This window comes from Bradyrhizobium sp. USDA 3397 (assembly GCF_054060965.1).
In genome coordinates, this window is the sequence record NZ_JBSSDS010000001.1 from 4397552 (window position 1) to 4850702 (window position 453151).

Consider the following 453151-nt stretch of genomic DNA (forward strand, 5'->3'; position numbering starts at 1 on the left):
AACAATAGGGATCACCGCTGCCGGCCATCAGCGTCGCCAGAGCCCCCTGCCGGGACCGCCTCAGCAGCGATTTGGCGAGCTTTGCGGGGTCGAAATCGGGGGTCGGTTGCATCGGCTTTCTCGGCTCAGGTGGTTGCAAGGAGGGCCTTTTTTCAGGTAAACGGGGGCCCGGTTATGGGTCGAGATGCGGCGAATCTGCCGTGTTTCGTGGAACTTGGTCACACTTCAGCCCAGCTTGCATTGCTCGGTGACACGGTTCGAACGCCACTTCGGCACCCATGTATGCGGCGCATCACTGATTGCTCGCCGTTTCAAGCCACGACCCAAACGGAAAGCAGAAAGCAGAGAGGCTCATGCCCACAATCGCTTTGGTCGACGACGACCGCAACATTCTCACATCCGTCTCGATCGCGCTGGAAGCCGAAGGCTACCGTATCATGACCTACACCGACGGCGCCTCCGCGCTCGACGGTTTCCGCACCACCCAGCCCGATCTCGCTATCCTCGACATCAAGATGCCGCGCATGGACGGCATGGAGACGCTGCGTCGTCTCAGGCAAAAGTCCGACCTGCCGGTGATTTTCCTCACCTCCAAGGACGAGGAGATCGACGAGCTGTTCGGCCTCAAGATGGGCGCCGACGACTTCATCCGCAAACCGTTCTCGCAGCGTCTGCTGGTCGAACGCGTCAAGGCGGTGCTGCGGCGCTCGGCGCCGAAGGATCCGACCGTCGCGCCGAAGGAGAACGACGCCAAGGCGCTCGACCGCGGTCTGCTGCGCATGGACCCCGAGCGCCATACCTGCACCTGGAAGAACGAGCCGGTGACACTCACCGTGACCGAATTCCTCATCCTGCAGGCGCTCGCGACCCGGCCCGGCGTGGTGAAGAGCCGCAACGCGCTGATGGACGCCGCCTATGACGACCAGGTCTATGTCGACGACCGTACCATCGACAGCCACATCAAGCGGCTGCGCAAGAAGTTCAAGGTGGTCGACAACGAGTTCGAGATGATCGAGACGCTCTACGGCGTCGGCTACCGTTTCAAGGAAGCCTGAGGGTGCCCCCTCCACGGCGATCGAGAGCATCTCCGGTTCTCGTTCCATCGGGACGAGGATCGCTCTAGGATGCGGGGACCTTCGCACGGGCCGTCCTAACGCGGGCGTAAGCATTGCTTGACCGAACGCAGCCTGACCCTAACCAGAGCGCCGGGATCGCATCCGACGGCGTTCAGGAGCACGTTGCCGACGACAAGCCGCAGGGCTTCCGGCCGCTGAACTGGCTGAAACGCGCCGGACAGTTCTTCTTCGCGCTGTCCTTCTCGAGCCTGACCCGCCGCATCGTCTCGCTCAACCTCGCCGGCCTCGTCGCGCTGGTGGCGAGCATCCTGTACCTGTCGCAATTCCGTGCCGGCCTGATCGATGCCCGCGCCCAGAGCCTCCTGGTCCAGGCCGAGATCATCGCCGGCGCGATCGCGGCCTCTGCCACGGTGCAGACCAACGCCATCACCATCGATCCCGACCGGCTGCTCGACCTGAAGCCGGGCGAGACCTATGGCGGCTCGGACGAGTATTCGCCGCTGGACTTCCCGATCAATCCGGAGCGCGTCGCGCCGGTGCTGCGCACCTTGATCTCGCCAACCAAGACGCGCGCCCGCATCTACGATCCGAACGGCAGCCTGCTGCTCGACAGCCGCAACCTGGAAAACGTGCTGCGCTTTCCTCTGCCGCCGCCGGCCGAGCAACCCGGCATCATCGAGCGCGGCAAGGTCGCGGTGCGGACCTGGCTGAACCGCGGCGACCTGCCGCTCTATCGCGAGCTCGGGCCCGAGAACGGCAATGGCTATGCCGAAGTGGGCGACGCCCTCCAGGGCCAGAAACGCTCGATGGTGCGGGTCAATGCACGCGGCGAGGTGATCGTCTCGGTCGCCGTCCCCGTGCTGCGCTCGCGTGCGATCCACGGCGCCTTGATGCTGTCGACGCAAGGCGACGACATCGACCAGATGGTCACCGCCGAGCGCCTCGCCATCCTGAAGGTCGGCGGCGTCGCCGCCGCCGTCATGATCATGCTGTCACTGCTGCTGGCGAGCACGATCGCAGGTCCAGTGCGCCGGCTCGCCGACAGCGCCGAACGCGTCCGCCGCCGCATCAAGGCCCGCATCGAGATTCCCGATTTCACCCGCCGCCGCGACGAGATCGGCCACCTCTCCGGCGCGCTGCGCGACATGACCAACGCGCTCTACAGCCGCATCGAGGCGATCGAGATGTTCGCCGCCGACGTTGCCCATGAATTGAAGAACCCGCTGACCTCGCTGCGCTCGGCGGTCGAGACGCTGCCGCTGGCGCGCAACGAGAACAGCCGCGCCCGCCTGCTCGAGGTGATCGAGCACGACGTCAAGCGGCTCGACCGGCTGATCTCCGACATCTCCGACGCCAGCCGCCTCGATGCCGAGCTGCAGCGCCAGGATGCGATCCCGGTCGATTTGCGCCGGCTGCTGACGACGCTGACCTCCGTCGCCAACGAAACCAAGCTCGGCCACGACGTCGCGGTCGAAACGCGCTTCGAGGGCCGCGGCCCGACCGACACATTCGCCGTGAGCGGCCACGATTCCCGGCTCGGACAGGTCGTCTCCAACCTGCTCTCCAACGCGCAATCCTTCTCCGAACGCGGCAGCAAGGTGCGCCTCACCTGCCGCCGCGTCCGCTCCGAGATCGAGATCGTGGTCGACGACGACGGGCCCGGCATTCGCGAGGACGCGCTGGAGCGCATCTTCGAGCGCTTCTACACCGACCGCCCGCATCAGGGCTTTGGCCAGAACTCCGGCCTCGGCCTGTCGATCTCCAAGCAGATCGTCGACGCCCATGGCGGACGGATCTGGGCGGAGAACCGCCCTGGCCCGCCGGACGCCGACGGCACTCCGACAATTGCCGGTGCGCGCTTCGTGGTCAGGCTGCCGGCGCTATGAACGAAGGCGGGCCCAGCGTTCACGCCTCTGCCGTCAAGGTCGGGCCTTACGCCGTGCTGATCCGCGGGCCCTCGGGGTCCGGCAAGTCGCGGCTTGCCTTCGATCTGATCATGGCGGGGCGCTCGGGCATCGTGGAAAGGGCCGTTCTGGTCGGTGACGACCGTGTCCATCTGGCGACACTCGGCCACGAAATTGAGGTCCGCCCCGCGCCTCGCCTGGCGGGCCTGATTGAGATCCGGGGCCTCGGAATCCGCCGCTGCGACTTCGTGGAGCATGCGACCGTCGGTCTCGTGGTCGATCTGGCCGCAGCCGACGCGGAGCGCCTGCCGCCGGCCGAAGCCCTGAAAACCTGCATTTTTGGTGTCGAAATACCGCGAATCCCTGTTGCCCGCGACTATTCGCCCCTTCCCCTGGTTGTTGCGGCCTTGACCACTACCAAGAGTTCATCTTCGGTTAACCCTTCAGGCGATTGTTTGAAGGGAAATGGTAACCATATGAACCCCACTATCGCGACCGAATAGACCGGCGCAGCTTCCCTCATCCATCCGTCTAGATTCAGGGAGATACGCAACATCCCCTCTTGCGCGGGGGCTCTGGATGGTCAAAGTGGCGCGTTCGTGCGGTGCACCAAAAGCGCCCGCGAGGAGTTTTCCGATGATTGGTCTAGTACTTGTGACCCACGGGCGCCTTGCCGACGAATTCAAGGCAGCGCTTGAGCATGTCATGGGCCCACAAAAGCAAATCGAAGCGATCACGATCGGCGCCGAAGATGATTCCGATCTCTGCCGAAGCGACATCATCGAGGCGGTCAACCGCGTCGATTCCGGCGACGGCGTTGCGATCCTCACCGACATGTTCGGCGGCACGCCGTCGAACCTGGCAATATCCTGCATGAGCCGGCCCAAGGTCGAGGTGCTCGCGGGCATCAACCTGCCCATGCTGGTGAAGCTTGCCAAGGTGCGCGAGGAGCGACCGCTGCCCGACGCGATCGCGATGGCACAGGAAGCTGGCCGCAAATACGTCACCATCGCCAGCCGGGTGCTCGCCGGCAAATGAGCGAGGAGGCGCCACAAGCCGCGACCGGCGTGCCCGCAGGCGCGATCTCCAAGGATCTCCTGATCATCAACAAGCGCGGCCTGCATGCGCGCGCCTCGGCGAAATTCGTCCAGGCCGTCGAGCGCTTCGATGCGCAGGTGTGGGTGACGCGCGGCGGCGAGACCGTCGGCGGCACCTCGATCATGGGCTTGATGATGCTCGCCGCGGGTCCCGGCACGACGATCACGGTGGCGGCGGCAGGAACCGACGCCGAAGCCGCGCTCGCGGCGATCACGGAGCTCGTTGAGAGCAAGTTCAACGAGGAAGGGGTTTAGGGGCTTCGTCAATGAAGCTGCCGTAGGGTGGGCAAAGCGAAGCGTGCCCACCAAGTCTGTCGCGCTTGCCGAGAGATGGTGGGCACGGCGCTTCGCGCCTTTGCCCACCCTACGGCAGCTCGGCTACTTCCCCGGCGGCGCGAAGTAGATGTTCCAGCTCATCGACGGGCCGGCTTTGCCGTTGGTGAAGCGGCGCGTTGTCATCACGATGCGCTCGGCGTTGGGCGCAACCTCCGACACCCATTTCTCGAATGCGGGCAGGCGGCCGTCGGTCGGATCGAACACGCCGATGAAGCCGTGCTTCCTGGCGTCGTCGCGCGAGGTCAGTCCGGAATCCCAAGCCTCCAACGGTAGCAGCGCGGACGGATGATCCGGGCTGTAGAACACCAGCGGCTGGATCTGCTCCATCGTGCCGGCAACGACGGCCCAGCGCGAGCCGAAGCGGCTGTGCCAGGCCTGGGTCAATTCGCGCGCGAGCTCCGAGCGCGCGCCATAGATCTGTGCGTTGCCGGCATTGGCCTCCATCTCGCGCGCGGCGATCCGGGGCGAAGCGGCGAGCGTCGCGGCGCTGAGCACGAGCCAGATCGCGGCGATGTTGAACAGCGCGGCGCTCTGCACGCGCAGCGTCGGAATCGCGACCAGTGCGAGCGGCACCAAGAAGAACAGCGAGATGCCCCAATCCGTCTTCATGTAGATGCTGAAGGCGAGCGCGCCGAGCGGCGGGCCGACTGCGACGATGACCTGGACGATCCAGACATTCAGCGCCTGCGAGACATTGATCCCTGCATTGGCGCCACGCGCCCAGGCGCGCGTGACGATGCGCAACGGCGCACGCAGCAGCAATTTGACCCATGGCGGCACCAGCGCCATGGCCAGCGCCGCGAGCGCCACCGGCAATGCCAGCAGCGCGAAGTTGTGCAGCACATAGCCCGCGACCAGCTGATGCAGCTGGGCCTTGTCCTGGAGGCTGTAGGTGTCGCCGGCATAGGTCAGCGGCACGAAATGCGCATCCGCCAGCCAGACGAGGTGCGGGATCATCGCCGCGACCAAGGTGGCAATCGCGACCCACGGCGCGGGCGATGACAGGAAACGCAACCGCTCGGGATGGATCAGCGCGGCGAGGCCGATCGCGCCGATCATGGTCAGCACCCAATATTTGGTCATCAGCGCCAACGCGCCGGCAAGCCCGAGCAGGATTCCGGATTGCCAGCTCCGCTTCTCGAAGGCGTTGAGATAAGCGAGCACCAGGAGCGGCAGCGTGACGAGCTGCAGCAGGTCCGGATTGTACTTGAACCCCTTGAAATTGAAGATCGGGTACAGAGCGATCATCACCACGACCAGGAACGCGCGGCGCGCATCCACCACGCGCAAGGCGATCAGCCAGCAGAGCACCATGCCGACGCTCACCGTCGTCATCGCCAGCGCATAGGTCGCCCAGTCCGCCGCCGGGAGCGCCTTGAACCAGAGGCCGGCCACCCAGCCCGACAGCGGTGGGTGCTTGCCATAGCCCCAGAGGAATTTCTGTCCCCAGCCCCAGGCTTCTGCGACGTCCATGTGAACGTCCTGCGCCGCCTTCAGATTGATCAGGATGAAGGTCCAGAGCACCGCATGCAGGAGAGCGAATTGGATCACCAGCCACAGGCGCGCCTCGGGGCGGATCGCACAGGCGACCAGGAAGGCCCGGAAGCGGTTGTAACTCAAGCGGGTCTTTGCCCGCGCTCCGGCAGTGGGAAGAGAGGTCGTGGACATGGCCGTTGCGTAGCGCGTTTTGGCCCCTCATGGAATCAGCTTGGCGTGAACAAAGGCCCTGAAAATACAGCAATATGGTTGCCGCACGGGGATGTGAGTGGTATCCCGCGCCCATGACGACCGCCCCCATTTCCAACATCCGCAATTTCTCCATCGTCGCCCATATCGACCATGGCAAATCGACGCTGGCCGACCGCCTGATCCAGATGACCGGCGGCCTCTCCGACCGCGAGATGGCGGGCAAGGAGCAGGTGCTCGATTCCATGGACATCGAGCGCGAGCGCGGCATCACCATCAAGGCGCAGACGGTGCGCCTCGCCTACCGCGCCAAGGACGGCAAGGACTACATCTTCAACCTGATGGACACGCCCGGCCATGTCGACTTCGCCTACGAGGTCTCGCGGTCGCTGGCGGCGTGCGAAGGTTCCCTGCTCGTGGTCGACGCCAGCCAGGGCGTCGAGGCGCAGACGCTCGCCAACGTCTACCAGGCGCTCGACAACAATCACGAGATCGTCCCGGTCCTGAACAAGGTCGACCTGCCCGCGGCCGAGCCCGAGAAGGTCAAGCAGCAGATCGAGGACGTCATCGGCATCGACGCCTCCGACGCGGTGATGATCTCGGCCAAGACCGGCCTCGGCATCCCCGACGTGCTGGAAGCCATCGTCACCCGCCTGCCGCCGCCGAAGGGCGATCGCGACGCCACGCTGAAGGCGCTCTTGGTCGACAGCTGGTACGACGTCTATCTCGGCGTCGTCGTGCTGGTGCGCATCGTCGACGGCACGATGAAGAAGGGCCAGCGCGTGCGCATGATGGGCACGGGCGCGGCCTATGACGTCGAGCGCGTCGGCTTCTTCACGCCGAAGATGCAGCAGGTCGAGGAGCTCGGCCCCGGCGAGATCGGCTTCATCACCGCCGCGATCAAGGAGGTCGCCGACACCCGCGTCGGCGACACCATCACCGACGACAGGAAGCCGGTCGCCGAGATGCTGCCGGGCTTCAAGCCGGCGATCCCGGTGGTGTTCTGCGGGCTGTTCCCGGTCGACGCCGACGATTTCGAGACGTTGCGCGCCGCGATGGGCAAGTTGCGCCTCAACGACGCCAGCTTCTCGTTCGAAATGGAGACGTCAGCCGCGCTCGGCTTCGGCTTCCGCTGCGGCTTCCTCGGGCTTCTCCACCTCGAGATCATTCAGGAACGCCTGTCGCGCGAGTTCGACCTCAACCTGATCGCGACCGCGCCGAGCGTCATCTACAAGATGAAGCTCACCGACGGCCAGGAGATCGAGATCCACAATCCGGTCGACATGCCCGACGTGGTCAAGATCGCCGAGATCGACGAGCCCTGGATCGAGGCGACGATCCTCACGCCCGACGAATATCTCGGCAGCGTCCTGAAGCTGTGCCAGGACCGCCGCGGGGCGCAGAAGGAGCTCACTTACGTCGGCTCCCGCGCCATGGTGAAATACGACCTGCCGCTCAACGAGGTGGTGTTCGACTTCTATGACCGCCTGAAGTCGGTCTCCAAGGGCTACGCCTCGTTCGACTATCATCTCACCGACTACAAGCCGGCCGATCTCGTCAAGATGCAGATCCTGGTCAATGCCGAGCCGGTCGATGCGCTCTCGATGCTGGTCCACCGCACCCGCGCCGAGGGCCGCGGCCGCGCCATGGTCGAGAAGATGAAGGAGCTGATCCCGCCGCACATGTTCCAGATCCCGATCCAGGCGGCGATCGGCGGCAAGGTGATCGCCCGCGAGACGGTGCGGGCGCTGCGCAAGGACGTCACCGCGAAATGCTACGGCGGCGACATCACGCGCAAGCGCAAGCTTCTGGAGAAGCAGAAGGAAGGCAAGAAGAAGATGCGGCAGTTCGGCAAGGTCGACATTCCGCAGGAAGCTTTCATTGCCGCACTGAAGGTGGATAGCTGAGGCGGGGCTTGGGAGGGCCGGTCCGGTCTTCGGGGCCGGGAAACAGGCGGCCTCCGGGCGGCAAAACAAAAGTGCGAAAACAACCCCATGCACAGTAGCCGCCGCCTTGGCGGCATTGCGATTTTTCGATTTTTGCGAATCCGGTTTGACCCGTCGGGCAAAACAGGGGTATAGTGGCATTATCGGAGAGGGCCGGATGAGCCGGCACGATAGTCCATCTGATTTTTTCGAGTCTCGATCATTCATGCACGGAGCAATTTCATGGTCCGTGCAAAAATCATGCGTCGCAAAGACACTTGGCAGCCTAGGCGCTGCAGCATGCCAGGCTTCTGCAATGGCGTCAGGGACGTTCATTGCTTCGGCCCACACGCAATCGGCTCGGAAAGATGCGTCTCGTTCCCGCGCGTATTACGGACCCTGATCGCGCCATCGCGTCACGGAACGATTGCGTGGGCGCTGGGCAAGTGGTTGTTGGCTCGGGTCGGCGCTCGCGTTATTGTGGTTGAGCCTCAATCAGAGGAGGTGTCATGCAGCGACGGGAATTTCTCGCACTGATCGGCGCCGCGGCGGCCTGGTCACCCCTTGCTCGCGCGCAACAGCCGAAGAAAGTCCCCCATATTGGCTTTTTGACCACCGGCTCGATCGAGCAAACCCGCACTTCGATGGCTGCCTTTCATCAAGGACTACGCGAACGCGGTTATATCGACGGAGAGAATATCATCGTCGAGCTTCGAGCAGCCGATTCAAAGGCCGAACAACTCCCGGCCTTGGCGAGTGACCTCGTCCGTCTCAATCCTGCTCTTATCGTTGCACAGAATTCGCTTGCTGCGCGGGCAGTGCAGCAAGCTACCAAAACAATTCCTGTTGTTGTGCCAGTTATGGGCGACCCGGTCGAAGACGGACTCGTTGCCAGCATCGCCCGACCAGGAGGTAACATCACGGGACTAACCTTCATCGGCCCGCAGCTTGTTCCCAAGCGGCTCGCGCAATTGAAGGAAGCATTGCCCAAGGCGTCTCGGATAGCAGCGATCTGGCATCCGGCTGCATACGGCAAGACTACAACTCAAGGCATGATCAGCGGTGCGGAGTCCGCATCAAAAACCGTGGGCGTTCATTTGCAACTCATTGCCGTCCAGGATCCTGACGGGCTGGGCGAGGCGTTTTCGGCGCTTGCGGGCGCGCGTGCCGATGCAGTCTTCCTGTTTCCCAGCCCGATGTTCTTCATTGCACGCAAGCGCATCGCCGACCTCGCCGCAGAGCATCGGCTGCCGCTGTTTGCCATCGGCAAGGAATTCGTTCAACTCGGTGCGCTGCTGTCCTACGGAGCGGACATCATCGACTTGAACCGGCTAGCCACTGATTACGTCGATAAAATCCTCAAGGGCGCCAAGCCCGGGGATCTGCCGGTCGAGCAACCGACCAAGTATGAACTATTCGTCAACCTCAAGACTGCAAAGACACTCGGGATCGAAGTTCCAGCTGCATTGCTGGCCCACGCGGACGGGGTGATAGAATGATCGACTGATATTCAAGTCGATGCATTCAAGCCCGCGGACGGCCAGTCTTTTCGAGACCTCGTCCCGTTCCCGACAGAGGCAGGGCTATCGCATATGACTTGTAGCGCGGCCGATGCGCACGCCTCGTCCTTCGAGACGGCGCTTACGCGCCTCCTCAGGATGAGGCTAGTCAGCGCTTGTGCCCTTTGAAACTGCATCCGCGCGCTTCGTCCTCATCCTGAGGAGCCCGCCTAAGGCGGGCGTCTCGAAGGATGGCCGCACGGAAAACTCTCAAATGCGATAGCCGTGGGATCGGCGGGACTGTTTTGGCTTACGAGCCTTGAAGCGTGCTATAGTCGACTATCGCACGGCAGCTTCGAGCGAGGTCAGATGAGACGGCGCGCATTCATCGGGCTGATGACGGGAGCAATCGGCGGATCGCTCATCGCACGCGCCCAGCAGTCTTCCACACCGCGCATCGTCCACTTGGGACCGGTCAAAATCCCCGCGCAGATGGCGGCAACCAAAAGGCTGCTTGCTGAGCTAGGTTACGTCGTGGGACGAATTCGACTCGAATTTCGTGATGCGGCCGGAGATCCCGACGCGCTGCCGGCACTCGCGCAGGAGATCGTGCGGGATGACCGGGTGGACGTGATCATCGCCATCAGCACACCTACCGCTCTCGCCGCTTACAAGGCAACCCGAACCATTCCGATCGTGACCCTTGCCGCGGTTGATCCAGTCGCGTCCGGATTGGCCGACAGCCTCGCCCGTCCCGGTGGCAACGTGACGGGCATCGCAATTTTCTCGGAGGAAACCACTGTAAAGCGGGTCGAGCTCCTGCGGGAGATCCTGCCACAGGCCGTCCGCCTCGGAACTGTCACGACAAAGGTGTCGCGCGGCGCACAGAGTCTCACGCCTGTTCTGGAGGCCGGCCGCAAGCTCGGCTTTGAGGTTGAAGCAATCAACATCGATGATCCCGCCAGCATCGGGACAATCCTGAGCCCGGACAACCTCGCCCGATTCGACGGTCTTGTTTTCGTTCCGGACGTCGTGCTCAGCGCCCACCTGGCCGAAGTCGTCAAGCTGGTGAATCTGAGCATGAGGCCTGCGATCTTTGCTTCACCAGACTGGGTTGCGAACGGCGCTTTCATGTCGTTCGGCCCCGACTTTGCAGACGCTGGGCGCCGCTTGATTGCGCAGGTTGATCGCATTCTACGGGGCGCAAAACCGGGCGATCTGCCCTTCGAACGACCCACCAAGTTCGACCTCAGGATCAATCTCCGCATCGCCAAGGCCCTTGGTCTCGACTTGCCTGCAACCGTCGTCGCCCGCGCCGATGAAGTGATCGAATAGCCCCCAGGATTTCACCCGTACTCAACCGCCTTGCCCTCGCCCGGTAGCCACCATCCCTACTGCGCAGCATCAACAAGAAGTTTGTAGGGTGGGCAAGGCGAAGCGTGCCCACCGCTTGTGTGCCGTCGGGAAGAGTAGTGGGCACGGCGCTCAGCGCGCCTTTGCCCACCCTACGAAAGCTGTGCTCGCCTTCGCTCCTCGCGGCAAATCCTCACGACATCTTCTTCGCCTCGACGTATCGCGCAAAATTGTCGAGGATCGCCTGCCAGCCGCCCTGCTGCTGCTCGACAGAGTGCGTGGTTTCGGCGTCGAAGACGACACGGACGACAACGCCCTTCAGGCCCGGCACGAACTCGACCTCGGCCTTCCGATCGCCGAACGAATATTCGATCCGCTTGTGCTCGACAATCTTGGTGTAGGTGCCGGCGAAGTCGAAGCCCATGCTGCCGTCCTTGGCCTCCATCCGCGATGAGAAGGCGCCGCCGTCCCGCAGGTCGACCGTCGCCCTGGTCGTATGCCAGTCGTCGGATGCGGCATTCCACTTCACGATGTCGGCTGGCGTCGTATAGGCACGCCAGACCTGATCGATCGGGGTGGCTACGCTGGTTTCGACGGTGATCCTCATGGGCATTGCTCCAGTTGCGACTTTGACGCTCGAATTGACGGAATCTCGCCACGTGTGCCGGGTCCATTTCCAGCACGTCCGGGACGTGTCGACCCAAGGACGATCGAGACCGGCCCATGCCGACATGGTCCGGCGTCAATGTGCAAAAAAGTTGGAAAAGTTGTGGTGTGGGCAAAGCGAAGTGTGCCTGCGCGCACGCCTCGTCCTTCGAGACGACGCTGACGCGTCTCCTCAGGATGAGGCTCATTGGCGGCGGTGCCTGTTGAAACTGCTGCCGCGGACTCCGCCCTCATCCTGAGGAGCCGCTCAAGCGGGCGTCTCGAAGGATGGCCGCAGGGAAAAACTCTCTAATGCGATAGCCCTGCCCGCCAGCGTCGCTCTTCGGGCTGCGGCGGACAAGTCGCACTACCATCCTGCGCCGCTCTTCAGATCGGCCTCGTCTTCCCTCGGATGGCCGTCGACCGTTTCAGGACCTGCTCGGCATCGGCATAGCGGCCTAGATACTTGTAGAGACCGGCGAGGTTTTCCAGAACGCCGGCGAGATCCGGATGGTTGGGGCCGAGGGTTTTCTCGAAAGTGGCCGCCGACCGCTTGAACAGCCGCTCGGCCTCCGCGTTACGGCCCTGACGCCCATAGAGCGCAGCCAGATTGTTCTGTGCCTGCGCGATGTCGGGATGATCCGGGCCGAACGCCTTCTCGGTGACCGCCATCGACCGCTTCAGCAGGCGCTCGGCATCGGCATAGCGATGCCGATTGGTATAGGCGTCGGCCAAATTGTTCATCAGCACCGTGGCTTCGGGATCGTCGGGACCGAGCTCCTTCTGCAGCACGGCGAGGCCTCGCTCGAATAGCGGTATGGCCTGATCGTACCGGCCCTGATGGCTGTAGACCGCGCCGAGGTTGCTCAACGCCATCACGATCGACGCATCATTGGGGCCGACCGTCTTCTCGCTGATGGCGATCGATCGCTTGAGGAGCGGCTCCGCTTCTGCGTAACGCTCTTCCGCGCGATAGAGATCGCCCAGATTGTTCAGCACCATGGCGACTTCGGCATGATTCGGACCGAGTGTCCTCTCCCGAATCGCCAGCGCGCGCTTGTACAGCGGTTCGGCGACGGCGTATTGGCCGAGATTGTAATGGATCGTGCCAAGGTCGTTCAGCGGCATCGCGACGTGGGCATCATCAGGGCCGAACTCCTTCTCGCGAAGGGCCAGCGACTTCTGGGCCAGAGGCAGCGCTTCCATGTACTTCCCGGCCTGATAAAGCACCTTCATCTGCCGCGCGAGCGTGCCCGCCTCGTCCTCGTCGGCATCGGACGGCACGCCGAACGACAGGCTCAAGGCAAGCGCAGCAACTGCAACGCAGATCGATTTTCTCAGGGTCCTCATCGCGCCTTCCCTCGTCGCGGCTATTGGGACTTACGCGCCGTTGGTGCGCCCGGAAGCCGGACAGGTTCAATGCAGCCGCGGCTTTCCGACCCGACCGACCGCGCCAGCGCGGCCGTATGCCATTGGCAGGCGTGAGTAATTCATCATTGCCCGAGCTGTTGAAGCACAGCAGACCACAACGCCAGCGGCTCCCGGAGCGCGCCCGGCTCGGACGGCTTCTGGCGAACGGCCGTGTGCACCATGACGAGCTTGGAGGCGGGATCGACCAGGATGACCTGACCGCGGATGCCAAGCAGGGCAAATCGGCGCTGCTCGCCCGGAAGGAGCCACACCTGATAGCCGTAGCCGAAATAGCGCGTCGCCACGTGCGGGGCGAGATGACCGTCCTCTGGCCTGACGGTCGTGGCATCCAGCAGCCACTGCCGGGGGATCAGCTGCCGCCCCTCCCAGGCGCCGTCATGGGCGAGCAACCGGGCCAAGCGCGCATAATCGCGCAAGGTTGCGTTGAAGCAGCAATAGGCGATCTCCTGCCCGCTGCCGTCGATCACCCATGAGGCATCAGCCTCGGTGCCGATGGGGTCCCAGATCCGGTCGCGGAGATAGTCGGCGACCGGCGTGTCCGTGGCGGCGCGCAGGACCAAGCCGAGTATCTCCGTTTCAACGCTGGCATAGTGGAATTTGGTGCCTGGCGGCGCGGTCCGCGTGTTGAACTGCGCGACGATGGCGGCGGGATCTTTCGGCGGGCCGGCGAACAAGGCCCGCCCAAGCCGGGCGATGTCGTCGTTCCCGTCATAGACTTCCGAGAATTCGACGCCTGACGACATGTTCAACAAGGCGCGGATGGACGTGTTGCCATATTCCGTGCCTGCAAGGCCGCCGACATAGGTCGAGACGAGGTCGTCGATCGACTTGATCCGTCCCTCCGAGACCGCGATCCCGACCAGAATGGCCACCACCGTCTTGGCCATGGACATCGAGACAAAGCGGTGATGGTCGGTCCGCGCATATTGATAGTGCTCGTAGAGGATGGTGTCGTCCCTGGCGATCAGGAGGCCCGTCACCGGGTTGCGCTTGAGGTAGTCCGCGATGCCGAACTTTTCGGTGCCAAAACTGTAGGTGACCTGTGGCTCCGGCGCGCGCTTGAATTGCCAGGGCGCCGTCGCGCGAGCGACCCGGCGCGAGGGATAGATCTCGCCGAAATGGCTGTAGCTGCCGACGAGCTTGTCGAGCGGGGGAGCGGCTCCCCGCGTGCCGACCGGATAGCCCTCAGCCGCACCGTAGAGCCCGGCATCGGGACCGCTCTCCGAAAAGACCGGCCCCGGCGCGGCGGGCGCGCTTCGAACGTCCTGCGCGCACGCCAGGGGCGACCAGATCGCGGAGGCAAAAATGACGGGCAGGAAAAGCCGGCGGCACCCGCGCGGCCTAAACGACGCTCCCCAGTTCATTGCACTTGCCTCCCCGCACGTTGGTGGGTGTGCGCTTCACGAGAACAACATCGCTAGCCGGTAAACAGAGGCATACTATCATCATGGGCAAATGGTGTCAGCGGGTGACAGTCTGCTTCACTCTCTCCCATGGATAGGCCAGCATCTTTGCTGCGCAGCATCAGTAAAATCAAAGCACGAGGAAACCCTTGAGCAAGCCAAAATGAGGGATTTGACCGGCATCATTGCCGCGCATGCGCCCGCCAAATGGCGCCCGCCGTAAGTCTTGACGCTGTCCCGGGCGAGCGGAGCGAACTCTTTTGCGAATCCGTCCGGATTTGTCACCGTGTTGTCTTCGATCATGAAGACCGGACGACTAGTCTGCGCGTAAATTCCGTGACTCTCCAGCGCACCAATGGCGATGCCTGCGGCCAAAGCGCAGGCCACAACAAAACCTCTCAGAGACACGACCCTTCCGAATGGTCGTTCAACTCCTCCTTGCTCCGAGCGCGATGGCATCCGTCCGGACCAGCTTCAGCGACTTGACCATCTTCTCCGTCGTAGCCTTGTATGTCTTGAAGTGGGGAGATTCGAGGTGCGACCTGTACGCCTCGACGTCGCGATAGACCTCGAAAACTCTCACCATGGTCGGGTTGTCCTGATCCGACACGGCATACAGCACCAGGACGCCCGGTTCGACGCGGACCGCGGTCTCGATGTGTTCCCTGACCGCCGTCTTGTAGGCTTCAAGCTGAGCCGGATCGATCTCGATTTCGGCGAGCTGGATGTAGCGGCCCTGTGCTTCCTGGGCAATGGCAGGTCCTCCCAGAGTTGAAGCCAGCATGGATGCACCGACAATCAGAAGCTGCTTCGTGTTCACGATTACCTCCTGCGCAGCGCCAACAACGGCGGCGGCATCACGTCTCGGCAACAACTCACCTTTGGTATTGCGCGTCGCTGACCTTCTCGAGCCACTCGACGTTCCTGCCGTTCACCGATTCCTGAATTGCGATGTGCGTCATCGCGGTCGTCGGCGATGCACCGTGCCAATGCTTGAGCCCCGGCGGAACCCAGACGACGTCGCCGGGCCGGATCTCCTCGACTGGACCGCCGTCTCGCTGCACCCAGCCGAGCCCCGCAGTGACGATCAGCGTCTGCCCAAGCGGATGCGTGTGCCACGCGGTCCGAGCACCGGGCTCGAAGGTGACTTGGCCGCCGCCGACACGGGCGGGATCCGGCGCCTGAAACAGCGGATCGACCCGCACCGTTCCGGTGAACCAGTCTTGCGAACCCTTCTGGGAGGGACGAGACCCGTTTTTCGTGATGCCGATGTCCATGGCTAGTTCCTTTGGCGGTTCGGACGTGAGTGCTTGCGCGCGCCGAAGTGAGACGGTGGCGGCGATGCCACCGCAGATGAGGGCGTCTCTGCGCGTGATCATTGTGTTCCCCGGCTCACAGCGGGCGACATCCGGACTACGTCAGCGCGGGCGCTTCTCGATGACGTCCTTGACGACCGGCGCCGCAGAGAAGGCGTTGGGCCAGCCGGCATAGAAGGCGAGATGGCCGAGCATCTCGCCGACTTCCTCCCGCGTCAGTCCGTGATCCATCGCCCGGTTTAGATGATACGTGATCTGGGCGACCTGTCCGGTTGCGATGAGCGCGCTCACGGTAACGAGGCTGCGATCCCGCGGAGCCAGACCCGGTCTGAGCCAGAGATCCCGGAACAGCACGTCGGTGGTGTACTGAACCAGGCTTGGCGTGATCTGGCCGAACTGCTCGCCGACGCGTGTGGCTCGCTGCTTTTCCGCCGCCTCGTCGAGCGGAAGCTGCGGTCCCGACGCCTGCGGCAGCTGATTGGCTCCGATGTTGCGGCTGTCGAAGACCGCCTTTGCCGCCGGAACCGCGTCGATCGCGTTCGCCCACCCGGTGTAGAAGGCCAGGTGCGTGATGATCTCGGAGACCTCTGCCGGCTTCACGCCGTTGTCGAGCGCGAGACCGAGATAGAATGGCAGCTCGATCTTCTGATTGCGGGCGATGAGAGCAGCGAGCGTGACGATGCTGCGGTCCCGCGGCGAAAGCCCGGGGCGCTTCCAGAGATCGCCCAGGACGACCTCCTGTGCATAATTCTGGAGCACGGGCGCGACGGCGCGGATGTCCTCCGGTTTCGACATGCGATGTGCTCCTTCGCTCGATGACCGATCGTCGGCGGCCGCGCCGACAATCAGGCAGAACAAAAACAGGGTCGCGGCAAGCCGTCTCATTGCGGGCATCCATCAATGGTTGTCGTGTCGGTCATCAGTCACGCAGCCGAGAGCACAGCGTACAAGGTCGCGCCGCTGACGCGAAACACAGGCGACCAAGTCACCCCATGATCTTCCCACCGGACGACCGCGGGCTCCTCCACGGCTGGTCCGAACCTAAGACTTTGGTTCGTCCGCGATTAGGTGATAGATTTGATATGCAGTCATTAGGATAGCTTATCAATGCAGCGAGAGGACGCGAGCGACCTGCTGGCCTTCCTCGCGGTGGCGCGGGAGCGCAATTTCACCCGAGCCGCGGCGAAACTCGGCATGACGCAGTCTGCCCTCAGCCAGATCATTCGAAATCTGGAGGAGCGGATCGGCATCAGGCTTTTGAACAGGACGACGCGCAGCGTCACCCCGACTCAGGCTGGAGAACGGCTCTTCCTCAGCATTGGGCCGAAATTCAACGCCATGGATGCAGATCTCGCTGAGCTCAGCGAACTCCGCGAAAAGCCGGCGGGAACGGTTCGTTTGACGGCGACGGAGAACGCAGCCGTCGCGATCCTATTGCCTGCCCTCGGGAAGATCCTGCCAAAGTACCCCGACATCCACGTCGAAATCGTCATCGATTACGGGCTCACCGACATCGTGGCGCAGCAGGTCGATGCCGGCATCCGGCCGGGTGAACTGGTCGCCAAGGACATGATCGCCGTGCGCGTCAGTCCCGACCTGCGGATGGCCGTCGTCGGTTCCCCCTCCTACTTCGCCGAGCGCAAACGGCCGAAGTCGCCTCGGGATCTGACGCATCACAACTGCCTCAACCTTCGCCTGCCGACCCATGGTGGCAGCCTGTACGCCTGGGAGTTCGAGAAGAACGGGCGCGAACTCAAGGTGCGTGTGGAGGGACGGCTGGTGGTCAACAGTGCGGGCCTTCTCCTGGACGGAGCACTCAAGGGCCTGGGCCTCGCCTATCTTACGGAGGGCCACGTGCAGCAACATGTTTCCGAGGGCCGACTGGTCCGGGTGCTTTCCGATTGGTGTCCGCCATTCTCGGGCTACCACCTCTACTATCCGAGCCGGCGGCAGCCTTCCTCCGCCTTTTCGGTGCTGGTCGAGGCGCTCCGATATCGCGGACGGTAGACCTGCCAACGCGAGATCACTTATCTCTTGATGGCCACCCGCAAAACAGACCGTCATGAACTGCGCTCCCGATCGGTCGGCAATGGCGTGCAACACCCAGCCTTGCTCTCGCCCTGCAGATAAGCCACCATCCTCTCCGCGCCATCAACAAACCAACAGCGCTGAGGAAACGCATGAGCAAGCCGTCACGCTTCGACTATGGCTGGGTCGTTGTCGCCGCGGGCGCGCTGATGACCTGCATCGGGTTCGGCACGATGCTGTCGCTGGCGGTGTTCCTGCAGCCGATCTCGGAGGCGATGGGCTGGTCGCGCGCCGGGGTGTCGGCTGCCGCGACGCTGGATTTCCTCTTTATGGGATTCGCCGCATTCCTATGGGGCACGCTGTCGGACCGGTTCGGCACCCGCATCGTGGTGCTCTCGGGAAGCGTTCTGCTGGGACTAGGTCTCGTCACAGCGAGCCAGGCCGCAAGCCTGTGGCAATTCCAGCTTTGCTTCGGCGTGCTGATCGGGATCGCCGTGGGCAGCTTCTACGCACCGATGATGGCGCTCGCGAGCGCCTGGATCGAGAAGAACCGCAGCCTCGCCGTGGCGCTGGTCTCGGCCGGCATGGGCGTGTCGCCGGTGACGGTCGCGCCGGCCGCGAGCTGGCTGATCACGGCCTATGATTGGCGCACCGCGATGCTGACGATCGGCATCGCTTCGTGGGCGCTGTTGATCCCCGCCTGCTTCCTGGTGCGTCCGGCGCCACCAGCCGCGGGCTCCGCAACGACGGACGCTGTGCCGGAGGTCGAGATGGGCGCGGCGCAGGCGCTGCGCACGCCGCAATTCATCGCGCTCGCAGCGGCGCATTTCGCCTGCTGCGCGGCGCATTCCGGTCCGATCTTCCACATGGTGTCCTATGCGATGGTCTGCGGCATCGCTCCGCTCACGGCAGTGACGGTCTATAGCGTCGCCGGCGTCTCAGGCCTCGGCGGACGCCTGCTGCTGGGCGTGCTGGCCGATCGCATCGGCGCGAAACCGGTCCTTGTCGGCGGGCTGTTCGTGCAGGCGATGTGCATCGCGACCTATCTGGCGGTGGCGCAGCTCGGCGAGTTCTACGCGCTCTCGGTCGTGTTCGGACTCGCCTATGGCGGGGTGATGCCGCTCTATGCGGTGCTGGTCCGCGAGTTCTTCGGCGCGCGCATCATGGGCACGGTGTTCGGCGCCGTGTCGGCCTTCGCCAGCCTCGGCATGGCGCTCGGGCCCTGGGCCGGCGGGATCGTGTTCGACACGTTCCAGCAATACACCTGGCTGCATGTGGGCTCCTTCGCGATCGGGCTTGCAGCGGTCGCGGTGGCGCTGAGTTTTCCGACGCGGCGCAGGCCATCGCTCGATCTTAGCCGCGCGACGGCGTGACACTGGATAGTGGCGATTACTGGATCTGACTTTGCATAATGTAAGTTTGATGGATTTCGCCTCCCTCTGTCATCCTACTTCCTGCCTTCTGGCACCGATTATCTTGGTGTAGCATTCCCTTGTGATCAGATCGTTCTGGCATCGCGAGAGGCTAAATGAGGCGGCGGACGTTTCTGAGCTTCTTGGGAATGACGGCGATCTCGGCGCGCGCAGCCTTGGCCCAAAAGCGCGTTCCGGTCGTGGGATTCGTCGGATTTGCCACGCCGGAAATCGACAATGCGGTGCTCGTTCCGTTCCGGAAGGCGCTGGCCGAGCTGGGTTACGTGGAGGGCCGCACCATCGTCATCGAGGCCCACTCGACGGCCGGCGACGTGTCGCGGGGCCTTGCATTGATCGACGACCTCGTGGCCAGACAGGTGGACGTCCTGCTTTCGCCCGGCCCGGCCGCAGCACGCGCGATGGTCAGGAAAACCAATATTCCCGTCGTCGCCGTGGCGCTGCCTGCGGTGCAAAGCGACCCTGAATTGTTTCAGAGCCTCGCGCGGCCGGGCGGCAGCCTCACCGGCTTCGCCGCGTTCGGCGAGGAGATGTCGGCCAAGCGCATCGAGATGATCCGGGAGATCCTGCCCTCGCTGAAGCGGATCGGCGTCTTGAACAATGCGACGGACCCGACCTTCAGCGCCTGGGGCGCGCAAACCATCGAGGAAGCACGACGTGCCGGGCTGGAGCCGGTGCGCCTCGGACTGACGAGCGCATCGCCGGCGGCGGTTGCCGAGCAATTCAACGTGCTCGCGGGCGCCGGCGGCAACGCCGTGATCGTCATTCGCGACTACATGACCGCCGCGATGCAGGACGCAATTTGCCGTATCGGCATCGACATGAAGATCGCCGTCATCGGCCAGCAGAAGGAGTTCGCCCATGCCGGCGCTCTGATCAGCTATGGTGCCGACATCGGCGACCTGTTTCGTCGCGCCGCGGGCTATGTCGATCTGATCCTGAAGGGACAAAAGCCGGCAAACATGCCGATCCAGCTGCCAACCAAATTCGAGCTGGCCGTCAATCTCAAGACCGCGCGTGCGCTTGGCGTGACGATCCCGCCCACCATCCTCGTGCTGACGGACGACGTGATCGAGTGACGGGTCGTTGAAAATCCGCCGATTGCCGCGCCGTGAGGCGGGTCAACATCCAGTCATTCGCGAAGCTTCGGCGGAGCAATTCATGGAATGCAGCATCCGGCCCGCGTGCGCGACAGCTATTATGGCGACGAACGCACGATCATCATGGAGCGAGTGCTGGCAGACCGGTCCTAGGACTGGTGGACGCACTGGCAATGGCTGCGCAGGATTCCGCTCGTCTCACTCTCCGCCTTGGGTCTATTCCACGCCTCGCTGCGCGATCCTGACCCCACCGATCACTCCGACGCAGTTTCGCAAGGGGTCGAGCTCCTGCGGAACCTATTGCCCCAAACGCAGGGGCGCGGGTATCTCGTCGTTCTTGCCAGTTCTGATTTGTAAGCATGAAGCTTGACGGGTTGTACTTCGCCCTGCCCTACGAGCTGGATTGCACCAGCTTGTGTTCGACGCGCGATTTGAAGCGGCAACGAAAGTCGAGCCGCGCTTCGAAGATGGAAATTAGTTTTGCGACATAATCGTAATGACTCCGACGCAAAAAAAGAAAATAGGGTGAAATCAACAAGAATAATGGGAGGAGTGAGATGGACACTGCGGGTCGCCTGCGCGCGATGGCATTTTTATGCCGTCAGACAGCCGCGCGTCATCCTGATCGAGGCTGGAAACTGCTCGCGGAAGCTGAATATTGGGAGCATTTGGCCAATGATGCGCCGCTCGATCATTTCGAACGTTGCTCGGTTGGCTCGCCGCCCGATCCCGAGCCTGGTATCACCAAACCAACCGCGGCCCCTGTGGGGTGAGTGCGAAGCAAAATAGTTTGTTAGCTTCCGTGTGCGTAACTTGAAGAGTGCCGCCCACCGCCAATGCGGCACATTGGAATGGGAATGCCGGCCCCGGCTGTTACCCCATCCTGCGGCTGGGGCCGTTTTGAACTTTCGCAGCATCGTTCAAACCCGATCCACAACCATGCTCAGAGGCATCGCTATAGCGCTCTTCGGAAAAGGCATCTTGTCTCGGCTCGATCGAGCGCTCTCCCATGGTCGCAATACTGAGGCTGCGCCCAGCCTTGTGCGGGACATCGGCCGAGGCTTCGGGCTGTAGGGCGCCGTCCACGCGCCTCGTCGATCAGGCAGCGCCTGCCCTACCGGCGACTATTTCTTCAATAATATTCCTTTCGCTCGCGCCATGCGCCTGACTGATCCGGCGTGGCGGCCCAGTTCGGCGGCAATCTTCGATACCCCAATGCCCTGCCGGGCCAGCGTGACCAGCCGTCGAACCTCCTGCTCGGCCCATTGCTTCGGCTTCGGTGTCTTCATGGTGCGACCCCACGACCGCACGACTTAACGACGGCAGCTGACGGTCCGCACTTGGGAAATTTACGGGTGGCGCGCCCGGGCCGTTATCCGTCCGAACCTCCAAACGGAAATTGACCGAGGCCGCGCTGTCATGTGCCCCAGCCTTTGGCCTCGTTGTTGAGGCAGATCAAGGCTGCTGGCGCCGGGCAAGGCGGGAGAGGCCGATGGCGAAGCGGTGCGTTCTTAGATATCGCGGAGGCGAGCGGTCACGCCACCAGCGCGGCGTCCTCCTCGTCGTCGATGCCGCGCTGTGCCGCCAGCAGGCTGACGATCTCCGCATTCGGCCGGGCCTTGCTGAACAGGAAGCCCTGGCCCTCATCGCAGCCTTCGGCGCGGAGGCAGCTGAGCTCCGCTTCGGTCTCGACGCCTTCGGCGGTGATGGTGACGCCGAGGCCCTTGCCGAGGCTGACGATGGAGCGGATGATCGCCTGGGCCTCGCGGTTGGCCGCGAGATCGCGCACGAAGGACTGGTCGATCTTGATCTTGTCGAACGGGAAGCTGCGTAGGTAGCTGAGGCTGGAATAGCCGGTGCCGAAATCGTCCATGGAGATCCGCACGCCGAGCGCGCGCAGCGCATGCAGCGTCGCCAGCACCTGCGCGCTCTTCTCCAGGAGCAGCGTCTCGGTGATCTCGAGCTCGAGCCGGCGCGGCGCCAGGCCGGAATGTTTCAGCGCGTCAGTGACCATCGAGAGCAGATTGCCGCTGCGGAACTGGAGCGGCGACAGGTTGACCGCGACGCGGACGTCGTGCGGCCAGGCCGCGGCGTCGAGGCAGGCCCGGCGCAGCATCAGCCCGCCGAGCGGATTGATCAGGCCGGTGTCCTCGGCGACCGGAATGAACTCGGCCGGCGATACCATGCCGCGCTCGGCATGCGGCCAGCGCAGCAGCGCCTCGAAGCCGGTGATGCGGCCGCTCGAGAGGTCGATCAGCGGCTGGTAGTACGGCCGCAGCACGTCGTTCTGGATCGCGTCGCGCAGCTCGACCTCGATCTTGCGGCGGCTCTGCGCCTTCGCATCGAGCGCGGCCTCGAAGAAGGCGAAGCTGCCGCGCGCATCCAGCTTGGCGCGTGACAGCGCCATGTCGGCGCTCTTGAGCAGCTTTTCGGAATCCTCGCCGTCGCCCGGCGCCATCGCAATGCCGATCGAGGCGCCGATCACCACGGAATGACCGTCGAGCAGATAGGGATCGGCAATGGCCGCCAGGAGCCGCTTGGCCAGCATCACCGCGTCCTCGGGACGCGCCAGCCCGCTCTGTAGAACCGCGAACTCGTCGGAATTGAGCCGCGCCAGCGCGTCCTCGTCCCGCAAGGTGGAGCGCAGCCGCTTGGCGACGCCGCGCAGGAGCTTGTCGCCGACCGCATGCCCCAGCGTGTCGTTGACCGCCTTGAAATTATCCAGCCCCAGCATCAGGAGCGCGACCTTCTCCGAGCCGCGGCGCGTGTGCAGCAGCATCTCGTCCATCTGCTGCCGCAGCAGGCTGCGATTGGGCAGGCCGGTCAGCCCGTCGTGCTGGGCCATGAAGGCGAGCCGCGCCTCCGCGCGCTTGCGCTCGGTGATGTCCATCAGCGCGAGCAGCACCGCGGGCCGATCAGCATAAGTCAATTCGCGGGAATAGATCGCAAGGTCGATCAGCGCGCCGTCGGCCTTGACGTGCTTCCAGGTGCGGCCGGCCTGATCCTCGCCGGTCCCATCGACGGTCCAGGGCGGCTCGCTTTCGAACGCCTGCAAGGACCGGATCTTCAATCGCTCGAACTCGGCCCGGCTGTAGCCATAATGCGCGACCGCGGCATCGTTGACGCCGAGGATGCGCTCGTCGTCCAGCGCGCAGACGATCATGGGCACGGGATTGCCGTCGAACAGCAGGCGGAACGAGGCCTCGCGCTGCTTGAGCTCGGTGATGTCGACGCGCAGGCCGACGACGCCGCCGTCATCGGTCAAGCGCTCGTCGATCAGGATGACGCGCCCGTCCGACAGCTTCTGCTCGTGGCGCGCGCCGGGCTTGTAGAGCTTTTGCAGGCGCTCGGCGATCCAGGCTTCTTCATTGCCGATGGCCTCGGGATAGTCGCCGCGGGCGACTCCGATGCGCAGCGTGTCCTCGAGCCGCGCGCCTTCCTCGAACAGATCGGCGGTCTTGCTGTAGATCTCGGCGTATTTCTTGTTCCAGAGGACGTAGCGGCCTTCGGCGTCGAGAAACACGATGCCCTGCGGCAGGATGTCGATGGCCTGGCGCAGGCGCTCATGCGACTTGCGCGCCTCCGCGATCGCGGCTTCCGCCTCGGCACGGCTGCGCAGGATTTCGTCGTGTTCGGAAAGGGCACGGTGCGCGCGCGCGAAGCGCGGCTTGCGCGCCTTTTGGCCGGCGCGGGCAAGCATGCTTTGCTTTCGCTTTCTTGTTTTTCGAGACCCCAAACTCAACTTCACTCGTCCCAGTCGCGTCCAGCGGCCGCAAGATTTGAGGCAAGTGTCTGAAAAAAAAGTAATCCTAGCCAGCCGCGGTCCGCGCGCGGGGCGCATATTGCCTGTTTGCGCGGCGTGGCGGGCGGCGGCAGGCGCCATCAGACTGAGTGCGGCGCCCTCAATCAGTGAGCGATCTGGCGCAAAATTGCGCGCGCGCCTGAATCGGTTCCGAAATCTCGCGCGATCGCATGCGAACCGCAGAATTTTTTGCGCGCCGCGCACGAATTTTGGTCAATGCAGGATACGGTTATTACACCCTTAAGAAACGGCGGGTCGAGACGCGATTCGGGCGCGCTGCGGTGAGTTGGCGGCGGGCTCGTTCTTAACCCTGGTGCAGCATTGGGTTATAAGAACGTCAGCATGAGTCGCCGCGGCATCACCCTCCTCCTGCTCTCGTTCGTCTGCCTGGGCGCCGGTGGCGCGCTGGCCCAGGACCGTGGCAGCATCAACCCGAAGCCGCTGCCGCCGCTCGCCAATCCCAACGACCCCGATCTCGCCGCGAAGGAGCTGTTCGCGCGAAAGCTGCTGCCGTCGAAGGGGCCGGCCCATGTCATCGGCTCCTACACCAGGGGCTGCATCGGCGGCGCCGCGCAGATGCCGGTCAACGGCGACAATTGGCAGGTGATGCGACTGTCGCGCAATCGCAGCTACGGTCATCCCGACATGATCGCGTTGATCAAGCGGCTTGCAGCCAAGGCGCACAAGGACGCCGGCTGGCCCGGCATCCTTGTCGGCGACATCGCCCAGCCGCGCGGCGGGCCGGCGCTGTCAGGCCATGCCAGCCACCAGATCGGTCTCGACGCCGACATCTGGCTGACGCCGATGCCGGACCGCCGGCTCTCGCGCGAGGAGCGCGAGGACATGTCGGCGGTGATGATGGTGCGCCAGGACCGGCTCGACATCGACCCAAAAGTGTTCACACCAGGCCATGTGCTGGTGCTGCGCGCTGCGGCGCGAGAACCCGCCGTGCAGCGCATCTTCGTCAATGCCGCGATCAAGAAGGCGCTGTGCCGCGAGGCCAAGGGCGACCGCGCCTGGCTGTCGAAGATCCGCCCCTGGTGGGGCCACGACTACCATTTCCACATCCGCATGCACTGCCCGGCCGGGGCCGGCGAATGCAAGGGCCAGCCGTCACAGGCCGAGGACGAAGGCTGCAAGCCCGCCGATCTCGCCTACTGGTTCTCCGATGCGGTGCTGCACCCCAAGCCGCCGCCCGAGCCGCCCAAGCCGAAGCCGCCGATGACGCTGGCGCAGATGCCGGCAGCCTGCAAGGCGGTGCTGCATGCAGGGGATGCGAAGCCGTAAGGTTCGCTGCCACGGAATCCACCGTCGTCGTCCCGGGGCGCGAAGCGAGCCAGAGACCCATAACCACAAGACGTGGTTATGGCGCGAGGTGCCCACTCCGAGTCTTCGCCAAACACAATCCTGTGGCTATGGATCCCGGCTCGCACTGCGCGCGCCCCGGGATGACGCATCAGGTTTGACCTTCCGACCTGGCCTGCTATCTTCGCAGCTGCGATATCCCACGCTGGCCGTAAGCCACCGTGGCGCCGTGGAACAGCGCGTCCGCCCGTCGCATCAGACCACCAACGCCAGATTGCGCGTGCATCGTCCGCGCAAGCTCGCACGGAGCGCTGTTCATGATTCGTATTGCTGGACTTTTCACCGCCTTCGTCATTCTCGCCGGCACGGCCGTCGCGCCCGCCGAGGCCGAGGACAAGACCATCACGGTGCTCGCCGCCGCCTCGATAAAGAACGCGCTGGACGAGATCGACGCCACCTACACCGCCAGGACCGGGGTCAAGTTCAGCGTCAGCTACGCCGCTAGCTCGGTGCTAGCCAAGCAGATCGAGCAGGGTGCGCCGGCCGACGTGTTCGTCTCGGCCGACACCGACTGGATGGACTACGCGATCGCCAAGAAGACTATCAACGAGCCCTCCAGAGTGAATCTGCTCGGCAACAGCATCGTGCTGATCGCGCCGAAGGATTCCAAGATCGACAGCGTGACGATCGCGCCAGGTTTCGATCTCGCCAAGCTCGCCGGCGACGGCAGGATCGCGACCGGTGACGTCAAGTCGGTCCCTGCAGGCAAATATGCCAAGGCGGCGCTGGAAAAGCTCGGGGCCTGGCAGGCCGCAGAGCCGAAATTCGCCATGGCCGAGAGCGTGCGCGCGGCGCTGACGCTGGTCGCCCGCGGCGAGGCTGTGCTCGGCATCGTCTATTCCACTGATGCCAAGGTCGAGCCGGGCGTGAAGATCGTCGGCGCCTTCCCGCCGGATTCGCATCCTGCGATCATCTATCCGGTCGCGGCGACCAGCACCGCCAAGCCGGAGGCGAACGGCTATCTCGCCTTCCTGCGCTCGGCGGCGGCCAAGGCCATCTTGGAAAAATACGGCTTCAAGTTCCTGATCAGCCCCACAACCTGATTGTTGCGAACCTGATTCTTGCAAACCTGATTTTGCAACCTGTTTTCTGCGACCTGATATGACGACTTGATGTTCGAGATCTCTCCCGCCGAATGGACGGCGATCCTGCTTTCGCTCAGGGTCGCCGTCATCGCCACGCTGGTCGCAACGCCGTTCGGCATTGCGCTGGCGTGGCTGCTCGCGCGGCGTGACTTCTGGGGCAAGTCGGTGCTCGACGCACTCGTGCACCTGCCCCTGGTGCTACCGCCCGTCGTCACCGGTTATCTGCTGCTGCTCAGCTTCGGTCGCAAAGGTCTCATTGGCAGCTTTCTCGCCGACCATCTCGGCATCGTCTTCGCGTTCCGCTGGACCGGTGCGGCGCTCGCCTGCGGCGTGATGGCGTTTCCGCTGCTGGTGCGGCCGATGCGGCTGTCGATCGAGGCGATCGACCGCCGGTTCGAGCAGGCTGCGGAGACGCTCGGCGCAGCGCCGTGGAAAGTGTTCTTCACGGTGACGCTGCCGCTGGCGCTGCCGGGCGTGCTCGCCGGCATGGTGCTGGGCTTTGCCAAGGCGATCGGCGAGTTCGGCGCCACCATCACCTTCGTCTCCAACATTCCAGGAGAGACCCAGACGATTTCGTCGGCGATCTATTCGCTGATCCAGACGCCCGACGGCGATGCCGCGGCAGGCCGGCTCGTGATCGTCTCGATCGTGCTCGCGATCGGCGCGCTGATCGCGGCCGAATGGTTCGCCCGCCGCGCCACGCAGCGCCTGCACGGGAATTGACCATGCTGCGCGTCGACGTCGAAAAACAGCTCGGTGAATTCTCGCTGTCCGCTTCCTTCAGCAGCGAGGGGCGCGTCATCGGGCTGTTCGGCGCCTCGGGCGCCGGCAAGAGCTCGCTGGTCAACATGATCGCCGGCCTGCTGCGGCCCGATCGCGGCACCATCGTGATCGATGGCGAGACCGTTGACGACACCGCGGCCGGCATTCACGTGCCCACTTACCGCCGCCGCATCGGCTACGTGTTCCAGGATGCGCGGCTGTTTCCGCATCTGAGTGTGGCGCAGAACCTCGATTACGGACGGCGGATGAACGGGCTTGCGCCCGATCCGGCGCAGCAGAGGCGCATCATCGACCTGCTCGACATCGGCGCGCTCAGCGATCGCCGTCCCGGGAAGCTGTCCGGCGGCGAGCGCCAGCGCGTCGCGCTCGGCCGCGCGCTGCTGTCGAAGCCGCGTCTCCTGCTGCTCGACGAGCCGCTCGGCGCGCTCGATGAGGGCCGCAAGCTCGAGATCCTGCCCTACTTGGTGCGGCTGCGCGACGAGGCCAATGTGCCGATGGTCTATGTCAGCCACGACGTCGCCGAGCTGCGCCAGCTCGCGACGCAGATCGTGATGCTCAAGCAGGGACGGGTGACGTCGTTCGGCGGGGTGAAGGTGCTGACGTAGTTTTTGTGGAGCGAAAGTGCTGATGTAGGGTGGGCAAAGGCGCGCTCTTCGCGCGCCGTGCCCACCGTCTTGCCTGCTGGTGGGCACGGCGCAAGGGCGCCTTTGCCCACCCTACGGCAGCGTCAGACCCCCGCGACCGAGGACCACAGCTCCGCGAGCTTCTTCCGCAGCGCCCGAGCGCCTGTCAGCGGCAGCGGTGTCTCATCATCTTCGGGCAGGCGCAGGCCGACGAGGTTGACGCGGCCACCGGAGATGCTGCGGGCGACCAGCACGATCTCGCCCAGGGCGAGCTCGGCGCCCTCCTTTGGAGCGTGGTCGAGATGGACGTCGAAATAATCGGCGAGCGTGAGCTTGCTCTCGTCCTCGCTCACCTTGACGCCGTAGATCGCGGCGAGCTCGGCGAGCGTGTGCTCGCCGGAGACCATGAAGTCGCCGAGCAGATGCGGATCGGGCGCGGTGCTCGGCTGCATGTCGACGAAGAAACGGTCGAGCGCTTCGGCCTTTTCCGGCGGCGCCAGCAGATAGATGTAGTCGCCCGGTGCGATCGGATCGGCCTCCGTCGGCGTCAGGATGTGCTCGTTGCGGATCACCAGTGTCGGCTTGGACCAGGACGGGATCAGGCCGCGACGGAAATACAGGCTCTTGGGCCGCACCGGATAGCCGACCAGCTGCTGCTCGAGCTGGCCGGGCAGATCGAGTTCGACGCGGCGGGGGCCACGGTCGGCGCGGGGCAGCGCCACGTGCAGCTTGCGCGCGGCCGGCGCCAGGGTCCAGCCTTGCAGCAGAAGCGAGATGATGACGACGACAAAGGCCACGTCGAAATAGAGATAGGCCTTGGGCAGCCCGACCAGCATCGGGATCGAGGCCAGGAAGATCGCGACCGCACCGCGCAGGCCGGTCCAGGCGATGAAGATCTTCTCACGCCAGTTGAAGCGGAACGGCGACAGGCACACGAACACCGCGAGCGGGCGCGCCACCAGCATCAAGACCAACGCGACGGCGACCGCCGGCAGCACACTGGAACCCAACCGGCTCGGCGAGACCAGAAGGCCGAGCAGCACGAACATCACGATCTGCGCCAGCCAGGTCGCGGCGTCGAGGAACGTCACCACCGAATTATGCGCGCGGGTCGGCCGGTTGCCGATGATGATGCCGGCGAGATAGACCGCGAGGAAGCCGGAGGCGTGCATGATCTGCGAGCCGCCGAAGATCACGAGCGCGGCCGTGGTCACGAAGGGCGCATGCAGGCCCTGCGGCAGAGCGACCTTGTTGAGCGCGATGACGACGAGGCGGCCGCCGATGACGCCGACGACGGCGCCCAGCACCGCCTCCTGGATGAACTCCATCAACACATGGCCGGGCGAGCTGGTACCGACCGAGATGTATTCGACCAGCATCAAAGTGAGGAAGATCGCGAAGGGATCGTTGGTGCCGGATTCGGCCTCCAGCGTCGCGCCGACGCGCGGGCGCAGACGCAGGCCCTGGGTGTGCACCAGCAGGAACACCGCGGCCGCGTCGGTCGAGGCCACCACCGCACCGACCAGCAGCGCCTCCGACCAGTTGAGGTCGAGCGCATATTTGGCGAACGGCGCCGTGACCAGCGCGGTCAGCAGCACGCCGACGGTCGCGAGCACCACGGACGGCGCAAGCACGGTGCGGATGCTGGCAAAGCGCGTGCGCAGGCCGCCGTCGAACAGGATCAGGGCGAGCGCGACGGAGCCGACCAGATAGGTGGTGCGGACGTCGTCGAACTGGAGCTGACCTGGGCCGGAATCGCCGGCGAGCATGCCGATGATGAGGAAGACGAGCAGCAATGGCGCGCCGAAGCGCAGCGCAAGCAGGCTGGAGAGGATGCCGGCCATGACGAGGACGGCGCCGAGCAATATGGCGAGACTGACGGAGTCGAGAGAAGCCATCCACCTTCCGGGTAAGAAATCGCTGGAATTTCATCCTTATCGTCGGTGGACTCGCGCGCCAACCCATTTTCGCGCTTCGCGGCAATCTGCCCGCATTTTACGGCCTTAACGCGCTTCACTTCACGGTGTATCGATGGCCCGGCCGCGCCCTTTGTGGGATTGTCCGGCGCCCTCGAATCAATTCCTCCCCGCTTGCCGACGAGACCCGATGGACATGGACCTCAAAGACTTCATGGAGTTCGTGCAGACCACCGCACGCAGCGTCGGGGCGGAAATCTCCTCACCCTGGTTCTACCTGCAATTCGGCCTCATCCTGGCCGCCGCCGGCATCGCCTATGCCGCGGAGGCCGCCATTCGCAGCCGTGTCGACCTGACCTCGCTGGCGATGCGCTGGCCGCTGCCGCTCCGGCATTTCGTCCGGGTCATGGTCGCCAGCGCCTCGACGGCGGTGTTCACGCTGCTCGTGATCGTCTCGCGCGTGGTGATGTATCACGCGACCTGGCCGAGCCGCTCCTATCTCCTGATGGTCGCAGCCAAACTTGGTTTCGCATGGCTGGTGATCCGGCTCGTGACCTCGGTGCTGCGCAACGCCTTCATCGTCAAGCTGGTGTCGATCACGGCCTGGTTCGTCGCCGCGCTCTCCATCGTCGGCCAGCTCGATGCGACGGTCGACCTGTTGGATTCCTTCGCGATCGTGCTCGGTGGCCTCAGGCTGACCCCGCTCCTGGCGCTCAAGGCCGGCGCGCTGCTGCTGATCGCACTCTGGCTCACCAACATCGCCAGCAATTTCGCCGAGAGCCGGATCAATTCGACCACCGACCTGACGCCGTCGGTGCAGGTATTGCTGGTCAAGATCATCCGCATCGGGCTGCTCACGGTCGCCATCGTGATCGCGCTCGGCGCGGTCGGAATCGACCTGTCGGCGCTCGCGGTGTTCTCCGGCGCGGTCGGCGTCGGCATCGGTATCGGCCTGCAGAAGATCGTCGCCAATTTCATCTCGGGCATCATCCTGCTCGCCGACAAATCGGTGAAGCCCGGCGACCTCGTCACCATCGGCGACAATACCGGCCGCATCAGTGCGATGAAGACGCGCTATATTTCCGTCGCTGCCGGAGACGGGCGCGAATTCCTGGTCCCGAACGAGGATCTGGTGACGCAGAAGGTCGTCAACTGGACCTATACCGACAAGAACACGCTGGTGAAGATCGCCTTCGGTACCAATTACGACGCCGACCCGAAGCTGGTTTGTACGCTCGCCGCCGAGACCGCCGCCGCTCATCCGCGCGCGCAGAAGGGCAAGCCGCCGACCTGTCTCCTGACCGAGTTCGCGGAAGCCGGGATGAAGTTCTCGCTGACCTTCTGGATCGCCGACCCCGACGGCATGGACAAGGTCAAGAGCGACGTGATGCTGGAGCTGTGGGACGCCTTCAAGCGCGAGGGTATCCGGGTTCCCTATCCCGTCCGCGAAATCCGCATCCGCGGCGGCGCCCTGCCGGTGGAAACCGCCGTGGAAGTCCCGAATTAGGTCACTTTCACCCCCCAAGCAGGCCCCTCGGCTTGCATGAAGGCTGCCAATCATTAAATTGGGGCCTGAAATCAAGCCTTTCCACCGATATCGAGATCAGCCCGAGAAGACCTGACACGCATGAGCTACGTCGACGCCACCGAGACCTCCCTGCGCAAGACCGGACAGATCAAGTTGCACGGGCCTGCCGCCTTTGCCGGCATGCGCAAGGCGGGCGCGCTGGTGGCCAGGTGCCTCGACGAGCTCACCGACATCGTCGGGCCCGGCGTGCCGACCTCCAGAATCGACGAGTTCGTCCGCGACTTCGCCTTCAGCCATGGCGCCTACCCGGCGACGCTGATGTATCGCGGCTACCGCTACTCGACCTGCACCTCGCTCAACCACGTGGTCTGCCACGGCATGCCAGGCGACCGTCCGCTGAAGGAGGGTGACATCGTCAACATCGACGTCACCTTCATCGTCGACGGCTGGTATGGCGATTCCAGCCGGATGTATGCGATCGGCCCGATCGCCCGCAAGGCCGAGCGGCTGATCGAGGTGACCTATGAAGCCATGATGCGCGGCATCGCCGCGGTGAAGCCGGGCGCCACCACCGGCGACATCGGCCATGCCATTCAGAGCTTCGTCGAGCCGCAGGGCATGAGCGTGGTGCGCGATTTCTGCGGCCATGGTCTGGGCCGCATGTTCCACGACGAGCCGAACATCATCCATATCGGCCGGCCCGGCGAGGGCGTGCAGCTCAAGCCCGGCATGTTCTTCACCATCGAGCCGATGATCAATCTCGGCAAGCCGCATGTGAAGATCCTGTCCGACGGCTGGACCGCGGTCACCCGCGACCGCTCGCTGTCGGCACAGTTCGAGCACTCCGTCGGCGTGACGGCAACGGGCGTGGAGATTTTCACGCTGTCGGCGCGGCACGGCGAGAAGCAGATCGGGTGAGCTAGGCCCCCGTCCTCGTCTGACGCGCGACTTTCTCCCGCAATTGACGGTTGCAAAAGCGCTGGCCCCCGGCAATGCTGGCGGCCGATGCCCGCCAAGCCTGACCACGACAAGAGCAAGCCTGACGACGCGCCGCACTATCTCGGCCATCGCGAGCGGCTGCGCGAGCGCTTCTACAGCGCGGGCGCGGATGCGCTGAGCGATTACGAGCTGCTGGAGATGGCGCTGTTTGCCGCGCTGCCTCGGCGCGACACCAAGCCGCTGGCGAAGACGCTGATCAAGACCTTCGGCTCGTTCGCCGAGGTCGTCCATGCCCCGGTGGCGCGCTTGCGCGAGGTCGACGGGGTCGGCGAGTCCGCGATCAACCAGCTCAAGCTGATCGCAGCTGCCGCCCATCGCGTCGCCAAGGGCGAGGTTAACAGCCGCAACGCGCTGTCATCCTGGAACGAGGTGATCGCCTATTGCCGCACCAGCATGGCGTTTGCCGACAAGGAGCAATTCCGCCTGCTGTTCCTGGACAAGCGCAACCAGCTGATCGCCGACGAGGTGCAGCAGACCGGCACGGTCGACCACACCCCGGTCTACCCGCGCGAGGTGATCAAGCGCGCGCTCGAGCTGTCCGCGACCGCGCTGATCCTGGTGCACAACCACCCCTCAGGCGATCCCTCGCCCTCGCAGGCCGACATCCAGATGACCAAGGCGATCATCGACATCGCAAAACCGCTCGGGATTGCCGTGCATGATCACATCATCGTTGGTAAGAGCGGGCATGCGAGCCTGCGCGGGATGCGGTTGATCTAGGCCAAATCAGAACGCCTGGCTCTTGGCGGCTTTCAAATGGTCTTCCGCGGCTGTGAAGCCGGCGAATGCCTTGAGCGTCAGGGCGGTCGGTTGCGGTTTCCATTCGGCAACCATTTTCTCGGCCTTCTCGAGCTCAGGCTTGGACAACATGGAAGCCATTTCGTTCACGTTCTTGGCCGGCACCTTCGCGAGTTTGAAATAGGCATACGACAGTGACAGATCTCTCGGCGTTCCCTTTCCGGCCGAATAGGCGCGGGACAGGCCGAACAGGGCCTCGGGAAGCCCCTGATCGCCCGCCAGCTTCCACCATTTCAGCGCTTCTTCCGAATTGCCTTGCCGGTCATACATGAGCGCGACGTCGTGCTGGGCGCGCGCATAGCCGCATTGGCGGCAACGAGCTTGTATTTCAGTGCTTGGTCCGCGTCGGTTGCGATGACGCCTGCGCCTTGCCCGTCATAATAACAGCCGAGCTTGTAGGCTCCGAGCGGATCGTTGGCGGCGGCCGATTTCTGAAACCATTCGAATGCCTGGCTGCGATCCTGCTGTGTGCCGATGCCGTTATTGTGCATCATGCCGACATGATATTGCGCCTCCGCATCTCCGCGATTGGCCAACGCGACCATCGCATTGAAGGTGCGGGTGTCATTCGCGCCGGCCGGCATCGCGAACAGCAGAAGGCCCAAAAAGGCCAGGGCAACGGATTTCATGTCAAAGCCCGATTGAGATTGAGCCATTCCGTCTTAGGTCGCTCGAGACGGACGAAAAGTTCGAAATTCAACAAATTCCGAAATCAGCGATCTCGCCTGTCGGAATCGGCGCAAGGCACCGCGCTGCGATCGAAGGTGACGGCTTAGAATATGGATGAGGCGCGAGGGACGTCGACAGTCTCCACAGCGTCATGGCCGGGCCTGTCCCGGCCATCCACGCCTGGCTACGCGGCCCAAAGAAAGTGGATGCCCGGGACAAGCCCGGGCATGACGACCTCTTGTAAATCTTCATATGCGATTGCGGGTGAGGGCCGGAGAGCCCCCTGTTTACCGACGCCCTACTGCCGCAGCATGATCAGGGGATCGGCGGTGTCGGGGACGCGGCGCCACTGCGCGTGGTCGTCGGCCTCGAACTGCCAGGCTTCGCCTGATTTCGACATCAGGATGATCTGGCCGCGCTCGAGGCGCCATTGCGTCGGGTTGAACTGCGCAATCGCCGCGTCGCATCTCGGCTTGAGGAAAACCTGGAAATTGTCCGAATCCGCTTCGGTGTTGGTCAGCGTCAGCCCGCAGATCGGCTGGCCCTTGCCGCGCACCATCGACCAGTCACCGATCATCTGGTCCATTGACTTCGCCATCGAGCGCGCGGCGGCGAGATCCTGCAGGATGTAGACGCCCTCGCCCTGGCGCAGGCCCTCGAAGATGCCGGCCTCGACCTCGGTGAAGTCGATCACGGCTTCGCCGGTCGCATCCTGCAGGCGCACGATGTCGAGGCCCCTCACGCTCCAGGCCACGATGTCCTTGGTGAAGGGCAGCGCGGTCTTGCAGGACGGCTCCAGCTCCAGCTTGAAACCCTGGCCTGCGGCGTCAGCCTTCAGCGTGACGACGCAGGTCTTGCTGCGCTCGGTGGTCGAGAGCTCCCACTGTCCGGGCATCTGCTTCTTCAGGCTCGCCGCATCCTGCGCATGCGCGATGCCGATCGCGGCCAAAAGGGCCGCGACGGCGCCGATCGCGGCCAAGGAGGCCGCGACGGCGAATGCGAGAACCCGAAGAACTCTCATCAGCGCCCCTTGACCGGCGTTTCCGCAACCGGGGTCAGCGGTGCCTTGCCGGCGAACCAAGCCTTGAGATTGTCGACCACGAGCTGGTCCATGGCGTTGCGCGTCACCACCGAGGCCGAGCCGATATGCGGCAGCAGCACGACGTTCTGCATGGTCTTGAGCTCGTCGGGCACGTTCGGCTCGGCCGCGAACACGTCGAGCCCGGCGGCGAGAATGGTGCCGGATTTCAGCGCCTGGATCAGCGCGGGCTCGTCGATCACCGAGCCGCGGGCGACGTTGACCAGCACGCCGCGCGGACCGAGCGCCTTGAGCACCTCGGCATTGATCATCTTGTTGGTGCTGGCACCGCCGGGCACGATCACAACAAGCGTGTCGACCGCCTTCGCCATCTCGATCAGATCAGGGTAGTGCTTGTACGAGACGTCCTTGGAGGCGTTGCGGGAATGGTAGACCACCGGCACCAGCGAGGCGTCGAGCCGGCGCGCGATGGCTTGGCCGATCCGGCCCATGCCGACGATGCCGACCTTGCGGTCGCGCAGCGAGCCGACGCTGAGCGGATAGTTCTGGGTCTGCCAGAGCCCGGAGCGGACATAGCGGTCGGCCTTGATGAACTCGCGCAAGGTGGAGATCAGAAGGCCCATCGCGACGTCGGCAACCTCCTCGGTCAAGACGTCGGGCGTGTTGGTGACGACGATGCCGTGCTCGGCCGCATATTTGGCGTCGATGTGGTCGTAGCCGACGCCGAAGCTCGCCACCATCTCCAGCTTCGGCAGCTGCGACAGCGAATCCTTGTCCGCGCGCACGGTGTGGTAGGTCACCGCGACGCCGCGGATCTTGTCGCGGACCGCCGGCGTCAGCCGCTCGAGATCGCCGCGCGTCTCGGCCTTGTGGACGACGAAATGATCGGAAAACCCGTTCTCGAGGATCGGCCGCACCGGCCCATAGATCAGAAGGTCGATCTTTTCGGACGAAATCGAACCGGCAGCCATCAGTTTTCCTTTCCAAGCGCGCTCTCATGCCAGCGCCGTAAAACGAGGTGGGAAACTAGCGCCAGCACCCCATAGATGACAATCCCGGCCAGCGACAACAGAAGCAGCGCGGCAAACATGCGGGGTATGTTCAAGCGATAGCCTGACTCGGCGATCCTGTAGGCGAGCCCGGAGCCGGCGCCGGCCGTTCCGGCCGCGATCTCGGCCACGACCGCGCCGATCAGCGACAGGCCGCCGGCGATGCGCAGGCCCCCGAGAATGTAGGGCAGCGCCGCCGGCAGCTTGAGGAAGCGCAGGGTTTGCGACTTCGACGCGCCATAGAGCTGGAACAGGCCGGCGAGGTTGCGGTCCACCGAGTTCAGCCCGAGCGTGGTGTTCGACAGCACCGGGAAAAAGGCGACGATGAAGGCGCAGACGACCACCGCGGTCTGCTGCTCCAGATAGATCAGCAAGAGCGGCGCGATCGCGATGACAGGCGTCACCTGGAGCACGATGGCATAGGGGAACAGCGAATATTCCACCCATTTCGACTGGTTGAACAGCAGCGCCAGCGCGATGCCGCCGATGCTGGCGGCGACAAAACCTTCGAGCGTGGTGACAAGCGTGGTCGCCAGCGATTGTGACAGCACCGCCCAGTCCTTGATCAGCGTCAGCACGATGACGGAGGGAGCCGGCAGCACGTAGGGCGGGATCTCCCTGATGCGGACCACGAGTTCCCAGGCAAGGAGGCCGGCTGCGAAGACGATGACGGGCAGCACAAAGCGCATCGCGCGTTGCGCGCCGGACGACTTTGCGGGCACGGGAGCTTGCGCGTTCATAGCGTCGACTGCCCTGAATAGGACGGGGCCAGCGCGGCCGACACGCGTCGGCAATAATCGGAATAGGCCGTCGAGGTGCGAAACTCCTCGGCCCGCGGCTCGACCGTCTCGATACGGATGTCGGCCTGGATGCGGCCGGGGCGCGCCGTCATGACGACGACACGCTGCGACAGATAGACGGACTCGAACACCGAATGGGTGACGAAGATGACGGTCTTGCGTAAGCGTCGCCACAGCGCGAGCAGATCGTTGTTGAGGCGGAAGCGCGTGATCTCGTCGAGCGCGGCGAACGGCTCGTCCATCAGGAGGATATCGGGATCGGTGACGAGCGCACGGGCCAGCGACACCCGCATCTTCATGCCGCCGGAGAGCTCGCGCGGAAAGGCATCGGCGAAATCGGCGAGGCCGACGCTGGCGAGCGCCGCGTCGGCACGCGCGCGCCCTTCCGCCTTCGGCACGCCGCCGAGCTTCAGCGGCAGGCGCACGTTCTCGCGGACGTTGGCCCAGGGCATCAGGGTCGGCTCCTGGAACACGAAGCCGATGCCGTGGCCCGGCTGCGGCACGCCCTCGTGCCGTGCCACCCGCACGGTGCCCGACGACGGCGCGCCGAGCTCGGCGATCAGCCGCAACACCGTCGACTTGCCGCAGCCGGAGGGGCCCAGCAGCGATATGAACTCGCCCTTGCGGACGGCAAGGTCGAACGGGCCGAGCGCCATCACGCCGTTGTCGTAAGTTTTCGTCACGCCGCGCAGGCTGACGGCGAGATGCGTCAGGCTGGCCTCGACGGCGGGCGATGGATTGCGCTCTACCATTGAGAGCGGGCTGCCGCGTTTCGGCCGCTCTTCACCTCTCCCCGACGGGGAGAGGTCGGCGCGTAGCGCCGGGTGAGGGGGAAGAGGTCCAACGAGAGAGCGTAACCCCTCACCCGCATCGCATCTTGTGATGCGATGCGACCTCTCCCTTCGGGAGAGGTGGGCCCCAGCCGCACCGGCGCGCCTGACCTCAACATCAGTTACGGCTTGTTCGGGCGCAGCTCGACGCCGACGCCCTTGTTGACGAAGCGCAGCGTGTAGGATTTGCGGTAGTCGAGATCCGCCTTCACGACCCCGGCCTTGACCATCTTGTTGAAGAAGGAGGCGTAGCGCTCGTCGCTCATCGCGCCGATGCCGTTCTTCAAGCTGTCACCGGAATCGACGATGCCGTGCTCCTTCATCTTGGCGACGGAATAGGCCAGGAGATCGTCGGTCATCTCCGGGTTGAGCTGCTTGATCAGGGCGTTGCCGGCGGAATTGTCCCGGTAGAGGTAGTTGTACCAGCCGATCATGGAGGCATCGACGAAGCGCTGCACGAGGTCGGGCTTCTTCTCGACAATCTCGCGGCGGGTTTCGATCAGCGTCGAATAGGTGTTGAAGCCGTGATCGGCGAGCAGCAGCACATTGGGCTTGAAGCCGGCGGCCTTCTCCACCGCGAACGGCTCGGAGGTCACGTAACCCTGCATCGCGCTCTTCGGGTTCGCGATGAAGGGCTGCGGATTGAAATTATAGGGGCGGACGTTCTTGTCGCTGAAGCCGTATTCCGATTTCAGCCACTGGAAGTAGCTGGTCATGCCTTCCTTGGAGACGAACAGCGTCAGCGGCTTGAGGTCCTCGATCTTGGCGACCTTGGCGTCGGGCTGCGTCAGCATCACCTGCGGATCCTTCTGGAACACCGCGGCGATGGTAATGACGGGAACGTTGTTGGCAACGGCGTCGAACGACATCAGCGTGTTCGCGGCCATGAAGAAATCGATCTTGCCGGCGATCAGCAGCATCCGGTTGTTCTCGTTCGGGCCGCCGGGGACGATGGTGACGTCGAGGCCGTATTTCTTGTAGGTGCCGTCGGCGACCGCCTGGAAGAAGCCGCCATGCTCAGCCTCGGCGACCCAGTTGGTGCCGAAGGTGACCTTGTCGAGCGTTTGGGCGCGCGCCGGTGCAAAAGAGGCGAGAGCGGCCAACAAGCCCGCAACTAACGCTCGCCGCAGATGAAAGGGGGTCATATTGGCACTCCGTCGATCGTGGCTGGCCCAATCGCGTCTGGTCCGGGTGAAGGCAACGCGATAGAACCGCATGACATCAGGGGATGCGGGCCGCCCGGGCCCGCATCCCCTCATACCGCAAATTACGTGACAAATTCGGGCAAGGAAACCTCGATGACGCCCCCCCGCGACTGGATCGACATCGACTGGGCTGATGCGAGCCCGGGCGAGGTGTCGCGCTGGATCGCGGTGCTGCCGCTGGCGGCAACCGAGCAGCACGGTCCGCATCTGCCGCTGACGACGGACGTGCTAATCGCGGACGCCTATCTGGCACGTGTGCGCCAGCTGTTGCCCGCCAGCGTTGCGGCGAGCTTCCTCCCGGTCGAGCGGGTCGGGATTTCCACCGAGCATATCGACTATCCCGGCACGCAGACGCTGCCGACTGAAATTGCGCTGAGAAAATGGACAGCGATCGGCGCGGACGTTGCACGCCGCGGCGTGAGGAAGCTCGTCATCGTCACCAGCCATGGCGGCAACAGCGCGGCGATGATGCTGGTTGCGCAGGATCTGCGTGCGCATCACAAGCTGTTCGTGGTGACGACGTCGTGGTCGCGGCTCTCGGGCGCGGACAAATTGTTCCCGGCCGATGAAGTGCGGCACGGCATTCACGGCGGCGCGGTCGAGACCTCGATCATGCTGGCGCGCTATCCGGATCAGGTGCGCAAGGATGCGATCGCCGATTTTCCCGCGAGCAGCATCGCGATCGAGCAGCAGTATCGCTGGCTGTCGACGCAGCGGCCGGCGCCGTTCGCCTGGCAGGCGCAGGATCTCAACGCCAGCGGTGCCGTCGGCAACGCGACGCTGGCTGACCCCGCGAAGGGCGAGCAGCTGCTCGATCAGGGCGCGACGGCGTTCTGCGAGCTGCTGGCGGAGGTCGATAACTTCGACGTGAACAGGCTCGCCAAGGGCCCCCTCGGCTAGGGGGCATCTTCCTGGATTCATTCAGGAAAGATCGAGCTTTGGCGAGCACATTTGCGGTCTTCGAACCGGACGCGAGGAGCCTCCGTCCAACTGGGCACGCGGGCCACAACGGACCGCCTCAACCCCGGATGGAGTTTCACATGTCGATCAAGACCAAGATTGCCGCCGCAGCTCTCGCTGCTCTCGCCGTGACCGGCAGCATCGCGTCCACCACCTCCTCGGCCGAAGCCAAGCAACCCGCCTGGGTCTATGGTGTGGGCGCCGGCATCGCCACCGCCGCCGTCGTCGGCTCCGCGATCGCCGCCACGCACGACCCCTATTATCACGGCTATCGCCGCTGCGGCTGGGTCGCGCAGTACAACGCCTTCGGCCAGTACGTCGGCCGCGTTCGTACCTGCTACTGATTTGAGTACCTGAGGCCGATCTCACGTGGATCCTGCGTCCGACACGGGCGCCTCATCCACCCCGTGTCGTGCCCCCGACCCCGCCCGGCTGTCCCCCCGGGCGGGGTCATTCGTGTTGCGGCCAGAACAGCCCATGATAAGTCGGACGGCCCTTCCGATTGCACGTTCCGCGTGTCAGGATACGAATGGGTGGCTGGAGAGCGAGCGTGATTTGGCGGATCTCAATTGGATCGATCCTGATTGGGATCGTGACATCGACACAAGCATGTCCCGAGCCGGCCTCACAGCCGCTAACGGCGACCCAGGGCCACAGTCGCCCCGCCGTGGACCTCGAGCTCGTCATCGCAGTCGACGTTTCCTACTCAATGGAGCCGGATGACTTGGCAGCCCAACGCGAAGGCTATGCCAAGGCCATTTGTCTCGGAGGAGTTTCCCGAGTGGTGCGAGCCGGTCCTGCCGGCAAGATCGCGCTGACCTATTTCGAATGGTCGTCGACCAGCGACCAGAAAATAATCGTTCCCTGGAGACAGATCGACGGGCCGGGAGCGGCTGAGGCGGTCGCAACTGAAATCACCAATGCACCGATCCGCCGCGGTTCCCGCACCTCGATTTCAAGTGCAATTAAGTTCGCCGCGTCGCTGTTCGAGCAAAACCCCTACCGTGGTCCGCGCCGTATCATCGACGTCTCGGGCGATGGTCCCAACAGCAACGGCGATCCGGTCACCTCAGCACGCGACACAGCGTTGCAGCAGGGCATCGTCATCACCGGCCTGCCGGTCATGACCAACGCGACACCCGCTGCTCCGACAGACTTTCAGCATATCGACCATATCGATTGGTACTATGAGGATTGCGTGATCGGTGGCCCGGGTTCCTTTGTTGTGCCGATCACCCATCGCGAAAATTTCCAAGAGGCGATCCGGACCAAGCTGGCTCTCGAGGTGGCCGGCCTCACGCCGGATCAATCGCCGGCGCCCTCTAGGGACAAGGAGCCGCGCGTTCTCTGCACGATCGGCGAGAAACTCTGGCAGGAGCGCTGGGGCGCGATCGCACCGGCGAGCAATGGTCCGGCGATGAGCAAACCGGCGGCGAGCAGTCCGTCCAGCAAGGAAGACGCGCTGCTCGACAAGAAGATCAAGGGCATCTGCCGCGGCTGCTAGATGCTTCCGCGGGCGGGGGACCGACCCGTCGCCCCTCCCATCCGTGCCGGATAGGTCCTCCGCCGAGGCCGGACTCTGCTTGAGCTGTCCAGGTTGCCGGCCGAGAAGAGGCGTTGTTGCACCCACGTCACACAGTGGTGCGAACTCTCTCTACGACAACGCACGGCAGTTGCTCTTGCGAATTATTCGCAATAAGGCTTGTCGAAGATTCAGGAACTTGGGACGAAGTCGAGGCCAATCAGGACCATCCTGCCATTCGCCTCGAGCGCGGAGACCTGGTGACAGAATCGCCGCGACACGGCAGGGATATCGCGGCAGGTGAGACACATTCGCGTTTGGGGGCGTGCGTTTTGGCGTTGAGAGGTCACAGACACCGGTGCTTGCGAACGGCCGCGGCGATCGCCACGGGCGTGCTTGCCCTTCCCGCGGCCAGCCGCGCGGCCGATCTGCCGCTGAAGGCGCCAGCCTTGAGAGCGGTCTATGACTGGACCGGCCTCTATATCGGCGCGCATGCCGGCTACAGCCACGGCTCGTCGCGCTTCGCGCTGAACGACGGTACCGCCATCAGCGACAGCGGCGTCTTCAGCGGCATGATCGGCGGCGTGCAGGCGGGCTACAATCACCGCCTCAACTCCGGCTGGCTGGTCGGCGTCGAAGGCGATTTTACGTTTCCCAACTACATCACGTCGAACTCGATCGTCTCGTTCCTGGCAACGCCCGCCAACACCGTCACCCAGCAATGGGACTACGCCGCGAGCGTGCGCGGCCGCGTCGGCTACACCAGCGGTCCCTGGCTCATCTACGCCACTGGCGGCTTCGCCTGGATGGGCGAGCGCTATTTCGACGCGCCGGCCTCCGGCGCCGAAATCCCGAAGATCCTGAACACGCGGCCCGGCTGGGTCGCCGGCGCAGGCGTCGAATACGGCTTCGCGCCACATTGGAGCGCGCGGCTCGAATATCTCTACAGCCGCTTCGACGGCGCCAACGTCGCCTTCTCCACGGGCGCGCAGTACACCTCCTCGTCGCTCGACTTCCAGCAGGTCAGGCTCGGCCTCAACCGCAAGGTCGATTGGCCGGGCCTGCCGAGCTACAATCCGAACAGCTCCTTGATCGACACGGAATCGGATCGCTGGGAGATTCACGGCCAGACCACCTATCTGCCGCAGGGCTATCCATCCTTTCCCGCGCTCTATACCGGGCCGAACTCGCTGTCGCCGTCGCGGCAGGCCAAAGCGACGTGGAGCAACAGCCTGTTCCTGAACGCGCGGCTGTGGGACGGCGGCGAGGTCTATTACAATCCCGAATTGCTGCAGGGATTTGGCCTGAACGACACGGTCGGTGCGGCCGGCTTCCCGAACGGCGAAGCGCAGAAGTCGAACTTCCCCTATCCGCATTACAACACCTCGCGCCTGTTCGTGCGCCAGACCTTCGGCTTCGGCGGCGAGCAGGAGGAGCTTGCGAGCGGTCAGCTCCAACTCGGCCAGAAGGTCGACGTGTCGCGCCTCACGATTCAGGCCGGCAAATTCCCGGTGGTCGACGTGTTCGACGGCAATGCCTACGCCAAGGACACGCGCCGGGATTTTATGAACTGGTCGATCTGGGCGCCCGGCGCCTTCGACTATTCCGCCGACAAGGTCGGCCTCACCTACGGCGTCACCGCCGAGCTCAACCAGAAGCAATGGGCACTGCGCGGCGGCTATTTCCTGATGGTTGCCGAGTCCAACGCCAATCACTTCGACACCAGGGTTGGGGAGCGCGGTCAATATTTGCTCGAGCTCGAGACGCGCTTCTCGCTGTTCGGCCGGCCGGGCAAGCTCAGGACCATCGGCTGGCTCGATAGCGCCAACATGGGCAGCTTCCGCGAGACGCTGGACAATCCCGCGCTCAATCTCGACATCGCGCAGACCCGCCGCGGCCGCCTGAAGTACGGCTACGTGCTCAACCTCGAGCAGGCGATCACCGACGATGTCGGCCTGTTCGGCCGCTGGAGCTGGAACGACGGCAAGACAGAAACGCTGGCCTTCACCGACATTCATCGCAGCCTGTCCGGTGGCGTTTCGATCAAGGGCACGACTTGGGGCCGACCCGACGACGTGATCGGCGTCGGCGGCGCGATCAACGCGATCTCACAGGATTACCGCGACTTCCTCGCCGCCGGCGGCCTCGGCGTGCTGGTCGGCGACGGCGCGCTGAACTACCGCAAGGAACGTATCCTCGAAACCTATTACGCCTACGCGGTGAACAAGAGCATCACCCTCACCGCCGACTACCAGCTCATCGTCAACCCCGCCTACAATGCCGACCGCGGACCGATATCGGTGTTTTCGGGGCGGCTGCACGGGGAGTTCTGAGCTGCGGCTCAGAACAGGAGCGCAACGCCCGAGACGAACAGCAGCGCCAGCACGATCTTGCGGAACGTGGCCTCGTCGATCCGGCCGAACAGCTTCAGCCCGAGCCACGTTCCGGCGAACAGAAAGGGCAGACCGAGCGCGAACAGCTTCGCCGTGTCTGATGTGAGCGATCCCTTGGCACCGAGCCAGAACGCCGCCATGGCGAATACCACGACGGCGACCGGCTGGAACGTGGCGCGCTGCGCGTCCCTGGGCAGGCCGCGCAAATTGCACCAGATGGTGACGACGATGCCCGCAAGACCGGTGAGGCCGCCGAGCAGTCCGTTGACGAAACCGACCGTCACGTCGGCGGTCGGCGGCATGGCGGCCGCGAGCTTGAGCTGCGGCCGGAAGAATGCATAGAGGCTGTAGGCGATCAGGATAGCACCGACCGCGATGCGAACGCTCTTCGGATCGGCCCAGGTCAGGAGCGACACCCCCGCCGGCACACCGATGATTGCACCGACGATGAACGGCCACAGCCGGTGCCAGTCGAGCGCGCTGCGCAGCTTCCAGACCGAATAGCCCTGCACCAGAAGGCCGAAGCCGACGATCAGGCTGGCACTCTGAAGCGGCGTCAGCACGTAAAGCCACAACGATGCCGCGACCAGGCCGAAGGCGAAGCCGGAGAGGCCCGCGACGAACGCGCCGGCGAAGGTGGCCAACAAAAACAGCGGAAGCTCGATTGCGATCCCGTCCATTGCTCGCTCCATGGATAAGCGAGCAGCGCTTGCGTGGGATCACCACTTCACGGGGAGGCTGCGACATCCCCGGGATGCAAGTCTAGGTGAAGCGGCCTTCTTGCACAATGACCTTGTTATGCCACGCGGATCGCGTCGAGGAATTTCCCGACCTCGGTCTTGAGCCGGCTGCTCTCGCCGGACAGCGACCTTGCCGATGCGAGCACGTTGGAGGAGGCCGATCCGGTTTGGCTCGCGCCGCGCTGCACGTCGACGATGCTGGCGGAGACCTGCTGGGTGCCGCGCGCGGCCTGCTGCACATTGCGTGAGATCTCGCGCGTCGCTGCGCCCTGCTCCTCGACCGCCGCGGCGATGGCGGACGCGATCTCGGACATGCGGGAGATGGTGTCGCCGATCGACTTGATGGCGCCGACGGAGTCCTCCGTCGCCGTCTGGATGCCCGAGATCTGCTGGCTGATCTCGCCGGTGGCCTTGGCGGTCTGCTCGGCCAGCGCCTTGACCTCGGACGCGACGACGGCGAAGCCGCGACCGGCCTCGCCGGCGCGCGCCGCCTCGATGGTGGCGTTGAGCGCCAGAAGGTTGGTCTGGCCGGCGATCTGGCTGATGAGCTCGACGACGTCGCCGATCCGCCCCGCAGCCCTGGCGAGCTCGCCGACATGCTCGTTGGTCCGCCCGGCCTGCTGCACGGCCTCGCCGGCGATGCGCGCGGAATCCTGAACCTGACGGCTGATCTCGTCGACCGACGAGGCCATCTCCTCCGCCGCGGCGGCAACGGTCTGCACGTTGGTGGAGGCCTGCTCGGATGCGGCGGCAACGGTCGCCGTGACCTTTTCGGATTGCTCGGCCGTGCTCGTCAGCGTTCCCGCGGAGGCTTCCAGCTCCGAGGATGCCGACGAGACGGTGTTGATGACGTCGCCGATCATGGCTTCGAACTCCCGCGCGATCTGATCCATGCGCTGGCTGCGCTTCAGCTTCGCTTCCGCTTCGATCGCGGCCGCCTCGTCGGCGGACTTCTTGGCGAGCAGCGAATCCTTGAAATGCTGGAGCGAGCCTGCGACCTGGCCGATCTCGTCGCTGCGGCCCGTCGCGGGAATCTCGACCTCGTGCTGCCCGGCGGCGAGCGCGCCGATCACGTCGGCGATCCGGCCGAGCGGCGTCACCACGCGCCTGCGCAGCATGATGGTCACGCCACCGAGCGTGCCGAGCAGGGCCAGCACGGCGACGCCGGCGAGCGCGAGCATCGCCAGCGCGCCGTCGCGCGCGGCCGAGGCGCGCTCGGCGGCTTCCGCCAGCGCAGCGTCGCGCACGCCGTAGAACATCTGGATGGCCGGCACGATGACCTTCGCCAGCTCATCGGCGGTGCCGGCGTACTTACCGTCAGTCCGTGCTGCAGGAATCTCCTTGTCCACGGCAACTGCGGCTTTTCCAAAATAGGATTCCGTCGCCGCCTTCAGCGCGGTGGCGATCCGGACGGGATTTTCGAGCTGTTCGAGACCGGCCTCGATGCGCTCGCGATCGACCTCCACGCGCCCCTGCATGCGATCCATCAGCGACAGTTCGGCCGCGGTGAGCGGACGGCGCGCGGAGAGCGCAGGCGACAGCGTGGCCGCGCGGCTGCCGGCCGAAACGCGCAGATCCTGCGCCGTCCGCGCCAGGTTCAACAGCGCCGCAAGCGAGGAATCGGCGTTGATCACCTTTGCCTCGAGCTTGTTCATGACGGGTTCGAGATTGGCGAGGACCTCGGCAACGCCGGGCAGGAAGCCCTTTGTCGCGGCGCCGTCGCGCGCCGCCAGCGGAACGCTCATCGCGCGACCGGCCGCGGTGGTGATTTCCTTCAGCCGCCGCGCGGCACGGTCGAGATTCTCGGCGATGGCGCCGCCGCCGTCCAGCACCATGACGGAGCGCCTTGCGGCCTCGAAGCCCTCCTCGGCCGTTTTCGCGGCCTTCGCGGCAGCTTCGAGCTGCGCCTGCGTTGCAGCGCCTTCCTGGAAGATCGGTCCGATATAGGGAGCGCGAAGGCTGGCGACGTGCTGGCTGGCCATCAGCGTCGCGCCAAATGCCTCCACCGTCCTGATCGCATCGGAGCGATTGGTGAAGATGCGCGTCTGCGGTATCAGCACCTCGGCGCCGAGGATGACTGCAAACACCGTCACCGTCAGCATCGACAGCGCGAAAAGCTTTCCGATCCGCATCCTCAGGTCCCCCGGGTCTATTCTTGCAAGCGCAAAAGCTAGCGGGCGGCCACTAAGGGCTCGTTAGGCAACGATCCGTAGTTCCGCGGGGTGTCAAGGCGTCGCGGACGCCTTTGGGAACGCCGTCGCGCACGGGTTCCCTTTCGGCGATGAATAAGCAGAATCGCCAGCACTTCCGCACTGAATACCTATATCAGTGGCTTGCCGGCATCCCGGCCACACTTGCTTACCTCCGGAACGTCAATGCTTTCGCTCGAACTCGCCATCGTCGTCGTCCTGATCGTCATCAACGGCCTGCTCTCCATGTCGGAGCTGGCCGTGGTGTCATCACGCCCAGCGCGGCTGTCGCTGCTCGCGGCCAAGGGCGTGCGCGGCGCCGAGCGAGCGCTGACGCTGGCGGCCGATCCCGGCAAGTTCCTCTCGACGGTGCAGATCGGCATCACGCTGGTCGGCGTGCTCTCCGGCGCGTTCTCGGGCGCGACGCTCGGGCAGCGGCTGACGCAATGGCTGCTCGAGCTCGGCCTGTCGCCAGGCATTGCCGACATCGTCGGCGTCGGCATCGTGGTCACGCTCATCACCTACGGCACCCTGATCGTCGGCGAGCTGGTGCCGAAGCAGGTGGCGCTGCGCGACCCCGAGAGCATCGCGGTGCGGGTCGCGCCGGCGATGCACGCGCTTGCGAAAATATCGCTGCCGCTCGTGTTTCTGCTCGACGTCTCCGGCAAGCTGATCCTCACGCTGCTCGGCCGCGGCGGCAAGGCCGAGGAGAAAGTCTCGGAGGACGAGATCCATCACCTCGTCAGCGAGGCCGAGAGCGCAGGCGTGCTCGAGCCCGGCGAGAAGGAGATGATCGCCGGCGTGATGCGGCTGGGCGACCGGCCGGTCGGCGCGGTCATGACGCCGCGCACCGAGGTCGACGAGATCGACCTGAACGACGATCCCGCCGCCATCCAGGACATCATCGCCAAGAGCCCGCATTCGCGCTTTCCCGTGTCCGACGGCGACCGCGACAAGCCGATCGGCGTGCTGCAGGCCAAGGACCTGCTGATCGCCTATATGAACGAACGCAATCCGGACCTGCGCGCGCTCGTGCGCGAGGCGCCCGGCATCCCGGTGTCGGCAGATGCGCGCGACGTGCTGACCATCCTGAAAGCGGCCCCGGTTCACGTCGGGCTCGTCTACGACGAATACGGCGCCTTCGAAGGCATGGTGACCGCCGCCGACATCCTCTACTCGATCGTCGGCGCCTTTCATTCCGAGGAGGGACCGCCCGAGCCGGCCTTCGTCAGGCGCGACGACGATTCGCTGCTGATCTCCGGCTGGATGCCGGTCGACGAGTTCGGCGAACTGCTCGGCATCAAGCTGCCGCCGCATCGCTACAACACGGTCGCAGGCCTCGTGCTGCAACAATTCAACATGCTGCCCAATGTCGGCGATGCCTTCGATTTCGGCGGCTGGCACATCGAGGTGGTCGATCTCGACGGGCGAAGGATCGACAAGATATTGGCGAGCCGATTGACTGAGGTCGAGACGGGGTGAATTTAGCAAGCCGCAAAGTTAGCTGTCGTCCCGGACAAGCGCGCCTCAAGCGCGCGCCGATCCGGGATCCATAACCAGGGAGGGGTTTGGCGAAGACTCGCAGTTTGGTATTGCCACCAGCCGCACTCGCGAGATCACGCGGTATGGGTCCCGGATCTGCGCTCGCGCTTGTCCGGGACGACAGCTGAGTTGTGGCTCGAGTTCGCGTCACTCGCAGAACCCTACCCAAACCTGACCCCGATCCGCTTTTCCTTGCGCCAGACCACCGTGCAGGCGCGATGCGTGCCGTCGGCCTGGACGAACAGGGTGAAATGATCGGGAATGCCGACGGGGCTGGCAACGTCGAGTGCGGCGCCGGTATCGGAGAGATTGCGGACGGTGCAGTCGATCGCGCCGCCGCCGAACTCGATCGTCCCGGCCTTCAGCACGCGATGTCGGGCCTTGTCGCGTCGCTCGTCCATGGGCCGAATCTACACCCAAAGTTGAACCAGCCGTTAAACCCTACCCTCCGCTCTCGGCAATTTGAGGTCCCTGGCCGACGGCAGCCGCAGCCCGCATCTTACAACGCCGGCTGGAACGTCTCGGCGCGCGCCATCTGCCAGGCGTCGCGGAAGCGCGGGTCTTCCGTGCCTTCGAGCAGCTCGCCCGGACGCAGCGCCGGATAGAGCTGCGCGAACGACTTCACCTGGGTCGTCGACGTCCGTTGGCTGAAATGGATCGGCCGCAGCTGCTGCGGATGTTCGAGCCCTGCCGCGGCGATCAGCTCGGTCAGCGAGTGCAGCGTGGCATGGTGATAATTGTGCACGCGGTCGATCTTGAGCGGCACGTAGAGCGCGCGCGCCCGCGTCGGATCCTGCGTCGCCACGCCGGTCGGGCAGCGGTCGGTGTGGCAGCTCAACGACTGGATGCAGCCGAGCGAGAACATGAAGCCGCGCGCCGAATTGCACCAATCGGCGCCGATCGCCATGGCGCGCGCCATGTCGAAGGCGGTCGCGATCTTGCCGGAGGCGCCGATCTTGATGCGGTCGCGCGCATTGATGCCGACCAGCGCGTTGTGGACGAAATTGACGCCCTCGCGCATCGGCATGCCCAGATGATCCATGAACTCAAGCGGCGCCGCGCCGGTGCCGCCCTCATTGCCGTCGACGACGATGAAATCGGGATAGATTCCGGTCTGAAGCATCGCCTTGCAGATCGCCAGGAACTCCCAGGGATGGCCGATGCAGAGCTTGAAGCCGGCCGGCTTGCCGCCCGAAAGGCGGCGCATCTCGGCGATGAACTGCATCATGCCCACGGGCGTCGAGAAGGCGCGGTGCGAGGCCGGCGAGATGCAGTCCTCGCCCATGGCGACGCCGCGGATCTTGGAGATCTCCTCGGAGACCTTGGCCGCCGGCAGCACGCCGCCATGGCCTGGCTTGGCACCCTGGCTGACCTTGAGCTCGACCATCTTGATCTGGTCGTCGCCGGCGACGCGCGCGAACGCTTCGGGATCGAAGCTGCCGTCGAGATGACGGCAGCCGAAATAGCCCGAGCCGATCTCCCAGATGATGTCGCCGCCCATCTCGCGGTGATAGGGGCTGACGCCGCCCTCGCCGGTGTCGTGCGCGAAACCGCCCTTCCTGGCGCCGGCATTCAATGCCCGCACCGCATTCGGGCTGAGCGCGCCGAAGCTCATCGCCGAGATATTGAACACCGAGGCCGAATAGGGCTTTGCGCAGTCCGGCCCACCGATCACCACACGGAATTTCTCCGTGGCATGCGCCTTCGGCGAGACCGAGTGATGCATCCACTCGTAGCCCTCGCGATAGACGTCCTCCTGGGTGCCGAAAGGACGCTTGTCGAGCTCCATCTTGGCGCGCTGATAGACCACCGCGCGGGTGTCGCGCGAGAACGGCATGCCGTCCTTCTCGCTCTCGAAGAAATATTGCCGCATCTCGGGGCGAATCTCTTCGAGCAGGAAGCGGATATGCGCCGAAATCGGGTAGTTGCGCAGCACCGCGTGGCTCTTCTGCAGAAGATCGCGGACGCCGAGCAGGGTCAGCGCGCCGAAGATGAGGATCGGAATCAGCAGGATGTCGAAGATCTTGCCGTCGGAGATGCCGATGCCGATCAGGAGCGCGGTGACCACCGCGCAGATCGTCAGCACGATGAAGCGCGGCGAGAAGGGCAGCAGCAGGGTTTCCATGATCCCCTCCTCCGCCAGCGGCAGGCGTTTCGGGGATGCATGCGTCTTGTTGTCGTCGGCCACGATTCCGATCCTCTCGCCAGCAGAAGGCGTCACGATACGCCCGCGCCTGTCATACGGATATGACGCCGCCCTTGTTTCAGGCTAGCGAATTCGGCCGAGACAAATCAATCAGCCGGATGGACGGATTTTGCGGTGCAGCAGAGGGAGGAGGCGACAGCCGCCACTGAAACTCAGTTGCCGTCCCGGGCAAGCGTCAGCGCAGACCCGGGATCCATAACCACGGGATTACGTGGTCAGAGAAAGCTGTCACTCCGAGCCGTAACCACGTCCTGTGGCTATGGGTCCCGGATCGGCGCGCGCTTGGGGCGCGCTTGTCCGGGACGACGAGTGAGTGTGGCGCGCGATCGCGCCACTTCCTCAGCAAAATCAGCGCTCGACGAAGGCCTTTTCGATCACGAAATGGCCGGGCTTGTTGCCGCTTCCTTCGACGAAGTCGCGGCTCTCGAACATCTGCTTCAGCTCTTCCAGCATCGCCGGGCTGCCGCACATCATGATGCGGTCGGTTGCGATGTCGAGCGGGCCCTGCCCGATGTCGTTGAAGATCTGCTCGGAGCTGATGAGGTCGGTGATGCGGCCGCGATTCCGGAACGGCTCGCGGGTCACGGTCGGATAATAGAGGAGCTTATCCGCGAGCAGCTCGCCGAACAGCTCATCCTCGCGCAGGGTCGCGACCAGCTTCTCGCCATAGGCGAGCTCGGAGACCTGGCGGCAGCCATGCACCAGCACGATGGACTCGAACTGGTCGTAGACCTCGGGGTCCTTGATCAGGCTCGCGAAGGGCGCAAGGCCGGTGCCGGTCGAGAGCAGCATCAGCCGCTTGCCGGGAAGCAGGTTATCGGTGATCAGCGTGCCGGTCGCCTTGCGGCCGACCAGGATGGTATCGCCTTCCTTGATCTTCTGCAGGCGCGAGGTCAGCGGGCCGTCCTGCACCTTGATCGAGAAGAACTCGAGCTCTTCCTCGTGGTTGGCGCTCGCCATGCTGTAGGCCCGCAGCAGCGGCCGACCATCGACCTCGAGGCCGATCATGGCGAACTGGCCGTTCTGGAACCGGAAGCCGGTGTCGCGGGTGGCGCGGAAGCTGAACAGCGTGTCGGTCCAGTGGTGGACGGAAAGAACCTTCTCTCGGTAAAACGCGCTCATGATTTTCGATATTCCGAATAACTGCGGTTTTAGGGCAAAAGCGTTGCCCGGCCCTGAAATCGGGCGGTCACCATTTGCCATGGCGGAGGATTTCGCGTGTGTGATCTACGCCATTGAGACCAATAATCAACCTCGTTTCGGATGCAATTGATGCCGGTCAAACTGGCATTTGCGGCAGAACTGGTCACATCATTAAGGAATCTGCTGTCTCGCACGCGAGGAGGATAATTTCTTTTCCCTGCCGGGCTTCATTGCAGCACTTAATTTCCGGCGCGCTCGCAAGAATTTCATTAAGAATAGCTCTGAATTCTCACCCGGCTTGGCGCCGGCGCCCGCATTTTTGCGGTTTTTGGCGCCAGGAACGACGAAACACCATGGCAAGCGGCGAGCGGATCTTCGTTCAGGCGATCAGGCGCTATTGCGCGGAGCGGGGCATCGCGGTCGATGTCCGCTCCGGTGGCTGGCTCATCGCGATGCGCCGGGGACCGACACGCCATTTCGCCTTCGGCTACGACATCGGCCTGAACAGCGCCATCGCCCATCGCCTCGCCAACGACAAGTCGGCCACCGCCGAGGCGCTGACGCTGGCGGCCGTGCCCTGCGTTCCGCATCGGCTGTTCCTCAACCCGAAGCTGGGCGTGCATGTCGCCGGCGCCGATTGGCGCGAGGGGATGCTGGCGCTGCTCGCCGAAAATCCGCACGGCGTGGTGGTGAAGCCGAACGAGGGAACATCGGGGCGCTCGGTCTTCAAGGTGACGACGGAGGCGGAGCTCGACCACGCCGCCGACGAGGTCTTCTCGATGAGCACGGGGCTCGTGATCTCGCCCTATGTCGCGATCGAGGAGGAGGTCCGCGTGGTCCTGCTCGATGAAATGCCGCTCGTCGTCTACAGCAAGCAGCGCGGCTCGGATTGGCGGCACAATCTCGATGCCGGCGCAAAGCCGGTGCTGCTGGAGCACGGCGCAGTCCGCGCGGCCTGCGCAAAGCTCGCGATCGATGCCGCGCGCGCCATCGGCATCGTCTTTGCTTCGATCGACGTGGTTCGGGTGAACCGCGAATGGAAGGTACTCGAGATCAATTCCGGCGTGATGATGGAGGCGCTCGGCAAGCTGCACCCGGAGCTGGTGCAGGCGACATATGACGCGGCGCTTGACCGGGTGTTTGCGTGACGCTCCGAGCGCCAAGCGCAAGCTGCAATCCCTTCTGCGTGCGGTCGCGTTTTCGGGATGTTCCCATTGTGAAATGGAAAGCGGCGATCTAGCCTTCATGCAGCGCACGACGCATGCGGCTTGCACGCTTTCCTTGCGGCGGCTGCATCAATGATCGTCAAGCAAATGAAAAGGGAAACGCCATGAGCGGCAACATCAATCGCCAGATCCTGCTGGTGGAAAAGCCCAGCGGCAAGCTCGGTCCCGAACATTTCAGGATGGTCGAAGGCGCGATGCCGGAGCCGAAGGACGGCGAGGCCTTGCTGCGCGTACGCTACATCTCGCTCGACGCGGCCAACCGCGCCTGGATGCACGGCGCGACCTATCGTTCCGCCGTCGAAGCCAACAGCGTCATGGCCGGCGGCGCCATCGCCGAGGTCGTCAACTCGAAGGCAGCGGGGCTTGCGCCCGGCGACATCGTATTCGGCGACACCGGCTGGCAGGAATTTGCCGCCGTGCCGGCGAAGCATCTGACCAAAATGCCGAAGCTCGAGCCGATGACGCACCTGCTCAGCGTGTTCGGCATCGCCGGTCTCACCGCTTATTTCGGCCTGCTTGAGATCGGCAAGCCCAGGGAGGGCGAGACGGTCGTGGTCTCCGCAGCCGCAGGCTCGGTCGGCTCGATCGTCGGACAGATCGCCAAGATCAGGGGATGCCGCGTCGTCGGCATCGCCGGCGGCGCCGACAAGTGCAACTGGCTGACCTCCGAGCTCGGCTTCGATGCCGCCGTGGACTACAAGGACGGCGCGGTGTTCAAGGCGCTGCGCGCAGCGGCGCCGAAAGGCATCGACGTCTATTTCGACAATGTCGGCGGCGACATCCTCGAAGCCTGCCTGCCGCAGATGAACAACTACGGCCGCATCGCCTGTTGTGGCGCGATCTCGCAATATGACGGCGCGCCTGCCGCACATGGCCCGCGCGGCGTGCCCGGCCTGATCGTGGTGAAGCGGCTGACCATGCAGGGCTTCATCGTGATGGACTACATGAAGGACAGCGAGCGCGCGCTCGCCGATCTCCAGGCCTGGGTGAAATCCGGCAAGCTCAAGGTGCAGGAGGATATTCTCGACGGACTCGAGAACACGCCGAAAGCGCTGATCGGATTGCTTGCGGGCGAGAACCGAGGCAAGCGCATGGTCAAGCTCTGATCGCGCAATTGCGCCGACATTATTGACTTGCGGGTGACGCCAAAGCGGCGAATGATGCTGCATGCGAGGCGTCACTCGCGACAATTGCGATTGCACTACATTTTAGCGAATCGTCGGCGTTACCGACGGGGCAGGAAATCACCAGATGTTCAACACGTTGACGCATGCATCGACGCGCACGGCGTTGCTGGCGACGGCACTCTTCGCAACTGCAACAGGAGCGCTCGCGCAGACCGAGGCCCAGAAAAGCGCGATCCGGTCCGCATGCCGCTCGGACTTCATGGCGTACTGCTCGAGCGTGACGCCCGGCGGAGTGGAGGCGGTTCAATGCCTCGCCAAGAACATGTCGAGCCTGTCGTCGGGCTGCCAGGCTGCGGTTCGCGCGGTCGAACCGGCCGCCGCGCCGAAGACCGAAGCAGCGCCCGCCAAATCCGAGCCTGTCAAATCCGAACCGGCAAAAACGGAAGCGGCGCCCGCTGCCGCGCCAGCTTCCAAGCCGGGAGCGGCGGCGGCATCGAAGGCGGCAGCAGCAAAGCAGCCGAGCCCCGCGCAGGTTTCCGCGATCAAGAGCGCCTGCCGAAGCGATTATCCCAAGGTCTGCGCCAGCGTGCCGCCCGGCGGCGCGCCCGCGATCGAATGCCTGGAGAAGAACAAGGCGAAGGTGTCGGCCGGTTGCGCCAACGCCGTGAATGCGGCTTTCGGTGGCGGAGCGGCCGCGGCCACGCCCGCTTCGGGTGCTGCACCACCGGCCGCCGCGGCGCCTGCCGCGGCTCCGGCCGCCCTCGTGCTGCGGCCATTGCTGCCGCGCGAAGAGCTGTTCATCGTTCGGTCGGCTTGCGGCGCCGACATCCGCACGCTCTGCGCCGGCGTGGCGCCCGGTGGCGGCCGGATCATCCAATGCATTTCCAACCGGGCGGCATCGCTCTCGCCGGCCTGCAAGGAGGTGCTCGCGCCTTTCGCGGCGAGGTAAGATCGAGCGGGCTTAATTCGTCCGCGGCATGAATTGCGGTGCGTGACGCGAAGGTTTTCGCGTGCTGAGGCGTAAAACTAACCGACCCTTGTTTGAAAGGCCGCTACGACCACGACAAGCCCCGGGAGGACAACATGCGTTCATTGCTGCTCGTTGCTTCTGCGCTCTTCGCCTTCGCCGCCACCATGACCTTCGAGGCCACCGACGCCAATGCGGTGGTGTGCGCACGCGGCGTCGTTCGCGCCGGCTGCGTCGGACCGAACGCGGCCGTCGTCGTCCGCAAGCCAGTGCCGGCGGTCCGCTGCACCAGGGTTCTTGTGAACGGGGTCTATGTGAAGCGCTGCGTCTGACCCCTGGTGGCCAATCCGCCCCGGTTTGGCTATGATTCGCACCTGACGGTTTCGGACCCGCAAAACGCGTGTCCGGACACGTGCTTTGGCGTGCCGCGCGCTGCCGATAATTCCGCTGGCGCCGGACGCCGGAGCACATTAGTCTACCCCTAGATAGTAAGTATACTGTCAATTAGGGAGGCAGTCGTTGCGGATCGCCGTGATTGGCGGGGGGCCCGGCGGGCTCTACTTTGCCTATCTCTGGAAGAAGCGTCACCCCGAGGATCAGGTCGACCTGTTCGAACAGAACCCGGCCGACGCGACCTGGGGCTTTGGCGTCGTGTTCTCCGACCAAGCGCTGGAGTTCCTGCGCGCGGACGACCCCGAGACGGTCGATGCGATCGCCCCGCACATGGAGAGCTGGGAGAACATCACGCTGCACCTCCATGGCGACAGCGTCGCCATCGACGGCGTCGGCTTCTCATCGATCGGGCGGCTGGATCTGCTCAGATTCCTGCAGCAGCGCGCGCTCGATGTCGGCGTGACCCCGCGCTTCGACACGCAGATCCAGGCGATCGACCAGCTCAACGGCCACGATCTGATCGTCGCCGCCGACGGACTGAACTCGCTGGTGCGCCGCGCCTATGAGGGCGATTTCGGGACGTCGCTGTCCTACTCATCCAACAAGTTCGTCTGGTACGGCACCTCGAAACGCTTCGACACGCTGTCGCAGACCTTCGTGAAGACCGAGCGCGGCGCCTTCAACGCCCATCACTACCGCTATTCGCCGACCATGAGCACCTTCCTGGTCGAATGCGATTACGCCACCTGGCAGGCCTATGGGTTCGCCTACAAGGACGTCGAGCAGTCCAAGGGCGTCTGCGAGGAGGTGTTCGCCGACACGCTCGGCGGCCATTGCCTCGTCTCCAACAAATCGGTCTGGCGCAATTTTCCCTGGATCTGGAACGAGCACTGGTCGTTCAAGAACATGGTGCTGCTCGGCGACGCCCTGCATTCGGCACATTTCTCGATCGGCTCGGGCACGCGGCTCGCGATCGAGGACGCCATCGCCCTCGTCAAGGCGCTGGAGTCGGATGCGCACCTTGCGACCGCGCTGCATCGCTATCAGGCCGCGCGCAAGCCCATCGTGCAGAAGCTCGTCAACGCGGCGCGCACCAGTGCGTTCTGGTACGAACATTTCGCCGAGCACATGAAGCTTCCCCTGATGGACTTCGCCTACAGCTACATCACCCGCTCCGGCCGCATCGACGATTCCCGGCTGAGTGCGATGTCGCCGGCCTTCATGGCCCGCTATCAAGCGGCCAGGAATGGCGGGGACAATGGGGGAGGCGAGGCATGAGCAACGCGATTTTCGATCAGGTGCCCGCCGACAGCGAGGGCGCACGCGAGATCGGCTTTGCCGTCCCTGACATCTACAACGCCAGCCGCATCCTGTTCGAGAATCTCGCCAAGGGTCGCGGCCACAAGCGCGCGTTGATCGGCCCCGCGGGCACACGGACTTATGCCGAGCTCTGCGACGAGGCTTGCCGCTGGGGCAACGGCCTTGCGTCGCTCGGCCTGAAGCGCGGCGACCGCGTGCTGCTGTTCCTCGACGACACACCGGCCTATCCGGCCGCCTTCTTCGGCGCGGTGCGCGCCGGCTTCGTGCCGCTCTTGATCAACACGCTGACGCCGCCGGACCTCTTGCAATTCTACCTCGCCGATTCCGGCGCGACCGTCGCGGTGGCGGATGCAGAATTCGTAGCCCGCTTCAATGCCGAGGCTTGCAGGGAGACCAAGCTGCATACGCTGATCGTCGCCAATGGCGTGGCCGGCGAGCACGCGGCGCCGCAGGCGCTCGCGGTGGAGAACTGGCTCGCGCAATTCCCTGCCGAGCTGGCGGAAGCGCCGACACAGCGCGACGAAATGGCGTTCTGGATGTACTCCTCCGGCTCGACCGGACGGCCCAAGGGCATCGTGCACCTGCAGCACGACATGGCCTACACGGATGCCGCCTTTGCGCGGAGCGTACTGAAGCTGACGCCTGACGACATCTGCTTCTCGGTGCCAAAAATCTTCTTCGCCTACGGCTTCGGCAATTCCGTCACCTTCCCGTTCTCGGCCGGCGCCGCAACATTGCTGCTGCCGGGCCAGCCGAAGCCTACGTCGATCTTCGCGGCGATTGAGCAGTACAAGCCGACGGTCTTCTTCGGCCTGCCGACGCTGTACACCGCGCTGACCAAGGCCGACGGCTCGGACAAGACGGATTTCTCGTCGCTGCGCATGGCGCTCTCCGCCGCCGAGGTGCTCTCGGCCGAGGTCTTCAACGGCTGGAAGACGCTCACGGGGCTCGAAATCGTCGAAGGCCTCGGCTCGACCGAGGTGCTGCACATCTATCTCTCCAACCGGCCCGAGCAGAAGAAACTCGGCGCCGCGGGTCTGCGCGTTCCCGGCTACGAGGTCGCGCTGCGCGACAAGGACGGCCGCGACGTCGGCGACAACGAGGAAGGGATTCTGTGGGTGCGCGGCGATTCCAACACGCCGCTGTACTGGAATCGGCCGGACAAATCCGCCGAGACGATCCGCGAGGGCGGCTGGATCTACACCGGTGATCGCTTCGTGCGGGATGCCGACGGCTTCCACTTCTTCCGTGGCCGCGCCGACGATCTCATCAAGATCTCCGGCCAGTGGGTCTACCCGCTCGAGGTCGAGCTGTGCCTCGCCGATCACCCCGACATCCGCGAATGCGCGGTGTTCGCCGCCGAGCTGCCGGACCGTCGCATGACGCTGAAGGCGGTGGTGGTGATGAACAACCGCGCGGTCGACCAGAGTGAGGCGGCGCGCAGGCTGCAGGACTATGTCAAGAGCAGGCTGCTGCCGTACAAATATCCGCGCGAGGTGATCTTCATCGACGAACTCCCGAAGACCGGCACGGGGAAGATCGATCGGCAGGCGTTGCTGCGGATGTGAGGCGAGGACGGAGTTCCGCGCACCGCGATCGTAGGGTGGGCAAAGCGGAGCGTGCCCACCATTCCCCAATAGGAGAGAGATCGTGGGCACGGCGCTTCGCGCCTTTGCCCACCCTACGAGATCGCGCTCTGGGCTGGCCGGGGCGCCCCCTCACGCACCGTTCCCCAGATGCTCCAGCGCGTCCTCCGCGCGCAGCGGCACGCGGGAGGCTTCGTTGTTGAGATCAACCAGCTGCGCCAGCAGCCCCATCAGCGCCTTGCGATCGGCGGGCTTGAGCGGCTCCAGCATCCGGGCCTGTGCGCGCTCGACGGCGGGGATGATCTCGCGCAGGATCGCAGCGCCCGACTTGGTCAGATAGAGCAGCTTGATCCGCTTGTCCTCGGGTGCCGGCTTGCGCTCGATATAGGCCTTGGCCTGCAGACGTTCGATCACGCTGCCGAGCGTCGAGCGGTCGAAGGCGATCACCGCCGACAGCCGCGTCGCGTCGATGCCCGGATGGGTGTGGATTGCGACCAGCGCGGCATATTGCACCGGCGTGAGATCAAACGCCTTGCACTCCTCCATGAAGATCGAGACCGCGATCTGCTGCATGCGCCGGAACAGATAGCCCGGCGCGGCATAGACCGCGTCGATCGTGATCGGAGGGGGCGGCTTACTCGGCATCGGGCTGCTTCTCCGGCGCGGCATCGGCAAATGCCGGCAGCGCCTTGGCGGCGGCCTCGGCCTGGAGCAGGCGCGGATAGGCGGAGACGTCGACGCCGAAGCGGCGGGCATTGCCGAGCTGCGGCACGAGGCAGAGATCGGCCAGCGTCGGCGCATCGCCGAAGCAGAATGGGCCCTTCTCGTCCTTGATCAGCATCTCACAGGCCGACAGGCCCTCGCGGTTGACCCAGGCGGCCCAGTCCTGGACCTTCTCTTCGGGCAGACCCAGCTCACGCAGCCGCGCCAGCACTTTCAGGTTCTGCACCGGATGGGTGTCGCAGGCGATCGCTAGCGCAAACGCCCGCACCCTGGCGCGGCGCAGCGGATCCTTCGGCAGCAGCGGCGGATTGGGATGGGTCTCGTCGAGCCATTCGATGATGGCCACCGATTGCGTCAGCACGCCACCCGCATCGTCCTCCAGCGCCGGCACCAGGCCCTGCGGGTTGATGGCGAGATAGCCGGGGGCGCATTGCTCGCCCTTGCGCAGATGATGCGGCAGATGCTCGGCGCCGAGCCCCTTCAGGTTCAGCGCGATCCGCACGCGATAGGCGGCGCTGGAGCGGAAATAGCCGTGCAGCTTCATTGAGAGCCTCCCTGCTTTTGTCATTCCGGGGCGACGCGCCAGCGTCGAGCCCGGAATGACACGACCTTTGTGTGTCGTTCGTCAAGTTGACGCTATATAGATTGTCAGTATACTGTCAATCAACAATGAACGGGAGGCTCATTCATGGAAGCCGTGACCAAGACGCCGGAACGCGAGGCGTTCTACCGGAAGATCGACGGCGAGAATCTCACCGCGCTGTGGACGGTGATGAGCGACCTGATCACGCCGGAGCCGAAAAGCGCGTGCCGGCCTCACCTCTGGAAGTTCGACGTTATCCGCGATTACATGACGGAGGCCGGCAAGCTCATTACCGCCAAGGAAGCCGAGCGGCGCGTGCTGGTGCTGGAGAACCCGGGGCTGCGCGGGCAATCCAAGATCACGACCTCCCTCTATGCCGGCGTGCAGATGGTGGTGCCCGGCGACGTCGCGCCTGCGCACCGGCACAGCCAGTCGGCGCTGCGCTTCGTGCTCGAAGGCAGGGGCGCCCACACCGCGGTGGACGGCGAGCGCACCGCGATGGAGCCCGGCGACTTCATCATCACGCCCTCGATGACCTGGCACGATCATTCCAACGAGACCGACCAGCCGATGTTCTGGCTCGACGGCCTCGACATCCCCCTGGTGCAGTTCTTCGACTGCTCCTTTGCCGAAGGCGCGAACGAAGACCAGCAGAAGATCACAAAGCCTGCCGGCGACAGCTTTGCCCGCTACGGCCACAACCTCCTGCCCGTCGATGTGAAGCGGAGCTCGAAGACGTCGCCCATCTTCAGCTATCCCTATGCCTACACCCGCGAGGCGCTGGAGAAGGCCAGGACGAGCCAGGAATGGGACGCCTGCCACGGCCTCAAGCTGAAGTTCAGCAACCCCGAGACCGGCGATTTCGCAATGCCGACCATCGGCACCTTCATCCAGCTGCTGCCCAAGGGTTTTAAGACCACGCGCTATCGTTCGACGGACGCCACCGTGTTCTGCCCGATCGAAGGACGCGGTCGCAGCCGCATCGGCGATACCGTGTTCGAATGGGGCCCGCGCGATCTGTTCGTGGTGCCGAGCTGGCACTGGGTGACACACGAGGCGGATGAGGACGCCGTGCTGTTCAGCTTCTCGGATCGGCCGGTGCAGCAGAAGCTGGATCTGTTCAGGGAAGATCGTGGGAACGCGTGACGGTCGCCGGTCTCGTAGGGTGGGCAAAGGCGCCCTTGCGCCGTGCCCACGTCTTCGCGACTCATGAAGGAATGGTAGGCACGCTTCGCTTTGCCCACCCTACGGCGCCGGTGATCGTATCTAGCGCCAGTGCAACAGCCGCATCTCCAGCCAGCCGATCACCTTCCCCACGACGAGGCCGAACACCGACAGGATCACGACGCCCGCGAGCAGCTGATCGGTCTGCATCAGGTTGCCCGCTTGCAGCACGAAGGCACCGATGCCGTATTGGGCGCCGATCATCTCGGCGCTGACGACCAGCAGCAGCGCGACGGAGGCGGTGATGCGGAAGCCCGCGAGGATCGCCGGCAGCGCGCCGGGCCAGATCACCTTGCGCACGATGGTGGCGAACGGAACGTTGAAGCTCTGCGCCATGCGGATAAGGTTGCGCGGCACCGCATCGACACCGCTATAGACCGAGATCGCGGTCGAGAAGAACACCCCTAACGCAATGGTCGCGATCTTCGGCTCTTCGCCGATGCCGAGCCAGAGAATCAGCAGCGGCAGCAGCGCGATCTTCGGGATCGGAAACAGCGCCGAGATGAAGGTGATGCCGACGCTGCGCGCGAGACGCGACAGGCCGATGGCGAAGCCGACGGCGATTCCGGCCGCCGTTCCCAACAGCCAGCCGACGCCGATCCGCAGCAGCGAAGCCGAAACATGCTGCCAGAGTGCGCCGGAAACGGCGAGCTGATAGATCGCGCGAACAATTGCGGAAGGAGTCGGCAGAAACAGCGCATTGACGAGGCCGGCGCTGCCGGCGGCCTGCCAGATCGCGATAAGCAGGCCGAGCGCGATCCAGCCGCCATACCGGCTCGACGCGGGCACGAAGCCCGCGCCGCGAAAGTGGACGCGCCGCGTCGCTTCGTTCTTGGCCGCCATGTCCGTTGCCGCGCGATCAAGCATGCTGGACCTCGCGCTCGGCATCGATCGCCTCGTTGCGGATCAGCGACCAGATCTGGTTCTGCAGGGCCAGCAGTTGTTCGCGGGCCCCCGCTTCGCCGCGGGCCGCGCGCGTCATCGGCACGGTGACGACCTCGCGGATACGACCGGGCCGGCGTGACAGCACCACGATGCGATCGGCAAGCCGCGCGGCCTCTTCGAGATTGTGGGTGACGTAGACCGCGCCCATGCCGCCATCGGCGAGCAGGCGGATGAAATCCTCCAGCAGCAGCTCGCGGGTCTGCGAATCCAGCGCCGAGAGCGGCTCGTCCATCAAGAGGATCGCGGGCTTCACCGCGAGCGCGCGCGAGATGCCGACGCGCTGGCGCATGCCGCCCGAGAGCTGCTTTGGATAGGTCTGGCGAAAATCGGTGAGGCCGGTGCGGCGCAGCGCATCCTCGACCAGCGCGCGGCGCTGCGCGGCCGAGAGCTTTGTGTGCAGCAGCGGGAATTCAACATTCTCCTCCACCGTCGCCCAGGGCAGCAGCGCAAAGTCCTGGAACACGAAAGTCAGCGGATTGAGGCTATCCGCCGGCGGCGCGCCGCGCAGCTCCGGCGCGCCGGAGGTCGGCTGCAGCAGTCCGCCGAGGATCGACAGCAGCGTGCTCTTGCCGCAGCCGGAGGGTCCGACGATCGCCACCACCTCGCCCGCCCCGACGGTGAACGAGACGTCGTCGAGCACGGCGAGATCGCCGAAGCGATGGGTGATGTGGCTGGCGATCAGGTCCATGCGGCGCACCGTTTCTGCTCGGGCTGTGCGCGCTCTTCACCCTCCCCTGGAGGGGGAGCATCGGTTTGCATGCAGCGAAGCGAAATGCAAACCGGGGTGGGGTGATAGTCTATCGGCGCGGATGCTGGCAATTCCTGCCCCCGAACTTCCCGCGAATGGTCGGAGCAAACGACAGATAGACCACCGCCGTGGCTCACCCCACCCCGCTCGCTCGGGACGATGCTGCGCATCGCCGGTGCGATCGACCCTCCCCCTCCAGGGGAGGGTGGCAGATCGCCTGCCGCGGGAGTTTGCACAATCAGCATCAATCCGCCTTCACATAGTCCTTCGCGATGATCGCTTCCGCATCAAAGCCCTTGTCGACGAAGCCCTGCTCCTGCAGCCATTTGATCTGGTTGTCGACGTTCTTCACGTCGAGCTTGCCGTCGGGATCGATATAGGCGCAGTTGCCGACCACCTGCTCGACCGGCAGGTTGGTGTACTTTGCGATGATCTCCAGGAGCGGCCTGGTCTTGTCGTTGATCGGGGCAACACCGTCTTTCATCGCTGTGAGGATGACGTCGTGATATTCGCGGTCGGCTTTCGCGAGCACGCCGAGGAATTTCGTCACCAGCGCCTTGTTGGCCAGCGTCTTCGGCGCGGCGAATACCGCGCCCAGCTGCCACGGCGTCTCGTCACCGACCCAGCCCAGGAATTTCGCGCCGCCCTCGTCCATCAGCTTTCGTGCGGTCGAGATCGGCAGCAACGCGGCATCGACGGTCTCGCCCTTGAGCGCAGCGGCGGCATTCGACAGCGATTGCAGCGGCACGATTTTCACGTCCGCGAGCTTGAAGCCGTATTTGTCGGCGAGCAGGCCGAGCGAATAATGGAAGCTCGATCCGACCTGCGTCATCGCCACGCGCTTGCCCGCAAGGTCCTTCGGCGTCTTCAAGCCGCTCGCATAGGCATTGTTGCTGGCGAAATAGCCGATCAGGGGATAGCCCGGCTTCTCGCGGCTCATGCCGCCGATCACCTTCAGCACCCCCTTGCCGCCGAGATTGTAGAGCCCGGCGGTGAAAGCGGTGACGCCGAAATCGACGTCGCCCGAGGTGGTGGCGACCGCAATCGGCTGCGCTGCATCGAAGAACTTCAGCTCGACCTCCAGGCCGGCCTCACGGAAATAGCCCTTGTCCAGCGCGATGAAGACCGGCGCCGACGAGGACAGGCGGAGCACGCCGACCTTGGCTTTCAGCGCATCCTCGGCCCGTGCCATGCCCATAGCCATGATCGCCATCAGGCCCGCTACCGCGAGCCGCGCAATCCCGATCATCCCGTTTCCTCCGCTTTGTCTTGCAGTGCGTTACACGCCTTCGGGCACCGCCTGGTCCCCTCCGATGAAGGCGCCCTGTTGTTTCAACGTTTCCTGCAACTTTTCAATGGGGATTTCGCGTGGAATCCGGTTTCCGGACAGCGCCAGCGCGGCGGCGGAACCGGCGGCCTCACCCATCGCGAAGCAGGCACCGGAGACCCGCGCGGCCGACTGGCCCTCGTGGGTCATCGAGGCACAGCGACCGGCGACCAGGAGGTTGTCGACGCCCTCAGGGACCAGCATCCGGTAAGGCAGCTCATTATAGCCGCGCGATTCCGGGATCGGCGGGAAGGTGAAGACGACGTCGCCGGGCACATGGGCCTCGATCGGCCAGCCGTTGACGCCGATGGAATCCGCGAACGAGGCACAGCCGAGCACGTCCTCACCGCTGAGCTGGTAGCCACCCTTGATGCGGCGTGTCTCGCGGATGCCGAGCTGTGGCGGCAGGTCGACGATGTAGGATTTCTCGAAACCCGGCACCGCGCTGCGCAGGAATTCGTACGCGGCGAGCGCCTGCTTGCGGCCCTCGATCTCACCGCGGGTGAGATCGTCGGGCTCGATGCCGTTGATGGCGTGGCCGTCCTCGCGCGCGACCTGGGTGAAGTTTACCCGCCATTCGATGCCGGATTTCTGTGGCCGCACGATCGCGCTTTTGCGCGGGAATGTGTGGGTGCCGGCCGCGGAGGCCTTTTCCATCAATTGCGGAATGGTGCGCCAGGCATCGCCGGCCTTCTCAGGGTCGATGCCGTTGAGACGGAGCATCATCGAGGGGTAGAGCGGATGGCCGTGCGCGTCGCCGATCTCGAACGGCGCGCCGGCCCACACGGCAAGATCGCCGTCGCCGGAGCAGTCGATGAAGATCTCCGCGCGCACCGCCTGCCGGCCGGCCTTGGTCTCGACCAGCATCGCGTCGATGCGGCGCTCCTCGGCCATGACGACGCCGGCGCCGAGCGCGTGGAACAGCATATTCACCTTGTGGCTGGCGAGCAGCTCGTCGGCCGCGATCTTGTAGGCGGCGGTGTCATAGGCCTGGGCAAAAACCTTGCCGAGGATCAGATGCGGCGCATTGAGGCCGTTCAAGCGATCGATCCGCGCCAGCAGCTCCGACGCCAGACCCTGCACAAGCCGCCGGTGCTCGCCATGGACATTGCCGTGGAGGCCGCAGAAATTGGTAACGCCGGCCGCAGTGCCCATGCCGCCGAGAAAGCCGTAGCGCTCGATCAACAGCGTCTTCCGCCCCGCACGCGCCGCTGCGGCTGCCGCCACGATGCCGGCCGGGCCGCCGCCGAGCACGACGACTTCATATTCGCCATAGAGTGGCACTTTGCGCGCCGGTTCGTCGATCGTCGTAGCCCGCATGGCGCGTTCCTTCCCGGAATCTGGTTCGAACTGGATCACGACTTAGCCGGCGGTCCTCATGCCCGCAAGATCGCGGTTGCTCGCTAACGGTGGACCTGAGACAAGTGCAGGCATGGATTCGATCATCGCCAGATACTGCTTCGCCGCTTCTATCGCCCTCGCGATCTCGGCCGTTCCCGCCTCGGCCGTGGAGCAAAACTGCCGCTTCATCCCCGCCAAGCCCGATCGCGAGGCCTGCTACAAGCGGCAGGAGGAGGAGCTAGCCGCGAAGCGCAAGCCTGCACCTGCGGTCGACGACGGCAAAGCGCTCGAAACGCTGCGCCAATTGCGACAGGATGATGATGCCGTCTATCGCAGCATCAACAACATCTGCCGCGGCTGCTGACCACGAGCACTGCAATTTGGGCGGTCACAGGACTCTGCTGGCAGCAGCGTGCGAGCCGCGCGACTGGGCGACAAGAGCGCCGATATAGTCTTCGAGTGTCGTCTCGCCGCGTTCGAACGGCTCCGACATGGCAAAGCCGCTGTCGACGCTGACCGCGGTCATTCGCGCATAAGACTCCGCCGCCGCGGCGGAGAAGCCGAGCTTTCCATAAGCCGCGATCCATTGATCGCGCGGGATGACCTCGACCTTCACCTGATGGCCGAGCACGGCCGCGAAGGCATCCGCGACATCCCGCGGCGAATACCGCTCGGGTCCTTCGACATGATGCACGTCCTGATCGCGGGGCAGCTCCAACAAATGGCGCGCGGCCGCCTTGCCAAGATCGGGGGGCGCGACCATTGGGATCTTCATGTCTGCGGGCAGCATGGTCGGCAACATGCCGCACTTCGCCGCATCGAGCAGTTGGTCCCAGTTGCTCATGTAGTAGGCGCCTCGCTGGATGGTCGCTGGTATCGGTTGGGCGGCAAGCGCCTGCTCGAAATGATAGAGAACATTGAGATCGCCGCAGCGCTCTCCCGGCTGGGCGCCATAGGTAGATGCGGCGACGACCTTTTCGAGCCCGGATCCTTCGAGCGCCGCCACGATGCTCCTGACGGTCGCATGCTCCTCACGATCGGTGTCGGTGGAGATGTCGGCGTTCGGATTGAGCAGGAAAGCGCGCTTGCCCGTTCTGAACACCGCGCGCAAGCCGTCGGTGTCGCGCACATCGACAACCGCGGTCTGCGCACCGCGACTGCGCCAATCGGCCTCGTTGTTGTTGCTGTGAAGCACGGCTGTAACCGGTCGCCCCGCATTCAGCAACCTCGACGCGACGGCCGATCCGATACGCCCGTTTGCCCCAACCACAATGAACATCGGCGCGCTCCATAAGGCTGAATCGGGTAAATCTTCTGCCCCGTCCGCAGTTCCGCGCGATACCCCCATAGCCCACTTTTTCGAGCCGCACCTCGTCGCATCCCTCAGCTTTTGTCGGCGCCCCACCTCGCTGCCCGTTTCTCGGCGAATGACGCCAGTCCCTCCGCTGCCTCGGCGCTCTGGCGCTTGAGCGAGTGCAATTGCACGAGCCGGGTGTAAGCGTCATCGTCCACGGCCATGCCGCCGAACGAGCTCTCCAGCGCAAGACGCTTGGTCTCGGCCGTGGCCTCCGGTCCGTTGGCGAGCAGCTGCTCGACCACCTTGGCGCCTGCGGCCTCGAGATCGGCGAGCGGCACCACCTCGTGGACGAGGCCGATGCGCCGGGCGTCTTCGGCGCCGAAGCGTTCGCCGGTCAGCGCGTAGCGGCGGACTTGCCGTACACTAATGGCATCGCAGAGCTGCGGGATGATGATCGCGGCGGTCAGCCCCCAGCGCACCTCGGTGATCGAGAACAGGGCGTTGTCGGCGGCAATCACGACATCGCAGGCCGCGATGACGCCGGTACCGCCCCCGAAACAGCCGCCCTGCACCAGCGCGACGGTGGGGATCGGCAAAGTGTTGAGCCGCTGCACGGCTTCGAACGTCGCGCGCGAGGCCGCCTCGTTTGCCTCGCGCGATTGCGGACGCACACTGTTAATCCATTTGAGGTCGGCACCGGCCTGGAAGTGCTTGCCGTTGCCCCGGAGCACGACGACGCGCAAATTGGGCTTGCTGCCGAGGTCGTCCATGGCCGCGAGCACGCCTGAGATCAGCGCGCCGTCATAGGCGTTGTTGACCTCCGGCCGGTTCAACGTGACGGTCGCAACCCCGCGTTCATCGAGGCTCCACAGGACGGGGCTGGCAGTCATCGGCGGTCCTCCGGTTGTTTGCCGCACACTATGGCTGAGCGCGCCTGCCCTGATCCATATCTTTCCGGCGTAGGGTGGCCGCGTCCATCGCATGGCGGCTTGTGTCATGCTGGCTGCGGGCGACACCACGGGATGGATACGGGATATCAATATGCGCATCTGCATTTTCGGCGCAGGCGCCGTCGGCAGCCACATTGCGGTACGGCTGGCGCGCGCCGGCCATGAGGTCAGTTGCGTGATGCGGGGGGCGCATCTGGAGGCAGCCCGCGCGGGTGGCCTCAAGCTGCGCGTCGGCGATTCCGAGGTCGGCGCCAAGGTGAACGCGTCAGGCGATCCGGCCCAGCTCGGGCCGCAGGACGTCGTGATCTCGACCTTGAAGGCGACCGCGCTTCAGGGGCTGGTTTCCAGCATCAAGCCGCTGCTCCAGGACGACACTGCGATCGTGTTCGCTCAAAACGGCATTCCCTGGTGGTACGGCATCGGCCTGCCTCCGCGGCACCCGGCACCGCCGGACATTTCATTCCTCGATCCCGGCGGCCGCCTGCGCGCCTGCATCCCGAAGGAACGGATCGTCGGCGGCGTGATCTTCTCCTCCAACGAGGTGATCGCGCCCGGCGTGGTGCAGAACCTGACCCCGGACCGCAACCGCCTCCTGATCGGCGAGTGCGACGACCGCAATTGCGAGCGGATCACGAAACTGCGCGGCGTCTTCAACGACGCGCGGCTGGAATCGCCGCCGGTCGCCGAGATCCGCGAGGCGATCTGGTCAAAGCTGCTGACCAACATGTCTCTGTCGGTGCTGTGCCTGCTCACCGGCCAGACCGCGCGCGGCGTGCGCGACGATCCCGCCTTCACGGAGGTGATTCCGCGCATGCTGAACGAGGCCAACGAGATCGCTCAATATTTCATTCCCGAGGTGAAGCGTGTCAGCCGCAGCGGCCCCGCCCCCAACCACAAGCCGTCGCTGCTGCAGGATTACGAGCTCGGCCGCGCCATGGAGATCGACGTGCTGGTGAAGGCGCCCCAGGCCTTCGCGCGCACCGCCGGCCTGTCGACGCCGACGCTCGACCTGATCGCCGCCCTCGCGATTCAGAAGGCACGCGACAAGGGGCTTTATTCCGCGTGAGCCTCAGAGCGCATCGATCCAGGCCCCGAGCGTGTCCAGAACCTCGCCGAGCGCCTCGTCATTGGTCCGGCCGGACTTCTTGAGCACCGCAAACGAATGGTCGCCGCCTGCGACCTCATGCAGCGTCGCCTTACGCCCGAGCCGCTCGATGACGGGCTCGAGATGGGCAAGATCGGCAAGCTCGTCGCGTGTGCCTTGCAGGAACAGCATGGGAATCGCGATTGCAGCGAGGTGCTCGGCGCGCTCGCTCGACGGCTTCTTGGCAGCATGGAGGGGAAAGCCGAGGAAGGCCAGCCCTTTGACATCGGGGAGCGGCGACTTCGACTGCGCCTGCGAGGTCATGCGGCCTCCGAACGATTTTCCGCCGGCAACGAGCTTCAGCCCGGGGCAGAGCCGCGCTGCCTCCGTGACCGCGGCACGGACGCTCGCGTGGGCGATTGCTGGCGGGTCGGGACGCCCCTTCTTCGCTTCCATGTAAGGAAAATTGAAGCGGAACGTCGCAATGCCGCGCTGGGCAAGGCCGGCTGCAACCTTCTCCATGAAGGAATGCCGCATATCAGCCCCGGCGCCGTGCGCCAGGACGTAGCAGGCGCGCGCGTGGGTCGGCTGCGTCAGGATCGCCGAGACCGTGCCGATGCGCTCGATGTCAAACTTGAGCTCTGTCGTCTTGCCCGTCATGACCGCCTCGATTTGCATCTAAAGCGCCATGAGATCTGGATGAACGTCATCGCGCTTTAGGTTGTTGTTTGCGCATGATCTTTCCGGAAAACCGCTTCGCACTTTTCCGGATCATGCTCTAGCGACGCGTGCCGCTCGCGGGCCAGAGATAGTTCAGGACCTGATCGAGCGTCATCATGATCTCGCGGCGTCCGGCCTCGTTCTTCACAGAGCCGAATTTCTCCTCGAGCGCAAGCTTGGCAAAGCCGTGAACGGTTGACCAGGCCGCCGCAGCCGCCGTCTTCGCCTCCTTCGCGGTGCCGCCGGTCAGCTCGGCGACGACGACCTCGAACGCATGGCCGGCGGCCCTGCTCGCCTGCTTCAGGCGCGCATCGTCGGCAACCAGCCGCTTGTTGGCAAACATCATCTGAAAACGGCCGGGATGCCTCAACGCAAAATCGACATAGGCAAGCCCCTGGGCATGGAGCTTGTCGCGGACGCCCTGCTCGCCGGAGGCCGCCTCGCGCAAGGCGCCGGCAAGCGCGTCGTAGCCGCGGATCGCCACTTCGGTGAGAAGGCCCTGGGCGTTGCCGAAATGATGCGACGGCGCGGCCGGCGAAACGCCGGCGCGGCGTGCGGCTTCGCGCAGCGTGAAGGCTTCCGCACCCTGCTCGGCGAGAATGGCTTCGCTCGCGGCGATCAGCGCCTCCTGCAATTCGCCGTGATGGTATCCGACCTCCGGCTTTGGCCGGGTCGGAGCAGTGCTGCGCTTGGCGGCGGGGGCCCGTTTCTTCATGTAACTTGACACTGTTCAGATTGCAGCATATCTATCTTAACACTGTTCAGATTGAGCGGACCGGAGTTCGAAATGACCGAAATACAGAATATCACCGCGAGCAATCCCGTAAAGCGGCGTCATCTGGTCGGGAGCGCGGCCCTCGGCATGCTCGCAGGTGCCGTCGGCGGCCTCGCCGGCGGCGTGGCGCTCGGCCAGGGCGCAGCGCTGCCGCAGCAGAAGCCGAGCGGCAAGCAAAGGTTCGCGGGCAAGATCGTCATCGTCACGGGCGGCACCTCCGGAATCGGGCGGGCCGCAACGCTGATGTTCGCCGCCGAGGGCGGCCGGGTCGCCTTTTGCGGGCGCAACGCCGACCGTGGCAAGCAGGTGGAGACCGAGGTGCGCGCGTCCGGCGGCGAGGCCGTCTTCATTCGCGCCGACCTGCGCCACGAATCCGAGGTGAAGGCGCTGGTCGACACGACGATCGCGCGCTACGGACGGCTCGACGTCGCCTTCAACAATGCCGGCATCTCCATCGAGAAGCCGCTGCATGAATTTAGCGCGGCCGAATTCGACGACGTGATCGGCACGGATCTGCGCGGCGTGTTCCTGTCAATGAAGTACCAAATCCCGCACATGCTGGAGAAAGGCGGATCGATCGTCGTCACCTCCTCGTCGAACGCCATTGCGACCTCGGCCAAGCGCTCGGCCTATTCTGCGGCCAAGCGCGGACTGGTCGGCCTGGTGCAGGCCGCAGCACTCGACTACGCAAAGCATGGCATCCGCATCAACACCTTGATCCCCGGCACCACGGATACCCCGATGATCCGCCGGCTCGCCGGCATGGAGGGCCTGCCCGATGCCGCCTGGCACGTCGGCATCGCGCAATGGGCTAAATCCAACGTCCCGGGGTTGCAGCGCCTGGCGACGCCCGAGGAGATCGCGGCTTTTGCGCTGGTGCTCGCCTCAGACGATCATCCCTACACGACCGGCGGCCAGTTCGTGATCGACGGAGGCAAGACGGCTCATGGCTAGATCGGACGCAGCCTGAAAACACAATTCATGGCGATCCCGTGGGCGTACCTGCCGCCGTCCTCGGCGCCCAGGCAGTAACGCGCGGGAGCCGTCAGCTGACCCGCCGCTCCCGCCCCTCCCAGAACGGCCTGCGCAGCTCGCGCTTCAGCACCTTGCCGGCGCCGGACAACGGCAGCGGCGTCTCGGTGATCTCGATGCTGCGCGGACATTTGTAGCCGGCAATCAACGTCTTCGTGAACTCGATCAGCTCGCCGGTCGAAACCTCTACGCCGCTGCGTTTGACCACGACGGCATGGACCTGCTCTCCCCATTGCTCATTGGGAATTCCGATCACGGCGCATTGGAGCACCGACGGATGCTGGGCCAGCGCGTTCTCGACTTCGACCGAGTAAACGTTCTCGCCGCCCGAGATGATCATGTCCTTGACGCGGTCGACGACATAGATGAAGCCGTCTTCGTCCATGTAGCCGCCATCGCCCGTGTGCATCCAGCCGTCGACGACGGCGCGCGCGGTCTCCTCCGGCCGCTCCCAATAGCCCATCATCACGGTGTCGCCGCGCACCACGATCTCGCCGACGGCGCCCGCCGGCAGCGGCTGGTCGTTCTCGTCGACGATCCGCACCTCGCAACCGATCGTGGCGCGGCCGGCGCCGCGATGGCGCCCCTTTTTGCGCCCCTCCCCGACATGCTCGTCGGGGTGCAGCAGCGTCGCGATCGGCGACAATTCGGTCATGCCATAGGCCTGCGTGAAGCGCACATGCGGCAGTGCGCGCGCGGCACGGTCGAGCACCGCCTCGCTGATCGGCGAGGCCCCGTAAATGATGTTCTTCAGGGACGACAGGTCATATTTGCCGATCGCGGGGTGATCGACGAACATCTGGATCATCGTGGGCACCAGCAGCACGTCTGTGACGCGCTCGTTCTGCATCGCAGCCATCACGCCTTCGGGCGTGAAGCCCTGAACGATCACGTTCGAGCCGCCGGAGAGCAGCAGCGAATACATCGCCGCCCCGTTGGCAAGGTGAAACATCGGTGCCGCATGCAGATAGATCGCACTTGCCGGAAACAGGCCTTCGCCGAGTGCGTTGAGCGCATTGGCCATCAGATTCTGATGACCGAGCATCACGCCTTTGGAACGGCCGGTGGTGCCGCCGGTGTAGAAGATGCCGGCGAGATCATCGCCTTTGCGCATGGCGTCGGGCACCGGAGCGCTGCCCGCAACCAGATCCTCATAGCTCTCCATCCCCGCCGGCGCCTCGCCATCGTCGGCATAGATCAGCTTCAGCCCCGGAATGGCGCCGGCGAGCTGCGCACCGACCTGCGCAAAGGCCTTGTCGACCAGCAGAACGGAGGCACGGCAGTCGCGCAGCGCATCCTCGTTTTCCAAAGCGCTCCAGCGGATGTTGAGCGGCACGATCACGCCGCCCGCCCAGCCGGTCGCTAGATAGAGTTCGAGATAGCGGTCGGAATTGAAGGACAGCACTGCAACACGGTCGCCGTTCCCGACGCCGCGCGTGCGCAGGCCGCCGGCCAGCCGTGTAACGCGCTCGCCGAGCTCGCCCCAGCTGCGCCGCCGCTGGCCATAAACGGTCGCCAGCCCATTCGGATTGATCTGCAGCGCCCTGCGCAGTCCGTGCGTGATGTTCATCCCGTTCCTCCTCCCGTGCGTTTCTTCCCTGTTGCTTTGCGTCCTGAGTTGCGCCCTTGCGGCGCCCTCGGCGTCTTCCTTGCCATTTGCAGCCGAACCTCGGCCGCCAGGCCGTCCGTCAGCCGCACCGTGAACTCGTCGGCGATCGCGGTCGGCGACAGGTTGCCCTCCCGCCGATACCAATGGCCGATCCAATTGAGCGAACCCGCGATCGCGAAGGCTGCAAGCTTGGGATCGCAAGGCCTGATCGAACCGTCAGCAATGCCTGCAGTAATGTATCGCCGGAAGGTGGCGTCGATCCGCCTCTTGGCGGCGCGCGCGACGACGGCGTTCCGTTCCGCGAGGTCGCGTAGATCGAACCGCACCAGGCTCGCGCCGAAATCGGTCGCCATCAGTTCGGCATAGGCGCGGACCAGCTTGCGCAGCTTGGCGAGACCCGAACCACCACCGGCGTTGATCTCCGTGATCACGCCGTCGACGAGCTCGGCGCCCATCGACCAGCATTCGAACAGGATCTCGTCCTTGCCCCGGAAGTAGTTGTATAGCGCGGGCTTGGTGATGTTCAGCCGGTCCGCAACCTCGTTCAGCGTTACGCGATGATAGCCCTGCTCCAGGAACAGCTGCACGGCGGCACGCAGCACCGCCTCGCGCTTCTCGTCGCGGGCGCGGCGCCGGCTCTCGAACGGCAGCCAGGGCGAAGGCGATGACGGCGGAGCTGAATCCATGGTCGATCGGTTGACTCTGGTGGAGATCGGACGATATGTTACCCAGGGGTAAGAAAAAGTCCAACGGGTAATTTATTGGGAGGAAGCGATGTCTGACGTCGTCGTCGCCGGGGTCGGCATGATTCCGTTCGCCAAGCCGGGCGCCAGCGCGCCCTATCACGAGATGGGAACGGAAGCGGTCAAGCTCGCGCTCGCCGATGCCGGCCTCGGCTACGAGAAGATCGAGCAGGCCTATGTCGGATACGTCTATGGCGATTCCACCTGCGGGCAGCGCGCGCTCTACCCCGTCGGTATGACCGGCATCCCCATCGTCAACGTCAACAACAATTGCTCGACCGGATCGACCGCGCTGTTCATGGCGCGGCAAATGATCGCAAGCGGGGCGCTGGATTGCGTGCTGGCGGTTGGCTTCGAGCAGATGAAGCCCGGCGCGCTCGGCAGCGTCTACACCGATCGCCCGAGCGCGTTCGAGGACTTCGACGCCGCCGCGGACCGGCTGATCGACGCCCCCGGCATTCCGCTGGCGCTGCGCTATTTCGGCGGCGCCGGGCTCAGCCACATGAAGAAATACGGCACCCCGCTCGACGCCTTCGCCAAGGTGCGCGCCAAGGCGAGCCGTCACGCCAAGAACAATCCACTCGCACTCTTCCGCAAGGAAGTCAGCGCGGACGACGTCATGAACGATCAGGTGATCTGGCCGGGCGTGATGACGCGCCTGATGGCGTGCCCGCCGACCTGCGGCGGCGCCGCCGCCGTGCTGGTCTCCGAGCGGTTTGCCGACAAGCATGGCATCGGCAAAGAAGTACGCATCGCGGCGCAGGCCATGACAACCGACAAGCCCTCGACCTTCAAGGCAGGCGACATGATGCAGCTGGTCGGCTACGACATGGCCAAAGAGGCGGCAGGCCGAGTTTATGAAAGCGCCGGCATCGGGCCTGACGATCTCGATGTCGTCGAACTGCACGACTGCTTCGCCCATAACGAGCTCATCACCTACGAGGCGCTCGGCCTCTGCGGCGAGGGTGAAGCCGGCAAGTTCATCAATGACGGCGACAATACCTATGGCGGCCGGATCGTGACCAATCCGTCCGGCGGATTGCTGTCCAAGGGACATCCGCTCGGCGCCACCGGGCTTGCGCAGTGCTACGAGCTGACGCGGCAGCTGCGCGGCACGGCAGGCTCCACGCAAGTCGAGGGTGCGAAGGTCGCGCTCCAGCACAATCTGGGCCTCGGCGGCGCCTGCGTCGTCACGCTCTACAAGCGGCACTGATATCGGCCATGGTCGACCAGTCCGCCGTAGGGCGCAGCTTCACGCCGGTCACCGCGCGCGTAGAGCCCGGCCGTCTCCGCTACTTCCTCAACACGCTGGGTGAACAGAATCCGGTCTACCGCAATGCGGATGCCGCGCGAGCGGCTGGATTCGCTGGCACCCCAGTGCCGCCGACCTATCTGTTCTGCCTGGAGATGATGGACGTCGACGACCCATTCGAGATGTTCAGCACGCTCGGCATTGATCTCGCCCGCGTGCTGCATGGCGAGCAGAGCTTCGCCTATCATGCGCCGGTTCTGGTCGGCGACACCCTGACGTTTCGGCCGCGCGTAACCAGCGTAACGGACAAGAAGGGTGGCGCGATGACGCTGATCGGCATCCGATGCGAGGTGACCAACCAGGACGGCGTGCATGTCGCCGATACCGCGCGGACCATCGTCGTCCGCAACGAGGTGACGTCATGACGGCGTCCGGAGACATCAAGGCCGGCGACCGCATCGTCCACAAGGTCTTTCCGCCGATCACCCGCCACACGCTCGCGCTCTATTGCGGCGCATCGGGCGACCACAACCCGATTCACGTCGACATCGACTTCGCCAAGGCGGCCGGATTTCCGGATGTGTTCGTCCACGGCATGCTGGTGATGGCCTGTCTCGGGCAGGCGCTGACGGATGTGGTGCCGCCCTCGAAGCTCCGCACCTTTACGACCCGGTTCGTCTCGATAACTCAGCTCGGCGCCAAGCTCACTTGCGAAGGCACCGTGACCGAGCTCTTCGCCGAGGATGGCGAGGATCGCGCAAGGCTCGCGCTCGCCACCAGGGACGATCGCGGCGAGCTCAAGCTCGAAGGCAGCGCCGTCGTCGCGCTCTGACAGCAAGAGGACTCATCCAGATGACAAAACTGCAGGGAAAGGTCGCGCTCGTCACCGGCTCGGGCCGCGGCATCGGGCGCGCGATCGCGCTCAAGCTCGCGCGCGAAGGCGCCAGGGTGGTCGTCAACGATCTCGATGCCGAGCCTGGCAATGCCGTGGTGGCGGAGATCAAGGCGATGGGCGGCGACGCCACTGCCGTGAACGGCAGCGTCTCGGAAGCGGGTTTCGCCGATCGCTTCGTCGGCGCCGCGCTGGACAAGTTCGGCGGGCTCGACATCATCGTCAACAATGCCGGCTACACCTGGGACTCCACCATCCAGAAGATGACCGACGAGCAGTTCCAAGCCATGCTCGACGTCCACCTCGTCGCGCCGTTCCGGATCCTGCGCGCGGCCGCCGAGCCGATCCGCGTCTTCGCCAGGAAGGAGGCCGAAGAGGGACGCGAGGTGTTCCGCAAGGTCGTGAACATCTCCTCCATCGCAGGTCTCTACGGCAATGCCGGGCAGGCCAGCTATTCCTCGGCCAAGGCTTCGCTGATCGGATTGACCCGAACCATGTGCAAGGAGTGGGGCCGCTACAAGGTCAACGTCAATTGCGTCGCCTTTGGCCTCATCAACACCCGCCTGACCCAGCCGATCGAGGCGCAGCAGAAGACCATCGACGTCGCCGGCCGGGACATCAAAGTCGGCGTGCAGCCGCACATGCTGGAAGCCATGTCGCGCATGATCCCGCTCGGCCGCGGCGGTACGCCGGAAGAGGCGGCCGACGCCGTCTATCTGTTCTGCAGTCCGGAATCCAACTATATCAGCGGCCAGGTGGTCGTCGCCGGCGGCGGCCTGATTGTCTAAGAGCGAGGCGCTGATGCATTATCGATCCTCCTGGATGACCGAAGAGCTCGACGTCTTCCGCGACCAGTTCCGCAAATATCTCGCCAAGGACCTGGCGCCCCATGCCGAGAAATGGCGCGAGCAGAAAATGGTCGACCGCTTCGCCTGGCGCGGGCTAGGCGAGATGGGCGCGCTGCTGGCGAGCGTGCCGGAGGAATATGGCGGCCTGGGCGCGACCTTCGCCTATGACGCCGCCGTGCTCGATGATCTCGAGAGCACGGTGCCGGAGCTGACCACCGGCGTCTCCGTGCACAGCGCCATCGTCGCGCATTACATTCTCAACTACGGCTCGGAGGAGCAGAAGAAACGCTGGCTGCCGAAGATGGCGTCCGGCGAGATGGTCGGCGCAATCGCCATGACCGAGCCGGGCACCGGGTCGGACCTGCAAGCCGTGAAAACCACGGCGAAGAAGCAGGGCAATTCCTACGTCATCAATGGCCAGAAGACCTTCATCACGAATGGCCAGGCCGCCGATCTCGTCATCGTGGTCGCGCGCACGGGCGAGGCTGGTGCCAAGGGCATTTCGCTGATCGTGGTCGAGACCGCGGGCGCGGACGGCTACAAGCGCGGGCGCAACCTCGACAAGATCGGCCTGCATGCCTCCGACACCTCGGAGCTGTTCTTCGACAACGTGACGGTGCCGCCGGAAAACCTGCTCGGCAAGGAGGAGGGCCAGGGTTTTGTCCAGTTGATGCAGCAATTGCCGCAGGAACGCCTTGCGCTCGCGGTCGGCGCCGTCGCCTCGATGGAGCGCGCGGTCAAGCTCACCACCGACTACACCAAGGAGCGGAAGGCATTCGGCAAGCCGCTGATGGATTTCCAGAACACCGCCTTCACGCTGGCCGAGCGCAAGACCGAGGCGATGATCGCGCGCGTCTTCGTCGACTGGTGCATCGAGCGCCTGATCGCCAAGGACCTCGACACCGTGACGGCCTCGATGGCGAAATATTGGTGCTCGGAGAAGCAGGTCGAGACCGCCGACGAATGCCTGCAGCTGTTCGGCGGCTACGGCTACATGCAGGAATACCCGATCTCGCGCATCTTCATCGATTCCCGCATCCAGAAGATCTATGGCGGCACCAACGAGATCATGAAGCTCCTGATCGCCAGATCCTTGTAGATCAGGTCGCTGTCGATCACCGCGCGCGCCAGTCGCGCGGCCGGCAGCCGAAGCGCTGCTTGAAGCGGCGGGTGAAGTGGGACAGGTCCGAGAAGCCCCAATCAAAGGCGATCGAGCCGATCGCCTGGCCCGCCTTCGCGGGATCGCTCAGGTCGCGCGCCGCGCCGTCCAACCTGCGGTCCATGACGTAGTCCGAGAATGTGGTACCCGCGCGCTCAAACAATTTGTGCACGTAGCGCTCGCTGATACCGATGGCACGTGCGACGTCCGCAACCGCGAGGCGCTGCTCGGAGAGGCGTTCATGCACGGCGCGGCGGAGCGCGAGCGCGGTCGCATCGGCAAAGCTGGCGGCTTCGGCCGTCTGCGCACGCGAGCGGCGCGACAGGCTCAGCGCAACGAGGTCGAGCAGCACGCCGAACAGCCTGACGGCTTCGCCTTCGGTCATCCGCAGCGCGCCGGCATTCAGAGACCGCGCGGTCTCGACGATGAGATGGCCGACGAAGGGATCGTCGGACACGCGCTCCACCTTGAAGTCGAACGACGGTGGCAGCCGATCACGCAGCTCGCGCGAAGGCACCCAGAAGGATGCAACCTGCAGCGTCGGGCCGCGATCATGCAGCAAGGTCACTTCCCGGTCGCTGTCGCAGATGCCGACCTGGCCGCGCGACAGGCTGACGTCACAGCCGCCCTGGACCATGCGGCAGCGGCCGGCGAGCTTGAAGTTCAGATAGAAGCAGCTTTCGGTCGACGCAGCGATATCCGCGCGCGAGCGAAGCACGGTGTGCTCGGGAAAGACCACGCGGTTGATGGCACCGCTGCCGATCTTGATCGCCTCGACCTTGGCCGGAAACCGCGAGGTGGTCGCCGATTCCGGCGTCAGGTTCATGAAGGCCTGGCAGATCGCTTCGCGATAGTAGGAGAACTGCTCCTCGGGCCGCGTCTCGCCGGTGTCCCAGACCAGATGACGGGGCCGGCTTTCGGAATTGAGCTGCTCCATCAGTTCGCTCCAGGACCAATCCGGTTCAGCGTCAGACAAGCGCGCAACGCGCCCAGCGGTTCAGTATGGCGGCAACAACGACGTCGACCGGTGTTCAGCCGGCAAATCCAGACAAGGTCATCGCCGCGCCGATCTAAGCAGTCTTCCAAGGGAGCCACAATATGTCGACCTACGTTCTCGTCCATGGCGCCTGGCACACAGGTGCCGAGCTCGAGCCGGTCGCCGCGCCGATCCGCGCCGCCGGCCATCAGGTCCATACCCCCACCATCAAGGGCAACCGTCCGGGCGATGCCAAGACGACCGGGTTGAAGGAAGCGATCCAATCGATCGCCGACTACCTCGCCGAGAACGATCTGAAGGACGTCGTCCTGCTCGGCCATTCCTATGGCGGCATGGTCATCACCGGCGTTGCCGATCTCGCGCCCGAGCGCATCCGCCGCCTGGTCTATTGGAATGCCTTCGTGCCCAACGACGGCGAATGCCTCAACGACATGGTGCCGCCGCACTATATCGGGCTGTTCGACGCCATCGCGGCCGAGCGCGGCGACGGCTCGGTGGTGCTGCCGTTCCCGGTCTGGCGCGAGGCCTTCATCAACGATGCCGATCTGGAGACGGCGCAGCGCGCCTACGAGGTTCTCAATCCGCATCCGCTGGCGACCTTCACCGACAAGATCACGCTGAAGACCAATCCGGCCGAGATGCCGCTGGCCAAATCCTACATCAACTGCACCGAAGACGTCGCGCTGCCGCACAGCCATGGCTGGCATCCGCGCCTGTCGGAGAAGCTCGGCCTGTTTCGCCTGGTGCAGGTCGCGGGAAGCCACGAGCTGTGCTTCTCGGACCCCGCGCGGCTCGCCAAGGCGATCATGGAGGCGGGACGCGATTGACGAAACGTCCCTCGACGGCGCTCCCGGTCCATGAGCGCCGTCAATTCGGATGCCACCAACGCCCGCCGATAACGACGCCTTCGGACGCGATCTTGCGATCGCCGATCAGGTGCTCGCCGACGACGTCCTCGTAGTCGAACTGGCCCTGCCGCACCGAGATCAACGTGGCGTCGCCGACGCTGCCCGGCTTGAGGCTGCCGAGCTCGGGACGCCGCAGCGCCATCGCCGCGTTCACCGTCGATGCCGCGATCACATCCGACAGCTCCATGCCCATGCACAGGAACTTCGACATGGTCGTGACCTGGTCGTAGGCCGGGCCGTCGATGCAGAGCTGATGGATGTCGGAGGAGATGGTGTCCGGATAGAAGCCGTTGGCGAGCATGGCGCGCGCGGTCTTGAACGCGAACGAGCCCTTGCCATGGCCGATGTCGAACAGCACGCCGCGCTCGCGCGCCTCGAGCACCGCCTTCTTCACCGTGCCTTGCGCCGTCGCCGGGGTGTTCGGGAATGGACGGAAGGCATGGGTCAACACGTCGCCGGGCCGCAGGCGGGCCAGCACCTCCTCGTAGCTCGGCGGCGGATGATCGATATGCGCCATCAGCGGCATGCCGACCTCGTTCGCGACCTCGAGCGCGATGTCGAGCGGCACCGCGCCCGACGTGCCCGACGAATGCAGGCCCACGCGCACCTTGATGCCGACGACGAGATCGCGGTTGGCATCGGCCACTTCGGCCGCCTCGATCGGATTCATCAAGCGCAGCTCCTCGCTCTCGCCGACCATGATCCGGTGCGAGAAGCCGAAGATGCCGGCATGCGAGACGTGCAAATAGGCGAGGATGCGGACCTGGCTCGGCTCGATCACATGCTTGCGGAAGCCGGCGAAATTGCCCGGGCCAGCGCTGCCGGTATCCACCGCCGTGGTGACGCCGGAGAGGCGGCAGAACTCCTCGGCATCGATGCCGAGCGAGGTGCCGCCCCAATAGACATGGGTGTGCAGATCGATCAGCCCCGGCGACACGATGAATTGCGAAACGTCGCGCACCTCCGTGCCCGGATCCGCCTTGAGCCCTGTGCCAACAGCGGCAACCTTGCCGTTCGAAAATGCGACATCCGTCACGGCATCGAGCTTCTGCGAGGGGTCAATGACCCTTCCGCCGCGAAGGATCAGGTCAAAAGGCATCATGGTCTCCAGATAGGCAAGCATGGACCGGCCAGAAAGTGCTCTTTCAGGCCTGGTCGCCTCTGCTAGCAATTTTCGCACCAGCGACGCAAATCAACTGCGGCCGGTGCCCGGTGGGTCTTATCTCGTGAACGTATTCGCGACTCTTCGGGAGCGAAGGACGTAAATGACCCAGATGGTGGCGCTGATCGCAGCGACGAATGTCTGTCCGATCTGTAGAGGTTCGATGATGAAAAAATCGCTGAAGGGTCGGTTCAGCGCTGCGGAGAAGAACGACGCCACACAGAGAAGGTCGACGAGAGGCATGAGCACCGCGCAGATCATTTGCAGGATGAAGAAGGTCGGAAATTTTCGGGAATGACTGAACAGGAGCACCGCTGTCCAGATCGCGAGCCCGATCAGCGCAACGTTCATCGCAATCTCGCTCCAGAACACGGTCGAAAATTGCATCCATAGGTCGGCGCGGATCGACTGCACATATTGCGCGGTATTGACGACTAGGCGCACGATGCCGATCATTTGGCCGAACGCCAGAAGCCCGAGCCAGCCGCTGACGCCGGTCATCTCTGGCTGGACGTCCTTGAATGAAGCGGCGTCTTCCGCGGGAGCCGCCGCCTCGCGAATGACCTCAACCGACGGCGATGCTGGGCTTGGCGGCGGCGATTGAAGGAGCTGCTGCGTGATCTCGTGCACCTCCCCGGCCGGCTTCCAATTCTCGAAGCCGTGCCGCCAGACCAGCACACGGCGAGGATCGGCGATACTAGCGAGGAGCGGAAGGAGTTCAGAAATCGAAAACGGGCCGCGCCGCTGCCCGCCCTCAGCGTAGTACCATAAATCCGCCATGCAAAGGCCCCTGCACCCGCCGTGTTTTAGCCGGCTATCGGCACACGTCACAGTGGAATAACGCTTGGGAGGAATACCGGCGTTGCGTGCCCTTGGCGCGCGCAAACGCGCGGAAAATGGCGATCCCGGGAAGACTCGAACTTCCGACCTACGGTTTAGGAAACCGCCGCTCTATCCGGCTGAGCTACGGGACCGCGGAACCCGTGGGTGCGGGCTCGGCCCCCTCATAGCAGAGCAAAATGCGGTTCGCCAGCCGTCAGGCGGGCGAGATCCATCGTCAACCTGAACGGGGCGGCTATACTTCCAGGCCCCTCCCAACGGAGCAGCTCACATGATCGAAAGCATCAGCGCCATCACGCTCGGCACGCATGACATGGGGCGCGCCGTGCACTTCTACCGGTCGCTGGGGTTCGAGCTCTTGTATGGTGGAGAAGCCGCCGCATTCACGAGCTTTCGCGTCGGCCCCGGTTATCTAAACCTGACGGCACAGCCGGACGACAAGCGCTGGTCCTGGTGGGGCCGCGTCATCTTCCATGTCGCCGATGTCGACGCAACCTATGAGCAGGCGCGCGCCGCGGGATGGCAGCCGTCGACCACGCCCCGTGATGCCGAATGGGGTGAGCGCTACTTCCATCTCACCGACCCCGACGGCCATGAGCTTAGTTTCGCACGTCCCCTTCGTCGGGCATGACGGGGGGCCTCACGCCCTGATATTGTTGTCCTTCACCACCTTGCCCCAAATGGCGACCTGCTTGTCGAAGAAGGTCTTGAAGGCGGCGCCGTCCTCGAGCAGCAGCGTCATGTGTTGCGTCTCCTTCAGCTGGGCGGCGGTCGCGGGCTCGCTCAGGATCTCCTTGGATGCCGCCGCGAAGGCTGCAACGACGTCCGGCGGCGTGCCCGCGGGCGCGAAGATGCCCCACCAGGCCAGCGTCTCGAAGTCCGGGAAGCCGGCCTCGATCGCGGTCTGAGTATCAGGCAGGGCCGGCAGCCGCTCGCGGCCGAGCTGCAGGATCGGACGCAGCATGTTGGTGCCGAGCTGGGCGGCGACCAGCGCCGCCGATCCCGCGATGAGATCGACATGGCCGCCGAGCACGTCGTTCATGGCCGGCCCGCCGCCGCGATAAGGCACGTGCATGATCTCGACGCCGGCCTTGCTGCCGAGCACGGTCATGGCGAGATGGCCGAGCGTGCCGATGCCGACCGAGGCGTATTTCACCGCGCCGGGGCTCGCCTTGCAGGCGGCGACCACGTCGGCGAAGGTCTTGTAGGGGCGGCCGGCGCCGGCCGCGATCACGTAAGGCGCGGTGCCGATCAGCAGCACCGGTATCAGCTCGCGCTCGACATCGACCGGCGGCTTGTCGAGGATCGACGGGATCACCGCGTGGGAATCGAACGTCACCAGGAAGGTCGAGCCGTCGGCCGGGCTCTTGGCGACCTGCGCCGCGCCGAGCGCACCGGCCGCGCCCGATTTGTTCTCGACCACCACGATGCGCCCAAGCTTGGTCTGCAGGTTCGTCTGCAGCAGCCGCGCCATGGCGTCGGTCGATCCGCCCGGCGGGAACGGCACCACCAGCGTGATTTTACCGGCCTGCGCCATCGCCGGCGTCAATGCGAGAATAGCCGGCGCGGCCAGCAGCGCCCGTCGTGTGATCGTCATGGTCCCCTCCCTTTATGTGTAGCGCTTTGCTTTTTTGCTTTTGAGCGCTAGGTCGTGCCGAAGCCTGACCCTGCTTTTCTGTATTCTGGCCGAGGCGGACTGAAGATGTCCAGTACGCGGGCGCCGTCCGGGCCGGCGCGCATGGTGTGCGGCACGTTCCCGGGCGTGCGCCAGAAATCGCCCTTCTTCACCGGGATTTCCTCGTCGCCCTGGACGCGGATGGCGGAGCCGTCGAGCAGCACGCCCCACTGCTCCTCGGGGTGATGATGCAGCGTGCCTTGCGCATGCGGGGCCAGCGTCACCACCGACAGCATCGCCTGCTCGCCGGAGAAGATGCGCGTGGTCACGCCGGCGGCAAGCTCGCGGAAGAGTCCGTCGCTGGCATCATCGAGATTGTGAAATTCTTCCTTCTGGCTCACGCCATCCTCCCTTCACGCTCCTCTGATCAGGACTTGCCGTAGGCGCCCTGGTAACGGCCCTCGCGGATCGCCTTCAGCGTCTCCTCCTCGCGCGCGACCTGGACGCGCACCGCTTCCAACAGGGCGGCCGCGCCGGCAACGGGAAACGACACCACGCCGTCCTCGTCGCCGACGACGATGTCGCCGGGCGCAATCACGCTGCCGCCGATCGTCACCGGCACGTTGATCTCGCCGGGGCCGTTCTTGTAGGGACCGCGATGGATCACTGCGCGGGCGTAGCAGGGGAAGTCGTCGGCCCCGAATGCTGCGACGTCGCGGATCGCGCCGTCGATGACATAGCCTTCGGCTTTGCGCGATTGCGCGATGTTCTTCATGATCTCACCGATCAGCGCGCGCGTCTCGTCGCCGCCGCCGTCGACCACGATGACGTCGCCGGGCCCGACCAGATCCAGCGCGCGGTGGATCGCGAGATTGTCGCCGGGACGGGTGCGCACGGTGAAGGCCGTGCCCACCAGCTTGCCGCCGCGATGATAGGGCCTCAGCCCCACTGCACCGGGCAGCCGGGCGAGATTGTCCGAGATCACCGAGGTCGGCGCGTCCCTGAACCCCTCGATGATGTCGGCCGGCGGCTTCGGCACGCTGCTCGCTGCGATGGTGATGGTCATGTCAATCCTTCCTTGCTTGTCTCATTCGGCATGGGCCTGCGCCTTCGATGGCAAGATCCGGAAGGCGCGCCCCTCCTTCATCCACGCCGCACGCTCGTCGCGCAACAGGGTGCGGCGAACTTTTCCGGAATCGTCGCGCGGTGGGGCGCCGACGAATTCGAAGCTTTCGGGATGCTTATAGCGGCTGAGCCGGTCCTTGAGAAAATCCGCCATGCCGTCGGCAATGGCCTGCCCGTCGGCATCGGGCTCCGGCTCGATGATGGCATGCACACGCTGGCCCAATTCCGGATCGGGCAAGCCGACCACGACGCAGGAGCGCACGCCAGGAGCCTCGGACACCGCGGCCTCGACCTCGGCCGGATAGATGTTGGCGCCGCCGCGCAGCACCATGTCGGCGAGGCGGTCGCCGAGATAGAGATAGCCTTCGGCGTCCAGCCGGCCGATATCGCCCAGCGATTCCCAGCCGTCGGCGCGGCGCTTCGGCTCGGCGCCGAGATAATGGTAGGTGGCGTCCTTGCCGTCGTTGTTGAGGAAATAGATCTCGCCGGTCTCACCAGGCGCGACGTCGTTGCCGTCCTCGCCGATGATGCGAAGCTTCGCCATGTCGCCGATCTTGCCGACCGAACCCTTGTGCGTCAGCCATTCGGTGCCAGAGATGATGCAGGCGCCCTGCCGCTCGGTGCCGCCATAGAGCTCCCAAATCCGCTCGGGTCCGAGCCAGCCGATCCAGTTCTCCTTCAGCCACGGCGGCATCGGCGCAGCCATGTGGAAGACCGTCTGCAGGCTCGACAGATCGTAAGAGTTGCGCACGCTCGCAGGCAGCGCCCAGATCCGGTGCATCATGGTCGGCACGAAATTGACCCATTGCACGCGCTCGCGTTCGATCTGCCGCAGCGTCTCCTCGGCGTCGAACCTGGTCAGGCCCGTGAGCTTGCCGCCGACGAACAGCGCATAATGCGACACGATGAACGGCGCGTTGTGGTAGAGCGGACCGGGATTGAGCAGCGATACGCCGAACGGAATATTGAGCGGCGGCGCAGCCGCGGTATCGGTCACGGCCGGCTGGTGATCGAGGATCACCTTGGGTCGGCCGGTCGAGCCGCCTGAGGTCATCGCCTTCCAATATCGCGCCACCGGCGGCGCCAGCGGCCCATCCGAAAATCCTTCCGGCATGAAGTCGGCGGGCAACCGGTTGGGCGCATTCCAGTCGGCCTCGCCGCCGACCACCAGCGCAGGCTTGAGAATATCGAGCACGGCGGCGGCTTCGCCGCGCGGCAGCCGCCAGGACAGCGAGGTCGGCGTCGCGCCGCATTTCCACACAGCAAAGGAGGTCTCGAAGAACGCGTTGCCGTTCGGCAATCCGATCGCGACGAAATCGCCGGGCTTGACGCCCTTGGCCATGAATGCCCGCGCGCGGCGGTTGGCGCCGCGCTCGAGCTCGTCCCAGGTCAGCGTGTCCTGCCCGTGACGGATCGCAATCGTGCCGTGTGGTTTGCGTTCCGCGTACCAGCGCGGCACATCGGAGAGCGGCAGCAACATCAAGCGTTTCCATTTCGTGTTCTTGGCGTCGCCATGGAGGTGAGGCGCTCGCAGTTGAAGTGTATCAGCCTCGCGGCAGGGCGCTGTGACTCTCACGCCACGTCAAGCACAAAATGTCAGCATTGCAGCCATGAATTTCCCGGGTTCCATGGGTGACAAGCCGGCAAGAAAGGGGCAAAAATCCGGCTCGACTCAGTTCGGGTTGCGCCTTGCAGGGAATGCTCTCTTAGAATGTCGGCCGTGGTCACATCGCATCGCGCGGCGTTGCTTCTCGTTGCCGCAGCAGGATTTTTCCTGCTGGCGCAGGGGCGTGCCGAGGCGCAATGGTGGAAACGCGCACCTGTCGATTTCGAGGAATGCGCCGACGTCGCCGAGAAGGCCGCGACCAAGGCGGAGAAAACGGCGGCCCTTGCCGATTGCAACGCCAAGTTTGCCGGCCGCCGCAAGCCGGGTGGCGGCTATTCCTATTACGATTTCCTCCAGGATCGCACCTTCGACATCGCCGGTCCCAATCCGACGCCGGAGGAGCAGAAGAAGATCGACGAAGCCTATACGGCCTATCTCGCCAACCAGCGCCGCAGCAACGAAGCGGCCCAGGCTATCGCCCGGCAGCAGCGCGAACAGCAGGAGCAACAGTTGCAGCAGCTGCAGCAGGTCGCGCTGCGGACCGAAGTCGCGCGCGTGCCGGTGCCGGTCGAGCGGCCGAAGGTGCAGCAAGCCGCGGGCGCGAAGCCGAAGGCTGCACCTTGCGCCAAGGGCTCGTTCTCCTGCGAATGGCCGCGGCTGTCGGAGAGCTTGAACGACCTGAAGAAGCTGTTCAACCCGACCCCGAGCAAGCCCGCGAAGAAGGGGTGAATCGGCACCCGTCATTGCGAGATGACGTAGGGTGGGCAAAGGCGCAAGGCGCCGTGCCCACCATTCATTCGCGATTGAGAGAATTGGTGGGCACGCTTCGCTTTGCCCACCCTACGAGAGCGTCGCGCCTTAGTTCGTGTGCTTCTTCTTGCCGCGCTTCGATTTGACCTTCGGCACATCCACCGGCGCTGTTACCATCGGCGAAGCACCCAACTGCGACCGGCTCTCCTGCAATCGCCTGTCATATCCAGGTGAGTTCATCACCGTCGGCGGCCTCGCATAGGCGAGCGTCGATGTGCCGCAGAAGGCGGTCAGCGCGAGCCCGATCACAAGACCACATTTCATCGCGCTCCTCCTTTCGGGCGCTACCCCCGAATCTGCTGCGGCGTCATACGGAGCGGACCGTTGCCTGCCGCCTCGGCTTCCTTGATCAGCGCAACAATGCGGCGCATCAGCGGCACGGCAACATGGTTCCGCTCGGCGAGCGCGATGACCGCGCCTTGCAGATAGTCGATCTCGGTCTTGCGGCCCTGCTTCAGATCCTGCCACATCGAGGAGCGCGCCTCGGGATCGATCTTCATGGTCCGGCCCAGGATTGCACCGAAGATCGCATCCGGCAGCCGCAGCAGGGTTGGAGACCAGCTCATCGGGATCGGCGTCGACGACACCGGCACGATGTGGGCGGCCTTCAGCACGGCCAGCCCTTCGGCCATCTGGTCGGCGAACAGCCTGCGCCAGTCGCGGCTGGCCAGTTGCGCGGCAAGCGGCATGTCCGACAGCGCGCTGAGCGCGTTGTTGAGGTTGATGATCAGCTTGCCCCATTGCACGCCGGTGATGTCGCCGCTCGCGCGCATCGTGAGGCCGGCGACCGAGAGCTTCCCGGCCGTGTTCTCCGCATCCTCGCCAACATGAATGTCGCCGGAGGTCGAGCGGTGGAAGCGGCCCTCGCCCATCGCGATCACGTTGAACGGCACCATGCCGGCCAGCACGGACCGGCCGCCCAGCCGCTCGCGCAGCACAGCGACATTGCCGACGCCGTTCTGAAGCGAGACGATGACGGCATCCTCAGGCGCATGCTGCGCGATCTGCTCGGCGACAGCAGCGGTATCGGCGCTTTTCACCGTCACCAGCACGATGCCGGCGCTGTGGAAGATCGAGGGATCCTCCGACAGCGCCAGTTGACCCGCGCCGAGCTTGTTCTCGGAGCCGTCGAAATCAGTCAGAAGCAAGCCGAACCGCTCGATCTCGGTCTTTACCCGCGGCCGCACCAGGAGCGCGACGCGGCGGCCGCTGGCGGCCAGCATGCCGCCGACGAAACAGCCGATGGCGCCGGCGCCGGCCACAACGATCGGTCGATCCGCAATCACCGAGCTCACTCCCTGAATGACCGGCCTTCGATAGCAGAGCCGAGCCCGACAACCAATCGCGGCGCATCCGACTTGTAACGGTCATGAGTGCCCCATATCTTCTCGCCCCGGGGGCAGTCAGCGGCGAGCGCTCGCCGAACGAGACGCCAAAGGAGAGCACCATGGGTCTACTCGACGTCCTCAACGGCATGCAGAACGGCCCGCGCGACCAGAGCACACCGAGCTCCGAGAAATCCTCCGGCGGCATGTCGCCGATGACCATGGCGCTGCTCGGCCTGCTCGCCTGGAAAGCATTCAAGCATTTCACCGGCAACCAGTCCGGCTCAGCGCCCCAACCGTTGCCGACACCCGCGCCTCCGCCCGTGAACGTAGGTCAGGGCGGCGGTCTGAACGACATGCTCAAGGGCGGCCTCGGCGGCCTGCTCGCCGGCGGTGCGGCCGGCAGCATTCTGAGCGGCGGGCTTGGCGATCTCCTCAACCAGCTCCAGCAAAGCGGACACGGTGATGCCGCCAATTCCTGGGTCGGCAAGGGCGAGAACAAGCCAATCGCGCCGGGCGATCTCGCCAGCGCACTCGGCGCCGACCAGATCGAGAGCCTGTCCGCCCAGAGCGGCCTGTCGCGCGAAGAGCTGCTCTCCGGCCTCAGCCAGTATCTGCCGCAGGTGGTCGACCATTTGACGCCGGACGGACGGCTGCCGACCGAGAATGAACTCTCGGATCGGGTCTGATCGGTTCAAAGAGAGGGGAGCACTATCATGAGCATGGGCGGCCTGTTTTGGATCATCCTGGTCGGCTTCATTGCCGGGCTCATCGCGCGCTGGCTGTCGCCGGGGCCGAACAATCCGAGCGGCTTCATCCTCACCACCATCCTCGGCATTGCCGGCGCGTTTCTGGCCACCTGGATCGGCCAGGCCATCGGCCATTACAGCCCCGACCAGGGCGCCGGCTTCATCACCGCAACCATCGGCGCAGTGGTGGTGCTGTTCATCTGGAATCGGCTGGTGGCGAGCGGCGTGATCAAGGGGTGACCACTGCCGCCACAACTCCACTGTCGTCCCGGACAAGCGAAGCGCAGATCCGGGACCCATAGCCACAGGCAGGAGTTTGGCGAAGACTCGGCGTGACCAGAGTCGCGCAACCACTCCTCCCTGTGGTTATGGATCCCCGCCCCACGTGCGCAATTGCGCACTAGGCGGGGATTACAGCGGAAATTGGAGCGCGAGCTCACGTAATCAAATGCATCCCCGCATCCATGCGCACGACCTCGCCGGTCATGTTGCTGGAGGCCGGCGTCGCCAGGAAGCAGACGAGCTGGGCGATGTCCTCCGCGGATGATGCGACCTTCAGCGGCACTTTCGCCACGACGCTGTCGCGCACCTGCTTGGCCTGCGCCTCGCCGCGGCCCTTGGTGAACCAGGGCGTGTCGATATAGCCGGGGCAGACCGTGTTGACGCGGATCAGCGGCGCCAGCGCGCGCGACAGCGACAGCGTCATGGTGTTGAGTGCACCCTTGCTCGCGGCGTACGCAATCGACGAGCCGACGCCGCTGATGCCGGCGACCGAGGAGACGTTCACGACCGCAGATGGCCGCCCCGAAGCCTTGGCGGCGGCTTCGAGCAAGCTGCGCGCCGCGCGCACCATCTGGAACGGGCCGATGGTGTTGACGCCATAGACCCGCTGGAAATCTTCCGCCGACAGACCGTCGAGATCGGCGTGAGCCACATGCTTGGTGGTGCCGGCATTGTTGACCAGGATGTCGAGCCGGCCCCAGCCGCTCGCCGCCGCGACGATCTTGCGGCAATCCTCATCCTTGGAGACGTCGCCCTGCGCAACCAGCACCTCCGCAGCGCCGGCCTTGCGGCAGGTCTCGGCCGTCGCCTCGGCTTCCTTCTGGCTCGACGAATAGTTGATGACGAGCCGCGCCCCACTGCGGGCGAGAATCTCCGCAGTCGCTGCACCCAGCCCGGATGCGGACCCCGTCACGATTGCGCACAAGCCGTCTTTTGCCATCCGGATTTCCTTCCCCTGTATCTGGTGTGGCGTCCTGTTTAGCGAGTTTGCCGCGCCCTGCAAATCGAGCAAACTCCGCTAAGCGGAATTAGCATTTCCTGAAGCCTGGCCCTATGCCGGCGCCGCAGATGGACCTGCGATCAACGCTTGTCAGGGCCATGGCTTTTTCCGATCATCGGGCGCAAGAAGAGACTGCGCACTGGCCGATCAGACCGGACGCGCCAATGGCAAGATACGGGGAACGCTGTGGCGGAGAGTGACAATATCGTCGTCGAGACCGCGGAGAAGATCTTCGCCGATCTCGCCGATCCGCAAACCATCAACAACGACAAGAAGAATTCCTGGCAGGCGCCGCTGTGGCAGGCGCTGAGCGAAGCCGGCCTGCCGCTGTCCTGGGTGCCGGACGATCTCGGCGGCTCGGGCGCGAGCCTCGCCGACGGCTTTGCGCTGCTGAACGCCGCCGGCCGTTTCGCAGTCGCGGTGCCGCTGGCCGAGACCATGCTGGCGGGATGGCTGCTGGCACAGGCGAAGATCGCTTCCCCCGAAGGCGAGATGACGATCGTGCCGGCGTCCCCGAAGGACCGTATCACCCTCGATGCCGACGGTGCGCTCTCCGGTCGCGCGCGCGGCGTGCCCTTTGCAAAAGCAGCGAAGCATTTTGCGGTCCTGGCACACGGCAAGGACGGTGCTTCCATTGCCCTGATCGACGCGGCCAAGGCGCGGATCGAGGCCGGGCTCAATGTCGGCTACGACCACAGCGATACCGTCATGCTCGACAAGGTCCAGCCCGTCGCCATCAAGCCCGCGCCGAAGGGCTTTGAGCAGACCCATCTTATGCTGATGGGCGGCGTCGCGCGTAGCCTCCAGATCGCCGGCACCCTCGAATCCATGCTCGACATTTCCGTGCGCTATTCCAACGAGCGCGTCGCCTTCGAGAAGAAGATCTCGAAATTCCAGGCGGTGCAGCACAATCTCGCCCGCCTCGCCGGCGAATCCGCCGCGGCGCTTGCGGCGGCGACGTCCGCCGCCGACGCCATCGCCAATGCAAGATCGTTCAACGACGAGATCTATCTCGAAGCCGCCTCGGCAAAGATCCGCTGCGCGGAAGCTGCCGAGAAGGGCGGCGGCATCGCGCATCAAGTCCATGGCGCGATCGGCTTCACCATGGAGCACATCCTGCACCGCTATTCGCTGCGCGCGCTGGCCTGGCGCGACGATTTCGGCTCGGAAAGCTACTGGGCCGTCGAACTCGGCAAGCTCGTGGCAAATCGCGGCGCCGACGAATTGTGGCCGCTCGTGGCATCGCGCTGATCAGGGGACGAGACACAATGACCGCTGCCCTCCGCTTCGATCCGATCCGCCTGCCGGAGAAATGCGAGCAATTGCGCAAGGAAGTGCGCGCCTTCCTCGCCGAGGAAATCGCCGCCGGCACTTTCGATCCGCACAAGCCCAATCGCGAGGACACCGACGCGCCGGAATTTTCCCGCCGGGTCGGCGCCAAGGGTTGGCTCGGCATGACCTGGCCGAAAAAGTATGGCGGCCAGGAACGCTCCTTCCTCGAGCGCTACGTAGTGACCGAGGAGATGCGCGTCGCCAATGCGCCGACGCGGCGCTTCTTTGTCGCCGACCGCCAGAGCGGGCCGGTGCTTTTGAAATACGCGCCCGAGCACATCAAGATGGACATCCTGCCGCGGATCTGCCGCGGCGAGGTCTGCTTTGCCATCGGCATGAGCGAGCCGAACTCGGGCTCCGATTTGTTCGCGGCGAAGACGCGCGCGACCAAGACCGAGGGCGGCTATCTCATCAACGGCACCAAGATCTGGACCTCGTCGGCGCATATCGCCGACTACATGATCGCGATCTTCCGGACCTCGCCGCCGACCAAGGAGAACCGCCGCCACGGCTTGACCCAGTTCCTGGTCAAGATGAAGCAGCCGGGCATCAAGGTGAACCCGATCGGCCAGATCACCGGCCAGTACGAGTTCAACGAGGTCGTCTTCACCGATCACTTCATTCCCGATGATCATGTGCTCGGCGAAGTCGACGGCGCCTGGAAGCAGGCGACGAGCGAGCTCGCTTATGAACGCTCGGGTCCCGAGCGCTTTCTCGAAACCTATTACGTGCTGACCGAGCTGGTCCGCGCGGTCGGCCCCAACCCGGACACGCGTAGCGCCGAGGGCATCGGCCGCCTGGTCGCACAGCTTCACACCATGCGGCGCATGTCGGTCTCGGTCGCCGGCATGCTGGAAGCCGGCAAGGAGCCGGTGGTCGAAGCGTCCATCGTCAAGGACATCGGCACGGTCTGGGAGCAGCAGCTGCCGCATCGCGTGCGCGATCTCGCTGCCTTCGTCGAGGAGACCGCGACCAACCGCGAGACCTTGGAGCGACAGCTCGACTTCGCGATCAAGACCGCGCCGAAACTCACCATCCAGGGCGGCACCACCGAGGTGCTGCGCGGCATCATCGCCCGCGGATTGGGTCTGCGCTAATTCAATCGAGGATCATCATGAGCACCTATCAAGATATCGGCGTCGAGAAGGTCGGGCATGTCGGCACCATCGAGATCCGCCGTCCGCCTCTCAACTTCTTCGACATCTCGCTGATCAACCAGATCGCGGACGCGCTCGACGAGTTCGACCGCGAAATCGAGATTCGTGCGTCCGTGCTCTCCGCGCAGGGCAAGGCGTTTTGCGCTGGCGCCAATTTCGGCGATCCAGCGCGGCAGGCGCAGGAGGCGCGCGAGGCCGAGAAGAAAGGCGATCCCGCCGACAGTCTCGGCCCGATCAACCATCTTTACATCCAGGCCGTGCGCATCTTCCGCGCCAAGAAGCCGATCGTTGCTGCCGTGCAGGGCGCGGCCATCGGTGGCGGACTCGGTCTCGCGGTCTCCGCCGATTTCCGTGTCACCTGTCCCGAAGCGCGCTTCTCCGCAAACTTCACCAAGCTCGGCTTCCACCCCGGCTTCGGCCTGACCGTGACGCTGCCGGAGCTGATCGGCAAGAACAACGCCGAGCTGATGTTCTACACCAGCCGCCGCGTCACCGGCGAGGAGGCCTACAAATGGGGCCTCGCCAACGAGCTGGTGCCGCAGGACCAGGTCAAGGCGGCCGCGATGAAGCTCGCCGCCGAGATCGCCGAATGCTCCCCGCTCGGCCTGCTCTCCACCCGCGCCACGATGCGCAATGGCCTCGCCGACCGTGTGATGGCCGCGACCAATCACGAGCTCGCCGAACAGACGCGCCTGCGCGCGACGGAGGATTTCAAGGAAGGCGTGAAGGCGACGGAAGAGCGCCGCGCGGCGAATTTTAAGGGAAGGTGAGCGTCGCGATGCCGTAGCGTGGGTCAAAGGCGTGCGAGCGCCGTGCCCACCGTCGTGTCTCCAATGAAAGAGTGCGTGGGCACGCTTCGCTTTGCCCACCCTACTCTTCTGCGTTAGACGGTTCGTGGGGATGGAAACCCATCACCCGTCTCGCGGCTACGCAGCGATCCATCCCCTCCCACAAGGGGAGAGAGTTCAGGGCGATCAACTCACCCGGAACGTCACTCCGCCCAGCAAGAACTCGTTGCCTGCGACCGCGAGCCCCTTCGCCTTGGCGGCATGCAGCACTTGCGCCACGTCAGTCACCCGAAACTCCAGCGCGCTCATGATCTCGCTGGCGCCCTTCACGAAGCGGAAGGTCGCGTTGGGCAGCTTCAGTTCGGCGCCTTCAGGCGCGATGCCGATGATCCTGCCCCAATGCTCTGCCAGCCCTTGCGGATCCGGGCTCTGCATCTCCACCGCCGTCAGCGCCTCGGTCACATCCTTGCGGATGAATTTCTGCCAGTCCGGTCCCGCCGGCGGATAGGCGCCCAGAACGTCGTCGCTGCCTGCGGTGTGATTGAACTCGATGAAGGCAGCACGGCAATCGCGGGGGTGGAGCTGGACGCCGTGATATGGCGCGTGGTCGATGACGTTGGCGGTGCGCACGCCGAGCGCATTGGCGTTGCGGCCGCGCTCGTCCGGATCGTCGCAGCAGAAGATCGCCATGTAGCCGCCGCGGCCGCCGGTCTTTTCGATGAAGCGGCCGGCCGTGGTGCCGTCCTTGAACGGCGCGACCACCTCCAGCAGGATCGTGTCGACCGGGAGCAGCGCGTTCTCCAGGCCGTATTTGGCGACATTGCCGTCGCGGTAGCAGACCGCGAGGCCCATGATCCGCCCGATATCCGTGATGACGGGCTCGAGTTGCGGCGCGACCAGGCAGATCTGACGCAGCCGGACATAGGGCGCCATGGTCAAGCGCCCTTGAAGGTCGGCTTGCGCTTCTCGACGAAGGCCTTGGCGGCTTCCTTGTGGTCCTCGGTGTCGCTGCAACGGGTGTGATGGATCGCCTCGCCGTCGAAGCAATCCTCCAGCGCCAGGTGCTCGGCGTTGTTGATGTTGCGCTTGATGAAGCCGAGCGCGATCGACGGCCCCTGCGCCAGAGACAGTGCGAGCTCGTGCGCGGCCGCGTCGATCTCGGCGTCGGGCACGACCTTCGTCACCATACCGATCGCATGTGCCTCCTTCGCCGTGAGCACCGGTGACATCAGATAGAGCTCGCGCGCCCGCGCGCTGCCGAGCAGCTGTGTCAGGAAATAGGTGCCACCGTAGTCACCGGAGAAGCCGACCTTGGCAAAAGCAGTGGTGATCTTGCAGGATTCGGAGGCGATGCGCAGGTCGCAGGACAGCGCCATCGACAGGCCGGCGCCGGCCGCCGCGCCATCGAGCTGGGCCACCACGGGCTTTGGCATCTGATGCAGGATGCGCGAGACCTCCATGCCGCGGCGCAGATTTGCAAGCTTCTGCTCGAACGGCAGCGGCGCGCGCCCTGCCGCCATCGACTTGACGTCGCCGCCGACACAGAACGAGCCGCCGGCGCCCTTGAACAGCACCGCCCGCACCTCGGGATCATCAGCCGCGCGTCGCGCCGCCTCGACCAGCCCGGCGACCATCTCCGGGTTGAGCGCGTTCTTCCGCTCCGGCCGGTTCATCGTGATGGTGAGCAGCCCGCCGTCGAGCTTTTGCAGGACCATGTCGTTCATGGGGCGTCTCCCTGGTTGTTGTTTTGCTCCGTCATTCCGGGGCTCCCCTTGGGGCGAACCCGGAATCCATTCATCGACCGTCACTGCCGCCCGATGGATCCCGGGCTCGCGCTTACGCGCGCCCCGGGATGACGGCGCGACTTACGTCACGCCGTCACTTCTTCACCAGCGGGCAGCGCGACTGCTCTAGCGACTGGAACGCCTCGTTCCCGGGGACGGTGGCGAGCAGCTTGTAATCGTCCCACCGGCCCTTGGACTCCGACGGCTTCTTCACCTCGAACAGGTACATGTCGTGGATCATGCGGCCGTCCTCGCGGATCTTGCCGTTCTTGGCGAAGAAGTCGTTGATCGGCGTCTCCTTCATCAGCTTGATCACCGCCGCGGCGTCGGTCGTGCCGGCGGCCTTCACGGCTTTCAGGTAATGCGTGATGGAGGAATAGACTCCGGCCTGGGCCGAGGTCGGCACCCGCTTGGTGCGCTCCATGAAGCGCTTCGAGAACGCACGCGTGTCGTCGTTGAGGTCCCAGTAGAACGCTTCCGCGAGCAGCAGCCCCTGCGCGGTCTCGAGCCCGATCGAGTCGATATCGGTGACGAAGGCGAGCAGCGGCGAGACCTTCTGGCCGCCCTTGGTGATGCCGAACTCCGCCGCCTGCTTGATGGCGTTGATGGTGTCGCCGCCGGCATTCGCGAGCCCGATCACCTTGGCCTTGGAAGCCTGGGCCTGGAGCAGGAAGGACGAGAAATCCGACGTGTTGAGCGGATGGCGGACGCTGCCGAGCACCTTGCCGCCGGTCTTGGTCACGACGGCGCTGGTGTCCTTCTCCAGATCCTGGCCGAAGGCGTAATCGGCGGTGAGGAAGAACCAGCTGTCGAGGCCCGACTTCACGGTTGCGAGGCCGGTCACGTTGGCCTGACCGTAAGTATCGAACACGTAGTGGATGGTGTAGGGGCCGCAGGCTTCGTTGGAGAGACGGATCGAGCCCGGCCCGTTGAACATGATGATCTTGTTGCGCGCTTTTGCGATCTCGCCGGCGGCGAGTGCGGTCGCGGAGGCCGCGACGTCGTAGATCATCTCGACGCCCTGGTTGTCGAGCATGTCGCGGGCAATGTTGGCGGAGAGATCGGCCTTGTTCTGATGATCGGCTGCCAGCACCTGGATCTTGCGCCCCAGCACCTCGCCGCCGAAATCCTCGACCGCCATCTTCGCCGCAGTCTCGCTGCCGGAGCCGGTGATATCTGCATAAAGGCTCGACATGTCGAGGATGCCGCCGATCTTCAGCGGCGGCTTGTCCTGAGCCTGTGCGGCGCTCGCATTGAGGGCAAACGCGGCGGCAAAAATGCCGGACAAAATAGTCTTCATCGAAAACGACCTCCCTTATCGCGCCGTGCTCTGATGGCGGCTTGGTTATTGCTCTTGGGTTATTGCTGTTCGCTGTTGCCGCAATCATGCCGCATGCGCAAGAGCGCAGCAAGCGCAGGTGCGATGCAAGCGTACGATTGCCGCGCGCGTTTTCCGCAAAACGGAATGGTAAGTAGACGCACGATGCATCTCCGCTGTCATTGCGAGCGCAGCGAAGCAATCCAGCATCTTTCCGCAGACGCAGTCTGGATTGCTTCGCTGCGCTCGCAATGACGGAGTACGACGAAACCTCTTCGTGCCCCACTACGCATGAGGTATGGTTACCGCGCAATGCAACCTCTCCGGATCACGTGACGCAACAGCTTCGCTTCATCCTCGCATGTCTTCTCGTCGCAAGTAGCTCGGCATTCGCGGGCCCCTGCCAGTTCGAGTCCCAAGGCGAAGGCCGCGTCGCTGCCATCGTCGATGCGCGCAGCGTGCGGCTCGATGACGGGCGCGAGATCCGCCTCAGCGGCATCGCGCCGACCGCGACCACGAAGCAGGCGCTGACCTCGCTGCTCGCCGGTCACGACGTGATGCTGCGGAGCGCTGACGACACGCCTGATCGCTACGGCCGCCAGAGCGCGCTTGTCTTCATCGGCGAAAGCGACATCTCGGTGCAGGCCATGCTGCTCGCTCGGGGCGATGCCATCGCCTCCGCCGAGATCCTGGACAAGGACTGCGCGGCCGCCCTGATGGCGTCCGAAGCAGCGGCGCGGCGCCAAAAAATGGGCAGCTGGGCTGACCCGTCGGCCATAAAAAACGCGGAAAGTCCGGACGATATTTTGGCGGAGATCGGGCGCTTTACGGTGGTCGAGGGCAAAGTCCTGTCGGTCCGGCAAGCTGGGGCAACGACCTACCTCAACTTCGGACGAAACTGGACACGCGGCTTTGCCGTGACTATTTCAAAGCGCACGCTAGCGGCGTTCGAAAGCGCTGGTATGGCCCTTAAGTCCCTGGAGAATCGGCGTATTCGCGTTCGGGGCTGGGTTGAGGGGAATACGGGGCCACGCATCGATGTACGCCTCGTGGGGCAGATCGAGTTGCTGGGCACAAACGAGCCGACAGGGGTAAGGCCTTAAGACAGGCCGGGCACGGGTTAAACGACGTGAATGGGGTGCTAGAACGGCACGGACTGGGCGATTGCCGCCGCCTGCGGGCTGCGCCGGCCGCGCTTTGCCTTGCGCTGGGCGGACTTCTCGCTGGCTGCGGCGATATGGGCCGGTTCCAGACTGCGGCGACCCCGGCAGCCGTCGCGATGCCGAAGCCGAAGCCCGCCGTCGCCCAAACCCCGGCCACCGAGAAGGAGCACGAGCGCATCCTGGCGAGCTATGGCGGGACCTATGACGATCCCAAGCTCGAGGCGCTCGTCAGCAAGACCGTCGACCGGCTGGTCGCGGCCTCCGAGCGGCCCGACCAGGGATACAAGGTCACCATCCTCAATTCCGGGGCGGTGAACGCCTTCGCGCTGCCCAACGGCCAGCTCTATGTCACGCGCGGCCTGCTGGCGCTCGCCAGCGACACCTCCGAATTGTCCTCCGTGCTCAGCCACGAGATGGCGCATGTGCTGTCCAAGCACGCGGCAATGCGCGAGGATCAGGCCCGCCAGGCCGCGATCGTCACCCGCGTCGTCACCGACATGAGCAACGATCCCGACCTCACCGCGCTGGCGCTAGCCAAGACCAAGCTCACCATGGCGAGCTTCTCGCGCAAGCAGGAGTTCGAGGCCGACGGCATCGGCGTCGGCATCTCCGCCAAGGCGCATTTCGACCCGTACGGCGCGGCGCGCTTCCTGTCCGCGATGGAGCGAAATGCCGAGCTGAAGGCCGGCAAGAGCTCGCTCGATCCGCGCGCGCAGGACTTCACCTCGTCGCATCCGGCAACTCCGGAACGCGTCCAGAACGCGCAGAACATTGCCCGCCAATACACCGCGCCTGAAGGCGCCGAGCGCGATCGCGAAAGCTATCTCGCCGCGATCGACAACCTCGTCTATGGCGAGGACCCGAGCGAAGGTTTTGTCCGCGGCCGGCGCTTCCTGCATCCGAAGCTCGGCTTCACCTTCCAGGCGCCGGACAATTTCACGCTCGACAACACCGCGCAGGCCGTGATCGGCGTCCGCGAGGGCGGCGCGCAGGCGATGCGCTTCGACGTCGTGCGCGTGCCGGCCGAACAGTCGCTCGGCGACTACCTCAATTCCGGCTGGATGGAAGGCGTCGAGAAGGCTTCGACCGAGGATCTCACCGTCAACGGTTTTCCAGCGGCGTCCGCCACCGCCAAGGGCGACCAGTGGCAGTTCAAGGTCTATGCGCTGCGCTTCGGCAGCGACGTCTATCGCTTCATCTTCGCGGCACGGCAGAAATCGACCGAGAGCGAGCGGAATGCGCGCGAGACGGTCAACTCGTTCCGCCGGCTGACGCTGGAGGAAATCCAGGCCGCGCGCCCGCTGCGCATCAAGGTCATCACCGTGCAGCCCGGCGATACCGTGGAGTCGCTCTCCCACCGCATGGCCGGCGTCGACCATCCCGCCGAGCGCTTCCGCGTCCTGAACGGCCTCGATCGCACCGCGCAGGTGAAGGTGCGCGACCGCGTCAAGATCGTGGCGGACTAAAGCGCGATGCGATTGGGATCGTCATCGCGCTTTAGGTTATTCCTTTGAGCATGATCTTTTCGGAAAACCGCTACACACTTTTCCGGATCATGCTCCGACGCCGCGCTAAGCGGATGTCATCTCAGAGAGACGCGGCTTCCCCCGCACCATGATCAGCGCCGCCGCCATCACCTCCAGCGCGATGCAGAGGTAAAAGGGCAGCGTATAGCCGCCGGAGAGATCGCGCAGGAAACCGACCACGCCGGGACCGAACGCGTAGGTCACCTGGTTGATCGCCGTGTTGAGGCTGATCAGCACGCCGAAGGCGGCGGAGTCGAACTCCTGCTGCACGATGAGCGAGGGCAGCGTGATGAGGTTGCCGACCGAAAAGCCGAAGACGGCGCAGGCCGCGATCAGCACGTAATCGTTGTGCAAGTTGACGACGACGAGAAGCGCGGCGGCCTGGCTGAGGAACGACAGCGCGGACGCGAGGCGTTGATTGATGCGGTCGATCACCAGCGAGAACAGCACGCGGCCGACCACCGCCATTGCGGTCAGCACCGCGACGGCCAATGCGGCGCGCTCGCGTCCAATCACGGGATCGAGAAACGAGATCAGATGCACGATGAAGCCGACCTGGGCGAACAGTACCAGGGCGAAGGCGATCGTCACCGTGAGGAAACCAACGTCGCGCAGCGCCCAGGCGCGGATCTCCGTCGATGATTGCGGCTTCGTTTTCGCGCTCGCGTGGAAGCCCTGGCGATCGGGTGGGCTGCCGACGAGAAGGAGGATGACTGGCAGGAGCAGCACGAGCATGGCGCCGGCGGCGGCGTACATCGCGCTGGCAAAGCCGACATGGCCGATCAGCATCACCAGCAGCGGCACGCCGACGATGCCGCCGAAGCTGGCGCCGTTGAGCGCGAGGCTGATCGCCATGCCGCGCTTCCGGTCGAACCACAGGCTGATCGTGTTGGTGATCATGGCGAGACTGGTGCCGGCCCAGCCGAAGGCGAGCACGGCATCGGCGAGATAGAGCTGCCAGGGCTCGCGCACCGCGCCGATCGCGACCGCCGCGGCCGCCATCGCCAGCGTCCCGGCGATCAGGCTCAGCCGCGGACCGTACTTCCGCACGGCCTCGCCGACGAAGACGACCAGCAGCGCGCCGAACAAATAGAAGAACGTGGTGCCGGAGGAGATCAGCGAGGCCGGCCAGCCCCGCGCGCGCTGCAGCTCGGCGACATAGACGCTCTGGCCGTAGAAGCCGAGCCCCCAGCCGAATGTGGCGAGCAGGAAGCAGACCGCGACGATGCGCCAGCCTTCATAGCGGAGCGAGGATTCGTCGATTGGCACAGCGTGGCGGGGACTGTCGAGCATTTGCGCTTCTCCTTCGCATCCCCCGCAAGCGCCCGGCTCTGCGCTCGCCTCTTCATGACGAGCATCATGTAACAACGCGGCTCTCGAAAATCACTTCGACCTGCATCGAAGTATCAACGCTGCTGACAGCCTCTTGCCAAACTAGACCGCGTCGGGGAATTCGCCCATGGCCGCCTCCAGCCGCGCCTTGCGGCGCTTCGCCCAGGAGACCAGCGAGAGCACCGCAAGACCCAGCACCACCGGCGGGAACACCACGAGGTTCACCGCGGACCAGCCGTAATTGGCGAGCAGCTGGCCCGACGAGAACGAGCCGATCGCCATCATGCCGAACACCAGGAAATCGTTGAAGGCCTGCACCTTGTTGCGCTCCTGGGGGCGATGCGTCTCCAGCACCAGCGCGGAGGCGCCGATGAAGGAGAAATTCCAGCCAACGCCGAGCACGATCAGCGTCGCCCAGAAATGCATGGCCGTGAGACCGGACAGACCGATAATGGCGGCGCCCGCTTCCAGCACCAGGCCGGCGGCGACGATCTTCGGGGCGCCGAAGCGCGCGATCAGAGTGCCCGTGAAGAAGCTCGGCCCGTACATCGCAACGATGTGCCACTGCAGGCCGAAATTGGAATCGGACACGGACAGGCCGCACAGCTTCATCGCAAGCGGCGCCGAGGTCATGACCAGGTTCATCATGGGATAGGAGATGACGCCGCACAGCGCCGCCGCGATGAAGCGCGGCTGAGACACGATCGTGAGCAGCGGCCGGCCGCCGTGCAGATCGGCCGGCGCGGGCTTCGGCATATCGACGCCGGCGACGATGCCCATCGCGATCAGCGCGACGGCGGCCTGCACCAGGAAGCTGAAGGCGAACAGATAAGGCTGCCAGACATCCATGGTCCATTGCACGAGCTGCGGACCGAGCACGCCGGCGAACACGCCGCCCGCCATCACCCAGGACACGGCCTTCGGCCGGTAGGCCGCACTGGCGCCGTCGGCGGCTGCGAAGCGATAGGATTGCGCCACCGCGCCGTAGAGACCGCCGAGGAAAGTCGCCAGACAAAACAGCGCGAACGAGCCGCGCAGGATCGCGAACGAGCCGAGCAGACCGGTGAGCGTACCGAGACCCGTGCCGATGACGAAGGCGGCGCGGCGGCCGAAGCGGCGCGAGATCGCACCGGTCGGCAGTGTGCCGGCGGCGAGCCCGACCACATACATCGAGATCGGCACAGTCGCGAACGACATGTCCGGCGCGAGCGTGGCGCCGACGATCGCACCGGTGGCGAAGATCACGGCCGAGTTGGCGCCGGTCAGCGCCTGCGCGGCGGCGAGGCGCACCACGTTGGCGCGCACGCGGGCGTCGTCGGCGATCTCATTGGCGGCAGTCACGTCCAGCATCGGCATTTCCGCCCAAAGGGCTCTGTTGATTCGCGGCACTATGGAGGGGTGAGAGAGGGCCGGCAACCGGCGCAAACGGGCGCGGGCCATGCCCCTGACGCAATCGCTGGAATGATAACGCTGCGCACCCTTGACGGCTTGCGCTCGATCAAATCCTATCCGCCGCCATCTTCCCGGGAGTTACCTTCATGTCCGTCGACGACAGGCCCACGCTTCAAGCGCCCGACGACGATCCCTGGCTGTGGCTGGAGGAGATCGAGGGCCGGCAAGCGCTCGATTTTGTCGAGCGGCAGAACAGCCTGACGCTCGCCGCGTTCGGCGGCAAGGCCTTCGAGCACGATCGCGACATCCTCGCGGCGATCTATGACCGACCTGACAACATTCCCTATGTCAGCCGGCGCGGCAACGACCTGCACAATCTCTGGAAAGATGCCGCCAACCCGCGCGGCCTGTGGCGACGGACTTCGCTTGCGGAATTTCGTAAAGCCGATCCGGCATGGGAGACCATGCTGGACATCGACCAGCTCGCGAGAAGCGAAGACGAGGACTGGTTGCTTAGCGGTATCGCCACGATGCCGGGAAGCTCGCGGGCGATCCTGAGCCTGTCGCGCGGCGGCAGCGACGCCGTCACCTTGCGGGAATTCGACCTCGCCACGAAAAGTTTCGTGGCGAACGGCTTTGCGCTGCCGGAAGCGAAAGGCGGCGTCGACTGGCTCGATGCCGACACGCTGCTGCTGTCAAGCGCGCATGGCGAGGACATGGCGACGAGCTCGGGCTATGCGCGCACCGTCCGCCTGTGGCGGCGCGGCCAGCCGGTCGATCAGGCGCAGATGGTCCTCGAGACCACCGCCGATCACATGGTGATCTATGGCATGGCCGACGACACCGGAGCGGCGCCCCGGGTCTGGATCGTCGACCAGATCGACTTCTTCAACCACACCGTCTGGCTGCGCGATGCGGCCGGCACGACGACGAAGCTCGATCTGCCGACCGGGATTTGGATGCAGGCGCATGGCGACTGGTTCGCGATGAAGCTACGCAAGGACTGGCAGGTCGATGGCCGGACCTATGCCACCGACACCGTGCTCGGCATCTCGCTCTCGGCCTTCCTCGCCGGCAGCCGCGATTTTGTCGTCCTGTTCGAGCCCGCACCGCGGCGCGCGCTGCAAGGGTTGTTCTGGGCGGCAGGAAAGCTGGTGCTGTCGATTCTCGACGAGCTCAAACCTCGCTTCGAGATCTGCACACCGTCCGCCACTAGCTGGAGCCGCGAGACACTTGGCGGCCTGCCGCAGATCGGCGTCGTCGATGTCTGGCCGCTCGACCGCCATGCATCGGAGAGCAATGGCGATCTGCTCGCCAATGTGCAGGATCCGCTGACGCCGCCGGCGCTGCTGCTGATCGAGCGCGGCATCGCAAGCCCGATCGTGCTGAAGCAGGCGCCGAAGACGTTCACCGCCGATGGCCTCGTTGTGATCCAGCACGAGGCGATCTCGGTTGACGGCGAGCGCATCCCCTATGTGCAGACCGGCCCCGCTGGCGAGACCGGCGATGCGCCGGTCTATCTGAGCGCCTATGGCGGCTTCGGCGTTTCAGTGAAGCCGTACTATAATTCCTCGCTCGGCAAGCTGTGGCTGGAGCGCGGCGGCACGATTGTGCAGGCGAATCTGCGCGGCGGCGGCGAGTTCGGCACGCGCTGGCACGATGCCGGACGGCTTGCCGGCAAGAAGCTCTCTCACGACGATTTCGCCGCCGTCGCCGCCGATCTCGTCCGCCGCGGTGTGACGAGCGCAAAACGCATCGCCGCGCAGGGCGGATCGAACGGCGGCATCCTCATCACCAACATGCTGGTACGCTACCCCGAGCGTTTCGGCGCATTGTTCTGTACCATCCCGCTGATTGACATGCGCCGCTACACCAAGCTGCTCGCCGGCGCGAGCTGGATCGCGGAATATGGCGATCCCGACAAGCCCGACGAATGGGAATGGCTGAAGACCTATTCCGCCTATCACAACGTCAGGGGCGGCCAGGCGTACCCGCCGATCCTGATCGCGACCACGCGGCGCGACGACCGCGTCCATCCCGGCCATGCCCGCAAGATGGCGGCAAAGCTGCAGGCCATGGGCTATGAGGCCTGGTTCTACGAGCCGCCGGCAGGCGGCCACGGCTACGGCAAGGACAACAAGGAGCGCGCCGGTTTCGAGGTGCTGGGCTATCGGTTCTTGAAGGAGAAGATCGGGTGGAGGGATGAAGGCTAGAGGCGGGTGCGCTGACGTCTCCACATCGTCATGGCCGGGCTTGACCCGGCCATCCACGCCTTGCCTTACCGCCCGAAGAACGTGGATGCCCGGGCCTTCGCCTCGCCGAAGCGGCTTCGGCCGCGCAGGCGGGACAAGCCAGGGCATGACGACCTCCTAGCCTCTTGCGAACACCAGCGTCAGATTGTTCGCGGGCATCTCGATCGTGTCGATGAGGCCGAGGCCTGCCGCCTTCGCCAGCTTCTCGACGTCGACGACGTCGCGCACGCCCCATTCGGGATTGCCCTCGCGCAAGGAGGTGTCGAACACCGCGTTGCTGAGCGCGGTATGCTTGCCGTCGCGCTTGAAGGGGCCGTAGAGGAACAGCTTGCCGTCACGGCGCAGATAACGGCCGGCGCCGGCGAACAGGCCTTCGGCCACGGCCCAGGGCGCGATGTGAATGACGTTGGCGCAGAATACGGCCGCGAGGCTGGTCGGCCCCTGCCCGCTTTTCATTTCCGGACACCAGTCGGGATCGGTGAGATCGATGCGCAGGGGTGGGCGGATGTTCGGCAGGCCGGCATGCACGCGCCAGGCTTCGATGCTCTTGAGGTGGCGCTGATTGAGATCGCTCGGCCACCAGATCAGGCCGGGCGTGTGGCGGGCGAAATGCACCACGTGCTGCCCGGTTCCACTGCCGAGTTCCACGACGTTGCCGGTCGCATCCGCGAGATGCTTTTCCAGCGCTGCCCAGATCGGTTCGTGATTGCGATGGAAGGCCGGCGCATCGAGCCGGCCATCCGGCTCGACCCGTCCGCCATCCCTGCCAAATTCGACCACATATTCAGCCAAGTGACGTCCCCAGAAAATGCGAACCGGAAAAGGCGGCCAAACGTCCGAGAATAATCTGCTAGTTCACGCCCATCCGAATGAACGAACTATCTCGTCAGTTGCAATGCGCAGGATATTAACTCCATTTCACCGCGTGCATAGTCTTGATTGTCAGACGATGGCCTTTGTGCTTTTGAACAATTCCGCAAACGAGATCATCGAGATAACGCCGGGACGATGCCTTGACCGCCTTTCCTCGCAAGCCCGCTCTGCTTGCTGCGCTGGCCCTCCTCGCCGGCGCGGCAATGGCCCCGGCGGAGGCGCAATCCACCGTGACGGAGGGCCAGAAGCTTGCCTTCGACCGCGGCAAGGGCAATTGCCTCACCTGCCACGTCATCAAAGGCGGCGACCTGCCGGGGACGATCGGACCGGAGCTGAAGGACATCAAGGCCAAATACCCCGATCGCAACGAGCTGGTTGCGATCATCTTCGACGAGACCAAGCGCAATCCGCAAACCATGATGCCGCCGTTCGGCCGGAACCGGATTTTGACCGAACAGGAGATCGACGCGATCGTTGATTTCCTGCAGACCCTGTAACCGCCGGCGGCCCACAGGAGACTTGAGATGACCACGACCCCCAAGCCTCATTGGAGGCCTCATCCGACGCGGCGCCTGATCCTTCAGGGCGCTGCCTCCGTGGCGCTGCTCGGCCTCGGCAATCTGCCGTTCGCGCCCGCGCGCGCCGCGGCGAACGACAAATATCCGGAAGAGGCCTTCAGGCAGAAGAGCGAGGCGGATGCGATCAAGGCGCTCTACGGCAAGGCCGCCGAGCCGTCGGACAAGGTCAAGCTGGATGCGCCGGAGATCGCCGAGAATGGCGGCGTCGTGCCGATCTCGGTGACGACGACGCTGGATAAGGTCACCTCGATCTCGTTCTTCGTGGCGGAGAACCCGAACGCGCTGGCGGCCAGCTACAGGATTCCCGGTGGCACGATCCCTGCCGTCGCCAACCGGCTGAAGATGGCCAGGACCACTAAATTGACCGCGATCGTAGAGGCCGACGGCAAGCTCTACAGCGCGACCAAGGAGGTCAAGGTCACCGTCGGCGGTTGCGGCGGCTAAGCGAGGCAGTTCGACATGGCATCCAGCATTCGCGTGCGCGCAACATCGACCGGCGACATCACCGAGGTGCAGACGCTGATCCAGCACCCCATGGACACCGGCCTCGTCAAGGACTCCAAGGGCGAGTTGATCCCGGCACATTTCATCCAGCAGCTGAAGTTCGAGTGTAACGGCAAGGACGTGTTCGTCGCCGATTGGGGCACAGCGGTCTCTAAGGACCCCTACGTCAAGTTCAGCTTCAAGGGCGCCAAGAAGGGCGACGAGCTCAAGATCTCTTGGACCGACAACAAGGGCGGCTCGGATACGACCACCGCGAAGATCGCGTGATGAACGCCCGCATCCACCTCCTGCTTGGCTCGCTCAGCGCTGCGCTCGTCGCGTTCGCGCTCGCCGCGCCGCGCGTGATCGCTGCCGACAAGGTCGATCCCGTCGCCGACGCCAAGGCGTTCCAGAACTTCTTCTTCCAGAAGTTTCCGAACGTGAAGCACGAGGATTTCGTCAACGGTCCGTATTCCATGAACGAGGACATGAAGCGGCAGTGGCAGGAGAAGGAGGAATTCCCGCCTTACGAGTTCGCGCTCGAGGCCGGCAAGGAGATGTTCTCGACCCCGTTCAAGAACGGCAAGACCTATGCCGACTGCTTTCCGAACGGCGGCATCGGCATCCGCCAGAACTATCCGTACTTCGACAGCGGCGAAGGCAAGGTCGTCACGCTGGAGCTCGCGCTCAACCGCTGCCGCGAGGCCAATGGCGAGGCGCCCTATTCCTACGTCAAGGACGAGATGGCCTCGCTCACCGCCTACATGGCCTACACCTCGCGCGGCAAGCTGATGGACATCAAGATCCCCGATGATCCCCGCGCGTTGGCGGCGTACGAGAACGGCAAGCGCTATTTCTACACGCGGCGCGGCCAGATGAATTTCTCCTGCGCGAGCTGCCACGTGCAGAGCCCGGGCGAGCGCATCCGCGCCGAGACCCTCGCCCCGGCGCTCGGCATCCTCAACGCGATGCCGATCTACCGCTCCGAATGGAGCGGCATGGGCACGACCAGCCGCCGCTTCGTCACCTGCAACAGCCAGACCCGCGCGGTTCCGCTGGAGCCGCAGTCGGATGAATATCGCGACGTCGAATATTTCCTGTCCTACGTCGCCAACGGCCTGCCGATCTCGGGACCGGGAGCACGGCCATGAAGCTGTCACTTGGCTTGGCCATGCTGCTCGCCTTGAGCCTTGCGCCATCCGCGCGCGCGGCGAGTGAGGCGGACTACAAGGCGGCCTATGCCGCCGCCGAAGCCGCCTCCAAGGAGGCGGCGGGCATGCGCAACCAGTGGACGGTGACCGTATCTGCGCTGGCGGCCGCGAAAAGGGCTGCCGATGGCGGCGATTTCGGCCGTGCGGTGGCCGCGGCCAGGGAAGCCGAAGCGCTGGCGAAGGCGTCGATCTTCCAGGCTGTTTCCGAAAAAGAAGCCTGGAAGGCGATGGAAATCCGCTAGACTGCCCCGCGGTGAACGCGGTCCCCACGAGAGGCGCGGAGAATTCTTGAATGGCGATCCGCCGCCGCGATTTCCTGAAAGGTGCAGGCGTTGCCGCCGCAACGATCGGCCTGCCGCGGCTCGCCTGCGGCGCTGACGCCGCCAGCATCTATGACCTCGAACGGTTCGGCAATGCGCGGATTCTGCACATCACCGACACGCATGCGCAGCTCAATCCGGTCTATTACCGCGAGCCCAGCGTCAATATCGGCATCGGCGAGATGGCGGGACGGCCGCCGCATCTGGTCGGCCGGGCCTTTCTCGAGCGCTTCGGCATCCGCGCCGACAGCGCCGATGCCTATGCCTTCACTTGCTTCGAGTTCGAGAAGTCCGCAGGCCGCTTCGGCAAGCTCGGGGGCTTTGCCCATCTGAAGACGCTGGTCGATCGCCTGCGCGCCGATGTCGGCGAGCGGCGTTCGCTGCTCGTCGACGGCGGCGATCTCTGGCAGGGCACGGGGCTGGCCAACCTGATGCAGGGCCGCGACATGGTCGAGGTCGCCAATCTGCTCGGCATCGAGGCGATGACGGGGCATTGGGAATTCACCTATGGCGAGCAGACGCTGCGCGACAATCTCGAGCGTTTCAAGGGCGAGTTCCTGGCGCAGAACGTGTTCCTGACTGAGGAGGCCGCGTTCAACGACGCGCCCGCCTTCGACAAGGCCACTGGGCGCGTGTTCAAGCCTTCCGTCATCAAGGAGCTCGGCGGGCATCGCATCGCGATCGTCGGCCAGGCCTTTCCCTACACTCCGATCGCGCATCCCAGGAGGTTTACACCGGACTGGAGCTTTGGCATCCGCGAGGAGGAGCTGCAGAAGCATGTCGATGCCTTGCGCGGCACCGACAAGGTCGACGCCGTCGTGCTGCTGTCGCACAACGGCATGGACGTGGACCTCAAGCTCGCCAGCCGGGTCACCGGCATCGACGTCATTCTCGGCGGCCACACCCATGATGCCGTGCCGCAGCCTATGCCAGTGAAGAACGCAGGTGGCACGACGCTCGTCACCAATGCCGGCTCCAACGGAAAATTTCTGGGTGTGCTCGACCTCGCGCTCGACAGCGGCAAGGTCAGCGACGTCAGGTATCGGTTGCTGCCGGTCTATTCGGAGCTGCTGAAGCCCGATCCGGCGATGGCCGAGCTGATCGGCCGGGTCCGTGCGCCGCACGTGGCCGACTGGTCGGAAAAGATCGCAACGCCCGACCGGCTGCTTTATCGCCGCGGCAATTTCTCCGGCCCCATGGACGAATTGATCTGCACCGCGCTGCGCACCGAGCTCGATGCCGAAATCGCGCTGTCGCCGGGCTTCCGCTGGGGCATCACCGCGCTGTCCGGCCAGGCGATGACGATGGAGGATCTGCTGGCGGAAACCGCGATCACCTATCCCGAGACCTATGTGCAGGAGATGACGGGGGCCCAGATCAAGGACCTGCTCGAGGACGTCTGCGACAACCTCTTCAACGCCGATCCCTACTACCAGCAGGGCGGAGACATGGTCCGTGCCGGCGGGCTCAGCTACACCTGCACGCCGGACGCTGCGATCGGCAGCCGCATCTCGGAGCTGAAGCTCGGCAGCGGCAAGGCGCTCAGCGCCAGCCACCGCTACAAGGTCGCGGGCTGGGCCTCAGTCAACGGCCAGCAGGGCGCGCCGGTGTGGGACGTGGTCGGCAAATATCTGCGCTCGGGCCGGATGATGCCCGAACGGCTCGGCTCCGGCGTGACGCTGAAAGGGGTCGAGGGCAATCCAGGCATTGCAGGACTGGGATGATGTGTTTTGTCCGCGATCATGCTGGCCATAATAATAATCTTCTAGATTTTTCTGCTCATGCAGTGACTTACTTCTCTTTCCGACCCGTATTGTAGTAGAATCTTGGAAGTCAGTTCCAAGCCGGGTCCTGCCATGATCTTCCGACAGCTCTTCGACAGCGTTTCGGGCACGTACAGCTACGTCCTCGCCAGCCGCCCCGGCGGCGAGGCGCTGATTCTCGATCCTGTGCTGGAGAAGGTCGACCGCTACTGCCAATTGCTGCGCGAGCTCGACCTCAAGCTGGTCAAGGCGGTGGACACGCATCTGCATGCCGACCACGTCACCGGCCTCGGCGAGCTGCGCGACCGCACCCATTGCATGACCGTGATGGGCGACCAGACCAAGGCCGACGTCGTCGCCATGCGGGTGGCCGACGGCGACAAGGTGACGATCGAGGGCCTGTCGCTCGACGTGATGTACACGCCGGGCCACACCGACGATTCCTATTCTTATTTGATGGGCGACCGCGTCTTCACCGGTGACACGTTGCTGATCCGCGGCACCGGCCGCACCGATTTCCAGAACGGCTCGGCGCGCGCGCAATACGATTCGATCTTCAACCGCCTCTTGAAGCTGCCGGACGAGACGATGGTGTTTCCGGCCCACGACTACAAGGGCGACACCGTCTCCACCATCGGCGAGGAAAGACGCTACAATCCGCGGCTCCAGGTGCGCTCGGTCGACGAATATGTCGAGCTGATGGCCAATTTGAAGCTGCCCAATCCGAAGATGATGGACGTGGCGATCCCCGCCAACATGCATGTCGGCCTGCATCAGGAAGAGTTGGAGAAGGAAGGCCGCGCGCTCAGCGCAATCGAGGCGATCCGCAGCCTCGGCCGGCCCGACATCCTGCTGGTGGACTTGCGCGAGACCAATGAGCGGATGAAGCACGGCATGCTCGAAGGCGCGCTGCACACGCCCTATCCCTCCGTCGAAGAGAGCCTGAAGCCCGGCGGCATGCTGCGCGAGGTCGCGGCCGCTAGCGGCCGCCGCGTGGTGTTCTTCTGCGCTTTCGGCGAACGCTCGGCGATGGCCGTTGCGGCTGCAAAGGAGGCGGGGCTTCTCAACACCGCACATATCGCCGGCGGCATCGATGCCTGGAAGAAGGCGGGCGGGCCGGTGGTGCACTGACGGCCTCGTCGCCCCTTGAGATAAATCAGGCGCCGCACATATTTGGCAGGTACATTCGGATGCAGCATCACCATCCGGGACCAGCCATGGCCAAGACCGGCAAGCCGAGCGAGCCGCCCAAGACCACCGAGAACAAGCCCGCGGACAACAAGGCGAAGAGAGCCCCGCGCCGGCGCGAGACCGATGACGACGATTACGAAGACGGCGACATCGCGACGCCGAAACGTGATCGCTATGGCCCGGATGACGAGCCGTTCTGAGGGGAACGCTAATTTTGATCGCGCGAGCTGGCGGGATGGAGCCCCGCCCGCACTACCTGCCATGCGCCTGCGTTCATGGACAAATAACCGTCAGCCCCGATAGTTTGCGCCTCCATCGGGAGTGAAATGGAACTGCAATGGTCGACGTTCTCGCCGCACCGCAACAAGGCAAGACGGACAGTGCGCTGCGCACGCTGACGGGGATCTCGATCGCGCATTGGGTCAGCCATTTCCATCTGCTGGTCCTGCCGATGCTGTTTCCGTTCCTGAAGGAAAAGCTCGGCGTCGGCTATGTCGAGCTCGGCTTCTCGCTGACCACGCTCGCCCTCGTCTCCGGCCTGACGCAAGCGCCGACCGGCTACCTCGTCGATCATTTTGGCGCGCGCAAAATCCTACTGATCGGGCTGACGCTCGGCGGCTGCGCGCTGATCCTGCTCGGTCTGCACCTCAGCTACGCTGCGCTGATCGCCTGCGCCGTGCTGCTCGGGCTCGCCAACAGCGTCTATCACCCCGCCGATTACGCGATCCTGGCCGAGCACATGGACGAGGCGCGGATGGGCCGCGCCTTCTCGGTCCACACCTTCGCCGGCTATCTCGGCGGCGCCGTGACGCCGGCGATCGTGGCGGCAATGGTCATGCTATGGGGCGGCGTCGGTGCGCTGATCGCCTCTGGCGCGATCGCCATTTTGGTGGCGATGCTGCTGGTAGCCATGGGCATCCCCGAGGCCGGCGCACACAAGAAGAAATCGGGCAGCGCAAGCGCGCCGAAGCAGGCCGTGATCACGCCGGCGCTGATCACGTTGACCGCACTGTTCATGCTGCTGAGCCTGTCGGTCGCGGGCATCAACAATTTCGGCGTGGTGGCGCTGATGAGCGGCTACGGCACGTCCTATTCGATCGCCAATGTCGCGCTGACTGCGTTTCTCGCCGCAAGCGCCGCGGGCGTGCTCGCCGGCGGCTTCCTCGCCGACCGCACCGAGCGCCACGGCTATGTCGCCGCGGCCTGCTTCGCCGCGAATGCGGCCATCGTGCTGCTGATCGCGCTGGTGACGCTGCCAGGCTGGGCCTTGACGGCGACGATGGCGACCGCAGGTTTCCTCTCCGGCGTGATCGCGCCCTCGCGTGACATGCTGGTGCGCAATGCCGCGCCTCCGGGTGCCGCGGGGCGCGCCTTCGGCATCGTCTCCACCGGCTTCAACCTCGGTGGCATCGTCTCACCGCTGCTGTTCGGCTGGATCATGGATCAAAGCGCGCCGCACTGGGTGTTCGGCGCGTCCGTGATCTTCATGGTGGCGACGGTTGTGCTGTCGCCGTTCACGGAGCGGAAGCGGGAAGCTTCTGGGAGTTGAGCGGGCGGTATCGCTATAGATTGGGATGTCGCCCCTGCCTGGTGCGCAATTGCGCGCGGGGGCGGGGACCCATACTCCCGGGGGGACCAATTGTGGCCTGTGGCTATGGGTCCCGGGCTCGCGCTTTGCGCGCCCCGGGACGACAGGTGTGATTGGGCTGGCAGTGCCGCGACTTACGTCGGCGACACCGCGCCCTTCAGCGCCGCGCCCTGCGCCGCCGCACCACGCGTCAGCCTGGCCTTCTCCGTATTCGGCCACAGCAGCAGCAGGCCGATGACGCCGGAGCCAATCATGACCACCGCGTTGATGGTGAAGCCGGTCAGGTAGCGGTCGAGCATGCTGCCGGCGCGCTGGATCACGGTGCCCATCACGCTCGGCGCGATGATGCCTGAAAGCGTGTAGAGCGCGCCGTAGATCGCGAGCACTGCACCGCGCTGCGAGGCCGGGGTGAACTCGCCGAGCATCGGCGGGCAGACCACGTAGATCGCGCCGCAGAGTCCGGAGCCGACGACGAGCAGCGCGATTTGCAGGCCGGCGCCCTGCACATGCGGCATCATCGCGAGGATCAACCCACCGATCACCAGCGGCACCGAGCCGAGCACGCCGCGCGAGACGCGCGTGGTGTAGCCGCGGGCCATCATCACCTGCGAGATCCAGCCGGTGAGGATGACGATGGTGGCGCCGAACACCCAGGGCAAGATCGAGATGAAGCCGGCCTGGCTCTGCGAGAAGCCGAGCCCCTTGACGATGAAGGGCGTGAACCAGGTGAGGCCGAGCGACAGCGCCCAATAAGCGCCGAAGGTCGCGACCACGCAGCCGAGGAAGGTGCGCGAGGTCAGCAGCTGCACATACGGAATCTTCGGCTCGGTGGCGGCCAGGACCTCGGTATCCTCCAGCGGGCCTTCCTTGCCGAGCGCGAGCCAGGCTGCGACCCAGATCAAGCCGACGACGCCGAGCGCGCCGAACGCGTAGTGCCAGGAATGGTTGACGATGATCCAGTTCAGCGCCGGCACCGCCAGGATGACGCCGAAGGCCGAGCCCTGTGACAGGATTGCGGTCGGCAGCGTGCGCTTCTCGTCGGGGAACCATTTGTAGATGGCGTGCGCGGCGACCGAGAAGGCCGGCCCTTCGCCCGCCCCCAAGACGATTCGGCAGATCAAGAGCGTGGTGAAGGAGACTGTGCCGACCATCGGGAACTGCGACACCGCCCAGATCACCGCCAGCGTCAACAACACCCAGCGCGTCGGCACCTTGTTGACGATGAAGCCGACCACGATGGCCGAGATCGAGAACAGGAAGAAGAACGAGGACCCGAGCAGGCCGAACTGCTCGGCGCTGAGCTTCATGTCGGTCATGATCGGCACGCCGGCGAGACCGACCACGATCTTGTCCGCGAAGTTCACCACCATGAAAAGAAAGAGGAGAAATGTAATAGTCCAGGCGCCCTTTGGCGTTTTGGTCGTCTTAGCCGCCACATTCGGCATTTCCTGAGCGCTCATCATTCTCCCCGTATGTCTTTTCGGTACCTTTTTGATTTGGCCGTCTTGGAAGCTAACAGCGGCTTCAGGGCCAACGCAACCCCGGCATTTCCGCATCAGGTGTGCTAGGCAGCATTCTTACCTCTCCCTATGGGAGAGGTGGAAGAGAAGTGGCAGGCCCGTGCTGAGCATCCGAAACCTCTCAAAGACCTTCTCTTCGGCCGGCGAGCCCGTCCATGTTCTGCGCGGCGTCGACCTCGACCTCGGGGCCGGCGAGCGCGTCGCGCTGACCGGTGAATCCGGCAGCGGCAAGAGCACGCTGCTGCACCTGATCGCCGGCCTCGACGCCGCCGATGGCGGCTCGATTAGGCTGGGTGACGCCGAGGTCACCACGCTATCGGATGCCGGACGCGCCAGCTTGCGGCGGAATCGCGTTGGCCTGGTCTTTCAGCAGTTCAACCTGATCCCGAGCCTCTCCGTCGCGGACAATCTCGCCTTCCAGGCGCGGATCGCCGGCCGGCATGATGCGGCCTGGACAAGAGAGCTCGTCGAGCGGCTCGGACTCGGCAGCCTGCTCAAACGTTATCCAGAGCAAATATCGGGTGGCCAGCAGCAGCGCGTCGCGATCGGCCGGGCGCTGGCGACAAAGCCCGCGCTGCTGCTGGCGGACGAGCCGACCGGCAATCTCGACGAAGCCACCGCCGAGGAGGTGCTGGCGCTGGCGCGCGACCTCGTCGCGCGCACCGGCTGCGGCTTCCTGATGGTGACGCACAGCCTGCATCTCGCCGCCACGCTCGACCGTCATCTCACGTTGCATACGGGGCGCATTTCATGAGGCGCGCGCTCTGGGTCCTCGCCGTGCTGCTCAGCCATTGGCGGCGCCACAAGATGCAATTTGCGACGCTGCTGATTGGCCTGATTGCGGCGACCGCGCTGTGGAGCGGGGTGCAGGCCATCAACCAGCAGGCCCGCAATGCCTATGACCGCGCCGCAGCGACATTCGGCGGCGTGCGCACGGCGATGCTGGTCGCCCCCAATGCGGCGACTTTCCCGCAGGAGCTGTTCATAAAGCTCCGCCGCGCCGGCTGGCCGGTGTCGCCGGTGCTGGAGGGACGCGTCCAGATCAACGGGCATTCGGTGCGGCTGCTCGGCATCGAGCCGGTCACGCTGCCGGTCGATGTCGGCAACGCGCCACGCCTGGGTGCCGCGGATCTCAGCAGCTTCGTTGCTCCGCCCGGCCAGACATTGGTGGCCCGGGAAACGTTGAGGGGCTTGCAGCAAGCAGAAGGCGCAGCCCCGGCGATCAGCAGCGGCGCAAGGCTGCCGCCGCTGCGCGTCCAGCCGCAGCTCGCACCCGATGTGCTCGTGGTCGATATCGGCGTGGCACAGCGGCTGCTGAGCAAGCCGGACCAGGTCTCGCGGCTGCTGATCGGCAAGCCGAGGGGCAAGCCCGCACCGCTCGCGAGCGTGGTCGGCGAGCAGTTAGAGCGAGTCGAGCCCAATGCGGAGACGGAGCTCGAGCATCTCACCGACAGTTTTCATCTCAACCTCACCGCCTTCGGCCTGCTGTCGTTCTTCGTCGGCCTGTTCATCGTCAATTCGGCCGTGGGCCTTGCTTTCGAGCAGCGGCTGCCAATGCTGCGCACTTTGCGGGCCTGTGGCGCCTCGGCGCAGCTGGTCAATACGGTGCTGGTGGTCGAGCTGGTTGCACTGGCGCTGGTCGCCGGCCTGATCGGGCTCGCGTGCGGCTATTTCATCGCAGCCGCCCTGCTGCCCGATGTCGCGGCCTCGCTGCGCGGACTCTATGGCGCGCAGATCCCTGGGCAGCTCAGCCTGCGGCCCGAATGGTGGCTCGCCGGCATCGGGATCAGCGTGGCGGGTGCGCTTGTGGCGGCGGCGACCAGCCTGATCAAGGCGATCAGGATGCCGGTGCTGGCGACGGCGCAGCCGGGCGCCTGGCAGCAGCGGCAACGCCGCTGGCTGATCCTGCAGAGCTGTGCGGCCTGCGGCGCGTTCGCCGTCGCGCTGCTGCTGTTCTACTACGGGCAATCACTGATCGCAGGGTTCGGCGTGCTGGCCGCGCTGATGTTCGGTGCGGCACTGATCCTGCCGGCCTTCCTCGACATCATCCTGCTCGTAGGCCAGCGACTCGTGCGAGGCCCGCTCGCGCTGTGGTTCTGGGCGGACAGCCGGCAGCAGCTCTCCGGATTGTCACTGGCGCTGATGGCGCTTTTGCTCGCGCTTGCCGTCAACGTCGGGGTCTCCACCATGGTGGAGACCTTCAGCCGCACCTTCATCGGCTGGCTCAACGGGCGGCTTGCGGCCGATGTCTACATCAGCGCCTCCGACAACGCGCAAGGTACGGCGATCCGCAACTGGCTGAAGGATCGCAGCGATGTTCAGGCGATCCTCCCTGGCGGGCGCGCGGAGGCGCAGGTCCGGGGCCAGCCGGTCGAGTTGCTCGGCCTGCCCGATCACGCGCTCTATCGCGAGCGCTGGCCGCTGCTCGAGACGGCGCCGCGCGCCTGGACCCGCCTGGTACCGGGCAATGCCGCCTTCATCAGCGAGCAATTGAGCCGGCGGCTGAACGTGCAGATCGGCGACGTCGTCGAGGTGCCCGCGCCGGGCGGGAGCTGGGAGCTCGACATCGTCGGCATCTACGCGGATTACGGCAACCCCAGGGGTCAGCTCACGGTGAACGTTGCCGCATTGATCCGGCAGTTTCCGCAAACGCCGCAGACGCGGATCGGCCTGATCGTCGCGAGAGAGAACATCCCCGGCCTGATCGCGGCCCTGCAGAAGCAGTTCGGGCTCGACGACCGCAGAATCGCCGACCAGGCGACGGTGAAGGCGGAATCGATTCGCATCTTCAACCGCACCTTTGCGGTGACGTCGGCGCTGAACGCCTTCACGCTCGGCGTCGCCGGAATCGCATTGCTCACGAGCCTGCTGACCCTGGCGAACTCCCGACTGCCGCAGCTTGCACCGCTGTGGGCGATCGGCCTGACGCGGCCGCGCCTTGCCGCGATCGAGCTGACCAAGACGCTCTCGGTCGCGCTGTTCACGGCACTGCTGGCCGTGCCGCTCGGACTGCTGGTCGCCTGGTGCCTCATCGCCATCGTCAATGTGAAAGCCTTCGGCTGGCGCCTGCCGTTCCACGTCTTCCCATTGCAGCTAGTGGAGCTGGTCGCGGTGGCGCTGTTCGCCTCGCTGCTTGCGGCGCTGCTGCCGATGGTGCGGCTGGCGCGGATGCAGCCGGCGAACCTCGTCAAAGTGTTTGCCAATGAGCGCTGAAGCAATCACGCGGCGCGCCTTCGCCGGCGGCATCGCCGCCCTCGCCCTCGCGCGCCGCGCCGGCGCGCAGGGCTATGCCGGACTCGGCGAGACCGCCGATGGGTTTGCAAAGGTGACGCCGGGAAAGACGTTCACCTTCCCAGCCGATCACGGTCCACATCCGGAGTTTCGTATCGAATGGTGGTATCTCACGGCAAACCTCGTCGACGCGAGCGGCGCTCCTTGCGGCCTGCAATGGACGCTGTTCCGCCAGGCGGCGCAGCCAGGTCCGCAAGGCGAGGGCTGGGCCAATCAACAGGTCTGGATGGCGCATGCGGCGGTGACGCGCGCCGACACTCACCGCTTCTCCGAAACGTTTTCACGCGGTGGCGTCGCGCAAGCCGGCGTGACGGCGAAGCCGTTCGAGGCCTGGATCGACGATTGGGAGATGAGGGGTCTCGAGCGCCTCGACGATCGCACCTTGGCACCGCTGACGCTGAAGGCGTCTGGCGCCGATTTCAGCTATGCGCTGAGGCTGGAGGCTGAGCGGCCGGTCGTACTGCAGGGCGATCGCGGCTACAGCCGCAAGTCGGAGCGCGGGCAGGCCTCGTACTACTACAGTCAGCCGTTCTACCGCGCGCGCGGCACGCTCAGCATCGACGACAAGCCGGTCGATGTGTCGGGCCAGGCCTGGATGGACCGGGAATGGAGCAGCCAGCCGCTCGACGCCGACCAGACCGGCTGGGACTGGCTGTCGCTGCATCTGTCATCCGGAGACAAGCTGATGCTGTACCGGCTGCGGCAGAAGGACGGCAGAAATTATCCGTTCGGCAATTGGATCAGCGCGGCCGGCGAGACGCAGATGATTGCAGGCAGCGACATCCAGATGATGCCGAAGGCGACGGCTGAGGTTGCGGGACGCAAGCTGCCGGTGCAATGGCAGATCGCGATACCCGCGCGATCATTCTCGATCCTCTGCAAGCCGCTCAATCCGAACGCCTGGATGGGGACCGGCTTCTCGTACTGGGAAGGGCCGATGAGCTTTGCCGGCACACATGACGGCGTTGGCTATCTCGAGCTGACCGGCTATTGAGGCGCGATCTCTTCGAAGGAACCGACGATGTATCATCTCACCGCCCTCGTCACGCTGCTGGCGATCGCGTTTTACTTCTTCACCTCCATCAACGTCTCGCGCTCGCGCACCAAGACCGGCGTCAAGGTGCCTGCGATGTCGGGGCATCCGGATTTCGAACGGGCCTTCCGAATCCAGATGAACACGTTGGAATGGATGCCGATCGTCCTGCCAGCTCTTTGGCTGTTCGCGATCTATATCAGCGACGCCATCGCGGCGGGCATCGGCTCGATCTGGATCATCGGCCGGATCGTCTATTTCATCGGCTATTCGCAAGCCGTGGCCAAGCGCGGCACCGGCTTTGCGATCCAGGCGCTCGCCGCAATGGCGCTGTGGGTCGGGGCGCTCGGGGCGGTGGTGCTGCGGTTGGTGTGAGGCAATCCGCCGCCACACATTCCGGTGTCGTCCCGGACAAGCGTAAGCGCCGATCCGGGACCCATAACCACAGGAAGATGTCGTGACGTGAGCTGATCACTCCGAGTCCCCGTAACCACGCGTGCCCGTGGCTATGGGTCCAGGATCGGCGCGCGCTTGAGGCGCGCTTGTCCGGGAAGACAGCGAGTGTGTGGCGCTCGCTGTGCCACTTCCCTACTTCGTCAGCGGACAGCCGCTCTCCTTGGCGGTGAAGAAGGCCTTGTCGCCGGGGACGGTGGCGAGCAGATTGTAATAGTCCCAGGGCTTCTTCGACTCCGAGGGCTTCTTGACCTCGAACAGATACATGTCGTGGATCATGCGGCCGTTCTCGAGCACCTTGCCGCCTTGCGCGAAGTCGTCGTCGACCGGCAGCTCCTTCAGCTTCTTGGCGACGGCATCCGGATCCTTGCTCCCAGCAGCCTTGACGGCCTTGAGATAGCTCAACGTCGCCGAATAGGTACCGGCGTGGATCATGCTCGGCATCCGCCCGGTGCGCTTGAGGAAGCGCTCACCGAGATTGCGCGTCCTGTCGTTGAGATCCCAGTAATAACCCTCCGTCAGCACCAAGCCTTGTGCGGCCTGCAAGCCGAGGCCGTTGACTTCGGCAAGCGTCATCAGGAGGCCCGCGAGCTTCTGGCCACTCGCGACGATGCCGAACTCAGACGCCTGCTTGATCGAATTGGTGGTGTCGAGGCCGGCATTGGCGAGGCCGACGATCTTCGCCTTCGAGCTCTGCGCCTGCAGCAGGAAAGAGGAGAAGTCCGACGAATTGAGCGGAACGCGCACCGAGCCGAGCACCTTGCCGCCATTGGCGGTGACGATCTCGCTGGTATCCTTCTCCAGCGCGTAGCCGAAGGCGTAGTCCGCGGTGAGGAAGAACCAGGTGTCGCCGCCGGCTTTGGTCAGCGCGCCGCCGGTGCCGACGCCGAGCGCGCGGGTGTCGTAGGCCCAGTGGAAGCCGTAGGGCTGGCAGGCATCGCCGGTGAGGCGCGATGTCGCGGCGCCGACGACGATGTCGATCTTCTTCTTTTCCTTGGAGAGCTCGTGGATCGCGAGCGCGACCGAGGAGGTCGTCAGCTCCGTGATCATGTCGACGTTCTCGACGTCATACCAGCGCCGCGCGATCGAGCTTGCGAGGTCAGGCTTGTTCTGGTGGTCGGCAGTGACGAGCTCGATCTTCTGACCGAGCACCTCGCCGCCGAAATCCTCGATCGCCATCTTGGCCGCTTCGACCGACCATTTGCCGCCGTAATCGGCATAGACGCCGGACTGGTCGTTCAGGATGCCGATCTTGACGCCTTGCGCGGAGGCGGGAACCGCAATCAAGAGGGCCAAGGCCGCTGCGGCCCAAAGTGCTGATTTCATATGTTTAACTCCCGGCATTCTTCTGTGAAATCGCGCGGATAGTAGTGAAGAACCCCACGTGCGCCCATCCGTTTCATGTTGGTCGTTAGTATGGGATTCTGCGCGCCAAGCTCTCGCTGTCGTCCCGGGGCGCGCGGAGCGCGAGCCCGGGACCCATAGCCACAGGATGGTGTTTGGCGAAGACTCGGAGTTGCCGCTGTCGCGCCAAACCACTCCCTGTGGTTATGGATCCCCGCCTTCGCGGGGATGACGGAACATACGGAGACGGCTACGGTCATAGAGAGGCAGCATCAGGCCATCGCCTCGGGCTTCTTGTCGCGCCGCCCTTCCGCCAGGTTCCGCACCACGACGTAGAAGATCGGTGTGAACAGAAGACCGAACAGGGTGACGCCGATCATGCCGAAGAACACGGCGACGCCGACGGCCTGGCGCATCTCCGAGCCCGAGCCGGTCGAGATCACCAGCGGCAAGACGCCGAGGATGAAGGCGAACGAGGTCATAAGGATCGGCCGCAAGCGCAGGCGGCAGGCATCGATCACGGCCTCCAGCCGCGGCTTGCCTTCGTTCTCGATGTCGCGCGCGAATTCGACGATCAGGATCGCGTTCTTTGCCGCTAGTCCCACCAGCACGACGAAGCCGATCTGGGTCAGAATGTTGACGTCCTGGCCCATGATGCGAACGCCGATGGTGGCGGCGAGCAGGCACATCGGCACGATCAGAATGACCGCGAACGGCAGTGTCCAGCTGCCATATTGCGCGGCGAGCACGAGATAGACGAACAGCACGCAGATCGGGAACACGTAGAGACCGGCATTGCCGCCGGTGACCTGCTGATAGGACAGATCGGTCCATTCGAAGGTGAAGCCGCTCGGCAAGGTATCGTTCGCGAGCTGCTTGATGGCGTTGAGCGCGGTGGTCGAGCTGGTGCCCGGCGCCGGCTCGCCCTGGAGCTCGGACGCTGCATAGAGATTGTAGCGCGCCACGCGGTCGGGTCCCGAGACGTCCTTGAACTCGACCACGCTGCCGAGCATCACCATGTCGCCGGAGGCGTTGCGCGTGCGCAGGCGCGCAAGGTCGCTCGGTTCTTTCCGGAACGGAAAGTCGGCCTGCGCAGTGACGTGGTAGGTGCGGCCGAACAGGTTGAAGTCGTTGACATAGGTCGACCCGAAATAGGTCTGGATCGTCTCGTTGATGTTGGAGATGGGCACGCCCAGCTTCTGCGCCTTGGTGCGGTCGATGTCGACGAAGAGCTGCGGCGTGTTGGCGGTGAACGGCGAAAACACCGAGGGGGCGAGCAGCGAGGGCGATTTGCGCGCCGCGGCGACAAGCTCGTCGGTGGCGGCTGCGAGCATTTCAGGCCCGCGGCCCTGGCGGTCCTGGATGCGGATGGCAAAGCCGCCGCCAGTGCCGATGCCGGGCACGGCCGGCGGTGGAATCACGATGATGAAGGCGCCCTGGATCGCGGACAGGCGCTTGCGCAGCTCGGCCGTGATGGCGTTCGCGGACAGGCCCTTCTTCAGCCGCGCCTCGGGCTCGTCGAACACCGGGAACAGCGCCGCCGCATTGCCGGCTTGCGTGCGGGTGGCGCCGGAGAAACCGGCAAAGGCGGCGACTCGAACGATGCCCGGCGTATCCAGCGAGATCCGCTCGATCTCGCGAACGACCTCGGTGGTGCGAGCCAGCGACGCCGCGCCCGGCAACTGCACGGATATGATGACGTAGCCGCGATCCTGCGCCGGGATGAAGCCCTGCGGCGTGGTCACGATCAGCCAGCCGGCGCCGCCGATCAGCACGACGTAGATCAGCAGCATCACCACCGAATGGCGAATCGCGAAATTGGCGAGGCCGGCATAGCCATGCGCCAGCCGGTCGAACAGACGGTTGAACACGCCGGTGAACGCATTCCAGCCGCGCGCGATGACGTTCCAGGCGGCTGGCGGCCGCTTTTCTTGGTGTGGCGTGAGGATCTGCGAGGCCAGCGCGGGCGAGAGCGTCAGCGAGCAGAAGCAGGAGATCGCCGTCGCAACGGCAATGGTGACGGCGAATTGCTGGAAGAATTGCCCGGAGATGCCGCCGAGGAACGCGGTCGGGACGAACACCGCGCATAGCACCAGGGCGATCGAGACCAGTGCGCCGCCGACCTCCTCCATCGTCTTCAGCGCGGCATCGCGACGACTGAGGCCGTGCTCGAGATGGCGCTCGACATTCTCGACCACGACAATGGCGTCGTCGACCACGATGCCGACCGCGAGGACGAGCCCGAACAGGGTCAGATTATTGATGGAGAAGCCGAGCGCCGCCATCACCGCGAACGTGCCGACCAGCGAGACCGGAATCGCGATGATCGGAATGATCGCGGGCCGCCATCCCTGCAGGAACACCAGCACGACGATGACCACGAGCAGCATGGCCTCGTAGATGGTCTTGATCAGCTCGTGGACCGACTGGGCGATGAACTCGGTCGGGTTGTAGCCGATATTGAAGTCGAGCCCCCTGGGAAAGCTCTCCTTGAGCCTCGTCATGGTGTCGGAGATGTTCTTTGCGGTCGCGAGCGCGTTCGAGCCCGGCCGCTGCGTCACCAGCATGGCGACCGCCGACTTGCGCAGCAGGAAGCTGTTGGTGCTGTAGGCCAGCGCCCCGAGCTCGATGCGGGCGACGTCGCGCAGCCGCACCGTGCGGCCGTCAGGGCCGGCCTTGATCAGGATGTCCTCGAACTGCTTCTGGTCCTTCAAACGTCCGGTGAAGGTGAGGTTGGGCTGGAAGGCGCGATCGGCGATCGGCGGCTCGGCGATCTGACCGCCCGCGATCTGCACGTTCTGGGCGCGGATGGCCGCGAGCACCTCGGCCGAGGTCAGGCCGAGATTGGCGATTCTGTCAGGATCGAGCCACAGCCGCATCGAATAGTCGCGGGCGCCGAAAATCTGGATGTCGCCGACTCCGTCGATGCGCAAGAGCTGGTCGCGGACCTGGAGCAGCGCATAATTGGAGATGTAAAGCTGGTCGAACGTGTCGTCCGGCGACAGCATGAACACGACCATCAGAATGTCGGGCGAGTTCTTGCGGGTGGTGACGCCGTTGCGCTGCACTTCCTCTGGTAGGCGCGGCTGCGCGATGGCGACGCGATTCTGCACCAGCACCTGAGCCTTGTCGAGATCGGTGCCGAGCTTGAAGGTGACGGTGATGGTGAGCTGGCCGTTCGAGGTCGCCTGGCTGTAGAGATACAGCATGTCCTCAACGCCGTTGATCTCCTGCTCGATGGGAGCTGCGACCGTGTCGGACACGGTCTGGGCGGATGCGCCGGGATATTGCGTCGTGACGACGACGGTCGGCGGGACCACTTGCGGATATTCTGAGACCGGCAGCGTGGTGTAGGCGAGCGCACCGACGATCAGGAGCACGATCGACAGCACCATCGCCAAAATGGGCTGGTTGATGGAGAGGCGGCCAAGATTCATGACTTGCCACCGGCCGGCGCTTGCGCGGTCTGGGGAGCGACCTTGGCGCCGACGCGGGCGCGCTGGATGCCGTTGACGATGACGCGATCGTCCGGCTTCAACCCTTCACGGATCACACGCAGGCCGTCGTCGAGCGGACCGAGCACCACGGGACGTGCCTCGACCGTGTCATCCGCCTTGACCACGAACACGATCTTGCGGGACTGGTCGGTCGCAACAGCAACGTCTGGAATCAGCAGCGCCTCGTAGGGCGCGCTGCCGATCAGGCGGACGCGGCCGAACTGGCCGGGCAGGATCGAGAGATCCGTGTTCTTTACCACGGCGCGGCTGCGCAGCGTGCCGGTCGAGACGTCCAGCCGATTGTCGAGGAAATTGACGGTGCCCTCGCGCGAGGGCTTGGTCTCGCCGGCCAGCGTCACCTGCACCGGGTTTGCGGTATCGCGCGAGCTCGGCCGCCGGCCTTCGAACCACAGCTTGCTGTATTTGATGAAGGTCGCTTCATCCATGTCGAAATAGATGTAGATCGGATCGAGCGCGACGATCGAGGTCAGCAGCGTCGAGGTGCCGGTGTCGCTGCCCTGCACGAGATTGCCGGGGCTGACGAGATGGCGGCTGACGCGGCCGGTCAAGGGCGCTGCCACATGCGTGAACTCGATGTTAAGCTTGGCGGCCTTCAGCGCGCCTGCGGCCTGCATCTCGGCGGCGTGCGCGGCCTGCAAGGCCTGGCGGCGCTGATCGACAACCTGTTCGGAGACCGCGCTGGTCTGCACGAGGCTGAGACCACGATCGAGCTCGCGCTTGGCAAGCTCCACTCGCGCCCGTGCGTCGGACAGCTGGCCCTCCGCCTGAGTGGCCACCGCCTCGAACGGGCGCGGATCGATCACGTAGAGCAGGTCACCCTGACGCACGATGGCGCCGTCCTGGAATTCGACCGAATTGACGAAGCCGCCGACCCGCGGCCGCACCTGGACCTCCTCCACCGCCTCGAAGCGGCCGGTGAACTCGTCCCAATCGGTGACCGTGCGCTTGACCGGCTGGGCGACCGTCACCGCCGGCGCCGGCGGAGCCGCAGCCTGCGATGCCGGCTTGTCGCAGCCGGACAGGGCGAACGCGGCGGCGAGAAGCCCGGCGGCTGCGCTGACCTGAACGAAATCGTGCTTTTTGATCAACTGCCTGCTTCCGTCCGGTCCGCTCATCCCCAGGTCCTCGCATCAAAGCCGCAGAAAATGCAGGGTACGCCTCTACCTGCGGGCGCTGCAAGATGGGTCGCAAAGATGAACTCTTCAAGACCAATGCGCGGGCAATGCTTTGAATGACGCCCTGACCGGATGGCGGGTTGACAGGGAGAGAGACGGTGCCAAGCAACGCAGTTGGGGCAAGCCGAACCCTGCCGTTAACGACGGGCTCTCGGAATTGTGAGCTTTTCCTAGCCGCGGTCGTCGAGATGCCCGCTTGAGGCGGGCCCATCACGATAGAGAGGGCTACTTGCGCAGCCTGGCCTTGGCGCCGGCGACGATCTGCATGGCGACGCCGGCAATCCAGCCGACCAAGACGAGCCAGGTCCAGGCCATATGCGGATCGAGCCGGAGCACGATCACGGCCACCGAGGCGAAGGCGGTGAGCGTAGCGGAGAGCGTGCCGGCGGCGCTCATGAGCTCGGCGGCGTCGATCTGGCTATGCGCATCGTCGAAAGGCATCTGCGGCGTGTCGATGCCGAGATAGAAGCCGATGCCGCCGAGCAGCATCATCAGCAGCAGGAAGCCCTGCGTGGTGAGCGTGGGGATCGCCGAGCCGACATAGGCGCCGACGAACAATCCGCACGCGGCTCCCGCCATGGCAAGGCCAACGCGCTCGAACACATGGGCAGTTTTACGAAAACGAAAGCGCATGGCCAGCCTCCGCGAGGCGTTGAGTGTGGAGAGGTTAGGCCAGTTTTGGGGTGCATGGAAGGTGCGAGGAGGTTTACGGATGCGTGAGGGGTCTAACTCCCTCTCCCCGTTCTTACGGGGGCGCGGCGAGCTTCGCTCGCGCTGAGAGGATTGGGGTGAGGGGCTTCTCTCCACACATGAGATTTTCGCCGCACCTGTACCTCCTCACCCAGATTGCGCTTGCGCGCAATCCGACCTCTCCCCGCAAGCGGGGAGAGGTGAAGAGAGTCACCTCGCCCCGAACGTGGTCTTGCCGAACAGCGCCTTCTGCGTGGACGGCTGCGAGCGCCAATATTGCGGCGGCGCCTCGACCACGCCGCCGAGCTCGGCGGCGGCGTGCCAGCCCCAGCGCGGATCGTAGAGCAGGCCGCGGGCGAGCGCGACCATGTCGGCCTTGCCCGACGCGACGATCTCCTCCGCGTGTTTCGACTCGGTGATCAGGCCGACGGCGATGGTGGGCAGGCCGGTCTCGCGCTTGATCGCCTCTGCAAACTGCACCTGATAGCCGGGGCCGAGCGGAATTTTTTGCAGCGGCGAGACGCCGCCGGAGGATGCATCGATCCAGTCGACGCCGCGCGCCTTCAGCGCGTTCGCGAATTCGATGGTCTGTGCCAGATCCCAGCCGCCCTCGACCCAATCGGTCGACGACACCCGCATGCCGACCGGCTTGTCGGCGGGGAACGCGGCGCGCACCGCGTCGAACACCTCCAGCGGAAAGCGCATGCGGTTCTCGAGGCTGCCGCCATATTCGTCGGTGCGCTTGTTGGAGATCGGCGACAGGAATTGATGCAAGAGATAACCATGCGCGCCATGGACCTCGATGGCGTCGATGCCGAGCCGCGCGGCGCGCTTTGTGCTGTCGACGAAGGCCTCGCGGATGCCCTTCAAGCCCGCGGCATCGAGCGCGAGCGGCGCGGCCTCGCCCTCCTTGTGCGGCACCGCCGACGGCCCGACCGTCTGCCAGCCGCCCTGCTCGACTGGGATCAGCTGACCGCCGTCCCAGGGGCGCGCGCTCGAGGCCTTGCGACCGGCATGGGCGAGCTGCATCGCGATCGCGGTGGAGGAATGCTTGCGAACCGAATGCAGGATCGGCTTCAGCGCGGCCTCGCAGGCGTCGCTGTAGAGCCCGAGGCAGCCCGGCGTGATACGGCCGATCGCCTCGACATGCGTCGCCTCGATGCAGAACATCGCCGCGCCCGACAGGCTGAGATTGTTGATGTGGGTGAAGTGCCAGTCGGTGGCGACGCCGTCGTCGGCCGAATATTGGCACATCGGCGACACCACGAGGCGGTTCTTCAACGTCAGGCCGCGCAGCTTGATCGGGGAAAACAGGACGGACATGCGGGGAGTTCCGGGGGATGGAGGGAGATGGGATCAGTGTAGTGGGCGCGCGGCGGATTGCTAGCGGGGCGCGGGAATGGCGGGTCGCCTGTTCGTGCATTCCGGCAATGGCTTGATGGTCAGCTGCGCCACAGACTCCGTCGTCGTCTCGGGGCGCGCCTCGCGCGAGCCCGGGACGACAGCGGAGTTTGCCGCAGGGCAGTGCCGGCTACTCCGCCAGCGTGAATTGCAGCAGCAGGGTTCGCTGCAGCATCGAGAAATTGTCGTCGGAGATCAGGGTCAGCACGGTCTCGCCGTCGGCGGTGACGTGGGCGTCGATGCCTTCCATGTTGTCGATCTCGTGGCCGAGATCGGCGGCGAACAGCGTCAGGCCGTCGACGACGGCGCCCGGCGCGATTCCCTTCAGCGGGATCGCGCGGATGCGGATGTTGACGCCGGTGAACCAGGAGAATTTGCGTTCGAGGATGAGGAGATCGCCCGAGGGCAGCAGCACCGCGTCGCTGATGTCGAAATTCTCCGAGCGGCGCACGCTGAACTGGCCGGGCGTGGTGCCGCCGATCAGGAAAGCGAGGAGGTTGCCGTCGGCATCGAGCCCGCGCTCGGAAAAGGCGATCAGCGTGCCCGCGAGCGGCTGGGCCTGGCTCTTGCCCGGTCCCTGCGCTTTGGGCACGACGACCATCGCCTCCAGCCCCTTGTTGTAGGGCAGCTTGCGCAAGGCCGGCGGGACGGCGATCACTTCGCCGCGGGCGCCCGTGGCACCCTTGGCGAAATCATAGCGCAGGATCTGGTTGACGCGTTCGAGCCCGACATAGACGAGGTTGCCGTCGCGCGCGAGCGACTCGGTATCGTACCAGAGCCGCTTCTCGGTGATCGGCCGCCCGTCGGCGCCCAGCACCGGCGCGGCCTCGACATTGGTGAGCCCGACCATCTCGCGGCCGGAATAGCGGATCGTGCCGGTGAACCAGCCGCCCTGATCGGAGATGGCGAGAAAACGCTCGCCCTTGGCGTCGAGGAAGCGGAGGCCCGACAGGCCGCCGAAGCCGCGATAGGGCGAGGTCAGCACCAGGCCGCTGCGAAAATCCAGCGAGCCGAAGCGCGTGCGCGAGCGGTCGCGCGGCTCGAAATTGGCAATGCTGCGCGCGTTCACCTCGACGCTGACCGGCGCGGTGACGGCATGCTCGAGCTGGAGCGCGCGCGGCGGCGGCTCGGTCTTGGGCTGCAGCTGCGCCTGCGCCAAGCGCGGCAACGCGAGAGTGGAAAATCCCGCCGCCGCGAGGCTGACGAAGCTGCGGCGGGATGGATGCGTGCTCACGAATGCAATTTGCGTCGCGGGCGACCGGCCGCTTGCGTTGGCGCCGTGTTGGTCTCGCTGAAGAGCTCGGCAAGCTTTTCGGTGATCGCGCCGCCGAGTTCTTCCGCGTCCACGATCGTCACCGCGCGGCGATAATAGCGCGTCACGTCGTGGCCGATGCCGATCGCGATCAGCTCGACCGGCGAGCGGGTCTCGATCTCCTCGATGATGTGGCGCAGATGCCGCTCGAGGTAATTGCCCGGATTGACCGACAGCGTGGAATCGTCGACCGGCGCGCCGTCCGAGATCATCATCAGGATCTTGCGCTGCTCGGGCCGGCCGAGCAGGCGCTTGTGCGCCCAGTCCAGCGCCTCGCCGTCGATGTTCTCCTTCAAGAGGCCCTCGCGCATCATCAGGCCCAAGTTTTTCCGCGCACGACGCCACGGCGCGTCCGCGGACTTGTAGATGATGTGGCGGAGATCGTTGAGGCGGCCGGGATTGGCCGGCTTGCCGGCGGCAAGCCACGCCTCGCGCGATTGCCCGCCCTTCCAGGCCCGCGTGGTGAAGCCGAGAATCTCGACCTTGACGCCGCAACGCTCCAGCGTGCGCGCGAGGATGTCGGCACAGGTCGCGGCGACCGTGATCGGGCGGCCGCGCATCGAGCCGGAATTGTCGAGCAGCAGCGTCACCACGGTGTCGCGGAACGTCGCCTCCTTCTCGTGCATGAAGGATAGCGGGTGATAGGGATCGGTGACGACGCGCGACAGGCGCGCAGGGTCGAGGATGCCCTCTTCGAGGTCGAACTCCCAGGCGCGATTCTGCTGCGCCATCAGGCGGCGCTGCAGCCGGTTGGCGAGACGGGCGACGATGCCCTGCAGATGTGCGAGCTGCTTGTCGAGATAGGCGCGCAGCCGCTCCAGCTCGTCATGGTCGCAGAGATCCTCGGCGGCGATGACCTCGTCGAACTTGGGCGCGAACGCATGATATTCCGGCCCACGCGGCTCGTTCCTGCCGTGCTGGTTCGGGCGCGTCGCCTCGCCCGGCGTCTCGTCATCACCGAGCTCGCCGTCGTCGAAGGTGTCGGAGGTGGAGGCCTGCGCGCTTTCCATCGCGCTCTCGCTCATCTCCTCGCTGGTTGCCTGCGCCTGGTCGGCGCTCATCTCCTGCGCGGCGTCGGAATCGGGCGAGCCTTCGGCGCCGGACTGGTCGTTGTCGCCGTCCTGGCTCTCCTCGTTCTCGTCATTGTCCTCGCTATCGGCGTTGCGCTCGTCGCCGAGCTCGAGGGCCGACAGCAGGTCATGCACGGCATCGCCGAACTTGGTCTGATCCTCGAGCACGCCGTCGAGCCGGTCGAGCCGCTTGCCGATCTTGTCTTCGAGGATCGGCCGCCAGAGGTCGACCACCTTCTTGGCCGCCGTCGGCGGCGCCATGCCGGTGAGGCGCTCGCGCACCAGCATCGCCAGCGCGTCCGCCAGCGGCGCATCGGCGCGGTCGGTGATCTCGTCGAACTTGCCGCGGTGGAAATGGTCGTCGAGCATCGCGGTGAGGTTCTTGGCAACGCCCGCCATGCGGCGCGCGCCGATCGCCTCGACGCGGGCCTGCTCCACCGCCTCGAACACGCCGCGCGCCTGTGGATTGCCGGGCATCAGCTTGCGGTGAACCTTGGGATCGTGACAGGCGAGCTTGAGCGCGATGGAATCGGCATGGCCGCGCACGATCGCGGCGTCACGCTTCGTCATCTTGCGCGCGGGCTCGGGCAGCCGCGCCTTGCCGGGCGCAAGGCCCGGGCGCTCGGCTGCGAAGGAGACGTCGAGCTCGGGCGCCTTTGCGATCGCCTTCAGACAGGAGGCGACCGAGCGCTTGAACGGCTCGGTCGGCGCTTCCTTGTTGCTGCGGAATTTGGAGTTGGAGGTGGTCATCTGACCCTATCTGTCGTCCCGGCGAAGGCCGGGACCATAACCACCGGCCGCTCTTGTGTCAGGAAACTATCAGCGTCGCTTCAATCGAGACATCACGCGGTATGGGTCCCGGCCTTCGCCGGGACGACACACCGTGAGAGATCAGCTCAGCGCGACGTTGATTGCCGATTCCGGCAGCTCAGCATTGAAGCAGCGCTGGTAGAACTCGGCGACCAGGGGCCGTTCGAGCTCGTCGCATTTGTTGAGGAAGGTGACGCGGAAGGCGAAGCCGATATCGCCGAAGATGTCGGAGTTTTCCGCCCAGGTGATCACCGTGCGCGGGCTCATCACCGTCGACAGATCGCCGTTGGCGAAGGCATTACGGGTGAGGTCGGCGAGGCGCACCATCTTGTTGACGATGTCGCGGCCCTCCTGCGTGCGATAGTGCTTGGCCTTGGCCAGCACGATCTCGACTTCCTCGTCGTGGCTGAGATAGTTCAGCGTGGTGACGATCGACCAGCGGTCCATCTGGCCCTGGTTGATCTGCTGGGTGCCGTGATAGAGGCCCGAGGTGTCGCCGAGGCCGACGGTGTTGGCGGTGGCGAACAGCCGGAACGCCGGATGCGGCTTGATCACCTTGTTCTGGTCCAAGAGCGTCAGGCGGCCCGAAACCTCCAGCACGCGCTGGATCACGAACATCACGTCCGGGCGGCCGGCGTCGTATTCGTCGAACACCAGCGCGACGTTGTTCTGCAGCGCCCAGGGCAGGATGCCGTCGCGGAATTCGGTGACCTGCTTGCCGTCGCGGACCACGATCGAATCCTTGCCGACGAGGTCGATACGGCTGATGTGGCTGTCGAGGTTGACGCGCACGCAGGGCCAGTTCAGACGGGCGGCGACCTGCTCGATATGGGTGGATTTGCCGGTGCCGTGATAGCCGGTCACCATCACGCGGCGGTTCCTGGCAAAGCCCGCGAGAATGGCCAGCGTGGTGGCGCGGTCGAAGCGGTAATCGGAATCCACTTCGGGCACATGAGGATCGACTTCGGAATAGGCCGGGACTTCGAGATCACTGTCGATCCCGAACACCTGGCGCACCGACACCTTCATGTCGGGCAGGCCGGAAACTTCCTCAACTTTGGACAGGGCGGCGGTCGTCATCAATCCTCCGAGGTCCCGGGCGGTCCCGAAACCGGTTATTCGCACGTTGGCTGCGGCTGGGTGCTGAAAATCAACCTATCAGAGACAACGAGCCGGCAGAAGCCCGCCCACCAATCAAAGTTCCGTTGTCTTTTCATCTAGATAGGCAAGGAGCGCAGTTTTTGGAGGGCTGCCTTGCGAATCACGCCGAAATTCGGGCGGGTCGCGCCCAATCCGTGCGAATGGTACTTTGGCCGTATGCAGTTACTTATGTAGGGTCCGAAGCCCCATGCTCCAGCCCTTCAAGAGACGACGTGACGTCCTTTCTCGATCCCCTCATCGCCTTCGTTTCCGCCCATGCGTGGCTGGCCTATCTGACCCTGTTCCTGGCGGCGCTGCTCGAGGCAGTTCCGGTGGTGGGATCGGTGATCCCCGGCTCGACCATCATCCTGGCGCTGAGCGCCCTAGTCCCCGGCGGCGAATTGCAGCTGCCATGGGTGCTCTTGGCGGCCGCAACTGGTGCCGTACTCGGCGACGGGTCGGCCTATTGGATCGGGCACAGGCGGCAGCGCGAGATCCTCAACACCTGGCCGCTGACCAATTATCCGCGCGTCGTCGCCGAGAGCGAGAATTTCTTCCACCGCTTCGGCACCTGGGCCGTGTTCTTCGCCCGCTTCGTGCCGCCGATCCGCGCCTTCGTGCCTGTGACGGCCGGCGCGCTGGGCATGGCGCCCGCGACATTCTATGCCGTGAACATCCCGGCGATCCTGGCCTGGGCGCCGGCTCATGTGCTGCCGGGCGTCTTGGCCGTGTCGGCCTTGCATGAATATGCCGGGCTGCATCATCATGCGCATGTCGGCAAGCACATCTGGATGCTGACCGTCGTCGGGGTTGCGGTCGTGCTGGGCGTGGGGATGTGGATCTATCGCCGGCGGAATGGCCGTGGCGCGACGGCCAAGCCGCAGGTTTAGGGCAGACGCCACATTACAAGCGCCGTCCCCGCGTTCGCAGGCTCCGAGTTTGTGCGAGAGCATCGCACCCATGACATCGGTGTGATTGACCTGCTTCACCGCTAGCGGCACGTTGGCCCGCATCCTCGCGCCCGCCACCCCCATGTTCACCATCGCCAGCCTCTGGATTCCCTTCACCATCATTGCCGCGCTCGGGCAGGTCGCGCGCAATGCGATGCAGCGGTCGTTGACGAAGCCGCTGGGGACCTGGGGCGCGACCAATATCCGCTTCCTGTTCGGCTTTCCGTTCTCGCTGCTGTTCCTGGGGCTGGTGCTGCTCGCGACCGGCGATCATCTCAGCGCGCCGCCGGCGGTGTTCTGGCCATGGCTGCTGTTGGGCGCGCTCAGCCAGATCGTCGCCACCGGGCTGATGCTGCTCGCGATGAACGACCGCTCCTTTGTCGTGACGACGGCCTACCTGAAGACCGAGGCGATCCAGACCGCGATCTTCGGCTTCGTCTTCCTCGGCGATCACCTGACCTGGCTGAAGGTGCTCGCGATCATGATCGCCACCATCGGCGTCGTCATCACCGCGCTCCGCCCCGGCGGCGACAAGAGCTTTGCCGAGCTGAAGCCCACCATCACCGGCCTCGCTGCCGCGGCGGCCTTCGCGCTGTCAGCGGTCGGCTTTCGCGGCGCCATCATCAATGTGCCCGGCGTGTCCTTCGTGACCGCGGCGTCAATCACGCTGGTGCTCGGCCTGTTCGTGCAGACGCTGATCCTGACGATCTACCTGCTCTGGCGCACGCCGGACGTGCTGCGAGGAATCCTCAGGTTATGGCGACCGTCGATGCTCGCGGGCTTCATCGGCGCCTTCGCCTCGCAATTCTGGTTCCTCGCCTTTGCGCTGACGGCGGCCGCCAACGTCCGCACGCTCGCGCTGATCGAGGTGCTGTTCGCGCAAGCCGTGGCGTATTACTCGTTCAAGCAGCCGATCGCGCCGCGCGAGCTTGCGGGCATTGCGCTGATCGTCGTCGGAGTCGCTGTGCTGGTGGGAGCTTAATTCCGGTCTTCCGGCAGGGTCGGCAGCGGTGAGACCTCGATGCCTTCGTCAATCAGCGACTTCGCCTCTTCGGGCGAGGCTTCGCCATAGATCGGACGATGCTCCTTGTCGCCGTAATGCATGGCGCGGGCTTCGTTGGCGAAGCGCTCGCCGACATTGTCGGCATTCTTAACGATGTGGTCGCGCAGCTCTTTCAGCTTGGCGCGCAGCTCGCGCTCCTGCGCCATCAGCAGCGAGGTCGGCCCTGACGGCGCAGCCTCGGGCGTGGTCGCGGCCACGGGCTCCGGCGGCGGCGTGGCGCGGCCGCGCCCCTTCTTGCCGACGATGCGCGGCGCCATGATCGCCTTGTCGACCTTGGCCGAGCCGCAGATCGGGCAGGTCACGAGCTTGCGCTTCACCTGCGAATCATAGGCCGACGAGCTCTGGAACCAACTTTCGAAGGCGTGATTGCGGTCGCAGTGGAGCGCGTAGCGGATCATGCCGAGCCCCGCACGAGGTGCAAATGGTCCGGCCCGGCCTTGGGATCGGAGACGCCGAAGCGGCGGCCGTGCTGGAGCGAGGGAATCGCCCGGCGCGCGGTCTCGACCTCGGCCGGGTCGATCTTGGCCATGATGATGCCCGGCTCGACATCGCCTTCGGCGAGGATCTCGCCCCAGGGATCGACGATCAGCGAATGCCCGTAGGTCTCGCGCTTGTTCTCGTGGGTGCCGGCCTGCGCCGCGGCGAAAACGAAGCAGCCGGTCTCGATCGCACGGGCTCGCAGCAGCACGTGCCAATGCGCTTCACCGGTCTTGCGGGTGAAGGCGGACGGCACGGTGATGAAATAGGCGCCGCTTTCTGCGAGCGCGCGGTACAGCGCGGGGAAGCGCACATCGTAGCAGATCGTCAAGCCGATGCGGCCCCAGGGCAGATCCGAGATCACGGCGGTCTCGCCCGGCTGGTAATTGGCGGATTCGCGATAGCTCTCGCCGTCCGGCAGCTCGATGTCGAACATGTGAATCTTGTCGTAGCTCGCGAGCACGTTGCCCTCGGGCCCGATCAGGAAGGAACGGTTGACCGCCTTCTCCGGCGAGAAGCGCAGCGCCAGCGAGCCGACATGGAGGTGAATCTTCAGCTCCGCCGCGAGCGCCCGGTACGCCTTCAGCGAGGCGTCATCCTCTTCGCTCTGGAGATGCTCGAACAGCGCCTTGCGGTTCAGCTGCATCATGTTGCTGACTTCGGGCGTCTGCACGTAATCGGCGCCATCGGCCGCAGCCTGCCGGATCAGCTTCGTGGCCTGCTCGAGGCTCGGCCCGGGCATCAGGCCGGTGCGCATCTGCACCATGGCGGCCGTGAACGTGCGGTTCTCGCTCATGATACCGCCTTCACGCTTTCGAGCATGCCATCGAGCTTGCCTTCGCGATCGAGTGCATAGAGGTCGTCACAGCCGCCGACATGGGTGCCGCCGATCCAGATCTGCGGAAAGGTCGAACCCTGGCCGGCGCGGCCGTACATTTCCTGGCGCCAGGACGGGTTCTTGGCGACATCGAATTCGGTGAAGGTCGCCTTCTTGCGGGTCAGCAGTGACTTGGCGGCGGAACAATAGCCGCAGCCCGGCCGGGTGTAGATCTCGACAGCAGCAGTCATTCGTCTGGCGCTCTCATGTCATGAATTCATTGAATTATATGGGACGGGGCCCGCTCTCGACAACCCGGGCAAAGACCAGCACGTCGACCTGGGCCGCTTTGGCGCGCAGCAGGGCCCGCGCGCAGGTGTCGAGCGTCGCGCCAGACGTCAGGACATCGTCGATCAGGACAACGCGGCGGCCCTGGACCTCGGCCTGACGGTCGGGAGATACCTGAAATGCGCCCTGCACATTGGTGGCGCGCTGGGCCCGCGACAGGCCGATCTGCTGCTCGGTGGCGCGCACCCGCCGCAGCACGTCGCCCCGCACCTTGATCCCGCTCTGCCGCTCGATGACACGCGCGAGCGCGCCGGACTGGTTGTAACGGCGCCGCCAGGCCCGCCGCCAATGCAGGGGCACGGGCACCAGCATGTCGGCGCCGGTCAGCAACTCACCGCCCGCGCGCGCCATCCAGCGGCCCATGGCCGGCGCCAGATCGGTACGGTCCTGATACTTCAGCGCATGCACCAGCGTACGCGCAACGTCGTCGTAGCGTACCGCCGCGCGGGCGCGCTGATAGGCCGGCGGGCTTGCGATCGCCTCCATCGACAGCATCTCGGGACCGGGGTCATAAACGAAGGGAATGCCGAGCCGCGGGCAATAGGGCCGTTCGATGAACGACAGCCGCGCCCAGCAGGAAGCGCAAACGCCCTCGCCATCGACCGGCTCGTGGCAGGATACGCACTGTGTCGGCAGCGCGATGTCGAGCGCCAGCCGCGCCGCCCGCGCCAGCACCTGGCGGCCGGCCGTCCACGCGCTCCGCAGCGGTGCGGCGATGGAACGGATGGGGGGAGCGTCGGCTTCCATGTGGGAAGGGTAACGCTGCACGCAGCGGATTGCCAGAACTGTGGAGATCGGCGTAACCAGCGGCATGGTCCGGACCGCTCAAATCCCGCCCGCCTTGTTTGATCGTGCCTTGCTGCAGAGGCGGCAGCAGCGCGCCCAGGCCCAAGGCGCGGTCACATTCCTGCTCGAGCGGGTCGCCGAGGACATGTCCGATCGGCTGGCCACAGTGATGCGAGAATTTCAAGCACCGGCCGATCTCTGGACGCCCGGCGGGGGGCTCGCGGCGCTACGCGCTCGGCTACCGTCCATCGAACGGATCGCGCTCGATGAGGCGGGTGCCGAGAAGTTGCCGCTCGCGCCGGAGAGCCTCGACCTCGTCGTCTCGGCGCTGGCGCTGCAATACGTCAACGACCTGCCCGGCGTGCTCGCGCAAATCCGCCGGGCGCTCAAGCCGGACGGGCTGCTGCTTGCTGCCATGATCGGCGGCGACAGCCTCACCGAGCTGCGCCAGGCGTTTGCCGCGGCGGAAGCCGAATGCGAGGGCGGTGTGTCACCGCGCGTGGCGCCGTTCGCTGACCTTCGGGACATCGGTGCGCTATTGCAGCGGGCGGGCTTTGCGTTGCCGGTGACCGACGTCGACCGTGTCGTGGTGCGCTACGCCAATGCGTTCGCCTTGATGCAGGATCTGCGCCGCATGGGAGCGGCAAATGTGCTGATCGAGCGGCGCCGCACACCGAGCCGGCGCGCGACGCTGCTGCGGATGGCCGAGATCTACGCCGAGCGTTTTGCCGATGCCGACGGCCGCATCCGTGCGACGTTCGACATCGTCTGGCTCTCCGGCTGGGCCCCGCATGCGAGCCAGCAGCAGCCGCTGAAGCCGGGGTCGGCGAAAGCGAGCCTGGCGGAGGCGGTGAAGAAGGCGGGGAAGGAGTGATCTCTCTCTTCCGTCATGGCCGGGCTTGTCCCGGGCATGACGCCAGAGAGCGGTACCCTTCGACCTCACATCAACAAATCGATCAGATGCGGAATCAGCGGGATGTCCGCGGGCGGCATCGGATAGTCGCGCAGCTTGTTGGCGCGGACCCAGGCGAGGTTCTGGCCCTCGCGTGCGGTGACCATCCCCTCCCAGCGCCGGCAGATATAGAGCGGCATGAGCAGATGGAAGGTGTCGTAACCGTAGCTGGCGAAGGTCAGCGGCGCGAGGCACGGCTCGGCGACTTCGATGCCGAGCTCCTCATGAAGCTCCCGGATCAGGCTCTGCTCCGGCCGCTCGCCCGGCTCGAGCTTGCCGCCGGGGAATTCCCACAGGCCGGCCAAGGCCTTTCCTTCCGGGCGCTGCGCGATCAGGACGCGTTTGTCGGCGTCGACGAGCGCGCAGGCCACCACCAGTGTCAGTTTGAGATCGGCCATGCGCGTCTGTCGCTCGCTGAGATCGTTTGCAACGGTTTGTTAACCTCGTTGCGGTCCACGTTTCCAAGGGCACCATAAGTCATATTTAATCCGCAGTTCCTAGAGTGGGAACTCTTTAAACCACTCCAGGCCTACCCATGCGCGCTGCGCTTTCGACTCTTCCCCGCCGGTTCGTCCACGACCGGGGCGGCAATATCGCGGTGATTTTCGCGCTCGCCTGCGTTCCCCTGATCAGTGCGGTCGGCTGCGCCATCGACTATTCGCGCGCGACGCTGATCCGGTCCAAGCTTCAGGCCGCGGCGGATGCCGCCAGTGTCGGCTCGATCGCCAAGGCCTCGCCCGCTTTCAAGGCCGCCGGCAACATGACTGCGGACGGCTCGATTTCGGTCGGCGTCACGGACGCCACCAACATCTTCAATGCCAATCGCGCCAGTCAGTCCGGCTACACGCTGACCGGCCTCACGCCGACCGTGGTCAAGTCCGGCTCGACCGTCACCGCGACGGTTTCGTTCACCGCAACTTTGAACACCATGTTCCTCGGCGTGATCGGCAAGTCCGTGCTGACGTTGAGCGGCACGTCGAAGGCGACGGCCAGCATGCCGCTCTACATCGATTTCTATCTGCTGCTGGACAATTCGCCGTCAATGGGTGTCGGTGCGACCCCGGCCGACGTGAAGAAGATGGTCGACAACACGTCGGATAAGTGCGCCTTCGCCTGCCACGATCTGAAGGACAAGAACAACTATTACGATTTGGCCAAGAAGCTCGGCGTGACCACCCGGATCGACGTGCTTCGGAGCGCCACCGAGTCCTTGATGGATACGGCCAATGCCACTCAGACCTATTCGAACCAGTTCAGAATGGCGATCTATGATTTCGGCGGCTCTGCGAGCTCGCTCGGCCTGCGCAGCCTGTTTTCGTTGTCGGCCTCTCTCTCCAGCGCCAAGTCGGCGGCCGGCAAGATCGACCTGATGTCGGTGAACGGCCAGAACGAGAACAACGATCAGGATACCCCATTCACCGCGGTCTTTCCCGCGATCAACGGCGAGATCAGCTCCCCCGGAAGCGGCACGTCGGCCAGTCCGCTCAAATACCTGTTCTTCGTCTCCGACGGCGTGGCCGACGAGAGCAACACCGGATGCCTGAAACCGCTCTCGGGCAGCACGCGGTGCCAGTCGCCGCTCAACCCCGCGCTTTGCAAGACGATGAAGGATCGCGGCGTCAAGGTCGCGGTGTTGTACACGACGTATCTCGCGCTGCCGACCAACCCCTGGTACATGAAGTGGATCGATCCGTTCAATGCCGGCCCCTATGGCCCGTCGCCGAACAGCCAGATCGCACAGAACATGCAGAGCTGCGCTTCGCCGGGCCTGTATTTCGAGGTCAGCCCGACGCAAGGCATCGCGGACGCCATGAACGCGCTGTTCAAGAAGGCGGTCGCGGACGCGCGGATCTCCGGATGATGGCGCTCACCTCTCCCCGCAAGAACGGGGAGAGGGGAGAAGGCCTACGACCTGTAGTCCCCGTTGATCGCCACATATTCCTTGGTGAGGTCGCAGGTCATGACGCGGTCGCGGCCTTTGCCGAGGCCGAGCGAGACCAGAATCGCAATCTCCGGCGCCTTCATCGCTTCCGACACCTGCGCTTCGTCATAATCGGGATCGCGCGCCCCGCGCTTGGCGACGCGGATGCCGTTGAACGAGATCGACAGCTTGTCGCGATCAGCCGGCTCGCCGGCCTTGCCGACGGCCATCACCACGCGGCCCCAATTGGCATCCTCGCCGGCGATCGCGGTCTTCACCAGCGGCGAGTTCGCGATCGACATCGCGATCTTGCGAGCCGAGGCCTTGGTCTTGGCGCCCTCCACGGTGATCTCGACCAGCTTGCGCGCGCCTTCGCCGTCGCGGGCGACCTGCTCGGCGAGATTGGCGAGCACCTGGTTGAACGCCTTGACGAAGGCCTTCAGGCGCGGGTCGCTGGCGCGGCTGATCTTCGGGGCGCCGTGCTCGGCGGCGGCGCCGGTGGCGAAGGCCAGCAGTGTATCCGAGGTCGAGGTGTCGCCGTCGATCGTCACGGCGTTGAATGTATCCTCCACACCGCTCTTGAGCAGCGCCTGGAGCGCGGCGGGCGCGATCGGCGCGTCGGTGAAGATGAAGGACAGCATTGTCGCCATGTCGGGCGCGATCATGCCGGCGCCCTTGGCCATGCCGTTGATGGTGACCTTGGCCTTGCCGAGCTTGACGGTCGCGGTCGCCACCTTCGGGAAGGTGTCGGTGGTCATGATCGCCTTGGCCGCGGCGAGATAGTCGCCCGGCTCGGCAATCTCGGCGAGGCGGCCGAGCACGCCGTCGAACTTGGTGGCATCCAGCGGCTCGCCGATCACCCCGGTCGAGGCCAGGAAGACCTCGCTCTCGTTGCAGCCGACCGCCTTGGCCGCGATCTTCGCCGTCAGCGCGGTGGAGGCGCGGCCGGTCTTGCCGGTGAAGGCGTTGGCATTGCCGGAATTGACCACCAGCGCGCGCGCCTTGCCGCCCTTCAGCTTGGCGCGGCACCATTCCACCGGGGCCGAGGGACACTTCGACCTGGTGAAGACGCCGGCCACGGCAGTGCCCTTGTCCATCACCGCGAGCAGCACGTCGGTGCGGTTCTTGTAGCGGATGCCGGCTTCGGCCGTCGCCAGACGGATGCCCGCGATCACGGGCATATCGGGGACGGATTTGGGGGCGAGTGGAGAGACGGAGGAGGACATCGCGGGCGCCTTGTAGGGTCTGGACATGCAGATGGCCGGGGGAGCCCCGGCCATTGCGACGTTAGATACTCTTGGCGTCCGCGAAGTGACAGCGAATTCTTACTTCTTCGCCGGCGGCGCCATCTTGCTGTCGGACGGCTTCGCATCGGACTTGGCGTCCTTCGACGCATCGGCCGCCGGCTGGTCCAGCCGCTCGACCTTGGCTTCGGTGCGCAGCTTGGCGACATACTCGGCCTGGGCCTTGCGGGTCACGTACTGCTCGATCTGGGCCTTGACCTGCTCGAAATCGGGCGCCTTGCGGTTGCGCTTTTCCTCGACCTTGATGATGTGCCAGCCGAATTGCGACTTCACGGGATCGGAGATCTTGCCGGGCTCCAACGAGAAGGCCACGGCCGAGAATTCCGGCACCATCTGCTCCTTGGTGAAGAAGCCGAGGTCGCCGCCATCGGCGGAGCCGGGGTCCTTAGACTTCTTCTTGGCGAGCTCGGCGAAATCTGCCCCCTTCTCGAGCTCGGCCTTCACCGCCTTGGCCTCGTCCTCGGTCTCGACCAGAATGTGGCGGGCGCGCACCTCCTGCTCGCCGGTGATCTGCTTGGCGGCCTCCTCATAGACCTTCTTCATGGCGTCCGGCGTGGTGGCGGCCTTGCCCTCGTTGGCGAGCAGGCTGTCCATCAGTAGCCGGTTGCGGGCGAAAGCCAGGCGCTTCTTGAACTCCTCGCTATCGGCGATTTTCCTGTCTTCGGCAGCCTTGCTGACGATCTTCATGTCGATGAGGAACGACAGGACGTTCTCGTCCTTGGTCGCCGGGTCCATCTGGGCAAGGCTCGGACCGAGTTCCTCCTCGGCCATGGTGACGTCGCTCTTCTTGATTTCCGCGCCATTGACCTTCGCCAGCACCGGATCATCGGCGGCCCGGAGCGGGCCCGCAAACGCCAGGGACAGCGCCAGAGCGAGGCTGCCAGCCAGGGCGGACGCGGAGCGGAAGCGCTGGGTTGCCGGGAACGAGGTGGTCATGGAAAATCCTTATGTTGAAGCAGGGGGCTGCTCGAGCGGGGCGGACACTCGCCCAATCAGGGGGGCTTGGCAACGCGAAAAGTCTGTCAAAATGATGAATTAGCCGCACTGCGCCCGCCGTTGACAAGGCCCCGACCGGGCCATATCTCTGCGCGGTCGCGACCATGGCGATGGCGTTTATTTTGCTGCGTTTTTGGCCGTTGAACCCAGACTTGCCCAATTCCCACCCATATGGCGGATGTCCCCCGCAGTCCGGGCTCCGACGCCGCGAAGCGTCACGGTGAGTTGATAGGCGGGCGGGCGACAACTTCTTAGGCCCAACGCGGTTGAATCGCGAACACAGGAACCAGGCATGATCGGCGCGCTCGCCCGCAAGTTTTTCGGCTCCGCCAACGACCGGCGGGTGAAGGGATATCAGTCCCGCGTCAACGCGATCAATGCGCTGGAGCCTGAGCTCGCCAAGCTCTCCGATGAGGCGCTCAAGGCCCGCACCGCGGAATTCAAGCAGCAGCTCGCGAACGGCAAGACGCTGGACGATCTCCTCGTCCCGGCCTTCGCCACCGTGCGCGAGGCCGCCAAGCGCACGCTCGGCCAGCGCCATTTCGACGTCCAGCTGATCGGCGGCATGGTGCTGCACGAGGGCGACATCGCCGAGATGAAGACCGGCGAAGGCAAGACGCTGGTCGCGACGCTTGCGGTGTATCTGAACGCGCTCGCCGGCAAAGGCGTCCACGTCGTCACGGTCAACGACTACCTCGCCCGCCGCGACTCCGGCTGGATGGGCCAGATCTACAGCTTCCTCGGCATGACCACCGGCGTGATCGTGCACGGCCTCGACGATGCCGAGCGCAAGGCGGCCTATGCCTGCGACATCACCTACGGCACCAACAACGAATACGGCTTCGACTATCTCCGCGACAACATGAAGTACCGGCTCGAGGACATGGTCCAGCGGCCGCACTTCTTCGCCATCGTCGACGAGGTCGACTCCATTCTGATCGACGAAGCGCGCACGCCGCTGATCATCTCCGGCCCGCTCGACGACCGCTCCGACTTCTACAACACCATCGACGGGTTCCTGCCCAAGCTCGACAAGACCGACTACGAGGTCGACGAGAAGCAGCGCACCGTGACGCTGACCGAAGGCGGCATGGAGAAGATCGAAACGCTGCTGCGCGATGCCGGCCAGCTCAAGGGCGAGTCGCTCTACGACGTCGAGAACGTCTCCGTCGTGCACCACATCAACCAGGCCCTGCGCGCTCACACGCTGTTCACGCGCGACAAGGACTACATCGTCCGCGACGGCGAAGTCGTCATCATCGACGAGTTCACCGGCCGCATGATGCCGGGCCGCCGCTATTCGGAAGGCCTGCATCAGGCGCTGGAAGCCAAGGAGCACGTCCAGGTCCAGCCCGAGAACCAGACGCTGGCCTCGATCACCTTCCAGAACTACTTCCGCATGTACGAGAAGCTGGCGGGCATGACCGGCACCGCCGCGACCGAAGCGGACGAATTGTTCGACATCTACAAGCTCGAGGTCGTGGAGATCCCGACCAATCTGTCGATCGCGCGCCTCGACGAGGACGACGAGGTCTATCGGACCCAGAAGGAAAAATATCAGGCCATCCTCGCCGAGATCGAGCGCGCCAATGCGCGCCTGCAGCCGGTGCTGGTCGGTACCGCCTCGATCGAGAAGTCGGAAGTGCTCGCCGAATTCCTCAAGAAGAACGGCTACAAGCAGATCGATTTCGGCAAGGAGGGCGCGCTCGACAAGCTCTATGCCGCCGCCCGCGCCGGCAAGCCGGCGAAGCTGTTCGCGGTGCTGAACGCGCGCTTCCACGAGCAGGAAGCTTACATCGTCGCCGAAGCCGGCGTGCCCGGCGCGATCACGATTGCCACCAACATGGGCCGGCCGGGGCACCGACATCAAGCTCGGCGGCTCCCTGGAGATGCGCATCCAGCAGGAGATTGCTGCTATCACCGACGAGGCCGAGAAGGCCAAGAAGATCGAGCAGATCAAGGCCGATATCGAGCACTTCCGCGACATCGTGCTTAAGGCCGAAGAGACCGTCGAAGTCGAGCCGGCGAAGGGTTCGAAGCCTGCCAAGACCGTGAAGAAGCCGGGCGGCCTCTACATCATCGGCTCCGAGCGCCACGAATCCCGCCGCATCGACAACCAGCTGCGCGGCCGTTCCGGTCGTCAGGGCGATCCCGGCCGCTCGAAGTTCTTCCTGTCGCTGGAAGACGACCTGATGCGCATCTTCGGGTCGGACCGTCTCGACAGCATGCTGCAGCGTCTCGGCCTGCAAGAGGGCGAGGCCATCATCCATCCCTGGATCAACAAGGCGCTGGAGAAGGCGCAGCAGAAGGTCGAGGCGCGCAACTTCGACATCCGCAAGAACCTGCTCAAGTTCGACAACGTCCAGAACGACCAGCGCAAGGTGATCTTCGACCAGCGCGTCGAGCTGATGAAGGACGAGAGCGTCGCCGAGACCGTCGCCGACATGCGCCACGCCTTCATCGACGACCTCGTCGCCAAGCACGTGCCCGAGCATGCCTATGCCGAGCAGTGGGACGTCGCCGGGCTCAAGGACGAATTGAAGCGCGTGCTCGATCTCGACCTGCCGGTCGACGAATGGGCCAAGGAAGAGGGCATCGCCGACGAGGAGCTGCTGACGCGCATCGAGACCAAGGCCGACGAGCACATGGCGGCCAAGGTCGCGCAATGGGGTCCCGACGTGATGCGTTACGTCGAGAAGACCATCCTCTTGCAGACGCTCGACCATCTCTGGCGCGAGCACCTGATCATGCTCGACCATCTGCGCCAGGTCATCGGTCTGCGCGGCTACGGCCAGCGCGATCCCCTGCAGGAGTACAAGACCGAAGCCTTCAATCTCTTCCAGGAGATGAGCGCTCACCTGCGCGAGGCCGTCACGGCGCAACTGATGCGCGTCGAGATCGTTCCGCCGGAGCAGGAAGCCCCGGTGCTGCCGCCGATGGAAGCGCACAAGTTCGATCCGAACACCGGCGAGGACGAGATGGCCCTCGCCAGCGTCACCCTGGGCGCCCAGGCCACGGATGCGTCGATGCGCGATCCGAAGAACCCGACCAGCTGGGGCAAGGTCGGCCGCAACGAGGACTGTCCGTGCGGCTCCGGCAAGAAGTACAAGCATTGCCACGGGCGGTATGCTTGATCGATGATCTCAAAACCCGGCGAACTCGCGGTGTTGTCTTTGCCCACGAGTTCGCCGGGCGTCGAATGCTTCCGATCCATATGATGCCTGCTGGTCTTCCGTTGCATCACGAATGGTAGGCGCACGCCATTGAGGATGGCTGGCGCACAATTGTCAGACGGTCCTTTATCCGTCACGCGCGGCTGAGCACGCTTCAGCCATCTGGCAACCCGCCTCAGCGCCTGTTCCTGTGATCACTCCGGAGTGCTGCTACTTCTGCAGATGGCCGGCGGCCACTCGCTCGCGCCGCTGCGTCGCTGAAGAACTCTTCGCCCGGAGAGCCAATGGTCAAAGCGCGGCATCGTGTCTCGGCGAACGCCCTCGGGTAGACGATCCAATTTTTTACCACTGCTCATTGTGATCTGGATCACCGCTACAGAGCTCAATCCGTGGTTTGATTGGATCACGAGACGCGGCCTGAAAATTGGAGCCAGACAATGCCCAAACGCGCGCTGCCAACCGCCTTTTGTGTCCTTGCCCTGAGTCTTTACGCCTGCGGTTCCGCCCCTGCGAGCCAAGTGGGCGGATGGTGGGGCGGAACATGGTCGTGCAACATCGACGGCCGCCCGGCGCGGATGAAATGGGCGGCCGTCGATGACAGTCAGACAACCTGCAACGGCAACACTTGCACCAGCACTTCGGGAGCACGCTGGTCAGGCCGCTTCTCAGATAATGGCTCGCGATGGGTGAAGTTGACAAATCCACGCACCGGAACCCAGGGCGGCGTGTACTTCAACCATGCCGACGGCAACAGATGGTATCTAGCCAAGCCGGTCAGCAACAAGGCCGTGGGCTGGACGACATGGAATGGCCAACGCTATCGCCTCTCGTGCTGGCGATGATGCGCGAGTGCTTTCCTCTGGCCATGCATTGAAACGGCAGATGTGTGTGTGCGCTTCGCAAGGCGCCACGCTCCACTTCACGAGGTCTAATTCGAGCTGTCGATCAAGCTCTCCAGCAGCCGCTTGAGCTCGCTCGTCGACTTGTCGCCGTAGCTCTCCAGGATGTGCTCCTCCTGGTCGACCGCGAGCGAGTTGAGCTTCTTGCACAGCACCTTGCCGCGGTCGGAGATGAACATCAGCACCTTGCGACGGTCGTTCGGGTCCTGCACGCGGTAGACCAGCGTGTCGGAGACCATGCGGTCGATCATCTTCGTGAGCGTCGGATGGTTGAGCAGCACGGCGTCCGCGAGCTCGCCCATCGAATGGCCGTTGCCGTCCGACAGCACTTTCAGGATGCGCCATTGCTCGACCGGCACGCCCTCCTTGCTCAACCTCAGTTCGAGCTGCCGGTTGATTTCCCGGTTGGCTTGCGCCAGCAGGTAAGCGAGGTGTTCGGTGATCGGGGAATTTTGTTTCGGCGGTTTTGCCACGGCTGAGACTTCGCCTTGACCCAAATGAGTGAATGTCTTGCAATCGATGCTGCATCTATATGCACTTCAATTCTTGAATATTCAATATTTTCAAAATAGGATCATTGCCCAACAAAAGGGCGGAAGCCGCGGCCGCCTGCTCAATGTGCTTTCAGGTCTGGTCTCAGACAGGAGTTGGCGTGCGCGCGACGGTGAACTTCCCGGCTCACGGCGGCTCGGCGTTGCCGCCGTCCCTGCTGTTCAGGAATTTGTCGTCATCGGCGGCGGATTTCGACCTGTCTCCGGTCGATGCGCATTTCATGAGGCGGCGCGGCGCGCGCAGCAAGCTGCGCATCGGGAATTTCCTCACCTTCACCGGCTCGCCAGGGATCTGGGGCCCGACCTCCACCAACAGCGCGATGCTGGCTGTTGCCGAGATCAACAAGCGCGGCGGCATTCTGGGCCGCGAGCTCGAACTGTCGATCTACGATTCCGGCGGACCGATCGAGGAGGTGGTCCGCCGCGCCGAGCAGGCGATCGCCTTCGACGAGGTCGACCTCATCATGGGCTCGCATATCAGCGCGGTCCGGGTCGCGCTGCGCAAGGTCACCGGCAACCGCATTCCCTACATCTATACGCCTGTCTATGAAGGCGGCGAGCGCACGCCGGGCGTGATGGCGATCGGCGAGACGCCGCGCTGGCAGAGCCGGCCGTCGATTCACTGGCTGGCGGAGGTCAAGAAGGCGGCGCGCTGGTACCTGATCGGCAGCGATTACGTCTGGCCCTGGCAGTCGCATCGCGCGGTCAAGCGCTACATCAAGGAAGCCGGCGGCCAGGTCGTCGGCGAGGAGTTCGTACCCGTAGGCGAGGACAATCACGAACCGCATCTGGCCCGCATCCGCGCCGCCCGGCCCGATGTGGTGCTGATCTCGCTGATCGGCACCGATAGCATCACTTTCAACCGCGCCTTCGCCGAAGCGGGCCTCGCCACGTCCACGCTGCGGCTTGCAGGTGCGATGGACGAGACCGTGCTGCTCGGCATCGGCGCCGACAACACCGAGAATCTGTTCTGCGCCTCCGGCTATTTCAACGGTCTGGTCTCGCGCGCCAATGACGAGTTCCTCAGTGCCTATTACTCCATGTTCGGTGCCAACGCGCCGCCGGTCGGTTCCGTCGGTCAGTCGAACTATGAGGGGCTGCGCTTCCTGGAATCCGTCGCCAACCGCGCCGGATCATTGGCCTTTCGTCCGCTGCTGAAGGCCGCGCGCAACACCGTCTACTCGGCGGGCCGCGGTCCCGTGACGCTTCGCGACGGCCGCGCCGAGATGCCGATGTACCTCGCTGAAGCCGACGGCCTCGACTTCAAGATTATCAAGACGCTCTGAGACGGCTCCGATACGCCGCAACCGCCTTGCGAAATAATACTTGAAAAGGAAAATATTTCCGTCTCTAGTAACACCGTGAAGCCGGCTGGCCCGCGCCCGGAAAGGCGCGAGCGAGAGGCTTTCAACAGTGCCAGGGATCAAGAAGCCTTCAAGGAGAGCGCCGTGACAGTTGCCCTTCCCACGCCAGCCCAACTTCGCAGTATCGCCGAGCAATGCGGCCTTTCGCTCACCGATGACGACGTCGCCTCGTTCCGCAGTCTCATGCAGGGCTCGATCGAAGCCTACAATCTCGTTGCCGCGATGCCGGACGAATTGCCCGAAGTGAAATATCCGCGCACGCCGGGCTACCGGCCCTCGGCGGAGGAGAACCCGCGCAATGCCTGGTATCGCAAGTCGACCGTGAAGGGCGCCGCCAGCGGCAAGCTCAAGGGCAAGACCGTCGCGCTGAAGGACAACATCATGCTGGCCGGCGTGCCCATGACCAACGGCTCGTCGACGTTGGAAGGCTATGTGCCCGATTTCGACGCCACCATCGTCACGCGCATGCTGGATGCCGGCGCCGAGATCAAGGGCAAGGTGCATTGCGAGCATTTCTGCCTGTCCGGCGGCAGCCACACCGGCTCTTACGGGCCGGTGCATAATCCGCACAAGATGGGCTACTCGGCCGGCGGCTCGTCGTCGGGATCGGGCGTCGTGGTCGCGCTCGGCGAGGTCGACATGGCCATTGGCGGCGACCAGGGCGGCTCGATCCGCATGCCGTCGTCGTTCTGCGGCATCTACGGCATGAAGCCGACCTGGGGCCTCGTCCCCTACACCGGCATCATGCCGATCGAGATCTACGTCGACCACACCGGCCCGATGACGGCAACGGTTGAAGACAATGCGCTGCTGCTCGAGGTGCTCGCCGGGGACGACGGCTACGATCCCAGGATCAAGGCCCCGAAAGTGGAGGAATACACCAAGGCGCTCGGCCAGGGCGTCAAAGGCATGAAGATCGGCATTCTCAAGGAGGGCTTCGAGCAGCCGACCGCCGAGTCCGCGGTGAATGAAAGCGTGCGCGAGGCCGCCAAGCGCTTCAAGGATCTCGGCGCCAGCGTCGAGACCGTCTCGATCCCGATGCACCTCATGGGCGGGGCGATCTGGACGCCGATCGGCACCGAAGGCCTGACCCAGACCATGATGTTCGGCGACGGCTACGGCCTGTCCCGCGGCGATCTCTATTCGACTTCCCTGATGGATTTCCACCGCGGCTGGCGCAGGCAGGCCGACTCGCTGTCCGAGACCACCAAACTGTTCATGATGCTCGGCACCTACATCAACAACAATTTCGGCCCGCGCTTCTACGGGAAGGCGCTCAACATCTCGCGCCGGCTGACCGCGGCCTACGACAAGGCCTTCAAGGACTACGACCTGCTCCTGCTGCCGACGACGCCGATGAAGGCGACCAAGCTGCCGGAGCCCAATGCCAGCCGCGAGGACTACGTCGCTCGCGCGCTCGAGATGATCTCCAACACCGCGCCGTTCGACATCACGCACCATCCCGCGATGTCGCTGCCCTGCGGCATGGTCGACGGCCTGCCGGTCGGGCTGATGCTGGTCGGCCGCATGTTTGAGGAATCCACCATCTACCGCGCCGCCCATGCCTTCGAGCAGATCGGCGACTGGAAGAAGATGTGAGGAAACCTTCGCTTCAACTCGGCGGAAACGCAACGCATGGCTAACGCGTTCGTCGCGGCGTTCGAGATCCTGAGCTTCGGCGCGATCATCGTCCTGATCGTGCTGGGGCTCGGGATCATCGCCAGCATGATGGGCATCTTCAACTTCGCGCAGGGCGAGTTCGTCCTGCTCGGCGCCTACATCACCTATCTCGCTTATGCCAAGGGCCTGCCGATCTGGGCGGGCATGGTTGCAGCGCCCTTCGTGGTCGGTGCGCTCGGCTTCGTGCTGGAGGCGCTGATCATCCGGCGATTCTACGCCGCGCCGATCGTTGCCATGCTCGGCACCTATGCGCTCGGCCTGATCATCCGCGAGGCCGTTCGCGGGCTGATCGGCGGCTTCTACCTCACCGTGCCGGAGCCGATCGGCGGCTCGATCGACATCGGCGCCATGCATATCTCGGCCTGGCGCTTCACCATCATCGTCATCACGCTGCTGGTGATGGGCCTCTGCTATCTCTTGCTGTCGCGGACCAGCTTCGGCCTGCGCGTGCGGGCGACGCTGGAGAACCCGTCGCTGGCGCGTGCGTCGGGCATTTCGACGCCGCTGATCTACGGCGCGACGTTCGCCTTCGGTGCGGCGCTCGCGGGCCTTGCTGGCGCGCTGATCGTGCCGGTGTTCAGCCTGTTTGCCGATCTCGGCCTGCGCTTCCTGATCCAGGGTTTTGTCGCGGTCATGGTCGGCGGGGTCGGCTCCTTCATCGGCCCGGTCGCGGGCGCCGGCGTCATCGGCACGCTGAGCGCGGCGCTGCCCTGGGTAATGGCACCCGTCGTCGCCGACGTCCTCGTCTTCGTGCTGGCCATCGTCTTCATCAAATTCCGTCCGCAAGGTCTCTTCGCTGGAAAAGGGGTTTAATCACATGTTCGATCGTACTCAGCTCACACGACGTCGCTTCCTGTCCAATTTCGCCTTTGCATCCGGCGCGGTCGCAACCGGCGTCGGCAGCTGGGTGATCCCGGCGCCCTGGGCCAATGCGGCCGAGGCGCCGATCAAGGTCGGCATCGCCACCGATCTCACCGGCCCGATCGCCTATGCCGGCAACGCCGATGCCAACGTTGCGAAAATGGTGATCAAGGAGATCAACGGAGCCGGCGGCCTGCTCGGCCGTCCGCTCGAGCTCTATATCGAGGACACCGCCTCGAACGAATCCGTCGCCGTCGGCAACGTCCGCAAGTTGATCCAGCGCGACAAGGTCGACATGGTGCTCGGCGGCATCACCTCATCGATGCGCAACGCGATCAAGGATCCGATCGTGGCGCGCGGCAAGACCCTCTACATCTATCCGCAGCTCTACGAGGGCAAGGAGTGCACGCCGTACCTGTTCTGCACCGGCCCGACGCCGGCGCAGCAATGCGACGAGTTCATCCCCTGGCTGATCAAGAACGGCGGCAAGAAGTTCGCGCTGCCGAGCGCCAACTATGTCTGGCCGCACACGCTGAACGTCTACGCCCGCAAGGTGATCGAATCCAATGGCGGCGAGGTCGTGTTCGAGGAATATTACCCGCTCGACCAGGTCGACTTCTCCGCAACCGTCAACCGCATCATCTCCAACAAGGTCGATGTCGTCTTCAACACCGTCATTCCGCCCGGCGTCGGCCCGTTCTTCAAGCAGCTCTATGAAGCGGGCTTCCTCAAGAACGGCGGGCGGCTGGCCTGCGTCTACTACGACGAGAACACGCTCAACATCAACCAGGCCGCAGAGATTGAAGGGCTCGCGAGCTGCCTCGACTATTTCAAGGTGCTGACCAAGGAGAACCCGTTCGACGCCAAGATCCAGGCGGCCTACGAGAAGGATTTCCCCGGCAACTTCCTGTTCGCCGCCGGCAGCGCTGCCACCGGCACCTATCGCGGCCTCAAGCTGTGGGAGGCCGCGGTCAAGGAAGCCGGCAAGATCGACCGCGAGTCCGTGGCCGCCGCGCTCGACCATGCCAAGATCGCCGAAGGTCCGGGCGGACCCGCCGAGATGGTGCCGGGCAAGCGGCACTGCAAGATGAAGATGTACACCGCCGTCGCCAAGGCCGGGAATTATGAGATCGTCGGGCGCAGCAACGGTCTCGTCGATCCCAAGGAATGCTGATTTTCACCTCTCCCGGAGGGAGAGGTCGGATCGCATCGCAAGATGCGATCCGGGTGAGGGGAACTGATCTCACTGCGTGTTGCGGCCCCTCACCCGGATTGCACTGGACGATGCTTCGCATCGCCAGGCGCAATCCGACCTCTCCCCGTTGGGGAGAGGTGAACCCTGCCGTGACTACGCAGCTGACTCTCACGATGTTGAACTCGGAATGCTGAAGCCGATGAGTGTGGTAAGAGAGGCCATCGTCGCCGACGTGGACGACGAAGCGGACGGTGCGATGGCTGAGGGCGCAGCGGCGAAACGGGCCAATGACCGGGCCAAGCCAGGACGAAAAATCCTGCCCATCATCGAGGGCCTCGTGCTCCTCGCGGCGCTACTCGCGCCGCTGGTGCTGCAGGACTATCTCACGGTGTTCGCGACGCGCGTGATCATCCTGGCGCTGTTCGCGCTGTCGTTCGACCTGGTCTGGGGCTATGCCGGCATCATGAGCTTCGGCCAGGCGCTGTTCTTCGGCTCGGCCGGCTACGGAGTCGCCCTGCTCGCGCGGGATCTGAACGTCACCAACATCTTCCTGGTGCTGCCCGCGGGAACGCTGATCGGCCTCACCTTCGCGCTGCTGCTCGGCGGTTTCCTGCTGCTGGGACGGCATCCCTCCAGCGTGATCTTCGTCTCGCTCGGCACGCTGACCGGCTCCTACGCCGCCGATCGGCTCGCGCGCGGCTGGTATTATCTCGGCGGCCAGAACGGCATCCCCTCGATCGCGCCGATGTCGCTCGGCGGTTACGATTTCACGGAAGGACCGGCGTTCTATTATCTCGTGCTCGGCATCCTCGTCGTGGTCTACCTGCTCTGCCGCTTCCTGGTGCGCTCGCAATTCGGCCTTGCGCTCGCAGGCCTGCGCGAGAACGAGCAGCGCATCGCCTTCTTCGGCTACAAGGCGCAGCATCTCAAGGCCATCATCTTCACCATTGGCGGCGCCGTCGCAGGCCTCGCCGGCAGCCTCTATGCCTTCCACGAAGGCTTCGTCTGGCCCAACATGGTCGGCGTCGTGGTCTCCACCCAGGTCGTGCTCTATGTCTTGTTCGGCGGCTCCGGCACGCTGATCGGTGCCGTCATCGGCGCCGTCATCGTCGAGGGCGTCAGCTTCTGGCTCTCGGACAATTACCGCGAGATCTGGCCGATCATCCTCGGCCTGCTGCTCCTGCTCGTGATCCTGTTCCGGCCGCTCGGCCTGATCAGTTTTGTCCTTGGCGAGCGCGAACGCGTCGGCAGCTTCGGCGCCAGGCAAAAGGAGACGCGCAATGCTCCTTGAAGCGGCCGGCATCAAGAAGGTCTTCGGCAAGCTCACCGCGCTCGACGGCGCAGCCCTCACCGTCGGCGAGAACGAGTTTCACGGCCTGATCGGCCCGAACGGCTCGGGCAAGAGCACGCTGATGAAGTGCATCGCCGGCGCCGAGGTGCCGACGCAAGGCAAGGTCTCCTTCGTCAACACCGACATCACCGCGTTCACGCCGACCGAGCGTGCGCGCGCCGGCATGAGCCTGAAATTCCAGATCACATCCGTGCTGCCGTCGCTGACGCTCTACGACAACATCCTGCTCGCGCTGCAGGCGCAGTCCTCGCTGTTCGACCTCGTGTTCTCGCGCACGCGTAGGTTCTTGCACGACCAGGTCATGACCATGCTGACGCAGTTCCGCCTCGCCGACCGCGCCTTCGATGCGGCCGCCGCGCTGTCGCACGGCCAGCAGCAATGGCTGGAGATCGCGATGGCACTCGCCGGCAAGCCGAAGCTCCTATTGCTCGACGAGCCCACCGGCGGCATGAGCCTGGAAGAGCGCCGCGTCACCGGCGAGCTGCTGCAGCCGATCAAAAAACATTGCTCGCTGGTCATCGTCGAGCACGACCTCGATTTCATCCGTGACATCTGCGATCGCCTCACCGTGCTCGACCAGGGCAAGGTGCTGGCGTCTGGCACGGTGTCGGAGATCCAGGCCAACACATCCGTCCAGGAGATTTATCTGCGCCGTGCCTGAATTTTTGGACATCAAGCATCTCGACGCCGGCTATGGCCGCAGCCAGGTCCTGTTCGACGTCAGCCTCGGCATTCCCTGGCGCGGCGGCGTCGCCGTGCTCGGCCGCAACGGCGCTGGCAAGACCACGCTGATGAAGACCATCGTCGGCGAGCTGCCGGCGTGGAAGGGCGAGGTCGCCTTCGACGGCCGCGACATCAGCCGCCGCGCCACCCAGGAGCGCGTCCGCGCCGGCATCGGCTACGTGCCGCAGGAGCATTCGGTGTTCGCGCGCCTGTCGGTGCGCGACAATCTCGCCGTCGGCTCGCTGGCTAAGAAGGATTGCTCCGCAATTGACCGCGTGCTGACCATCTTCCCAAAGCTCGGCCAGCGCCTCGACCAGCCCGCCGGCACGCTCTCCGGCGGCGAGCGCAAGATGCTCGCGATCGGCCGCGCCATGCTCGGAGATCCCAAGCTGCTGCTGCTGGACGAGCCGACCGAAGGCGTCTGGATCGGCGTCATCGAGGAGATCACCGAGCGCCTGATCGACCTCGCAAAGAGCATCGCCGTCATCATCGTCGAGCAGCACCTCGATTTGGCGTTGCGCGTCGCCGACTACGCCTACGTGCTCGACCGCGGCCGCGTCGCGCTGCAGGGGCAGGCCAGCGAGGTGCGGGGCAATCCGGAGCTGATGCGATATCTGGCGCCGTAGGGATGGGCGTGAAGCGTGGCGCTCGCACGCCGATCTCAGCTGTCGCGCGTCGAATCCTCGATTCAACTGTCAAACAACCGAACGTGACATCGCGATCCCGCAGCGCTCCAGCGTCCGGGTTTTGCTTCGCTTCTGGCGCCCATCGGAATCGGAAGGGCGCAGGGAAGGCCGGGTACCGGCTGGCACCCACGAGCCCCTGTGCAATGATGCGTAAGTAAACGCTCACAGGGGAGACACAGGTGCAGCCCGATAACCGGCCTTCCCTGCGCAGTGGTTTGACGGCTTATGTCGCGCTCTCCCCGGGGAGCGATGCACTATTGCCCCCGTCGCCTCGCGAGATCACTGATACGCGCCCTCCGGTTGGACAACGCGCACCACCACGAGACTTGACGTACAGACCCCGGACGTCAGGACCACACGATTTTGCCGTACGCGACCCTGCTTCGCCTCTCGGCTTCGCAGGGCATGGCAGCGCCTGTCGTACCGCGCCCGCTGACCGCTCACGGGAACTACCCGCCCTGCGACCGCACCTGGCGCCAACGCAGCCCGCGTCCACCGCAACCCACCCCACGAACCGTGACGATCGCGACCCGCCCCTTCGGGAGGGATGAGATGGCGGGTGGATAGGGTGTTTCGGGTGTTCGGGTAAAGCGAATTATTGCTATCCGAAGGGACCTGCCTACTTCACCGCCGAGAATCGGCTGTCGAACGAGTTCGACTGCACCACCGGCGCGGCGCCTGATATCATCGGGGTGCTATCGCCCGCACCGTCGCTCACCGACGGCTTCAGCGCCGGACGCGTCGCGGCGAGGCGGGTGTCGGGCTTCGGCGGCTCGGCCGGCTTGGCGGCTGCGACGGCCGGCTTCGGCGTATCCTTCGCCGCCTCCTTCGCCGCCTCCTTCACTGAATCCTTGGACTTGTCATGCCCCGGCACGAAGCGGGTCACGGCAGCCTTCAGTCGCGAGGCGGCCGTGGCCGGCGTCGTGGACGTCTGGGCGGCCGGGGCCACGGACGCGGTGGCTTGCGGCGCAGGCGTCGCGGTCGCGGTGGTGTCGGCGGTGCCGAGCCCCATCTTGCGGCCGAGATTGGAGAAGAAGCCGCCGCTTTCAGATTTCGCAGCGGGCGCCGCCGCGGCAACGCGGGTGCTCGCGGCAGGCGCGCTGACGGCGACCACGGGCTCTTCCCGCGGCGCCGGCGCACTTGCCACCGCATCGAGGTTCGGCTTGGGCGGGTTGACGTGGCCGGGGATCGTGCCCGGTGCCTTCGCCATGGCCAGCATCTGCAGCGTGGTGCCTTCGGCACTCTCGGACAGGCCGGTCGAGCCTTCCGGAATTTTGGCGGCGAACACCTTGTGCATGCCGCCGTCGATGCCGGTGTTCATCCGCGCCACCGGCGTGCCCTTGGCGACGAGCCTTGCATATTCCGTCTCGTCCTTGGCCTGCTTCTCGCGCACGGCGCTGGCGATCTCTTCGGGGATCACATAGGCCGGACATTTGGCCGAGGCGTCGAACACCGGATCGCGCTTGGCGTCGGCGGGCTTGGCGGCATCGAAGACGTACTTCTTCTCGCAGAAATCGACCTTCGGCTCCTGCCGCGTCACTTCGAAATGATCATAGCCTTCCTTGATCATCTTCCAGAACGGCATGTTCGGATTGTTCCGGTGCCTGGCCATGTTCACCGGCGTCATCTTGAACGGATAGGCCTGCAGCTGGAACGCCTTCTGGCCGCCGAAGAAGGACTCGCGGCCGAGCGAGTAGATCTCCGCGATCTGCTCGTCCGTCATCGCGTAGCAGCCGCGCGACGAACAGTCGCCGTGCACCATCAGCTGCGAGCCGGTGCGGCCCAGCGCCTTGTCGAACGCGTTCGGGTAGCCGGTGTTGAACGAGAGGTAATAGGACGATTGCGGATTCATCTGGCTCGGATTGATCGAGTAGAATCCCTCCGGCGCCTGGCGGTCGCCTTCGCGCACCTTGGGGCCGAGATCGCCCGACCAGCGGCAGATCGGATAGGTCTTGAGCAGCGCGAACTGGCCCGAACGGGTCTGCTTCCAGACCTCGAGCTCGGCCTCCTGCTTGAACAGGCGGACCAGGATCGGCGATTGCAAATCCATGTCCTTCTCGGCCATCGCGGCGATCAGCTTCGGCGGCACCGGCTGATTGGCCTTGGCGTTGGTCGCGAGCGAGACCTGATCAGTGTTGCAGCCGGCAAGCAGACCGCCGGCCGTCATCAGCGCAACCGAGACCAAGAGCGCGCGAGCAAGCGAACGAGAAATCAAGATGGACCCCACACCGTGCCAGGCATTGAAGCGCGAACCCCAACTTTTCGGAACGCAATCCGACCGGAAACCGACCCGCCGAGACGGGCCCGGTCAGACCCCGCTCCAGCGCTTATGCCCTGAAGCCATTGATTAAAATTCTAACCTCTGGGTCATGTGGTCGCAACCCGAGTGGGGATCACGAGGGCGTTGGCCCAGCGGCATGGTCAACGAAGACTAAATGGACGCGACTTGGGACGGAACTTGGGCTTTCGGCCGATGGGGACTCAGATCGCCGATTTGGGCAAAAAAAGGGTTAATGCGGGGTTACCGGGGGCTGCTCGAAAGGTCTGGTAGGGTGGGCAAAGGCGCGCGAAGCGCCGTGCCCACGAGCCGTTCGTACAGCCGGGGATTGGTAGGCACGCTTCGCTTTGCCCACCCTACGAGAGCGGAATCGAGGCGAATCAGCCCAGTTTGCGGCCGATATCGAGGAATTTCTGCCGCCGCTGCTTGCGGATGGCATCCCCATCAAAGTTCCGGAGCTCGTCGAAGGCCTTGGCGATGGCCTCGCCGGTGGTGGCGATCATGGCGGCGGGGTCGCGGTGGGCGCCGCCGACCGGCTCCTTCAGGATGGCGTCGATGACGCCGAAGCGGAGCATGTCCTGGGCGGTGATCTTCATGTTGTTGGCGGCTTCCTGCGCCTTGGTGCCGTCGCGCCAGAGGATCGAGGACGCCGCCTCCGGCGAGATCACGCTGTAGATCGCATGCTCGAGCATTAAGACCTTGTTGGCCGTGGTGATGGCGATGGCGCCGCCCGACATGCCCTCGCCGGTGATGATCGCGACATTGGGCACGGTCAGCGCCAGGCACGCATCGGTCGAGCGCGCGATCGCCTCGGCTTGTCCCCGCTCCTCGGCGCCGATGCCGGGATAGGCGCCGGCGGAATCGGCGAGCGACAGCACCGGCAGGCCGAACCGCTCGGCCATCTCCATCAGCCGCACGCATTTGCGATATCCTTCCGGCCGCGCCATGCCGAAATTGTGCCGGATCCGGCTCTCGGTGGAATCGCCCTTTTCCTGGCCCATCACGCAGATCGGCTCACCGCGGAAACGGCCGAAGCCGGCGACCAGCGCCTCGTCCTCGCCGAACTTGCGGTCGCCGGCGAGCGGGGTGAATTCGGTGATCAGGCCCTTGATGAAGTCGTTGAAATGCGGCCGCTGCGGATGCCGCGCCACCAGCGTCTTCTGCCACGGCGTCAGGTTCGCATAGAGGTCGGCCAGCGCCTGCGCCGCCTTGTCCTCGATCCGCCCGACCTCGTCGCTGATGTCGGTGCCGGTGGCGGCGAGCGCGCGCAATTCGTCGACCTTGGAGTCGAGCTCGGCGACGGGCTTTTCGAAGTCGAGATAGCTGCGCATCTGGTCTTGCATCAACTCAATATAGGGGGACGGGGCTCGAGAAGCGAAGCGAGTTGGGGTTGCGGAAAGAAGTGTAGCGTCTTCAATGATTTGGCCTGTGTGCTGGTGCAGCCGGCCAAATCAGCCGTGAGGCCCCGGCTCTTTCCGCGGAGATGTGGCCGAAGTCAAGGCGGTTTCCTCGTCGTTCTGGCTAAGCTCTCGTGTCCCGGACGCGCTGCAGCGCCTCTATGGCGCTGCTGCGCAGAGCCGGGACCCATTCGGCATGGGCCCCGGCTCTGCGTCGCATCGTTTCACGCTGCGCCGCGTCCGGGGCACGAGACCTGTTTACTTCTCTGCCAGCGGGTGCAGGTCTCGCACCAGGCTCTTCAGCCGCTCCTCGACCACATGGGTATAGATCTGGGTCGTCGAGATGTCGGTGTGACCGAGCAGGGTCTGCACAATGCGCAGGTCCGCGCCGTTGTGCAGCAGATGGCTGGCAAAGGCGTGGCGCAGCACGTGCGGGGAGACCAGGCGGGCCTGCAAGCCGGACGCAACCGCGAGCTCCTTGAGGTCGCGGGCGAAATGCTGGCGCGTCAGATGTCCGCTCTCGCCGAACGAGGGGAACAGCCATTTCGACGCGGGCACGCTATTCTTCCCGTCGGCCTTTGCCGCTTCCGTGGCGGCGAGATAGTCCGCCATCGCCTGCCGCGAGGCGTCGTTGAGCGGCACCAGCCGTTCCTTGTTGCCCTTGCCGCGCACCACGATCATGCGGGCGTCGCGCTTGGCCGCCGAGCGCGGCAGCGCCACCAGCTCGGAGACGCGCAGGCCCGTGGCGTAGAGCACCTCGAGCAGGCAATAGAGCCGCAAGGCACGCAGCCGTTTCGACGGCGAGGCATCTCCCGCCTCGCTCAGCTCCTTGGCGCGGCGGAGCATGCGGTCGACGTCGGCGATCGACAGCACTTTCGGCAGGCCGCGGCCGCGCTTCGGGCCTGACAGGATCGCGGCGGGATCGTCCCCGCGGATGCGCTCGTTCAGCAGGAAACGGTAGAGGTGCCGCATCGCGGACAGCCGGCGGGCCACACTGGTGGATTTGAAGCCGCGGGTGTCGAGATCGGCGAGATAGTCGCGCAGCGTCTGGGTCTCGGCATCCACGAATGTATGACCGACCCGGCCCAGAAATTCCGAGAAATCGCTGAGGTCGCGGCGGTAGGCATCGAGCGTGTTGGGGCCGGCGCCCTGTTCCGCGGCGAGCATGTCGAGGAACAGGCCGATGAGCTTGGCGTCTGAGGGTTTGGCGGGCATGCCCGGGAGGCTAGCTCCTATTTCTTGAGAAACTTGTCCGGCGGGATCGTCACCGTCATTTCCCGCGGCTTCGGGTTGACGAAGTTCGCCAGCGCGAAGACCACGCCATAGACGATGCCGCCGATCACGGCGACGACCGTCAGGAAGCGGAACAGGCTCGGCATCGTTCTGGGGTCTCGGGTCGGGGCGCGGCAGCCAAATTAACCAATGAAATCATCCAACATGTTCGCCGTTTCGTGGCAAGAGTCCTCTGGCGAGGGCCCCCATGGGGTCGTATAGGTGGCCAAAGCCATGCCGCATCTGGCGGCAGTTCGAGCGAGATCCAGTCGAGCGAGACGATGTCCGACGCCGCGTTGCCGCTTCCTGCTTCGCCCGAGGCCGACATCCTGTCGGCGCTCGGGGCGCGCTCGATCGTGCTCGTCGGCATGATGGGGGTGGGCAAATCCACCATCGGCCGGCGCCTCGCGGCCCGGCTCAAGCTGCCCTTCATCGATGCCGACACCGAAATCGAGATGGCCCACGCCGGCATGACCATCCCGGAGATCTTTGCGACCCATGGCGAGCCCTATTTCCGCGACGGCGAGGCCCGTGTGATCGCGCGGCTGCTCGAGGGCGGGCCGATCGTGCTGGCGACCGGTGGCGGCGCTTTCATGCGCGAGGAGACGCGCGCGCGCATCGCGGCGAAGGCCATCTCGATCTGGCTGAGGGCGGACCATGACGTCATCATGCGCCGCGTGCGGCGCCGTGCCGACCGTCCGCTGCTTCAGACCGTCGATCCCGAAGGAACCGTGACGCGCCTTCTCGCCCAGCGCGAGCCGATCTATGCCAATGCCGACCTCACCATTGCCTCGCGCGACGTGCCGCACGACAGAATCGTCGAGGAATGCATCGAGGCGCTGCACACCCGTCTCTGCGGCGGACAGCCAGCCCAACCGCCTGCCGACATTGCGAGTGCGTCAAGATGACTGCGCCGTTGAAACATTCCGATCCCATCAAGGTCGACGTCGCACTCGGTGACCGCGCCTATGACATCGTCGTCGGCCGCGGCGTGCTGGGCTCGCTCGGCGAGCGTGTCGCCGCTCTGCGTCCCGGCGTCCGCACGGCCATCGTGACCGACCGCACCGTCGCGAAATACTGGCTCGAGCCCACTGAGGCGTCGCTCGCAGCCAGCGGTATTCCGACCTCGCGCATCGTCGTCGAGGAAGGCGAGATCTCGAAAACCTATGCCGGGCTCGAAAAGGTCAGCGAGGCCCTGATCGCAGCGAAGATCGAGCGCAACGATCTCGTCATCGCGCTCGGCGGCGGCGTGGTCGGCGATCTCGCCGGTTTTGCCGCGGCGATCCTGCGCCGCGGCGTCGATTTCGTGCAGGTGCCGACTTCGCTGCTGGCGCAGGTCGACTCGTCCGTCGGCGGCAAGACCGGCATCAACTCGCCGCAGGGCAAGAATTTGCTCGGGGCCTTCCACCAGCCGGTGCTCGTCATCGCCGACACCGCCGTGCTCGACACGCTGTCGCCGCGCCAGTTCCGGGCCGGCTATGCCGAGGTCGCCAAATACGGCGTGCTGGGCGACGCGGCCTTCTTCAGCTGGCTGGAGAAGAACCATGCCGACATCGTCAAGGGCGGATCGGCCCGCGAGCATGCGATCGCGACCTCCTGCCGGGCCAAGGCCGCAATCGTCGCGCGCGACGAGCGCGAGACCGGCGAGCGCGCGCTGCTCAATCTCGGTCACACCTTCGGCCACGCGCTGGAGGCTGTGACCGGCTTCTCCGACCGCCTGTTCCACGGCGAGGGCGTCGCCATCGGCATGACGCTGGCGGCGCAGTTCTCCGCGAAGCTCGGCATGATCGGCGAGCGTGAGGCGGCGCGCATCGAGCGCCACCTGATCGAGGCAGGCCTGCCGACACGCCTGCAGGACATCGCCGGCTTTGCGCAGGAAGGGCTAGCCGATGCCGACGCGCTGATGGCCCTGATGGCACAGGACAAGAAAGTCAAGCGCGGCAAGCTCACCTTCATCCTGCTGGAGGCCGTGGGCCGCGCGGTGATCGCAAAGGACGTCGAGCCGGCGCCGGTGCGCGACTTCCTGAAAGAGAAGCTCGCGCAGTGATGACGGGACCGTTCAGATCGGCCGCCCGCGAAACGGCGGGGAATGCCGGGGCGGTCGCGAGGCAAACATGAGTTCGATCTCGATCAATCTGCTGCTTGCGGCCCTCCTGCTCGCCGCCAACGCGTTTTACGTGGCGGCGGAATTTGCGCTGGTGAAGAGCCGCGGCTTCCGCGTCAAGGCCATGGTCGAGCAGAACCGCTTCGGCGCGCGCCTGCTGCAGACGATGATGGTAAACATCGAATCCTATCTCGCCTGCTGCCAGCTCGGCATCACCATGGCCTCGCTCGGTCTTGGCTGGATCGGTGAGCCGACCGTGTCTGCGCTGCTGAGCCCCGTCCTCAGCCCGCTCGGAATGTCGGAGGCCACGCTGCACTTCACCTCGTTCGTGGCGGGTTTCCTGGTCTTCTCTTCGCTGCACATCGTCATCGGCGAGCAGGTGCCGAAGACGCTTGCAATCCGGGAGCCGATGCCGGTGTCGCAGTGGATTGCGTATCCGCTGCATTTTTCCTACCTCGTGTTCTATCCGCTGAGCTGGTGTCTCAACACGGCGTCGGGCGCGATCCTGCGCCTGATGGGGGTGCAGGAGTTCTCGCAACACGAAATCCTGACGGATTCGGAGATCGAGGGCCTGGTTGAGGAATCGGCCGTGCACGGCAAGATCGAGAGCGGCGAGGCCGAGTACATTCACAACGTCTTCCGTCTCGGCGAGCTGACGGTGTCTGACGTGATGGTCCACCGCACGGCTATGGTGATGATCAACGCCGACCTGCCGCCGGAGGAGCTGGTGCGGGAGGTGCTGGCCACCGAATACACCCGCATTCCGCTGTGGCGGGACAAGTCGGAGAACATCATCGGCATTCTGCACGCCAAGGATCTGTTGCGTGCAATCCGCGCATCGGAGGGCGACACGTCGCGCATCGACGTCACCACCATCATGCTGCCGCCCTGGTTCGTGCCGGAGATGCGGCCGATATCCCAGCAGCTCAAGGCGTTCCGCCGCCGCAAGACCCATTTCGCACTCGTCGTCGACGAGTATGGTGAGGTCGAAGGCCTCGTGACGCTGGAAGACATTCTGGAGGAGATCGTCGGCGACATCTCCGACGAGCATGACGTGGTGGTGGCCGGCGTGCGCCGTCAGCCGGACGGCTCCGTCGTGGTCGACGGGTCGGTGCCGATCCGCGATCTCAACCGCGCCATGGACTGGCATCTTCCCGATGAAGAGGCAACCACGGTCGCCGGCCTCGTCATTCACGAGGCGCGCTCGATCCCCGACCGCGGCCAGAGCTTCACGTTCCACGGTTTCCGCTTCCGCGTCCTCCGCCGCGAGCGCAACCGCATCACCGCGCTCCGTATTTCACCGGTGACGCGCGAGGCCGAGCTGGAAGAGGCAAAGCCGAGACGGGCCGGGACGTCGTTCTAATTTTTCCCTTACCCTCCCCTGGAGGGACCCTTGGAGGGGGAGGGTCAGAGAATTCAACCTTCCCCCGGCGCCTGCGCATTGATCGCCAGCGCGTGCACGCTGCCGGCAAGTTCCGCGGCGAGCGCTGAATTTATCATGCGATGACGGTCGACCCGGCTCTTCCCTTTGAAGGCGGCAGACACGATATACACACGGAAGTGCGTCTCGCCGCCTGCTCGGTGGCCGGCGTGGCCCTCATGCAAATGTGACTCGTCGACGACCTGCAGGCTTTCGGGCGTGAAAGCTTCCTGCAACTTGTTGCTGATAGTGTCTTTCATAGCCATGTGTGCCATTAAGGTGCGCGCTCGCATCCCGTCAATACCCGGACGTCCAAGCTCGTCGCGACCGGGTGCTTAGCGAATTGCAATGTCAAGACTTGAAGGTTTTTGCATTGCGTAGTCAAAGTCAGCCATGCCGATCGATTCATCAAAGTTCTTCGACTCCATCCGGGTGAAGCCGCGAGGCAAGCAGCCGGAAGTGAAGCCGCGCGACACCGCGGTCAATTGCGAATGGGCGGGCTGCGCCAACAAGGGCTCGCACCGGGCGCCGAAGGGCCGCGAGAACCAGCGCGAGTACTGGCACTTCTGCCTCGACCACGTGCGCGAGTACAACCAGAACTACAATTTCTTTTCCGGCATGAATGCCGAAGCCGTTGCGCGCTATCAGAAGGATGCGCTGACCGGTCACCGCCCGACCTGGAAGATGGGCGCCAATGGCGGCAAGAAGGGTGCGGAAGAGATCGACATGGCGGCCGATCCTTTCAGCATGTTCTCCGAGATCAACGGCCGCGCCAGCTGGCGCAAGGGCCCCGAAGCGGAGCCCAAGGCCGAGACGCGCAAGGTGATGAACGCCGAGCGCAAGGCGCTTCAGGTCATGGGCCTCGGCCCCAGCGCAACGCTTGCCGACGTCAAGACCAAGTACAAGGCGCTGGTGAAGCAGCACCACCCCGATGCCAATGGCGGCGACCGTTCGACCGAGGACCGCCTGATCGAGATCATCAAGGCGTACAATTATCTGAAGACGGTCGTGCGCGAGGCGTAAGGGCCTCCCCGCTTTCGTAGCCCGGATGGAGCGCAAGCGTAATCCGGGACCTTTCTCTCACAATGACGACTTTCCCCGGATTACGCTTCGCTCCATCCGGGCTACGCATTCCCTACGCCTCCGGCATCGCCCCGACATATGACGAGCTCGGCCTGATCAACCGCCCCGTCCGCTGCTGCTCGCGGGCATGCGCGGTCCAGCCTGCGCTGCGCGCGACCGCGAAGATCGGCGTGAATGCCTGCCGCGGAATCGCTAGCGCATCGAGCAGGATCGCGGTGAAGAACTCGACGTTCGTCTCCAGCGGCCGCTCCGGGTTCTTCTTGCGCAAGGCGCTGCGGATATAGGCCTCGACCTCGCCGGCAAACGGCAAATCGGTGCCATTGGACGCAAGCGCCTCGACCGCGGTCTTGAGCACGTCGGCGCGCGGATCGCGGACGCGATAGACGCGGTGACCGAACCCCATCATGCGCTCGCCGCGCGCCAGCGCCGCATCCACCCAGGACTGAATGCGCTCGCGCGACCCGATCGCGTCCAGCATTTCCAGCACCGGCTCCGGCGCGCCGCCATGCAGCGGACCGGTCAGCGCGCAATAGCCGGCGGTGACGGCCGCGAACAGGTCGGCCTGCGTCGAGGCCACCACGCGCGCGGCGAAGGTGGAGGCGTTCATGCCGTGGTCGCTGGCGGTGACGAGATAGGCGTCCAATGCCGTGATCTCGCGCGTTGCAGGCGAACGCCCGTGCAGCATGCGCAACGTGTCGGCGGCATGGCTCACGTCGGGATCGGGCGCGACCGGCTCCAGCCCCTTGGCGCGCCGGACCAGCGCGCCCGCGATCACCGGAAACGCGCCGACGATCGTCGTCTCGTGCTCCAGCCCGTGCTCGGCGCGAAGTCCGGCGACGGCGGCACGAAACCCGTCGATGATGCCCATGCCGCGCGCCGCCGGGAGCAGGTCCGGCAGCCGCGCGAAGGCGCGCTCGCGCGCCGCGCCCAGGTGCGAGCGCACGTTGGCCTCGGTGAGGGTGGTCTTGCGGGCGCCGTTCCAGAGCCGGGCGGTGACGTCCTCGAAGCTCGAGAGTGCGGCGAGCCGTCCGACGTGCTCCCCGGCAATGATGAGCTCGCCGCGCTCGCCGTCGACATGGCTCAGCACGGTCTCGGCCGCGGGAACGCCGTCCAGCCCGATCTGGCGGCTGGTGAGGTGGATGTTCATGACCCAAATCTCCTGTTCACGGAGAACAAGGTCAGGCCTCTCGACACGTTGATCAATCTTGATTACATAAATCAATATGAAAAATTCCGATGGGCTGTATCTCTCCGCCCGGGAAGCCGCCGCCGAGCTAGCGATCTCCCCGGCCACCCTCTACGCCTATGTCAGCCGCGGCCTGATCCGCTCCGAGCCGACGCCGGACTCGCGAAAGAACCGCTATCGCGCCGAGGATGTTCGTGCGCTGAAGGAGCGCCGTGTGCCGTCGCCGGAGCCACGCGGCCTGCGCAGCTTCGATGCCGATCTGCCGGTGATGGACACGGAGATCTCGACCATCACCGAGGAGGGCGCGATCTATCGCGGCGTCAATTGCGTCGATCTGTCTGAGAACGACACGCTGGAGCACGCCGCGACGCTGCTGTGGGATGTCGCCGACGTCGATCCGTTTGCCCCCGACAATCAACCGGAACTCTCCGAGGAAATGCGCGTGATCGCGGAGGCCGCGCGCCGGGCGGCACCGATCGACCGCGCCATCGCCGTGCTCGCACTGGCCGCGAGCGTCGATCCCCGCGCCTTCACCCGGGCACCCGATGGCCGCGCCATGGTCGGCGCGCGCATCGTCCGCCTGCTGGTTGCGACCATGCTCAATGCGGAAGCCTCGGCCGAGCCGCTGCATCAGCAGGTCGCGCGTGCTTGGGCGGCGGACAACAAGCACGCGCCCGATTTGATCCGCCGCGCGCTGGTACTGCTCGCCGATCACGAGCTGAATGCGTCGACCTTCACCGCACGCTGCGCGGCCTCGACCGGCCTCAACCTTTATGACTCCGTCATCGCCGGGCTCGCCGCGTTGAAGGGGCCGAAGCATGGCGGCGCCGGCGTCCTGGCCTCACAGCTCGTCAAGACCCTGGTCGACCGCGACGTCGAGCCTGTCGTGCGCGAGCGCGTCGCCCTCGGCGAACGCTTTGCCGGCTTTGGCCACGGTGTCTACAAGCACGGCGACCCCCGCGCGCAGTCGCTGCTGAACGCGCTGTCGCGCTCCGGCGCGCCGCGCAAATTCACCAGGGAAGTGCCAGAGCGGATCGCGGAGGCCACCGGCGAGTTCGTCAATATCGACTACGCGCTCGCCGTGCTGGTCCACGCACTGCGCCTGCCCGCCGGCAGCGAGCTGGCGCTGTTCGCGATGGCCCGCAGCGTCGGCTGGATCGCGCATGCCAGCGAGCAATTGCAGTTCGGCAAGCTGATCCGGCCGAGGGCAAGATATGTGGGTCCTGCACCGGGACGCAGGGCGGGGGCTGCCGGTTAGAACCTCCGCGAGTGCGGCACTTTGCGCATTCGTCCCTGCGAACGCAGAAGGACAGCGTTCCTGGAGTAACGGCTCGCACTCACCCGCGGCAGTTCACACCATCGCTTCCGCGACCACCATGTAGTTCACGTCCATATCGGACGACAGAGACCATTTGTCGGCGAAGGGCGAGTAGACGACGCCGGTCTGCTCGGTGATGACGAGACGGTTGTCGAGCAGATATTTCGTCAGCTCGTCGGGCGTGACGAACTTGTTCCACTCGTGCGTGCCGCGCGGTAGCCAGCGCAGGACGTATTCGGCACCGACGATGGCGAGGGCAAAGCTCTTCCAGTTGCGGTTAAGCGTCGAGACCACCATCAGACCGTTCGGCTTCAGCATCGCGGCGCAGCGCTTCAGGAACATGCCGACGTCGATGACGTGCTCGACCACCTCCATCGCCAGCACGATGTCGAAGCGCTCGCGCGGGTCGATCTCCTCCACCGTGGTGCAGCGATAGTCGATCGCCAGATGGCTCCTGTCGGCATGCAGCTTCGCCGCCGCGATGTTGCTCGCGGAGGGATCGATGCCGATGACCTGCGCTCCGAGGCGCGACAGCGGCTCGCAGAGCAGGCCGGCGCCGCAGCCGATGTCGAGCACGCGCAAGGACCCAAGACAATTGAGGCTGCGCACGTTGCGCTCGAACTTGCGGCAGGCGGCATCGCGGATATAGCCGAGCCGCAGCGGGTTGATCCGGTGCAGCGGCGCCATCTTGCCCTTGGGATCCCACCATTCCGCCGAGAGTTTCGAGAATTTCGCGATCTCGGCGACGTCGACGCTCGAGCCGGGCTGGGCGGAAAGAGAAGTATTTTGCTGCATGCTCATGGTTGGGCGCGGTCCTACCGCGTGGTGATCGAACTACGGAAGGCGAGCGGCGAGGCGATCGTCCGGATGGTTTCGCGACCTTCGCCGACTCCGTTGATGGTCACATCGCCGTAGTTGAGAATACGTCCAAGAATTGTCTGGTTGACATCGACGCTCTCGACCTTGTCCAGCGGCATCTCGAAGGTGCGGCGCTGGATGAACCCGGTCTTGTGCACGACCCTGAGGTTAGTGACGTCGGTCTCGGTGGTGAAGCGATGGAACCAGCCCTTCACGGTCCAATACAGGGCCGCCAGCGCTACGAGACCTGCCGCGCCAAGGCAAAGCAGAACGAGCCAGTCGACCATCGCCTGCTGCGACAGGACGAGCAGGGCGAGCGCCACGATCCAGGCCACGATGGCCGGAAAGTAGAAGATCCAATGCGCATTGGTCGAATACAGCACTCGCTCGCCGGGCTGCAGGATCTCGTCGATGTAACGCGCCATGATCTAGCTTAACCCACTACCCCGCCCTGCCCCCGCAGGAACCCGCTTGCCCCCGGCCCCGCCGCTCTGTATACGCGCGGTCGGTGTCCCCGAGGCACCCGTCCAGTGCGGGCCACCATACTGATCCTTATGAAGGAATGCACGCGTCGTCATGAGCCGCCTCGTGATGAAATTCGGCGGCACGTCCGTCGCCAACATCGAACGTATCCGCAACGTCGCACGCCATGTGAAACGTGAGGTCGATGCCGGCCACGAAGTGGCCGTGGTCGTCTCGGCGATGGCCGGCAAGACCAACGAGCTGGTCGCCTGGTGCACCGAGGCCTCGCCGATGCACGACGCGCGCGAATATGACGCCGTGGTCGCCTCGGGCGAACAGGTGACCTCAGGCCTTCTTGCCATCGTGCTCCAGGGCATGGGGATCCAGGCCCGCTCCTGGCAGGGCTGGCAGATCCCGATCAAGACCAGCGACGCCCATGCCTCGGCCCGGATCGAGGACATCGACGGCAGCGAGATCATCAAGCGCTTCAAGGACCGAAAGGAGGTCGCGGTCATCGCCGGCTTCCAGGGCATCAACCCCGAGACGGGTCGCATCACCACGCTCGGCCGTGGCGGCTCCGACACCTCGGCCGTGGCGATCGCCGCCGCCGTCAAGGCCGACCGCTGCGACATCTACACCGACGTCGACGGCGTCTACACCACCGACCCGCGAATCGTGCCGAAGGCCAAGAGGCTCGACAAGATCGCATTCGAAGACATGCTGGAACTGGCCTCGCAGGGCGCCAAGGTGCTCCAGGTCCGCTCGGTGGAACTCGGCATGGTCCACAACATGCCGATCTTCGTCCGCTCGAGCTTCGACAAGCCCGAGGATATCGACCCGCATGCCAACCAGCCGCCCGGCACGCTGATCTGCAGCGAGGAGGAGATCATGGAAAGCCACGTCGTCACCGGTATCGCCTTCTCCAAGGACGAGGCTCAGATCTCGGTGCGCCAGATCGAGGACAAGCCCGGCGTTGCGGCCTCGATCTTCGGCCCGCTGGCTGATGCCAATATCAACGTCGACATGATCGTGCAGAATGTGTCCGAGGACGGCAAAACCACCGACCTCACCTTCACCGTGCCGGCCGCGGACTTCACCCGCGCCAAGGATACGATTACCGCGGCCAAGGCCAAGATCGGCTATGCGCGGCTCGATACCGCCACCGATGTCGCCAAGATCTCGGTGATCGGCAGCGGCATGCGCAGCCATGCGGGCGTCGCCGCCCAGGCGTTCTCGGCGCTCGCCGGGCGGAACATCAACATTCGGGCCATTACAACCTCCGAGATCAAATTTTCGGTCTTGATCGACACCGCCTATACCGAGCTTGCGGTGCGCACCTTGCACACGCTCTACGGTCTCGATCAGACCTGATGGTCTTTCCGGAAAACCGCTTCGCACTTTTCCGGACAGCGCTAAAAGGCTAATTTTCTCTTAGCGGTCGCAGCAAACGCGAAGGTGTACACACCTTCGCGTTTGGCAGGCGTTTTGCTTGGCAAAACAAGCCTCAATTCGCTATACGGCGGACAGGGTGGGCTGCCGCAGACTGTGTCCCAGTTCAGGCGGCGCTGATTCGGTACGAGCGCTCAATCTCCCGTGGATTTGGGCTTGTGCCTGCGCCGGACAAACAATTTGATTGTTTTTCTGGAATTTTGGTCCAGCCGCCGGCCGATATCGCCGGGCCCGGCCGATGGAGGAGATTGACGGTTCATGCGGAGCGCGTCGGGAGGTCCCCGCGTCTTGTTGAGACGGCTCCGCGAGACCATGGCGGAGCAGGTCTCGGCCCAGGAGCGGCTGGACAAGATCGTGGTGCTGATCGCCGCCAACATGGTGGCCGAGGTGTGCTCGGTCTATGTGCTGCGCATCGACAACACGCTCGAGCTCTACGCCACCGAAGGTCTCAACCGCGAGGCGGTGCACCACACCGTGCTGAGCGCCCATGAGGGCCTGGTCGGCCTCGTCGCCAGCGAGGCGACGCCGCTCAATTTGAGCGACGCGCAGAGCCACCCGGCCTTCTCGTTCCGGCCCGAGACCGGCGAAGAAATCTACCATTCCTTCCTCGGCGTGCCGATCCTGCGCGCCGGCAACACGCTCGGCGTGCTGGTGGTGCAGAACCGCGCCAAGCGCAATTATGTCGAGGAGGAGCTCGAGGCGCTCCAGACCACCGCGATGGTGCTGGCCGAACTGATCGCCTCCGGCGAACTCTCCGCGCTGGCGCAGCCGGGTCAGGAGCCGGCGGCGCGCCATTCGGCGCAGAAAGTCGGCGCCATCCTGTCGGAGGGCATCGCGCTCGGCCATGTCGTGCTGCACGAGCCGCGCGTCGTCATCAAGGATTACATCGCCGAAGACCTGCCGAAGGAGATCAAGCGGCTCGACACCGCCCTCGCCAAGCTGCGCGCCGATCTCGACCGCATGCTGGAGCGCGGCGACGTCGCCGAAGGCGGCGAGCACCGTGAGGTGCTGGAAGCCTACCGCATGTTCGCCAACGACCAGGGCTGGTCGCACAAGCTGCACGAGGCGGTCGCGACCGGCCTCACCGCGGAAGCCGCGGTCGAGCGTGTCCAGTCCGACACCCGCGCACGCATGCTGCGCTCAACCGACCCCTATTTGCGCGACCGGCTGCACGACCTGGAAGACCTCGGCTACCGCCTGATGCGGCAGCTGGTCGGCCAGGATCATGCGCCCTCGCGCGAGCAGCTGCCCGACAACGCCATCGTCATCGCCCGCGCGATGGGCCCGGCGGCGCTGCTCGACTATGACCGCAAGCGCCTGCGCGGCATCGTGCTGGAGGAAGGCACCGCCAACTCGCACGTCTCGATCGTGGCGCGGGCGCTGGGCATTCCTGCGGTCGGCGAGGTGCCGAACGCGCCTGGAATCGCCGACCCCGGCGACGCCATCATCGTCGATGGCACCTCGGGCTCGATCTATGTGCGCCCGTCGCAGGAGATCGAGGCCGCCTTCGCCGAGCGCGTGCGCTTCCGCGCCCGCCGCCAGGCGCAGTACCTGGCGCTGCGCGACCGGCCCTGCGTCACCAGGGACGGCCAGAAGGTCGAGCTGATGATCAACGCAGGTCTTGCGATCGACCTGCCGCATATCGAGGACACCGGCAGCGCCGGCATCGGCCTGTTCCGCACCGAGCTGCAATTCATGGTCGGTCAGAGCCTGCCGCGCACCAGCGACCAGCTCGCGCTCTATCGCACCGTGCTCGATGCCGCCGGACCTAAGCCCGTCACCTTCCGCACGCTCGACATCGGCGGCGACAAGGCGCTGCCCTATATGGAAGCGGTGATCGAGGAAAATCCCGCGCTCGGCTGGCGCGCGATCCGGCTCGGGCTCGATCGCCCCGGCTTGTTGCGCGGCCAGATCCGCGCGCTGCTGCGGGCCGGCGGCGGCCGCGCGCTGCGCATCATGTTCCCGATGATCTCGGAGGTCGCCGAATTCGACTCGGCCAAGGCGCTGGTCGAGCGCGAGCTGACATACCTCCGCCAGCACGGCCACACGCTGCCTGAACGAATCGACATCGGCACCATGGTCGAGGTGCCCGCGCTGCTCTACCAGCTCGACGAGCTCTTGAAGAAGGTCGATTTCATCTCGGTCGGCTCCAACGATCTGTTCCAGTTCCTGTTCGCGGTCGACCGCGGCAACGCCAAGGTCTCCGAGCGCTTCGACACCATGTCGGCACCGATCCTGCGCGCCTTGCGCGACATCGCACGCAAGGCGCACGCGGCGCAGAAGTCGCTCTCGCTGTGCGGTGAGATGGCTTCCAAGCCGATCGGCGCACTGGCGCTGATTGCGCTGGGCTACCGCTCGCTCTCGCTCTCGGCGACCGCGCTCGGCCCGGTCAAGGCGATGGTGCTCGACCTCGACGCCAAGAAGGCGGAAGCGATGCTCAATCCTCTGGTGGATGCTCCGGCAGGCAGCGTCTCGATCCGGCAGAAGCTGATGGAATTTGCCGAGGCCGAGGGCCTCGCGTTGTAGCGGGCCTGTCGTCCGCTTGCGCCGCCCTCGCCTCCTTCCGCCCTTTGAGACTGAACCGATGTCGTCACTCCCCGAAGCCAAACTGGACGTCCTGCTCGCGCATCACGCCTCGCTCGAGGCCGAATCGCTTGGACAGCTCGCCTCCGAGCGCTACGTGCAGATCACGCGGGAGCTCGCCGAGCTCACGCCGCTGATCGAGGCGGTGAAGGCCTATCGCGCCGCCGTCAGGGAGCTCGCCGACACCGAGGCGCTGATCGCCGATCCCGCCACCGATGCCGAGATGCGCGGCATGGCGGAAGCCGAACGCGACGAGCTCGCGCCGAAAATCGAGGAACTGGTCCAGAAGATCCGCGTCGCGCTCCTGCCCAAGGACGCCATGGACGACCGCAACGTCATGCTGGAAATCCGCGCCGGCACCGGCGGCGACGAGGCTTCGCTGTTCGCCGGCGACCTGTTCCGGATGTACGAGCGCTTCGCCAGCTTGCAGGGCTGGAAGGTCGAGGTGATCTCCGCCAGTGAAGGCACCGTCGGCGGCTACAAGGAAATCATCGCCGAGATCCAGGGCCGCGGCGCATTCTCCAAGCTGAAATTCGAATCCGGCGTGCACCGCGTCCAGCGCGTGCCCGACACCGAGACGCAGGGACGCATTCACACCTCCGCAGCGACGGTCGCCGTGCTGCCCGAGGTCGAGGACGTCGACGTCGACATCAAGAATGACGACCTGCGCATCGAGACCATGCGCGCAGGGGGCGCCGGTGGCCAGCACGTCAACAAGACGGAATCGGCGATCCGCATCACCCACATCCCGACCGGCATCGTGGTGATGATGCAGGACAGCCGCTCGCAGCACAAGAATCGCGCCTCCGCCATGAACATCCTGCGCTCGCGCATCTATGACGCCGAGCGGCAACGCGTCGAGGCGGCGCGCTCGGCCGAGCGCAAGGAGAAGGTCGGCTCCGGCGACCGCTCCGAGCGAATCCGCACCTACAATTTTCCGCAAGGACGCGTCACCGATCATCGCATCAACCTCACGCTCTACAAGCTGCCGCAGGTGATCGCGGGTGAAGCGCTTGGCGAACTGATCGACGCACTGACTACGGAGCACCAGGCCGCACAGCTCGCTGCGCAAGGCGCGGCGGCCTGAGGCGTGAGCAACCCCTTCACCGGACAATCCATCGAGAGCGCGCGGCGGGCGCTGGCTGCGCAACTGAGATCGGCACGGCTCGACGAAGCCGAGCTCGACGCGCGCATCCTGATCAGTGCGGCACTCGGCCTCGACCTCACCGGCCTGGTCACGCAGGCGGCCCGTCTCCTGACCGCGGCCGAAGCATCGCGGCTCGCGCAACATGCGCAGCGCCGCATCGCCGGCGAGCCGGTGTCGCGCATTCTCGGGACGCGCGAATTCTGGGGCCTGCCGTTCCGCCTGTCGGAAGCAACCCTGGTGCCGCGCCCAGATACCGAGACCGTGGTCGAGCTTGCGCTCGAGATTCTCCGCGAGCGGCAGGCACCTCACCCGCCGCGTATCGCCGACATCGGCACCGGCTCGGGCGCGATCCTGCTCGCGCTGTTGCACGAAATCCCCGATGCGTTCGGCGTCGGTACCGATCTCAGCCAGAACGCGCTCATGACCGCCAGGGACAATGCAGCGGCGCTGGGACTCGCCGACCGCGCCGCCTTCGTCGCCTGCTCCTACGCAGCGGCGCTCGGTGGCCCGTTCGACCTCATCGTCTCGAATCCGCCCTATATTCCCTCGGCTGAAATTCCGAAATTGAGCATCGAGGTGCGCGAGCACGACCCGCATCTGGCGCTCGACGGCGGCAATGACGGATACGACGCCTATCGCGCCCTGATCCCGCAGGCGAGCGAGCGGCTCGCCCCCGGCGGCGCCCTGGTCGTCGAGGCCGGACAGGGCCAGGCCCAAAATATTGAAACCTTGATGAGGGCCGCCGCGTTATCGCTGGACAGGTCACCCAAGGCCGACTTGGCGGGCATTCCGCGGGCCGTTTCGGCCCGAAAAATGCCCCCATAAAAGCCGGATTGGCCTACAAAAACCACTTGGAATATCCCGTGGGAACGACTACGTTCCGGTCAACACATCGGTGCCGGCCCCGTAGACCTACGGGCGAAAGCCGGGCTCTCGGGCGAGAGCTTTACTGATTGAAGGTTCCAAGCCGCAGGTCCTGTTGAGCGCGATGGCCAGTGGAGCTGCGCTGCTCTCTCCGACCGCAAAGTGAACGAAAGCCTGATATTGCGCTTGAACACTTACGCAAGAAAGCTGGGCTTGTTTCGGCAGGCGAAATGAATGGGTTCGCTGGCAATGGATGCTGGCGGGTGGGGAACGCGTCTTTGTTGAACGCGACGGTCGACGAACATCGGCAGGGTTGGATCCGCTTTTGCGCGGTGCGCGCAAGACATGTGAGCCACTGTCACCAGGTCACTCCTAGCAATCAGTAATGCGTGCAACCTTTAGGGCTGGAATTAAAGGCAGGACATGAGAAACGGTCAAAACAAGCAGCGGATGCGCAACCGCAACAACAATAACAACAACAACCGGCGCGGCCAGAACCCGATGACCCGGGTCTACGAATCCAACGGACCCGACATCAAGATTCGCGGCACCGCTTCGCACATCGCCGAAAAGTATCTCCAGCTTGCACGTGACGCGCGCTCCTCCGGCGATCCCGTTGCAGCCGAGAACTACTACCAGCACGCCGAGCATTATTTCCGCCTGATCGCCGCGGCTCAGGAACAGTTCCGTCAGAACCAGCAGCCGCGCGGCGATGAGCCCATCGCCAGCAGCGACGAGGGCGAGGACGACGGTGAGAATTTCTCGGCCTTCGGCCAGGAGCCCGGCTTCGTCCCGCAGCCCCAGCCGCAGCCCTTCGTGCGCGACCGCGACGGCCAACGCGATCATCACCAGCGTGATCACCAGCCGCGCGACAACCAGCCGCCCTATCAGCGCGACAATCAGCAGCCGCGCGAGCACCGCGAACGCGATCACCGTCCGCAGCCGCAATATCAGCCGCAACCCGCCAACCAGCCGCAGCCTGTCATCGCCGATGGCGGCGTCGACCGCCTGCCCTCCTTCATCACCGGCGCGCAGCCGCAGGTGAACGGCAATCAGGGCGGCTTCGAGGGCGGCGGTGGCGGCGAGCGCTATCCGCGCCGGCGGCGCCGGCCGCATGGCCCGCGCCCGGAGCGTGAAGCCGCTCCGGTTGCTTCCAGCGACGAAGTCGCCCCGGGCGAGTAAGCTCTTCTGACTTTCCGACTCGAATCGTCCCGGCCTCGCCGGGACGATTTGTTTTTGACACTGTGCGTTGGCCGGGCACAGACCCACCTCTCCCGAACGGAGAGGTGAAGCTAACTGCGCGTCACCGTCGTCGAGGATGGCACCAGCACGGGCTTGGCGAGCGAGGGAATCAGCCGCGCCCGCTCGCGCTTGGCGGGGATCGCGCGGTAGACCTGCTTGGTCGCCTCCACGATGTGGACGCCAGCAAAAGGCAGCGACAGCGCCGCACCGGCACGTTCCCACATCTGGGCCGATTTCAACACCCAGCCGCCGGCATAGGGCGGCATGAACAGCGCCTCCCCCCAGGCGGTCGGCGTGAACCAGGTCTGGCGCAGCAGCTCGGTGATCTGCGAGCGCGAATAGGGCCGGCCATGGCCGAATGGCGTGCTGTCGGTGCGGGTCCACACCCCACGCCGGTTCGGGATCACGGCGATGACGCGCCCGGAGGGCGACAGCACGCGCCACACCTCGCGCAGCAACGCGGCCGGATCGTCCGACATCTCCAGCGCGTGCACCAGGAGAATGCGGTCGACCGCCGCGTCGGGAAGCGGCAGCGAGAACTCATCCACCAGCGAGGCCAGCGCGGGCCGTCCCGTCGGCCATTTCAGGACACCCTGCGCCGCCGGCATGAAGGCGAGGCAGCGCTCGGCGTCCTCGCGGAACAACCCCAGATAGGGTGTGGGATAGCCGACGCCGAGCACGCGCTGGCCCTCGGCGCTGGGCCAGCGCTCCCTGATGCCGCGATTGATCATTTGCCGCGCCACGATGCCGAGGCGGCGGGAATAGAACTCGCGGAGGTCGACGACGTCGATGGTCATGACCGCAATGTAACATGCGCCAGGGCGCCGCTGCGCGCGGAATATTGCATTGCCTGCGCAACGTTAACGCCATATTTGTCTGGCGGGGCTGAGCGCGATGGAGATGACATGGCCGCCGAAATTCGTACTTTCAACTGTTTAAACGACAATTTCGGTTATCTGATCCACGATGTGGAAACCAAAGCGACGGCCTCGATCGACGCACCGGAGGCCGGCCCGATCCTCAAGGCCCTGGAGCGCGAGGGCTGGCAGCTCACCGACATCCTGATCACCCATCATCATGGTGATCATGTCGGCGGGGTCGCCGAGCTCAAGCAGAAATACAATTGCCGCGTCGTCGCGCCTCACGACAAGACCACGAAAATCGCCAACGTCGACCAGCGCGTCGCCAATGCCGACGTGGTCAAGATCGGCAATCTGCTGGCGCGTGTCGTGGAGACGCCCGGCCACACGCTCGACCACATCTCCTACGTGTTCGACAATGAGAAGACGGTGTTCGCCGCCGACACGCTGTTCTCGATCGGCTGCGGCCGCGTGTTCGAGGGCACCTATCCGATGATGTGGGATTCCCTGCTGAAGCTGCGCGCCCTGCCCGACGACTTCAAGCTCTATTGCGGCCACGAATACACGGCGTCCAACGTCAAGTTCGCGCTCACCATCGAGCCGGACAACGCGGCCCTTCAGGCGCGAGCCGCGGAGGTGACAAAGCTGCGCGCCGAGAACAAGCCGACCATTCCCTCGCTGCTCGGCGAGGAGAAGCGCGCCAACGTGTTCCTGCGCGCCGATGAGCCGGCGGTCGCGGCCAAGCTGCACATGAAGGGCGCGGATCCCGCTGCGGTGTTCGGCGAACTGCGCGAGCGCAAGAATAAATCCTGACGCACAAGTCCTGAAGCAAACATCCCGACGAGGATCGATGCCGACCGCAGCCGAGATCATCGCACGCCTCGAACTCCGCCCGCATCCGGAAGGCGGGTATTATCGCGAGACGTTTCGCGACCAGAGCACGGACGCCAACGGGCGTTCGCGCTCGACGCTGATCTACTTCCTGCTCGCGCGCGGCGAGCGTTCGCACTGGCATCGCGTCGATGCGGTGGAGACGTGGCACTATTATTCCGGCAGCCCCTTGACGCTGCGCATCGCCCATGACGGCTGCTCGCAGCACGAAGTGCGGCTCGGCGCCGACCTCGGCGGCGGTGAGCGGCCGCAGGCGATTGTGCCTGCGCTGGCCTGGCAGATGGCGGAAACCACCGGCGAGTGGACGCTGGTCGGCTGCACCGTGGCACCCGCATTCGAGTTCGCGGGCTTCGAGCTCGCGCCGCCCGGCTGGGAGCCGTAGCTCCGCTCCAATCATCGCTTCCGCAGCACCATGTCCTTGGCCGCGATCAGGCCGCCCCCGGCAATGAGGATCGCAGCAAATGCGATGTTGGCGCTGGCCTTGGCGAAACCGGCAGCGATGAGGAATCCCGTCGAGAGCAATGGCGTCGCGTAGGAGGCGGCGCCGAGCACACGGATGTCGCCGCGCTTCATGCCGATGTCCCAGGCGTAGAACGCGGCACCGACCGGGCCGATGCCGAGCGCGATGACCGAGAGCCATTGCACCGTGGTCTCCGGCCAGACCGTGGTTTCAAGCAGGCCGTGCATCAGCGCGGCCAATATTGCCGTGGCAAGACAGAAGCCCGCGACCGCATCGGTCGGCACGGCTTTCAACCGGCGCGACAGCACCGAATAGGTCGCCCAGACGAACGCCGCGATGAAGGCCGCGATGAGACCCGGCACAGCTCCAGGCGCAAAACCGCTGGTATTGCCGGCGAACAGCAGCACCGTGCCGACGAGGCCGAGCACGGCGCCGATGATGTGATGCGCTGCCAGCCGCTCGCCCGGCAGGAAGGACGAGAACAGCACGATCAAGAGCGGCCATAGGTAATTCAGAAGTCCGGCTTCGGCCGGCGGGGCGAAGCGCAGCGCGAGGAAATACAGCGCGTGATAGCCGAACAGGCCGCCGACGCCGACGATCCAGACGGCGAGCGGCTGCCGCAAGCTTCTCGCCGCCTCGCTCCGCCCAATCCAGGTGAGCAGGCCGACGACACCGCCAATCGCGAAGGTCATGGCAGCGAGCTGAAACGCCGGGATCTTTCCGGTCGCCACCGTCATCACCGACAGCAGCGACCACATCAGAATCGCGGTCAGACCGATCAGCGTGGCAGTGCGGGGAGTCATTGGCCCAATGTTTCCGTCATGGCCGGGCTTGTCCCGGCCATCCACGTTCTTCCGTGGCGACGGCTGTTGTAAGGCCGTGGATGCCCGGGACAAGCCCGGGCATGACGATGTGGACAATATCAGCCGGCGTGATGCGATCGCATCACACCATGTACTGGCCGCCGTTGACCGACAGCGTCGAGCCGGTGATGGCGCCGGCTTCATCCGCGGCGAGGAAGAGGACAGCACGCGCGATCTCTTCGGGCTCGCCGAGACGGCCGATCGGAATCAGCGGCAGGATCGCCTTCTCCAGCACGTCCTTCGGCACTGCCTGCACCATCTCGGTATTGATGTAACCGGGGCAGATCGCGTTCACGGTGACGCCGCCCTTGGCGTTCTCCAGCGCCAGGGCCTTGGTGAAGCCGATCTCGCCGGCTTTCGCTGCGGAGTAGTTGACCTGTCCGAACTGCCCCTTCTGGCCGTTGATCGAGGAAATGTTGATGATGCGTCCGAACTTGCGCCCGCGCATGCCTTCGATCACCTGGCGCGACATGTTGAACAGCGAGCCGAGATTGGTGTTGATGACGGCGTTCCACTGCTCAAGCGTCATCTTGTGGAAGGCACCGTCCCTGGTGATGCCGGCATTGTTGACCAGCACGTCGACCGGGCCGACCTCGGCCTCGACCTTCTTCACGCCCTCGGCGCAGGCCTCGAAACTACTGACGTCCCACTTGTAAACCGCAATGCCGGTCTCGGCCTTGAATTTCTCCGCGGCCGCGTCGTTGCCGGCATAGCTCGCCGCAACCTTGTAGCCGGCGGCCTTCAGCGCCTTGCTGATCGCAGCACCGATGCCCCGCGTACCACCCGTCACCAATGCAACACGTGCCATGTCGTATTCCTTCCCTCTTCCTTGGACGCTTCGGACTTTTCTGACGTGATCGCTTTTTAGCTACGGATTATGCGGTTGGTTTGACGGACATCAAGAACAAAACGCCCGGCATCGAGCCGGGCGTTTTTCTTTAGTCGAGGCTTGTCGGGTTGCGAAGAATATTTGATTTGCAACCGCTGCCTTTTTAGTCGCGTGCAACGCACGCGCTGACGTGTGCGGCGCACCCGTCAGCTGCGCGTAAGATCAGTCGCGCGCCACACACATGGCGATGCCCATGCCGCCGCCGATGCACAGCGTGGCCAAGCCCTTCTTCGAATCGCGCTTCTGCATTTCGTGCAGCAGCGTCACCAGCACGCGTGCGCCGGACGCGCCAACCGGATGGCCGATCGCGATCGCACCGCCGTTGACGTTGACCTTGGAGGTATCCCAGCCGAGGTCCTTGTTGACCGCGCAGGCCTGTGCCGCGAAGGCTTCGTTGGCCTCGATCAAATCGAGATCGCCGACGCTCCAGCCGGCCTTCTTCAGCGCGGCGCGCGAGGCCGGGATCGGGCCCGAGCCCATGATCTTCGGATCGACGCCGGCCTGCGCCCAGGACACGATCCGCGCCAGCGGCTTCTTGCCTTCCTTGGCGGCCTGCTTGGCGGTCATCAGCACCACGGCGGCAGCGCCGTCGTTGATGCCCGAGGCCGAGCCCGCGGTTACCGTGCCATCCTTCTCGAAAGCGGGCTTGAGCTTGGCCATCGCGTCGAGCGTGGCGCCGTGGCGCGGATATTCGTCGGCGCTGACGACGACGTCGCCCTTGCGGGTCTTGATGGTGACGGGGACGATCTCGTCGTTGAACCTGCCGGCCTTCTGCGCCGCCTCGGCCTTCTGCTGCGAGGCCACGGCGAACTCGTCCTGCTGGGCGCGGGTGATCTGCCATTGCCGCGCGACGTTCTCGGCGGTGTTGCCCATGTGGTAGCCGTTGAAGGCATCCCACAGGCCGTCCTTGATCATGGTGTCGACCAGCTCGAGGCCGCCCATCTTCACGCCGCCGCGCAGATGCTGGGCGTGCGGGGCCATGCTCATCGATTCCTGCCCGCCGGCGACCACGATCTCGGAATCGCCGTTGAGCAGCGCCTGGTAGCCGAGCGCAACCGTGCGCAGGCCCGAGCCGCAAAGCTGATTGACGCCCCAAGCCGGGCTCTCCACCGGAATGCCAGCGCCGATCGACGCCTGGCGGGCCGGGTTCTGGCCCTGGGCGGCGGTCAGGATCTGACCCATGATCACTTCGGAGACCCGGCCGGGCTCGATGCCAGCGCGCTCCAGCGCGGCCTTGATGGCGACGGCGCCAAGGTCATGGGCGGGAAGGGTCGCGAACGCTCCGTTGAAGCTTCCGACCGGGGTGCGGGCGGCGCTGACGATGACGACATCGTCTGACATGGGCATCTCCTGGGGCTTGAGGTTCTTGTGAAGGGGCAGGCGGGGCTGGAAAGCGATCGCCAGTCTCGTCAGCCATCCTGTTAACGTCGTTGAGGCATGTCAATCGGCCGGGGCCCGAATTCATACCGCAGCGCATTCAAAATAGCGTTCTTGGCGTTTTCGCAAGCAGGATTTTGCTCTGCAATTAACCGTGCCGCACAAAACGGTAGCGTGAGCCCTTTGAAAATGCTTATTTTGTTGCGTTGCGTACTCTTCCCGCCCTGCGGCATTGCCCGACAGGTTCCCGTTCTCCGCGTTTGCAAGTGAGAGCCCATGGCGAAATCAGACCAACCCACCACAATCAAGAAATACGCGAACCGCCGGCTCTATAACACCGGAACGAGCACCTATGTGACGCTCGAAGACCTCGCCGCGATGGTCAAGGACGGCGAAGACTTCCTGGTCTATGACGCCAAGACCGGCGACGACATCACCCGCTCCGTGCTCGCCCAGATCATCTTCGAGCAGGAGAACAAGGCCGGCCAGAACCTGTTGCCGACCACCTTCCTTCGCCAGCTGATCCGCTTCTATGGCGACAGCATGCAGATGGTGGTGCCGAAATATCTGGAGCAATCGATCGCGACCCTGACCCAGGAGCAGGAGAAGTTCCGCAAGCAGATCGCCAATACGCTGTCCGGCACTCCTTTTGCTCCGTTGGAGGAGCAAGTCCGCCGCAACATGGAGCTGTTCCAGCAGACCTTCTCGATGTTCAAGCCGTTCGCAGCGCCTCGTCCGGCGGCCACGCCCGAGCCGGAGCCCGATGCGAATGCCGAGGCGCCAAAGGACAGCAACATCGACGAGCTGCGCCAGCAGATGAAGGAAATGCAGGAGCGCCTCGAGCGGATGTCGAAGAAGGACGAATAGTCTTTCATTCGCGCCGGCCCCTGTACGCGGGAGGGCGAGCCATGTCTGACCGAAGCACGCATTGGGACCATGTCTACGCCACCAAGGGCGAGGCCGAGGTCAGCTGGCATCAGGATACCCCCGCGACCTCGCTCGCGATGATTCGCGCAGCCGGCTCCGATCGCGACACGGCCATCATCGATGTCGGCAGCGGCGCATCGCGCCTCGTCGATGCGCTGTTGCAGGACGGCTATCGCGACATCGCCGTGCTGGATCTTTCTGCCAATGCACTCGAGGCCGCGAAGAAGCGCATCGGTCAGGCCGCTTCGACGGTCGACTGGATCGTTGCCGATGCCACCACATGGCGTCCGGCCAGGACCTACGATGTCTGGCACGATCGCGCAGCGTTTCACTTCCTGACTGACCCGCGCGACAGGGCGGCTTACGTGCAGCGCCTGCGGTCGGCGGTCAAGCCTGGCGGCCACGTCATCATCGCGACGTTTGCACCCGATGGTCCCGAGAAATGCAGCGGCCTGCCGGTGCAGCGCCACGACAGCGCGAGCCTTGCGGCGGAGCTCGGGCCGGAATTTGAACTGATCGAGACGCGCAGCGAGACGCACCACACGCCGTGGGATTCGACGCAGGCGTTTCAGTTCAGCCAGTTTCGGCGGCAGAAATAGTTCTCGTCATGGCCGGGCTTGACCCGGCCATCCACGTCTTGAAGCGCGACGCGAAGAACGTGGATGCCCGGGCCTTCGCCGCGCCGTAGCGGCTTCGGCCGCGCAGGCGGGACAAGCCCGGGCATGACGACGGAGACTCCCAATCAAGCCGCCATCTTCACGGCATGCGCAAAGTCCCAGTAGAGCTTGCGCGCCTTGGCGTAGAACGGGCCCGGCTTCAGCTCGCGCTCGTCGATGCGGATCACGGGTGCGACCTTGGCGAAATTGCCGGTCGAAAAGATCTCGTCGGCGGTCAGGAAATCGGCGTAGCGCAGCGTCTTCTCGACCACGGTGACGCCGTCGGCGCGAAGCAGGCTGATGACGCGCTGGCGCGTGATGCCGTTGAGGAAGGTGCCGTTCGGCACCGGCGTGAACACCACGCCGTCCCTGGCCATGAACACGTTGGAATTGCCGAACTCGGCGACGTTGCCGAGCATGTCGAGCATCAGCGCGTTCTGGAAGCCGCGCGACGCAGCTTCGGCGAGCGCGCGCGAATTGTTCGGGTAGAGGCAGGCGGCCTTGGCTTCGACCGGCGCGCATTCAGCCGTCGGCCTGCGAAACGGCGACAGGGTGATGGCGTTGCCGACGGGTTTTGGCATCGGCGCTTCGTAGATGCACAGGCACCAATTGGTGGTCTCGGGGTCGAACAGCACGCCGCCGCCGCTTCCGTTCTGCGCCCAATACATCGGACGGATATAGAGCTCGGCATTTCCGGCAAAGCGCGCGATGCCTTCGTTCGCGAGCGTCAGCCAGGTGTCGGTATCGACCACCGCCTTCAGGCCGAAACTGATCGCAGATTGATTGGCGCGGGCGACGTGACGATCGAGATCGGGCGCAACGCCCTCGAAAGCGCGAGCGCCGTCGAACACGATCGAGCCGAGCCAGGCCGCATGCGTGCGCGGCCCCATGATCGGCACGTTGCCCTCGTGCCATTTGCCCTCGAAAAAGGTCCAGCTCGGCGAATAGTCGATGGGCTTCTTGATCTCGGCCATGACCGGCCTCCTTTCGAACGATCCGGCACTATTGTCCCAATTTCTAAACGATTTGCTGCGGACATTTCGTGAGTTACCCTCACTTCTATGAGAGGAGGGAAAGATCGATGCCGCTCGATCCGCTCGCAAAGCGTTTGTTGACCATGATGGCTGCGGCTGCGCCGCAGGCGCGGAGCCGGCCGAGTGTGGAGGTGCGGCGGCAATCGCTGGCAAAACTGATGCAGTTCGCCCGGGCCGAGGCGCCGGATGTGACGACATCCGACGGCAAGCTGCCCGGTCCCGGCGGCGAGCTGCCTTATCGCCTCTACACGCCGGCAGGCACTGAAGCGCCCGCACCTGGCTTCGTGTTCTTTCATGGCGGCGGGCTCGTCGCCGGCAGCATTGCCACGCATGAGCGCATCGCCGCGGCGCTGGCGCATGCCACCGGCTGCCGCCTCGTGTCGGTCGATTACCGGCTCGCGCCGGAGCACAGATTCCCCGCCGCGGTCGACGACGCGATCGCCGCCACCGAATGGGTAGCGCGCGAGGCGGCATCGCTCGGCATCGACGCGGACCGCCTTGTGGTCGGCGGCGATTCCGCCGGCGCCACACTCGCGGCGATCGTGTGCCAGAATGCGGCGCAGACCGCCGGCCTCGCCATCGCCGCGCAGTGCCTGATCTGCCCGGTGCTGGATTTCGAGGAGACCTCGCCTTCGCGCGAGGCCTTTGCCGAGGGCCATCTGATCGATCGCGCCACGATCGAAGCCGATCTTTCCGATTATCTGCCTGATGGCATCGATACCGCCGACCCCCGCATCTCCCCCTTGCGCGCGACACGTCTCACGGGTCTGCCGACCGCGATCATCCACACCGCCGAGTACGACCCGATGCGCGACGAGGGCAATGCCTATGCCCGCAAGCTGCTCGCCGCGGGGGTGGCGGTCGAGCATATCTGCCACGATGGCATGGTCCACAATTTCCACGCCATGGGCGCAATCCTGCCAAAGGCACAGCTCGTGCTGTCGCAGATCGGCGAGCAGGTGCGGCGGGCGGTGAAGAGGTGACAGCGCTCAATCACACGCGCGCGCCGATCACCGCGCGCGCTGCCGCGACATATTCCGGCCAGTGCGCGTCTGCATAACGCTCCGCCTGCCATGCGCAGGCGAGGTCGGGCGCATGCGCCGCCGCAATCGTGCGTGCGAAGCGCTCCTCCGCGACCGTCACTTCGCCGGACGCGGCCGCGGGTGCAGCCGCCGCAGCGGTCGGAACAACGGCGAGCCCCGCCAGACCGGTGAGCAGGATGCGGCGTGACGTGTTCATGGCTGTCTCCTCCATTCTTCGGCCAGCACTGTGGCGGGCGAGCGCATCAGTGCGATCATGGCAGGGTAACCGCACACATCCACGCCGTCCATCGCTTGCGGATGACGCTTGACCAAGCGAGCGATCACGTTCCATCTAGCAAGTGTTTCGCCCTCAATCGCCCCGCATCGGATCGTCACGTGACTCTTCGCAGCCAATCCCGTCGTCCGGCATTGCGCGCTGCCGCAGCGGGATTGCTGTGTCTGGCGATCCCGGCAGGCGGTGCCCTCGCCGCCGACGATGAGGAGGACGAGCCCGCAAAGCCGACCGTCCCGAACATCTATCTCGATCTCCGCACCATCTATGCGACGATCCCCGCAGGCACGCTCGCGCTCGGCTTCGGCAACACCTCGCTGTCAGCCGCGTTCCAAGCCCTGGCGGCGCAACGAGGCACGTCGCTGCCGAATGGACTGCCGGCCGCGAAATCGATTGCGATCGACCTGCCGCTGACCGTCGACGTCAGCGACCGCGTGTCACTCTACGGCGGCGTATCCGGCACGACGACGGATATCGGCGGCGGCTGGTCGTCCTTCGACATCACGAGCTGGAACATCGGCGTGCAGGCCGATCTCTACCAGCAGAATGGCGGGAAGATCCCGACCATCACGCTGCAATCGACCCTGACGCAGTCGGTGCCCAACGAGCAGGGCATGACGAATTCCTTCAACAACATCGTGGAATTCGACTACGCGGTCGACGAGGACGAGACACGGGGCTGGCTCGCCGGCCTGCAATACACCACCGTCACCATCGCCAGCCCGTTCGCCACGATCCGGCCGAACACGATCCTCTATGCCGGCGGCTACTATCAATGGCCGAGCAACTGGAAGTTCACCGGGCGCCTCGGCATGCAGTCGTTCGGCGGCGCCCAGCTCGCGGGCCGGACGCTGGCGGAATCCTTCACCCAGCCGGTCCTGCGGCTCGACCTCGATCGCATGGACGACAACGACAACCGCCTGTTCGGCATCACCGCGCAGATCGCCTGGATGCCGAAGCCGTCGTACCAGCTGACACTGCGCACGCCGCTCTACGCGGTGCGCAACTGATTGATTTATTGGGAACTTTCGGTCAAGCGCGGCGCTGCAATCGACGGCCGGGACAACGTTCCGCATCGCTCGTCAACCGATCATTAATTCTCATTCCGAAACATCGATTGCGTTACACCGCCGCAAAGAAGCTTGCGCGAAACTACCCCGGCTTTTCGGTCGTGTTCGCTTTGGAGGCTGCGAATGTCCCGCTTGGTTTCGGAACGGACGTTCCTTGCTGGGAAGATCTTCTTCAATTTCGGCCAGTCGTCGATCGATTGCGTGGTACGCCGGCTCACCGAGGAGGCCGCGACGCTCGAGATGGAGAGTAGCCTCGGCGTACCCGAGCGCTTCCAGCTCCGGCTCGCGGGGCGCGAGATCCTGACCTGCCGCGTGATCTGGCGATCGGATCGGCAGGCCGGCGTCGCCTTCGAACAGCCGAACAGCATCGAGCCAGCAGCCGGCGAGGAGCGGGAACGCTCGTCTGACGCGTTGATGCGCAGCCAGATGCTGGCGCTGCGCGCCGCGCTCGATCATGTACCGACCGGCATCGTGCTGCTCGATTCCCATCTCAGGGCACGCCTCATCAACCGGTCGTTTCGACAGATGTGGCACCTGCCCGACGAGGTGGCGGACAGTAATCCATCCATTCTCACCCTGCTCCATCACGGGCGCGACATCGGGGCCTATGAGGTGCCGGACCCGGACCTCGATGCACTGATCGCGGAGCGCGTCCGTGTGATCGAGTCGGGCGATCCAACCCCAATCGACGTGCGCCGGACCAATGGCGAGGTCGTGCGCGTCCAAGTCACACCGCTGCCCGACGGTGGCCGCATGCTGACCTACACGCCCGTCACCGACATCGTGCGCACCTCCGACGAGTTGAAGCGGCTGCGGGATGCCTTGGAGAACGTTCAGGATGGAGTCCTGCTGCTCGATGCGGACCTACACGCCACCTTCATGAACCGGCGGATGCGACGGTTCTGGGAGGTCAGCGAAGACGAGGCGGCGAGCCGGCCGACCTACTCCTCGCTGGTCCGACGTCTGCATCGCGCCAGCGCGCCCAATCTTCCGAGCAGCGAGCTCGCGAAGTTTCCGGCGCGGCGCGTCGAGGAGGTCAAGGCCGGCGATCACGTGCGCGACCTACAGACGCCGGACGGACGCCGCATCAGGGCTCATTGCACCACGATGTCGAATGGCGGTCGCATGCTGACCTATGTCGATATCACCGATCTGACGCAAAAAGCCGCAATGCTGGAGAAGCTCGCCACCACCGATCCGCTCACCGGCCTCCACAATCGCCGCCATTTTCTGAACAACCTCGATGCGGAATGGAGCCGCTTTCAGCGCTACTATCGCTCCGTCTCGGTGTTGATGCTCGACATCGATCACTTCAAGTCGGTCAACGATCGCTACGGTCATGCCGTGGGCGACGCAGCAATCAAGGCCGTTGCGACCGCCTGCCTCGACGGCAAGCGCAAATCGGACATCGTCGGCCGTCTCGGCGGCGAAGAGTTTGCCGTGCTGCTGCCGGAAACCAGCCTGTCCCGGGCTAGGACGGTGGCCGAGCGCATCCGCAAGCGCGTGATGAGCACGCCGGTCTTTGCCGACAAGCTTCAGTTCGGTCTCACCGTGAGCATCGGCATCGCGGAGGCGACCGTCAGCATGTCCGGCATCGATGCGCTGATGGGCGCGGCCGACCATGCGCTCTACCAGGCCAAGGCCGAGGGTCGCAATCGCTGCATCGCCTGGATGCCCCCGCCCCCTGCAAACAAGGCGGCGGAGTGACGGAAAGCAGCTGCGTCTACTCGGGCACTGGCACGTCGAAGGTGTTGAGCGTGACCGAGACCATGCAGTAGACGCCGACGAGATAGGACAGCTCGGCCGCGCCGTGCTCGCCGAATTCCTTTACGGCCGCACGCCAGGTCAGCTCCGGCAGCACGCCGCCGCTGACCAGGGCCGAAGCCATGTCGTAGGCGATGGCTTCCTGCTTGGTGAGGTCCACCGGCCGCTGGCCGGCGACGATGGTCGCGAGCTTCTCGTCGGAGAGGCCACGCTGCTCGGCAACCAGCACATGCGCGTAGAGCTCGTAACCGGAGCGGAAATGCGAGCCGGTGACGAGGATCGCGACCTCGCGCACGGCCGCGGGCAGCAGCGGATTCGACGCGATCGCCTTGACCAGCTCCCACACCGGCTTGCCGAAGCGCGGCTCGCGGATCCAGGGATTCCAGGGCCCGAGCAGCGCGCCGTCCTCGCGCATGTTCACAAAACCCTTGAAGTGGTCCTGCATGCCGGCCCGCATGTCGTCATAGAGCGGCTTCTGTTCGTCGGTCAGCTCTTTCGGATCGAGAATGGGAAGGCGCACGGTAGGGTCTCCTCGTTGAGAAGACGCAACCGTCACCTGCATGCCTGCGCAAGGCAAGTGAAGTTGCCGTGACGACCGTGCGATTTCGCAGATGCCAGGCAGATCTCGGCTATGACGCCGTGGGGTTTTGCAGGCTTTGAGGATTGACCACGTCGTCGACGTCCAGCGCCAGTGGCTCACCTGTGGCGAGGAACGACGACAGCGCCGCCTCGAACGGCGCCGGATCGAGGCCGCGCGCGGCGAGCCAAGCGGGCTCGTAATAGGTCTGCCGGTAGCGCTCGCCGGAATCGCAGATCAGCGTCACCAACGATCCCGTGACGTTCGCCTGGCGCATCTCCGAGGCGAGCCGGCACAGCGCCAGGAAGTTGGTGCCGGTGGAGCCGCCGACCGGGCGGCGCAGCCGTCGCGACAGCACGTTCATCGCCGCGATCGTCGCCGCATCCGGGATCTTCATCATGCGATCGACCACGCCGGGCACGAAGGACGGCTCGCAGCGGGGGCGACCGACGCCCTCGATCAGCGACGGGCGGTCGCAGACACGGGAGCGGTCCTGCATGCGGAAGCAATCGAAGAAAGCGGAGTGCTCGACATCGGCGACGCACAGCCGCGTCGGATATTGCCGATAGCGCAGATAGCGTCCGATCGTGGCCGACGTGCCGCCGGTGCCGGCGCCCATCACGATCCAGTCCGGCAGCGGACGCGGCTCGCCCTGCAACTGCGTGAAGATGGACTCGGCGATGTTGTTGTTGCCGCGCCAGTCGGTTGCCCGCTCGGCAAAGGTGAACTGGTCCATGTAGTGGCCGTCCAGCCGGGCGGCGAGTGCGGCGGCTTCCGCATAGAGCGCGCGGCCGTCGTCGATCAAATGGCAATTGCCGCCATAATGCTCGATCGCAGCGATCTTCTCCGCCGAGGTCGTGCGCGGCATCACGGCGTAGAAGGGCACGCCGATCATCTCTGCGAAATAGGCCTCCGACACCGCGGTTGATCCCGACGAAGCCTCGATGACGGGCGTGCCTTCGCGGATGTGGCCGTTGCAGAGCGCATACAAAAACAGCGAGCGCGCGAGGCGGTGCTTCAGGCTGCCGGTCGGATGCGTGGACTCATCCTTCAGATAGATGTCGATGCCCGATAGCGCCGGCACGATCAGCCGGATCAGATGCGTGTCGGCGGTGCGGCACTGGTCGGCCTCGATCGCGGCCACGGCCTCGTCGACCCAGCCGCGCCGATAAGCCGGCCCGGCCGGGTTGTGCTGGCGGAAGGGGAATGTCTGCATCGGGCGAATCTCTCATGATGCGGATAGCGCATCAAGAGCTGCGCCTAAAATTCCAGCGGCGCGTTGTCGACGACTTCCTTCATCACGAAGAAGGTCCGGGTCTGGCGCACGCCTGGGAGCGCGATCAGCTGCTCGCCGTGGATGCGGTTGAAATCCTCCATGTCGCCGACGCGGATCTTGAGGAAGTAATCGAAATCGCCGGCGACGAGATGGCAGTCGAGCACGAACTTCAGCTTTGCAACGGCCTGCTCGAAGGTGGCAAAGCTCTCCGGCGTCGAGCGGTCGAGCACGACCCCGACCATCACCAGCGTGCCCTTGCCCACCTTCTTCGGCGCGACCATGGCGCGGACATTGGCGATGAAGCCGTCCTCGACCAGGCGCTGGGTGCGACGGTGGCAGGTGGCGGGGCTGATCGCGACCGTTTCGGCCAGCTCGGCGTTGCTGAGCCGGCCGTTATTCTGAAGCAATCTCAATATCTTGAGGTCGGTGCGGTCGAGCCGGGCAGCCATGAAAGAAGCTTCCGCAGATAGGTGCTATTCTGGAAGGAATGTTAGCAATTATCACAACTTACGCAAGAAGTCGTGCAACATGGCCGCAATATTCGAGAGCACATTTTTCCGATGCAATGCTAGGGAGCCGCCAACACCAACGCCAATCGGGATGACCCATGAAGCTGGACAAATTTCCGCGCTATCCTTTGACCTTCGGCCCGACGCCCATCGAGAAGCTGGAGCGCTTGTCAAAACATCTCGGCGGCCAAGTCGAGGTCTATGCCAAGCGCGAGGACTGCAATTCCGGCCTCGCCTGTGGCGGCAACAAGCTGCGCAAGCTCGAATACATTATCCCCGATGCGATCGCCTCCAATGCCGATACGCTGGTCTCGATCGGCGGCGTGCAATCGAACCACACCCGCATGATCGCGGCGGTCGCAGCCAAGCTCGGTATGAAATGCCGCCTGGTGCAGGAAGCCTGGGTGCCGCACGAGGACGCCGTCTATGACCGCGTCGGCAACATCATGCTCTCGCGCATCATGGGCGCCGACGTGCGCCTGGTCGACGACGGCTTCGATATCGGCATCCGCAAGAGCTGGGAGCAGGCGATCGAGGAAGTGAAGGCCGCGGGCGGCAAGCCCTACGCCATTCCCGCCGGTGCCTCCGTGCATAAGTTTGGCGGCCTCGGCTATGTCGGTTTTGCCGAGGAGGTGCGCAAGCAGGAAGCCGAGCTCGGCTTCAAGTTCGACTACATCGTCGTCTGCACCGTCACCGGCTCCACCCATGCTGGCATGCTGGTCGGGTTTGCGGCTGACGGCCGTGCGCGAAAGGTGATCGGCATCGATGCCTCCTTCACGCCCGCCCAGACCAAGGCCCAGGTGCTCGAGATCGCGCAGAACACGGCAAAGCTCGTCGAGCTCGGCAAGGACCTCGTCACTGACGACGTCGTGCTGATCGAGGACTACGCCTATCCCGCCTATGGCGTTCCGTCAGAGGAGACCAAGGAGGCGATCCGCCTCACCGCGCGCCTCGAAGGCATGATCACCGACCCAGTCTACGAGGGCAAGTCGATGCAGGGCCTGATCGATCTCGCGAAGAAGGGCTATTTCGAGAAGGGCGCGAAGATCCTCTACGCCCATCTCGGCGGCGCGCCGGCCCTGAACGGGTACGCGTATGCGTTCAGGAACGGGTGAGTGAGAGCGTAGCGCTCGCGCGTCATACTCTGTTGTCGTCCCGGGGCGCGACGAAGTCGCGAGCCCGGGACCATAACCACAGGGAGGCGTTTGGCGAAAACTCGTGGTTGCCGGCCTGCCGCAGCAAACTTCTCCCTGTGGTTGTGGATCCCGGATCGGCGCGCGCTTGAGGCGCGCTTGTCCGGGATGACGACTGCGCCCTACCTCGTCCTCACGATCTGCAGCAGCTCGTCGCCGTAGTGCTCGAGCTTCTTGTCGCCGATCCCCGGCACGTTGCGCAGCTCGTCCAGCGTCGTCGGCCAAGCTCGGACGATGCCGTCGATGGTGGCATCGTGCAGCACCACATAGGCCGGCACGCCGCGTTCGCGCGCGACCTCTGAGCGCCAGGCGCGCAAGCGCGCGCGCAGTTCGGGATCGACGTCGCCTTGCGCCGCGCTCGCTGCCGGCGCGAGGTCGCCGCGGCGTGACTTGGCGCGGCTGGCGCGAACCCGCGTGCCGGGCGCCTCCTCGCGCAGCCAGACCTCGGTCTCGCCGCGCAGCACGCCGCGCGAAGAATCCGTCAGCTTGAGCGCGCCGTAGGCTTCGCTGTCGCTGCGCAAATGGCCCATCGCCACCAATTGCCGCAGCACCGTGCGCCACTGCTTCTCGTTGAGCTCGCGGCCGATGCCGAACACCGACAGCTTGTCGTGACCGAACTGTGTGACCTTCTCGGTCAGGCGTCCGACCAGCACGTCGATCAAATGCATGGTGCCGAAACGCTGCCCGGTGCGATAGACGCAGGACAGCAGCTTCTGTGCCAGCACCTTGCCGTCGCGCATCTTCGGCGGCGTCAGGCAATTGTCGCAATTGCCGCAGCTCTCGCCCATCACGATCTCGCCGAAATAGGCGAGCAGGCGCCGGCGTCGGCAATGCGGCGTCTCGGCGAGGCCGACCAGCGCATCGAGCTTGCCGATCGAGACCCGCTTGAAATCCTCCGATCCGGCCGATTCGTCGATCATGCGGCGCTGCTGCACGATGTCGGAGAGACCGTAGGTCATCCACGCCGCCGACGGCTTGCCGTCACGGCCGGCGCGTCCGGTCTCCTGGTAATAGGCCTCGATGCTCTTGGGCAGGTCGAGATGGGCGACGAAGCGCACGTCGGGCTTGTCGATGCCCATGCCGAAGGCGATGGTCGCGACGATGACGATGCCGTCCTCGTTGAGGAAGCGATCCTGGTTGCGCGAGCGCACCGCCCCGTCGAGCCCCGCGTGGTAGGGCAGCGCCGCAATGCCGGCCTCGGCAAGCGCGGCGGCGACTTCCTCGACGCGGTTGCGCGACAGGCAATAGACCACGCCGGCATCGCCCATGTGGCGCTCGCGGATGAATTCCTTCAGCTGCGACACCGCATTGCGCTTGTCGACGATCTCGTAGCGGATGTTGGGCCGGTCGAAGCTGGAGACGAACTGCGGCGCGCCCGTCAGCTGAAGCCGCTCGACGATCTCCTTGCGCGTCAGCTCGTCGGCGGTCGCGGTCAGCGCGATCCGCGGCGCGTCGGGAAAGCGCTCGGCGATGACGGAAAGGCCGACATATTCGGGCCGGAAATCGTGGCCCCATTGCGAGACGCAATGCGCCTCGTCGATCGCGAACAGCGCCACTTTCGCCTGCGCCAGCAGCGACAGGCCGCGCGGCGTGACCAGCCGTTCCGGCGCGACATAGAGCAGGTCGAGATCGCCGGCGAGCAGGCGGCGTTCGATGTCGGACGCCTCCTGCGGCGTCAGCGACGAGTTCAGCGCGGCGGCATTGACACCGGCTTCGATCAGGCCGGCGACCTGGTCGCGCATTAGGGCGATCAACGGCGAAACCACGATGCCGCAACCTTCGCGCAGCAAGGATGGAAGCTGATAGCACAGCGACTTGCCGCCGCCGGTCGGCATCAAGACCAGGCAATTGCCGCCGTCTGTGACGTGGCGGATGATCTCGCCCTGCGCGCCGCGGAATCCCGGCAGGCCGAACACCGAATGCAGCACCGACAGCGCGTGGCGGCCGTTGGCCGGCGCAGGCAGTGGGGCGTTGGAGGGAGCAGACATGGGCGGAGCAGATCAGGCCGTGGGATTCGTCACAAGGCCAGTCGCATGCTGGTGTGGCTGTGGCAAGACTGTTTGGAGGGCGAGGCAACGCTGCTTCGTCCCCTTCTCCCCGTCCTTACGGGGAGAAGGTTGGGGTGAGGGGCTTCTCTCCACACATGAGACCGCCGCTGGACCTGTACCCCCTCACCCGGATTGCATCTTCGATGCAATCCGGCCTCTGCCCGCAAGCGGGGAGAGGTGAAGAGGCTACGCCCCGATCCGTCGCAGCGCTTCTGCGACGGTCACGATGGGCATATTGCGTCTGCCGGCCGCCTCGAGCGCATGACGCATCAGATGCGGCGTGCAGCCATAGGGGCTCGGCCTTTCGGTGACGTCGTGGCCGTAGAAGATCAGCCAGCCGCCGCTCGCGACCGCCGCGTCGAAATAGCGATCGACCCCGGCCTCGTCGATCTCGCAATCGACCAAGGGCGAGGCGCGCAGGAATTGGAGGTCGATGACGCCGCTGTTGACGCCGGGAAGAATGCCGCGCGCGGAACGGAAGGCCTTTGTCAGCTGCGGCTTGCGCCACACCGAGGCGATGCCATAGGGATAGGCGAAATTCTCCAGCGTGATCGAGGCATCAATGCCGCGGAGATGGCTGCGGTTTCGTTCGATCTCGCGCGCCATGGCGGCTTCGTCGAGCGTCGCCGAGTTCTGATGCGAGAAGGTGTGGCAGGCGATCTCGTGCCCGGCGCGGTGAAGCCGGACGATCGCATCATCCGAGAGGCCATGCCAATGCTCCGACGGCCGACCGATCAGGCTGCCGGCGAGGTAATAGGTGCCGCGGCCGCCATGCCGCTCCAGTAGCTCGGCGCCCTCGCCCGCGGCGCTATCGGGGGCATCGTCGAACGTGAAGCTCACCATCGCCGCATGCGCGGCCAGCCGGTGCGGCGCGGCGCGGAAATGCCGGGCCAACCGATTGCTCACGCGTCCCTGGAGTGCCGACCACACGACTGCGTTTCCTGTGATGCCTTCTTGGTCTACCCAAACATTCGTGCGCAGGTCGAGGCAAGCCTAACGCTCGGGTAATCCTAACGCCGAACCAAGACCGCTTCGGCTAGCGCACCGATCGACGCGTCGGCGTCCGCGCCGAGATAGCGCAGCCAATTGCGGAAGAGCACCGCCGCCGCGTCGCCGGCGCCGATATCGGCGCGCAGGTTCAGCGCGGGCAGCTCGTTGCTGAGCGCCGGATGGCGCTGGTGCGCCGCCTTCCTCTCGAAGCGAGCCAGCTTCTCTTCCGTCGCTGCGTCAAAATAGCTCACCGGCAGGCGCGGATAGGTCTCCCGCTCCCGCGCGAGGTAGCGGCCGATATCACGCAGATATTCGCGCTGCAGCGACAGCGCGTCATATTCGGGGTGACCCTGGAAGAACACGAAGCGGCTGGCGTATTGGCGAATGAAGACGTCGACGCCAGCCTCCTGTGAGCGTGTCAGCACCTGATAACCGGCGTGCACGAGGTCGCTCTCGGCGATCTCGTTCAGACGTGAATGCGAGACCTTGAGCGGCGCGGGCGCAGAGCGGGTCAGCAGATCGTCCGTCACGACGCCGCAATCGAAAATGCCGTGACATTTGGCCGGCAGCCGCCGCCGTTCAATATTGTCGAGGTGCAGCACCGCGGCATGCGCGGCAAGGCACGACCAGATCGTCGAACGCGTGTTGACCTTGGCCCAGTCGATCAGATTCGTGAGGTCGCGCCAGTACGGCTCCCCGTCGAGCTCGGGCGCGATCGGCTCTGCGCCCGTCACGATCAGCCCATCGAACTTGCCGCGCTCGAGATCGGAAAGGTTGGAATACTCGCTCTCGACGTGCCACTTGGCTTCCGGCGACCGCTTCACGCTGGGAAGCGAGAAGCAGTGGAAGCGGATACGGCGCGAGCCCGCCGCGGCCTGAAGCAGCTTCATGAACTGCCGCTCGGTCGCCTTCAACGCGGCATCCGGCATGTTGTTGACAAGGCCGATGGTGAGCTCGGCGCCAGCATCGCGCGCGAGATCGTGCGCGGCCGGCACCAGCGTCGGGCCCGCGATGACCTGATTCTTGTCGATCAAGATCGTCATGGCCGGCGCCGCCTACTCCGCGGCCTCGCGGCGCGCCGACGGGCAAGCCTTTTCCAGCGCCTGGTCGATGTCCTCGATGATATCAGAGACATGCTCGATGCCGATCGACAGACGGATCGTCTCCGGCAGCACGCCGGCGACGCGCTGCTGCTCCGCCGACATCTGGCGATGGGTGGTCGATGCCGGATGGCAGGCGAGCGACTTGGCATCGCCGATATTGACGAGGCGCGTGATCAGATTCAGCGCATCGTAAAACGTCTTGCCGGCCTCCATGCCGCCCTTGATGCCGAAGGTGAATAGCGAGGAGGCGTTGCCGTTCAGGTACTTCTGCACGAGGGGATAATAGGGGCTGTCCGAAAAGCCGGTGTAGTTGACCCAGGCCACGCGCGGATCGCCGCGCAGGAATTCGGCGACCTTGCGGGCGTTCTCGACATGGCGCTCCATGCGCAGCGCCACGGTCTCGATGCCCTGAAGCAGCAGGAAGGCGTTGAACGGCGACAGCACCGAGCCCATGGTGCGCTGATAGACGCTGCGCGCGCGCTCGATATAGGCGGTCTTGCCGAAGCGCTCGGCATAGACCAGGCCGTGATAGGAGGCGTCGGGCTTGTTGTAGGCCGGGAAGCGATCGGCGTGCTCGGCCCAGGGAAAGTTTCCGGAATCGACGATGGCGCCGCCGAGCGTGGTGCCGTGACCGCCCAAGAACTTGGTCAGCGAATGCACCGCGATATCGGCCCCATAGTCGAACGGCTTGAAGAGGATCGGGGTGGCGACGGTGTTGTCGACGATCAGCGGCACGCCATGCGCGTGCGCGACCTTCGCCAGCGCCTCGACGTCGCAGACATTGCCGGCGGGATTGCCGATGGTCTCGGCGAACACGGCGCGGGTGTTCTCGTCGATCAGCTTCTCGACCGCCTCGGGCTTGTCGCTCTCGGCGAAACGGCCGATGATGCCCTGGCGCGGCAGGATGTGGGAGAGCAGCGTATGCGTGGTGCCGTAGAGCTGCGGCACGGAGACGATGTTGCCGCCGTGGTCGGCGACGTTGACGAAGGCGAAATGCAGCGCTGCCTGCCCGGTCGCGACCGCGAGCGCGCCGACGCCGCCTTCGAGCTGTGCGATGCGCTTCTCCAGGACTGCGCTGGTCGGATTGGCGATGCGGCTGTAGCGAAAGCCTTCGGTCTCCAGATTGAACAGGGCGGCGCCATGATCGGCGCTGTCGAAGGCGTAGGCCGCGGTCTGGTAGATCGGCACGGCCACTGCGTGCGTGGTGGCTTCAGGCTCGTAGCCGGCGTGAATAGCGATCGTCTCGTTGCGCATCGTGCCACCTCCGCGTGGAGCGGGCCGCACTTATTGGCCTAGAATGAGGCGCGTGCGTTGGCCGCCGTCCTCGTGTTAGAGGCGGGTGGTAAAGCGGACAATAATTCGCTTAGAGATCGAGGAAGTAACCCTAATGCTTGTTGGCGAGTTAGCTAAAATTCGAGTTAAATTTGATTGATCAATTGGCAACGGCGGCAATGTCCGCTACCGACGCCATGTGGTGACCGACTGGTGACCGACGCGGCCGCAAGCGCTCTTCATCCGTTTCCCGGATGCGAGCGTGAGCCTCGTCGGATCCTTTTTCCGTTCGGACCGGACGATCCTCCATGGGATCAATGGAGCCTTACTCGGCAGCCAATGCCGCTTGCAATTCCGGCTTCTCGCGCGAGGCCTCATGCATGTCATCTGCGGTCGACTTGATCCGGAACCAGGCGGCATAGAGCGCGGGCAGAAACAGCAGGATCAGAACCGTGCCGACGGCCGTGCCGCCGATCAGTGTGTAAGCCATCGACCCCCAGAACACGGAATGCGTGAGCGGGATGAAGGCCAGCACGGCAGCAAGCGCGGTGAGGATCACGGGTCTCGTGCGTTGCACCGTGGCCTCGATGACGGCGTGATAGTCGTCAAGGCCGGCGGCAAGGTTCTCCTTGATCTGTTCGGTCAAGATCAGAGTGTTGCGCATCAAGATGCCCGCCAGTCCAATCAGGCCCAGAATCGCGTTGAACCCGAAGGGCTGGTTGAAGAGGAGCAATGCCGGCACGACGCCGACGAGGCCGAGCGGTCCAGTCAGGACGACCATCGCCATCGTCGAGAACGATCGAACCTGCAGCATGACGACGATCAACATGGCGGCAATCATGGCGGGGAAGATCGTCGCGAGCGCGTCGTTGGCCTTGGTTGCCTCCTCGATCGATCCGCCCAGCTCGATACGATAGCCGGCCGGAAGGGAGGCGATCAGGGGCTGCAGGGCTGCCTTGATCTCCTTGGAGACCTCCGGAGGCTGGGTCGCCTCATTGATGTCCGAGCGTATCGTGACGACGGGGGTGCGATCGCGGCGCTTGAGGATCGGCTCTTCAAGTCGGATTTCCGAATGGCCGACCTGGTCGAGCGGAATCGAACGGCCGTCCCGGCTCATCAGCGAGAAATCCGCCAGACGCGCCGGGTCCAGCCGCTCGCCACCAGCACTGCGCGCCACGATGGGGACATTGCGGATGTCCTCGCGAACCTGGGTCACGGCGATGCCGGTGAGCAGGAACTGGAGTTGACGGCCCACCTCGGCCGGCGACAGGCCGATGAGGTTCAGCCGATCCTGATCCGGGATGAAGCGGAGCACGGGCGTGCGGTTGCCCCAATCCCGATTTGCCTGTCGTACATCGGGAACGCCACGCATGATTTCGAGAGCCTTCTGAGAGATGGCGTACAATTGCGCGGGATCGGGCCCCATCACACGAAACTCCACCGGGAACGGCGTATAGGGTCCGAACACAAGCTGGGTGACGCGCACATTGGCCTCAGGTGCGAGGCCCTGTGATACCGATTGTCGGAGTCGATGCTTCAAAGCCTCGCGCGCCTCCGCATCCGGCGTCAGGACGACGATCTTGGCGAAGGCCGGATCTGGCAGCTCCGGCGCCATCGCGAAGAAGAAGCGCGGCGCGCCCTGACCGACATAGCTCGTGATGATCTTGGCCTCGGGTTGATCGTGCAGCCAGCCCTCGAGCTTCTCGACGGTGCCCGTCGTCGTCTCGATGCTGGTGCCTTCCGGCAGGCGAACCTCCACCAGCACTTCCGGGCGGTCGGAGGTCGGGAAGAACTGCTGCTTGACGCCAGCCATGCCGACGACGGAAAGCGCGAAGGCGACGGCGACGATGCTGCAGGTCAGGAATTTGTGGCGGACCGCGAAGGTGATCAGCCCTCGCAGGCGCTGATAGTTGGGCGTGCCGTAGATCGCGTGGTGACCGCCTTCGACCGGCTTGATCGCGGGCAGCATCTTGACGCCAAGATAGGGCGTGAAGATCACCGCGACGATCCAGGAGACGATGAGGGCGAATCCCACGACCCAGAAGATGTTGCCAGCGTATTCGCCGGCGGTCGAGCGCGCGAATCCCACCGGCAGGAAGCCCGCGATTGTCACGAGCGTTCCAGACAGCATCGGCGCCGCGGTGTGGCTCCACGCATAGGCCGCCGCCGAGATGCGGTCCATGCCTTCTTCCATCTTCACCACCATCACCTCGATCGCGATGATGGCGTCGTCGACGAGAAGACCGAGCGCCAGGATCAAAGCGCCGAGCGTGATGCGGTCGAAGAACCGGCCGGTCTCCAGCATGATCAGGAACACGACGGCGAGCGTCAGGGGCACGGCAGCCGCAACGACGATGCCGACACGCCAGCCGAGGCTGAGCAGGCTCACCAGCAGCACCACGCCCAGCGCCATCGCAAACTTCATCATGAACTCGTCGACCGCCGAGGTGATGTTGACGGCTTGATCGCTGACCTTGGCGAGGCTCATCCCGAGCGGCAGTGTCCGAGCGATAGCCGCAGACCTCTCCTCCAGCGCCTTGCCGAGCGCGAGGCCATTCCAGCCCTCCTGCATCACCGCCGCGAGCATGATGGTAGGCTCGCCCTGGTGCCGGATGATGTAGGTGGGTGGATCCTCGTATCCGCGGCGGACCTCAGCAATGTCGGACAGCTTCAGCGTCCGCCCGGCAGCGACGATCGGGGTATCGGCGATCGCCTGGACGCTATCATAAGCGCCGTCGACCCGGATGAAGACCTGCGGCCCCTTGGTATCGATCGAACCGGCTGGCGTCACCGTATTCTGTCGCTGCAGGGCGGCAACGATATCCGTTGCCGACACACCGAGAGTTGCCAGCTTGGCATAGGAGAACTCGACGAAGATCTGTTCGGGACGTTCACCGAGGATGTTGATCTTCTTGACGCCGGGCACGTGCAGGAGATCCTGGCGAATGGTCTCGGCTTGCCTTGCGAGCTCGCGCATCGGCATGCCCTTGGCCTTGAGTGCGTAGAGTCCGAAGCTCACGTCCGAATATTCGTCGTTGACGAAGGGGCCGAGCACTCCGGACGGCAGCTTGCGCGCTTCGTCCCCGAGCTTCTTGCGGGCCTGGTAGAACTCCTCCTGCACGCTGGACGGCGGCGTGCTGTCCTTCAGCGTCACCGTCATGTAGGCATAACCCGGCCGCGTCGTCGTCTCCACCCGGTCGTACCAGGTCAGCTCCTGAATCCGCTTCTCCAGGGGTTCGGCGACCTGGTCCTGCATCTCGCGCGCCGTCGCGCCCGGCCATACGGTGGTGACCGTCAGGGTCTTGATGGTGAAGGACGGGTCCTCGGCCCGCCCGAGCATGAAGAAGGCGTAGGCGCCCGCGGCCGCCAGCAGCAGGATGAAGAACAGGGTGACGGCCCGTTCGCGAACGGCGAGGGCGGAGAGATTGAAGCTCACGACTTGCTCCCGCTTTCCGAGCCAGTCCTGACGCGAGCACCCTCATGCAGGAGATGAGCGCCGAGAGAAACAATCTGGTCACCGGACTTCGATCCCGAGATAACGGCTGTCTCGCTGGTCACACGAAGCAGCTTGACGGGCTGCAGGCGCACGGTCGAGGTCGCGCTGTCGAAGACCCAAACGCCCGTCGTTCTGCCGTCATCGAGCACGGCGCCCAGCGGCACCTGGGCTTCCGGCTGATGATCCTGGCTTGTAAGCCGAATGGTGACGGTCGCACCAAGCGGCGCCGCTGCGGCGTCACCATCGAGCACGTAGCGGGCCTCATAGGTGCGGGTCTGGGGATCGGCGGAATCCGATAGCTGGCGCAGATGCGCGGTAAAGCGGCGCCCATCGCTGCCATACAGGCTCGCCTCGGCGAGCGAGCCGATCGCCGGCCGCATGGTTTCGGGAAGCGCGACCACGGCTTCGCGAGGACCGGACTGCGCCAGTCGAACGACCGCTTGGCCGGCGGCAACCACTTGTCCCGGCTCGCCGAGCGTCTGGGTGACCGTCCCGTCCGCATCCGCGACCAGAACGGAATAGGTCGCCTGGTTCTCGGCGACGCCTGCCTCGGCTTCGGCCGCGGCAAGCTGCGCCTTGGCGGTGTCCGACGCGGCCTTCGCCTGCTCGTAGCGCTGCTTTGAAGTCCATCCGTCGTTCACCAGGTTGGCGTATCGCCGCTCGTCGGCGTCGGTCTGAACGACAACAGCGCGCGCCGCGGCGACCGCGTTGCGCTTCGCTGTGACCGCGAGGCGCAAGTCGGTTTCGTCGATCCGCATCAAGGGCTGGCCGGATTTGACTTGCTCACCGACATTCACGAGTCGTTCGACGATCTTCCCGGCAACGCGAAAACCGAGATTGCTTTCCACTCGCGCGCCGACCGTCCCGGTGAAACCGCGCTCGGATCCGCTGACCCGAGTGGCTGTCACCAGGCGGACCATCGGGGGTTCCTGCCTTGGATCGATCACCGCGGAGGCTTCGTGGGCGGGAATGGCAAGGGAAACGAAGGTCGCTACCCCCGCCGGAACCAGAATACCGGCGAGCACTGCAACACCCCTTTTCATGACCCATCTCCTTTGAGAATTAGATGTCGTATGACTTCTATAGACATGTTAGATTTCGATCGCAATCCAATTTTTGGCCTATAACGGAAGCGTGATCCCAGACCCCCCGATTTTCCCCGCGCAACGTACGAAAATCAGGGTGCACAGATTGATAGATTGCAATCGAACTCTATATTTGATATAGCAGTCGAACGAAATCCAATTGGAGATCCGCGATGCGAGTGAGTCGCACCCAGGCGGCCGAGAACCGCCAAAACGTGATCAATGTGGCCAGTCGCCTCTTCAGGGAGCGCGGCTTTGATGGCATCGGCCTCAAGGATCTGATGAAGGGTGCCGGGCTGACTCAGGGCGCCTTCTACAAGCAGTTCGCTTCAAAAGAGGATCTGGCGGTGGAGGCGTCCAGGCGCGCATTGGAAAGCGCATCCGGCCGATGGTCAGACGCAGCCGCGGCGCATCCTGACGATCCACTTGGCGCCGTGATCGGGTTCTACCTCAGTGGCGACCATCGCGAAGAGAAGATGGACGGCTGCCCGATCGTGGCGCTCGGCGCAGATGCCGCCCGACAGGGCCTCGAGGTGAAGGCGGAATTCGAAGCGGGAATCAAAGCCCATCTCGACGTGCTCGGCCGCTTCATCGCCGGAAACGACGGCGAGGCCTCGCGCGGCAAGGCCATGGGCATTCTCGCGACGATGGTCGGCGCGGTGACGCTCTCTCGCGTCGTCAACGACCCCGATCTGGCTCAAGCGCTTTTGGATGCCGCGGCCGAACAGGTTCGAGACGCCGCTGCCGCTTGAGCGGGAGAGGCCGGTGTTCGGAGTGAATCCGCACGGCCCATTCGCTGATCAAATTAGAAAGAGAACGATGTCAAAAGAAGCAACAGACGACTTTGCCGGAAAATGGGCGCTGGTCACGGGCGCGTCGAGTGGCCTCGGTCTTGAATTCGCAGATCTGCTGGCGGGGCAGAAAGTCAATCTCGTCTTGGCGGCTCGACGGCGAGAGTCCATGGACAAGCTTGCCTCCGATCTCCGCAGCAAATATGGCGTGGATGTGCTGGTCGAGGCGATCAATCTTGCCGCACCGGGCGCGGCCAACCGCCTGAAAAGCAGTCTCGACGCGAGGTCGGTGACGATCGACATCCTGGTGAACAATGCCGGTTTCGGCTTGCACGGCGATTTCTTGGACACGCCGATCGAGCAAACCGCGAATATGATCCAGCTCAACATCACCACGCTCACAGAGCTGACCTATCTGTTCGGCCGCGACATGGCTCAGCGGCGATCCGGACATATCCTTCTTATCGCCAGCCTCCTGGCCTTCCAGGCCGTTCCCAGCTACGCGGCCTATGCGGCAACCAAGGCTTATGTGCTGGCCTTTGGCGAAGCTCTGCATGACGAACTCCGCCCGCATGGCGTGGTCGTTACCAGTCTCTGCCCGGGGCACACCGCGACGGGCTTCGATGCGGCAGCCGGCGCAACCGCTTCAAGCTTGCTGCGCCTCCTCACCATGAAGCCGCGTCCGGTCGCCGAAAGCGGTATTCGGGCGCTCTTGCAAGGAAAGGCCATGGTGGTCGCAGGCCTGTCGAACAAGATGGCTGCCTTTTCAAATCGTTTGACGCCACGGTCAATGCAAAGGGCCACGATGAAGAGGATAATGGACGCCTGACGTCTGGAGCGGCTGCATGTGGGCGCTTATCGACCAGCGTTCTGCCCACGTGGTTCGGACTAGTTAAGCGTACGTTGTCAAAAACTCGCAGCGGGATTATCGCCCTATCCCATCATCTCCCAGAGCTTGCGCGTGAGCACGCCGACGCGCTTTTCGATCGCGGCCGCGGCATCGAGTGCGAGATCCTCGCGATAGCGGCCGGCAATCAATTGCACGCCGATCGGCTTGCCGTCATGCAGCGCGACCGGCACCACGGCGCCGGGCAGGCCCAGCACGTTGATGGCGGAGATGAAGCGGATCTCGCCCCAGAAGATCTCGCGCACGCGCTCGGGACTGACGGTGTCCTCGCGCGGGCCCGGCGTCGGCTTCACCGTGGTCGGCGCCAGCACCACCGGATACTCCTCGAAGAACAATTGCCAGGCGCGGATGTGGCCGTTGCGCGCGGCGGTCGCCTGCATCCAGCCCTTGAGATCGAGCACGTTGGCCTTGGCCTTCATGCCGCCCCAGGACTTGTGAAAATCCTCGGATGTGACCTTCAGCATGGCGGCCTCCTGCATCATCACAGTCTCGTTGGTGATGATGTCGCACCAGGTCTGCCAGACCCCGTTAATATCGGGCACCTCGACCTCGCTGACGCGGTAGCCGGACCGCTCGAGATGATCGGCAGCCTGGCGCAGCGCCGCGGCGACAGAGGGATCGACGTCCATGTCCTCGGGGATCTTTGCCAGTGCAACCTTGATCGGCCGCTTCGGCCGCTCGCCGACCAGCGGCGCGGGCACCCACCAGGGATCGCGCGGATCGCGCTGGCTCATCACCTCCAAAGCGAGGCGCACGTCGGCAACATGGCGCGCGAGCGGCCCCTGCGCCGACATCAGATGCGCCAGCATCGGCCGCTCCGACCTTGCGCTTCCGTTGAAGGCGGGGATGCGGCCCTGCGTCGGCTTGATGGTGGCAACGCCGTTGCAATGCGCCGGCCAGCGCAGCGAGCCGCCGATGTCGTTGCCGTGGGCGATGGTGCCGATGCCCGCAGCGACCGCCGAGCCCGCACCCCCGGAGGAGCCGCCGCAGGTGATGTCTGGATCCCAGGGATTGAGCGTCAGCCCATGCAGGGGATTGTCGGTGAAGCCGCGGAAGGAGAATTCGGGCGTGTTGGTGAGACCGATGACGATCGCGCCTGATTTATTCAGGTTGCGCACCACGGGCGCATCCGATGGCGCGATGAGGTCCTTGTTGGCGGGCACGCCGTTGAAATTCGGCCGGCCCTCGTAGTCGACATTTTCCTTGATCGTAATCGGCACACCGTGCAGGAGACCGAGCTCGCCGCCTTTGGCGCGCTGCTTGTCGGCCGCGTGCGCCGCTTTGAGTGCTTCCTCCGAGAGATCGACGACGACCGCATTCAGCTTCGGATTGACGGTGCGCATTCGTTCGAGATGCGCTTCGACCGCCTCGACCGCGGAGATGGCGCCGGAGCGGATCGCAGCCGCGGTCTCGACCGCCGACCATTGCCAGGCCGGCCCGTTCGGGCGCCGCGGCTTCGCCGATTTGCCGGCAGCGGCCTTTCCGGCCGGCTTGGCCACGGCGCTCTTGCGGCCGGAGCCCTTCTTCGAAGCCTTCGCCGTCTTCTTCAACACACTTTTCTTCTTGGTCGCCGTCTTCTTCGCCACGCCGCATCTCCTCAATTTGCGCGGCGGAGGTTAGGGACGACGCGGGACCCTGTACAGGCGCGATTCTGCATGGCGCATTGTCGCGACGCTCTGTCGCAATCGCAGCCGTCTATGAGCGAGCGCCTACACCAAGGGTGGATTGAGCCGCGCAAAGCCCTCCTGGATGCGATAGGGATAGTACGGATAAGGCGGCATCACAGCGCTGACCTCATCGAGCCGCTTGATCTGGTCCGCGCTCAGCGGCCAGCCGACGGCGCCGAGATTGTCGCGCAGCTGCGCTTCGTCGCGCGCCCCGATGATCACGGAGGAGACCGTGGGACGCGACAGCAGCCAGGCAATCGCGACCTGCGGCACGGTCCGAGCGGTCTCCACAGCAATCGCATCGAGCACGTCAACGACGGCGTGGAGGCGCGCATCGTCCACGGGCGGACCGAACTGTGCGGTGGCATGCAGGCGGCTTCCTTGCGGCAGCGGCTGGCCGCGTCGGATCTTTCCGGTGAGCCGGCCCCAGCCCAGCGGGCTCCAGACCAGAGCGCCGATGCCCTGATCGCGCGCGAGCGGCATCAGCTCCCATTCATAGTCGCGCCCGAGCAGCGAGTAATAGACCTGGTGCGCGACATAGCGCGGCCAGCCATGCCGGTCCGCGATCGCGAGCGACTGCATCAGCTGCCAGCCGGCGAAATTCGAGACGCCGACATAGCGCAGCTTACCGGCGCGCACGAGCATATCGAGCGTGGACAGCACCTCCTCGATCGGCGTGAACGCGTCGAAGGCGTGGAGCTGAAGCAGATCGATATGGTCAGTGCCGAGCCGTCCTAGCGCCGCATCGACCGAGGCAAGCAGCCGCTGCCGCGACGAGCCGGCATCGAGCGGACCGTCGCCCATCGGCAGGCTCATCTTGGTCGAGATCAGCACCTTGTCCCGGCGCCCCTTGATCGCGGCACCGAGGATCTCCTCGGAAGCGCCGTTCGAATAGACATCGGCGCTGTCGAACAGATTGACGCCGGCATCGAGGCAGATATCGACCAGCCTGCGGGCTTCATCAGTGCCGCTGCGGCCCCAGGCGGAAAACAACGGACCCTGGCCGCCGAACGTGCCGGTGCCGAAGCTGAGGACGGGGACTTTGAGCCCGGAAGCGCCGAGATTGCGGTATTCCATGATCGCTCTCCTATTCCGCCGGGCACGCCGCGACGGTTGCCGGCGCGGGATCGAGCCGGAGACTCCACAGCGCCAGAACGAGGCCAATGACGGTGATGCCGGCCGCGACCAGCGGCAGCGCCGAAAGGCCGAGCCCGCGGTCGATAGTGACGCCGCCTACCCAGGCGCCGAGTGCGTTGCCGAGATTGAACGCGGCGATGTTGAGGCTGGAGGCGAGCGTCCGGCCGCTGGGACCTGCGGCCTCCAGCACGCGAAGCTGAAGCGGCGCGACGGTCGCGAAGGCGGCGGTGCCGAGTAGCAGGATCAGCGCGACGGACAGGATCTTGATCGACAGCACGGCCGCCAGGCCGAGCAGCACGATCGCAAGCGCGGCGAGCGTGCCGGTCAGGGCCCGTGCGAGGCCGCGGTCCGCAAGCTTGCCGCCGGCGATATTGCCGATCCCAAGGCCGACGCCGAACACCAGCAGGATCGGCGAGACGGCAGCCTCCGAAAAGCCGGTGAAGCGCGTCAGGATCGGCTGGATATAGGTGAAGACGACGAACAGGCCGGCGAAGCCGAACACGGTCATGGCAAGACCGAGCAGCACCTGCGGACGACCGAGCACGGCCACTTCCTCGGCAAGCGAGATCGGCTTGTCGCCATTGCCGACATGGCCGGGGACGAGCGCGGCGACGACCGCGAACGCGATCACGCCGATGACAGTCACCGCCCAGAACGCCGCGCGCCAGCCGAGCATCAGGCCGAGCCAGGCACCGAAGGGCACGCCCAGGAGCGTCGCGACCGTCAGGCCGATGAACATGGTGGCGATCGCAGACGCACGCTTGTCCTCGGCGACGAGGCTGGTGGCCACCACCGAGCCGACGCCGAAGAACGTGCCGTGCGCGAGCGAGGTCAGCACGCGCGCGGCCATCAGCAATTCGTAAGTGGGTGCAAGCGCGCAAGCCGCATTTCCGAGCGTGAAGATCGCCATCAGCGCCAGCAGCACGGTTTTCCGCGGCATTTTGCGCGTCGCCAGGGTGAGGACTGGCGCCCCCACGGACACGCCGAGTGCATAGCCTGATATCAGCAGGCCTGCGACCGGCACCGAGACGTGCATGTCGGCGGCAACCTGCAGCAGCAGGCCCATGATGATGAATTCGGTGGTGCCGATGCCGAAGGCACCGGCGGTGAGCGCGAGGACGGCAGGAGGCATGCGTTGCTCCAAGGGATGAGAAGAGCCACGCAGATAGCGGCGCTGCCGCCAAACCATTAGAATGTCCGCAATCCAATCATTTGTGACGTGAATTCAACATGGCCCGTTTCGACACCAACCGCTCCGCCGAGATGGAGGTCTTCGTCCGTGTCGTCGACCTCGGCGGCTTCACCCCGGCCGCGCGAAAGCTGCGCCTGACGCCGTCGGGCGTCAGCAAGCTGATCTCGCGTCTGGAGACGCGCCTCGGTGCGCGGCTCGTCAACCGCACCACGCGCAGGCTGACGCTGACGGAGGAAGGTCAGGCCTTCTACGAGCGCTCGTTGCGCATCCTCGCCGAGATGGAGGAGGCCGAGCGCGAGGCGGCCTCGGGCGCGGCGCCGCGCGGCCGCCTTACGGTCAATTGCAACATCCCCTTCGGCATGCTGCATGTGATGCCCTTGATCCCGCGGTTTCTGGCGCAGCATCCCGACGTCACGCTCGATCTCGTGCTGACCGATACGGTGATCGACCTGATGCAGGAGCGCGCGGACGTCGCCATCCGCGTCGGTCCGCTGCGCGCCTCGCGGCTGGTCGCGCGAAAGCTCGGCACCAGCCGCATGGTCGTGGTCGGCGCGCCGGACTATCTCGCCCGCTGCAGCATGCCGAAGATTCCGGCCGATCTCGCCGACCACCGCGGCATCGGCTGGACCTTTCCACGCAGCATCCGCGGCTGGCCGTTCAGGCGTGGCGACCACGCCGAGGAGGCCCTGCCCCCGCCGGTCGCGCGCGCCAGCGACGGCGAAGCCGCCCGCCGCCTCTGCCTCGGCGGCGTCGGTCTTGCGCGCCTCGCCCTCTTCCACATCGGCCCCGATATCGAATCCGGCCGCCTCGTGCCGGTGCTGCAAGGCTACAACCCCGGCGACCGCGAAGACATCCACGCCGTCTATGTCGGCCACACCGCCCCACTCCCGGCACGCGTGCGCGCGTTCATCGATTTCCTCGCCGAGCACGTGCGGGTGAGCGACCCCGCGTTGAAGCGGACCGGGGATGGGAAGTGGAAGCTGGTGGGGTGAAGCGGCGGCGGAGGGCGCAGGAGAAGCTTGCCCCCGGCAGGCTTGCCGAGCCGAAGCAAACGGAACCGAGTCCACCTTCGCCCTGCGAGCTTCGGCGCGCCAGCCTTGCGCAAACGTCGTTTGCGAAGGCTGGCGAGGAGAGTGTCAGTCCAGGGATGCCGGGCGAGCCAACGCCGGCGAAATAAATTGCTTCAGCATTGCGGCCGCGCTTCCTAGGGTCGGCCTGTGCTCGGCCAATTCCAGCGTCCGCACGAGCACGGTGTGCGATTCCGAAAAAGAGGCGACCACGATCATGAGCAATGCCATCACTGCCGCCGGAGAGAAGCCGCTGACTCCGGCCATGCTGCGCGAGTTGTCGGTGCGGTCCGATTGGCAGGGTCTGATCCGCGCGGCCAGCCACTACGGCGTTATCGTCGTTGTCGGCGCGCTGATCTGGCTGGTCTCATCGCAATACGGAATCGTCTGGGCGTTGCCGCTGGTGGTCGTCCAAGGCTACTTTGTCGCATTCCTGTTCATGGTGGTCCACGAGACCGCCCACAAGACGGCGTTTCGCAGCCGGGCGCTTAATCTCGCCTTCGGTCATGTCTCCTCGTTCGCGGTCGGCTTGCCTTACGAATATTACTGCTTATTCCACTGGGATCATCATCGGTATACGCAGGATCCAGAGAGGGATCCGGAACTGCTGTCGGTTCCAATCCCGACCTCGGACGCGCAACTGGTGATCGTGTACAGCGGCTTGCGGCAGGTTGCCTTCCGGGTGGGGCTGATGCTTCGCCATGCGTTGACCGGCAACGCCACGTCACCCTGGATTCCCGAAAGCAAACGCCACATTGTCGTGACAGAAGCGCGTCTCCATCTGGCAGGCTACGTCGCGCTGTTGCTGGCATCGATCGCGTTGCACAGCTTGATCCTGTTGTGGGTCTGGGTCGTCCCCGTGATCGTCGGTCAATTGTTTCTGCGTCCGTATCTGCTTGCCGAACACACCGGCTGCGATCGCACGCGCAGCGCCTTCCAGAACACCCGCACCACCTATACCGCCAGGTTCGTGCGCTGGTTCGCATGGAACATGCCCTATCATGTCGAGCACCATGCCTATCCTTCGATTCCTTTCCATGCGCTGCCGAAACTGAACCGGATCGTCGCCGATCAGATCGTCTATCGGGGCCCGGGCTACATCGCAGTGACGCGGCAGACGTGGGCCTGGTTTCGCCGCGCACGCAACGGTACCGAACGCCCGATCGGTTCTGATTGAGTCGAGATCAGGACTTGGCGGAAGCCAGCAGAGTGCCGTTGCCGCAGGCCGTGCTGCGCCCAAGGTGTGAGCAGCTTGATGAATTTATTGCCCCGACCGCGGTTGGAAGCTGTTTTGCTTGCGCAAAAAGTGGACAGCGGGGCCTTGTCGATTAATTGCTTCATGGTCTTCGATCTTCAGACGATCCTGTCGTTAAGGTCGATCACCTCCGGTCGCCGGCATCACAGGGGTTTGGCATGCGATCAACAACTGCACTTCGGTTCGCCGTGTTCGTGCTATCTGCGTCCTTCCTGTTTACGCCGTCCGAGCGTGCGACAGCCGAGGAATTGCTGAAGGCGCGGCTCGCCCAGAATCTTGGGCCGATCTCGGGACTGGCGATCGTTGCCCATGCGAAAGGCATTTTCGCCAAGCAGGGGCTCGACATCTCGGTCTCCAATTTCACCAGCGGGAAGCAGTGCCTCGATACGGTGCTTGGGGGAGGGGCGGATTTCGCGACAACAGCCGAGGCGCCGGTCACGGCGGCCGCGATGGCGCAACAGCCCATCGCCTTCGTGGCGGGAATGGAATATTCGGATCTCAAGACGATGACCGCAGCTTCTGCCGGGATCAAAACGAAGGCCGATCTGCGTGGAAAGCGAATCGCCTTTACGGCCGGAACCGGCAGCGAAGTCTACACCTCGGTTCTGTTGAAAGCGGCAGGCCTGACGTCGAAGGACGTGACGCTCGTCAACCTGCGACCGCAGGAGATGCTCCCTGCCATGGCGGCCGGCAGCATCGACGCATTCGACACCTGGGAGCCGCACGTCGCGAATGCGAAGAAGGCTCTCGGCGAAGGCGCTATCCCGCTTGATACCAAAGGTCTCTACTCGGAGACCTTCAATATCGTCGTGACGCAGTCTTACCTCGCCGCCAACCCCGCGATCGTCAGCAAGTTCCTGGCGTCCCTCATCGAAGCCGAGGGCTGGCTCAAGGCGAATCCGGGTGAAGCAATCGACGTCATCGCAGCGGCGACGGGGATGAAACGCGATGAATTGGCGTCGATCTGGACGGACTACGTCTACCATGTGCGCCTCGACGACAGGATTCTCACGACTCTGAAAACCCATGCCGCCTGGCGGCTCGAGACCGGCAATCATCCCCCTGGAGCGAGCATGCCCGATTTCACGAAAGTCCTGGTGACGGCGCCGCTGAAGGCGCTCGATCCAGCTCGCGTCACGCTGGAGGCGCGCCCGTGAGCGTCGGCAGACGCAGCAGCGCGACCGAACGGCTGAGCGTACTGGTCGCCGTCCTCTCCGTGCCCGCCTTCACAGGCATGTGGGAACTGGTTGCGCGCTCCGGCATCGTGAACACCGTGCTGTTTCCGCCGCCATCGACCGTCGCCGTCGCCGTTCTCGAATGGATTCGCAGCGGACAATTCTTCGCCGACCTGATGGCGAGCCTCGCGCGCGTGGCCGCGGGATTTGCCATCGGGGCCGCGGGCGGAATCGTGCTCGGCATCCTGACCGGCCGGTTTCGGCTGGTGTCCAGCCTGCTTTCGCCCTTATTTCACATCCTTCGCCCAATTCCTCCCATCGCCTTCGTACCGATCGTCATCCTTTGGTTTGGCCTCTCGGAAACAGGCAAGCTTTTCCTGGTCGTTTGGGGCGTGTTCTTCACGGTATGGCTCGCGACCCACATCGGGGTGCAGAAAGTCGACCACGGACTTATCCGAGCCGCCCAGATGCTCGGCACGCCGCAACCGCAGATGCTGTGGGAGATCGTCCTTCTTGGCGCGCTGCCCTATATCACGGTCGGTCTTCGAACCGCGGTGAGCATCTCCTTCTACACGCTGGTCGCCGCCGAGTTGGCAGGAGCGTTCGCCGGTATCGTTTATCGTATCGAAATTGCGCAACAGAACATGCAAACGGGTCAGGTCATGGGCGGGCTGGCGGCTCTCGGGCTGCTTTCCTTCGTCGCCGACCGTTCCTTCGCGATTCTTGCCGAACGTGCTGTGTGGTGGCGATGATCCCGAGCCTGCTTCGTCCAGACCAGCCACTCAGGCTCGTGGATACGTACCCGCCGTCCGCCGCGGCGCGTCAAGCGATCATCCGGGTCGAGGATTTGAGCATCGTCTTCGATGCGCCGAGCGGGCAGGTCATCGCGGTCGACCGCGTATCCCTGTCAGTAGCCCAGGGGGAATTCGTCTCGATCGTCGGTCCATCCGGCTGCGGCAAGTCCACGCTGCTGAATGCAATGGCCGGCCTCGAGCGGCCGTTCGGAGGCCAGGTGCTCATGGCCGGCGAAGCAATGCGCAAGCCACGACCCGAGATCGGAATGGTCTTCCAGCAACCACATCTGTTTCCGTGGAAATCGGTGCGCCGGAATATCGCGCACGGGCCCCGCGCGCTCGGCAAGCCGAAAGCGGAGGCGCTGCGGATTGCCGACGGCCTCATCGAGATGATCGGCCTGACCAGATTTGCGTCGGCATATCCGCACACGCTATCCGGGGGCATGCAGCAGCGGGTTGCGATTGCCCGTGCCCTCGCCAATCAGCCGAGTGTCCTGTTGATGGACGAGCCGTTCGGAGCGCTGGATGCGCAGACCCGGGCGGTCATGCAGGACAATCTGCTCGAGCTCCGCGAGCGGATCAACGCAACAATCGTCTTTGTCACACACGACATCGATGAAGCGATCCTTCTCTCTGACCGTGTGCTGATCATGAGCGCCGGACCTGGCCGCATCCTCAGGGATCTTCAGGTGAGCCTGCCGCGGCCGCGCTCCAGCGCCATCGTCGCGGAGGCCGCCTATCTCGCCCTCAAGCGGGATTGCCTTGACCTGATCCGCTCGGAAGGCCGCAGGGCCTTCGAGCAGATGGAAATCAAGACGTAGGCGCCTGACGACAGGTCTGGCATGGCTCTTGAATGGCTTTCCCGTGCGGCGGCAGGGGAGCGAGCAGATGTCAGCGGCAAGTCTCAGGAATGCGACCGGCATCATGCTGGCGGGATCGGATGCTCTGGTCGGGTCGCTGCCGAGCTTGTTGGATCCGTTGTGTGAGGCTGACCGGCGTCGTGTTCTCGCCATCGGCCGCGAGGAGGTCCTGCCGGCAGGCAAGCATGTCTGGCGTCAGGGCGACTTGCAGAACGGCATATATCTGATCGAAGAGGGACGTATTCGCAGCTACTACGCGGCGCCTTCCGGACGCGAGGTGACGCTGGCCTACTGGTTCGCCGGCAATTTCGTCGGCGGCCCCGATCTGTTCGGTACTGGTGCCCACGTATGGTCTTCGGTTGCAGTGGAACGAAGCCGAGTGACGTTCTTGCCCGGCCTAGCCCTGCGCGCGCTGGCGCTTCAATCGGCAAGTATCGCAGTCGCACTGCTGGATGCGCTTGCCTTCAAGGCACGGTGCTACTCGGCCATGGCGCAAATGCTGGGGACCCGCTCGGTGACCGAGCGGCTGCATCGTCTGTTGGTTTTCCTCTCGAAGATCTACGGTTCGCAGCAGGGCCGCGAGATCGTGATCGGAACCCCGTTCACGCATGGTGATCTCGCCAATCTGATCGGCTCAACCCGCCAATGGGTGACGGTGCAGCTTTCCCGCATGCAGGCAAGAGGCGTCATACGTTATCATCGGGGCCTGATTGTGATCCTCAATCTGCGCGCGCTCGATCTCGAAGTCGTCTAGGAAACGGCGTTCGGGTATACTTTTAGATTGAACAGTCCGGCCTTCGGATCGGGCAACCATCGCTCGGCAAGGTCGAGAACAACATGGTCGCGCCACGCAGGCGCCAGCAAAGTGATACCCATCGGCATGCCGTTGCCGAGCGTTGCGTTGGGAACTGACACCGCGCACAAGTCCACGAGATTCGCGAAATAGGAGTAGTAACCGAGGCGGTTGTTGAGCGTGATGGGATCTTCCATCATCTCCGCGATCGTGAAGGGGCGGGGCGCGGTCGGTACCACCAGGACATCGATCTCCTCGAAAAGCGTTTGGATCTGGCGTCGCAGCTTTAAAAGTCGATGTTGCGCAGCGAATGCATCTGCTGCGGAAAACCGGGCAGCTGCGCTCAGCACGTTGCGGATGACGTCAAGCAGGTCTCCATGATCGACGTCCAGGAGCTTGCTGATCGCCGCATGACGTTCGGCAATCCAAGGACCTGAAAAGAGCATTTCACCGGCTTCGGCGAAAGGCGCGAAGTCAATTTGTCTGGATTGACCTCCTAGTCCCGAAAGCCTCGTGCAGGCCTGCCTGTAAAGGTCATCGCATTCCGGCATGCCGAATGAATTGAGACGATCGACAGGGACCTGGCCGAACCGGAATTTGCGAGGAGATGGGGAGGGCGAGGCAATCCGTTGACGGCTATAGGGATCACTGTCGTCGAATCCTTCGATCAACCCGAGCAGAATTCGACCCTCGGCAATGGAATTGCAGAAGATCGAGGGACAATCGAGTGTCGGACAGTTCGGCACAAGCCCCCGGGACGAGACGAGGCCGACGGTTGGCTTGATCCCGATGATTCCGTTGAAACCTGCGGGAATCCGGCCTGAGCCGCCGGTATCTGTGCCGAGAGCGAAGGCAACATGGCCGGATGCTACGGCAGCAGCCGAGCCGGAGCTCGAACCGCCGGAGACATACAGATCGTTCGCCGCACTGGAACAGGCGCCATACGGGGAGCGGGCGCCGGACAGTCCGGTTGCGAACTGATCCAGGTTGGTTTTGCCAAGACAGATCGCGCCCGCGGCCTTCAATTTCTCGACGCATCTGGCCGATTGCGCAGCCATATATTCGAATGACGGACAGGCTGCCGTCGTTGGCATGGCCTCAACGTCAATATTATCCTTGACGCCGAATGGCACGCCAAGGAGCGGCAGGACTTCACCCTCCTCCGCTCGTTGCACAAGGGCATCAACCTCGGCCAGCGCTTCTTCCATGGGCCGCACATAGATCCAGCAATTGCGGTGCCGGTCCCGCTCGATGCGCTCATAGGCGCTTATGATGATGGAGGCTAACTCGGCACGGGAACGGAGGGGGCGGCTCTGCGCGGATAGGATCGCTTGCGGCACGGAATAAGCTCCTGAGGGCATGACCCCACGAATATGAAGCCGCTGCCCAGCAATGAAAGCAACTAAGCGCCTCAACAAATGCCGGAGAAAGTGTCAGTCAATCCTGATTGACGTATAAGCTGTTTTCATTCCGAAGGGTGGCAATCAACGGTCCTGGCTACTGGGCGCTTAGACACGCCTCGTAACATGACGAGGTAATGAAGATGGCGACGAAACGGCTCTTTGACGACTTCGACTTCGAAGGCTTCTGGGACGACTGTCCGTATTCCCTGGAGAACTATGTCGAGCCTCCGCCGACCGACGAGCTCATCGCCTCCATTGAGCATGAAATCGGAGGGTATCGGCTGCCGGCGGCCTATGTCGACCTCGCACGGCGCCACAATGGCGGAATGGTCAAGCGCAACTGCCATCCAATGAAGGAGCGTACAGGCTGGGCGGAGGACCACGTGGCTATCGAGGGGCTCTTCGCTCTTGGCCGTACGTCCACATATTCACTCGCCGGGAAGTTTGGCGCCAAGTTCATGATCGAGGAATGGGGCTACCCGCCGATTGGCGTCGGAATCGCCGACACGCCGGCCGGCGGCCACGAACTGATCATGCTGGACTACCGGACCTGCGGAAAGCGGGGCGAGCCGCAGGTCGTGTACGTCGACCAGGAGGATGACTACCGTATCGTCGTCGTCGCGCCAGACTTCGAGACCTTCATTCGCGGCTTGGTCGAGGAGTCCGAGTACGACACTGCTGAGGAGGATCGGGCCGCTGCGATCGCGACCGTCGAGCGGGGAACGTTATCGCCAATCGTGGTGCGAGCCTTGGCCGCCGTCGGCGACCGTCTGCCGCACGGCGAGCGAATGTTGCGCAGCTTGGCCCGCCAGATCGTGGACGAGAAAGGTTTCTTTGCCCTGCACGACGACGAGCGGTCGCACCTCATGTATGGGCTGATGTTCTGGCTTTATTCGAGCCTTTGTACGGCCAGATCCTTCGAAGCTTTCTTGGGCCGTCCCGAGACCGGCACCTCCTACGACTCGCCTTGTTTCGAGCTGATGATCGCTTTCGACCTTGTCACCGAACCTTACGGCTTCAACACGCGCGGGTACGCCGAGGGCTTTGTGAGGGACTGGTGGGACGGATGCGTCGCCCGCGGCGACATCGTCGAGATGGCGGAAGGCTACCGTCTGACTTCCGGGGCCGAGGCGGCCCTGCTCGGACGCTTGGCGACGATTGCTGGCCCCGAAGGCAAATAAGCCGGCGCGATTGATTGAGCGGGTGGCGGAGGGAGAGAATCTCGAAAGAAAAATGCTCTCTCACTCTCTTTCAGGTTCTCTCCATAGGGTGCAGAAACTCAGCTAGCTTCTTATTAACGAATAAGAATTCGTTGCGATTTTTGCTGACGCCGGACCGGGGGCGAGCCGACTTGCGAGGTCGTCTGTATCCACTGCGGAACATGTGGACAAACTCAGCCCTATCGATGTCGAATCCCTGCCTCATGCTAACCGCCCGGAGCGATCAACTGGGCGGAAGGATTCGTCCAGGCAGGAGCGATCTATGCTGATGACGAAGGAAGGACGGCCGGCCGGTGCCATTCACGAGTGCGAGCAGCACGGGTGGGCAAAAGACCGCGGCGATCCGCACGCGCCGTGAACCCGCTCTCGAGTTGGCTCGAGAGCATCCTCCGGCAGAGCTTGCGCCGGAGGATGCCGCCGCGGCGATCGCCGGCGTTCGCGATGGAATCGGCGATGCTTGTCCCGAGTGCCTGCCTGAGCGTTAAGGCTGCTGCCTTTGGAAGGGAGACTGATGCCCCCTTCCTAAATTCCTTATCCACTCACTAGAAGCGATAGTTCACACCGAGACGGGCGATGTCGAAGCTCGGCTTGATGTCGACGTGTGTTGCCATGACGCCGGTCAATCCGGCCGGCGATTGTAGCGAGCCGGTCAAATTGTAGCCCTTGGTGCCAAAGCCCATGTGCAGATACTCGCCTTTGATCGACCAGCCTGCTCCCAAAGCATATTCCAATCCGCCGCCGACCGCATACCCAATCAGGACGGAGCTGTCTGAAGCACTCATAGAGCCCAGCGGTCCCAAGGTCGGGGGAAAAGGGCTGTGACAATGCTGCCCGTGGCGCTGGAACTCACTTTAGTGTCGGCTAACGCAAGTCCGCCAGTCGCGTAGAGCAACGCCGGCCCGAACGCATAGCCCACCCGGCCGCGAAAGGTCGCATACCAGTTAGTCTCGATGGAAGTGCTGCCGCTGAAGTTGCCGCCGATGAAGACGGGAACTGCAATAGCCGAGGTGGCCGTGCCTGCCTTCGAATTGAGATACTGCCAGTCGGCCTCGACGCCGAGCACTGTCTGTTCGAACTGCCAATTGTATCCGGCTTGCAGGCCTGCAGTGACTCCATTGCCATTGCGAGATTCAACGTTGAAGCCATAGATACCCGAACCGCCATTCGAGTTCACGATCGTACCGGTGGCGTTCGACGCGTCATAGCGGCCACCCATATCCAACGTTGCCGCCGACATACAGTCCCGTCCAGGTGCCTACCTAAGTGGGTGGCATACGGACGGGCGCGAGATCCGCCGCTTGGGCCGTAACTGAGCCGAGAGCAACCGTTGACAGCAACGACAGTACAAACTTGTTCATTTGGTCCCTCTTCTTCTGAGTCGCCTGGCGACCCGCCAACCCTGAAACACAACAAGCGTTAGCAAAGAGAGATGGAATTGGCGAGCTGAAGCAGCCTATGATTGTTATCAAGGAAGCCGCGCCGCCATGTCCTCGCCCTTGAGTTCCGAGAACCACGCTCAATAGATGTGTTCTTGAACAAACTATGGTTGAGCCGGAGAGGAGCTACTGCTAACAGCGACCGAGCCTGATCTCGCGGTTCCTAGTTTGACTGTCAGCACGATAGACCAGCGCCCTATAAACTCCTGTTTTGCCCGACGGAGCAAGCGAAATTCGGCATATCAAAAATTATTTGATGACTCGATGAGCTTCAACATCCGGATCTGCGACGCAGGCGGCGCCCCAACTCATACCCTGTCAACGTCGGAAATCCCCAGCCATAACCACACCCTTACATATCCTGGGCACTCTCACAATTTCGGAAAGAATCCGGCGTACACGGGTCAGAATAACAACGCCGTCAACGGCCCCGGCGGCATCTCTGCAGCCGTAACCAGCGCTGTTATTAATGCCATCGCCAGCAACACCACTGGCATCTCGATTGCTGCGGCAGGCGGCGGCGCTCACAATAACGCGCAGCCAACCATCGTCGCGAACAAGCTGCTGCGGATTATTTGATTTACTCCTTGGCGAGCAGCGCATCCAGATAGGGTTGGTTCTTGTCGTGGATCTTCCGCAAGGCCGCGATGATTTTGGCCTTCTTCTCCGGCGGTAGGTCGGGAGAGTCGGCGAACTTGATCAGTCCAGCTTCGAGACGGGACCAGAACGCGGGCCCCCCTGAAACACTCTCAACGAGAATGCCGCGGCAGGCATCAACAACGTAGATGGTGGAGATGCTGAAGATGACGGCAATAATCAGCGTCTTCAGAGCGAAAATACCAAGGCCCTTCATTAAGTTTTGCTTTCCTACTAATGGGGCGGGAACTCTAGACCACAACCCACGATAGATCAACGGCTTACGGAAGGGCCCGCTAAGGTCGCCCGCTGATGTAGAAATACAGGTAGTTAGGGCATCCCGGAGGATACTTCTGTTCGAGCTGACTGCTGGCGCGGCTCTGCCAATAGCGTAGTTTGTCGGTCCCGATGTGGAGCGTCCAAGGTGATTTCCAAGGTAGTATCACTTTTCATCATCGTGCAACTCTTGCATGCCCCGTCGGCACTCGCAGCCTGCGGAGACAATGGAGGTCCGGGCTACCGAAACCAATCTGGAAAGTGTGTCGGTTGGGAAGCGCTTGCGCGCCAGTGCGGAAACCCGCCCTCAACGAAGTGCACGCCTGAACGGATCGCTGAGGAAGCCGGAGATGCTGCGGCGAAAGGGGCAGCCATTCGGACACTAATGGATCGCTCACATGATACGAAAAAGAAGCCGACCAATCCTTGAGGCGCAAAGCCTAGGTCTCATCACATTCCGTGCGGCCGCACTCACCGCTACCATGTCCTTGCTCGCTGTCCCGACCCTTGCTGCAATCGATCAAACGATCCGCCCGACTTACATCGGTCAAACCGCAGGCGACATTGATCAGTGGCAGCGGATCCCGCTTCGATCCGAGCAGCGGTTTTCGCGTAGGGCGTCGCAGATCAAAGTCGCTATTCAAACGCGCGGCCCAAGCATGCAAGGGCTCATCCGCATTCCCGGTGCACCAGCTTCCAACTTTGACACGGGGGCGGGCCTGACCATGGTTGACTTGATCAATACTGGAGACGAGACGAGCGGCTATTCCGAGATTGTGGCCTTGGAAATCCTGTTTACGCAGAGCGCCCTTGGACAATCATACGAAGCGTATGTAGCGGAGGCTGGCGCCAAATAGCAGGCGCCTCCCAAATTGCCCTTGAATATTCGTGAACCCGGAAGTTCTATTTCGTGCAGGCAGGGTCGGACTAAGTGGAGGGGCGAATGAGCAATTCGCTCGTCGTTCACAAGGCTCACCTGCCGAAGGCCCTTCTCGGCGTTAGAGCGGCTCAGTACGTCCGAATGTCTACTGAGATGCAGCACTACTCCATTCAGAGCCAGGCTGCGGTGATCGCTGCCTACGCGCACGCTCACAATCTCACTCTTGTGCGCACCTACAAGGACGAGGGTGAGAGCGGCTTGCTCATTAGGAACCGGCCCGGCCTCCTTCAGTTGATGGAGGACGTCGAGAACGGGGAGGCGGACTTTGGTCACCTCCTGGTTTATGACGTAAGTCGATGGGGCCGCTTCCAAGACGTGGATGAGAGTGCGCACTATGAGTTCATGTGCAAGCGCGCGGGCATCAAGGTCTCATACTGCGCTGAGCAGTTCGATAATGACGGCACCATGTTGGCCAGCATCGTCAAGAACATCAAAAGGGTGATGGCGGCGGAGTACAGCCGTGAGCTTTCAGTCAAGGTCTATGCGGGTCAATGCCGCTTTGCTCGTCTGGGTTATAAGCCTTGTGGCAACCCGGGCTATGGATTGGTGCGTGAGCTTGTTGATGAGAACGAGCAATCGAAGGGCGTTCTGAAGAAAGGGCAGCGAAAGTATCTCGCCACTGATCATGTCCGAGTAAGGCCCGGCGACCCGCGAGAGGTGGCCACCGTCCGCTGGATATTCAAGCGCTTCCTTGAGGTGAAGTGTGAAACGGTTGTCGCTTGGGAGCTGAACAGAAAGAACGTGCCCACTCGTCCAGGGACACCGTGGACGCGTGTGATGGTAGGCGCCATTCTCAGGGACGAAAGCTACATCGGCGATTTGGTCTTCAATAGGCGATCATGCAAGCTGCGCCAAACTCTCACATACAATCCTCCTGAACAGTGGATCCGGGCTGAGGGTTGCCTTGAACCAATTGTTGACCGCGCCACCTTCGCGAAGGCCGCCAAGTTCATTCACGAGCGGCGCGTTGATCTTACGGAAGAGGAGATGCTCGTTCGCTTGCGCCGAACCCTGCTCAAAGAGGGGAAGCTGAGTGTGGACATCATAGACCGTACACCGGGCTTACCATGCGTGGCCACTTGTCAGGTCCACTTCGGCAGCATGCGCAACCTATATCGGCTGCTCGGTTATACACCCAAGCGCAACTACGAATTTCTTGAGTCGAGGCCTATTTGGTCCGAGCTGAAGACAAGGCTCGCTTCTCGCATTGAAGCCGCCATTCGAAAGGCGGGTTGTCGGACGAGCACTGGCGGGTGGACAGACTCGCTTCGCGTGAATGGCTCGATTTGCGTTTCGATCAGAGCTGCACGCTGGACCCCGGGAAAGGAGGAGACCCATTCGCCACATTGGACCATTCAATGCGATTCGCATGTGCCCGCTGGATGGATTGCTGCCATCAGGCTAACCGCGCATAACAAGGACGTGCTTGACTACATATTGCTGCCGACCGATGGGAGGGTGAAAAGAACAATTAGATTCTCTGACAGGGCCTGCGAACGCCGAGACATCACCCGCTTCAAAAGCCCTGACGCGCTCGTTCGAGCGATCACCCGGAAGATAACCAGGCAAGCCCGTGCCTTCCAACCCAAGCTAGCACGCCCGAGCAAACGACCGAAAGCAGACCTGCCCAGAACCAAGAACGGCCGCGCGCGGCACTGATTGACCGAAGGTAGAGGAATGCGCCGAGTATTGTTCCGTAGTTCCTTCGGAAGTCCCCATTGAGTTTCGCGATTTTAGATAACTCAGTAGATGCTTCGACTTCATCAGCCATGATGCTGGTCCTTTGAGCGGTGAGCCAGCGCCCTATGAACCACTGTTTTGCCCGACGGCGCAAGCAAAGTTTTCGTATTTAGCGAATTTTTTCGATCTCCGAGGGGCAACCTTGCAACTAGTTGCGTTGACGTCGATTGCGACCCCGGCGAATCGGAGTGCCAAGCGGAACTGGTGCGGAGCAAGAACCCAAGCGTCTGCCGGCCTGTTCGGCCCGCAACAAACCCCTGCACTATGTTGACGCAGTTGCTTCGCCGGAAGGGCCTATCGCCATCTTCCGGTGCCTCCACTGCAAGAAGCTGTTTTGGGATTAGCCGAACCGAGACGGAACGTAAACTGCTGCAGTCCGGGGAGCGACACCGGACTAGCCTTCGAGGACGTGCCCCAATGCTTTTAGCGGACGCACGCGATCGCTGACGATCTTGAGGATGGCCAGCATCGGAACGGCCAGGATCGCTCCAGGCACGCCCCACATCCAGAACCAGAACACCAGCGACAGGATGACCAGCACGGGGTTCAGGGTGAAGCGTCGGGCGAGCAGCATGGGAGTCATGGTTTCGCCTTCGACGAGATGGATGCAGAAATATAGGCCCGGCGGCAGCAGGGCCCACCACAAGCTGTCGAAGCTCAACATTCCGGCCAGGAGGAACATGACGGTCCCTAGCAGCGGCCCCAGAATTGGAGCGTAGTTGAGCAGGAAGGCCGCGGCTCCCCACAGCAAGGGGTCTCCAAGTCCGCAGAAATACATCGCAACGGCCGTTGCAATTCCCACTGCAGCATTCATGGCAGTGATTGTAAGAAGATAGGCAGATATGTCCGCTTCGATCTGCTGGGAGATGTCCACCGCCTGCCTCTTGTCGCGAAAATTTGGGAGGACCTCGACGATACGTCGTAGAAAAATGTCTCCTGCCACCAGGAGAAAATAGAGCACCAGAACGGTCGTAAACAGGCCGTCGATGACAGCGCGCGTTCCGGCGAAGAGCGCGCCGGTCAGGCCGAGATCGCTGCGGACCGAAACGATGGCACCTTTCTTGTCGGGAGCGTCGGCGACGTGCTCGGCCTGCTGGATGACTTTCTGTAGCGCTTCGATCGGCCGCTTCAGGACGACCAAGTGAGTTTCGAGGCGAGGTAGACCCTCCGGCAATTTCTCCGCCCAAGTCGCGGCAGGTAGCGACAAGGCTGCCACAAAGCCCACGAGCGCTCCCACCACTACCAGGATCGCCAAGAGCGCTCCGATGGCACGGGGGAGACCTATACGCTCGAGCAGATGCACAGCGGGTTGCAGAATGAGCTGCAGCACGAAGGCGAGCACCACGGGCAATATGATCGAGCTTGCCGCATGAACAGCTGCCAGCACCGCCAGGGTTAGCAGACTACCGAGAAAGAACGTCTGCGGACTAGACGGCAGCGGCATTTCGATATCGTCGGCCGCCTGCGATGGCGAGACAGCCGGTTGCGGCGCGCTGACATTCTGCCCTGGGGACGAGGGGGGCTCATGCGGCAACTTTGACAGCGAGATCACGACACTTTTCTCCATCCCGATACGGGGGGCCTGCCCCCGACCGCTGAGTCAGCTTCGCACGGCCGGGAAGGGCGCGATGCGGCTGCAGGAGCCCTCTAGCCAGACAAGCAGTCGGTCTGGCTGGCGGTTCGGCCGCGGCGGGCCTCTTCGCCAACTGAAGAATAAGGTGCAACACGGGTCCCCGCCGGAGCGTTCCTAGGCGCTCGCGAACCGTTGCGGCGCATTCCCGCCAATGTTGGTCTCGGCAGCGGCTTCATCGATGGCCGCCATCAACCGAGCTGTGGCAGACTGTTGGATCATGTGCCCTGCCCCAGCGACGCGGTGCAGCTTGCTGTGAGCGATTTCGCCGTGAAGTCTGACCGATTGCTTGTTGATATCGATGAGGCGATCCTCGTCGCCGGCGATGATGATGGTGGGCATCTTGAGTTGGTCGTAGCTCTTCGACGACTCAAATGCAGCGGGGATCATCAACGTTGCCTCCGCCGCGCTGGCACGCATCTGTGACGGTCGCAACGCCAACTCCTTGGGGAAGCCGACGAACTTGTCAGGGGCTGGCCGCGGACCGAACATCTTTCGCAACATGGAAGGCCACAAGAGGCGGCTGACGATCGGCGAGATCGTGTGACTGATCGCATCGCCCATCCCAGGCATCGCAGACATCGAAGATGCCGCCGAGTCAGCACGGACGGTTGGAAAATAGTAGCCTGATGCGAGCACCAAAGCTTCGACAAATGACGGATGTCTTGTCGCCAGCGCAAGAGCGACCGCCGCACCCCATGAATGTCCAAGCACGATCGCCCGCTGAACGCTCAGCCGATCAAGCGCCTTTCTGAACAGATCGGCCTGGGCTTCCGGGGTCCATATCACGTTCCGCGGCCGCGAGCTGTGTCCGAATCCGGGGCGGTCGAATACGATCACCCGAAACCGGTTGGCCGCCAGGTCGATCAGGCCGCTGGATTCAAAGTCCTGGATCATGCTGCCGTTGCCGTGCAGGAGCACAAGCGGACGCCCGTTGCCGCGTTCCACGTAGTGCAGTCGGACGCCATTGATCTCCAAGAACTGTCCGCGAGGCGGGTTATCGCGTTCCGCTTTCTTGGCGACTTGCCCATTTACGATCGCTATGGCCCCGAGGAGGGAGGCTGCCCCTGCAAAGGCCGCAAGCGCAGGGTGTCGCCGCAAGGGAGTGGTGTAGTCAGACTGGCGGGAGGACGCGCGTGTTCGCGGGAGTTCCATGTGCAGTACCTCTGGTGGTCTGCACGATGCCTCAGGGAGATTGAGAAATGTTGCAGGCTATCGTCAACCGTCGTCGCCGAGTCTTCGTTCCAAACATACATTGGAGCGCATCGTTCTCGCTGTCGGGGGTTCAAGATACTCTGATCGGCCCAGCGGTGAGGGCAAGAAATGATCGCGTGGAACATGTCGACATTAGTCTTGTTCAACATTGTTACTCTTGCCGAGAAAGCGACTGGATCAATGGCAGACAACACCAAAAGCCCGGATGAGAAGCACCCCGGCGAAAATCCGGAAGGCAAGTACCACTACAATCCGGGAAATATGGCGGGGAAAAAGCCCGGTGACGCGGAGCAGACTGACGAAAATCGAACGCTCCCGTCTCCGCGCGAAAAGAAGCCCGCCGAATAGGCCCGACAACGCCCGCGACTTTTGCCAGCTGGAGCCGAACGCGAGAGCTTGCTGAGGCGCGCCAGGATTGCCGAGACTGGCGCGCACTTGAGTGAATGGATACGGTCGCCTGGCCTGCGACCGCCCGAAATCTCTGCTTGAATTGCTGACCGAAATACAGGCCGATCTTGAAGAGCTTAGGCGTCTCGCACGTGACCTCCCACCTGAGATTGCCTGCGCCTTGAACGCGTTTGCAGACCGCATGGAAGCTCGCGCCCGAGTAATCGATCAGATGGCTTAAACCGCCTCACCTCGGTCTCTCATTCCCACCGGAGCACGATCCCCTCGTGCCGAGGGACCGGACGGCGCTCGTGGACGCTGGAACCGCAACCCTCCTTCGCCCGTTTAGTCAGCTGGCAGAAGGATGGAGGAGGAAACCATGCCAGTCGTACTGATTTGGGCCGTGCCTACGGTTCTCGTGATCGGTGGCGTCGGTTACTATTTTCTTCGTGTCGTGCATTAGGTTTTTTGTTTGATCATCGAGCCTTTGCACTGCCGGAAGCCCAGCGCCCTCCCATTGCCCTGACGCTGGGCTTCTCGCCTGTAGCCTGACGGTCGTTGCCCATGGGCCAAGAAGATGCCAAGCCGTTCCGCGACCAGGCGGAGGAATGCATTCAAAAGGCAGAGAGCGTGAGCACTCAGGATGCAAAGGAAGCCTGGCTCCGGCTCGCCCGCAACTTGATGAGGCTCGCAGAAGGTGTTGAGCTGAGAGGAACAAGGGCACGCAAGGATTAGGCGGTTGGTCCAAGTCACTCGCAGCCTGGACGGCAATGATGGGTGGGTTTCGCGGCCGGTGCCCGCGCTGCGGCGAGGGAAAACTGTTCCGCGCCTTCTTGAAGAGAGTGGACGGACCGGATTTAACGGGACACATGGACTTTGATCTAGATCAAACAGCCTCTCGACCCAAGTTGCCTACGTTGAGCTGCACCGGAGGAGTGGGGAATGTTCAGTAATCGCCCTACGTGGATGATGCATCTATTGGCTTTGGCAATAGCTGCCATCGGCCTCCTCACGATCCTTTCGATGGCGCTACGGCCCTCTTGAAGGGAGCGAACTGTTAGCCCGCTTGCGGACGAATGCCGACGCGAGGCGGAGAAAGCCACCAGCCAGGACGCCGCGGAAGCGTGTCTCCGACTGGCAGGCGATTGGATGAAGGCTCGCGGCAGCCGCCGAGCGACGCCGGACCCCATTTGACAGAGGTCCCGAGCAATGTTGAAGGGAAGCGACTGTTAGTCCGCTTTACCTCGACTAGCAGCGAAAGTTTCAAGGCAAGCGGCCAGTCGAGGTATCGCTTCCTTAACGGTTACTTCATCGATGTCGCGGCTTCTCGTGAGCCTTCTGGCTTCCCTGCAACTAGAATTGTGGAAAGGCCGCCGCTTGAGAGATCTTCGTAGTGTGGGGGAAACCGACGAGTTCGGATGCGGAAATTGCTGCAAACCGGTAAAGCAATAGCCATACTCGCGGTTGGTCTGCCTTTCTTCGCGTTCGCGATGTGGCTGGGGCTAGCCCAAATATGTCGCGTATTCACGACAGGAGAACTGTACTCGCGCGGTTACGGCCCTGGTTGGATGGGCTGGTCAAGACTCATCCGCTTTGAGAGCGACCCGATCACCTTTGTATCGGCTTTCGTGACAGCCGTGCTCGTCATTGCTACTGGGCTGTTCATTTTCGGACGGCTGTTCTCCAATGTACGACGCTGGTGGAACGCCCAGTAGCGCGAACCGATCAGCCCCACCTTGGAAAAACGTTTGCCCCTTCGATCATAGCGGAGGGCAGTTCGGCACAGTTGAAAGTCCGCACTCGGTCGGTGCCTGACCTACATGGCGATGCCCGCTGAGCGCCGCTTATGACCCATCTGCGACATTGGGCAGGTTCAGCCGACCAGCTGGCAGTGCCCGCTGATGAAAGTACCGTCGCGTTTATGCGCCTCCAACGTGCCGTCGACACGGTTGATGAAACCTTGCCAGACAGCGGTCGGGACGAACAGATGTTGCAAATGTTGCCGAGTTAAGCGCCATCTCAAAGAACAAGTGCGAATCCGTGACGTGGACGGCCAAATTGCTTCCGAATGTCCGAGAGTGCATCGTCTCCTCGTCCAGATTAACGGTGACCTGTTCCCCGTTTATATAGACCGAGTTGCGCTCGCTACCCGTAAGGACCGCGCCCAGCATTTCAGATTGATCGTCTCGGCCTGTGCGGCCGTTGCAGCTAGCAGCGCTGCGACGATGATGGTTGCTTTCAGCTTCACAGTTATCTCGTCGCTTTGTGACGGCCCTGCCGGGGGTTCGGACAAGGCAGGACATTCGATGACTTTGCCGAAATTTCGGCGTCGACTTCGAAGGATGTGCAGAGGACTCAGTCGTTCAGAGATGAGCACGCGGCAATAGCCATCCCATGATCTTCTGATACGGATCGCGACGGCTGCGGACGAATGCGTCCTCGTTCTGCTGAGCGGCGGTCCTGGCGAATTCAGAAATCCCCTGCACAGACTGCCGTTTATCCTTCGGAAGCTTCGCCCATTGGCGAATGATCTTCCGGCGGGCTTCGCGTTGCTTTTCCCGTACATCAGGCATCGGGACGCTCCTTGAAGAGGATTGTTCCGGTCGACCTAGTATTGTTTGGGCTCGCTAGAACTTCAACGTCCAATCAAGAACTCTTAGCCCCTCTGATCGTGCAGCGTTATACACGGGAGCGAATCGCACGTTGGCTTTGCAGGCTAGACGCCCTAGAATCGAGGCGATCGCAGGACAAGCGAAAATGCAGTATGTTTGCGACGCGCCGAAGGGTAAGACTTGGTTCCGTATTGAGACGGAAGGTGAAGCGGCGCATGAGTCGCGCCTGATGAACCACACAGTCGAGAAATATTTTCGCAACGAGCGGGAGAAGGCAGTCCAGTCCTGGCGTCCCAAGCGGCCCAACGCGATCGAGCGCGACATCGGCCTCGAGGCCCATATACAGCGAGAGATGCCGCTTTTCCTCACGCTGCGCGACAGGGAGGGCAATGCACTAACTACAGCGATGCTGCCACCGGGTGGCAAGGATCGCGGCGGGTTCCCAATCATCATCGTTGCCGCATCCAATGCCGATCCTTATCCTCAGCAGGACGCGGCCATCGCTGCGCTGGGAGCGCATTTCGGTCTCACACTCGATCGCAACCGCTGCTTCCCCTACGGCCGCTAAGGAGCCTGACAAGTATCGCCGCTTGATTGGAGCGATGTCGGCTCATGGCCTGTTGGTTTAGGCGGCTCCTCGGGGTAGAGCAGAAATGCCAATTCGGAGCCTCTACGGCGCATTTTGACCCTGAGCTGACTTGCTCAGGTGCGTTCCTGGAGCGAGTGGAATTCGCACTGTCTGAGATTACTTACGCAGCAGCGCGAACTCGCGAGCGCGTCAAGGCGGAGAACTGCGTTTCATTTCTCTTTCTCTTCCAATTGCTCCCGCTCTAGCTCTCCGATCAGCTTCCCAATCCGCTGCGTGGTCGCGGGATCGTTCGCGCCTCGTAACGCCGGCTTCCGAAGATGTTGATGGACTTATGAGTCGCGTTGGATCTCGGGTTTGTCGTACAAGACGGCGTTCAGCAGCGAGCTATTGACCTCGATCTTTCCATTGTAGTTGATCAAGCCGAGCTTGCGAAACTTATTCATAAAGAAACTGACGCGAGATCGGGTCGTTCCGATCATCTCGGCCAATGTTTCCTGGCTGATGTTAGGGCTGATTAGTTGAGGGCTCCCCTCCTTCCCGAAATTCGCCAGTAAAAGAAGCAGCCGCGCCAGCCGTTTTTCACTGGAGTTGAAGAGCTGGTCGATCAAATCCTCTTCGATCCGACTGTTTCGAGTTAGCAGGTAGCTCATGAACAATTCGGAGAACTTAGGCTGGTCGCGTAGCGCTGCCAGCATGGCGCTTTTCGTGATCGCCGTGATCAGGCAAGGCTCGATCGCCGTCGTTGTCGCAATCCGCAGCGAATGACCGTTCATGCAGCCTTCGCCAAAGAACTGGCCGGGCTCCAAAATACCAACAACAGCTTCCTTGCCTTGCTCAGATATGACGACAACCTTCACCTGCCCCTTCTGGATGTAGAAGATCGTATTCGCCTCGTCACCCTGGAAGAAAATGACGTCACCTTTGCCGAACTCAAGGATGGTCTTTCCCTCGCCCACGTTGGCGAGAAAGTCCCTCGGGTCAAACGGTGTATTGGTCCTACCGGCCATGCCGATTTTAGTCCTCATCCACGTCCACTTTGGCCTGCCGCCTGAAGGCGTGCCAATAAACCAGCCGGACGGAAAGGCCCTTCGCCACGTTCATTCGGAGCGCCATTCGCGCCTCGGCGAAGCGAGCGTTGGGACTAGGCCGATCTCCGCCATCGGCAACTAAATCACGGCTTTGAACTTACCAGTCGTTTTGCATTCCGAACACTCGAAGATGCGGACTTCCTGACCAGGCTGATCGGGCTCAATGCAAACGAGCCGCATAGGCTTGCCGCACCTCAAACACGGATGAATTCCGAAATCGGCGCTATTGTAGAGTGGGTTTGGCTGGATAGATGACATCTGCGTTCCCCGAGTTAGGCGGGAGCATTACCGATCTCGCCATCGCCGATAACTGTCGGTCGGAGCGGCGATGGAACCAGTCTGGCTCAACTTATGCCGGCGCGCTTGGTCAATATTGACCAAAACCCCGAATTTGGTTCGAGAGGTGTCTTTCTGGCCGACAACTGTACGTCAGCGGGGAGATCCAGGAGGATCCGTCCGGGCTCTGGGTTATCGGGTCGGAGATGCACAAGCTCACCAGGGCAGTGAGACGCACGGTATGGCAGGTGCAAACCTAGAACGGTGAGGCTGACTTAAGGTGAGCAATTTTGCTCAGACTCCACGATAGGACTATGCAATTCGTGCCGCACCGGGGTTTTGCAACTCCACCCGGGGCTGGGAAGCCGCTGCCCGCGACACAGATTAAGCGAGCGGCGTTTTTTCCATGAGGTAAGGCCGCCTCAGTTGGCGGCTCTTTCTTCAGTCATATGCTGACTACCAGCCGGCCCACCCGGTCTTAAATTTGCGGCTTTCCTCAGCGTTGGTCGAACCCTTAACAAGTTCGCCTGACGCGGTTGCTCTTGCGCGATGCTGCTGAGATTTGAACATATGCTGCAGAGCTCTTTCGTTGGAAATCTCCGCGCGCTCCGGCCAATCTCGATGGTTGACCGGGGTACACTTGGATATGGGGATCGAAGGGCTGAATAACGACCCCCAGGCATAAATATCCCGAGAAAGTGCGCATCTGTTGTCGTGCGTCCGATCGTTCCCGCTTGGCAAAAGAGCCGACGGGCGGAGCGCAACCATCTTCGACCGCACCCTAGTTGCGGGCGATGGGTCGTACCGCGTTATTGTGTCCCGCAAAACTCGATGGTTGGCATGGGGGAACTGAAAGAGTTGTGTGCCTCCTAAGGTAAAGAGCATGTGCGAAAATTCATCGCGCTGAACAAGAAGATTGCGCACTATCGCCGAATTGCGGCGTTTCCGTTGAACGCCTTTAGGCCGTTGCAGTCGAGGTCAAAAACCTTGAACAGGAATTTTTCTCGGCGCTCGCTCGCTGCTTTCTTTCGGCTCAGTCGCGTCGCTCTCGTCACTCCGTTGCGCGACGGATTGAACTGGCTGCCAAGGAGTATGTCGCCGCACGGGACCCCGATGACCCGGCGTGCTCGGCGCGGCCTACGAGCTCAACACGCCGTGACCCTCACTCCGTATGGCCCCGACGCAGTCGCCGAAGCATTGCAGACAGCACTGGGAATGCCACTAGGAGGACGACTTGAGCGTTGGGCGGCCACGATGGCGGCACTGCGCTTGATAACATCACTGCGTGGCGAGAGTTTTGTCGAGGCGTCAGCTGCTAGCTGGCGGTCCTTTAGAACGTGGCTTCAGTGCAGCAGGTCTCGATATTGTCGTTCTTCAACAAGTTGCCCCCGTCCTTCGGCAAGGTGCTATTTCGAAATCATCTCTGGGGCGGAAATGATCCACGCGCGACGGGATTACTTGCAGCCGCTTCATTGTCGCGCCGAACCAGATAGACCAGGTCGCCCGCAGCATTCTCCGCTTTCGCGTCAACGTAATGCGCCTCTTCTGCTGGCTTGGCGCGGCGCACCCCGATCGGCGACTTCCCATCCCAAAGCGGTCTGTGTCCAATCATCATTCGCTTCAAATCCTCCTGTAGCCAGTCCTCCTTGCCTAATTCTCTGGCCTGACGACTCGTCGCGGCTCTGAACGCCAGAATCGGCTGACCGTGGATCTCCAGAACGAAGACGGTCGGATGTGACCCCTCAGTTTTAGCTGGCATAATCATCCGAATCACTCCTTTCACGGCCAGTCGAACCTCCTGGCGAGATTCAGGCCTGTTGTCAGTCGGCGCTCGCGCCCGATACGTTCCACGTCCCAAGCGGGGCACATCGCCTGCTTGTCCGCGCCCGACATGGCTGGCAAAAGCCGGCGCCCTTTGCTTGCTTTGCAATGTTGGACTTCGTGATAAGAGACAGGCCGCGGCTGATTCCGCGTAGGACTAGCAGGAGCGACCGAGCAAATCGGGGCATCATCCGGCGCAATTGAACAAGTTGCGAGATGCCGTAGCTAATTTGATTGTCTGGTCGCTTGGGCTGAAGTGACTGCATGACATCAACTATGACGGGCGGAGCGCCAACTCTCATTTACCGGCAGCTTCAGAATCCAGGATGGAACCTATGTTGAAGCTCCGCTGGTCATTATTGCTCATTCGCAAGTAGCAATTGTCCAAAACTCATCTACGCCAGCTGTGAGTCCAAGGCTTGTGTAACATGCCGCCCAGGTTCTGATTGCAGTTACTCCGCTGCTGGCAGACTAAGGCATTGTAGTGTGGTCTGTCGTGCAATCAGTCGATAGACGGTATGCGCGCGTCTGGCGGCAAGAACGGCTTGTTGTCCAACCAAAGCGCACCACGATTATGGCAATCGGCCTCGGTGCTAGGCATCCGAGGCCGCTAAGCCTTCCGCCGGGCATTGGGGCAGAATGTCGACCGGTCAGTGGGCTTGGCTCTCAGAGATAATCTCCGACCGCTGAGGACTAAGGCTTCCCACGATCAATCGTTCCAGCAATTTGAGAATAAGCGAGCCTCGAGTGACATTCGACGATGCATCACCTGACCCTCGGTCGAGACTTATGAAATGAATAAGGCGCGGCTCCGCAACAATTCCGATCCTCCCGATCATGAGAGCCCGCTCCGCTAAAGCTTTGGAATGCATCGGGAGCATGCGCTCCGGCACGCGCACAAATGACGATGGCCCTTGGGACACAGTGTCAGCGGGAGGCGAATTACTCGCGGTAGTCCCAAACACCAGAAGAACCGAAGGCCGAGTGCTCTAAATCGGGGAAGGGAAATAATTAGCAGAAATCGGCTGGAGCGCTTGGGCTCTGCAACGACATCTCAAGCTGCGGACCTACTACGGACCGGAAGTAGCTGACTTATTGCTGATGCTGGCTCACGGAGACTCGAGAGTCATGAAACGGCGCTCCTCGAAAACTCGTGCCGCCGGGAAAAAAATCTATGAATGGGAGACATTCGCCGTTGCCTGTTCGCAATTCGATTTCAGGATCTCGACCTGCTGCTTTGCGCCGGCAAGCGAAGCCTGCAACTGCGTGACCTTGTACTGAAACGGCGCCGGGTCGATTTGAAACAGCACGTCGTTGGCCTTTACCGGCACGTTCGGCTTGACCGGGATCGCCACAATTGTCCTGTCACATTCGATAATTAAAAAGAGCGAGAAATGTCGCGAGGATAGGTCCGCCTTTTTACAGCGAGATAGACCCAGACAACCAGCCCCCATCGCACCAGTTTGAATTTCGAGAACACAAGCGACAGCGGAACGACCATATAGGCACAGAATAATGATCATGGCTGGCCCTCACTATTAGGTTGTGCTATCGTGATGCCGTGGAGGTAGCCGAAGCCGCACTTCGAAGTGCCCTTCAGCGACAAGCTTTATCGCCCCAGCAATCCTGTTTCGATTATGCAGACGCCATGCGGCGTTCAATGCAGTCGACGCCGCACGTTCATTTGCACGCTCCCTCGCTCACCCAAGCGAGAGCGCTTCAAGTGGTTCCGTCGTTTTTTGTACAAGGAATGACGTATGCGTATCACAGCACTGAATCAGATTTCGGAACGCTCGGCGTGACCGCGACGTTGTGCGGGACCGAAATAGCGCCTGCGCAGCACACGGCAGCCCTGCCATCCATGAAAAACAATCGGCACGCCCGCGGCACCCGCCGAGCGCGCGACGCCGAATTCCGAACGAACCGAAGATGGAGACCGTATTGCATCACTGAAGAGGAGGATCCGATATGCTTAGAGGAATTCTGCCCCTGACATTGTCTCTCTGCCTCGGCGCGGCAGCCGCGCCCGTGGCGCTGGCCCAGGCGGCCATCACCGAACAGGAGGCGCACGCCATCGCGGTCGACGCCTACGTCTACTTCTACCCGCTGCTGTCGATGGACGTATCCCGCAAGCAGTTCACCAACGGCACCACCGATTTCAAGGGGCCGATGAACACGTTCATGAATGTGGCCGAATACCCGCCGGCGGATTTCAAAGGCGTGGTGCGCTCCAACTTCGATACGCTGTATTCCGCGTCGTGGCTGGATATGACCAAGGAGCCCGTTGTCATCTCGGCGCCGGATACCGATGGACGCTATTATCTGCTGCCGATGCTCGACATGTGGACCGATGTTTTTGCGTCGCCAGGCTGGCGCACGACGGGCACCAAGGCCGGGACGTTTCTGGTGACGCCCCCAGGGTGGCGGCCGGATCTGCGCGACAGATTCGCCGAGGAGTTCAAGCTTCCGAAAGACACCCAGCGCATCAACGCGCCAACACCCTACGTCTGGCTGATCGGCCGGACCAAGACCGACGGCCCGCCGGATTATCCTGCGGTTCACAAGATCCAGGCCGGCTACAAGGTTACTCTGCTTTCCGAGTATGGCAAACCGCCCAAGCCGCTTGATTTTAAGCCCGACCCAAGCGTCGATATGAAGACACCGCCAAAAACCCAGGTCGATACGATGTCGGCGGGCGTCTATTTCGCCAATGCCGCCGAGTTGCTCAAGCTGCATCCGCCTCATATCACCGACGAGCCGATCCTCGCGCAGATGAAGAAAATCGGCATCGAGGTTGGCAAGAGCTTTGACATCGGCAAGCTCGATCCCACCGTGCAGCGAGCGGTTGAAGCCGCACCGAAGGATGCGCAAAAGCTGATGGCCTGGAAGCTGCCGACGCTGGCGCGGGTTGCCAACGGCTGGTCGATGAATACCGACACCGTGGGCGTCTATGGCAACTATTACCTGAAGCGGGCCATTCTCTCGCAGCAGGGGCTGGGCGCGAACGTGGTCGAGGACGCCATTTATCCGCTCAATCTTGCCGATGAATCCGGCAAGCCGCTCGATGGCGCAAACAAATACACCATCACCTTCGAAAAGGGCGCCACCCCTCCGGTCAATGCGTTCTGGTCGATCACGCTCTACGATCAGGACGGATTCCAGGTCGGCAACACGCTGAACCGTTTCGCGGTCTCCAGCTGGATGCCGTTCAAGTACAATGCCGATGGTTCGCTCGACCTCTATTTCCAGAACGGAAGCCCCGGCAAGGAACTCGAAGCCAATTGGCTTCCCGCGCCAAAGGCGCCGTTCAATCTGACGATGCGCCTCTATGCGCCGAAGTCGGAAGCGCTGACCGGCAGATGGAATCCGCCGCCGGTCGTGAAGTCGCAGACGACGGTGGGGATCTCCCCTCAGTGAAATAAGCGGCACGCCGGCGCTTCGGCACCGGCGACCGACCGCGCGAAACACCACATCGCTGAAGAGGAGCCAGCGCTATGCTGACGAAACGCCATCTTCGTTCCGCACGCCCTTGGAGAGCGAAGTGCATTTCGATATGAACCGCCGCACAGTACTGTCTGCGCCTGCGGCGTTCACGGCGTTTCCCGTCGTATCAGCGCTGCCGCAAACTCCCGCGGCCGACCCGCTGCCGTCGTGGATTGATACGGCGACCAAAAATTCTATCGTCAGCTTCGTCGAGCGCGTGACGAAGCAAGGCTCGCCCGACCTCGTGCCGCCTGCCGAGCGGATTGCCACCTTCGACAATGACGGCACCCTGTGGGCGGAGCAGCCGATCTATTTCCAGGCGGCCTTCGCGTTCGACCGCGTGAAGGCGCTCGCCCCGCTGCATCCGGAGTGGAAGGACAAGGAGCCGTTTGCCTCGCTGCTCGAGGGTGACATCAAAGGCGCGCTCGCCGGCGGCGAGGCTGCTATTTTCGAAATCGTTACCGCCACGCATTCGGGAATGACGACGGTTGAGTTCGAGCAGATCGTGCGCGACTGGATAACCACCGCGAAGCATCCCGTCACAGGACGGCTCTACACCGAAATGGTCTATCAGCCGATGCTGGAACTACTCGCCTATCTGCGCGGCAACGGTTTCAAGACGTTCATCGTCTCCGGCGGCGGCATCGACTTCATGCGCGTCTTTGCCGAGCGGGTCTATGGCGTCCCGCCCGAGCAGGTGGTGGGCAGCAGCGGCAAGCTGAACTTCGAGCTGCGCGACGGTAAACCCGTTCTCACGAAACTGCCCGAACTCGATTTCATCGACGACAAGGCCGGCAAGCCCGTCGGCATCCAGATGCACATCGGCCGCCACCCGATCGCGGCTTTCGGCAACTCCGACGGTGACCTGCAAATGCTCGAATGGGCCAAGGGGGGCGGCGGTGTTCGCTTCGCCCTTATCGTGCACCACACCGACGCCGAACGGGAATGGGCGTACGATCGCCATTCTTCCATTGGCCGCCTCGACAAGGCGCTCGATGCGGCCCAGGCGATGGGCTGGACCGTTGTCGACATGAAGAACGACTGGAAGAAGATATTTCCGTTTGGAAGCAAATGAACATCAAGTGGACGCGGGTCTTTTCGCAATGGCCGATGGAGTGAATAGCAGGCGCCCGTCTGACGACTTTAGCGCAACAGCCGCGAAGGATTTGCAATTTGGACCGTTTCGCAGAGCGATGGCTTACGACGAGACATATAATCTATGGCAATCTCGGGTTGATCACTGTGGTCCTCCAGCCATTGGGAGCAGGCAGATGCCCCGCCAACCTTGCCAAGCGAAATTCCGACCGTCAGCGCACGTGCCGCGGCATCGGCGCGGCTCTGCTGATGTTGGGATCGATGTCCGGGGCCGCTTACGCCGACGAAAGCGGCGTTTCCTACTGGCTTCCCGGACGTTTCGGTAGCCTTGCGGCGACACCTCAGGTGCCGGGCTGGTCGATGGCGGCGGTATATTATCACACCTCAGTCGAAGCATCGGGCGCCGTCGCCGCAGCAAGACAGATCCAGATCGGCAGATTCCCGTCAACCGTGAACGTCAATTTCAATGCCAGCCTGAACGCGCAGGCCGATCTGATACTGCTCAATCCCACCTACACTTTCGGCACGCCGGTGCTTGGCGGTCAATTGGCCATCGGCGTCACCGGCCTGTTCGGCCGGGCAGGCACCAGCATTGACGGAACGCTCACCAGCGTACTCGGTCCGATCGTGACCACCCGCACGGGAAGCATCTCGGATTCACTCACTTCCGTCGGCGACCTCTATCCGCAGGCCACGCTGAAGTGGAATGCCGGCGTGCACAACTTCATGACCTATTTGACCGGAGACATTCCGGTGGGCGCCTACGATCCCGCGCGCCTCAGCAACCTCGGCATCGGCCACGCCGCGATCGACGCCGGCGGCGGCTACACCTACTTCAACCCGGCCGCGGGACACGAATTCTCCGCCGTCGCGGGCTTCACCTACAACTTCAAGAATCCCGACACGCAATACCAGAACGGGATCGACTTCCATGTCGATTGGGGTATCTCGAAGTTCCTCTCCAAGCAGTTTTTCGTCGGCTTGGTCGGCTACGGATATCAGCAGATCACTGACGACTTCGGCCAGCATTCGCGGCTCGGCGGTTTCCGGTCCCGCGTCTTCGGCATCGGCCCGCAGTTCGGATATGTCTTTCCGATCGGCGACATGCAGGGATATCTCAATCTGAAAGGCTATGGCGAATTTGCCGCCGAGAACCGGCCGTCGGGATGGAATATCTGGCTGACCTTCGCGATCTCGCCGATGGCTCCCACCAGCACGCTGACACCGGCGCACCGGGTGGTGACGAAGTAAGGCATCATCGCGCGCAGAAAGCGGCAACCGATGCTACCCGATACGCCGACTGTCAGTCAGCTATCCCATGTTATCTCGCAGGCTGCGGCGCCCGCGTTTCTTCTGGGCGCGCTGGCAGCCTTCATTGCGGTCCTGATCTCCCGTCAAGATCGAATCGTTGACAGAACGATTGTCCTGAACGGGATACCTGACGACGATGTGAGATGCCCGCTGAGGGCTGATCTGCCACGTTTGATGCGACGTGCGGCCATGCTGAACCGGGCTATCTTCTGGGCCGTGATCGGCAGTATTTCGGTAACAGTTCTTGTCGTCGTCGCGTTTGCAAGCGCGCTTCTTCAGATTCAGCATGAGCGCGGGGTAGCCATCCTGTTCATGGTTGCCCTTGGTGCGTTCACTGCACCGCTTGTTGATTTTGCCCGCGAGGTGCGAATCGCACTGAGCGAGTTCGATCATTACGCCTGACGCAGTGACGCTTTTCGCCACACCCCTCAGCCGGAAGGAGCCAGCGCCAATCGCCCGAGTGAAAACCAGCCCAGAGCAGCTAACGGGCCCACTGACCGAGCTGGAGGCATGTCTGCAAACTGACGTAACTTGGCGTGCCGCCGATGCTCTCTTGGGAGGTGCAACTTGCCCGGCTTGGCGCGGGGAATTTCGACCACTCGCTTGCGAGCTGCCGCTTCGCTTTCTGTTCATCGTTCACGCAGCTCTTTATCGACTGATCAACGGAGAGGCCGGCGGTGGCGGCGACGTCAAGCTTGCAACTCCGGGCAATGTCGAATTTCGGCACTCCGTCTGCCACCGGCGCAACCAACTGCGTCCCCAACACGATCATCGAAACTGTGATAGGCATTTTCGGCCTCCCGATCGGCCCGACGCCGGCCCGCACGGCTCAGGTTTCTCACTCAATTTCTAATTGAGCTTTGTGGGTTCGTCCATATGGCGCCGAGAAATCCCAAACCGGGCAGCCATGGCTGCCCTAAGCAGTACTCTCTTCGGACATTTCCAGCGGACTTATTCCAGTGCGCCGCGCTGTACTATCGACGCGACACCGGCATAAAAATCCAAGTCTCAATTTCATAACCAAGCGCAATGACACGATAAGCTTGGCCGAGGTCCGCTTGGGGTCACAAAGAGCCGACATCGAAACCGGGGCGACGCACCGGAGGGCTGCTCGCCAGCATCTGAAGCGATTCGGATATCAGTTGTTATGGAATAGGCCGGCCAGCGGCCGACGTCCGGTTTGATCGGCTTAGCGGACTTGCAAACATTCACAGGGTACGTCAGCAATGGGCCGATTTTGTTGAAAAACGCGGCAGTTGCGACTCAAGGATAGCAGTGATTCAGTCTGTCTAATTGGCAGGACTGAAGATCATGATGGGGCATCAGCAAGTCGAGCAGGCTGCGTTGTTCTATGAGTTCTCGCTCGAGAAGCATATTCCCTCCGACCATCTTTTGAGATCGGTCGACAGGTTCGTCGACCTGCAAGAGATCAGGCGGGAGCTGGCACCTTTCTACAGTAGCATCGGCCGACCTTCGATCGATCCCGAGCTGATGATCCGGATGCTCCTGATCGGCTACTGCTTCGGCATCCGGTCGGAGCGGCGCCTGTGCGATGAGGTTCACCTCAATTTGGCCTACCGGTGGTTCTGCCGGCTCGGTCTGGATGGGGCGGTGCCGGATCATTCGACCTTCTCCAAGAACAGGCATGGCCGCTTCCGGCAGAGCGACCTCTTCCGTCGCGTGTTCGAGAGCGTGCTGCGCCGCTGCATCGAGGAACGACTGGTCGGCGGTGAGGGATTTGCGGTTGATGCGAGCCTAATCAAGGCCGATGCCAATCGGCAGAAGGGCATCGAAGGCGATAAGGGACTTCCGCCGGAGGCTGCCGGCCGAGCAATCGATGAGTATCTGGCTGTCCTCGATGATGCCGCGTTCGGAGCGGCGACCGAGGTTACCCCGAAGTTCGTATCGCCCTCCGACCCGGCGGCGCGCTGGACGGGGGCGCACGGTGGCCAAGCGTTTTTCGCTTATTCGACGAACTACCTGGTCGACGTCGAGAACGCGATCATCGTCGATGTTGAGGCAACGACGGCGATCCGGCAGGCGGAGGTATTGGCCGCCAAGCGCATGATTGAACGATCGCTGGAGCGGTTTGATCTCTATCCGAGCCGGCTACTCGGTGACAGCGGCTATGGCTCGGCCGAGATGCTCGCTTGGCTGGTCTATGAGCACGGCATCGAACCGCACGTTACAGTCTTCGATAAGTCCGCCCGCACAGACGGTATCTTCTCGCGCGACGACTTCACCTATGACCATGCTGGCGACATCTATCGTTGCCCTGGTGGCAAAGTTCTTACCACCACCGGAACGTTGGTGAATGATGGTGCCACCATGCTTTACCTCGCCAGCAAGCGCGATTGTGATCGATGCGCATTGAAGGCTCGGTGTTGCCCCAAGCAGGCATCACGGAGGGTGCCGCGCTCCATCTACGAAGGCGCTCGCGACATGGCGCGCCAGATCGCCAAATCGTGGGAGGGAGGCACCTCGCGCCGGCTTCGCAAGAAAATCGAGATGTTGTTCGCCCACCTCAAGCGCATCCTCAAGCTCGACCGTTTGCGTTTACGAGGCCCGAACGGCGCGCGCGATGAGTTCATCCTCGCGGCCACCGCCCAGAACCTTCGAAAGATGGCCAAGCTCATCCCGATGCCCATCGCGAGGCTCGCATAGGGTCGATGGAGCAGTTCGGTCACGTCGCGACGGAGCTATTACAACAAAATACTGCCGGCCTTTTTCAACGGAATCGGCCAATAGCGGACCAATCGTTCTTTCCCTTCAGGGTCGCTAGTTCGGCCGCGCTTTGGACTCGTTGTCGTCTGGGAACGTACGTGACTGCCGCGCTCGTCCTAGTACTTCGCCAGCAGTCGATTTAACCGTTACCTCATATTGGTAGATACCGGGGTTGCAAGGGCCGAAAGTGCGAAGAGCGCCAGCCGGAAGGATGCCATTCTTTGGCAGGCGCACTTCCTGGCCGCCGTATTCGCGATCGGCTTGGGTAAGCTGCACAAGGATTGAAGCTGCTCCTTGCGGAACGTCCTTTAGCCGAATTTCTGGGTTATCGAAGAGGCTAACACAGGGCCTTGAGCCGAGAAACGAGAAGCTCATTGTCATTCCCGCAACAGCCTGCCGTGTGACCAGCTCGTGCTGGACCTGTTGTCGCACGGCCGTTTGAGCCGCTGCCGACGTGGCCCAGATCAGGACAAAACCTGTAACTGAAATTGCTCTCATTGGCTTCGATAGCACAGCCCGAGAGACGAGTCTGTTCTATTCTCGATCGGTCGCTCCGGGGGCGCCCCGTCGTCTGATCTCGTCCTCGATTCCTTCCAGCAAGTTTAGGATCGTGGGACCGTCCACGTTTTCAAGCGCGTCGCGCTTATAGCGCTCGACGATCGTCAGCTCAGCCTCCGAAAACGCTCCGGCCCCGTTTGCACTACCGTCTCAGACAAGCAGGCAGACGAGATCGACTGGTCACGGTCATCATCACCGATAGATGCCCAGGGCTTTGCGGTGACAGGGTTTTTGTAACGCCTATGCGGTACCGAATCTGAGCAAATTCGACCATCTCGCCAGAACGCGAATTGGGACAGCCTAGCACTCGTCCTTGTCGCTGTGATGAAGATTAAAACTTTTGTCGTACTTGTCGCGGGCTTCGGTACCAACGCTGTATCGGCCGGGCCACCATGAATGTGGCGGATTGTAGTTGTCGTTCTCAGCGTCTGCCTTGGCTTTCTCGTCTAGCTTCTCGGGCGTCCAAAGCGACATTGATTTATCTTTACCCCACATCTTGCTCCTCACTGACCATCCTCGACGATGACTTTGCTGCGGCCTATGGCGCCGGCAGCAATTTGAAACGAAGTGCCTATCGCCCAACAGCATGCCACCATAACGCTGAATCCATCCCGCATGATGTAGTCAAAGACAATGATGCCAACGGAGAGAAACACGGCACTCGCGGCCAAGAAAGTTCCGGCCCCGCTAGCTATCGCCGCCGCGTCGGTGCCAAAGCTCCATTCTCCCGATCTGGTGGATTCTACTGTCTGCGCAAGACGGCTAGGCAGATCGATGCCCACGTAGAAGCCAAAGCCCCCGTAAAGCATCATCAACAAGACGATCCATTCGTTTCGAAACAAATCATTGTCCATGCGCATCATTCCTACGGCCACGTACAGACCGCCCGCGGCCCCAACCATGGCAAGTCCGATTCTTTCGAGAATGTGCGCCCATTTGATCAGCACGGAGCGGCCGAACCATGCGGTAGTGGCGACGCGGGCGTACTTCGTCAACTTTCTCTCCCCAAACGACAAAGCGCTAAGAACGACTGCAATGCTCATTTTCATGATATTCTCCTTTCTTGCTTTCCAATTGCTCGCCCAACGCACGCAGGCACCACCCGAGCGCATCGTGATGCGATTTGAATATCAATGTTCAGGATGACGTGTGCCTACCGACGGCACTGGGCTGCCATTTTGTGGAAGCGGCGACTTCGGTGCATCGCCGTTTTTGGGGCAGCTCTCTCGGACAAGAAATCCGCTCGACCGAGCGAACAAGCTACGCCGTTTCTGTTCGAGCACCTAATGAATAACTCCGCATCGGGACCATTCATCGCGATACCACCGAGGTCGTATTCGAACTTCAAGACGTCAGTTTGCGCTAACCTCTCGCCGATTAGGGTGATCTTCAGGCCCGGAGGCTTGAATGGAGACCTGTTTCTTCGTGCAGTGTGGCCCAGCCGCTGCGTGATGACTGTCGGAGGTCGGCATGATGCTCGCGAGCCAACAGCATACGCCTTGGAGAGCGATCGGAATCAGTAATGGGGGCTGCCAGTTCACGACTGGGTGGTCGATGACCAGAATAAAAAAGAAAGAGATAGCTATTCGGGCACGAAGAGCGCACTGTTGCGAGTGCCGATTGTGACGCTGGTGCGGAGTTTTACTCCAGGGCGAAGAAGCGTAGAAAAAGAAAAATAGCTTCCGCGCTCTCCACTCACTGCAGAGGCCAACTGAGTTTTCAATCGGAACGCATTCGCTCGAAGAGCTGAATGGCGTCGCTTGCGCCCGCCGGCCTCGCCCGTGTGCTAGTGGCTGCGGCGGCACCTCGTGGCCAATCTACGAGAATGATCATGGTGATGACCCGATCGCGGAGCGAAATGGTAGTGTTCAAGCACCCATTCCGGATCGCAAGCGCTGAACGACTATTACCGGCCGGCTCATATGAGGTTATTACCGAAGAAGAGTCGACGGAAGGCTCGTCTTTTCCGTCTTTTCGGCCCGTCGCCACCATGATGAAGGTGCCTGCGCCGCCACCCCGTGGCGGTTCAGTCGAGATCGTGACGATCAGTTCGGTCGATCTTTCGGATGCCCGGGAGCCGATGCGATGGCGTGAAGCGCCTGTCGACCTCGGCAAGCATCGCGATAGCGCCGCGCCGAACACTGACTTTCGCCCAACGCCGGCGGAGATTGGACCCGATGCCGAGGTGTTGCTCGGTCGGCTTCTGCACCTCGAACGTGAGTTGCTCGCGACACCCGCGAAGCCAAGGACGAGCGTGCTTCCGGAGCTAAAAATGCCCGGCCGCGACCTACGAATCGATGCTTGCCGCGGCATCGCGCTCTGGTGCATCTTTCTGAACCATATTCCCAACAACATCGGAAGCTGGCTGACGTTGCGGAATTACGGCTTCAGCGATAGCGCGGAAGTGTTCATGTTCGCCTCGGGCGTGACCTGCGCGATCGCCTACGGTAAGGCGCACGAGCGGGGTGGATGGATGGGCGTGCTCGGCCGTACACTGCAACGTAGCTGGGACATTTACGCCGCTTTTCTGCTGCTCATTCTTGCTTGCGCCGTGGTGGTTTACCTCGCAGGCGGCGGCGGGCTTGCCGACGAGACCAATACGCGTATTCTCTTGGAACATCCGGGAGCGACGCTCGCGCAAGCGGCAATCCTGCAATACCGTCCTGTCAACACCGACGTCTTGCCTCTCTTCGTAGTTTTCCATCTTTTGTTCGCGCCATTGCTGTGGCTGATGCTCCGAGTGCCGAACGTGGCGCTCGGCGCCTCGCTCTTGCTTTATGCGTCGGTGCATCTTTTCGGCTGGACCGTTCCGGCGTGGCCGAACAACGTTTGGTTCTTCAATCCGCTCGCTTGGCAGTTGCTGGTTGTGCTTGGTGCGTGGTGTGTCACGGAGGGCAAGAAGTTCTGGCCGCGGTTGAGCTCACGCTTGGCGCTTGGACTTGCCGTTCTCTATCTGGCTTTCAGCCTGACTATCGCATTGGGTTGGAGCATCAGACCACCGGAGGTTCTTGTCCCACAGATCCTTACGAAGTTGCCTTACCTGGCGGGCAAATCGGACCTCGATCCTTTGCGATTGCTGCATTTTATTGCCCTTGCGATCTTGGTGGTATGGCTCGTGCCTCGCAATTGGCGAGGGCTGTCGACGCCGGCGATGCGCGGGGCGATCCGCTGCGGCGAGAACCCCTTGGCAATCTATTGCCTCGGCGTTCTGCTCGCGCTTGCCGGCCACATAGCGCTGGTCAAAATCTCAGATGACCTTGCAATGCAGATCGCACTCAGTTTCGTCGGCATCCTGGTGATGATTGCGACTGCAACCCTGCTCAGCTCGATCAGGACCAAACCCAGGCAGCGACAACCGCTCATGACATCCGATTTCATTGCAGAGGATGCACGCCGTAACGCGTCTCCGGTCAAGCTATCAAACCGCTGATGTCGCGCCAGATGGTTCACGGGCGGACGATGCAACGGACTCGGCGGCGCGTCCGCTTTCTCACCAGCACATGACGGCATTCGGATATGAGATCTTATGGAAAAAATCGGCCAGTGACCGATCGAGCTAAATTAGATGAGCAACGATACAAGTCCGATGAAAACTAAAGAAGGAATTTGCGTAGTTCTTCTTGAAATATTGGCGCGCCGGGATCCTGTGGTAGCAGCATATGGTTTTTCCCAGGGAGTGCTACAAACCTCGCTCCGGGAATTTCCGCAGCTAAGTCGCGGCCAGAGGCGACCGGCACTCTGCGTTCATCGCGAACATGCATAACAAGCGTTGGCGCCTTCACGTGCTTGAGTAAAGGCCGAACATCAAAGTCGGACACCGTTTCGATATAGCGCACGGCGCACTCGGCTGAGGCGCTTAGACGTTGAAGCTCATTGAAGGCGTCTACTTGTTCCTTCGTGGCATCCGGCAACATCGAGGCGGTGAACAGTTGCCGGAAAGTCGGGTCATCTGCGCCCCACCCAAGTTTCATCAGCGTTTTCATTGCAGCAAACCGTTCTCGATCAGCGGCCGAGAAGTTAGGGTTTTTGTTCGCGCCAACGGCGAATCCACCGTAAAGAACTAGGTGCGAGACGCGTTCGGGATGCCGCGCTGCAAATGCGATCGAAACCGCGCAGCCCTGCGAAAACCCGAGCAGCGGAAACCTGTCGAGACCGGCCGCGTCGGCTACGCTCTCCATGTCCTTGACCCAGGCATCAAGGGAGAGCTCTCCGACATCCCAGTCAGACAGACCGTTGCCACGCGCATCGTACCTTACGAGGGTAAATGACGAAGCAAGTCCAAGTAGGAAATCGCGCTGGAGCGGAAAATCCCAGTCATATTCGAGATGGCCAAGCCAATGCGCCGATTTCAACAGACCAGGTCCTGTACCCACTTTAGCATAGGCTAACCGCACACCATCCGTGGCTCTGCAGTAGCGAATTTCCTGTTTGAGGTTGGCTGCCGACAGAACTCGCGTTGCGGGCGATCCTTCCTCGTTCAGGTCAATCGCATAGACTTCGATTGGCCGCGCGATGTTCTTTAGATTCTGCCGGCCTAACTCGCGCAAAGGGAAGTTAAGCTTGCCATCGATCTGGTCAAGGACTTGGCGAGAGATGCATATTCCACCGCGCATCGCGATGCCTTCAAGTCGGGCAGCTACGTTGACGCCATCCCCAAATATATCACCCTCGTCCTCAATGATGTCGCCGACGTTGATCCCAACCCGGAATTCAATACGCCGGGCCTGAGGTACGTTTGCGTTCCTGTCGACCATTCCGCGTTGAACTTCGACCGCACATTTCACAGCTTCGACGGCGCTTGAAAACTCCACCAACATGCCATCGCCGGTTGTCTTGATCAGGCGCCCTCGATGGGATTTGAGTTTGTGATCAACGAGCTCTCGGCGATGCGCTTTCAATCCAGCAAGCGTGCCTTCCTCATCTTCGCCCATCAGCCGTGAATAGCCGGCGACGTCAGCCGCCAAAATTGCCGCTAGCCGGCGCTCGACCTGAACGTCTACCACGGAAAATCCTCAGTAGGTCAGCGATCAAACAATTGTTCGAATGGTGAGGGCACCCGATTGCCCGTCAAAAACTTGCCTAGACTAGGCGCAGTTTGGGCAGGTCTGCAATGGTCCAAAATGGAACCGCTGCAATGTGGGCTTCGGCTTCCGCTAATTTGGAGGTCGGTCAAATCCCCTGCTGTCCCCAAACTGCCAGGCAGGCCCTTCGATTCGTAGATCGGCGCTCGGACAACTTGAGATCCGTCCCTGCGACCAAGTCGGTTACGACCCGAGCGACAAGCACTTCGCTACTAGCGGACCGACATGATGACGCGGCCCGCGGCCTTTGCTCCACATTCAGAGAGCAGCCGAGGCTCACCCTCATCGGTGGGGCTGTTGTTCTCCCTCTGGTGGATTGGCCGTCAGATATGACGTTGCCATCGTGAGCAAGTGCACCGCTGCGGTCCCCAGCTTTTGCAAATCTGTCTCCATGATGTAAGCCCCGGCGGCGCGACGATATGCAATGGCGACGGTGGCATAGGCATCCGTAATAAAACCGGCAGTACTATCGCCCACGTCGGCCCCACGCTCGTCCCGCGCTCTGACCACCTTGAGTGCAGCCGCGGCGGTCGACTCAGCGATCTGGGCATCTTCAGCTGTCGAGTCTGCGATCCCCGGATGACAAGCGGCTGATGCGCCTTCGACCGCTTCGTAGAAGCGCTGCTTTCGCACGGAGTCTGCGGCCAAGTAGGCCTTGAGAAAACGTCGTGCTCTTGCCTCAAGACAAATCCGGTCCTGGCGGATCTTCTTTCGCTGCCTGCTAGCCTTCAGAAACCCAAACACTAGACTCTCTTAGGTTTGAAGAGCTTGTCTATCCTGCCTGCGGGGAGAAGGCTGGCGTACACCCGGCCTTCGCGCATCTAACGTCATTACAAATTGCCAAGGCCGCCGTCCTTCCAAATAGCTGCCGGGGCGATGGGGTTGTAATGCTTCAAATCGCAGGATGCTGTCCTGTGTTCGTTTAAGTTCGGCCAGGAGTTTTTTGTTCCCCAGCTCCGAGGCCTGAAAGCCGCAATCTTTGCATCTCAACGGCCTTAATCGGCGCCTCGGTCAAATGCTACGCCCATTTACCCGCCTAAAAAGCGTCCGCTTGCGGGAAACGACTCCGACTTTAGATCCCAGTGGCTTTTTGTATTTATTTCTGAACTTTTGCGTGCGAACCAGGGAGACCGGTCTCCACAGCATCACCACAGACTTTTGACCACCCCCACCCTGTCAACCCGACTGTCAACCGTGTCAACCTTGTCAACCTAACTTTTCAGGTCCTTCGGCTAGCGTGGAGGCGCGGTGCGAATTACCCGCGGGCCGTCCAAGTGCCAGAGGGACCCATGAGAAAGGGCGGTTGGTCCGCTCCTAGGTTCTTAGCTGCCGCATGTACGGGATTGGCAATTAGGTCGGCAACTGACCCGTTTGAGACATCAGTCACCTCCCGCCGACCGCGGCTGACGCTATCCCCGAGCCCCCTTCAGTGCGATAATTTGAATTGGGACTAACGTTCTCCTGATCCGGGAGACAGCCATGCGGCGGCGGCAATTTGTTAAATTCATTGGCGGCTTGGCACTTGCGTGGCCGCTCAATGCCGGAGCACAGCCGGCGGGCAAGTTATACCGTATTGGTTATTTCAACGCGGGCGCCCCGGCTGCGCAGGGTGGCGTCGGGCTCGAACGAGCTTTCGTTGAAGCCCTCCGTGAGTTGGGCTGGATGGAAGGGACGAATATTGCCTTCGAGTACCGATTCGCAGAAGGTCATTCGGATCGGCTACCCGGCATGGCCACAGAGTTGGTGCACCTCAATGTCGATGTCATCGTTGCAAACGGAACATTGGCGTCACTCGCCGCCAAGCAAGCCACCTCGACGATCCCCATCGTCACGGCGCCTGCTGGCGATCCACTCGGGAGCGGGCTTGTTCCGAGTTTGGCGCACCCAGGCGCGGGAATGTCACAGGTTTGAGCCTAATGGCTCCGGATTTGGGCGGGAAGCGGTTGGAGCTACTCAAGGAGCTTCTGCCCGACGTCTCCAGAGCGGCCATCCTGTGGAATGCTGCCAATCCCTATGCGGCGGATGTGTTCAGAGAGACGGACCGTGCCGCCCGTACATTGCGAATTGCGCTGCAATCGCTTGAGGTGCGCAGTCCCGATGATTTTGATACAGCGTTCGAGGCTGCCAAAGTCCAACGTCCAGAGGGCCTGATTACGGTCGAAGACCCACTCACCGTTGGTTATCGAAAACAGATTGTCGACTTCGCAGCGAGAAATCGCTTGCCTGCCATCCACGGCGTTCGGGAATTTGTGGAGGCTGGAGGCCTCGTCGCTTATGGCGCGAGCCTATCCGATTTGTCCCGGCGCGCTGCGACCTACGTAGACAAGATCCTGAAGGGCACCCAGCCTGCGGATCTTCCAGTTCAACAGCCAACCAAGTTCGAGTTTATTGTCAATCTCAGCGCGGCCAAGGCGCTCGGGCTGACCATGCCGCCATCGCTGCTCGCCCGCGCCGACGAGGTGATTGAATGAGGGCGTAGTTTGCTGCGGTGCATGAGTTCGAAGTTGGCCCAACGCGGACCTCGGATAAGGGGCGCCAAACGCGCTGCTATCAGGGGCAGAGCGGACCTGAAGCGACCTATCGCAATTGGGAGTGCACTTCTCTGGTCGTCCTCTACGGCGTCTGATTCACTAACCAGCCTAGGACAACCCTCTCGCGTCGGTCTATTCACGCTTGGGACGCCGATCGAGGACGAACGCGGTGGATGCATCCACACTCTCAATCTTCACCTCTGCCAGCCCTATAGTTTGTGGCACGCTCTCTTGATGACAGTCGCCGCGAGTTACTCGAAGAGCATCTTCCTTTCTTCTTTCTTTGTTCTTCGTGGTGCTCGCCATTTTCACAGAATTGGACCCTCTCGGGCGATGCGCTGACGGCGCGCGTGAAATCCATGCTCGCCATTCCGCCGAGACAATTTCCACCAAATTGGTGAGGCTCTTGCGGCCTCGCATCGGACGCTCGATGACCTTGAGATGGAATAGCCGCCGGCCTTCATGCAAAGTGGTTTGAACGGTGGTTCGACAGACGCCCGCAAGAGCCGCAATCTTTCCTATCGGCAAGTCGCATACGCCGTGATGCTTGATCTCGCCCGCGATGATGCAGAGAACGGACCTCTGCCCCTCGGTGTAATAATGACGAAGGGTATCGGGCACGGCACTGGATCCACCGAGTCTCCGGCGCCTGTCTCGCGAAGCCTGGCGGTTAAGTGATCGAGGCCTTTGGCGCGCAACTAAGCGAGAGGCTTTTAGGGGCTTTGCGGTAGCCGCATGCGGAGTCCCCGGCGTCGTGGTTATCAACCCCTGCTCAAACGCCTCAGCGATGGGCTCATTCCATGGGCGAGCCTTCAGCCGCTCAAGGCTCCGCGCGAAATCGGGCGCACGTGGGACGTAGGAGCTCATCGCGTGCTGCCGCTCGTCGTACTCGCAACAGTGCTGCGACGAGCTTTAGAGCATCGTGAGGACCGATGCTGCGGACTCTTCGACGTTGGTGCACACAAGAGACAATCTAGTACGTGCAGGCGGTCTCGCCCCGCCACATGCATTGAGTTTCGATCAGTTCCAGGCATCAGCCGCTCTCCTCGAGGACAACGGCTTGCAGCTTGAGCTAGGTCGACGCTTCAGGCTTGCTGGCTACCTACTACTTTTCTTTCGAGGTTGACGTTTGACTACCCGTCCCAGGGCAGGGGTGAACACAGGTTCAAGCTCCTGTTTTTTCTTACTTAAATTGTGTTGTCGTTCGCGAAGTTTCGCGAACTCCGGGTCATCTGTAGAGAGGCCGCTGATTTTCATTTCGACAGCCCAGTATCCCTCCTCAGCCCTCTTGTATTGATGCAGCGCCGTTATCAGAGAACGGATCTTGTGGGATATCCTTGAATTGTTGTTCAATCTGCCTGGTCGCGAGACATATGATGCCCTCGTCGCCCTAGCCGATCGAAACGCAGAGCGGCGAGATCACCTTTTGACCCTCGCCGAGCGCCGAGCGGAACAGGACAGTGACTCTCCTCCATGGTCCCCAGCAGATGTTTATCGATTCGCTGGAGACGTTGAGCGCTCACTCCGGAACGAAGGAGAACTGTACGAGATCGCTTTGTCGCGACTTGACGACTTAAAACATGAGTATGAAGAGGGCGACGAGAGCGAGGCTTCATTGCTGATGAAGGTTGCTAATGAAGTTGAGCTTCGCAAGGTACTTGCCAACCGGCTCAAGCAGGCCTCGCGATCAAGCTATACAACGGGCTCCGAAGAGGAGTTGGCCGACGGAAGGCGCACTGACATCCGTATGCACCATCCCGCCGTTGACACCAGGATTCCTATTGAAATTAAGATTGCAGGACAGTGGCAGGCGTCTGAGCTGAAAGAGCGACTCAAGAACCAGCTTATCGGCCAGTACATGCGCGAGTCTCGCTACGGGATTTTCTTGTTAGTCAACCGTGGAGGGCCAAGGGATACCAGGCGTTGGCGCATCGATGGGCGCGTCCTCGGTCTTTCTGAGCTTGAAATCTGGCTCAGGAAGCAAGCCAAGGATTTTCAGCGGAAGAATTCACGCATAGCCGGGCTGGAAGTTCTAACTGTTGATTTGCTCAAGCTCGGATCGGTTGGACGTGCTGCGAAGCCCACTCTTGCCGCGAAAAAGAAGGCGGCCATCGCCCCAAAGTCCGCGACTGGAGGCCGTACTCGAAAGGACAAAAGGCGGGGACCGACTCGAAAAGTGGTAAAAAAGCGTGTCAAGCGCTGAGCTGCTTTGAGAGAATTCGTGCGGGCGGCCAGATTCGAGCGGAAAGTGCGCCTACGCACATTAAGGCGAGCCGCTACCTGCGTCCCGCCGGAATACAGAGCTTCCGAACCGCAAACTCCGAATCGATTAGCATACTCTTCGCTCTCATCGGTTGAGCGAGAGGGATTCGAACCGCCGCGCAGCCAAGCCTTTGATTTTCTGAGAAATGCCGTACTAGACCGATTTTGCGGGTTCAAAGATTCGGAGAAAATTCGGTTCTCCGGATGCATTCAGGCCCTTGTCGGAGGACCACCGGGAGTTCTCCGTGTGCGGGAATGCAGGAAAACGGCCGGGTTTCTGGCCTCTCTGCGGCTCCAAGTACGGGATCATTTTTGCCAGGTGGCGGAGAGAGTGGGATTCGAACCCACGGTACGGTTTCCCGCACACACGCTTTCCAAGCGTGCGCCTTAAGCCACTCGGCCATCTCTCCGGAGCGCCCTCTCTTGAAGGGGCGCCGACGATTTTGCAAGGGATCGCGGAGATATCGGGCGATTTTTCCGCAACTTATTGTATTTACAGCACAATATCCGGCTCCACGGGTAACTGGAGCGGCCGCGGGGCTGAACCGCGGGCGGCTCTGGCGCGACGATTCACGGCAAGCCGCCACACACGACCGGGGACGCCATGACCATCCGCAACACCATCGCCGCCCTTGGCCTGATTTCGACCCTCGGCTCCGCCCTTGCCGCGCCGGCCCTGGCACAGGTCTGCACCTGGCAGGGGGTCGACGTCAGCTGCGACGACGGCCGGCGCGGGGTGCTTTCGGGCGATGCCATCCTCTGGCCGGACGGAACGCGCTCCAGCTCGACGCCGCATCAGAGTGTGATCATCGGCAACAAGAGCTCGGTGCATGTCGGGACCGGCGTGTTTGTCGGTCAGGGCAAGGGCGTGGTGCCGCTGGACGATCCGAACGCGCCGAACAAGCGGCAATGCGCGATCCTGGACGGCGTGTCGTATTGCTATTGAGGGGTCGTTTTTCACCTCTGCCCGCTTGCGGGGAGAGGTCGGATTGCATCGTAGATGCAATCCGGGTGAGGGGGTACAGGTCTCTCGATAGATATCAGGTATGGAGAGAGCCCCTCACCCCAACTCTCTCCCCGTAAGAACGGGGAGAGGGAGATGAACTAGATCAACCGCACGCCTGAGATCGCCGACTTCAACCAGCGCAGCGCCTGCGGCGGCTGGGCCGCGAGCGGCGCCACGGCGGCCTTCTCGGTGCGGCACTTCTCGAGCTCGGCGACGAAATCGGCGGACCATTGCTGGATGGTGTGGCCGCGCAGCTTCTTCATCATCGCGTCCCAGCGCATCTTGCGCTCGGTGAGCGGCATGGATGCCGCGACCGCGACCGCGCGGGCCATGCCGTCGATATCGTGCGGATTGACCAGCAGCGCAGCGTCGAGCTCGTTGGCGGCGCCGGCGAACTTCGACAGCACCAGCACGCCGGGATCGGCGGGGTTTTGCGCGGCGACGTATTCCTTGGCGACGAGGTTCATGCCGTCGTGCAGCGGCGTCACCACACCGACCTGCGCGGTGCGGTAGAGACCGGCGAGCACGGCCTGGCTGAAGCCTTTGTTCAAATAGCGGATCGGCGTCCAGTCGACCTCGCCGTGGCGGCCGTTGACGTCGGTGACGAGGCGCGCGACCTCGTTCTGGAGATTGCCATAGGCCTCGATGCCGCCGCGCGAGGGATTGGCGATCTGGAGCAGCGAGATGCTGCGAGCAAATTGCGGCTGCTCGGTCCAGAGCCGGTCGAATGCGCTGATGCGGTTGACGAGACCCTTGGAATAGTCGAGCCGGTCGACGCCGATCGCGAGGCGCTCGCCGTTGAGGCTGCGGCGCAGGCGCGACACATCCGGATGCGAGGCCGACTTCGCCGCATAGGCGGCGAACTTCTCCGCATCGATGCCGATCGGGAACACTTCACAGCGCGTGCGCCCATGCTGCGAGACCACGACCCCGTCCTCGATGGTGAGGCCGAGCTCGCCGCCGACATAGCCGAGGAAGTTCTGCCGATCTTCCTCGGTCTGGAAGCCGAGCAGATCATAGGCCAGCATCGCGGTGATCAGCTCGCGATGGTTGGGCACGCCCTGCATCACAGCAGTGACGGGCCACGGCGTATGCAGGAAGAAGCCGATGGGATCATCGACGCCGAGCTCGCGCAGTTCGGCACCGAGCGCGAGGAAATGATAGTCCTGAACCCAGAACGCAGTCCGGGCTTTGCGGAAACGCATCAAGGCGCGCGCCATGAAGGCGTTGACCTCGCGATAGCTGACATAGTCCTCGCGCGAGACGCGGATCAGGTCGCTGCGCGAATGCAGCGCCGGCCACAGCGCCGAATTGGCAAAGCCTTCGTAGTATCCGCCGTAATGGGCCGCCGGCAGATCCAGCGTCGCAATCGCGCCTGTCCCGAGCGCCTCGATCTCGGCGAACGGCTCCTTCTGATGGCCATCACGCACCCGGCCGGAGGAACCGACCCAGATCGCACCAGAATGTTCCACCACGGGAAGCAATGCCGCCGCAAGGCCGCCCGTCATCGGTTCGTTGGGTTTGCCGCGGGCGACGCGATTTGAAACGACGATCAAGTTCACAGGTCGTCCCCTCCTGTTCATTCCGCCCCATTTAACTGCCGTTCATCAATATGGTTCCTCATCATCGTTTCAACCAATTGAAACCAAAATCGGGCGTGCGCGTTGGAACTGGTTTCGCTGGCGGAACCCAGTCATTTCGTTGCAAAGACAGCGATTCCGGTCCGGTTGCGCAGCATGCATCGCAGCGCGCAATGGCGCTGCGATGGGAGCCTTTGTGTCTGCGAGATGACGCTGCCTTGGTTTCACCTGGGATCGAGCAGGTGCGCAAGGAACGCACGCACATCCGCCGGCGAATCGAAATGGCCATTCACGCCCATGGCGCGGCGGCCGACCGAGAACGCCAGCCCGTCCATGTCGGGCATGATGGCGAACACGGTCTCATCGGTGACGTCGTCACCGATGAACAGCGGACGACGTCCTTTGAACGGCGCGCGCTTCATCAACTCGCGCACGCCGCTCGCCTTGGTGAATCCGGAATGCTTGATCTCGCAGACGAACTTGCCCGGCAGCACCTCGATCGGCGCATTGGGCAGATCGGCGCGGATCAGCGAGACGGATTCGTAGATCGCCTTCTCCGCATGCGGCGCCAGGCGGTAATGCAGCGCGAGCGAATAGCCCTTGTCCTCGAGCAGGATTCCGGGGCTGAGCTTGGCGATGGCGGCGAGGCGCCGCTTCAGCTCCTTGTCGAGCGGCGGCGCGTGCAGGGCATCCGCTTCACTGTCCACCGCCAGCCGCATCTCCGCGCCATGGCCGGCGACGGCGCGGAACACGTCGGGCGCGAAGATCAGGTCGATGTCGTTGAGCGAGCGGCCGCTGACAAGCGCCAGCGCCCCAGAGGTGCGCTCGGTCAAAGCTTTCAGCGTTTCCGACAGGCCCGGCGGCACCCACACCTCCCGCGGCGTCGGCATCAGCTCAAGCAGCGTGCCATCGATGTCGAGCAGAATGGCGATTTCATCGAGATGCGGCACCAACGCATGCGGCACCGGCACCGTTTCCGGCGTCTCGTCGTCATCTGGTATGGTGAGCTTCTGGTCCAACGCCATTTCCGCAAGTTCCGATTTCATCAGTCTACTCCATAAAGGCGAGCGGCCGCGCGATGTGTTCGAGCGATTTGCGCTCGGCGGCGACGGCATAGCGCCACGCCACGATCGCAGCCGCGATCATCAGGACGGCCCCCAGCAGATAGCCGGCGAACACGCTGGTGCGCGATCCCGTGTCGATCAGCGCGCCGAACAGCGCCGGCCCTATCACGCCGCCGATGCCGGTGCCGACCGCATAGAACACCGCGATCGCCAGCGCGCGAACCTCGAGGGGAAAGGTCTCGCTGACGGTGAGATAGGCCGCGCTCGCGGCGGGCGATGCGAAGAAGAAGATCACCATCCAGGCGATGGTCTGCCCCTGCGCGCTCAGCACGCCGATCGAGAACAGATAGCCAGAAAGCGCCAGCAACAGGCCCGACGCGGCGTAGGTGAACGTGATCATGGTGCGGCGTCCCAGCGTATCGAACAGGCGGCCGAGCAGCAGCGGCCCGAGGAAATTGCCGGCCGCGAACGGCAGCAAGTACCAGCCGACGTGGTCGGCCTTGATGCCGTAGAAATCGGTCAGCACCAGCGCGAAGGTGAAGAAGATGGCGTTGTAGAAGAACGCCTGTGCGCTCATCAGCACGAGGCCGACCAATGCGCGCTGGCGATAGACCGAAAACAAGGTGTGGACCACCTCGGCGATCGGCGTGTGATCGCGCATCTTCAGGCGGATCCTGGTGAAGCGTCCGTCGCTCGTATCCTGGTCGTGCCCGATCACCGACCGCTCGATCCCGTCGACGATGGCATGGGCCTCGTCGGGACGGCCATGAATCATCAGCCAGCGCGGACTTTCCGGGATCCACATCCGCATCAAGAGCACGCCGAGGCCGAGGGCGGCGCCGATCAAATAGGCCAGGCGCCAGCCGTGATCGGGAGCGAATACTGCGGGATCGAGCAGCACGATGGCGGCGACCGCGCCCATCGCAGCCCCGATCCAGAAGCTGCCGTTGATCACGAGATCGGTCCAACCGCGATAGCGTGCGGGCACCAGCTCCTGGATCGTCGAGTTGATCGCTGTGTACTCGCCGCCGATGCCGGCGCCGGTGAGAAAGCGGAACAGCGCGTAGCTCGCGACATCCCACGACAGCGCGGTTGCGGCCGTTGCCGAGAGGTAGAGCGCCAGCGTGATGAAGAACAGCTTCTTGCGGCCGATACGGTCGGTCAGCCAGCCGAAGCCGAGCGCACCGAGCACGGCGCCCGCGAGGTAGGCGGAGTTGGCGATGCCGAGATCGAGATTGGAGAACTGCATCGATGGGCTTTGCTTCAGCGCACCGGAGAGCGCACCCGCAAGCGTCACCTCGAGGCCGTCGAGAATCCAGGTGATGCCCAGCGCGAGCACGACGCGGGTGTGAAAACCGCTCCACGGCAGCGCATCGAGCCGCGAGGGAATGCTGGTCTCGACGATGCGGTCGGTCACGGCCGCCGCCGGGACTACGGGTGCATAGTTCAGCGCTGGGCTCTGCTGCAGTTCCATCGGATTGTTGCGTCTGATCAATGGAAGCGGCCCCGGCTCACATGACGTGGACGGGGTCGATCCGATCATCGGGGTGCGGCATTCTGCCTGCCACCTGCGACAACGTTTGCGAGGGGGCCGGGTTCCCGGTGGAACGCCAGCGAGCACCGCTCGTTTCCGCTGGACCCGCAAGGAGTTGGCGCATGGCTCAGGTCAGAAAGACGACACATTCTCGAAACAGCAGCCCGCGCAAGACGGCACGCAAGGCAAACACCCGGCGGAGCGGGACCGCGCACAAGAGCACCAAACGCGCCACAAGGCGCTGGTCGCAGCGCGTGACGGAGGAGAGCGATGCGCTCGACCTCAAGCAAGGGGTGTTCAAGCTGACCAGCGCGAAGAGGATTGCGGCCTCGCTGAAGCGCTCGGCCGAGCACAGCTCGCGACGCAAGACTGGCGCCTATCGCTCGGCGCTGTCGATGCTGACCTTCTACATCAACCGCGCCGGCAAGACGCTGCCCAAGACGCAGCGCACGCGACTGGAGCGCGCGAAGGTCGAGCTGAAGCGGGCGTTCGGAAGGGAATGAACTCACTCCGCTGTCGTTCCGGACAGCGGAGTGTAAGGCGATAGCGCGGCCCTTCGGGGCCGCGAGCTACAGGAGCAGCGAACCTACGCCGCGCGGATATTCGCCATGAAGCGGTCGAGCTCGGCGCGAAGGCGGGTGCTTTCGCTCGACAGCGTCTTGGCCGAGTTCAGCACCTCTTCGGAGGCCGAGCCGGTCTCGGCGGCGCCGCGGTTGACCTCGCCGATATCGGTGGCCGCGGTCTGGGTGCCCTGGGCGACGGTCTGGACGCTGCGGGCGATCTCCTGGGTGGCGGCGCCCTGCTGCTCCACCGCGCTCGCGATCGAGGTCGAGATCGACGAGATCTGGCCGATCGTCGCGCCGATCTCCTTGATCGCGGCAACCGATTCGGCGGTGGCGCCCTGCATGCCTGTGATGTGCGAGGAGATCTCGTCGGTCGCCTTCGCGGTCTGGCTCGCCAGCGACTTCACCTCGCTCGCAACCACCGCGAAGCCGCGGCCGGCTTCACCCGCGCGGGCGGCCTCGATGGTGGCGTTCAGCGCGAGCAGATTGGTCTGCTCGGCGATGGCGGTGATCAGCTTGACCACCTCGCCGATCTGCTGGGCGGCATGCGAGAGCTTGCCGATGCGGCCGTCGGTCTCCTTGGCCTGCATCACGGCAGCCTCTGCGATGCGGCTGGAATCGCGCACCTGGCGGCCGATCTCCTCGACCGAGGCCGACAGCTCTTCGGTCGCGGTCGCGACCGACTGCATGTTGGAGGAGGCCTGCTCGGAGACGCCGGCGACCTGGCTCGACAGGCTCTGCGTGGTCTCGGCGGTGCGGGTCAGCGTCGAGGCGGCCGATTCCAGCTGCACGGCCGAGGCCGAGACGTTGGAGACGATGGCACCCACCGCGTTCTCGAAATCGTCAGCAAAGCGGATCAGCTCGGCGCGGCGGCTTGCGGCCTGCTCGCGGTTCTGCACTTCGCTGGCGGCGGCATCGCGCTCGGCCTTTGCAACGGCCTGGATCTTGAACTCCTCGACCGCGCTGGCCATCTCGCCGATCTCGTCCTTGCGGCCAAGACCCGGCAGCACGACGTCGAAATTGCCCGAGGCCAGCTCCCGCATCGCCTTGCACATCGCGATCATCGGCCGCGAGATGCCGTTGCCGAGCCACAAGGCCAGCACGATGCCGATGGCCAGCCCGCCGAGCGCCATCATCAGCATCAGCTGCTGGGTCTCTACGATCGTCGCATTGGCGCTCGCCTCGATGCGTTGCTGGTCCGCGGTGAGATCCGAACGCAGCTCAGCCGAGAGCTTGAGGATGGTCGCCGCCGTCTTGGTCATCTCGCCGTTCAGCTTGACGATGACCTTCACGTTCTCGGTCAGCTTTGCGAACGAGGTGCGGTACTGCTTCAAGAGATCGCTGATCTCCTTGACGCGATCGGTGATCTTCTGGTCGTTCGCGTAGACGGAGACCAGCAGCGTCTCGAGGAACTTGATGCGGGCGATCACGCCGTCGGCGGTCTTCGGCTCCGGCTTGGCGACGAAGGCGCTGACCGAGGTCGAGACCGCCAGATATTGCGAGGTGATGTCCTTGGCCGTCGTCTGCACCGAGTTGAGGCCCGCCAGGGCCGCGGTGTCGGCGAGATCGTCGAATTTGAAGCGGATCTTGTTGCCGACACTGTTGAGCTCGTCGGCCGCGATCTTGTTGTTCTCGCGCGTCAGCGTGATGATCTCGCTGAAGACTTTCGTAAAGCTCTGGAACTCGGCCTCGAGCTTGCCGACCTGCTCGCGGCGAGCCGCGCCCGTGGTGGCGGCCATCGACTTGGCGATCGCGCTCTTCAGATTTCCTTCAGCGGCCTTGGCTGCGGTCTCGTCATCGGCCGCGCCGGTCAGGGTATAGGCCCGTGCCAGCCCCTGATAGGCGATCAGCTCGCGATCGACCGTCCGCGCCATATCGGCTTCCGCTACGCTGGTGCGGTAGGAGGCCACAGCGCCTGCGATCCGCTCGAAGCCGAAATAGGCGAACGCCATGCTGACGGCGAGGATGGCGAGCACCGCCACGAAGCCGAGGATGATTTTTGCGCGAAAACGCAGCGTTGGCAGCTTCGATTGGCGCGACTTCGATTGGCTCGATTTGGACGTGACCGACATTCCCCCACCCCATTCCATTCGCGGAAAACCAGGCGCAGCCGGGAAGCAGCCCGCTTCCCGACTCGTGTGCACGGTAACCGGCAAAGGATAAGCTGCGGTAAACTTGTGGCGCCGCAACTGGCGGTTAGGTGACGTAGGGATTTGTTAAGGTGCGCTCTACTACGCCGCGCGGATATTCGCCATGAAGCGGTCGAGCTCGGCGCGAAGGCGGGTGCTTTCGCTCGACAGCGTCTTGGCCGAGTTCAGCACCTCTTCGGAGGCCGAGCCGGTCTCGGCGGCGCCGCGGTTGACCTCGCCGATATCGGTGGCCGCGGTCTGGGTGCCCTGGGCGACGGTCTGGACGCTGCGGGCGATCTCCTGGGTGGCGGCGCCCTGCTGCTCCACCGCGCTCGCGATCGAGGTCGAGATCGACGAGATCTGGCCGATCGTCGCGCCGATCTCCTTGATCGCGGCAACCGATTCGGCGGTGGCGCCCTGCATGCCTGTGATGTGCGAGGAGATCTCGTCGGTCGCCTTCGCGGTCTGGCTCGCCAGCGACTTCACCTCGCTCGCAACCACCGCGAAGCCGCGGCCGGCTTCACCCGCGCGGGCGGCCTCGATGGTGGCGTTCAGCGCGAGCAGATTGGTCTGCTCGGCGATGGCGGTGATCAGCTTGACCACCTCGCCGATCTGCTGGGCGGCATGCGAGAGCTTGCCGATGCGGCCGTCGGTCTCCTTGGCCTGCATCACGGCAGCCTCTGCGATGCGGCTGGAATCGCGCACCTGGCGGCCGATCTCCTCGACCGAGGCCGACAGCTCTTCGGTCGCGGTCGCGACCGACTGCATGTTGGAGGAGGCCTGCTCGGAGACGCCGGCGACCTGGCTCGACAGGCTCTGCGTGGTCTCGGCGGTGCGGGTCAGCGTCGAGGCGGCCGATTCCAGCTGCACGGCCGAGGCCGAGACGTTGGAGACGATGGCACCCACCGCGTTCTCGAAATCGTCAGCAAAGCGGATCAGCTCGGCGCGGCGGCTTGCGGCCTGCTCGCGGTTCTGCACTTCGCTGGCGGCGGCATCGCGCTCGGCCTTTGCAACGGCCTGGATCTTGAACTCCTCGACCGCGCTGGCCATCTCGCCGATCTCGTCCTTGCGGCCAAGACCCGGCAGCACGACGTCGAAATTGCCCGAGGCCAGCTCCCGCATCGCCTTGCACATCGCGATCATCGGCCGCGAGATGCCGGTGCCGAGCAGGAAGGCGAGGACCGCGCCTAGCAGCGTGCCGCCGACGGCCAGCATCAGCACCAGCTGCTCGGTCTGCCCGATGGTCGCCGCCGACTCCGAATCCAGCCGCTGCTGCTCGGCGACGAGGTCCGCCTTCATGGCGGTGGCGCCTTGCTGGATTGCGCCGGCCGAGCCGCCCATCTCCGTGACGAGGTCATCGACCAGCTTGGCGTTGGCGATCAACTTCTCCAGCGCCTCGCGATAGGCGCCGAGGATGGACTTGGCCTCCTTCAGGCCGGCGACAATCTTGTCGTCCATGGAATAGACCGCGCCCAGCGAGTTCTCGACGAATTTCAGCCGCGCCAGGGCGCTGTTCGCGATCGCCTGATCGGACGTCAGCACGAACTGGGTGGCTGCAGCGCTTGCGGTCTGGAATTGGGCGTTGACCTGCTTGGTGCCGAACTCGATCGCCTGCGCTTCGGCGTCGGAGGCGTTGTTGCCGATGTCGTCGAGCTTGTACTTCAGAAGATTGGCTTGGCGCTGGAGCTGGTTCTGCACCAGCAGCGCGCTGTCGCGCTTGGCCTGGAGCACCTTGCCGAACGTGGCGGAGAAGTTGGAAAACTCCTTGGCGAGCTTGCCGAGGCTTTCCTGCCGCGGCGGCTGCTTGGCGCTCTTGACGGCCTGGTCGATGGCATTCTTCAGGCTGGCCTCGGCATCGAGCCCCGCCTTGGCGTCATCTTCCTTGCCGGTGACGACGAAATATCTGACGGCCGAACGATAGGCGAGCAGCTCGCGATCGATGTTACGCGCGAGATCGGCCTCCGTCACGCTGCTGCGGTAGGATCCGACCCCGGCGGCGACCCGCTCGAAGCCGAAATAGGAAAACGCCATGCTGCCGGCGGAGATCACCAGCACGGCGGCGAAGCCGAGGATGATCTTTGCGCGGAACTTGAAGGTCGGAAATAGTGCACGCTTCGACGGCGACGCGGTACGCCCGGACATTCCCAACCCCCAGCTCATGTGATTCTGCGGTCCGGAAGCAGCCCTTTCCGAACGTTGCGGAAAATTAGGGCAGAATCCTCAAGGGGTGGTAAATCCGTCCGGGCTTGCGGGGAGCGGCTGCCGTGTTGCGGCTCACCGGAAAACGCCCTACTCTCGATAATTATCAGGCACTTGGCATCAGACCGAGCCTTCAGGGAGAAACGGAGTGGGGCAAACCGATTTTCGGTTTGGCGGTGCGTCTGGCGTTGCCGTGGCCAAGTCGAAGGCCGCGAGCGTCGATGACGCCGTGGCCGAGCTGGCCGCCCAGCTCCCGTCCGACGGGCTGGCGCTGATCCTGGTGTTCGTCTCCCCCAGCTACGACCCCGATCGCTTCATCGCCGAGATCAGCCGCCAATTCGACGACACCCAACTCTGCGGCTGTACCACCGCGGGCGAGCTTGCTCCTGACGGCTGGGACGAGAACAGCGTCGTGGCGCTGGCGTTCAGCCGCGCCGACTTCTCCGCGGTGGTGCGGCCCATCTTCAACCTCGACAGCTTCCGCGTCGAGGACGGCCGCAGGATCGGGGGCGAGCTCCGGCACGAGCTGTTGCGGGCCACGCCGCAGGTCGAGCGCGGCAGTCCCTTCGGCCTGGTCCTGATCGATGGCCTCTGCCGCCGCGAAGAAGCGGTGATGTCCGCGATCTATGCATCGCTGGACGATATTCCGGTCGTCGGCGGATCGGCGGGCGACGGGCTGCGCTTCGAGAAGACGTTCGTGTTCTTCGACGGCAAGGCACACAGCAATGCCGCCCTCTTGATCCTGCTGAACACCTCGTTGCCGTTCCGCGTCTTCAAGTGCGACAATTTCGAGCCGCAGGCGCAGAAGATGGTGGTGACCGAGGCCGACATCGAAAACCGCATGGTCCGGGAGCTGAACGCAGAGCCGGCTGCGCAGGAATATTCGCGCGTGGTCGGCATCATGGACGCCAAGCTCGATCCGTTCTCGTTCGCCTCGCATCCGGTCCTGGTGCGCGTCGGCGGCGCCTATTACGCACGCTCGATCCAGCGCGTCGAGCCGGACGGCTCCTTGCATTTCTTCTGCGCCATCGACGAGGGCATGGTGCTGACCGCTGCGACCTCGCGAAGCCTGGTCGGCGCGGCCCGCGAGACGTTCGCCGACATCCGCGACCAGATCGGAGAGGTCTCGCTCTATATCGGCTTCGAATGCCTGCTCCGCCGGCTCGATGCCGAGCAGCATCAGCTCGCCCGCGACATGTCAGAACTGTACCGGCAGAACCGCGTGGTCGGCTTTCACACTTACGGCGAGCAGTTCGGCTCCATGCATGTGAACCAGACCTTCACGGGAGTTGCGATCGGAAGGCGCCCGTCGTGACGGACATGTGGCAGGGCCCCGATGCGGTCGACCAGCTCAGGCGCGAGGCCGCCAAGCTGAGGAAGATCAATGCCGCGCTGATGTCGCGCGTCGAGCGCTCGATGGACCAGCAGCTCAACGCCTTTTCATTGTTCGAAACCGCCATCGCGCTCGACCACAAGGTTCGCGACCGGACGCACCAATTGCGCGAGGCGCTGCATTCGGTCGAGCGCGCCAATGAGGGTCTCTACCGCGCCAAGCAGCAGGCGGAGGCGGCAAGCTCGCTGAAATCCTCCGTGCTGATCTCGGTCACCCACGATCTGTTGCAGCCGCTCAACGCGGCGCGCCTGACCCTGTCCGCGCTGACGGAGATGATGGAGTCGCAGGAAGCGGGCGTGCTGATCGACCAGGCGAGCCGCTCGCTGGTGATGCTGGAGGACCTGCTGCGCTCGCTGCTGGAGATCGCCAAGCTCGATTCCGGCGCGCTCAAGCCCGACGTGCGCGCGATCGCGCTGGCGCCGCTGTTCGAGCAGCTCCGCAACGAGTTCGAGCCGATCGCCGCGCGGCAAGGCCTGTCCTTGCGCATCCGCCCCGCTCGGCTCGCAGTGATGTCGGATGCGATGATGCTGCGACGGATCCTGCAGAACCTGCTCGCCAATGCCATTCGCTATACCCGCAGCGGCGGCGTCGTGATCGGATGCCGGCCGCGCGGCGGCCAGATCTGCGTCCAGGTCTCCGATACCGGCCCCGGGATCGCGCAGGCGCAGCAGGAGGCGATCTTCCGCGAATTCCAGCGCGGCGATGCCAATGCGGCCGACCAGGCCGGCTTCGGGCTCGGCCTCTCCATCGTGCGCCGCTTCGCCAGCGAGCTCGGGCACGAGGTGCGGCTGTCGTCACAGCTCGGCAGGGGATCGACCTTCACCCTGGAGCTGGAGCCGGCCGACCTCGCCGAGGTCGCCGACGAGGTGCAGGAGGTCGCGCCCGCCGCGCGGCACTACGATTACAGCGGGCTCGAAGGCGCCAAGATCCTGCTGATCGAGAACGATCCGAACGGCTCGGAGGCGATGGCCGCGCTGCTGGAGGGATGGGGCTGCGACGTCGCGACCACGCGATCGGGTGCGGACGCGCTCGTGCGCCTCAGCGAGCTCGGCGGCGCGCCCGATGTCGTGATCGCGGACCTCCATCTCGATCACGGCGAAAGCGGCCTGTCGGCCATCACCGAGGTGCGGGAGCATTTGAAGCTCGACACCCCCGCCATGATCATCACCGCCGATTATTCCGAACAGGCGGCGAAGCAGGCGAGCCTCCAGGGCCTCGAAGTGCTGAAGAAGCCGATCAAGCCGGCCGAGATGCGGGCGCTGCTGTCGTTCCTGCTGAGCTGAAGCGCGCGGCGCACATCAAGTCGTAAAACAACCCCATGCACAGTACCGATAGCATCTTACAGCATGCTATGGCTTTGACGTTTCAATGAGTTACCTGCCGGCCGTGACGCGCCCCGCATGGCCAAAAAGCGGCAAATAGAAATCACTGCTGATCCGGCGGGGCATGCTCGCGCCGCCCCGGAGTCCCCTCGCCGGCCAAGGTCGCGAAATCGATCCGGGACATTTCGACGATGGCCTTGGTGCGGCTGAGCACGTTGAGCTTGCGCAGGATGTCGGAGACGTGGACCTTCACCGTGGTCTCGGAGATGTTCAGCTCGAAGGCGATCTGCTTGTTCTGCAGGCCGCGCTTGAGCATTTCGAGCACGCGCAATTGCTGCGGCGTCAGCTCGTGCAGGCGTTTCAGCAGATCCTGCGCCGGGCCGGCGGCGCGTTGCGGGCGGACGAGCCCGCGATAGGCGGCCGGGACACAGACCGCACCGCGCAGCACCTCGCCGATCGACTGCGCCAACTCCTGCTTGGAGGACGATTTCAGGATGTAGCCGGAGACGCCGAGCGACAAGGCGCCGGCTATGATCTGCGGATCCTGATGCCCGGATACGATGACGACGGGAATCCTGGGAAAGGCCTTGCGGATGCGGATGATGCCGGAAAGGCCCGTGGTGCCCGGCATCGACAGATCGAGCAGGATGAGGTCGAGCTCGGCAGCAGCCGCGGCCTGCTCCAGCGCACCGTCGATCGACGTCGCCTGAAGGATCTCGGCCGCCGGCGCCGCCAGCTGGAGCGCGCCCTCCAAAGCTTCGCGAAACAACGGATGGTCTTCGACGATCAGAAATCGCATCACGCGTGAGCCATTCTCGGTTGATTGGCCAGATGATCGAAGGGTTCGACGCCGAAACGAGAATGTCGCAGCCGGACCAGACCGGCTTGATCCAAATCAAGCAGGATATTGCGCGTCATTGCGGCCGCCCGCGGTCGGCCCGCGCATAGGGCCGGGCCTTGGGATCCGGCAGGTCCACCTTGCCGATCTCGATGATCGCCTTGTTGCGGCTGAACAGGCCGAGCTTGCGCAGAATTTCGGTGATATGCGCCTTCACCGTGGATTCGGCGAGCTGAAGCTCCTGGCCGATCTGCCGGTTCGGATAGCCGCGCCGCAGTAGTTCGAGCACGCGAAGCTGCTGCGGCGTGAGCTCGCGCAGCTTGACCTCGAGCGCCTTGCTGGCCTCGGCCCGGCGCCGCTGCGACGTTGCCACGAAATCCTTCGGCACCGACACCGATCCGTTCAGCACGCCCTCGATCGACTGCGCCAGCTCGCGCTTCGACAGCGACTTCGGCAGAAAACCCGCGGCCCCAAGCTCCAGCGCCTCGCGAACGACGCGCTGGTCCTCCTCGCTCGACACGATGGCGACGGGCAGGCGTGGATGGGCCTCGCGCAAGCGCAGAAAGCCGGAGAAGCCGGTCGCATCGGGCAGCAGGAGGTCGAGCAGTGCGAGGTCGATGCCCTCGCCCTGCTCGGCCGTCAGGATGTGAAGGGCATCCTCGATCGACATCGCCTCGAAGATCCGCGCCTCCGGCAGAGCCAGCCGCACCGCATTACCGAGGGCCTCGCGAAACAGCGGATGATCGTCGATGATCAGGAAGCTGGTCATGGCGCCTTCACAGGACTGCACCGCCGAATGCTGCACCGTACGGGCATCCGCCGCCGTAGCGGAAGAGGCGGAACCATCCGGCATCAATCCGGCACCGGGATGGCGCCGGATGAACGCTACCACATCCTGCCGATCGGGTTCGGTCAAGACCGTTCAGTCGTTCGATTCGACCTGGACCGTCAGCAGGAAGGAATAGATGCTGCTGAGCTGGTCCTCGGTATAGACCTCCTTCCAGGCCGGCATGCCCTTGTTCGGCCGTCCCTCCTGCACGGTGGTCAAATACTTCTCGCGCATCTCGTCGCCGTAGCGGTGACGCAGCAGCCGCAGATCGATCTTCCGCTCGCTCTGGATCGCATCGGGACCGTGGCAATGCGCACAGGTTCCGTTGAAGATCTCCTTGCCCGCGCCGACGGCCTCAAGGCCCGGCGCGACCGCATCGCCCTTGGTCTCGGTCGCCACGACATTGGCGACCTGGGCGACGGCTCCGCTTCCCGTGCCCGTCGTCACCGGCGTCGGCGCCGCGCCGAAGCGAACCGGCGCACCGCCGGGCAAACCGTATTTCACGGCGAGCTCGCCGATCTTGCCCTGAAGCTGCGGCAGCACGGCATTGACGCGGTCGCGCAGCTCGGTCGAGGTCTTGGCAAAGCCGATGGCGGCATCCCATGACAGGCCCTCGCCCTCGGTGAGCTCGATCTGGTAGCGGCCGTCGTAGCTGGTCTTGTTGAGCCAGCCGGCAACCGGTCCCCAGATGAAGGCGACGTCGGCCCTTCCCTGGTCGAGCGCCTGCATGCCCTCCTCGGGCGACAGCACCGTCACCTTCTGGATATCGTCGCGGCTGGCGAGCAGGTTTTGCGGCGTGCTGGCGAACTGCACTGCGACGCGCTTGCCCTTGAGGCCGTCGATGCCGCCGATCGCCGCGCCCCTCGCAGATTCCTTGGCGGCGACGAGGGCATAGCCCTCCTTGGCGAAGGTGTCGGAGAAGATCACGGCCGGGCCCATGAAATCTGCGGACCGCGGCAGCCCGATCATGGCGTCGCATTGCTTGCCGAGCAGCGTGACCCGCACCGTGCGCTTGCCGAAATAGGATTTGTACCAGTCATAGGCGATCGGCCGGCCGAGCGCCTGCGCAAGGGCTTGTCCGATCTCGACGTAGAAGCCCGGCTTCGACGAGCTGTCGCTCGAGAATGGCAGGTTGGTCGGATCGGCGCAGAGACGGAACGGCTGCGCCTCGTCGGCCTGCAGCTGCGAGGCCGGAACGATCAGCACAGCAGTGGCGCATGCGAGCAGGGCTGCGATGGCGCGATGTCGGCTCGCACCGGTGGCGGAATGATTCGGACGCATCCTCGTCTCCCTTGGCGTTTCGCTTGACGTTTCTCTTGGCGTTGCCGTTGTTGCGCCGGAGCTTGTTGGGCCAGGCGCGGCGGCACCAGGCATCGGCCGATGCCGCAGCTAAAGTCCGGAGAAAGCGCGCGCGTATCCCGTCACCTCGAGGATACGCGCGCGAGTTGTCACTGGACGGAGAACACGAAGAGCGAGCCGCCCTCGGGGGCTGCGGCCGTCATCTTCTTTCCTACCTCGCCCAGGAACGCAGGCAGCGCAGCGGTGCGGCCGACGACGATGGCGACATATTGCTTGCCGTCGACCTGATAGGTCACCGGGCCTGCGCCGATGCCGGAGCCGAGATTCTTGCTCCACAGCACCTTGCCGGACTTCGCATCGATGGCGCGGAAGTCGCCATGGATGTTGCCGGCAAACACGAGGCCGCCGCCGGTGGTCAGCGTGCCGCCGTTGAAGGGCAGGTCTTCCTTGATCGACCAGACCTTCTTCTGCGCGACCGGATCCCAGGCCACGAGCTCGCCGAGGAAGCCGCCGGGGCCTTCCTTGGTCGGGAATTCGGCGCCGAGATAGAACACGCCGCGCTTGTAAGTGACGTCGCTGACCGACCAGTCCATGCAGACGTTGTTGGAGGGGATGTAGACGAGGCCGGTCTGCGGGTTGAACGACATCGGCTGCCAGTTCTTGCCGCCGATCAGGTTCGGGCAGATGTCCTTGGCGGGATGGCCCGGCCCGGGACGCTTGTCGGGATCCTCGACCGCGCGCATCGTGGCGACGTCCCACTTCTTGGCCCAGTTGGAGAACACGTATTTCTCCGCCGACAACACCTTACCGGTCTCACGGTTGGCGACGAAGAAGAAGCCGTTGCGGTCGGCCTTCATCAGCGTCGGAACGGTGCTGCCGCCGATCTTGAGATCCGCGAGCACGGCTTCGTTGACGCCGTCATAGTCCCAGGCGTCGGCCGGCGTGGTCTGGATGTGCCACTTGATCTTGCCGGTGTTGGGATCGAGCGCGAGCGTCGAGGCGGTGTAGAGGTTGGTCAGCTTGCCGAAATTGCCGTCGCCGGTCGAACGCACCGCCGTGTTCCACGGGGCCGGATTGCTGGTGCCCCAATAGACCGTGTCGGTCTTCGGATCGTAGGAACCGACCAGCCAGGCTGCGCCGCCGCCATGCTGGGCGGAGTCGCCCTTCCAGGAATCGCCGCCGGGCTCGTCGGGGGACGGAACGGTGTAGGTCTGCCACACCTGCTTGCCGGTGTTGATGTCGAAGGCCAGCAGCGCGCCGCGCACGCCGTATTCGCCGCCGCCGAAACCGGTGATGACCTTGTCGCGCACGACGAGCGGCGGCGAGGTGATGACCGAGCCCTGCTTGTAGTCGACCACCTTTGCCGTCCACAGCGACTTGCCCGTCGCGGCATCGAGCGCGGTCAGCTTGCCGTCGAGGCGGCCGACGAAGATCTTGCCGTCGGCATAGGAGACGCCGCGGCTGTTCACGTCGCAGCAGGCGTATTGCAGCACGTCCTCGGGAATATCGGGCTCCCAAGTCCATTTGCGCTGCCCCGTCGCGGCATCGAGCGCATAGACGTATTTCGGACCCCACGAGCTCGAAACGTAGAGCGTGTTGCCGATGACGATCGGCGAGGATTCGTTCGAACGCAGCGACGCCAGCGAGAAGGAGTAAGCGAGGGTCAGCTTGCCGGCGTTCTCGGTGTTGATCTGCTTGAGCGGGCTGAAGCGCGTGTTGCCGTAATCGTGGCCGGCAACGGCCCATTGATTCGAATCGGATTGCGCCTTGAGCACCGAATCGTTGGCGCGAACGCCCGGTGTAACGGCGGCGAGCATCGCAATCATGGAGATGCCGGCCAAGAAGCCCTTCGTTCCAAAGGTCATGTATTCCCTCCGCGATGTTGTTGTGCACGCCTCGTTGGGCGCCTGAGCGCACTGCGCTCGTGATGCGCAGTTCGCCTGCGAGCCATCGTTCGAAATTACAGCATCGCCGTTTCGCGCTTAGTATAGGCGGAAGGTAGTAGTGCAAATCATCGGCGGCTTTCGCCGCTCATCTCGTTGTCGCGCCTTGCGTCTTGTCCTTGTTTTGCTGTTCGAAATGCGTCATCGAACTTAGGCAGCATCGCGCCGCGAGCGGAAGCCGCAGCGTTCACTGCCGTAGGGTGGGCAAAGGCGCGCTTCTCGCGCGCCGTGCCCACCACCTCTCTCGATCATGAAGAGTCGTGGGCACGCTTCGCTTTGCGCACCCTACGGCACCTGGAATTGCATCTCCGAATTCAGGCGGCATCGCGCATCGATCACGATGATGGCGCTACCACGCCGGCAAAACTTTCGAAGAAGCTCGCGGCGAGTTTTCGCGACGTCGAGTCGATCAATCGCGAGCCGAGCTGCGCGAGCTTGCCGCCGATCTGCGCGTCGGCCTCGTAGTGCAGGATGGTGACATCAGGGGCTTCTTCCTCCAGCCTGACCTTCGCGCCGCCCTTGGCAAAGCCGGCGACGCCGCCGGCGCCTTCGCCGACGATGCGATAGCCGTTGGGCGCATCGATATCGGTCAGCGTGACCTTGCCGCTGAACGTCGCCTTCACCGGACCGACCTTCAGCACCACCGTCGCCGTCATTTCGGTCGGCGACGCCATCTCGAGCGATTGGCAGCCGGGAATGCAGCGCCTGAGAATTTCGGGATCGTTGAGCGCAGCCCACACCGTGTCCTTCGACGCCGGGATCCGCTGACTGTCGTTCATCTGCATCGCTTCCACCCTTGTTGCCGTTGCCTGTACGGCTCGACTAGGGGGACGGGCGGCTGCGATCTATCGCCAGGAAGTAGTAGTCCTGCTTTCCGTGACCATTCACACGATGTCATTCCGGGGCGCGCCTGTTGGCGCGAGCCCGGAATCCATTTCTCCACGGACTCTGCGGCTCGATGGATTCCGGGCTCCCTCGCTCCGCTCGGGCCCCGGAATGGCGGAGTGGACTGTCCTGACCGACGCGGCTTGACGGCGGCACTTCGCTGCATCGCCGTAAGCAAAATCAATGGCTTAAGCTGTCTCGTCCTACTACCAAGATCGCGATTACAAAGGCGGGGGCGCATGCTCCTATTCGCGCAACGAGCACGGCATTCAAGGGAGGAACGACGCCCGACCGGGCCTAGGTCCAGGGCAAGCGGCGAGATGACCACGGCACGCGCGACCAGCTCACGCGCCTATTGCGGCGGCAGCGAGCACGCCATCGCAGATGCTAGCTGCGACTTTCCGTGTGTCTCCCACAATGTCGCAGCACGTGATGGCGGCGGCACGAGACGTCGTGGCCGAATCGCAGATCGGCGACCGTCACCACGATGACCCTTCCATGACCGCGTTCAGCAAAAACCCAGTTGCAAAGTTTCGTTTGCGCTGTCTCTAATTAGAACCAATCAAAATCACTTTGGGAGGACTTCAAGTGTCTACAGTCAAACTGACGGTCAACGGCAAGGCCGTTGCTGTCGATGTCGAGGACCGCACGCTGCTGGTCCAGCTCCTGCGCGATCACCTCAACCTGACCGGGACCCATGTCGGCTGCGACACGAGCCAATGTGGCGCCTGCGTCGTGCACATGGACGGCCGCGCGGTGAAATCCTGCACCATGCTGGCGGGGCAGGCCGACGGCGCCAATGTCACCACGATCGAGGGCATCGCCAAGGGCGACGAACTGCACCCGATGCAGGCCGCCTTCCGCGACAATCACGGCCTGCAGTGCGGCTATTGCACGCCGGGCATGATCATGTCGGCGATCGACATCGTGCACCGCCATGGTGGACAGCTCGACGAGGCGACCGTCCGCACCGAGCTCGAAGGCAATATCTGTCGCTGCACCGGCTATCACAACATCGTCAAGGCGGTGCTGGACGCCGCCGGCCGCATGAAGGTCTCGCAGGCGGCCGAGTAAGCGGCGCGCCTCGAAACAAGAACAACCGTCGCAGCCGTCGTTGGACGGCGCGATCAAGGAAATTTCCGGTCGGGAGGACCAGACATGGGTGTTGAAGGCATCGGCGCACGCGTCGTGCGCAAGGAAGACAAGCGTTTCATTACCGGCAAGGGCCGTTACGTCGACGACATCAAGTTGACGGGAATGACCCATGCCTATTTCATCCGCAGCCCGCACGCGCACGCCAAGGTCAAGAAGATCGACTCGTCCGCGGCGCTGAAGATGCCGGGCGTGGTCGCCGTGCTCACCGGACAGCAACTGGTCGACGACAAGGTCGGCAACCTGATCTGCGGCTGGGCCATCACCTCCAAGGACGGCAGCCCGATGAAGATGGGCGCATGGCCGGCGATGGCGCCGGAGACGGTGCGCTTCGTCGGGCAGGCGGTCGCAGTCGTGATCGCCGACAGCAAGAATCTCGCGCGCGACGCGGCGGAAGCCGTCGTGGTCGACTACGAGGAGCTTCCCGCGGTCGCCGACATGCACGCCGCCATCAAGCCCGGCGCGCCGCAGCTTCATCCCGAGGCTCCCGGCAACCAGGTCTATGATTGGGTGATCGGCGACGAGGGCGCGGTGAATGCCGCCTTCTCGAAAGCCGCCAATGTGGTGAAGCTCGACGTCACCAACAACCGCCTCGCGCCGAATGCGATGGAGCCGCGCGCGGCGATCGCCGATTACGACACCGCGGAGGAGCACTTCACGCTCTATACGACGTCGCAGAACCCGCACGTCGCGCGTCTCGTGCTCTCGGCGTTCTACAACATCGCCCCCGAGCACAAGCTGCGCGTGATCGCGCCCGACGTCGGCGGCGGCTTCGGCTCCAAGATCTTCATCTATCCCGAGGAGATGGTGGCGCTGTGGGCCTCGAAGAAAGTCGGCCGTCCCGTCAAGTGGACCGGCGACCGGACCGAAGCCTTCCTCACCGACGCGCATGGCCGCGATCACATCACCCATGCCGAGATGGCCTTCGACGCCAACAACAAGATCATCGGCCTCAAGGTGAAGACCTACGCCAATTTCGGCGCCTACATGTCGCTGTTCTCGTCCTCGGTGCCGACCTATCTCTACGCGACGCTGCTGTCGGGCCAGTACAACATCCCGGCGATCCATGCCGAGGTGATCGGGGTCTACACCAACACCACGCCGGTCGACGCTTATCGCGGCGCGGGCCGGCCCGAGGCGAGCTATCTGATCGAACGGTTGATGGAGACGGCGGCGCGGCAGCTGAACGTCGATCCGGCCCAGTTGCGCCGGACCAACTTCATCACCCAGTTCCCGCACCAGACGCCTGTCATCATGGCCTACGACACCGGCGACTTCAACGCTTCCCTCGATGCGGCGATGAAGGCGATCGACTATGCCGGCTTCCCTGCCCGCAAGGCCAAGGCGAAAGCCGACGGCAAGCTGCGCGGCATCGGCGTGTCCTGCTACATCGAGGCCTGCGGCATCGCGCCGTCGAAGGCGGTCGGCAGCCTGGGCGCCGGCGTCGGCCTATGGGAATCGGCCGAAGTGCGCGTCAATCCGGTCGGCACCATCGAGATCCTCACCGGCTCGCACAGCCACGGCCAGGGTCACGAGACCACGTTCTGCCAGCTCGTCGCGGAGCGCCTGGGCGTTCCGATCAGCCAAGTCTCGATCGTCCATGGCGACACCGACAAGGTCCAGTTCGGCATGGGCACCTACGGCTCGCGCTCGGCGGCCGTCGGCCTCACCGCGATCCTGAAGGCGATGGAGAAGATGGAATCCAAGGCCAAGAAGATCGCCGCGCATGCGCTGGAGGCGTCGGAGGCCGACATCGTCATCGAGAACGGCGAGTTCAAGGTAACAGGCACCGACAAGGCGATCGCCCTACCGATGGTCGCGCTCGCGGCCTACACCGCGCACAACCTGCCTGACGGGATGGAGCCGGGTTTGAAGGAGAGCGCCTTCTACGACCCGACCAACTTCACCTTCCCGGCCGGCGCCTATATCTGCGAGCTCGAGGTCGATCCCGGCACCGGCAAGACCTCCTTCGTCAACTTCGTCGCGGCCGACGATTTCGGCCGGCTGATCAACCCGATGATCGTCGAGGGCCAGGTCCATGGCGGCCTTGTGCAGGGCATCGGGCAGGCGTTGCTCGAGCATGCGATCTACGATGCCAACGGCCAGCCGGTCACGGCCTCGTTCATGGATTACGCCATGCCGCGCGCCGACGACGTGCCGTCGTTCAACCTGTCCCACACCACGACGCTCTGCCCGGGCAATCCCTTGGGCATCAAGGGTTGCGGTGAGGCCGGCGCGATCGGCGCATCGGCGGCCGTGATCAACGCGATCACGGATGCGATCGGCAAGAACAACCTGGAAATGCCCGCAACCCCGGACCGGGTGTGGCGCACGATCCACGCGGCTTAAGGGAGGACCGAAGATGTACCAGACCACCTATCATCGCGCCTCCTCGGTCGACGAGGCCGCCAGCCTGTTCGCAAAAGGCAGCGAGTCGAAGTTCCTCGCCGGCGGTCAGACGCTGCTGCCGGTCATGAAGCAGCGCCTCGCAGGTCCCTCCGACGTCATCGACCTCGGCAGGATCAAGGAGCTGCAGGGCGTCGAGCTGTCGGGCGACACGCTGACCATCAAGGCGGCGACGACCTATTACGACATCATGACGAATGCCGATGTGAAGCAGGCGATCCCCGCGATCGCCTATCTCACCTCGGTGCTCGGCGACCCCGCCGTGCGTTATCGCGGCACGATCGGCGGCTCGATCGCCAACAACGATCCGGCTGCGGATTTCCCGGCGGCGCTGCTCGCGCTCGGCGCCACCGTGAAGACCAACAAGCGGTCGATTGCGGCGGATGATTTCTTCCAGGGCCTGTTCACGACGGCGCTGGAAGACGGCGAGATCATCACCGCCGTGTCATTCCCGGTGCCGGCGAAGGCAGGCTACGAGAAGATGCGGCATCCGGCCTCGCGCTTTGCGCTCACCGGCGTGTTCGTGGCGCAGACCAAGTCGGGCGAGGTGCGGGTCGCCGCCACCGGCGCCTCACAAACCGGCGTGATGCGGGTGGGCGCGATCGAGGCGGCGCTGAAGGCGAACTGGTCGCCGTCGGCGATCGACAGCGTGACGATTTCGGCGAACGGATTGCTGGCCGACATCCACGGCACGGCGGAGTATCGCGCCAATCTGATCAAGGTGATGGCACAACGCGCGGTCGCCGCTGCGCGCTGACGGTTCGGCTAAAGCGCGATGCGATTGGGATGAATCGTCATCGCGCTTTAGGTTATTGTTCCAGCATGATCCTTTCGGAAAACCGCTACGCACTTTTCCGGATCATGCTGTAGCGTCTCCACGCAAATTTTCCGCGGCGCGCACTTTAGTGCGCGCCGCTTTATTTTGGCCGTGCGGCATGAAAACCGCTTGCCTCGCTGGCGTGAAGGCGAGAAAAGTTAATCGGCCGATTAACTCGCTCAACAGAAGAAACGTCAGAGGCAATTGCCGACGCCGGCATGCGCCCGCGACCCGAGGAAACAACAACGTGCTCGACAAACCAGCCTCCACCTCCTCCGTCCGCGCTTCCGGCCCGCTCTCGGGCTTCCGCATCGTCGAATTCGCCGGCATTGGGCCCGGTCCGTTCGCCTGCATGATGCTGGCCGACATGGGCGCCGACGTCGTCACCCTCGACCGCGTCGGCGCCAAGAAGAGCATGAAGTCGGTGGCCGGGCGCGGCCGCAAGGTGATCGAGCTCGACCTCAAGGACAAGGCGGCGATCGCGCAAGTATTGGATCTGCTCGCGAGCGCGGACGCGCTGGTCGAGGGTTTTCGCCCCGGTGTGATGGAGCGGCTCGGCCTCGGGCCGGACGTCGTGCTCGCACGCAACCCGAAGCTGGTCTATGGCCGCATGACCGGCTGGGGCCAGGAGGGCCCGCTCGCCAACGCCGCCGGCCACGACATCAATTACATTTCCATCACCGGCGCGCTCGCCGCGATCGGCACGAAGGAAGCGCCGGTGCCGCCGCTCAATTTGGTCGGCGATTTCGGCGGCGGTGCGCTCTATCTCGTCGTCGGCGTGCTCGCGGCGCTTCTGGAAGCGCAGAAATCGGGCAAGGGCCAGGTGGTGGACGCGGCAATGTGCGACGGCGCGGCCTCGCTGATGTCGTTCTTCTTCGACATGACCACGATGGGACGCTGGACCGAGGGGCGTAACCAGAACTTCCTCGACGGCGGCGCGCATTTCTACGGCGTCTACGAATGCGCCTGCGGGCACTTCGTCTCGATCGGCTCGATCGAGCCGCAATTCTACGCGCTGCTGCGCGAGCATGCGGGCCTGACGGATGCGGATTTCGACGCGCAGATGGACCGCAAGGCCTGGCCGGCGCTGAAGGAGAAGCTGAAGGCCGTGTTCAAGAGCAAGACGCGCGAGGACTGGTGCAAGATCATGGAAGGCACCGATATCTGCTTCGCGCCGGTGCTGACCATGTCTGAGGCGACACAGCATCCGCACATGGTCGCCCGCAACGTCTTCATCGAGCGGCACGGCGTGAAACAGCCGGCCCCGGCGCCGCGGTTCTCGCGCACGCCCTCGGCGGCACGCGAGCCCGAGGCGGCGGAGATCGGGGCGGTGATGACGGCGTGGCAGGCGCCGAAGTAATTTCCGCGGTCATCCCGGGACGCGCGGGGCGCGAGCCCGGGATCCATAACCACAGTCGCGTAGGGTGGGCAAAGGCGCGAAGCGCCGTGCCCACGTCTTCGCATCAATTAGGCAGGACGTGGGCACGCTTCGCTTTGCCCACCCTACGCAGTGTGCGTGACGGCCGCGCCCTACGCCGCGTCTCCCACCTTCAACACACCGCGGCGAATCTGATCCTCCTCGATGGATTCGAACAGGGCCTTGAAATTGCCCTCGCCAAATCCATCGTCGCCCTTGCGCTGGATGAACTCGAAGAAGATCGGGCCGATCGCGTTGGCCGAGAAGATCTGCAGCAGCACCTTGGTCTGGCCGCCATCGACCACGCCCTCGCCGTCGATCAGGATGCCGTTTTTCTTGAGCCGGGCGACGTCCTCGCCGTGCTTGGGCAGGCGCGTATCGATCTTCTCGAAATAGGTGTCGGGCGGCGACGGCATGAAGGGCAGGCCGGCCTCGCGCAGGCCTTCGATGGTGCGGTAGATGTCGCGGCAGCCGCAGGCGATGTGCTGGATGCCCTCGCCGCGATAGGTCTGCAGATATTCCTCGATCTGGCCGGACTCGCCGGCGTCCTCGTTGATCGGAATGCGGATCTTGCCGTCGGGGCTGGTCAGCGCGCGCGAGAACAGGCCGGAGGCGCGGCCCTCGATGTCGAAGAAGCGGATCTGGCGGAAGTTGAACAGCTTCTCGTAGAAGCCGGCCCAGACATTCATGCGGCCGCGATGGACGTTGTGGGTGAGATGGTCGAGATAGAACAGGCCGGCGCCATGCGGCTTGGGATCGCGCGCGCCCAGCCATTCGAACTCAGCGTCATAGGCCGAGCCCTTGGCACCGTAGCGATCGACGAGATAAAGTAGGCTGCCGCCGATGCCCCTGATCGCGGGCACGTCGAGCGTCTTCTGCGTCGATGACACATCGGCCGGCTCGGCGCCGAGCGCAATGGCACGGTCATAGGCCGCCTTGGCATCGACGACGCGAAACGCCATCGACGGCGCGCAGGGGCCGTGGGCGGCGACGAACTCATAACCGTGAGTGCCGGGCTCCTCGTTGACGAGATAGTTGATGTCGCCCTGGCGATAGACCGTGATCTTCTTGGTTCTGTGGCGCGCGACGGGCGCATAGCCCATCAGCTTGAACAAAGCGTGCAAGTCTTGCGGATTGGGATGCGCGTATTCGACGAACTCGAAGCCGTCGGTGCCCATCGGGTTGTCGGCAGTGATCGTGGCCGGCGGTGCATCGTGCGGAAACGGTCCCATGGTGTTCTCCCGAATGGCTGCTGACAGGAACTATCCTTCATAAGCCATGCAATGAGCGTGCAAACGAGGCGGGCTTTGGCTATTCTATGCACGATCCGTGCATGAAATGGATGAAAGACGCATGATTTCTGTTGACGCCTTCGACCTCAGGATTCTCGGCGCGCTTCAGGACGATGGCCGCCTCACCAACCAGGAGCTCGCCGAGCTCGCGGGCCTTTCAGCCTCGCAATGCTCGCGGCGGCGGATGCGGCTGGAGGAGGAGAAGGTGATCGCGGGCTACCACGCCGACCTCTCCAGCGAGGCGCTCGGCTTCGGCGTGATCGCCTTCATCCAGGTGGGACTGGCGACCCACTCGCCGGACAATTCCAAGCGTTTTCGCGCGCTGGTGAACCGGATCGATGAGATCCAGGAGGCGTATTCGCTGACGGGCGATGCCGACTATGTGCTCAAAGCCGTGCTGCGCGATCTCAAGGGCCTATCCAACCTCGTCGACAACGACGTGCTGATGCCGCACCAGAGCGTGGCGCATGTGCGCTCCTCGATCGTGCTTGATAGGCTGAAGGAGAGCTCGAAGCTGCCGCTGAAGGAGATCAAGCCCGGCTGAAATCGAGGGAACTACGGCATTCGCGCTGGCTGCACGATCTGCGATGATCGCAGCTCTAGTTGCGGAGATTCAACATGGCACTCCAGCTGCGACCGAACTGCGAATATTGCGATTGCGATCTGCCGCCCGACGCGACCAATGCGCGGATCTGCTCCTATGAATGCACGTTCTGTGCGGACTGCGTCGAGACCAAGCTGTTCAATGTCTGCCCGAACTGCGGCGGCGGCTTCGCCCCGCGCCCGATCAGGCCGGCGCAGGAATGGCGGCCGGGCGTATGCACCGCCAAGCAGGCGCCGTCGGACAAGCGGGTGCATTTGAAGTACAGCATGGAGGACGTCGCGGCGCATTGTGCGCGGGTGCGCGACGTGCCGCCGGAGAGGCGGTAGGCTCCATCCACGCCGTCATTGCGAGCGCAGCGAAGCAATCCAGACTGTCTCCGCGGAGGGATTCCTGGATTGCTTCGCTGCGCTCGCAATGACGGAGGTTGTGGCGGCGCCTTCGGCTATTCCGCGGCCACGATCGTTCCCTCGACCTCGCCGAACCCGACGCGGTAGCCATTGCCCTGGCACCAGCCACGCATGACGAGGCTGTCGCCGTCTTCCAGGAACGAGCGCTTGGCGCCGCCGGGCAGTTCGACCGGCTCGGTGCCGTTCCAGCTGATCTCGAGCAGGCTGCCGCGCTGGTTCTTCTCCGGGCCGGAGATGGTGCCACTCCCTAGGAGATCGCCGACATTCATGGCGCAGCCTGAGGAGGCGTGGTGCATCAATTGCTGCACCGAGGACCAGTACATGTACTTGAAATTGGTGCGGCTGATGCTGGCGGGCGCATTGGCACCGGCGGCGCGCAAGGAGACGTCGAGCGCGACATCGTAGTTCTGCGGCCTCGTCTGCTTGAGATAATCCAGCGGCACCGGCTGCTGCTCCGGCCCGTTCAAGCGGAACGGCTCCAGCGCCTCGCGCGTCACCACCCAGGGGCTGATCGAGGTCGCGAACGCTTTTGCCAGGAACGGACCGAGCGGCACATACTCCCATTGCTGGATGTCGCGCGCGCTCCAGTCGTTGAGCAACACGAAGCCGAAGATCATCTCCTCGGCCTGTTGCTCGCTCAGCATGCCGCCCATCGGCGACGGCTGGCCGATGACGACGCCCATCTCCAGCTCGAAATCGAGCCGCTTGCACGGCGCAAAGCTCGGCAGCTCCACATTCGGCGGCTTCAGCTGCCCGCGCGGCCGCTTCACCTTGGTGCCGGAGACGACCACGGTGGAGGCGCGGCCGTTATAGGCGATCGGCATGTGCAGCCAGTTCGGCTGCAGCGCATTGTCCTTGCCGCGGAACATCACGCCGACATTGGTGGCGTGCTCCTTGGAGGAATAGAAGTCGGTGTAGCCGGAGACGGTGAAGGGCATGTGCAGTTTGGCATCGCGCATGGGAACGAAAGCGCGCGAGCGCAACTGCTCGTTATCGCGAAGCTCGGGATTGTCGTGCCGCAACAGCTCGCTGATGCGCGCGCGGGTTTTCGACCAAACCTTTGGACCCAGATGCATCAGGGCGTTTAGTCCTACAGCAAATGTGCCGGGATCGCCCGCACTGATCACGCCATCTTGCTCAAGCTCCCAGAGATCGAGCACGTAGTCGCCAATCGCTACTCCGAGGCGCGGTGCGCGCTCGTCGTTTGTCGAGAACACGCCATATGGCAGGTTCTGGATCGGGAAGTCCGAGCCGGGATCGACGGCGATGAAGGAGCGGAGGCTGGGGTCGTTGGGGTGGGGCATTGGTTTCCCGTGGGCGCAGCGGTGAGGGTGTCACCCTCCCCTGGAGGGGGAGGGTCGGCTCATATTGAGCGCAGCGAAATATGAGACGGGATGGGTGATCTCTCCACTCGGGCAGTTTTCCTTGCGGAGAGACTGTCACCCCACCCCGCTACGCATTCCGCTTTCGCTGGATGCGTAGCGACCCTCCCCCTCCAGGGGAGGGTAAGAGGCATCACGGCTTTGTCGGATCGAAGCGCTTCTCCAGGCCTTTCCAGCAATCGGCGTAATCGTCCTGCAGCGTCGAGGACTTCGCCGCATGGGCGGTGACGCGCTGCGGGTAGCGGGTCTCGAACATGAAGGCCATGGTGCCGGTCAGCTTCACCGGCTTCAGTTCGCCGTTGCTGGCGTGCTCGAAGGCGTCGCGGTCGGGGCCGTGCGGCAGCATGCAATTGTGCAAGGAGATGCCGCCGGGGACGAAGCCCTGCGGCTTGGCGTCGTAGACGCCGTAGATCAGGCCCATGAACTCGCTCATGATGTTCATGTGATACCAGGGCGGACGGAAGGTGTTTTCCGCGACCATCCAGCGCTCCGGGAAGATGACGAAATCGATATTGGCGGTGCCCGCGGTCTCCGAGGGCGAGGTCAGCACCGTGAAGATCGAGGGATCGGGATGGTCGAAGCCGATCGCGCCGACGGGCGAGAAGGTGCGCAGATCATACTTGTACGGCGCGTAATTGCCGTGCCAGGCGACGACGTCGATCGGCGAATGCGGCAGGGCCGTCTTGAACAGCGAGCCACCCCATTTCACGTAGAGCTCGGTCGGCGTGTCCTTGTCCTCGTAGTTTGCCACCGGCGTCAGGAAGTCGCGCGCATTGGCAAGGCAATTGGCGCCGATCGGCCCGCGCTCCGGCAGCGTGAAGGCGCCGCCGTAATTTTCGCAGAGATAGCCGCGCGCCGGCCCATTCGGAATCTCGACGCGGAACTTGACGCCGCGCGGGATCACCACGATCTCGCCGGGCTCTGCATCGATGCGGCCGAACTCGGTGACGAGGCGCAGATTGCCCTGTTGCAGCACGAACATCAGCTCGCCGTCGGCATCGTAGAAATGCTGATCCACCATCGACTTGGTGATGAGATAGACATGCGCGGCCATGCCGGCTTGCGTATTCACATCCCCCGCCGTCGTCATGGTCTGCACGCCCTGGATGAAGGTGACCTCCTCCTTCGGCAGCGGCGTCGGATCCCAGCGCAGCTGCGCGATCGGCAGGTCGTATTCGTGGCACGGCGCCGAACGCCACAGCCCGGCGTCGACCTTCTCGAAGCGGCCGGAATGCTTCACGGAGGGGCGGATGCGGTAGAGCCAGGAGCGCTCATTGCTGCCGCGCGGCGCGGTGAAGGGCGAGCCCGAGAGCTGCTCGGCATAGAGCCCGTAGGCGCAGCGCTGCGGCGAGTTGCGCCCGATCGGCAACGCGCCCGGCAGCGCCTCGGTTTCGAAAGAATTGCCGAAGCCGGACATGTAGCCCGGCGTCACCTGGGCCGAGCTGCGGATGATCTGATCAGGCGAGGTATCGATGTTCATGACTATCCTCCTCCTTGCAAGGCGGCCCACATTTCCTGGTCGCGCTTGTCGGTCCAGATCACGGGGTCGTCTATACCGGATGCTTCGTCGTAGGCGCGCGACACGTTGAACGGCAGGCAGTGCTCGTAGATGGCAAAGCTCGAGAATTTTGGATCCATCACCTCGCGCGTCGCCGCCATCGATTCCTTTAAGCTGCGGCCCTTGGCGACCGAGATTTCGGCGGCACCATAGAGCGAGGTGACGAAGTCGCGCGTCATCGCGATCGCCTCGCGCACCGTGGCGGTGCCCTTCAGCGCATCGCCGCGGCCCGGCGCGATCGCCTTCGGATTGAAGTTGCGGATCTCGTTCAGCGTCATCGGCCATTCGCGCAAATGCGCATCGCCGCAATAACAGGCCGAGTGATATTCGATGAGGTCGCCCGAGAACATCACCTCCGCATCCGGCACCCAGCCGACAATGTCGCCCGAGGTGTGGCCGGCGCCCAGCTGCATCAGGCGCACCTCGCGCTTGCCGAGATAGATCGTCATCTCGCCTTCGAAGGTCAGCGTCGGCCAGGTCAGGCCGGGAATGCTCTGCGCATCCTGGAACAGGCGCGGAAAGCGGCCGTACTCGGAATCCCAATCCTGCTGGCCGCGCTCCGCAATCAGCCGATGAGTCTCCTGCGAGGCGACGATGCCTTGTGCCTTGTAGGCGGAGGCCCCGAGCACGCGAACGGCGTGATAGTGCGACAGCACGACATATTTGATCGGCTTGTCGGTCACCGTGCGGACCCGCTCGATCACCTTGTTCGCCATGGCCGGCGTCGCCTGCGCGTCGAACACGAGGCAGCCATCGTCGCCGACGATCACGCCGGTGTTGGGATCGCCCTCGGCGGTGAAGGCATAGAGATCGGTGCCGATCTCGGAGAAGGTGATCTTCTTCTCGGAGAGATCGCCGGTAGATGCGAAGTTTTTCGCCATGAATTCGTCCTTACAGGGCTATTGTTGTTGCTGTTGTTGCTGCTGGCCGTCGATCATGCGGCGCTTGGCGAGTCCAATCGCTTCGCGCAGCACGTCGATGTCGCCGATATGGTTGGCGAGGATCAGAACCAGCGCCGCGTCGAAATCGGCGCTCTGCTCCTCGGTCAGGCCGCGATGCGCCTCGACGATGGCACGGAACGCATCGTCGGGGCGCGCGAAGTTCGAGCTGGTGGAGAGCGGCATGCCAACCTCAATACAAACCTTCGGCTCGCGCCAGCGCCGCCGCGATCGCCGAACGCGTCGGATGACGGAAGCGCGCCGCGACATAACCGTCGGGCCTCAGCAGATAAGCGGCACCGGGCACGGCGCCGTAGCGCTTCGCGACCAGGCCCGAGGGATCGGCAAATTCACCGTCGGCACCAATGCGGATGCCGTTGATACCATCAGGCGCATCGATCGGCGCACCATTGCTGAACGACAGCAAGGTGAAGTCCGTTCCAGCCCTGCGGAAAGCGTCGGTCAGATAGATCTGCTCGCCGGCGCGCGTTGCGACGGGCGCGTCGAGCATCGAACAGCCGGGTGAGGGCCCAGCGCGCCATGTCTCCGCATCAAGCGAAGACAGCGGCGAGTGATAGCTGCAAGGCACCGACAGCCTGCCGCCATTGACCATGCGCTTGCCGAACTCGGTCTCCTTGGCCAGTGACAGCACCGCCTTGCGCAGCCGCGCCTCCTGATGCGAGTTCGGCGCCATGAAGTCAGTCGAGCGGGTGGATTCGCGAATGTTCTCGTCGGCCGCCATGCTGCGCTCGAGATGATAGCTCTCCAGCAAGCCCGCGGGCGATTTGCCGCGCAGCACGCGGTCGAGCTTCCAGGACAGATTCTCCGCGTCTTCGAGTCCCGAGTTCGCGCCACGCGCGCCGAAGGGCGAGACCTGATGCGCGGAATCGCCGGCGAAGATCACGCGGCCATGGATGAAGCGGTCCATCCGCCGGCATTGGAATTTGTAGAGCGAAATCCACTCGAATTCGAACTTGTCGTGGCCGAGCATGCGCGCGATCCGCGGCCGCACGTTCTCCGGCTTCTTCTCGAGGACCGGATCGGCATAGCGATTGAGCTGGAGATCGATACGCCAGACATCGTCGGGCTGCCGGTGGAGCAGCGCCGAACGCCCGGCATGGAACGGCGGATCGAACCAGAACCAGCGCTCGGTCGGAAATTCCGCGGTCATCTTGACGTCTGCGATCAGGAACTGATCCTCGAACACCTGGCCGGCGAATTCCGCCCCGACCATCTGCCGCAGCGAGGAGCGCGCACCGTCGCAGGCTACGACATATTGCGCATTCAGGCGGTAGGCGCCCTCGGGCGTCTCGATCGTCAAAAGCGCGGAATCGTTGCGCTGCTCGAGCGCTGTCACCTTGTTGCGCCAGCGCAGGTCGATCTCCGGCAGCTCGTTGATGCGATCGACCAGATAGGCCTCGGCGTAATATTGCTGGAGATTGATAAAGGCCGGCCGCTTGTGACCGTCTTCGGGCAGGAGGTTGAACTGGTAGAGCTGCGACTCGCCATGGAAGATGCGGCCGACACTCCACACCACGCCCTTCTCGACCATGCGGTCGCCGACGCCGAGCCGGTCCCAATATTCCAGCGAGCGTTTCGAGAAGCAGATCGCGCGCGAGCCTTCGCCGATGCGGTCGGCATCATCAAGCAGCACGACGCGCTGACCGCGCTGGGCAAGGTCGATCCCCAGCGACAACCCGACCGGGCCCGCGCCGACGATCACGATCGGATGCGCCGCGGGGCTCGAGCCGGGGCGGTCCTGATCGGGGTGACGGCGGTAGCCGAACTGGGTCTTGGCTTGAGCGGTCTTGGCGTTCAGGGTTTTGGCGTGAGGGGTATTGGCCGGCGCCATACACGAACCTCGGCTCTGGTCAGGACAGGATCGATCTGCTAGATAGTCTCACGTGCAACTATTCTGGACCGGAGCCGGCCGGCCGTCAACTGGAATTCGGAGGCGCTCTCCTTGGCGAGGACATCCAGCGACATCGCGCTCAAAGCGCGCGCGGCCGACGAGGCTTCGGCGCAGCCAAAGCCGCGGCTCGATCTGTTCAAGTTCGTGCCGTTCCGCCTCAACCGGCTCGCGGCGGAAGTCAGTTCCGCGCTGTCGGTCGAGTATCAGGAGCGCCACGGCCTCGACATTCCGGCCTGGCGCGTCATCGCCACGCTCGGCTTCCGCAATGATGCCTGCAGCGCGCAATACATTTCGCAATGCACCCGCACTCACAAATCCACCATCAGCCGCGCGGTGACGACGCTGCTCAGCGACGGCCTGATCGAGCGGGTCGAGAACGAAGCCGACCGCCGCGAATTCCGCCTGCAACTGACGAAAAAGGGCCGCGCGCTCTACGAGGAGCTGTTCCCGCAATTGCTGCGGCGGGAGGACGAGATCCTCGCCTGCCTCTCCGCGCAGGAGCGCAAGCAGCTCTCGGCCCTGCTTGGCAAGATCGAGCAGAGCCTCGATCTGATCCAGACCAGCGAAGAGGCGGATGCGAAGCAGGCGTATTAGGGCGCCCACCCATAGGGCGCAGACGTCAGCTTTTTGGGAGTCCGGTTGAGAAAGCTAGGTAGGACCGTGACGGCAGCAACGTATATTGCGATGCTACTTGTGGCGTTTGCCGCGACTCGCGCACACGCCGCTGACATAGGTCATCTGGCTCCCCCTGGAGTCGCTGCAAACGAGTTTCCCTCACCCCAGCGTCCTGTCGCGCGGATCGTCAGCCCGCGCCGCTCCGCCGAAGAGCGCCGCGACGCCCTCAATGAGGCCGGTCAAATCGCGCGCGTTCTTGAACTGAAGCCAGGTATGACAGTCGGCGACATTGGAGCAGGCAGCGGCTACCACACGGTCAGGCTCTCGCACCTCGTCGGCCCCGCCGGCTCTGTCGTTGCCCAGGACGTCACGCGGGATTACCTCGTCGAACTCGCCAGGCGAACAAGACTTCTGAAGTTGACGAACGTGCAATTCGCGCTCGGCGAACCACACGACCCGCGTCTGCCCGCTTCCTCGCTGGACGCCGCAATCCTTGTGCATATGTATCACGAGATAACCCAACCGTATGCCTTCCTCTACAATCTCGCGCCCGCCTTGAAGCAAGGTGCGCGGGTCGGAATTGTCGATCTTGAGCTTCCGACCTCGAAGCATGGCACGCCAATTGAGCTCTTGCGCTGCGAGTTGGCCGCCCTCGACTATCGCGAGATCGCCACTTATAAGCTCGCAGGGGACGGAGGATACCTCGCAGTATTCTCTCCTCCGGAGCTGGCGGCTCGAAAGTCTCCTCGCGACATCGTTGCTTGCCCGGATCCTGCCGGTGCTCGTTGACATCGCGTCCGCCGCCCGTCTCGGCGCGTAGGATCGGTTGAGCCCTTGCGAAACCCATCATGCGTCATCGCGGATGGATCGATGGGTTTCGCAAGGGCTCAACCCATCTACGAGCTCTGCTCGGCAAGACCGAGCAGAGCCTCGATCTGATCCAGACCAGCGAAGAGGCGGATGCAAAGCAGGCGTATTAGCGGACGATATGTTGATTCATATCAATGGTCATCCCCGACCCCTAGAGATCAATTGCCGCTTGATCCCGACGGGAGACGCGCATGCGGATATTAGCTCTCGCTGCTGTCGTGAGCCTGACGCCGGCCACGGCCTTCGCCATCTCCGAGTGCAGGGTCACCGGCAATCCATCCGTGTTTGGCGTGGACATGACGGCCTACTTCGCGGTCAGGTCGGGCGAAACGTGCAATTTCCCGATGCGAATTCCGGGAGCGATGCATCGCTCGGGCGTGTCCCGGAAGCCCGCGCACGGGACGCTCAGACAGGTCAACGTCACGACGTTCAGGTATACCGCGGCATCCGGCTACAAGGGCAACGATACGTTCGCCATCTATGGTGAAGGAAAGGGTCCATACGGCTCGGGCCGATCGGTCATGACGGTGAATGCAACGATCGAATAGGAGCTACGAACGAGCCGTCGTTGAGCGAGCCGCAATGTCCTGCCTGTCAAGCTCGAATAGGCTGCCCAATTCCAAGAAGGTTGCCTTCGCTGTCGCGGAACCATGCGCCTCTCTCACCGATGCCCTTGCTTGCGTAATTCCCAGCTATCTCGGCGATCCCGTCAACGGTCTTCAGGCCGGGCAAGTCGTATTCCTCGAACTTTACTCCCCTTGCACGAAGTTCCCGCACCGTCGATTCGATGTCCTCGACTTCCCAGCCCATCTGCGTGTGCGTGCCGGATTGCACTCCGGCCGAGATGAATATTGCAAACTCTCCGCTTGCGCAGACGTAGCGCAGACCACCTTCGCGCTGTTCGACCGGGTCGAGCCCGAGTTTCTCGGAATAGAACGCCCGCGCCCGATCTAAATCCTTGGCTGGAAGACGGGCGGCGACCTTCGCTTTTTCTAGCATCCTTCTCTCCTTCTGAGTTCGTCGGGGCGTCATTTGTCGGGCCGTGCTGACCGGATAGCGGCATGATGGGCCAACTCCGGACTTGCGCAGTGCAGCAGATGCCGACCGGTCGCCAGGGAACGACCTACATGTAACCACTGGGCAGAGCATCTGGCGCTTCTGAATTTGGCGACCAACTAAGTTTTGTGGACCGCGCCTGATCCCGTGAGGAAAACATGATCATTGTCCTCTACGTCGCCGCAGGCCTCATCATGGCCGTCGGAAGCCTCTTTTTCGCGTGGCGAAACAGGGAATTTCGCAAATTCTTGGCAGGCGCGTTCTTTGTATCATCAGGCATCTTGTTCTATCTCTTTGTCGCCGAAGTTTCTGTGCCTCTGTTGGGAACAGACTTCGTCGAGACACCGCTGGTCAGCGGCGGCCGTTCCGTCGTCCATTTCATTCTCTTCTTGGTCTGCCTTTACTTTGGCTTCATCAGGCAGCCGAAGACCTAGAGTTCACCTCAATCTTTCGTATTGCTACTGAGCAAGAAGGCTCACGCGTCGGTCAACGGACGGCGCTCGACGGCGAGCACGTCGATTGGCGCGCGGCGTCCGCGCAACCGCGTTGGCCCCAATGGTTCGACCACAAGGTCGGCGGTAGGGTTCGCCAAGCGCAACAGGTCGGCTGAAACGAGCAGGGGTCGATCGATCTCCTTGCAATGCTCCTGCAACCGCGCCGCGACGTTCACGGTATCGCCAAAATAGGCAATCTGTCGGCGTGAATCGCCGCATTCGCTGATCGCCACCAAGCCGGCGTGCATTCCTCCGCGAAAGCGTGGCACTATGCCGAATTCGCGAACATAGAAAGCGGCGTGGTCGACAATCCTGTCCTGGATGGCGAAGAAGCAACCGATACAGCGCCGCGCCGACAGATTGGCAGTCACCCGCCATGTAACGATAACCTCGTCCCCGACGTAGGCGTGCACCTCGCCGCCATGAGCGAGGATGACTTCGTCAATGTCGAAAAAGACGCGGGTGAGAAGCTCCTGTATTCGCAACTCGCCCATCGACTCGGCGAGTGATGTCGAGCCTACAAGATCGAGAAACAATAGCGCGCGCTCTTCACGCGTCGGACGCCGGTATCGGCCGAGAACGACGCTGAGAAGAACACGGCCGCCGATAAGCCGTATCAATTCGTAGGCCGAGCTGATCAGCATTGACATCAAGAAAGCGACGCCGACGATGCGAGGCAGGCCCGCCGCGAGCCACGCGGCGTCAATCCGGTGTCCATAGAGTGCGGCTTGCAGCCCAATCGCAGCCGCCGCGACCACGATGGCCATGACGACAGATTTGACGAGCAGTTCGCCGACGAGCGGCCATTTCGTCACCCACGCGCTGCTGCGCGAGGTGAAATGGAGGTGAACCGCCCAAGCCGCGAGTGCGACACCCATCCCATGCAGGCCGCTGCGGAGGTAGTTTGCAAGCGTAGCTTCGCTCGGGTCGTCGACAATGTAACGATAGATGCCGCCCGCAAGCAATCCTATTGCAGCCAATACGATAGTGGGCGCCAACGATCTCCGCATGTCGCTTCCACAGTCAGCGGGGGCAGAACAAGTATCACGTCGCTTCGCGCCGTTCAGCCTACATCAATTTGAGCCTTGATCGGCAATTTCACAATGCGGAGCATTGGCAGCTTCGGGGCATTCGAGACAGGCCAGGTCTGCTCTACTCTCGAAGCGGACGCGGTGAACGATCTGCTCTGTCGCCTGGTGCGTTGGCTATCGTGATGCCACGGCGTGAGTGAGGCGGTCGATCGCCGCACTGCCCGGCAGCGATTACGCTTACCCGTGTCTTCGCACGTAGAGCGCGATAAACCGATCGATCATCGGGTTGATCTGCTCCGGCACCTCCAGCGACAGGAAATGCCCCGAGCCGACGGCCTTGGCCGTGACCAGTTGCGGACACAGCGCCGCAAAACGATCCAGATCCGCGAGCCGATGGGCCGCTTCGATGTAGAGCACTGGGACCCGGCACGCCTGGGCGCACTCACGCGCCCGATGCACATCCCAGGGGAAGCGTGTGGCGATGAGACGAGACCACAGAGCGCGCGGCCCTCGACGCTGTTCAGTCAATTCACGCCATCATTCCGCGGCTGGTCGTCGATGGCTCGATCGGAGACCCGAGCCTGGACGTCACTGTCTTCCGGCGTGATCGAGACACTCGCCGCGCCGGCTGCCTCCTCCGCTGATAGCGACGGTGATTGGGGCCGACCTTCGGCGCGGTTGCCACGGAAACGGCGATGTAGCTTCTCACCCTGGTCGAAAATGATGTTGAGCAGCCATCCTGCGATCGGTCGCGCGATTGAACGAAACGGCCTGGCAATGATGAAACCGCCTTTGACATTCTCGATCGGGAAAGCCAATGCGTTGACCAGAGTGTCGGCGGTGACGTACCGATAATTTTCTGCCAGATGCTCGGTATTCATCAGCATCTGGATGGCAGGCTTGTCGTTCTCACCGTCGATCAGGATCATCGAGGAAAATTTGTCGTCCGAACCGGTCAGTGCATTGGCCTCAGCCGTTGTGACGGGATGCAGGCGCACGACGCCAGCTTCGGTTTGTTGGCGGTAGTGCACGGCCAGCGTAAGCTCGCCCATCTGCACCGCAACCAGCAGCGTACTGAGATAATCGGCATTAGGCTCAGGCTTCTCGAAACTGACGCCAGGGACCATTTCGATGATATCGAGAATGCGGCCTAGATCAGCGGCGGCCGCGGCGCGGCCGGCGAGACTCGCGGCCAAGTCGGCAATTGCCCTGGAAGCTTTCGAGAAATGCCCGCTGGCGCCTTTCATGGCGTCGGCAGCAAGGTTTTTGAGTTTTGAAAGCACGCCGAACACCGTTGTGAATGTCAGGCACAACCTAGAAATGACAAATGAATACGTCAATCGGCGTGCACGATCGCGCATCCCCGGGCCGATGCTTTACATCGTCCCGAGCGACGAAAGTCGCTACCCTCACTTGCCGAAACCTACTTCGCCGCCGTCACCACGAGGGACGGACCAGGTCAGGCACGGCCGCGACGGCGCGGGGTCGGCGTGAGGCCGGGAAGGCGGGTGACCACATTTGTCTCCAAAGTGACGATATCGTCACGTCGCGAACGACCGCGTCGGCGGCAAATGCAGCGCCCAGGCATCGACCTCATCGCTGGCGCGCGGATAGATCTCGGTCACGATCGGATCATGGCCGGGGATGAACCTGTCGGGATGGCCGGCGAGGCGCTCGATCGTGTCCCAGCCTTGCGCCATGTCGCCGACATTATAAACGATCGGGAACGGGCTCCGGCGCTGCAGATTGGCGTAGTAATGCGCGGCATCGGAGGCCAGCACCACGGAGCCGCGCGCGGTCTCGACCTTCACCACCTGCAAGCCATCGGAATGGCCGCCGACGCGGTGCACGGTCACGCCGGGAGCAACCTCGCCGTCGCCGGAATAGAAGGTGACGCGCTCGCCATAGACGTGGCGCACCATCAGCGTGACATGCTCGACCGAGAACGGGTGGCGCAGCAGGCCGTTGCACATGCAGCGTCCGGTCGCGTAGGCCATCTCGCGCTCCTGCAGATGGAAGCGCGCGTTGGGAAAGCGGTCGAGATTGCCGGCATGGTCGTAATGCAGATGCGTCACGATGACGTCACGAATGGCTGACGCCGCGACGCCGAAACGCTCCAGCGCATCGACGGGATTGAGCGTGAGCTTGCGCGCCCGCGCGCTCGCCTCCTCGGCGTTGAAGCCGGTATCGACCAGAATGTCGCGGCCGTGCCCTCTAATCAGCCAGACGAAATAATCGAGGTCCTGCGCCGCGCTGTCATGCGGGTCGGGCACGAGGAAGTTCATGTGGGGGGTGCGCGGCGACATCGTCGCATAGCGCAGGGCGTAGATCTCGTAGACGTTTCCCATGGGCTCGCTTTTTTTAGAGTTGGATCTTGGACGATCGCGCACACCAAGCCACCACCGGCAGGAAAGGTCAAACCCGGAGGCGAGGCTGCAATGTGAGATCGATCACGTCTTCACCCGCCCTGGCTGCGCTAAGGTCCGCCGACAGCATCGAGGTACCGAGGACCGTCATGACAACCCCATCCATTCCTCTCGCGGCATGCCCATCCGCTGCGGTCCATCATCGGGATAAGGCCGTATCTCCAAGCGGTTGACGCCCTCCGTCCCCGGTTTGATAATGAGGTAAGCGTAAGTTAAGGTCGCCGCGGCGCAAGCTGGAACGGCGCCTTTTGGCTGGACCGCGCTGATTATGAAAATTCGCTTCTTTTTTCTTCTGCCCTTGCTGATCTCGCTCGTCCCGACGGCCCCCTCGCTTGCGGCCGGCGACCGTTTTGCGCTGGTCATCGGCAACGCCAAATATCCGGATGCGGATGCCCCGCTGAAGGAACCGATCAACGATGCGCGCGCCGTCGCCGACGAGCTCAAGCGCGACGGCTTTTCGGTCGAGCTCGGCGAGAATCTGACCGGCGACGCCATGCGCCGTGCCTTCGATAAGCTCTACGGCAAAATCAAGCCGGGCTCGGTCGCGCTGGTGTTCTTCTCGGGTTTCGGCATCCAGTCCGCCCGCCAGAGCTATTTGCTGCCGGTGGATGCGCAGATCTGGACCGAGTCCGACGTGCGCCGCGATGGCTTCAGCCTCGAGACGGTCCTCGGCGAGCTCAACACCCGCGGCGCCGGCGTCAAGATCGCGCTGGTCGATGCGTCCAGGCGCAACCCGTTCGAGCGCCGGTTCCGCAGCTTCTCAGCGGGCCTGACCCCGGTGATCGCCCCGAACGGCACGCTGGTGATGTACTCGGCGGCACTGGCCTCGGTGGTCTCGGACGCCGGCGGCGACCGCAGCCTGTTCGTCCAGGAGCTGCTGAAGGAAATCCGCGTTCCCGACCTGATGGCCGAGGAGACGCTGAACCGCACCAAGATGGGCGTCACCCGCGCCTCGCGCGGCGAGCAGGTGCCGTGGATTTCCTCGTCATTGGCCGAAGATTTCTCGTTCATTCCGGGCGCCGGCGGATCGCGTCCGGCAACGCCGCCGCCCGCGCCTCCCGCCGCGCCGGCTGTCGTCGCCAACAACCCGCCGCCCGCCCCTCCCGCACCGCCGACACCACCGCCGCCGCCGAAGCCGGCCGACAGCGCGGCTGCAGCTCCTGCGCCTCCGCCACCTGCGGCTCCAGTCGCGGCACCGGCGCCCGCGCCTGCTCCCACGCCGAGGCCGCAGATCGAGGCCGCCCTGCCCCCGCCGCCACCGCCGGTGAAGCCGGTTGATCCCGCTCCCGCGCCGAGCACGGACGGTGGGCCGAGCGCTGCCGCCCTGGCTGACGATCCCACGATCAAGAGCCTGACCGCCAAGATTGCCGCCAACCCTGACGACGTGAACGCGCTGTACCGCCGCGGCCAGGTCTATGCCAGCAAGGGCGCCTACAGCCTCGCCATCAAGGATTTCGACGACACCCTCCGGATCAATTCGAAGGACGTCGAGGCCCTCAACAACCGCTGCTGGACCCGCACCGTGGTCGGCGACCTCCAGGCCGCGCTGAAGGATTGCAACGAGGCGCTGCGGCTGCGGCCGAACTTCGTCGATGCGCTGGACAGCCGCGGGCTCGTCAATCTGAAGTCGGGCGCGGTGAAGAATGCGATCGCCGATTTCGACGCGGCCCTGAAGATCAACCCACGCCTGACCTCCTCGCTCTACGGACGCGGCCTCGCCAAGCAACGCAACGGCTCGACCCAGGAGGGGGCGCTGGACATCGCCAATGCCAAGGCGATGGATCCGAACATCGTTCAGGAATTCGCAAGCTACGGAGTGCGCTAGTATTTTTTTGAGTTGGGCCCCCGTCCAAGGCTCGAACCTTGAACAGCCCTGGGAAGACCAATGGGCGGATGCCGCAACAGGCCTTTTCGGGGGCGTGTTGCTTGAATTTTGAGAGCACGTGAGCTGGCTGCGCAGGAGGGACTGGGAATGAGATCGGCTGCAAATTGGCTTACCGCGATTCTGTCCATCATCACCGTCGGCGCCGCGCTGTCGCTGCCGACCTCGGCCACATATGCGGGCGATGACGGCAACAGCAAGAACGTCACCGAGGACGAGATCGTCCGCGCGCTGGCGCCGGCGCCGAAGAAGCCCCTGACCCGCGGCCTCTCGATCGGTCCGCAGACCGAAACCGCACCGAACGCCGCGGAGACCAAGCTGCTGCAGTCGGTGCGCGGCCGCTCGACGCGGTCGCTGTCGTCCATCGAGCGCGAGGAAATCGCCTCCGCGGCCAAGGACAAGCCGAACATCGATCTCGAGATCACGTTCGACTACAACTCCGCCAATATCAGCGCCAAGTCGCTGCCCTCGGTGCAGGCGCTCGGCCGCGCGTTGACCAGCCCGGACCTGAAGGGCTCGACCTTCGTGGTTGCCGGCCACACCGACGCCGCCGGCGGCGAAGCCTACAACCAGGACCTCTCGGAGCGTCGCGCGGATTCGATCAAGCGCTACCTGGTCGAGAAGTACAGCATTTCCGCGACCGATCTCGTCACCGTCGGCTACGGCAAGAGCAAGCTCAAGGACCCGAACCAGCCGCTGGCGGAGGCCAACCGGCGCGTGCAGGTCGTCAACATGGAAAACAAGACCACCGCATCGAAGTGAGCACGACGAATCCATTGCCAGTGACAAGTCGTGATGTCGTGTAAGGTCTCGTTTCCAAAGCGCGTCCCGCAGCCTTGCGGGACGCCGCTTCATGTCAGAAAAGCGCTCCGTTTGGGCCTCGCGCGGATGGCCGTGAGCCAGGTCAGGATGATCCGGCGATGAATTTGACTGAATATCTCAAGCCGGCCGGAACCGTGCTGTTCGTCACCGCGCTCGGCATCGGCTATTATCTGTTCGAGCATCGCAAGCGTCCCGAGCCGAAGGAGACGCAAAGCGAGGCGCTCGTCATCGTGACGAAGTCGACCAATGCCTGCTTCTCCGATCTGGTGCGGGTGACCGGCTTCTTCGTGCCGCGCCGCGAGGCGGTGGTCGTTGCCGATCAGGAAGGCTCCAGGGTCACCGACCTCCTGGTCACCGAGGGCACAATCGTCGCCGACAACCAGGAGCTGGCGCGCCTCACTGCGCCGCCGCAGATTCCGGGCCAGCCGCAACGGCCCGGCCAGCAAGGCCCGATCTCGCTGAAAGCCCCAGCGCCGGGCCTCATCACCGAGGTCCGCACCATCGTCGGCGCGCCGGCCTCGCCGCAGGCCGGTCCGATGTTCCGCATCGCCGTCAACAATGAGATCGAGCTCGACGCCCAGGTCCCGGCGGTGCACATGTCCAAGCTCACCTCCGGCGCCACCGTGCGGATCAGCCGCGACGATGCGCCCGATCTGATCGGGCGGGTCCGGCTGGTTGCGCCAGAGATCGACCGCACCACGCAGCTCGGGCGGGTCCGCATCAGCGTCGCCAACAACCCCTCGCTCAAGGTCGGCGTGTTCGCTCGCGCCTCGATCGACGCCAAGCGAAGCTGCGGCGTCTCGATCCCGAAGACCGCGATCGATCACCTCACGGTGCAGGTCGTCAAGGGCAATGTCGTCGAGACACGCAAGGTGCGGGTCGGATTGTCGTCCGACAGCGCGACGGAAATCCTGGAAGGGCTGCAGGTCGGCGAAATCGTCGTGGCCGACGCCGGCTCTTCGCTCCATGACGGCGACCAGATCAAGACCATGTTCGCCGATGAACTCGATCGCACGCGGGTACGCTGATGGCTCTCAATATCTCGGCATGGTCGATCCGCAATCCGCTCCCGTCGGTCGTCTTCTCGATCATCCTGCTGGTCCTCGGCTGGGTGTCCTTCACCAAGCTCGCGATCACACGGCTGCCCTCGGCCGACATCCCCGTGATCTCGGTGGCGGTATCGCAGTTCGGCGCCGCACCGGCAGAACTGGAATCCCAGGTCACCAAGACGGTTGAAGACGCGGTCTCCGGCGTCGAGGGCGTCAGGCACATCACTTCGTCGATCACCGACGGCCTGTCGGTCACCACGATCCAGTTCGCGCTCGAGACCAACACGGATCGCGCGCTCAACGACGTCAAGGACGCGGTGACGCGCGTGCGCTCCAACCTGCCGCAGAACGTCACCGAGCCGCTGATCCAGCGCGTCGACGTCATCGGCCTGCCGATCGTGACCTATGCCGCGATCTCGCCCGGCAAGACGCCGGAGCAGCTCTCCTATTTCGTCGACGACGTGGTCAAGCGCGCGCTGCAGGGCGTGCGCGGCGTCGCCCAGGTCGAGCGCATCGGCGGCGTCGAGCGCGAGATCCTGGTCTCGCTGGATCCCGATCGCCTGCAGGCGATGGGCCTGACCGCGGTCAATGTCAGCCAGAGCCTGCGCGGCACCAATGTCGACGTCGCCGGCGGCCGCGCCGAGATCGGCAAGAACGACCAGGCGATCCGCACGCTCGCCGGCGCCAAGACCCTTGGCGATCTCGCCGGCACCATGATCCCGCTGTTCGGCGGCGGCGAGGTCCGGCTCGACGATCTCGGCACCGTCACCGACACCATCGCCGACCGCCGCACCTTCGCCCGCTTCAACGGCGAGCCGGTGGTCGCGCTCGGCATCAAGCGCTCCAAGGGCGCCAGCGACGTGAAGGTGGCCGAGGCCGTGCAGAAGCGCATCGACGCGCTGAAAGCGGCCTATCCCGACGTCGACCTGAAGGTGATCGACACCTCGGTCGAATACACCAACGGCAATTACCACGCGGCGATCTCGACCCTGTTCGAAGGCGCCATCCTCGCCGTGATCATCGTGCTCTTGTTCCTGCGCGACCTGCGCGCCACCATCATCGCCGCGATCTCGCTGCCGCTGTCGATCTTCCCGGCGTTCTGGGCGATGGACCTGCTCGGCTTCTCGCTGAACCTCGTCAGCTTCCTCGCCATCACGCTCTCGACGGGCATTCTCGTCGACGATGCCATCGTCGAGATCGAGAACATCGTCCGGCACATGAACATGGGCAAGTCGCCCTACCGGGCCGCGCTCGAGGCCGCCGACGAGATCGGCCTCGCCGTCATCGCGATCTCGCTGACCATCATCGCCATCTTCGCGCCTGCGAGCTTCATGTCGGGCATTGCCGGACAGTTCTTCAAGCAGTTCGGCATCACCGTCTCGGTGCAGGTGTTCTTCTCGCTGCTTGCCGCGCGCTTCGTCACGCCGGTGCTGGCCGCCTATTTCCTCAAGCACAGCACGCACGAGGAGCCGCCGCCCGGTCCCATCCTGCGCTCCTATCATCGCATCGTTGCCTGGTCGGTGAAGCACTATTTCATCACGGTGCTGATCGGGCTCGGCGTCTTCGCCGCCTCGATCTGGAGCATCACGCTGCTGCCGCAGGGCTTCCTGCCGGCCCAGGACAGCGCGCGATCGCTGCTTGCGCTCGAGCTGCCGCCGGGCACCCAGCTCGCCTACACCGAGAAGGTCACCGAGGACATCGTCGCGCGTCTGCGCAAGCGGCCCGAGGTCAAGAGCATCTTCGTCGACGGCGGCCGCGTCCCGCCGGGCACCCAGGAGGTGCGCCGCGCCGCTCTGATCATCAATTACACACCCAAGGACAGCCGCGACATCACCCAGCGCGAGCTCGAATTCTCGATCAGCCAGGAGCTGGAGAACGTTCCCGATATCCGCTTCTGGTTCCTGGACGAGAACGGCCTGCGCGCGATCTCGCTGGTGGTGACCGGCGTCGATCCCAACATCGTCAACAACGTCGCGAGCGAGCTCGCGACGCAGATGAAGCGCATTCCCACCATCGCCAACGTCATCTCCGAAACTTCGCTGGAGCGCCCCGAACTGCGCATCGAGCCGCGCGCCGATCTCGCCGCACGGCTCGGCGTCTCCACCGAAAGCCTGTCGCAGACCATCCGTGTCGCCACCATCGGCGACGTCGGACCGGCGCTCGCCAAGTTCGACGTCGGCGACCGCCTGGTGCCGATCCGCGTGCAGCTCGAGGACGCCGCCCGCGGCGATCTGAAGACGCTGGAGCAGCTCCGCGTGCCGCTCGGCGAGCGCGGCGAGAAGGGCGGCGTGCCGCTTTCGGTCATCGCCGACGTCAAGCTCGACCAGGGTCCGACCAGCATCGGCCGCTACGACCGCGAACGGCAGGCGACGGTTGCCGCCGACCTCGTCGGCTCCGCCGCGCTCGGCGATGCCACCAAGAAGATCTACGACCTGCCGGTCATGAAGACCCTGCCGAAGGGCGTGAAGGTCTCGCCCTCGGGCGATGCCGAAAGCCTGAACGAATTGTCCGAGGGCTTTGCGACCGCCATCACGGCGGGGCTGATGATGGTCTATGCGGTGCTGGTGCTGCTGTTCGGCACCTTCCTGCAGCCGATCACCATCCTGTTCTCGCTGCCGCTCTCGATCGGCGGCGCGATCGCGGCCCTGCTCGTCACCGGCAAGCAGCTCACCACGCCGGTGTGGATCGGCATCCTGATGCTGATGGGCATCGTCACCAAGAACGCGATCATGCTGGTGGAATTCGCCATCGAGTCCATCAAGGCCGGCACGCCGCGCGAGGAGGCCATGATCGACGCCGGCATGAAACGCGCCCGTCCGATCGTGATGACCACGATCGCCATGGCCGCGGGCATGATGCCGAGCGCGCTGGCCGTCGGCGCCGGCGGCGAATTCCGCTCGCCGATGGCGCTCGCGGTGATCGGCGGCCTGATCTTCTCGACCCTCCTGTCGCTGGTGTTCGTGCCCGCGATGTTCATGGTGATGGACGATTTCGGCGCCCTGATCTGGCGCTTCGCCAAGCGGCTGATCGTGCACAGCGAGGATGCGGAGATGGATCATGGAGCTGCGCCGGCGGAAGCCAGGCCGGCGCCAACGAGCGTCGCGCGGCCCGCGGCGGAGTAGGGTTAAGCGGCTTACGACCGGCCGACCTTCGTCACCTGTCGGGTGCGATGATGAGCGCCGCGAACAAGCCCCTACTCGTTCCGCGCGATCGCGGTCAGCTTGGTCATGTTCCGCAGCAGGATCCGGCCGCGCTGGAGATCGAGGATCGCTTCCTTGCGCCAGGCCTGGAGCTGGCGGTTGACGCTTTCGCGGGCGGCGCCGACGAAGACGCCGAGCTGCTCCTGCGAGATGTGGACCTCGGAACCGAAATCGGCGGCGAGCGCGCAGAGCCGCCGCGCCAGCCGCACCGGCAGCGGCTGCAGCATGGATTCTTCCATGCGCTCGCTCTGCCAGCGGATGCGCTGGCAGAGCAGCGCGATGATTTTGATCGCGACCTTGGGCTCGCGCTCGAGGAAGCCGAGGAAGTCTTCGCGCCGCAGCACGAACAATTCGCTGGCCTCGCCCGCGGTCGCGTCCGCCGTCCGGTTCTGGCCGTCCAGCACGGCGACCTCGCCGAACAGGTCGCCCGGCCCCATGAAGTTCAGCGTCAGCCGGCTGCCGTCGGCGGCGCCGGTCTCGATGCGGACCTGGCCGCGGCGCACGCCGAACAGCGCATTGCCGGGATCGCCCTTCTGGAACAGCACCTCGCCGCTGGCCAAATGCTGGGTGTGGCAGAGATTGGACAGCCGCTGGAGCTCGTCTGCGCCGAGATCGGCGAACATCGGGTTCATCTTCAGGATGACCGCAAATTCGGCCTGCTTGCTCATGTCAATGTCCTTGTGAACGTCCTGGTCATCGTCTCTTGGCAAATCGTCTTGGCAAATCGCTTGAAACCATCAACCTCAGGATCGCGTAAAACCGCGCTGGAGAAGTGTGTCATAAGTCACATAACTTTGCAGCACCCCCTGACTATTTTTACGCGCTTGGAGCCGCTTCCCGTCCGGGGATAAACTCCGGGCGCAAAGGACGGGTGATCGGCCGGGTTCGGCGCGGATTGTCCGTCGCTGGAAAGTCGAGATGAGAGCATTGAAATTTGTCGGTGGGGCTTTGGCCGCCGTCATCGTCGTGATCGCACTTCTGCTCGTGGTCGGGATCCCCTCGGGCTTCCTGACCTCGACGATCGCCTCACGCCTCGAGAGTGCGACCGGCTATCGGCTGTCGATCGACGGCACCACCAAGATCAGCCTGTGGCCGACGCTGAACGTCACGCTGAACGACCTCACGCTGGCCGACCCCAAGGACCGAAGCGGCATCACGCGCCTGACGATCGATCGCGTGCAGGCCGACATGTCGCTCGCGAGCGTGTGGTCCGGCAGGCCCGAGATCAGCGAGCTCGTCGTCACCCATCCCGTGCTCTACCAGCCGCTGCTCCGCGAACGCCTGCCGAATGCAGCCGCCCCTTCGAAGCCGCTCGCGCTCGACACCAAAGGCGCCACCATCGACCGCATCAAGATCACCGACGGCGAAGTGGCATTCTCGCGCCTGCGCGACCGTGTCGAGGGCCGCATCAGCGCCATCAACGCCGACGCGATCCTGGACCGCGACCGCAAGGTCAATATCACCGGCACCGCGCGCGTCGGCGATCACCCGACCAAGTTCGACATCAAGGCGGCCTCCCCGGCCGAACGGCCGGCGTTTCAGGTGGATTTCGCCGTCGATATGCCCAGCGTGCTGAAGTCCCAGCTCACCGGCCAGGCCGAGATGCGGCTGAGCGGCAATGTCGTGATGATCAACGGCGTGAACGGCAGGCTCGGCGACGGCGCCTTCAACGGCTGGGCTTCCGTCGACATCGCGAGCAAGCCGCTGGTCAAGGTCGATCTCGACTTCCAGCGGCTCGCCATGCCGCTGGCGAAATCGCCGGAAGGCGTGTCGGGGCAGCCCTGGAGCAATGCGCCGATCGACGTGTCCGGGCTCAATTATGTCGATGCGCAAGTGCGGATCTCCGCCAACGAGGCCGTGATCGGCGATGCGCGGATCGCGCCGCTGGCGCTCGACGCCAAGCTCGCCGGCGGCGTGCTGAAGGCCGGCACGGCCAATCTCGGCGCCTATGGCGGCCAGGTCTCGGGCGAGGTGATCCTGGACGCGACCACCGGCGCGCCAAGCTTTGCCATGCATTCCGACCTTGTCGGCGTGCGCGCGCTGCCGCTGCTCCAGAGCCTTGCCGAGTTCGATCGCATCGACGGCAAGCTGCAGGCCAAGCTCGCCTTGCGCAGCGCCGGCAACAGCCAGCGTGCGCTGATGGCGAACATGCAGGGCACGGCCTTCGTCAATTTCCAGGACGGCGCCATCCGCGGCATCAATGTCGCGCAGATGATCCGCTCGCTGACGACGAGCACGCTGTCCGGCTGGCAAGGAAGCCAGAACGGAAACCAGGACCCGAGCCAGGAGCAGAGCACGGATCTGTCGCAGCTCTCGGCCTCCTTCCGCATCGACAAGGGCCAGGCGGTGACGACCGATCTCAACCTGATCGGGCCGCTGGTGCGCGTCACCGGCGCCGGCACCATCGCCCTCGACACCAAGATGATGGGCTTTCGCGTCGAGCCCAAGCTCGTGATGACGACCGAAGGCCAGGGCCGCACCTCCGAGCCGGTCGGCTTCGGCATTCCCGTGATGATCCAGGGCTCCTGGTCGCAGCCGCGGATCTATCCCGACATGGCCGGCATGCTGGACAATCCCGACGCCGCCTATGCCAAGCTGCGCGAGATGGGCAAGGGCCTGTTCGGCCCCGACGGCGCCGGGCTCGGCAACATCCTGGGCAGCCTCGGGCTGGGTGCCACTGCCGCGCCGGGCAGTGGCAATGCAACCGGCAATGCCAATCCGCAAGGCCAGCAACCGGGACAGAACAATCTGCTCGGCGGCCCGCTCGGGGAGGCGATCGGCAATCTGATCCAGCAGGGTCTCTCCAGCGGCGCGGGGAGCGGCACTGGCACCGGGCGCAACCGCAGCCTGCCGGCAACGCCCTCGACGCCGGCGCCGCAGGCCTCGCCGGCGGCCCCAGCCCTGGAGGACCCACCGGCCGCGCAGCAGGACAGTCAGCCAATGAACGACGTGCTGCGGCAGCTCTTCAATCGATAAGCTCCCTCCTTCGAACGGATCCGGCTGCGACAATCGCCGCCGGTCCACCTGCCCAGGAGACCACAGGGGTAACCACACCGGCCGGTCCGCCGGCCGCGTGACGGCCCTTCGGTCCAAATTGTGGTAGAACGGCTTGGAAGGGGCCTGTACGGCCCACAGCGCGCGGCGTCAGTGGCGGCGCGAGAGGATCGGGATGGCAGGAGCGAACGACAAGACACGATCTCTGCGCGAGGGCCTGTTCGCCAAATACGTCGTCTCCCTCGTCGGCCTCGTCGTGTTCGTCCTCGCCGTCAACGGGGCGATGGAGACCTGGATCTCCTACCGCGCGACGCGGACACAGCTGACCGACGGCCTGGAGGACAAGGCGCAGGCAGCCGCCCGGCGCATCGAGCAGGCGATTTCCGAGCTCGACCGCCAGATCAGCTGGGTGACGCGCGCGAGCCAGGACACGCTGGAGAAGCGCCGCGCCGACTATGCCTCTCTGCTGCACCAGGTCTCGGTCGTCAACCAGCTGTTCCAGCTCAACGGCGACGGCCGCGAGGTGCTGCGCGTCTCCAGGCAATCGACCACGACCGGCGGCAATGCCGACCTCTCCCGCGACGTGCGCTTCACCGACGCCGTCGCCCGTGGCGTCACCTACGCGCCGGCCTGGTTCGCCGACCGGACGCCGTTGATGTCGATCTCGGTGGCGCATTCCGGCTTCAATGCCGGCGTCACCGTGGCCGAGATCGATCTCGGCTTCCTCTCCGACTTCCTGTCCGACGCGCAAGTAGGCAAGGCCGCCTTCGCCTATGTCGTCGATCCGCGCGGCCGCGTGCTGGCGACGTCATCGAAAGGGCCCGAGATCGGCCAGGACCTCTCCAAGCTGCCGCAGGTGGCAGCCGCGATCGCGCCCGGCCACGAAGCCGAGACGTCCGGGACCGACTTCAACGGCCATGCGGTGATGAGCGCCGCGAGCATCGTGCCGAAGCTCGGCTGGAGCGTGCTGTTCGAGCAACCGACCACGCAGGCCCTGATGCCGATCCGCGACCAGCTGGTGCGCATCGCGCTTCTGATCGGCATGGGCCTGATGGTCGCGATCCTCGCCGGCACGCTGCTCGCCCGCCGCATGATCATCCCGATCACGGCACTGCGCGACGGTGCCTACCGGCTCGGCGAAGGCGATTTCAGCCACCGCATCGACGTGCACACCTCCGACGAGCTGGAAGACCTCGCCGGGCAGTTCAACCGCATGGCCGACCAGATCCAGGAGACCTATTCGAACCTGGAGAGCAAGGTCGAGGAGCGCACCCGCGATCTCGCGCAGTCGATCCACGAGCTCAAGGTGCTGGAGGAGGTCGGCCGCGCGGTGGCCTCCTCGCTCGATCTCAACGCGGTGCTTGCGACCATCGCGGCCCGCGCGATCGAGATCACCCGTGCCGACGCGGTGCTGATCTACGGCTTCGACGCCGAGGCGCGCCGCTTCAACCTGGTCGAGGCCAACGGCATCGACAAATCCGCCGAGGGCGCGCATGTCACCATCGCCCAAGGCGGCAACATCCTGAGCGATGCCGCCGACAGCGGCGAGCCGATCGCGCTGGCCGAGCTCAGGCAGGCCGCCGAGCAGCCGCTGCGCGAGGCCGCGCTCGCGGCCGGCTTCAACTCGGTGCTGGTGGTGCCGCTGATCGACCAGCAGGGCACGCTGGGCTCGCTCGTGGTGCTGCGCCGCGCCACCGGGGCGTTCGCGCCCAGCATCATCGGCCTGATGCGCACCTTCGCCAACCAGGCCGTGCTGGCGATGCGCAATGCGCAGCTGTTCAGCGAGGTCGACCACAAGAGCCACGCGCTGGAGGCGGCGAACACGACCGTGCGCGCGCAAGCCGACAAGCTCCGCGAGCAGACCGAGCAGCTCAAGGACTGGAACAAGTCGCTGGAGGAGCGCGTGAAGACCCAGCTCGGCGAGATCGAGCGCATCCGCAAGCTCGAGCGTTTCCTGGCGCCGCAGGTGGCACAGCTGATCGCCTCCTCCGACAGCCCGGAGGGGCTGCTCACCAGCCAACGCCGCGAGGTCACGGTGGTGTTCTGCGACCTGCGCGGCTTCACCGCGTTCACGGAAGCTACCGAGCCGGAAGAAGCGATGAACGTGCTGCGCGAATATCACGCCGCGCTCGGCCAGCTGATCTTCAAGTACGAGGGCACGCTCGACAAATATGCCGGCGACGGCGTGATGATCCTGTTCAACGCGCCGATCCAGTTCGAGGACCACACCAAGCGCGCTGTGAAGATGGCGGTGGAGATGCGCGACACGATCGGCCCCCTGACCGAGCGCTGGCGCAACCGCGGTCATAGCCTCGGCTTCGGCATCGGCGTCGCGCTCGGCTATGCCACGCTCGGCCAGGTCGGCTTCGAGCAGCGGCTGGAATATGCCGCGATCGGCAGCGTCACCAACCTCGCCTCCCGCCTCTGCAGCGAGGCCAAGCCCAACCAGATCGTGGTCAGCCGCCGCGTCTACGGCATGGTCGAGCCATGGGTCGAAGCCCGCGCCCTCGACGATCTCCAGCTCAAGGGCTTCAATCACCCCGTGCTCGCGATGGAGATATTGAGCTGGCGCGAAGAGGTGGAGAACGTGTTGGATGCCACGGCGGTGCGGCGGAGGGGGTAGCCGAAACAAAACTGCGAAAACAACCCCATGCACAGTAGGCGGGCCTTTGGGATCAATGACTTACGGCAGGCTTCGCCCGCGTGCCGCGCGATTTGACACGTCGGGCAAAACACCGGCCGATTGGCAGCATCCTCAACGCCTCCCCGAACCACATCCCTGCTCCCCGCGACCAACCCTCGCCTCAACGGCGAGGCTGAATCCGGATGGAGACGAGCCGTGGCATTTCCGCTGCCTTCGCGTGCCTATGATTTGCAGATGCTGGACCGGCCCGCGGATCGGTCGCGCGACCAGGGCTGGGTGTTTGGGCTGCCGCCGGGCATTGCATCCGAGCAATGGCCGCTCGATCCCGTCACCGGCTATCCCTTGATGCACGGCTTCACGCTTCTGCTGCCGGAGGATTATCGGGTGCATGGCGATGACATCGTCGCATTGTCGTTCTTCGCCACGGCGCCCGATCACAACGACGGCGGCGCGCCCGACGATCCTGAGATTCGCGAGGCGGTGCTGGCACGGCCGGCGCATCCGCGCCTGTCGCGCATGACCGACATTCTCGACTACGCATATGCCGCGCTGCTCTTGACGAGGGCCGAATATGACGGCGCGTTCGCGACACCGCCGGCGCCGCTTGCGCTGGCAACAGTGGAGCGGCCGCGCTGGCTCGACGTCGGCGGCGCCAGCGCCTTCTTCGAGGCCGCGCCGGCTTACGCCAAGAAGATGTTTGCAACCCCGCCGCGCGCCGATCTCGGCGAGACGCGCGCGATCGCGCTGTCGCCGCGCGCTGATGATCCCAACGCCGGCAAGGGCCCGCAGGATGAGTACGTGCGCAAAAATCCGCCGACCGGGTATCAGCCATATTACTACTATGTCGGCGGCGCCCCTAGCCGCGACAATTTCCGCCTGCACGACTGGGCCAGGGATCACGCCCACAACCATCTCGGCGGCACCATGCGGCCGTGCCAAGCCGTGCCGGAGATGAGCCCGTTCTACATCGAGTTCGAGGAATATTTCGGCGGCTACAATTTCGGCGGCGGCAACGCGCAGCTGGATTTCAGGGATATGAAGTTCGACTGGGCGTGCGGGTGATCACGCCCCCCGCTTCGGCCCGATCGCCTCGAACCCGGCCTTTTGCTCGTGGCTTAGGTCGGCCTGGAAATCGTCGAGCGCGTCGCTGATCGCGCCGACGGCTTGCAGCATGGTCTGCAGCCGCGCCTTCACGGCGACGAGGCGGGCCTGCGGGGTTGCGGCGGGCTCGGTCGGACAGGCGCTGAGCGTCTGCATGGTGCGGAGCGTGGTGTCCTGCAGCACCTCGAAGCGGGCGCGGGCGACCTCATCGAGATGGAGCGTGGTGGCGATGTCGGCGGCGGGCCATTGCTGCTGGATCAGCTGCTCGTATTGGCGCTGGGCGTTCTCGTCGGAAAGAGGATCGTAGTCCGCCTGGCATGCCTTGGCCGCCTGCGCGTCCTTGGAAGCGTTCTTGTCAGCGTTCTTGCTCGCGTTCTTGATATCGTTCTTGTCAGCGTTTTTGGACTGATAGGACGCCAGCACGGCGCGACGCTCGCTGGCGAGGGCGTTGAGGCGGGCTTTCTGGTCGTCATTGAGCAGGCCGACGAATTTCGACAACGGCGCTTCCATGGTGTCTATGGCCTTGATCATGGCCTCGACACGCTCGTGCATCAGGCCGAGGCGCTCCGCCGCATTCGCAGGGGTTTGCGCCGGGCAGGCGGTGCGGATGGTGTCGCGCGCGGCAAGCCAGGCGGATGAGAGCTCGTCGAGCGCGGTGCGCTGAGCTTCGTTCGGTGCAACGGCGCTCGCGATGCGCTCGACCGGCAGGCCGCCGGTGTCGCTGGCCTCGCACAGCGTCTCCGCGGTCGGGACCTTTCGCGCGCGACGGCCTTGCGGCACGGTGTAGGCGGCAAGCTCGGTGGCGGCATAGGGTGTGAATAGCGCGGCATAGATGTCGCCGTAGCCGTAGAGCGAGAGGCTGGTGGTGTCGCCGAAGATGATCGCATTGGTGAGATCGTCATGCGCGAACGGCCAAAACACCGGGCCGACCCAGCCGTAGCTGCCATCGGGATGACGCCACCAGCCTTGCGGGCGGCGGCCGCCTTGCCAGCCCGCCAGCGCAGCCTGCGCCGTGAGGGCCGCACGCATCACGTAAGGGTTCGACAGCTGGCTGCGGTCGGCCCCGCGCGGGTCCTGCGACCTCAGCGCCGCGGAGCGGTAGCGGCCGCCGCGCACCGCCATGCGGGAATGGCGCAGGCGCGACAGGCCGATCACGTGGCCGACGGCGAAGCGCGCAACCCCGACCGGACCGCCGCGCAAGCCGAACTGCGCCTCGGCTCTGTCAGGCAGCAGCACTGCTGCAACCACCAGGATCGCGCCAGCCAGTGCCAATCCCATGCGTCCCGACATGATCGTTGACCTGACGACCAATTTGGCCAGGTCTTGTTTGGCCACGACTTGTTCGGCCACGTCTTGGCCCTCCCACCCGCGCCAAGTGCGCAATGCGTCGCATCACGAAGACGCGCGAGGGAACCGAATGTTCCAGAGAGACACAGGACAATGCGTCGCAACGCGCCGGCCGTGCCGTGTCACTCGGCCTTTTGCGGCATCACGAAGGTCTGGCCGGGATAGATCAGATTAGGGTTTTGGATCTTGTCGCGGTTGGCGTTGAAGATCACGGCATAGCGGGAACCGTCGCCGTAAGCGAGCCGGCTGAGCGCCCACAGGCTGTCGCCGCGGGCGATGATCCGGCTGCCGCCGGCCTCGGCCGGCGCGGCGGTGAGCGCCTCTGCCGGCGAGGCCGATGCGACCGCGGTGGCCGCCGGCGCATGCGCGAGAGTCCTTGGTTTAGGTGCTCCGATCAGTTTTGGCCGGGCCCCTTGCTTCTCAGGCACCGACGCCAGCCGCGGCGAGGGCGACGGCAGCGCGGCGACGACATCTGATTTGTCGTCGGGCTTCTCGGCCGGCTTGGCCTCCTGCTTCGCAACCGGCGGCGTGCGCACGGGCGGCGGCGCCGCCGCGGCGATGGTGACCGGCATGGTCCGGCCGGATTCGGTGACCGTGCCGTCCGGCGCCCTGGCGCGGAGCGTCAGGTCATACGAGCCGGCCGGCAGCTGCGGCGGGGTCATCACGAATTGGCCCGAGGCGTCGGCGACTACGCTGTCGAGCGGCTTGCCGTCGCGCATCAGCTCGACCCGCGCGCCCGGCGTGGCGCGGCCGGCAATCACCGCCGCCTCGCCGTGATCGTCGATGCGGGCGACGTCGAAACGGGGGCCGGCATCTGCAGCCGGCGCCGGCGGCTTGACCAGCACGAGGTCACCGAGCGCGGCCACCTGCTTCTGGGTCTCGGCCAGCGCGCCCGCCTTCGGCTCGGGTGCAGGCGGCGCGCTGTCGGCGAGCTTCGGCTGTTCCGGCTTCAGCTCTGGCTTGGACTCAGGCTTGAACTCGACCTTGGGCTCGACCTTGGCTTCAAGCTTGGGCTCGACCTTGGCTCCGGCCTGGGGTTCGACCTTGGCCTCCAGCTTGGCGGCGACGGTGACCTTCGGTCCATCAGGCAGCAGGCGGCGCAGCTCGGTCGGGCCGATCACCAGCGCGGTGCCGACCAGCGCGAGCAGACAGAAGGCAATGAAGGCCTTGGAGGCAGTGATCATCTGAAAAGGCCCTTAAGTGGCAAATCAGCCGAGGCCGGCAAGGTGCGCCGATTTGGCTGCCGCAGCAAGACTGCCGATAGGATTATGCTTCCATCCAGGCGCGCGGGATGAACCGGCGCGACCACGCGGATGTCCAATTATCAAGGCCGCCTGGCGGCATTCTTCAAGGGAATTCCTCCCGTGACCGTATTCTCCCGTGGCGCGCGATCGCTGGCGGTTGCTCTGACGCTGGCCGCAGCACCCGCCTTGGCCGCCCGCCGCCCGGCTTCACGCTCTCCGACGATGCCGATCTCGCCTTCACCTCCCCCGATGGCGCCACCGGGCTCGAGCAGTATATGAAGAGCGTCGCGGCGAAGGGGCTGGCGCATTGGAAATGCCGCTGACCTAGAGACCGGCAAGTTCGATGGGCCGGAGATGTTCGCCAAGACCAACGCGGAAGCCTTGAAGTGGGCAATCGAGCGCTGACATGCTGCGGTATTGCCGCGATCGCCTGTGCGATGGAACCAACCCTCTGATTCCATTCCGATTCACATTTTCCTAACCGTCAATGGTAACTGGGTCTTGTCGGTTTTGCTGCATCTTGCATCCCACGGGAGGGCTGGATGGGCGCATCGATCCGATGGACCGCGCGAACGCGCGCGTTGCTCCGCCGTTGGCGCGGAGCGCCGCTGACGTGGCTGATCGCCGGCGGCTTCGTGCTGATGCTTGCGACCGCCATCGGCACCGCGCTCACGGTCGACCGTTTCCGGCAGAATGCCATCGAGAGCGGCCGCGACAGCCTGGAAAACGCCGTCCGCATGCTCGCCCGGCATTTCGACCGGCAGTTCGAGGACTTTGCGGTGCTGCAGAAGAGCATCATCGCCGAGCTCGAGAGCCACGGCATCGAGTCCGCCGAAATCTTCCGCAGCGAGATGGGCACGCTCGCAGTGCACGAGGTGCTGCGCGCGAAAGCCAGCGGCTGGTCCGACGTCGCCGGCGCCAATGTGTTCGATTCCAGGGGCGTGCTGATCAACTCGTCGCGGCAATGGCCGGTCGCCGATATCTCGATCGCCGATCGCGGCTATTTCCATCGTCTCAAGGACGATCCGGCCGCGCAGGAGGAGGTGGAGGTCGTGCCCGGCCGGCTCGGCAACGGACCGGTGATCGTGTTCGCGCGGCGCGTCTCCGGCCCGCACGGCGAATTCTTCGGGCTTGTCTCGCGCGCGATCACGCCGGAGCAGCTCGAATCCTTCTTCGCCTCGACCGGGCTCGGCGAGGATTCCTCGATCGCGATGCACCACCAGAACGGCCAGCTGCTCGCCCGCATTCCACACGTCGAAGCGATGATCGGGCAGAACTTCCGCACCGGCACGCCGGAGCAAATGGCGGTGTTCGAGCGCACCTTCGTCACCACCCAGCTCGCAAGCCCGATCGACGGCAAGGACCGCATCGTCGCCTCGCGCCTGCTCACCGGCGAGCCGCTGGTCGTGGTCGCGACCAAGTCGTTCGATGCGACGCTGGCGACCTGGCGAACGCAGACGAAATTCTTCGTCACCATTGCCGCGCTGTCGATTGGCCTGTTGGTGCTCACGCTCTTTCTGATCTTCCGCCAGGTGACGCATCGCCTGTCGCTCGAGAAGCAGCGGCTCGACACCGCGATGAACACGATGACGCAGGGCCTTTTGATGTTCGATCAGGACGAGCGGCTGATCGTCTGCAATCGCCGCTACGTCGAGATGTACGGGCTCTCGGCCGCTGTGGTGAAGCCCGGCGTCCACTTCCGCGACGTGATCCGGCACCGCCGGGACACCGGCTCGTTCGAGGGCGACGTCGAGGCCTATTGCGACGACATCCTGAGCAATAGCGGCCGCACCAAGAGCGCGATCGTCGAAACCGCCGACGGCCGCCTGATCGAGATCAAGAACCAGCCGGCCGCTGCCGGCGGCTGGCTCGCCACCCATGAGGACGTCACCGAGCGCATCCGCGCCGACGAGCGCATCGCCCATCTGGCGCATTACGACGCGCTCACCGATCTGCCCAACCGCGTGCTGCTGCGCGGGCATTTGGAACGCCGCGTCGCCGAGCTCGCTCAGGGCAAGCCGTTCGCGATCCTCTATATCGACGTCGACGAGTTCAAGGGCGTCAACGACTCGCTCGGACACGAGGTCGGCGACGAGTTGCTGCGCCAGGTGGCGAACCGCCTGCGCGCCTGCGTCAGCGGCAACGACATGGTCGCGCGGCTGGGCGGCGACGAATTCGCCATCGTCAAGGCCGGCACCTCCGATCCGGCCGAGCTGACGGCACTGGCGGAAACCATCCTCAAGGCATTGCGCGCGCCGGTGGATTGCAGGGGACAGGAGATTCCGACCGATGCCAGCATCGGCATCACCATCGCGCCCGACCACGGCGACAATCTCGACGATCTGCTCAAGCGCGCCGATCTGGCGATGTATGCGGCGAAGTCGCAGGGACGCCGCACCTTCCGCCTGTTCGTGCCCGAATACGACGCCAAGGTGCGGCAGCGCCGCCAGCTCGAGCTCGATCTGCGCCAGGCGCTCGCACGCGGCGAGTTCGAGGTGCACTACCAGCCGCTTGTCGACCTCACCGCCAATGTCGTCACCGGCTGCGAGGCGTTGCTGCGCTGGCGCCATCCCGAGCGCGGCATGGTTTCGCCGGCGGAGTTCATCCCGGTCGCCGAAGACACCGGCCTGATCGGCGAGATCGGAGAATGGGTGCTGAAGCAGGCCTGCGTTGAGGCAGCCTCGTGGCCGGGACGGATTCACATCGCGGTCAACGTCTCGCCGGTCCAGTTCCGCTCGCGCACGCTGGCGCTCAAGGTCGCCGCCGCCCTCGCGGAGTCCGGGCTCGCGCCGGGACGGCTCGAGCTGGAGATCACCGAGACGGTGCTGATCCGCGACGACGAGGAGGCGCTGGCGATCCTGCAGCAGCTGCGCGAGCTCGGCGTGCGCATCGCGCTCGACGATTTCGGCACCGGCTATTCCTCGCTCAGCTATCTGCACCGCTTCCCGTTCGACAAGATCAAGATCGACCGCAGCTTCATCAGCGACATCGGTCAGTCCGAGGACTCCTCGCCAATCGTGCAGGCCGTGGTGCACATGGCCGCCGCGCGCCATATGGCGACCACCGCGGAAGGTGTCGAGACCGAAGCGCAAGCCGAGGTGCTGCGCCAGCTCGGCTGCAGCCAGATGCAGGGCTGGCTGTTCAGCCCGGCGGTACCGGCGGCGAAGCTGAAGCAGCTGCTGGCGGCGCAGGCGGTCGCGGCCTAGCCGGCGACGCCACGTCTGCCCGGATGTCCGCTGCGAGGAGAGCGGCGCCGCTGAGTGTTTGGTTCGACGTCGTGCGGCGATTTGACAATCAGCGACCGACAGCTATCAATTCATTGAATTCTGCGCACCTGGCTCGTCGAAGTGGTGAGCCGCCGATCCGCCTTATTTTCGAGAGGGCGGGCGAGAAACGCTCAAATACCGATGGTTTGCCTTCATTGGCCGCCGCAACGAAGAGTCGCATCGAGTCCCAATCCAAGCGCAAACCACCGGCATTTTGGAGCCGTTCAGCGCAATTTGAACCAGGGATTTCTGCATGCCGAATGATGAGTCGAGGACGGGGACGGAGCGTCTGAGACACTGGCTTGAAAGCGTTGGGCTCAGCCAATACACGGAGCTCTTCGTCCGCCATCGCATCGATCTCGACATCCTGCCCCACCTGACCGAGTCGGATCTGGCACAGATTGGACTGCCGCTCGGAGACCGCAAGCGGCTTCAGCGTACAACGGCGTCCCTTTCCGGAATGGCCGCGCCAGCCGCGGGCTACACATTGCCCGCTACGGCAATCGTTGCGGAACGTCGCCAGCTCACCACGATGTTCTGCGACATGGTCGATTCCACCGCGCTCTCCGCACAGTTCGATCCCGAGGACGTGCGTGACATGATCGCGAGCTTTCGCGAAACCTGCGTCGGTGTGGTCAAACACTATGAAGGATTTGCCGCCCGCTTCGTCGGCGACGGCATCCTGGTCTATTTCGGCTACCCGAAAGCGCATGAGGACGATGCCGAGCGAGCGGTGCGGGCTGGTCTCGAGATCGTGCGGACATTGTCGACCGCGCCTGCGATCGAGCCGCTGGGTGCGCTCAGCCATGCGCCCGCCGTCCGGATCGGCATCGCGACGGGACTGGTGGTCGTGGGCGACTTGGTCGGCCAGGGGACCGAGGAGCGCGATTCCGCGGTCGGCGAGACCGTCAATCTGGCGGCGCGATTGCAGGGCCTGGCGCCACCGAACGGGGTGGTCATCTCGTCGTCGACGCAGTCGCTGTTGAAGGGAAAGTTCGACTATCGCAATCTCGGGGTCCATGCACTCAAGGGCATAGCCGGAAGAACACAGGCGTGGCATGTGGTTCGGCCGTCGCGCGTGGAGACCCGCTTTGCCGCAGCCATCGGCTCCCGGCTGACGCCACTCGTCAATCGCCACGACGAGATCACGGTTCTGCTCGGCCGCTGGGAGCAGGCCAAGGCGGGCGACGGCCAGGTCGTGGTGCTGTTCGGGGAGCCGGGCATTGGCAAGTCGCGCATCGTCCAGGAAATCTTCGTGCGGATCGCGGGGGATCGGCACGGGCATGTCTCGTTCCAGTGTTCGCCCTACTATAGCTCGACGGCGTTCCATCCCTTCATCGAGCAGCTCAAATTTGCCTTGGGCCTCGACCGCGACGATGCTTCGGCCTCGTCTCTGTCGAGTCTCGAGCGGACCGTTGCGGCCGCGCATGGCGACATCGAGCAGATGACGCCGCTCTTTGCGGCGCTGCTGTCGATCCCGACCGGAGGTCGCTATCCTCCGCTCGATCTGTCGCCGCAGCAGCAAAAGGACGCCATCGTCTCCGCCCTCATCAATCATCTCCTGGGCCTCGCGCACGATCAGCCGCTGGTGATCGCCTTCGAGGACGCCCATTGGATCGATCCGACATCCCGGGAGGTCATCGATCTGCTGGTGGAGCGGGTCCAGTACACGCCCATTCTCGTCGTCATCACTTGCCGTTCCGAATTCAAGCCGAGCTGGAGCGCTCACTCTCACATCACGACGCTGGTGCTGAACAGGCTGAGCCGGCAGCAGCGGACGACCTTGGTCGAGCGGGTTGCCGGCAGCCGCAAAATGCCGAAGGAAATCGTCGAGGACATCATCGTCAAGACCGACGGCGTGCCGCTGTTCGTCGAGGAGCTGACCAAAGCCGTTCTCGAAAGCGACCTTCTGACCGAGGAACGGGGAAACTATGTGCTCTCCGGTTCGTGGCGACCGCTGGCCATCCCGGCGACGCTGATGGATTCGCTGATGGCACGTCTGGATCGGCTGGGCCCGTTCAAGCGGGTCGCACAGATCGGAGCCACCATCGGCCGGCAGTTCTCCTACGAGATGCTGAACGCTGTCGCCTCCGTACCAGCCGACCAGATCGAGGCGGCGCTCGATCGCCTGGAGGAGGCAGGGCTGATCGTCCAGCTGGGTCATCCGCCGGATGCGCTCTACTCGTTCAAGCACGTGATGATCCAGGATGCAGCGCATGCGAGCCTGTTGCGCAGCGAGAGGAGACGGCTCCACGCGCGGATCGCGTCGGTGCTGACTCAGAACTATCCGGAAAAGACCGAGCGCGAGCCGGAGCTTCTCGCCTATCATCTGACCGAATCCGATCAAAGCCAGCCGGCGGCAGCTTCCTGGATCAAGGCCGGCAGGCACGCCGCAAGGTTGGGAGCCTATTTGGAAGCGATCGGCCATCTGCGCCGTGGCCTAGCGGTCGTCCTCGGCAGTCCCGAGATGCCCGACCGCGATGAAATGGAGCTGGAGCTTCGCATTGCGCTGGGTAACGCGCTGATCGCTGCCAAAGGTTACGGCACACAGGAGGTGGAAGACAATTTTGCCCGAGGCCTCGAGCTCGGACGGCAGCTCGATGATGAAGACAAGGTGCTTGCGGCGATAAGAGGGCTTTGGATGCACCACTTCATTCGGGCTGACCTGACCAAGGCACACGGTCTGAGTGCCGCACTCCTGAAATTCGCCAAACGGGAACGTCCGAGCGAGTTGCTGTCGAAGCAGACCCTGTACCTCGTGGAGGCCCACAGGTCGATCGCGGCGACCATGCTTTACCGCGGGCGGTTTCTGGCGGCGCAACATCATCTTCGTCGCTCCATCCAACTCGATGATCCGGCTCTGCATCGCGGTTCGGCGGAAAGGCTCCTCAATCCAGGCGTCATGTCGATGTCGTACCTCGGATACCTGCTATGGTTCCTGGGCCAGCCCGACACCGCGCGGCAGCACAGCGAGCAGGCGATTTCCGATGCCGAGCAAATGCGCCATCCTTTTACGCTGGCATTCGCGCAAGTGTTTGGCGCATACCTTTGTCAGCATCTGCGCGACGTCACGGGCACCAGAGATTATGCCAGCCGCGCGATGACCATTTCATCGCAACACGGCTTTCTGCATTGGAAGCAACAGGCCACCATTCTGCATGGATGGGCGCTGACTGAGCTCGGGGACATGGATGCAGGTCTGAGCGAAATGCGCACGGGCGTCGAGGGTTATGAGGCGCAGAATTCCTGGCTCGCCAGTTGCTGGTTCAGATGCCTCCTCGCGCAAGGCTATGCGAGGGCCGGTCTGTCGGAAGCGGCCTTGCGCGCGCTCGATGGTGCCTTGACGGTCGCGAAGAGGACGGGCGATCACTTCTATCTGGCGGAGATCTACCGCCTGCAAGGGGAGTTCATCCGGGCCCATGCCGGACCAGCGGCCGACTCCGAGGAGTTGTTCGTGCAGTCGCTGGAAGTCGCGCGCGGACAGAATGCCCGCTCCTGGGAGCTGCGGACAGCCGTCAGCCTGGCCCGCCTCTGGCGAGATTCCGACAAGCTTGAGCAGGCGGTGGACCTGCTTGTGCCTGTTGTCGGCAGGCTCCGTGAAGGGCTCGTCACGCCAGACGTGAAAGAAGCCATGGCGCTAGCAAACGAGCTCGATATGCTGTCATCCAGAGATCAGCCATGGATCGCGCGAATCAATTCGATCCGACAGTGCCCGTGACCGGCATCGACATGCGACAGCGCACGCCGCCGGGTTCGAAGGCGAGATCGAACTCGCCGCCGAGGTCCGCCTCGACACAGCGCTCCATCAGCCGCGTGCCGAAGCCGCGGCGCACGGGCGGCATGACTTTCGGGCCTCCTGTTTCCACCCATTCATAGTCGAGGATGGTGCCGTGCCCGCCATTCCGCAGGGTCCATCGCATCGAGAGCGTCCCATCCGGCGCCGACAAGGCACCGTACTTGGTCGCATTGGTCAGGAGTTCGTTGAGAACCATCGTAAAGCTGAGCGCCGAGCGCGCATTGAGCGCGACGTGTGGACCTTCCATCCTGATCCGGCCATCCTCGGCCACGGGCGCCGTGATGTCCTCGACGAGCCGCTGGAGCGGCGCGTCCTGCCACTTGCGCTCGGTCAAGAGATCATGCGCACGGGAGAGCGCCAGCAACCGTCCCTCGAAGGTTCGCTTGAAGTCGTCCAGGCTGCTGGTATGGCGCGCGGTCTGGCTGGCAAGCGATTGCACCGTGGCCAGGGTATTCTTGACGCGATGATTGAGCTCGTCGATCAGAAGCGCTTGCGCCACTTCCGCGCGCTTGCGTTCGGTGATGTCGACCAGCATGTTGACCGCACCGATCATCCTGCCGTCGGAATCGTAGAGCGGCGTCGGATAGGGAATGAACGGTACGCGCGTGCCGTCCGGTCGCTCCGCGACAGCTTCCACGCCGCGCACGGGCCGTCCTTCCCGGAGCGCGATCGCCATCGGACATTGGTCGTGCGGCAGGGGCGTGCCGTCCGGCCAATAGAGCTTCCAGGTCACGCACCATTCGTCGCCGGGCAGCGGCGTGCGCCCGGCCATCTCGACGGCGGTCTTGTTGTAGAAAGTGATGCGACCTTTTGCGTCGGTTGTGTAGAGCGCGGCGGGCAGCGCCTCGAGCAGATCGCGCATATGCTGCTCGCTCTCGCGGATCCGATCCTGTAAACGCTTGGCTTCGGTGACGTCGTGACTGACGCGAACGCCGTAACGGAAGCGGCCCGCGCTGTCCCTGACTGAAGAGCTGAAAATCTCAAGATAACGCACGCTGCCGTCGGGGCGCAGGGCGCGCTTGCGATAGGTATAGCTGGGAATCTCGCCACGCACCTGTTGCTCGTAGAGCGCAAGGTCCGCGGCGCAATCGTCGGGATGGGTGTAATCGGAAAAGCTCATCGCCAGCAGATCTTCACGGGATCGCCCGGTGATCTCGCTCAGGTAATCGTTGACCCGGAGCAGCCGCCCATGTTCATCCGCCTCGGCGATGCCGACGCTGGCGGCCTGGTAGGTTGCAGCGAGGCGAGTCTCGCTCGCCTCGCGCGCCAGCTCGGCCACGTGCAGCTCGGTGACGTCAGTCGTGAAGCAGCGCGTGCTGACGAACTTGCCGTCCTCGACACGACTGTTCGAGGTGATCAGTACGTGCTTGATCGAGCCATCCTTCGCGCGCAGGCGGGCGGGATAGCGGTCGAGCCTTTCGCCACAGGACAGCCGGTGAAGAATGTCGCCGATGATGGGGGCGTCCGCGTGAAATTCGGCCACGTGGTGACCGATATATTCTTCGGCGCTGTAGCCCAGCAGATCGAGCTCGGCCTGATTGGCCCGGCGAATGATGCCATCGCCACCCACGATGTGGAGCCCAACCGCACTGTTCTCGAAGAAGTCCTCGAGATCCTTGGTCTTCGCGCGGACCTCTTGTTCGATCTTCTTGCGATCTGAAACATCCTGAAAGCAGTTGATTGCGCCCTGGATGCGGCCGGCATGATCGCGCAGGGGACGGATGTTCACGAGCGCGGTGATCTGCGAGCCGTCAGGTCGTTCGACCGTGACCTCCGTGTTGCGTGTAGGGAGCCCGAGCCGGATCGCCGTGGCCATCGGGCACTCGGAATGGGGAAGCAGGGTACCGTCCATCTTGTAGAGACGGTGCGACCCGCAGAACTTCTCGACCGAGCCAAGCTCGGGAGTCCTTCCCCACAATTCCGCGGCTGCGCCATTATAGGTCACGATCCAGCCTTCGCTATCGCAGACATAGACGGCGCCGGGGATGGCCTCGAGCGCTGCAGGAGCCGCGGTCACGAGGGCCTCGAATTCAGTCAGCTTGCGGGCAGAAAGCGGAAATTCTTCGACATTCGACATACTTAGCCCCGACGTGCCGCAGGCGGGCGCCTACGCAATGAGCTTGAACGCATGGAAGCCCGGAGCGTTCCAAGGCCTGCCAACTGCTGGTTGAGACCTGGCGGCGCCGAGTGCGGCTCCTCGGCAATCGGGTCGAGGTGCCCGACGACACCGTCATCACCGAGCCCAACCGCGCCGGGCGCACCATGGTCTGGCCTTATTACGTCAACGGCCGTCCCATGATCCGCTGCTTCATGCCCGGCAGCATGACGTGAACCGGGACGCGCCTGGAAAGGGCGGCACGCTCACATCTGCCGTCTGGCGGCCTGCACTTCGACGAATTCGGAATCGGGGTGGCTGACGATCGTGGCGACCCAGATGCCGCTGATGATCAGCGACCAGGCGGTGTTCCAACAGATCCAAAACACGAGCCAGCCTCCCTTTCCCTCTCTCACGCCCCGAGCTAACGGCAGAACGATGCCGCCGTTCCCGGCGCGGGGCCTGCCGCGAGGGGGGCGCAAGGTACTATTTTGGTTTGGTCGGCGGCGCCGCCCGATCGGTTTGGCCGGTGTGGCGCTTTGCCACGACGTCCGCATCGCGCTCGCCCTCGTGCGGGCGCGGCGGAAGCTCGGGCTGGCCGGCTTGACCGCCATGCTTGCCGCCCATGTCGGGCTTGCCTTCGAGATCGTTTGCGCGGGACATGTCGGTTCAATGCGTTCGCAGCGCATTGGTTCGCGACAGCATCGGCCGTTTTCGCCCTGTGAACGGCCTCATAGAACCGCCGCTCTTTGCGGTGCAGGATCGCTGACGCGGCCCTTGGCCTCGCGGCTTGCACCGATGGATTGGCCTGATGCGAAAACGACTCATCCTCTGGACCCTCATGACCTCCGCCCTGGTCGCGATCACCGTGTGGACCATGCTCGGGCCGCCGGACCAGCCGTCCGGGTTGCGTCTGCCCTCCCGAACCGCAGCGGCGCGCTGACCCGGCATCCCGCGACCGATACGATTTCGGCATCGATCGATCCCCATTGGATTTTGGTGCGGCGGCGCTCCGCCCGCTATGCTCGCGGCCAAAACGACAATGCCGTGAGCCGGCCTTCAGGAGGAGCCCATGTCGAGACCGATGTCGAGACCGATCCGACGCATCGCATCGCGCGCGCCACGCGCTGCGATCGCCGCCGCCCTGCTCGCTTCGCTTACCCTCATTTCTGGAGTCCGTGCCGGTATGGCCGAAACCTTCGCCTATGTCGGCAACGCCGACAGCAACGACATCAGCGTGTTCAAGATGAGCGAGAGCGGCGAGATGACGCTCGTGCAGACGGCCGCCTTCAAGGGCGTCGAAAAGCCGGGCTCCTCGACACCGCTCGCGATCACGCCCGATCACCGCACGCTGATTGCCGGAATCCGATCGCAGCCCACTCTCGCGGTGAGCTTTGCGATCGATCCCAAGACGGGCGAGCTCAGCCATCTCGGCAACGGACCGCTCGCGGACAGCATGGCGCATATCGCCATCGACCGCAGCGGCAAGTTCCTGTTCAGCGCCTCCTATGGCGGCAACAAGGTCGCGCTGAATCCGCTGCTTGGCAACGGCGTCGCAGGCGAGCCCAAGCAGGTGATCCCGACCGGGCTGAACGCCCACGCCTTCCTGCCATCGCCCGACAACCGCTTCGCATTCGCGACCAATCTCGGCTCCGATCAGGTGTTGGCCTTCGCATTCGATGCCACGGCCGGCACGCTGACGCCGAACGATCCGCCGGCGTACAAGGTGCCGGAAAAATCGGGGCCGCGGCACTTCGTGTTTCATCCCGGCGGCAAGTTCGTCTATCTCCTCCATGAGCTGAACGGCGATGTCGCGGCCTTCACTTATGAAGCCAGGAGCGGCGCGTGGGACGAGATCCAGCGCACCACCGCGCTGCCGGAAGGGTTTTCGGGAAAAGAGCCTAATAAGAAGCCTTGGGCGGCCGACATCCACATCACGCCGGACGGCCGCTTCCTCTACGCTTCCGAGCGCACCACCAGCACGCTCACCGCCTACAGGGTCGATGGCCCGAGCGGCAAGCTGACCAAAATCGGCAGCGTGCCGACCGAGAAGCAACCACGCGGCTTTCAGGTTGATCCCACCGGCCGCTATCTCGCCGCGGTCGGCGAGCTCTCCGATAGCATGACGGTCTATGCCATCGACCAGGGCAGCGGTGCGCTGGCCAAGCTGAAATCCTACCCCACCGGCAAGAGGCCGAACTGGGTCGAGTTCCTGAACCTGCCGTGAGGGGCCGTCGCCGACCTACGTAATCATCCGTAATTTGCGAGGCGCCAGCTTGGCGTCATATCTCGGTCATGGACCGGCAGATTGTTTTCAAATGCCCTCAGACGGGCCTGAACGTGCAGCATCGGCTTACCGACGAGCCGAGCGACCGCACGCACGTGTCGGTGTCGTGTCCGGCCTGCACGCGGTTACATCTGATCGAGCGGACCAGCGGCAAGCTGCTGGGTGAGCGGCGCCGCTGACGGCCCCCGCGCGAGCTCTTCGGAGCGAACCTGTTCTCCAATCCCGCGACTCATCAAAGACTTGTCATCAAGGACTTGCCGCGATGCCTGCGGCGGCACGGCGTCCTGTTTCGGGACGACGCGGCCGTAGTGCAGGCGGCGGCCATCTGCTATCGATTGGAGGCGTAGCCCAAGTGGAATTTACCCAATTGGAATTTCCGATGCGTCATTTGCCCCGCGCCGTCGTTCGAAAACTGTGCTCCGCAGCCGTCGCCGGCCTGCTCGTCCTCAGCCCCCATCCGGCCGGCGCCGCCGATGACGACGCGCCGAAGGGGCCGGCGGTCACGGTGCTGAAGGTCGCGAAATCCTGCTTCTCCGACGTCGTCGAAGCCACCGGCACGATCATCGCGCGCGAGGAAACCTCGGTGCGGCCCGAGCGGCCCGGCCTGAAGGTCACGGACGTGCTGGCGGAAGCCGGCGACACCACCACCGCGGGCCAGGTGCTGGCCCGGCTGGCGCTGCCCGAAGGCGGCACGCTTCAGGTCACCGCGCCCGTGGCGGGGGTGATCGCGACCTCGACCGCGCAGATCGGCAACTTCGCCTCGGCCAAGGGCGAGGCGCTGTTCACGATCGTGGCGCGCAGCGAGTACGACCTCGTCGGCCTCGTCGCCACCACCGATGTGCGCAAGCTCGCGGTCAATCAGCAGGCCACCGTGCGGATCCCAGGTGGCGGCGACATCAGCGGCAAGGTGCGCCGCATCGGACCGACCGTCGAGCCGAACATCCAGCAGGGCATGGTCTATATCGGCATCTCCTCGCAGAAGCGGCTGCTGCTGAATGGGAGCGGGCGCGCGCTGATCAAGACCGGGCAGAGCTGCAACGTGGCGGTGCCGCTGACCGCCGTGCAATATTCGTCCGCCGGCACCGTGGTGCAGGTGATCCGCCGCAACCGGGTCGAGACCAAGCGTGTCGAGGTCGGCTTGATGTCCGGCGGCAACATCGAGGTCCGCGACGGCCTCAACGAGGGCGATGTCGTCGTCGCCCGCGCCGGCGCATTGCTGCGCGAAGGCGATCCGGTGCGTCCCGTGATGGCGAGCGCGGAAGCGGCGAAGTAGCGGCCACGACCGTCATTGCGAGCGAAGCGAAGCAATCCAGAATCTCTCCGTAGAAAGATTCTGGATTGCTTCGTCGCTTCGCTCCTCGCAATGACGATGGAGAGGCAGCGGTGCCCCGGGCACGCATGCCGTAGGTGGGCAAAGCGAAGCGTGCCCACGTCTTCTACGAAATCATGGAGAGATGGTGGGCACGGCGCTTTGCGCCTTTGCCCACCCTACAATTGCTGTTCGTGTTGAGAGATCACCCCACCCCGCTCGCGCTTACGCGCGGAGGGTAAGAAGAACTAACCGCCGGCTTCGCCGAAACGGACGTCTTCGAGCAGCGACGACGATACGGTCGGGACCTGGTCGCCTTCGCTGGCGCGGGAGATGGCGAGGCGGGTCTTGTTGAAGACGCTCTCGGCGCTGCCGGGCTTGCTGAGGTTGTTGAGGAACTCGCTGACCAGCACGCTGTGCTCACCCTTGCCGTCGTCGACGACCTTGCCGGGCGAGGCGGAGGTGAGGATGAGCGCATTGTCGGACGCGCTGATCGGCGCGAGACCGTGGCTGTAGGAGCGGAAGCGGCGCTCGTAAGGATTGCGGCGGGAGGCATCGACCACGACCAGCTTGGCCTTGGCACCCTGCTCCTTCATCATGTCGAGCACGCCGTCGATGGAGACGCCATGGCGGCGGACGTCGTTTTCCTTCCAGATCACGGCATCGACCGGCAGCATGTAGCTCTCGCGGCCGGCCTGCACGCCGTAGCCGCCGAAGAACAGCATGACGACGCTGTCGCGGGTGATCCGGGACTTCAGGCGGTTGACGGCCCGGACCATGTCGTCGCGGGTCGCATCTTCCACCATGTCGACGTCAAAGCCGTTCTTGCGCAGCGACGAGGACAGCGCACGGGCGTCGTTGATCGACTGCGTCAGCGGCGCGCTGGCGTCGGGATAATGTCCATTGCCGATGACGAGCGCGAGGCGCGAGGTCTGGCCGATCGAACCGGTGATCTGGTCGGTCGACACCGCCTTGGCGGCATCGATCGCACGCATGTTGAGAGCAGCATGGGCGCCGATCACCAGCGACACCGTGCCGATAAGGGCCGCGGCGAGGGCGATCGTACGTCTGGAAAGGTCGAGCTGCTTTACATTCATCTCGCTTCGTTTCCTGTGCCAAAGATCATCCAAGCGCGCGCACACTGTTTGAGTAGCGCGATAGCGTCTTTAGGTTTGAGGGATTGGCCGGGGAAGTGCCCCCGAATTGCGCGCAATTTGCGGCGCCGCACCAAACAAACCCTTAACCGGATATAGGCCCTGGGGCAATAGATTGCCCAAAATTTGAACTAAGTAGCTGAATGTGTTAGCTAATTCTCCCAGCTCAAGTCCTGCTTTGATGGCTTCCCGGTAGCATTCCGGGGATCGACCATGCAGCCCTCGCGCCGGCTTTTCCGTGACGTTCGTCACATTTGTATTTCCTGCGAATCCGAGTAGCCTTTTCAACGACTTGCAGGGGGTGGCGCGCAGATGCCAGCGTGCCTGATGTCCCCGACCAAGGCCCCCGCGACCAGGTATTTCATGAGCTTTCATTATTTTGCCGGCGCCGCCTGCCGGGCGCTGACGGCGCGGAAGGACGGCCCCTCGCTTTACGACGTCTGCGATCCCGTATTGTCCGATGCGGCCAGCGGTGATCCGCATCTGGCCAAGTTCTACAGGACCGCCCTCGGCAATCCCGCGCTGCGGATCCTGCTCCGCCGCGCCGGCCTGCCCGAACTGCGCGACGAGGGGACGCTGACGCGGCTGCGCGCGGCCCTCACCCAGGCCCGCGACCAGGCCGAGCCCGACTGGGCAGCGGTCGGGCAACCGATCGCCGATCTCGTCGACAGCATCGCGCTCGACCATCCCAGGCCGCCGCCGGTGCCGTTCACCGCCACCATGCCGCAGAGCGCTGAGATCGACGGCGTGATCCGCGATTGCGCGCAGCATCTGCTCGGCTCGTACCGCCGCAACGGCTTCCTGCCGACCTACGCCGCCTTCAACCTGATCGGCGATCCTGATGTCCGCGGCCGCGAGCTGATCATGGCGCTCACGGGCCTCAACGCGCGCGGCTACAAGAATTCCTCGCTGCTGTTCAACCTCGCCCGCGTCTTCATCGCGCGCTCGCCCGCGCGCGCCGTGGTCAATCCGCCCTGGAAAGGCATTGCCGAGCCGATGTGGGAGCCGGTGCAGATCCGCCACCGCTCGGCCTATTACGACGCGTTCTTCATCGAGGCCCTCCTCAGCTTCGTCGAGACCGGGCTCGCCTCCCCGGCCGACAAGGTCGCGGCGGAGCGCGCGATCGCCGACATGGTCGATTTCTGCGTCAACATCAGTCGCGAGGAGGTCGAGGGCTTGGGCGGCGCGCGCTTCAACGTCGTCACCGCACTGGCGCCGGCGCCGCATCCGCGCTTCTCCCGTTACTTCGCGCAGATCAAGCAGGACCTCGGTTTCGGCATCTACGTGCCGGATTGCGACACCACGGCCTGCTCGATCTCCGCGGCGACGCAGGCCGGCTGTACCGACGCCATCATCGACCAGCCGCTCCTGGACTTCTATGCGGGCTATCAGGTGCGCGCCGGCGTCAACGAACCGCGCGTGACCGTGCCGCTCAACGACAATATCGACTATGAGGGCGGGGTTGCGACCTGGATCGACAATCTTAAGGGCGAGCGCCCTTACGGCAACGATCTCGATCCGACGCTCAATCTCGACATTCTCGAGGTCAGCTTCCGCAACCTTGAGCGCTGGAAGGTTTTGGAGACGCCGTCGCGGCTCGCCACCGTCCATCGCATCATCGGATTCCAGAAGCGCCTCGCGGCCAGCGGCGCCTTCGCCAATCCGCGCTCGCACATCTATTATCTGCCGGAGCTCTACAGCGCCTATTTCGGCCGCTGCTATGCCGCCTTCCTGGCGCTGCCGCTGGCGGCGCAGGCCGCGATCGATCCCGCCGGCGATTTCGATTTCATCCGCCACCGCGTGCTGTCCTACGTCAAGGGCGAGCTGATGGCGGCCGAGATGAACGTGTTCGACGCCGCGCTGGCGCTGATCGCGCTCGGCCATCTCGGCGCCGACCCGCGCGCCTTCGCACCGGCGCTGAACGTGATCGTCGCCGGGCTCGGCGAAGGCGGCCGCCGCGGCCCGTTCCGCGCCTATGAATGGAACAAGATGAAGACGCCGACGCGGATCCTGGTCGGTGGGCCCGAGGTGACCTCGGCGTTCGTGCTGATGGGGCTGGCGGTGGCCCGAAGGCGAATGGTGAATGGCGAATAGCGAATGGCACTCGCCCTACTCGCCACTCACCATTCGCAACTCGCCCGCCCAATGACAGGAAGTTGAAAGCCTATCTGTTCGGCATGCGCTGGCCGCGCGGCCAAAAGCCGACCACAATTGCGCCGTCTATCGAGATTTTCATCACAACTGGACGGGGAATGTTGCGAAAGGTCCTGATTGCGCTGTCTTTGTTCGCCATCCCTTCGCTGGCGGATGCCGCCGAGATCACCGGCACGGCAAAGGTCCGCGCTGGCGATGCCGTGGTGATCGGCACCACGCGGATCCGGCTCGGCGGCATCGACGCGCCTGCAATCGACCAGCTCTGCCTCAACACCAAGACCGAGCGCTGGACTTGCGGCGTCGCGGCCCGCGATGAGCTCGCCAGATACGCCGAGGGCAAGACTTGGATCTGCCACCCGAGATCGGTCGACCGACGCGGCCGCACCGTGGCGCGCTGCGAGGTTGGCGGCGAGGACATCCAGAAATGGCTGGTGCGCAACGGCTGGGCGCTGGCCTACACCCGCATGTCGCGCGACTTTGAGGCGGATGAAAAGGCCGCGCGCGAGGCAAAAGCCGGCATGTGGCAGGGTGCCTTCATCGCGCCGTGGGACTGGCGCGAGCGCAACAAGAAGACCGCGATCCTCGGCGCGACCAAGCCGCCGGACGGCGCGCACGCGGTGCTGCTCGCTTCGGCCTCGGGGCCGGTCGCGCCGTCGCCGGACTGCACCATCAAGGGCAACGTGAACAGCGCGGGCGAGTGCATCTACCACCAGCCGACCAGCCGCTGGTACACCCAGATCAAGATGAAGATCAGCAAGGGCACCCGCTGGTTCTGCTCGGTCGAAGAGGCCGAAGCGGCCGGTTGCCGGGAGACCAAGAGATAAGAGCCCCAGACCTGCGTTTTGCGCGCTTTTCTCGAGACGCGACGCCGCGTAGAACTATGATTCAGCGACCCACCATCCTGTTCTCTGGCAATAAGGACCGACAGCAATGACCGTTCGCGCGGGCCGGGAGTTTCTGGCCATCCCCGGGCCCACCACGATGCCCGACGAGGTGCTGCGGGCAATGCACCGTCCGGCGATCGACATCTACGCCAAGGAGATGCTGGATCTCACCGAGAGCTTGCTCAGCGACATCTCCAAGCTGTTCGCGACCAAGGGCAAGTCCTACATCTACATCGCCAACGGTCACGGCGCCTGGGAAGCGGCGCTGAGCAACGTGCTGTCGCGCGGCGACAAGGTGCTGGTGCTGGAGAGCGGACGCTTTGCGATCGGCTGGGGCAACGCGGCGGCGCTGATGGGCGCCGAGGTCGAGGTGATCAAGGGCGACTGGCGCCGCGCGGTGCGGCCGCACGAGGTCGAGGAACGCCTGCGCCGCGACAAGGAGCACAGCATCAAGGCCGTCGTCGTGGTCCAGGTCGACACGGCCTCCGGCGTGCAGAACGACATCGAGGCGATTGGCAAGGCGATCAAGGCGAGCGGCCATCCCGCGCTCTACATGGTCGATACCGTCGCCTCGCTCGGCTGCATGCCGTTCGAGATGGACAAATGGGGTATCGACGTTGCGATGTCCGGCTCGCAGAAGGGCCTGATGACGCCGCCCGGCCTCGGCTTCGTCGCCGCCAATGCGCGCGCGCTCGAGGTGCACAAGAAGGCCAACATGTCGACGCCCTATTGGAGCTGGAGCGAGCGCGAGGGCACCGAGAATTATCGCAAATATGCCGGCACCGCGCCGGTGCATCTGCTGTTCGCGTTGCGCAAGGCGATCGACATGCTGCACGAGGAAGGGCTCGAGAACGCCTTCCGCCGCCACAGCCTGCTCGGCGAAGCCGCCCGCCGCGCGGTCTCGGTCTGGTCGGAAGGCCAGGTGCTCGGCTTCAACGTGGCCGAAGCCAGCGAGCGCTCCAACACCGTGACCACGGTAACGATGAGCAACGGCCACGATCCGGCGGTGCTGCAACGCTATTGCAAGGACAAGTGCGGCGTCGTGCTCGGCACCGGCATCGGCGATCTCTCCGGACAGGCCTTCCGCATCGCCCATATGGGCCATGTCAATGCGCCGATGCTGCTCGGCACGCTCGGCGTGATCGAGGTCGGGCTGAACGCGCTGAAGATCCCGCACGGCAAGGGCGGGCTGGAGGCGGCGGTGTCGTATCTCGGGGACGAGGTGGCGGCGTAGGAAAGCCGCGCTCGTGCCCCGGACGCAGCGCAGCACGGAGTGATGCGCTGCTGAGCCGGGGCCCAGTGGCTCCGATGGGTCCCGGCTCTGCGGAGCGGCACTTCGCGCCGCACCGCGTCCGGGACACGGGATTCTCGAATCGTCCTGCGCGACGTCCCTACGGCCTCGGAGCGCGATACGCTTCTACCTGCGCCTTCAGCTCATTCAGCGACGCGAGCGGCGCTTTCGGGTCGACGCGGTGCTCCCCGCTCGCAAGCCACTTCAACACCTTCGCGTCCACCACCGGCGAATGGTGGATGACGTCGCTGTAGTTGTCGAGATCGTGCGTGATGGCCTTGATCGCGCGAAAATCGTGCAGGCGGACGTTGGGCAGTTGCGTCAGACGCTGCGCAATGTGCGCCGTGAGATCGGTGACGATCTTCAGCGTTTCGGGCGAGGCGTCGCGCATCGCGACGAATTGCAGGATCGAATAGGGCGGGAGGTAGATGTCGAACGTCACGTCGGGGTGGCGCGCGATCAGGCCGACGGCGTCGTGCTCGAAATGCCGGACCATGGCTTCGTAGCTGTAGCCTTCGCCGAGGAAGCGACGGCGCACGGGATCAGTGATGTAGGTGAAGGCGGCGAGCGTCTTTCTGGCGTTGTAGTCTCGCGCAACGTCGAAATCACGCGGCAGGGCGTAGATGTCGTCGACGTCCGCCAGCGCGAACTTGACCGGCAGATAAGACGACGCACGCGTCAGCGGCTCCCGCAGCAGCGGGACGGACCGCAGCAGCGCGAACACCGATTCCTTCGTCATCGCCGCGCTGAACAGATAGGAGGCGATGCCCTTGGCGGTTCGGCGATAAAGATCGACGGACAAATAGGGGTCGGTCTCGATGTCCGCGGCATCGATGAAGATGAAATCGTCCATTTCCCAGATCGCGCGCCTTGCGCCGCGGTCGATCGCCTGCTCCAGCACGAAGGCCTGCTGGCGCGAATTGGAGCCGGTCATGGCCAGCTTCAGCGAGCGGACACGAAGCGCGCGATCGATGTCGCTCTGGCGGAAATGGATCGCGAGCGAGGTGCCCATGAAGGCGGTGTCGAACGGCTGGCTGCTGATCAGCCCGGCATTCTGCACGCGCGTGTCCTCCGAGTAGAAGGCCGGGACCAGGCGCGAGGGGCGGAACAGCTGCAGGGGATCGACGATGAAGGTGAGCGCTGCGGCGCCAAGCACGCAGGCCGCGCTCGCCAGCAGAAGACGCCTGAGATGGATGAACGCGCCCTGCATCAGAACCGGAAGTAGATGAATTCGCTGTGGCTCTGGATGCCCAGGACGCCGAAGGCGAGCAGCAGCGAGGCCGCATAGAGCGCCAACGGCCGCGTGCGCCCTGCCCGCAAGGCCTCGCCGACCTCGCGGTTGCCGTGGTCGTATCCGATCAGCGCTTGCGTGTTCGGCGCCAGCCACACCAGCGCCGCATAGATTGTGACCTGCACCAGGGCTGCGATCTCCTCGCGGCCGAGCACGATGTTGGCGGGATCAGCCATCGCGTGAAGGACGCGCAACGCCCATTCCACACTCGCGGCGCGGAAGAACACCCAGGCGATGACGACGGCGAGGAAGGTCAGCACGGCGCCGGCGATGCGAGCTGGGCGTGCAATCAGCGGCGGACCGTTCGGCACCAAGGCATTGAAGGCATGATTGATGCAGAGATACACGCCATGCAGCGCGCCCCAAATGACAAAAGTCCAGGCCGCGCCGTGCCAGAGCCCGCCGAGCAGCATCGTGATCAGCAGATTGACGTAGCGCAGCACGCGGCCGTGGCGGTTGCCGCCGAGCGGGATGTAGAGATAGTCGCGCAGGAATTGCGACAGCGTCACGTGCCAGCGCCGCCAGAACTCGACGATGCTGGTGGCCTTGTAGGGCGAATTGAAATTGACGGGCAGGAAGATGCCGAACATCAGCGAGATGCCGATCGCCATGTCGGAATAGCCGGAGAAGTCGAAATAGAGCTGGAAGGTGTAGGCGAGCGCGCCAAGCCAGGCCTGGTCGAAGCTCGGCGAGCGCGCCTCGAAAGCGAGCGCGACCAGCGGCTGGATGCCGTCGGCAAGGCAGGTCTTCTTGAACAGGCCGATCGCGAAGATGATGATTCCGCACAACATGAGATGCCCGTCCGGGCGCTTGGTCTCCTCGTGCTCGAATTGCGGGATCATGTCCTTGTGATGGAGGATGGGCCCCGCGATCAGATGCGGGAAGTAAGTCACGAACAGCGCGTAATGCGGCAGCGCATAGGCCGCGACCTGACCGCGATAAGCGTCGACCAGGAACGCGATCTGGGTGAAGGTGTAGAAGGAGATGCCGACCGGCAGCAGGATGTGGAGCGCGACATGCGTGCCGAGCAGCGCGTTGACGTTCTCGGCGACGAAGCCGGCATATTTGAAGATGCCGAGCATGAGGAGATCGCCGGCGAGGCCGAGCGCGAGCGCGGCCTTCCGTTGCGGCTGCGTGAGCTCCGCCACGATGAGAAGATGGCCGACGCCGTAGTTGAAGGCGATCGAGAGCAGCAGCAGGGCGACGAACTGCCAGCCGCCGATTGCGTAGAAGGTGATCGAAGCCAGCGCCAGCCAGACCACCGGAGCCAGATTGCTGCGCCGGCCGAGCCGGAAATAGCCGGCGAGCACGACCGGCAGGAACAGCAGGATGAACGCATAGGAATTGAACAGCATCGGCTGGACCGGCGGCGGGATATTGTCCCTCAAAGCACACAAGGGGCCGATCAACAACCCGGCAGCATGGGCGGTCGCGCTGGCAATCCGCGGAATCGGAACGATATAAGGGAACGCGCGAACAAGCGGCGGCCCTTCTTCTCCCTCTCCCCGTTCTCACGGGGAGAGGGTTGGGGTGAGGGGCCTGTCTCCGCAGGCGAGATGGTCGAGGGACCTGTACCCCCTCACCCGCCGCTTCGCGGCGACCTCTCCCCGCAAGCGGGGCGAGGTTAAGACAAGACGATGTGCTGACGAATGAGGACCGAGTGACCCAAGCCAAGACGCCTTCGAAGCCCCCCGTCGCCCCGCGCCGGCCGCATTCCTTCACGCGGCACGGCATCACCGTGACCGACGACTATGCCTGGCTGAAGGACGCGAACTGGCAGGAGGTGCTGCGCGATCCCGGAGTGCTCGACCCTGATATCCGCAAATATCTCGACGAGGAGAACGCCTACACCGAGAGCCTGCTCGGCCACACCTCGGGCCTGCAGAAGACGCTGGTGCGGGAGATGCGCGGGCGGATCAAGGAGGACGATTCGAGCGTGCCGTCGCCCGACGGCCCCTTCGCCTATTTCCGCAGGTTTCGCGAGGGCGGGCAGCACGAGCTGTTCGGGCGCATGCCGCGCGACGGCGGCGAAGGCCATATCGTGCTCGATGGCGACGCGCTCGCCAAGGACCACCAATATTTCAAGTTCGGCGGCAGCCGCCACTCCTACGATCACAAGCTGCAGGCCTGGAGCGCGGACACCAAGGGCTCGGAATATTTTTCGATCCGCGTCCGCGACTGGGCGACGGGCAAGGATCTCGACGATCTCGTCGAGGAGACCGACGGCGGCGTGGTCTGGGCCGCGGATGCCAAGTCCTTCTTCTATGTGAAGCTCGACGACAATCATCGGCCGATGCAGGTGTGGCGGCACAAGCTCGGCACCAAGCAGGCCGACGACACGCTGGTCTATGAGGAGCAGGATGCCGGCTGGTTCACCCACCTGCATGAAAGCACCAGCGGCCGCTTCTGCGTCATCGCCGGCGGCGATCACGAGACTAGCGAGCAGCGGCTGATCGATCTCGCCAATCCCGAGGCGCCGCCGCGCCTCGTCGCGGCGCGCGAGGAGGGCGTGCAATATTCGCTCGCCGATCGCGGCGACGAACTGTTCATCCTTACCAATGCCGACGACGCCATCGACTTCAAGATCGTCACCGCGCCGCTTAGCCAGCCCGAGCGCAAGAACTGGCGCGATCTAATTCCGTATCGGCCCGGCATCTACATCATCGACCTCGATCTCTATGCCGGCCATCTGGTGCGGCTCGAGCGCGCCAATGCGCTGCCGTCGGTCGTGATCCGCGATCTCGTCTCAAACGAGGAGCATGCCATCGCCTTCGACGAGGCGGCTTACTCGCTCGACACGATGGGCTCCTACGAGTTCGAGACGACCAATCTGCGCTTTTCCTATTCGTCGATGACGACGCCGTCGGAAGTCTATGATTACGACATGGTCAAGCGCACGCGCACCTTGCGCAAGCGGCAGGAGATTCCGTCAGGTCATAACTCGTCCGACTACGTCACGACGCGCATCATGGCGAAATCGTATGACGGCGCCGAGGTGCCGGTCTCGATCCTCTATCGCCGCGGGTTGAAGCTCGACGGCGCAGCGCCGCTGTTGCTCTACGGCTACGGCTCCTACGGTATGGCGATGCCGGCTTCGTTCAGCGCCAACCGCCTGTCGCTGGTCGATCGCGGCTTCGTCTATGCCATCGCCCATATCCGCGGCGGCGCCGACAAGGGCTGGGGCTGGTATCTCGACGGCAAGCGCGAGAAGAAGACCAACTCGTTCGACGATTTCGCCGCCAGCGCGCGGGCACTGATCGACGCGAAATACACCAGCGCCAAGCGCATCATCGGTCATGGCGGCTCGGCCGGCGGCATGCTGATGGGCGCGGTCGCCAACCGCGCCGGCGAATTGTTCGCCGGCATCGTCGCCGAAGTGCCGTTCGTCGACGTGCTCAACACCATGCTCGACGACACGCTGCCGCTGACGCCGCCGGAATGGCCGGAATGGGGCAACCCGATCGAGAGCGAGAAGGATTTCCGCACCATCCTGTCGTATTCGCCTTACGACAACGTCGCGGCAAAGGACTATCCGGCGATCCTGGCGATGGGCGGACTTACTGATCCCCGGGTCACTTACTGGGAGCCCGCCAAATGGATCGCGCGCCTGCGCGCCACAATGAGCGGCGGTGGCCCGGTCCTGCTCCGCACCAATATGGGCGCCGGCCACGGCGGCGCGTCGGGGCGCTTCGACCGGCTGGATGAGGTCGCGATCGTCTATGCGTTCGCGCTGTGGGCGGCGGGAACGGCGGAGGCCGGGGTGTAGCCATCGCCGCAGCCTCGTAGGGTGGGCAAAGGCGCGTAGCGCCGTGCCCACGATCTCTCAATCGTCAAGGCAAGGTGGGCACGCTTCGCTTTGCCCACTCTACGGCAGCTGAAGGAACTACCGCCCGTTCTTCTTGCGCCATTCCGCGAAGTCGGTGAGCGTCTGCGGATCGGTGGCGGGATAGAGACCGAAGATGCCGCGGCCCTTGCCGACTTCCTCGGTGACGAAATCCTCGAACGCTGTCATCTCGAAAGTTTCATTGGCGATCTCGTCTGCCAAATGCGCGGGGATCACGATGACGCCGTCGGCATCGCCGAGGATGACGTCGCCGGGAAACACCGGCGCATCGCCGCAGCCGATCGGCACGTTGATCTCGATCGCCTGATGCAGCGTCAGGTTGGTCGGCGCCGAGGGGCGATGGTGGAAGGCGGGAAAGCCGAGCCTTGAGATCTCGGCGGAGTCGCGAAAGCCGCCGTCGGTGACGACGCCGGCGACGCCGCGCTTCATCAGGCGCGTCACCAGGATCGCGCCGGCCGAGGCCGCGCGCGCATCTTTGCGGCTGTCCATCACCAGCACCGCGCCCGGCGGGCAATCCTCGACTGCTTTGCGCTGCGGATGGGAGCGGTCCCTGAACACGTCGATGGTGTTGAGGTCCTCGCGCGCCGGCATGTAGCGCAGCGTGAAGGCCTCGCCGACCATGGTCGGCTGGTCCGGGCTCAAGGGGCGGACATCCTGGATCATCTGGATGCGCAGGCCGCGCTTGAACAAGGCGGTGGCGACGGTGGCGGTGGAGACGGATTTGAGTTTTGTGCGGGTGGCTTCGGAAAGTTTGGTCATGTCGTGCTCTCTCATCTCGTCATTCCGGGATGCGCCGGAACGGCGCAGGCCCGGAATCCATACTCCCGATTGTGGTTTGGATTCCGGGCTCGCGCCAAGCGGCGCGCCCCGGAATGACAGGGGGTCAGTAAATCGACGGCTCGCCGATCGGCGCGCCGAAATCCGTCTCCAGGAAGTCGAAGTCGCAGCCGTCATTGGCCTGCTTGATGTGCCTTGTGAACATCCAGCCATAGCCGCGCTCGAAGCGGCGCTCGGGCTGCTTCCAGGCCGCGCGGCGCTTTGCGAGCTCGGTTTCGCCGACATCGAGATTGATGGTGCGCGCAGCGACATCGAGCGTGATGCGGTCGCCGTTCTGCACCAGTGCCAGCGGGCCGCCGATGTAGGATTCCGGCGAGACGTGCAGGATGCAGGCGCCGTAGCTGGTGCCGCTCATGCGCGCATCCGAGATGCGTACCATGTCGCGTACGCCCTGCTTCACGAGCTTGGTCGGGATCGGCAGCATGCCCCATTCCGGCATGCCCGGCCCGCCCTGCGGGCCCGCATTGCGCAGGATCAGGATGTGATCCTCGGTGACGTCGAGATCGGGATCGTCGACCGCCTTCTTCATCGCGGGATAATCGTCGAACACCAGCGCGGGGCCGGTGTGCTTGAGAAAGCGCGGCGCGCAGGCGGAGGGTTTTATGACGCAGCCGTCGGGCGCGAGATTGCCCTTGAGCACCGCGAGCGCCCCTTCCTTGTAGATGGGATTGTCGATACCGCGGATCACGTCGGCATTGTAGACCTCGGCCCCCTCGATGTTCTCGCCCAGCGTCTTGCCTGTGACCGTGACGCAGTCGAGATGCAGATGCGGCTTGATCTGGCCCATCAGCGCCGGCAGGCCGCCGGCGTAGAAGAAGTCCTCCATCAGGTACGCATCGCCGCTCGGGCGGACGTTGGCGATGACGGGCACCTTGCGGCTCGCCTTCTCGAAATCGTCGAGGCCGATGTCCTGGCCGGCGCGGCGGGCCTGCGCGATCAGATGGATGATGGCGTTGGTGGAACAGCCCATCGCCATCGCGACCGCGATCGCGTTCTCGAACGCCTTGCGGGTCTGGATCACCTTCGGCGTCAGATCCTCCCACACCATCTCGACGATGCGGCGGCCGCATTCACTGGCCATGCGGATGTGGTTGGCATCGGCGGCGGGAATCGAGGAAGCGCCGGGCAGCGTCATGCCGATCGCTTCCGCAATCGCAGTCATGGTCGAGGCGGTACCCATGGTCATGCAGGTGCCGTAGCTGCGGGCGATGCCGGCCTCGATGTCGAGCCAGTCCTTGTCGGAGATCTTTCCGGCGCGGCGCTCGTCCCAATATTTCCAGCCGTCGGAGCCGGAACCCAGCGTCTTGCCCTTCCAATTGCCGCGCAGCATCGGGCCTGCCGGCAGATAGATCGCCGGAATGTTCATCGAGGTTGCTCCCAGCAGCAGCGCCGGCGTGGTCTTGTCGCAGCCGCCCATCAGCACCACGCCGTCGACGGGATGGCTGCGCAGCAACTCTTCGGCGTCCATCGCCAGCAGGTTGCGATAGAGCATGGTGGTGGGCTTGAGCAGCGATTCCGACAGCGACAGCGCCGGCAGCTCCAGCGGCAGGCCCCCCGCCATCAGGATGCCCCGCTTGACGTCCTCGACGCGCGACTTGAAGTGCATGTGGCAGGGCTGCGCGTCCGACCAGGTGTTGAGGATCGCGATGATCGGGCGGTCCTTCCACTCCTCCGGCGCGTATCCCATCTGCATGGCGCGGGAGCGATGGCCGAACGAGCGCAGATCGTCGGGCGCGAACCAACGCGCGCTGCGAAGCTGGTCGGGCGTCTTCTTCTTGTTGGTCATCTCTTTCCTTGTCCGTCCGGAGGATTCGTCCTGCTCTTCTCACAGACAATCCATCCCGGGCAAGGCGCTGGGCGGGGCGGGAGGCGGGCCTCTGCTATGCACTCAGGCGTGCATAGCGGCAGTGCAGCGCAACACAGCGGCAGCTCCGGCCGAAGTGCTTGCCGGCAGACAAGAATCCGCGCAACAATTTCGAGTTGATTGGCTTGATTTGCGGTTGGTGGGACTAACCCCGCCGGCTCCGGAGGTTTCAGACGTGGCCAACATCCTGATCGTGGATGACGACCCGGCCGTCCAGTTCACCATCCGGCTGCTGCTGGAACGGGCTGGTCATCACGTGACGGTCGCCGGCGATGGCCGCAAGGGGGTGGCGCTGTTCGAGGCCAGCCGGTTCGACCTGCTGTTTCTCGACATCTTCATGCCCGGCATGGACGGACTGGAGACGATGCGTCACATTCGGGCGCTGGCCCCGGCCGTTCCGATCGTCGTCATCTCCGGCCGTTCGCTCACGCCGGATGCCTATGCGGAGCCGGACTTCCTGAAGATGGCGACCAAGCTCGGCGCCGTGGCCAGCCTGCAAAAGCCGTTCCGGCCCGATGCACTGCTTGCCGTGGTCGCAGATTGCCTGAAGGCCGACGCGCCAGAGGGGTCCGATGTCCGTTCCGGCCGCCGATGACAAGAACGCCTCCTCTGCTGCAAGCCAGAAGTGGCTCAGCGATGCGGCAGGTCCGGCGAAACTCCCCATGCGAGCAGCAACGACGCTGGCCACGCGGCTGGCCATCGCGATGATCCTGCTGGTTGCGGTCACCGTGGCCGCAGTCGGATGGTTGGGCTATCGCAACACCACACAGGCCGTCATTCCTCGGGTGCTGGAGCGGGTCGAAGCCCAATCGCGCCTGCTCGCGACCAACCTTGAATCCTACGTCGCCGGCGTGCGCGGCGATCTGATCGGCTATCGCGCCGCAGCGGCAATCAACGGCCTCATCCGGGCTCATGCCGGCGGCGGGATCGATCCGGCGGACGGCGTCTCGGAGCAGACCTGGCGCGAGCGTATCGCGGCGCGGCTCGCGGCCGAGATCGACGCCAAGCCCATCTACGGGCAGTTCAGGATCATCGGCGTCGATGACGACCAGCGCGAACTGGTCCACGTCGATCGATCGGGGCCCAACGGAGCAGCCCGGATCGCTCCGGACAGCGAATTGGAGCGCAAGAGTGGCCGCGCCTACTTCCAGGAAGCCATACGGCTCGGGCCCGGCGAGATCTATGTGTCTCCCATCGAGCTCGCGACCCGTCAGGGGGGAACGACGGCGCCTCGCGCGCCGACCATGCGCGCGGCGATGCCGCTGTTCACAGCCGACGACAAGCCGTTCGGCATCATCGTGGCCAATATCGACATGCGCCCGGCCCTCGACCGGATCCGCGCGACGACGACCTCGGGCGGAGAGATCTACGTCGTGAATGCGCGCGGCGACTATCTCGTCCATCCCGACCGGACGCGGGAGTTCGGGTCATCGCGGGGCCATCCGGCCGATTGGCGCAAAGACCTTCCGTTCCTCTCAGCCCTGGCCGGCACGTCGGACGTGGTCACACGCGTCACGACCGACGAGTCGGGCCGGACGAGCGGCGCGGCATTCGTGCCGTTATCGCTTGCGGGCAAGGAATGGGTCGCCATCGTCGTGACCGTTCCCCCGTCGGTGTTCGGCCGCGTACCGGCCGCCATTCAAAGAACGTCCGTGCTCGTCGGCGTGCTGGCCGTTCTCGCCGCGGCTGCGCTCGCGGTGCTGCTGGCGCGTTCGTTGACCCGCCCGATCGGGCGTCTGACGGAGGCGGTGCAGGCCATCGGCAGCGGACGTCCCGCGGACATCCCCGTCGATGCCAGCGGCGAGACCGGCGTGCTGGCACGGGCCTTTGCGCGGATGGTGGAGGAGATGCGCGCGAAAACGGCCGCGCTCGAGCGCGAGATCGAGGAGCATCGCCGCACCGAGGCCGCGCGAAGCCACCACGCGGCGCGCGAGAACCTGTTCAGCGCCGCGGTGGAATCGTCCGACGATGCGATCGTCATGCAGACGCTCGATGCCATCATCACCGGCTGGAATCCGGCCGCCGAACGCCTTTACGGCTATACGGCGGAGGAGGCGATCGGCAAGCCCACCTCGATCATCGTCCCGTCCGACCGCCGCGAACAGGGCAAGGACTATCTGCGGCGGATCGCGCGGGGCGAGCCGATTGAACGCTTCGAGACGGTCCGCCTGCGCAAGGACGGCACGCCGGTCGAGATTTCGCTCGGCCTGTCGCCGATCAAGGGACCGTCGGGCGAAATCATCGGCGCGTCCGGAAGCGCGCGCAGCCTGACCGAGGCGCGGCGCGCGGAGCGGGCACTGCAGCACCAGCTTGAGGAGCGGCGGCAGATCTTCGAGACGTCGCAGGACCTGATCATGATCATGGACGCGCACGGCCATGTCGCGCAGATCAGCCCGAGCAGCGAGACCATTCTCGGCTATCGGCCGGTCGAGATGATTGGCCGCAGCGGCGCCGACTTCATTCATCCCGCTCATCTGGAGCAGTCCCGTGCCGAGATGCGGGCGATGCGCCGCGGCGAGCGCGTCAAGCTGGCCGACACCCGCTGCTTGCACAAGAACGGGCACGAGGTGTGGCTATCCTGGCTCGGCAGTTGGTCCGAGCAGGCACATCGCTTCTTCTTTGTCGGGCGCGACATGACCGAAGCGCGGCTCGCACAGGAATCGCTGCGCGAGAGCGAGCGGCTCGCCCGCAACATCGTCGAGACTTCGCTTGACGCCTTCGTCCAGACCGACGAGACCGGAAGCATCCTGAACTGGAACTCGCAGGCCGAACGGCTGTTCGGCTGGCGCCGCGACGAGGTGCTCGGCAAGAGCACGATCGACCTCATCGTCGCCGAGAGCGAACGTGACCGGGTCCGAGCCGGCCTGAAACGCTTCCTCGAAGACGAGAGTGGCCGGACGCTGAACCGCCGCCGCGAGCTGATGTGCTGCCGGCGCGACGGCAAGGAATTCAAGGCCGAGTTGAGCGTCACCGCGCTGAAGCGGCGCGAGGGCTTGCTGTTCAACGTCTTCTACCGCGACCTCACCGACAAGATCGCCGCCGAGGAGCGCATCCGCCATGCCGAGAAGATGGAGGCCGTCGGCCAGCTGACCGGCGGCGTGGCGCATGACTTCAACAACATTCTCACCGTCATCACCGGGACGATCGAGATTCTCGCGGAGGCGGTCGCCAAGGAGCCGCAGCTCGCGGCGATCACCAAGATGATCGACGAGGCCGCCGCGCGCGGCGCCGATCTGACCCAGCACCTGCTCGCCTTCGCACGCAAGCAGCCGCTCCAGCCGCGCGAGATCGACATCAACTCGCTGATCGTCGACACCGCGAAATTGTTGCGTCCGACGCTCGGCGAGCAGATCCAGATCGAATCGGTGTTCGAGGACGAGAATTGCGTCGCCATCGTCGATCCCAACCAGCTCACCACCGCGATCCTCAACCTCGCGCTCAATGCGCGCGACGCCATGCCCGGCGGCGGCAAGCTGATCGTGGAGACCGGCGCCGCCTATCTCGACGAGGTCTATGCCAGCGCCAACGACGTGCCGCCGGGGCACTACGTGCTGATCGCCGTGAGCGACACCGGCACCGGAATCCCTGCGAACTTGCTGCCCCGGGTGTTCGATCCCTTCTTCACCTCGAAGGGACCCGGCAAGGGCACCGGACTCGGGCTTTCGATGGTTTACGGCTTCATCAAGCAGTCCGCAGGTCACATCAAGATCTACAGCGAGGAGGGGCACGGCACCACGATCAAGATGTATCTGCCGCCCGGCAAGACGCCGACGGCGGTCGGCGAGGGCGTGACGCCGGCGACGATCGAGGGCGGACACGAGACGATCCTGGTGGTCGAGGACGACCGGCTGGTGCGCGACTACGTCCTGGCGCAGTTGCATTCGCTGGGTTACGTCACGTTGCAGGCCGCGAACGCCGCGGAGGCGCTCGCGATCGTCGCGGCCGGCAAGCCGTTCGACCTTCTGTTCACCGACGTCATCATGCCTGGCAAGATGAACGGACGGCAGCTCGCGGACGAGCTGATGAAGACGCGCCCGGATCTCAAGGTGGTCTACACGTCAGGCTATACAGAGAACGCGATCATCCATCACGGCCGGCTGGATTCCGGCGTGATGTTGCTGGCCAAGCCCTATCGCAAATCGGATCTGGCGCGGATCATCCGCAAGGCGCTGAGCGGGTGAAGGCTCTGGTGTCCCGGACGCACTGCGGCGCGTAAGCGCTGCTGTGCAGAGCCGGGACCCAGAACGTTAGCCGTGAAGTTGGAAGGATGGGCCCCGGCTCAGCGGCGCATCATTTCATGATGCGCCGCGTCCGGGGCACGAGAGAGAACCAGCGCCTACGACGCGCGCTGGGCCGCGGTCATCACGATGCGGATCAGGTCGGCGGCATTGCGCGCGCCGAGCTTCTTCATGATGTTGGCACGGTGGTCCTCGATGGTGCGCGGACTGATGCCGAGCGTGCGGCCGGCCTCCTTGTTGGAGGCGCCGGAGGCGAACTGCTCCAGCACCTCGCGCTCCCTGCGCGTCAGCGGCTCGCGGCCGGGGAAATGCAGCGAGCCGAATTTCGGCGACGCGTTCTCCGCCTGCCTGCGTGCATACGCACCGATCGCCTCGTCGAGACGGCCGACGATCTCGCTGCCGCGGAACGGCTTCTCGATGAAGTCGAGCGCGCCGCTCTTGATCGCGCCCACCGCCATCGCGATGTCGCCCTGCCCGGAGATCATGAAGATCGGAGCCGGATAGTCCTCGCCGTGCAGCTCCTTCAGGATGTCGAGACCCGACTTCCCGGGAATATTCACGTCGAGCAGGATTGCAGCCGGCGTGCGGTTTCGCGCCACGGAAAGCAGCGCTGCACCGTCCGCGAAACAGATCACCTCATAGCCCGCCGCCTTCAACACCATCGACAAGGTGTCGCGAACGGCAGGGTCGTCATCGACTACGAAGATTTCACCGCGAGAGCTTTGTTCGGCCATGTGCCACATCCGGTTGGCATGAAGGACTCGCGTCCGCGCCAATCGTTACGGCGCTCGGCGCGGATTCGGCCCACCCGTATTTGTACGGGACATGGACTTAACGCACAAGTAGCGGCATGGCGCCTATTTGCGGTGGACGGAGAATATCCATGCTAAATTTAGCCGACACGCCGCCTCCCGTCGCAACGTCCGAAGTCGAGAGCCGTGAGCTGATTGCGGCGGACCTTCGTTTGCTGATCGCACAGATCGAGACCAGCATGCGCCGGATCGCCGCAGCCATGGATCAAGAACACGGCAGCGATCCGGAAGGTTCCGCAGATATCGTCTTGCTCGACGACGTCACGCCCCGCTACGCCAGCGCAAGCGCGGCCCTCAATGCCTGTCGGGCGGGCCTCAGCCACGCCCTCCAATGTCTGTCGGAATCCGGCAACACGGCGGGCGGCCGCATCTGACCGCATCGCAGCTCCGCAAGCTCAAGCGCGGTGCCGTTCCACGATCGCGTCGGTGGCGACACCACCCCAGGTGTGAATCGCCGGCAGGCCCATCGCGGTCTTGCCGAGGTTGGCGAGGCTGATGCGCAGCGCCGCGAGATCCAGCGGCTTCGGCAGGCTCTGGAGCTCGATCCCGACGGAACGGGCGAAGCTGCGAGCGGCACTGCGGCGCTTGCCGTCCATGCCGCTGATGACGATCACGGAGCCTGCAAACTTCGCGCTCGCCATCTCGCGCAGCACGTCGACGCCGTCGCCATCCTCCAGCACGAGATCGAGCGTCACGCAGTCGAAGCGCGCGGCGCGCAGCTTCTCGATCGCGTCCGCCACCGATGGCGCCACGGTGATCTCGTGGCCCGCCTGCTTGGCCGCGACCGTGATCAGGCGGCGCTGCGTGGCGTCGTCATCAACCACCAGGAGCTGAAGTGCACGCCGCTCGGAGCCGTCGGGCAGGTTTGACGAGATCGGGGAAAGAGAACTTCTGGGCATTACCGGATCCTGAGATTGAGAGCGTCAATGGATACACGGCTCGCGCTGAAGCCGCGTAAAGCTGCCGCGGGCAATTGACTCGGAAACGTTCAGAAAATGTGAAGCAAAGTGCCGGAAAGCGCAGCGACGGCGGCGGCGAGATCAGGCCGCGGCGTCGTGGCCGCCGGCCGCACCGCGCTTCTTCCGGTTCTTGCCGCGCAGGAACTGGATGTCCATTTCGGCGCCGTTGACACGGACCAGCTCGCAGCGACGATAGGCAAGACCCGTGGACGACAGCAGCAGGAAGAACTCCTTCAGGTTCAAGCCCTGGATCGAGCCCTCCACCGTGAGAACCGCGTCGGTGTCGGAGATCGCGTTGAGCTTGCAGTCGCGCCGCCAGGTGCCGTCGATCGCCATGATGCAGACATCATAGCCGCGGCTGAAGGTCACACGCTCCGCGCCCTTGCCATCCTCGGCCATGATTATCGTCCCGCCATCGCCGCCATGCGCGGCGCCGCACCGGCGAGAACCGGCTTGGCCGCGGCCACGCGCGGATCATTCGGCTTGTAGAGGCCGCGCCGCTCCGGAATCGGCCGGAACGTGTCGGTCAGTCCAACCACGGTCTCGGCGGCGCCGAGCACCAGGAAGCCGTCGGGCTCGATCTGGCGCGCCAGGCGGTTGAAGATGTTGATCTTGGTGTCCTGATCGAAATAGATCAGCACGTTGCGGCAAAAGATCACGTCGAAGGTGCCGAGCTGGGCGAAATCGTGCAGCAGGTTGAGCTGGCGGTGCTGGATCATCGCCCGCAATTCGGGATTGATCTGCCAGGTCTCGCCGGTCTGCCTGAAATATTTCACCAGCATCTGGATCGGCAGGCCGCGCTGCACCTCGAACTGGCTGTAGACGCCGGCCTTGGCCTTCTCCAGCACCTCTTGCGACAGGTCGGTCGCGATGATCTCGACGCGCCAGCCGGTGAGGGCCGCGCCCATCTCCTTCAGGCACATCGCCAGCGAATAGGGCTCCTGCCCGGTCGAGCCGGCAGCACACCAGATGCGCACGCTGCGCTTGGCCGCACGCGCCTTGATGATCTCCGGCATGATGTGGTCGCGGAAATGATCGAACGGGACCTTGTCGCGGAAGAAGAAGGTCTCGTTGGTGGTCATGGCCTCGACCACGTCGGTGATCAGCTGGCGCGAACCGCCTTGCAGCTTCTGCACGAGCTCGGCGATGCCGGACAGCCCGGCCTTGCGGGCCAGCGGCAGCAGGCGGCTTTCGATCAGATATTGCTTGTCTGTGGACAGGTCGAGACCGGAATTATCCTTCAGGAACTTACGCAGATACTCATACTCGGTCGGGGTCACGGATGGCCTCTCGAAAGCTGTACTGGAACACTCTGGCCCAAGTGCTTTGGGCCGGACACACTCAGACCATGGCTTGTCCGACCGGGATCAAACCAACTTCAGCGAACTTGTCGGCGATGATGTCCTTGTCGAAGGGCTTCATGATGTACTCGTTGGCGCCGCCGCTGAGCGCCTGAGCGATATGAGCCACGTTGTTCTCGGTGGTGCAGAACACCACCTTCGGCTGGTCGCCGCCGGGCAGGCGGCGCATGTGGCCCATGAACTCGAAGCCGTCCATCACCGGCATGTTCCAGTCGAGCAGCACCGCGTCGGGCAGCTGCCGCTGGCAGATCTCGAGCGCCTTCGAGCCGTCCTCGGCCTCGGTGACCTCGAACTCCAGACCTTCCAGGATCCGGCGCGCGATCTTGCGCACCACGCTGGAATCATCGACCACCAAACACGTCTTCATTTCTGTTCTCCGGCTTCGATGTTTCGTTGGCTCAGGCGGCCATTTGCGTCTTAGTTTCGAGCTCGAGGACGCGGTCGACGTCGAGGACGACCATGAGCTGTCCGTCGAGGCGGTGGACGCCACCGGCGAGCTTGGCCATGCGGGGGTCGAGGTTGACGGGGTTTTCTTCCTTGCCGTCCTCGGGCAGGCGCAGCACCTCGCCGATCTGGTCGATCAGGAGGCCATAGGATTCGCCGCGCAGGTCGACGCCGACCGCCATCGCGGTCTTGCCGTCCTCGTCCTTGGGCAGGCCGAGGCGCGAGCGCATGTCGACCACGGTGACGATGCGGCCGCGCAGGTTCAAAACGCCGGCGATCTCGCGCGAGGCCAGCGGCACGCGGGTGACGCGCTCGGGCATGAACACGTCCTGGACGCGGGAGATCGGCAGCCCGAACAGCTGGCCGCCGATCATCGCGGTGACGTACTCGACCATGGCGCCTTCAGCGGACTGGGTCTTCTTGCTCATTTCAGTGTCTCCTGGTCCATGCCGCTTAAGGTTTAAGCCGCGGCCGCCCGGCTCAGCTCGGAGGCGCCGGCGGCGCCCGCGGTCTGCTCCTTCAGCGCCGCGATCAGGCCGGGACGGTCGAACTTGGCGACATAATCGTGGAAGCCGGCCTGACGGCCGCGCTCGATCGCCGCCGGCGACACCAGCGCCGACAGGCCGATGATCGGCGTCGCGGCGAGGTTGTTGTCGGAGCGGACGACTTCCGCGAACTCGAACCCGTTCATGTCGGGCATCTCGATGTCGGTCAGGATCACGTCGAAGTTTTGGGCGCGCAGTGCCGCGAGGCCCTCCTGCGCGGTCGGCGCGGTGCGGACGCGGTAGCCGGCCGCCTTCAGCACCGGCGCCAGCATGTTGCGGAAGAAGGCCGAGTCGTCGACCAGCAGCACCGACTGCGAATGCAGCGACGGCTTCATCTCCTTGCGGGTGAACCAGTCGGCGAACGCCATCGGCAGGAAGTGGCCGACGTCGATCACCTCGGTGGCCTGGCCCTTGATCACGGCCGAGCCGAGAATGCCGGAGGAGGAGCCGCCGACCTCGATGTTGAGCCGTTCCTCGACGATGTCGATGATCTCGTCGACGACGAGGCCCATGGAGCGGCCGTCGTCGGCGAACACCAGGATCGGCTGGGCGCCCTGGCTCGCAATGGTGACGCCTTCCATGGCCACCAGCGGCATCAGCTGCTCGCGGTACTGCACCATGTAGCGGCCGTTCGAGAACTCGATCTTGTCGGCGGGCAGCTCCTCCAGGCGCGTGACGAGGCCGAGCGGGACCGCCTTGGGCTGCGACGAGCCGGCGCGGAACACCAAGAGCGAGGTGGTCTGCTCGCCACTTCCGATGTGATGGCCGGCCGCTTCGTCGCCCATGCCATGGGCCGAGGAGCCGGCGGCGCCGAGCGCCTTGGCGATGCCGTTGGGATCGATGATCATGATGACCGCGCCATCGCCCAGAATGGTGTTGCCGGAGAACATGTCGATGTGACGCAGTTTTGTCGACATCGGCTTCACCACGATTTCTTCGGTGTGGAACACGCCGTCGACGACGATGCCAAACGTCTGGCTGCCGACTTGCGTCACCACGATGAAGCCGTTCTCGGGATCGGAGGCCGCGCCGTCGTCTATCTTCAGGAGCTTCTTGAGATGGATCAGCGGCAGCAGCTTGTTGCGGAGCCTGAGCACCGCGGTGTCCTTGATGCGCTCGATGCGGTGCTCGGAGTTGGCGCGGGCGCGGACCAATTCCACCACCGAGAGCTGCGGGATCGCAAAGCGGTCGCCGGCGGCTTCGACGATCAGCGCCGAGACGATGGCGAGCGTCAGCGGAATCTTGATGGTGACGGAGCTTCCTTCGCCCGCGACCGACTTGATGTCGATGGTGCCGCCGATCTGGTCGATATTGGTGCGGACCACGTCCATGCCGACGCCGCGGCCCGAGACCGAGGTGATGGCAGCGGCAGTGGAGAAGCCCGGCGCGAAGATGAACTTGTGGATCTGGGCTTCGCTCATCTTCTCGAGCTCGGCCTCGGTGACGAGACCGGACGAGAGCGCCTTGGCCTTGATCTTTTCGGTGTTGAGGCCGCGGCCGTTGTCGGCGATGCAGATGATGATGTGGCCGCCCTCGTGATAGGCGGACAGGCGAATGGTGCCCTGCTCGCCCTTGCCGCTGGCGAGGCGCTCGGCGGGGGTCTCGAGGCCGTGATCGGCGGAGTTGCGCACCATGTGGGTGAGCGGGTCCTTGATCAGGTCAAGCACCTGGCGGTCGAGCTCGGTGTCGGCGCCGTGCATCTCGAGCTCGATCTGCTTGCCGAGTTCGGATGAGAGGTCGCGGACGATGCGGGGCAGCTTCTGCCAGGCATTGCCGATCGGCTGCATGCGCGTCTTCATGACGCCTTCCTGCAGCTCGGCGGTGACGTTGGAGAGGCGCTGCAGCGGCACCTTGAACTCGGTGTCCTCGTTGCGGCGGGAGATCTCCAAGAGCTGGTTGCGGGTCAGGACCAGCTCGGAGACCATGGTCATCAGGTGCTCCAGCGTATCCACGTTGACGCGGATCGACTGGTTGGCGATGCGGTCGCCCTCGCCCGCCATCTCGTCGGCCATCGACTTCTTCGGCGCGGCCTTTTCCCTGGCGGGCTTTGCGGCAACGGGCGCTTCAGCAGCCGGCGCGGGCTCGGCCTTGACCTCAGCCTTGGCCACGGGCGCGGGCACCGGCGCTTCGATCGCGGTCTCGCGGAAGGCGCGCTCGAGCTCGTCGAGCGAGACCTCGCCCGGACGCAAGGGGCGCTCCAGGGTCTGATCGACCAGCGTGCCCATGGTCATCTCCTTGGCGGGGGCGGCTGCAGTGGCGGGCGCTTCCGGCGCCAGCGGCGGCGCATCGGCGACGGGAGCAGCAGTGCCGGCAGTCGGCATCGGCTGCGCCGAGCCTGACATGGCGGCCATGCCCTGCTCGACCATTGCTTCCAGCTTGTCGATGAGATCGCGGTCGTTCCCCTCCGGCTCGGCCTCGGTCGCCTCCAAGCCAGCCAAAATCTCCTTGATGCGGTCGATCGAGGAGAGGATCACCGTCACCGCCTCGGCAGTCACAGGCATGCCGTCGCGGAACTTGCCCATGAGGGTCTCGCCGGCATGGGCCAGCGCTTCCAGCCGCGGCAGGCCGAGGAAGCCACAGGTGCCCTTGATGGTGTGGACCAGGCGGAAGATGTTATCCAGGATCTTGGCGTTGTTCGGCTCCTGCTCGAACTTCACCAGCTGATTGTCCACGGTGTCCAGGCTCTCGCTGGTCTCCGTCAGAAACTCCCGCAACAGATCATCCATGAGCTACGCCTTACTGATCCGGGTCGCAAACGCGACGTCCGAGCCACCCTTGGCACGGACGGACGCCCCTATTTTGGATCGTTAGACATCCCCTTTCACAGTCCCGTTAATTTCATCCTCCGTGCTACTACGGATTTTGAAGAGAAGTTTGCAGTTCTGCCGCGTGTTGCAGCGCTGTTCGGCAAAACCATCCCCGCGCCGCAACGGCGGAGCCGCGCGGTAAACGAGCCACTAATCGCGCGACGAGACGCGTGGGAAAGGTCTGCTCGTGAAGAACGATAGAGCCGGCCCGCAGGCGGTTGGGGCGAGCCGCGCGCAACCGGCGGCGCTCTCGTCGCGCGCGTTCTTGGACGTTGCCGCGATTTGCGCGTCTACGCTCGAGGTAAACGAAGCGTTACCCCGCGGGGAAAGCGGCTCGTGTCGCGCTAACCGAGCTGCACGGCCGTGACAATGTCGGAGCGGGAGCGATGCTCTGCCCGGCAATCGTTGATGGCGGCGAGCAGCGCGTGCGGCGTGAACGGCTTGCGCAGACAGCGCGCGGCGCCGAGCTCCAGCGCCATCCGCAGGAAGTCCGGCGCGGGCGAGTTCAAATTCGCGAAGGCGTAGCCGGACATCGCGATCAGCGGAATGACCGGAGCCAGCTCGTGGAAGATCCGGATCGATTCGAACCCGCGCATGTGCGGCATGAAGATGTCGATGATCATCAGATCGAATTGCTTGTGCTCGAGGGCGCGCAGTCCGGCTTCACCGCCCTCGGCGATCGTCACCCGAAAATTGTTGCGCTGGAGGTAGACCTCGATGGCCATGCACACCATCGCGTCATCGTCGACGACGAGAATATGGCGCACATCGTCTCGCCCTAATTGTCCTTCCAGTTTCGGCGATTCATCAATTGAATCGTGGGGCATCCTTTCCCCTTTGCTTTCGATGAGAGGTGAAACGAACATTCTTGCGGAAGCAGTCGAGGCGACGCGCGCTGGCCCGATGGCTGAGGCCCCCTTGCCGCTTGTTCCTGCGCAATCGTTTCAGGACAGCCGCCTCGTCAGCGAACCAGTGTGCGCTTCTTAATTCCGCCGCAAATGAGACAGGCTGTCTGCCCTCTAACGGGTATATGGACGATGCCACAACCTTTAGGGTAGCATGTTCGCGCCGTGCAACTGAGTGACGAGGGCGGCGCCCAGCGTCCATCGAACCCGCCGGATTGACCTGCATGACCGTGAGCGGCCACCAGCCCAACCAACTGCTGCAACTGCTCGATGCGGCGGATTTCGATCTGCTGCGTCCGCACCTCGCGACGGTTGAATGGTCAGCAAGTCTGTCCTGGGCGAGGTCGGCACTGCGCCGAGACATGTCTACTTCCCGCATAGTGCTTCCGAAGGACAGACGATGGAAATTGCGATGCTGGTCCGCGACAGCGTCGTGCGGGCTGGCGCGGCGCTCGCCGACGGAGCCGCGGCGTGACGGGAGCACGATGCGATCCCTGTATGCCGACGGCACGCGGCGTCGACGCATCGCCAGGGCCGGACAACTTGTCTCAATTGCCAATATGTCCCGCCGCGAAGATGATGGAATTTACCCGCGCACGACGTAAATCCGCGCGTTGCGATTCCCACGTGCAAGGTACGGGGGAGGCAGCTTTGGAAAGCATGGCGCGTCCGTCCAACGGCTTCCTGTCGGCATTGTCGGCGGACGATTATGAATTGATCCGCCCGCACCTGCGAACTGTGGATCTGCCCCACGGAGCGGTGCTGGTCGAGACCGGCGAGACGCTCAGGCGCGCCTATTTTCCTCACCGCGGCGTCATCTCGCTGGTGGTTGAACTGGCCAAAGGCGGGCATGTGCAAGTCGCCATGATCGGCCGCGACAGCCTGCTCGGAACGCTCGCCATCGTGGGCGATGCGTGTGCGTTGAACACCGCGATCGTGCTGGTTCCCGGCGTCGCCTCGGCGGTGGATCTGGACCGCCTGCGCATGGCCGCCGACCAGAGCAGCGTCCTGCGCACGCGGCTCACGCGTCACGGGTTGGCGGTCTACGCCCAGGTGCAGCAGACCGCGGGCTGCAATGCCGCCCATCCGGTGGAGTCGCGGCTGTCGCGCTGCCTGTTGCACACTCATGACCTGTCGGGCGAGTCGCGCCTGGTGCTGACCCAGGAGACCATGGCGCAGATGATCGGGGCCCGGCGCAACAGCGTTTCGCTGGTCGCCAATTCCTTGCAACAAGCCAATGTCATCCACTACAGCCGCGGACACATCCAGATCACCAACCTCGACGGGCTGCGACAGACGGCGTGCGAATGCTACGCCGCCGTGAAGGCCCAGTACGACCGGCTGCTCGGCCCGCCCTGAACGCCGCGCTCGCCTGGTAAACCGCAGGCTAACGCCGGCCTGCAAACACCGGCCATCCTGCTACCGGAACTGAAATTCGAAGGCCGTACACACGCGACATGCCTCGCGCCGCGACGTGCCGCGCGACAACGAACCGGATCAAGGCAGGCAAGGCCATGTTTGACGTCACCGTCGCGCTCGCAAAGGCACTCGATGCCGAACCCGCGCGCGAGCCGTGCGCGTACGAAGCGCTGGTGCGCGAGATCGGCGAGGATGGTGCCGGCGAAGTGCGCGACGTGTTCTGGAGCGAGACCTGCGCGCGCCTGCAATCGTTCCGAACGCTCTCGCCTGCGCAGCACCACGCCAGGATCGCGCGCGAAGCGCATTCGTTGAAGAGCGCGGCCGGAACGTTCGGCTATCTCAGGCTCGCCGCGCTGTCGCTGCGGCTGGAGAAAACCGTGGAAAGCCTCGGCGAGGCCGAATTCCGCGCGCTCCTGGATCTGATGGATGCGGCCTACGCCGCCGCGCACGCGCAGGAGCCGCAAGGCTAGCTCGCGTTTGACGTGCAACTTCGCGTGAAAAGCGCCCCGAACTACCGGCGCGTGCACTCCCGCCGTACTTCTACGGTTTGCGATTTTCACAGAAGGCTAATCATAGCTGGCGATAGTCCCGGAAAACCAGGAGGGTTTTCCATGTTCACCTACGAGACCGCAGACCAGAAGGAGGTTCGTCGCTTCCGGATCGCACAGTTCAACGGCCGAATGGCGACGGTGCAGGCCGGCGAGTCGACCGTGACCGGTTTCGTGCGCTCGGTGCTGGAGCAGGAATCGAGCATGCCTCCCCGCTGGACCATCACCATCATTCCGAGCGCGCCGAAGGAAGAGATCAAGCCGCTGCGTCCCGTCTCGCGCGCACGTCCGTTCGCGGAAGACTATTTCTGAGCGCCACGGATTTCCAAATTTTCTTGCCCGGCGGCGGCCAACCGACCCGGCTCAGTCGATCGAATGCAGCAGTGCCGCACGGACGAGGTCCGCGGTGTTGCGCGCACCGAGCTTGCGCATCGCCTCGGCGCGATGGCTCTCGAAGGTGCGCGGACTGATCTGCATGCGAAGCGCACCCTGCTTGTTCGAGTAGCCTTCGCTGATCAGCCTCAGCACCTCGCGCTCGCGCCTGGTCAGCCGCTTCTGGCCCGACGGGCCGAGCAGATCGGCGCTCGGCGGCCGCGGCTGCAGCACACGGGCGGCCTTCGATTCTGCTTCTTCGGACGGGCTCGGCAAGCCGCCCTTGGAGCCGCCCTTGGGCGGGCCGGCGAGCTGCTTGACCAGGCCGCAAACGCGCTCGGTCTGGGCCAGCGCATTCTCCACCACCCGCTGCAAATAGGCGCGATCGCCGGTCGCGGGGACGAGCTGATCGCTGTGGTGCTTGATCTCGCCCATGTAGAGCAGCAGCGCGGTCAGGGGGCCATTGAGCTCGCGGGCGATGGCAGCCGCCATTTCGTCGGCCGCATTGGCACGCAAGGCGCTCAGGCGGGCGAAATCGGGCTCTTCAGCTGAAGCAGCGCTGCTCTCGTGCCATGCCGACGGCCGCGAATCGGTGGCCGTATCATTCTGTGACCCCATGTCACTCGTTTAGCGGAACCGGGGCGGGTCTGTGGTTAACTTTCTGCTCCGTATGACTACGGTGATTTAGGCTCTTTTACGCTGAAATGACGACTTCGGCACAATTTATGCTTGCGCGGCGTCGCCCGCGACCATGCAACGGTTGAGTTTTCTGCCAAAATCCTGGGCTGGGAACGGGAAAAGCTCGTCGGCGGCCGCCTTGCTCCGACATCCATCCCCCGGATTTTACGGATTAATTAACGGCGACTTGCTTCTCTAGGGAGGTTGAGAGCGCGCAAATGCCTCCACGCATTGGGTCCGCAAGCCCGCGGGCCACGCTGCGAAAGATTGCGTGCCATGGACGAGATCGACCGGCTATCGGAATTTCTGCAGAGGCTGACGCCGCTGTCGCGCAGCTGTCTGCTCAGCGAGCTCGAACGGCTCGAGCTGTGCGGCATCGACATGCCGGGTTCGGCCGACATCCAGGCCCGCTTGCGCGCCGAATTCCGCAAGGACGGATCGACCCAGGTGCGCGCCACCAGCCCGTCGCGCTATTTCTTCGCGCCGCTCGAGCTGCTGCTGATCGACGGCGCGCCCGAGCATGCCAACATGGGGCGCATCTCGCGCAATACCCTCACCCCGATCTGGGAATGGATCTGCCGCGACCTGCTGCCGACGATGGCGCGCGACTACATCAAGGCGATCGGCGACCAGGTCGCGGCCAACAACCCGAAGGAAGTCCAGAAGATCGCCTCGACCTTCCAGATCAAGGTCGTCAAGGTCCTCGAGAGCACCCTCAATTCGCCCGAGAGCACTGATGCCGCGCGCGCCAAGCTCGGGCAATACACGGCTTCGCGCACCGCCTTCGACGACGTCGTCAAGATGCTGCATGTGCTCCGCGCCGGCGATGCGCTGCGAAAGTTCAGCGAGAAGCTGCCCGAGAAGATCGCCAAGTTCGACGACGGCCAAGTCGCCCAGATCACCGCGCAGCTCGACGCCTTCAAGAAGGCCCATCCCCAGGCGCTGCCCTTCGCGCTGACGCTGGTGGCGCGACGCTTGAGGACGTCCTGGCAATTGGTGCGGCTTGCCACCAGGGCCGCTGCGAGCAAGGCCGCCGCAGACGTCGCCGCCACCCCCTATGCCTGCGTCGTTCACATGGTGCTCGACCGGCTCGACGACAAGCGCCTCGCACTTCGTGTCGCACTCCGGCACAACCGGGTGCTGATCGCCCGCGACCTGCTCGCCGAAATCTACGACACCGAATATGCGCTCAAGGTGCGCATCGACGGCATCGAGCAATGCGAATGGGGCGTCCGCCTCCAGCAATTGATGGACGCGATCGCGGCGCTGGTCTCCGCCGAGGTGAGCCGCTTCCCTGCCAATGTCGGCCACATTCTCGGCTCGCGGCGGCTGCGCAGCCACGACACGCTCGGCGGCAAGCTGTCCTATCTGGCCTGGAAGGGACGCGACGCGATGCAGGACGGTGCGGCGGCGTTCCGCAAATTGATCGGGCAAACCTAAAGCCGGTTCGGTCGCGAAAAACCCGTGCGCTGCGCAGCTAGCGCGGCAGGCACAGGAAGCGATCCATGAATCGCCCTGACAGCACGAACCTGAACCACCAATACATCATTCGCCGCATCGACATAGCTGTAATCCTCGACAGCCCTCCACCGGCTCGGGGGAGCTTTAGCGCGAGTGCGGCAACGCGCGTGTGATGTGCTTCACATTCTCGGCCGCCGACGCGGACCCGTTGTCGCAGAACTGTCACGGGCGCAAGGCGGCGATGCGCGCACCGCGGGTGGTCGCAAAGTGAAGGCCGCCGCCGATTGACGCCGCGCCGGCTTCATCGCTGCCGCGGGACTACCGCGCGCGTGCATCGAAGATTTCATCGACAAATTAGCTCGAATTGCAGGGCTTAACGTTACTCAGATAATTCAAGAACGAAGTGAAGCTCTCCTTATTTGAACCCACGCTCCGCGTTTATGAAACCGTCACGGAACGGGAGTGGTGTACGATGAACGATGGGATGATTGAACTCGTCGGACGAAGGCCTGTGACCTTCGGACGGCGAAAGGTGACGCCGCGCGCCTGCGTGGCCGACAGCAAGCGTCACTTGCGGGCGTTCCTCAGCGAGATCCTCGAGGATCTCGGCTTCGTCACCTGCGAATGTGCCAGCGCCGAGGAGCTGAAGACGGTGCTCGCGAGCGAATTGCCGGACCTGATCCTGCTCGGCGTCGCCGCCGACGGCATCGAGCCGGGACGATTCCTCGAAGTCCTGGTGCGTGAGGCGTTTGCCGGCAAGGTTCTCGCCGTCGGCGCCCGCGATTCGATCATCGTCAAGGCCGTGCGGCAGGTCGGCGACGAATACGGCCTTGCGATGCTGCCGCCGCTGACCACGCCCTTTGCCGCGGAGACGCTGCGCGAGCGCGTTGCGATGCTGCTGCCGGAGGAGCCGGCGCCGAGCCCGGCCGTGCATGTCGGCGAGGCCTTGCATGCCGGCTGGCTCGAGCTCTGGTACCAGCCCAAGATCGACGCGCGCACGCTGGTGCGCAACGGCGCCGAGGCCCTGGTGCGGATGCGGCATCCGACCTGGGGCGTGGTGCCGCCGGCCTATTTCATCCCGGAGCCGCACGATCCGCATTTTCGCGAGCTGTCGGAGTTCGTGATCGATCGCGCCATGCAGGACTGGCACTATCTTCTGGAGCAACAAAGTCCGGTCGATCTCTCGATCAATCTTCCCGCCGCCTATCTCAGGGAGCCGCAGGCGGTGCGCGATCTCTGCCGCCGCGTGCCGACGCATCCGGCCTTCGGCGGACTGACGGTCGAGATCGACAGCGAGGAGGCGATCCGCGAGCTCGATTTCCTGGCCGAGGTCGCGCGCGAGGTCGGCCTGCACAATATCGGCCTGTCGATCGACAATCTCGGCGCCAACTGGCCGTCGCTGATGGACCTCGACAAGATTCCCTTCGTCAAGCTGAAGGCCGATCGGCAATTCGTCACCGGCAGCGGCGGCGATCGGCTGAAGCGAACGGTGTGCCGTCACATCGTCGAGCTGGCGCAGACCTTTGGCGCGCGCGCTGTGGCGCAAGGGGTCGAGAGCCGCGCCGACCTCATCGCGGCGAGCGAGATCGGCTTCGATGTCGTGCAGGGCTTTCTGTTCGGCAAGCCGATGCCGCTGAAGAAGTTCGCGAAGGCCGCGCTGACGCGGACGGTGATGGGATGAGCGCGCGCTCCCGGCCTTGAGAGCGCGCCCGTGCAATCCCGCAACTACGCCGTTTCCGCGCGGAGATCCGCCGTCGACCGCATCGCCGCTGGCTTGCTGGGCGCGCCGCTTTCGTCAGCCTGATCGAGATGGAGCGCGAAACCGCGCGCCCCGGGAGACTCGAGCCCGGCGCGGAGCTGCATGCTCGGAATGACGTAATCGCCGCCATTCTGGCGCCGATAGGGAATCGGCAAAGTCGTCGCGAGCGTTCTCATGCGCTCGCGCAGGCGTTCGGCCGTCGCGCCGAAAGCGGCTTCATCGAACCTGTCGGCCTGATAGGCCACGAACGGCGGCAGGACGTCATAGCCGGGATAATAGAGAATGCCGTGATTGATTGGAAACAGCAGGTCGTCGATCGGCCCGTTGACCCCGCGAGCGGAATAATGGTCCTGCCAGCCGCCGGCCGTCACGATCAGCATCGCGCGTTTGCCCGCCAAGGTCCCTTCGCCGTAACGGTCGCCCCAGCGCTTGTCGCTGTGCTCGCCGACACCATAGCCGAAGCCGTAGGCGAACACGCGGTCGACCCAGCCCTTGAGGATCGCGGGCATGCTGAACCACCACAGCGGAAACTGCAGAATCAGAGCATCCGCCCACAGCAGCTTCTCGATCTCGCCCTTGACGTCGGCGGTCAGCGTGCCCGCCTCGAACGCCTGCTTGGATGCCGCGGCGACCGCGAGACGCGCATCGACCGGCAGCGACGGAAAGTCGCCGCGGTCGACCTCGGACTTCCAGCCCTCGGCATAAAGGTCGGAGACCCGCACCTCGTGCCCCTGCGCCTCGAGCTCTCTGACGGCGACATCCCGGAGCGAGCCGTTGAGCGAGCGCTGTTCAGGATGAGCATAGACGATCAACACTTTCATGTTCGGGCACCATTGGATTGAGGATTGTGGCTCGGCAGATAGCGCGGTGGCCCGCGATCCGGTAGACGTAGCCGATGGATAAGATTGTGCCGGAAAATGGATAGGTCGGAGGTTACCCTCGAGCGCATGCGCAGCTTCGTGCGCGTCGCCGAGCGCGGAAGCCTGTCTGCGGTCGCGCGCGAGCTCGGGGTCGGCCAGTCCACGGTGACTCGGCACATTCGGGAGCTGGAGCAAGCGGTTGGCGTGCCGCTGCTCACCAGGACCACGCGCAGGGTCACCGTGACGGAGGAGGGCCGCAATTACTACGCGGGCTGCGTGCATATCCTGCGTCTGGTCGAGCAGGCCGGTGATGAAGCGCGCTCGACGCGCGGCGCGCCGGCCGGAACGGTCCGGGTCTCCTGCACCGCTGCGTTCGGCGTGCTCCACGTCAGCCGCTTGATCTTCGCCTTCCAGGACGCTTATCCGGAGGTGTCGGTCGACCTCAGCCTGACCGACGAGCGGATCGACCTCATCAGAGAGGGCGTCGATGTCGCATTGCGTTTGGGACCGCTCGCCGAAAGCTCGATGAAGCTGAAGTCGCTCGGGCAGTCGCGGCGGCTGCTCGTGGCCGCACCCGGCTATCTTGCCGCGCGTGGCCGGCCTGCGCGCCCGCAAGACCTCGCCAAGCACGAGGGCGTTCGGATGTCCAACATCGCCGGCAGCGATGTCCTCGTGCTGCAGGGGCGCCGCGGTGGCCGCCATGCGATCCCCTTCGAGGGGCGGCTGCGCCTTGATCACGGGCTCGCCGCGCGTGAGGCGCTCGCGGCCGGCCGCGGCATTGCGCCGGCGCATCTGTGGCTGGTCAGCGACCTGCTCGCGGACGGCAGCCTCGAACGCGTGCTGCCGGACTATTCGCCGCCGCCGGTGCCGCTGAACATGCTGATCGTGCCGGAGCGGTCCGGCATTGCGCGCGTGCGCCTCCTGGTCGATTTCCTCGCCGAGCAGATCGCGCGATTACCCGGGATCGAAAGGCCTCAATCCGGCAGGAAGTAAAGCGAACGGTTGCCCTCACGCAAACCGCCGCGCGAAGAAGACGCAGGCGACCACGATTGCCGTCGCGGCGATCATGCTGCCTGCGACCGGCTCGCCGAGCAGGAGACCGGCGAGCGCCAAGCCAAAGAACGGCTGCAGCTGCTGCAGCTGGCCGACGCGGGCAATGCCGCCGATGGCGAGCCCGCGGTACCAGAAGATGAAGCCGACGAACATGCTGAAGACGGAGACATAGGCGAGCCCGATCCAGGCGGGCACAGAGATGCCGCTCCAGACCGGCGGCCACGTCAGCACTGCGAGCACCAGCATCAAGGGCAGCGCGAGCAGCAGCGCCCAGGAGATCACCTGCCAGCCGCCGAGGCGGCGCGACAGCGCGGCGCCTTCGGCATAGCCGAGGCCGCACAGCACGATCGCGGCGACCATCAGGAGATCGCCTTCGAGCGACGCCGCGCCGTCGCCGGTGAGGGCAAAGCCGGCCACCGTGGCGCTGCCGAGACCAGCGAACAGCCAGAACAGCGGCCGCGGCCGCTCGCCGCCGCGCAGCACGCCGAAGATCGCGGTCGCCAGCGGCAGCAGGCCGATGAAGACGATGGAGCGCGCGGACGTGATGTGCTGGAGCGCGAGCGCCGTCAGCAGCGGAAAGCCGACCACGACGCCGATGGCGACGATGGTGAGCGAGGCGAGATCACGGCGCTGCGGCCTCGCCTGCCTGAGCACGGCGAGCACCACTGCTCCGATCAGCGCCGCGATGACCGCGCGCGCCGAGGTCAGGAACAGCGCCGAGAAGCCCCCGACCGCCACCCGCGTCGCCGGCAGCGAGCCGCTGAAGATGATGACGCCGAGGAGGCCATTGCCCCAGCCGCTGGCGGAAGAGTGCATGTTGGTCTCGCTTGGTGGGGGTGGCTGATCCGGTGCCGCGGCGGTTGAACGCCCCGCGCGATGGCATGGAACAACAAAGGTGCGAAAACAACCCCATGCACAGTAGACGGGGGTTGCAAGATCAATGGGTTAGGTGGGGGGTGGGATGGAGTGCTGGTCGGACGGGGTTTCGGGAGCCAAAAAGTCGAGGGAGCGTGGCTTGACGCGCTTGTCCGGCGCGCCTTTGCGAGCCGAAGAGATTGGCGGCGAGCGGTGTCGCCCATTCCGAATGACGTCTCCCGTCATTTGCTTCGTCGGGCAAAACAGGAGCATAGTGGCATCATCGCAGGAGGTCGGACAGGCAGGGCTTTGGCCCGGGTCTCTCGAAGCCTTTGCCGCCGGACGGTGCGCGTCTTGTGCACTGTCACCGCAACATCCAGCATCCGCTCAGGCGAATTGAGAATAGCGCGACAGCTGAAAGAAGGGTTCTGCCTGGTACGACGGATCGGTGGCAAGGCGAGCAAGCCTTTGCCCGATGGCGGGCGCGAACTTCGCACCATGGCCCGAACACGCGGAGCAGACGATCAGGCGGGAATCCGGCCAGCGGTCGATGATGAATTCCTCGCCCGCGTCTAGCCGGCGGTCGGCGGGCGCAGTGTTGGTGTAGAGGCAGACGTCGCGATCGATGATGGGCCCGGCCGCACCCGGGACGAGGGCGGCCAACGCTTCGCCGGTCGGGCGGAGCTCGGCATCGCTGGCCGGCGGACCCCAGTCGTCCGGGCCGACCACGGGCCCGTGGTTGTGAGGCGCAGCTTTGACGCCGCGCTGTTCGAAGTCCGGAAAGCCGTAGACGGTGTCGTTCGGACCTCGGTCCAGAATGAAGATCGGGAAACGACCGAGCGCCACAGTTTCGGGGCGGGACGGCTTGAACCAGCCGACCGCCTGTCGGGTGACGTTCAGCAGCGCGCCTAGTCGCGGGAGTGCGCGACCGAGCCATGGGCCTAGCGCCAGAATCGCGCGCTCGGCGAAGAACTCCTGGGTCGCCGTGCGGATCGACACGCCGTTGGGGTGCGGCGTGAAGCTCGCGTGTTCCGGAATCACGCGGTTGCCGGCGCGTGCGCGCATCAGTTTCATGACGACTTCGGTCCGCAGGATCGCGCCACCGTCCTGGACGACGACGTCCCAGTCGTCGGGCAGGTTGAAAGCCGGAAACTCCTTGTTCGCTTGAGACGCGGTGAACATCGGATCCGGGCGCCCTTTCGCGATCGCGGCCGCGCGCGAGGACGCCACCATGGCGGAGCCGGAACGGCCAGCCTCCAGAACGGGGGTTTCCGTCAGAACCGTTTGACCGCTTTCGGTCTGCAGCCGGATCCAGCCGGCATGAGCCTCGTCGCTCAGGCTGGTGTAGTTGGGGTTTTCGAAATTGAAGCGACGGAAAATGCGACATGAACCATGTGACGAGCCGCGATCCGAACCTGCTGCGACAGGGTCGAAGCCGAGCGCATCGACGCCGGCATCCAGCAATGCGCCCAGCGCTGCTCCGCCCATGAGCCCCAGACCCAGCACGGCGACTTCGCATTTTCGCATGAAGGCCTCGCAAGCGATGCTACGACACGCCGATCATCCTGATGAATTCGCGTGTTGACAAGGTCTGCGGGAGGGCGATTACGGCACGACGGCCTGCTCGTGGCAACCGCGTTGACACACGATCTGACGCGGAATGATCGCGATGTTGCGGAGCTGGGGGCGAGGGTGATGAACGAGCGTCACGGCCATCGATTGTCCCAGCGCCATCCCGCCCTAATACAGCGGCTCCTCGTACACCTTCTCCCCGTCCAGCAGCAGCCGCTTGATCGCCGCCCGTCCCGAGGGCAGCACGGCGGCGACGATGCGGAGCTTCTGCTGGTTGCGGGCGTCCTCGAGCTTCTTGCCCTCGCCTTCGGGCACGAAATAGCTTTCGAGGCCGTATTTGATCGGCAGCTTGTCGCAGAAGCGGCGCCGGTCTTCGCCGCAGGATCCGCCATAATTTCCGACGCGGCCACGGATCAGCACTTCAGGCGCGGTGACCGCGACCGGCTCGGCATGCACCGAGACGGCTTGATAGAGCCCGTTCGCATTGGGCGCGAGCTTGACGAAGACATCAGGGTGGCGCGCGTCGGCTACCTTGCCGGCGAGGCTGCCTGCCGCCACTTGCGAGATGTCGTAGCTGAGGACGACATAGTCGCCGCGCAGGAGATCGCGGGGATCGACCGGCTGCGTCTGCAGGGTGACCTCGACGCCTTCGCGCAGGATCTGCATGCGGTCGGCCACCATCAGCACCAGGAGCGCAGATTGCAGCAGGACGGCAATGCCGAACAGCACGGCTTTCGGGATGCGCTGCCAAAGCGCGGTGAGCGAAGCGATCAGCCCTTTCATCGCGCGGCCCTCGGCAGCATGCGATTGAGCGCGGTCGCAAAGGCGACGGCCGCGACGCCCGCCACTGCCAGGAAGGCCGAGCGGCGCAGCAGCGAACCCTTCACGGCCCAGGTGATGCCCGCGACCACGCCGGCGATGCCGAGCCAGCCCGCGACGATGCGCGGACGCACGTCATCGAGCATGCCGGAGACGACGAGACACAGCATGGCCGCAAGCAGCGCGGCATAAGCGAGCCAGGATTCGCCGGCCATGGAGGCCGGCCAGACCGGCGCCGCGAGCAGGACCAGGCCGATCGCAGCTGCTGCAAGGAATTCTCCCGCGCGCCGGGTGATCGCGGCCGAGGCCAGCGCGAGGGTCACGCCGGCATTTCCGCACGCGATCGCCCAAAGCGGCTGGCCCGCAATGGATCCTTCGCGGAAGCGGACGAGATCGTCGACCGTCGTCACCTCCAGGAACGCGGCTATGGCCAGGGAAAACGCGCCGTAAACCGACAGGACGCTGCCGAGCCGGAGCGCGCGCGGCGACGGCGCCGCGGCGATCGCGAGCCCGGCGCCGAACAGCAGCGCCGCACCGCTCGCGAGCACGAAGGACGGCTGGGTGCCCTCGAATTCGAAGCGGAGCGCGCTCGCGATCCACCACGGCAGCAGCGCGAGCGCGACGAGATGGGCCGCGACGCGGGAATTCCAGGCAAAGGCGAGCGCGGCGGCGACGAGCCAGACCGCCACGAACGGAAGATGCAGGACATCGGACGCGTCGGTGATCCGCATGCAGGTCCAGATCGAGGCCGCGACGAGGCCGACCGCGAGCGCGCCGCGCGAGCCGGTCAGAAGCGCCCCGGCAAACGCGCCGATCGACCACAGCAGCATGCCGCCGGCAAAATCCTCGCCGAGATGATACATCTGGCCGACCAGCGCGATGCCCGCACCGAAGATGATCGCACCGATGCTGGCGCAGAGATCGGCGAGAACGTCGCGCCCTCGCGTCGCGAACCAGGCGCCGAGGCCGCCGGCGGCGGCCATGCCGGCGAGCAGGATCGCAAACCGCGCGAGGCGCGCGATCTCGGTCCAGTGCGCCGCCACGAAGGCGAGGAACGCCGCCGCGATCAGGAGGCCGCCGACGATGCCGACGACCACGGCGATGTTGATGCCGGGGGGAAGCGGCGGCAGCGCAGTGCGGATGGCGGCGGCCGCCGCCGGCGCGATCACGCCGTCGGCCTCCCATCGCGCAAGATCGGCTTCGAGTCGCTGCCGGTAGGTTTTGTCGAACATCGTGGTGGGGTCACCTGGGATCCTGCCGGATGGCGGGACCTTGCTAGGTCGGATCGTGCGGGCGATGGGTTCAAGCTCCCACGCGCGGCAGGGCTATCGCATAGGGCTCCTTGCGCGAGCTGAGCGCGCGCCTCGTCCTTCGAGACGGCGCTGCCGCGCCTCCTCAGGATGAGGCTAAGCGGGCATCGGAGCCCGCTGAAACCAGCGCCACGCACTCGGTCCTCATCCTGAGGGCCCGCCAACGGCGGGCGTCTCGAAGGATGGCCACAAGCGATATCACTCTCGTTTGCGATGACTCCCCTCCCCGCAGCCGGCCTATTGCGCCGGCGCAGGAATGCGCCGCAGGACATCGTCATAGGGGGCGAGGTCGAGATAGGCCGTGACCTCCGCCGCCTTGCCGTCCTGCATCAGCAGGATCCACGCATAGCTGTTCGCGTAGGGCTTGCCGTCACGCGCCACGCCGCTGCCTTCCCAATGCGCGATGACGTGGTCGCCATCGGCGAAGATCCTCACGGCTGTGGGGCGGACCGGTGTCGACAACCGGCTCGCGAACGGGCGGACCGCGCGATCGATGAAGACATCGCGGCCCCGGAATTCGCCGGCGCTGGGGCCGGACCCCTTGATGCGCCAGACCACGTTGTCGTGCAGCAGGTCATTGAAGAAGGTGGTCCCTCCCGCCGCCCAGCGATCGAACGCGTCGGTGACGATCCGCTTGTTGTCGTCCTGCACCGAATTGGCCTGTCCGCAAGGCGCGGCCGTCGTCAGGGTGGAAGCGGTGACGATGACCGCGTAGACGCAGGACGCAAGCGCGCGATTGAGCAGGGTTGCCATTGGTGTCTCCCTTTCTGGTGCAAGATGTCGTCTGCCCCGAAGTGATGCACGCAGGTCGGTCGCGTCGTTGCTCGACCTACCCGCGCCGCGCGACGGTGGCGCCGCCGAAGATGAGCTGCTCGACCATCGGGCGGCGCAGGAAGCGGCCTGGAAAAATCGGATCGGGCGCGGTCGCCTGGTCGAGGCGCGCCATCTGTTCAGGCGACAGCGAGATCGCGACCGCACCGAAATTGTCTTCCGCCTGCTCCAGAGTGCGGGCCCCGATCACCGGCGCAGTGACCGCGAGATTGGCCAGCGTCCAGGCGATCGCCACCTGCGAGGACGTCGCGCCGAGCTCCCAGGCGACCGATCGAACCACCTCGGCGGCATCCAGCGATCGCTCGTTGAGAAGGCCTGATGAAGCGATGATCGAGGCCCGTGTCGTTCCGACGGCGCTCTCCTTGGAATCCCTGAGATCGGCGCGGCTGTACTTGCCGGTGAGCACGCCGCCGCCGAGAGGCGACCAGGGCAGCACGCCCAGGCCGAGGGCGGCTGCCAGCGGAATGAGCTCATGCTCCACCGTGCGCTCGACCAGATTGTATTCGATCTGCAGGGCCACGAAGGGCGACCAGCCGCGCAGATCTGCGATCGTCTGCAGCTGCGCAATGCGCCAGGCCGGCGTGTTGCAGATGCCGACGTATTGGACCTTGCCGCTGCGCACGAGATCGTCCAGGCCGCGCATCACCTCGTCGGGCTGCGTCGTCGCATCCCAGGCGTGGAGGTAGTGCAGGTCGATGCGGTCGGTCTCGAGCTGCCGCAGGCTCTGCTCCACGGAACGAACCATGTTGAGCCGGTGGTTGCCGCCGGAATTGGGATTGCCGGGATCGCGCGCCATGGTGAACTTGGTGGCGAGCACGAGGCGGTCGCGCTTGCCGCGGGCGAATTCGCCGACCAGTCGCTCGGACGCGCCGTTGGTGTAGTTCACCGCGGTGTCGATGAAATTGCCGCCGCGGTCGACATAGAGGTCGAAGATCCGCCGGGCCTCGCCGGGATCGGCGCCCCATCCCCACTCGGTTCCGAAGGTCATCGTGCCCAGGGCAAGGGGAGATACGCGCAGACCGGAGCGGCCCAGCAGGCGGTATTGATCGAGTGACGTCATCAGAGCCTCCTTAGTATGGCTCGGAGATAGCCCCCGGCGAGAGGTGGGAGAAGTTGGCCAATGATGATTGGGGTGGTAAGCCTAACTAACCAATGAGCACCGACCTGAACCTCGTCGCCGTTTTCATCGCGGTCGCGGAAGCGAAGAGCTTCCGGGGCGCCGCCGAGCGTTTAGGGGTGACTCGATCCGCCGTGAGCCAGGCCATCCGACGCATGGAAGACCAGCTGGGCGTGGCTCTCGTGCAGCGAACGACGCGCAGCGTCAGTCTGACCGAAGCCGGCATGCGCCTGCACGAGCGCGTGGCCCCGGCGGTCGCCGAAGTCGAACAGGCGATCAATGGCGCGCGCGACCGTGACGCGCAGCCGACGGGGCAGCTGCGCCTCGCCGTCTCGTCGATCGCCGAGCGATTCATTCGCGGTCCATTGCTGGCCGATTTCGCGCAGGCTCATCCCGGCGTGCAGGTTGACGTGACCGTGACCGACGAGGAATTCGACATCGTGGCCGAGGGCTATGATGCAGGCGTCCGGCTTGGCGAGGTGATCGAGCAGGACATGATCGCCGTGCCTGTTTCGGGCGATCAGCGCCAGTTGGTGGTGGCAGCTCCCGCCTATCTGCAGCGGTTCGGCGCGCCCTCGCACCCGCGCGAGCTCTCACAGCATCGCTGCATCGGCTGGCGGCCGGCGCCGCACGTCGCGCCCTACCGCTGGGAATTTGCGGAAGGGGGGCGCGAGTTCGACGTCGCGGTGGAGCCGCGGATCACGACGAACGACATGTGGGTCATGGTGCGGACGGCTAGCGCGGGCGGCGGCCTGACATTCGGCATGGAAGAGACGTTCAAGCCGTATATCGAGCGGGGGGAGCTGGTACCCGTGCTGGAGGAATACTGCCCGTCCTTCCCCGGCTTCTTCCTCTACTTCCCGGATCGGCGGAATCTTCCGCCGAAGCTGCGCGCGCTGGTCGATCACGTGCGTTATCGGCCGGGCGGAAAGCGCTAAACTAGTTTGCCTTGATGCCGGCCTCGCTGATCAGCTTGCCCCATTTCGTGCTCTCGCTCTCGATGAAGCGGCCGAACTGCTCGGGCGAAGTCGGCGCAGGCTCCGCGCCGAGGGTGCGGATCTTCTCGGCCACGACAGGATCCTTCAGCGCCTTGGTGAAGGCATCGTTCAGCCGGGCGATGACGTCCGCAGGCGTGCCGGCGGGAGCAACGAGCCCGAACCAGCCGACGGATTCGAAACCGGCAAGGCCGCTCTCGGCCAGAGTCGGCACATCGGGCAGGGACGACAGGCGGCGCGCCGAGGACACGCCGATCGCGTTGAGCTTGCCGTCGAGGATCAATTGTCGCGATGCCGGAATATCCAGCACCGCGAACGGGACATGGCCTGCGAGAACATCGACCGCCGCCGGCGCCGTCCCGCGATACGGCACCAGCTCCATCGCGATCCCGCTTCTGTGCGTGAACAGCGCGGCGGTCAAATGCATCGCGGTCGAGTTGCCGCCATGCCCGATCGAGAGCCCACCCGGCTTCGCCTTGGCGAGCGCGATGGTCTCCGCAGCTGTGCGCGCCGGAATATTCGCGGACGCGACCAGCACAAAGGGAATTTCCGCTAGCAGGGTGATGGGCGCGAGATCCTTGAGCGCGAACGGCATCGCGGCATTGAGGTGCGGATTCACCGTCAGCGCGCCTGCCGGTGCCACGCCGAGCGTGTAGCCGTCGGGCTTGGCCTGCGCGACCGCGGTCATGCCGATGTTGCCGCCGGCGCCGGCGCGGTTCTCGATCACCAGCCCCTGCTTGAGCTCGGCGGTGACCAGCGGCTCGAGCGCGCGGATGACCGTGTCGGCGCTGCCGCCGGGCGGGAAGGTCACGATGATCTTGATCAATTGCTCGGGATAGGCGGCTTGGGCCGCCAGCGGCAACATCGCGAAAGAAGCGGCCGTCAGCGCGGCCAGGATGCGGCGTCTTGCAACGTGAAACACGTTCTCCTCCTCCATGCGTTTCTTTTCTAAACTTGACCTGGCGAGCTGCGCCGCCAGGCCGTCCGCTCGTGTCGTCTCACGCCGCAGCGCCGGTGATACGGGCCAGCAGGCCCAGCGGGTTGTCCGGCACGGACTGCCCGCGCCAGGCGATGTGCTGGTCGGGCCGCGCCAGCACGAGCTTCTCGGCATAGGCGCCGTTCGCCTCCTCCGGCGCGACGTCGACCAGCGCGAGCGGCACGCCGCGCGCCTTTGCAGCGTCTTGCAGCTGCGTCACATCGATTGCCGGATCGAAGCGCAGCAATGTGTATCCGGGGCCGAAGGCGTCATAGAGCGAGCGTCCGTCGCGCAGGAACAGATGCGGCGCGCGGGCGCCCGGCACGGTGGAGGGCGTGAAGCTGCCCATCGCGTAAGGCGGCGGCGTCTCGCCGTCATAGGCGATGATCGGCGAGGCGTCGTAATAGTAGCCGAAGTTGAGGCCGGCGCAGCAATATTGCTGCACGTTGAGATCGTAGGCCGCTTTCGCCAGTGCCGCGCGCGCCGCGTGGCCACGCGGCGTGTCATCCTCGATCTCGGCGGACACGCCGCCGCGCTGCGCCATCATCTTCATCGCATGGTCCATCGCAAAGCGCGACACCTGCTCGGTGATGGGCTGGCGCTCCGCCTCATAGGCTGAGAGGATCGCAGCCGGCGCCCAGCCGTTCAGATGCGCGGCCAATTGCCAGCAGAGATCGACGGCGTCCGCGATGCCGGCATTCATGCCGTAGCCGGCATAGGGCATCCACAGATGCGCGGCGTCGCCGCAGATGAAGACCCTGCGGTCGCGGAAGCGGTCGGCCACGAGGCGCCGTCCGACCCAATCCTCCTTGCTGAGCACGCGGTATTCGAAGCGCGCGTCGACGCCGAGGATGGCACGGATGGCCCAGTCGCGATCGACCGAGTCGAACTCGGGCTCATCCGGCTTCAGATGATTGTGAATCAGCCAGCGGTCGTGGCCGTCGATCGCAACAACGGTGCCGGAACGGCGCGGATTGAGCGAGAGCACCATCCAGGCCGGCTTGTGCGCCCCCATCAGCTCTTTCAGTTGCGGCGCTTCGATGAAGGTCGACTGCACGCGCTGGATCACCGGCGTGCCGGACAGGCTGGCACCGATTGCTTTTCTGACGAAGGATCGGCTGCCGTCGCAGCCGATCACGAAGCTGGCTTCGATGCGGAGCGAATTTCCGCTGTCGAGATCGCACGCCAGCGCGACGACATGGTCGTCGTGCTGCTCGATGTCTGTGATTTCCGTGCGCGCCAGGATCTTGATGCGTGATTGCGCCGCGGCATGGCTGAACAGGATCGGCTCGAGATAGACCTGGTTGATTCGGTGCGGCGGCTCTGGCGTCGGCCACCAAGTGTCGGGGCCACCGGTCGCGCTATAGCGGCGCGCACGGGAGGGAATGTCGATGCGGCAAAGCTCGATCCCGGTCGCCGCGGTCCGATAGGAGCAATCGTTGGGAAAGTCCGCAGGGAGCCCCGCATCGCGCAAGCGGGCGGCAATTCCGAGCCGCCGAAAAATCTCCATCGAGCGCGCCGACACGTGATTGCACTTGACGCTGGGCGGATCGCCGGCGTGGCGGATTTCCGCGACGACGACATCGATTCCGCGCGAAGCGAGATCCATCGCTGCGGTCAATCCGACGGGCCCGGCCCCCACCACCAGCACTTGCGCTCTCATGCTCGCTCCAATCCTTGCCGCGGATTCTTTCCGTCCGCACAGCATGCATTTTATTGCAGGTCCGTTTATGCGATAAGTCGGAAAGAACTCATCAATTCATGAGCTTTCCAGATGAATGTTACACTGCGCCAGTTGCGGGTCTTCACCGGCGTGTACCGCACGCGCAGCATCACGCGGGCCGCCCGCGAGCTCGGCATCACGCAATCGGCGGCGAGCCTGTTGATCCAGCAGCTCGAGGCCGAGCTCAGCGTCAAGCTGTTCGACCGCTCCACGCGTTCGGTGCAGCCGACGCTGGCCGCCGACGAAGCGTTCGCCACTGCCGAGCGCATGCTGAGCGATGCGCAAGGCTTGTCGCGCCGCATGCGTGATCTCGCGCAGGCCCGCGCCGGCCGGGTCGTGTTCCTCGCCTCGGCCGGCACGGCATCGGCGCTGCTGCCCATGGTGCTGGCGAAATTCCGCGCTGGCCATCCCGACATCGAGATCGACATGCGCGACGTCGCCGCCGACGATCTCGTGCCACGGCTGAGCACGACCGATGCCGAGTTCGCGATCGGCAGCGTGGAGGGCGAATTCGCGGACATGACGATCGAGACGCTGACGAGCGGCCGCCTGAGCGCGATCGGCCGTCGCACCGCGGACTTCGCCGCGCGTCGGTCCCTGACCTGGGACGAGCTGGTGCAACTGCCCACCATCGCGATGCGCAGCGAGACACGCATCCGCATGCAGATCGATCAGGCCCTGAGCGCGCAGGGCAAGCGCCTCGATCCGACATATGAAGTGACCCTGATCAACACCGCGCTCGCCATGACGGCGCAGGGCCTCGGCCTCGCCATCCTTCCCGCGACGATGCTGCCAGCCGACCAGTTCCCGACACTGATCGCAAGACCGCTGGTGCGCCCCGCCCTCACCCGCCCCGTGTCGCTGCTGCAGCGCCAGGGCCGGACGTTGTCGCCGGCGGCGCAGGCCTTCGTGGCGACGGCGCGGATGGTGCTGGCGGGCCGAACGGCACCGGCATCAGGCTGATTTGACGGAGCTATTGCGGGAAGCTGGTCGTTGAGCTGGCGGAGAGGGAGGGATTCGAACCCCCGATAGGCTTGCACCTATGCCGCATTTCGAGTGCGGTGCATTCAACCACTCTGCCACCTCTCCTGAAGGCGCCATATTAGGAGCTGGGCCCCTGTGGTTGGGGGCGTTAATAGGCGAGGATGGCGGGCCAGACAAGGCGCGAACGAGCAAAATCCGCTGCCTCTTTTGCCCCGCGCCCGCCGCCTCTGGAAGGAACTGCCATGGAGCATCTCACGATCTCGGCCAATGGCGCCGATTTCCACCTGGTCCGCGCCGGACAGGGAAAACCGCTGCTTTTGCTGCATGGCTGGCCCGAATTCTGGCTGACCTGGGAGCCGGTGATATCGAGGCTTTCGGACCGGTTCACGCTTGTCGCGCCTGACCTCCGCGGCTTCGGCGACAGCGACAAGCCGGATGGCCCTTACGGGCCGGACGGCCATGCCGCCGACATGCTGGCGCTGATGGACCGGCTCGGCATCGACCGATTCGGCGTGGTCGGCCACGATGTCGGCGGCGCTGTCATGCAGCCGCTGGCCCGGCGGGCGCCCGAGCGGCTCGCGGGACTCTTCTTCTTCGATTTCGTCTATCCCGGGATCGGAGCGCGGATGGCGGCACCCGATCGGCTCAACCACATCTGGTACCAGTCCTTTCACCAGATGGAGATGGCGCCACAGCTCATCGGTGCGAGCCGGGAGAGCTGCCGGCTCTATATCAGCCATTTCCTCAAAGGCTGGGCGCACCGGACAAACGCCTTCGACGAGGTGCTGGACGCCTTCACGGACAATTTCCTGAAAGACGGCAACCTCGCCGGCGGCTTTGCGCATTACCGCGCCTCGCATGCCGGGCGCGTGGCGATGATGAAAGGCGAGGCGCCCAGGCTGCCGCCGATCGTGGTGCCGACCTGCGTGCGCTGGGCCGAGCACGATCCGCTGTTTCCCTTTGGCTGGACCGACCGGCTGTCCGAAACCTTCAGCGATCTCGACCTCGAGATGTTTCCCGGTGTCGGCCACTTCCCGCATCGGGAAAATCCGGATCGCGCGGCACGCGAGATCGCCGCGTTCTTTCAGCGTGTGGGGTGGAGCTGAGGAGAAAAACGGGGTGGGACCGCCAGACGCGGTAAACACTGGCGGTCCCGTGCCGCTCATTGAAATACTGGCCGTGAAGGGCGGCTTCGCCGGCCGAGTGGAAGCGACGATTCGACCCTAGCGTGCGGCGGGCGGTCCGCAACGCAATCCGGTCCTTAACCTAACCGGTCAAGGTTACTCCTTGTCCGCTTTACCTTTTTTCTTCCCGTTCTCCGTGGAATCCCGGTCCTTGCCGTTGCCTTCCTTGCGGCGGTTGGTGAAGCGCGCGTTGCCAAGTCCGGTGCCGATAGTGAGCACGCCCCAGCGCTGGACATGCTGCATGAACGGCACTTCCGACAGACCCTGCACCACGCCGTCATTGTGCATCAGGATCGCGGTGTCGTGCCCGCCAATCTGGGGAATCGCCTCCACGAGGCTCGCCGGCAGGTTGAACTTGCTGCTTTCCCAATTGCCGGGCAAGTTCTGCGCGCCCTTCTCGATCGAGCCGTTGGCAGCGATCACACCGGGACAGGCGATGCCGATGAAGGGTGCGAGCTTGAAGCCTTCGTTTTCGGCTTGCGTGACCAGCCCCTTCAGCATCTTGGTGAGCCGCTTCACCGCGCCTTCGCGGGTCGGCTCGTCGTCGGCATGACGCCACAGCTCCGAATGCACCACCTTGGCCTTCGACAGGTCCTGGGCCTTTTTCCAGCCGGTCTCGACGACGCCGCAGCGGATGTTGGTCCCGCCGATGTCAACAGCGAGAATGCTGTCATAGGCCTCGAAAATCCAGGACGGCGCGAGGTGCAGGGCTCCGATCAGGCCGGCATCGTCAGGATCGAAGCGGATCGGCACCAGGTCGACCTTGAAGCCTTCCGATTTCAGGATGATCTCGGCCCGGGCAATGGCGATCTCGCCGAGCCGGCTAGCGCGAAAGCCGCCCCCGACCACGATGCATTCGGTCTTGGCCCAGGCCTTGGTCTTGAGGAACCGCCGCGTGACGTAGGCGAGCTCCTGCGCAAAGTCCTCGATCGCGCTGTGCACGACGGCGGTCGCCTCGGTATCGTCGCCGACCAGAACGGCATCCAAGACCTTCTTGCTGATCTTGTCGGACGGCTCGTCGCCGAACGGATCCTCGCCGCTCTTGCGCAACGGCTTGCGCCATTCCTCGAGGATGTCGCGAAAGGCGCCCTTGCTGGCGCGGTCGCCGAGAAAGCCGTCCTCGTCCTTGATCTCGATGTTGAAGCTGTCGACATCGACCGACGGCAGCCGTTCGGCGCCATGCTGGGCGATGCCCGTTGTTTTGACCAGTTCGTCTGTTGCCATGAGAGCCCTTGCCCCGCTTGCTTGTTCCGGCCGGGACAACTGCGGGGGAACCCGTTTGTTGCAAAGCCCACCCGAGATTCGGCTGCGCGCTTTCAGCGCGGCCAAAGCCTTCAAATCCGGGCGGTTTTCGCCCAGTTTTCCTTGACTTGCGGCTGTTGGCCGCTATAAGTCCCACAGCCGGCGCGGGGCGTTTCTCGCGCCGCTTGTTTTTGCTTGGGTTTTCAAAGGGATAATTCCCGCCCACGCAGACTCGCATAAACCATAGCGACTGACAAAAAGCCGGCCCGGACGACGCTCGTCCCGAGGCCGGGATTGAACACGGAGAAAGAACGATGTTCGCAGTCATCAAAACCGGCGGCAAGCAATACCGCGTCGTGCCGGATGATGTTCTCGAAGTAGGCAAGATCGAAGGCGAAGTCGGCTCGATCGTGCAGCTGAATGAAGTGCTCGTGGTCGGCGGCGACACGCCGGTGCTGGGCGTCCCGACGGTCGCAGGCGCGTCCGTCGCGGTCGAGGTGCTCGACCACAAGCGCGGACCGAAGGTCATCGCCTTCAAGAAGCGCCGCCGCAAGAACTCGCGCCGCAAGCGCGGCTATCGCGACGAGATCACGGTTCTGCGCATCAGCGAGATTCTGACGGACGGCGCCAAGCCCACCAAGGGCCCGCGTCCGAAGAAGGAAAAGGCGGCGAAGGAGCCGGCAGCGGAAGCCGCCGAGTAACGGAAATCGATCACGCCAATTCACGAATTGATGCGTGCGACGTTTTGAAATGATTCCGTCAAGGAATTGACCTAGAACTACGCAGGATTTCGGAGACGAGCCATGGCTCACAAAAAAGCAGGCGGTTCATCGCGCAACGGTCGCGATTCCAAGGGCAAGCGCCTCGGTATCAAGGCGTTCGGCGGCGAGATCGTCACGCCCGGCAACATCATTGCGCGTCAGCGCGGCACGACCTGGCACCCCGGCCTCAATGTCGGCATGGGTACGGACCACACTCTGTTCGCCAAGATCGAGGGCCGCGTTGCGTTCCAAGCCAAAGCCAACGGCCGCACCTTCGTATCGGTGCTCCCGCTTGCCGAGGCTGCTGAATAGACGGTGGACAAAAACGGAGTCCGCCGGTCCCGACTGAACCGGCGGAGTCCTAGAGATCGCAAGAGATCGAAGGCTCCAAGGGGAGGCGGGAAACCAGCCTCCCCTTTTCTTTGCTCACTTTGTTCTTTGCACTTTGACTTAGTGACTTTCACGGAGCCGGACATGTTGCAGGATTTCTCGAGCGTGACCTTGGCCGAGGCGAGACCCAGCGTCGTCGCCACCGAGCGGCTGACCTTGCGGCGGCCGACGCTGGCCGACGTCAGGACCATCGCCCGGCTCGCCAACGACCGCCGTGTCGCCGAGAACACGCGCCGCCTGCCGCATCCCTATTCGCAGGACGACGCCGCCGAATTCATCCGCGCCACCGCCGAACTCGGAGCTGAGACCGTGTTCCTGATCGAGCACGACAGCGGGCCGGTCGGCATGGTCGGCATCGATTGCTCCAAGCCCGGCAATGCCGAGCTCGGCTACTGGCTCGGCGTCGAGCATTGGGGCCAGGGCTTTGCCACCGAGGCCGCGCGCGGCGCGATCGATTTCTTCTTCGAGGAGTTCGACGACGAGCATCTCTACGCCGGCGCGCGCGTCACCAATCCGGCCTCGCGCAAGGTGCTGGAGAAGTGCGGCTTCCAGTGGAGCGGCGTGCAGCTGCACCGCTTCCTGGCGCTGGGCTCCTCGACGCCCGTCGACTGCTTCCGCCTCTCGCGCGGCGTGTGGGCCTCGCTGAAGAGCTGGAGCAGTGCGAGGCGGCTGCGGTAGGCGAAGGCGCCGCACTCGCAATTGTCATCCCGGGGCGCGCGTAGCGCGAGCCCGGGATCCATAATCCCGGAGCGCAGTGCGGGGCAAAGCGCCCACTCCCGGTCGTCGTTCAACTGCTCCCTGTGGGTATGGATCCCGGGCTCGCGCTTTGCGCGCCCCGGGATGACGTGAGGGTGGCTACGCCGGCGGATTGACCTCGTCGCTCTCACGTCCCAGATCGCGCTCCCGAAGATAGATGTAGAACCCGGCGCCGATGATGATTGCGGCGCCGACGAGTGTTGCGATGGATGGGACGTCGCCGAACACGACGAAGCCGAAGATCACCGCCCATACGATCATCGAATATTGATAGGGCACCACGACGCTGGCCGGCGCCAGCTTGAGCGAGCGGTTGACGCAGAACAGCGCCGTCACCGAAACGCATCCGGCGAGCGCGAAGATCACGAGGCTGCCGGGCGTCGGCGGCACCCAGTTGAACGCCGACAGCACCGCGCCCAGCGAAAAGGTGCCGACGAATTGCGAGGACGCCATCACGATGTCGGGCGTCTTGCGCAGGCTGCGCGTGATCAGCATCAGGGTTGCAAAGGAGAGGCTGCCGCCGAGCGCGATCAACGCCGGCAGGCTGACGGTCTGCGCCGACGGCCGCAGCGCGATCAAGACGCCGCAGAAGCCGATCAGGATCGCGGTCCAGCGCCGCCAGCCGACCTTCTCGCCCAGAAAGATTGCCGACATCGCGGTGACGAAGATCGGGCCGGCGAGATAATAGGTGATGACGTCGGCGAGCGGCAGATAGACGGTTGCGAGAAAGAAGGCCGCGACTTCCAGCGTCGACAGCACGACGCGAACCAGCTGCAGCCCCGGCCGCTCCAGATGCAGGAACAGGTGACGCTGCGTCCAGATCAGCGGCGACAGCAGCAGCAGCGCAGCGCAGGCGCGCAGGAACAAGAGCTGCCCCACCGAATAGGTCCCGACCAGGAACTTGCCCATGGCATCGCCGAACGAGAACATGAAGATCGACAGCACCATGAGCCCGATGCCGGCGAGGCGCGCGGAGCGATCGTCATAGGTGGAGAGATTCTTGAACAGGGGCATTGCGACGAGTTGCAGGTTCGGGGGCTCGTCATTGCGAGGAGCTCTTGCGACGAAGCAATCCAGAATCTTTCCGGGGAGGGATTCTGGATTGCTTCGCTGCGCTCGCAATGACGGGGAGAGAGCGGCGAAAGCAGGCGAATAGAGTCGCTTGCAGTCGTTTTAATGACGGCAGCCGCCGCGGCAAGCCCGCGCAAGCCGAATTGAACGGATTGTCGCATTGTTTGCATCGCGGTAGCGATAAGCGCCCAGCGACGAAAAGAGAGCTTTGACATGACCGACTTCGATCCCACCCGGCATCGCATGATCCCGACGCAACGCTGGTTTGAGGATTTCGTCGTTGGCGAACGTTTCGTGCTGCCGAGCCGCACCCAAACCTCGGCAGTGTTCGCCGCATTCCAGACCGCGAGCGGCGACACCCATCCCGTGCATTACGACTTGGAATATTGCCGCGCCCGCGGCATGCCGCATCTGCTCGCCCACGGCTTCCAGACCCTGATCCATACCGCGCCCGGCGCCGGCCTGTTTCCGTTCATGGTCGAGGACTCCCTGGTCGGCTTCCTCGAGCAGTCGAGCCGGTTCCTCAAGCCGGTGTTCGCCGACGACACCATCTATCCCGCGCTCGAAGTCACCGAGCTGGTGCCGGGGCGCAGCACCGGCGTGGTGACGCTGCGCAGCACCGTGTTCAACCAGCGCAAGGAGCTGGTGCTGGAGGGCACGCAGAAATTCCTGATCCGGCGGCGGCCGGCGGGTTAAGCAAGGGGTCCAATTCGCGGAATTCAGCCGATTTGCGGACCGATCCGGGTTGCCGCAGGGGGCCGGCTGGCCTACCTATGGCCCATGAAATTCCTCGACGAAGCAAAGGTCTATATCCGCTCCGGTGACGGCGGGAACGGCTGCGTGGCGTTCCGCCGCGAGAAGTTCATCGAATTCGGCGGTCCCTCCGGCGGCAATGGCGGCCGCGGCGGCAACGTCATCATCGAGGTCGCCGACGGCCTCAACACGCTGATCGACTACCGCTACCAGCAGCACTTCAAGGCCCAGAAGGGCGAGAACGGCATGGGCTCGGACCGTCACGGCGCCAACGGCAAGAATATCGTGCTGAAGGTTCCCGTGGGCACGCAGATCTTCGACGAGGACCGCGAGACGCTGATCCACGACTTCACCAAGGTCGGCGAGAAATTCGTGCTGGCCGAAGGCGGCAATGGCGGCTTCGGCAATGCGCATTTCAAGTCCTCGACCAACCGCGCGCCGCGCAACGCCAATCCCGGCCAGCCCGGCGAGGAGCGCTGGATCTGGCTGCGGCTGAAACTGATTGCCGATGCCGGCCTCGTCGGCATGCCCAACGCCGGCAAATCGACCTTCCTCTCCAAGGTCAGCGCAGCGCGGCCGAAGATCGCCGACTATCCCTTCACCACGCTGCATCCGCAGCTCGGCGTCGTGAATGCCGACGGCCGCGAGTTCGTGCTCGCCGACATTCCCGGCCTGATCGAAGGCGCGCATGAAGGCACCGGCCTCGGCGACCGCTTCCTCGGCCATGTCGAGCGCTGCCGCGTGCTGCTGCACCTGATCGACGCCACCTGCGAGCATGCCGGCAAGGCCTACAAGACCGTGCGCAAGGAGCTCGACGCCTATGGCGGCCAGCTCACCGACAAGATCGAGATCGTCGCGCTGAACAAGATCGACGCGGTCGAGCCGGACGAGCTGAAGAAGCAGAAGGACCGGCTGAAGCGCGCCGCGAAGAAGACGCCGCTGCTGCTGTCGGGCGCCACCGGCCAGGGCGTCAAGGAGGCGTTGCGCGCGCTGGCCGATGTGATCGGCGAAAGCCCGGTCTCCGCCAAGGCCAAGAGCGCGGCCGAAGCGGAGCCGTGGTCGGCTTGATTCGGATAATGTGACAACGCAGCGCCAATCCTGACACCTCTCCCGTAGCAGGGCAATCGCATTTGAATGTTGCAGAGGTCGTCATGCCCGGGCTTGTCCCGGGCATCCACGTTCTTTGTGCTGCGTGGAAAGGCGTGGATGGCCGGGACAAGCCCGGCCATGACGCTGTGGGGATAGTCGGTGCCCATAGCCACATCCCATATGCGATAGCCCTGCTACGGGAGAGGTTGTCATCGCCGCTTCTATATCGCAGCATCGAACGGCGAATGTGCGGAAAGGGCAAGGCATGGCGCGCGCGAAGAACGTTCTCTGGATCATGTGCGACCAGCTTCGCTACGATTATCTCGGCTGCACCGGTCATCCCACGCTGAAGACACCGAACATCGACGCCATGGCCAGGCGCGGCGTGCTGTTCAGTAAGGCCTATGTGCAATCGCCGATCTGCGGCCCGTCGCGGATGTCGTTCTACACCGGCCGCTACATGCGCTCGCACGGCTCGCACTGGAACGGCTGGCCGCTGCGGGTCGGCGAGCCGACGCTCGGCGATCATCTCAACAAGATCGGCGTGCGCAACGTGCTTGTCGGCAAGACCCACATGGCCCCTGATATCGAAGGCATGAAGGCGCTCGGCATTCCCCCGGAATCGGTGATCGGCACGCATGTCGCCGAATGCGGCTTCGAGCCTTACGAGCGCGACGACGGCCTGCACCCGACCGGACGGCCGCGGCCGAAATACGACGAATATCTGCGAAAGCACGGCTTTGAAGCCGCCAATCCCTGGGAGCACTGGGCCAATTCCGGCGCTGCCGAGGATGGCAGCTTGCAGAACGGCTGGCTGCTGGTGCACGCCGACAAGGCCGCGCGCGTGCCAGAAGAGCATTCCGAGACGCCCTACATGACGCGGCGCGCGATGGACTTCATCAGCGAGGCCGAGACCGACGGCCGGCCGTGGTGCCTGCATCTGTCCTACATCAAGCCGCACTGGCCCTATATCGCGCCGGAGCCCTATGCCAGCATGTATTCGACGGATGACATGATCCCGGTGATCCGCTCGGAGCGCGAACGGCAGAATCCGCATCCGGTGTTCGGCGCCTACATGGACATGCGCTACTCCCGCAACATGGCGCGCGATGAGGCCCGCGAGAAGGTGATCCCGACTTATATGGGCCTGATCACCCAGATCGACGACCAGATGGGCGTGCTGATGAAGTTTCTGGAGGCGCGCGGCCTGCTCGACACCACCATGATCGTGTTCACCTCCGATCATGGCGACTATCTCGGCGATCACTGGATGGGCGAGAAGGACCTGTTCCACGAACAGTCGGCGAAGATCCCGCTGATCATCATTGATCCCTCCAGGGAAGCCGACGCCACGCGCGGCACACGCAGCGACGCGCTGGTCGAGGCAATCGATCTCGCGCCGACCTTCGTCGATTATTTCGGCGGCAAGGTGCCGGGCCACATTCTCGAAGGACGTTCGCTGCTGCCGCTGCTGCGCGGGCCCACGCCATCAGATTGGCGCAAGGTGGCGTTCTCCGAATACGACTATTCCATGCAGGACGTGCGGCTGAAGCTGAACCAGCCGATCGAGCGCTGCCGCCTGTTCATGGTGTTCGACGGCCGCTGGAAATACATCCACGCCTCCGGCTTCCGCCCGATGCTGTACGATCTCGAAACCGATCCGGAGGAGTACGTCGATCGCGGCGACGATCCGGAATGCGCAGGCATTATCGCACGGCTCCAGGCCGAATTGTTCGAGTGGGCGCTGCATCCGAACGATCACATCACCACGCCGCGCGAGAAGATCGCCGCCTATGCGGATAATCAGCTCCAGGTGAAGGGTGGGGTCTTGATCGGCATCTGGGACGAGAAAGAGCTTGCGGCGATCAAGGACGGCATCGCCCAGCGCGCGAAGATGTGAGTCCGGAGCGCAGCTCTCTCAACTCGTCATGCCCGGGCTTGACCCGGGCATCCACGTCTCACCTCGGACGCGGAAGCACGTGGATGGCCGGGTCAAGCCCGGCCATGACGGAGTGTGGAGTGCGAGCGGGGCCTATTTCTCGATCTTGTAGCCCGTCGCCTTCACGATCGGCTGCCACAACGCGATGTTCGCGGCGAGCTCCTTCGTCAATCCATCCGCATTGCTGCCGATCGGAATCAGCCCGATCGCCGTCAACTTCTCCTTCACCTCCGGCTTGGCAAGCGCCGCGCTCGCCGCCGCCCCGAGCTTGCTCGCAAACTCCGGCGGGCTGCCGGCGGGGAGCCACATGCCGTACCAGGCGTCGGCGACGAGATCGATGCCGCTCTCCTTCAGCGTCGGTACGTCAGGCGCGAAGGGCGAACGCTCCGCGCTGGCGACCGCAATGATCTTCACGCCCTTGGCGCGATGCTGCGGCAGAGCGTCCGCCAGCGTGGTGATGCCGAACGAGATATGGCCGCCGACGAGGTCGTTGAGGATCGGCGCGCTACCGCGATAGGGCACGCGGGTCAGGGGAATGCCGAGATCCTTCTCGAGCTTGGAGCCGGTGAAATGCGGAATGGTGCCGTTGCTCGGCACTCCGAACGAGGTCTTGTCCGGATGCGATTTCAGCCACGCTACGAACGCTTTGAAATCGGCAGCATCAATGCCCGGGCCGATCACCAGCGCAAACTCGAAGCGCGCCAGCAGCGACACCGGCAGGAAATCCTTGGCCGTGTCGAAGCTCGGCGTCGCCTCCACCATTGGCAGCAGATACATGGTCGGCCCTGTCGTCACCAGCACCATGCTGCCGTCGGGGCTCGCGCCTTTCACCGCCTTGATGCCGATCAGGCCGTCGCCGCCGGTGCGGTTCTCGACCACGACGGTCCGCTGCAGCAGCGGGGCCATCTCCTGCGCGAGCAGCCGGCACAGCGTGTCGCCGCCGGCTCCGGCCGCAAACGGGAAGATGATCTTCGTCAGCCCGACCTGCGCCCGCGCACCACCCGCCTGCGCGAACAGCGGCAGGCCGAGGCATCCGGCCATGAATTTGCGGCGATCCATTCGTTTCCTCTTTCGGCCCGTTTATCGTTGCCGCCATTAGAGCCAGATGGACGGCTGACACAAGGTCGACATGCGCCGTTTACCATCCCGGCTGCCTTGCGCCGGTCACCGTCCTGCTGCAAAAGCAGGGCTCATCGGCGCCGCCTGTCGCTCCGCCGTCATTCGCATCCAGCGCCAGCACAGAGAGACATGGCCAGCCCCGAACTCAGTCAATTCCGCCGCATCGTCGTCAAGGTCGGCTCAGCGCTGCTGGTCGATTCCGACAGGGGCGAGGTGCGGGCGTCCTGGCTCGCCGCGCTCGCCGACGACATGGCCAAGCTGCACCAGGAAGGGCGCGACGTCCTCGTGGTGTCCTCCGGCTCGATCGCACTTGGCCGCAGCCGGCTCAAATTGCCGCGCGGCCCGCTGAAGCTGGAAGAGAGCCAGGCCGCGGCCGCGGTCGGTCAGATCGCGCTGGCGCGGATCTGGTCGGAGGTGCTTGGCGCCCACGGTATCGGCGCCGGCCAGATCCTGGTGACGCTGCAGGACACCGAGGAGCGCCGCCGCTATCTCAACGCGCGCTCCACCATCGGCAAGCTGCTGGAATGGCGCGCGATCCCCGTGATCAACGAGAACGACACGGTGGCGACCACCGAGATCCGCTACGGCGACAATGATCGCCTCGCCGCGCGCGTTGCGACCATGGCGAGCGCAGACCTGCTGGTGCTGCTCTCCGACATCGACGGGCTCTACGATGCCCCGCCGAAGAACAATCCGAACGCAAAGCTCATTCCCGTCGTCGACAGCATCTCCTCGGAGATCGAGGCGGTGGCCGGCGATGCCGAGTCCGAGCTGTCGCGCGGCGGCATGCGCACCAAGGTCGAGGCGGCGAAGATCGCGACGACCGGTGGCACGCATATGCTGATCGCCTCCGGCAAGATCGAGCATCCGTTGCAGGCGATCGCCGATGGCGGCCGCTGCACCTGGTTCCTGACGCCGGCCAACCCCATCACCTCGCGAAAGCGCTGGATCGCGGGCACGCTGGAGCCGAAGGGTACGCTGACGATCGATGCCGGCGCCGTGACCGCGCTACGGGCCGGGGCCAGCCTGCTGCCGGCCGGCGTGAACAAGGTCGAGGGCCAGTTCGCCCGCGGCGATGCCGTGATCGTGCGCGGCCCCGACGGCAGCGAGGTCGGCCGCGGCCTGATCGCCTATGACGCCGATGATGCCGAGCGGATCAAGGGCCGCTCCTCCCCGGATGTGATGACCATCCTCGGTATCAGCGGCCGCGCCGAGATGATCCATCGGGACGATCTGGTGGTGGGCGGGTAAGGACCCCGCCACGCCCGCCGCCGGGAGACCTGCCATACCCTCCCCGCCCTTCGCAAACGCGGGATTTCCGTGCTAGGACACCGCCTTAGCAGAAGGTTGAACTCCCATGGCCGCCCCCCTCAAAGCCGTTGACGGTAATGCCGATCGAGCTGGCGATCTCTTGGCGCTGATGTCCGATCTCGGAACCCGTGCCCGCGCTGCCGCGCGCGTGCTGGCGCTGGCGCCGCCGGAGCAGAAGAACCGGGCGCTCGAGGCCATGGAACGGGCGATCCGCGCGAACTCCGCGGCGATCCTCGCGGCCAATGCCGAGGACGTCGCGGAGGCCCGTGCCGCCGCCAATGCCACCTCCTCCTTCATCGACCGCCTGACGCTGACGCCGGCGCGCATCGAGGGCATGGCCGAAGGCATCGGCATCGTGCGCGGCATCGCCGACCCCATCGGCGTCGTCACCGAGCGCTGGCAGCGGCCGAACGGCATGTCCATCGAGCGCGTGCGCGTGCCGCTCGGCGTCGTCGGCGTGATCTTCGAGAGCCGGCCGAACGTTGCGGCCGATGCCGGCGTGCTGTGCCTGAAGTCGGGCAATGCCGTGATCCTGCGCGGCGGCTCCGACAGTTTTCGTTCGTGCCGCGCCATCCATGACTGCCTGGTGCAGGGCCTGCGGGAAGCCGGCCTGCCGGAAGCTGCGATCACGCTGGTGCCGACCCGCGACCGCGCCGCGGTCGGCATGATGCTGTCGGGCCTGAGCGGCGCCATCGACGTCATCGTGCCGCGCGGCGGCAAGAGCCTCGTCGCGCGCGTCGAGCAGGAAGCGCGCGTGCCTGTCTTCGCGCATCTCGAAGGCGTCAACCACGTCTATATCGACGGCAGCGCCGACCTCGCCATGGCGAAGTCGATCGTGCTCAATGCCAAGATGCGACGCACCGGCGTCTGCGGCGCGGCCGAGACGCTGCTGGTCGATCGTGCCGCCGTTGCATCGAGCCTGAAACCGCTGGTCGAGATGCTGCTCGATGCCGGCTGCGAGATCCGCGGCGACGAGGCCGTGCAGAAGGCCGATGCGCGCGTCAAGCCGGCGAGCGAGGAGGATTGGGACACCGAATATCTCGACGCGATCATCGCGGCGAAGGTGGTGGACGGGGTCGACGGCGCGATCGCGCACATCCAGGACCACGGCTCGCATCACACCGATGCCATCGTGAGCGCGGATGAGGCTGCGGCGAACAAGTTCCTGAGCGAGGTCGATTCCGCGATCGTGCTCCACAACGCCTCGACGCAGTTTGCCGATGGCGGCGAGTTCGGTTTCGGCGCCGAGATCGGAATCGCCACCGGCCGCTTCCACGCCCGCGGGCCGGTCGGCGCCGAGCAGTTGACGAGCTTCAAATATCGCGTCCGCGGCACCGGACAGACCCGGCCGTAGACGTCGCGGGGCGCGGGCATTGAGCAACAATCTCGTCGTGCCGCGCTTCGTGGCGCAAGCGGTTCCGCCCTCGACGCCGGGCATGCGCATCGGCCTGCTCGGCGGCTCGTTCAACCCGCCGCATCAGGCGCACCGCGCGATCAGCCGCTTCGCGCTGAAGCGATTGCAGCTCGATCGCGTCTGGTGGCTGGTCACGCCTGGCAATCCGCTCAAGGAGAACGGCACGCTGCACGAGCTCGGCGAGCGCATGCGGGCCGCGCGCGAGGTCGCCGATGATCCGCGCATCGAGGTGAGCTGTCTCGAATCCGTCATTCGCACCCGCTATACTATCGACACGATCAACACCTTGCGCCGCCGCTTCCCTGGCTTGCGCTTCGTCTGGATCATGGGCGCCGACAATCTCGCTCAATTCCATCGTTGGCAGGACTGGCGGCGCATCGCCGCCCAGGTGCCGATGGCCGTGATCGATCGCCCCCCGCAGAGTTTTCGCGCGCTCGGCTCGCCCGCGGCCCAGGCGTTATCGCGCTACCGTCTGCCCGAGAACAAGGCCGTCCAGCTTGCAGATCGGCCGGCACCGGCCTGGGTGTTCCTGACCGGATTGAAGCTGAATCTCTCTTCGACCGGCCTACGGAACCCGGACGGGAGCTGGAAAGGTACGAAGTGAGACGAAGTGTGCGGACTTGGTGGGGATTTCGGTCTCTCTGGCATATTGAAACCCTTAACCCCACATGATGTAGTGTAACCAGTGGGCGCCCGGATTCGGCGTTCGCGATACAGTGAAAGGAATGGTCCCTGACCGCATCTGTATTGTCCAAGCCTGTTTTACCCAAGGTTGCCAAGCCTACGCGTAAAACATCGACCAAAGCTGCGGCCTTGAAGGCGCAACCCGACGCCGACAAGACGCTGAGCCTGATCCTCTCCCGCCTCGAGGACATGAAGGCGGAAGAGACGGTCACCATCGACCTTCGCGGCAAATCGGCGTACTCCGACTACATGATCGTCACCACCGGCCGGGTGAACCGGCACGTCGGCGCGATCGCGGAAAACGTCACCAAGAGCCTCAAGGAAAACGGCATCAAGACCATCCATGTCGAGGGCTTGCCCAATTGCGACTGGGTGCTGATCGATTCCGGCGACGTGATCGTGCACGTGTTCAGACCCGAGGTCCGCGAGTTCTACAACCTCGAGCGGTTGTACACGCAGGGCCCAGGGGCGGCGAAGGCGATCTAGGCTCGAAGGCCGATTTCGAATCGGCTGACGCGCATGCTAGCGTCGTGCGCGCGCTTGTTGCGCGCGGTCTCGTCAACGCGACTCAAGAACCATGCGTGTTGCTGTCATTGCGGTGGGCCGGCTGAAGCAGGGCCCCGAACGGGAGCTTGCAGACCGCTATTTCGAGCGGTTCGAGGAGGCCGGCCGCAAGCTTGGATTCCGCGAGCTCGGCATCCACGAAATTCCCGAAAGCCGCGCACGCGATGCGGCGACTCGGATGGCCGAAGAGGCCGCGGCGATCTCGGCGCATATACCTGACAAGGCGGTCCTGGTGGCGCTGGACGAGCGCGGCCAGAATCTTGATTCCACCGTATTCGCACGGCATCTGGCGCGCTGGCGCGACGAAGGTGCCGGACATACTATCTTCGTGATCGGAGGGGCGGACGGACTTTCGCCCGAATTGCGCCGTAAGGCCAAGCTCGCGATCGCGTTCGGCTCTGCGACCTGGCCGCACCAAATGATCCGCGTCATGCTTCTGGAACAGCTGTATCGGGCCGCCACCATCCTGGCCGGCCATCCCTATCACCGCGCGTGATGCGCGCCACAACGAGCACCTTTGCCGACACGATGCGAGCGCCGCTCCTCAACCTGCTGCTGATCACCGGCCTTGCCGGCGCAAGCCTCTTCGCCGAAGAAAGCCTCGCGCAAGCTCAGACGCAAGGTCAGACAGTTGCGCCGCCGCAGACTGCTGCGGTCTCGCCCGACGCGATCAAGCAGCGCGAGCAGGAGCTGGAGGCCGCGCGCGCGAGGCAACGAAGCGCGGAAGAAGCGCAGGCCAAGCTGAAGGCCGAGATCACCGCGCTCGGCCAGGACCGCACCCAGCTCAATCAGCAGCTGATCGACACCGCCGCCAATGTGCGCGCCGTGGAAACCAAGATCGACGAGGCCGAGGCGCGGCTGCGAACGCTGAACGGCCGCGAGCAGCAGATGCGCGCTTCGCTGGATTCGCGCCGTGCCGACATCGTCGAGGTGCTGGCGGCCTTGCAGCGCGCCGGCCGGCGCACGCCGCCGGCGCTGCTGGTGAGGCCCGAAGATGCGCTGCAATCCTTGCGCACCGCGATGCTGCTCGGCGCCGTCGTGCCGGAATTGCGCGGCCGCGCCGAGAAGATCGCAAGCGAGCTCGGCGAGCTCGTGGCCCTGCGCAAGACCATAGCCACCGAGCGCGATCAGCTCGCCTCCGACCGCGACAAGGTCAGGAGCGACCAGACCCGGCTCACCGCCCTGATCGAGGAACGGCAGCGCCAGCAGTCCGCACGGGAAAAAGACCTCGATGCCGAAAGCGCGCGCGCGATCGCGCTGTCAAGGCAGGTCGGCGATCTCCAGGGGCTGATCGCCAAGATGGAGCAGGACCTGCAAACCGCCGCCAGGGCAGCCGAGAAGGCCGCCGAGGCCGCAAGGCAGGCCGAGGCCAAGGAGGCCAAATTGGCGGCCGCCAGCGCCAAACAGGGCCCGGGCGCGTTCAAGGACAAGTCCCGCACCACCCCGGCGATCGCCTTCGCCTCGGCCAGGGGTCTCCTGCCGCTTCCGGTTAACGGTAACAAGATCAGGGATTTTGGCGGTTCCGACGGGGTCGGCGGCGTCCAGAAGGGCATCTCGCTGGCGACCAAGCCCAGCGCCCAGGTCACGACGCCGTGTGATGGCTGGGGTTGTGTATGCCGGCCCATTCCGCAGCTATGGACAACTCTTGATCCTAAACGCCGGGGGCGGGTATCATGTCCTGATCGCCGGAATGGAGCGCATTTCGGTCAACATCGGGCAGTTTGTGCTCACGGGGGAGCCGGTCGCGACCATGGGGTCGACCTCTCAGGTCGCCTCCATTCTCGCCACGAACGCGAGTCAACCTGTGCTGTATGTCGAGTTCCGTAAAGACGGCACTCCAATCGATCCAGGCCCATGGTGGGCCGCAAATGAAGGCGAGAAGGTTCGCGGATGATGCGCAAGACTTCAGTAATCCTCCTCAGCGCCGCAACCGGTGCGGCGCTGACGCTGTTCGTGACCCAGCCGCGCGCGGTGTTCATGGGCTCCAGCGCGCGAGCCGCCACCGCGGACACCTATCGCCAGCTCAACCTGTTCGGCGACGTGTTCGAGCGCGTGCGCTCCGACTATGTCGAGAAGCCCGATGACACCAAGCTGATCGAGTCCGCCATCAGCGGCATGCTTACCGGCCTCGATCCGCACTCGAGCTACATGGACGCGAAGAGCTTCCGCGACATGCAGGTGCAGACCCGCGGCGAATTCGGCGGGCTCGGCATCGAGGTCACGATGGAAGACGGCCTGATCAAGGTGGTCTCGCCGATCGACGACACGCCCGCCTCGCGCGCCGGCATCATGGCCAACGACATCATCACCAATCTCGACGACGAGGCGGTGCAGGGCCTGACGCTGAACCAGGCGGTCGAGAAGATGCGCGGTCCGGTCAACACCAAGATCAAGCTCAAGATCATCCGCAAGGGCCAGGACAACCCGCTCGACGTCACGCTGGTGCGCGACAATATCCGCGTCCGCTCGGTGCGCGCGCGCGTCGAGCAGGACGACATCGGCTATATCCGCATCACCACCTTCAACGAGCAGACCACCGAAGGCCTGAAGCGCGAGATCGGCAACCTCACGAACCAGATCGGCGGCGACAAGCTCAAGGGCTTCATCATCGACCTCCGCAACAATCCGGGCGGCCTGCTCGAGGAAGCGGTCACCGTCTCCGACTCGTTCCTCGAGAAGGGCGAGATCGTCTCGACCCGCGGCCGCAATGCCGAGGAGACCCAGCGCCGCGCCGCGCATGCGGGCGACCTGACCAAGGGCAGGCCGGTCATCGTGCTGGTCAATGGCGGCTCGGCCTCGGCGTCGGAAATCGTCGCCGGCGCGCTGCAGGACCACAAGCGCGCAACCATCGTCGGCACGCGCTCGTTCGGCAAGGGCTCGGTGCAGACCATCATTCCGCTCGGCAGCGGCAACGGCGCGCTGCGGCTGACCACCGCGCGCTATTACACGCCGTCGGGCAAGTCGATCCAGGCCAAGGGCATCGTGCCCGATATCGAAGTGCTCCAGGACGTGCCGGACGAGCTGAAGTCGCGCACCGACACCAAGGGCGAGGCTTCGCTGCGCGGCCACCTGAAGAACGACGGCGACGAGAAGACGGGCTCGCAGTCCTACGTCCCGCCGGACGCCAAGGACGACAAGGCGCTCAAGCTCGCCGGCGACCTGCTCCACGGCATCAAGAACAGCGCCTCCGCCGCGCCGACCCCGGGCGGCGACAACAAGGCGGCGACCGACAAGGCCAAAGCGGCGAACTAGGTCGGCGTATCACGCGATCCAGCGAAAGGGCGGCTTCCTGAAGCCGCCCTTTTTGCTTGGGAACTGCTGCTGCCTCCGGCCTATCCCGGCCTGCCGCCGCTTGACCTCGGCGTGGTATCGTCGGCTGGAGTGATTCGGGATCGCGCATGACTGAAACGGCCGATGATCTGAGCGCCCCGCTCGGACAGGATAAGCCGCGCCGCAAACGCCGGCTGCGGCTGCCGTTCACGTCTATGCAGCTGCTGGCTGTTCTGCTCGGCCTGTTCCTGGTTACCTTTGCCGGCTTCGCCATCTTCAACAAGGACCCGCTCGGCGGTGAGCCGATGAGCCGGATCGCGATCAACCAGCCCAGGCCGGCCGAGAAGGCGACGGACGACAAGTCTGCCATCGGCCAAGGCCAAGAAACCAAGCACGAGACCAAGGAAGCGCCGAAGCAGGCCGCGCCCGGCGAGCAGAAGACCATCACCATGATCGACGGCTCCACCGGCGCCCGCCGCGACGTGGTGATTGGCGGGGGCGATGCTGCGGACAAGGGCGAGGCTGCATCCGCCCCGCCGCCCGTCATGACCGGGATCAATCCGAAGCTGCTGGAGAAATCGCGCTACGGCATGATCCCGGTGGTCGCCGATGGGCTGAGGCCGTTCAACGTCTATGCGGCGGACGCCGACCGCGCCAAGGCCGCCAAGATGCCGGTGGTCGCGATCGTGATCGGCGGCCTCGGCGTCGGCGCCGCCAAGACCCTGGACGCCATCATGAAGCTGCCGCCGGCGGTGACGCTGGCCTTCACGCCCTACGGCTCCGACCCCGGCAAGCTCGCCGAGCGGGCGCGGGCGCAGCGCCACGAGATCTTCCTCCAGATCCCGATGGAGCCGTACGACTTCCCCGACAACGATCCGGGGCCGCAGACGCTGCTGACCTCGCTCAGCCCCGACCAGAACATGGACCGCCTGTACTGGCACCTCAGCCGGATGCAGGGCTATGCCGGTCTCACCAATTTCATGGGCGCCCGCTTCATCGCCACGGAGCCGGCGATGCAGCCGATCATCCGCGAGGCGGCCAAGCGCGGCCTCGGCTTCTTCGATGACGGCTCCTCGCCCCGCAGCATCGCGCCCCAGGCCGCGGCCAACCAGGCCGTGCCGTTCGGCAAGGGCGATATCGCCATCGACGCGGTGCCGACGGCGACCGAGATCGACCGCGCCCTCAACAAGCTGGAATCGGCGGCGCGCGAGCGCGGCATCGCCGTCGGCACGGCCTCCGCCTTGCCCGTCTCGATCGAGCGCATCAGCGCCTGGACCAAGACATTGGGCGACCGAGGTATCCTTTTGGTGCCATTGACAACCGCGATGCTGAAATCAAAATCCAGCTAAATCAACGAATTGGTTCGGCGCGGGTCTCGCGGGGCCGGCATGCCTTCCCAAGAAGCAGGCAAGAGGTCTGGCGGAATGGCGCGTTACGAGGATCTGCCCTACCGGACCTGCGTCGGCGTGATGCTGATCAATCCAAGGGGACTGGTGTTCATCGGCCGCCGCGCCGGCGGCATCGAGCATGTCGACGACACCCATGTCTGGCAGATGCCGCAGGGCGGGGTCGATCCCGGCGAGGACACCTGGGAGGCGGCCAAGCGCGAGCTCTACGAGGAGACCAGCGTGCGCTCGGTCGAGCGGCTCGGTGAGGTCCCGGACTGGCTCACTTACGACATTCCGCGCACCGTTGCCGGGCGCGCCTGGAAGGGCCGCTACCGCGGCCAGCGCCAGAAATGGTACGCGGTGCGCTTCACCGGCAAGGACAGCGAGATCAACGTCGAGCATCCCGGCGGCGGCCACAAGGCGGAATTCGTGAGCTGGCGCTGGGAGTCGATGAAGAATCTCCCTGAGTTGATCATCCCGTTCAAGCGCCCGGTCTATGAGCGCGTGGTGCAGGAATTTTCTGCGCTGGCGGAGGAGTGATCAGATCACCTGTCGCGGCTCTCTCGCCCGTCATCCCCGCGAAGACGGGGATCCATACTCCCCAGGCAGAAGTTGTGCGAAGGATAGCAGCGACGTCCTTTAAACCGACTACCGCCTGTGGTTATGGATTCCGGGCTCGCGCTCCGCGCGCCCCGGAATGACAAGATGACCAATGAAAAACCCTACCGCCCCAACGTCGGCATCGCGCTGTTCAACGCCGACGGCCGCGTGCTGATCGGCCATCGCTTCAAGGGCGATGGGCCGGAGATCATCCTGCCGGGGCTCGACTGGCAGATGCCGCAGGGCGGTGTCGACGAGGGCGAGAATTTGCGCGACGCGGCGATGCGCGAGCTATGGGAGGAGACCAACGTCGTCAGTGCCGACTATCTCGGCGAGACCGACTGGTTCACCTATGAATTCCCGCCTTACGACGGACCGCAGACGCACCGCCTCGCAAAGTTTCGCGGCCAGCGCCAGAAATGGTTCGCGCTGCGGTTCACCGGCACAGACGACGAGATCGATCCGCTGACGCCGCGCAACGGCCAGCCCGCCGAGTTCGACGCCTGGCGCTGGGAGCGCCTCGATCGTGTCGCCGAGCTCGTAGTGCCGTTCCGCCGCGAGGTCTACCGGGCCGTGGCGCAGGAGTTTGCGGGGTTCGCAAGCTGACTTTCGAAAACAATCCCATGCACAGTAGAAATGGCGTTGAAATTGTTAGAGAATTTTTTTGCCGGCGCGGGCGCGTGAGGTGGCACCTCTGTCATCATGTGCCAGGCCTCATCTCACGTGAGCGCTAATTGATCGGGCCCACCGTGAATGGGCCGATGGCGATGACGTGGCAGTCGCTGTCGCGCTTGGCGCAGTCGGCGAGCGCGGAGGTGACGGCGGTCTGCTCATCAGCGGCCTTGAGACCGAGGCCGGCCCGGCCGGATGTGCCGACGGCGACAGCGGTCCAGCCCATGGTGTCACCGAGCTTGCGGACGACCTCGCCGCGCGCCTCGGCCACGATCGAAGCGTTGGAGGCGGCATTGAAGAAGCCGGTGATCCTGAACGAGGTCGGGATCGGCACGACGAAATTGTCGTCGACCGCGACGACCATGCAGGCAACACCGGCGATCGCGCCGCACGATTCCAGAGAACGCCGCACGGCTTCATCCACCGATGATGCGCCGAGCACCATGAGATAATGCCCGGTCGGGCCGAGCGCGATCGAACGGGATTTTGCCGCGGGCGCGAACATGTTCTCGATCCGCACTTTTGCGGCACTGCGCACGATCGGAAAATCCTTCGACGCGAATGGCTTCTCAGTTATGGCATCGTGGCGGACCCAAGGCTGCGGCGGCATCGGCGGCTTGCCGTGGGTGTAGACGACGTTGCTGCCGACGGCATAAAGCTCGCAGCGTCGCGGCGATTGCGCGGCATCGGCGCGCTTCTGGCACTGTTCGAGCGCCGTGTTTCGCGCGGCTTCCTCGGTTGGTTGATTCAACGCCGAGCCGATGAAGCCGCCGACATTGAGCGCGAAGGCCTTGTAGTCGGCGGCAGCGGAGTAGTCGCCGGCGACGTAGTTGCGGGCGCGCTCGTTGATGAAGGGCACGCTGTCGGCCGCAAGCTTGCCTGTCATCGGTGAGGGTGACGGCGCGGGCATCGGCGCCATCGCGGCGCCGGCGTTCGGCGGCGTCATCGGCGCCTTTACCATCTGGGTCGGCATTGGACTTGGCGTTGCCGCCATCGCGGTCGGCGTTGCGCTCGGCACGGCGACGGGTGCCGCGGCACTCGCGGCGTTCTTCAGCTTGGTGTTGTAGAGAGAGCCGGTAACGGCGATGGCGACGATCGAGACGATTGCGACCGCCAACGGCCATATCCACACCGGCGCCGCCGCCATCTTGGAGGCCGGCTTCTTCAGCTGCGGCTTTGGCATAGCCGCCGTCCTCGCGCCGCATCGCCACCATATAGGCGTGCACCGGTGTCGGAATGTTCTTGACCTCCTGCGCGCCGATATCGGCGAACTGCACCGACAGCTTGTTGGCGACCTGCTCATGCACCCCGCGCGAGACGCAGATGCCGCCGACCTCGGCAAGACCCTCGAGGCGCGCGGCGATGTTGACGCCGTCGCCCAAGAGATCGCCGTCGCGCTCGACCACGTCGCCGATGGTGATGCCGATGCGAAACGACATCTGCCGGCTCGGCGGATAGGCCATGTTGCGGGTCCGCAAGCTCTCCTGGATGTCGATCGCGCAGCGCACCGCATCCACAGCGCTCGGAAACTCCGCGAGCACGGCATCGCCCGCCGTGTTGAAGATGCGCCCGCCGGCCTTGGCGATGAAATCGTCGACGACCTCGCGATAGGAGGCCAGACGCCGCAGCGTCTCCTCTTCGTCTTCCGCGACCAGTCTCGAATACCCGGCAATATCGGCTGCGAAAATCGCTGCGATCTTGCGTTTCATCTGCCGGCCCCCGGAACAAATCCGCGCGCGCAGAATGCCGCCATCTCCGGCGCGGTGCAACAAAGTTCAGCGCCCGCCACGGTCGGTGACGAGCGCTGGACCTGTCCCAGAATTCCCTTGCAGGAATGTCTTGTTCGCCCCGGAGCGGTGCCCCGGGGCTTAGTGCATAGCCGTGGCGTTGAGCTGATGCTGGATGCTCTTGAAGTGGTCGAGCCGCTCGATGGCCTGATCGAGCTCGGTGCCTTCGTGCTCCTTCAAATTCTCTTCCATCTCCGCGATCGTCTCGGCGAACTGGACACGGTCGAGCTCGTCCAGCGAGGTCGCGACGTCGGCCAGCACGGTGAGGCCCTTTTCGGAGACTTCGGCAAGGCCGCCGAGCACGATGATCTTCTCGTGCTTGCCGCCGGTGGTGACGGTGAGGATGCCGGGCCGGATTGCAGCCACGACCGGCGCATGCCCCGCCAGCACGCCGAAATCACCCTCGGCGCCGGGGATGTCGACCTGATCGACCTCACCCGAGAAGGCGAGCTTTTCAGGAGAGACGAGATCGAAATGGAAGGTGGCCATGGGAAACCTGCGAATAGCGAGTGGCGAATGGCGAGTAGCGAATGGAAGCAGCGACTATTCGCTACTCCCCATTCGCCATTCGCTTCTTAAGCCGCTTCAGCGGCGAGCTTCTTGCCCTTCTCCACCGCCTCTTCGATGGTGCCGACCATGTAGAAGGCAGCTTCCGGCAGGTGGTCGTACTTGCCTTCCACCAGGCCCTTGAAGCCCTTGATGGTGTCGGCGAGGTCCACGAACTTGCCCGGCGAACCCGTGAAGATTTCGGCGACGTGGAACGGCTGCGACAGGAAGCGCTCGATCTTGCGGGCGCGGGCCACCGTCAGCTTGTCCTCTTCCGAAAGCTCGTCCATGCCGAGAATGGCGATGATGTCCTGGAGCGACTTGTAGCGCTGCAGCACCTGCTGGACCTGACGGGCGACGGTGTAGTGCTCCTCGCCGACGACCAGCGGCGAGAGCATGCGCGAGGTCGAGTCGAGCGGGTCCACCGCCGGATAGATGCCCTTTTCCGAGATCGCGCGCGACAGCACCGTGGTGGCGTCCAAGTGCGCGAACGAGGTCGCGGGCGCCGGGTCGGTCAAGTCGTCGGCCGGCACGTAGATGGCCTGCACCGAGGTGATCGAGCCCTTTTGCGTGGTGGTGATGCGCTCCTGCAGCGCGCCCATGTCGGTCGCGAGCGTCGGCTGATAACCCACCGCCGAAGGAATACGGCCGAGCAGCGCCGACACTTCCGAACCCGCTTGCGTGAAGCGGAAGATGTTGTCGACGAAGAACAGCACGTCCTGGCCCTGGTCGCGGAAGTGCTCGGCGACGGTCAGACCGGTCAGACCGACGCGGGCGCGGGCGCCCGGCGGCTCGTTCATCTGACCAAACACCAGCGCGCACTTCGACTTCACGCTCGGATCCGGATTGTGCGGGTCGGCGTTGACCTTGGACTCGATGAACTCGTGGTAGAGGTCGTTGCCCTCGCGGGTACGTTCGCCGACGCCGGCGAACACGGAGTAACCGCCGTGCGCCTTCGCGACGTTGTTGATCAGCTCCTGAATCAGCACGGTCTTGCCCACGCCGGCGCCGCCGAACAGGCCGATCTTGCCGCCCTTCGCATACGGCGCGAGCAGATCGACGACCTTGATGCCGGTGACGAGAATTTCGGCTTCAGTCGACTGGTCGGTATAGGTCGGCGCTTCCTGGTGGATGGCGCGGGTGCCCTCCGACTTGATCGGGCCGGCCTCGTCGATCGGCTCGCCGATGACGTTCATGATGCGGCCCAGCGTACCGTCCCCCACGGGAACCGAGATCGGCTGACCGGTGTCGGTCACTTCCTGGCCGCGCACCAGACCTTCGGTGGCGTCCATCGCGATGGTGCGGACGGTCGACTCGCCGAGATGCTGCGCGACTTCCAGCACCAGGCGGTTGTTGCCGTTCTTGGTTTCGAGCGAGTTGAGAATGGCCGGCAGGTGGCCTTCGAACTGCACGTCGACGACGGCGCCCATGACCTGGGTAACGCGACCGATCTGTGTGGCTGCTGTAGCCATTTACTGTCTCCTTCGATCCGAATTTCGTGTCCGGTCAGACTGCTTCTGCGCCGGAGATGATTTCGATGAGTTCCTTGGTGATCTGAGCCTGACGCGTGCGGTTGTAGACCAGCGTCTGCTTGCGGATCATTTCCCCGGCGTTGCGGGTGGCGTTGTCCATCGCCGACATCTGCGCACCGTAGAACGAGGCGTTGTTCTCGAGCAGGGCGCGGAATATCTGCACCGCGAGGTTGCGCGGCAACAGGCGCGTGAGGATCTCGTCCTCTTCCGGCTCATATTCGTAAGAGGTCGCGCTGCCATTCGCAGCGCCTTCCTCGACAACCAGCGGAATGATCTGTTGAGCGGTGGGGACCTGTGCGATCACCGACTTGAATTGCGAATAGAATAGCGTGCAGACGTCGAATTCGCCGTTGTCGAAACGCGCCAGAACCTTCTTGGCGATCTCCTCGGCGTTGACGAAGCCGAGCTGGCGGACGCTGCGCAGGTCCATGTGCTCGACGATCTGCTTGTCGAACTGGCGGCGGAGCTGCTCGTAACCCTTGCGGCCGACGCAGAAGAATTTCACCTCTTTGCCCTGCGCAGCGAGCGCCAGAGCGCGCTCGCGGGCGAGACGCACGATCGAGGAGTTGAAGGCGCCGGACAGGCCGCGCTCGCCGGTGCAGACCAGCAGCAGATGAACCTGGTCCCGGCCGGTGCCGGCCAGCAGCACCGGTGCGCCGGGCGAGCCGACCGCGGCGCTGGCGATGTTGGAGATCACCGCGCTCATCTTGTCGGCATAGGGACGCGCCGCTTCCGCAGCGGTCTGCGCGCGGCGCAGCTTGGAGGCCGCGACCATCTGCATGGCCTTGGTGATCTTTTGCGTCGCCTTGGTGGAGGCGATGCGGACGCGCATGTCTTTAAGTGACGCCATTCTTCGTCCCCAGCGATCAGCCTGCGGCTCGACCGCGACCCTATCCTTTCGTCATGCCCGGGCGTGTCCCGGGCATCCACGTTCTCCGTCTTCCACGCACAAGACGTGGATGGCCGGGACAAGCCCGGCCATGACGGCCTTCTTATGAGAAAGACTTCGCGAAGCCCTCGACCACCGACTTCAGCTTGGCAGCGGTATCGTCGGAGAGATCTCGGCTATCGCGGATCGCGTTGAGGATGTCGGCGTGCTTGCCGCGCAGCAGCGACAGCAGGCCGTCCTCGAACGCGCGCACCTTGTTGAGCGGGAGCGGATCGAGATAGCCGTTGGTGCCGGCCCAGATCACGCAGACCTGCTCTTCCATCTTCAGCGGCGAGAACTGCGGCTGCTTGAGCAGCTCGGTGAGGCGCGAGCCGCGGTTGAGCAGGCGCTGGGTCGAGGCGTCGAGGTCGGAGCCGAACTGCGCGAACGCCGCCATTTCGCGGTACTGCGCGAGCTCGCCCTTGATCTTGCCGGCGACCTTCTTAGTGGCCTTGGTTTGCGCCGACGAACCGACGCGCGACACCGACAGACCGACGTTCACGGCAGGACGGATGCCCTGGAAGAACAGGTCGGTTTCCAGGAAGATCTGGCCGTCGGTGATCGAGATGACGTTCGTCGGGATGTAAGCCGACACGTCGTTGGCCTGGGTTTCGATGACAGGCAGCGCCGTCAGCGAGCCCGAGCCCATGTCCTTGTTCAGCTTCGCCGCGCGCTCGAGCAGGCGGGAGTGCAGATAGAACACGTCGCCGGGATAGGCTTCGCGGCCCGGCGGGCGGCGCAGCAGCAGCGACATCTGACGGTAGGCGACAGCCTGCTTGGACAGATCGTCATAGATGATGACCGCGTGCATGCCGTTGTCGCGGAAGTACTCGCCCATGGTGCAGCCGGTAAAGGGCGCGATGTACTGCATCGGCGCCGGATCCGACGCGGTGGCGGCGACGACGATCGAGTATTCGAGCGCGCCCTGCTCTTCCAGCACCTTCACGAACTGCGCGACGGTCGAACGCTTCTGGCCGACCGCGACGTAGACGCAGTACAGCTTGATGTTCTCGTCCGGCTGCGCGTTGAGCGGCTTCTGGTTCAGGATGGTGTCGAGCGCGATCGCGGTCTTGCCGGTCTGGCGATCGCCGATGATCAGCTCGCGCTGGCCGCGGCCGATCGGGATCAGGGCGTCGATCGCCTTGAGGCCGGTCGCCATCGGCTCGTTCACCGACTTTCGCGGAATGATGCCGGGCGCCTTGACGTCGACGCGCATGCGCTTGTCGGCCTGGATCGGTCCCTTGCCGTCGATGGGATTGCCGAGCGCGTCGACGACGCGGCCGAGCAGGCCCTTGCCGACCGGCGCGTCCACGATGGCGCGGGTGCGCTTGACGGTCTGGCCTTCCTTGATCTCGCGGTCGGCACCGAAAATAACGACACCGACGTTGTCGGTTTCGAGGTTCAGCGCCATGCCGCGGGTGCCGTTCTCGAACTCGACCATTTCACCGGCCTGGACGTTGTCCAGACCGTAGACGCGGGCGATACCGTCGCCGACGGACAGCACCTGTCCGACTTCGGAGACTTCAGCTTCCTGGCCGAAATTCTTGATCTGGTCCTTGAGGATCGCGGAAATTTCCGCGGCGCGGATGTCCATCAGCCTGCCTCTTTCATCGCGTGCTTGATCGAATTGAGTTTGGTGCGAAGCGAACCATCCACCATGCGGCTGCCCAGCTTGACGACGAGGCCACCGATGATCGAGGGATCGACTTTCACGTTCAGCGCGACGTCCTTGCCGGTCACCGACTTCAGGGCAACCTTGAGGGCATCGAGATTCTTGTCAGAGAGCGCCTCCGCCACCGTGACGTCAGCCGTCGTCTCGCCCTTGAACCGGGCCACGAGGGCGCGGAAGGCGCGGCTGACGTCGGCCACCGCGAACAGGCGGCGGTTGGCGGTCAGCACTTTCAGAAAGTTGGCGGTGATGCCGGCGATGCCCGCCTTGTCCAGCACGGCCGAAAGGGCCTTGGACTGGGCGTCGGCGGCGAACACCGGGCTGCGGACGAGGCGCTTGAGATCAGCGCTTTCGTTCAGCATGGCATCGAATTTATCAAGATCGGCTTTGACCTCGTCGACCACGTTCTGGTCGCGGGCCAGCTCGAACAAGGCCGTTGCATAACGGCCGGACACACCTGAAACGGACGTATCTTCTGCAGCCACAGACGCGCTCTTTTTGCTGTCAAACTCGCAAGGGAAAAACCGTCGCCACGAAGCGGCGCCTAGCGATCCAAGCCCTTGGAATTCAAGCGGGACTTCGATTTCCGACCAGCACGGGAGGTGCCGGGCTCGTTAAAATCGCGGCTTTGCTAACATAGCAGGTGCGCAGGTGCAACATGACGCCAAACTAAAGGCATGAGGTTCTGTCGCCAGTTCGTCGCAGCCTCGCAACACATTCCGCGCGAGAGGGGCCGACCGAGGCGGCGACCTGCCACGTCACGGAATTCAGCGCCGGCCCTGCCGCGACACCTCCCATTGGTTCCTGCCCCCAGCGCATAGCGGCCATGAACACGGATCGCTGAGGCGTGAATCCGTTCCCACGAGTTCCACCCGCCGAATACTTATCGAATTCTAAACGCTATAGGCGATGACTTCGCTTTACAGTATTCGCAAGTAACCTAGAGGTTAATAAATCGTTAAAGGCGAAGATCACGGGATATCGGATGAATATCTCGCGACGGTAACAAGATATTTCATGACGACACATACCGGATTTACTGCCCAATTCACGCCTCATTGGGAATCGAAACGCCAAATCGCTCACAAACTGATGGGGGCTCCACTTGCCACAAATGTGGCAATACTAGCTTAGGGACCATTAAATGCTGTCTTTGAAGACGCTGGGCTTTGTGACCCGGCCGCGAACGGCGATTGCTTTCGTCGCCGCAACTCTCCTTGTCGGTGGAACTGCCACCGAAGCTTCCGCCAAATCCAAGCATCGCCATCACCACCGCCACCACGCCCAGACCGAGGCCAACGCGACCGCCGATTGGCGCAATGCCAATGCGTCAATGACGCCGACCTCCGGCACGGGCCGCAGCTTCTCCGGCATCGCGTCCTTTTACGGCAATGAGTCCGGTAGCAAGACCGCCTCGGGCCAGCGCTTCAACCAGAACGCCATGACCGCGGCGCACCGTTCGCTGCCCTTCGGCACCAAGCTGCGCGTCACCCATGGCAGCCAGAGCGTCATCGTCACCATCAATGACCGCGGCCCGTTCATTCGCGGGCGTGTGCTCGACCTCTCCACGGGTGCCGCCCGCGCCATTGGCCTCACCAGTCGCGGCGTCGGCCGCGTCACCGCGGAAGTCGTCTCCTAAAGGCGCGATCCGCGCCTGATCGAGCGCGCAGTTTTCATCAGTTTGCTGCGCACGTGAAACAAGCCCGCGGTCTTGGGGGGACCGCGGGCTTTTTTTGTTTTGTCATTCCGGGGCGCGCGGAGCGCGAACCCGGAATCCATCGCGCGGCAGAGTCGGTGGAGGAATGGATTCCGGGCTCGCGACTTCGTCGCGCCCCGGGATGACGGCGGAGGATTTGGCTACGGCGATGGCTACAAAAAGCTCTGCGGATCGACGTCGACTTCCAGCTTCAGATTGCCTGTCGGCTTCGGGCAGACCGCGAGCCAGTTGCGCAAGTAGTCCGACAGGTCGAAGCCGCGCGCCGATTTCACCAGGATGCGGAAGCGGTAGCGGCCCTTGATGACGGCGAGCGGCGCTTCGGCGGGGCCGAGTACAACGACGCGCTCGTCGCGCGGCGCGAGCGCGACGAGCTTGCGGCCGAAGCCCTCGGCGCCCGGGCGGTCGCCGGCGGAGATGATCAGGCTGGCGAGCCGGCCGAACGGCGGATAGAGCGTCTTCTCGCGCAGCTCGATCTCGCTGTCGTAGAAGGCCTCGCGGTCGCAGGCGATCAAGGCCCGCATCACGGGGTGATCGGGCTGATGGGTCTGGAGATAGCCGACGCCGCGGCCCTGCTCGCGACCGGCGCGGCCGATCACCTGGTTGAGCAATTGCCAGGTGCGCTCGGCCGCGCGCGGATCGCCATTGCTGAGGCCAAGATCGGCATCGACCACGCCGACCAAGTTGAGCCGCGGGAAGTTGTGGCCCTTGGCCACGAGCTGCGTGCCGATGATGATGTCGACGCGGCCCTCCGCGATCTCGGCGAGCTCGCTTCGCATGGTCTCGATCGAGGTGATGAGATCGCTCGACAGCACCATGGTGCGCGCTTGCGGGAACAGCGCCGCCGCCTCCTCCTGCAGGCGCTCCACGCCGGGTCCGACCGCGACCAGCGATTCCTCGGCCGAACAGTTCGGGCAGATGTGCGGGCGCGGCATCGAGAAGCCGCAATGATGGCAGACGAGGCGCTGGCGAAAGCGATGATCGACCAGCCAGGCATCGCAGATGGTGCAGGCGAAGCGATGGCCGCAGGCACGGCACAAGGTCAGCGGCGCATAGCCGCGACGATTGAGGAACAACAGCGCCTGCTCGCGCCGCTCGATCGCGGTTCGGATCTCGCCGGCAAGCCGCGGCGAGATGAAGCGGCCGCGCGCGGGCGGCTCGCGGCGCAGGTCGATGGCCTCGATATGCGGCATGTGCTGGCCGCCGAAGCGCGAGGGCAGCGCGATGCGCTGGTAGCGGTTCTTGCGCGCATTGACCTCGGATTCCACCGACGGCGTCGCGGAGGCCAGCACGACCGGGATTTTTGCGATATGCCCGCGCACCACCGCCATGTCGCGGGCGTGGTAATGCACGCCGTCGTCCTGCTTGTAGGCCTGGTCGTGCTCCTCATCGACGACGATGAGGCCAAGATTGGCGTAAGGGAGAAACAGCGCCGAACGCGCGCCGACGACGACCGGCGCCGAACCTTCGGAGATCGCGGCCCAATTGCGCGCGCGGGTGCGCGGGGTGAGCTCGGAATGCCATTCGATCGGCCGCACGCCAAAACGCTGCGCGAAGCGATCGAGAAACTGGCCGGTAAGCGCGATCTCCGGCATCAGGATCAGCGCCTGCTTGCCGCGGCGGATCACCTCGGCGACGGCTTCGAAATAGACCTCGGTCTTGCCCGAGCCGGTGACGCCGTCGAGCAGCGCAACATGGAAGGTGCCGTTGGCCGCGAGCGCGCGCATCGCATCCACACCGGCACGCTGCAGCGGCGAAAAATCCGGCCGGCCGAATCCCGGATCGGGCGCCGGCGGCGGTGGCGGCGGCGGCATCGGCTCCACCGTGAGCGTGCCTTCATCGACGAGGCCGTCGATGACGCCCGAGGAGACGCCGGCCTCCTTGGCCGCCTCGGACTTGCCGTGCAGCAGCCGGTCCGACAGCAGCGCGATCACGCGCTGGCGCGCCGGCGTCAGACGCTTCGGCGGATCGCCGGTCAGGCGCACGCCGGCGCGCACCCGCTCCGGGCCGAGATTTTCGCCCATGCGCAGGCACATGCGCAGCACCATGCCGCGCGGGCTCAGCGTGTAATTGGCGACCCAGTCCACCACCTGGCGCAGCTCCGGCTTGAGCGGGGGAATGTCGAGCTTCTCGCTGACCTCCTTGAGGCGGTTATGCAGGCGCGGATCGGGATTGGCGTTCTCGCCCCAGACCACGGCCAGCACCTCGCGCGGACCGAGCGGCACACCGACGAGGTCGCCCGCCTTCAGCTCCATGCCGCGCGGCACCTTGTAGGAATAGGTCTGGTCGAGCGCGACCGGCACCAGCACGTCGACCATGCGGGTGGCGGGGGCGGTGGTGTTGCGCGGCGATTGGTCCATGAGCGGGGAATCGGAACCTTGAGGTCTTCAGGCTAGCGTCGCGCCGCGGCCTTAGCGAACGATAAACGAGTGTGATGCGATATACTGTGCGGAATCACCACGTCCAGAGCGCATGAGCAAAGCGGCCGCCCCACACATCGAGCTCGCCAGCGCCGATCCCTCGATCGCGCAGGAGATGGCGCGCTGGCTGGCGCATCTCGGCGCCGAGCGGCGGCTGTCGCCGAAGACGCTGGAAGCCTATGGCCGCGATCTGCGGCAGTGCCTTGATTTCCTCTGTGCCCATTGGGGCGAGCGGGTGACGCTGGAGCGGTTTGCAGCGCTGGAAGCCACCGATGTGCGCGCCTTCATGGCGATGCGCCGGGCCGACGACATCGCCGGCCGCAGCCTGATGCGCGCGCTGGCGGGCCTGCGCTCGTTCGGACGTTTTCTGGAGCGCGAGGGCAAGGGCAAGGTCGGCGCATTGTCGGCGATCCGCGCGCCGAAGGTCGCCAAGAGCCTGCCGAAGCCGCTGCCGATGGCATCGGCCAAACGTCTGGCCGATGCCGACGAGCGCGCCGGCGAGGAGCGCGAGACCTGGATCCTGGCGCGCGATGCCGCGGTGATGGCGCTGCTCTATGGCTCGGGCCTGCGCATCTCCGAGGCGCTGGGTCTCAAGCGCCGCGAGGTGCCGAAGCCCGGCGAGGGCGACGTGCTGGTCGTGACAGGCAAAGGCAACAAGACCCGCATGGTGCCGGTGCTGCAGAACGTGCTCGCATTGATTCAAGAGTACGTCGCGATGTGTCCGTATCCGCTGCCGGCGGAAGGACCGATCTTCGTCGGCGCGCGCGGCGGCCCCTTGAGCCCGCGCATCATCCAGCTCGCGATGGAGCGGCTGCGCGGCGCGCTGGGACTTCCCGACAGCGCCACGCCGCACGCGCTGCGGCATTCCTTTGCCACGCATCTGCTCTCGCGCGGCGGCGACTTACGCGCCATCCAGGAATTGCTCGGCCATTCCTCGTTGTCGACGACGCAGGTCTATACCGGGATCGATTCCGAGCGGCTGCTCGAGGTGTATGCGAGCGCACATCCGCGGCGGTGACGCTGACAAGCTCTCGTGCCCCGGACGCAGCGCAGCACTTCTTCAGTGATGCGCTGCTGAGCCGGGGCCCATCCTCCGGCGCGATCGTTTGCAGCTTCTGGGTCCCGGCTCAGCGTCGCAGCGTTACACGCCGCGCCGCGTCCGGGACAAGAGAGCCGACAGACTGACACACTCTCGTCATAGCTCGCGTGCCTCTTGCGCCGCGCACGCGGTTGGTTCAATCGTACCGAACCAGGACAGGAGAGACTTATGGGCGCACATGAAAGCATGGAGCATGCCGAGCACGCCGAACACGCGTCCGGCTCGAACAAGAAGATCGCCCTTCTGATCGCCGTGCTGGCGCTGTTCCTGGCGATCTCGGAGACGCTCGGCAAGGGTGCCCAGACCGAATCGATCAGCAAGAACGTCGAAGCCGCCAATCTCTGGGCGTTCTTCCAGGCCAAGAGCATCCGCCGCACCGTGGTGGTGACCGCGGCGGAGCAGGGCAAGCTGACACTGGCCGCCGCGGCCGATGCACAGAAGCCCGCCGTGCAGAAGCAGATCGACGACTGGACCAAGACCGCGCAGCGCTACCGCTCCGAGCCCGAGACCGGCGAAGGCACCGAGCAGCTTGCGGACAAGGCCAAGCACGCCGAGCATGCCCGCGACGAGGCGACCGCGAAGTACCACCATTTCGAGCTGGCCTCGGCCGCCTTCCAGATCGGCATCGTGCTGGCCTCGGCCACCATCATCACGGGCATGCTGGCGCTCGCCTATGTCAGCGGCGTGCTGACGATCGCCGGCCTGATCATGACGGCGCTCGGCCTGTGGTGGCCGCATCTGTTGCATTTGCATTGAGGGTAGCGAGCGTTTGCTCTTTCCGCGTCATTGCGAGGAGCGAAGCGACGAAGCAATCCAGACTGCCTCCGGCGAAAGATACTGGATTGCTTCGCCGCGCTCGCAATGACGGAGGATAGAGCGGGGACGCCTGTCCCGGATTGCGCTGCGCTCCATCCGGGCCACGGACGGTCCTTGTGGTGGCGAAGATCACCGCGCCTGATGCACGCTCTTCCTGAAGCGCTGGATCATACGCAGCGTGCGGTAGGACCAGCCCTCGCCGTTGCCGGCGATCAGCTCGCGGATGCGGCGCTTGATCGGGTCGACCAGCTCCGCGGCCTTGGCGCGGATCTTCAGCACTAAGGCGTAGATCCGCTCGAACCAGGGCATCTCCAGAAGCTTGGCGCGCGTGACGTCGAACACGAAGGCGGTGACGCCGACGCCGACGAGCTTTCCGAACACGATCGTGACGAACGCGCCGGTCCAGTATTCATGCGCGAGCAGCCACAGCCCGACCAGCTTGAGCGGAAACAGCGGGACGACGGGCACCGCGAACACGAGCAGCGTCATGGCCGGCGAGAGCGCATCGACGCGCTCCGTCAGCCAATGCTTGAAGCGCGCCAGCGGGATGGCTGCGACGATCCTGGCGACGATCGGCTCGAGATGATCCCACAGCCAGGCTTCGATCAGGAAAACGATCGCAAGCAGGACCCAGACCGGTTGAAGAAGGCGGCGCAGCATGTGTTTCCCGCCCGGTTCGGCGCTGGGCGCGTCGTTACATATGGATGGCTCGCTTGCCGACCGCAAGCGCGGCTTCCTTAACGGCCTCCGAGCGCGTCGGATGGGCGTGGCAGGTGCGCGCGAGATCTTCCGCACTGCCGCCAAATTCCATCAGAACACACGCTTCATGGATCATTTCGCCGGCTTCGCGGCCGATGATGTGCACGCCGAGCACGCGATCGGTCTTCGCGTCTGCGAGAATCTTCACAAAGCCGTCAGTGGTTTGGTTGACCTTGGAGCGACCGTTGGCGGTGAACGGAAACTTTCCGACCGTGTAAGCCGTGCCCGCCTGCTTGAGTTCCTCCTCGGTCTTGCCGACGGAGGACACTTCCGGCGTGGTATACACGACGCCCGGGATCACGTCGTAATTCACGTGGCCGGCCTGGCCGGCGATGATCTCGGCGACCGCGACGCCCTCGTCCTCGGCCTTGTGCGCGAGCATGGGGCCTGCGACGACGTCGCCGATGGCATAGACGCCCTTCAGGCTGGTGGCGAAATGCGGATCGATCTGGACCCGGCCGCGCGCATCGAGCGCGACACCGGCTTCCTTGAGGCCAAGGCCGTCGGTGTAGGGCACGCGGCCGATGCAGACGAGCACGACGTCGGCTTCAAGCGTCTCAGCGGCACCGCCGGAAGCCGGTTCGATTTTCGCGAGCAATGCCTTGCTGTTCACTTCGACGCCGGTCACCTTCGAGCCCAGCTTGAATGCAAATCCTTGCTTCTCGAGGATGCGCTGGAATTGCTTGGCGATCTCGCCGTCCATGCCGGGCAGGATGCGGTCGAGGAATTCGACCACGACGACTTCGGCACCCAGGCGGTGCCAGACCGAGCCGAGCTCGAGGCCGATCACGCCGGCGCCGACGATGAGGAGCTTGCCGGGGACCTTCTCCAGCGACAGCGCGCCGGTCGAGGAGACGATGCGCTTCTCGTCGATCTCGATGCCCTTGAGGCGCGCGATGTCGGAGCCGGTGGCGATCACGATGTTCTTGGTCTCGACCACCTGCGACTTGCCGTCGGCGGAGACCTCGACCTTGCCGGTGCCGAGGATCTTGCCGGTGCCCTTGAGCACGTCGATCTTGTTCTTCTTCATCAGGAACTCGACGCCCTTGACGTTGCCGTCGATGCCCTGCTGCTTGAAGTTCATCATCGCGGGCAGATCGAGCTTCGGCGCGGAAACGCTGACGCCCATCTTGGCGAAGGAATGGCCGGCTTCCTCGAACATTTCGGAGGCGTGCAGCAGCGCCTTCGACGGCATGCAGCCGACATTGAGGCAGGTGCCGCCGAGGGTCGCGTTCTTTTCGACCACGGCGACCTTCATGCCGAGCTGGCTCGCGCGTACCGCGCAGACATAACCGCCCGGTCCGGTGCCGATGACGACGAGATCGTAGGTAGCCATGAGAGAAAGTCCCGTAAGGTTAGGCGTGGTGAGGATGCGTCAGCGCGGCGCGTCAGCGTCCGCCGGACACATCGAGAATGGCTGAGGTGACGTAGGAGGCCTCGTCCGAGATCAGCCAGACGATGGCATTGGCGATTTCATCGGCGGTGCCGACGCGCTTCATCGGCACCAGATGGGCCAGGCGATGGGCGCGGTCGGGCTCGCCGCCGGCAGCGTGGATGTCGGTGTCGATCAGGCCGGGACGGATCGCGGCGACGCGGATGCCCTCGCCCGCGACCTCATGGCCGAGGCCGACGGTGAAGGAATCGACCGCACCCTTGGACGCGGCATAGTCGACATAGGTGTTGGGCGAGCCGAGCCGCGCAGCGACGGACGACAGGTTGACGATGACGCCGCCCGTGCCGCCGTGCTTGGTCGACATCCGCTTCACCGCCTCGCGCGCGCAGAGGATGGAGCCGGTGACGTTCACCGCCATCACGCGCTGGATGCGCTCGGCCGACATCTCGTCGACGCGCACGCCGCTCTTGCCGACGATGCCGCCATTGTTGACGAGCGCCCCGAGCGTGCCGAACTTGTCGGCCTCCTTGAACAGATTGAGGATGTCACTTTCCTCGGCGACATCGCATTTCACCGCGATGGCCTTGCCGTTGCTGGCCGCGATCTGCGCGACCACCTCGTCGGCGGCCTGCTTATTGCTGGCATAGCCGACCACGACGCGGAAGCCGCGCGCGGCCGCCGCAAGCGCGGTCGCCCGCCCGATGCCGCGGCTGCCGCCGGTGATGACAACGACTTTATCCGTCACGCGCGCCTCCATGGTTCGACACGCGCCGTCGCATCAGTTGCGACGGCGCTCGCAAAGCATCAGCGATCAGAGATCGAGCACCAGGCGCGCCGGATCTTCCAGGCTCTCCTTGACGCGGACCAGGAAGGTGACGGCTTCCTTGCCGTCGATGACGCGGTGATCGTAGGACAGCGCCAGATACATCATCGGGCGGACCTCGATCTTGCCGCCGACGACCATCGGCCGCTCCTGGATCTTGTGCATGCCGAGGATGCCGGACTGCGGCGCGTTCAGGATCGGGGTCGACATCAGCGAGCCGTAGATGCCGCCATTGGTGATGGTGAAGGTGCCGCCCTGCATCTCGTCGATCTTGAGCTGGCCGTCACGGGCGCGGCGGCCGAAATCGGCGATGCTCTTCTCGATGTCGGAGATCGACTTGTGGTCGCAGTCGCGCACCACAGGCACGACCAGGCCCTTGTCGGTGCCGACGGCAACGCCGATGTGGTAGTAGTTCTTGTAGATCAGGTCGCTGCCGTCGATCTCGGCGTTGACGGCCGGGATGTCCTTCAGCGCCTGCACGACGGCCTTGGTGAAGAAGCCCATGAAGCCGAGCTTTGCGCCGTGCTTCTTCTCGAACGCGTCCTTGTAGTGCGCACGGAGCGCCATGACGTTGGTCATGTCGACCTCGTTGAAGGTCGTGAGCATGGCCGCGGTGTTCTGCACGTCCTTGAGCCGGCGCGCGATGGTCTGGCGCAGCCGGGTCATCTTGACGCGCTCTTCGCGGGCGGCGTCATCGGCCGGCGACGGCGCGCGGACCTGCACGGCAGCGGCGGGCTGGTTGACCGGCGTCGGCGCCGACGCGGCGCGCTCGATCGCGGCCAGCATGTCGCCCTTGGTGACGCGGCCGTCCTTGCCGGAGCCCGGCACGGTCGAGGCGTCGATGCCGGTCTCGGCCGACAGTTTGCGCACGGACGGCGCGAGCGGCGCATCGGCCGGCGGCGCCTTCGCGGCAGCGGGAGCCGGCGCCGGAGCAGCGGCAGCAGCGGCAGGCGCAGCAGCCTTGACCGGCGCGGCAGCGGGCTTGGCTGCGCCAGCACCTTCGGTGATCTGACCGAGCAGCGCGCCCACGGCAACGGTCGCACCATCAGCAGCGATGATCTCGCTCAGCGTGCCGGCGGTCGGCGCGGGGACTTCGATGGTGACCTTGTCGGTCTCGAGCTCCACCAGGGGCTCGTCGACGGCGACGGGGTCGCCGGCCTTCTTGAACCAGCGGCCGATGGTGGCCTCGGTGACGGATTCGCCGAGCGTCGGCACACGAATTTCAGTCATGGTCTCTTCCTTAATCGTTTTTGGCCGTCATCGTCCGCGCAGGCGGATGATCCAGTACACCGTGACGATCATGGATCAAACGGACGCCGCGGCGTACTGGATGCCCCGCCTTCGCGGGGCATGACAATTGGAATTTCGGTCAGCTCAGTGCTTCGTCCAGGAACGCCTTCAACTGAGCCTGATGCTTGGACATCAGACCCGTTGCGGTCGCGGCGGAAGCGGCGCGGCCGACGTAGCGCGGACGCCGGCTCGCGCCGTTCACCTGGTTCAGCACCCATTCCAGATAGGGCTCGATGAAGTGCCAGGCACCCATGTTGCGGGGCTCTTCCTGGCACCACACCATCTCGGCCTTCTTGAAGCGCGACAGCTCGGCCACCAGCGCCTTCAGCGGCACCGGATAGAGCTGCTCGACGCGCATCAGGTAGATGTCGTCGATGCCGCGCCTCTCGCGCTCCTCGTAGAGGTCGTAATAGACCTTGCCGGAGCACAGCACGATGCGGCGGATCTTCTCGTCGGGGACGAGCTTGATCGCCTCGTTCGGCAGCATCTGGGCGTCATCGTAGAGGATGCGGTGGAAGGTCGTGCCCTTCGCGAGCTCGTCGAGGCGCGACACCGCCCGCTTGTGACGCAGCAGCGACTTCGGCGTCATCATGATCAGTGGCTTGCGGATCTCGCGATGCAGCTGCCGGCGCAGCACGTGGAAATAGTTCGCCGGCGTGGTCGGGTAGACCACCTGCATGTTGTCTTCCGCGCACATCTGCAAGTAACGCTCGAGGCGCGCCGAGGAGTGCTCCGGCCCCTGGCCCTCATAGCCGTGCGGTAACAGGCAGACCAGACCGGACATGCGCAGCCATTTGCGCTCGCCCGACGAGATGAACTGGTCGAACACGACCTGCGCGCCGTTGGCGAAGTCGCCGAACTGGGCTTCCCACAGCGTCAGCGTGTTCGGCTCGGCGAGCGAATAGCCGTATTCGAAACCGAGCACGGCCTCTTCCGACAGCAGCGAGTTGATGACCTCGTAGTGGCCTTGCTCGTGGCCGAGATGGTTGAACGGCGTGTAGCGGCTCTCGTCCTCCTGATCGATCAGGACCGAATGGCGCTGCGAGAAGGTGCCGCGTTCCGAATCCTGTCCGGACAGCCGCACGTGGTGGTTCTCGTTCAGGAGCGAGCAGAACGCCAGCGCCTCGCCGGTCGCCCAGTCGATGCCGTTGCCGCTCTCGATCGCCTTGGCGCGGTTATCGAGGAAGCGTTGAATGGTGCGGTGAACGCGGAAACCGTCCGGCACCTTGGTGATCTTGCGGCCGATGTCCTTCAGCGTAGCGATGTCGACGCCGGTGACGCCGCGCCGCGCATCCTCTTCCTGGTCGGCGATCTTGAAGCCCGCCCACTTGCCGTCGAGCCAGTCGGCCTTGTTCGGCTTGTAGGAGGTGCCGGCCTCGAACTCGGCATCGAGCCGGGCGCGCCAGTCCGCCTTCAGCTTGTCGACCTCGCCCTCGGTGACGACGCCTTCCGCGATCAGGCGCTTGGAGTAGAGCGTCAGCGTCGAGGGATGGGCCGCGATCCGCTTGTACATCACCGGCTGGGTGAAGGCCGGCTCATCGCCCTCATTGTGGCCGTAGCGGCGATAACACCACATGTCGATGACGACGGGCTTGTGGAACTTCTGCCGGAATTCGGTCGCGACCTTGGCTGCGAACACGACGGCTTCCGGATCGTCGCCGTTGACGTGGAAGATCGGCGCATCGATCATCTTCGCCACATCCGACGGATAGGGCGAGGAGCGCGAGTAGCGCGGATAGGTGGTGAAGCCGATCTGGTTGTTGACGATGAAGTGCACGGAGCCGCCGGTGCGGTAGCCCTTCAGGTCGGACAGGCCGAAGCATTCAGCAACCACGCCCTGGCCGGCGAACGCGGCGTCGCCGTGCATCAGGAGCGGCATCACGGAGATGCGCATGTCCGGGGGATCGCCGTGCTGGTCCTGCTTGGCGCGGACCTTGCCGAGCACGACGGGATCGACGATCTCGAGATGCGAGGGGTTGGCGGTCAGCGACAGGTGGATGCGGTTGCCGTCGAACTCGCGGTCCGAGGAGGCGCCGAGGTGATACTTGACGTCGCCGGAGCCTTCGACCGCGTCAGGATTGGCCGAGCCGCCCTTGAACTCGTGGAACAGCGCGCGGTGCGCCTTGCCCATCACCTGGGTCAGCACGTTGAGGCGACCGCGATGCGGCATGCCCAGCACGATTTCCTTCACACCGAGATTGCCGCCGCGCTTGATGATCTGCTCGAGCGCGGGGATCAGCGATTCGCCGCCGTCGAGGCCGAAGCGCTTGGTGCCGGTGAACTTGGTGTCGCAGAACTTCTCGAAACCTTCGGCTTCGATCAGCTTCTGCAGGATGGCCCTGCGGCCTTCGCGCGTGAACGAGATTTCCTTATCGGGTCCCTCGATGCGCTCCTGGATCCAGGCCTTCTGCGCCGCGTTGCTGATATGCATGAACTCGACGCCGAGCGTCTGGCAATAGGTGCGCTCGCAAATCGCGGTGATCTCGCGCAAGGTGCCGTATTCGAGGCCGAGCACGTGATCGAGGAAGATCTTGCGATCGAAATCGGCCTCGCTGAAGCCGTAGGTGCGGGGATCAAGCTCTTCGCGGTTGCGCTGGGCTTCGATGCCGAGCGGATCGAGCTTGGCGTGGAAGTGACCGCGCATGCGGTAGGAGCGGATCAGCATCAGGGCGCGGACGGAATCGCGCGTGGCCTGAAGCACGTCGGCGGAGGAGATGTCGGCCCCCTTGGCCTGCGCCTTGGCGGCGATCTTGGCGCCGACGGCCTTCTCGACCTCGGCCCAGTTGCCGTCGAGGGCGGAGGTCAGGTCATCCTTCGGGGTCAGCGGCCAGTTGTCGCGCTCCCAGGACGGGCCTTCCGCGTTCTTGCTGATGTCGGCCGGCGCGTCGTTCAGGCTCTTGAAGAACTCCTGCCACTCGGCATCGACCGAGGACGGGTCCTTCTGGTAGCGGGCGTAGATTTCGTCGATGTAGGTGGCATTGGTGCCCTGCAAAAAGGATGACAGGGCAAAGGCTGCGTTCGCGTCCTGGCGAGACATACTTGAGTTCCTGGCGATTTCGGTTCGCGCATAACAAACGGCGCTGGCGCCGAGCTCCCCCGACAGGGCTCGACGCGACAGGCACCCTTTACCCTATTTGCTGCGAAACTTCGCCCGGAAAAGCACGAAGGAGTGAATTAGCCTTTCAACTTTTCGGCAAGCGTGTGGCCGAGGCGGGCGGGCGACGGGGACACTGTAATCCCTGCGGATTTCATCGCCTCGGTCTTGGAACCGGCGTCGCCTTTGCCGCCGGAGATGATGGCGCCGGCATGGCCCATGCGGCGGCCGGGAGGCGCGGTAACGCCGGCGATGAAGCCGACCATCGGCTTCTTGCGGCCACGCTTGGCCTCGTCCTTGAGGAACTGCGCGGCGTCCTCCTCGGCGGAACCGCCGATCTCGCCGATCATGACGATCGATTCGGTCTTGGGGTCGGCGAGCAACATCTCCAGCACGTCGATGAACTCGGTGCCCTTGACCGGGTCGCCGCCGATGCCGACCGCGGTGGTCTGGCCGAGGCCTTCCTGGGAGGTCTGGAACACGGCTTCATAGGTCAGCGTGCCCGAGCGGGAGACGATGCCGACCGAGCCGGTCTTGAAGATGTTGGCGGGCATGATGCCGATCTTGCACTCGCCGGCGGTCATGACGCCCGGGCAGTTCGGCCCGATCAGGCGCGACTTGGAGCCGAGCAGCGAGCGCTTGACGCGAACCATGTCGATCACAGGAATGCCCTCGGTGATGCAGACGATCAGCGGGACCTCGGCGTCGATGGCTTCGCAGATCGCGTCGGCTGCGCCCGGCGGCGGCACGTAGATCACCGACGCGTCGGCGCCGGTCTTCTCACGTGCCTCGCGCACGGTGTCGAACACCGGCAGGCCCAGATGCGTCGAGCCGCCTTTGCCCGGCGAGGTGCCGCCGACCATCTTGGTGCCGTAGGCGATCGCGGCCTCCGAGTGGAACGTGCCGTTCTTGCCGGTGAAGCCCTGGCAGATGACCTTGGTGTTCTTGTCGATCAGGATGGACATGAGGTCTGCTTTCGCGAAACTAACAGAGTGAGTGGGTCAGTGGATGCGGCGGTAGACGCCGGTGAGGACGTCGGACCAGCCTTCCGCGTCCGGCGAGAATTGAATCTTCAACGAGTAGGAATCCTCATTGATGATCTCGTAGACGTGGCGCGCATTGCCGCGGAGCGAGCCGCGCACCAGCGTCAGGGTCTTGCCGGCCCACCCGCCTGAGGCGGGCGAAGGCGGCGTGTAGCCGAGCGAGTCGTACCAGAACAATTTGTAGGTCCGGTCGTCGCGGTCGAAGGTGAAGATGCCGTGGGTGGCGAAGACCTGCTTGCCGTCACGCATCTGGACCGAGTCCTGGATCAGATAGAACCCGTTGAGATCCATGCGCGCGACGGTGCGCGAGGTCGCCGGCCCGCCCGCCGTCCAGCGCGACGGGAAGACCATCTCCTCACCAACCCATTCGCCGGCGAACGCGGCGAGGCGCGCGTGCTCGGGGAGTGGAGATGATGCGGCGAGATGGTCTTGGGCCATGGCGCTAGCCTCCCTTGACGGCCTTCACGATCTTCTGCGCAGCGTCGTCGAGATTGTCGGCCGGCACCACGTTCAGCCCGGATTCACGGATGATCTTCTTGCCGAGCTCGACATTGGTGCCTTCGAGGCGGACCACCAGCGGCACGCTGAGGCCGACCTCGCGAACCGCAGCCGTGACGCCCTCGGCGATCACGTCGCACTTCATGATGCCGCCGAAGATGTTGACCAGGATGCCCTTCACGTTGGGATCGGCGGTGATGATCTTGAACGCGGCCGCGACCTTCTCCTTGCTGGCGCTGCCGCCGACGTCGAGGAAGTTTGCCGGCGCCATGCCGTAGAGCTTGATGATGTCCATCGTCGCCATGGCGAGACCGGCACCGTTGACCATGCAGCCGATATTGCCGTCGAGCGTGACGTAGTTGAGATCGTATTTCGACGCCTCGATTTCCTTGGCGTCTTCCTCGGTCAGATCGCGCAACGACACCGCGATCTCGGGATGGCGGAACAGGGCGTTGTCGTCGAAGGACACCTTGGCATCGAGCACGCGGAGCTCGCCCTGCTTGGTCACGACCAGCGGATTGATCTCCAGCATCGACATGTCCTTGGCGACGAAGGCCGCGTAGAGCTGCGCGGTGAGCTTCTCGGCCTGCTTGGCGAGGTCGCCGGACAGATTCAGCGCCTTCGCGACCGTGCGGCCGTGATGGCCCATGATGCCGGTCGCCGGATCGACCGAGAAGGTCACGATCTTCTCCGGCGTGTTGTGCGCGACGTCCTCGATGTTAACACCGCCTTCGGTCGACACCACGAAGGAGACGCGCGAGGTCTCGCGGTCGACCAGGATCGAGAGGTAGAATTCCTTGTCGATGTCGGAGCCGTCCTCGATGTAGAGGCGGTTGACCTGCTTGCCGGCAGGTCCCGTCTGCACGGTGACCAGCGTCGCGCCCAGCATCTGCTTGGCGAATTCGTTGACCTCTTCCACCGACTTGGCGATGCGGACGCCGCCTTTGTCGCCAGCGGACGCTTCCTTGAACTTGCCCTTGCCGCGCCCGCCGGCATGGATCTGACTCTTCACCACCCAGACCGGGCCGGGAAGCTGTCTTGCGGCGGCGTCGGAGTCCGAGGCCTTGAGAACCGCTACGCCGCGCGAAATCGGAACGCCGAATTCATGCAGCAGCGCTTTGGCCTGATATTCATGGATATTCATATGGTCGCTCCCTGAACCCGCGGGCGGTGACCTCATGGGCCCACCTCAGTCTTGTGGCTGGCATACCATATACCACAGGAACTGCAACCCGGATTCTTTGACAATCGAGATCTGCCGAGACCGGAACCCCACCCCGGTCAGCCGGGGTCCGGAAGTGAAATCGCCGAAGACCGGGTTTCGATCTTCGGCGGGTATTGCTTTGCCTTAGCGGCCGAGAAGATCGGGTGCGATCTTCTTGCAGGCATCGACCAAGCCCTGCACGGCACCGACCGACTTGTCAAACGCCTCGCGGTCCTTGCCGGCGAGTTCGATCTCGACCACGCGCTCGACGCCCTTGGCGCCGATCACGACGGGCACGCCGACATACATGTCCTTCACGCTGTACTCGCCGTTGAGATAGGCGGCGCAGGGCAGCACGCGCTTCTTGTCCTTCAGATAGCTCTCGGCCATCGCGATCGCGGAGGCGGCAGGGGCGTAGAAGGCCGAGCCGGTCTTGAGCAGGTTGACGATCTCGGCGCCGCCGTTCCGGGTGCGGTCGACGATCTCGTCGAGGCGCGCCTGTGAGGTCCAGCCCATCTTGACGAGGTCGGGCAGCGGGATGCCGGCGACGGTGGAGTACTTCACCAGCGGCACCATGGTGTCGCCGTGGCCGCCGAGCACGAAGGCGGTGACGTCCTCGACCGAGACGTTGAACTCGTCGGCGAGGAAGTAGCGGAAGCGGGCCGAATCCAGCACGCCGGCCATGCCGACGACCTTCTTGTGCGGCAGGCCCGAAGCCTTCTGCAGCGCCCAGACCATGGCATCGAGCGGGTTGGTGATGCAGATGACGAAGGCGTCGGGGGCGTACTTCTTGATGCCGGCGCCGACCTGCTCCATGACCTTGAGGTTGATCGAAAGGAGGTCGTCGCGGCTCATGCCGGGCTTGCGCGGCACGCCGGCGGTGACGATGCAGACTTTGGCGTTGTCGAGCGCCTCATAGGAGTTCGCGCCGGTATAGTGGGCGTCGAAGCCGTCGACCGGCGAGGACTGCGCGATGTCGAGCGCCTTGCCCTGCGGCACGCCCTCGGCGATGTCGAACATCACGACGTCGCCCAGTTCTTTCAGGCCGATGAGGTGAGCCAGCGTTCCGCCGATCTGGCCGGAGCCAATCAAAGCAATCTTGTCGCGCGCCATGTGAACCTGTCCTTTAGACACGTAAGGAGGGGAAACTGAGACGGGTGGTTATCCCTTTCGCCTCCCCCGTTCAAGTCGCCCAATGCCCAATTGTCGGGCTTGCCGAGATAGCAGCCAGCATACCCCGGCCGTCATTCCGGGGCGCGCGAAGCGCGAGCCCGGAATCCATAACCACCATCCGGAGTATGGATTCCGGGCTCGTCGCTTTGCGACGCCCCGGAATGACGGCGGGGATAGGACTTAAGTCTCCACCAGACCCTTGGTCGAGCCGCTGGCGGTGGAATCCTTGCGGCCGTGAGGCAGCGCCAGATAGGATTCCGAGCTCATTTCGATCAGGCGCGAGGCGGTCCGGTTGAACTCCATGGCCTCGGTGCCATCGGTCGCGAGGTAGAGCGAGATCGGATTGGCGTCGGCCGAGGCCATCAGCTTCACGGCGTTGTCATAGAGCGTATCGATCAGGGTGATGAAGCGCTTGGCCGCGTTGCGCTGGGAGAGGTCCATCACTGGAATATGGTCGACCAGGAGGGTGTGATAGTCGTGGGCCAGCCTGAGGTAGTCGGATGCACCGAGCGGCTGCTCGCAGAGGTCGGCGAAGGAGAACCGCGCCACGCCATGGGCCGAGCAGGGCACGTGCAGAATGCGGCCCTTGATCGAAATGTCGCGCGAGCGGCATTTGGCGCCGCCCGTCATCCGCTTCCAGGCGCGATCGAGCGCGGCATCCGCATCGCCATCGGCCGGTGTCAGCCACATCGGCACGCCTTGCAGCTTCTCCAGGCGGAAGTCGGTGCGCGCATCGAGCCGCGCGACGTCCATGTGGTCGGTGATCTGCTTGATGAAGGGCAGGAACAGCGAGCGGTTGAGACCGCCCTTGTAGAGATCGTCGGGCGCGACGTTGGAGGTCGCGACCACGACGGTGCCGAGCTCGAACAATTTGGCGAACAGGCGGCCCAGGATCATCGCATCCGCGATGTCGGTGACATGGAATTCGTCGAAGCAGAGCAGCCAGCTCTCCTCGAAGATCGCATTGGCCGTTAGAGCGATGACGTCGCTGTCGGCGATCTCGCCGCGCGCGATGCTCTGGCGATAATCGTAGATTCGCTCGTGCACGTCCGCCATGAACTCGTGGAAATGCGCGCGGCGCTTGTGCTCGACCGATGAGTGCTGGAAGAACAGGTCCATCAGCATGGTCTTGCCGCGGCCGACCTCGCCATGGATGTAGAGCCCGCGCGGCGCCTCGTCCTTGTCGCCAGAGCCGAACAGCCGGCTGAGCAGGCCTTGCTTGCGGGCGGGCTTGTAGGTCGAAAGCCGCAGATCCAGCGCCGCATAGGCTTCGGCAACCTCGGCCTGCGCGGCATCCGGCTCGATCGCACCGGACGCGATCTCGGCCTGATAGGCCTCGCGGAATGAGGGATTTGGGGTGGAGAGCATGGCTCTTTACCGCCAGAGACGGACGGAAATTGCAACTGCGTTTTGGCGCAACGGGCGTATGCGGCCTGCCCCTCGCGCTCGCGATGCCGGTTCTCCCAACGAACTGTTCTTGCGCTCCTAGGCGGCTAGAATATACCTATTAAGGAACCAAGGAACTCGAAATGGCGCTTAGCATCAAGGACCCCGAAACGGAGCAATTGGCGCGAAGCCTGGCGCAACTGACCGGGGAGAACATTACCACAGCAACCCGGCGCGCCATTGAGGAGCGATTGCGTCGCCTTGGCGGTCAGAAAAACAAAGACGTGTTGCTCGAAGATCTGGCCGAGATCAGACGACGTTGGAGCGAAATGCGAGTTCTGGACGACCGCACACCGGAGGAAATTCTCGGATATGACGAGCACGGATTGCCACGCTGATGGTGATCGATACGTCGGTGATCGTGGCAATCGCGCTCAACGAAGACGACGCAGCGGATATCGAGCGACTGATCGTGGATGATCCGATCCGCCTGATCTCAGCGGCAACGGTGCTTGAAGCAACGATGGTGATCGAGACACGATTAGGTGATGCGGGCGGGCGCGAGCTTGATCTCTGGCTCGTCAAGATCGGCGCCGAGATCGTGGCAGTCGATGCCGGACAAGCCGATGCAGCACGGCGCGCCTGGCGGCGTTATGGAAAGGGGCGACACGCCGCGTCGCTCAACTACGGGGATTGCTTTTCCTACGCGCTGGCCTTGACCCGCAACGAGCCACTGCTGTTCAAAGGCGCGGACTTTGCGAAGACCGACGTGAGCCGGCCAGGCGCGGCGCCGCCGCCATAGCGCCCCGAAGTGAAAACCTACTCACACAGCTCGTAGGCGTCCTCGACCACATACGGGCCGCCGCCCGTCGATGCGCGCGAGGAGAACAGCACGAAGCGTTCGGCCATGAACGCCTTGCTCGGGAAATAGCCGCGCAGCGAGAGATAGTCGGCGACGTCGCGGTCGGAGGCGTCGTGCAGCCTCGCGAGCGTGACGTGCGGAATGAACTTGCGTCCCTCCGGGTCGAGGCCGATCCGCTGCATCATGCGCTCGAGCTCGGCCTGCAATTCCATCAGCGGCTTGCTCGGCGCAATCGTGGCGACCACCGCGCGGGGCTTGCGGCCGCCGAAGCTGGTGAGCCCCTGCACCTTCACCTCGAACGGCTTTCGGTCGACGCGAAACAGCATCGAGGCGATCTCGTTCGCGGAAGCGCCGTCGATGTCGCCGATGAAGCGCAGGGTGACGTGATAATTTTCGGGATCGATCCAGCGGGCGCCGGGGAGGCCACCCCTCAAGTTGGAAAGCGACTGGCCGATTTCGGCCGGAATTTCCAGACCCGTGAACAAACGCGGCATCGTTTCGCACTCCCGATGCTTGGGTACGGTGCTCGAACAGCGAGACCATATCCAAATTAGAGCCGGCGACGAATCACCGGTACCCTGATTCCTATCGCAGTTGTGTGACTCTGCGAAGCATGCCGCGCTTCACCCCGGTAAAACCCTGGGAATTAGGGTTGGCGCTGCCTGGTTTTCAACGCCGTTGCTCAGCGATCGTGCCAATGAATGCCTCCACCATGGGCATGATCCTGCCGACGATGATGTCGACGCCTTCAGCGGTCGGATGAATGCCGTCGGCCTGATTGAGCTTGGCCTCGGCCGCGACGCCTTCGAGGAAGAACGGATAGAGCGGCACGTCGAATGTCTTGGCCAGATCCGGATAAATCGAATTGAAGCGCGCGGCGTATTCGGCGCCGTAATTCGGCGGCGCCAGCATGCCGCAGAGCATGACCGCAATCTTGCGCGCCTTGAGCCGCTGGATGATGTCGGTCAGCGCGGCGCGCGCCACGTCGGGATCGATGCCGCGCAGCGCGTCATTGGCGCCGAGCTCGACGATGACACCGTCAGTTCCATCGGGCACCGACCAGTCGAGCCGGTCGCGGCCGCCCGAGGTGGTGTCGCCGGACACGCCGGCATTGGTCATGTCGACCTCTATGCCTTTGGCCCGCAAGGCTTTTTGAAGCTTTTGGGGGAACGCCTCCTGGGCCGGAAGGCCAAGGCCCGCGCTCAGGGAATCGCCGAGGACGACGAGCTTGACCGGTTTTGTCGCACCCGCCCAAGCGGGGTTCGCCATCGTCATGACGGCGAGCATCAACACGGCTATGTGCATGAACAATCCGTAACGCCTCTCGACCCCGCGTGCGGACTTGCCATATGACCGGACCATGGACACTCGCATCGACCCCTCTTCGCTCGCCGCTACCGCGGACACTATCGCCATCTCCAACGTCAACCTCTCATTGGGCACGGGCGCGGCACGCGTTCACATCCTCAAGGATATCAGCCTGCGGGTCGGCCGGAGCGAGACGATCGGCCTGATCGGCCCGTCAGGCTCGGGCAAATCCACGCTGCTGATGGTGATGGCGGGGCTGGAACGTCCTGATAGCGGAGAGGTGGTGGTGAATGGCACGCCTTTCAATGCCCTCGACGAGGACGCGCTGGCGCGCTTCCGCGGCCGCCAGGTCGGCATCGTCTTCCAGTCCTTTCACCTGATCCCGACCATGACGGCGCTGGAGAACGTCGCTGTGCCGCTCGAGCTCGCCGGCAACCCCGATGCCGCCAAGCGCGCGGCAGAGGAGTTGCAATCGGTCGGGCTCGGTGACCGCCTGCATCATTATCCGACCCAGCTCTCCGGCGGCGAGCAGCAGCGCGTCGCGCTCGCCCGCGCGCTGGCACCCGATCCCGCGATCCTGGTCGCCGACGAGCCGACCGGCAATCTCGACGAGACCACCGGTAAGCAGATCGTCGATCTCCTGTTCAGCAAACATGCCGAGCGCGGCATGACCTTGGTGCTGGTGACGCACGATTCCTCGCTCGCGCATCGCTGCGATCGCGTCATCCGCCTGCGCTCCGGGCGCATCGACACGCAGTCTGCGCCCGCATGAGCGCCGTGGCCGAATCGTTCGCGAAGCCGAACGCCGTTGCGCTGTCGCTGCGCTACGCCTTGCGCGAATTGCGCGGCGGCCTGCGCGGCTTCTACGTCTTCATCGCCTGCATCGCGCTCGGCGTGATGGCGATTGCCGGCGTCGGCTCGGTGTCGGCGAGCCTGAGCGACGGTCTCGCACGCGAGGGCCGCACGCTGCTCGGCGGCGACGTCTCCTTCGTGCTGTTCCAGCGCGAGGCCAAGCCGGAAGAGGTCGCGTTCCTGCGTTCGCGCGGCACGCTGTCGGCCGCCGCGACCTTGCGCGGCATGGCGCGTTCGGCTGACGGCAAGCTGGCGCTGGTCGAGATGAAGGCGGTCGACAACACCTATCCGATGCTGGGCAAGTTGAAGCTTGCGCCGCAGCTGGAGATGTCCGATCTGCTCGCGGAACGTGACGGCGCGTTCGGCGCTGCCGCCGATCCGACGCTGCTGGCGCGGCTTTCTCTCAAGACCGGCGACCGCGTCACGATCGGGTCCGCAACGTTCCAGATCCGCTCCACCGTCGAGGCCGAGCCGGACAAGCTCGCCGGCGGCATCGGCTTCGGGCCCCGCTTTCTGATCAGCGAGGCGGCCTTGCGCGCCACCGGCCTGATCCAGCCCGGCAGCTTGGTGCGTTGGGTCTACCGGGTCAAGCTGCCGGAGGCCGCGAACAACGAGCGCGCCACCGAAGCCTTCATCGCGGATGCGCGCAGCGCCGCGCCGCAGGCCGGCTGGGAGATCCGCAGCCGCTCCAATGCCTCGCCGCAGCTCGAGCGCAACATCAACCGCTTCACGCAGTTCCTGACCCTAGTCGGCCTTGCCGCGCTGCTGGTCGGCGGCGTCGGCGTCGCCAATGCCGTCAAGAGTCACATCGACCGCAAGCTCGAGGTGATCGCTGCCTTCAAGGCCGTCGGCGCCACCGGCCGGGACGTGTTCGGCATCTATCTGGCGCAAGTGGTCCTGCTGGCCGCGATCGGGTCCGTGATCGGCCTGGCGCTCGGCGCCGCGATGCCCTTTGCGATCGTTGGCCTGTTCGGCAAGCTGTTGCCGCTGCCGGTGGTGCCGGCCGTGCACACCGACGAGCTCGCGCTGTCCTTCCTCTACGGCCTCCTCACCGCGCTCGCCTTCGGCCTGTGGCCGCTCGCGCGCGTGCACGACGTGCCGGTGGCCGCGCTGTTCCGCGACACCATCAGCTCCGAATGGCACCGGCCGCGCGCGAGCTATCTCGTGTTCATGGCCGTCGTGATCGCACTCCTCATCGCGGTCGTGATCGGCCTGTCGTTCGACAGGCGCATCGCCGCGGTGTTCGTGGCCTCCTCAGTGGTCGTGTTCGCCTTGCTGCGCGGCATCGCCGCCCTGCTGATGACGATCGCGCGACGGCTGCCACGGACGCGGCTGCCGATGCTGCGGCTTGCGATCGCCAACATCCACCGGCCGGGCGCGCTGACGCCGTCCGTCGTGCTGTCGCTGGGACTCGGGCTCGCCGTGCTCGTCACCATCACCCAGATCGACGGCAATCTGCGCCGGCAGTTCCTGGCGGCGCTCCCCGACCAGGCGCCATCGTTCTTCTTCATCGACATTCCGAGCGCGCAGGCCGAGCAGTTCGATGGCTATCTGCGCCAGATCGCCCCCGGCGCCAGGATCGAGGACGTGCCGATGCTGCGCGGACGCATCGTCGCCGCGCGCGGGGTGCGCGCCGAGGAGCTCAAGCCGACCACGGATTCCGAATGGGTGCTGCAGAGCGATCGCGGCCTGACCTACACCGCCGAGCTGCCGAAGGGCTCCAAGGTGGTCGAGGGCGAATGGTGGCGTGCTGATTATTCCGGCCCGCCACTGGTCTCGTTGGAGAAGAAGATCGCCGACGGGCTCGGCCTCAAGCTCGGCGACGAGGTGGTGGTCAACGTGCTCGGCCGCGACATCCCGGCCAAGATCAGCAATCTGCGCACGATCGACTGGCAGGGTCTCGGCATCAATTTCGTCCTGGTGTTCTCGCCCAACGCCTTCAAGGGCGCGCCGCACACCCATATCGCGACGCTGACGGAAGCGGGCGGAAAGGCGGGCGACGGCAAGATCATCAAGGAGGTCGCCGACGCCTATCCGATGGTGACCAGTGTGCGCGTGCGCGAGGTGATGGAGACGGTCGGCTCCGTGGTGACCAATCTGGCCCTGGCGATCCGCGGCGCCAGCGCCGTGACGCTGATCTCGGCGATCCTGGTGCTGGGCGGGGCGCTCGCCGCCGGCCACCGCCACCGGGTCTATGACGCGGTTATCCTGAAGACCCTGGGCGCGACGCGGCTGCGGCTGCTCGGCGCCTATGCCCTCGAATACCTCCTGATCGGCCTTGCTACCGCGGTGTTCGGGGTGATCGCGGGCAGCATCGCGGCCTGGCTGATCGTGACGCGGCTGATGACGCTGAGCTTCGTCTGGCAGGCCGACAGCGCCGCCGGCGTGGTCGCCGCCGCGCTGGTCGTGACCGTCGGGCTCGGGCTTGCCGGCACGCTGCTGGCATTGAACAAAAAGCCCGCGACGGTGTTGCGAAATTTGTGACAAAATGTAGCGGCGGATCGAGCTGCCCGGAATCGGCCCGGTTTCCGCGATTAACCACGCTACCCCCGTCAGCTTCGCGTCAGGATTGACGCCGAGGGCGACATTCAGCCGCGCGTGGAAGGTTGCGGCGAATGTGTTAGTTTCCCACATATCGGATGGGTTCGGAGTCCCGATTGTGAGCCAAAATTAAATCGGCTGGCAGCGGTCTCCGAGATAGAATTTGACGAACCGGCGGCATGGCGACCCTCGTGCCGGACCGGACCAACCAACGGGAATTCGACCATGTCGGACCTAGACCGTAACTACGCTTCTCCTTTCGGCAGGGCCGCCGGGCGTGTTGACGCCGCGACGGTCGATGCCGGCCTGCGCGCCTATATGCTGCGCATCTACAACTACATGACCATTGGCCTGGCCATCACCGGCCTTGCCGCGCTCGGCGTCTACATGGCCGCCGTGACCGACGTTCCGACGGCGGACGCCGTTCGCGTCGGCAAGGTGTTCCTGACGCCGTTCGGCTACGCCATGTTCGTCAGCCCCCTGAAGTGGCTGTTCATCCTAGCGCCGCTCGCGATGGTGTTCGTGATCTCGGCGGGCATCAACCGTCTGGCCCCCTCGACCGCCCAGATCCTGTTCTGGGTGTTCGCGGCGCTGATGGGCATCTCGCTGTCGTCGATCTTCCTGGTGTTCACGCACACCTCGATCGTGCGGGTGTTCTTCATCACCGCGGCGACCTTCGGTGCGCTGAGCCTCTACGGCTACACCACCAAGCGTGACCTGACCGGCATGGGCTCGTTCCTGTTCATGGGCCTGATCGGCATCGTTCTCGCCAGCCTGGTGAACCTGTTCCTGGCCAGCTCGATGCTGCAGTTCATCGTGTCGGTGGTCGGCGTGCTGGTGTTCTCGGGCCTGACCGCCTGGGATACCCAGCGGCTGAAGAACGACTACATCTACGGCTATGCCTCGGCCGGCGGTGAAGTCGCAGAGCGTTCGGCCATCACCGGCGCACTGTCGCTGTACCTGAACTTCATCAACCTGTTCACGCTGCTGCTGCAGCTCCTCGGCCAGCGCGAGTAAGCTCTGAGACGAGAGAACGGACACGAACCCCGGCCGAAAGGCCGGGGTTTTCGTTTGGGGGTACGGGCTCTCCTCGTCATTGCGAGGAGCTCGCGACAAAATTGCGCAGCAATTTTGCGCTGATGCGACGAAGCAATCCAGAGTCCCTCCGCGGATGCATTTCTGGATTGCTTCGCTGCGCTCGCAATGACGCTGCGGAGGCGGCGGAACCCCTTCCAGCAGTCGGACGAAGGCTCTATCCTTCCCCCATGTCCGCACCCGATATCAGGCCCACCACCGAGGCCGACCTTCCCGCCGTCACCGCCATCTACCAGCAGGCCGTCCGCGAGGGCACGGCGACATTCGAGCTGGAGCCGCCCGACCTCACCGAAATGACGCGCCGCTATCGCGCGCTGATCGACGGCGGCTATCCCTATTTCGTCGCGATGCTGGACGGGCGCGTGGCCGGCTATGCCTATGCCGGCGCCTACCGGCCGCGGCCGGCCTATCGCTTCACGGTGGAGAACTCGATCTATCTCGATCCCTCCTTCCACCGCCGCGGCGTCGGGTCAATGCTGCTGGAACGGCTGATCGCCGAATGCGAGGCGCGCGGCTTCCGTCAGATGATCGCTGTGATCGGCGATTCCGCCAATGCCGGATCGATCGGCGTGCACACGAGGTGCGGCTTCAAGATGATCGGCACGCATCCCAGTGTCGGGCTGAAATTCGGCCGCTGGCTGGACACCGTGATGATGCAACGCGACCTCGGCGAGGGCGGAAGCACGGTGCCGACAAAGTAGATGTCGTAGGGTGGGCAAAGCGAAGCGTGCCCACCGTTCGCCGCACTAGAGAAAGCGCGTGGGCACGGCGCTACGCGCCTTTGCCCACCCTACGGCACCGTTCGTTCGTCTACACCACCGCCAGTTTGCGATCGATCACCAGCAGCACCCGCTCGAGCTCGTGGCCGCGGCGCAGGATCAGGCCGGTCGCCGAGATCACGCTGTACATGCCCTGCTTGCGCGCCAGCCGCGGGTCCTTCTCGATGCGATAGATCGGCACTTCCGAGGCGCGGCGATAGACCGAGAACACGGCGCGATCCTTCAGGAAGTCGATGGCATAATCGCGCCACTCGCCGTCAGCGACCATGCGGCCGTAGAGATTGAGAATCCGGTGCAGCTCGAGCCGGTTGAACGTCACCCGGTTCGGCTGCGCATGCACCGCGGCAGGACGCGCCGCCGCGCGCTGCTCGCTCGGGTCGGCATCCTCCGACGTCAGACTCATGGGAAGCGCCTCCTCATCGCACGGCTATGACCCGCGTCCGCCAAGATCGTCCCCGGAACCGCGTTCGTGACAATTGCATGATTGCGCCAACCGTTCCGCATCGCAAGGGGCTCGACCCATCGAATCGGCGTCCATCAGGGCACACGCAAGGGTGGAACTCCGTCGCGGCAAACCGTCACGGGATCGTTAGCAGGAATCATAGTATCGCCGCTTTTCCGCCAACCGCCTGCCGCCCTGCACTGCGAAAAGGGTGACGTGCGTTGACTCGGTCCTTTCGGTTCCGGATTCCTCAGCCCCCAGCCCCCCGGGGTCGAACAGGATCGGGTCTGTACGCACGACAAGGAGGGCCAACGCAAGTTGGTCCTTTTTTGTTTGTGCCGGGATGTTTCCGGCGCCCGTCATTCCGGGGCGCGCGAAGCGCGAGCCCGGAATCCATTTCTCAGCTCGGATAATGGGATTGATGGATTCCGGGCTCGCGCCAAGTGGCGCGCCCCGGAATGACGAGAGACTGATGTCTCAAGAAGATCTGCGCTTCAATGCAGCGACGTGTACGCCGCACCCAGCATCGGGCCCGGTCGCTCGCGGCTGCCGTCCTGGACGTAGACCACTGCGCCGTCGACGCCGTCGCGCGTGAGGTTCTCGATCGGCACCGTCCAGCTCTCCGGGCGGCCGGTCCAGTCGCCGACCTTGAGCAGGCTACGCACCACGTTGTGATAGGTGACCTGCTGTCCCTTGTTCTCGCCGCGGGTGATCGCGATCGGCACCGACTTGGCGATCGAGCAGATCCAGACCTCGCCGCGCGAGACCGCGGGCTCCTTGCTGGCGGCGACCGAGACGTTGATCTGCTTGCCCGAGAGCGACATCGTCACCGGCACGCTCATCACGCCGGTGCCCTTGTCGGTCTTGCCGATCGCGTTCTCGATGCCGGCGCGATCGCTGCCGATGACATGGGTGGAGCCGTTGACCACGACCTGCGGCGTGTAGACCTCGCGGTCGCCGCGCATGCGCGAATAGGCACGCTGCCGTGCAGAGAAGCGCGAATCCGCCAGCGTGTCCTTCCAGCCGAGATAGTCCCAGTAATCGATCGGCATGCTCAGCGCGATCACGGAGGGGTCCTTGGAGAGATCGCCGATGATCTGATCGGCGGGCGGGCAGGAGGAGCAGCCCTGCGAGGTGAACAATTCGACGACGGCGCGGGGTTCAGCCTGGGCAGGACGAATGACGGCGATGATCGCACATATGCCGAGAGCTCCCGACCAGAGGGCACCGGACCAACGTGGAATCAGATGGGAAGCCGTCATTGTCGTCATGTCGAACGCCGCACACCGTTGCTCTCAGGGGGAAATCTTATCGCCGGATGGTCACCGTAGTCTTACGGGGCGCGGTACATTCATCCATCCGGGCCACCGTCCAAAGGGAGGTTTTCCGCCGGGCGGGCCCATCTGAAGCGTACCGCAAACGCGCGAAGGCGGCCTTTGATAGGCCGCCTTCGTTAAGGCTTCTACTCACTTCGCAGTGAGCCATCATTCACAAATCCGCGTTTACGCCGCGAGCTTGCGCAGCACGTAGTGCAGGATGCCGCCGTTACGGTAGTAGTCGAGCTCGTCCAGCGTATCGATGCGGCAGAGCAGCGAAACGCGCTGCAGCGAACCGTCGCCGGAGACGATCTCCGCGGTCAGCTTCTGGCGCGGCTTGAGGTCGCCGACGAGGCCGCGGATGGTCACCTTCTCGTCGCCCTTCAGCCCAAGCGACTGCCAGGAGGTGCCTTCCTCGAAGGTCAGCGGCAGCACGCCCATGCCGACCAGGTTGGAGCGGTGGATGCGCTCGAAGCTCTGGCAGATCACGGCGCGCACGCCGAGCAGGCGCGTGCCCTTGGCGGCCCAGTCGCGCGAGGAGCCGTTGCCGTACTCGGCACCGGCGAACACCACCAGCGGCACCTTCTCTTCCTGGTACTTCATCGCGGCGTCGTAGATCGACATCTGCTCGCCGTCGGGCCAGTGCTTGGTCAGGCCGCCCTCGGGGATGTTTCCGTCCGCGCCCTTCAGCATGAAGTTCTTGATGCGGATGTTGGCGAAGGTGCCGCGCATCATGACTTCATGGTTGCCGCGGCGCGTGCCGTACTGGTTGAAGTCGGCCGGACGCACCTGGTGTTCGCTGAGATATTTGCCGGCGGGCGAGGTGAGCTTGATCGAGCCGGCCGGCGAGATGTGGTCGGTGGTGATCTTGTCGCCGAACATGGCGAGGATGCGCGCCTCGACGATGTCGGTGACCGGCTCCGGCTCCTTCTTCATGCCTTCGAAGTAAGGCGGATTCTGCACATAGGTCGAAGACATGTTCCAGCGATAGGTCTCGCTCTCGACCGTCTTGATCTTGCGCCAGTTGGTGTCGCCCTTGAACACGTCGGCGTACTTCTTCTTGAAGATCGACGCGGTCACGAACTTCTTCATGAAGGCGTTGATCTCCTTGGTCGTCGGCCAGATGTCCTTCAGGTACACCGGCTTGCCGTCCTTGCCCTCGCCGAGCGGCTCGGTGGCGAGGTTCTTGGTGACGCTGCCCGCGAGCGCGTAGGCGACTACCAGCGGCGGCGAGGCCAAATAGTTCGCCTGCACATCCGGCGAGACGCGACCTTCGAAGTTGCGGTTGCCGGAGAGCACGGCGGCCGCGACGACGCCGTTGTCGTTGATCGACTTCGAGATCTCCTCAGGCAGCGGACCGGAATTGCCGATGCAGGTGGTGCAGCCGAAGCCGACCAGGTTGAATCCGACCTTGTCGAGATCGGGCTGAAGACCCGAATTGGCGAGATATTCCGCGACCACCTGGCTGCCCGGGGCGAGCGAGGTCTTCACCCACGGCTTGGCCTTGAGGCCCTTCGCAGCCGCATTGCGCGCGAGCAAGCCGGCGCCGATGAGCACGCTCGGGTTCGATGTGTTGGTGCAGGAGGTGATCGCGGCGATCACGACGTCGCCATGGCCGATGTCGAAGTTCTTGCCTTCCACGGGGAAGCGCTTGGCCGGCTCCTCGGCCTTCTTGTACTCGCTGGCGAGCGCGAGCGAGAAGCCGTCGGCGACGGTCGGCAGCGCGATGCGGCCTTCGGGACGCTTCGGGCCGGCCATCGACGGCACGACGTCGCCGAGGTCGAGGGTCAGCGTCTCCGTGAACACGGGGTCGGGCGACTTGGCGGTGCGGAACAGGCCCTGCGCCTTGGCATAGGCCTGCACTAGCGCGACGCGGGCCGAGGCACGGCCGGAGGTCTTGAGATAGTCGAGCGCGGCGGCATCGACCGGGAAGAAGCCGCAGGTCGCGCCGTATTCGGGCGCCATGTTGGCGATCGTCGCCTTGTCGGCGACCGAGAGGTGGTCGAGGCCAGGGCCGAAGAACTCGACGAACTTGCCGACCACGCCGAGCTTGCGCAGCATCTGCGTCACGGTGAGCACGAGGTCGGTCGCGGTGACGCCCTCCTTCAGCGCGCCCTTCAGCTTGAAGCCGACGACGTTGGGCAGCAGCATCGACAGCGGCTGGCCGAGCATGCAGGCTTCCGCCTCGATGCCGCCGACGCCCCAGCCGAGCACGGCAAGGCCGTTGACCATGGTGGTGTGCGAATCGGTGCCGACCAGCGAATCGGGATAGGCCACCTCGAAGGTGCCGGTCTTCTTGCCGACGGTCATCTTCTCCTTCTTGGTCCAGACCGTCTGGGCCAGATATTCGAGATTGACCTGGTGGCAGATGCCGGTGCCGGGCGGCACGACGGAGAAGTTCGAGAACGCCTTCTGACCCCACTTCAGGAACTCGTAGCGCTCCTGGTTCTGCTTGTATTCCTCGGTGACGTTCTTGCCGAAGGCCTTGTTGTCGCCGAAGAAGTTCACGATCACAGAGTGGTCGATGACGAGGTCGACGGGCACCAAGGGGTTGATCTTCTCAGGCTCGCCGCCGAGCTTCTGCATCGCGTTGCGCATCGCGGCGAGATCGACCACCGCTGGCACGCCGGTGAAGTCCTGCATCAGCACCCGCGCCGGGCGGAAGGCGATCTCATGCTCCAGCGACTTCTTGCGCAGCCATTTCGAGACCGCGACGATGTCTTCCTTCTTGACCGAGCGGCCGTCCTCGTTGCGCAGCAAATTCTCGAGCAGGACCTTCATCGAATAGGGAAGTTTCGAAATTCCCTTCAGACCATTCTTCTCGGCGGTGGGCAGGCTGTAATAGACATAGGTCTTGGCGCCGACCTTGAGAGTCTTTTTGCATTTGAAGCTGTCGAGCGAGGTCATGTAGGAGATCCCAATTGCTAGTTATACCCGGCAGGGTATTTTAACACCGTCAGCGCATTAGGCTGGGCCGCTTGCAGGGGCAGGTTGAGTTGCTGCATCAAGTAGTTCCGGGCTTATAGAAGCTTTCTAACCGCGCCGCCACAGCCACTATCGTGCCGCAGCAATTCGCGAGCCAAAAATTCCCATGCGCTACCCCAAGATTTCCTGAGGCCCGGCTGTGAACGGACTGAACCAAGGCGACATGCGGCTGTCAGGTCACGGGCTGAGATGCGTGCGGGGCGGGCGCGAGGTGTTCGCCGGGCTCGATTTCGCGGCCGGGTCGGGCGAGGCCGTCGCGGTGATGGGGCGCAATGGATCAGGCAAGACCTCGCTGCTGCGGCTGATCGCGGGCCTGCTCGTTCCGGCCGGCGGGACGATCACGCTGAAGGGGGGCGATGGCGAGCTGACCCTGGCGGAGCAGTGCCACTATCTCGGCCATCGCGATGCCCTGAAGCCGGCGCTGAGCGTGGCCGAGAACCTGACGTTTTGGGCTGATTTTCTCGGCGGCGAGCGTTTCGACGCGGCCGAGAGCCTCGCCAAGGTGGGCCTCGACCACGCCACCCATCTGCCTGCCGGATTCCTGTCCGCGGGACAGCGCCGCCGGCTCTCGCTGGCGCGGCTGCTGACGGTCCGCCGCCCGGTCTGGCTCCTGGACGAGCCGACCAATGCGCTTGATGTCGCCGGTCAGGACATGTTCGCCGGCCTGATGCGCGAGCATCTGGCCGCCGGCGGCATGATCCTCGCGGCGACGCATGCCCCGCTCGGGATCGAATCGCGGGAGCTGCGGATCGGGGGAGTGGCGTGATGCGAGCCGACCCTCAGCTTTCCGAGCGGCCGGGCGCCGCCCGCTCCGTTGACTCCCTTCAGCTTGCCGCAGCGATCCATCTCGGGCCCGGCAGCCAGGCGCCGCCGCGGGCTCCCTTGCCTCTCCCGCTCTTGAGGCACAAGGGGAGCCCCCCATGACCGCCCTTGCCGCCCTCGTCCGCCGGGACATCCGCATCGCGCTCCGCGTCGGCGGCGGGGCCTTGATTGGCGTCTTGTTCTTTCTGACCGTGGTGGTGCTGATGCCGTTCGCGGTCGGGCCGGATCTGGCGCTGCTGTCGCGGCTGGGACCTGCGATCCTCTGGCTCGGCGCCCTCCTAGCCAGCCTGCTGACCCTCGACCGGCTGTTCATGGCCGACCATGAGGACGGCTCGCTCGACCTGATCACGATGAGCCGGACGCCGCTGGAACTCGCCTGCGCCGCCAAGGCGCTGGCGCATTGGCTCGCCGCCGGCCTGCCGCTGATTGTCGCAACCCCCGTGCTCGGCCTGTTGCTCAACCTCGACATGATCGCCACGGCTGCGGTGGCGCTGACGTTGCTAGCGGGCACTCCGGCGCTGACCTTCACCGGCATGATCGGCGCGGCGCTGGCGGTGACGCTGCATCGCGGCGGGCTGTTGATGGCGGTGCTGGTGCTGCCGCTGTCGATTCCCGTGCTGATTTTCGGGGTTGCGGCCTCGCAGGCGGTGATCGTCGGCCCGATGACCTTCGGCGCGCCGTTCTCGATCCTGTGCGCGCTGTCGCTGGTCAGCCTCGTGATCGGCCCGTTCGCGGCCGCAGCGAGCCTGCGGCATGGTCTCGATTGAAAAGGACCGGGCCGACCTTGACCCCGATCAACTTTCGCGACGGGCTTTCGTGTTGATTGCCTGAGCGGCCCCCGGTGATTATCAGGATACCATGACGCTGATCGACCTCGCCAACCCCACGCGGTTCCTCGCGCTGACAGCGCGGATGTTGCCGTGGCTGGCGGCCGCGACAATCATCCTGCTCACGATCGGTCTCTATCAAGCTGCGCTCGCGCCCGACGACTATCAGCAGGGCGCGACCGTCAAGATCATGTTCGTCCACGTGCCCAATGCCTGGCTGTCGATGTTCGTGTGGGGCGTGATGAGCATCGCATCGTTGGGCACGCTGGTGTGGCGGCATCCGCTCGCCGACGTCGCCGCCAAGGCCGCAGCTCCGATCGGCGCCGCCTTCACCTTCCTCGCGTTGCTCACGGGCTCTCTCTGGGGCCGGCCGATGTGGGGCACCTATTGGGAGTGGGACGCGCGGCTGACCTCGGTGCTGATCCTGTTCCTGATGTATCTGGGCCTGATGGCGCTGTGGCGTGCCGTCGACGATCCCTCGCGTGCGGCGCGCGCCGCCGCGGTGCTGACCCTGGTCGGCGCGATCAACCTGCCGATCATCAAGTTCTCGGTCGATTGGTGGAACACGCTGCACCAGCCCGCCTCGGTGATGCGCATGGGCGGCTCGGCGCTGGACAAGTCGTTCCTGATTCCGCTGCTGGTGATGGCGCTCGCCTTCACGCTGCTGTTCGTCACGCTGCATCTGGCCGCGATGCGCAACGAGATTTTGCGCCGCCGTGTCCGCTCGCTGCAGATGATGCAGGCCAGTCGCATGGCGTTCTCGAGCGGAGTAGAAAACGCGTCAAAAGAAGCTGGGGCTGCATGACGATGTCGCTCGGTCCTTATGCCTCTTTCATCGTGGCGTCTTACGCAGCTGTCGCCCTCGTGGTTGCGATCCTGATCGGCTGGGTCATGCTCGATTATCGCAGCCAGACGCAGCGCCTACGCGAGCTGGAGCAGCGCGGCATCACCCGCCGGTCGGGCCGCAGCGCGACGGAGCCGCGATGAGCGATCAACCTGCCTCCGCTCCGCAGCAGCGCCGCACCTTCCTGGTGGTGCTGCCGCTGATCGTCTTCATCGGCCTGGCGCTTTTGTTCTGGTTCCGGCTCGGCAGCGGCGATCCCTCGCGGATTCCCTCGGCGCTGATCGGCCGGCCCGCACCGCAGACCGTGCTGCCGCCGCTCCAGGGGCTGCAGGACAACGGCGCGCAGGTGCCGGGACTCGATCCCGCCGCCTTCAAGGGCAAGGTCAGCCTCGTCAACGTCTGGGCGTCCTGGTGCGTGCCGTGCCATGACGAAGCGCCGCTTTTGACCGAAATGGCAAAAGACAAGCGCTTCCAGCTGGTCGGCATCAACTACAAGGACGCCGCCGACAATGCGCGGCGCTTCCTCGGCCGCTACGGCAACCCGTTCGGCCATGTCGGCGTGGACGCCAACGGCCGCGCCTCGATCGAATGGGGCGTCTATGGCGTGCCGGAGACCTTCGTCGTCGGGCGCGAGGGCACCATCGTCTACAAGCTGGTCGGGCCGATCACGCCGCAAAATCTCAAGGCCGTGCTGATGCCGGAGCTGGAGAAGGCGCTGAAGGCAGGAAGCTGATGCCGCGCTCGTACCACACGCTCAACTGTCATCGCCCGACTTGATCGGGCGATCCATTATTCCAGAGACGCCAGTCGTATACGGAGAAGCTGCGGCGTACTGGATGCCCCGGTCAAGCCGGGGCATGACAGCGGTATGTGGAGCGACGCTTCGCCTGTCCTTCGCCTAACCCTTGCTCACATCCCCCGCCTCGGCCTCGCTTCTCTCCAGCGAGACCGGCGCCAGATGATAGCGCTTGGTCAGCGGCATCTGGGCGATGGCGAAGATCATCGTGATCGGAGTGACGCCGAATACCTTGAAGTTCACCCAGAAATCCGTGCTCTGGGTGCGCCAGACGATCTCGTTCAGCACCGCCATTCCGGCGAAGAACAGCGCCCAGCGCAAGGTGAGGATGCGCCAGCCCTGCGGCGTCAGGTTGAACACCTGGTCGAACATGACGGCGATGAAGGAGCGGCCGAACAACAGGCCGCCGCCGAGGATCGCGGCGAACAGGCCGTAGATGATGGTCGGCTTGACCTTGATGAAGGTCTCGTCGTGCAGCACCAGGGTCAGCGTGCCGAACACCAGCACGATCACTCCCGTGACGATCGCCATGATCGGGATGTGGCGCGTCACAATGTAGGAGGCGGCCATCGCGACCGCGATGGCCACCATGAAGGCGCCAGTCGCCGCGAACAGATTGAACTTCGCGTTGACGAAGAAGAACACGAGCAGCGGACCGAGCTCGGTCGCGAGCTTGAACAGCGGATGCGGCTGGGTTTTGTCCATTCTCTCTTCCGTATCTCCCATCCTTCGAGACGACCGCTTCGCAGTCTCCTCAGGATGAGGACCTCATGTGTGGCACGACCTCATCCTGAGGAGCCGCGCAAGCGGCGTCTCGAAGGATGACGCTATTCGATTCCGGCGATGGCGCGGGCGAAGTCGCGCGCGGTGAAGGGCGCGAGATCGTCGACGCCTTCGCCGACGCCGATGAAGTGCACCGGCAGCTTGAACTTCTCCGCGAGCGCCACCAGGATGCCGCCGCGCGCGGTGCCGTCGAGCTTGGTCATCACGAGGCCGGTGACCCCGGCGGTGCGATGGAAGGCCTCGACCTGCGACAGCGCATTCTGGCCGACGGTCGCATCCAGCACCAGCAGCACGGCATGCGGCGCAGTGTCATCCACCTTGCGGATCACGCGCACGACCTTCTCGAGCTCGTTCATCAGCTCGGCCTTGTTCTGCAAGCGGCCGGCGGTGTCGATCAGCAGCACGTCAATCGCCTGCTCCTTCGCCGCGGTGAGCGCGTTGAAGGCGAGGCTTGCGGAATCCGAGCCCTGCGCGCCTGCGATGACGGGCGTCTTCGTCCGCTCGCCCCAGACCTTGAGCTGCTCGATGGCGGCGGCGCGAAACGTGTCGCCGGCGGCCAGCATCACCTTGCGGCCTTCGGAGGCGAATTTCTGCGACAGCTTGCCGATCGTGGTGGTCTTGCCGGAGCCGTTGACGCCGACGACGAGAATGACGAACGGCTTCTTGGCCGCATCGATCACGAGCGGTTTTGCCACCGGCGACAGCACCTTCTCGACCTCGGTGGCGACGACGTCCTTGACCTCGTCCGCCGAGATCGCCTTGTCGTAGCGGCCGGTGCCGACGGCATCGGCAATGCGCACCGCGACTGACGTGCCGAGGTCGGCGCGCAGCAGCACGTCCTCGATGTCGTCGAGCATGGCGCGGTCGAGCTTGCGCTTGGTGACGAGGTCGGCGACCGCGGTCCCGAGCGAGGACGAGGTGCGCTTCAGCCCGTTGGACAGGCGGCGCCACCAGCTCAGCTTGGGGGTCTCGGAGGTGGTATCGTTCATGGTGGCGTGTTAGCCGTTCCGGCCCGTAAACGAAAGCCTTGACCGAAAGTCCTGCGATTGCTCGATGTTCCCCAATTGACCGCCGACGAGATCTTAGGCCGCGTGCTCCATCGCGACGGCCTGATGCTGGTCATCGACAAGCCGGCCGGCCTGCCCGTGCATCGTGGCCCCAAGGGCGGCCCCAATCTGGAGGATTGCTTCGACGCGCTGCGTTTCGGCCTGCCGCGGCCGCCGGTGCTGGCTCACCGGCTGGACAAGGACACCTCGGGTTGCCTCGTGCTCGGCCGCCACCGCAAGGCGACGGCATCGCTGGGCCTTTTGTTCAAGCACGGCAAGATCGGCAAGACGTACTGGACCGTGGTCGAGGGCGGGCCTGCCGAGGATGAAGGCACCATCGACATGCCGCTCGGCCGGCTCAATGCCGAGCGCGGCTGGTGGCAGAAACCGGATCCCGAAGGCCAGAAGGCGATTACGAACTGGAAGGTGATGGGCCGGGGCGACGGTTTCACCTGGCTTGCCATGGAACCGGTGACCGGCCGGACCCATCAATTGCGGGTACATGCGGCCGCGAGCGGCTGGCCGATCTTCGGCGATAACATTTACGGCAACGGTCCGCGCTTCGGCGAGCCGCGCCTGCACCTGCATTCGCGCGAGATCGTGGTGCCGATCTCCCGGAACAAGGAGCCCGTCCGCGTCGTGGCGCCGGCCCCGCCGCATATGCATGAGAAGCTTCGGGCCTGCGGGTGGAACGGGGAGTAGGTGCCGTTCACCGCTCCCGCTTGCGGGAGAGGTCGCGCCGAAGGCGCGGGTTCTATCCTCTAGGGGATTGTCCCGTTGTGGAGACACCCTCTCCCCAGCCCTCCCCCGCAGGCGGGGGAGGGAGCGCACCGCATTCGTGGCGGCATCTCGCTCAACGACCGCATCCCGACCATGGTTTACGAAACCTTCAGCGCTCGCCTCTAATGATAACGGTTGCTTAGAACAAGCTTCCGTAACCGCTCAGGACGAGCCGCGCGTGATGACCAGGGACGGGCTATCGATCATCGACGAGGTCGAATCCGCACTGCGGATCGGCTCGCCGGAAAAGGGCCTGGAGACGTCCAGGCGCGTCACCGAGCTGTTCCTCTCCTCCGCCGGCAATTTCGACGACGAGCAGATCGCGCTGTTCGACGACGTGCTCGAGCGCCTGATCGGCACCATCGAGCTGCGCGCCATCGCCGATGTGGCCGCGCGGGTCGCGCTGGCCGAGATCAGCGCACAGCTGGCGCCGATCGCGCAGGCGCCGCCGTCGGTGATCCGCCGCCTCGCCAACAATGACGAGATCCGCATCGCCGGCCCCGTGCTGCAGGAATCTGCGCGCCTCGATGACGGCGAGCTGGTGAAGATCGCATCAGCTAAGGGCGAGCCGCATCTGCTCGCGGTCGCCGGCCGCTGGTGGCTGAAGGAGATCGTCACCGACGCGCTGCTGGCGCGCCGCTATCCCAGCGTCAGCCGGCGGCTCGCCGCCAATCCCGGCGCCCGCGTCTCCGCAAAGGGATTTGCCACCATCGTCGGCCAGGCCGAAAGCGATCCGGAGCTCGCGGTCAGCGTCGGCGTCCGCGTCGACTTGCCCTCGGAGCTGCGTCGCCAATTGCTGCGCTCGGCGACGGACGCCGTGCGCACCCGCCTGTTGTCGCGCGCCCCGCCGCATCTGTTCGAGGAGATCCAGAGCGCGATCGCCACCGTCACCATCGGCGCCGAGCGCGAAATGTCGGCGGTGCGCGATTTCGAGGGTGCCAAGCGCGCCATTGCCGGCCTGAAGGCTACCGGCCAGCTCAACGAGGCGACGTTGCTCGGCTTCGCCAGACAGCGGCGCTATGAGGAGACGGTGGCGGCGCTGGCGGCGTTGTCGGGGTCGACGGTCGAGGTGATCCGTCCGCTGATGCAGAGTCTGCGCGAGGACGGCCTGCTGGTGCCGTGCAAGGCCGCACAGCTCAGCTGGGAAACGACCAAGGCCGTGCTCGAATGCCGCTTCGCCACAGGCGCGATGAAGCCCGCGGACATCGCGAGGACACAGGGGCATTTTGTGAGGATGACGGCGGAGAACGCCAAGCGGACGCTGCGATTCTGGCAGGTCAGGGCGTCGTAAACTTTTTAAGGTCCTCTGCGCACCACTCCACGGTGTCATCCCCCGCGAAGGCGGGGGATCCAGTATTCCAGAGACGTTGGTGGGTACGGATAAGCCGCGGTGTACTGGGGCGCCCGGTCAAGCCGGGCGACGACACCGACTATGTGGTGAGCCGCTCGCCATCAACGCCGGCAATCAATCGTGGCACGATGCTTCCCACCCGCTCGCCCGCAATCGCCACCGGCAGATAATGCTCCGTGCGGCCCTGCCCCTCGCTCTCGATCAGCACCTCGCGCATCGTGCCGATCTCGGCTTGCAGGCGCTGCTGCAGCGCCGCCTCTCCTACCGCGCGCAGCCGCTTCGCACGCTCTTTAATGACCGGCCCCGCCACCTGCGGCATCCGCGCGGCCGGCGTGCCGGGCCGCGGCGAATAAGGGAAGACGTGCAGGAAGGTCAGGCCGCATTGCTCGACGAGGTCGAGCGAGCGCGAGAACATGTGCTCGGTCTCGGTCGGGAAGCCCGCGATGATGTCGGCGCCGAAGACGACATCGGGGCGCAGGCGGCGGACCTGCTCGCAGAAGCCAATCGCATCCTGCCGCGAATGCCGCCGCTTCATGCGTTTCAGGATCATGTCGTCGCCCGACTGCAGCGACAGGTGCAGATGCGGCATCAGGCGCGCATCCTCCGCGATGGCATCGAGCAGGTCGTCATCCGCCTCGATCGAATCGATCGAGGAGATGCGCAGGCGCTTGAGCTCGGGCACATGGCGCAGGATCTGCTTGGTCAGCCTGCCGAGCCTGGGCGCGCCGGGCAGGTCCGCACCATAGCTGGTGAGATCGACGCCGGTCAGCACGATCTCGGCATGGCCGCGCTCGACCAGGGTGCGCACCTGCTCGACCACCGCGCCCATCGGCACCGAGCGCGAATTGCCGCGGCCGAACGGGATGATGCAGAAGGTGCAGCGATGATCGCAACCGTTCTGCACCTGCACGAACACGCGCGGCAGGCCGCTCGCATAGCCATCGACGAGATGCGGTGCCATCTCCTTCACGCCCATGATGTCGCTGACGGCGATCTTCTCGCTGGCGCCAAGATCGAAAGCGTGGCGCGTCTCCCGCCACGCCGCGCCGCGCATCTTGTCGTCATTGCCGACGACGCGGTCGACCTCGGCCATGTCGGCGAACATCGCAGCCTGCGTCTGCGCCGCGCAGCCGGTGACGACGATGCGCGCCTCGGGGCGCTCGCGCTTCAGCTTGCGGATCGACTGGCGCGCCTGCGCCACCGCCTCGTTGGTGACGGCGCAACTGTTGATGACGATGGTGTCGGAAAGACCCGCGGCTTCCGCTTTGCTGCGGATCACCTCGGCCTCGAAGGCGTTGAGGCGGCAGCCGAAGGTGACGATGTCGACGGCCATCAGGCGACCGGCGCGAACAGCGCCGGATCGAAGCTGCCCTCATATTCGAAGGTCGCGGTGCCCGTCATCAGCACGTGATCGTCGCGCTCGCGCCATTCGATGCCGAGCTTGCCGCCGGGCAAGGTGATCTCGACCTTGCGCTCGGCGCGCTTCAGCCGCGCGGCGGCGACCGCCGTGGCACAGGCCGCCGACCCGCACGCCTTGGTCAGGCCGGCGCCGCGCTCCCAGGTGCGGATCGTGATGTGCTCGCGATCGACGATATGGGCGAGCGTGATGTTGGCGCGCTCGGGGAAGATCGGATGGTTTTCCAAGAGCGGACCGAAGCGGCCCAGATCGTAGGCGTTGACGTCGTCGACCCAGAACACCGCGTGCGGATTGCCCATGCTCACCACTGAGGGCGAATGCAGAATGGGATTGTCGATCGGCCCGATCTGCAATTCGATGTAGCGGGTGTCGCGAAACTCTTCCGCCAGCGGAATGTCCTGCCAGCCGAATTTCGGCGCGCCCATATCCACTGTGTAGAGGTCGGGCGCCGGACCCTGCCAGGCATTGAGCAGGCCGGCGGCCGTCTCGAAGGTCGCGGTGGTCTGCCCGGTCTTCTCGAAGATGCGGCGCACGACGCAGCGCATGCCGTTGCCGCAGGCACCGGCCTCCGAGCCGTCGTTGTTGTAGATGCTGATGAAGGCCTCGGTGCCGTCGAGCCGCGGCCTCGAGAGCACCATGAGCTGGTCGTAAGCCACGCCGCCGTTCGCGGACGCGACGGCGCGGGCATCGTCCGGCGTGACCTTGGCCGCCGAATCGCGCAAGTCGACAACGACGATCTCGTTGCCGATGCCGTTCATCTTGGCAAATGCGTGGTTGGCCAGCGCGCTCATGAAAATTCCCGAATTTCGCCTGCCTTATATGGCGATCCTCGGCCGCTTGGCCAGTGATTTGCCACCCGAGCCGGCACATCGGGCAAGGTGCCTGCCATGACGCATCTGTCATGGGACGAATTCGGCGCTCGCGTGTTAGAACGGCGCGGTTCGCGCGAACCGGGACGCGCGGCCGGGTTAAGGCCTTGGTGGGTAAGGCCTTGATGAATTGAGGCCCCGACGAAGCGGGCCTCGGGGAGAATAAAATGAACACTTTTCGTCGCCTCGCTTTGGCCGCGCTGATCCCGGCTGCGGCCTTGTCGCATGGGCTGTCAGGCGCTCTGGCGCAGACCGCGAGCCCGGCGCCGGCCGCATCGGCAAGTCCCTCGCCGGCCCCGTCGGCTTCGCCCGCCCCGGCTGCAAGTGCCTCGCCCGCCCCCGCGGCCACCCCCTCGCCTGCGGCGAGCGCCTCACCCGCTCCTGCAGCATCGCCAGCGCCCGCCGCCAGCGCCTCGCCCAGCCCGCCGCCGGCCGCCGCCGCGACCCCCGCCCCGGTTCAGACCGCCGATCCCTTTGGCCTCGAGACCACGCTCGAGTCGAAAAAGGTCGTGATGGTCAAGGGCACCGCCAATTGGGACTCCGCCTTCGACACGCTGATCGACGCCTTCAAGGCGTTGAACACGCTGCTCGACAAGCAGGGCATCAAGCCATCGGGCAATTCGATGATCGTCTACACCTCGACGGACGATACCGGCTTCACCTTTCTTGCCCAGATCCCGGTCGATCAGGACCCGAAGAACCTGTCCAAGGACATGAGCATCGGCAAATCGCCAGAAGGCAAGGCGCTGAAATTCGTCCATCGCGGCTCCTACGACAACATGGACAATACGTATGAGGCGATCACCAATCATCTCGACGACAAGAGGCTGGAAGCCAAGGACACCTTTATCGAGGAGTACCTCACCGATCCCCTAAAGACCTCCGAGGACAAGCTCGTGATCAATGTTTTCGTGCCACTGAAGTGAGACTGATGAAAAAGCCTGCCCTACTTGCCGCCGTCCTCGCCACCACACTGCTCGCCGCGCCCGCGCGCGCCGAGGATTTTCCCTCCGCGATCTCGGTGAGCGGCGAAGCCTCCGTGTCCGCGGCGCCGGATCTCGCGCAAATCGATGCCGGCGTCGCCAACGACGCCAAGACAGCGAAAGAGGCTTCCGATGCCAACAACGCCGCGATGGGCAAGGTGCTGCTGGCGCTGAAGAGCGCAGGCATCGCCGAGAAGGACTACCAGACCTCGCGGCTGTCGCTGCAGCCGCAATACGGCCAGAACAAATCCACCGGCGCCTCGCCAGTCGTCGGCTTCCGCGCGAGCAACCGCGTCACCGTCAAGATCCGCGACGTGACCAAGGTGGCCGGCATCATCGATACGCTGGTCAGCGCCGGCGCCAACGACATCGGCAACATCTCCTTCGAGGTGACGCAGGCGTCAAAGCTGCTCGATGATGCGCGCGAACAGGCTGTGGCGGATGCGCGGCGCAAGGCGGAGATTTACGCCAAGGCGGCCGGCGTGACGCTGGGCGCGCCGCTCAGCGTCACCGAGGGCGGCGGCCCGGTGCCGCTGTTCAAGGGCCGCATGGCCGAACGGATGGCCGCAGCCCCACAGGCCGCAGTCGCACCGGGCGAGGAGACGCTGACGGTGACAGTGAATGTGAGCTGGGCGATCAAGCAGGGGCAGTAAGTCCCGTGTCCCGGACGCGCTGCGGCACGCAGTGACGCTGCGCAGAGCCGGGACCCAGAAAATTGCACGGTTCGGCGACATGGGCCCCGGCTCTGCAGCGCATCACTGACGTGCTGCGCTGCGTCCGGGGCACGAGCGGTATGCTTGGCGAGACCTAAATCTCCACCACCTGCCCCGGCAGCATCGCCACGAACCGCTCCTGCGGGATCTTCGCTGCAGCGAGCGCTTCGACCAGCGCTTTCGCCGGCGCATCGATGGCCTCGTCCGTCAGCTGGAACGTGCCGTGATGATGGCCGAGCGCTTGCTCAGCGCCGCAATCGGCCAGCGCCTTCACGGCGTCTTCCGGGTTCATGTGCTGGTCGCGCATGAACCAGCGCGGCTCGTAGGCGCCGATCGGGAGGATGGCGAGGCGCAGCTTGCCGTGCTTCTCGGCGACGCGGCGGAAATGGCGGCCATCGCCGTAGCCGGAATCGCAGACCACGTAGATCTTGCCCGCCGGGGTCTCCAGGACAAAGCTCGCCCACAGCGCCTTGTTGCGGTCGAACAGGCCGCGCGCGGTCCAGTGCCTTGTCGGCACCAGATGCACCGCGACGCCTTCGCCGAGCTCGACGCGGTCGTGCCAGTCGAACGCTTCCACCTTGATCGTGGAATCCCAGCTGCGCATGGTGACGTCGTTGCCGAGCGGGGTGACGACGCGCGGGGCGAAATTCTTGGTGAGCCGCGACAGCGTCGCGATGTCGAGATGGTCGTAGTGGCCGTGCGAGACCAGCACGACGTCGATCTTCGGCAGCTTCTCGAAGGCGATGCCGGGGTCGTTGTGCCGCTTCGGCCCGGCGAAGGCGACCGGCGAGACCCGCTCCGACCAGACCGGATCGACCAGGATGTTGAGGCCGCCGGCCTGGATCAGCCAGCTGGCGTGGCCGACGAAGGAGAGCCGCACCTTGTCGCCGTCGACACGCGCCGGCGGGGTGTCGGCGTGTGGGCTGGGCGCCCAATCCGGCCAAGTCGCCCGCTGCCGCTTGCCGCCGAGCTGCCAGCGCAGCACCTCGCGGAGCGATTTCGGCGGCGCCCCGTCCGGATCGAAGAAGGTCAGGCCGTCGAAATGGTCGGAGGCGGGACCGTCATAGGTTTTCATGCTGGACATCCAGAGGGAGGGGACGCCGACCAGCGCACCGGCTCCGGCGAATAGTCCGAAAAGGCGGCGGCGGGTGATCGGCACGGCGGGCTTCTAGGGATGGTTGGAGGGGTAAGACATCACCGCCTATATGGGCGGGGCTGGCGGAAAAGGAACCTGCGACAAAAGGATCACGTTTTCAAAACCTTGGCTTACCAAGGGCGGGCCGACACCCTAACTTTCCTTGACTTTTGAGCGGGAGCGGCGTTTAACCCCGCCACTTTCTCGGAAAGGCTTTCTTTTCGACCCGCCGACCGGCCTTAGGGCCGGAGGTCAACGCCCGACAGCGCTGTGCGCCCTCGGGCGCAAAGGTGTTTGGAAGATCGCTTATCCAAGGAAGTGGTCATCGCCCGACTTGATCAGGCGATCCAGTATTCCAGGGGCGGCTCGGCTGGAACCGAGGTGCCGCGGCGTACTGGATGCCCCGGTCAAGCCGGGGCATGACAGCGGTGAGTAACGGAGCGCTCTTCCCGTCGGGAAGACAGCAACAGGACAAGGGCATTGTTCGACAATCTGTCGGAACGGCTTGGTGGCATTCTCGATCGTCTGACGGGGCGCGGTGCGCTGACCGAAAAGGACGTCGACGCCGCGATGCGCGAGGTGCGCCGCGCGCTGCTGGAGGCCGACGTCGCGCTCGAAGTGGTCCGCAGCTTCACCGAGCGCGTGCGCGAGCAGGCGATCGGCGCAACCGTCGTCAAGTCGGTCACCCCCGGCCAGATGGTGGTCAAGATCGTCCATGACGAGCTGGTCAACACACTCGGCAGCGAAGGCCAGACCATCGACGTCAATTCCGTGCCGCCGGTGCCGATCATGATGGTCGGCCTGCAGGGCTCCGGTAAGACCACCACCACCGCAAAGCTCGCCCGCCGCCTGGTCCAGCGCGACAAGCGCAAGGTCTTGATGGCCTCGCTCGACGTCTACCGTCCGGCGGCGATGGAGCAGCTGGCCGTGCTCGGCCGCGACCTCGACATTCCCACTTTGCCAATCGTTGCCGGCCAGCAGCCGCCGCAAATTGCGAAACGCGCGCTGGAAGCCGGCAAGCTCGGCGGCTACGACATCGTGCTGCTCGACACCGCCGGCCGCACCACGCTGGACGAAGAGATGATGGCGGAGGCGGCCGCGATCAAAGCGGCGGCCAATCCGCACGAGGTGCTGCTGGTCGCGGACTCGCTCACCGGCCAGGACGCGGTGAATCTGGCCCGCTCGTTCGATCAGCGCGTCGGCCTCACTGGTATCGTGCTCACACGAGTCGACGGCGACGGCCGCGGCGGCGCCGCGCTGTCGATGCGCGCCGTCACGGGCAAGCCGATCAAGCTGATCGGCACCGGCGAAAAGACCGACGCGCTGGAGGATTTCCACCCCGACCGTATCGCCGGCCGCATCCTCGGCATGGGCGACGTGGTGTCGCTGGTCGAGCGCGCCGCCGCCAATATCGACGCCGAGAAGGCCGCACGCACCGCCGAGCGCATGCGCAAGGGTCAGTTCGACCTCAACGACATGCGCGAGCAGTTGCTGCAGATGTCGAGCATGGGCGGCATCAGCGGGCTGATGGGCATGATGCCCGGCGTCTCCAAGATGAAGAACCAGATCGCGGCAGCCGGCATCGACGACAAGATCCTGAAGCGCCAGGTCGCGATCATCGATTCCATGACGCGCGAGGAGCGCCGTCATCCGGACCTGTTGAAAGCCAGCCGCAAGAAGCGCATCGCGGCCGGCAGCGGCCAGAGCGTCGAGCACGTCAACAAGCTGCTGAAGATGCATCGGAACATGGCCGACATGATGAAGGCCATGGGCTCGGGCAAGCGCGGCCCCCTCGCAGGCATCGCGCAGGCGATGGGCTTTGGCGGCGGCATGAAGATGCCCTCGCCCGAAGAGATGAAGGCGCTGCAGGAGAAGATGCAGAGCGGCGGCGGGCAGGGCCTTCCCAGCCTGCCGAAGGATCTGCCGCCCGGTCTTCGCTCGGGCCTACCGAATTTGCCGGGACTTACGGGCCTCAGCGGCAAGCCGACCCTTCCGGGTCTGGGCGGCTTTCCCGGCAAGAAGAAATGAGGAATTCGTCGCACGGGATCATCAGCATCTCGCGCGGCGCGGAAATACCAATCAACCGAACAAAACGTACTTTGCAAACCACACTTTCAAGGAGAACTGAATGTCCGTCGTTATCCGCCTCGCCCGTGCAGGCACCAAGAAGCGTCCCGTCTATCACGTCGTCGTCGCCGATTCGCGCTTTCCGCGCGATGGCCGCTTCATCGAGCGTCTCGGCCATTTCAATCCGCTGCTGCCGAAGGACAACGAGACCCGCCTCAAGCTCGACATGGACAAGGTGAAGGCCTGGCTCGCCAAGGGCGCGCAGCCGTCCGACCGCGTCGCGCGTTTCCTCGACGCCGCCGGCGTCAAGAAGCGCGAAGCCCGCAACAACCCTGAGAAGGCCGTGCCGCGCAAGGAGCGCAAGGCGCAGGCCGAAGCCGCCGCCAAGGCGTAAGGCCGGATCATGTCGGCGCTGGTCTGCGTCGCGCGGATCGGCGCCGCGCATGGTGTGCGCGGTGCGGTCAAGCTGTGGACCTTCACCGAGGATCCGTTCGCCGTCCGCCGCTACGGGCCGCTGTCGACCAAGGACGGCAGGCGCCAGTTCGAGATCGCGCAGGTGCGCGAGGCCAAAGATCATCTGGTCGCGACATTCAAGGGTGTCGCGACCCGCGATGAGGCCGAGCGCCTCAACGGCATCGAGCTCTACGTCCCGCGCGACAAACTGCCCGCGACGGACGAGGACGAATATTACCACACCGACTTGATCGGGCTCGCCGCCGTCACAACGGACGGCGATGCGCTCGGCCGCGTGCTCGCGATCCATAATTTCGGTGCCGGCGACATCATCGAGATCGCGCCGCCCAAGGGCCCGACGATGCTGCTGCCGTTCTCGAATGCGGTGGTGCCGGAGGTAGACCTCAAAGGCGGCCGCGTCGTGATCGCGTTGCCGCAGGAGATCGAGGGCGAGGACGAGAAGTCATCGTCATAACTTCTAGTCTGAGCTCATGCGCACAGGTAGCGCGCAAATGCGCAAGAGATTCCTGAGCGCGCCGGCCAGCGGCACAGAGAGCAAAGGTTCGGAGAGACATGTGAATGGACCGACACCCCGCCTCGAATCTTCAATTAAGAAGCACCTGAGTCCAACGCTCAGGAACGATGGCTTCGTCGGTTCCGGCCGCACTTTTCGTCGTGTCTCGGAAGATCTCATCCTCGTCGTTCAGGTTCAAGGATCGCGGTTTGGCGGCAAGTTCGCCGTAAACCTCGGCATCCAGCCTCGGTCAATCCCGGATGTCGCTGGCAACTCACCCGACCCAACGAAAATCAGGGAAGAACACTGCGAGTTTCGGCGAAGGCTGTCCGAAGCAAAAAGCGATCAATGGTGGGAACACGAAGGGTCAACAGAAAGCATGGACGCGGCCGTTCGCGCGGCGGCATTGGTCTACGCTACAATCGGTCAAAGGCTATTCTCCGAGGTGTCTGGACCAGAATCTCCCTTGCGAAAGGTCACGCCTACACAATTCGAGGCCGGCCAGTATAGCTTTTCAGGATTCGGCTCCACGAAGGTACGAATGGCGCGCTCATTGGCGCTTATGCGGCAATCGATTGGCAATCTGGCTGACGCCAACGCCTTCGCCCGGATCGCGCTGGCGAGTCTAGCAAATGCGTCCGCTATTCGTTCGGAACTGGAGGAGTTGTGTAGAGTAACGGAATCGACACAGACATAACGAGACGCTGCGGCCGCAAGGATTACCACTTGAGTGCGCCCCATGCCGGGTCTCGACCTGGCGTGCACGATGTCCTAACCAGCGACCATGACCAATCCCTCACCCTGGCGCGCGACGGTGCTGACGCTGTTTCCGGAGATGTTTCCGGGGCCGCTCGGCGTGAGCCTCGCCGGCCGGGCGCTCGCGTCCGGACTCTGGCAGATCGAGGCTCGCGACATCCGGGCGTCCGCGACCGACCGCCACCGCAGCGTCGACGACACGCCGGCCGGCGGTGGCCCGGGCATGGTGCTTCGGGCGGACGTCCTGGCCGCAGCGATCGATGCCGCCGGGACCGGGCCTGAGCGTCCCCGCCTGCTCATGAGCCCCCGGGGTCGGCCGTTGACTCAGGCGCGCGTCACCGAGCTCGCCGAGGGCCCCGGCCCCCTGATCGTCTGCGGGCGGTTCGAGGGGGTGGACCAGCGGGTGATTGACGCGCGCGGCCTGGAGGAGGTCTCGATCGGGGATTACGTGCTGTCCGGGGGCGAAATCGCAGCCATGGCCGTGCTCGACGCCTGCGTCCGATTGCTCCCGGGGGTGATGGGCAAGGAAGCCTCGGGAACCGAGGAGAGTTTTTCGGACGGCCTGCTCGAGTACCCCCAATACACCCGCCCGCAGCTGTTCGAGGGGGTTCCGATCCCTGCCATCCTCACCTCTGGCGACCACGCCAAGATAGCGGCCTGGCGGCGGGCCGAATCCGAGGCTCTGACGGCCGCCCGGCGCCCGGATCTGTGGGAAAAAGCCGCGAATCGGGGGAGCGGCCAAAAAACGCCAAAAAACAAGACAGACGGGTGACAAACGCTCCGGCTTGCCTTATAGGAGCGGCCAAATCCGCAATGGCTGGATAGATGAATTTTGCGCAGCCCCCCGTTTCCAGGGCTGGGCGCGCCGATGGAGATTACCCCATGAACCTGATCAAGCAGCTCGAGCAGGAGCAATTCGACAAGCTGTCCGCCGGCAAGGATATCCCGGAATTCGGCCCTGGCGACACCGTGATCGTCAACGTGAAGGTGGTCGAAGGCGACCGCACCCGCGTGCAGGCCTATGAAGGCGTCTGCATCGGCCGTTCCGGCGGTGGCCTCAACGAGAGCTTCACCGTGCGCAAGATCTCCTATGGCGAGGGCGTCGAGCGTGTGTTCCCGCTGCTCTCCCCGATGATCGACTCGATCAAGGTGGTGCGCCGCGGCAAGGTGCGTCGCGCCAAGCTCTATTACCTCCGCAACCTGCGCGGCAAGTCGGCCCGCATCGTCGAGAAGCAGGACCGCGCTGCTGCCGTCGGCGAGTAAGCTTCGCCACCAGGCAAGTCTTTCGAAAGCGCGGGGCTCGGCTCCGCGCTTTTTTGTTGGCTCTGCTGTCATTGCGAGGAGCCCTTGCGACGAAGCAATCCAGACTGTCTCCGCGGATGCATTTCTGGATTGCTTCACGGAGCCTGTCATCGGGCCGCGCTACGCGCGGACCCGGTGGCTCGCAATGACGAGCTGAAACTCTCGCGCTTTAGCTTCCGCGTGCTATATAGCTTCTAGAATGTTTCCAGATCTGACCAGCTTCGCCCGCATCCAGCGCATCGTCATCGACGATCGCTCGCGGCTGCCTGGCCGGTTCTTCGGGCGCTTCGCGACCTCAGCAACGTCAGAGCTTAGCCGCGCAGCCTAAAAGCTGCGCTGACGATTTTGTTGCCCGCGCGCTCTGCCGCGCTCATCGCTGACACACATTCTTTCGGAGCTCGAGCTCATGTCCAAGCCGACCACCCTGTACGACAAGATCTGGAACGACCATCTGGTGCACGAAGCCGAGGACGGCACCTGCCTGCTCTACATCGACCGCCATCTGGTGCACGAGGTGACCTCGCCGCAGGCGTTCGAAGGCCTGCGCGCCACCGGCCGCAAGGTTCATGCGCCGGAGAAGACGCTCGCCGTCGTCGATCACAACGTGCCGACCACCGACCGCACCAAGCCGAATCCCGATCCTGAAAGCATCGAGCAGATCAAGGCGCTCGCCGAGAACGCCAAGGAATTCGGCATCGAATATTACAACGAGTTCGACAAGCGTCAGGGCATCGTCCACGTCATCGGCCCCGAGCAGGGCTTTACCCTGCCCGGCACCACCATCGTCTGCGGTGACAGCCACACCTCGACGCATGGCGCGTTCGGCGCGCTCGCCCACGGCATCGGCACGAGCGAGGTCGAGCACGTGCTGGCGACGCAGACGCTGATCCAGAAGAAGGCGAAGAACATGCGCGTCACCGTCGACGGCAAATTGCCTGATGGCGTGACGGGCAAGGACATCATCTTGGCCATCATCGGCGAGATCGGCACCGCCGGCGGCACCGGCTACGTGCTGGAATATGCCGGCGAAGCGATCCGCGCGCTCTCGATGGAAGGCCGCATGACGGTCTGCAACATGTCGATCGAAGGCGGCGCGCGCGCCGGCCTGGTGGCGCCCGACCAAAAGGCGTTCGACTTCCTGCGTGATCGTCCGAAGGCTCCGAAGGGCGCGGCCTGGGATGCGGCGATGCGCTACTGGGAGAAGTTGCGATCCGATGACGGCGCGCATTTCGACCACGAGCTGCGCCTCGATGCCGCAAAGCTGCCGCCGATCGTGACCTGGGGCACCTCGCCTGAAGACGTGATTTCTGTCACCGGTATCGTGCCCGATCCCGACAAGATCGCGGACGAGGCCAAGCGCATCTCCAAGCATCGCGCGCTGAAGTATATGGGCCTGACCGCGGGAACGAAGATCACGGACATCAAGCTCGATCGCGTCTTCATCGGCTCCTGCACCAACGGCCGCATCGAGGATTTGCGCGCGGCGGCGAAGATTGCCGAAGGCAAGACCGTGTCGGCGAACGTCAATGCCATGGTCGTGCCGGGCTCCGGCATCGTGAAGGAGCAGGCCGAGGCCGAGGGCCTGGACAAGATCTTCATCAAGGCCGGTTTCGAATGGCGCGAGCCGGGCTGCTCGATGTGCCTTGCCATGAACCCGGACAAGCTGAAGCCGGAAGAGCGCTGCGCCTCGACCTCGAACCGCAATTTCGAAGGCCGCCAGGGTTTCAAGGGCCGCACCCATCTGGTGTCGCCGGCGATGGCGGCGGCGGCGGCGATCGCAGGCCACTTCGTCGACGTCAGGGACTGGCGCTAAGCTGGTTCCTGCAATCTGATGCGGTGGAAGGCTTCGTCGTGGAAGCTGAAGGATTGCTGTAGCCGCATTCTCCGTCATGCCCGGGCTTGTCCCGGGCATCCACGACCTTTCATCACATCAGCAAGAACGTGGATGGCCGGGACATAGGCGAGCGGAAGCGACGCCGTCCTTCGGACGGCTATGCCCGGCCATGACGCTGCTCGAATAATTCACATCACCAATAGTACCGGTACGGATAGTGCCAGCGGGGCCAGTGGCAGACGCGGCGCGGGCCGTAATAGGTCCAGATGATCCGGCAGCGGCGCGGATAAGAGTAGGAAGGATAGTAGCCGCCGACATAATAGGGCCGGTAGAAGTGACGATGGCGGAAATGGGGGCGATGATGGCCCCAGTGGCGGTGGACACCGCCATATCCGCCGTAGCGAAAGCCGTGATGACGATAACCGACATGCCTGTGATGAAAGGCTGGTGCGGCGCGGACACCACCGATATGGCCGCCGCGGAATCCGCCGCCATGGAAGCCATGTCCTCCACCGCGATGGAAGCCTCCTCCACGGAAACCTCCGCCGTGGAAACCATGCCCGTGCCCGCCATGCCCCTGGCGAACCTGCGTGACGAGATCGTCGGTCGCGGCCTTGGCCGCGGGCGACGTCGCCGGATTGATCAAGCTCAGCGCTTCAGCGCGGCGCGCGCTGCCGGCCGACAGCATCAGCGTCGCGGCGGCCGCGAGCCCGAGCAGGCGCACCGAGCCAGCCCGGCGGCCAAACATCCTCAGCATCGAATCCTCCCTGAATCCAGACGGCAGAGCTGCGACGTCTCCGCCGCGCCATTGCCGTTCAATTGCGGTCGCTCCCGGGATCAAGTTGCGGACAGCGATGTGAACGCGCCATGAATGAACGAGGCGCATCGCCGCGCTGCGACGCCGTGCCTCGCGCGATCGCAAAGCCGACGGTTCAAGGCGGCGCCTTACCAGAAGGGCCCATAGGTGAAGACGAACGGCGCCGGCACGCCATAGGGATAGGGACGATAGTAGACAGGGCGCGCGTAGTAGCGCGGATCGCGGCGTACGGCAGTCCGCGCCATGTCATACGTCCGCGCGTGTCGTCGCACATCGAAAACCGCGATCCCCGCCGACGCCTCCGGGACCGTCGCCCTTGGCGCGGCGGACGCGCGAGGCAGCCCAGTGGCTAGCGCGACGGCAATTGCCAATGCGATCCATCTCGCCATCACGGCCCTCACGAGACCACCACGAAGCTCGCTGGCGCGGGGCATCGACGGCGTCAGCCCCGGCGCCAGTAGCAGCTCACGCGCGGCACGATCACCGTGCCGCTCGGCCGGTACTCCTGCACATAGGTGGCGTTGCAGACCCGGACCGCGTCGGGGCCGGGATTGTAGCGGGGATAGACGCCGTCCGGGCTGTAATAGGGCGTGATGCGCAGGCGCGGCCGCTTGCGCAGCGGGGGGACATCGTCCGGCGAGACCAGTTGGGCCATCCGGATTTCGGAACTGGCGGCCTGCGCCTCGGCGCCGACGCAAAGCTGCGAAAACAACCCCATGCACAGTAGAGTCAGCGCTGTTTTCGCTCGCATTTTTCCGCCCACCCTGAAACGTCCCGTTGACGACCCACGCTCCCCGTTTTGGCGGCGCCCGTCAACCTCGCCGCGCTTATAAAGCCAGATGCATCAGCGGGAAACCCGCGCTAAGAGGTGCTCATGTGGACGGAATTGAAAGCCCCTTCGCTCGCCGAAATGGAGGCGATGGCTCACGACGTGTTCGAGCGCCTGCCGGCGGAATTTCGCAAGCTTTGCGAGGGCGTGATCGTCCGTGTCGAGGACTTCCCGACCGAGGAAGTCCTGGACGAGATGCAATGCGAGAGCGAGTTCGACCTGCTCGGCCTGTTCCAGGGCGTCGGCCTGCCCCAGCAGAGCTTTGGCGACGTGGCGCGGCTGCCCAACATGGTCTGGCTCTACCGCCGCCCGATCCTGGACTATTGGGCCGAGCACGACGAAAGCCTCGGCCACATCGTCCGCCACGTCCTGATCCACGAGATCGGCCACCATTTTGGTCTATCGGACGACGATATGGCCGCGATCGAGGCTAAGGCGGAGTAGGACGCTACAGAGACGGTGCGCTCCCTCCCCCGCTTGCGGGGGAGGATTGGGGAGAGGGTGTCTCCGCAACGGGACAGCCCCCTAGAGGAAAGAGCCCTCTCCCGCAAGCGGGAGAGGGAGCGCACCACCTCCGTGGCTTGATCCCACCAAGGCAGATTAGATCTGCCGAATTCGGCCTAGGATTTCCGGCCCGATCGCGATAAATAGCCGGTTCCCTGAACCACGTGCGGGAAAGCGCAACCATGGACAAGTTCACCACGCTGGAAGGCGTCGCGGCGCCGCTGAAGATCATCAATGTCGACACCGACATGATCATTCCGAAGCAGTACCTCAAGACCATCAAGCGCACCGGCCTTGGCAAGGGACTCTTCTCCGAGCAGCGCTACAAGGACGACGGCAGCGAGAATCCGGATTTCGTGCTCAACCAGCCCGCCTATCGCAATGCGAAGGTGCTGGTCGCAGGCGACAATTTCGGCTGCGGCTCCAGCCGCGAGCACGCGCCCTGGGCGCTGCTCGACTTCGGCATCCGCTGCGTGATCTCGACCTCGTTCGGCGACATCTTCTACAACAATTGCTTCAAGAACGGCATTCTGCCGATCCGCGTCAGCCAAGAGGACCTCGACAAGCTGTTCGACGACGCCGAGCGCGGTGCCAACGCGACGCTGACGATCGACCTGCCGAACCAGGAGATCCGCGGCCCCGACGGCGGCAAGGTCAAGTTCGAGATCGACCCGTTCCGCAAGCACTGCCTGATCAACGGCCTCGACGACATCGGCCTCACCATGGAGAAGAAGGCCTCGATCGACTCCTACGAGGACAAGCTCAAGCGCGAGCGCGCCTGGGCCTGATCGCAAGTTTTTGTTGAGCCCCGGTGCCGCAAGCGCCGGGGCTTTTTCTTTGCCTGGATTGTCCCGTATAGATTTGCCCATGCTGCCCGAGATCGTCACCTTCTGGCATGGCCCGATGGATGCGCTGCGCCAGACCTGTCTGCGCTCGCAATTGGCTGCCGGCCACAAGGTCACGGTCTACAGCTTCGACACCATTCCCGGCCTGCCGGCCGGCGTCGCGAATGCCGAGGCGGAAGCGATCCTGCCGCACGCGTTCTCCGAACGCTTGCGGCCGCCGCAGCCGGACGGCAGCTGGCGCGACTGGACCATTCTGCAGTTCAGCGACTTCTTCCGCATGAAGCTGATGGCGAAAGGCCTCGGCCTCTGGTTAGACGCCGACGTGCTGCTGCTGAGGCCGGTCGAGATCGATCCGGCAAAACCCTACTTCGCCTGGGAGCGGCCGCGCCAGCTCGGCAATTCCGTGCTCTATCTGCCGCCCGCGCACGGCATCGTTGCCGCCTTCGAAGAGCTGATGGAGCAGGAAGAGCTGACGCCGAACTGGCTGTCGCTGCGCCACCGCATCACCTTCATGATGCGCCGCCTGCGCGGCGGCTCGAACCGGCTCGCCGATATTCGCGTCGCGATCTACGGTCCCGCGGCACTCACGGCGCTCGCGCGCCGCACCGGCGAGCTGCAGTACGCATTGCCGAAGCAGTCGTTCTATGCCGTGCATGCCGAGCCGAAACTGTTCTTCGATCCGTCGAGCTATCTTGGCCTCGTCACCGACCCCGCCATCATCGGCCTGCACATCTCGCCCAAGGGCCGCGGCGGCGAGAAGCCGATTCCGGGCAGCCTGTATGCCTGGGCGGCGGAGCGGTTCAGGTAGCTGCTGCGCAGGAAGTGCGCTCCCTCTCCCGCTTGCGGGAGAGGGTTGGGGAGAGGGTGTTTCCGCAAAGGGACAATCCCCAAGAGGAAAGAGCCCTCACCCGCGCCTTCGGCGCGACCTCTCCCGCAAGCGGGAGAGGTGCGGAGGCCGCGGCTCCTTTCCCTGTTTGATCCAGCGCAACGCGCCGCTCCATCATTGTGCTTATCTCGCTCCAATTCCGCTCGTCCGAATGGAGCTTGCCATGAGCACCGCAACCAGGCCCTATCCCATAGTCCAGGATCTCATCGAGTCGTTCGCGAGCTGGGTGAAGCATCGCCGCGAGATCAACGAGATGCGGCAGCTCGACCGCGCCGATTTCGACCGGATCGCCAATGATCTCAGGATCGCTCCCGACGATCTGGAGGAGCTGGTCCGTCATGGCCGGCACGCCGCCGACGAGCTGCCGAAGCTGCTCGATCAGCTCGGCATCAGCACTGAGGCGCTCGGCCGCGCGCAGCCGCTGCTGCTGCGCGACCTCGAGCGGGTCTGCTCGTTCTGCAATCACAAGGGACAGTGCGACCGCGATCTCGCCGACGGCACCGCCGCGGAGAACTATCACGGCTATTGCGCCAACGCCTCGACGCTGGAGACGCTCGAGCGTGCCGAACATGCGCTGCGGTGAGCATTGCGTTACTCGATCCACTTTGGCGCGTAAGCCATCCCCTGGCTTTGCGCCGTATCGTGATTGATCCAGATTTCGGCGTTCTCGACCCGTAGCAGCTCGACCACCTTGGCCATCGACGCAACCGTCGCCTGCGGGTCGGCATTGAACGACGGTACGCGCATGTGCCGGAGGTTGTCCCGGTTGTGCGCGACGTCGCCGCTCAGCAGCACGGCGCCGCGCCGCGGCAGCCTTGCCATCAGCGAGCAATGCCCAAGCGTATGGCCGGGGGTGAAGATCATGCGCACCGCGCCGTCGCCAAAGATGTCGTGGTCGCCATCGACGATCTCGAAAGGCCGCTCCCGCAACGCCTCGTAGTGCGGCAGCGAGTAGCCGAACTCGTCGGGCTCCGGCCCGAACATGGCTTCGAACTCGGCCCGTTGAGCGATCCATCTTGCGTTTTCGAACAGGTCGACATTTCCGATATGATCGAAATGCGCATGCGAGAGGAGGATCGTGCCGATGTCGCGGGGCCGCACCCCGATTTCATCCAATTGGTCCGCGATGGGACGACGCACGATGCCGCGTATGCCGTGGGCGATGATGCGCCCTTCCGGAACCTTCGCCAGCTCATCCGCTATTCCCGTATCCCAGATCAGCCACTCACCGCGATGACGGATGAGATAGGCATTGCAGCTCAACGTCATGGGAATGCCGACATTGATGCCGGGAGAATAGATCGAGCCGTCCTCGACCTGCGCAATGCCTCCGTCGAGGATGTAGATCCGGTCGATGGTCGCCATGTGAGAACTCTTCAAGCCGCCGATTCGACGCGCCGCTTCGCCTCGCGCATGTCGCGCCCAGGCGGCATGCCGAACAATCGGCAATATTCCCGCGTGAACTGCGTAACGCTTTCGTAGCCGACCCGATGAGAGGCAGTCGCGATGCTCGCGCCATCGGCGAGCATGGTACGGCGCGCCTCGATCAGACGAAGCTGCTTCTGAAACTGAAGCGGGGTCAGCGACGTGATGCTGCGAAAATGCAGGTGAAATGCCGACTGGCTCATCCCGGCGGCCTTGGCAAGCCGGTCGACCCGCAAAGGCGTGGCATAGTCGGCGCGAATGATCGCGACCGCACGGCCGATCCGCTGCGCATGGCTGTCGGCCATGCCGAGCGCCCTGATGGCGCCACCGTGCCGACCGGCCAACAGCCAATAATGCAGCTCTCGCAGCACTTGGCTCTGGAGGATCGAGGCGGATGAGGGCCGATCGATCAGGCGCAGCAACCGCAGCGCCGCGTCGCTCACATCCGGCTCCGTCGGCTCGACCCGCAGCGGCTGGGACGGAACGTAAGGCGCCGCCCCCATCTCGACGACCAGCTCCTCGATGATAATGGGATCGAGCTCGACGACGAGCGACAAATACGGCACCGCGAAAGTGGCGCGCGTAATCTGGCTGACCGTCGGCACGTCGCTCGCGATCACCAGCGAATCGCCCGCACCCAGGTCGAAGGACGTGGCGCCGACCGCAACGCGCTTGGCACCTTGCAGCACCAAAGCCACCAAGGGCTTGGCGATCGCAAATTGGAGCGCGCTCGGCGCGGTCTCACGAACGATTGAGATGCCGGCGAAAGGCGTTGACGCGAGGCCTTTGCCGTCGGCGTGAGCTGCGGCGTAATTGCTGGCGATCTGGAGTAGCGTTTCGGTCACGGGCCCAATCTAGGCCGCGCCAAGCATGCCGGCAATTGCCGAGGGGCGATCAGGCAAGAAGACGGTAGTTTCAGGCAAGCCTGAAGGGGCTACATCTGCCGCCGGCCGCATTCCTGGAGGATTGGGCAAGACGACCACAGGATCCGGCAACATGCGCTTCTCGATCACAGGCAGAAAGGGCCCGTCGAAACTTCACGAGGAATTTCCAAATGCCCACCATTTCGCTCGTCACTGGCGCCAGCCGGGGCCTTGGCCGCAATACCGCAATCGCCATCGCGCGTCACGGCGGCGACGTCATCGTGACCTATCGCAGCGGGGCCGCCGCCGCCCGCGAGGTCGTCACCGAGATCGAGGCGCTCGGCCGAAAAGCGGTCGCGCTCCAGCTCGACGTCACCTCCGTATCGACCTTTCCGGCGTTCGCCGCAAAAGTCCGGTCAGCGCTGGCGGAGCATTGGCACGCCGACAAGTTCGATCATCTCGTCAACAATGCCGGCCAAGGCGAAATGGCCACCTTGGCCGAGACGACGGAGCAGCAGTTCGACGCACTGTTCGACACCCATGTCAAAGGGCCGTTCTTTTTGACGCAGGCCTTGCTGCCGCTGCTCGGCGACAATGGCCGGATCGTCAACTTCTCGAGCGGGCTGACGCGCGTGTCGTTCCCCGGCTTCTCGGCCTATGCCGCAGCCAAGGGCGCCATCGAGGTTCTGACCGTCTACATGGCAAAAGAATTCGGCGAACGCGGCATCACCGCCAACGTCGTTGCGCCGGGCGCGATCGAGACCGACTTCCTTGGCGGCGCCGTCCGCGACATGCCGGATCTAAACAAGCAGTTCGCGCAAATGACCGCGCTTGGCCGCGTCGGTGTGCCCGACGACATCGGGCCGATGGTCGCGAGCCTGCTCGGTCCGGAGAATCGCTGGGTTACGGCCCAGCGCATCGAGGTGTCCGGCGGCCAGACGATCTGAGTGCGGCGGCATTGGCGCACTCCGTCGCGACGCGACGGAGTGTGCGAGCCCTCAGCCCTTCCGCATCACCGCGATCGCATCCGCGATCTCGTCACCGCTACCGCCACCGAGAACGACCCGACCACCTGCCGGACCGCTGATGGCAGCGTACAGCAGAGCTTTCACCTCTTGCGCATCGCCCGGTGGCAACGGGCGTAAATAGTATGACTGTTTGCGCGGCCAGGATGCGGGAAAGCTCACCGCAAATATCCGTGCTTGATCTCGACTATTAGCTCTGTTTGGATCGCTACCGTTCCGCAATTCGCATTTCGGATAATCATGGCGAATGAAACAGATGATTCCCGTCGTTCGTTGGGTGCTCGTTCAACAGAGGACACCGTGACTGCCCACCGCAAGGGCATCGGGAATCGGCTGTTGGCGGCGCTGCCGCCGGCGGATCTCGCTTTGCTGACGCCCCACTTCCAGAAGGTCTCGTTCGAACCCGATGCCGTCCTGGTGCGATCGGGCGACGAACTCGACCCGGTCTATTTTCCCCATAGCGGCGCGATCGCCTTCATGCTCGATATGCCGGACGGGCAAACGGTCGCGACCAGCTTGATGGGACGCGAAGGCGCTTTGGCCTCGTTCTCCGTGCTCGGCCCCTCGCCTTCGTCCGTGACCGCGATTGCTCGCACAGCCGGCACTGCATCGGTGATTTCCGCCGCCAAATTTCGCGCTGCCCATGTGCAAAGCGCAGCGATCAGGAATGTCGTGCAGGTCCACGCCCGCGCCGTGTTGCTGCAGCTGCAGCACGTCGCCGCTTGCAACGCGCTGCACCGGGTGGATGGCCGAATGGCGCGGTGGCTCCTGCAGCTTCACGACCGCGTTCCGGAGGACCTGCTTCCGGTGACGCAGGAGGCGCTGGCGCAGCTGGTTGGGGTACGGCGGACGACAGTAACTTTGACGATGAGCAAGCTACGCGAGGCCGGCGCCATCCCGTCCGAGCGGCGCGGGTTTGTCGAGATCCATCGGACGCGGCTCGAGAGGATCGCATGCGATTGCTATGCGCTCATGCAGCGCACGATCGATCGAATGTATTGCCAGGAATTGGCCGCGCCGCAGCCTGCCGATGCGCCGTTCCGGCAAAGCGCCATCGCCGCCTCCCACGGAGCGGGCGGTGAATTCAAAGCCGTTTCGCGGGCGGGACGATAGAGCGCAAAACTTGCGGCGCGTGGAGAAGTGGATCTCGCGCCTCAGCCCTTCCCCATCGCCGCGATCGCGTCCGCAATCGCAATGGTGCGCCGGGCCATGTCCGCGTGCAGGCGCTCCACCATCGCACCATCGAGGCGGATCGCGCCGCGCGAGGCGTTCTCGGGCAGTTCGAACGCCGCGATGATCTTTCGCGCGCGGGCGACTTCCTCCTCCGGCGGGGTGAAGATGGCGTTGCAGGCGTCGATCTGGGAGGGGTGGATCAGCGTCTTGCCGTCGAAGCCGAGATCGCGGCCTTGCGCGCATTCGGTGGCGAAACCGTCGGAATTGGCGATGTCGCTGTAGGGACCGTCGAGGATCTCGAGGCCGTGCGCGCGGCTCGCCAGGATGCAATGGGTGATCATCGGGATCATCGCGGCGCGGCCCGGCAGCATCCTGATCCGCGTCTCGCGCGAGATGTCGTTCGGGCCGAACACGAAGCCCGAGAGACGGCGCGAGGGATCGCGGCCGGCGGCGGCCAGTTCCTCGGCATGCAGCACGGCGCGCGCGGTCTCGATCATGGCCCAGACCTTGACGGTCGGCGCGGCGCCGAGCTCGGCCAGCTTGCGGCCGATGGCGTCGAGATCCTCAACACTCGAAACTTTTGGAACCAGGATGCCGTCCGGCGAGGCCTTGGCAGCCATGGCGGCATCATCCGGCCACCAGGGCGTGTCGAGGCCGTTGGTCCGGATCAGGACCTCGCGCCTGCCAAATCCCTTGGCGGCGATCGCCGCCGCAATGCCGTCGCGTGCCGCCGCCTTGGCCTCAGGAGCGACGGAATCCTCGAGGTCGAGGATCAGGCCGTCGGCGGGGAGATTGCGCGCCTTTTCCAGCGCGCGCGGGTTGGAGCCGGGCATGAACAGATGGCTGCGGCGCGGGCGGGTCATGCTGCGTTCCTTCCTGGTCTATCGTCCCCCAGCCGATAGCATTTGGCCTGCCCATTCGAAAGGCTTGTCGGCCTTGGCGGTATGTGATTAGGCATGGGCCATGACGACATTCCCGACGCACTTGCTGGAAGGCTACAAGGCCTTCGCCACCCAGCGGCTGCCGACCGAGCAGAACCGCTACCGCGAGCTCTCGGTCAAAGGGCAGTCGCCTGAGACCATGGTGATCGGCTGCTGCGACTCCCGGGTCTCCCCCGAGGTGATCTTCGACGCCGGGCCGGGCGAGCTCTTCGTCGTCCGCAACATCGCCAATCTGGTGCCGACTTATCAGCCTGACGAAGGCGCGCACGGCGTCTCGGCAGCGCTGGAGTTTGCGGTGACAGTGCTGAAGGTGAAGCACATCGTGGTGCTCGGCCACGCCCAATGCGGCGGCATCCGCGCCTTCATCGACAAGATCGACCCGCTCACGCCCGGCGACTTCATCGGCCGCTGGATGCAGATGTTCATCAAGCCGGGCGAGGTGGTCGAGCAGCGCGAGCACGAGACCATGGCGCAGTTCGTCGAGCGCATCGAGAAGGCCGCCGTGTTCCGCAGCCTGGAAAACCTGATGACCTTCCCGTTCGTCCGCAAGGCCGTGGAGAGCGGCCGGATGCAGACCCACGGCGCCTATTTCGGCGTGGCCGAGGGGTCGCTGTTCGTGCTGGACAAGGCGACCAAGGAATTCAGGAACGCACGCGAGGGATAATCCTGCTCGCCCTGCGAAATGCGGGGCTATCGCATATGATTTGTGGCAGCGGCCTGCGCGCACGCCTCGTCCTTCGAGACGGCGCTTACGCGCCTCCTCAGGATGAGGCTATCAGCGTCAGTGCTCCTTGAAACTGTTGCCGCGCACTCCGCCCTCATCCTGAGGAGCCCGCCCAAGCGGGCGTCTCGAAGGATGGCCGCAGGGAAAAACTCTCAAATGCGATAGCCCTCCTTGCGCAATAGGGCATATCGGAAGTGCAAATCGTGCGTGACGAATGGCGGACAGGCGCCTGGTTCGCTAGAGTGTTCTCCATTCGCCACTCGCCATTTGCTCCATCATGCTGATCCTTGCCATCGATACTGCGCTCGAAGCCTGCGCGGCCGCCGTTCTCGACACCGACGCCGGCGAGCTCCTCGCACGGGAATCGCAGCTGATGAAGCGCGGCCATGCCGAGGCGCTGATGCCGATGATCGCGCGCGTGATGCAATCGGCCGGCCGCGCCTTCACCTCGCTCGACCGCATCGCCGTCACCGTCGGGCCCGGCAGCTTCACCGGCCTGCGCGTCGGCATCTCGGCGGCGCGGGGCCTTGCGCTTGCGGCGAAACGGCCGGCGGTCGGGCTGACGACGCTGTCGGCCTATGCCGCTGGGGTCGTCGCCAAGAGCGGAACGGTGCCGGTGATCTCTGCGATCGATGCGCGGCACGATCACGTCTATTTCCAGATCGTCGCCGGCGACGGCAGCCAGCTGGTGCGGCCGGCTGTCGCCTCCATCGACGCGGCGATCGCGGCCTCGCAACACGGTGCGCCGCATCTGGTCGGCAATGCCGCCGGGATCCTCGCAGGTCGCTGGCCGAAGGACGGACCGCAACCCGTTGCGATCGACGCGCAGCCCGCGCCCGACATCAGCTGGGTCGCCTGGCTCGGCGCGGCGGCCAATCCCGACACCAATCCAGCGCGGCCGTTCTATCTGAAAGCGCCCGACGCCAAGCCCGCGGCATCGACGCCGCTCGCAGCACAAGCCGCGAGCTCATGATGGGATGGCTGTCGGAGTGGTGGCGCGGTGGCACCGCCGCCGTCGAGCCCGCGACCATGCGCGATGCCGCGCGCCTCGCGCAGCTGCACGGCGCCTCCTTCGCGCAGGGCTGGGGCGAAGGCGAGTTCGAGAGCATGATGAGCGAGCGCAACACGCTGGTGCATCGCTTGCGGCTCGGCCGCAAGACGATCGGCTTTGCGGTGTCGCGGATCGGCGCGGACGAAGCGGAGATTCTCTCGATCGCGGTGGACGGGGCTTATCGCGGCCGGGGGCTCTCCCGCACGCTGCTGATGACCCATCTCGGCCACCTCGCCGGGCGCGGCGTACGCACCATATTTCTGGAAGTGGAGGAGAACAACCAGCCGGCGCGGCGGCTTTACGATCGAGCCGGATTCGTGGTGGTCGGGCGCCGCGATCGCTACTATAAGCAGCCCAACGGGGAACAATTGAACGCCCTTCTGATGCGGCGTGACTTGTCGTAACATCGGCGGCAGAAAGCGCCCGCCCAGGCAGACAACGCTATGACCACACTGAAACATTCTTCTGCGTCCAAGGCATCCGAGATCGAGGCGCGCTGCGCCGCAACGGGCATGCGCATGACCGAGCAGCGCCGCGTCATCGCCCGCGTGCTGGCGGAAGCGATCGATCATCCCGACGTCGAGGAACTCTACCGGCGCTGCGTTGCGGTCGACGACAAGATCTCGATCTCGACGGTCTATCGCACCGTGAAGCTGTTCGAGGACGCCGGCATCATCGAGCGCCACGATTTTCGTGAAGGCCGCGCGCGCTACGAGCAGATGCGCGACAGCCATCACGACCACCTCATCAACCTGCGCGACGGCAAGGTGATCGAGTTCACCTCGGAGGAGATCGAGAAGCTGCAGGCGGAGATCGCCCGCAAGCTCGGCTATCGCCTGGTCGACCACCGGCTCGAGCTCTATTGTGTCCCGCTCGACGACGACAAGCCGACGAATTGATGAACCTACCTTTCGGCGCGCTCTCTTCACCCCTCCCCGTTGGGGAGAGGTCGATTTGCGAAGCAAATCGGGTGGGGGGCCTCGGGTCCCACGAGAGAGCAGATCCCCTCACCCGGCGCTTCGCGCCGACCTCTCCCTTTGGGAGAGGTGGCACCGCCCGCTCTGAACCACGGTGCCAAAACCGAGCTGCACACTGAATGCCCATCGACCTCATCATCTTCGATTGCGACGGCGTGCTCGTGGACAGCGAGGTGATCTCATGCCGCGCGCATGCGGACGTGCTGACGCGCCACGGCTATCCGATCACGTCGGAGCAGGTGTTCGCGCGCTTCCTCGGCCGCTCGACAAAGCAGGCCAATCTCGAGATCGAGACCGAGCTCGGCCGCAAGCTGCCTGAGGCCTATCACGGCGATCTCCAGGACGAGCTGTTTCGCGCATTCGAAGCCGACCTCGAAGCGATCCGCGGTATCCATGATGTGCTGGATGTCGTCACGCAGGCCGTCTGTGTCGCCTCCAGCGGCTCACATCCGCGCATGCGCGTGAGCCTCGGGAGCACCGGGCTGTACGAGCGCCTCGCGCCAAACATCTTCTCGGCCTCGCAGGTGGCGAACGGCAAGCCGGCGCCGGACCTGTTCTTGTTCGCGGCGAGCCAAATGGGCGTGCCGCCCGAGCGCTGCGTCGTGATCGAGGACAGCCTCGCCGGCATCGCGGGCGCGCGGGCCGCCGGCATGAAAGTGTTCGGCTTTTACGGGGGCAGCCATTGCGGCAACGGCTATGCCGAAACGCTGCGCCAGGCGGGCGCCGACCTGATCTTTGCCGACATGCATCGGCTGCCGGAGCTGGTCCGGCGGGTCGCGGCGGAGGCCGTGGCGGGCTGATTTTCGCCCCGGACCGTCATTCCGGGGCACGCGCGACGCGCGTGAACCCGAAATCTCGCAGTAAAGGTCTGGATTCCGGGTTCGCGACTGCGTCGCGCCCCGGAATGACAGGCGGAAATGGCTCCATTCGCTGGATTTTCGGCCCTCCAGCCTATATCTGAGGGCCGTCCTCCACCTCCATTTCGGGTTCCATGACGCCGCCGCGCAAGCTGCACATCAAATCATATGGCTGCCAGATGAACGTCTACGATGCCCAGCGCATGGTGGACACGCTGGCCCCGGAAGGATTCGTGGAGACGGCGAGCGCGGAGGATGCCGACCTCGTCATCCTCAACACCTGCCATATTCGCGAGAAGGCCTCGGAGAAGGTCTATTCCGAGCTCGGCCGCCTTCGCGTCGCCAAGGACGAGGCCGCGCGTGCGGGCCGCGCGATGAAAATCGCGGTGGCGGGCTGCGTGGCGCAGGCCGAGGGCGAGGAGATCGTGCGCCGCGCGCCTGTCGTCGACGTCGTGGTGGGCCCGCAGAGCTATCATCATCTGCCGGGGCTGTTGAAGCGCGCCGAGGACGAAGGCCGCGCGATCGAGACCGAATTTCCCGCCGCCGACAAGTTCGGCTTCCTGGCCCAGCCGAAGCCGGACGCGATCCGCGCGCGCGGCATTTCCGCCTTCGTCACGGTACAAGAAGGCTGCGACAAGTTCTGCACCTTCTGCGTCGTGCCCTATACGCGCGGCGCGGAGGTGTCGCGCCCCGTGGCGAAGATCGTCGAGGACGTGAAGCGGCTCGCTGACAACGGCGTGCGCGAGCTCACGCTGATCGGGCAGAACGTCAACGCCTATCACGGCGACGGCCCGGACGGAAAAACCTGGCCGCTCGGCCGGCTGCTCGAACATCTGGCGACGATTCCCGGCATCGCGCGGCTGCGCTATTCGACCAGCCACCCCCGCGACGTCGACGACAGCCTGATCGCGGCCCATCGCGACCTCGGTGCCCTGATGCCGTTCGTGCACCTGCCGGTGCAGTCGGGCTCGGACCGCATTTTGGCGGCCATGAACCGCAAACATACCGCCGATGATTACCGGCGGGTCATCGACCGTTTTCGTACCGCACGCCAAGACATTGCTTTTTCATCGGATTTCATCGTCGGCTTCCCCGGCGAAAGCGAGCAAGATTTTCTCGCCACCCTCGCGCTTGTCACGCAAATCGGCTACGCTGCGGCCTATTCGTTCAAATACTCCGCCCGGCCGGGAACGCCGGCCGCGGATATGCAGGAGACGGTGTCCCCCGCCGAGATGGACCAGCGATTGGAGCGGCTCCAGGAACTGATCGACAGCCAGCAATCGGCCTTCAACAAGGCCGCGATTGGCTCAACGGTCGACGTGCTGTTCGAGCGTCCGGCGCGCAAGGAGGGCCAGATCGTGGGCCGCACCGCCTACCTCCAGCCCGCCCACGTAATGGCCGCGCCCGACATCATCGGACAGATCCTGCCGGTCAGAATCGACAGCCTCGAGCGCTACAGTTTTCTCGGCGAGCTCGTGACGCCGCGCAAGATGCGCGAGCCCGCTTTATCGCAAGCCAGTGGAGCCTGAACCCTTGCCCAAAAGCGCATCGGATTCGTCTTCGTTCGCTCCCAGCCGCAAGTTCGACCGCGACATGCAAGTACCGCCCGAGACCCAGGTCGTCATCGACTTCGACGACAACCGCGCCGCTTCCGCGCTTGTCGGCCCCTACGGCCAGCACCTGGCGCAGATCGAGCGGCGGCTCGGCGTCATCGTCGATTCCAAGGGCAACCACATCACGATCGGCGGCACCCGCGACGGCTGCGACGCCGCGCGCCGCGTGCTGGAGATGCTCTACGCGCAGGCCGCGAAGGGCCACGATCTCGACCAGGGTGAGGTCGAGGGCGCGATCCGCGCCGTGATCGCGCAGGGCTCGTTGTTCGAGTTCGACGCCAAATCGGCCAAATCGACCTTCGACAGCATCAATCTGCGCAAGCGTCCGGTGCGGGCACGCACGGCGGCGCAGGATTCCTACATCCGCGCGCTGAAGCGGCACGAGCTGGTGTTCGGCATCGGCCCCGCCGGCACCGGCAAGACCTGGCTCGCCGTCGCGCATGCCGCGCAGCTGTTCGAGCGCAAGGAGGTCGACAAGATCATCCTGTCGCGCCCGGCGGTGGAAGCCGGCGAGCGGCTCGGCTTTCTCCCCGGCGATCTCCGCGAGAAGGTCGATCCTTATCTGCGGCCGATCTATGATGCGCTCTACGACCTCATGGATGCGCGCATCGTCGAGCGCGCGCTGCAGACCGGCGAGATCGAGATCGCGCCGCTCGCCTTCATGCGCGGCCGCACGCTGACCAATGCCGCCATCATCCTGGACGAGGCCCAGAACACCACCTCGATGCAGATGAAGATGTTCCTGACGCGTCTCGGCGAGAACAGCCGCATGATCGTGACGGGCGATCCCTCGCAGATCGACCTGCCGAACGGCCAGACCTCGGGCCTGGCCGAGGCGACCCGCCTCCTGAGCGGCGTCGAGGGCATCGCCCAGGTTCATTTCAAGGCGGAGGACGTGATCCGCCACGAGCTCGTGGCGCGGATCGTCGCCGCCTATGAAGGGCCGCCGCAGCGGCCGGCCACCGGTCAATCCTGACGAGGCAACACCGGACCCAAGAGGGCCCGAGCACGGCGCCCTTCGTCCGAGACAACACAATGTCCCATTCCAACCTTCCCATGACCGAGGTCCTCGTCGTCGCCGATTGCTGGCAGCGCGAGCCCGATTCCGAAGCCGTGATCCAGCGCGCACTGGCGGCGGCCGCCGAGAGCGTCGACGAGGACGTTGCCGACGCGGAAGTGGCCGTAATGCTGACCGATGATGCCGGCATCCGCACGCTCAACAGCAACTGGCGCGGCATCGACAAGCCGACCAACGTGCTGTCGTTCCCGGCGCTGCAGCCGGAGGGCGCCTGGAAGCCGGGCGATGCCCCGCGCATGCTCGGCGATATCGCGATCGCCTATGAGACCATGCGGCGCGAGGCGGACGAGGAGCACAAGCCGTTCGACCATCATCTGAGCCACCTCGCCGTGCACGGCTTCCTGCACCTGATCGGCTACGACCACGAGAACGACGACGACGCCGAGGAGATGGAAGCGCTCGAAACCGAGATCCTCGCTTATCTCGGCATCCCCGATCCCTATGCCGATCGCCCGGGGACGCACTGAGATGCCGGATTCCGAGCCTACCCACGACAATCCCCGCACCACGGCCAATTTGCCGGTTGTGGTGACGCCGGGCGAGGTGCTGCGCCCGAGTGCCGAAAGCTGGCTGCTGCGCGCCATCCGCACGCTGTTCGGCTGGAAGGCGGGGTCGGTGCGCGACGACCTCCAGGTCGTGCTCGACGCCTCGACGCCCGACGACACCGGCTTCTCCGCGGTCGAGCGCACCATGCTGCGCAACATCCTCAGCCTGCACGAGCGTCGCATCGCCGACGTCATGGTGCATCGCGCCGACATCGTCGCGGTCAAGCGCGACATCCCGCTCGGGGAATTGATGGACCGCTTCGAGAGCGCCGGCCATTCGCGCCTCGTCGTCTTCAACGAGACGCTCGACGATCCCGTCGGCATCGTCCACATCCGCGATTTGCTCGCCTTCATGACCGCGCGCGCCCGCGTGTCGGAAGCCACCAAGACCAAGCGCAAGAAGCCGCTGCCGGCCGGGCTCGATTTGCGCGCGGTCGATCTCGCGCTGCCGCTTCACGAGGCGCACATCATCCGCAAGCTGCTCTACGTACCGCCGTCGATGCGGGCGATCGACCTGCTCGCGCAGATGCAGGCCTCGCGCATCCAT

At 64.5% G+C, this 453151-nt stretch carries 413 protein-coding genes, 3 tRNA genes and 5 pseudogenes (2 of these 421 cut by a window edge); 222 read left to right on the forward strand and 199 right to left on the reverse strand.

Going from position 1 to position 453151, the window contains the following annotated elements; genetic code table 11:
- Window positions 1-112: the start of a HugZ family pyridoxamine 5'-phosphate oxidase gene (locus ACVWYQ_RS20285; RefSeq protein ID WP_404544377.1), read on the reverse strand. The gene continues 638 nt to the left of window position 1, outside the view; only the first 112 of its 750 coding nucleotides appear in the window; the start codon lies at window positions 110-112; its stop codon lies off the left edge, out of view.
- A 241-nt stretch (window positions 113-353) separates the two neighbouring features.
- Here ACVWYQ_RS20285 and ACVWYQ_RS20290 point away from each other — a divergent pair, with 241 nt between their 5' ends.
- From ACVWYQ_RS20290 to ACVWYQ_RS20310, 5 genes are all read left to right on the forward strand, one after another.
- Window positions 354-1055 (forward strand): response regulator transcription factor, encoded by a 702-nt coding sequence (locus ACVWYQ_RS20290; RefSeq protein WP_008542552.1) that lies wholly within the window; start codon window positions 354-356, stop codon window positions 1053-1055.
- A 113-nt stretch (window positions 1056-1168) separates the two neighbouring features.
- Window positions 1169-2962: a stimulus-sensing domain-containing protein gene (locus tag ACVWYQ_RS20295; protein ID WP_404544379.1), complete on the forward strand. Its 1794-nt coding sequence runs from the start codon at window positions 1169-1171 to the stop codon at window positions 2960-2962.
- Window positions 2959-3483: an HPr kinase/phosphorylase gene (locus tag ACVWYQ_RS20300; RefSeq protein WP_404544381.1), complete on the forward strand. Its 525-nt coding sequence runs from the start codon at window positions 2959-2961 to the stop codon at window positions 3481-3483. Before ACVWYQ_RS20295 ends, ACVWYQ_RS20300 begins: the two co-directional genes overlap by 4 nt.
- Window positions 3484-3616: 133 nt before the next feature.
- The gene (locus tag ACVWYQ_RS20305; protein ID WP_007597752.1) at window positions 3617-4018 is read left to right on the forward strand and encodes a PTS sugar transporter subunit IIA; all 402 of its coding nucleotides are present in this window, start codon (window positions 3617-3619) and stop codon (window positions 4016-4018) included.
- Window positions 4015-4332 carry an HPr family phosphocarrier protein gene (locus ACVWYQ_RS20310; protein WP_036014186.1) on the forward strand — a complete coding sequence of 106 codons (318 nt, stop codon included), beginning with the start codon at window positions 4015-4017 and terminating at the stop codon, window positions 4330-4332. Before ACVWYQ_RS20305 ends, ACVWYQ_RS20310 begins: the two co-directional genes overlap by 4 nt.
- A 123-nt stretch (window positions 4333-4455) precedes the next feature.
- Here ACVWYQ_RS20310 and ACVWYQ_RS20315 read toward each other — a convergent pair whose 3' ends face one another.
- Window positions 4456-6081 (reverse strand): glycosyltransferase family 39 protein, encoded by a 1626-nt coding sequence (locus tag ACVWYQ_RS20315; protein WP_271539543.1) that lies wholly within the window; start codon window positions 6079-6081, stop codon window positions 4456-4458.
- A 113-nt stretch (window positions 6082-6194) separates the two neighbouring features.
- Here ACVWYQ_RS20315 and lepA point away from each other — a divergent pair, with 113 nt between their 5' ends.
- From lepA to ACVWYQ_RS20330, 3 genes are all read left to right on the forward strand, one after another.
- The gene (lepA, locus tag ACVWYQ_RS20320; RefSeq protein ID WP_271539545.1) at window positions 6195-8006 is read left to right on the forward strand and encodes a translation elongation factor 4; all 1812 of its coding nucleotides are present in this window, start codon (window positions 6195-6197) and stop codon (window positions 8004-8006) included.
- A 527-nt stretch (window positions 8007-8533) separates the two neighbouring features.
- On the forward strand, window positions 8534-9523 hold the full coding sequence (locus tag ACVWYQ_RS20325; protein ID WP_271539547.1) for an ABC transporter substrate-binding protein: 990 nt from the start codon (window positions 8534-8536) through the stop codon (window positions 9521-9523).
- Between the two features lie 369 nt (window positions 9524-9892).
- Window positions 9893-10858 carry an ABC transporter substrate-binding protein gene (locus tag ACVWYQ_RS20330; protein ID WP_404544385.1) on the forward strand — a complete coding sequence of 322 codons (966 nt, stop codon included), beginning with the start codon at window positions 9893-9895 and terminating at the stop codon, window positions 10856-10858.
- 211 nt (window positions 10859-11069) lie between these two features.
- Here the strand turns inward: ACVWYQ_RS20330 and ACVWYQ_RS20335 are convergent, their stop codons facing one another.
- From ACVWYQ_RS20335 to ACVWYQ_RS20365, 7 genes are all read right to left on the reverse strand, one after another.
- Complete coding sequence (locus ACVWYQ_RS20335; protein ID WP_404544387.1) at window positions 11070-11483, reverse strand: SRPBCC family protein; 414 nt, start codon at window positions 11481-11483, stop codon at window positions 11070-11072.
- 425 nt (window positions 11484-11908) lie between these two features.
- Window positions 11909-12871, reverse strand: coding sequence for a tetratricopeptide repeat protein (locus ACVWYQ_RS20340; RefSeq protein WP_404544390.1), 963 nt, complete (start codon window positions 12869-12871; stop codon window positions 11909-11911).
- A 143-nt stretch (window positions 12872-13014) separates the two neighbouring features.
- A complete protein-coding gene (locus ACVWYQ_RS20345) occupies window positions 13015-14316 on the reverse strand; it encodes a serine hydrolase domain-containing protein (protein ID WP_404544392.1) in 1302 nt (433 codons plus the stop codon).
- 117 nt (window positions 14317-14433) lie between these two features.
- Window positions 14434-14763, reverse strand: a complete 330-nt coding sequence (locus ACVWYQ_RS20350) for a hypothetical protein (RefSeq protein ID WP_456726312.1) — start codon at window positions 14761-14763, stop codon at window positions 14434-14436.
- Between the two features lie 19 nt (window positions 14764-14782).
- Window positions 14783-15175, reverse strand: a complete 393-nt coding sequence (locus ACVWYQ_RS20355; protein ID WP_271539557.1) for a putative quinol monooxygenase — start codon at window positions 15173-15175, stop codon at window positions 14783-14785.
- Between the two features lie 55 nt (window positions 15176-15230).
- On the reverse strand, window positions 15231-15632 hold the full coding sequence (locus ACVWYQ_RS20360; RefSeq protein WP_404544393.1) for a (R)-mandelonitrile lyase: 402 nt from the start codon (window positions 15630-15632) through the stop codon (window positions 15231-15233).
- A gap of 141 nt (window positions 15633-15773) precedes the next feature.
- Entirely contained in the window at window positions 15774-16556 is a 783-nt protein-coding gene (locus ACVWYQ_RS20365) for a carboxymuconolactone decarboxylase family protein (RefSeq protein WP_271539559.1), read from the reverse strand.
- 222 nt (window positions 16557-16778) lie between these two features.
- Here ACVWYQ_RS20365 and ACVWYQ_RS20370 point away from each other — a divergent pair, with 222 nt between their 5' ends.
- From ACVWYQ_RS20370 to ACVWYQ_RS20385, 4 genes are all read left to right on the forward strand, one after another.
- Complete coding sequence (locus ACVWYQ_RS20370) at window positions 16779-17678, forward strand: LysR family transcriptional regulator (RefSeq protein WP_271539561.1); 900 nt, start codon at window positions 16779-16781, stop codon at window positions 17676-17678.
- Between the two features lie 173 nt (window positions 17679-17851).
- Window positions 17852-19072 carry an MFS transporter gene (locus ACVWYQ_RS20375; RefSeq protein WP_404544396.1) on the forward strand — a complete coding sequence of 407 codons (1221 nt, stop codon included), beginning with the start codon at window positions 17852-17854 and terminating at the stop codon, window positions 19070-19072.
- A 155-nt stretch (window positions 19073-19227) separates the two neighbouring features.
- Window positions 19228-20208 (forward strand): ABC transporter substrate-binding protein, encoded by a 981-nt coding sequence (locus ACVWYQ_RS20380; RefSeq protein ID WP_404544398.1) that lies wholly within the window; start codon window positions 19228-19230, stop codon window positions 20206-20208.
- Between the two features lie 578 nt (window positions 20209-20786).
- The gene (locus ACVWYQ_RS20385; protein ID WP_082641383.1) at window positions 20787-21002 is read left to right on the forward strand and encodes a hypothetical protein; all 216 of its coding nucleotides are present in this window, start codon (window positions 20787-20789) and stop codon (window positions 21000-21002) included.
- Window positions 21003-21353: 351 nt separating this feature from the next.
- On the opposite strand, the gene ACVWYQ_RS20390 is transcribed toward ACVWYQ_RS20385, so the two are convergent.
- Complete coding sequence (locus tag ACVWYQ_RS20390; protein WP_162130849.1) at window positions 21354-21518, reverse strand: helix-turn-helix domain-containing protein; 165 nt, start codon at window positions 21516-21518, stop codon at window positions 21354-21356.
- A 245-nt stretch (window positions 21519-21763) separates the two neighbouring features.
- Window positions 21764-23929, reverse strand: coding sequence for an EAL domain-containing protein (locus ACVWYQ_RS20395; protein WP_456726313.1), 2166 nt, complete (start codon window positions 23927-23929; stop codon window positions 21764-21766).
- Between the two features lie 444 nt (window positions 23930-24373).
- Here ACVWYQ_RS20395 and mepA point away from each other — a divergent pair, with 444 nt between their 5' ends.
- From mepA to modC, 4 genes are all read left to right on the forward strand, one after another.
- Entirely contained in the window at window positions 24374-25318 is a 945-nt protein-coding gene (gene mepA / locus ACVWYQ_RS20400; RefSeq protein ID WP_456726314.1) for a penicillin-insensitive murein endopeptidase, read from the forward strand.
- Between the two features lie 335 nt (window positions 25319-25653).
- The gene (gene modA / locus ACVWYQ_RS20405; protein WP_456726315.1) at window positions 25654-26439 is read left to right on the forward strand and encodes a molybdate ABC transporter substrate-binding protein; all 786 of its coding nucleotides are present in this window, start codon (window positions 25654-25656) and stop codon (window positions 26437-26439) included.
- A 69-nt stretch (window positions 26440-26508) separates the two neighbouring features.
- Entirely contained in the window at window positions 26509-27204 is a 696-nt protein-coding gene (gene modB / locus ACVWYQ_RS20410) for a molybdate ABC transporter permease subunit (RefSeq protein ID WP_271539576.1), read from the forward strand.
- Window positions 27205-27206: 2 nt separating this feature from the next.
- The gene (gene modC / locus ACVWYQ_RS20415) at window positions 27207-27869 is read left to right on the forward strand and encodes a molybdenum ABC transporter ATP-binding protein (protein ID WP_271539578.1); all 663 of its coding nucleotides are present in this window, start codon (window positions 27207-27209) and stop codon (window positions 27867-27869) included.
- A gap of 122 nt (window positions 27870-27991) precedes the next feature.
- On the opposite strand, the gene ACVWYQ_RS20420 is transcribed toward modC, so the two are convergent.
- The gene (locus ACVWYQ_RS20420; RefSeq protein WP_404544407.1) at window positions 27992-29785 is read right to left on the reverse strand and encodes a potassium/proton antiporter; all 1794 of its coding nucleotides are present in this window, start codon (window positions 29783-29785) and stop codon (window positions 27992-27994) included.
- A gap of 208 nt (window positions 29786-29993) precedes the next feature.
- Between ACVWYQ_RS20420 and ACVWYQ_RS20425 the strand changes: the two genes are divergently transcribed.
- From ACVWYQ_RS20425 to radC, 3 genes are all read left to right on the forward strand, one after another.
- Window positions 29994-31310: a mechanosensitive ion channel family protein gene (locus ACVWYQ_RS20425; protein WP_271539582.1), complete on the forward strand. Its 1317-nt coding sequence runs from the start codon at window positions 29994-29996 to the stop codon at window positions 31308-31310.
- Window positions 31311-31430: 120 nt separating this feature from the next.
- The gene (map, locus tag ACVWYQ_RS20430) at window positions 31431-32249 is read left to right on the forward strand and encodes a type I methionyl aminopeptidase (protein WP_036014218.1); all 819 of its coding nucleotides are present in this window, start codon (window positions 31431-31433) and stop codon (window positions 32247-32249) included.
- Between the two features lie 87 nt (window positions 32250-32336).
- On the forward strand, window positions 32337-33050 hold the full coding sequence (gene radC / locus ACVWYQ_RS20435; RefSeq protein ID WP_404544410.1) for a RadC family protein: 714 nt from the start codon (window positions 32337-32339) through the stop codon (window positions 33048-33050).
- A 6-nt stretch (window positions 33051-33056) separates the two neighbouring features.
- Here radC and ACVWYQ_RS20440 read toward each other — a convergent pair whose 3' ends face one another.
- The 7 genes from ACVWYQ_RS20440 to ACVWYQ_RS20470 form a co-directional block, all read right to left on the reverse strand.
- The gene (locus ACVWYQ_RS20440; RefSeq protein ID WP_456726316.1) at window positions 33057-33398 is read right to left on the reverse strand and encodes a hypothetical protein; all 342 of its coding nucleotides are present in this window, start codon (window positions 33396-33398) and stop codon (window positions 33057-33059) included.
- Window positions 33362-33784 (reverse strand): tetratricopeptide repeat protein, encoded by a 423-nt coding sequence (locus ACVWYQ_RS20445; protein WP_456726317.1) that lies wholly within the window; start codon window positions 33782-33784, stop codon window positions 33362-33364. The genes ACVWYQ_RS20440 and ACVWYQ_RS20445 overlap by 37 nt, the downstream gene beginning before the upstream one ends.
- A 311-nt stretch (window positions 33785-34095) precedes the next feature.
- Window positions 34096-34818, reverse strand: a complete 723-nt coding sequence (locus ACVWYQ_RS20450) for an AprI/Inh family metalloprotease inhibitor (protein WP_404544416.1) — start codon at window positions 34816-34818, stop codon at window positions 34096-34098.
- Entirely contained in the window at window positions 34818-35807 is a 990-nt protein-coding gene (locus tag ACVWYQ_RS20455; protein ID WP_404544418.1) for a 2-hydroxyacid dehydrogenase, read from the reverse strand. The genes ACVWYQ_RS20450 and ACVWYQ_RS20455 overlap by 1 nt, the downstream gene beginning before the upstream one ends.
- Window positions 35807-36625 carry an ABC transporter permease gene (locus tag ACVWYQ_RS20460; protein ID WP_157283451.1) on the reverse strand — a complete coding sequence of 273 codons (819 nt, stop codon included), beginning with the start codon at window positions 36623-36625 and terminating at the stop codon, window positions 35807-35809. The genes ACVWYQ_RS20455 and ACVWYQ_RS20460 overlap by 1 nt, the downstream gene beginning before the upstream one ends.
- Complete coding sequence (locus tag ACVWYQ_RS20465; protein ID WP_404544422.1) at window positions 36622-37437, reverse strand: ABC transporter ATP-binding protein; 816 nt, start codon at window positions 37435-37437, stop codon at window positions 36622-36624. The genes ACVWYQ_RS20460 and ACVWYQ_RS20465 overlap by 4 nt, the downstream gene beginning before the upstream one ends.
- Before the next feature lie 200 nt (window positions 37438-37637).
- Window positions 37638-38660, reverse strand: a complete 1023-nt coding sequence (locus tag ACVWYQ_RS20470; protein WP_275498252.1) for an ABC transporter substrate-binding protein — start codon at window positions 38658-38660, stop codon at window positions 37638-37640.
- A 153-nt stretch (window positions 38661-38813) separates the two neighbouring features.
- Here ACVWYQ_RS20470 and ACVWYQ_RS20475 point away from each other — a divergent pair, with 153 nt between their 5' ends.
- From ACVWYQ_RS20475 to ACVWYQ_RS20490, 4 genes are all read left to right on the forward strand, one after another.
- Complete coding sequence (locus ACVWYQ_RS20475) at window positions 38814-39620, forward strand: creatininase family protein (RefSeq protein WP_456726318.1); 807 nt, start codon at window positions 38814-38816, stop codon at window positions 39618-39620.
- 140 nt (window positions 39621-39760) lie between these two features.
- Window positions 39761-40024: a hypothetical protein gene (locus ACVWYQ_RS20480; protein ID WP_456726319.1), complete on the forward strand. Its 264-nt coding sequence runs from the start codon at window positions 39761-39763 to the stop codon at window positions 40022-40024.
- A 323-nt stretch (window positions 40025-40347) separates the two neighbouring features.
- Window positions 40348-41184, forward strand: a complete 837-nt coding sequence (locus tag ACVWYQ_RS20485; protein ID WP_456726320.1) for a DUF1194 domain-containing protein — start codon at window positions 40348-40350, stop codon at window positions 41182-41184.
- Window positions 41185-41564: 380 nt separating this feature from the next.
- Window positions 41565-43535, forward strand: coding sequence for a carbohydrate porin (locus tag ACVWYQ_RS20490; RefSeq protein ID WP_456726321.1), 1971 nt, complete (start codon window positions 41565-41567; stop codon window positions 43533-43535).
- Between the two features lie 8 nt (window positions 43536-43543).
- Here the strand turns inward: ACVWYQ_RS20490 and ACVWYQ_RS20495 are convergent, their stop codons facing one another.
- Both ACVWYQ_RS20495 and ACVWYQ_RS20500 read right to left on the reverse strand, forming a co-directional pair.
- Window positions 43544-44275 (reverse strand): sulfite exporter TauE/SafE family protein, encoded by a 732-nt coding sequence (locus ACVWYQ_RS20495; protein ID WP_271539606.1) that lies wholly within the window; start codon window positions 44273-44275, stop codon window positions 43544-43546.
- Between the two features lie 116 nt (window positions 44276-44391).
- Window positions 44392-46467 (reverse strand): methyl-accepting chemotaxis protein, encoded by a 2076-nt coding sequence (locus tag ACVWYQ_RS20500; RefSeq protein ID WP_271539608.1) that lies wholly within the window; start codon window positions 46465-46467, stop codon window positions 44392-44394.
- A 243-nt stretch (window positions 46468-46710) separates the two neighbouring features.
- Here ACVWYQ_RS20500 and ACVWYQ_RS20505 point away from each other — a divergent pair, with 243 nt between their 5' ends.
- On the forward strand, window positions 46711-48006 hold the full coding sequence (locus ACVWYQ_RS20505) for a hemolysin family protein (RefSeq protein ID WP_157285827.1): 1296 nt from the start codon (window positions 46711-46713) through the stop codon (window positions 48004-48006).
- 221 nt (window positions 48007-48227) lie between these two features.
- Here the strand turns inward: ACVWYQ_RS20505 and ACVWYQ_RS20510 are convergent, their stop codons facing one another.
- The 3 genes from ACVWYQ_RS20510 to ACVWYQ_RS20520 form a co-directional block, all read right to left on the reverse strand.
- On the reverse strand, window positions 48228-48467 hold the full coding sequence (locus ACVWYQ_RS20510) for a PilZ domain-containing protein (protein WP_271539610.1): 240 nt from the start codon (window positions 48465-48467) through the stop codon (window positions 48228-48230).
- Between the two features lie 98 nt (window positions 48468-48565).
- Window positions 48566-50254, reverse strand: coding sequence for an FMN-binding glutamate synthase family protein (locus ACVWYQ_RS20515; RefSeq protein WP_404544432.1), 1689 nt, complete (start codon window positions 50252-50254; stop codon window positions 48566-48568).
- Window positions 50255-50620: 366 nt separating this feature from the next.
- Complete coding sequence (locus tag ACVWYQ_RS20520) at window positions 50621-51394, reverse strand: ferredoxin--NADP reductase (protein ID WP_404544433.1); 774 nt, start codon at window positions 51392-51394, stop codon at window positions 50621-50623.
- Between the two features lie 374 nt (window positions 51395-51768).
- On the opposite strand from ACVWYQ_RS20520, the gene ACVWYQ_RS20525 reads away from it, so the two are divergent.
- From ACVWYQ_RS20525 to ACVWYQ_RS20550, 6 genes are all read left to right on the forward strand, one after another.
- Entirely contained in the window at window positions 51769-52563 is a 795-nt protein-coding gene (locus ACVWYQ_RS20525; protein WP_404544435.1) for an ATP-grasp domain-containing protein, read from the forward strand.
- A 182-nt stretch (window positions 52564-52745) separates the two neighbouring features.
- Window positions 52746-53747 (forward strand): NADP-dependent oxidoreductase, encoded by a 1002-nt coding sequence (locus tag ACVWYQ_RS20530; protein WP_404544438.1) that lies wholly within the window; start codon window positions 52746-52748, stop codon window positions 53745-53747.
- Between the two features lie 145 nt (window positions 53748-53892).
- The gene (locus ACVWYQ_RS20535) at window positions 53893-54717 is read left to right on the forward strand and encodes a cysteine rich repeat-containing protein (protein ID WP_404544440.1); all 825 of its coding nucleotides are present in this window, start codon (window positions 53893-53895) and stop codon (window positions 54715-54717) included.
- A 134-nt stretch (window positions 54718-54851) separates the two neighbouring features.
- Window positions 54852-55067 carry a hypothetical protein gene (locus ACVWYQ_RS20540; protein ID WP_128265055.1) on the forward strand — a complete coding sequence of 72 codons (216 nt, stop codon included), beginning with the start codon at window positions 54852-54854 and terminating at the stop codon, window positions 55065-55067.
- Between the two features lie 187 nt (window positions 55068-55254).
- Window positions 55255-56406 (forward strand): FAD-dependent monooxygenase, encoded by a 1152-nt coding sequence (locus tag ACVWYQ_RS20545; protein WP_404544442.1) that lies wholly within the window; start codon window positions 55255-55257, stop codon window positions 56404-56406.
- Window positions 56403-58016 carry a benzoate-CoA ligase family protein gene (locus tag ACVWYQ_RS20550; RefSeq protein ID WP_404544445.1) on the forward strand — a complete coding sequence of 538 codons (1614 nt, stop codon included), beginning with the start codon at window positions 56403-56405 and terminating at the stop codon, window positions 58014-58016. The genes ACVWYQ_RS20545 and ACVWYQ_RS20550 overlap by 4 nt, the downstream gene beginning before the upstream one ends.
- Window positions 58017-58166: 150 nt before the next feature.
- Here ACVWYQ_RS20550 and ACVWYQ_RS20555 read toward each other — a convergent pair whose 3' ends face one another.
- Both ACVWYQ_RS20555 and maiA read right to left on the reverse strand, forming a co-directional pair.
- A complete protein-coding gene (locus ACVWYQ_RS20555) occupies window positions 58167-58679 on the reverse strand; it encodes a MarR family winged helix-turn-helix transcriptional regulator (RefSeq protein WP_404544447.1) in 513 nt (170 codons plus the stop codon).
- A complete protein-coding gene (gene maiA / locus ACVWYQ_RS20560; RefSeq protein WP_157285820.1) occupies window positions 58669-59301 on the reverse strand; it encodes a maleylacetoacetate isomerase in 633 nt (210 codons plus the stop codon). Before maiA ends, ACVWYQ_RS20555 begins: the two co-directional genes overlap by 11 nt.
- 144 nt (window positions 59302-59445) lie before the next feature.
- Here maiA and gtdA point away from each other — a divergent pair, with 144 nt between their 5' ends.
- Complete coding sequence (gene gtdA / locus ACVWYQ_RS20565; RefSeq protein ID WP_271539625.1) at window positions 59446-60486, forward strand: gentisate 1,2-dioxygenase; 1041 nt, start codon at window positions 59446-59448, stop codon at window positions 60484-60486.
- Window positions 60487-60606: 120 nt separating this feature from the next.
- On the opposite strand, the gene ACVWYQ_RS20570 is transcribed toward gtdA, so the two are convergent.
- The 4 genes from ACVWYQ_RS20570 to ACVWYQ_RS20585 all read right to left on the reverse strand — a co-directional run bounded on the left by ACVWYQ_RS20570 (window position 60607) and on the right by ACVWYQ_RS20585 (window position 64904).
- Window positions 60607-61431 (reverse strand): ABC transporter permease, encoded by an 825-nt coding sequence (locus ACVWYQ_RS20570; protein ID WP_275507794.1) that lies wholly within the window; start codon window positions 61429-61431, stop codon window positions 60607-60609.
- Entirely contained in the window at window positions 61424-62197 is a 774-nt protein-coding gene (locus ACVWYQ_RS20575) for an ABC transporter ATP-binding protein (RefSeq protein ID WP_157285817.1), read from the reverse strand. Before ACVWYQ_RS20575 ends, ACVWYQ_RS20570 begins: the two co-directional genes overlap by 8 nt.
- A 304-nt stretch (window positions 62198-62501) precedes the next feature.
- Complete coding sequence (locus tag ACVWYQ_RS20580) at window positions 62502-63506, reverse strand: ABC transporter substrate-binding protein (RefSeq protein ID WP_404544451.1); 1005 nt, start codon at window positions 63504-63506, stop codon at window positions 62502-62504.
- A gap of 30 nt (window positions 63507-63536) precedes the next feature.
- Window positions 63537-64904: an FAD-dependent oxidoreductase gene (locus tag ACVWYQ_RS20585; RefSeq protein ID WP_404544453.1), complete on the reverse strand. Its 1368-nt coding sequence runs from the start codon at window positions 64902-64904 to the stop codon at window positions 63537-63539.
- Between the two features lie 112 nt (window positions 64905-65016).
- Between ACVWYQ_RS20585 and ACVWYQ_RS20590 the strand changes: the two genes are divergently transcribed.
- On the forward strand, window positions 65017-65289 hold the full coding sequence (locus ACVWYQ_RS20590) for a hypothetical protein (RefSeq protein ID WP_404544456.1): 273 nt from the start codon (window positions 65017-65019) through the stop codon (window positions 65287-65289).
- 24 nt (window positions 65290-65313) lie between these two features.
- Here the strand turns inward: ACVWYQ_RS20590 and ACVWYQ_RS20595 are convergent, their stop codons facing one another.
- Together ACVWYQ_RS20595 and ACVWYQ_RS20600 are read right to left on the reverse strand one after the other, a co-directional pair.
- Window positions 65314-66204, reverse strand: coding sequence for an NmrA family NAD(P)-binding protein (locus ACVWYQ_RS20595; protein WP_271539654.1), 891 nt, complete (start codon window positions 66202-66204; stop codon window positions 65314-65316).
- A gap of 104 nt (window positions 66205-66308) precedes the next feature.
- Complete coding sequence (locus ACVWYQ_RS20600) at window positions 66309-67112, reverse strand: enoyl-CoA hydratase-related protein (protein WP_404544458.1); 804 nt, start codon at window positions 67110-67112, stop codon at window positions 66309-66311.
- Between the two features lie 151 nt (window positions 67113-67263).
- Here ACVWYQ_RS20600 and ACVWYQ_RS20605 point away from each other — a divergent pair, with 151 nt between their 5' ends.
- On the forward strand, window positions 67264-68238 hold the full coding sequence (locus ACVWYQ_RS20605; protein ID WP_404544460.1) for a ketopantoate reductase family protein: 975 nt from the start codon (window positions 67264-67266) through the stop codon (window positions 68236-68238).
- 3 nt (window positions 68239-68241) lie between these two features.
- On the opposite strand, the gene ACVWYQ_RS20610 is transcribed toward ACVWYQ_RS20605, so the two are convergent.
- Both ACVWYQ_RS20610 and ACVWYQ_RS20615 read right to left on the reverse strand, forming a co-directional pair.
- On the reverse strand, window positions 68242-68916 hold the full coding sequence (locus tag ACVWYQ_RS20610) for an alpha/beta hydrolase family protein (RefSeq protein WP_404544462.1): 675 nt from the start codon (window positions 68914-68916) through the stop codon (window positions 68242-68244).
- Between the two features lie 118 nt (window positions 68917-69034).
- Window positions 69035-69691 carry a TetR/AcrR family transcriptional regulator gene (locus ACVWYQ_RS20615; protein WP_404544464.1) on the reverse strand — a complete coding sequence of 219 codons (657 nt, stop codon included), beginning with the start codon at window positions 69689-69691 and terminating at the stop codon, window positions 69035-69037.
- Window positions 69692-69763: 72 nt separating this feature from the next.
- Between ACVWYQ_RS20615 and ACVWYQ_RS20620 the strand changes: the two genes are divergently transcribed.
- Window positions 69764-70705, forward strand: coding sequence for an SDR family NAD(P)-dependent oxidoreductase (locus ACVWYQ_RS20620; RefSeq protein WP_404544467.1), 942 nt, complete (start codon window positions 69764-69766; stop codon window positions 70703-70705).
- Window positions 70706-70796: 91 nt separating this feature from the next.
- Here ACVWYQ_RS20620 and ACVWYQ_RS20625 read toward each other — a convergent pair whose 3' ends face one another.
- Window positions 70797-72353 carry an acyl-CoA synthetase gene (locus tag ACVWYQ_RS20625; RefSeq protein WP_271539665.1) on the reverse strand — a complete coding sequence of 519 codons (1557 nt, stop codon included), beginning with the start codon at window positions 72351-72353 and terminating at the stop codon, window positions 70797-70799.
- Window positions 72350-73078: a TetR/AcrR family transcriptional regulator gene (locus ACVWYQ_RS20630; protein ID WP_271539667.1), complete on the reverse strand. Its 729-nt coding sequence runs from the start codon at window positions 73076-73078 to the stop codon at window positions 72350-72352. The genes ACVWYQ_RS20625 and ACVWYQ_RS20630 overlap by 4 nt, the downstream gene beginning before the upstream one ends.
- Window positions 73079-73166: 88 nt before the next feature.
- Between ACVWYQ_RS20630 and ACVWYQ_RS20635 the strand changes: the two genes are divergently transcribed.
- Genes ACVWYQ_RS20635 through ACVWYQ_RS20655 form a run of 5 tightly spaced genes read left to right on the forward strand, consistent with a single transcriptional unit; the run spans window position 73167 to window position 77226 of the window.
- Window positions 73167-74348, forward strand: a complete 1182-nt coding sequence (locus ACVWYQ_RS20635) for a lipid-transfer protein (protein WP_271539669.1) — start codon at window positions 73167-73169, stop codon at window positions 74346-74348.
- Window positions 74349-74356: 8 nt separating this feature from the next.
- Window positions 74357-74812, forward strand: a complete 456-nt coding sequence (locus ACVWYQ_RS20640) for a MaoC family dehydratase N-terminal domain-containing protein (RefSeq protein WP_404544471.1) — start codon at window positions 74357-74359, stop codon at window positions 74810-74812.
- Window positions 74809-75219, forward strand: a complete 411-nt coding sequence (locus tag ACVWYQ_RS20645) for a MaoC family dehydratase (protein ID WP_271539673.1) — start codon at window positions 74809-74811, stop codon at window positions 75217-75219. Before ACVWYQ_RS20640 ends, ACVWYQ_RS20645 begins: the two co-directional genes overlap by 4 nt.
- A 20-nt stretch (window positions 75220-75239) precedes the next feature.
- Window positions 75240-76067, forward strand: coding sequence for an SDR family NAD(P)-dependent oxidoreductase (locus ACVWYQ_RS20650; protein ID WP_157285803.1), 828 nt, complete (start codon window positions 75240-75242; stop codon window positions 76065-76067).
- A 13-nt stretch (window positions 76068-76080) separates the two neighbouring features.
- Complete coding sequence (locus ACVWYQ_RS20655; RefSeq protein ID WP_157285802.1) at window positions 76081-77226, forward strand: acyl-CoA dehydrogenase family protein; 1146 nt, start codon at window positions 76081-76083, stop codon at window positions 77224-77226.
- A gap of 16 nt (window positions 77227-77242) precedes the next feature.
- On the opposite strand, the gene ACVWYQ_RS20660 is transcribed toward ACVWYQ_RS20655, so the two are convergent.
- On the reverse strand, window positions 77243-78223 hold the full coding sequence (locus ACVWYQ_RS20660) for a helix-turn-helix domain-containing protein (RefSeq protein WP_157285801.1): 981 nt from the start codon (window positions 78221-78223) through the stop codon (window positions 77243-77245).
- A gap of 161 nt (window positions 78224-78384) precedes the next feature.
- Between ACVWYQ_RS20660 and ACVWYQ_RS20665 the strand changes: the two genes are divergently transcribed.
- Complete coding sequence (locus tag ACVWYQ_RS20665; RefSeq protein WP_271539678.1) at window positions 78385-79110, forward strand: alpha/beta fold hydrolase; 726 nt, start codon at window positions 78385-78387, stop codon at window positions 79108-79110.
- A 40-nt stretch (window positions 79111-79150) separates the two neighbouring features.
- Here the strand turns inward: ACVWYQ_RS20665 and ACVWYQ_RS20670 are convergent, their stop codons facing one another.
- The 3 genes from ACVWYQ_RS20670 to ACVWYQ_RS20680 all read right to left on the reverse strand — a co-directional run bounded on the left by ACVWYQ_RS20670 (window position 79151) and on the right by ACVWYQ_RS20680 (window position 81327).
- Window positions 79151-80290, reverse strand: coding sequence for an amidohydrolase/deacetylase family metallohydrolase (locus ACVWYQ_RS20670; RefSeq protein WP_456727199.1), 1140 nt, complete (start codon window positions 80288-80290; stop codon window positions 79151-79153).
- 120 nt (window positions 80291-80410) lie between these two features.
- Window positions 80411-81238, reverse strand: coding sequence for a DUF2569 family protein (locus ACVWYQ_RS20675; protein WP_456726322.1), 828 nt, complete (start codon window positions 81236-81238; stop codon window positions 80411-80413).
- 12 nt (window positions 81239-81250) lie between these two features.
- Window positions 81251-81327 (reverse strand) — tRNA-Arg (locus ACVWYQ_RS20680).
- A gap of 137 nt (window positions 81328-81464) precedes the next feature.
- Here ACVWYQ_RS20680 and ACVWYQ_RS20685 point away from each other — a divergent pair.
- Window positions 81465-81824: a VOC family protein gene (locus ACVWYQ_RS20685; RefSeq protein WP_036014526.1), complete on the forward strand. Its 360-nt coding sequence runs from the start codon at window positions 81465-81467 to the stop codon at window positions 81822-81824.
- Between the two features lie 9 nt (window positions 81825-81833).
- Here ACVWYQ_RS20685 and ACVWYQ_RS20690 read toward each other — a convergent pair whose 3' ends face one another.
- Genes ACVWYQ_RS20690 through ACVWYQ_RS20705 form a run of 4 tightly spaced genes read right to left on the reverse strand, consistent with a single transcriptional unit; the run spans window position 81834 to window position 85413 of the window.
- Entirely contained in the window at window positions 81834-82790 is a 957-nt protein-coding gene (locus tag ACVWYQ_RS20690; protein WP_404544479.1) for a tripartite tricarboxylate transporter substrate-binding protein, read from the reverse strand.
- 47 nt (window positions 82791-82837) lie between these two features.
- Entirely contained in the window at window positions 82838-83209 is a 372-nt protein-coding gene (locus tag ACVWYQ_RS20695; protein ID WP_036042482.1) for a cupin domain-containing protein, read from the reverse strand.
- Between the two features lie 26 nt (window positions 83210-83235).
- Entirely contained in the window at window positions 83236-83874 is a 639-nt protein-coding gene (locus ACVWYQ_RS20700) for an RraA family protein (RefSeq protein ID WP_275498194.1), read from the reverse strand.
- Window positions 83875-83895: 21 nt separating this feature from the next.
- Window positions 83896-85413: an AMP-binding protein gene (locus ACVWYQ_RS20705; protein ID WP_404544481.1), complete on the reverse strand. Its 1518-nt coding sequence runs from the start codon at window positions 85411-85413 to the stop codon at window positions 83896-83898.
- A 231-nt stretch (window positions 85414-85644) separates the two neighbouring features.
- On the opposite strand from ACVWYQ_RS20705, the gene ACVWYQ_RS20710 reads away from it, so the two are divergent.
- On the forward strand, window positions 85645-86268 hold the full coding sequence (locus ACVWYQ_RS20710) for a hypothetical protein (protein WP_271539689.1): 624 nt from the start codon (window positions 85645-85647) through the stop codon (window positions 86266-86268).
- Between the two features lie 129 nt (window positions 86269-86397).
- Here ACVWYQ_RS20710 and ACVWYQ_RS20715 read toward each other — a convergent pair whose 3' ends face one another.
- Window positions 86398-86613, reverse strand: coding sequence for a hypothetical protein (locus ACVWYQ_RS20715; protein WP_157285793.1), 216 nt, complete (start codon window positions 86611-86613; stop codon window positions 86398-86400).
- Between the two features lie 20 nt (window positions 86614-86633).
- Entirely contained in the window at window positions 86634-87635 is a 1002-nt protein-coding gene (locus ACVWYQ_RS20720) for a 2-dehydropantoate 2-reductase (protein WP_271539690.1), read from the reverse strand.
- A gap of 161 nt (window positions 87636-87796) precedes the next feature.
- Between ACVWYQ_RS20720 and ACVWYQ_RS20725 the strand changes: the two genes are divergently transcribed.
- Window positions 87797-88363 (forward strand): YidB family protein, encoded by a 567-nt coding sequence (locus tag ACVWYQ_RS20725; RefSeq protein WP_271539691.1) that lies wholly within the window; start codon window positions 87797-87799, stop codon window positions 88361-88363.
- Between the two features lie 27 nt (window positions 88364-88390).
- On the forward strand, window positions 88391-88663 hold the full coding sequence (locus ACVWYQ_RS20730; protein WP_370103030.1) for a GlsB/YeaQ/YmgE family stress response membrane protein: 273 nt from the start codon (window positions 88391-88393) through the stop codon (window positions 88661-88663).
- A 196-nt stretch (window positions 88664-88859) separates the two neighbouring features.
- On the opposite strand, the gene ACVWYQ_RS20735 is transcribed toward ACVWYQ_RS20730, so the two are convergent.
- Window positions 88860-89645 (reverse strand): SDR family NAD(P)-dependent oxidoreductase, encoded by a 786-nt coding sequence (locus ACVWYQ_RS20735; protein WP_109141716.1) that lies wholly within the window; start codon window positions 89643-89645, stop codon window positions 88860-88862.
- A gap of 246 nt (window positions 89646-89891) precedes the next feature.
- Between ACVWYQ_RS20735 and ACVWYQ_RS20740 the strand changes: the two genes are divergently transcribed.
- The 3 genes from ACVWYQ_RS20740 to ACVWYQ_RS20750 are packed head-to-tail and all read left to right on the forward strand — an operon-like array spanning window position 89892 to window position 92964.
- On the forward strand, window positions 89892-90956 hold the full coding sequence (locus ACVWYQ_RS20740; RefSeq protein WP_271539692.1) for an acyl-CoA dehydrogenase family protein: 1065 nt from the start codon (window positions 89892-89894) through the stop codon (window positions 90954-90956).
- A 17-nt stretch (window positions 90957-90973) separates the two neighbouring features.
- Window positions 90974-92134 (forward strand): acyl-CoA dehydrogenase family protein, encoded by a 1161-nt coding sequence (locus ACVWYQ_RS20745; protein WP_271539693.1) that lies wholly within the window; start codon window positions 90974-90976, stop codon window positions 92132-92134.
- A gap of 17 nt (window positions 92135-92151) precedes the next feature.
- On the forward strand, window positions 92152-92964 hold the full coding sequence (locus tag ACVWYQ_RS20750) for an enoyl-CoA hydratase/isomerase family protein (protein ID WP_271539694.1): 813 nt from the start codon (window positions 92152-92154) through the stop codon (window positions 92962-92964).
- A gap of 204 nt (window positions 92965-93168) precedes the next feature.
- On the opposite strand, the gene ACVWYQ_RS20755 is transcribed toward ACVWYQ_RS20750, so the two are convergent.
- The 3 genes from ACVWYQ_RS20755 to ACVWYQ_RS20765 form a co-directional block, all read right to left on the reverse strand.
- Entirely contained in the window at window positions 93169-93915 is a 747-nt protein-coding gene (locus ACVWYQ_RS20755; RefSeq protein WP_271539695.1) for a VOC family protein, read from the reverse strand.
- 2 nt (window positions 93916-93917) lie between these two features.
- Window positions 93918-94706: an enoyl-CoA hydratase gene (locus tag ACVWYQ_RS20760; protein WP_271539696.1), complete on the reverse strand. Its 789-nt coding sequence runs from the start codon at window positions 94704-94706 to the stop codon at window positions 93918-93920.
- A gap of 154 nt (window positions 94707-94860) precedes the next feature.
- Window positions 94861-96066, reverse strand: a complete 1206-nt coding sequence (locus tag ACVWYQ_RS20765) for an ABC transporter substrate-binding protein (RefSeq protein ID WP_404544486.1) — start codon at window positions 96064-96066, stop codon at window positions 94861-94863.
- Between the two features lie 269 nt (window positions 96067-96335).
- Between ACVWYQ_RS20765 and ACVWYQ_RS20770 the strand changes: the two genes are divergently transcribed.
- A complete protein-coding gene (locus ACVWYQ_RS20770; RefSeq protein ID WP_404544488.1) occupies window positions 96336-97187 on the forward strand; it encodes a thermonuclease family protein in 852 nt (283 codons plus the stop codon).
- A 35-nt stretch (window positions 97188-97222) separates the two neighbouring features.
- A complete protein-coding gene (locus tag ACVWYQ_RS20775) occupies window positions 97223-98713 on the forward strand; it encodes a M48 family metalloprotease (protein ID WP_036014583.1) in 1491 nt (496 codons plus the stop codon).
- 105 nt (window positions 98714-98818) lie between these two features.
- Here the strand turns inward: ACVWYQ_RS20775 and ACVWYQ_RS20780 are convergent, their stop codons facing one another.
- Window positions 98819-100066, reverse strand: a complete 1248-nt coding sequence (locus tag ACVWYQ_RS20780) for an MFS transporter (RefSeq protein WP_404544490.1) — start codon at window positions 100064-100066, stop codon at window positions 98819-98821.
- A 141-nt stretch (window positions 100067-100207) separates the two neighbouring features.
- Window positions 100208-101455, reverse strand: coding sequence for an MFS transporter (locus ACVWYQ_RS20785; protein ID WP_404544493.1), 1248 nt, complete (start codon window positions 101453-101455; stop codon window positions 100208-100210).
- Window positions 101456-101643: 188 nt separating this feature from the next.
- On the opposite strand from ACVWYQ_RS20785, the gene ACVWYQ_RS20790 reads away from it, so the two are divergent.
- Window positions 101644-103710 (forward strand): prolyl oligopeptidase family serine peptidase, encoded by a 2067-nt coding sequence (locus ACVWYQ_RS20790; RefSeq protein WP_404544496.1) that lies wholly within the window; start codon window positions 101644-101646, stop codon window positions 103708-103710.
- 156 nt (window positions 103711-103866) lie between these two features.
- Here the strand turns inward: ACVWYQ_RS20790 and ACVWYQ_RS20795 are convergent, their stop codons facing one another.
- Complete coding sequence (locus ACVWYQ_RS20795; protein WP_275507764.1) at window positions 103867-104541, reverse strand: DUF938 domain-containing protein; 675 nt, start codon at window positions 104539-104541, stop codon at window positions 103867-103869.
- Window positions 104542-104762: 221 nt separating this feature from the next.
- Between ACVWYQ_RS20795 and soxX the strand changes: the two genes are divergently transcribed.
- The 9 genes from soxX to ACVWYQ_RS20840 all read left to right on the forward strand — a co-directional run bounded on the left by soxX (window position 104763) and on the right by ACVWYQ_RS20840 (window position 111717).
- Window positions 104763-105119: a sulfur oxidation c-type cytochrome SoxX gene (gene soxX / locus ACVWYQ_RS20800; RefSeq protein WP_157285781.1), complete on the forward strand. Its 357-nt coding sequence runs from the start codon at window positions 104763-104765 to the stop codon at window positions 105117-105119.
- A 27-nt stretch (window positions 105120-105146) separates the two neighbouring features.
- Window positions 105147-105644: a thiosulfate oxidation carrier protein SoxY gene (soxY, locus tag ACVWYQ_RS20805; RefSeq protein ID WP_157285780.1), complete on the forward strand. Its 498-nt coding sequence runs from the start codon at window positions 105147-105149 to the stop codon at window positions 105642-105644.
- A 15-nt stretch (window positions 105645-105659) separates the two neighbouring features.
- Window positions 105660-105971 carry a thiosulfate oxidation carrier complex protein SoxZ gene (soxZ, locus tag ACVWYQ_RS20810; protein ID WP_036014600.1) on the forward strand — a complete coding sequence of 104 codons (312 nt, stop codon included), beginning with the start codon at window positions 105660-105662 and terminating at the stop codon, window positions 105969-105971.
- Window positions 105971-106834, forward strand: coding sequence for a sulfur oxidation c-type cytochrome SoxA (soxA, locus tag ACVWYQ_RS20815; RefSeq protein ID WP_275498163.1), 864 nt, complete (start codon window positions 105971-105973; stop codon window positions 106832-106834). Before soxZ ends, soxA begins: the two co-directional genes overlap by 1 nt.
- On the forward strand, window positions 106831-107136 hold the full coding sequence (locus ACVWYQ_RS20820) for a hypothetical protein (RefSeq protein ID WP_036042510.1): 306 nt from the start codon (window positions 106831-106833) through the stop codon (window positions 107134-107136). Before soxA ends, ACVWYQ_RS20820 begins: the two co-directional genes overlap by 4 nt.
- Window positions 107137-107186: 50 nt before the next feature.
- Window positions 107187-108938: a thiosulfohydrolase SoxB gene (gene soxB / locus ACVWYQ_RS20825; protein WP_404544499.1), complete on the forward strand. Its 1752-nt coding sequence runs from the start codon at window positions 107187-107189 to the stop codon at window positions 108936-108938.
- Between the two features lie 132 nt (window positions 108939-109070).
- A complete protein-coding gene (locus tag ACVWYQ_RS20830) occupies window positions 109071-110108 on the forward strand; it encodes an MBL fold metallo-hydrolase (protein ID WP_157285777.1) in 1038 nt (345 codons plus the stop codon).
- Between the two features lie 86 nt (window positions 110109-110194).
- Complete coding sequence (locus tag ACVWYQ_RS20835; RefSeq protein ID WP_197950838.1) at window positions 110195-110368, forward strand: hypothetical protein; 174 nt, start codon at window positions 110195-110197, stop codon at window positions 110366-110368.
- A 137-nt stretch (window positions 110369-110505) separates the two neighbouring features.
- On the forward strand, window positions 110506-111717 hold the full coding sequence (locus ACVWYQ_RS20840) for an MFS transporter (RefSeq protein ID WP_404544503.1): 1212 nt from the start codon (window positions 110506-110508) through the stop codon (window positions 111715-111717).
- A 173-nt stretch (window positions 111718-111890) separates the two neighbouring features.
- On the opposite strand, the gene ACVWYQ_RS20845 is transcribed toward ACVWYQ_RS20840, so the two are convergent.
- Window positions 111891-113216: an MFS transporter gene (locus tag ACVWYQ_RS20845; RefSeq protein ID WP_456726323.1), complete on the reverse strand. Its 1326-nt coding sequence runs from the start codon at window positions 113214-113216 to the stop codon at window positions 111891-111893.
- A gap of 160 nt (window positions 113217-113376) precedes the next feature.
- Between ACVWYQ_RS20845 and ACVWYQ_RS20850 the strand changes: the two genes are divergently transcribed.
- Genes ACVWYQ_RS20850 through ACVWYQ_RS20865 form a run of 4 tightly spaced genes read left to right on the forward strand, consistent with a single transcriptional unit; the run spans window position 113377 to window position 117975 of the window.
- Window positions 113377-114030 (forward strand): ABC transporter ATP-binding protein, encoded by a 654-nt coding sequence (locus ACVWYQ_RS20850; RefSeq protein WP_404544508.1) that lies wholly within the window; start codon window positions 113377-113379, stop codon window positions 114028-114030.
- Window positions 114027-116489, forward strand: a complete 2463-nt coding sequence (locus ACVWYQ_RS20855; protein ID WP_404544510.1) for an FtsX-like permease family protein — start codon at window positions 114027-114029, stop codon at window positions 116487-116489. Before ACVWYQ_RS20850 ends, ACVWYQ_RS20855 begins: the two co-directional genes overlap by 4 nt.
- Window positions 116479-117561, forward strand: coding sequence for a lipocalin-like domain-containing protein (locus ACVWYQ_RS20860; protein WP_404544513.1), 1083 nt, complete (start codon window positions 116479-116481; stop codon window positions 117559-117561). Before ACVWYQ_RS20855 ends, ACVWYQ_RS20860 begins: the two co-directional genes overlap by 11 nt.
- A gap of 27 nt (window positions 117562-117588) precedes the next feature.
- Window positions 117589-117975 carry an MAPEG family protein gene (locus ACVWYQ_RS20865; RefSeq protein ID WP_404544516.1) on the forward strand — a complete coding sequence of 129 codons (387 nt, stop codon included), beginning with the start codon at window positions 117589-117591 and terminating at the stop codon, window positions 117973-117975.
- A 213-nt stretch (window positions 117976-118188) separates the two neighbouring features.
- Here ACVWYQ_RS20865 and ACVWYQ_RS20870 read toward each other — a convergent pair whose 3' ends face one another.
- The 8 genes from ACVWYQ_RS20870 to cobS form a co-directional block, all read right to left on the reverse strand.
- A complete protein-coding gene (locus ACVWYQ_RS20870) occupies window positions 118189-119379 on the reverse strand; it encodes an ABC transporter substrate-binding protein (protein ID WP_404544518.1) in 1191 nt (396 codons plus the stop codon).
- A gap of 290 nt (window positions 119380-119669) precedes the next feature.
- Entirely contained in the window at window positions 119670-122834 is a 3165-nt protein-coding gene (locus tag ACVWYQ_RS20875) for an efflux RND transporter permease subunit (RefSeq protein WP_404544521.1), read from the reverse strand.
- The gene (locus ACVWYQ_RS20880) at window positions 122831-124030 is read right to left on the reverse strand and encodes an efflux RND transporter periplasmic adaptor subunit (protein WP_271539710.1); all 1200 of its coding nucleotides are present in this window, start codon (window positions 124028-124030) and stop codon (window positions 122831-122833) included. Before ACVWYQ_RS20880 ends, ACVWYQ_RS20875 begins: the two co-directional genes overlap by 4 nt.
- 285 nt (window positions 124031-124315) lie before the next feature.
- Window positions 124316-124723, reverse strand: a complete 408-nt coding sequence (locus ACVWYQ_RS20885) for a hypothetical protein (RefSeq protein WP_157285767.1) — start codon at window positions 124721-124723, stop codon at window positions 124316-124318.
- Between the two features lie 267 nt (window positions 124724-124990).
- Window positions 124991-126103: an NADH:flavin oxidoreductase/NADH oxidase gene (locus tag ACVWYQ_RS20890; protein ID WP_404544523.1), complete on the reverse strand. Its 1113-nt coding sequence runs from the start codon at window positions 126101-126103 to the stop codon at window positions 124991-124993.
- A 208-nt stretch (window positions 126104-126311) separates the two neighbouring features.
- On the reverse strand, window positions 126312-127415 hold the full coding sequence (locus ACVWYQ_RS20895) for an esterase-like activity of phytase family protein (RefSeq protein ID WP_271539712.1): 1104 nt from the start codon (window positions 127413-127415) through the stop codon (window positions 126312-126314).
- Window positions 127412-129313, reverse strand: a complete 1902-nt coding sequence (gene cobT, locus ACVWYQ_RS20900; protein WP_271539713.1) for a cobaltochelatase subunit CobT — start codon at window positions 129311-129313, stop codon at window positions 127412-127414. The genes ACVWYQ_RS20895 and cobT overlap by 4 nt, the downstream gene beginning before the upstream one ends.
- A gap of 141 nt (window positions 129314-129454) precedes the next feature.
- Entirely contained in the window at window positions 129455-130453 is a 999-nt protein-coding gene (gene cobS / locus ACVWYQ_RS20905) for a cobaltochelatase subunit CobS (RefSeq protein ID WP_036014642.1), read from the reverse strand.
- Window positions 130454-130746: 293 nt separating this feature from the next.
- On the opposite strand from cobS, the gene ACVWYQ_RS20910 reads away from it, so the two are divergent.
- Together ACVWYQ_RS20910 and ACVWYQ_RS20915 are read left to right on the forward strand one after the other, a co-directional pair.
- On the forward strand, window positions 130747-131403 hold the full coding sequence (locus tag ACVWYQ_RS20910) for a DedA family protein (protein ID WP_271539714.1): 657 nt from the start codon (window positions 130747-130749) through the stop codon (window positions 131401-131403).
- 142 nt (window positions 131404-131545) lie between these two features.
- On the forward strand, window positions 131546-132445 hold the full coding sequence (locus tag ACVWYQ_RS20915) for an EamA family transporter (RefSeq protein ID WP_404546374.1): 900 nt from the start codon (window positions 131546-131548) through the stop codon (window positions 132443-132445).
- Here the strand turns inward: ACVWYQ_RS20915 and ACVWYQ_RS20920 are convergent.
- Genes ACVWYQ_RS20920 through ACVWYQ_RS20935 form a run of 4 tightly spaced genes read right to left on the reverse strand, consistent with a single transcriptional unit; the run spans window position 132442 to window position 134915 of the window.
- On the reverse strand, window positions 132442-132924 hold the full coding sequence (locus ACVWYQ_RS20920) for a DUF1178 family protein (RefSeq protein ID WP_036014648.1): 483 nt from the start codon (window positions 132922-132924) through the stop codon (window positions 132442-132444). The two genes, ACVWYQ_RS20915 and ACVWYQ_RS20920, sit on opposite strands and share 4 nt — an antisense overlap.
- Window positions 132921-133799 carry a carbon-nitrogen hydrolase family protein gene (locus ACVWYQ_RS20925; protein ID WP_404544528.1) on the reverse strand — a complete coding sequence of 293 codons (879 nt, stop codon included), beginning with the start codon at window positions 133797-133799 and terminating at the stop codon, window positions 132921-132923. The genes ACVWYQ_RS20920 and ACVWYQ_RS20925 overlap by 4 nt, the downstream gene beginning before the upstream one ends.
- Window positions 133796-134071: a glutaredoxin 3 gene (gene grxC / locus ACVWYQ_RS20930; RefSeq protein WP_036026245.1), complete on the reverse strand. Its 276-nt coding sequence runs from the start codon at window positions 134069-134071 to the stop codon at window positions 133796-133798. Before grxC ends, ACVWYQ_RS20925 begins: the two co-directional genes overlap by 4 nt.
- Window positions 134072-134105: 34 nt before the next feature.
- Window positions 134106-134915: a ComF family protein gene (locus tag ACVWYQ_RS20935; RefSeq protein ID WP_157285833.1), complete on the reverse strand. Its 810-nt coding sequence runs from the start codon at window positions 134913-134915 to the stop codon at window positions 134106-134108.
- Window positions 134916-134979: 64 nt separating this feature from the next.
- Between ACVWYQ_RS20935 and ACVWYQ_RS20940 the strand changes: the two genes are divergently transcribed.
- Window positions 134980-135828 carry a methyltransferase domain-containing protein gene (locus ACVWYQ_RS20940; protein WP_157285763.1) on the forward strand — a complete coding sequence of 283 codons (849 nt, stop codon included), beginning with the start codon at window positions 134980-134982 and terminating at the stop codon, window positions 135826-135828.
- Window positions 135829-135893: 65 nt separating this feature from the next.
- Here the strand turns inward: ACVWYQ_RS20940 and ACVWYQ_RS20945 are convergent, their stop codons facing one another.
- Window positions 135894-136304: a (deoxy)nucleoside triphosphate pyrophosphohydrolase gene (locus ACVWYQ_RS20945; protein ID WP_404544531.1), complete on the reverse strand. Its 411-nt coding sequence runs from the start codon at window positions 136302-136304 to the stop codon at window positions 135894-135896.
- A 137-nt stretch (window positions 136305-136441) separates the two neighbouring features.
- On the opposite strand from ACVWYQ_RS20945, the gene ACVWYQ_RS20950 reads away from it, so the two are divergent.
- On the forward strand, window positions 136442-137767 hold the full coding sequence (locus tag ACVWYQ_RS20950; RefSeq protein ID WP_404544533.1) for a TadE/TadG family type IV pilus assembly protein: 1326 nt from the start codon (window positions 136442-136444) through the stop codon (window positions 137765-137767).
- Window positions 137768-137811: 44 nt separating this feature from the next.
- Here ACVWYQ_RS20950 and argJ read toward each other — a convergent pair whose 3' ends face one another.
- The gene (gene argJ / locus ACVWYQ_RS20955) at window positions 137812-139053 is read right to left on the reverse strand and encodes a bifunctional glutamate N-acetyltransferase/amino-acid acetyltransferase ArgJ (protein WP_404546376.1); all 1242 of its coding nucleotides are present in this window, start codon (window positions 139051-139053) and stop codon (window positions 137812-137814) included.
- A gap of 99 nt (window positions 139054-139152) precedes the next feature.
- A complete protein-coding gene (locus tag ACVWYQ_RS20960) occupies window positions 139153-140067 on the reverse strand; it encodes a peptidylprolyl isomerase (protein ID WP_036042584.1) in 915 nt (304 codons plus the stop codon).
- 352 nt (window positions 140068-140419) lie between these two features.
- On the opposite strand from ACVWYQ_RS20960, the pseudogene secA reads away from it, so the two are divergent.
- Together secA and ACVWYQ_RS20970 are read left to right on the forward strand one after the other, a co-directional pair.
- Window positions 140420-143261 (forward strand): annotated as a pseudogene (gene secA, locus ACVWYQ_RS20965) (preprotein translocase subunit SecA).
- A 476-nt stretch (window positions 143262-143737) separates the two neighbouring features.
- Complete coding sequence (locus ACVWYQ_RS20970; RefSeq protein ID WP_404654250.1) at window positions 143738-144142, forward strand: DUF6006 family protein; 405 nt, start codon at window positions 143738-143740, stop codon at window positions 144140-144142.
- An 86-nt stretch (window positions 144143-144228) separates the two neighbouring features.
- Here ACVWYQ_RS20970 and ACVWYQ_RS20975 read toward each other — a convergent pair whose 3' ends face one another.
- Window positions 144229-144672, reverse strand: coding sequence for a MarR family winged helix-turn-helix transcriptional regulator (locus tag ACVWYQ_RS20975; protein WP_128265510.1), 444 nt, complete (start codon window positions 144670-144672; stop codon window positions 144229-144231).
- 179 nt (window positions 144673-144851) lie between these two features.
- On the opposite strand from ACVWYQ_RS20975, the gene ACVWYQ_RS20980 reads away from it, so the two are divergent.
- The 7 genes from ACVWYQ_RS20980 to ACVWYQ_RS21010 all read left to right on the forward strand — a co-directional run bounded on the left by ACVWYQ_RS20980 (window position 144852) and on the right by ACVWYQ_RS21010 (window position 152550).
- On the forward strand, window positions 144852-146036 hold the full coding sequence (locus ACVWYQ_RS20980; RefSeq protein ID WP_404544536.1) for a substrate-binding domain-containing protein: 1185 nt from the start codon (window positions 144852-144854) through the stop codon (window positions 146034-146036).
- 162 nt (window positions 146037-146198) lie between these two features.
- Complete coding sequence (locus tag ACVWYQ_RS20985) at window positions 146199-147713, forward strand: amidase (protein WP_271539721.1); 1515 nt, start codon at window positions 146199-146201, stop codon at window positions 147711-147713.
- 36 nt (window positions 147714-147749) lie between these two features.
- Window positions 147750-148607 (forward strand): branched-chain amino acid ABC transporter permease, encoded by an 858-nt coding sequence (locus ACVWYQ_RS20990; RefSeq protein ID WP_456726324.1) that lies wholly within the window; start codon window positions 147750-147752, stop codon window positions 148605-148607.
- A gap of 4 nt (window positions 148608-148611) precedes the next feature.
- Window positions 148612-149829, forward strand: a complete 1218-nt coding sequence (locus ACVWYQ_RS20995) for a substrate-binding protein (protein WP_456726325.1) — start codon at window positions 148612-148614, stop codon at window positions 149827-149829.
- Window positions 149830-150037: 208 nt separating this feature from the next.
- Window positions 150038-151141 carry a branched-chain amino acid ABC transporter permease gene (locus ACVWYQ_RS21000; RefSeq protein WP_404544539.1) on the forward strand — a complete coding sequence of 368 codons (1104 nt, stop codon included), beginning with the start codon at window positions 150038-150040 and terminating at the stop codon, window positions 151139-151141.
- The gene (locus tag ACVWYQ_RS21005; RefSeq protein ID WP_157285752.1) at window positions 151131-151862 is read left to right on the forward strand and encodes an ABC transporter ATP-binding protein; all 732 of its coding nucleotides are present in this window, start codon (window positions 151131-151133) and stop codon (window positions 151860-151862) included. Before ACVWYQ_RS21000 ends, ACVWYQ_RS21005 begins: the two co-directional genes overlap by 11 nt.
- Window positions 151855-152550 (forward strand): branched-chain amino acid ABC transporter ATP-binding protein, encoded by a 696-nt coding sequence (locus ACVWYQ_RS21010; RefSeq protein WP_271539725.1) that lies wholly within the window; start codon window positions 151855-151857, stop codon window positions 152548-152550. The genes ACVWYQ_RS21005 and ACVWYQ_RS21010 overlap by 8 nt, the downstream gene beginning before the upstream one ends.
- Before the next feature lie 679 nt (window positions 152551-153229).
- Here ACVWYQ_RS21010 and ACVWYQ_RS21015 read toward each other — a convergent pair.
- From ACVWYQ_RS21015 to ACVWYQ_RS21030, 4 genes are all read right to left on the reverse strand, one after another.
- On the reverse strand, window positions 153230-154825 hold the full coding sequence (locus ACVWYQ_RS21015; RefSeq protein ID WP_456726326.1) for a L,D-transpeptidase family protein: 1596 nt from the start codon (window positions 154823-154825) through the stop codon (window positions 153230-153232).
- Window positions 154826-155268: 443 nt separating this feature from the next.
- Window positions 155269-156231 carry an acetyl-CoA carboxylase carboxyltransferase subunit alpha gene (locus ACVWYQ_RS21020; RefSeq protein ID WP_036042616.1) on the reverse strand — a complete coding sequence of 321 codons (963 nt, stop codon included), beginning with the start codon at window positions 156229-156231 and terminating at the stop codon, window positions 155269-155271.
- A gap of 312 nt (window positions 156232-156543) precedes the next feature.
- Window positions 156544-157500 carry a site-specific tyrosine recombinase XerD gene (xerD, locus tag ACVWYQ_RS21025; RefSeq protein WP_404544543.1) on the reverse strand — a complete coding sequence of 319 codons (957 nt, stop codon included), beginning with the start codon at window positions 157498-157500 and terminating at the stop codon, window positions 156544-156546.
- A 17-nt stretch (window positions 157501-157517) separates the two neighbouring features.
- Entirely contained in the window at window positions 157518-157664 is a 147-nt protein-coding gene (locus ACVWYQ_RS21030) for a hypothetical protein (RefSeq protein ID WP_036026218.1), read from the reverse strand.
- A 174-nt stretch (window positions 157665-157838) separates the two neighbouring features.
- Here ACVWYQ_RS21030 and ACVWYQ_RS21035 point away from each other — a divergent pair, with 174 nt between their 5' ends.
- From ACVWYQ_RS21035 to ACVWYQ_RS21045, 3 genes are all read left to right on the forward strand, one after another.
- Window positions 157839-158465, forward strand: a complete 627-nt coding sequence (locus ACVWYQ_RS21035; RefSeq protein WP_271539729.1) for a shikimate kinase — start codon at window positions 157839-157841, stop codon at window positions 158463-158465.
- Window positions 158462-159604, forward strand: coding sequence for a 3-dehydroquinate synthase (gene aroB / locus ACVWYQ_RS21040; protein ID WP_271539730.1), 1143 nt, complete (start codon window positions 158462-158464; stop codon window positions 159602-159604). Before ACVWYQ_RS21035 ends, aroB begins: the two co-directional genes overlap by 4 nt.
- Before the next feature lie 67 nt (window positions 159605-159671).
- Entirely contained in the window at window positions 159672-161024 is a 1353-nt protein-coding gene (locus ACVWYQ_RS21045) for a hemolysin family protein (protein ID WP_271539731.1), read from the forward strand.
- Between the two features lie 53 nt (window positions 161025-161077).
- On the opposite strand, the gene ACVWYQ_RS21050 is transcribed toward ACVWYQ_RS21045, so the two are convergent.
- Window positions 161078-161356, reverse strand: a complete 279-nt coding sequence (locus ACVWYQ_RS21050) for a BolA family protein (RefSeq protein WP_193760624.1) — start codon at window positions 161354-161356, stop codon at window positions 161078-161080.
- A 118-nt stretch (window positions 161357-161474) separates the two neighbouring features.
- Between ACVWYQ_RS21050 and ACVWYQ_RS21055 the strand changes: the two genes are divergently transcribed.
- On the forward strand, window positions 161475-162104 hold the full coding sequence (locus ACVWYQ_RS21055) for a J domain-containing protein (RefSeq protein ID WP_036014711.1): 630 nt from the start codon (window positions 161475-161477) through the stop codon (window positions 162102-162104).
- Window positions 162105-162216: 112 nt separating this feature from the next.
- Here ACVWYQ_RS21055 and ACVWYQ_RS21060 read toward each other — a convergent pair whose 3' ends face one another.
- Window positions 162217-163311, reverse strand: coding sequence for a citrate synthase/methylcitrate synthase (locus ACVWYQ_RS21060; protein WP_404544547.1), 1095 nt, complete (start codon window positions 163309-163311; stop codon window positions 162217-162219).
- A 76-nt stretch (window positions 163312-163387) separates the two neighbouring features.
- On the opposite strand from ACVWYQ_RS21060, the gene ACVWYQ_RS21065 reads away from it, so the two are divergent.
- The gene (locus ACVWYQ_RS21065) at window positions 163388-164608 is read left to right on the forward strand and encodes a citrate/2-methylcitrate synthase (RefSeq protein WP_404544549.1); all 1221 of its coding nucleotides are present in this window, start codon (window positions 163388-163390) and stop codon (window positions 164606-164608) included.
- A 93-nt stretch (window positions 164609-164701) separates the two neighbouring features.
- On the opposite strand, the gene ubiG is transcribed toward ACVWYQ_RS21065, so the two are convergent.
- Window positions 164702-165469: a bifunctional 2-polyprenyl-6-hydroxyphenol methylase/3-demethylubiquinol 3-O-methyltransferase UbiG gene (gene ubiG / locus ACVWYQ_RS21070; RefSeq protein WP_404544551.1), complete on the reverse strand. Its 768-nt coding sequence runs from the start codon at window positions 165467-165469 to the stop codon at window positions 164702-164704.
- A 14-nt stretch (window positions 165470-165483) separates the two neighbouring features.
- Window positions 165484-165951 carry a PH domain-containing protein gene (locus ACVWYQ_RS21075; RefSeq protein ID WP_157285742.1) on the reverse strand — a complete coding sequence of 156 codons (468 nt, stop codon included), beginning with the start codon at window positions 165949-165951 and terminating at the stop codon, window positions 165484-165486.
- Between the two features lie 151 nt (window positions 165952-166102).
- Between ACVWYQ_RS21075 and ACVWYQ_RS21080 the strand changes: the two genes are divergently transcribed.
- The 5 genes from ACVWYQ_RS21080 (at window position 166103) to ACVWYQ_RS21100 (ending at window position 173213) form a co-directional block, all read left to right on the forward strand.
- Complete coding sequence (locus ACVWYQ_RS21080; RefSeq protein WP_036014718.1) at window positions 166103-167359, forward strand: aspartate kinase; 1257 nt, start codon at window positions 166103-166105, stop codon at window positions 167357-167359.
- 336 nt (window positions 167360-167695) lie between these two features.
- Window positions 167696-169963 carry a phosphoenolpyruvate--protein phosphotransferase gene (ptsP, locus tag ACVWYQ_RS21085; RefSeq protein WP_404544553.1) on the forward strand — a complete coding sequence of 756 codons (2268 nt, stop codon included), beginning with the start codon at window positions 167696-167698 and terminating at the stop codon, window positions 169961-169963.
- Window positions 169964-170021: 58 nt separating this feature from the next.
- Window positions 170022-171107 (forward strand): peptide chain release factor 1, encoded by a 1086-nt coding sequence (gene prfA, locus ACVWYQ_RS21090; protein WP_157287482.1) that lies wholly within the window; start codon window positions 170022-170024, stop codon window positions 171105-171107.
- A gap of 3 nt (window positions 171108-171110) precedes the next feature.
- Window positions 171111-171992 (forward strand): peptide chain release factor N(5)-glutamine methyltransferase, encoded by an 882-nt coding sequence (prmC, locus tag ACVWYQ_RS21095; RefSeq protein WP_275507738.1) that lies wholly within the window; start codon window positions 171111-171113, stop codon window positions 171990-171992.
- Between the two features lie 462 nt (window positions 171993-172454).
- Entirely contained in the window at window positions 172455-173213 is a 759-nt protein-coding gene (locus ACVWYQ_RS21100) for a DUF4167 domain-containing protein (protein WP_271539737.1), read from the forward strand.
- 110 nt (window positions 173214-173323) lie between these two features.
- Here the strand turns inward: ACVWYQ_RS21100 and ACVWYQ_RS21105 are convergent, their stop codons facing one another.
- The gene (locus ACVWYQ_RS21105; RefSeq protein WP_036014737.1) at window positions 173324-174070 is read right to left on the reverse strand and encodes a methyltransferase domain-containing protein; all 747 of its coding nucleotides are present in this window, start codon (window positions 174068-174070) and stop codon (window positions 173324-173326) included.
- Between the two features lie 108 nt (window positions 174071-174178).
- Here ACVWYQ_RS21105 and gloB point away from each other — a divergent pair, with 108 nt between their 5' ends.
- A complete protein-coding gene (gene gloB, locus ACVWYQ_RS21110) occupies window positions 174179-174946 on the forward strand; it encodes a hydroxyacylglutathione hydrolase (protein WP_036042630.1) in 768 nt (255 codons plus the stop codon).
- Window positions 174947-174983: 37 nt separating this feature from the next.
- Window positions 174984-175406 (forward strand): cupin domain-containing protein, encoded by a 423-nt coding sequence (locus tag ACVWYQ_RS21115; RefSeq protein WP_271539738.1) that lies wholly within the window; start codon window positions 174984-174986, stop codon window positions 175404-175406.
- An 11-nt stretch (window positions 175407-175417) separates the two neighbouring features.
- On the opposite strand, the gene yddG is transcribed toward ACVWYQ_RS21115, so the two are convergent.
- From yddG to ACVWYQ_RS21130, 3 genes are all read right to left on the reverse strand, one after another.
- Window positions 175418-176287, reverse strand: a complete 870-nt coding sequence (gene yddG / locus ACVWYQ_RS21120) for an aromatic amino acid exporter YddG (RefSeq protein ID WP_271539739.1) — start codon at window positions 176285-176287, stop codon at window positions 175418-175420.
- Window positions 176288-176429: 142 nt separating this feature from the next.
- On the reverse strand, window positions 176430-177155 hold the full coding sequence (phbB, locus tag ACVWYQ_RS21125) for an acetoacetyl-CoA reductase (RefSeq protein ID WP_271539740.1): 726 nt from the start codon (window positions 177153-177155) through the stop codon (window positions 176430-176432).
- 243 nt (window positions 177156-177398) lie between these two features.
- Window positions 177399-178577 carry an acetyl-CoA C-acetyltransferase gene (locus ACVWYQ_RS21130; protein ID WP_271539741.1) on the reverse strand — a complete coding sequence of 393 codons (1179 nt, stop codon included), beginning with the start codon at window positions 178575-178577 and terminating at the stop codon, window positions 177399-177401.
- A gap of 312 nt (window positions 178578-178889) precedes the next feature.
- Here ACVWYQ_RS21130 and phaR point away from each other — a divergent pair, with 312 nt between their 5' ends.
- A complete protein-coding gene (gene phaR, locus ACVWYQ_RS21135; RefSeq protein WP_027577426.1) occupies window positions 178890-179480 on the forward strand; it encodes a polyhydroxyalkanoate synthesis repressor PhaR in 591 nt (196 codons plus the stop codon).
- 41 nt (window positions 179481-179521) lie between these two features.
- Window positions 179522-180139, forward strand: a complete 618-nt coding sequence (locus ACVWYQ_RS21140; protein ID WP_404544560.1) for a class I SAM-dependent methyltransferase — start codon at window positions 179522-179524, stop codon at window positions 180137-180139.
- A 143-nt stretch (window positions 180140-180282) separates the two neighbouring features.
- On the opposite strand, the gene ACVWYQ_RS21145 is transcribed toward ACVWYQ_RS21140, so the two are convergent.
- The gene (locus tag ACVWYQ_RS21145; RefSeq protein ID WP_404544562.1) at window positions 180283-181170 is read right to left on the reverse strand and encodes a branched-chain amino acid aminotransferase; all 888 of its coding nucleotides are present in this window, start codon (window positions 181168-181170) and stop codon (window positions 180283-180285) included.
- A gap of 107 nt (window positions 181171-181277) precedes the next feature.
- Here ACVWYQ_RS21145 and ACVWYQ_RS21150 point away from each other — a divergent pair, with 107 nt between their 5' ends.
- Window positions 181278-182213 carry an alpha/beta hydrolase gene (locus tag ACVWYQ_RS21150; protein ID WP_404544565.1) on the forward strand — a complete coding sequence of 312 codons (936 nt, stop codon included), beginning with the start codon at window positions 181278-181280 and terminating at the stop codon, window positions 182211-182213.
- 10 nt (window positions 182214-182223) lie between these two features.
- Here ACVWYQ_RS21150 and ACVWYQ_RS21155 read toward each other — a convergent pair whose 3' ends face one another.
- A complete protein-coding gene (locus ACVWYQ_RS21155) occupies window positions 182224-182469 on the reverse strand; it encodes a hypothetical protein (protein WP_128265485.1) in 246 nt (81 codons plus the stop codon).
- 212 nt (window positions 182470-182681) lie between these two features.
- On the opposite strand from ACVWYQ_RS21155, the gene ACVWYQ_RS21160 reads away from it, so the two are divergent.
- Window positions 182682-183554, forward strand: a complete 873-nt coding sequence (locus ACVWYQ_RS21160; RefSeq protein ID WP_404546379.1) for a hypothetical protein — start codon at window positions 182682-182684, stop codon at window positions 183552-183554.
- 183 nt (window positions 183555-183737) lie between these two features.
- Window positions 183738-185321, forward strand: coding sequence for a sensor domain-containing diguanylate cyclase (locus ACVWYQ_RS21165; RefSeq protein ID WP_128265484.1), 1584 nt, complete (start codon window positions 183738-183740; stop codon window positions 185319-185321).
- A gap of 16 nt (window positions 185322-185337) precedes the next feature.
- Here ACVWYQ_RS21165 and ACVWYQ_RS21170 read toward each other — a convergent pair whose 3' ends face one another.
- The 3 genes from ACVWYQ_RS21170 to ACVWYQ_RS21180 all read right to left on the reverse strand — a co-directional run bounded on the left by ACVWYQ_RS21170 (window position 185338) and on the right by ACVWYQ_RS21180 (window position 187680).
- On the reverse strand, window positions 185338-185898 hold the full coding sequence (locus ACVWYQ_RS21170) for a carboxymuconolactone decarboxylase family protein (protein WP_271539745.1): 561 nt from the start codon (window positions 185896-185898) through the stop codon (window positions 185338-185340).
- A gap of 109 nt (window positions 185899-186007) precedes the next feature.
- Window positions 186008-187171, reverse strand: coding sequence for a PLP-dependent cysteine synthase family protein (locus ACVWYQ_RS21175; RefSeq protein ID WP_404544571.1), 1164 nt, complete (start codon window positions 187169-187171; stop codon window positions 186008-186010).
- Window positions 187172-187215: 44 nt separating this feature from the next.
- The gene (locus ACVWYQ_RS21180) at window positions 187216-187680 is read right to left on the reverse strand and encodes an Lrp/AsnC family transcriptional regulator (protein ID WP_404544573.1); all 465 of its coding nucleotides are present in this window, start codon (window positions 187678-187680) and stop codon (window positions 187216-187218) included.
- Between the two features lie 158 nt (window positions 187681-187838).
- Between ACVWYQ_RS21180 and ACVWYQ_RS21185 the strand changes: the two genes are divergently transcribed.
- Complete coding sequence (locus ACVWYQ_RS21185) at window positions 187839-188855, forward strand: 1-aminocyclopropane-1-carboxylate deaminase (protein WP_456726327.1); 1017 nt, start codon at window positions 187839-187841, stop codon at window positions 188853-188855.
- Between the two features lie 200 nt (window positions 188856-189055).
- Here the strand turns inward: ACVWYQ_RS21185 and recQ are convergent, their stop codons facing one another.
- The 6 genes from recQ to ACVWYQ_RS21215 all read right to left on the reverse strand — a co-directional run bounded on the left by recQ (window position 189056) and on the right by ACVWYQ_RS21215 (window position 198885).
- Complete coding sequence (gene recQ, locus ACVWYQ_RS21190; protein WP_456726328.1) at window positions 189056-190921, reverse strand: DNA helicase RecQ; 1866 nt, start codon at window positions 190919-190921, stop codon at window positions 189056-189058.
- A gap of 246 nt (window positions 190922-191167) precedes the next feature.
- The gene (locus tag ACVWYQ_RS21195) at window positions 191168-191911 is read right to left on the reverse strand and encodes a polysaccharide deacetylase family protein (protein WP_333919204.1); all 744 of its coding nucleotides are present in this window, start codon (window positions 191909-191911) and stop codon (window positions 191168-191170) included.
- 80 nt (window positions 191912-191991) lie between these two features.
- Window positions 191992-193014 carry a homoserine O-succinyltransferase MetA gene (metA, locus tag ACVWYQ_RS21200; RefSeq protein ID WP_271539749.1) on the reverse strand — a complete coding sequence of 341 codons (1023 nt, stop codon included), beginning with the start codon at window positions 193012-193014 and terminating at the stop codon, window positions 191992-191994.
- A 12-nt stretch (window positions 193015-193026) separates the two neighbouring features.
- On the reverse strand, window positions 193027-194328 hold the full coding sequence (locus tag ACVWYQ_RS21205) for an O-acetylhomoserine aminocarboxypropyltransferase/cysteine synthase family protein (protein ID WP_271539750.1): 1302 nt from the start codon (window positions 194326-194328) through the stop codon (window positions 193027-193029).
- 343 nt (window positions 194329-194671) lie between these two features.
- The gene (locus ACVWYQ_RS21210; protein WP_404544581.1) at window positions 194672-197782 is read right to left on the reverse strand and encodes an efflux RND transporter permease subunit; all 3111 of its coding nucleotides are present in this window, start codon (window positions 197780-197782) and stop codon (window positions 194672-194674) included.
- Window positions 197779-198885, reverse strand: coding sequence for an efflux RND transporter periplasmic adaptor subunit (locus tag ACVWYQ_RS21215; protein ID WP_271539752.1), 1107 nt, complete (start codon window positions 198883-198885; stop codon window positions 197779-197781). Before ACVWYQ_RS21215 ends, ACVWYQ_RS21210 begins: the two co-directional genes overlap by 4 nt.
- A gap of 215 nt (window positions 198886-199100) precedes the next feature.
- Here ACVWYQ_RS21215 and ACVWYQ_RS21220 point away from each other — a divergent pair, with 215 nt between their 5' ends.
- Together ACVWYQ_RS21220 and ACVWYQ_RS21225 are read left to right on the forward strand one after the other, a co-directional pair.
- Window positions 199101-199679 (forward strand): TetR/AcrR family transcriptional regulator, encoded by a 579-nt coding sequence (locus tag ACVWYQ_RS21220; RefSeq protein WP_271539753.1) that lies wholly within the window; start codon window positions 199101-199103, stop codon window positions 199677-199679.
- A 67-nt stretch (window positions 199680-199746) separates the two neighbouring features.
- Entirely contained in the window at window positions 199747-200547 is an 801-nt protein-coding gene (locus ACVWYQ_RS21225; RefSeq protein ID WP_271539754.1) for an SDR family NAD(P)-dependent oxidoreductase, read from the forward strand.
- A gap of 104 nt (window positions 200548-200651) precedes the next feature.
- On the opposite strand, the gene ACVWYQ_RS21230 is transcribed toward ACVWYQ_RS21225, so the two are convergent.
- The 3 genes from ACVWYQ_RS21230 to ACVWYQ_RS21240 form a co-directional block, all read right to left on the reverse strand.
- Window positions 200652-202211 carry an amidase family protein gene (locus ACVWYQ_RS21230; protein ID WP_271539755.1) on the reverse strand — a complete coding sequence of 520 codons (1560 nt, stop codon included), beginning with the start codon at window positions 202209-202211 and terminating at the stop codon, window positions 200652-200654.
- A 123-nt stretch (window positions 202212-202334) separates the two neighbouring features.
- Window positions 202335-203369 (reverse strand): aldo/keto reductase, encoded by a 1035-nt coding sequence (locus ACVWYQ_RS21235; protein WP_456726329.1) that lies wholly within the window; start codon window positions 203367-203369, stop codon window positions 202335-202337.
- A 10-nt stretch (window positions 203370-203379) separates the two neighbouring features.
- Window positions 203380-204561 carry an MFS transporter gene (locus ACVWYQ_RS21240; protein WP_271539757.1) on the reverse strand — a complete coding sequence of 394 codons (1182 nt, stop codon included), beginning with the start codon at window positions 204559-204561 and terminating at the stop codon, window positions 203380-203382.
- A 98-nt stretch (window positions 204562-204659) separates the two neighbouring features.
- On the opposite strand from ACVWYQ_RS21240, the gene ACVWYQ_RS21245 reads away from it, so the two are divergent.
- Window positions 204660-205613: a LysR family transcriptional regulator gene (locus tag ACVWYQ_RS21245; RefSeq protein ID WP_275507723.1), complete on the forward strand. Its 954-nt coding sequence runs from the start codon at window positions 204660-204662 to the stop codon at window positions 205611-205613.
- A gap of 144 nt (window positions 205614-205757) precedes the next feature.
- On the opposite strand, the gene ACVWYQ_RS21250 is transcribed toward ACVWYQ_RS21245, so the two are convergent.
- Window positions 205758-205907, reverse strand: a complete 150-nt coding sequence (locus ACVWYQ_RS21250) for a hypothetical protein (RefSeq protein WP_275507722.1) — start codon at window positions 205905-205907, stop codon at window positions 205758-205760.
- On the opposite strand from ACVWYQ_RS21250, the gene ACVWYQ_RS21255 reads away from it, so the two are divergent.
- From ACVWYQ_RS21255 to ACVWYQ_RS21275, 5 genes are all read left to right on the forward strand, one after another.
- On the forward strand, window positions 205906-206865 hold the full coding sequence (locus ACVWYQ_RS21255; protein ID WP_456726330.1) for a fatty acid desaturase: 960 nt from the start codon (window positions 205906-205908) through the stop codon (window positions 206863-206865). The two genes, ACVWYQ_RS21250 and ACVWYQ_RS21255, sit on opposite strands and share 2 nt — an antisense overlap.
- 236 nt (window positions 206866-207101) lie before the next feature.
- Window positions 207102-208100 carry an ABC transporter substrate-binding protein gene (locus ACVWYQ_RS21260; protein ID WP_271539760.1) on the forward strand — a complete coding sequence of 333 codons (999 nt, stop codon included), beginning with the start codon at window positions 207102-207104 and terminating at the stop codon, window positions 208098-208100.
- 59 nt (window positions 208101-208159) lie between these two features.
- Complete coding sequence (locus ACVWYQ_RS21265) at window positions 208160-208870, forward strand: ABC transporter permease (RefSeq protein ID WP_082641523.1); 711 nt, start codon at window positions 208160-208162, stop codon at window positions 208868-208870.
- Window positions 208858-209733 carry an ABC transporter ATP-binding protein gene (locus ACVWYQ_RS21270; protein ID WP_456726331.1) on the forward strand — a complete coding sequence of 292 codons (876 nt, stop codon included), beginning with the start codon at window positions 208858-208860 and terminating at the stop codon, window positions 209731-209733. The genes ACVWYQ_RS21265 and ACVWYQ_RS21270 overlap by 13 nt, the downstream gene beginning before the upstream one ends.
- 103 nt (window positions 209734-209836) lie before the next feature.
- Window positions 209837-210526, forward strand: a complete 690-nt coding sequence (locus tag ACVWYQ_RS21275; RefSeq protein WP_456726332.1) for a Crp/Fnr family transcriptional regulator — start codon at window positions 209837-209839, stop codon at window positions 210524-210526.
- Here ACVWYQ_RS21275 and atzF read toward each other — a convergent pair.
- Window positions 210523-211905: an allophanate hydrolase gene (gene atzF, locus ACVWYQ_RS21280; protein WP_456726333.1), complete on the reverse strand. Its 1383-nt coding sequence runs from the start codon at window positions 211903-211905 to the stop codon at window positions 210523-210525. The genes ACVWYQ_RS21275 and atzF overlap by 4 nt on opposite strands.
- Window positions 211906-212102: 197 nt before the next feature.
- On the opposite strand from atzF, the gene ACVWYQ_RS21285 reads away from it, so the two are divergent.
- Window positions 212103-213149 carry an SMI1/KNR4 family protein gene (locus ACVWYQ_RS21285; RefSeq protein WP_404544605.1) on the forward strand — a complete coding sequence of 349 codons (1047 nt, stop codon included), beginning with the start codon at window positions 212103-212105 and terminating at the stop codon, window positions 213147-213149.
- Window positions 213150-213730: 581 nt separating this feature from the next.
- Here the strand turns inward: ACVWYQ_RS21285 and ACVWYQ_RS21290 are convergent.
- Complete coding sequence (locus ACVWYQ_RS21290) at window positions 213731-213970, reverse strand: outer membrane protein (protein ID WP_456726334.1); 240 nt, start codon at window positions 213968-213970, stop codon at window positions 213731-213733.
- Window positions 213967-214425 (reverse strand): outer membrane protein, encoded by a 459-nt coding sequence (locus tag ACVWYQ_RS21295; protein ID WP_456726335.1) that lies wholly within the window; start codon window positions 214423-214425, stop codon window positions 213967-213969. The genes ACVWYQ_RS21290 and ACVWYQ_RS21295 overlap by 4 nt, the downstream gene beginning before the upstream one ends.
- 463 nt (window positions 214426-214888) lie before the next feature.
- Between ACVWYQ_RS21295 and ACVWYQ_RS21300 the strand changes: the two genes are divergently transcribed.
- Window positions 214889-215203 (forward strand): hypothetical protein, encoded by a 315-nt coding sequence (locus ACVWYQ_RS21300; protein ID WP_456726336.1) that lies wholly within the window; start codon window positions 214889-214891, stop codon window positions 215201-215203.
- 1 nt (window position 215204) lies between these two features.
- On the opposite strand, the gene ACVWYQ_RS21305 is transcribed toward ACVWYQ_RS21300, so the two are convergent.
- Window positions 215205-215477: a hypothetical protein gene (locus ACVWYQ_RS21305; RefSeq protein ID WP_456726337.1), complete on the reverse strand. Its 273-nt coding sequence runs from the start codon at window positions 215475-215477 to the stop codon at window positions 215205-215207.
- A 457-nt stretch (window positions 215478-215934) separates the two neighbouring features.
- On the opposite strand from ACVWYQ_RS21305, the gene ACVWYQ_RS21310 reads away from it, so the two are divergent.
- Both ACVWYQ_RS21310 and ACVWYQ_RS21315 read left to right on the forward strand, forming a co-directional pair.
- A complete protein-coding gene (locus ACVWYQ_RS21310; RefSeq protein WP_456726338.1) occupies window positions 215935-216393 on the forward strand; it encodes a hypothetical protein in 459 nt (152 codons plus the stop codon).
- A gap of 86 nt (window positions 216394-216479) precedes the next feature.
- The gene (locus ACVWYQ_RS21315; RefSeq protein WP_456726339.1) at window positions 216480-218135 is read left to right on the forward strand and encodes a recombinase family protein; all 1656 of its coding nucleotides are present in this window, start codon (window positions 216480-216482) and stop codon (window positions 218133-218135) included.
- Window positions 218136-218610: 475 nt separating this feature from the next.
- Here ACVWYQ_RS21315 and ACVWYQ_RS21320 read toward each other — a convergent pair whose 3' ends face one another.
- Window positions 218611-219783, reverse strand: coding sequence for an AI-2E family transporter (locus ACVWYQ_RS21320; protein ID WP_456726340.1), 1173 nt, complete (start codon window positions 219781-219783; stop codon window positions 218611-218613).
- A gap of 180 nt (window positions 219784-219963) precedes the next feature.
- Window positions 219964-221001, reverse strand: a complete 1038-nt coding sequence (locus ACVWYQ_RS21325) for an alpha/beta fold hydrolase (protein WP_456726341.1) — start codon at window positions 220999-221001, stop codon at window positions 219964-219966.
- A gap of 168 nt (window positions 221002-221169) precedes the next feature.
- Between ACVWYQ_RS21325 and ACVWYQ_RS21330 the strand changes: the two genes are divergently transcribed.
- From ACVWYQ_RS21330 to ACVWYQ_RS21340, 3 genes and pseudogenes are all read left to right on the forward strand, one after another.
- Window positions 221170-221409: a hypothetical protein gene (locus ACVWYQ_RS21330; RefSeq protein ID WP_456726342.1), complete on the forward strand. Its 240-nt coding sequence runs from the start codon at window positions 221170-221172 to the stop codon at window positions 221407-221409.
- A gap of 800 nt (window positions 221410-222209) precedes the next feature.
- Window positions 222210-222332 (forward strand): annotated as a pseudogene (locus ACVWYQ_RS21335) (DUF983 domain-containing protein); the annotation flags it as partial.
- 534 nt (window positions 222333-222866) lie between these two features.
- Window positions 222867-223163, forward strand: a complete 297-nt coding sequence (locus ACVWYQ_RS21340; RefSeq protein WP_456726343.1) for a hypothetical protein — start codon at window positions 222867-222869, stop codon at window positions 223161-223163.
- A 648-nt stretch (window positions 223164-223811) separates the two neighbouring features.
- On the opposite strand, the gene ACVWYQ_RS21345 is transcribed toward ACVWYQ_RS21340, so the two are convergent.
- A complete protein-coding gene (locus ACVWYQ_RS21345) occupies window positions 223812-224021 on the reverse strand; it encodes a hypothetical protein (protein ID WP_135179433.1) in 210 nt (69 codons plus the stop codon).
- A 184-nt stretch (window positions 224022-224205) separates the two neighbouring features.
- Here ACVWYQ_RS21345 and ACVWYQ_RS21350 point away from each other — a divergent pair, with 184 nt between their 5' ends.
- Window positions 224206-224628, forward strand: a complete 423-nt coding sequence (locus ACVWYQ_RS21350; protein WP_456726344.1) for a hypothetical protein — start codon at window positions 224206-224208, stop codon at window positions 224626-224628.
- 350 nt (window positions 224629-224978) lie between these two features.
- On the opposite strand, the gene ACVWYQ_RS21355 is transcribed toward ACVWYQ_RS21350, so the two are convergent.
- The 3 genes from ACVWYQ_RS21355 to ACVWYQ_RS21365 form a co-directional block, all read right to left on the reverse strand.
- Window positions 224979-225656 carry a Crp/Fnr family transcriptional regulator gene (locus tag ACVWYQ_RS21355; RefSeq protein WP_456726345.1) on the reverse strand — a complete coding sequence of 226 codons (678 nt, stop codon included), beginning with the start codon at window positions 225654-225656 and terminating at the stop codon, window positions 224979-224981.
- Window positions 225657-227430: 1774 nt separating this feature from the next.
- Window positions 227431-227778 (reverse strand): hypothetical protein, encoded by a 348-nt coding sequence (locus ACVWYQ_RS21360; protein WP_456726346.1) that lies wholly within the window; start codon window positions 227776-227778, stop codon window positions 227431-227433.
- A 1228-nt stretch (window positions 227779-229006) separates the two neighbouring features.
- Complete coding sequence (locus ACVWYQ_RS21365) at window positions 229007-229357, reverse strand: hypothetical protein (protein WP_456726347.1); 351 nt, start codon at window positions 229355-229357, stop codon at window positions 229007-229009.
- A 445-nt stretch (window positions 229358-229802) separates the two neighbouring features.
- Between ACVWYQ_RS21365 and ACVWYQ_RS21370 the strand changes: the two genes are divergently transcribed.
- The 4 genes from ACVWYQ_RS21370 (at window position 229803) to ACVWYQ_RS21385 (ending at window position 234125) form a co-directional block, all read left to right on the forward strand.
- Window positions 229803-231251 carry a DUF1254 domain-containing protein gene (locus tag ACVWYQ_RS21370; protein ID WP_456726348.1) on the forward strand — a complete coding sequence of 483 codons (1449 nt, stop codon included), beginning with the start codon at window positions 229803-229805 and terminating at the stop codon, window positions 231249-231251.
- 136 nt (window positions 231252-231387) lie between these two features.
- Complete coding sequence (locus ACVWYQ_RS21375; RefSeq protein WP_456727200.1) at window positions 231388-232392, forward strand: HAD family hydrolase; 1005 nt, start codon at window positions 231388-231390, stop codon at window positions 232390-232392.
- A 281-nt stretch (window positions 232393-232673) separates the two neighbouring features.
- A complete protein-coding gene (locus tag ACVWYQ_RS21380) occupies window positions 232674-233663 on the forward strand; it encodes a SphA family protein (protein ID WP_456726349.1) in 990 nt (329 codons plus the stop codon).
- Between the two features lie 30 nt (window positions 233664-233693).
- Complete coding sequence (locus ACVWYQ_RS21385) at window positions 233694-234125, forward strand: DUF2721 domain-containing protein (protein WP_456726350.1); 432 nt, start codon at window positions 233694-233696, stop codon at window positions 234123-234125.
- A gap of 79 nt (window positions 234126-234204) precedes the next feature.
- On the opposite strand, the gene ACVWYQ_RS21390 is transcribed toward ACVWYQ_RS21385, so the two are convergent.
- On the reverse strand, window positions 234205-234513 hold the full coding sequence (locus tag ACVWYQ_RS21390; protein ID WP_456726351.1) for a hypothetical protein: 309 nt from the start codon (window positions 234511-234513) through the stop codon (window positions 234205-234207).
- A gap of 521 nt (window positions 234514-235034) precedes the next feature.
- On the opposite strand from ACVWYQ_RS21390, the gene ACVWYQ_RS21395 reads away from it, so the two are divergent.
- The gene (locus ACVWYQ_RS21395; protein WP_456725395.1) at window positions 235035-236387 is read left to right on the forward strand and encodes a transposase; all 1353 of its coding nucleotides are present in this window, start codon (window positions 235035-235037) and stop codon (window positions 236385-236387) included.
- 1121 nt (window positions 236388-237508) lie between these two features.
- Here ACVWYQ_RS21395 and ACVWYQ_RS21400 read toward each other — a convergent pair.
- Window positions 237509-238054: a hypothetical protein gene (locus tag ACVWYQ_RS21400; protein ID WP_456726352.1), complete on the reverse strand. Its 546-nt coding sequence runs from the start codon at window positions 238052-238054 to the stop codon at window positions 237509-237511.
- 782 nt (window positions 238055-238836) lie between these two features.
- On the opposite strand from ACVWYQ_RS21400, the gene ACVWYQ_RS21405 reads away from it, so the two are divergent.
- A complete protein-coding gene (locus ACVWYQ_RS21405; RefSeq protein WP_456726353.1) occupies window positions 238837-240435 on the forward strand; it encodes an OpgC domain-containing protein in 1599 nt (532 codons plus the stop codon).
- A 163-nt stretch (window positions 240436-240598) separates the two neighbouring features.
- On the opposite strand, the gene ACVWYQ_RS21410 is transcribed toward ACVWYQ_RS21405, so the two are convergent.
- Together ACVWYQ_RS21410 and ACVWYQ_RS21415 are read right to left on the reverse strand one after the other, a co-directional pair.
- The gene (locus ACVWYQ_RS21410; RefSeq protein ID WP_245481488.1) at window positions 240599-242008 is read right to left on the reverse strand and encodes an alpha/beta fold hydrolase; all 1410 of its coding nucleotides are present in this window, start codon (window positions 242006-242008) and stop codon (window positions 240599-240601) included.
- Between the two features lie 360 nt (window positions 242009-242368).
- Window positions 242369-242830 (reverse strand): hypothetical protein, encoded by a 462-nt coding sequence (locus ACVWYQ_RS21415; RefSeq protein WP_456726354.1) that lies wholly within the window; start codon window positions 242828-242830, stop codon window positions 242369-242371.
- Window positions 242831-243565: 735 nt separating this feature from the next.
- Between ACVWYQ_RS21415 and ACVWYQ_RS21420 the strand changes: the two genes are divergently transcribed.
- Complete coding sequence (locus ACVWYQ_RS21420; protein WP_456726355.1) at window positions 243566-243997, forward strand: ABC transporter substrate binding protein; 432 nt, start codon at window positions 243566-243568, stop codon at window positions 243995-243997.
- Window positions 243998-244029: 32 nt separating this feature from the next.
- The gene (locus ACVWYQ_RS21425; RefSeq protein WP_456726356.1) at window positions 244030-244557 is read left to right on the forward strand and encodes an ABC transporter substrate-binding protein; all 528 of its coding nucleotides are present in this window, start codon (window positions 244030-244032) and stop codon (window positions 244555-244557) included.
- A 192-nt stretch (window positions 244558-244749) separates the two neighbouring features.
- Here ACVWYQ_RS21425 and ACVWYQ_RS21430 read toward each other — a convergent pair whose 3' ends face one another.
- Window positions 244750-245238 (reverse strand): hypothetical protein, encoded by a 489-nt coding sequence (locus ACVWYQ_RS21430; protein WP_456726357.1) that lies wholly within the window; start codon window positions 245236-245238, stop codon window positions 244750-244752.
- 703 nt (window positions 245239-245941) lie between these two features.
- On the opposite strand from ACVWYQ_RS21430, the gene ACVWYQ_RS21435 reads away from it, so the two are divergent.
- A complete protein-coding gene (locus ACVWYQ_RS21435) occupies window positions 245942-246820 on the forward strand; it encodes a hypothetical protein (RefSeq protein ID WP_456726358.1) in 879 nt (292 codons plus the stop codon).
- A 379-nt stretch (window positions 246821-247199) separates the two neighbouring features.
- On the opposite strand, the gene ACVWYQ_RS21440 is transcribed toward ACVWYQ_RS21435, so the two are convergent.
- Window positions 247200-247289, reverse strand: a tRNA-Ser gene (locus ACVWYQ_RS21440).
- A gap of 194 nt (window positions 247290-247483) precedes the next feature.
- Here ACVWYQ_RS21440 and ACVWYQ_RS21445 point away from each other — a divergent pair.
- Window positions 247484-247825 carry a hypothetical protein gene (locus ACVWYQ_RS21445; protein WP_271539764.1) on the forward strand — a complete coding sequence of 114 codons (342 nt, stop codon included), beginning with the start codon at window positions 247484-247486 and terminating at the stop codon, window positions 247823-247825.
- Window positions 247826-247983: 158 nt separating this feature from the next.
- On the opposite strand, the gene ACVWYQ_RS21450 is transcribed toward ACVWYQ_RS21445, so the two are convergent.
- From ACVWYQ_RS21450 to ACVWYQ_RS21460, 3 genes are all read right to left on the reverse strand, one after another.
- Window positions 247984-249447, reverse strand: a complete 1464-nt coding sequence (locus tag ACVWYQ_RS21450) for a trehalose-6-phosphate synthase (RefSeq protein ID WP_271539765.1) — start codon at window positions 249445-249447, stop codon at window positions 247984-247986.
- Between the two features lie 242 nt (window positions 249448-249689).
- The gene (gene otsB / locus ACVWYQ_RS21455; RefSeq protein WP_404544609.1) at window positions 249690-250511 is read right to left on the reverse strand and encodes a trehalose-phosphatase; all 822 of its coding nucleotides are present in this window, start codon (window positions 250509-250511) and stop codon (window positions 249690-249692) included.
- 4 nt (window positions 250512-250515) lie between these two features.
- Window positions 250516-252003, reverse strand: coding sequence for an MFS transporter (locus ACVWYQ_RS21460; RefSeq protein ID WP_404544611.1), 1488 nt, complete (start codon window positions 252001-252003; stop codon window positions 250516-250518).
- A gap of 182 nt (window positions 252004-252185) precedes the next feature.
- Here ACVWYQ_RS21460 and ACVWYQ_RS21465 point away from each other — a divergent pair, with 182 nt between their 5' ends.
- Entirely contained in the window at window positions 252186-252566 is a 381-nt protein-coding gene (locus tag ACVWYQ_RS21465) for a DUF3175 domain-containing protein (RefSeq protein ID WP_128265462.1), read from the forward strand.
- 83 nt (window positions 252567-252649) lie between these two features.
- On the opposite strand, the gene ACVWYQ_RS21470 is transcribed toward ACVWYQ_RS21465, so the two are convergent.
- Together ACVWYQ_RS21470 and ACVWYQ_RS21475 are read right to left on the reverse strand one after the other, a co-directional pair.
- Entirely contained in the window at window positions 252650-254698 is a 2049-nt protein-coding gene (locus ACVWYQ_RS21470; protein ID WP_404544613.1) for a methyl-accepting chemotaxis protein, read from the reverse strand.
- Between the two features lie 159 nt (window positions 254699-254857).
- Window positions 254858-256897 carry a methyl-accepting chemotaxis protein gene (locus tag ACVWYQ_RS21475; protein WP_456726359.1) on the reverse strand — a complete coding sequence of 680 codons (2040 nt, stop codon included), beginning with the start codon at window positions 256895-256897 and terminating at the stop codon, window positions 254858-254860.
- A gap of 205 nt (window positions 256898-257102) precedes the next feature.
- Between ACVWYQ_RS21475 and ACVWYQ_RS21480 the strand changes: the two genes are divergently transcribed.
- Entirely contained in the window at window positions 257103-258269 is a 1167-nt protein-coding gene (locus ACVWYQ_RS21480; protein ID WP_404544618.1) for an FIST N-terminal domain-containing protein, read from the forward strand.
- A 5-nt stretch (window positions 258270-258274) separates the two neighbouring features.
- Window positions 258275-259630 (forward strand): hybrid sensor histidine kinase/response regulator, encoded by a 1356-nt coding sequence (locus ACVWYQ_RS21485; protein ID WP_404546381.1) that lies wholly within the window; start codon window positions 258275-258277, stop codon window positions 259628-259630.
- Window positions 259631-259772: 142 nt separating this feature from the next.
- Here the strand turns inward: ACVWYQ_RS21485 and ACVWYQ_RS21490 are convergent, their stop codons facing one another.
- The 5 genes from ACVWYQ_RS21490 to ACVWYQ_RS21510 all read right to left on the reverse strand — a co-directional run bounded on the left by ACVWYQ_RS21490 (window position 259773) and on the right by ACVWYQ_RS21510 (window position 265357).
- Complete coding sequence (locus tag ACVWYQ_RS21490; protein ID WP_404546383.1) at window positions 259773-260468, reverse strand: response regulator; 696 nt, start codon at window positions 260466-260468, stop codon at window positions 259773-259775.
- A 115-nt stretch (window positions 260469-260583) separates the two neighbouring features.
- Window positions 260584-261276, reverse strand: a complete 693-nt coding sequence (locus ACVWYQ_RS21495) for a response regulator (protein WP_404544621.1) — start codon at window positions 261274-261276, stop codon at window positions 260584-260586.
- Between the two features lie 153 nt (window positions 261277-261429).
- A complete protein-coding gene (locus ACVWYQ_RS21500) occupies window positions 261430-262617 on the reverse strand; it encodes a c-type cytochrome (protein WP_404544622.1) in 1188 nt (395 codons plus the stop codon).
- A gap of 167 nt (window positions 262618-262784) precedes the next feature.
- Window positions 262785-264500 (reverse strand): PQQ-dependent methanol/ethanol family dehydrogenase, encoded by a 1716-nt coding sequence (locus ACVWYQ_RS21505; protein ID WP_063822491.1) that lies wholly within the window; start codon window positions 264498-264500, stop codon window positions 262785-262787.
- Between the two features lie 413 nt (window positions 264501-264913).
- Entirely contained in the window at window positions 264914-265357 is a 444-nt protein-coding gene (locus tag ACVWYQ_RS21510; protein ID WP_404544624.1) for an SRPBCC family protein, read from the reverse strand.
- A gap of 694 nt (window positions 265358-266051) precedes the next feature.
- Between ACVWYQ_RS21510 and ACVWYQ_RS21515 the strand changes: the two genes are divergently transcribed.
- The 4 genes from ACVWYQ_RS21515 to ACVWYQ_RS21530 all read left to right on the forward strand — a co-directional run bounded on the left by ACVWYQ_RS21515 (window position 266052) and on the right by ACVWYQ_RS21530 (window position 271198).
- Complete coding sequence (locus tag ACVWYQ_RS21515) at window positions 266052-266537, forward strand: (2Fe-2S)-binding protein (protein WP_225143293.1); 486 nt, start codon at window positions 266052-266054, stop codon at window positions 266535-266537.
- Window positions 266538-266621: 84 nt separating this feature from the next.
- Window positions 266622-268964, forward strand: coding sequence for a xanthine dehydrogenase family protein molybdopterin-binding subunit (locus ACVWYQ_RS21520; RefSeq protein ID WP_157287013.1), 2343 nt, complete (start codon window positions 266622-266624; stop codon window positions 268962-268964).
- A gap of 13 nt (window positions 268965-268977) precedes the next feature.
- Window positions 268978-269778, forward strand: a complete 801-nt coding sequence (locus tag ACVWYQ_RS21525) for an FAD binding domain-containing protein (RefSeq protein WP_404544627.1) — start codon at window positions 268978-268980, stop codon at window positions 269776-269778.
- 307 nt (window positions 269779-270085) lie between these two features.
- The gene (locus tag ACVWYQ_RS21530) at window positions 270086-271198 is read left to right on the forward strand and encodes a CaiB/BaiF CoA transferase family protein (RefSeq protein WP_404544630.1); all 1113 of its coding nucleotides are present in this window, start codon (window positions 270086-270088) and stop codon (window positions 271196-271198) included.
- Window positions 271199-271368: 170 nt separating this feature from the next.
- Here ACVWYQ_RS21530 and hppD read toward each other — a convergent pair whose 3' ends face one another.
- Entirely contained in the window at window positions 271369-272487 is a 1119-nt protein-coding gene (gene hppD / locus ACVWYQ_RS21535) for a 4-hydroxyphenylpyruvate dioxygenase (RefSeq protein WP_456726360.1), read from the reverse strand.
- A 121-nt stretch (window positions 272488-272608) separates the two neighbouring features.
- Between hppD and ACVWYQ_RS21540 the strand changes: the two genes are divergently transcribed.
- Both ACVWYQ_RS21540 and ACVWYQ_RS21545 read left to right on the forward strand, forming a co-directional pair.
- Window positions 272609-273091, forward strand: a complete 483-nt coding sequence (locus tag ACVWYQ_RS21540) for an Lrp/AsnC family transcriptional regulator (protein ID WP_456726361.1) — start codon at window positions 272609-272611, stop codon at window positions 273089-273091.
- A gap of 74 nt (window positions 273092-273165) precedes the next feature.
- The gene (locus ACVWYQ_RS21545; protein ID WP_275503139.1) at window positions 273166-273477 is read left to right on the forward strand and encodes a DUF1272 domain-containing protein; all 312 of its coding nucleotides are present in this window, start codon (window positions 273166-273168) and stop codon (window positions 273475-273477) included.
- A 116-nt stretch (window positions 273478-273593) separates the two neighbouring features.
- Here ACVWYQ_RS21545 and fahA read toward each other — a convergent pair whose 3' ends face one another.
- From fahA to ACVWYQ_RS21570, 5 genes are all read right to left on the reverse strand, one after another.
- A complete protein-coding gene (gene fahA / locus ACVWYQ_RS21550) occupies window positions 273594-274862 on the reverse strand; it encodes a fumarylacetoacetase (protein WP_271539776.1) in 1269 nt (422 codons plus the stop codon).
- 211 nt (window positions 274863-275073) lie between these two features.
- Complete coding sequence (gene hmgA, locus ACVWYQ_RS21555; protein WP_404544636.1) at window positions 275074-276420, reverse strand: homogentisate 1,2-dioxygenase; 1347 nt, start codon at window positions 276418-276420, stop codon at window positions 275074-275076.
- Between the two features lie 2 nt (window positions 276421-276422).
- Complete coding sequence (locus ACVWYQ_RS21560; protein WP_404654354.1) at window positions 276423-277379, reverse strand: MBL fold metallo-hydrolase; 957 nt, start codon at window positions 277377-277379, stop codon at window positions 276423-276425.
- A gap of 18 nt (window positions 277380-277397) precedes the next feature.
- A complete protein-coding gene (locus tag ACVWYQ_RS21565; RefSeq protein WP_025032749.1) occupies window positions 277398-277622 on the reverse strand; it encodes a DUF2783 domain-containing protein in 225 nt (74 codons plus the stop codon).
- Window positions 277623-277629: 7 nt separating this feature from the next.
- On the reverse strand, window positions 277630-279288 hold the full coding sequence (locus ACVWYQ_RS21570) for an FAD-dependent oxidoreductase (protein WP_404654356.1): 1659 nt from the start codon (window positions 279286-279288) through the stop codon (window positions 277630-277632).
- Between the two features lie 111 nt (window positions 279289-279399).
- On the opposite strand from ACVWYQ_RS21570, the gene ACVWYQ_RS21575 reads away from it, so the two are divergent.
- The 4 genes and pseudogenes from ACVWYQ_RS21575 (at window position 279400) to ACVWYQ_RS21590 (ending at window position 281381) form a co-directional block, all read left to right on the forward strand.
- The gene (locus ACVWYQ_RS21575) at window positions 279400-279942 is read left to right on the forward strand and encodes a MarR family winged helix-turn-helix transcriptional regulator (RefSeq protein ID WP_271539781.1); all 543 of its coding nucleotides are present in this window, start codon (window positions 279400-279402) and stop codon (window positions 279940-279942) included.
- 90 nt (window positions 279943-280032) lie between these two features.
- Window positions 280033-280752: a class I SAM-dependent methyltransferase gene (locus ACVWYQ_RS21580; RefSeq protein WP_404546385.1), complete on the forward strand. Its 720-nt coding sequence runs from the start codon at window positions 280033-280035 to the stop codon at window positions 280750-280752.
- 107 nt (window positions 280753-280859) lie between these two features.
- Window positions 280860-280943, forward strand: a pseudogene (locus ACVWYQ_RS21585) (MarR family winged helix-turn-helix transcriptional regulator); the annotation flags it as partial.
- A gap of 81 nt (window positions 280944-281024) precedes the next feature.
- Window positions 281025-281381 carry a hypothetical protein gene (locus ACVWYQ_RS21590; protein ID WP_244941474.1) on the forward strand — a complete coding sequence of 119 codons (357 nt, stop codon included), beginning with the start codon at window positions 281025-281027 and terminating at the stop codon, window positions 281379-281381.
- A gap of 46 nt (window positions 281382-281427) precedes the next feature.
- On the opposite strand, the gene ACVWYQ_RS21595 is transcribed toward ACVWYQ_RS21590, so the two are convergent.
- Window positions 281428-281832 carry a VOC family protein gene (locus ACVWYQ_RS21595; protein WP_157287005.1) on the reverse strand — a complete coding sequence of 135 codons (405 nt, stop codon included), beginning with the start codon at window positions 281830-281832 and terminating at the stop codon, window positions 281428-281430.
- A 215-nt stretch (window positions 281833-282047) separates the two neighbouring features.
- On the opposite strand from ACVWYQ_RS21595, the gene ACVWYQ_RS21600 reads away from it, so the two are divergent.
- Window positions 282048-282323 carry a hypothetical protein gene (locus ACVWYQ_RS21600; protein ID WP_157287004.1) on the forward strand — a complete coding sequence of 92 codons (276 nt, stop codon included), beginning with the start codon at window positions 282048-282050 and terminating at the stop codon, window positions 282321-282323.
- A gap of 41 nt (window positions 282324-282364) precedes the next feature.
- Here the strand turns inward: ACVWYQ_RS21600 and ACVWYQ_RS21605 are convergent, their stop codons facing one another.
- The 4 genes from ACVWYQ_RS21605 to ACVWYQ_RS21620 all read right to left on the reverse strand — a co-directional run bounded on the left by ACVWYQ_RS21605 (window position 282365) and on the right by ACVWYQ_RS21620 (window position 285762).
- A complete protein-coding gene (locus ACVWYQ_RS21605) occupies window positions 282365-283381 on the reverse strand; it encodes an adenylate/guanylate cyclase domain-containing protein (RefSeq protein WP_404544644.1) in 1017 nt (338 codons plus the stop codon).
- Between the two features lie 270 nt (window positions 283382-283651).
- Entirely contained in the window at window positions 283652-283831 is a 180-nt protein-coding gene (locus ACVWYQ_RS21610) for a hypothetical protein (protein ID WP_271539786.1), read from the reverse strand.
- A 107-nt stretch (window positions 283832-283938) separates the two neighbouring features.
- Entirely contained in the window at window positions 283939-284775 is an 837-nt protein-coding gene (locus tag ACVWYQ_RS21615; protein ID WP_271539787.1) for a hypothetical protein, read from the reverse strand.
- Window positions 284776-284955: 180 nt separating this feature from the next.
- Window positions 284956-285762: an N-acyl homoserine lactonase family protein gene (locus ACVWYQ_RS21620; RefSeq protein ID WP_404544647.1), complete on the reverse strand. Its 807-nt coding sequence runs from the start codon at window positions 285760-285762 to the stop codon at window positions 284956-284958.
- 346 nt (window positions 285763-286108) lie between these two features.
- On the opposite strand from ACVWYQ_RS21620, the gene ACVWYQ_RS21625 reads away from it, so the two are divergent.
- The 4 genes from ACVWYQ_RS21625 to ACVWYQ_RS21640 all read left to right on the forward strand — a co-directional run bounded on the left by ACVWYQ_RS21625 (window position 286109) and on the right by ACVWYQ_RS21640 (window position 292715).
- Window positions 286109-287665, forward strand: coding sequence for a caspase family protein (locus ACVWYQ_RS21625; protein WP_456726362.1), 1557 nt, complete (start codon window positions 286109-286111; stop codon window positions 287663-287665).
- Window positions 287666-287812: 147 nt separating this feature from the next.
- The gene (locus tag ACVWYQ_RS21630; protein ID WP_157287232.1) at window positions 287813-288484 is read left to right on the forward strand and encodes an OmpA family protein; all 672 of its coding nucleotides are present in this window, start codon (window positions 287813-287815) and stop codon (window positions 288482-288484) included.
- A 158-nt stretch (window positions 288485-288642) separates the two neighbouring features.
- Window positions 288643-289572 (forward strand): efflux RND transporter periplasmic adaptor subunit, encoded by a 930-nt coding sequence (locus ACVWYQ_RS21635; RefSeq protein ID WP_404544650.1) that lies wholly within the window; start codon window positions 288643-288645, stop codon window positions 289570-289572.
- Entirely contained in the window at window positions 289572-292715 is a 3144-nt protein-coding gene (locus ACVWYQ_RS21640; RefSeq protein WP_271539790.1) for an efflux RND transporter permease subunit, read from the forward strand. The genes ACVWYQ_RS21635 and ACVWYQ_RS21640 overlap by 1 nt, the downstream gene beginning before the upstream one ends.
- Window positions 292716-292786: 71 nt before the next feature.
- On the opposite strand, the gene ACVWYQ_RS21645 is transcribed toward ACVWYQ_RS21640, so the two are convergent.
- Window positions 292787-293461, reverse strand: a complete 675-nt coding sequence (locus ACVWYQ_RS21645; protein WP_036044931.1) for a Crp/Fnr family transcriptional regulator — start codon at window positions 293459-293461, stop codon at window positions 292787-292789.
- A 250-nt stretch (window positions 293462-293711) separates the two neighbouring features.
- Here ACVWYQ_RS21645 and ACVWYQ_RS21650 point away from each other — a divergent pair, with 250 nt between their 5' ends.
- From ACVWYQ_RS21650 to ACVWYQ_RS21660, 3 genes are all read left to right on the forward strand, one after another.
- Window positions 293712-295769, forward strand: a complete 2058-nt coding sequence (locus tag ACVWYQ_RS21650; protein WP_404544653.1) for an AsmA family protein — start codon at window positions 293712-293714, stop codon at window positions 295767-295769.
- Window positions 295770-295962: 193 nt separating this feature from the next.
- Window positions 295963-298410 carry an adenylate/guanylate cyclase domain-containing protein gene (locus ACVWYQ_RS21655; RefSeq protein WP_456726363.1) on the forward strand — a complete coding sequence of 816 codons (2448 nt, stop codon included), beginning with the start codon at window positions 295963-295965 and terminating at the stop codon, window positions 298408-298410.
- A 216-nt stretch (window positions 298411-298626) separates the two neighbouring features.
- On the forward strand, window positions 298627-299493 hold the full coding sequence (locus ACVWYQ_RS21660; RefSeq protein WP_456726364.1) for a hypothetical protein: 867 nt from the start codon (window positions 298627-298629) through the stop codon (window positions 299491-299493).
- Here ACVWYQ_RS21660 and ACVWYQ_RS21665 read toward each other — a convergent pair whose 3' ends face one another.
- A complete protein-coding gene (locus tag ACVWYQ_RS21665) occupies window positions 299494-300822 on the reverse strand; it encodes a Spy/CpxP family protein refolding chaperone (RefSeq protein WP_456726365.1) in 1329 nt (442 codons plus the stop codon).
- 179 nt (window positions 300823-301001) lie between these two features.
- Window positions 301002-302063, reverse strand: coding sequence for a LysM peptidoglycan-binding domain-containing protein (locus ACVWYQ_RS21670; protein WP_456726366.1), 1062 nt, complete (start codon window positions 302061-302063; stop codon window positions 301002-301004).
- Between the two features lie 107 nt (window positions 302064-302170).
- Here ACVWYQ_RS21670 and ACVWYQ_RS21675 point away from each other — a divergent pair, with 107 nt between their 5' ends.
- The 3 genes from ACVWYQ_RS21675 to ACVWYQ_RS21685 all read left to right on the forward strand — a co-directional run bounded on the left by ACVWYQ_RS21675 (window position 302171) and on the right by ACVWYQ_RS21685 (window position 309107).
- Window positions 302171-302446, forward strand: a complete 276-nt coding sequence (locus ACVWYQ_RS21675) for a hypothetical protein (RefSeq protein ID WP_456726367.1) — start codon at window positions 302171-302173, stop codon at window positions 302444-302446.
- Window positions 302447-302665: 219 nt separating this feature from the next.
- Complete coding sequence (locus ACVWYQ_RS21680; RefSeq protein WP_456726368.1) at window positions 302666-305329, forward strand: bifunctional diguanylate cyclase/phosphodiesterase; 2664 nt, start codon at window positions 302666-302668, stop codon at window positions 305327-305329.
- A gap of 313 nt (window positions 305330-305642) precedes the next feature.
- Window positions 305643-309107 (forward strand): ATP-binding protein, encoded by a 3465-nt coding sequence (locus ACVWYQ_RS21685; protein WP_456726369.1) that lies wholly within the window; start codon window positions 305643-305645, stop codon window positions 309105-309107.
- Here the strand turns inward: ACVWYQ_RS21685 and ACVWYQ_RS21690 are convergent.
- Entirely contained in the window at window positions 309082-311262 is a 2181-nt protein-coding gene (locus ACVWYQ_RS21690; protein WP_271539797.1) for a PAS domain-containing sensor histidine kinase, read from the reverse strand. The genes ACVWYQ_RS21685 and ACVWYQ_RS21690 overlap by 26 nt on opposite strands.
- Window positions 311263-311372: 110 nt before the next feature.
- Between ACVWYQ_RS21690 and ACVWYQ_RS21695 the strand changes: the two genes are divergently transcribed.
- Window positions 311373-311516 (forward strand): hypothetical protein, encoded by a 144-nt coding sequence (locus tag ACVWYQ_RS21695; RefSeq protein ID WP_157287223.1) that lies wholly within the window; start codon window positions 311373-311375, stop codon window positions 311514-311516.
- 30 nt (window positions 311517-311546) lie between these two features.
- On the opposite strand, the gene ACVWYQ_RS21700 is transcribed toward ACVWYQ_RS21695, so the two are convergent.
- Together ACVWYQ_RS21700 and ACVWYQ_RS21705 are read right to left on the reverse strand one after the other, a co-directional pair.
- Entirely contained in the window at window positions 311547-311669 is a 123-nt protein-coding gene (locus ACVWYQ_RS21700; RefSeq protein WP_256375387.1) for a hypothetical protein, read from the reverse strand.
- Window positions 311670-311766: 97 nt separating this feature from the next.
- Window positions 311767-311943, reverse strand: coding sequence for a hypothetical protein (locus tag ACVWYQ_RS21705; protein WP_404654380.1), 177 nt, complete (start codon window positions 311941-311943; stop codon window positions 311767-311769).
- A 148-nt stretch (window positions 311944-312091) separates the two neighbouring features.
- Between ACVWYQ_RS21705 and ACVWYQ_RS21710 the strand changes: the two genes are divergently transcribed.
- The 4 genes from ACVWYQ_RS21710 (at window position 312092) to ACVWYQ_RS21725 (ending at window position 314840) form a co-directional block, all read left to right on the forward strand.
- Complete coding sequence (locus ACVWYQ_RS21710) at window positions 312092-312223, forward strand: hypothetical protein (RefSeq protein WP_260345447.1); 132 nt, start codon at window positions 312092-312094, stop codon at window positions 312221-312223.
- Window positions 312224-312364: 141 nt separating this feature from the next.
- The gene (locus ACVWYQ_RS21715; protein WP_404655756.1) at window positions 312365-313507 is read left to right on the forward strand and encodes a lactonase family protein; all 1143 of its coding nucleotides are present in this window, start codon (window positions 312365-312367) and stop codon (window positions 313505-313507) included.
- Between the two features lie 68 nt (window positions 313508-313575).
- Window positions 313576-313746, forward strand: coding sequence for a hypothetical protein (locus ACVWYQ_RS21720; RefSeq protein WP_404544666.1), 171 nt, complete (start codon window positions 313576-313578; stop codon window positions 313744-313746).
- 200 nt (window positions 313747-313946) lie between these two features.
- A complete protein-coding gene (locus tag ACVWYQ_RS21725) occupies window positions 313947-314840 on the forward strand; it encodes an efflux RND transporter periplasmic adaptor subunit (protein ID WP_456726370.1) in 894 nt (297 codons plus the stop codon).
- A 284-nt stretch (window positions 314841-315124) separates the two neighbouring features.
- Here the strand turns inward: ACVWYQ_RS21725 and ACVWYQ_RS21730 are convergent, their stop codons facing one another.
- Window positions 315125-315973, reverse strand: coding sequence for a caspase family protein (locus tag ACVWYQ_RS21730; RefSeq protein WP_157287219.1), 849 nt, complete (start codon window positions 315971-315973; stop codon window positions 315125-315127).
- A 420-nt stretch (window positions 315974-316393) separates the two neighbouring features.
- Between ACVWYQ_RS21730 and ACVWYQ_RS21735 the strand changes: the two genes are divergently transcribed.
- The 3 genes from ACVWYQ_RS21735 to ACVWYQ_RS21745 all read left to right on the forward strand — a co-directional run bounded on the left by ACVWYQ_RS21735 (window position 316394) and on the right by ACVWYQ_RS21745 (window position 320302).
- Entirely contained in the window at window positions 316394-318124 is a 1731-nt protein-coding gene (locus ACVWYQ_RS21735) for a hypothetical protein (protein WP_456726371.1), read from the forward strand.
- A gap of 158 nt (window positions 318125-318282) precedes the next feature.
- On the forward strand, window positions 318283-319008 hold the full coding sequence (locus ACVWYQ_RS21740) for a thermonuclease family protein (protein WP_456726372.1): 726 nt from the start codon (window positions 318283-318285) through the stop codon (window positions 319006-319008).
- A gap of 106 nt (window positions 319009-319114) precedes the next feature.
- Window positions 319115-320302, forward strand: a complete 1188-nt coding sequence (locus ACVWYQ_RS21745; protein WP_456726373.1) for a pyridoxal-phosphate-dependent aminotransferase family protein — start codon at window positions 319115-319117, stop codon at window positions 320300-320302.
- A 157-nt stretch (window positions 320303-320459) separates the two neighbouring features.
- Here the strand turns inward: ACVWYQ_RS21745 and ACVWYQ_RS21750 are convergent, their stop codons facing one another.
- Entirely contained in the window at window positions 320460-321569 is a 1110-nt protein-coding gene (locus ACVWYQ_RS21750; RefSeq protein WP_456726374.1) for a hypothetical protein, read from the reverse strand.
- The gene (locus ACVWYQ_RS21755) at window positions 321569-323005 is read right to left on the reverse strand and encodes an MBOAT family O-acyltransferase (RefSeq protein WP_442869280.1); all 1437 of its coding nucleotides are present in this window, start codon (window positions 323003-323005) and stop codon (window positions 321569-321571) included. The genes ACVWYQ_RS21750 and ACVWYQ_RS21755 overlap by 1 nt, the downstream gene beginning before the upstream one ends.
- Before the next feature lie 305 nt (window positions 323006-323310).
- Here ACVWYQ_RS21755 and ACVWYQ_RS21760 point away from each other — a divergent pair, with 305 nt between their 5' ends.
- On the forward strand, window positions 323311-325416 hold the full coding sequence (locus tag ACVWYQ_RS21760) for a S9 family peptidase (RefSeq protein ID WP_404544673.1): 2106 nt from the start codon (window positions 323311-323313) through the stop codon (window positions 325414-325416).
- A gap of 117 nt (window positions 325417-325533) precedes the next feature.
- Here the strand turns inward: ACVWYQ_RS21760 and ACVWYQ_RS21765 are convergent, their stop codons facing one another.
- Both ACVWYQ_RS21765 and araD read right to left on the reverse strand, forming a co-directional pair.
- Window positions 325534-326253 (reverse strand): ribonuclease activity regulator RraA, encoded by a 720-nt coding sequence (locus ACVWYQ_RS21765; RefSeq protein WP_036030575.1) that lies wholly within the window; start codon window positions 326251-326253, stop codon window positions 325534-325536.
- 124 nt (window positions 326254-326377) lie between these two features.
- A complete protein-coding gene (gene araD / locus ACVWYQ_RS21770) occupies window positions 326378-328117 on the reverse strand; it encodes an L-arabinonate dehydratase (protein ID WP_271539809.1) in 1740 nt (579 codons plus the stop codon).
- Window positions 328118-328370: 253 nt separating this feature from the next.
- On the opposite strand from araD, the gene ACVWYQ_RS21775 reads away from it, so the two are divergent.
- Window positions 328371-328790: a response regulator gene (locus ACVWYQ_RS21775; RefSeq protein ID WP_271539810.1), complete on the forward strand. Its 420-nt coding sequence runs from the start codon at window positions 328371-328373 to the stop codon at window positions 328788-328790.
- The gene (locus ACVWYQ_RS21780) at window positions 328768-332376 is read left to right on the forward strand and encodes a PAS domain S-box protein (protein ID WP_456726375.1); all 3609 of its coding nucleotides are present in this window, start codon (window positions 328768-328770) and stop codon (window positions 332374-332376) included. The genes ACVWYQ_RS21775 and ACVWYQ_RS21780 overlap by 23 nt, the downstream gene beginning before the upstream one ends.
- A gap of 155 nt (window positions 332377-332531) precedes the next feature.
- Here ACVWYQ_RS21780 and ACVWYQ_RS21785 read toward each other — a convergent pair whose 3' ends face one another.
- On the reverse strand, window positions 332532-333167 hold the full coding sequence (locus tag ACVWYQ_RS21785; protein WP_026202588.1) for a response regulator transcription factor: 636 nt from the start codon (window positions 333165-333167) through the stop codon (window positions 332532-332534).
- A 149-nt stretch (window positions 333168-333316) separates the two neighbouring features.
- Between ACVWYQ_RS21785 and ACVWYQ_RS21790 the strand changes: the two genes are divergently transcribed.
- Window positions 333317-333619 carry a hypothetical protein gene (locus tag ACVWYQ_RS21790; protein ID WP_275503366.1) on the forward strand — a complete coding sequence of 101 codons (303 nt, stop codon included), beginning with the start codon at window positions 333317-333319 and terminating at the stop codon, window positions 333617-333619.
- A gap of 21 nt (window positions 333620-333640) precedes the next feature.
- Here ACVWYQ_RS21790 and ACVWYQ_RS21795 read toward each other — a convergent pair whose 3' ends face one another.
- The 7 genes from ACVWYQ_RS21795 to ACVWYQ_RS21825 all read right to left on the reverse strand — a co-directional run bounded on the left by ACVWYQ_RS21795 (window position 333641) and on the right by ACVWYQ_RS21825 (window position 340188).
- Complete coding sequence (locus ACVWYQ_RS21795; protein ID WP_404654396.1) at window positions 333641-334144, reverse strand: response regulator; 504 nt, start codon at window positions 334142-334144, stop codon at window positions 333641-333643.
- 141 nt (window positions 334145-334285) lie between these two features.
- Window positions 334286-334603 carry a hypothetical protein gene (locus ACVWYQ_RS21800; protein ID WP_036015908.1) on the reverse strand — a complete coding sequence of 106 codons (318 nt, stop codon included), beginning with the start codon at window positions 334601-334603 and terminating at the stop codon, window positions 334286-334288.
- Between the two features lie 2 nt (window positions 334604-334605).
- Window positions 334606-335484 (reverse strand): CheR family methyltransferase, encoded by an 879-nt coding sequence (locus tag ACVWYQ_RS21805; protein ID WP_275503367.1) that lies wholly within the window; start codon window positions 335482-335484, stop codon window positions 334606-334608.
- A gap of 61 nt (window positions 335485-335545) precedes the next feature.
- Window positions 335546-335932, reverse strand: coding sequence for a response regulator (locus tag ACVWYQ_RS21810; protein ID WP_018321619.1), 387 nt, complete (start codon window positions 335930-335932; stop codon window positions 335546-335548).
- 31 nt (window positions 335933-335963) lie between these two features.
- A complete protein-coding gene (locus ACVWYQ_RS21815) occupies window positions 335964-336437 on the reverse strand; it encodes a chemotaxis protein CheW (protein WP_057030291.1) in 474 nt (157 codons plus the stop codon).
- A gap of 32 nt (window positions 336438-336469) precedes the next feature.
- Window positions 336470-339280 (reverse strand): hybrid sensor histidine kinase/response regulator, encoded by a 2811-nt coding sequence (locus ACVWYQ_RS21820; RefSeq protein ID WP_456726376.1) that lies wholly within the window; start codon window positions 339278-339280, stop codon window positions 336470-336472.
- A 425-nt stretch (window positions 339281-339705) separates the two neighbouring features.
- Window positions 339706-340188: a response regulator gene (locus ACVWYQ_RS21825; protein ID WP_404654400.1), complete on the reverse strand. Its 483-nt coding sequence runs from the start codon at window positions 340186-340188 to the stop codon at window positions 339706-339708.
- 394 nt (window positions 340189-340582) lie between these two features.
- On the opposite strand from ACVWYQ_RS21825, the gene ACVWYQ_RS21830 reads away from it, so the two are divergent.
- From ACVWYQ_RS21830 to ACVWYQ_RS21845, 4 genes are all read left to right on the forward strand, one after another.
- On the forward strand, window positions 340583-340741 hold the full coding sequence (locus tag ACVWYQ_RS21830) for a hypothetical protein (RefSeq protein WP_271543676.1): 159 nt from the start codon (window positions 340583-340585) through the stop codon (window positions 340739-340741).
- A 185-nt stretch (window positions 340742-340926) separates the two neighbouring features.
- Window positions 340927-341625, forward strand: coding sequence for a Crp/Fnr family transcriptional regulator (locus tag ACVWYQ_RS21835; RefSeq protein WP_404546389.1), 699 nt, complete (start codon window positions 340927-340929; stop codon window positions 341623-341625).
- Window positions 341626-341780: 155 nt separating this feature from the next.
- Complete coding sequence (locus tag ACVWYQ_RS21840) at window positions 341781-342155, forward strand: Hpt domain-containing protein (RefSeq protein WP_456726377.1); 375 nt, start codon at window positions 341781-341783, stop codon at window positions 342153-342155.
- Between the two features lie 141 nt (window positions 342156-342296).
- Window positions 342297-342545 carry a hypothetical protein gene (locus tag ACVWYQ_RS21845; RefSeq protein ID WP_157286442.1) on the forward strand — a complete coding sequence of 83 codons (249 nt, stop codon included), beginning with the start codon at window positions 342297-342299 and terminating at the stop codon, window positions 342543-342545.
- Between the two features lie 51 nt (window positions 342546-342596).
- Here the strand turns inward: ACVWYQ_RS21845 and ACVWYQ_RS21850 are convergent, their stop codons facing one another.
- On the reverse strand, window positions 342597-343223 hold the full coding sequence (locus ACVWYQ_RS21850) for a LuxR C-terminal-related transcriptional regulator (protein WP_404654402.1): 627 nt from the start codon (window positions 343221-343223) through the stop codon (window positions 342597-342599).
- A 336-nt stretch (window positions 343224-343559) separates the two neighbouring features.
- Here ACVWYQ_RS21850 and ACVWYQ_RS21855 point away from each other — a divergent pair, with 336 nt between their 5' ends.
- Together ACVWYQ_RS21855 and ACVWYQ_RS21860 are read left to right on the forward strand one after the other, a co-directional pair.
- A complete protein-coding gene (locus tag ACVWYQ_RS21855) occupies window positions 343560-344723 on the forward strand; it encodes a hypothetical protein (protein WP_456726378.1) in 1164 nt (387 codons plus the stop codon).
- A 493-nt stretch (window positions 344724-345216) separates the two neighbouring features.
- Window positions 345217-346425: an EAL domain-containing response regulator gene (locus tag ACVWYQ_RS21860; RefSeq protein ID WP_404654405.1), complete on the forward strand. Its 1209-nt coding sequence runs from the start codon at window positions 345217-345219 to the stop codon at window positions 346423-346425.
- Window positions 346426-346469: 44 nt separating this feature from the next.
- Here the strand turns inward: ACVWYQ_RS21860 and ACVWYQ_RS21865 are convergent, their stop codons facing one another.
- The gene (locus ACVWYQ_RS21865; RefSeq protein ID WP_456726379.1) at window positions 346470-347324 is read right to left on the reverse strand and encodes an NAD(P)H-dependent oxidoreductase; all 855 of its coding nucleotides are present in this window, start codon (window positions 347322-347324) and stop codon (window positions 346470-346472) included.
- Between the two features lie 96 nt (window positions 347325-347420).
- Between ACVWYQ_RS21865 and ACVWYQ_RS21870 the strand changes: the two genes are divergently transcribed.
- Window positions 347421-348356, forward strand: coding sequence for a LysR family transcriptional regulator (locus tag ACVWYQ_RS21870; protein ID WP_404654409.1), 936 nt, complete (start codon window positions 347421-347423; stop codon window positions 348354-348356).
- Between the two features lie 15 nt (window positions 348357-348371).
- Here the strand turns inward: ACVWYQ_RS21870 and ACVWYQ_RS21875 are convergent, their stop codons facing one another.
- The 6 genes from ACVWYQ_RS21875 to ACVWYQ_RS21900 form a co-directional block, all read right to left on the reverse strand.
- The gene (locus ACVWYQ_RS21875; protein WP_456726380.1) at window positions 348372-349232 is read right to left on the reverse strand and encodes a DMT family transporter; all 861 of its coding nucleotides are present in this window, start codon (window positions 349230-349232) and stop codon (window positions 348372-348374) included.
- A 426-nt stretch (window positions 349233-349658) separates the two neighbouring features.
- Window positions 349659-350798 carry an FAD-dependent oxidoreductase gene (locus ACVWYQ_RS21880; RefSeq protein ID WP_456726381.1) on the reverse strand — a complete coding sequence of 380 codons (1140 nt, stop codon included), beginning with the start codon at window positions 350796-350798 and terminating at the stop codon, window positions 349659-349661.
- Between the two features lie 213 nt (window positions 350799-351011).
- Window positions 351012-351626, reverse strand: coding sequence for a GDYXXLXY domain-containing protein (locus ACVWYQ_RS21885; protein ID WP_404544704.1), 615 nt, complete (start codon window positions 351624-351626; stop codon window positions 351012-351014).
- Window positions 351623-352894, reverse strand: a complete 1272-nt coding sequence (locus tag ACVWYQ_RS21890; RefSeq protein WP_404544705.1) for a DUF2157 domain-containing protein — start codon at window positions 352892-352894, stop codon at window positions 351623-351625. The genes ACVWYQ_RS21885 and ACVWYQ_RS21890 overlap by 4 nt, the downstream gene beginning before the upstream one ends.
- Before the next feature lie 315 nt (window positions 352895-353209).
- Window positions 353210-353725: a nuclear transport factor 2 family protein gene (locus ACVWYQ_RS21895; RefSeq protein ID WP_404544706.1), complete on the reverse strand. Its 516-nt coding sequence runs from the start codon at window positions 353723-353725 to the stop codon at window positions 353210-353212.
- 76 nt (window positions 353726-353801) lie between these two features.
- Complete coding sequence (locus ACVWYQ_RS21900) at window positions 353802-354863, reverse strand: aldo/keto reductase (RefSeq protein ID WP_404544708.1); 1062 nt, start codon at window positions 354861-354863, stop codon at window positions 353802-353804.
- 92 nt (window positions 354864-354955) lie between these two features.
- On the opposite strand from ACVWYQ_RS21900, the gene ACVWYQ_RS21905 reads away from it, so the two are divergent.
- Window positions 354956-355858 (forward strand): LysR family transcriptional regulator, encoded by a 903-nt coding sequence (locus tag ACVWYQ_RS21905; RefSeq protein ID WP_404544709.1) that lies wholly within the window; start codon window positions 354956-354958, stop codon window positions 355856-355858.
- Between the two features lies 1 nt (window position 355859).
- Here ACVWYQ_RS21905 and ACVWYQ_RS21910 read toward each other — a convergent pair whose 3' ends face one another.
- Window positions 355860-356837, reverse strand: a complete 978-nt coding sequence (locus ACVWYQ_RS21910; protein WP_404544712.1) for a Bug family tripartite tricarboxylate transporter substrate binding protein — start codon at window positions 356835-356837, stop codon at window positions 355860-355862.
- Window positions 356838-356913: 76 nt separating this feature from the next.
- Complete coding sequence (locus ACVWYQ_RS21915; RefSeq protein ID WP_456726382.1) at window positions 356914-358554, reverse strand: FAD-dependent oxidoreductase; 1641 nt, start codon at window positions 358552-358554, stop codon at window positions 356914-356916.
- A 111-nt stretch (window positions 358555-358665) separates the two neighbouring features.
- Between ACVWYQ_RS21915 and ACVWYQ_RS21920 the strand changes: the two genes are divergently transcribed.
- Window positions 358666-359577: a LysR family transcriptional regulator gene (locus ACVWYQ_RS21920; RefSeq protein WP_271543639.1), complete on the forward strand. Its 912-nt coding sequence runs from the start codon at window positions 358666-358668 to the stop codon at window positions 359575-359577.
- Window positions 359578-359613: 36 nt separating this feature from the next.
- Here ACVWYQ_RS21920 and ACVWYQ_RS21925 read toward each other — a convergent pair.
- A tRNA-Ser gene (locus ACVWYQ_RS21925) sits at window positions 359614-359703 on the reverse strand.
- A 137-nt stretch (window positions 359704-359840) separates the two neighbouring features.
- Between ACVWYQ_RS21925 and ACVWYQ_RS21930 the strand changes: the two genes are divergently transcribed.
- Window positions 359841-360704: an alpha/beta fold hydrolase gene (locus ACVWYQ_RS21930; RefSeq protein WP_271543637.1), complete on the forward strand. Its 864-nt coding sequence runs from the start codon at window positions 359841-359843 to the stop codon at window positions 360702-360704.
- A 174-nt stretch (window positions 360705-360878) separates the two neighbouring features.
- On the opposite strand, the gene ACVWYQ_RS21935 is transcribed toward ACVWYQ_RS21930, so the two are convergent.
- On the reverse strand, window positions 360879-362006 hold the full coding sequence (locus tag ACVWYQ_RS21935) for an ROK family protein (protein WP_157286461.1): 1128 nt from the start codon (window positions 362004-362006) through the stop codon (window positions 360879-360881).
- 332 nt (window positions 362007-362338) lie between these two features.
- Between ACVWYQ_RS21935 and rplU the strand changes: the two genes are divergently transcribed.
- From rplU to ACVWYQ_RS21950, 3 genes are all read left to right on the forward strand, one after another.
- Window positions 362339-362725, forward strand: a complete 387-nt coding sequence (gene rplU / locus ACVWYQ_RS21940) for a 50S ribosomal protein L21 (protein ID WP_157286462.1) — start codon at window positions 362339-362341, stop codon at window positions 362723-362725.
- Window positions 362726-362827: 102 nt separating this feature from the next.
- Window positions 362828-363097: a 50S ribosomal protein L27 gene (rpmA, locus tag ACVWYQ_RS21945; protein WP_025032812.1), complete on the forward strand. Its 270-nt coding sequence runs from the start codon at window positions 362828-362830 to the stop codon at window positions 363095-363097.
- 162 nt (window positions 363098-363259) lie between these two features.
- Window positions 363260-363853 carry a GNAT family N-acetyltransferase gene (locus tag ACVWYQ_RS21950; protein WP_271543633.1) on the forward strand — a complete coding sequence of 198 codons (594 nt, stop codon included), beginning with the start codon at window positions 363260-363262 and terminating at the stop codon, window positions 363851-363853.
- Between the two features lie 177 nt (window positions 363854-364030).
- Here the strand turns inward: ACVWYQ_RS21950 and ACVWYQ_RS21955 are convergent, their stop codons facing one another.
- A complete protein-coding gene (locus ACVWYQ_RS21955) occupies window positions 364031-364945 on the reverse strand; it encodes a DMT family transporter (RefSeq protein WP_157286464.1) in 915 nt (304 codons plus the stop codon).
- 270 nt (window positions 364946-365215) lie between these two features.
- On the opposite strand from ACVWYQ_RS21955, the gene ACVWYQ_RS21960 reads away from it, so the two are divergent.
- The 3 genes from ACVWYQ_RS21960 to ACVWYQ_RS21970 all read left to right on the forward strand — a co-directional run bounded on the left by ACVWYQ_RS21960 (window position 365216) and on the right by ACVWYQ_RS21970 (window position 368744).
- Window positions 365216-365698: a MaoC family dehydratase gene (locus ACVWYQ_RS21960; protein ID WP_157286465.1), complete on the forward strand. Its 483-nt coding sequence runs from the start codon at window positions 365216-365218 to the stop codon at window positions 365696-365698.
- Between the two features lie 84 nt (window positions 365699-365782).
- Window positions 365783-366823 carry a GTPase ObgE gene (gene obgE / locus ACVWYQ_RS21965; protein ID WP_057026545.1) on the forward strand — a complete coding sequence of 347 codons (1041 nt, stop codon included), beginning with the start codon at window positions 365783-365785 and terminating at the stop codon, window positions 366821-366823.
- Window positions 366824-367109: 286 nt separating this feature from the next.
- Entirely contained in the window at window positions 367110-368744 is a 1635-nt protein-coding gene (locus ACVWYQ_RS21970) for an alkaline phosphatase family protein (protein ID WP_404544720.1), read from the forward strand.
- Window positions 368745-368876: 132 nt separating this feature from the next.
- Here ACVWYQ_RS21970 and ACVWYQ_RS21975 read toward each other — a convergent pair whose 3' ends face one another.
- Window positions 368877-369842 (reverse strand): Bug family tripartite tricarboxylate transporter substrate binding protein, encoded by a 966-nt coding sequence (locus ACVWYQ_RS21975; protein WP_404544722.1) that lies wholly within the window; start codon window positions 369840-369842, stop codon window positions 368877-368879.
- A gap of 189 nt (window positions 369843-370031) precedes the next feature.
- On the opposite strand from ACVWYQ_RS21975, the gene proB reads away from it, so the two are divergent.
- The 10 genes and pseudogenes from proB to ACVWYQ_RS22025 all read left to right on the forward strand — a co-directional run bounded on the left by proB (window position 370032) and on the right by ACVWYQ_RS22025 (window position 379739).
- A complete protein-coding gene (gene proB, locus ACVWYQ_RS21980) occupies window positions 370032-371153 on the forward strand; it encodes a glutamate 5-kinase (RefSeq protein WP_157286468.1) in 1122 nt (373 codons plus the stop codon).
- A gap of 106 nt (window positions 371154-371259) precedes the next feature.
- Window positions 371260-372567, forward strand: coding sequence for a glutamate-5-semialdehyde dehydrogenase (locus ACVWYQ_RS21985; RefSeq protein WP_404544724.1), 1308 nt, complete (start codon window positions 371260-371262; stop codon window positions 372565-372567).
- Window positions 372568-372586: 19 nt separating this feature from the next.
- Window positions 372587-373231 carry a nicotinate-nucleotide adenylyltransferase gene (locus ACVWYQ_RS21990; RefSeq protein ID WP_271543621.1) on the forward strand — a complete coding sequence of 215 codons (645 nt, stop codon included), beginning with the start codon at window positions 372587-372589 and terminating at the stop codon, window positions 373229-373231.
- Between the two features lie 209 nt (window positions 373232-373440).
- Window positions 373441-373797, forward strand: a complete 357-nt coding sequence (rsfS, locus tag ACVWYQ_RS21995; RefSeq protein ID WP_128265207.1) for a ribosome silencing factor — start codon at window positions 373441-373443, stop codon at window positions 373795-373797.
- Window positions 373798-373888: 91 nt separating this feature from the next.
- Window positions 373889-374371 carry a 23S rRNA (pseudouridine(1915)-N(3))-methyltransferase RlmH gene (rlmH, locus tag ACVWYQ_RS22000; RefSeq protein ID WP_275503042.1) on the forward strand — a complete coding sequence of 161 codons (483 nt, stop codon included), beginning with the start codon at window positions 373889-373891 and terminating at the stop codon, window positions 374369-374371.
- A gap of 32 nt (window positions 374372-374403) precedes the next feature.
- A pseudogene (locus tag ACVWYQ_RS22005) lies at window positions 374404-375769 on the forward strand (murein hydrolase activator EnvC family protein).
- On the forward strand, window positions 375766-377127 hold the full coding sequence (locus ACVWYQ_RS22010; RefSeq protein WP_157286473.1) for a S41 family peptidase: 1362 nt from the start codon (window positions 375766-375768) through the stop codon (window positions 377125-377127). Before ACVWYQ_RS22005 ends, ACVWYQ_RS22010 begins: the two are co-directional and overlap by 4 nt.
- Before the next feature lie 146 nt (window positions 377128-377273).
- Entirely contained in the window at window positions 377274-378494 is a 1221-nt protein-coding gene (locus ACVWYQ_RS22015; RefSeq protein ID WP_404544730.1) for a divergent polysaccharide deacetylase family protein, read from the forward strand.
- 75 nt (window positions 378495-378569) lie between these two features.
- Window positions 378570-379073: an RNA pyrophosphohydrolase gene (locus tag ACVWYQ_RS22020; protein WP_404544732.1), complete on the forward strand. Its 504-nt coding sequence runs from the start codon at window positions 378570-378572 to the stop codon at window positions 379071-379073.
- Window positions 379074-379238: 165 nt separating this feature from the next.
- Window positions 379239-379739 carry an RNA pyrophosphohydrolase gene (locus tag ACVWYQ_RS22025; protein ID WP_404544734.1) on the forward strand — a complete coding sequence of 167 codons (501 nt, stop codon included), beginning with the start codon at window positions 379239-379241 and terminating at the stop codon, window positions 379737-379739.
- 124 nt (window positions 379740-379863) lie between these two features.
- On the opposite strand, the pseudogene ACVWYQ_RS22030 reads toward ACVWYQ_RS22025, so the two are convergent.
- From ACVWYQ_RS22030 to ACVWYQ_RS22055, 6 genes and pseudogenes are all read right to left on the reverse strand, one after another.
- Window positions 379864-381514 (reverse strand): annotated as a pseudogene (locus ACVWYQ_RS22030) (adenylate/guanylate cyclase domain-containing protein).
- A 159-nt stretch (window positions 381515-381673) separates the two neighbouring features.
- Window positions 381674-382081 (reverse strand): F0F1 ATP synthase subunit epsilon, encoded by a 408-nt coding sequence (locus tag ACVWYQ_RS22035; protein WP_157286478.1) that lies wholly within the window; start codon window positions 382079-382081, stop codon window positions 381674-381676.
- An 86-nt stretch (window positions 382082-382167) separates the two neighbouring features.
- Entirely contained in the window at window positions 382168-383610 is a 1443-nt protein-coding gene (gene atpD, locus ACVWYQ_RS22040) for a F0F1 ATP synthase subunit beta (RefSeq protein ID WP_036008750.1), read from the reverse strand.
- Window positions 383611-383644: 34 nt separating this feature from the next.
- Entirely contained in the window at window positions 383645-384520 is an 876-nt protein-coding gene (locus ACVWYQ_RS22045) for a F0F1 ATP synthase subunit gamma (protein WP_225158377.1), read from the reverse strand.
- Window positions 384521-384662: 142 nt separating this feature from the next.
- A complete protein-coding gene (gene atpA / locus ACVWYQ_RS22050; RefSeq protein WP_057026554.1) occupies window positions 384663-386192 on the reverse strand; it encodes a F0F1 ATP synthase subunit alpha in 1530 nt (509 codons plus the stop codon).
- Entirely contained in the window at window positions 386192-386752 is a 561-nt protein-coding gene (locus tag ACVWYQ_RS22055) for a F0F1 ATP synthase subunit delta (RefSeq protein ID WP_456726383.1), read from the reverse strand. The genes atpA and ACVWYQ_RS22055 overlap by 1 nt, the downstream gene beginning before the upstream one ends.
- A gap of 659 nt (window positions 386753-387411) precedes the next feature.
- Here ACVWYQ_RS22055 and ACVWYQ_RS22060 point away from each other — a divergent pair.
- The gene (locus ACVWYQ_RS22060; protein ID WP_036040689.1) at window positions 387412-387906 is read left to right on the forward strand and encodes a septal ring lytic transglycosylase RlpA family protein; all 495 of its coding nucleotides are present in this window, start codon (window positions 387412-387414) and stop codon (window positions 387904-387906) included.
- Between the two features lie 230 nt (window positions 387907-388136).
- Here ACVWYQ_RS22060 and ACVWYQ_RS22065 read toward each other — a convergent pair whose 3' ends face one another.
- Complete coding sequence (locus ACVWYQ_RS22065; RefSeq protein ID WP_404544740.1) at window positions 388137-390341, reverse strand: primosomal protein N'; 2205 nt, start codon at window positions 390339-390341, stop codon at window positions 388137-388139.
- A 112-nt stretch (window positions 390342-390453) separates the two neighbouring features.
- Here ACVWYQ_RS22065 and ACVWYQ_RS22070 point away from each other — a divergent pair, with 112 nt between their 5' ends.
- Both ACVWYQ_RS22070 and ACVWYQ_RS22075 read left to right on the forward strand, forming a co-directional pair.
- Entirely contained in the window at window positions 390454-391419 is a 966-nt protein-coding gene (locus ACVWYQ_RS22070; protein WP_157286481.1) for a tyrosine recombinase XerC, read from the forward strand.
- A 249-nt stretch (window positions 391420-391668) separates the two neighbouring features.
- Complete coding sequence (locus ACVWYQ_RS22075; RefSeq protein ID WP_157286482.1) at window positions 391669-392256, forward strand: DUF4337 domain-containing protein; 588 nt, start codon at window positions 391669-391671, stop codon at window positions 392254-392256.
- 189 nt (window positions 392257-392445) lie between these two features.
- Here the strand turns inward: ACVWYQ_RS22075 and ACVWYQ_RS22080 are convergent, their stop codons facing one another.
- The 10 genes from ACVWYQ_RS22080 to zapE all read right to left on the reverse strand — a co-directional run bounded on the left by ACVWYQ_RS22080 (window position 392446) and on the right by zapE (window position 404961).
- The gene (locus ACVWYQ_RS22080) at window positions 392446-392976 is read right to left on the reverse strand and encodes a hypothetical protein (protein ID WP_157286483.1); all 531 of its coding nucleotides are present in this window, start codon (window positions 392974-392976) and stop codon (window positions 392446-392448) included.
- A 34-nt stretch (window positions 392977-393010) separates the two neighbouring features.
- On the reverse strand, window positions 393011-394411 hold the full coding sequence (gene lpdA, locus ACVWYQ_RS22085; RefSeq protein ID WP_157286484.1) for a dihydrolipoyl dehydrogenase: 1401 nt from the start codon (window positions 394409-394411) through the stop codon (window positions 393011-393013).
- Between the two features lie 52 nt (window positions 394412-394463).
- Window positions 394464-395225, reverse strand: coding sequence for an SDR family oxidoreductase (locus ACVWYQ_RS22090; RefSeq protein ID WP_128265196.1), 762 nt, complete (start codon window positions 395223-395225; stop codon window positions 394464-394466).
- 54 nt (window positions 395226-395279) lie between these two features.
- Window positions 395280-396521: a 2-oxoglutarate dehydrogenase complex dihydrolipoyllysine-residue succinyltransferase gene (gene odhB, locus ACVWYQ_RS22095; RefSeq protein ID WP_157286485.1), complete on the reverse strand. Its 1242-nt coding sequence runs from the start codon at window positions 396519-396521 to the stop codon at window positions 395280-395282.
- A 139-nt stretch (window positions 396522-396660) separates the two neighbouring features.
- Window positions 396661-399618, reverse strand: a complete 2958-nt coding sequence (locus ACVWYQ_RS22100) for a 2-oxoglutarate dehydrogenase E1 component (protein ID WP_456726384.1) — start codon at window positions 399616-399618, stop codon at window positions 396661-396663.
- Window positions 399619-399755: 137 nt separating this feature from the next.
- Window positions 399756-400640 (reverse strand): succinate--CoA ligase subunit alpha, encoded by an 885-nt coding sequence (gene sucD / locus ACVWYQ_RS22105; protein ID WP_456726385.1) that lies wholly within the window; start codon window positions 400638-400640, stop codon window positions 399756-399758.
- Between the two features lie 36 nt (window positions 400641-400676).
- Window positions 400677-401156, reverse strand: coding sequence for a DUF1579 family protein (locus ACVWYQ_RS22110; protein ID WP_271543593.1), 480 nt, complete (start codon window positions 401154-401156; stop codon window positions 400677-400679).
- A 4-nt stretch (window positions 401157-401160) separates the two neighbouring features.
- Window positions 401161-402360 (reverse strand): ADP-forming succinate--CoA ligase subunit beta, encoded by a 1200-nt coding sequence (gene sucC, locus ACVWYQ_RS22115; protein ID WP_036008785.1) that lies wholly within the window; start codon window positions 402358-402360, stop codon window positions 401161-401163.
- A 204-nt stretch (window positions 402361-402564) separates the two neighbouring features.
- Entirely contained in the window at window positions 402565-403533 is a 969-nt protein-coding gene (gene mdh / locus ACVWYQ_RS22120; RefSeq protein ID WP_025032846.1) for a malate dehydrogenase, read from the reverse strand.
- A gap of 240 nt (window positions 403534-403773) precedes the next feature.
- Window positions 403774-404961 (reverse strand): cell division protein ZapE, encoded by a 1188-nt coding sequence (gene zapE / locus ACVWYQ_RS22125; protein WP_271543589.1) that lies wholly within the window; start codon window positions 404959-404961, stop codon window positions 403774-403776.
- Between the two features lie 161 nt (window positions 404962-405122).
- Between zapE and ACVWYQ_RS22130 the strand changes: the two genes are divergently transcribed.
- Both ACVWYQ_RS22130 and ACVWYQ_RS22135 read left to right on the forward strand, forming a co-directional pair.
- On the forward strand, window positions 405123-405377 hold the full coding sequence (locus ACVWYQ_RS22130) for a type II toxin-antitoxin system VapB family antitoxin (RefSeq protein ID WP_157286488.1): 255 nt from the start codon (window positions 405123-405125) through the stop codon (window positions 405375-405377).
- Complete coding sequence (locus ACVWYQ_RS22135; protein WP_271543587.1) at window positions 405377-405781, forward strand: type II toxin-antitoxin system VapC family toxin; 405 nt, start codon at window positions 405377-405379, stop codon at window positions 405779-405781. The genes ACVWYQ_RS22130 and ACVWYQ_RS22135 overlap by 1 nt, the downstream gene beginning before the upstream one ends.
- Before the next feature lie 17 nt (window positions 405782-405798).
- On the opposite strand, the gene thpR is transcribed toward ACVWYQ_RS22135, so the two are convergent.
- Both thpR and ACVWYQ_RS22145 read right to left on the reverse strand, forming a co-directional pair.
- On the reverse strand, window positions 405799-406335 hold the full coding sequence (thpR, locus tag ACVWYQ_RS22140) for an RNA 2',3'-cyclic phosphodiesterase (RefSeq protein WP_027572985.1): 537 nt from the start codon (window positions 406333-406335) through the stop codon (window positions 405799-405801).
- A 175-nt stretch (window positions 406336-406510) separates the two neighbouring features.
- On the reverse strand, window positions 406511-407146 hold the full coding sequence (locus ACVWYQ_RS22145) for an arylesterase (RefSeq protein ID WP_271543582.1): 636 nt from the start codon (window positions 407144-407146) through the stop codon (window positions 406511-406513).
- A gap of 55 nt (window positions 407147-407201) precedes the next feature.
- Here ACVWYQ_RS22145 and ACVWYQ_RS22150 point away from each other — a divergent pair, with 55 nt between their 5' ends.
- The 4 genes from ACVWYQ_RS22150 (at window position 407202) to ACVWYQ_RS22165 (ending at window position 412338) form a co-directional block, all read left to right on the forward strand.
- Entirely contained in the window at window positions 407202-407921 is a 720-nt protein-coding gene (locus tag ACVWYQ_RS22150) for an ABC transporter ATP-binding protein (RefSeq protein ID WP_036024603.1), read from the forward strand.
- On the forward strand, window positions 407918-410485 hold the full coding sequence (locus ACVWYQ_RS22155; RefSeq protein WP_456726386.1) for an ABC transporter permease: 2568 nt from the start codon (window positions 407918-407920) through the stop codon (window positions 410483-410485). Before ACVWYQ_RS22150 ends, ACVWYQ_RS22155 begins: the two co-directional genes overlap by 4 nt.
- Window positions 410486-410767: 282 nt before the next feature.
- Window positions 410768-411559 (forward strand): Bax inhibitor-1/YccA family protein, encoded by a 792-nt coding sequence (locus tag ACVWYQ_RS22160; RefSeq protein ID WP_157286490.1) that lies wholly within the window; start codon window positions 410768-410770, stop codon window positions 411557-411559.
- A gap of 248 nt (window positions 411560-411807) precedes the next feature.
- Complete coding sequence (locus tag ACVWYQ_RS22165; RefSeq protein WP_456726387.1) at window positions 411808-412338, forward strand: N-acetyltransferase family protein; 531 nt, start codon at window positions 411808-411810, stop codon at window positions 412336-412338.
- A gap of 109 nt (window positions 412339-412447) precedes the next feature.
- Here the strand turns inward: ACVWYQ_RS22165 and ACVWYQ_RS22170 are convergent, their stop codons facing one another.
- From ACVWYQ_RS22170 to acnA, 3 genes are all read right to left on the reverse strand, one after another.
- Complete coding sequence (locus tag ACVWYQ_RS22170) at window positions 412448-412819, reverse strand: DUF2794 domain-containing protein (protein ID WP_370102798.1); 372 nt, start codon at window positions 412817-412819, stop codon at window positions 412448-412450.
- A gap of 533 nt (window positions 412820-413352) precedes the next feature.
- A complete protein-coding gene (locus tag ACVWYQ_RS22175; RefSeq protein WP_157286493.1) occupies window positions 413353-414129 on the reverse strand; it encodes a DUF1223 domain-containing protein in 777 nt (258 codons plus the stop codon).
- Window positions 414130-414360: 231 nt separating this feature from the next.
- Window positions 414361-417081 carry an aconitate hydratase AcnA gene (acnA, locus tag ACVWYQ_RS22180; protein ID WP_036008823.1) on the reverse strand — a complete coding sequence of 907 codons (2721 nt, stop codon included), beginning with the start codon at window positions 417079-417081 and terminating at the stop codon, window positions 414361-414363.
- Between the two features lie 241 nt (window positions 417082-417322).
- Here acnA and ccmA point away from each other — a divergent pair, with 241 nt between their 5' ends.
- The 5 genes from ccmA (at window position 417323) to ACVWYQ_RS22205 (ending at window position 420385) form a co-directional block, all read left to right on the forward strand.
- Window positions 417323-417925 carry a heme ABC exporter ATP-binding protein CcmA gene (gene ccmA / locus ACVWYQ_RS22185; RefSeq protein WP_456727201.1) on the forward strand — a complete coding sequence of 201 codons (603 nt, stop codon included), beginning with the start codon at window positions 417323-417325 and terminating at the stop codon, window positions 417923-417925.
- A gap of 154 nt (window positions 417926-418079) precedes the next feature.
- On the forward strand, window positions 418080-418748 hold the full coding sequence (ccmB, locus tag ACVWYQ_RS22190) for a heme exporter protein CcmB (RefSeq protein ID WP_275503068.1): 669 nt from the start codon (window positions 418080-418082) through the stop codon (window positions 418746-418748).
- Window positions 418749-418839: 91 nt separating this feature from the next.
- On the forward strand, window positions 418840-419613 hold the full coding sequence (locus tag ACVWYQ_RS22195; protein WP_275503070.1) for a heme ABC transporter permease: 774 nt from the start codon (window positions 418840-418842) through the stop codon (window positions 419611-419613).
- A complete protein-coding gene (gene ccmD, locus ACVWYQ_RS22200) occupies window positions 419610-419795 on the forward strand; it encodes a heme exporter protein CcmD (protein WP_036040763.1) in 186 nt (61 codons plus the stop codon). The genes ACVWYQ_RS22195 and ccmD overlap by 4 nt, the downstream gene beginning before the upstream one ends.
- On the forward strand, window positions 419792-420385 hold the full coding sequence (locus ACVWYQ_RS22205) for a DsbE family thiol:disulfide interchange protein (protein ID WP_456726388.1): 594 nt from the start codon (window positions 419792-419794) through the stop codon (window positions 420383-420385). Before ccmD ends, ACVWYQ_RS22205 begins: the two co-directional genes overlap by 4 nt.
- Before the next feature lie 165 nt (window positions 420386-420550).
- Here ACVWYQ_RS22205 and ACVWYQ_RS22210 read toward each other — a convergent pair whose 3' ends face one another.
- On the reverse strand, window positions 420551-421153 hold the full coding sequence (locus ACVWYQ_RS22210; RefSeq protein WP_036008846.1) for a septation protein A: 603 nt from the start codon (window positions 421151-421153) through the stop codon (window positions 420551-420553).
- Between the two features lie 122 nt (window positions 421154-421275).
- On the reverse strand, window positions 421276-422220 hold the full coding sequence (gene ftsY / locus ACVWYQ_RS22215) for a signal recognition particle-docking protein FtsY (RefSeq protein WP_128265185.1): 945 nt from the start codon (window positions 422218-422220) through the stop codon (window positions 421276-421278).
- A gap of 57 nt (window positions 422221-422277) precedes the next feature.
- On the opposite strand from ftsY, the gene ACVWYQ_RS22220 reads away from it, so the two are divergent.
- Complete coding sequence (locus tag ACVWYQ_RS22220; protein ID WP_225132164.1) at window positions 422278-422979, forward strand: RluA family pseudouridine synthase; 702 nt, start codon at window positions 422278-422280, stop codon at window positions 422977-422979.
- Window positions 422980-423238: 259 nt separating this feature from the next.
- Entirely contained in the window at window positions 423239-424348 is a 1110-nt protein-coding gene (locus ACVWYQ_RS22225) for a DUF2336 domain-containing protein (protein WP_456727202.1), read from the forward strand.
- A gap of 139 nt (window positions 424349-424487) precedes the next feature.
- On the opposite strand, the gene mtaB is transcribed toward ACVWYQ_RS22225, so the two are convergent.
- Together mtaB and dapF are read right to left on the reverse strand one after the other, a co-directional pair.
- Window positions 424488-425741, reverse strand: a complete 1254-nt coding sequence (gene mtaB / locus ACVWYQ_RS22230; RefSeq protein ID WP_404544757.1) for a tRNA (N(6)-L-threonylcarbamoyladenosine(37)-C(2))-methylthiotransferase MtaB — start codon at window positions 425739-425741, stop codon at window positions 424488-424490.
- Window positions 425741-426616 carry a diaminopimelate epimerase gene (dapF, locus tag ACVWYQ_RS22235; RefSeq protein WP_057026575.1) on the reverse strand — a complete coding sequence of 292 codons (876 nt, stop codon included), beginning with the start codon at window positions 426614-426616 and terminating at the stop codon, window positions 425741-425743. Before dapF ends, mtaB begins: the two co-directional genes overlap by 1 nt.
- A 245-nt stretch (window positions 426617-426861) precedes the next feature.
- Between dapF and ACVWYQ_RS22240 the strand changes: the two genes are divergently transcribed.
- Together ACVWYQ_RS22240 and ACVWYQ_RS22245 are read left to right on the forward strand one after the other, a co-directional pair.
- Window positions 426862-427620 carry a GyrI-like domain-containing protein gene (locus ACVWYQ_RS22240; protein ID WP_404654440.1) on the forward strand — a complete coding sequence of 253 codons (759 nt, stop codon included), beginning with the start codon at window positions 426862-426864 and terminating at the stop codon, window positions 427618-427620.
- Window positions 427621-427625: 5 nt separating this feature from the next.
- Window positions 427626-428330 carry an SIMPL domain-containing protein gene (locus ACVWYQ_RS22245; RefSeq protein WP_404544761.1) on the forward strand — a complete coding sequence of 235 codons (705 nt, stop codon included), beginning with the start codon at window positions 427626-427628 and terminating at the stop codon, window positions 428328-428330.
- Window positions 428331-428484: 154 nt separating this feature from the next.
- On the opposite strand, the gene ACVWYQ_RS22250 is transcribed toward ACVWYQ_RS22245, so the two are convergent.
- On the reverse strand, window positions 428485-429549 hold the full coding sequence (locus ACVWYQ_RS22250; protein ID WP_275500547.1) for an MBL fold metallo-hydrolase: 1065 nt from the start codon (window positions 429547-429549) through the stop codon (window positions 428485-428487).
- A 456-nt stretch (window positions 429550-430005) separates the two neighbouring features.
- On the opposite strand from ACVWYQ_RS22250, the gene ffh reads away from it, so the two are divergent.
- The 7 genes from ffh (at window position 430006) to leuC (ending at window position 436430) form a co-directional block, all read left to right on the forward strand.
- Window positions 430006-431553 carry a signal recognition particle protein gene (gene ffh, locus ACVWYQ_RS22255; protein ID WP_456726389.1) on the forward strand — a complete coding sequence of 516 codons (1548 nt, stop codon included), beginning with the start codon at window positions 430006-430008 and terminating at the stop codon, window positions 431551-431553.
- Between the two features lie 100 nt (window positions 431554-431653).
- Complete coding sequence (gene rpsP, locus ACVWYQ_RS22260) at window positions 431654-431986, forward strand: 30S ribosomal protein S16 (protein WP_025032875.1); 333 nt, start codon at window positions 431654-431656, stop codon at window positions 431984-431986.
- 9 nt (window positions 431987-431995) lie between these two features.
- Window positions 431996-432520: a ribosome maturation factor RimM gene (gene rimM, locus ACVWYQ_RS22265; protein ID WP_456726390.1), complete on the forward strand. Its 525-nt coding sequence runs from the start codon at window positions 431996-431998 to the stop codon at window positions 432518-432520.
- A gap of 37 nt (window positions 432521-432557) precedes the next feature.
- Window positions 432558-433256 (forward strand): DUF4304 domain-containing protein, encoded by a 699-nt coding sequence (locus tag ACVWYQ_RS22270; RefSeq protein ID WP_456726391.1) that lies wholly within the window; start codon window positions 432558-432560, stop codon window positions 433254-433256.
- Between the two features lie 87 nt (window positions 433257-433343).
- Window positions 433344-434087: a tRNA (guanosine(37)-N1)-methyltransferase TrmD gene (gene trmD / locus ACVWYQ_RS22275; protein WP_456726392.1), complete on the forward strand. Its 744-nt coding sequence runs from the start codon at window positions 433344-433346 to the stop codon at window positions 434085-434087.
- 110 nt (window positions 434088-434197) lie between these two features.
- Window positions 434198-434578: a 50S ribosomal protein L19 gene (gene rplS / locus ACVWYQ_RS22280; protein WP_212486588.1), complete on the forward strand. Its 381-nt coding sequence runs from the start codon at window positions 434198-434200 to the stop codon at window positions 434576-434578.
- Window positions 434579-435023: 445 nt separating this feature from the next.
- A complete protein-coding gene (gene leuC / locus ACVWYQ_RS22285; protein ID WP_036024581.1) occupies window positions 435024-436430 on the forward strand; it encodes a 3-isopropylmalate dehydratase large subunit in 1407 nt (468 codons plus the stop codon).
- Between the two features lie 214 nt (window positions 436431-436644).
- On the opposite strand, the gene ACVWYQ_RS22290 is transcribed toward leuC, so the two are convergent.
- A complete protein-coding gene (locus ACVWYQ_RS22290) occupies window positions 436645-437208 on the reverse strand; it encodes a hypothetical protein (protein ID WP_271543542.1) in 564 nt (187 codons plus the stop codon).
- Between the two features lie 502 nt (window positions 437209-437710).
- Window positions 437711-437986 (reverse strand): hypothetical protein, encoded by a 276-nt coding sequence (locus ACVWYQ_RS22295; RefSeq protein ID WP_271543696.1) that lies wholly within the window; start codon window positions 437984-437986, stop codon window positions 437711-437713.
- 156 nt (window positions 437987-438142) lie between these two features.
- Between ACVWYQ_RS22295 and ACVWYQ_RS22300 the strand changes: the two genes are divergently transcribed.
- The 4 genes from ACVWYQ_RS22300 (at window position 438143) to ACVWYQ_RS22315 (ending at window position 440915) form a co-directional block, all read left to right on the forward strand.
- Window positions 438143-438541 carry a metallopeptidase family protein gene (locus tag ACVWYQ_RS22300; RefSeq protein ID WP_157285946.1) on the forward strand — a complete coding sequence of 133 codons (399 nt, stop codon included), beginning with the start codon at window positions 438143-438145 and terminating at the stop codon, window positions 438539-438541.
- Window positions 438542-438783: 242 nt separating this feature from the next.
- The gene (gene leuD / locus ACVWYQ_RS22305; RefSeq protein ID WP_027573022.1) at window positions 438784-439389 is read left to right on the forward strand and encodes a 3-isopropylmalate dehydratase small subunit; all 606 of its coding nucleotides are present in this window, start codon (window positions 438784-438786) and stop codon (window positions 439387-439389) included.
- 79 nt (window positions 439390-439468) lie between these two features.
- Complete coding sequence (locus tag ACVWYQ_RS22310) at window positions 439469-440254, forward strand: hypothetical protein (RefSeq protein ID WP_456726393.1); 786 nt, start codon at window positions 439469-439471, stop codon at window positions 440252-440254.
- A 241-nt stretch (window positions 440255-440495) separates the two neighbouring features.
- Window positions 440496-440915, forward strand: coding sequence for a hypothetical protein (locus ACVWYQ_RS22315; RefSeq protein ID WP_456726394.1), 420 nt, complete (start codon window positions 440496-440498; stop codon window positions 440913-440915).
- Between the two features lie 8 nt (window positions 440916-440923).
- Here the strand turns inward: ACVWYQ_RS22315 and ACVWYQ_RS22320 are convergent, their stop codons facing one another.
- A complete protein-coding gene (locus ACVWYQ_RS22320; RefSeq protein ID WP_404544781.1) occupies window positions 440924-441697 on the reverse strand; it encodes an N-acyl homoserine lactonase family protein in 774 nt (257 codons plus the stop codon).
- 11 nt (window positions 441698-441708) lie between these two features.
- The gene (locus ACVWYQ_RS22325; RefSeq protein ID WP_404544783.1) at window positions 441709-442602 is read right to left on the reverse strand and encodes an AraC family transcriptional regulator; all 894 of its coding nucleotides are present in this window, start codon (window positions 442600-442602) and stop codon (window positions 441709-441711) included.
- A 209-nt stretch (window positions 442603-442811) separates the two neighbouring features.
- Here ACVWYQ_RS22325 and ACVWYQ_RS22330 point away from each other — a divergent pair, with 209 nt between their 5' ends.
- The gene (locus ACVWYQ_RS22330) at window positions 442812-443567 is read left to right on the forward strand and encodes an SDR family NAD(P)-dependent oxidoreductase (RefSeq protein WP_157285950.1); all 756 of its coding nucleotides are present in this window, start codon (window positions 442812-442814) and stop codon (window positions 443565-443567) included.
- Between the two features lie 378 nt (window positions 443568-443945).
- On the forward strand, window positions 443946-444758 hold the full coding sequence (locus tag ACVWYQ_RS22335) for a Crp/Fnr family transcriptional regulator (RefSeq protein WP_404546399.1): 813 nt from the start codon (window positions 443946-443948) through the stop codon (window positions 444756-444758).
- A 41-nt stretch (window positions 444759-444799) separates the two neighbouring features.
- Here the strand turns inward: ACVWYQ_RS22335 and ACVWYQ_RS22340 are convergent, their stop codons facing one another.
- Window positions 444800-445681, reverse strand: coding sequence for an HpcH/HpaI aldolase/citrate lyase family protein (locus ACVWYQ_RS22340; protein WP_271543524.1), 882 nt, complete (start codon window positions 445679-445681; stop codon window positions 444800-444802).
- Window positions 445682-445781: 100 nt separating this feature from the next.
- Between ACVWYQ_RS22340 and ACVWYQ_RS22345 the strand changes: the two genes are divergently transcribed.
- From ACVWYQ_RS22345 to ACVWYQ_RS22385, 9 genes are all read left to right on the forward strand, one after another.
- Window positions 445782-446423, forward strand: coding sequence for a carbonic anhydrase (locus ACVWYQ_RS22345; protein ID WP_404544786.1), 642 nt, complete (start codon window positions 445782-445784; stop codon window positions 446421-446423).
- Between the two features lie 337 nt (window positions 446424-446760).
- Window positions 446761-447456 (forward strand): tRNA (adenosine(37)-N6)-threonylcarbamoyltransferase complex dimerization subunit type 1 TsaB, encoded by a 696-nt coding sequence (gene tsaB, locus ACVWYQ_RS22350; RefSeq protein ID WP_404544788.1) that lies wholly within the window; start codon window positions 446761-446763, stop codon window positions 447454-447456.
- A complete protein-coding gene (gene rimI / locus ACVWYQ_RS22355) occupies window positions 447453-447938 on the forward strand; it encodes a ribosomal protein S18-alanine N-acetyltransferase (RefSeq protein ID WP_404544790.1) in 486 nt (161 codons plus the stop codon). The genes tsaB and rimI overlap by 4 nt, the downstream gene beginning before the upstream one ends.
- A 39-nt stretch (window positions 447939-447977) precedes the next feature.
- Window positions 447978-448433 (forward strand): Fur family transcriptional regulator, encoded by a 456-nt coding sequence (locus tag ACVWYQ_RS22360; protein WP_109141846.1) that lies wholly within the window; start codon window positions 447978-447980, stop codon window positions 448431-448433.
- A gap of 197 nt (window positions 448434-448630) precedes the next feature.
- Window positions 448631-449311, forward strand: coding sequence for an HAD family hydrolase (locus tag ACVWYQ_RS22365; protein WP_404544793.1), 681 nt, complete (start codon window positions 448631-448633; stop codon window positions 449309-449311).
- 191 nt (window positions 449312-449502) lie between these two features.
- The gene (gene miaB, locus ACVWYQ_RS22370) at window positions 449503-450897 is read left to right on the forward strand and encodes a tRNA (N6-isopentenyl adenosine(37)-C2)-methylthiotransferase MiaB (RefSeq protein WP_271543515.1); all 1395 of its coding nucleotides are present in this window, start codon (window positions 449503-449505) and stop codon (window positions 450895-450897) included.
- Between the two features lie 64 nt (window positions 450898-450961).
- On the forward strand, window positions 450962-451957 hold the full coding sequence (locus ACVWYQ_RS22375; RefSeq protein WP_036008958.1) for a PhoH family protein: 996 nt from the start codon (window positions 450962-450964) through the stop codon (window positions 451955-451957).
- Between the two features lie 59 nt (window positions 451958-452016).
- Window positions 452017-452526, forward strand: a complete 510-nt coding sequence (gene ybeY, locus ACVWYQ_RS22380) for an rRNA maturation RNase YbeY (RefSeq protein WP_271543512.1) — start codon at window positions 452017-452019, stop codon at window positions 452524-452526.
- Between the two features lies 1 nt (window position 452527).
- Window positions 452528-453151, forward strand: partial view of a hemolysin family protein gene (locus tag ACVWYQ_RS22385; RefSeq protein ID WP_404544797.1) — the 5' portion only. The gene runs 495 nt beyond the window's last position; the window shows 624 of its 1119 coding nt (coding positions 1-624); the start codon lies at window positions 452528-452530; the stop codon falls past the right edge of the window.

Bases quoted from the DNA above. Each gene is read 5' to 3' on its own strand.
- ACVWYQ_RS20310 (WP_036014186.1), top strand. From the start codon at position 4,015: ATGAGCGAGGAGGCGCCACAAGCCGCGACCGGCGTGCCCGCAGGCGCG.
- rpsP (WP_025032875.1), top strand. From the start codon at position 431,654: ATGTCCGTCGTTATCCGCCTCGCCCGTGCAGGCACCAAGAAGCGTCCC.
- ACVWYQ_RS20790 (WP_404544496.1), top strand. From the start codon at position 101,644: ATGTCCGTCGACGACAGGCCCACGCTTCAAGCGCCCGACGACGATCCC.
- ACVWYQ_RS20700 (WP_275498194.1), bottom strand. From the start codon at position 83,874: ATGACCATCACCATCGCAGCGAGCAGCGTGCCGAAGCCGCCGGCCGAC.
- ACVWYQ_RS20755 (WP_271539695.1), bottom strand. From the start codon at position 93,915: ATGGCGCCCTATGTCCGGCTGCGTCAGATCTGCCTGGTCGCGCCGCAA.
- ACVWYQ_RS20725 (WP_271539691.1), top strand. From the start codon at position 87,797: ATGGGTCTACTCGACGTCCTCAACGGCATGCAGAACGGCCCGCGCGAC.
- ACVWYQ_RS21655 (WP_456726363.1), top strand. From the start codon at position 295,963: ATGGCAGGAGCGAACGACAAGACACGATCTCTGCGCGAGGGCCTGTTC.
- ACVWYQ_RS20865 (WP_404544516.1), top strand. From the start codon at position 117,589: ATGTATCATCTCACCGCCCTCGTCACGCTGCTGGCGATCGCGTTTTAC.
- soxB (WP_404544499.1), top strand. From the start codon at position 107,187: ATGGCGATCCGCCGCCGCGATTTCCTGAAAGGTGCAGGCGTTGCCGCC.
- ACVWYQ_RS22205 (WP_456726388.1), top strand. From the start codon at position 419,792: ATGAGCGATCAACCTGCCTCCGCTCCGCAGCAGCGCCGCACCTTCCTG.
- ACVWYQ_RS21005 (WP_157285752.1), top strand. From the start codon at position 151,131: ATGCTCCTTGAAGCGGCCGGCATCAAGAAGGTCTTCGGCAAGCTCACC.
- ACVWYQ_RS22155 (WP_456726386.1), top strand. From the start codon at position 407,918: ATGAGCGCCGTGGCCGAATCGTTCGCGAAGCCGAACGCCGTTGCGCTG.
- ACVWYQ_RS21810 (WP_018321619.1), bottom strand. From the start codon at position 335,932: ATGAAGACGTGTTTGGTGGTCGATGATTCCAGCGTGGTGCGCAAGATC.
- ACVWYQ_RS22340 (WP_271543524.1), bottom strand. From the start codon at position 445,681: ATGACCCGCCCGCGCCGCAGCCATCTGTTCATGCCCGGCTCCAACCCG.
- ACVWYQ_RS20635 (WP_271539669.1), top strand. From the start codon at position 73,167: ATGTCTGACGTCGTCGTCGCCGGGGTCGGCATGATTCCGTTCGCCAAG.
- ACVWYQ_RS21205 (WP_271539750.1), bottom strand. From the start codon at position 194,328: ATGCGCAACGAGACGATCGCTATTCACGCCGGCTACGAGCCTGAAGCC.
- ACVWYQ_RS20520 (WP_404544433.1), bottom strand. From the start codon at position 51,394: ATGAGCGCGTTTTACCGAGAGAAGGTTCTTTCCGTCCACCACTGGACC.
- araD (WP_271539809.1), bottom strand. From the start codon at position 328,117: ATGACCAACAAGAAGAAGACGCCCGACCAGCTTCGCAGCGCGCGTTGG.
- ACVWYQ_RS20940 (WP_157285763.1), top strand. From the start codon at position 134,980: ATGGTCCGGACCGCTCAAATCCCGCCCGCCTTGTTTGATCGTGCCTTG.
- ACVWYQ_RS20970 (WP_404654250.1), top strand. From the start codon at position 143,738: ATGCCCAAACGCGCGCTGCCAACCGCCTTTTGTGTCCTTGCCCTGAGT.
- ACVWYQ_RS21245 (WP_275507723.1), top strand. From the start codon at position 204,660: ATGGCCCGTTTCGACACCAACCGCTCCGCCGAGATGGAGGTCTTCGTC.
- ACVWYQ_RS22365 (WP_404544793.1), top strand. From the start codon at position 448,631: ATGCCCATCGACCTCATCATCTTCGATTGCGACGGCGTGCTCGTGGAC.
- ACVWYQ_RS21115 (WP_271539738.1), top strand. From the start codon at position 174,984: ATGCCGACCGCAGCCGAGATCATCGCACGCCTCGAACTCCGCCCGCAT.
- ACVWYQ_RS21755 (WP_442869280.1), bottom strand. From the start codon at position 323,005: ATGCTGTTCAATTCCTATGCGTTCATCCTGCTGTTCCTGCCGGTCGTG.
- ACVWYQ_RS20960 (WP_036042584.1), bottom strand. From the start codon at position 140,067: ATGACCACCTCGTTCCCGGCAACCCAGCGCTTCCGCTCCGCGTCCGCC.
- ACVWYQ_RS22315 (WP_456726394.1), top strand. From the start codon at position 440,496: ATGAGCACCGCAACCAGGCCCTATCCCATAGTCCAGGATCTCATCGAG.
- ACVWYQ_RS20390 (WP_162130849.1), bottom strand. From the start codon at position 21,518: ATGAAGACACCGAAGCCGAAGCAATGGGCCGAGCAGGAGGTTCGACGG.
- radC (WP_404544410.1), top strand. From the start codon at position 32,337: ATGCCCGCCAAGCCTGACCACGACAAGAGCAAGCCTGACGACGCGCCG.
- ACVWYQ_RS21935 (WP_157286461.1), bottom strand. From the start codon at position 362,006: ATGGCAACAGACGAACTGGTCAAAACAACGGGCATCGCCCAGCATGGC.
- ptsP (WP_404544553.1), top strand. From the start codon at position 167,696: ATGCGGAGCGCGTCGGGAGGTCCCCGCGTCTTGTTGAGACGGCTCCGC.
- leuC (WP_036024581.1), top strand. From the start codon at position 435,024: ATGTCCAAGCCGACCACCCTGTACGACAAGATCTGGAACGACCATCTG.
- ACVWYQ_RS21065 (WP_404544549.1), top strand. From the start codon at position 163,388: ATGAAAAATTCCGATGGGCTGTATCTCTCCGCCCGGGAAGCCGCCGCC.
- ACVWYQ_RS20625 (WP_271539665.1), bottom strand. From the start codon at position 72,353: ATGAACATCACGCACGGACTGCGCAGGGCGCTGCAGATCAATCCGAAT.
- ACVWYQ_RS21830 (WP_271543676.1), top strand. From the start codon at position 340,583: ATGGTCAGCAAGTCTGTCCTGGGCGAGGTCGGCACTGCGCCGAGACAT.
- ACVWYQ_RS21180 (WP_404544573.1), bottom strand. From the start codon at position 187,680: ATGGCTGCCCGGCTCGACCGCACCGACCTCAAGATATTGAGATTGCTT.
- ACVWYQ_RS21875 (WP_456726380.1), bottom strand. From the start codon at position 349,232: ATGCACTCTTCCGCCAGCGGCTGGGGCAATGGCCTCCTCGGCGTCATC.
- ACVWYQ_RS21285 (WP_404544605.1), top strand. From the start codon at position 212,103: ATGAAGATGGCGACGAAACGGCTCTTTGACGACTTCGACTTCGAAGGC.
- tsaB (WP_404544788.1), top strand. From the start codon at position 446,761: ATGCTGATCCTTGCCATCGATACTGCGCTCGAAGCCTGCGCGGCCGCC.
- ACVWYQ_RS22130 (WP_157286488.1), top strand. From the start codon at position 405,123: ATGGCGCTTAGCATCAAGGACCCCGAAACGGAGCAATTGGCGCGAAGC.
- ACVWYQ_RS20395 (WP_456726313.1), bottom strand. From the start codon at position 23,929: ATGCTTGCCCGCGCCGGCCAAAAGGCGCGCAAGCCGCGCTTCGCGCGC.
- ACVWYQ_RS20475 (WP_456726318.1), top strand. From the start codon at position 38,814: ATGACGCCCCCCCGCGACTGGATCGACATCGACTGGGCTGATGCGAGC.
- ACVWYQ_RS21920 (WP_271543639.1), top strand. From the start codon at position 358,666: ATGAATGTTACACTGCGCCAGTTGCGGGTCTTCACCGGCGTGTACCGC.
- ACVWYQ_RS21840 (WP_456726377.1), top strand. From the start codon at position 341,781: ATGTTTGACGTCACCGTCGCGCTCGCAAAGGCACTCGATGCCGAACCC.
- ACVWYQ_RS21505 (WP_063822491.1), bottom strand. From the start codon at position 264,500: ATGACCTTTGGAACGAAGGGCTTCTTGGCCGGCATCTCCATGATTGCG.
- ACVWYQ_RS21680 (WP_456726368.1), top strand. From the start codon at position 302,666: ATGGGCGCATCGATCCGATGGACCGCGCGAACGCGCGCGTTGCTCCGC.
- ACVWYQ_RS20890 (WP_404544523.1), bottom strand. From the start codon at position 126,103: ATGTCCGTCCTGTTTTCCCCGATCAAGCTGCGCGGCCTGACGTTGAAG.
- phaR (WP_027577426.1), top strand. From the start codon at position 178,890: ATGGCGAAATCAGACCAACCCACCACAATCAAGAAATACGCGAACCGC.
- ACVWYQ_RS20540 (WP_128265055.1), top strand. From the start codon at position 54,852: ATGCGTTCATTGCTGCTCGTTGCTTCTGCGCTCTTCGCCTTCGCCGCC.
- ACVWYQ_RS22160 (WP_157286490.1), top strand. From the start codon at position 410,768: ATGTCGGACCTAGACCGTAACTACGCTTCTCCTTTCGGCAGGGCCGCC.
- ACVWYQ_RS22300 (WP_157285946.1), top strand. From the start codon at position 438,143: ATGTGGACGGAATTGAAAGCCCCTTCGCTCGCCGAAATGGAGGCGATG.
- ACVWYQ_RS22065 (WP_404544740.1), bottom strand. From the start codon at position 390,341: ATGGACCAATCGCCGCGCAACACCACCGCCCCCGCCACCCGCATGGTC.
- rlmH (WP_275503042.1), top strand. From the start codon at position 373,889: ATGCGTGTTGCTGTCATTGCGGTGGGCCGGCTGAAGCAGGGCCCCGAA.
- sucC (WP_036008785.1), bottom strand. From the start codon at position 402,360: ATGAATATCCATGAATATCAGGCCAAAGCGCTGCTGCATGAATTCGGC.
- ACVWYQ_RS20510 (WP_271539610.1), bottom strand. From the start codon at position 48,467: ATGGACGAGCGACGCGACAAGGCCCGACATCGCGTGCTGAAGGCCGGG.
- ACVWYQ_RS20305 (WP_007597752.1), top strand. From the start codon at position 3,617: ATGATTGGTCTAGTACTTGTGACCCACGGGCGCCTTGCCGACGAATTC.
- ACVWYQ_RS21295 (WP_456726335.1), bottom strand. From the start codon at position 214,425: ATGTCGGCGGCAACGTTGGATATGGGTGGCCGCTATGACGCGTCGAAC.
- ACVWYQ_RS21675 (WP_456726367.1), top strand. From the start codon at position 302,171: ATGAACCGGCGCGACCACGCGGATGTCCAATTATCAAGGCCGCCTGGC.
- leuD (WP_027573022.1), top strand. From the start codon at position 438,784: ATGGACAAGTTCACCACGCTGGAAGGCGTCGCGGCGCCGCTGAAGATC.
- ACVWYQ_RS21750 (WP_456726374.1), bottom strand. From the start codon at position 321,569: ATGCAGGGCGCGTTCATCCATCTCAGGCGTCTTCTGCTGGCGAGCGCG.
- rimM (WP_456726390.1), top strand. From the start codon at position 431,996: ATGTCGGCGCTGGTCTGCGTCGCGCGGATCGGCGCCGCGCATGGTGTG.
- ACVWYQ_RS22170 (WP_370102798.1), bottom strand. From the start codon at position 412,819: ATGAGTCTGACGTCGGAGGATGCCGACCCGAGCGAGCAGCGCGCGGCG.
- ACVWYQ_RS20745 (WP_271539693.1), top strand. From the start codon at position 90,974: ATGACCGCTGCCCTCCGCTTCGATCCGATCCGCCTGCCGGAGAAATGC.
- ACVWYQ_RS21890 (WP_404544705.1), bottom strand. From the start codon at position 352,894: ATGTTCGACAAAACCTACCGGCAGCGACTCGAAGCCGATCTTGCGCGA.
- ACVWYQ_RS20835 (WP_197950838.1), top strand. From the start codon at position 110,195: ATGGCCAAGACCGGCAAGCCGAGCGAGCCGCCCAAGACCACCGAGAAC.
- ACVWYQ_RS20470 (WP_275498252.1), bottom strand. From the start codon at position 38,660: ATGACCCCCTTTCATCTGCGGCGAGCGTTAGTTGCGGGCTTGTTGGCC.
- ACVWYQ_RS21250 (WP_275507722.1), bottom strand. From the start codon at position 205,907: ATGATCGTGGTCGCCTCTTTTTCGGAATCGCACACCGTGCTCGTGCGG.
- ACVWYQ_RS20385 (WP_082641383.1), top strand. From the start codon at position 20,787: ATGGACACTGCGGGTCGCCTGCGCGCGATGGCATTTTTATGCCGTCAG.
- ACVWYQ_RS21900 (WP_404544708.1), bottom strand. From the start codon at position 354,863: ATGACGTCACTCGATCAATACCGCCTGCTGGGCCGCTCCGGTCTGCGC.
- ACVWYQ_RS21075 (WP_157285742.1), bottom strand. From the start codon at position 165,951: ATGGCGCGTTACATCGACGAGATCCTGCAGCCCGGCGAGCGAGTGCTG.
- ACVWYQ_RS20340 (WP_404544390.1), bottom strand. From the start codon at position 12,871: ATGAGGACCCTGAGAAAATCGATCTGCGTTGCAGTTGCTGCGCTTGCC.
- ACVWYQ_RS20455 (WP_404544418.1), bottom strand. From the start codon at position 35,807: ATGGCTGCCGGTTCGATTTCGTCCGAAAAGATCGACCTTCTGATCTAT.
- ACVWYQ_RS21730 (WP_157287219.1), bottom strand. From the start codon at position 315,973: ATGAATGTAAAGCAGCTCGACCTTTCCAGACGTACGATCGCCCTCGCC.
- ACVWYQ_RS21860 (WP_404654405.1), top strand. From the start codon at position 345,217: ATGAACGATGGGATGATTGAACTCGTCGGACGAAGGCCTGTGACCTTC.
- ACVWYQ_RS21645 (WP_036044931.1), bottom strand. From the start codon at position 293,461: ATGAGCAAGCAGGCCGAATTTGCGGTCATCCTGAAGATGAACCCGATG.
- ACVWYQ_RS20750 (WP_271539694.1), top strand. From the start codon at position 92,152: ATGAGCACCTATCAAGATATCGGCGTCGAGAAGGTCGGGCATGTCGGC.
- ACVWYQ_RS20420 (WP_404544407.1), bottom strand. From the start codon at position 29,785: ATGGCTTCTCTCGACTCCGTCAGTCTCGCCATATTGCTCGGCGCCGTC.
- ACVWYQ_RS22210 (WP_036008846.1), bottom strand. From the start codon at position 421,153: ATGGACAAAACCCAGCCGCATCCGCTGTTCAAGCTCGCGACCGAGCTC.
- ACVWYQ_RS21905 (WP_404544709.1), top strand. From the start codon at position 354,956: ATGAGCACCGACCTGAACCTCGTCGCCGTTTTCATCGCGGTCGCGGAA.
- rpmA (WP_025032812.1), top strand. From the start codon at position 362,828: ATGGCTCACAAAAAAGCAGGCGGTTCATCGCGCAACGGTCGCGATTCC.
- ACVWYQ_RS22110 (WP_271543593.1), bottom strand. From the start codon at position 401,156: ATGGCCCAAGACCATCTCGCCGCATCATCTCCACTCCCCGAGCACGCG.
- ACVWYQ_RS21970 (WP_404544720.1), top strand. From the start codon at position 367,110: ATGGCGCGCGCGAAGAACGTTCTCTGGATCATGTGCGACCAGCTTCGC.
- ACVWYQ_RS21635 (WP_404544650.1), top strand. From the start codon at position 288,643: ATGAATTTGACTGAATATCTCAAGCCGGCCGGAACCGTGCTGTTCGTC.
- recQ (WP_456726328.1), bottom strand. From the start codon at position 190,921: ATGTCTGCTCCCTCCAACGCCCCACTGCCTGCGCCGGCCAACGGCCGC.
- ACVWYQ_RS20445 (WP_456726317.1), bottom strand. From the start codon at position 33,784: ATGGCTCAATCTCAATCGGGCTTTGACATGAAATCCGTTGCCCTGGCC.
- ACVWYQ_RS21495 (WP_404544621.1), bottom strand. From the start codon at position 261,276: ATGACCAGCTTCCTGATCATCGACGATCATCCGCTGTTTCGCGAGGCC.
- ACVWYQ_RS20710 (WP_271539689.1), top strand. From the start codon at position 85,645: ATGTCGGCCGTGGTCACATCGCATCGCGCGGCGTTGCTTCTCGTTGCC.
- ACVWYQ_RS20500 (WP_271539608.1), bottom strand. From the start codon at position 46,467: ATGCGGATCGGAAAGCTTTTCGCGCTGTCGATGCTGACGGTGACGGTG.
- ACVWYQ_RS21630 (WP_157287232.1), top strand. From the start codon at position 287,813: ATGAGATCGGCTGCAAATTGGCTTACCGCGATTCTGTCCATCATCACC.
- ACVWYQ_RS22135 (WP_271543587.1), top strand. From the start codon at position 405,377: ATGGTGATCGATACGTCGGTGATCGTGGCAATCGCGCTCAACGAAGAC.
- ACVWYQ_RS21885 (WP_404544704.1), bottom strand. From the start codon at position 351,626: ATGAAAGGGCTGATCGCTTCGCTCACCGCGCTTTGGCAGCGCATCCCG.
- ACVWYQ_RS21500 (WP_404544622.1), bottom strand. From the start codon at position 262,617: ATGCGTCCGAATCATTCCGCCACCGGTGCGAGCCGACATCGCGCCATC.
- ACVWYQ_RS21140 (WP_404544560.1), top strand. From the start codon at position 179,522: ATGTCTGACCGAAGCACGCATTGGGACCATGTCTACGCCACCAAGGGC.
- ACVWYQ_RS20860 (WP_404544513.1), top strand. From the start codon at position 116,479: ATGAGCGCTGAAGCAATCACGCGGCGCGCCTTCGCCGGCGGCATCGCC.
- ACVWYQ_RS21820 (WP_456726376.1), bottom strand. From the start codon at position 339,280: ATGGATGATCTGTTGCGGGAGTTTCTGACGGAGACCAGCGAGAGCCTG.
- ACVWYQ_RS20325 (WP_271539547.1), top strand. From the start codon at position 8,534: ATGCAGCGACGGGAATTTCTCGCACTGATCGGCGCCGCGGCGGCCTGG.
- ACVWYQ_RS22290 (WP_271543542.1), bottom strand. From the start codon at position 437,208: ATGCTGAGGATGTTTGGCCGCCGGGCTGGCTCGGTGCGCCTGCTCGGG.
- rimI (WP_404544790.1), top strand. From the start codon at position 447,453: ATGATGGGATGGCTGTCGGAGTGGTGGCGCGGTGGCACCGCCGCCGTC.
- ACVWYQ_RS21100 (WP_271539737.1), top strand. From the start codon at position 172,455: ATGAGAAACGGTCAAAACAAGCAGCGGATGCGCAACCGCAACAACAAT.
- phbB (WP_271539740.1), bottom strand. From the start codon at position 177,155: ATGGCACGTGTTGCATTGGTGACGGGTGGTACGCGGGGCATCGGTGCT.
- ACVWYQ_RS21420 (WP_456726355.1), top strand. From the start codon at position 243,566: ATGCGGCGGCGGCAATTTGTTAAATTCATTGGCGGCTTGGCACTTGCG.
- gtdA (WP_271539625.1), top strand. From the start codon at position 59,446: ATGGAAGCCGTGACCAAGACGCCGGAACGCGAGGCGTTCTACCGGAAG.
- ACVWYQ_RS21490 (WP_404546383.1), bottom strand. From the start codon at position 260,468: ATGCGATTTCTGATCGTCGAAGACCATCCGTTGTTTCGCGAAGCTTTG.
- ACVWYQ_RS21780 (WP_456726375.1), top strand. From the start codon at position 328,768: ATGTCCGTTCCGGCCGCCGATGACAAGAACGCCTCCTCTGCTGCAAGC.
- ACVWYQ_RS20550 (WP_404544445.1), top strand. From the start codon at position 56,403: ATGAGCAACGCGATTTTCGATCAGGTGCCCGCCGACAGCGAGGGCGCA.
- ACVWYQ_RS21185 (WP_456726327.1), top strand. From the start codon at position 187,839: ATGAAGCTGGACAAATTTCCGCGCTATCCTTTGACCTTCGGCCCGACG.
- ACVWYQ_RS21360 (WP_456726346.1), bottom strand. From the start codon at position 227,778: ATGATTATGCCAGCTAAAACTGAGGGGTCACATCCGACCGTCTTCGTT.
- hmgA (WP_404544636.1), bottom strand. From the start codon at position 276,420: ATGAACATCGATACCTCGCCTGATCAGATCATCCGCAGCTCGGCCCAG.
- miaB (WP_271543515.1), top strand. From the start codon at position 449,503: ATGACGCCGCCGCGCAAGCTGCACATCAAATCATATGGCTGCCAGATG.
- ACVWYQ_RS20335 (WP_404544387.1), bottom strand. From the start codon at position 11,483: ATGAGGATCACCGTCGAAACCAGCGTAGCCACCCCGATCGATCAGGTC.
- ubiG (WP_404544551.1), bottom strand. From the start codon at position 165,469: ATGAGCATGCAGCAAAATACTTCTCTTTCCGCCCAGCCCGGCTCGAGC.
- ACVWYQ_RS20610 (WP_404544462.1), bottom strand. From the start codon at position 68,916: ATGACGGGCAAGACGACAGAGCTCAAGTTTGACATCGAGCGCATCGGC.
- mdh (WP_025032846.1), bottom strand. From the start codon at position 403,533: ATGGCGCGCGACAAGATTGCTTTGATTGGCTCCGGCCAGATCGGCGGA.
- ACVWYQ_RS20595 (WP_271539654.1), bottom strand. From the start codon at position 66,204: ATGTTCATTGTGGTTGGGGCAAACGGGCGTATCGGATCGGCCGTCGCG.
- ACVWYQ_RS21725 (WP_456726370.1), top strand. From the start codon at position 313,947: ATGCGTCATTTGCCCCGCGCCGTCGTTCGAAAACTGTGCTCCGCAGCC.
- ACVWYQ_RS20785 (WP_404544493.1), bottom strand. From the start codon at position 101,455: ATGCTGGACGTGACTGCCGCCAATGAGATCGCCGACGACGCCCGCGTG.
- ACVWYQ_RS20440 (WP_456726316.1), bottom strand. From the start codon at position 33,398: ATGTATGACCGGCAAGGCAATTCGGAAGAAGCGCTGAAATGGTGGAAG.
- ACVWYQ_RS22060 (WP_036040689.1), top strand. From the start codon at position 387,412: ATGCTGTCTTTGAAGACGCTGGGCTTTGTGACCCGGCCGCGAACGGCG.
- ACVWYQ_RS21060 (WP_404544547.1), bottom strand. From the start codon at position 163,311: ATGAACATCCACCTCACCAGCCGCCAGATCGGGCTGGACGGCGTTCCC.
- ACVWYQ_RS21175 (WP_404544571.1), bottom strand. From the start codon at position 187,171: ATGCAGACATTCCCCTTCCGCCAGCACAACCCGGCCGGGCCGGCTTAT.
- ACVWYQ_RS20380 (WP_404544398.1), top strand. From the start codon at position 19,228: ATGAGGCGGCGGACGTTTCTGAGCTTCTTGGGAATGACGGCGATCTCG.
- ACVWYQ_RS21735 (WP_456726371.1), top strand. From the start codon at position 316,394: ATGAGCTTTCATTATTTTGCCGGCGCCGCCTGCCGGGCGCTGACGGCG.
- ACVWYQ_RS21560 (WP_404654354.1), bottom strand. From the start codon at position 277,379: ATGGCGAAAAACTTCGCATCTACCGGCGATCTCTCCGAGAAGAAGATC.
- ACVWYQ_RS21470 (WP_404544613.1), bottom strand. From the start codon at position 254,698: ATGTCGGTCACGTCCAAATCGAGCCAATCGAAGTCGCGCCAATCGAAG.
- ACVWYQ_RS22035 (WP_157286478.1), bottom strand. From the start codon at position 382,081: ATGGCCACCTTCCATTTCGATCTCGTCTCTCCTGAAAAGCTCGCCTTC.
- ACVWYQ_RS22225 (WP_456727202.1), top strand. From the start codon at position 423,239: ATGACCAGGGACGGGCTATCGATCATCGACGAGGTCGAATCCGCACTG.
- ACVWYQ_RS21035 (WP_271539729.1), top strand. From the start codon at position 157,839: ATGTCCGACGCCGCGTTGCCGCTTCCTGCTTCGCCCGAGGCCGACATC.
- ACVWYQ_RS21955 (WP_157286464.1), bottom strand. From the start codon at position 364,945: ATGCCCCTGTTCAAGAATCTCTCCACCTATGACGATCGCTCCGCGCGC.
- ACVWYQ_RS21815 (WP_057030291.1), bottom strand. From the start codon at position 336,437: ATGAGCAAGAAGACCCAGTCCGCTGAAGGCGCCATGGTCGAGTACGTC.
- ACVWYQ_RS21290 (WP_456726334.1), bottom strand. From the start codon at position 213,970: ATGAGTGCTTCAGACAGCTCCGTCCTGATTGGGTATGCGGTCGGCGGC.
- atpA (WP_057026554.1), bottom strand. From the start codon at position 386,192: ATGGACATCCGCGCCGCGGAAATTTCCGCGATCCTCAAGGACCAGATC.
- ACVWYQ_RS20555 (WP_404544447.1), bottom strand. From the start codon at position 58,679: ATGCCGAGTAAGCCGCCCCCTCCGATCACGATCGACGCGGTCTATGCC.
- ACVWYQ_RS20935 (WP_157285833.1), bottom strand. From the start codon at position 134,915: ATGGAAGCCGACGCTCCCCCCATCCGTTCCATCGCCGCACCGCTGCGG.
- ACVWYQ_RS21340 (WP_456726343.1), top strand. From the start codon at position 222,867: ATGCGGAAATTGCTGCAAACCGGTAAAGCAATAGCCATACTCGCGGTT.
- ccmA (WP_456727201.1), top strand. From the start codon at position 417,323: ATGCGGCTGTCAGGTCACGGGCTGAGATGCGTGCGGGGCGGGCGCGAG.
- ACVWYQ_RS21370 (WP_456726348.1), top strand. From the start codon at position 229,803: ATGCTTAGAGGAATTCTGCCCCTGACATTGTCTCTCTGCCTCGGCGCG.
- ACVWYQ_RS22240 (WP_404654440.1), top strand. From the start codon at position 426,862: ATGAACACTTTTCGTCGCCTCGCTTTGGCCGCGCTGATCCCGGCTGCG.
- map (WP_036014218.1), top strand. From the start codon at position 31,431: ATGAGCTACGTCGACGCCACCGAGACCTCCCTGCGCAAGACCGGACAG.
- ACVWYQ_RS20530 (WP_404544438.1), top strand. From the start codon at position 52,746: ATGAGCGGCAACATCAATCGCCAGATCCTGCTGGTGGAAAAGCCCAGC.
- ACVWYQ_RS21720 (WP_404544666.1), top strand. From the start codon at position 313,576: ATGGACCGGCAGATTGTTTTCAAATGCCCTCAGACGGGCCTGAACGTG.
- ACVWYQ_RS21620 (WP_404544647.1), bottom strand. From the start codon at position 285,762: ATGGGAAACGTCTACGAGATCTACGCCCTGCGCTATGCGACGATGTCG.
- ybeY (WP_271543512.1), top strand. From the start codon at position 452,017: ATGTCCCATTCCAACCTTCCCATGACCGAGGTCCTCGTCGTCGCCGAT.
- ACVWYQ_RS21355 (WP_456726345.1), bottom strand. From the start codon at position 225,656: ATGGCCGGTAGGACCAATACACCGTTTGACCCGAGGGACTTTCTCGCC.
- ACVWYQ_RS22080 (WP_157286483.1), bottom strand. From the start codon at position 392,976: ATGCTGCGCCGCCTTCTTCAACCGGTCTGGGTCCTGCTTGCGATCGTT.
- ACVWYQ_RS21400 (WP_456726352.1), bottom strand. From the start codon at position 238,054: ATGAAAATGAGCATTGCAGTCGTTCTTAGCGCTTTGTCGTTTGGGGAG.
- ACVWYQ_RS20665 (WP_271539678.1), top strand. From the start codon at position 78,385: ATGTCGACCTACGTTCTCGTCCATGGCGCCTGGCACACAGGTGCCGAG.
- ACVWYQ_RS21540 (WP_456726361.1), top strand. From the start codon at position 272,609: ATGATTTCTGTTGACGCCTTCGACCTCAGGATTCTCGGCGCGCTTCAG.
- ACVWYQ_RS20690 (WP_404544479.1), bottom strand. From the start codon at position 82,790: ATGACGATCACACGACGGGCGCTGCTGGCCGCGCCGGCTATTCTCGCA.
- ACVWYQ_RS20875 (WP_404544521.1), bottom strand. From the start codon at position 122,834: ATGAATCTTGGCCGCCTCTCCATCAACCAGCCCATTTTGGCGATGGTG.
- ACVWYQ_RS21145 (WP_404544562.1), bottom strand. From the start codon at position 181,170: ATGGCCGAGATCAAGAAGCCCATCGACTATTCGCCGAGCTGGACCTTT.
- ACVWYQ_RS20300 (WP_404544381.1), top strand. From the start codon at position 2,959: ATGAACGAAGGCGGGCCCAGCGTTCACGCCTCTGCCGTCAAGGTCGGG.
- ACVWYQ_RS21855 (WP_456726378.1), top strand. From the start codon at position 343,560: ATGGACGAGATCGACCGGCTATCGGAATTTCTGCAGAGGCTGACGCCG.
- ACVWYQ_RS20480 (WP_456726319.1), top strand. From the start codon at position 39,761: ATGTCGATCAAGACCAAGATTGCCGCCGCAGCTCTCGCTGCTCTCGCC.
- ACVWYQ_RS21300 (WP_456726336.1), top strand. From the start codon at position 214,889: ATGAGCTTCAACATCCGGATCTGCGACGCAGGCGGCGCCCCAACTCAT.
- trmD (WP_456726392.1), top strand. From the start codon at position 433,344: ATGACCAATCCCTCACCCTGGCGCGCGACGGTGCTGACGCTGTTTCCG.
- ACVWYQ_RS21790 (WP_275503366.1), top strand. From the start codon at position 333,317: ATGCTAAATTTAGCCGACACGCCGCCTCCCGTCGCAACGTCCGAAGTC.
- ACVWYQ_RS22320 (WP_404544781.1), bottom strand. From the start codon at position 441,697: ATGGCGACCATCGACCGGATCTACATCCTCGACGGAGGCATTGCGCAG.
- ACVWYQ_RS21895 (WP_404544706.1), bottom strand. From the start codon at position 353,725: ATGGCAACCCTGCTCAATCGCGCGCTTGCGTCCTGCGTCTACGCGGTC.
- ACVWYQ_RS21785 (WP_026202588.1), bottom strand. From the start codon at position 333,167: ATGGCCGAACAAAGCTCTCGCGGTGAAATCTTCGTAGTCGATGACGAC.
- dapF (WP_057026575.1), bottom strand. From the start codon at position 426,616: ATGAGCGCGCTGGCCAACCACGCATTTGCCAAGATGAACGGCATCGGC.
- ACVWYQ_RS21590 (WP_244941474.1), top strand. From the start codon at position 281,025: ATGCGGATATTAGCTCTCGCTGCTGTCGTGAGCCTGACGCCGGCCACG.
- ACVWYQ_RS20630 (WP_271539667.1), bottom strand. From the start codon at position 73,078: ATGGATTCAGCTCCGCCGTCATCGCCTTCGCCCTGGCTGCCGTTCGAG.
- ACVWYQ_RS20590 (WP_404544456.1), top strand. From the start codon at position 65,017: ATGGATTCGATCATCGCCAGATACTGCTTCGCCGCTTCTATCGCCCTC.
- ACVWYQ_RS22145 (WP_271543582.1), bottom strand. From the start codon at position 407,146: ATGCACATAGCCGTGTTGATGCTCGCCGTCATGACGATGGCGAACCCC.
- ACVWYQ_RS21255 (WP_456726330.1), top strand. From the start codon at position 205,906: ATGAGCAATGCCATCACTGCCGCCGGAGAGAAGCCGCTGACTCCGGCC.
- mtaB (WP_404544757.1), bottom strand. From the start codon at position 425,741: ATGGCCGTCGACATCGTCACCTTCGGCTGCCGCCTCAACGCCTTCGAG.
- ACVWYQ_RS21350 (WP_456726344.1), top strand. From the start codon at position 224,206: ATGCAGTATGTTTGCGACGCGCCGAAGGGTAAGACTTGGTTCCGTATT.
- ACVWYQ_RS22075 (WP_157286482.1), top strand. From the start codon at position 391,669: ATGGGCGCACATGAAAGCATGGAGCATGCCGAGCACGCCGAACACGCG.
- ACVWYQ_RS20780 (WP_404544490.1), bottom strand. From the start codon at position 100,066: ATGCTCGACAGTCCCCGCCACGCTGTGCCAATCGACGAATCCTCGCTC.
- ACVWYQ_RS21215 (WP_271539752.1), bottom strand. From the start codon at position 198,885: ATGAAAAGGGGTGTTGCAGTGCTCGCCGGTATTCTGGTTCCGGCGGGG.
- ACVWYQ_RS22245 (WP_404544761.1), top strand. From the start codon at position 427,626: ATGAAAAAGCCTGCCCTACTTGCCGCCGTCCTCGCCACCACACTGCTC.
- sucD (WP_456726385.1), bottom strand. From the start codon at position 400,640: ATGTCCATCCTGATCGACAAGAACACCAAGGTCATCTGCCAGGGCTTC.
- soxY (WP_157285780.1), top strand. From the start codon at position 105,147: ATGACCACGACCCCCAAGCCTCATTGGAGGCCTCATCCGACGCGGCGC.
- ACVWYQ_RS20620 (WP_404544467.1), top strand. From the start codon at position 69,764: ATGACCGAAATACAGAATATCACCGCGAGCAATCCCGTAAAGCGGCGT.
- yddG (WP_271539739.1), bottom strand. From the start codon at position 176,287: ATGACTCCCCGCACTGCCACGCTGATCGGTCTGACCGCGATTCTGATG.
- ACVWYQ_RS21385 (WP_456726350.1), top strand. From the start codon at position 233,694: ATGCTACCCGATACGCCGACTGTCAGTCAGCTATCCCATGTTATCTCG.
- ACVWYQ_RS20330 (WP_404544385.1), top strand. From the start codon at position 9,893: ATGAGACGGCGCGCATTCATCGGGCTGATGACGGGAGCAATCGGCGGA.
- ACVWYQ_RS20915 (WP_404546374.1), top strand. From the start codon at position 131,546: ATGTTCACCATCGCCAGCCTCTGGATTCCCTTCACCATCATTGCCGCG.
- ACVWYQ_RS20950 (WP_404544533.1), top strand. From the start codon at position 136,442: ATGCGCGCTGCGCTTTCGACTCTTCCCCGCCGGTTCGTCCACGACCGG.
- ACVWYQ_RS20830 (WP_157285777.1), top strand. From the start codon at position 109,071: ATGATCTTCCGACAGCTCTTCGACAGCGTTTCGGGCACGTACAGCTAC.
- ACVWYQ_RS21565 (WP_025032749.1), bottom strand. From the start codon at position 277,622: ATGCCGCTCTCCACCAGCTCGAACTTCGCGCGCCCCGACGATGCGTTC.
- ACVWYQ_RS20615 (WP_404544464.1), bottom strand. From the start codon at position 69,691: ATGAAGAAACGGGCCCCCGCCGCCAAGCGCAGCACTGCTCCGACCCGG.
- ACVWYQ_RS21150 (WP_404544565.1), top strand. From the start codon at position 181,278: ATGCCGCTCGATCCGCTCGCAAAGCGTTTGTTGACCATGATGGCTGCG.
- ACVWYQ_RS20845 (WP_456726323.1), bottom strand. From the start codon at position 113,216: ATGAGCGCTCAGGAAATGCCGAATGTGGCGGCTAAGACGACCAAAACG.
- ACVWYQ_RS21020 (WP_036042616.1), bottom strand. From the start codon at position 156,231: ATGCAAGACCAGATGCGCAGCTATCTCGACTTCGAAAAGCCCGTCGCC.
- ccmB (WP_275503068.1), top strand. From the start codon at position 418,080: ATGACCGCCCTTGCCGCCCTCGTCCGCCGGGACATCCGCATCGCGCTC.
- obgE (WP_057026545.1), top strand. From the start codon at position 365,783: ATGAAATTCCTCGACGAAGCAAAGGTCTATATCCGCTCCGGTGACGGC.
- ACVWYQ_RS21600 (WP_157287004.1), top strand. From the start codon at position 282,048: ATGATCATTGTCCTCTACGTCGCCGCAGGCCTCATCATGGCCGTCGGA.
- prfA (WP_157287482.1), top strand. From the start codon at position 170,022: ATGTCGTCACTCCCCGAAGCCAAACTGGACGTCCTGCTCGCGCATCAC.
- odhB (WP_157286485.1), bottom strand. From the start codon at position 396,521: ATGACTGAAATTCGTGTGCCGACGCTCGGCGAATCCGTCACCGAGGCC.
- ACVWYQ_RS21615 (WP_271539787.1), bottom strand. From the start codon at position 284,775: ATGCGCGATCGTGCACGCCGATTGACGTATTCATTTGTCATTTCTAGG.
- rplU (WP_157286462.1), top strand. From the start codon at position 362,339: ATGTTCGCAGTCATCAAAACCGGCGGCAAGCAATACCGCGTCGTGCCG.
- ACVWYQ_RS20765 (WP_404544486.1), bottom strand. From the start codon at position 96,066: ATGAAGACTATTTTGTCCGGCATTTTTGCCGCCGCGTTTGCCCTCAAT.
- ACVWYQ_RS20685 (WP_036014526.1), top strand. From the start codon at position 81,465: ATGATCGAAAGCATCAGCGCCATCACGCTCGGCACGCATGACATGGGG.
- ACVWYQ_RS21240 (WP_271539757.1), bottom strand. From the start codon at position 204,561: ATGCCTCCTGCCGTCCTCGCGCTCACCGCCGGTGCCTTCGGCATCGGC.
- ACVWYQ_RS20425 (WP_271539582.1), top strand. From the start codon at position 29,994: ATGGACATGGACCTCAAAGACTTCATGGAGTTCGTGCAGACCACCGCA.
- ACVWYQ_RS21260 (WP_271539760.1), top strand. From the start codon at position 207,102: ATGCGATCAACAACTGCACTTCGGTTCGCCGTGTTCGTGCTATCTGCG.
- ACVWYQ_RS21640 (WP_271539790.1), top strand. From the start codon at position 289,572: ATGGCTCTCAATATCTCGGCATGGTCGATCCGCAATCCGCTCCCGTCG.
- ACVWYQ_RS22150 (WP_036024603.1), top strand. From the start codon at position 407,202: ATGGACACTCGCATCGACCCCTCTTCGCTCGCCGCTACCGCGGACACT.
- ACVWYQ_RS21460 (WP_404544611.1), bottom strand. From the start codon at position 252,003: ATGGAACTGCAGCAGAGCCCAGCGCTGAACTATGCACCCGTAGTCCCG.
- ACVWYQ_RS20880 (WP_271539710.1), bottom strand. From the start codon at position 124,030: ATGAGCGGACCGGACGGAAGCAGGCAGTTGATCAAAAAGCACGATTTC.
- ACVWYQ_RS21395 (WP_456725395.1), top strand. From the start codon at position 235,035: ATGATGGGGCATCAGCAAGTCGAGCAGGCTGCGTTGTTCTATGAGTTC.
- ACVWYQ_RS21220 (WP_271539753.1), top strand. From the start codon at position 199,101: ATGCGAGTGAGTCGCACCCAGGCGGCCGAGAACCGCCAAAACGTGATC.
- ACVWYQ_RS22010 (WP_157286473.1), top strand. From the start codon at position 375,766: ATGATGCGCAAGACTTCAGTAATCCTCCTCAGCGCCGCAACCGGTGCG.
- ACVWYQ_RS21055 (WP_036014711.1), top strand. From the start codon at position 161,475: ATGCCGATCGATTCATCAAAGTTCTTCGACTCCATCCGGGTGAAGCCG.
- ACVWYQ_RS20580 (WP_404544451.1), bottom strand. From the start codon at position 63,506: ATGATCGGGATTGCGCGGCTCGCGGTAGCGGGCCTGATGGCGATCATG.
- ACVWYQ_RS20600 (WP_404544458.1), bottom strand. From the start codon at position 67,112: ATGACTGCCAGCCCCGTCCTGTGGAGCCTCGATGAACGCGGGGTTGCG.
- ACVWYQ_RS21845 (WP_157286442.1), top strand. From the start codon at position 342,297: ATGTTCACCTACGAGACCGCAGACCAGAAGGAGGTTCGTCGCTTCCGG.
- ACVWYQ_RS21405 (WP_456726353.1), top strand. From the start codon at position 238,837: ATGGTGATGACCCGATCGCGGAGCGAAATGGTAGTGTTCAAGCACCCA.
- ACVWYQ_RS20360 (WP_404544393.1), bottom strand. From the start codon at position 15,632: ATGGACATCGGCATCACGAAAAACGGGTCTCGTCCCTCCCAGAAGGGT.
- mepA (WP_456726314.1), top strand. From the start codon at position 24,374: ATGAGTCGCCGCGGCATCACCCTCCTCCTGCTCTCGTTCGTCTGCCTG.
- ACVWYQ_RS21030 (WP_036026218.1), bottom strand. From the start codon at position 157,664: ATGCCGAGCCTGTTCCGCTTCCTGACGGTCGTCGCCGTGATCGGCGGC.
- ACVWYQ_RS21520 (WP_157287013.1), top strand. From the start codon at position 266,622: ATGGGTGTTGAAGGCATCGGCGCACGCGTCGTGCGCAAGGAAGACAAG.
- argJ (WP_404546376.1), bottom strand. From the start codon at position 139,053: ATGTCCTCCTCCGTCTCTCCACTCGCCCCCAAATCCGTCCCCGATATG.
- ACVWYQ_RS21365 (WP_456726347.1), bottom strand. From the start codon at position 229,357: ATGATCATTATTCTGTGCCTATATGGTCGTTCCGCTGTCGCTTGTGTT.
- ACVWYQ_RS20925 (WP_404544528.1), bottom strand. From the start codon at position 133,799: ATGAGCGAGAACCGCACGTTCACGGCCGCCATGGTGCAGATGCGCACC.
- ACVWYQ_RS20375 (WP_404544396.1), top strand. From the start codon at position 17,852: ATGAGCAAGCCGTCACGCTTCGACTATGGCTGGGTCGTTGTCGCCGCG.
- ACVWYQ_RS21320 (WP_456726340.1), bottom strand. From the start codon at position 219,783: ATGGAGAAAAGTGTCGTGATCTCGCTGTCAAAGTTGCCGCATGAGCCC.
- ACVWYQ_RS21225 (WP_271539754.1), top strand. From the start codon at position 199,747: ATGTCAAAAGAAGCAACAGACGACTTTGCCGGAAAATGGGCGCTGGTC.
- ACVWYQ_RS20820 (WP_036042510.1), top strand. From the start codon at position 106,831: ATGAAGCTGTCACTTGGCTTGGCCATGCTGCTCGCCTTGAGCCTTGCG.
- lepA (WP_271539545.1), top strand. From the start codon at position 6,195: ATGACGACCGCCCCCATTTCCAACATCCGCAATTTCTCCATCGTCGCC.
- zapE (WP_271543589.1), bottom strand. From the start codon at position 404,961: ATGCTCTCCACCCCAAATCCCTCATTCCGCGAGGCCTATCAGGCCGAG.
- ACVWYQ_RS21950 (WP_271543633.1), top strand. From the start codon at position 363,260: ATGTTGCAGGATTTCTCGAGCGTGACCTTGGCCGAGGCGAGACCCAGC.
- ACVWYQ_RS22100 (WP_456726384.1), bottom strand. From the start codon at position 399,618: ATGTCTCGCCAGGACGCGAACGCAGCCTTTGCCCTGTCATCCTTTTTG.
- ACVWYQ_RS21380 (WP_456726349.1), top strand. From the start codon at position 232,674: ATGTCCGGGGCCGCTTACGCCGACGAAAGCGGCGTTTCCTACTGGCTT.
- ACVWYQ_RS21715 (WP_404655756.1), top strand. From the start codon at position 312,365: ATGTCGAGACCGATCCGACGCATCGCATCGCGCGCGCCACGCGCTGCG.
- ACVWYQ_RS21740 (WP_456726372.1), top strand. From the start codon at position 318,283: ATGTTGCGAAAGGTCCTGATTGCGCTGTCTTTGTTCGCCATCCCTTCG.
- fahA (WP_271539776.1), bottom strand. From the start codon at position 274,862: ATGCCCCACCCCAACGACCCCAGCCTCCGCTCCTTCATCGCCGTCGAT.
- ACVWYQ_RS20365 (WP_271539559.1), bottom strand. From the start codon at position 16,556: ATGAGACGGCTTGCCGCGACCCTGTTTTTGTTCTGCCTGATTGTCGGC.
- thpR (WP_027572985.1), bottom strand. From the start codon at position 406,335: ATGCCGCGTTTGTTCACGGGTCTGGAAATTCCGGCCGAAATCGGCCAG.
- ACVWYQ_RS21570 (WP_404654356.1), bottom strand. From the start codon at position 279,288: ATGGCGCCGGCCAATACCCCTCACGCCAAAACCCTGAACGCCAAGACC.
- rplS (WP_212486588.1), top strand. From the start codon at position 434,198: ATGAACCTGATCAAGCAGCTCGAGCAGGAGCAATTCGACAAGCTGTCC.
- ACVWYQ_RS20345 (WP_404544392.1), bottom strand. From the start codon at position 14,316: ATGAACTGGGGAGCGTCGTTTAGGCCGCGCGGGTGCCGCCGGCTTTTC.
- ACVWYQ_RS21465 (WP_128265462.1), top strand. From the start codon at position 252,186: ATGGCTCAGGTCAGAAAGACGACACATTCTCGAAACAGCAGCCCGCGC.
- ACVWYQ_RS21795 (WP_404654396.1), bottom strand. From the start codon at position 334,144: ATGCCCAGAAGTTCTCTTTCCCCGATCTCGTCAAACCTGCCCGACGGC.
- ACVWYQ_RS20990 (WP_456726324.1), top strand. From the start codon at position 147,750: ATGGCTAACGCGTTCGTCGCGGCGTTCGAGATCCTGAGCTTCGGCGCG.
- ACVWYQ_RS22090 (WP_128265196.1), bottom strand. From the start codon at position 395,225: ATGGAGGCGCGCGTGACGGATAAAGTCGTTGTCATCACCGGCGGCAGC.
- acnA (WP_036008823.1), bottom strand. From the start codon at position 417,081: ATGACCTCGCTCGACAGCTTCAAATGCAAAAAGACTCTCAAGGTCGGC.
- ACVWYQ_RS21000 (WP_404544539.1), top strand. From the start codon at position 150,038: ATGCTGAAGCCGATGAGTGTGGTAAGAGAGGCCATCGTCGCCGACGTG.
- soxA (WP_275498163.1), top strand. From the start codon at position 105,971: ATGAACGCCCGCATCCACCTCCTGCTTGGCTCGCTCAGCGCTGCGCTC.
- ACVWYQ_RS21800 (WP_036015908.1), bottom strand. From the start codon at position 334,603: ATGGCCGAGGATGGCAAGGGCGCGGAGCGTGTGACCTTCAGCCGCGGC.
- ACVWYQ_RS20495 (WP_271539606.1), bottom strand. From the start codon at position 44,275: ATGGACGGGATCGCAATCGAGCTTCCGCTGTTTTTGTTGGCCACCTTC.
- ACVWYQ_RS22020 (WP_404544732.1), top strand. From the start codon at position 378,570: ATGGCGCGTTACGAGGATCTGCCCTACCGGACCTGCGTCGGCGTGATG.
- modA (WP_456726315.1), top strand. From the start codon at position 25,654: ATGATTCGTATTGCTGGACTTTTCACCGCCTTCGTCATTCTCGCCGGC.
- ACVWYQ_RS21310 (WP_456726338.1), top strand. From the start codon at position 215,935: ATGATACGAAAAAGAAGCCGACCAATCCTTGAGGCGCAAAGCCTAGGT.
- ACVWYQ_RS22195 (WP_275503070.1), top strand. From the start codon at position 418,840: ATGACGCTGATCGACCTCGCCAACCCCACGCGGTTCCTCGCGCTGACA.
- ACVWYQ_RS20605 (WP_404544460.1), top strand. From the start codon at position 67,264: ATGCGCATCTGCATTTTCGGCGCAGGCGCCGTCGGCAGCCACATTGCG.
- ACVWYQ_RS21865 (WP_456726379.1), bottom strand. From the start codon at position 347,324: ATGAAAGTGTTGATCGTCTATGCTCATCCTGAACAGCGCTCGCTCAAC.
- ACVWYQ_RS21825 (WP_404654400.1), bottom strand. From the start codon at position 340,188: ATGCCCCACGATTCAATTGATGAATCGCCGAAACTGGAAGGACAATTA.
- ACVWYQ_RS20730 (WP_370103030.1), top strand. From the start codon at position 88,391: ATGAGCATGGGCGGCCTGTTTTGGATCATCCTGGTCGGCTTCATTGCC.
- ACVWYQ_RS22375 (WP_036008958.1), top strand. From the start codon at position 450,962: ATGCAAGTACCGCCCGAGACCCAGGTCGTCATCGACTTCGACGACAAC.
- ACVWYQ_RS20535 (WP_404544440.1), top strand. From the start codon at position 53,893: ATGTTCAACACGTTGACGCATGCATCGACGCGCACGGCGTTGCTGGCG.
- ACVWYQ_RS21330 (WP_456726342.1), top strand. From the start codon at position 221,170: ATGATCGCGTGGAACATGTCGACATTAGTCTTGTTCAACATTGTTACT.
- ACVWYQ_RS22015 (WP_404544730.1), top strand. From the start codon at position 377,274: ATGACTGAAACGGCCGATGATCTGAGCGCCCCGCTCGGACAGGATAAG.
- ACVWYQ_RS20870 (WP_404544518.1), bottom strand. From the start codon at position 119,379: ATGAAATCAGCACTTTGGGCCGCAGCGGCCTTGGCCCTCTTGATTGCG.
- ACVWYQ_RS21475 (WP_456726359.1), bottom strand. From the start codon at position 256,897: ATGTCCGGGCGTACCGCGTCGCCGTCGAAGCGTGCACTATTTCCGACC.
- ACVWYQ_RS21105 (WP_036014737.1), bottom strand. From the start codon at position 174,070: ATGACCATCGACGTCGTCGACCTCCGCGAGTTCTATTCCCGCCGCCTC.
- ACVWYQ_RS22070 (WP_157286481.1), top strand. From the start codon at position 390,454: ATGAGCAAAGCGGCCGCCCCACACATCGAGCTCGCCAGCGCCGATCCC.
- ACVWYQ_RS22310 (WP_456726393.1), top strand. From the start codon at position 439,469: ATGCTGCCCGAGATCGTCACCTTCTGGCATGGCCCGATGGATGCGCTG.
- gloB (WP_036042630.1), top strand. From the start codon at position 174,179: ATGGCCGCCGAAATTCGTACTTTCAACTGTTTAAACGACAATTTCGGT.
- modB (WP_271539576.1), top strand. From the start codon at position 26,509: ATGTTCGAGATCTCTCCCGCCGAATGGACGGCGATCCTGCTTTCGCTC.
- lpdA (WP_157286484.1), bottom strand. From the start codon at position 394,411: ATGGCTACCTACGATCTCGTCGTCATCGGCACCGGACCGGGCGGTTAT.
- ACVWYQ_RS21670 (WP_456726366.1), bottom strand. From the start codon at position 302,063: ATGATCACTGCCTCCAAGGCCTTCATTGCCTTCTGTCTGCTCGCGCTG.
- proB (WP_157286468.1), top strand. From the start codon at position 370,032: ATGGCCAGCCCCGAACTCAGTCAATTCCGCCGCATCGTCGTCAAGGTC.
- ACVWYQ_RS20290 (WP_008542552.1), top strand. From the start codon at position 354: ATGCCCACAATCGCTTTGGTCGACGACGACCGCAACATTCTCACATCC.
- ACVWYQ_RS21650 (WP_404544653.1), top strand. From the start codon at position 293,712: ATGAGAGCATTGAAATTTGTCGGTGGGGCTTTGGCCGCCGTCATCGTC.
- ACVWYQ_RS21835 (WP_404546389.1), top strand. From the start codon at position 340,927: ATGGCGCGTCCGTCCAACGGCTTCCTGTCGGCATTGTCGGCGGACGAT.
- ACVWYQ_RS21595 (WP_157287005.1), bottom strand. From the start codon at position 281,832: ATGCTAGAAAAAGCGAAGGTCGCCGCCCGTCTTCCAGCCAAGGATTTA.
- ACVWYQ_RS20920 (WP_036014648.1), bottom strand. From the start codon at position 132,924: ATGATCCGCTACGCGCTCCACTGCGACCGCAATCACGCCTTCGAAAGT.
- ACVWYQ_RS21710 (WP_260345447.1), top strand. From the start codon at position 312,092: ATGCGAAAACGACTCATCCTCTGGACCCTCATGACCTCCGCCCTGGTC.
- cobS (WP_036014642.1), bottom strand. From the start codon at position 130,453: ATGACGACCGCCGCCCTGTCCAAAGTTGAGGAAGTTTCCGGCCTGCCC.
- ACVWYQ_RS21275 (WP_456726332.1), top strand. From the start codon at position 209,837: ATGCTGGCGGGATCGGATGCTCTGGTCGGGTCGCTGCCGAGCTTGTTG.
- ACVWYQ_RS20505 (WP_157285827.1), top strand. From the start codon at position 46,711: ATGCTTTCGCTCGAACTCGCCATCGTCGTCGTCCTGATCGTCATCAAC.
- ACVWYQ_RS21305 (WP_456726337.1), bottom strand. From the start codon at position 215,477: ATGAAGGGCCTTGGTATTTTCGCTCTGAAGACGCTGATTATTGCCGTC.
- ACVWYQ_RS20460 (WP_157283451.1), bottom strand. From the start codon at position 36,625: ATGAACGCGCAAGCTCCCGTGCCCGCAAAGTCGTCCGGCGCGCAACGC.
- xerD (WP_404544543.1), bottom strand. From the start codon at position 157,500: ATGCCCGCCAAACCCTCAGACGCCAAGCTCATCGGCCTGTTCCTCGAC.
- ACVWYQ_RS20465 (WP_404544422.1), bottom strand. From the start codon at position 37,437: ATGGTAGAGCGCAATCCATCGCCCGCCGTCGAGGCCAGCCTGACGCAT.
- ACVWYQ_RS21960 (WP_157286465.1), top strand. From the start codon at position 365,216: ATGACCGACTTCGATCCCACCCGGCATCGCATGATCCCGACGCAACGC.
- ACVWYQ_RS21705 (WP_404654380.1), bottom strand. From the start codon at position 311,943: ATGTCCCGCGCAAACGATCTCGAAGGCAAGCCCGACATGGGCGGCAAG.
- ACVWYQ_RS21975 (WP_404544722.1), bottom strand. From the start codon at position 369,842: ATGGATCGCCGCAAATTCATGGCCGGATGCCTCGGCCTGCCGCTGTTC.
- ACVWYQ_RS20995 (WP_456726325.1), top strand. From the start codon at position 148,612: ATGTTCGATCGTACTCAGCTCACACGACGTCGCTTCCTGTCCAATTTC.
- ACVWYQ_RS20370 (WP_271539561.1), top strand. From the start codon at position 16,779: ATGCAGCGAGAGGACGCGAGCGACCTGCTGGCCTTCCTCGCGGTGGCG.
- ACVWYQ_RS20840 (WP_404544503.1), top strand. From the start codon at position 110,506: ATGGTCGACGTTCTCGCCGCACCGCAACAAGGCAAGACGGACAGTGCG.
- ACVWYQ_RS21580 (WP_404546385.1), top strand. From the start codon at position 280,033: ATGCTACTTGTGGCGTTTGCCGCGACTCGCGCACACGCCGCTGACATA.
- ACVWYQ_RS21525 (WP_404544627.1), top strand. From the start codon at position 268,978: ATGTACCAGACCACCTATCATCGCGCCTCCTCGGTCGACGAGGCCGCC.
- ACVWYQ_RS21345 (WP_135179433.1), bottom strand. From the start codon at position 224,021: ATGCCTGATGTACGGGAAAAGCAACGCGAAGCCCGCCGGAAGATCATT.
- ACVWYQ_RS20585 (WP_404544453.1), bottom strand. From the start codon at position 64,904: ATGCGGGCTACGACGATCGACGAACCGGCGCGCAAAGTGCCACTCTAT.
- ACVWYQ_RS20760 (WP_271539696.1), bottom strand. From the start codon at position 94,706: ATGAACGACATGGTCCTGCAAAAGCTCGACGGCGGGCTGCTCACCATC.
- ACVWYQ_RS21745 (WP_456726373.1), top strand. From the start codon at position 319,115: ATGACCGTTCGCGCGGGCCGGGAGTTTCTGGCCATCCCCGGGCCCACC.
- ACVWYQ_RS21325 (WP_456726341.1), bottom strand. From the start codon at position 221,001: ATGGAACTCCCGCGAACACGCGCGTCCTCCCGCCAGTCTGACTACACC.
- ACVWYQ_RS20855 (WP_404544510.1), top strand. From the start codon at position 114,027: ATGAGGCGCGCGCTCTGGGTCCTCGCCGTGCTGCTCAGCCATTGGCGG.
- ACVWYQ_RS20655 (WP_157285802.1), top strand. From the start codon at position 76,081: ATGCATTATCGATCCTCCTGGATGACCGAAGAGCTCGACGTCTTCCGC.
- ACVWYQ_RS21050 (WP_193760624.1), bottom strand. From the start codon at position 161,356: ATGGCACACATGGCTATGAAAGACACTATCAGCAACAAGTTGCAGGAA.
- soxZ (WP_036014600.1), top strand. From the start codon at position 105,660: ATGGCATCCAGCATTCGCGTGCGCGCAACATCGACCGGCGACATCACC.
- ACVWYQ_RS21665 (WP_456726365.1), bottom strand. From the start codon at position 300,822: ATGTCGGGACGCATGGGATTGGCACTGGCTGGCGCGATCCTGGTGGTT.
- otsB (WP_404544609.1), bottom strand. From the start codon at position 250,511: ATGAAATCGGAACTTGCGGAAATGGCGTTGGACCAGAAGCTCACCATA.
- ccmD (WP_036040763.1), top strand. From the start codon at position 419,610: ATGACGATGTCGCTCGGTCCTTATGCCTCTTTCATCGTGGCGTCTTAC.
- ACVWYQ_RS21545 (WP_275503139.1), top strand. From the start codon at position 273,166: ATGGCACTCCAGCTGCGACCGAACTGCGAATATTGCGATTGCGATCTG.
- ACVWYQ_RS22345 (WP_404544786.1), top strand. From the start codon at position 445,782: ATGACGACATTCCCGACGCACTTGCTGGAAGGCTACAAGGCCTTCGCC.
- ACVWYQ_RS22360 (WP_109141846.1), top strand. From the start codon at position 447,978: ATGACCACACTGAAACATTCTTCTGCGTCCAAGGCATCCGAGATCGAG.
- ACVWYQ_RS20570 (WP_275507794.1), bottom strand. From the start codon at position 61,431: ATGCTTGATCGCGCGGCAACGGACATGGCGGCCAAGAACGAAGCGACG.
- ACVWYQ_RS22270 (WP_456726391.1), top strand. From the start codon at position 432,558: ATGCGCAAGAGATTCCTGAGCGCGCCGGCCAGCGGCACAGAGAGCAAA.
- maiA (WP_157285820.1), bottom strand. From the start codon at position 59,301: ATGAAGCTGCACGGCTATTTCCGCTCCAGCGCCGCCTATCGCGTGCGG.
- ACVWYQ_RS21880 (WP_456726381.1), bottom strand. From the start codon at position 350,798: ATGCGAAAATGCGAAGTCGCCGTGCTGGGTCTGGGGCTCATGGGCGGA.
- ACVWYQ_RS21930 (WP_271543637.1), top strand. From the start codon at position 359,841: ATGGAGCATCTCACGATCTCGGCCAATGGCGCCGATTTCCACCTGGTC.
- ACVWYQ_RS20640 (WP_404544471.1), top strand. From the start codon at position 74,357: ATGGTCGACCAGTCCGCCGTAGGGCGCAGCTTCACGCCGGTCACCGCG.
- ACVWYQ_RS20645 (WP_271539673.1), top strand. From the start codon at position 74,809: ATGACGGCGTCCGGAGACATCAAGGCCGGCGACCGCATCGTCCACAAG.
- ACVWYQ_RS20735 (WP_109141716.1), bottom strand. From the start codon at position 89,645: ATGGCAAAAGACGGCTTGTGCGCAATCGTGACGGGGTCCGCATCCGGG.
- ACVWYQ_RS20575 (WP_157285817.1), bottom strand. From the start codon at position 62,197: ATGGACCTGATCGCCAGCCACATCACCCATCGCTTCGGCGATCTCGCC.
- metA (WP_271539749.1), bottom strand. From the start codon at position 193,014: ATGACGATCTTGATCGACAAGAATCAGGTCATCGCGGGCCCGACGCTG.
- ACVWYQ_RS22025 (WP_404544734.1), top strand. From the start codon at position 379,239: ATGACCAATGAAAAACCCTACCGCCCCAACGTCGGCATCGCGCTGTTC.
- ACVWYQ_RS21915 (WP_456726382.1), bottom strand. From the start codon at position 358,554: ATGAGAGCGCAAGTGCTGGTGGTGGGGGCCGGGCCCGTCGGATTGACC.
- ACVWYQ_RS21765 (WP_036030575.1), bottom strand. From the start codon at position 326,253: ATGACCAAACTTTCCGAAGCCACCCGCACAAAACTCAAATCCGTCTCC.
- ACVWYQ_RS21155 (WP_128265485.1), bottom strand. From the start codon at position 182,469: ATGAACACGTCACGCCGCATCCTGCTCACCGGTCTGGCGGGGCTCGCC.
- ACVWYQ_RS22175 (WP_157286493.1), bottom strand. From the start codon at position 414,129: ATGACGACAATGACGGCTTCCCATCTGATTCCACGTTGGTCCGGTGCC.
- ACVWYQ_RS21445 (WP_271539764.1), top strand. From the start codon at position 247,484: ATGACCATCCGCAACACCATCGCCGCCCTTGGCCTGATTTCGACCCTC.
- ACVWYQ_RS20770 (WP_404544488.1), top strand. From the start codon at position 96,336: ATGACGGAGTACGACGAAACCTCTTCGTGCCCCACTACGCATGAGGTA.
- ACVWYQ_RS21080 (WP_036014718.1), top strand. From the start codon at position 166,103: ATGAGCCGCCTCGTGATGAAATTCGGCGGCACGTCCGTCGCCAACATC.
- ACVWYQ_RS20660 (WP_157285801.1), bottom strand. From the start codon at position 78,223: ATGGAGCAGCTCAATTCCGAAAGCCGGCCCCGTCATCTGGTCTGGGAC.
- modC (WP_271539578.1), top strand. From the start codon at position 27,207: ATGCTGCGCGTCGACGTCGAAAAACAGCTCGGTGAATTCTCGCTGTCC.
- ACVWYQ_RS22330 (WP_157285950.1), top strand. From the start codon at position 442,812: ATGCCCACCATTTCGCTCGTCACTGGCGCCAGCCGGGGCCTTGGCCGC.
- ACVWYQ_RS22165 (WP_456726387.1), top strand. From the start codon at position 411,808: ATGTCCGCACCCGATATCAGGCCCACCACCGAGGCCGACCTTCCCGCC.
- ACVWYQ_RS21685 (WP_456726369.1), top strand. From the start codon at position 305,643: ATGCCGAATGATGAGTCGAGGACGGGGACGGAGCGTCTGAGACACTGG.
- ACVWYQ_RS21235 (WP_456726329.1), bottom strand. From the start codon at position 203,369: ATGGAATACCGCAATCTCGGCGCTTCCGGGCTCAAAGTCCCCGTCCTC.
- ACVWYQ_RS21390 (WP_456726351.1), bottom strand. From the start codon at position 234,513: ATGCCTATCACAGTTTCGATGATCGTGTTGGGGACGCAGTTGGTTGCG.
- grxC (WP_036026245.1), bottom strand. From the start codon at position 134,071: ATGACTGCTGCTGTCGAGATCTACACCCGGCCGGGCTGCGGCTATTGT.
- ACVWYQ_RS20670 (WP_456727199.1), bottom strand. From the start codon at position 80,290: ATGCCTTTTGACCTGATCCTTCGCGGCGGAAGGGTCATTGACCCCTCG.
- ftsY (WP_128265185.1), bottom strand. From the start codon at position 422,220: ATGAACGATACCACCTCCGAGACCCCCAAGCTGAGCTGGTGGCGCCGC.
- ACVWYQ_RS20885 (WP_157285767.1), bottom strand. From the start codon at position 124,723: ATGCGCTTTCGTTTTCGTAAAACTGCCCATGTGTTCGAGCGCGTTGGC.
- ACVWYQ_RS21045 (WP_271539731.1), top strand. From the start codon at position 159,672: ATGAGTTCGATCTCGATCAATCTGCTGCTTGCGGCCCTCCTGCTCGCC.
- ACVWYQ_RS21130 (WP_271539741.1), bottom strand. From the start codon at position 178,577: ATGTCAGACGATGTCGTCATCGTCAGCGCCGCCCGCACCCCGGTCGGA.
- ACVWYQ_RS21510 (WP_404544624.1), bottom strand. From the start codon at position 265,357: ATGAACGACAGTCAGCGGATCCCGGCGTCGAAGGACACGGTGTGGGCT.
- ACVWYQ_RS20450 (WP_404544416.1), bottom strand. From the start codon at position 34,818: ATGAGAGTTCTTCGGGTTCTCGCATTCGCCGTCGCGGCCTCCTTGGCC.
- ACVWYQ_RS21985 (WP_404544724.1), top strand. From the start codon at position 371,260: ATGGCCGCCCCCCTCAAAGCCGTTGACGGTAATGCCGATCGAGCTGGC.
- ACVWYQ_RS22295 (WP_271543696.1), bottom strand. From the start codon at position 437,986: ATGGGGTTGTTTTCGCAGCTTTGCGTCGGCGCCGAGGCGCAGGCCGCC.
- atpD (WP_036008750.1), bottom strand. From the start codon at position 383,610: ATGGCTACAGCAGCCACACAGATCGGTCGCGTTACCCAGGTCATGGGC.
- ACVWYQ_RS21485 (WP_404546381.1), top strand. From the start codon at position 258,275: ATGTGGCAGGGCCCCGATGCGGTCGACCAGCTCAGGCGCGAGGCCGCC.
- ACVWYQ_RS21850 (WP_404654402.1), bottom strand. From the start codon at position 343,223: ATGGGGTCACAGAATGATACGGCCACCGATTCGCGGCCGTCGGCATGG.
- aroB (WP_271539730.1), top strand. From the start codon at position 158,462: ATGACTGCGCCGTTGAAACATTCCGATCCCATCAAGGTCGACGTCGCA.
- ACVWYQ_RS20650 (WP_157285803.1), top strand. From the start codon at position 75,240: ATGACAAAACTGCAGGGAAAGGTCGCGCTCGTCACCGGCTCGGGCCGC.
- ACVWYQ_RS20315 (WP_271539543.1), bottom strand. From the start codon at position 6,081: ATGTCCACGACCTCTCTTCCCACTGCCGGAGCGCGGGCAAAGACCCGC.
- ACVWYQ_RS21625 (WP_456726362.1), top strand. From the start codon at position 286,109: ATGAAAATTCGCTTCTTTTTTCTTCTGCCCTTGCTGATCTCGCTCGTC.
- ACVWYQ_RS22045 (WP_225158377.1), bottom strand. From the start codon at position 384,520: ATGGCGTCACTTAAAGACATGCGCGTCCGCATCGCCTCCACCAAGGCG.
- ACVWYQ_RS20525 (WP_404544435.1), top strand. From the start codon at position 51,769: ATGGCAAGCGGCGAGCGGATCTTCGTTCAGGCGATCAGGCGCTATTGC.
- ACVWYQ_RS20715 (WP_157285793.1), bottom strand. From the start codon at position 86,613: ATGAAATGTGGTCTTGTGATCGGGCTCGCGCTGACCGCCTTCTGCGGC.
- cobT (WP_271539713.1), bottom strand. From the start codon at position 129,313: ATGACCACCTCCAACTCCAAATTCCGCAGCAACAAGGAAGCGCCGACC.
- ACVWYQ_RS21165 (WP_128265484.1), top strand. From the start codon at position 183,738: ATGTCCCGCTTGGTTTCGGAACGGACGTTCCTTGCTGGGAAGATCTTC.
- ACVWYQ_RS21375 (WP_456727200.1), top strand. From the start codon at position 231,388: ATGAACCGCCGCACAGTACTGTCTGCGCCTGCGGCGTTCACGGCGTTT.
- hppD (WP_456726360.1), bottom strand. From the start codon at position 272,487: ATGGGACCGTTTCCGCACGATGCACCGCCGGCCACGATCACTGCCGAC.
- ACVWYQ_RS21315 (WP_456726339.1), top strand. From the start codon at position 216,480: ATGAGCAATTCGCTCGTCGTTCACAAGGCTCACCTGCCGAAGGCCCTT.
- ACVWYQ_RS21870 (WP_404654409.1), top strand. From the start codon at position 347,421: ATGGATAGGTCGGAGGTTACCCTCGAGCGCATGCGCAGCTTCGTGCGC.
- ACVWYQ_RS20705 (WP_404544481.1), bottom strand. From the start codon at position 85,413: ATGTTGCTGCCGCTCTCCGATGTGCCGCGCTGGTACGCGGAACGCAAA.
- ACVWYQ_RS20945 (WP_404544531.1), bottom strand. From the start codon at position 136,304: ATGGCCGATCTCAAACTGACACTGGTGGTGGCCTGCGCGCTCGTCGAC.
- ACVWYQ_RS21690 (WP_271539797.1), bottom strand. From the start codon at position 311,262: ATGTCGAATGTCGAAGAATTTCCGCTTTCTGCCCGCAAGCTGACTGAA.